The organism is Calothrix sp. PCC 6303, assembly GCF_000317435.1.
Taxonomy (GTDB): Bacteria; Cyanobacteriota; Cyanobacteriia; order Cyanobacteriales; family Nostocaceae; genus PCC-6303.
In genome coordinates this window covers 2,595,216-3,056,588 of record NC_019751.1, presented here as the reverse complement: position 1 = coordinate 3,056,588, position 461,373 = coordinate 2,595,216, and the positions used below count along the sequence as shown (strand labels likewise).

General features: G+C 39.3%; 411 protein-coding genes, 1 tRNA gene and 14 pseudogenes (2 of these 426 running past the window's edge). 194 read left to right on the top strand and 232 right to left on the bottom strand.

What is annotated here, in order from left to right:
* On the bottom strand, nucleotides 1-100 hold the beginning of the coding sequence (locus CAL6303_RS31110) for a DNA cytosine methyltransferase (RefSeq protein WP_238993805.1). It extends 356 nt beyond the left edge of the window; the window shows 100 of its 456 coding nt (coding positions 1-100); the start codon lies at nucleotides 98-100; its stop codon lies beyond the left edge, outside the window.
* A 365-nt stretch (nucleotides 101-465) separates the two neighbouring features.
* Entirely contained in the window at nucleotides 466-948 is a 483-nt protein-coding gene (locus CAL6303_RS12615; protein WP_015198207.1) for a DUF2808 domain-containing protein, read from the bottom strand.
* 281 nt (nucleotides 949-1,229) lie between these two features.
* On the opposite strand from CAL6303_RS12615, the gene rppA (CAL6303_RS12610) reads away from it, so the two are divergent.
* From rppA (CAL6303_RS12610) to CAL6303_RS12595, 4 genes are all read left to right on the top strand, one after another.
* Nucleotides 1,230-1,937 carry a two-component system response regulator RppA gene (gene rppA, locus CAL6303_RS12610; RefSeq protein ID WP_015198206.1) on the top strand — a complete coding sequence of 236 codons (708 nt, stop codon included), beginning with the start codon at nucleotides 1,230-1,232 and terminating at the stop codon, nucleotides 1,935-1,937.
* A 5-nt stretch (nucleotides 1,938-1,942) separates the two neighbouring features.
* Nucleotides 1,943-3,310 carry a two-component system sensor histidine kinase RppB gene (gene rppB, locus CAL6303_RS12605; RefSeq protein ID WP_015198205.1) on the top strand — a complete coding sequence of 456 codons (1,368 nt, stop codon included), beginning with the start codon at nucleotides 1,943-1,945 and terminating at the stop codon, nucleotides 3,308-3,310.
* 527 nt (nucleotides 3,311-3,837) lie between these two features.
* Nucleotides 3,838-4,587: a two-component system response regulator RppA gene (gene rppA / locus CAL6303_RS12600; protein ID WP_015198204.1), complete on the top strand. Its 750-nt coding sequence runs from the start codon at nucleotides 3,838-3,840 to the stop codon at nucleotides 4,585-4,587.
* Between the two features lie 199 nt (nucleotides 4,588-4,786).
* Entirely contained in the window at nucleotides 4,787-5,512 is a 726-nt protein-coding gene (locus tag CAL6303_RS12595) for a DUF305 domain-containing protein (protein ID WP_015198203.1), read from the top strand.
* 133 nt (nucleotides 5,513-5,645) lie between these two features.
* On the opposite strand, the gene CAL6303_RS12590 is transcribed toward CAL6303_RS12595, so the two are convergent.
* Nucleotides 5,646-6,281 (bottom strand): class I SAM-dependent methyltransferase, encoded by a 636-nt coding sequence (locus CAL6303_RS12590; RefSeq protein WP_015198202.1) that lies wholly within the window; start codon nucleotides 6,279-6,281, stop codon nucleotides 5,646-5,648.
* A gap of 366 nt (nucleotides 6,282-6,647) precedes the next feature.
* Between CAL6303_RS12590 and CAL6303_RS12580 the strand changes: the two genes are divergently transcribed.
* Entirely contained in the window at nucleotides 6,648-8,345 is a 1,698-nt protein-coding gene (locus CAL6303_RS12580) for an efflux RND transporter periplasmic adaptor subunit (RefSeq protein WP_015198201.1), read from the top strand.
* A gap of 71 nt (nucleotides 8,346-8,416) precedes the next feature.
* Nucleotides 8,417-8,566: a hypothetical protein gene (locus tag CAL6303_RS30320; protein WP_158333145.1), complete on the top strand. Its 150-nt coding sequence runs from the start codon at nucleotides 8,417-8,419 to the stop codon at nucleotides 8,564-8,566.
* Between the two features lie 29 nt (nucleotides 8,567-8,595).
* On the opposite strand, the gene CAL6303_RS12575 is transcribed toward CAL6303_RS30320, so the two are convergent.
* Entirely contained in the window at nucleotides 8,596-10,404 is a 1,809-nt protein-coding gene (locus tag CAL6303_RS12575) for a hypothetical protein (protein ID WP_015198200.1), read from the bottom strand.
* A 214-nt stretch (nucleotides 10,405-10,618) separates the two neighbouring features.
* Here CAL6303_RS12575 and CAL6303_RS12570 point away from each other — a divergent pair, with 214 nt between their 5' ends.
* Both CAL6303_RS12570 and CAL6303_RS12565 read left to right on the top strand, forming a co-directional pair.
* Entirely contained in the window at nucleotides 10,619-13,768 is a 3,150-nt protein-coding gene (locus tag CAL6303_RS12570) for an efflux RND transporter permease subunit (RefSeq protein ID WP_015198199.1), read from the top strand.
* A 101-nt stretch (nucleotides 13,769-13,869) separates the two neighbouring features.
* The gene (locus CAL6303_RS12565; RefSeq protein WP_015198198.1) at nucleotides 13,870-15,252 is read left to right on the top strand and encodes an MFS transporter; all 1,383 of its coding nucleotides are present in this window, start codon (nucleotides 13,870-13,872) and stop codon (nucleotides 15,250-15,252) included.
* A gap of 49 nt (nucleotides 15,253-15,301) precedes the next feature.
* Here the strand turns inward: CAL6303_RS12565 and CAL6303_RS12560 are convergent, their stop codons facing one another.
* Nucleotides 15,302-15,742, bottom strand: a complete 441-nt coding sequence (locus CAL6303_RS12560; protein WP_015198197.1) for a YidH family protein — start codon at nucleotides 15,740-15,742, stop codon at nucleotides 15,302-15,304.
* 321 nt (nucleotides 15,743-16,063) lie between these two features.
* Between CAL6303_RS12560 and CAL6303_RS12555 the strand changes: the two genes are divergently transcribed.
* Nucleotides 16,064-16,585, top strand: coding sequence for a hypothetical protein (locus tag CAL6303_RS12555; RefSeq protein ID WP_015198196.1), 522 nt, complete (start codon nucleotides 16,064-16,066; stop codon nucleotides 16,583-16,585).
* Nucleotides 16,586-16,785: 200 nt separating this feature from the next.
* Here CAL6303_RS12555 and CAL6303_RS12550 read toward each other — a convergent pair whose 3' ends face one another.
* The 5 genes from CAL6303_RS12550 to CAL6303_RS12530 form a co-directional block, all read right to left on the bottom strand.
* Entirely contained in the window at nucleotides 16,786-17,199 is a 414-nt protein-coding gene (locus CAL6303_RS12550; protein ID WP_041740505.1) for a heavy metal-responsive transcriptional regulator, read from the bottom strand.
* A 130-nt stretch (nucleotides 17,200-17,329) separates the two neighbouring features.
* Nucleotides 17,330-17,950, bottom strand: a complete 621-nt coding sequence (locus CAL6303_RS12545; protein ID WP_015198194.1) for a class I SAM-dependent methyltransferase — start codon at nucleotides 17,948-17,950, stop codon at nucleotides 17,330-17,332.
* A 31-nt stretch (nucleotides 17,951-17,981) separates the two neighbouring features.
* Nucleotides 17,982-18,497, bottom strand: a complete 516-nt coding sequence (locus CAL6303_RS12540; RefSeq protein WP_015198193.1) for a cupredoxin domain-containing protein — start codon at nucleotides 18,495-18,497, stop codon at nucleotides 17,982-17,984.
* Between the two features lie 14 nt (nucleotides 18,498-18,511).
* Nucleotides 18,512-20,776, bottom strand: a complete 2,265-nt coding sequence (locus CAL6303_RS12535; RefSeq protein ID WP_015198192.1) for a heavy metal translocating P-type ATPase — start codon at nucleotides 20,774-20,776, stop codon at nucleotides 18,512-18,514.
* Nucleotides 20,777-20,845: 69 nt separating this feature from the next.
* Nucleotides 20,846-21,040, bottom strand: coding sequence for a heavy-metal-associated domain-containing protein (locus CAL6303_RS12530; protein WP_015198191.1), 195 nt, complete (start codon nucleotides 21,038-21,040; stop codon nucleotides 20,846-20,848).
* 143 nt (nucleotides 21,041-21,183) lie between these two features.
* On the opposite strand from CAL6303_RS12530, the pseudogene CAL6303_RS29210 reads away from it, so the two are divergent.
* Together CAL6303_RS29210 and CAL6303_RS29205 are read left to right on the top strand one after the other, a co-directional pair.
* Nucleotides 21,184-21,312 (top strand): annotated as a pseudogene (locus CAL6303_RS29210) (winged helix-turn-helix domain-containing protein); the annotation flags it as partial.
* A pseudogene (locus CAL6303_RS29205) lies at nucleotides 21,299-21,612 on the top strand (hypothetical protein); the annotation flags it as partial. The pseudogenes CAL6303_RS29210 and CAL6303_RS29205, both read left to right, overlap by 14 nt.
* A gap of 146 nt (nucleotides 21,613-21,758) precedes the next feature.
* Here CAL6303_RS29205 and CAL6303_RS12525 read toward each other — a convergent pair.
* The 3 genes from CAL6303_RS12525 to CAL6303_RS12515 form a co-directional block, all read right to left on the bottom strand.
* Nucleotides 21,759-23,117, bottom strand: coding sequence for a DNA cytosine methyltransferase (locus tag CAL6303_RS12525; protein ID WP_238993804.1), 1,359 nt, complete (start codon nucleotides 23,115-23,117; stop codon nucleotides 21,759-21,761).
* A 39-nt stretch (nucleotides 23,118-23,156) separates the two neighbouring features.
* Complete coding sequence (locus tag CAL6303_RS12520; RefSeq protein ID WP_015198189.1) at nucleotides 23,157-24,098, bottom strand: hypothetical protein; 942 nt, start codon at nucleotides 24,096-24,098, stop codon at nucleotides 23,157-23,159.
* Nucleotides 24,099-24,226: 128 nt separating this feature from the next.
* Nucleotides 24,227-24,811, bottom strand: a complete 585-nt coding sequence (locus tag CAL6303_RS12515; RefSeq protein ID WP_015198188.1) for a hypothetical protein — start codon at nucleotides 24,809-24,811, stop codon at nucleotides 24,227-24,229.
* Between the two features lie 212 nt (nucleotides 24,812-25,023).
* On the opposite strand from CAL6303_RS12515, the gene CAL6303_RS12510 reads away from it, so the two are divergent.
* Nucleotides 25,024-25,287, top strand: a complete 264-nt coding sequence (locus tag CAL6303_RS12510; RefSeq protein ID WP_015198187.1) for a hypothetical protein — start codon at nucleotides 25,024-25,026, stop codon at nucleotides 25,285-25,287.
* A 257-nt stretch (nucleotides 25,288-25,544) separates the two neighbouring features.
* Nucleotides 25,545-25,733 carry a ribbon-helix-helix domain-containing protein gene (locus tag CAL6303_RS12505; protein WP_144051046.1) on the top strand — a complete coding sequence of 63 codons (189 nt, stop codon included), beginning with the start codon at nucleotides 25,545-25,547 and terminating at the stop codon, nucleotides 25,731-25,733.
* 10 nt (nucleotides 25,734-25,743) lie between these two features.
* Here CAL6303_RS12505 and CAL6303_RS31455 read toward each other — a convergent pair whose 3' ends face one another.
* Nucleotides 25,744-25,872, bottom strand: coding sequence for a hypothetical protein (locus tag CAL6303_RS31455; RefSeq protein WP_255348456.1), 129 nt, complete (start codon nucleotides 25,870-25,872; stop codon nucleotides 25,744-25,746).
* Nucleotides 25,873-25,993: 121 nt separating this feature from the next.
* Between CAL6303_RS31455 and CAL6303_RS12500 the strand changes: the two genes are divergently transcribed.
* Both CAL6303_RS12500 and CAL6303_RS12495 read left to right on the top strand, forming a co-directional pair.
* Entirely contained in the window at nucleotides 25,994-26,182 is a 189-nt protein-coding gene (locus CAL6303_RS12500; RefSeq protein WP_015198185.1) for a ribbon-helix-helix domain-containing protein, read from the top strand.
* 406 nt (nucleotides 26,183-26,588) lie between these two features.
* Nucleotides 26,589-26,792, top strand: coding sequence for a hypothetical protein (locus CAL6303_RS12495; RefSeq protein WP_015198183.1), 204 nt, complete (start codon nucleotides 26,589-26,591; stop codon nucleotides 26,790-26,792).
* Between the two features lie 12 nt (nucleotides 26,793-26,804).
* On the opposite strand, the gene CAL6303_RS12490 is transcribed toward CAL6303_RS12495, so the two are convergent.
* On the bottom strand, nucleotides 26,805-27,236 hold the full coding sequence (locus CAL6303_RS12490) for an HNH endonuclease (protein ID WP_015198182.1): 432 nt from the start codon (nucleotides 27,234-27,236) through the stop codon (nucleotides 26,805-26,807).
* Between the two features lie 64 nt (nucleotides 27,237-27,300).
* The gene (locus CAL6303_RS12485) at nucleotides 27,301-27,678 is read right to left on the bottom strand and encodes a hypothetical protein (protein ID WP_015198181.1); all 378 of its coding nucleotides are present in this window, start codon (nucleotides 27,676-27,678) and stop codon (nucleotides 27,301-27,303) included.
* Nucleotides 27,679-28,119: 441 nt separating this feature from the next.
* Between CAL6303_RS12485 and CAL6303_RS12480 the strand changes: the two genes are divergently transcribed.
* The 14 genes from CAL6303_RS12480 to CAL6303_RS12415 all read left to right on the top strand — a co-directional run bounded on the left by CAL6303_RS12480 (nucleotide 28,120) and on the right by CAL6303_RS12415 (nucleotide 37,826).
* Nucleotides 28,120-28,518 carry a hypothetical protein gene (locus CAL6303_RS12480; protein ID WP_015198180.1) on the top strand — a complete coding sequence of 133 codons (399 nt, stop codon included), beginning with the start codon at nucleotides 28,120-28,122 and terminating at the stop codon, nucleotides 28,516-28,518.
* Nucleotides 28,472-29,077, top strand: a complete 606-nt coding sequence (locus tag CAL6303_RS12475) for a hypothetical protein (RefSeq protein ID WP_015198179.1) — start codon at nucleotides 28,472-28,474, stop codon at nucleotides 29,075-29,077. The genes CAL6303_RS12480 and CAL6303_RS12475 overlap by 47 nt, the downstream gene beginning before the upstream one ends.
* A gap of 8 nt (nucleotides 29,078-29,085) precedes the next feature.
* Nucleotides 29,086-29,349, top strand: coding sequence for a hypothetical protein (locus tag CAL6303_RS12470; protein WP_015198178.1), 264 nt, complete (start codon nucleotides 29,086-29,088; stop codon nucleotides 29,347-29,349).
* Nucleotides 29,333-29,563, top strand: a complete 231-nt coding sequence (locus tag CAL6303_RS12465) for a hypothetical protein (RefSeq protein WP_015198177.1) — start codon at nucleotides 29,333-29,335, stop codon at nucleotides 29,561-29,563. Before CAL6303_RS12470 ends, CAL6303_RS12465 begins: the two co-directional genes overlap by 17 nt.
* Nucleotides 29,563-30,381 carry a phage terminase large subunit family protein gene (locus tag CAL6303_RS12460; RefSeq protein WP_015198176.1) on the top strand — a complete coding sequence of 273 codons (819 nt, stop codon included), beginning with the start codon at nucleotides 29,563-29,565 and terminating at the stop codon, nucleotides 30,379-30,381. Before CAL6303_RS12465 ends, CAL6303_RS12460 begins: the two co-directional genes overlap by 1 nt.
* A gap of 11 nt (nucleotides 30,382-30,392) precedes the next feature.
* Entirely contained in the window at nucleotides 30,393-30,893 is a 501-nt protein-coding gene (locus CAL6303_RS12455) for a hypothetical protein (RefSeq protein ID WP_015198175.1), read from the top strand.
* Nucleotides 30,894-30,909: 16 nt separating this feature from the next.
* Nucleotides 30,910-31,392 (top strand): hypothetical protein, encoded by a 483-nt coding sequence (locus tag CAL6303_RS12450; protein ID WP_015198174.1) that lies wholly within the window; start codon nucleotides 30,910-30,912, stop codon nucleotides 31,390-31,392.
* A gap of 2 nt (nucleotides 31,393-31,394) precedes the next feature.
* Complete coding sequence (locus CAL6303_RS12445; RefSeq protein WP_015198173.1) at nucleotides 31,395-31,655, top strand: hypothetical protein; 261 nt, start codon at nucleotides 31,395-31,397, stop codon at nucleotides 31,653-31,655.
* Nucleotides 31,630-32,271, top strand: coding sequence for a M23 family metallopeptidase (locus CAL6303_RS12440; RefSeq protein WP_015198172.1), 642 nt, complete (start codon nucleotides 31,630-31,632; stop codon nucleotides 32,269-32,271). The genes CAL6303_RS12445 and CAL6303_RS12440 overlap by 26 nt, the downstream gene beginning before the upstream one ends.
* A 1-nt stretch (nucleotide 32,272) precedes the next feature.
* Nucleotides 32,273-33,073: a hypothetical protein gene (locus CAL6303_RS12435; protein ID WP_015198171.1), complete on the top strand. Its 801-nt coding sequence runs from the start codon at nucleotides 32,273-32,275 to the stop codon at nucleotides 33,071-33,073.
* Nucleotides 33,074-33,077: 4 nt separating this feature from the next.
* Nucleotides 33,078-35,093 (top strand): DNA translocase FtsK, encoded by a 2,016-nt coding sequence (locus tag CAL6303_RS12430; RefSeq protein WP_015198170.1) that lies wholly within the window; start codon nucleotides 33,078-33,080, stop codon nucleotides 35,091-35,093.
* Entirely contained in the window at nucleotides 35,083-35,517 is a 435-nt protein-coding gene (locus CAL6303_RS12425; protein ID WP_015198169.1) for a hypothetical protein, read from the top strand. The genes CAL6303_RS12430 and CAL6303_RS12425 overlap by 11 nt, the downstream gene beginning before the upstream one ends.
* 295 nt (nucleotides 35,518-35,812) lie before the next feature.
* On the top strand, nucleotides 35,813-37,102 hold the full coding sequence (locus tag CAL6303_RS12420; RefSeq protein WP_015198168.1) for a hypothetical protein: 1,290 nt from the start codon (nucleotides 35,813-35,815) through the stop codon (nucleotides 37,100-37,102).
* A gap of 232 nt (nucleotides 37,103-37,334) precedes the next feature.
* On the top strand, nucleotides 37,335-37,826 hold the full coding sequence (locus tag CAL6303_RS12415; RefSeq protein WP_015198167.1) for a hypothetical protein: 492 nt from the start codon (nucleotides 37,335-37,337) through the stop codon (nucleotides 37,824-37,826).
* A gap of 508 nt (nucleotides 37,827-38,334) precedes the next feature.
* On the opposite strand, the gene CAL6303_RS12410 is transcribed toward CAL6303_RS12415, so the two are convergent.
* Nucleotides 38,335-38,937, bottom strand: coding sequence for an NTP transferase domain-containing protein (locus tag CAL6303_RS12410; protein ID WP_015198165.1), 603 nt, complete (start codon nucleotides 38,935-38,937; stop codon nucleotides 38,335-38,337).
* Nucleotides 38,938-38,957: 20 nt separating this feature from the next.
* Nucleotides 38,958-40,181 (bottom strand): XdhC family protein, encoded by a 1,224-nt coding sequence (locus CAL6303_RS12405; RefSeq protein ID WP_015198164.1) that lies wholly within the window; start codon nucleotides 40,179-40,181, stop codon nucleotides 38,958-38,960.
* 68 nt (nucleotides 40,182-40,249) lie between these two features.
* On the opposite strand from CAL6303_RS12405, the gene CAL6303_RS12400 reads away from it, so the two are divergent.
* The gene (locus CAL6303_RS12400) at nucleotides 40,250-41,431 is read left to right on the top strand and encodes an FAD-dependent oxidoreductase (RefSeq protein WP_015198163.1); all 1,182 of its coding nucleotides are present in this window, start codon (nucleotides 40,250-40,252) and stop codon (nucleotides 41,429-41,431) included.
* A gap of 67 nt (nucleotides 41,432-41,498) precedes the next feature.
* Complete coding sequence (locus CAL6303_RS12395; protein WP_015198162.1) at nucleotides 41,499-42,941, top strand: FAD-dependent oxidoreductase; 1,443 nt, start codon at nucleotides 41,499-41,501, stop codon at nucleotides 42,939-42,941.
* Between the two features lie 147 nt (nucleotides 42,942-43,088).
* Here CAL6303_RS12395 and CAL6303_RS12390 read toward each other — a convergent pair whose 3' ends face one another.
* The 5 genes from CAL6303_RS12390 to CAL6303_RS12370 form a co-directional block, all read right to left on the bottom strand.
* Nucleotides 43,089-45,203, bottom strand: a complete 2,115-nt coding sequence (locus tag CAL6303_RS12390; RefSeq protein ID WP_015198161.1) for a xanthine dehydrogenase family protein molybdopterin-binding subunit — start codon at nucleotides 45,201-45,203, stop codon at nucleotides 43,089-43,091.
* On the bottom strand, nucleotides 45,200-46,195 hold the full coding sequence (locus CAL6303_RS12385; protein WP_015198160.1) for an FAD binding domain-containing protein: 996 nt from the start codon (nucleotides 46,193-46,195) through the stop codon (nucleotides 45,200-45,202). Before CAL6303_RS12385 ends, CAL6303_RS12390 begins: the two co-directional genes overlap by 4 nt.
* Nucleotides 46,192-46,761, bottom strand: coding sequence for a (2Fe-2S)-binding protein (locus CAL6303_RS12380; protein WP_015198159.1), 570 nt, complete (start codon nucleotides 46,759-46,761; stop codon nucleotides 46,192-46,194). Before CAL6303_RS12380 ends, CAL6303_RS12385 begins: the two co-directional genes overlap by 4 nt.
* A 384-nt stretch (nucleotides 46,762-47,145) precedes the next feature.
* A complete protein-coding gene (locus CAL6303_RS12375; protein ID WP_015198158.1) occupies nucleotides 47,146-47,499 on the bottom strand; it encodes an XRE family transcriptional regulator in 354 nt (117 codons plus the stop codon).
* A 12-nt stretch (nucleotides 47,500-47,511) separates the two neighbouring features.
* On the bottom strand, nucleotides 47,512-47,865 hold the full coding sequence (locus CAL6303_RS12370) for a type II toxin-antitoxin system RelE/ParE family toxin (RefSeq protein ID WP_015198157.1): 354 nt from the start codon (nucleotides 47,863-47,865) through the stop codon (nucleotides 47,512-47,514).
* A 459-nt stretch (nucleotides 47,866-48,324) separates the two neighbouring features.
* Between CAL6303_RS12370 and CAL6303_RS31720 the strand changes: the two are divergent.
* Nucleotides 48,325-48,522, top strand: a pseudogene (locus CAL6303_RS31720) (Arm DNA-binding domain-containing protein); the annotation flags it as partial.
* 194 nt (nucleotides 48,523-48,716) lie between these two features.
* On the opposite strand, the gene CAL6303_RS31715 reads toward CAL6303_RS31720, so the two are convergent.
* The 7 genes from CAL6303_RS31715 to CAL6303_RS12335 all read right to left on the bottom strand — a co-directional run bounded on the left by CAL6303_RS31715 (nucleotide 48,717) and on the right by CAL6303_RS12335 (nucleotide 54,086).
* Complete coding sequence (locus CAL6303_RS31715) at nucleotides 48,717-49,037, bottom strand: hypothetical protein (protein WP_415748904.1); 321 nt, start codon at nucleotides 49,035-49,037, stop codon at nucleotides 48,717-48,719.
* 306 nt (nucleotides 49,038-49,343) lie between these two features.
* Entirely contained in the window at nucleotides 49,344-49,589 is a 246-nt protein-coding gene (locus CAL6303_RS29190; protein WP_083866309.1) for a helix-turn-helix domain-containing protein, read from the bottom strand.
* A gap of 359 nt (nucleotides 49,590-49,948) precedes the next feature.
* Nucleotides 49,949-51,241 carry an SMI1/KNR4 family protein gene (locus CAL6303_RS12355; RefSeq protein WP_015198156.1) on the bottom strand — a complete coding sequence of 431 codons (1,293 nt, stop codon included), beginning with the start codon at nucleotides 51,239-51,241 and terminating at the stop codon, nucleotides 49,949-49,951.
* A gap of 140 nt (nucleotides 51,242-51,381) precedes the next feature.
* Nucleotides 51,382-51,636, bottom strand: coding sequence for a hypothetical protein (locus CAL6303_RS12350; protein ID WP_015198155.1), 255 nt, complete (start codon nucleotides 51,634-51,636; stop codon nucleotides 51,382-51,384).
* A 312-nt stretch (nucleotides 51,637-51,948) separates the two neighbouring features.
* On the bottom strand, nucleotides 51,949-52,698 hold the full coding sequence (locus CAL6303_RS12345; protein ID WP_041739491.1) for a hypothetical protein: 750 nt from the start codon (nucleotides 52,696-52,698) through the stop codon (nucleotides 51,949-51,951).
* Nucleotides 52,699-52,842: 144 nt separating this feature from the next.
* The gene (locus CAL6303_RS12340) at nucleotides 52,843-53,586 is read right to left on the bottom strand and encodes a hypothetical protein (protein ID WP_015198154.1); all 744 of its coding nucleotides are present in this window, start codon (nucleotides 53,584-53,586) and stop codon (nucleotides 52,843-52,845) included.
* Nucleotides 53,577-54,086 (bottom strand): hypothetical protein, encoded by a 510-nt coding sequence (locus tag CAL6303_RS12335; protein ID WP_015198153.1) that lies wholly within the window; start codon nucleotides 54,084-54,086, stop codon nucleotides 53,577-53,579. The genes CAL6303_RS12340 and CAL6303_RS12335 overlap by 10 nt, the downstream gene beginning before the upstream one ends.
* Nucleotides 54,087-54,265: 179 nt before the next feature.
* Between CAL6303_RS12335 and CAL6303_RS12330 the strand changes: the two genes are divergently transcribed.
* Both CAL6303_RS12330 and CAL6303_RS12325 read left to right on the top strand, forming a co-directional pair.
* The gene (locus tag CAL6303_RS12330; protein WP_015198152.1) at nucleotides 54,266-54,718 is read left to right on the top strand and encodes a hypothetical protein; all 453 of its coding nucleotides are present in this window, start codon (nucleotides 54,266-54,268) and stop codon (nucleotides 54,716-54,718) included.
* Nucleotides 54,719-54,874: 156 nt separating this feature from the next.
* Nucleotides 54,875-56,531: pseudogene (locus CAL6303_RS12325) on the top strand (ISKra4-like element ISCasp2 family transposase).
* Nucleotide 56,532: 1 nt separating this feature from the next.
* Here the strand turns inward: CAL6303_RS12325 and CAL6303_RS12320 are convergent.
* Both CAL6303_RS12320 and CAL6303_RS12315 read right to left on the bottom strand, forming a co-directional pair.
* Complete coding sequence (locus CAL6303_RS12320) at nucleotides 56,533-57,543, bottom strand: SWIM zinc finger domain-containing protein (RefSeq protein WP_051036662.1); 1,011 nt, start codon at nucleotides 57,541-57,543, stop codon at nucleotides 56,533-56,535.
* A gap of 112 nt (nucleotides 57,544-57,655) precedes the next feature.
* Entirely contained in the window at nucleotides 57,656-57,958 is a 303-nt protein-coding gene (locus CAL6303_RS12315) for a hypothetical protein (protein WP_015198151.1), read from the bottom strand.
* Nucleotides 57,959-58,145: 187 nt separating this feature from the next.
* On the opposite strand from CAL6303_RS12315, the gene CAL6303_RS12310 reads away from it, so the two are divergent.
* Nucleotides 58,146-58,550 carry a hypothetical protein gene (locus CAL6303_RS12310; RefSeq protein WP_015198150.1) on the top strand — a complete coding sequence of 135 codons (405 nt, stop codon included), beginning with the start codon at nucleotides 58,146-58,148 and terminating at the stop codon, nucleotides 58,548-58,550.
* A 26-nt stretch (nucleotides 58,551-58,576) separates the two neighbouring features.
* On the opposite strand, the gene CAL6303_RS12305 is transcribed toward CAL6303_RS12310, so the two are convergent.
* Nucleotides 58,577-58,831, bottom strand: a complete 255-nt coding sequence (locus CAL6303_RS12305; RefSeq protein ID WP_015198149.1) for a hypothetical protein — start codon at nucleotides 58,829-58,831, stop codon at nucleotides 58,577-58,579.
* 123 nt (nucleotides 58,832-58,954) lie between these two features.
* Complete coding sequence (locus tag CAL6303_RS12300) at nucleotides 58,955-59,203, bottom strand: hypothetical protein (protein WP_041739488.1); 249 nt, start codon at nucleotides 59,201-59,203, stop codon at nucleotides 58,955-58,957.
* Between the two features lie 654 nt (nucleotides 59,204-59,857).
* Between CAL6303_RS12300 and CAL6303_RS12295 the strand changes: the two genes are divergently transcribed.
* Together CAL6303_RS12295 and CAL6303_RS30315 are read left to right on the top strand one after the other, a co-directional pair.
* A complete protein-coding gene (locus CAL6303_RS12295; RefSeq protein ID WP_083866370.1) occupies nucleotides 59,858-60,895 on the top strand; it encodes a S1C family serine protease in 1,038 nt (345 codons plus the stop codon).
* Between the two features lie 57 nt (nucleotides 60,896-60,952).
* Entirely contained in the window at nucleotides 60,953-61,114 is a 162-nt protein-coding gene (locus CAL6303_RS30315; RefSeq protein ID WP_158333144.1) for a hypothetical protein, read from the top strand.
* A 717-nt stretch (nucleotides 61,115-61,831) separates the two neighbouring features.
* Here the strand turns inward: CAL6303_RS30315 and CAL6303_RS12285 are convergent.
* Nucleotides 61,832-62,512 (bottom strand): Mu transposase C-terminal domain-containing protein, encoded by a 681-nt coding sequence (locus CAL6303_RS12285; RefSeq protein ID WP_041739483.1) that lies wholly within the window; start codon nucleotides 62,510-62,512, stop codon nucleotides 61,832-61,834.
* Nucleotides 62,513-62,734: 222 nt separating this feature from the next.
* Between CAL6303_RS12285 and CAL6303_RS12280 the strand changes: the two genes are divergently transcribed.
* The 6 genes from CAL6303_RS12280 (at nucleotide 62,735) to CAL6303_RS12255 (ending at nucleotide 71,163) form a co-directional block, all read left to right on the top strand.
* Nucleotides 62,735-63,316 carry a hypothetical protein gene (locus CAL6303_RS12280; RefSeq protein ID WP_051036658.1) on the top strand — a complete coding sequence of 194 codons (582 nt, stop codon included), beginning with the start codon at nucleotides 62,735-62,737 and terminating at the stop codon, nucleotides 63,314-63,316.
* 436 nt (nucleotides 63,317-63,752) lie between these two features.
* Nucleotides 63,753-64,337: a helix-turn-helix domain-containing protein gene (locus CAL6303_RS12275; protein ID WP_015198147.1), complete on the top strand. Its 585-nt coding sequence runs from the start codon at nucleotides 63,753-63,755 to the stop codon at nucleotides 64,335-64,337.
* 45 nt (nucleotides 64,338-64,382) lie between these two features.
* Nucleotides 64,383-67,130 carry a peptidase domain-containing ABC transporter gene (locus CAL6303_RS12270; protein ID WP_015198146.1) on the top strand — a complete coding sequence of 916 codons (2,748 nt, stop codon included), beginning with the start codon at nucleotides 64,383-64,385 and terminating at the stop codon, nucleotides 67,128-67,130.
* Nucleotides 67,131-67,252: 122 nt separating this feature from the next.
* Entirely contained in the window at nucleotides 67,253-68,764 is a 1,512-nt protein-coding gene (locus CAL6303_RS12265; RefSeq protein WP_015198145.1) for an HlyD family efflux transporter periplasmic adaptor subunit, read from the top strand.
* A 211-nt stretch (nucleotides 68,765-68,975) separates the two neighbouring features.
* Nucleotides 68,976-69,713, top strand: coding sequence for a peptidylprolyl isomerase (locus CAL6303_RS12260; RefSeq protein WP_015198144.1), 738 nt, complete (start codon nucleotides 68,976-68,978; stop codon nucleotides 69,711-69,713).
* A gap of 226 nt (nucleotides 69,714-69,939) precedes the next feature.
* On the top strand, nucleotides 69,940-71,163 hold the full coding sequence (locus CAL6303_RS12255; RefSeq protein WP_015197703.1) for an ISAzo13-like element ISCasp1 family transposase: 1,224 nt from the start codon (nucleotides 69,940-69,942) through the stop codon (nucleotides 71,161-71,163).
* A 203-nt stretch (nucleotides 71,164-71,366) separates the two neighbouring features.
* Here the strand turns inward: CAL6303_RS12255 and CAL6303_RS12250 are convergent, their stop codons facing one another.
* The 6 genes from CAL6303_RS12250 to CAL6303_RS12225 all read right to left on the bottom strand — a co-directional run bounded on the left by CAL6303_RS12250 (nucleotide 71,367) and on the right by CAL6303_RS12225 (nucleotide 84,147).
* On the bottom strand, nucleotides 71,367-73,634 hold the full coding sequence (locus tag CAL6303_RS12250) for a caspase family protein (protein WP_015198142.1): 2,268 nt from the start codon (nucleotides 73,632-73,634) through the stop codon (nucleotides 71,367-71,369).
* Nucleotides 73,635-73,746: 112 nt separating this feature from the next.
* A complete protein-coding gene (locus tag CAL6303_RS12245; protein WP_015198141.1) occupies nucleotides 73,747-77,562 on the bottom strand; it encodes a CHAT domain-containing tetratricopeptide repeat protein in 3,816 nt (1,271 codons plus the stop codon).
* Nucleotides 77,563-77,811: 249 nt separating this feature from the next.
* Entirely contained in the window at nucleotides 77,812-78,624 is an 813-nt protein-coding gene (locus CAL6303_RS12240; protein WP_144051045.1) for a DUF928 domain-containing protein, read from the bottom strand.
* Between the two features lie 126 nt (nucleotides 78,625-78,750).
* Entirely contained in the window at nucleotides 78,751-81,285 is a 2,535-nt protein-coding gene (locus CAL6303_RS12235) for a CHASE2 domain-containing protein (protein WP_015198139.1), read from the bottom strand.
* Between the two features lie 7 nt (nucleotides 81,286-81,292).
* Nucleotides 81,293-82,672 carry a DUF1822 family protein gene (locus CAL6303_RS12230; RefSeq protein ID WP_015198138.1) on the bottom strand — a complete coding sequence of 460 codons (1,380 nt, stop codon included), beginning with the start codon at nucleotides 82,670-82,672 and terminating at the stop codon, nucleotides 81,293-81,295.
* A 53-nt stretch (nucleotides 82,673-82,725) separates the two neighbouring features.
* A complete protein-coding gene (locus CAL6303_RS12225) occupies nucleotides 82,726-84,147 on the bottom strand; it encodes a hypothetical protein (protein WP_015198137.1) in 1,422 nt (473 codons plus the stop codon).
* Between the two features lie 420 nt (nucleotides 84,148-84,567).
* Here CAL6303_RS12225 and CAL6303_RS12220 point away from each other — a divergent pair, with 420 nt between their 5' ends.
* Genes CAL6303_RS12220 through CAL6303_RS31710 form a run of 4 tightly spaced genes read left to right on the top strand, consistent with a single transcriptional unit; the run spans nucleotide 84,568 to nucleotide 87,458 of the window.
* Nucleotides 84,568-85,725 carry a hypothetical protein gene (locus tag CAL6303_RS12220; protein WP_015198136.1) on the top strand — a complete coding sequence of 386 codons (1,158 nt, stop codon included), beginning with the start codon at nucleotides 84,568-84,570 and terminating at the stop codon, nucleotides 85,723-85,725.
* Nucleotides 85,722-86,921, top strand: coding sequence for a WD40 repeat domain-containing protein (locus CAL6303_RS12215; RefSeq protein ID WP_015198135.1), 1,200 nt, complete (start codon nucleotides 85,722-85,724; stop codon nucleotides 86,919-86,921). The genes CAL6303_RS12220 and CAL6303_RS12215 overlap by 4 nt, the downstream gene beginning before the upstream one ends.
* Before the next feature lie 58 nt (nucleotides 86,922-86,979).
* Nucleotides 86,980-87,252 carry a hypothetical protein gene (locus tag CAL6303_RS12210; protein ID WP_041739480.1) on the top strand — a complete coding sequence of 91 codons (273 nt, stop codon included), beginning with the start codon at nucleotides 86,980-86,982 and terminating at the stop codon, nucleotides 87,250-87,252.
* Nucleotides 87,253-87,269: 17 nt separating this feature from the next.
* Nucleotides 87,270-87,458 carry a hypothetical protein gene (locus tag CAL6303_RS31710; protein ID WP_083866308.1) on the top strand — a complete coding sequence of 63 codons (189 nt, stop codon included), beginning with the start codon at nucleotides 87,270-87,272 and terminating at the stop codon, nucleotides 87,456-87,458.
* A gap of 207 nt (nucleotides 87,459-87,665) precedes the next feature.
* Here CAL6303_RS31710 and CAL6303_RS12205 read toward each other — a convergent pair whose 3' ends face one another.
* Nucleotides 87,666-88,670, bottom strand: a complete 1,005-nt coding sequence (locus tag CAL6303_RS12205; protein ID WP_015198134.1) for an endonuclease/exonuclease/phosphatase family protein — start codon at nucleotides 88,668-88,670, stop codon at nucleotides 87,666-87,668.
* A 312-nt stretch (nucleotides 88,671-88,982) separates the two neighbouring features.
* On the opposite strand from CAL6303_RS12205, the gene CAL6303_RS28485 reads away from it, so the two are divergent.
* From CAL6303_RS28485 to CAL6303_RS31105, 6 genes are all read left to right on the top strand, one after another.
* Nucleotides 88,983-89,945: a WD40 repeat domain-containing protein gene (locus CAL6303_RS28485; protein ID WP_015198133.1), complete on the top strand. Its 963-nt coding sequence runs from the start codon at nucleotides 88,983-88,985 to the stop codon at nucleotides 89,943-89,945.
* A 410-nt stretch (nucleotides 89,946-90,355) separates the two neighbouring features.
* A complete protein-coding gene (locus CAL6303_RS12195) occupies nucleotides 90,356-91,588 on the top strand; it encodes a phosphotransferase (RefSeq protein WP_015198132.1) in 1,233 nt (410 codons plus the stop codon).
* A gap of 96 nt (nucleotides 91,589-91,684) precedes the next feature.
* Nucleotides 91,685-92,827, top strand: a complete 1,143-nt coding sequence (locus tag CAL6303_RS12190) for a T3SS effector HopA1 family protein (protein ID WP_015198131.1) — start codon at nucleotides 91,685-91,687, stop codon at nucleotides 92,825-92,827.
* 148 nt (nucleotides 92,828-92,975) lie between these two features.
* Nucleotides 92,976-96,230: a type 2 lanthipeptide synthetase LanM family protein gene (locus tag CAL6303_RS12185; protein ID WP_015198130.1), complete on the top strand. Its 3,255-nt coding sequence runs from the start codon at nucleotides 92,976-92,978 to the stop codon at nucleotides 96,228-96,230.
* A 1,032-nt stretch (nucleotides 96,231-97,262) separates the two neighbouring features.
* The gene (locus tag CAL6303_RS12180; protein WP_015198129.1) at nucleotides 97,263-97,481 is read left to right on the top strand and encodes a hypothetical protein; all 219 of its coding nucleotides are present in this window, start codon (nucleotides 97,263-97,265) and stop codon (nucleotides 97,479-97,481) included.
* Between the two features lie 561 nt (nucleotides 97,482-98,042).
* Complete coding sequence (locus CAL6303_RS31105) at nucleotides 98,043-99,212, top strand: transposase (protein WP_015196004.1); 1,170 nt, start codon at nucleotides 98,043-98,045, stop codon at nucleotides 99,210-99,212.
* A 20-nt stretch (nucleotides 99,213-99,232) separates the two neighbouring features.
* Here CAL6303_RS31105 and CAL6303_RS12170 read toward each other — a convergent pair whose 3' ends face one another.
* Nucleotides 99,233-99,631, bottom strand: coding sequence for a tetratricopeptide repeat protein (locus tag CAL6303_RS12170; protein ID WP_015198128.1), 399 nt, complete (start codon nucleotides 99,629-99,631; stop codon nucleotides 99,233-99,235).
* A 281-nt stretch (nucleotides 99,632-99,912) separates the two neighbouring features.
* Here CAL6303_RS12170 and CAL6303_RS12165 point away from each other — a divergent pair, with 281 nt between their 5' ends.
* The 3 genes from CAL6303_RS12165 (at nucleotide 99,913) to CAL6303_RS12155 (ending at nucleotide 100,784) form a co-directional block, all read left to right on the top strand.
* A complete protein-coding gene (locus tag CAL6303_RS12165; RefSeq protein WP_015198127.1) occupies nucleotides 99,913-100,119 on the top strand; it encodes a hypothetical protein in 207 nt (68 codons plus the stop codon).
* Nucleotides 100,120-100,207: 88 nt separating this feature from the next.
* Nucleotides 100,208-100,399, top strand: coding sequence for a hypothetical protein (locus CAL6303_RS12160; protein WP_015198126.1), 192 nt, complete (start codon nucleotides 100,208-100,210; stop codon nucleotides 100,397-100,399).
* Between the two features lie 64 nt (nucleotides 100,400-100,463).
* On the top strand, nucleotides 100,464-100,784 hold the full coding sequence (locus CAL6303_RS12155; RefSeq protein WP_015198125.1) for a hypothetical protein: 321 nt from the start codon (nucleotides 100,464-100,466) through the stop codon (nucleotides 100,782-100,784).
* Nucleotides 100,785-100,815: 31 nt separating this feature from the next.
* On the opposite strand, the gene CAL6303_RS12150 is transcribed toward CAL6303_RS12155, so the two are convergent.
* Genes CAL6303_RS12150 through CAL6303_RS12140 form a run of 3 tightly spaced genes read right to left on the bottom strand, consistent with a single transcriptional unit; the run spans nucleotide 100,816 to nucleotide 104,553 of the window.
* Nucleotides 100,816-101,727, bottom strand: coding sequence for a DUF4351 domain-containing protein (locus CAL6303_RS12150; protein ID WP_015198124.1), 912 nt, complete (start codon nucleotides 101,725-101,727; stop codon nucleotides 100,816-100,818).
* A gap of 43 nt (nucleotides 101,728-101,770) precedes the next feature.
* A complete protein-coding gene (locus tag CAL6303_RS12145; protein ID WP_015198123.1) occupies nucleotides 101,771-103,150 on the bottom strand; it encodes a DUF1822 family protein in 1,380 nt (459 codons plus the stop codon).
* Between the two features lie 2 nt (nucleotides 103,151-103,152).
* A complete protein-coding gene (locus tag CAL6303_RS12140) occupies nucleotides 103,153-104,553 on the bottom strand; it encodes a hypothetical protein (protein ID WP_015198122.1) in 1,401 nt (466 codons plus the stop codon).
* Between the two features lie 228 nt (nucleotides 104,554-104,781).
* Between CAL6303_RS12140 and CAL6303_RS12135 the strand changes: the two genes are divergently transcribed.
* A complete protein-coding gene (locus CAL6303_RS12135; protein WP_015198121.1) occupies nucleotides 104,782-105,096 on the top strand; it encodes a hypothetical protein in 315 nt (104 codons plus the stop codon).
* Nucleotides 105,097-105,181: 85 nt separating this feature from the next.
* A pseudogene (locus CAL6303_RS29175) lies at nucleotides 105,182-106,418 on the top strand (ISAzo13 family transposase).
* Nucleotides 106,419-106,572: 154 nt separating this feature from the next.
* Here CAL6303_RS29175 and CAL6303_RS12120 read toward each other — a convergent pair.
* Nucleotides 106,573-106,812 carry a hypothetical protein gene (locus CAL6303_RS12120; RefSeq protein WP_144051042.1) on the bottom strand — a complete coding sequence of 80 codons (240 nt, stop codon included), beginning with the start codon at nucleotides 106,810-106,812 and terminating at the stop codon, nucleotides 106,573-106,575.
* Nucleotides 106,802-107,002: a plasmid partition protein ParG gene (locus tag CAL6303_RS31450; RefSeq protein ID WP_015198119.1), complete on the bottom strand. Its 201-nt coding sequence runs from the start codon at nucleotides 107,000-107,002 to the stop codon at nucleotides 106,802-106,804. The genes CAL6303_RS12120 and CAL6303_RS31450 overlap by 11 nt, the downstream gene beginning before the upstream one ends.
* Before the next feature lie 213 nt (nucleotides 107,003-107,215).
* On the opposite strand from CAL6303_RS31450, the gene CAL6303_RS12110 reads away from it, so the two are divergent.
* Both CAL6303_RS12110 and CAL6303_RS12105 read left to right on the top strand, forming a co-directional pair.
* A complete protein-coding gene (locus tag CAL6303_RS12110) occupies nucleotides 107,216-108,613 on the top strand; it encodes a hypothetical protein (protein ID WP_015198118.1) in 1,398 nt (465 codons plus the stop codon).
* Between the two features lie 96 nt (nucleotides 108,614-108,709).
* Complete coding sequence (locus CAL6303_RS12105) at nucleotides 108,710-109,075, top strand: hypothetical protein (protein ID WP_015198117.1); 366 nt, start codon at nucleotides 108,710-108,712, stop codon at nucleotides 109,073-109,075.
* A gap of 26 nt (nucleotides 109,076-109,101) precedes the next feature.
* On the opposite strand, the gene CAL6303_RS12100 is transcribed toward CAL6303_RS12105, so the two are convergent.
* The 3 genes from CAL6303_RS12100 to CAL6303_RS12090 all read right to left on the bottom strand — a co-directional run bounded on the left by CAL6303_RS12100 (nucleotide 109,102) and on the right by CAL6303_RS12090 (nucleotide 113,640).
* Nucleotides 109,102-109,356 carry a hypothetical protein gene (locus tag CAL6303_RS12100; RefSeq protein WP_015198116.1) on the bottom strand — a complete coding sequence of 85 codons (255 nt, stop codon included), beginning with the start codon at nucleotides 109,354-109,356 and terminating at the stop codon, nucleotides 109,102-109,104.
* Nucleotides 109,357-109,782: 426 nt separating this feature from the next.
* Complete coding sequence (locus CAL6303_RS12095; protein WP_015198115.1) at nucleotides 109,783-111,447, bottom strand: hypothetical protein; 1,665 nt, start codon at nucleotides 111,445-111,447, stop codon at nucleotides 109,783-109,785.
* Nucleotides 111,448-111,462: 15 nt separating this feature from the next.
* Nucleotides 111,463-113,640: a CHAT domain-containing protein gene (locus CAL6303_RS12090; RefSeq protein WP_015198114.1), complete on the bottom strand. Its 2,178-nt coding sequence runs from the start codon at nucleotides 113,638-113,640 to the stop codon at nucleotides 111,463-111,465.
* Nucleotides 113,641-113,646: 6 nt separating this feature from the next.
* On the opposite strand from CAL6303_RS12090, the gene CAL6303_RS12085 reads away from it, so the two are divergent.
* Complete coding sequence (locus tag CAL6303_RS12085) at nucleotides 113,647-115,422, top strand: caspase family protein (RefSeq protein ID WP_144051041.1); 1,776 nt, start codon at nucleotides 113,647-113,649, stop codon at nucleotides 115,420-115,422.
* Nucleotides 115,423-115,440: 18 nt separating this feature from the next.
* Here CAL6303_RS12085 and CAL6303_RS29905 read toward each other — a convergent pair whose 3' ends face one another.
* Entirely contained in the window at nucleotides 115,441-115,986 is a 546-nt protein-coding gene (locus tag CAL6303_RS29905) for a hypothetical protein (RefSeq protein WP_144051040.1), read from the bottom strand.
* A gap of 848 nt (nucleotides 115,987-116,834) precedes the next feature.
* On the opposite strand from CAL6303_RS29905, the gene CAL6303_RS28480 reads away from it, so the two are divergent.
* On the top strand, nucleotides 116,835-118,418 hold the full coding sequence (locus CAL6303_RS28480) for a caspase family protein (protein WP_015198111.1): 1,584 nt from the start codon (nucleotides 116,835-116,837) through the stop codon (nucleotides 118,416-118,418).
* The gene (locus CAL6303_RS12070; protein ID WP_015198110.1) at nucleotides 118,406-118,693 is read left to right on the top strand and encodes an AAA family ATPase; all 288 of its coding nucleotides are present in this window, start codon (nucleotides 118,406-118,408) and stop codon (nucleotides 118,691-118,693) included. The genes CAL6303_RS28480 and CAL6303_RS12070 overlap by 13 nt, the downstream gene beginning before the upstream one ends.
* 202 nt (nucleotides 118,694-118,895) lie before the next feature.
* Here the strand turns inward: CAL6303_RS12070 and CAL6303_RS29170 are convergent.
* Nucleotides 118,896-120,132, bottom strand: a pseudogene (locus tag CAL6303_RS29170) (ISAzo13 family transposase).
* A 487-nt stretch (nucleotides 120,133-120,619) separates the two neighbouring features.
* Here CAL6303_RS29170 and CAL6303_RS12055 point away from each other — a divergent pair.
* From CAL6303_RS12055 to CAL6303_RS12035, 5 genes are all read left to right on the top strand, one after another.
* Complete coding sequence (locus CAL6303_RS12055) at nucleotides 120,620-121,084, top strand: HXXEE domain-containing protein (protein ID WP_015198109.1); 465 nt, start codon at nucleotides 120,620-120,622, stop codon at nucleotides 121,082-121,084.
* 215 nt (nucleotides 121,085-121,299) lie between these two features.
* Entirely contained in the window at nucleotides 121,300-121,812 is a 513-nt protein-coding gene (locus CAL6303_RS12050; RefSeq protein ID WP_015198108.1) for a GNAT family N-acetyltransferase, read from the top strand.
* 96 nt (nucleotides 121,813-121,908) lie between these two features.
* Nucleotides 121,909-122,760: a nucleotidyltransferase domain-containing protein gene (locus tag CAL6303_RS12045; protein WP_015198107.1), complete on the top strand. Its 852-nt coding sequence runs from the start codon at nucleotides 121,909-121,911 to the stop codon at nucleotides 122,758-122,760.
* 22 nt (nucleotides 122,761-122,782) lie between these two features.
* Complete coding sequence (locus tag CAL6303_RS12040; RefSeq protein ID WP_015198106.1) at nucleotides 122,783-123,274, top strand: AAA family ATPase; 492 nt, start codon at nucleotides 122,783-122,785, stop codon at nucleotides 123,272-123,274.
* Nucleotides 123,275-123,360: 86 nt separating this feature from the next.
* Nucleotides 123,361-123,597, top strand: a complete 237-nt coding sequence (locus tag CAL6303_RS12035; protein WP_041739473.1) for a hypothetical protein — start codon at nucleotides 123,361-123,363, stop codon at nucleotides 123,595-123,597.
* 691 nt (nucleotides 123,598-124,288) lie between these two features.
* Here CAL6303_RS12035 and CAL6303_RS12030 read toward each other — a convergent pair.
* Nucleotides 124,289-125,877: pseudogene (locus CAL6303_RS12030) on the bottom strand (IS1634 family transposase).
* A gap of 384 nt (nucleotides 125,878-126,261) precedes the next feature.
* Here CAL6303_RS12030 and CAL6303_RS12025 point away from each other — a divergent pair.
* The gene (locus tag CAL6303_RS12025; protein ID WP_015198105.1) at nucleotides 126,262-126,681 is read left to right on the top strand and encodes a hypothetical protein; all 420 of its coding nucleotides are present in this window, start codon (nucleotides 126,262-126,264) and stop codon (nucleotides 126,679-126,681) included.
* Nucleotides 126,682-126,705: 24 nt separating this feature from the next.
* The gene (locus tag CAL6303_RS12020) at nucleotides 126,706-127,812 is read left to right on the top strand and encodes a caspase family protein (protein WP_015198104.1); all 1,107 of its coding nucleotides are present in this window, start codon (nucleotides 126,706-126,708) and stop codon (nucleotides 127,810-127,812) included.
* A gap of 476 nt (nucleotides 127,813-128,288) precedes the next feature.
* Here the strand turns inward: CAL6303_RS12020 and CAL6303_RS12015 are convergent, their stop codons facing one another.
* The 5 genes from CAL6303_RS12015 to CAL6303_RS29165 form a co-directional block, all read right to left on the bottom strand.
* Nucleotides 128,289-129,533, bottom strand: coding sequence for a hypothetical protein (locus CAL6303_RS12015; protein WP_015198103.1), 1,245 nt, complete (start codon nucleotides 129,531-129,533; stop codon nucleotides 128,289-128,291).
* Nucleotides 129,534-129,612: 79 nt separating this feature from the next.
* The gene (locus CAL6303_RS12010; RefSeq protein WP_015198102.1) at nucleotides 129,613-130,251 is read right to left on the bottom strand and encodes a hypothetical protein; all 639 of its coding nucleotides are present in this window, start codon (nucleotides 130,249-130,251) and stop codon (nucleotides 129,613-129,615) included.
* Entirely contained in the window at nucleotides 130,226-130,900 is a 675-nt protein-coding gene (locus CAL6303_RS12005) for a nucleotidyl transferase AbiEii/AbiGii toxin family protein (protein WP_015198101.1), read from the bottom strand. Before CAL6303_RS12005 ends, CAL6303_RS12010 begins: the two co-directional genes overlap by 26 nt.
* The gene (locus CAL6303_RS12000; RefSeq protein WP_238993801.1) at nucleotides 130,897-131,148 is read right to left on the bottom strand and encodes a type IV toxin-antitoxin system AbiEi family antitoxin domain-containing protein; all 252 of its coding nucleotides are present in this window, start codon (nucleotides 131,146-131,148) and stop codon (nucleotides 130,897-130,899) included. The genes CAL6303_RS12005 and CAL6303_RS12000 overlap by 4 nt, the downstream gene beginning before the upstream one ends.
* Before the next feature lie 94 nt (nucleotides 131,149-131,242).
* Nucleotides 131,243-131,464: a hypothetical protein gene (locus CAL6303_RS29165; protein WP_238993800.1), complete on the bottom strand. Its 222-nt coding sequence runs from the start codon at nucleotides 131,462-131,464 to the stop codon at nucleotides 131,243-131,245.
* Nucleotides 131,465-132,069: 605 nt separating this feature from the next.
* Between CAL6303_RS29165 and CAL6303_RS11990 the strand changes: the two genes are divergently transcribed.
* Nucleotides 132,070-133,809 carry a HEAT repeat domain-containing protein gene (locus CAL6303_RS11990; protein WP_015198100.1) on the top strand — a complete coding sequence of 580 codons (1,740 nt, stop codon included), beginning with the start codon at nucleotides 132,070-132,072 and terminating at the stop codon, nucleotides 133,807-133,809.
* Between the two features lie 22 nt (nucleotides 133,810-133,831).
* Here CAL6303_RS11990 and CAL6303_RS11985 read toward each other — a convergent pair whose 3' ends face one another.
* Nucleotides 133,832-134,071, bottom strand: coding sequence for a hypothetical protein (locus tag CAL6303_RS11985; protein ID WP_015198099.1), 240 nt, complete (start codon nucleotides 134,069-134,071; stop codon nucleotides 133,832-133,834).
* A 183-nt stretch (nucleotides 134,072-134,254) separates the two neighbouring features.
* Here CAL6303_RS11985 and CAL6303_RS11980 point away from each other — a divergent pair, with 183 nt between their 5' ends.
* Entirely contained in the window at nucleotides 134,255-134,863 is a 609-nt protein-coding gene (locus tag CAL6303_RS11980; RefSeq protein ID WP_015198098.1) for a hypothetical protein, read from the top strand.
* Between the two features lie 174 nt (nucleotides 134,864-135,037).
* Here the strand turns inward: CAL6303_RS11980 and CAL6303_RS11975 are convergent, their stop codons facing one another.
* Nucleotides 135,038-135,934, bottom strand: coding sequence for a DUF4351 domain-containing protein (locus tag CAL6303_RS11975; protein WP_015198096.1), 897 nt, complete (start codon nucleotides 135,932-135,934; stop codon nucleotides 135,038-135,040).
* A 667-nt stretch (nucleotides 135,935-136,601) separates the two neighbouring features.
* On the opposite strand from CAL6303_RS11975, the gene CAL6303_RS29160 reads away from it, so the two are divergent.
* Nucleotides 136,602-137,656, top strand: a protein-coding gene (locus CAL6303_RS29160; RefSeq protein ID WP_238993794.1) for an IS630 family transposase whose coding sequence is annotated in 2 segments (ribosomal slippage) — nucleotides 136,602-136,994 and nucleotides 136,997-137,656 — 1,053 coding nt in all. Because the reading frame shifts where the segments join, the coding sequence is not laid out codon by codon here.
* A 403-nt stretch (nucleotides 137,657-138,059) separates the two neighbouring features.
* On the opposite strand, the gene CAL6303_RS11955 is transcribed toward CAL6303_RS29160, so the two are convergent.
* The 6 genes from CAL6303_RS11955 to CAL6303_RS11930 all read right to left on the bottom strand — a co-directional run bounded on the left by CAL6303_RS11955 (nucleotide 138,060) and on the right by CAL6303_RS11930 (nucleotide 142,705).
* Nucleotides 138,060-139,091, bottom strand: coding sequence for a M48 family metalloprotease (locus CAL6303_RS11955; protein ID WP_015198095.1), 1,032 nt, complete (start codon nucleotides 139,089-139,091; stop codon nucleotides 138,060-138,062).
* Nucleotides 139,092-139,316: 225 nt separating this feature from the next.
* Nucleotides 139,317-140,780, bottom strand: coding sequence for a HesA/MoeB/ThiF family protein (locus tag CAL6303_RS11950; RefSeq protein ID WP_015198094.1), 1,464 nt, complete (start codon nucleotides 140,778-140,780; stop codon nucleotides 139,317-139,319).
* 150 nt (nucleotides 140,781-140,930) lie between these two features.
* A complete protein-coding gene (locus tag CAL6303_RS11945) occupies nucleotides 140,931-141,416 on the bottom strand; it encodes a hypothetical protein (RefSeq protein WP_015198093.1) in 486 nt (161 codons plus the stop codon).
* Nucleotides 141,417-141,524: 108 nt separating this feature from the next.
* The gene (locus CAL6303_RS11940) at nucleotides 141,525-141,722 is read right to left on the bottom strand and encodes a hypothetical protein (protein ID WP_015198092.1); all 198 of its coding nucleotides are present in this window, start codon (nucleotides 141,720-141,722) and stop codon (nucleotides 141,525-141,527) included.
* 72 nt (nucleotides 141,723-141,794) lie between these two features.
* Entirely contained in the window at nucleotides 141,795-142,178 is a 384-nt protein-coding gene (locus CAL6303_RS11935; protein WP_015198091.1) for a hypothetical protein, read from the bottom strand.
* A 14-nt stretch (nucleotides 142,179-142,192) separates the two neighbouring features.
* Nucleotides 142,193-142,705 (bottom strand): NYN domain-containing protein, encoded by a 513-nt coding sequence (locus tag CAL6303_RS11930; protein WP_051036656.1) that lies wholly within the window; start codon nucleotides 142,703-142,705, stop codon nucleotides 142,193-142,195.
* Nucleotides 142,706-142,783: 78 nt separating this feature from the next.
* On the opposite strand from CAL6303_RS11930, the gene CAL6303_RS11925 reads away from it, so the two are divergent.
* A complete protein-coding gene (locus CAL6303_RS11925; RefSeq protein WP_015198005.1) occupies nucleotides 142,784-144,124 on the top strand; it encodes an IS4 family transposase in 1,341 nt (446 codons plus the stop codon).
* A 67-nt stretch (nucleotides 144,125-144,191) separates the two neighbouring features.
* Here the strand turns inward: CAL6303_RS11925 and CAL6303_RS11920 are convergent.
* Nucleotides 144,192-145,843 (bottom strand): annotated as a pseudogene (locus CAL6303_RS11920) (ISKra4-like element ISCasp2 family transposase).
* A gap of 146 nt (nucleotides 145,844-145,989) precedes the next feature.
* Between CAL6303_RS11920 and CAL6303_RS11915 the strand changes: the two are divergent.
* The 8 genes from CAL6303_RS11915 (at nucleotide 145,990) to CAL6303_RS11880 (ending at nucleotide 155,260) form a co-directional block, all read left to right on the top strand.
* Nucleotides 145,990-146,631 (top strand): M23 family metallopeptidase, encoded by a 642-nt coding sequence (locus CAL6303_RS11915; RefSeq protein ID WP_041739464.1) that lies wholly within the window; start codon nucleotides 145,990-145,992, stop codon nucleotides 146,629-146,631.
* Nucleotide 146,632: 1 nt separating this feature from the next.
* Nucleotides 146,633-147,433 carry a hypothetical protein gene (locus CAL6303_RS11910; protein WP_015198090.1) on the top strand — a complete coding sequence of 267 codons (801 nt, stop codon included), beginning with the start codon at nucleotides 146,633-146,635 and terminating at the stop codon, nucleotides 147,431-147,433.
* Between the two features lie 4 nt (nucleotides 147,434-147,437).
* Nucleotides 147,438-149,453 carry a DNA translocase FtsK gene (locus tag CAL6303_RS11905; RefSeq protein WP_015198089.1) on the top strand — a complete coding sequence of 672 codons (2,016 nt, stop codon included), beginning with the start codon at nucleotides 147,438-147,440 and terminating at the stop codon, nucleotides 149,451-149,453.
* Nucleotides 149,443-149,883: a hypothetical protein gene (locus CAL6303_RS11900; protein WP_015198088.1), complete on the top strand. Its 441-nt coding sequence runs from the start codon at nucleotides 149,443-149,445 to the stop codon at nucleotides 149,881-149,883. The genes CAL6303_RS11905 and CAL6303_RS11900 overlap by 11 nt, the downstream gene beginning before the upstream one ends.
* Before the next feature lie 281 nt (nucleotides 149,884-150,164).
* On the top strand, nucleotides 150,165-151,454 hold the full coding sequence (locus tag CAL6303_RS11895) for a hypothetical protein (RefSeq protein WP_015198087.1): 1,290 nt from the start codon (nucleotides 150,165-150,167) through the stop codon (nucleotides 151,452-151,454).
* 232 nt (nucleotides 151,455-151,686) lie between these two features.
* Complete coding sequence (locus CAL6303_RS11890; protein ID WP_015198086.1) at nucleotides 151,687-152,178, top strand: hypothetical protein; 492 nt, start codon at nucleotides 151,687-151,689, stop codon at nucleotides 152,176-152,178.
* A gap of 200 nt (nucleotides 152,179-152,378) precedes the next feature.
* Complete coding sequence (locus CAL6303_RS11885) at nucleotides 152,379-154,088, top strand: DEAD/DEAH box helicase (protein WP_015198085.1); 1,710 nt, start codon at nucleotides 152,379-152,381, stop codon at nucleotides 154,086-154,088.
* A 131-nt stretch (nucleotides 154,089-154,219) separates the two neighbouring features.
* Nucleotides 154,220-155,260 carry a hypothetical protein gene (locus CAL6303_RS11880; protein ID WP_015198084.1) on the top strand — a complete coding sequence of 347 codons (1,041 nt, stop codon included), beginning with the start codon at nucleotides 154,220-154,222 and terminating at the stop codon, nucleotides 155,258-155,260.
* 110 nt (nucleotides 155,261-155,370) lie between these two features.
* On the opposite strand, the gene CAL6303_RS11875 is transcribed toward CAL6303_RS11880, so the two are convergent.
* Nucleotides 155,371-156,768: a carotenoid oxygenase family protein gene (locus CAL6303_RS11875; RefSeq protein WP_015198082.1), complete on the bottom strand. Its 1,398-nt coding sequence runs from the start codon at nucleotides 156,766-156,768 to the stop codon at nucleotides 155,371-155,373.
* Between the two features lie 73 nt (nucleotides 156,769-156,841).
* On the opposite strand from CAL6303_RS11875, the gene CAL6303_RS11870 reads away from it, so the two are divergent.
* Together CAL6303_RS11870 and CAL6303_RS30310 are read left to right on the top strand one after the other, a co-directional pair.
* A complete protein-coding gene (locus CAL6303_RS11870) occupies nucleotides 156,842-157,417 on the top strand; it encodes a hypothetical protein (RefSeq protein WP_015198081.1) in 576 nt (191 codons plus the stop codon).
* A 97-nt stretch (nucleotides 157,418-157,514) separates the two neighbouring features.
* A complete protein-coding gene (locus CAL6303_RS30310) occupies nucleotides 157,515-157,682 on the top strand; it encodes an SWIM zinc finger family protein (RefSeq protein WP_015198080.1) in 168 nt (55 codons plus the stop codon).
* Between the two features lie 28 nt (nucleotides 157,683-157,710).
* Here CAL6303_RS30310 and CAL6303_RS31095 read toward each other — a convergent pair whose 3' ends face one another.
* Nucleotides 157,711-158,880, bottom strand: a complete 1,170-nt coding sequence (locus tag CAL6303_RS31095; RefSeq protein WP_015196004.1) for a transposase — start codon at nucleotides 158,878-158,880, stop codon at nucleotides 157,711-157,713.
* Between the two features lie 110 nt (nucleotides 158,881-158,990).
* On the opposite strand from CAL6303_RS31095, the gene CAL6303_RS11860 reads away from it, so the two are divergent.
* Nucleotides 158,991-159,323, top strand: coding sequence for a hypothetical protein (locus CAL6303_RS11860; protein ID WP_051036653.1), 333 nt, complete (start codon nucleotides 158,991-158,993; stop codon nucleotides 159,321-159,323).
* A 351-nt stretch (nucleotides 159,324-159,674) separates the two neighbouring features.
* On the opposite strand, the gene CAL6303_RS11855 is transcribed toward CAL6303_RS11860, so the two are convergent.
* Genes CAL6303_RS11855 through CAL6303_RS11840 form a run of 4 tightly spaced genes read right to left on the bottom strand, consistent with a single transcriptional unit; the run spans nucleotide 159,675 to nucleotide 161,164 of the window.
* Complete coding sequence (locus CAL6303_RS11855) at nucleotides 159,675-160,112, bottom strand: hypothetical protein (RefSeq protein ID WP_015198079.1); 438 nt, start codon at nucleotides 160,110-160,112, stop codon at nucleotides 159,675-159,677.
* Between the two features lie 9 nt (nucleotides 160,113-160,121).
* Nucleotides 160,122-160,454, bottom strand: a complete 333-nt coding sequence (locus CAL6303_RS11850) for a hypothetical protein (RefSeq protein WP_015198078.1) — start codon at nucleotides 160,452-160,454, stop codon at nucleotides 160,122-160,124.
* An 8-nt stretch (nucleotides 160,455-160,462) separates the two neighbouring features.
* Nucleotides 160,463-160,798, bottom strand: a complete 336-nt coding sequence (locus tag CAL6303_RS11845) for an XRE family transcriptional regulator (RefSeq protein WP_015198077.1) — start codon at nucleotides 160,796-160,798, stop codon at nucleotides 160,463-160,465.
* Nucleotides 160,799-160,810: 12 nt separating this feature from the next.
* Complete coding sequence (locus CAL6303_RS11840; protein ID WP_015198076.1) at nucleotides 160,811-161,164, bottom strand: type II toxin-antitoxin system RelE/ParE family toxin; 354 nt, start codon at nucleotides 161,162-161,164, stop codon at nucleotides 160,811-160,813.
* Nucleotides 161,165-161,652: 488 nt separating this feature from the next.
* Between CAL6303_RS11840 and CAL6303_RS11835 the strand changes: the two genes are divergently transcribed.
* Complete coding sequence (locus tag CAL6303_RS11835; RefSeq protein ID WP_238993798.1) at nucleotides 161,653-162,192, top strand: Arm DNA-binding domain-containing protein; 540 nt, start codon at nucleotides 161,653-161,655, stop codon at nucleotides 162,190-162,192.
* Between the two features lie 187 nt (nucleotides 162,193-162,379).
* Here CAL6303_RS11835 and CAL6303_RS11830 read toward each other — a convergent pair whose 3' ends face one another.
* Nucleotides 162,380-164,047, bottom strand: coding sequence for an IS1634 family transposase (locus tag CAL6303_RS11830; protein WP_015173935.1), 1,668 nt, complete (start codon nucleotides 164,045-164,047; stop codon nucleotides 162,380-162,382).
* 234 nt (nucleotides 164,048-164,281) lie between these two features.
* Here CAL6303_RS11830 and CAL6303_RS11825 point away from each other — a divergent pair, with 234 nt between their 5' ends.
* Nucleotides 164,282-164,983 (top strand): tyrosine-type recombinase/integrase, encoded by a 702-nt coding sequence (locus CAL6303_RS11825; RefSeq protein WP_238993797.1) that lies wholly within the window; start codon nucleotides 164,282-164,284, stop codon nucleotides 164,981-164,983.
* 45 nt (nucleotides 164,984-165,028) lie between these two features.
* Here the strand turns inward: CAL6303_RS11825 and CAL6303_RS11820 are convergent, their stop codons facing one another.
* Nucleotides 165,029-165,694, bottom strand: a complete 666-nt coding sequence (locus CAL6303_RS11820) for a TetR/AcrR family transcriptional regulator (protein WP_015198074.1) — start codon at nucleotides 165,692-165,694, stop codon at nucleotides 165,029-165,031.
* Between the two features lie 410 nt (nucleotides 165,695-166,104).
* Here CAL6303_RS11820 and CAL6303_RS11815 point away from each other — a divergent pair, with 410 nt between their 5' ends.
* Nucleotides 166,105-166,578, top strand: a complete 474-nt coding sequence (locus CAL6303_RS11815; protein ID WP_015198073.1) for a Coq4 family protein — start codon at nucleotides 166,105-166,107, stop codon at nucleotides 166,576-166,578.
* A 142-nt stretch (nucleotides 166,579-166,720) separates the two neighbouring features.
* On the opposite strand, the gene CAL6303_RS29150 is transcribed toward CAL6303_RS11815, so the two are convergent.
* Nucleotides 166,721-167,023: a transposase family protein gene (locus CAL6303_RS29150; RefSeq protein ID WP_203225972.1), complete on the bottom strand. Its 303-nt coding sequence runs from the start codon at nucleotides 167,021-167,023 to the stop codon at nucleotides 166,721-166,723.
* Nucleotides 167,024-167,120: 97 nt separating this feature from the next.
* Between CAL6303_RS29150 and CAL6303_RS28475 the strand changes: the two genes are divergently transcribed.
* Nucleotides 167,121-168,577 (top strand): IS5 family transposase gene (locus tag CAL6303_RS28475; RefSeq protein ID WP_085953324.1). Its coding sequence is split into 2 segments (ribosomal slippage): nucleotides 167,121-167,583 and nucleotides 167,583-168,577, totalling 1,458 coding nucleotides; the frame shifts between segments, so codons are not numbered across the junction.
* Nucleotides 168,578-168,883: 306 nt separating this feature from the next.
* On the opposite strand, the gene CAL6303_RS11800 is transcribed toward CAL6303_RS28475, so the two are convergent.
* A complete protein-coding gene (locus tag CAL6303_RS11800; RefSeq protein WP_015198072.1) occupies nucleotides 168,884-169,507 on the bottom strand; it encodes a TetR/AcrR family transcriptional regulator in 624 nt (207 codons plus the stop codon).
* 162 nt (nucleotides 169,508-169,669) lie between these two features.
* On the opposite strand from CAL6303_RS11800, the gene CAL6303_RS11795 reads away from it, so the two are divergent.
* A complete protein-coding gene (locus CAL6303_RS11795; protein ID WP_015198071.1) occupies nucleotides 169,670-170,944 on the top strand; it encodes a glycosyltransferase in 1,275 nt (424 codons plus the stop codon).
* Nucleotides 170,945-170,981: 37 nt separating this feature from the next.
* Nucleotides 170,982-171,455: a hypothetical protein gene (locus CAL6303_RS11790; RefSeq protein WP_015198070.1), complete on the top strand. Its 474-nt coding sequence runs from the start codon at nucleotides 170,982-170,984 to the stop codon at nucleotides 171,453-171,455.
* Between the two features lie 159 nt (nucleotides 171,456-171,614).
* Here CAL6303_RS11790 and CAL6303_RS11785 read toward each other — a convergent pair whose 3' ends face one another.
* The 3 genes from CAL6303_RS11785 to CAL6303_RS31445 all read right to left on the bottom strand — a co-directional run bounded on the left by CAL6303_RS11785 (nucleotide 171,615) and on the right by CAL6303_RS31445 (nucleotide 173,312).
* Nucleotides 171,615-172,340, bottom strand: a complete 726-nt coding sequence (locus CAL6303_RS11785) for an SDR family oxidoreductase (RefSeq protein ID WP_015198069.1) — start codon at nucleotides 172,338-172,340, stop codon at nucleotides 171,615-171,617.
* A gap of 90 nt (nucleotides 172,341-172,430) precedes the next feature.
* Nucleotides 172,431-173,045: a Crp/Fnr family transcriptional regulator gene (locus CAL6303_RS11780; protein ID WP_015198068.1), complete on the bottom strand. Its 615-nt coding sequence runs from the start codon at nucleotides 173,043-173,045 to the stop codon at nucleotides 172,431-172,433.
* Between the two features lie 135 nt (nucleotides 173,046-173,180).
* A complete protein-coding gene (locus tag CAL6303_RS31445) occupies nucleotides 173,181-173,312 on the bottom strand; it encodes a hypothetical protein (RefSeq protein WP_015198067.1) in 132 nt (43 codons plus the stop codon).
* A 75-nt stretch (nucleotides 173,313-173,387) separates the two neighbouring features.
* Between CAL6303_RS31445 and CAL6303_RS11775 the strand changes: the two genes are divergently transcribed.
* Complete coding sequence (locus tag CAL6303_RS11775) at nucleotides 173,388-174,194, top strand: DNA alkylation repair protein (RefSeq protein ID WP_015198066.1); 807 nt, start codon at nucleotides 173,388-173,390, stop codon at nucleotides 174,192-174,194.
* The gene (locus CAL6303_RS11770) at nucleotides 174,182-174,637 is read left to right on the top strand and encodes a protein tyrosine phosphatase family protein (RefSeq protein ID WP_015198065.1); all 456 of its coding nucleotides are present in this window, start codon (nucleotides 174,182-174,184) and stop codon (nucleotides 174,635-174,637) included. The genes CAL6303_RS11775 and CAL6303_RS11770 overlap by 13 nt, the downstream gene beginning before the upstream one ends.
* Nucleotides 174,638-174,647: 10 nt before the next feature.
* Here CAL6303_RS11770 and CAL6303_RS11765 read toward each other — a convergent pair whose 3' ends face one another.
* A complete protein-coding gene (locus CAL6303_RS11765) occupies nucleotides 174,648-174,908 on the bottom strand; it encodes a helix-turn-helix transcriptional regulator (RefSeq protein WP_015198064.1) in 261 nt (86 codons plus the stop codon).
* Nucleotides 174,909-175,281: 373 nt separating this feature from the next.
* Here CAL6303_RS11765 and CAL6303_RS11760 point away from each other — a divergent pair, with 373 nt between their 5' ends.
* A complete protein-coding gene (locus CAL6303_RS11760) occupies nucleotides 175,282-175,623 on the top strand; it encodes a hypothetical protein (protein ID WP_203225948.1) in 342 nt (113 codons plus the stop codon).
* Between the two features lie 252 nt (nucleotides 175,624-175,875).
* On the opposite strand, the gene CAL6303_RS11755 is transcribed toward CAL6303_RS11760, so the two are convergent.
* The gene (locus tag CAL6303_RS11755; protein WP_015198062.1) at nucleotides 175,876-177,264 is read right to left on the bottom strand and encodes an OFA family MFS transporter; all 1,389 of its coding nucleotides are present in this window, start codon (nucleotides 177,262-177,264) and stop codon (nucleotides 175,876-175,878) included.
* 313 nt (nucleotides 177,265-177,577) lie between these two features.
* Between CAL6303_RS11755 and CAL6303_RS11750 the strand changes: the two genes are divergently transcribed.
* Nucleotides 177,578-179,530, top strand: a complete 1,953-nt coding sequence (locus tag CAL6303_RS11750; protein WP_238993796.1) for an AMP-binding protein — start codon at nucleotides 177,578-177,580, stop codon at nucleotides 179,528-179,530.
* Between the two features lie 21 nt (nucleotides 179,531-179,551).
* Nucleotides 179,552-179,707, top strand: coding sequence for an N-acetyltransferase GCN5 (locus CAL6303_RS30305; protein ID WP_015198060.1), 156 nt, complete (start codon nucleotides 179,552-179,554; stop codon nucleotides 179,705-179,707).
* 82 nt (nucleotides 179,708-179,789) lie between these two features.
* Here the strand turns inward: CAL6303_RS30305 and CAL6303_RS11745 are convergent, their stop codons facing one another.
* From CAL6303_RS11745 to CAL6303_RS11725, 5 genes are all read right to left on the bottom strand, one after another.
* A complete protein-coding gene (locus tag CAL6303_RS11745; protein WP_015195997.1) occupies nucleotides 179,790-180,803 on the bottom strand; it encodes a transposase in 1,014 nt (337 codons plus the stop codon).
* A 564-nt stretch (nucleotides 180,804-181,367) separates the two neighbouring features.
* A complete protein-coding gene (locus CAL6303_RS29145; protein WP_339374025.1) occupies nucleotides 181,368-182,069 on the bottom strand; it encodes an ISAzo13-like element transposase-related protein in 702 nt (233 codons plus the stop codon).
* A gap of 38 nt (nucleotides 182,070-182,107) precedes the next feature.
* Nucleotides 182,108-182,452, bottom strand: coding sequence for an ISAzo13-like element transposase-related protein (locus CAL6303_RS31705; RefSeq protein ID WP_144051038.1), 345 nt, complete (start codon nucleotides 182,450-182,452; stop codon nucleotides 182,108-182,110).
* A gap of 120 nt (nucleotides 182,453-182,572) precedes the next feature.
* Nucleotides 182,573-182,962, bottom strand: coding sequence for an ISAs1 family transposase (locus CAL6303_RS11730; RefSeq protein WP_415748903.1), 390 nt, complete (start codon nucleotides 182,960-182,962; stop codon nucleotides 182,573-182,575).
* Nucleotides 182,963-183,308: 346 nt separating this feature from the next.
* Nucleotides 183,309-184,628, bottom strand: a complete 1,320-nt coding sequence (locus CAL6303_RS11725) for a pentapeptide repeat-containing protein (RefSeq protein WP_015198059.1) — start codon at nucleotides 184,626-184,628, stop codon at nucleotides 183,309-183,311.
* Nucleotides 184,629-184,680: 52 nt separating this feature from the next.
* On the opposite strand from CAL6303_RS11725, the gene CAL6303_RS11720 reads away from it, so the two are divergent.
* Together CAL6303_RS11720 and CAL6303_RS11715 are read left to right on the top strand one after the other, a co-directional pair.
* A complete protein-coding gene (locus CAL6303_RS11720) occupies nucleotides 184,681-186,435 on the top strand; it encodes a tetratricopeptide repeat protein (protein WP_015198058.1) in 1,755 nt (584 codons plus the stop codon).
* A 156-nt stretch (nucleotides 186,436-186,591) separates the two neighbouring features.
* Nucleotides 186,592-189,090 (top strand): substrate-binding domain-containing protein, encoded by a 2,499-nt coding sequence (locus CAL6303_RS11715; protein WP_015198057.1) that lies wholly within the window; start codon nucleotides 186,592-186,594, stop codon nucleotides 189,088-189,090.
* Nucleotides 189,091-189,246: 156 nt separating this feature from the next.
* Here CAL6303_RS11715 and CAL6303_RS11710 read toward each other — a convergent pair whose 3' ends face one another.
* The 14 genes from CAL6303_RS11710 to CAL6303_RS11655 all read right to left on the bottom strand — a co-directional run bounded on the left by CAL6303_RS11710 (nucleotide 189,247) and on the right by CAL6303_RS11655 (nucleotide 201,993).
* On the bottom strand, nucleotides 189,247-189,642 hold the full coding sequence (locus CAL6303_RS11710) for a DUF4280 domain-containing protein (protein ID WP_015198055.1): 396 nt from the start codon (nucleotides 189,640-189,642) through the stop codon (nucleotides 189,247-189,249).
* Between the two features lie 182 nt (nucleotides 189,643-189,824).
* Complete coding sequence (locus CAL6303_RS11705; RefSeq protein ID WP_015198054.1) at nucleotides 189,825-191,786, bottom strand: VgrG-related protein; 1,962 nt, start codon at nucleotides 191,784-191,786, stop codon at nucleotides 189,825-189,827.
* A gap of 82 nt (nucleotides 191,787-191,868) precedes the next feature.
* Nucleotides 191,869-192,375: a hypothetical protein gene (locus CAL6303_RS11700; RefSeq protein WP_015198053.1), complete on the bottom strand. Its 507-nt coding sequence runs from the start codon at nucleotides 192,373-192,375 to the stop codon at nucleotides 191,869-191,871.
* A gap of 42 nt (nucleotides 192,376-192,417) precedes the next feature.
* The gene (locus CAL6303_RS11695; protein WP_015198052.1) at nucleotides 192,418-195,468 is read right to left on the bottom strand and encodes a hypothetical protein; all 3,051 of its coding nucleotides are present in this window, start codon (nucleotides 195,466-195,468) and stop codon (nucleotides 192,418-192,420) included.
* Complete coding sequence (locus CAL6303_RS11690) at nucleotides 195,452-196,630, bottom strand: hypothetical protein (protein WP_015198051.1); 1,179 nt, start codon at nucleotides 196,628-196,630, stop codon at nucleotides 195,452-195,454. Before CAL6303_RS11690 ends, CAL6303_RS11695 begins: the two co-directional genes overlap by 17 nt.
* 3 nt (nucleotides 196,631-196,633) lie before the next feature.
* Complete coding sequence (locus CAL6303_RS11685; protein ID WP_015198050.1) at nucleotides 196,634-197,158, bottom strand: phage tail protein; 525 nt, start codon at nucleotides 197,156-197,158, stop codon at nucleotides 196,634-196,636.
* A gap of 37 nt (nucleotides 197,159-197,195) precedes the next feature.
* The gene (locus tag CAL6303_RS30300) at nucleotides 197,196-197,354 is read right to left on the bottom strand and encodes a hypothetical protein (RefSeq protein WP_015198049.1); all 159 of its coding nucleotides are present in this window, start codon (nucleotides 197,352-197,354) and stop codon (nucleotides 197,196-197,198) included.
* 19 nt (nucleotides 197,355-197,373) lie between these two features.
* A complete protein-coding gene (locus CAL6303_RS31635; RefSeq protein ID WP_321572308.1) occupies nucleotides 197,374-197,523 on the bottom strand; it encodes a DUF6760 family protein in 150 nt (49 codons plus the stop codon).
* On the bottom strand, nucleotides 197,520-197,885 hold the full coding sequence (locus tag CAL6303_RS11680) for a hypothetical protein (RefSeq protein WP_015198048.1): 366 nt from the start codon (nucleotides 197,883-197,885) through the stop codon (nucleotides 197,520-197,522). Before CAL6303_RS11680 ends, CAL6303_RS31635 begins: the two co-directional genes overlap by 4 nt.
* A gap of 25 nt (nucleotides 197,886-197,910) precedes the next feature.
* Complete coding sequence (locus CAL6303_RS11675) at nucleotides 197,911-198,228, bottom strand: hypothetical protein (RefSeq protein WP_015198047.1); 318 nt, start codon at nucleotides 198,226-198,228, stop codon at nucleotides 197,911-197,913.
* A 261-nt stretch (nucleotides 198,229-198,489) separates the two neighbouring features.
* Nucleotides 198,490-198,978, bottom strand: coding sequence for a phage tail protein (locus CAL6303_RS11670; protein WP_015198046.1), 489 nt, complete (start codon nucleotides 198,976-198,978; stop codon nucleotides 198,490-198,492).
* Nucleotides 198,979-199,081: 103 nt separating this feature from the next.
* A complete protein-coding gene (locus tag CAL6303_RS11665) occupies nucleotides 199,082-199,555 on the bottom strand; it encodes a phage tail protein (protein WP_015198045.1) in 474 nt (157 codons plus the stop codon).
* A 104-nt stretch (nucleotides 199,556-199,659) separates the two neighbouring features.
* On the bottom strand, nucleotides 199,660-200,133 hold the full coding sequence (locus CAL6303_RS11660; RefSeq protein WP_015198044.1) for a phage tail protein: 474 nt from the start codon (nucleotides 200,131-200,133) through the stop codon (nucleotides 199,660-199,662).
* 153 nt (nucleotides 200,134-200,286) lie between these two features.
* A complete protein-coding gene (locus CAL6303_RS11655) occupies nucleotides 200,287-201,993 on the bottom strand; it encodes a phage tail sheath family protein (protein ID WP_015198043.1) in 1,707 nt (568 codons plus the stop codon).
* 674 nt (nucleotides 201,994-202,667) lie between these two features.
* On the opposite strand from CAL6303_RS11655, the gene CAL6303_RS11650 reads away from it, so the two are divergent.
* The 4 genes from CAL6303_RS11650 to CAL6303_RS11635 all read left to right on the top strand — a co-directional run bounded on the left by CAL6303_RS11650 (nucleotide 202,668) and on the right by CAL6303_RS11635 (nucleotide 206,893).
* Nucleotides 202,668-203,939 carry a DUF4255 domain-containing protein gene (locus CAL6303_RS11650; RefSeq protein WP_015198042.1) on the top strand — a complete coding sequence of 424 codons (1,272 nt, stop codon included), beginning with the start codon at nucleotides 202,668-202,670 and terminating at the stop codon, nucleotides 203,937-203,939.
* Between the two features lie 273 nt (nucleotides 203,940-204,212).
* Nucleotides 204,213-204,440, top strand: a complete 228-nt coding sequence (locus CAL6303_RS11645) for a hypothetical protein (protein WP_041739448.1) — start codon at nucleotides 204,213-204,215, stop codon at nucleotides 204,438-204,440.
* Entirely contained in the window at nucleotides 204,437-206,524 is a 2,088-nt protein-coding gene (locus tag CAL6303_RS11640) for an ATP-binding protein (RefSeq protein WP_015198040.1), read from the top strand. The genes CAL6303_RS11645 and CAL6303_RS11640 overlap by 4 nt, the downstream gene beginning before the upstream one ends.
* 159 nt (nucleotides 206,525-206,683) lie before the next feature.
* A complete protein-coding gene (locus CAL6303_RS11635) occupies nucleotides 206,684-206,893 on the top strand; it encodes a Nif11-like leader peptide family natural product precursor (protein WP_015198039.1) in 210 nt (69 codons plus the stop codon).
* Nucleotides 206,894-207,073: 180 nt separating this feature from the next.
* On the opposite strand, the gene CAL6303_RS28470 is transcribed toward CAL6303_RS11635, so the two are convergent.
* Together CAL6303_RS28470 and CAL6303_RS28465 are read right to left on the bottom strand one after the other, a co-directional pair.
* Nucleotides 207,074-209,425 (bottom strand): DUF4157 domain-containing protein, encoded by a 2,352-nt coding sequence (locus tag CAL6303_RS28470; RefSeq protein ID WP_015198038.1) that lies wholly within the window; start codon nucleotides 209,423-209,425, stop codon nucleotides 207,074-207,076.
* 51 nt (nucleotides 209,426-209,476) lie between these two features.
* Nucleotides 209,477-211,939 carry a DUF4157 domain-containing protein gene (locus CAL6303_RS28465; protein WP_015198037.1) on the bottom strand — a complete coding sequence of 821 codons (2,463 nt, stop codon included), beginning with the start codon at nucleotides 211,937-211,939 and terminating at the stop codon, nucleotides 209,477-209,479.
* Between the two features lie 377 nt (nucleotides 211,940-212,316).
* Between CAL6303_RS28465 and CAL6303_RS11620 the strand changes: the two genes are divergently transcribed.
* The 9 genes from CAL6303_RS11620 (at nucleotide 212,317) to CAL6303_RS11580 (ending at nucleotide 226,033) form a co-directional block, all read left to right on the top strand.
* Nucleotides 212,317-212,718, top strand: coding sequence for a GPW/gp25 family protein (locus tag CAL6303_RS11620; protein WP_015198036.1), 402 nt, complete (start codon nucleotides 212,317-212,319; stop codon nucleotides 212,716-212,718).
* Nucleotides 212,719-212,783: 65 nt separating this feature from the next.
* Entirely contained in the window at nucleotides 212,784-213,158 is a 375-nt protein-coding gene (locus tag CAL6303_RS11615; RefSeq protein ID WP_015198035.1) for a four helix bundle protein, read from the top strand.
* A gap of 131 nt (nucleotides 213,159-213,289) precedes the next feature.
* The gene (locus tag CAL6303_RS11610) at nucleotides 213,290-215,488 is read left to right on the top strand and encodes a putative baseplate assembly protein (protein ID WP_015198034.1); all 2,199 of its coding nucleotides are present in this window, start codon (nucleotides 213,290-213,292) and stop codon (nucleotides 215,486-215,488) included.
* Between the two features lie 57 nt (nucleotides 215,489-215,545).
* Nucleotides 215,546-216,595 carry a phage tail protein gene (locus tag CAL6303_RS11605; protein ID WP_015198033.1) on the top strand — a complete coding sequence of 350 codons (1,050 nt, stop codon included), beginning with the start codon at nucleotides 215,546-215,548 and terminating at the stop codon, nucleotides 216,593-216,595.
* A gap of 244 nt (nucleotides 216,596-216,839) precedes the next feature.
* Complete coding sequence (locus CAL6303_RS11600; protein WP_015198032.1) at nucleotides 216,840-218,147, top strand: DUF4159 domain-containing protein; 1,308 nt, start codon at nucleotides 216,840-216,842, stop codon at nucleotides 218,145-218,147.
* A gap of 168 nt (nucleotides 218,148-218,315) precedes the next feature.
* Nucleotides 218,316-219,404, top strand: coding sequence for a DUF3365 domain-containing protein (locus CAL6303_RS11595; protein ID WP_015198031.1), 1,089 nt, complete (start codon nucleotides 218,316-218,318; stop codon nucleotides 219,402-219,404).
* A gap of 86 nt (nucleotides 219,405-219,490) precedes the next feature.
* The gene (locus tag CAL6303_RS11590; protein WP_015198030.1) at nucleotides 219,491-220,891 is read left to right on the top strand and encodes a cache domain-containing protein; all 1,401 of its coding nucleotides are present in this window, start codon (nucleotides 219,491-219,493) and stop codon (nucleotides 220,889-220,891) included.
* Nucleotides 220,892-221,102: 211 nt separating this feature from the next.
* Complete coding sequence (locus CAL6303_RS11585) at nucleotides 221,103-223,340, top strand: hypothetical protein (RefSeq protein ID WP_015198029.1); 2,238 nt, start codon at nucleotides 221,103-221,105, stop codon at nucleotides 223,338-223,340.
* Between the two features lie 119 nt (nucleotides 223,341-223,459).
* Nucleotides 223,460-226,033 (top strand): hypothetical protein, encoded by a 2,574-nt coding sequence (locus tag CAL6303_RS11580; protein ID WP_144051037.1) that lies wholly within the window; start codon nucleotides 223,460-223,462, stop codon nucleotides 226,031-226,033.
* A gap of 5 nt (nucleotides 226,034-226,038) precedes the next feature.
* Here CAL6303_RS11580 and CAL6303_RS11575 read toward each other — a convergent pair whose 3' ends face one another.
* Both CAL6303_RS11575 and CAL6303_RS28460 read right to left on the bottom strand, forming a co-directional pair.
* The gene (locus CAL6303_RS11575; protein WP_015198027.1) at nucleotides 226,039-226,236 is read right to left on the bottom strand and encodes a tetratricopeptide repeat protein; all 198 of its coding nucleotides are present in this window, start codon (nucleotides 226,234-226,236) and stop codon (nucleotides 226,039-226,041) included.
* Complete coding sequence (locus CAL6303_RS28460; RefSeq protein WP_015198026.1) at nucleotides 226,237-226,683, bottom strand: hypothetical protein; 447 nt, start codon at nucleotides 226,681-226,683, stop codon at nucleotides 226,237-226,239.
* A 291-nt stretch (nucleotides 226,684-226,974) separates the two neighbouring features.
* Here CAL6303_RS28460 and CAL6303_RS11565 point away from each other — a divergent pair, with 291 nt between their 5' ends.
* On the top strand, nucleotides 226,975-227,178 hold the full coding sequence (locus CAL6303_RS11565) for a hypothetical protein (protein WP_238993795.1): 204 nt from the start codon (nucleotides 226,975-226,977) through the stop codon (nucleotides 227,176-227,178).
* A gap of 74 nt (nucleotides 227,179-227,252) precedes the next feature.
* Here CAL6303_RS11565 and CAL6303_RS11560 read toward each other — a convergent pair whose 3' ends face one another.
* The 4 genes and pseudogenes from CAL6303_RS11560 to CAL6303_RS31090 all read right to left on the bottom strand — a co-directional run.
* Nucleotides 227,253-227,654 carry a type II toxin-antitoxin system VapC family toxin gene (locus CAL6303_RS11560; protein WP_015198025.1) on the bottom strand — a complete coding sequence of 134 codons (402 nt, stop codon included), beginning with the start codon at nucleotides 227,652-227,654 and terminating at the stop codon, nucleotides 227,253-227,255.
* Entirely contained in the window at nucleotides 227,642-227,887 is a 246-nt protein-coding gene (locus CAL6303_RS11555) for a hypothetical protein (protein ID WP_015198024.1), read from the bottom strand. The genes CAL6303_RS11560 and CAL6303_RS11555 overlap by 13 nt, the downstream gene beginning before the upstream one ends.
* A 98-nt stretch (nucleotides 227,888-227,985) precedes the next feature.
* Nucleotides 227,986-228,252 (bottom strand): annotated as a pseudogene (locus CAL6303_RS11550) (IS66 family transposase); the annotation flags it as partial.
* Between the two features lie 141 nt (nucleotides 228,253-228,393).
* A pseudogene (locus CAL6303_RS31090) lies at nucleotides 228,394-228,556 on the bottom strand (ISAs1 family transposase); the annotation flags it as partial.
* 160 nt (nucleotides 228,557-228,716) lie between these two features.
* Here CAL6303_RS31090 and CAL6303_RS11540 point away from each other — a divergent pair.
* Complete coding sequence (locus tag CAL6303_RS11540; protein WP_015198023.1) at nucleotides 228,717-230,618, top strand: DUF3370 family protein; 1,902 nt, start codon at nucleotides 228,717-228,719, stop codon at nucleotides 230,616-230,618.
* Between the two features lie 304 nt (nucleotides 230,619-230,922).
* Here CAL6303_RS11540 and CAL6303_RS11535 read toward each other — a convergent pair whose 3' ends face one another.
* Nucleotides 230,923-231,177: a hypothetical protein gene (locus CAL6303_RS11535; protein ID WP_015198022.1), complete on the bottom strand. Its 255-nt coding sequence runs from the start codon at nucleotides 231,175-231,177 to the stop codon at nucleotides 230,923-230,925.
* A gap of 130 nt (nucleotides 231,178-231,307) precedes the next feature.
* Here CAL6303_RS11535 and CAL6303_RS31085 point away from each other — a divergent pair.
* The 10 genes and pseudogenes from CAL6303_RS31085 to CAL6303_RS11485 form a co-directional block, all read left to right on the top strand.
* Nucleotides 231,308-231,472: pseudogene (locus CAL6303_RS31085) on the top strand (FAD-dependent oxidoreductase); the annotation flags it as partial.
* 1,431 nt (nucleotides 231,473-232,903) lie between these two features.
* Nucleotides 232,904-233,437 (top strand): general stress protein, encoded by a 534-nt coding sequence (locus CAL6303_RS11525; RefSeq protein ID WP_015198020.1) that lies wholly within the window; start codon nucleotides 232,904-232,906, stop codon nucleotides 233,435-233,437.
* A gap of 69 nt (nucleotides 233,438-233,506) precedes the next feature.
* Nucleotides 233,507-234,190 carry a BON domain-containing protein gene (locus CAL6303_RS11520; RefSeq protein WP_015198019.1) on the top strand — a complete coding sequence of 228 codons (684 nt, stop codon included), beginning with the start codon at nucleotides 233,507-233,509 and terminating at the stop codon, nucleotides 234,188-234,190.
* A 232-nt stretch (nucleotides 234,191-234,422) separates the two neighbouring features.
* Nucleotides 234,423-234,776: a DUF5335 family protein gene (locus CAL6303_RS11515; protein ID WP_015198018.1), complete on the top strand. Its 354-nt coding sequence runs from the start codon at nucleotides 234,423-234,425 to the stop codon at nucleotides 234,774-234,776.
* 135 nt (nucleotides 234,777-234,911) lie between these two features.
* A complete protein-coding gene (locus CAL6303_RS11510; RefSeq protein ID WP_015198017.1) occupies nucleotides 234,912-235,940 on the top strand; it encodes a zinc-dependent alcohol dehydrogenase family protein in 1,029 nt (342 codons plus the stop codon).
* Nucleotides 235,941-235,989: 49 nt separating this feature from the next.
* Nucleotides 235,990-237,561 carry an oleate hydratase gene (locus CAL6303_RS11505; RefSeq protein ID WP_015198016.1) on the top strand — a complete coding sequence of 524 codons (1,572 nt, stop codon included), beginning with the start codon at nucleotides 235,990-235,992 and terminating at the stop codon, nucleotides 237,559-237,561.
* Between the two features lie 34 nt (nucleotides 237,562-237,595).
* The gene (locus CAL6303_RS11500) at nucleotides 237,596-238,597 is read left to right on the top strand and encodes an NADP-dependent oxidoreductase (RefSeq protein ID WP_015198015.1); all 1,002 of its coding nucleotides are present in this window, start codon (nucleotides 237,596-237,598) and stop codon (nucleotides 238,595-238,597) included.
* 152 nt (nucleotides 238,598-238,749) lie between these two features.
* On the top strand, nucleotides 238,750-240,288 hold the full coding sequence (locus CAL6303_RS11495; RefSeq protein ID WP_015198014.1) for a phytoene desaturase family protein: 1,539 nt from the start codon (nucleotides 238,750-238,752) through the stop codon (nucleotides 240,286-240,288).
* Nucleotides 240,289-240,355: 67 nt separating this feature from the next.
* Nucleotides 240,356-241,630, top strand: a complete 1,275-nt coding sequence (locus CAL6303_RS11490; RefSeq protein WP_015198013.1) for an FAD-dependent oxidoreductase — start codon at nucleotides 240,356-240,358, stop codon at nucleotides 241,628-241,630.
* A 252-nt stretch (nucleotides 241,631-241,882) separates the two neighbouring features.
* A complete protein-coding gene (locus CAL6303_RS11485; RefSeq protein ID WP_015198012.1) occupies nucleotides 241,883-242,332 on the top strand; it encodes an SDH family Clp fold serine proteinase in 450 nt (149 codons plus the stop codon).
* Between the two features lie 39 nt (nucleotides 242,333-242,371).
* Here the strand turns inward: CAL6303_RS11485 and CAL6303_RS29140 are convergent.
* The 3 genes from CAL6303_RS29140 to CAL6303_RS11465 all read right to left on the bottom strand — a co-directional run bounded on the left by CAL6303_RS29140 (nucleotide 242,372) and on the right by CAL6303_RS11465 (nucleotide 246,778).
* Nucleotides 242,372-243,426, bottom strand: a protein-coding gene (locus tag CAL6303_RS29140) for an IS630 family transposase (protein WP_238993794.1) whose coding sequence is annotated in 2 segments (ribosomal slippage) — nucleotides 242,372-243,031 and nucleotides 243,034-243,426 — 1,053 coding nt in all. Because the reading frame shifts where the segments join, the coding sequence is not laid out codon by codon here.
* A gap of 359 nt (nucleotides 243,427-243,785) precedes the next feature.
* Nucleotides 243,786-245,285, bottom strand: a complete 1,500-nt coding sequence (locus CAL6303_RS11470) for a type I restriction-modification system subunit M (RefSeq protein ID WP_015198009.1) — start codon at nucleotides 245,283-245,285, stop codon at nucleotides 243,786-243,788.
* On the bottom strand, nucleotides 245,273-246,778 hold the full coding sequence (locus CAL6303_RS11465) for a type I restriction-modification system subunit M (protein WP_015198008.1): 1,506 nt from the start codon (nucleotides 246,776-246,778) through the stop codon (nucleotides 245,273-245,275). The genes CAL6303_RS11470 and CAL6303_RS11465 overlap by 13 nt, the downstream gene beginning before the upstream one ends.
* Nucleotides 246,779-247,138: 360 nt before the next feature.
* Here CAL6303_RS11465 and CAL6303_RS11460 point away from each other — a divergent pair, with 360 nt between their 5' ends.
* The 3 genes from CAL6303_RS11460 to CAL6303_RS11450 are packed head-to-tail and all read left to right on the top strand — an operon-like array spanning nucleotide 247,139 to nucleotide 249,708.
* The gene (locus CAL6303_RS11460; RefSeq protein ID WP_015198007.1) at nucleotides 247,139-247,978 is read left to right on the top strand and encodes a hypothetical protein; all 840 of its coding nucleotides are present in this window, start codon (nucleotides 247,139-247,141) and stop codon (nucleotides 247,976-247,978) included.
* Between the two features lie 2 nt (nucleotides 247,979-247,980).
* On the top strand, nucleotides 247,981-249,237 hold the full coding sequence (locus CAL6303_RS11455; RefSeq protein WP_015198006.1) for a BREX system ATP-binding domain-containing protein: 1,257 nt from the start codon (nucleotides 247,981-247,983) through the stop codon (nucleotides 249,235-249,237).
* Between the two features lie 3 nt (nucleotides 249,238-249,240).
* Nucleotides 249,241-249,708, top strand: a complete 468-nt coding sequence (locus tag CAL6303_RS11450; RefSeq protein ID WP_041740462.1) for a BREX system ATP-binding domain-containing protein — start codon at nucleotides 249,241-249,243, stop codon at nucleotides 249,706-249,708.
* Here the strand turns inward: CAL6303_RS11450 and CAL6303_RS11445 are convergent.
* Complete coding sequence (locus tag CAL6303_RS11445; protein ID WP_015198005.1) at nucleotides 249,686-251,026, bottom strand: IS4 family transposase; 1,341 nt, start codon at nucleotides 251,024-251,026, stop codon at nucleotides 249,686-249,688. The genes CAL6303_RS11450 and CAL6303_RS11445 overlap by 23 nt on opposite strands.
* A gap of 101 nt (nucleotides 251,027-251,127) precedes the next feature.
* On the opposite strand from CAL6303_RS11445, the gene CAL6303_RS11440 reads away from it, so the two are divergent.
* Nucleotides 251,128-251,640 carry a hypothetical protein gene (locus CAL6303_RS11440; protein ID WP_051036650.1) on the top strand — a complete coding sequence of 171 codons (513 nt, stop codon included), beginning with the start codon at nucleotides 251,128-251,130 and terminating at the stop codon, nucleotides 251,638-251,640.
* 88 nt (nucleotides 251,641-251,728) lie between these two features.
* On the opposite strand, the gene tnpC is transcribed toward CAL6303_RS11440, so the two are convergent.
* Nucleotides 251,729-253,264, bottom strand: coding sequence for an IS66 family transposase (tnpC, locus tag CAL6303_RS11435; protein ID WP_015198003.1), 1,536 nt, complete (start codon nucleotides 253,262-253,264; stop codon nucleotides 251,729-251,731).
* 57 nt (nucleotides 253,265-253,321) lie between these two features.
* Here tnpC and CAL6303_RS11430 point away from each other — a divergent pair, with 57 nt between their 5' ends.
* The 4 genes from CAL6303_RS11430 to CAL6303_RS11415 all read left to right on the top strand — a co-directional run bounded on the left by CAL6303_RS11430 (nucleotide 253,322) and on the right by CAL6303_RS11415 (nucleotide 256,171).
* On the top strand, nucleotides 253,322-253,561 hold the full coding sequence (locus CAL6303_RS11430; RefSeq protein ID WP_041739434.1) for a type IV toxin-antitoxin system AbiEi family antitoxin domain-containing protein: 240 nt from the start codon (nucleotides 253,322-253,324) through the stop codon (nucleotides 253,559-253,561).
* 184 nt (nucleotides 253,562-253,745) lie between these two features.
* Nucleotides 253,746-254,231 carry a nucleotidyl transferase AbiEii/AbiGii toxin family protein gene (locus CAL6303_RS11425; protein ID WP_051036649.1) on the top strand — a complete coding sequence of 162 codons (486 nt, stop codon included), beginning with the start codon at nucleotides 253,746-253,748 and terminating at the stop codon, nucleotides 254,229-254,231.
* Complete coding sequence (locus CAL6303_RS11420) at nucleotides 254,206-254,844, top strand: hypothetical protein (RefSeq protein ID WP_015198002.1); 639 nt, start codon at nucleotides 254,206-254,208, stop codon at nucleotides 254,842-254,844. The genes CAL6303_RS11425 and CAL6303_RS11420 overlap by 26 nt, the downstream gene beginning before the upstream one ends.
* Before the next feature lie 79 nt (nucleotides 254,845-254,923).
* Nucleotides 254,924-256,171, top strand: a complete 1,248-nt coding sequence (locus tag CAL6303_RS11415) for a hypothetical protein (RefSeq protein ID WP_015198001.1) — start codon at nucleotides 254,924-254,926, stop codon at nucleotides 256,169-256,171.
* A gap of 180 nt (nucleotides 256,172-256,351) precedes the next feature.
* Here CAL6303_RS11415 and CAL6303_RS11410 read toward each other — a convergent pair whose 3' ends face one another.
* The 10 genes from CAL6303_RS11410 to CAL6303_RS11360 form a co-directional block, all read right to left on the bottom strand.
* Nucleotides 256,352-256,732, bottom strand: coding sequence for a type II toxin-antitoxin system VapC family toxin (locus tag CAL6303_RS11410; RefSeq protein ID WP_238993793.1), 381 nt, complete (start codon nucleotides 256,730-256,732; stop codon nucleotides 256,352-256,354).
* 8 nt (nucleotides 256,733-256,740) lie between these two features.
* The gene (locus CAL6303_RS11405) at nucleotides 256,741-257,106 is read right to left on the bottom strand and encodes a hypothetical protein (RefSeq protein WP_015197999.1); all 366 of its coding nucleotides are present in this window, start codon (nucleotides 257,104-257,106) and stop codon (nucleotides 256,741-256,743) included.
* A 156-nt stretch (nucleotides 257,107-257,262) separates the two neighbouring features.
* Nucleotides 257,263-258,420 carry a hypothetical protein gene (locus tag CAL6303_RS11400; RefSeq protein ID WP_238993792.1) on the bottom strand — a complete coding sequence of 386 codons (1,158 nt, stop codon included), beginning with the start codon at nucleotides 258,418-258,420 and terminating at the stop codon, nucleotides 257,263-257,265.
* Between the two features lie 346 nt (nucleotides 258,421-258,766).
* Nucleotides 258,767-259,003 carry a hypothetical protein gene (locus CAL6303_RS11395; protein WP_041739431.1) on the bottom strand — a complete coding sequence of 79 codons (237 nt, stop codon included), beginning with the start codon at nucleotides 259,001-259,003 and terminating at the stop codon, nucleotides 258,767-258,769.
* 86 nt (nucleotides 259,004-259,089) lie between these two features.
* Entirely contained in the window at nucleotides 259,090-259,581 is a 492-nt protein-coding gene (locus tag CAL6303_RS11390; RefSeq protein ID WP_015197997.1) for an AAA family ATPase, read from the bottom strand.
* Nucleotides 259,582-259,603: 22 nt separating this feature from the next.
* Complete coding sequence (locus CAL6303_RS11385; RefSeq protein ID WP_015197996.1) at nucleotides 259,604-260,455, bottom strand: nucleotidyltransferase domain-containing protein; 852 nt, start codon at nucleotides 260,453-260,455, stop codon at nucleotides 259,604-259,606.
* 96 nt (nucleotides 260,456-260,551) lie between these two features.
* Entirely contained in the window at nucleotides 260,552-261,064 is a 513-nt protein-coding gene (locus CAL6303_RS11380) for a GNAT family N-acetyltransferase (RefSeq protein ID WP_015197995.1), read from the bottom strand.
* 399 nt (nucleotides 261,065-261,463) lie between these two features.
* On the bottom strand, nucleotides 261,464-261,919 hold the full coding sequence (locus tag CAL6303_RS11370) for a GNAT family N-acetyltransferase (RefSeq protein ID WP_015197993.1): 456 nt from the start codon (nucleotides 261,917-261,919) through the stop codon (nucleotides 261,464-261,466).
* Nucleotides 261,920-262,583: 664 nt separating this feature from the next.
* Nucleotides 262,584-263,423 (bottom strand): SWIM zinc finger family protein, encoded by an 840-nt coding sequence (locus CAL6303_RS11365; protein WP_015197992.1) that lies wholly within the window; start codon nucleotides 263,421-263,423, stop codon nucleotides 262,584-262,586.
* A gap of 70 nt (nucleotides 263,424-263,493) precedes the next feature.
* Nucleotides 263,494-266,814, bottom strand: a complete 3,321-nt coding sequence (locus tag CAL6303_RS11360) for a DEAD/DEAH box helicase (protein ID WP_015197991.1) — start codon at nucleotides 266,812-266,814, stop codon at nucleotides 263,494-263,496.
* 379 nt (nucleotides 266,815-267,193) lie between these two features.
* On the opposite strand from CAL6303_RS11360, the gene CAL6303_RS11355 reads away from it, so the two are divergent.
* Nucleotides 267,194-267,610 (top strand): XisH family protein, encoded by a 417-nt coding sequence (locus CAL6303_RS11355; protein ID WP_015197990.1) that lies wholly within the window; start codon nucleotides 267,194-267,196, stop codon nucleotides 267,608-267,610.
* The gene (locus CAL6303_RS11350) at nucleotides 267,598-267,933 is read left to right on the top strand and encodes a XisI protein (protein WP_015197989.1); all 336 of its coding nucleotides are present in this window, start codon (nucleotides 267,598-267,600) and stop codon (nucleotides 267,931-267,933) included. Before CAL6303_RS11355 ends, CAL6303_RS11350 begins: the two co-directional genes overlap by 13 nt.
* A 6-nt stretch (nucleotides 267,934-267,939) precedes the next feature.
* Here the strand turns inward: CAL6303_RS11350 and CAL6303_RS11345 are convergent, their stop codons facing one another.
* The 3 genes from CAL6303_RS11345 to CAL6303_RS11335 are packed head-to-tail and all read right to left on the bottom strand — an operon-like array spanning nucleotide 267,940 to nucleotide 270,929.
* Nucleotides 267,940-268,326 carry a type II toxin-antitoxin system VapC family toxin gene (locus CAL6303_RS11345; RefSeq protein ID WP_015197988.1) on the bottom strand — a complete coding sequence of 129 codons (387 nt, stop codon included), beginning with the start codon at nucleotides 268,324-268,326 and terminating at the stop codon, nucleotides 267,940-267,942.
* On the bottom strand, nucleotides 268,323-268,574 hold the full coding sequence (locus CAL6303_RS11340; protein WP_015197987.1) for a type II toxin-antitoxin system Phd/YefM family antitoxin: 252 nt from the start codon (nucleotides 268,572-268,574) through the stop codon (nucleotides 268,323-268,325). Before CAL6303_RS11340 ends, CAL6303_RS11345 begins: the two co-directional genes overlap by 4 nt.
* A gap of 54 nt (nucleotides 268,575-268,628) precedes the next feature.
* Nucleotides 268,629-270,929 carry a WD40 repeat domain-containing protein gene (locus CAL6303_RS11335; protein ID WP_144051036.1) on the bottom strand — a complete coding sequence of 767 codons (2,301 nt, stop codon included), beginning with the start codon at nucleotides 270,927-270,929 and terminating at the stop codon, nucleotides 268,629-268,631.
* Between the two features lie 82 nt (nucleotides 270,930-271,011).
* On the opposite strand from CAL6303_RS11335, the gene CAL6303_RS11330 reads away from it, so the two are divergent.
* Together CAL6303_RS11330 and CAL6303_RS11325 are read left to right on the top strand one after the other, a co-directional pair.
* Complete coding sequence (locus tag CAL6303_RS11330; RefSeq protein ID WP_041739428.1) at nucleotides 271,012-271,206, top strand: transposase DNA-binding-containing protein; 195 nt, start codon at nucleotides 271,012-271,014, stop codon at nucleotides 271,204-271,206.
* Nucleotides 271,207-271,223: 17 nt separating this feature from the next.
* On the top strand, nucleotides 271,224-272,396 hold the full coding sequence (locus CAL6303_RS11325; RefSeq protein WP_041740456.1) for an IS4 family transposase: 1,173 nt from the start codon (nucleotides 271,224-271,226) through the stop codon (nucleotides 272,394-272,396).
* Nucleotides 272,397-272,405: 9 nt separating this feature from the next.
* Here the strand turns inward: CAL6303_RS11325 and CAL6303_RS11320 are convergent, their stop codons facing one another.
* The 16 genes from CAL6303_RS11320 to CAL6303_RS30725 form a co-directional block, all read right to left on the bottom strand.
* Entirely contained in the window at nucleotides 272,406-274,643 is a 2,238-nt protein-coding gene (locus CAL6303_RS11320) for an NACHT domain-containing protein (RefSeq protein ID WP_041740455.1), read from the bottom strand.
* Nucleotides 274,644-274,832: 189 nt separating this feature from the next.
* Nucleotides 274,833-276,149 (bottom strand): DNA cytosine methyltransferase, encoded by a 1,317-nt coding sequence (locus CAL6303_RS11315; RefSeq protein ID WP_015197986.1) that lies wholly within the window; start codon nucleotides 276,147-276,149, stop codon nucleotides 274,833-274,835.
* Between the two features lie 95 nt (nucleotides 276,150-276,244).
* Nucleotides 276,245-277,018 carry a hypothetical protein gene (locus CAL6303_RS11310; protein WP_015197985.1) on the bottom strand — a complete coding sequence of 258 codons (774 nt, stop codon included), beginning with the start codon at nucleotides 277,016-277,018 and terminating at the stop codon, nucleotides 276,245-276,247.
* A gap of 6 nt (nucleotides 277,019-277,024) precedes the next feature.
* Nucleotides 277,025-277,480 (bottom strand): hypothetical protein, encoded by a 456-nt coding sequence (locus tag CAL6303_RS31080; protein WP_015197984.1) that lies wholly within the window; start codon nucleotides 277,478-277,480, stop codon nucleotides 277,025-277,027.
* A gap of 23 nt (nucleotides 277,481-277,503) precedes the next feature.
* Nucleotides 277,504-278,367, bottom strand: a complete 864-nt coding sequence (locus tag CAL6303_RS11300) for a hypothetical protein (RefSeq protein WP_015197983.1) — start codon at nucleotides 278,365-278,367, stop codon at nucleotides 277,504-277,506.
* Nucleotides 278,325-278,642 carry a hypothetical protein gene (locus tag CAL6303_RS11295; RefSeq protein ID WP_144051034.1) on the bottom strand — a complete coding sequence of 106 codons (318 nt, stop codon included), beginning with the start codon at nucleotides 278,640-278,642 and terminating at the stop codon, nucleotides 278,325-278,327. Before CAL6303_RS11295 ends, CAL6303_RS11300 begins: the two co-directional genes overlap by 43 nt.
* Nucleotides 278,643-278,786: 144 nt before the next feature.
* Nucleotides 278,787-279,479, bottom strand: coding sequence for a hypothetical protein (locus CAL6303_RS11290; protein ID WP_015197981.1), 693 nt, complete (start codon nucleotides 279,477-279,479; stop codon nucleotides 278,787-278,789).
* 72 nt (nucleotides 279,480-279,551) lie between these two features.
* Nucleotides 279,552-280,949 (bottom strand): hypothetical protein, encoded by a 1,398-nt coding sequence (locus CAL6303_RS11285; protein ID WP_015197980.1) that lies wholly within the window; start codon nucleotides 280,947-280,949, stop codon nucleotides 279,552-279,554.
* Nucleotides 280,939-281,877, bottom strand: a complete 939-nt coding sequence (locus tag CAL6303_RS11280; RefSeq protein ID WP_015197979.1) for a hypothetical protein — start codon at nucleotides 281,875-281,877, stop codon at nucleotides 280,939-280,941. The genes CAL6303_RS11285 and CAL6303_RS11280 overlap by 11 nt, the downstream gene beginning before the upstream one ends.
* Entirely contained in the window at nucleotides 281,819-282,154 is a 336-nt protein-coding gene (locus CAL6303_RS11275; protein WP_041739422.1) for a hypothetical protein, read from the bottom strand. Before CAL6303_RS11275 ends, CAL6303_RS11280 begins: the two co-directional genes overlap by 59 nt.
* Before the next feature lie 17 nt (nucleotides 282,155-282,171).
* Nucleotides 282,172-282,798 carry a hypothetical protein gene (locus CAL6303_RS11270; RefSeq protein ID WP_015197978.1) on the bottom strand — a complete coding sequence of 209 codons (627 nt, stop codon included), beginning with the start codon at nucleotides 282,796-282,798 and terminating at the stop codon, nucleotides 282,172-282,174.
* Nucleotides 282,767-283,156, bottom strand: a complete 390-nt coding sequence (locus CAL6303_RS11265; protein ID WP_015197977.1) for a hypothetical protein — start codon at nucleotides 283,154-283,156, stop codon at nucleotides 282,767-282,769. The genes CAL6303_RS11270 and CAL6303_RS11265 overlap by 32 nt, the downstream gene beginning before the upstream one ends.
* Nucleotides 283,157-283,406: 250 nt before the next feature.
* A complete protein-coding gene (locus CAL6303_RS11260; protein ID WP_041740451.1) occupies nucleotides 283,407-284,156 on the bottom strand; it encodes a Uma2 family endonuclease in 750 nt (249 codons plus the stop codon).
* A 162-nt stretch (nucleotides 284,157-284,318) separates the two neighbouring features.
* On the bottom strand, nucleotides 284,319-284,699 hold the full coding sequence (locus CAL6303_RS11255; RefSeq protein WP_015197975.1) for a hypothetical protein: 381 nt from the start codon (nucleotides 284,697-284,699) through the stop codon (nucleotides 284,319-284,321).
* The gene (locus CAL6303_RS11250; protein WP_015197974.1) at nucleotides 284,683-285,231 is read right to left on the bottom strand and encodes a hypothetical protein; all 549 of its coding nucleotides are present in this window, start codon (nucleotides 285,229-285,231) and stop codon (nucleotides 284,683-284,685) included. The genes CAL6303_RS11255 and CAL6303_RS11250 overlap by 17 nt, the downstream gene beginning before the upstream one ends.
* Nucleotides 285,232-285,421: 190 nt before the next feature.
* Complete coding sequence (locus tag CAL6303_RS30725; protein ID WP_015197973.1) at nucleotides 285,422-285,967, bottom strand: hypothetical protein; 546 nt, start codon at nucleotides 285,965-285,967, stop codon at nucleotides 285,422-285,424.
* Between the two features lie 300 nt (nucleotides 285,968-286,267).
* On the opposite strand from CAL6303_RS30725, the gene CAL6303_RS11240 reads away from it, so the two are divergent.
* The 3 genes from CAL6303_RS11240 to amrS all read left to right on the top strand — a co-directional run bounded on the left by CAL6303_RS11240 (nucleotide 286,268) and on the right by amrS (nucleotide 291,229).
* Nucleotides 286,268-286,621: a helix-turn-helix domain-containing protein gene (locus tag CAL6303_RS11240; protein WP_015197972.1), complete on the top strand. Its 354-nt coding sequence runs from the start codon at nucleotides 286,268-286,270 to the stop codon at nucleotides 286,619-286,621.
* Nucleotides 286,622-286,925: 304 nt separating this feature from the next.
* The gene (locus CAL6303_RS11235; RefSeq protein WP_015197971.1) at nucleotides 286,926-289,913 is read left to right on the top strand and encodes a plasmid replication protein, CyRepA1 family; all 2,988 of its coding nucleotides are present in this window, start codon (nucleotides 286,926-286,928) and stop codon (nucleotides 289,911-289,913) included.
* Nucleotides 289,914-290,113: 200 nt separating this feature from the next.
* Complete coding sequence (gene amrS / locus CAL6303_RS11230) at nucleotides 290,114-291,229, top strand: AmmeMemoRadiSam system radical SAM enzyme (protein ID WP_015197970.1); 1,116 nt, start codon at nucleotides 290,114-290,116, stop codon at nucleotides 291,227-291,229.
* Between the two features lie 1,344 nt (nucleotides 291,230-292,573).
* On the opposite strand, the pseudogene CAL6303_RS31075 reads toward amrS, so the two are convergent.
* The 3 genes and pseudogenes from CAL6303_RS31075 to CAL6303_RS29135 all read right to left on the bottom strand — a co-directional run.
* Nucleotides 292,574-292,999 (bottom strand): annotated as a pseudogene (locus CAL6303_RS31075) (Clp protease N-terminal domain-containing protein); the annotation flags it as partial.
* A gap of 20 nt (nucleotides 293,000-293,019) precedes the next feature.
* Nucleotides 293,020-294,669 (bottom strand): hypothetical protein, encoded by a 1,650-nt coding sequence (locus CAL6303_RS11220; protein WP_015197968.1) that lies wholly within the window; start codon nucleotides 294,667-294,669, stop codon nucleotides 293,020-293,022.
* A 254-nt stretch (nucleotides 294,670-294,923) separates the two neighbouring features.
* Nucleotides 294,924-296,438, bottom strand: coding sequence for a formylglycine-generating enzyme family protein (locus CAL6303_RS29135; RefSeq protein WP_015197967.1), 1,515 nt, complete (start codon nucleotides 296,436-296,438; stop codon nucleotides 294,924-294,926).
* A 40-nt stretch (nucleotides 296,439-296,478) separates the two neighbouring features.
* On the opposite strand from CAL6303_RS29135, the gene CAL6303_RS30295 reads away from it, so the two are divergent.
* The gene (locus CAL6303_RS30295) at nucleotides 296,479-296,616 is read left to right on the top strand and encodes a hypothetical protein (RefSeq protein WP_158333143.1); all 138 of its coding nucleotides are present in this window, start codon (nucleotides 296,479-296,481) and stop codon (nucleotides 296,614-296,616) included.
* A gap of 181 nt (nucleotides 296,617-296,797) precedes the next feature.
* Here the strand turns inward: CAL6303_RS30295 and CAL6303_RS29130 are convergent, their stop codons facing one another.
* The 16 genes from CAL6303_RS29130 to CAL6303_RS11135 form a co-directional block, all read right to left on the bottom strand.
* Complete coding sequence (locus CAL6303_RS29130) at nucleotides 296,798-298,324, bottom strand: formylglycine-generating enzyme family protein (protein WP_015197966.1); 1,527 nt, start codon at nucleotides 298,322-298,324, stop codon at nucleotides 296,798-296,800.
* On the bottom strand, nucleotides 298,321-298,605 hold the full coding sequence (locus tag CAL6303_RS11205) for a hypothetical protein (RefSeq protein ID WP_015197965.1): 285 nt from the start codon (nucleotides 298,603-298,605) through the stop codon (nucleotides 298,321-298,323). The genes CAL6303_RS29130 and CAL6303_RS11205 overlap by 4 nt, the downstream gene beginning before the upstream one ends.
* Before the next feature lie 170 nt (nucleotides 298,606-298,775).
* Nucleotides 298,776-299,552: a hypothetical protein gene (locus tag CAL6303_RS11200; protein WP_015197964.1), complete on the bottom strand. Its 777-nt coding sequence runs from the start codon at nucleotides 299,550-299,552 to the stop codon at nucleotides 298,776-298,778.
* A 74-nt stretch (nucleotides 299,553-299,626) separates the two neighbouring features.
* Nucleotides 299,627-300,799 carry an AAA family ATPase gene (locus tag CAL6303_RS11195; RefSeq protein WP_015197963.1) on the bottom strand — a complete coding sequence of 391 codons (1,173 nt, stop codon included), beginning with the start codon at nucleotides 300,797-300,799 and terminating at the stop codon, nucleotides 299,627-299,629.
* 190 nt (nucleotides 300,800-300,989) lie between these two features.
* On the bottom strand, nucleotides 300,990-302,510 hold the full coding sequence (locus CAL6303_RS28815) for a formylglycine-generating enzyme family protein (RefSeq protein WP_015197962.1): 1,521 nt from the start codon (nucleotides 302,508-302,510) through the stop codon (nucleotides 300,990-300,992).
* Between the two features lie 21 nt (nucleotides 302,511-302,531).
* The gene (locus CAL6303_RS11185; RefSeq protein WP_015197961.1) at nucleotides 302,532-304,523 is read right to left on the bottom strand and encodes an ATP-binding protein; all 1,992 of its coding nucleotides are present in this window, start codon (nucleotides 304,521-304,523) and stop codon (nucleotides 302,532-302,534) included.
* Nucleotides 304,524-304,666: 143 nt separating this feature from the next.
* On the bottom strand, nucleotides 304,667-305,536 hold the full coding sequence (locus tag CAL6303_RS11180; protein ID WP_015197960.1) for a hypothetical protein: 870 nt from the start codon (nucleotides 305,534-305,536) through the stop codon (nucleotides 304,667-304,669).
* A complete protein-coding gene (locus CAL6303_RS11175; RefSeq protein WP_015197959.1) occupies nucleotides 305,523-306,623 on the bottom strand; it encodes a JAB N-terminal domain-containing protein in 1,101 nt (366 codons plus the stop codon). Before CAL6303_RS11175 ends, CAL6303_RS11180 begins: the two co-directional genes overlap by 14 nt.
* 9 nt (nucleotides 306,624-306,632) lie before the next feature.
* Nucleotides 306,633-308,087: an effector-associated domain EAD1-containing protein gene (locus CAL6303_RS28450; protein ID WP_015197958.1), complete on the bottom strand. Its 1,455-nt coding sequence runs from the start codon at nucleotides 308,085-308,087 to the stop codon at nucleotides 306,633-306,635.
* An 80-nt stretch (nucleotides 308,088-308,167) separates the two neighbouring features.
* On the bottom strand, nucleotides 308,168-308,785 hold the full coding sequence (locus CAL6303_RS11165; protein WP_015197957.1) for an effector-associated domain EAD1-containing protein: 618 nt from the start codon (nucleotides 308,783-308,785) through the stop codon (nucleotides 308,168-308,170).
* A gap of 161 nt (nucleotides 308,786-308,946) precedes the next feature.
* Entirely contained in the window at nucleotides 308,947-310,470 is a 1,524-nt protein-coding gene (locus tag CAL6303_RS28445) for an SUMF1/EgtB/PvdO family nonheme iron enzyme (protein WP_083866368.1), read from the bottom strand.
* A gap of 90 nt (nucleotides 310,471-310,560) precedes the next feature.
* A complete protein-coding gene (locus CAL6303_RS11155) occupies nucleotides 310,561-311,649 on the bottom strand; it encodes a trypsin-like peptidase domain-containing protein (protein ID WP_015197955.1) in 1,089 nt (362 codons plus the stop codon).
* A gap of 23 nt (nucleotides 311,650-311,672) precedes the next feature.
* Nucleotides 311,673-312,755 carry a HesA/MoeB/ThiF family protein gene (locus tag CAL6303_RS11150; RefSeq protein WP_015197954.1) on the bottom strand — a complete coding sequence of 361 codons (1,083 nt, stop codon included), beginning with the start codon at nucleotides 312,753-312,755 and terminating at the stop codon, nucleotides 311,673-311,675.
* Nucleotides 312,748-313,359, bottom strand: coding sequence for a hypothetical protein (locus CAL6303_RS11145; RefSeq protein WP_015197953.1), 612 nt, complete (start codon nucleotides 313,357-313,359; stop codon nucleotides 312,748-312,750). Before CAL6303_RS11145 ends, CAL6303_RS11150 begins: the two co-directional genes overlap by 8 nt.
* Before the next feature lie 95 nt (nucleotides 313,360-313,454).
* A complete protein-coding gene (locus tag CAL6303_RS11140) occupies nucleotides 313,455-313,691 on the bottom strand; it encodes a radical SAM-modified peptide, FtsH ternary system-associated (RefSeq protein WP_015197952.1) in 237 nt (78 codons plus the stop codon).
* Between the two features lie 111 nt (nucleotides 313,692-313,802).
* Nucleotides 313,803-314,171, bottom strand: a complete 369-nt coding sequence (locus CAL6303_RS11135) for a hypothetical protein (RefSeq protein ID WP_015197951.1) — start codon at nucleotides 314,169-314,171, stop codon at nucleotides 313,803-313,805.
* A gap of 155 nt (nucleotides 314,172-314,326) precedes the next feature.
* On the opposite strand from CAL6303_RS11135, the gene CAL6303_RS11130 reads away from it, so the two are divergent.
* From CAL6303_RS11130 to CAL6303_RS31435, 5 genes are all read left to right on the top strand, one after another.
* On the top strand, nucleotides 314,327-318,751 hold the full coding sequence (locus CAL6303_RS11130; RefSeq protein ID WP_015197950.1) for an NACHT and WD40 repeat domain-containing protein: 4,425 nt from the start codon (nucleotides 314,327-314,329) through the stop codon (nucleotides 318,749-318,751).
* A 30-nt stretch (nucleotides 318,752-318,781) separates the two neighbouring features.
* Nucleotides 318,782-318,913 carry a hypothetical protein gene (locus tag CAL6303_RS31440; RefSeq protein WP_015197949.1) on the top strand — a complete coding sequence of 44 codons (132 nt, stop codon included), beginning with the start codon at nucleotides 318,782-318,784 and terminating at the stop codon, nucleotides 318,911-318,913.
* Nucleotides 318,914-318,992: 79 nt separating this feature from the next.
* Nucleotides 318,993-319,199, top strand: coding sequence for a hypothetical protein (locus tag CAL6303_RS11125; protein ID WP_041740434.1), 207 nt, complete (start codon nucleotides 318,993-318,995; stop codon nucleotides 319,197-319,199).
* On the top strand, nucleotides 319,199-319,546 hold the full coding sequence (locus CAL6303_RS11120) for a type II toxin-antitoxin system PemK/MazF family toxin (protein WP_015197947.1): 348 nt from the start codon (nucleotides 319,199-319,201) through the stop codon (nucleotides 319,544-319,546). The genes CAL6303_RS11125 and CAL6303_RS11120 overlap by 1 nt, the downstream gene beginning before the upstream one ends.
* 73 nt (nucleotides 319,547-319,619) lie before the next feature.
* Nucleotides 319,620-319,748: a hypothetical protein gene (locus CAL6303_RS31435; protein ID WP_255348455.1), complete on the top strand. Its 129-nt coding sequence runs from the start codon at nucleotides 319,620-319,622 to the stop codon at nucleotides 319,746-319,748.
* A 30-nt stretch (nucleotides 319,749-319,778) separates the two neighbouring features.
* Here the strand turns inward: CAL6303_RS31435 and CAL6303_RS11115 are convergent, their stop codons facing one another.
* The 6 genes from CAL6303_RS11115 to CAL6303_RS11090 form a co-directional block, all read right to left on the bottom strand.
* The gene (locus tag CAL6303_RS11115; RefSeq protein WP_015197946.1) at nucleotides 319,779-320,075 is read right to left on the bottom strand and encodes a type II toxin-antitoxin system RelE/ParE family toxin; all 297 of its coding nucleotides are present in this window, start codon (nucleotides 320,073-320,075) and stop codon (nucleotides 319,779-319,781) included.
* Complete coding sequence (locus CAL6303_RS11110) at nucleotides 320,072-320,338, bottom strand: type II toxin-antitoxin system ParD family antitoxin (protein ID WP_015197945.1); 267 nt, start codon at nucleotides 320,336-320,338, stop codon at nucleotides 320,072-320,074. Before CAL6303_RS11110 ends, CAL6303_RS11115 begins: the two co-directional genes overlap by 4 nt.
* A gap of 354 nt (nucleotides 320,339-320,692) precedes the next feature.
* On the bottom strand, nucleotides 320,693-321,061 hold the full coding sequence (locus CAL6303_RS11105; RefSeq protein WP_015197944.1) for a calcium-binding protein: 369 nt from the start codon (nucleotides 321,059-321,061) through the stop codon (nucleotides 320,693-320,695).
* Between the two features lie 84 nt (nucleotides 321,062-321,145).
* On the bottom strand, nucleotides 321,146-325,006 hold the full coding sequence (locus CAL6303_RS11100; protein WP_015197943.1) for an SAV_2336 N-terminal domain-related protein: 3,861 nt from the start codon (nucleotides 325,004-325,006) through the stop codon (nucleotides 321,146-321,148).
* 6 nt (nucleotides 325,007-325,012) lie between these two features.
* The gene (locus tag CAL6303_RS11095) at nucleotides 325,013-325,954 is read right to left on the bottom strand and encodes an AAA family ATPase (RefSeq protein WP_015197942.1); all 942 of its coding nucleotides are present in this window, start codon (nucleotides 325,952-325,954) and stop codon (nucleotides 325,013-325,015) included.
* A 14-nt stretch (nucleotides 325,955-325,968) separates the two neighbouring features.
* Complete coding sequence (locus CAL6303_RS11090) at nucleotides 325,969-327,414, bottom strand: hypothetical protein (RefSeq protein ID WP_015197941.1); 1,446 nt, start codon at nucleotides 327,412-327,414, stop codon at nucleotides 325,969-325,971.
* A 182-nt stretch (nucleotides 327,415-327,596) separates the two neighbouring features.
* Between CAL6303_RS11090 and CAL6303_RS11085 the strand changes: the two genes are divergently transcribed.
* The 7 genes from CAL6303_RS11085 (at nucleotide 327,597) to CAL6303_RS11055 (ending at nucleotide 337,484) form a co-directional block, all read left to right on the top strand.
* A complete protein-coding gene (locus CAL6303_RS11085) occupies nucleotides 327,597-328,514 on the top strand; it encodes a hypothetical protein (protein WP_015197940.1) in 918 nt (305 codons plus the stop codon).
* A gap of 60 nt (nucleotides 328,515-328,574) precedes the next feature.
* Nucleotides 328,575-329,543, top strand: coding sequence for a caspase family protein (locus tag CAL6303_RS11080; RefSeq protein WP_015197939.1), 969 nt, complete (start codon nucleotides 328,575-328,577; stop codon nucleotides 329,541-329,543).
* A 13-nt stretch (nucleotides 329,544-329,556) separates the two neighbouring features.
* Nucleotides 329,557-331,080, top strand: a complete 1,524-nt coding sequence (locus tag CAL6303_RS11075) for a hypothetical protein (protein WP_015197938.1) — start codon at nucleotides 329,557-329,559, stop codon at nucleotides 331,078-331,080.
* A gap of 21 nt (nucleotides 331,081-331,101) precedes the next feature.
* Nucleotides 331,102-332,148 (top strand): AAA family ATPase, encoded by a 1,047-nt coding sequence (locus CAL6303_RS11070; RefSeq protein ID WP_015197937.1) that lies wholly within the window; start codon nucleotides 331,102-331,104, stop codon nucleotides 332,146-332,148.
* Nucleotides 332,145-335,735 (top strand): SAV_2336 N-terminal domain-related protein, encoded by a 3,591-nt coding sequence (locus CAL6303_RS31070; protein WP_015197936.1) that lies wholly within the window; start codon nucleotides 332,145-332,147, stop codon nucleotides 335,733-335,735. The genes CAL6303_RS11070 and CAL6303_RS31070 overlap by 4 nt, the downstream gene beginning before the upstream one ends.
* A 17-nt stretch (nucleotides 335,736-335,752) precedes the next feature.
* The gene (locus tag CAL6303_RS31700) at nucleotides 335,753-336,130 is read left to right on the top strand and encodes a hypothetical protein (RefSeq protein ID WP_415748902.1); all 378 of its coding nucleotides are present in this window, start codon (nucleotides 335,753-335,755) and stop codon (nucleotides 336,128-336,130) included.
* A gap of 154 nt (nucleotides 336,131-336,284) precedes the next feature.
* The gene (locus tag CAL6303_RS11055; RefSeq protein ID WP_015197935.1) at nucleotides 336,285-337,484 is read left to right on the top strand and encodes an IS4 family transposase; all 1,200 of its coding nucleotides are present in this window, start codon (nucleotides 336,285-336,287) and stop codon (nucleotides 337,482-337,484) included.
* A gap of 149 nt (nucleotides 337,485-337,633) precedes the next feature.
* Here the strand turns inward: CAL6303_RS11055 and CAL6303_RS11050 are convergent, their stop codons facing one another.
* Nucleotides 337,634-340,330 (bottom strand): NACHT domain-containing protein, encoded by a 2,697-nt coding sequence (locus tag CAL6303_RS11050; RefSeq protein ID WP_015197934.1) that lies wholly within the window; start codon nucleotides 340,328-340,330, stop codon nucleotides 337,634-337,636.
* Nucleotides 340,331-340,406: 76 nt separating this feature from the next.
* Entirely contained in the window at nucleotides 340,407-341,405 is a 999-nt protein-coding gene (locus CAL6303_RS11045; RefSeq protein WP_015197933.1) for an IS630 family transposase, read from the bottom strand.
* A gap of 170 nt (nucleotides 341,406-341,575) precedes the next feature.
* On the opposite strand from CAL6303_RS11045, the gene CAL6303_RS11040 reads away from it, so the two are divergent.
* Together CAL6303_RS11040 and CAL6303_RS11035 are read left to right on the top strand one after the other, a co-directional pair.
* On the top strand, nucleotides 341,576-343,735 hold the full coding sequence (locus CAL6303_RS11040) for a tetratricopeptide repeat protein (protein ID WP_015197932.1): 2,160 nt from the start codon (nucleotides 341,576-341,578) through the stop codon (nucleotides 343,733-343,735).
* Between the two features lie 179 nt (nucleotides 343,736-343,914).
* Nucleotides 343,915-344,181 (top strand): hypothetical protein, encoded by a 267-nt coding sequence (locus tag CAL6303_RS11035; protein WP_041739418.1) that lies wholly within the window; start codon nucleotides 343,915-343,917, stop codon nucleotides 344,179-344,181.
* 103 nt (nucleotides 344,182-344,284) lie between these two features.
* On the opposite strand, the gene CAL6303_RS11030 is transcribed toward CAL6303_RS11035, so the two are convergent.
* The 3 genes from CAL6303_RS11030 to CAL6303_RS29880 form a co-directional block, all read right to left on the bottom strand.
* On the bottom strand, nucleotides 344,285-344,509 hold the full coding sequence (locus tag CAL6303_RS11030; RefSeq protein WP_015197931.1) for a type II toxin-antitoxin system HicA family toxin: 225 nt from the start codon (nucleotides 344,507-344,509) through the stop codon (nucleotides 344,285-344,287).
* The gene (locus CAL6303_RS11025; RefSeq protein ID WP_015197930.1) at nucleotides 344,506-344,709 is read right to left on the bottom strand and encodes a type II toxin-antitoxin system HicB family antitoxin; all 204 of its coding nucleotides are present in this window, start codon (nucleotides 344,707-344,709) and stop codon (nucleotides 344,506-344,508) included. Before CAL6303_RS11025 ends, CAL6303_RS11030 begins: the two co-directional genes overlap by 4 nt.
* Nucleotides 344,710-344,953: 244 nt before the next feature.
* Nucleotides 344,954-345,220: a hypothetical protein gene (locus CAL6303_RS29880; RefSeq protein ID WP_144051032.1), complete on the bottom strand. Its 267-nt coding sequence runs from the start codon at nucleotides 345,218-345,220 to the stop codon at nucleotides 344,954-344,956.
* A gap of 111 nt (nucleotides 345,221-345,331) precedes the next feature.
* Here CAL6303_RS29880 and CAL6303_RS11020 point away from each other — a divergent pair, with 111 nt between their 5' ends.
* The 3 genes from CAL6303_RS11020 (at nucleotide 345,332) to CAL6303_RS11010 (ending at nucleotide 348,377) form a co-directional block, all read left to right on the top strand.
* Complete coding sequence (locus CAL6303_RS11020) at nucleotides 345,332-345,682, top strand: hypothetical protein (RefSeq protein ID WP_015197929.1); 351 nt, start codon at nucleotides 345,332-345,334, stop codon at nucleotides 345,680-345,682.
* Nucleotides 345,586-348,015: a tetratricopeptide repeat protein gene (locus tag CAL6303_RS11015; RefSeq protein ID WP_083866307.1), complete on the top strand. Its 2,430-nt coding sequence runs from the start codon at nucleotides 345,586-345,588 to the stop codon at nucleotides 348,013-348,015. Before CAL6303_RS11020 ends, CAL6303_RS11015 begins: the two co-directional genes overlap by 97 nt.
* A 116-nt stretch (nucleotides 348,016-348,131) precedes the next feature.
* Complete coding sequence (locus CAL6303_RS11010; RefSeq protein WP_015197927.1) at nucleotides 348,132-348,377, top strand: hypothetical protein; 246 nt, start codon at nucleotides 348,132-348,134, stop codon at nucleotides 348,375-348,377.
* A gap of 26 nt (nucleotides 348,378-348,403) precedes the next feature.
* On the opposite strand, the gene CAL6303_RS11005 is transcribed toward CAL6303_RS11010, so the two are convergent.
* Nucleotides 348,404-348,769, bottom strand: coding sequence for a hypothetical protein (locus CAL6303_RS11005; RefSeq protein ID WP_015197926.1), 366 nt, complete (start codon nucleotides 348,767-348,769; stop codon nucleotides 348,404-348,406).
* Nucleotides 348,770-348,865: 96 nt separating this feature from the next.
* Nucleotides 348,866-350,278 carry a hypothetical protein gene (locus tag CAL6303_RS11000; RefSeq protein ID WP_015197925.1) on the bottom strand — a complete coding sequence of 471 codons (1,413 nt, stop codon included), beginning with the start codon at nucleotides 350,276-350,278 and terminating at the stop codon, nucleotides 348,866-348,868.
* A gap of 355 nt (nucleotides 350,279-350,633) precedes the next feature.
* Between CAL6303_RS11000 and CAL6303_RS31430 the strand changes: the two genes are divergently transcribed.
* Entirely contained in the window at nucleotides 350,634-350,762 is a 129-nt protein-coding gene (locus tag CAL6303_RS31430) for a hypothetical protein (protein ID WP_255348454.1), read from the top strand.
* A 124-nt stretch (nucleotides 350,763-350,886) separates the two neighbouring features.
* Here CAL6303_RS31430 and CAL6303_RS10990 read toward each other — a convergent pair whose 3' ends face one another.
* A complete protein-coding gene (locus tag CAL6303_RS10990; RefSeq protein ID WP_015197923.1) occupies nucleotides 350,887-353,055 on the bottom strand; it encodes a S8 family peptidase in 2,169 nt (722 codons plus the stop codon).
* A 229-nt stretch (nucleotides 353,056-353,284) separates the two neighbouring features.
* Between CAL6303_RS10990 and CAL6303_RS10985 the strand changes: the two genes are divergently transcribed.
* A complete protein-coding gene (locus CAL6303_RS10985; RefSeq protein WP_015197922.1) occupies nucleotides 353,285-354,685 on the top strand; it encodes a hypothetical protein in 1,401 nt (466 codons plus the stop codon).
* Between the two features lie 2 nt (nucleotides 354,686-354,687).
* The gene (locus CAL6303_RS10980) at nucleotides 354,688-356,034 is read left to right on the top strand and encodes a DUF1822 family protein (protein ID WP_015197921.1); all 1,347 of its coding nucleotides are present in this window, start codon (nucleotides 354,688-354,690) and stop codon (nucleotides 356,032-356,034) included.
* 151 nt (nucleotides 356,035-356,185) lie between these two features.
* On the opposite strand, the gene CAL6303_RS10975 is transcribed toward CAL6303_RS10980, so the two are convergent.
* From CAL6303_RS10975 to CAL6303_RS10955, 5 genes are all read right to left on the bottom strand, one after another.
* Nucleotides 356,186-356,614, bottom strand: coding sequence for a type II toxin-antitoxin system VapC family toxin (locus tag CAL6303_RS10975; RefSeq protein ID WP_015197920.1), 429 nt, complete (start codon nucleotides 356,612-356,614; stop codon nucleotides 356,186-356,188).
* Nucleotides 356,611-356,841: a type II toxin-antitoxin system VapB family antitoxin gene (locus CAL6303_RS10970; RefSeq protein WP_015197919.1), complete on the bottom strand. Its 231-nt coding sequence runs from the start codon at nucleotides 356,839-356,841 to the stop codon at nucleotides 356,611-356,613. Before CAL6303_RS10970 ends, CAL6303_RS10975 begins: the two co-directional genes overlap by 4 nt.
* Nucleotides 356,842-357,056: 215 nt before the next feature.
* Nucleotides 357,057-357,377, bottom strand: a complete 321-nt coding sequence (locus CAL6303_RS10965) for a hypothetical protein (protein ID WP_015197918.1) — start codon at nucleotides 357,375-357,377, stop codon at nucleotides 357,057-357,059.
* A gap of 122 nt (nucleotides 357,378-357,499) precedes the next feature.
* The gene (locus CAL6303_RS10960; protein WP_041739413.1) at nucleotides 357,500-357,688 is read right to left on the bottom strand and encodes a hypothetical protein; all 189 of its coding nucleotides are present in this window, start codon (nucleotides 357,686-357,688) and stop codon (nucleotides 357,500-357,502) included.
* A gap of 88 nt (nucleotides 357,689-357,776) precedes the next feature.
* A complete protein-coding gene (locus CAL6303_RS10955; protein ID WP_015197917.1) occupies nucleotides 357,777-357,983 on the bottom strand; it encodes a hypothetical protein in 207 nt (68 codons plus the stop codon).
* Between the two features lie 289 nt (nucleotides 357,984-358,272).
* On the opposite strand from CAL6303_RS10955, the gene CAL6303_RS10950 reads away from it, so the two are divergent.
* From CAL6303_RS10950 to CAL6303_RS10910, 9 genes are all read left to right on the top strand, one after another.
* Nucleotides 358,273-363,708 carry a tetratricopeptide repeat protein gene (locus tag CAL6303_RS10950; RefSeq protein WP_015197916.1) on the top strand — a complete coding sequence of 1,812 codons (5,436 nt, stop codon included), beginning with the start codon at nucleotides 358,273-358,275 and terminating at the stop codon, nucleotides 363,706-363,708.
* A 72-nt stretch (nucleotides 363,709-363,780) separates the two neighbouring features.
* Nucleotides 363,781-366,315 carry a CHASE2 domain-containing protein gene (locus CAL6303_RS10945; RefSeq protein WP_015197915.1) on the top strand — a complete coding sequence of 845 codons (2,535 nt, stop codon included), beginning with the start codon at nucleotides 363,781-363,783 and terminating at the stop codon, nucleotides 366,313-366,315.
* Nucleotides 366,308-366,979 carry a hypothetical protein gene (locus tag CAL6303_RS10940; RefSeq protein ID WP_015197914.1) on the top strand — a complete coding sequence of 224 codons (672 nt, stop codon included), beginning with the start codon at nucleotides 366,308-366,310 and terminating at the stop codon, nucleotides 366,977-366,979. The genes CAL6303_RS10945 and CAL6303_RS10940 overlap by 8 nt, the downstream gene beginning before the upstream one ends.
* 154 nt (nucleotides 366,980-367,133) lie before the next feature.
* Nucleotides 367,134-369,728 (top strand): CHAT domain-containing protein, encoded by a 2,595-nt coding sequence (locus CAL6303_RS10935; protein ID WP_015197913.1) that lies wholly within the window; start codon nucleotides 367,134-367,136, stop codon nucleotides 369,726-369,728.
* 195 nt (nucleotides 369,729-369,923) lie between these two features.
* Complete coding sequence (locus CAL6303_RS10930) at nucleotides 369,924-370,583, top strand: tetratricopeptide repeat protein (protein ID WP_015197912.1); 660 nt, start codon at nucleotides 369,924-369,926, stop codon at nucleotides 370,581-370,583.
* A 53-nt stretch (nucleotides 370,584-370,636) separates the two neighbouring features.
* The gene (locus tag CAL6303_RS10925; RefSeq protein WP_015197911.1) at nucleotides 370,637-372,034 is read left to right on the top strand and encodes a CHAT domain-containing protein; all 1,398 of its coding nucleotides are present in this window, start codon (nucleotides 370,637-370,639) and stop codon (nucleotides 372,032-372,034) included.
* A 17-nt stretch (nucleotides 372,035-372,051) separates the two neighbouring features.
* A complete protein-coding gene (locus tag CAL6303_RS10920; RefSeq protein ID WP_015197910.1) occupies nucleotides 372,052-374,532 on the top strand; it encodes a tetratricopeptide repeat protein in 2,481 nt (826 codons plus the stop codon).
* A 197-nt stretch (nucleotides 374,533-374,729) separates the two neighbouring features.
* Complete coding sequence (locus CAL6303_RS10915; RefSeq protein WP_015197909.1) at nucleotides 374,730-376,997, top strand: caspase family protein; 2,268 nt, start codon at nucleotides 374,730-374,732, stop codon at nucleotides 376,995-376,997.
* A gap of 44 nt (nucleotides 376,998-377,041) precedes the next feature.
* Nucleotides 377,042-379,762, top strand: coding sequence for a CHAT domain-containing protein (locus CAL6303_RS10910; RefSeq protein ID WP_015197908.1), 2,721 nt, complete (start codon nucleotides 377,042-377,044; stop codon nucleotides 379,760-379,762).
* Nucleotides 379,763-379,866: 104 nt separating this feature from the next.
* On the opposite strand, the gene CAL6303_RS10905 is transcribed toward CAL6303_RS10910, so the two are convergent.
* Entirely contained in the window at nucleotides 379,867-381,099 is a 1,233-nt protein-coding gene (locus CAL6303_RS10905; protein ID WP_015197907.1) for a caspase family protein, read from the bottom strand.
* Nucleotides 381,100-381,370: 271 nt separating this feature from the next.
* Between CAL6303_RS10905 and CAL6303_RS10900 the strand changes: the two genes are divergently transcribed.
* From CAL6303_RS10900 to CAL6303_RS10875, 6 genes are all read left to right on the top strand, one after another.
* On the top strand, nucleotides 381,371-381,733 hold the full coding sequence (locus CAL6303_RS10900) for a DUF6876 family protein (RefSeq protein ID WP_015197906.1): 363 nt from the start codon (nucleotides 381,371-381,373) through the stop codon (nucleotides 381,731-381,733).
* A 35-nt stretch (nucleotides 381,734-381,768) separates the two neighbouring features.
* Nucleotides 381,769-382,014 carry a hypothetical protein gene (locus CAL6303_RS10895; protein ID WP_015197905.1) on the top strand — a complete coding sequence of 82 codons (246 nt, stop codon included), beginning with the start codon at nucleotides 381,769-381,771 and terminating at the stop codon, nucleotides 382,012-382,014.
* 163 nt (nucleotides 382,015-382,177) lie between these two features.
* On the top strand, nucleotides 382,178-382,567 hold the full coding sequence (locus tag CAL6303_RS10890) for a hypothetical protein (protein WP_015197904.1): 390 nt from the start codon (nucleotides 382,178-382,180) through the stop codon (nucleotides 382,565-382,567).
* A gap of 155 nt (nucleotides 382,568-382,722) precedes the next feature.
* Nucleotides 382,723-383,457: a hypothetical protein gene (locus CAL6303_RS10885; RefSeq protein ID WP_041740426.1), complete on the top strand. Its 735-nt coding sequence runs from the start codon at nucleotides 382,723-382,725 to the stop codon at nucleotides 383,455-383,457.
* A gap of 97 nt (nucleotides 383,458-383,554) precedes the next feature.
* Nucleotides 383,555-383,830 (top strand): hypothetical protein, encoded by a 276-nt coding sequence (locus CAL6303_RS10880; RefSeq protein WP_015197902.1) that lies wholly within the window; start codon nucleotides 383,555-383,557, stop codon nucleotides 383,828-383,830.
* A gap of 17 nt (nucleotides 383,831-383,847) precedes the next feature.
* Nucleotides 383,848-384,117: a hypothetical protein gene (locus tag CAL6303_RS10875; protein ID WP_015197901.1), complete on the top strand. Its 270-nt coding sequence runs from the start codon at nucleotides 383,848-383,850 to the stop codon at nucleotides 384,115-384,117.
* A gap of 285 nt (nucleotides 384,118-384,402) precedes the next feature.
* Here CAL6303_RS10875 and CAL6303_RS10870 read toward each other — a convergent pair whose 3' ends face one another.
* Nucleotides 384,403-384,609: a hypothetical protein gene (locus CAL6303_RS10870; protein WP_041739405.1), complete on the bottom strand. Its 207-nt coding sequence runs from the start codon at nucleotides 384,607-384,609 to the stop codon at nucleotides 384,403-384,405.
* A gap of 214 nt (nucleotides 384,610-384,823) precedes the next feature.
* On the opposite strand from CAL6303_RS10870, the gene CAL6303_RS10865 reads away from it, so the two are divergent.
* Entirely contained in the window at nucleotides 384,824-386,209 is a 1,386-nt protein-coding gene (locus CAL6303_RS10865) for an AAA-like domain-containing protein (RefSeq protein ID WP_015197900.1), read from the top strand.
* A gap of 12 nt (nucleotides 386,210-386,221) precedes the next feature.
* Here CAL6303_RS10865 and CAL6303_RS10860 read toward each other — a convergent pair whose 3' ends face one another.
* From CAL6303_RS10860 to CAL6303_RS10845, 4 genes are all read right to left on the bottom strand, one after another.
* On the bottom strand, nucleotides 386,222-387,304 hold the full coding sequence (locus tag CAL6303_RS10860) for a trypsin-like serine peptidase (protein ID WP_015197899.1): 1,083 nt from the start codon (nucleotides 387,302-387,304) through the stop codon (nucleotides 386,222-386,224).
* Between the two features lie 89 nt (nucleotides 387,305-387,393).
* Nucleotides 387,394-387,876, bottom strand: a complete 483-nt coding sequence (locus CAL6303_RS10855) for a hypothetical protein (RefSeq protein WP_015197898.1) — start codon at nucleotides 387,874-387,876, stop codon at nucleotides 387,394-387,396.
* A 232-nt stretch (nucleotides 387,877-388,108) separates the two neighbouring features.
* Entirely contained in the window at nucleotides 388,109-388,642 is a 534-nt protein-coding gene (locus CAL6303_RS10850; RefSeq protein ID WP_041739402.1) for a hypothetical protein, read from the bottom strand.
* A gap of 70 nt (nucleotides 388,643-388,712) precedes the next feature.
* The gene (locus CAL6303_RS10845; RefSeq protein WP_015197897.1) at nucleotides 388,713-389,033 is read right to left on the bottom strand and encodes a hypothetical protein; all 321 of its coding nucleotides are present in this window, start codon (nucleotides 389,031-389,033) and stop codon (nucleotides 388,713-388,715) included.
* Between the two features lie 427 nt (nucleotides 389,034-389,460).
* On the opposite strand from CAL6303_RS10845, the gene CAL6303_RS10840 reads away from it, so the two are divergent.
* From CAL6303_RS10840 to CAL6303_RS10820, 4 genes are all read left to right on the top strand, one after another.
* On the top strand, nucleotides 389,461-392,988 hold the full coding sequence (locus tag CAL6303_RS10840) for an AAA-like domain-containing protein (RefSeq protein ID WP_015197896.1): 3,528 nt from the start codon (nucleotides 389,461-389,463) through the stop codon (nucleotides 392,986-392,988).
* Nucleotides 392,989-393,015: 27 nt separating this feature from the next.
* The gene (locus CAL6303_RS10835) at nucleotides 393,016-394,110 is read left to right on the top strand and encodes a cellulase family glycosylhydrolase (protein ID WP_015197895.1); all 1,095 of its coding nucleotides are present in this window, start codon (nucleotides 393,016-393,018) and stop codon (nucleotides 394,108-394,110) included.
* An 863-nt stretch (nucleotides 394,111-394,973) separates the two neighbouring features.
* Nucleotides 394,974-395,936, top strand: a complete 963-nt coding sequence (locus CAL6303_RS29115) for an ArsR family transcriptional regulator (protein WP_144051031.1) — start codon at nucleotides 394,974-394,976, stop codon at nucleotides 395,934-395,936.
* A gap of 335 nt (nucleotides 395,937-396,271) precedes the next feature.
* Nucleotides 396,272-396,730 carry a hypothetical protein gene (locus CAL6303_RS10820; protein WP_015197893.1) on the top strand — a complete coding sequence of 153 codons (459 nt, stop codon included), beginning with the start codon at nucleotides 396,272-396,274 and terminating at the stop codon, nucleotides 396,728-396,730.
* A 62-nt stretch (nucleotides 396,731-396,792) separates the two neighbouring features.
* On the opposite strand, the gene CAL6303_RS10815 is transcribed toward CAL6303_RS10820, so the two are convergent.
* Nucleotides 396,793-397,044 (bottom strand): hypothetical protein, encoded by a 252-nt coding sequence (locus CAL6303_RS10815; protein WP_015197892.1) that lies wholly within the window; start codon nucleotides 397,042-397,044, stop codon nucleotides 396,793-396,795.
* Between the two features lie 175 nt (nucleotides 397,045-397,219).
* Here CAL6303_RS10815 and CAL6303_RS10810 point away from each other — a divergent pair, with 175 nt between their 5' ends.
* Nucleotides 397,220-401,080 carry a hypothetical protein gene (locus CAL6303_RS10810; protein ID WP_015197891.1) on the top strand — a complete coding sequence of 1,287 codons (3,861 nt, stop codon included), beginning with the start codon at nucleotides 397,220-397,222 and terminating at the stop codon, nucleotides 401,078-401,080.
* 209 nt (nucleotides 401,081-401,289) lie between these two features.
* On the opposite strand, the gene CAL6303_RS10805 is transcribed toward CAL6303_RS10810, so the two are convergent.
* The 14 genes from CAL6303_RS10805 to CAL6303_RS10745 all read right to left on the bottom strand — a co-directional run bounded on the left by CAL6303_RS10805 (nucleotide 401,290) and on the right by CAL6303_RS10745 (nucleotide 411,846).
* Nucleotides 401,290-402,093, bottom strand: a complete 804-nt coding sequence (locus tag CAL6303_RS10805; protein WP_015197890.1) for a hypothetical protein — start codon at nucleotides 402,091-402,093, stop codon at nucleotides 401,290-401,292.
* Nucleotides 402,093-403,172, bottom strand: coding sequence for a DUF3419 family protein (locus tag CAL6303_RS10800; protein WP_015197889.1), 1,080 nt, complete (start codon nucleotides 403,170-403,172; stop codon nucleotides 402,093-402,095). The genes CAL6303_RS10805 and CAL6303_RS10800 overlap by 1 nt, the downstream gene beginning before the upstream one ends.
* Nucleotides 403,150-403,887, bottom strand: coding sequence for an iron-containing redox enzyme family protein (locus CAL6303_RS10795; protein WP_015197888.1), 738 nt, complete (start codon nucleotides 403,885-403,887; stop codon nucleotides 403,150-403,152). The genes CAL6303_RS10800 and CAL6303_RS10795 overlap by 23 nt, the downstream gene beginning before the upstream one ends.
* Nucleotides 403,888-403,918: 31 nt before the next feature.
* Nucleotides 403,919-404,875 (bottom strand): fatty acid desaturase family protein, encoded by a 957-nt coding sequence (locus tag CAL6303_RS10790; protein WP_015197887.1) that lies wholly within the window; start codon nucleotides 404,873-404,875, stop codon nucleotides 403,919-403,921.
* 392 nt (nucleotides 404,876-405,267) lie between these two features.
* Entirely contained in the window at nucleotides 405,268-406,002 is a 735-nt protein-coding gene (locus CAL6303_RS10785; protein ID WP_015197886.1) for a Bro-N domain-containing protein, read from the bottom strand.
* Between the two features lie 164 nt (nucleotides 406,003-406,166).
* Nucleotides 406,167-406,847, bottom strand: coding sequence for a response regulator (locus tag CAL6303_RS10780; RefSeq protein WP_041740419.1), 681 nt, complete (start codon nucleotides 406,845-406,847; stop codon nucleotides 406,167-406,169).
* Between the two features lie 273 nt (nucleotides 406,848-407,120).
* Nucleotides 407,121-407,786 (bottom strand): DUF6753 family protein, encoded by a 666-nt coding sequence (locus tag CAL6303_RS10775; protein WP_015197884.1) that lies wholly within the window; start codon nucleotides 407,784-407,786, stop codon nucleotides 407,121-407,123.
* Complete coding sequence (locus CAL6303_RS10770; RefSeq protein ID WP_015197883.1) at nucleotides 407,776-408,078, bottom strand: hypothetical protein; 303 nt, start codon at nucleotides 408,076-408,078, stop codon at nucleotides 407,776-407,778. The genes CAL6303_RS10775 and CAL6303_RS10770 overlap by 11 nt, the downstream gene beginning before the upstream one ends.
* A gap of 11 nt (nucleotides 408,079-408,089) precedes the next feature.
* Nucleotides 408,090-408,248 (bottom strand): hypothetical protein, encoded by a 159-nt coding sequence (locus tag CAL6303_RS30290; RefSeq protein WP_015197882.1) that lies wholly within the window; start codon nucleotides 408,246-408,248, stop codon nucleotides 408,090-408,092.
* A 37-nt stretch (nucleotides 408,249-408,285) separates the two neighbouring features.
* A complete protein-coding gene (locus CAL6303_RS10765) occupies nucleotides 408,286-409,005 on the bottom strand; it encodes a mobilization protein MobD (RefSeq protein WP_015197881.1) in 720 nt (239 codons plus the stop codon).
* A gap of 5 nt (nucleotides 409,006-409,010) precedes the next feature.
* A complete protein-coding gene (locus CAL6303_RS10760) occupies nucleotides 409,011-409,469 on the bottom strand; it encodes a hypothetical protein (RefSeq protein ID WP_015197880.1) in 459 nt (152 codons plus the stop codon).
* Nucleotides 409,462-410,586 carry a ParM/StbA family protein gene (locus CAL6303_RS10755; RefSeq protein WP_015197879.1) on the bottom strand — a complete coding sequence of 375 codons (1,125 nt, stop codon included), beginning with the start codon at nucleotides 410,584-410,586 and terminating at the stop codon, nucleotides 409,462-409,464. The genes CAL6303_RS10760 and CAL6303_RS10755 overlap by 8 nt, the downstream gene beginning before the upstream one ends.
* A 464-nt stretch (nucleotides 410,587-411,050) precedes the next feature.
* Nucleotides 411,051-411,518 carry a type II toxin-antitoxin system YhaV family toxin gene (locus CAL6303_RS10750; RefSeq protein WP_015197878.1) on the bottom strand — a complete coding sequence of 156 codons (468 nt, stop codon included), beginning with the start codon at nucleotides 411,516-411,518 and terminating at the stop codon, nucleotides 411,051-411,053.
* Nucleotides 411,511-411,846, bottom strand: a complete 336-nt coding sequence (locus CAL6303_RS10745) for a hypothetical protein (protein WP_015197877.1) — start codon at nucleotides 411,844-411,846, stop codon at nucleotides 411,511-411,513. Before CAL6303_RS10745 ends, CAL6303_RS10750 begins: the two co-directional genes overlap by 8 nt.
* Before the next feature lie 137 nt (nucleotides 411,847-411,983).
* Here CAL6303_RS10745 and CAL6303_RS10740 point away from each other — a divergent pair, with 137 nt between their 5' ends.
* Nucleotides 411,984-412,391, top strand: coding sequence for a hypothetical protein (locus CAL6303_RS10740; protein ID WP_051036644.1), 408 nt, complete (start codon nucleotides 411,984-411,986; stop codon nucleotides 412,389-412,391).
* A gap of 14 nt (nucleotides 412,392-412,405) precedes the next feature.
* Complete coding sequence (locus CAL6303_RS10735) at nucleotides 412,406-412,915, top strand: NACHT domain-containing protein (protein ID WP_041739397.1); 510 nt, start codon at nucleotides 412,406-412,408, stop codon at nucleotides 412,913-412,915.
* Nucleotides 412,916-413,021: 106 nt separating this feature from the next.
* Here CAL6303_RS10735 and CAL6303_RS10730 read toward each other — a convergent pair whose 3' ends face one another.
* Nucleotides 413,022-413,840, bottom strand: coding sequence for an exosortase-dependent surface protein XDP2 (locus tag CAL6303_RS10730; protein ID WP_015197876.1), 819 nt, complete (start codon nucleotides 413,838-413,840; stop codon nucleotides 413,022-413,024).
* Nucleotides 413,841-414,566: 726 nt separating this feature from the next.
* On the opposite strand from CAL6303_RS10730, the gene CAL6303_RS10725 reads away from it, so the two are divergent.
* Nucleotides 414,567-414,950 carry a hypothetical protein gene (locus CAL6303_RS10725; protein ID WP_015197875.1) on the top strand — a complete coding sequence of 128 codons (384 nt, stop codon included), beginning with the start codon at nucleotides 414,567-414,569 and terminating at the stop codon, nucleotides 414,948-414,950.
* Nucleotides 414,951-415,086: 136 nt separating this feature from the next.
* Here the strand turns inward: CAL6303_RS10725 and CAL6303_RS10720 are convergent, their stop codons facing one another.
* Nucleotides 415,087-415,875: a hypothetical protein gene (locus CAL6303_RS10720; protein WP_015197874.1), complete on the bottom strand. Its 789-nt coding sequence runs from the start codon at nucleotides 415,873-415,875 to the stop codon at nucleotides 415,087-415,089.
* Nucleotides 415,876-416,100: 225 nt separating this feature from the next.
* Here CAL6303_RS10720 and CAL6303_RS10715 point away from each other — a divergent pair, with 225 nt between their 5' ends.
* Nucleotides 416,101-417,015 carry a relaxase/mobilization nuclease domain-containing protein gene (locus CAL6303_RS10715; protein ID WP_015197873.1) on the top strand — a complete coding sequence of 305 codons (915 nt, stop codon included), beginning with the start codon at nucleotides 416,101-416,103 and terminating at the stop codon, nucleotides 417,013-417,015.
* A gap of 16 nt (nucleotides 417,016-417,031) precedes the next feature.
* On the opposite strand, the gene CAL6303_RS10710 is transcribed toward CAL6303_RS10715, so the two are convergent.
* From CAL6303_RS10710 to CAL6303_RS10680, 8 genes are all read right to left on the bottom strand, one after another.
* Entirely contained in the window at nucleotides 417,032-418,102 is a 1,071-nt protein-coding gene (locus tag CAL6303_RS10710) for a hypothetical protein (protein ID WP_015197872.1), read from the bottom strand.
* A gap of 88 nt (nucleotides 418,103-418,190) precedes the next feature.
* Nucleotides 418,191-418,658 carry a hypothetical protein gene (locus tag CAL6303_RS10705; RefSeq protein ID WP_144051030.1) on the bottom strand — a complete coding sequence of 156 codons (468 nt, stop codon included), beginning with the start codon at nucleotides 418,656-418,658 and terminating at the stop codon, nucleotides 418,191-418,193.
* A 939-nt stretch (nucleotides 418,659-419,597) separates the two neighbouring features.
* On the bottom strand, nucleotides 419,598-421,409 hold the full coding sequence (locus CAL6303_RS10700; RefSeq protein ID WP_015197870.1) for a type IV secretory system conjugative DNA transfer family protein: 1,812 nt from the start codon (nucleotides 421,407-421,409) through the stop codon (nucleotides 419,598-419,600).
* Between the two features lie 160 nt (nucleotides 421,410-421,569).
* Entirely contained in the window at nucleotides 421,570-422,721 is a 1,152-nt protein-coding gene (locus CAL6303_RS10695) for a hypothetical protein (protein WP_015197869.1), read from the bottom strand.
* Between the two features lie 282 nt (nucleotides 422,722-423,003).
* Entirely contained in the window at nucleotides 423,004-427,149 is a 4,146-nt protein-coding gene (locus CAL6303_RS28440; protein ID WP_015197868.1) for a M10 family metallopeptidase C-terminal domain-containing protein, read from the bottom strand.
* Nucleotides 427,150-427,667: 518 nt separating this feature from the next.
* On the bottom strand, nucleotides 427,668-427,802 hold the full coding sequence (locus CAL6303_RS31425) for a hypothetical protein (protein ID WP_015197867.1): 135 nt from the start codon (nucleotides 427,800-427,802) through the stop codon (nucleotides 427,668-427,670).
* 79 nt (nucleotides 427,803-427,881) lie between these two features.
* Nucleotides 427,882-429,480 (bottom strand): ATP-binding protein, encoded by a 1,599-nt coding sequence (locus tag CAL6303_RS10685; RefSeq protein WP_015197866.1) that lies wholly within the window; start codon nucleotides 429,478-429,480, stop codon nucleotides 427,882-427,884.
* Between the two features lie 2 nt (nucleotides 429,481-429,482).
* A complete protein-coding gene (locus CAL6303_RS10680) occupies nucleotides 429,483-430,424 on the bottom strand; it encodes a hypothetical protein (RefSeq protein ID WP_015197865.1) in 942 nt (313 codons plus the stop codon).
* A 269-nt stretch (nucleotides 430,425-430,693) separates the two neighbouring features.
* On the opposite strand from CAL6303_RS10680, the gene CAL6303_RS10675 reads away from it, so the two are divergent.
* Nucleotides 430,694-432,358, top strand: coding sequence for an IS1634 family transposase (locus CAL6303_RS10675; protein WP_015197864.1), 1,665 nt, complete (start codon nucleotides 430,694-430,696; stop codon nucleotides 432,356-432,358).
* A 268-nt stretch (nucleotides 432,359-432,626) separates the two neighbouring features.
* Here the strand turns inward: CAL6303_RS10675 and CAL6303_RS10670 are convergent, their stop codons facing one another.
* The 4 genes from CAL6303_RS10670 to CAL6303_RS10655 form a co-directional block, all read right to left on the bottom strand.
* Entirely contained in the window at nucleotides 432,627-433,400 is a 774-nt protein-coding gene (locus tag CAL6303_RS10670; RefSeq protein WP_144051029.1) for a hypothetical protein, read from the bottom strand.
* An 18-nt stretch (nucleotides 433,401-433,418) separates the two neighbouring features.
* Nucleotides 433,419-434,999, bottom strand: coding sequence for a TrbI/VirB10 family protein (locus CAL6303_RS10665; protein ID WP_144051028.1), 1,581 nt, complete (start codon nucleotides 434,997-434,999; stop codon nucleotides 433,419-433,421).
* Nucleotides 435,000-435,103: 104 nt separating this feature from the next.
* Complete coding sequence (locus CAL6303_RS10660) at nucleotides 435,104-435,751, bottom strand: hypothetical protein (protein ID WP_238993791.1); 648 nt, start codon at nucleotides 435,749-435,751, stop codon at nucleotides 435,104-435,106.
* A 102-nt stretch (nucleotides 435,752-435,853) separates the two neighbouring features.
* On the bottom strand, nucleotides 435,854-437,005 hold the full coding sequence (locus tag CAL6303_RS10655; RefSeq protein ID WP_015197860.1) for a hypothetical protein: 1,152 nt from the start codon (nucleotides 437,003-437,005) through the stop codon (nucleotides 435,854-435,856).
* Between the two features lie 28 nt (nucleotides 437,006-437,033).
* Between CAL6303_RS10655 and CAL6303_RS10650 the strand changes: the two are divergent.
* A pseudogene (locus tag CAL6303_RS10650) lies at nucleotides 437,034-437,234 on the top strand (four helix bundle protein); the annotation flags it as partial.
* A 224-nt stretch (nucleotides 437,235-437,458) separates the two neighbouring features.
* A pseudogene (locus CAL6303_RS29110) lies at nucleotides 437,459-437,611 on the top strand (four helix bundle protein); the annotation flags it as partial.
* A 41-nt stretch (nucleotides 437,612-437,652) separates the two neighbouring features.
* On the opposite strand, the gene CAL6303_RS10645 reads toward CAL6303_RS29110, so the two are convergent.
* Genes CAL6303_RS10645 through CAL6303_RS10620 form a run of 6 tightly spaced genes read right to left on the bottom strand, consistent with a single transcriptional unit; the run spans nucleotide 437,653 to nucleotide 444,915 of the window.
* Nucleotides 437,653-438,477 (bottom strand): hypothetical protein, encoded by an 825-nt coding sequence (locus CAL6303_RS10645; protein WP_015197859.1) that lies wholly within the window; start codon nucleotides 438,475-438,477, stop codon nucleotides 437,653-437,655.
* Nucleotides 438,458-441,298 (bottom strand): FtsK/SpoIIIE domain-containing protein, encoded by a 2,841-nt coding sequence (locus tag CAL6303_RS10640; protein ID WP_015197858.1) that lies wholly within the window; start codon nucleotides 441,296-441,298, stop codon nucleotides 438,458-438,460. Before CAL6303_RS10640 ends, CAL6303_RS10645 begins: the two co-directional genes overlap by 20 nt.
* 24 nt (nucleotides 441,299-441,322) lie before the next feature.
* Nucleotides 441,323-441,667, bottom strand: a complete 345-nt coding sequence (locus CAL6303_RS10635; protein ID WP_015197857.1) for a hypothetical protein — start codon at nucleotides 441,665-441,667, stop codon at nucleotides 441,323-441,325.
* Nucleotides 441,668-441,672: 5 nt separating this feature from the next.
* Nucleotides 441,673-442,311: a hypothetical protein gene (locus CAL6303_RS10630; RefSeq protein WP_015197856.1), complete on the bottom strand. Its 639-nt coding sequence runs from the start codon at nucleotides 442,309-442,311 to the stop codon at nucleotides 441,673-441,675.
* A 10-nt stretch (nucleotides 442,312-442,321) separates the two neighbouring features.
* The gene (locus CAL6303_RS10625; RefSeq protein WP_015197855.1) at nucleotides 442,322-443,524 is read right to left on the bottom strand and encodes a hypothetical protein; all 1,203 of its coding nucleotides are present in this window, start codon (nucleotides 443,522-443,524) and stop codon (nucleotides 442,322-442,324) included.
* Nucleotides 443,521-444,915, bottom strand: coding sequence for a hypothetical protein (locus CAL6303_RS10620; RefSeq protein ID WP_041740406.1), 1,395 nt, complete (start codon nucleotides 444,913-444,915; stop codon nucleotides 443,521-443,523). The genes CAL6303_RS10625 and CAL6303_RS10620 overlap by 4 nt, the downstream gene beginning before the upstream one ends.
* Nucleotides 444,916-445,289: 374 nt before the next feature.
* Between CAL6303_RS10620 and CAL6303_RS10615 the strand changes: the two genes are divergently transcribed.
* The gene (locus CAL6303_RS10615) at nucleotides 445,290-445,550 is read left to right on the top strand and encodes a hypothetical protein (protein WP_015197853.1); all 261 of its coding nucleotides are present in this window, start codon (nucleotides 445,290-445,292) and stop codon (nucleotides 445,548-445,550) included.
* 36 nt (nucleotides 445,551-445,586) lie between these two features.
* On the opposite strand, the gene CAL6303_RS10610 is transcribed toward CAL6303_RS10615, so the two are convergent.
* The 4 genes from CAL6303_RS10610 to CAL6303_RS29870 are packed head-to-tail and all read right to left on the bottom strand — an operon-like array spanning nucleotide 445,587 to nucleotide 447,624.
* Entirely contained in the window at nucleotides 445,587-446,042 is a 456-nt protein-coding gene (locus CAL6303_RS10610; RefSeq protein WP_015197852.1) for a protein tyrosine phosphatase family protein, read from the bottom strand.
* Complete coding sequence (locus CAL6303_RS10605) at nucleotides 446,030-446,836, bottom strand: DNA alkylation repair protein (protein WP_015197851.1); 807 nt, start codon at nucleotides 446,834-446,836, stop codon at nucleotides 446,030-446,032. Before CAL6303_RS10605 ends, CAL6303_RS10610 begins: the two co-directional genes overlap by 13 nt.
* 47 nt (nucleotides 446,837-446,883) lie before the next feature.
* Nucleotides 446,884-447,345, bottom strand: a complete 462-nt coding sequence (locus CAL6303_RS10600; RefSeq protein ID WP_041739387.1) for a hypothetical protein — start codon at nucleotides 447,343-447,345, stop codon at nucleotides 446,884-446,886.
* A 36-nt stretch (nucleotides 447,346-447,381) separates the two neighbouring features.
* Nucleotides 447,382-447,624, bottom strand: coding sequence for a hypothetical protein (locus CAL6303_RS29870; protein ID WP_015197849.1), 243 nt, complete (start codon nucleotides 447,622-447,624; stop codon nucleotides 447,382-447,384).
* 79 nt (nucleotides 447,625-447,703) lie between these two features.
* Here CAL6303_RS29870 and CAL6303_RS28435 point away from each other — a divergent pair, with 79 nt between their 5' ends.
* Nucleotides 447,704-448,303, top strand: coding sequence for a GNAT family N-acetyltransferase (locus CAL6303_RS28435; protein ID WP_015197848.1), 600 nt, complete (start codon nucleotides 447,704-447,706; stop codon nucleotides 448,301-448,303).
* Nucleotides 448,304-448,763: 460 nt separating this feature from the next.
* Here CAL6303_RS28435 and CAL6303_RS10590 read toward each other — a convergent pair whose 3' ends face one another.
* A complete protein-coding gene (locus CAL6303_RS10590; protein WP_015197847.1) occupies nucleotides 448,764-449,507 on the bottom strand; it encodes a Coq4 family protein in 744 nt (247 codons plus the stop codon).
* A 299-nt stretch (nucleotides 449,508-449,806) separates the two neighbouring features.
* Here CAL6303_RS10590 and CAL6303_RS10585 point away from each other — a divergent pair, with 299 nt between their 5' ends.
* Nucleotides 449,807-450,493, top strand: coding sequence for a TetR family transcriptional regulator (locus CAL6303_RS10585; protein WP_041739384.1), 687 nt, complete (start codon nucleotides 449,807-449,809; stop codon nucleotides 450,491-450,493).
* Nucleotides 450,494-450,538: 45 nt separating this feature from the next.
* Here the strand turns inward: CAL6303_RS10585 and CAL6303_RS10580 are convergent, their stop codons facing one another.
* Nucleotides 450,539-451,687: a site-specific integrase gene (locus CAL6303_RS10580; protein ID WP_015197844.1), complete on the bottom strand. Its 1,149-nt coding sequence runs from the start codon at nucleotides 451,685-451,687 to the stop codon at nucleotides 450,539-450,541.
* Nucleotides 451,688-451,939: 252 nt separating this feature from the next.
* Nucleotides 451,940-452,012 (bottom strand) — tRNA-Phe (locus CAL6303_RS10575).
* Nucleotides 452,013-452,154: 142 nt separating this feature from the next.
* Between CAL6303_RS10575 and dprA the strand changes: the two genes are divergently transcribed.
* Together dprA and CAL6303_RS10565 are read left to right on the top strand one after the other, a co-directional pair.
* Nucleotides 452,155-453,291, top strand: coding sequence for a DNA-processing protein DprA (gene dprA, locus CAL6303_RS10570; protein WP_015197843.1), 1,137 nt, complete (start codon nucleotides 452,155-452,157; stop codon nucleotides 453,289-453,291).
* 50 nt (nucleotides 453,292-453,341) lie between these two features.
* The gene (locus CAL6303_RS10565) at nucleotides 453,342-456,119 is read left to right on the top strand and encodes a response regulator (RefSeq protein ID WP_015197842.1); all 2,778 of its coding nucleotides are present in this window, start codon (nucleotides 453,342-453,344) and stop codon (nucleotides 456,117-456,119) included.
* Nucleotides 456,120-456,131: 12 nt separating this feature from the next.
* On the opposite strand, the gene CAL6303_RS10560 is transcribed toward CAL6303_RS10565, so the two are convergent.
* Nucleotides 456,132-457,022 carry a response regulator gene (locus CAL6303_RS10560; RefSeq protein ID WP_015197841.1) on the bottom strand — a complete coding sequence of 297 codons (891 nt, stop codon included), beginning with the start codon at nucleotides 457,020-457,022 and terminating at the stop codon, nucleotides 456,132-456,134.
* 261 nt (nucleotides 457,023-457,283) lie between these two features.
* Between CAL6303_RS10560 and CAL6303_RS10555 the strand changes: the two genes are divergently transcribed.
* Both CAL6303_RS10555 and CAL6303_RS10550 read left to right on the top strand, forming a co-directional pair.
* Entirely contained in the window at nucleotides 457,284-458,534 is a 1,251-nt protein-coding gene (locus CAL6303_RS10555; RefSeq protein ID WP_015197840.1) for a response regulator, read from the top strand.
* A 952-nt stretch (nucleotides 458,535-459,486) separates the two neighbouring features.
* Nucleotides 459,487-461,373, top strand: partial view of a beta strand repeat-containing protein gene (locus CAL6303_RS10550; protein WP_015197839.1) — the 5' portion only. The gene runs 642 nt beyond the window's last position; the window shows 1,887 of its 2,529 coding nt (coding positions 1-1,887); its start codon is at nucleotides 459,487-459,489; the stop codon falls past the right edge of the window.

The window sequence follows — 461,373 nt, the reverse complement described above, 5'->3', positions numbered from 1 at the left end:
AACGTGCAGCTTCCCTAACTGATATAACCCGTGGTTCACAAGGATGAATCGGACGCAATGCAGTGCGATTTCCACTACCTGCTCGTAACGTGACACACAAACCATCCCATTCGAGTTTCTTGGCTCTGGATTTAGCTTCCCTCGCACCTGGGGGAGTATTGATAAATTGCTGAATTACTTCTGATGCATGTGTCGTTGCTGCAAATCCCGTTATTTCGTTGCTTATTACGCCTGGATTGGGAAATATTTCATCAAGATACCGGACATATTCTCCCTTTTCCCAATCGGGTGAGACAACTTGAGTGTTTTGTTTAGGGAGTAGGGGAAGTGGTAATAAGTCACTTATTGCATCCCGAACATTAGTTTAAGCAAACCAATTTATATACTGCTGTCAAACAGTGATAGTATCCCCAATTTTGATCAAATTGGGGATACTATTTTGTGAAAATTAATTAAAAATTAAAATTAATATAATCTAAATCTAGCAATCCCAATCGACATTGGAGTGCTATTAGGATCAAATTTGGCGAACAAACGATAAACGGGACCATTCCCTTGAGTAACTCGCTCGATATTTTTAATATCAATTTCTAATTCACTACCGGGAGCGATAGATTCAGGAAAATTTAGCTCGATATTCTGATCTTTAATAGATACATTAGCATTAACTTTCTTCCCACTTTTATCAGTTACAACCACATCCTTAGTTTTATTGCTCCACTTTACAACTTCTGGAACTTGAATCATAATTTGAGAAATTTGCTTACTATTGTTAGGATTGCTGATTTCAAAAGTGTGTCTAACTATATCGGCACGAGTTGGGGGAAAACTGTTATTAGCGCTGATATAGGGTAATGTGCCATTTTCATTGGCACTAGCATGACTATTAGGAACGAATAATCCAGTTGTCGCAGTCAGTACAAAAGCTAAAAATAGTGTTTTTTTCATAATTAAGTTTTTCTTCACAACACGAATAATTAAGCTGTCTAATCCGTAAAATCAACTCATATACCTAATTTGACAGCTTGGGATGAAATTTGGATGAAATTTTGGAGTTAACGCATTAATCAATACATTGGTTTTACTTATATTTGTAATAGACTACAGCTATAGTAATTTTTAGTTGGGTGGAACCGATGCACTAGTTAAGTATTTTTTAGCCGCGTTAAAATTTCATCCTAATTTCATCCGATTCTGTCAAGCTATTAAGAGCATTATTTTTACTAGTTATGAAGATATTATTAGTTGAAGACGAACCAGATTTAGGTGCATCGATTCAACGGAAGTTACATCAGGAAAAATATATTGTTGATTGGGTTCAAGATGGAGATGAGGCTTGGTGTTGTCTAGATAATAATTGGACGGAGTATACTTTAGCGATATTCGATTGGTTGTTACCGGGAATGTCGGGTATAGAATTATGCAAGCGTTTACGTCTTCGTAGTCATTCTTTACCTGTTTTAATGCTAACTGCAAAAGATAGTATGAATGATAAGGTAATTGGTTTAGATGCAGGTGCTGATGATTACTTAACAAAGCCATTTGGGATGGCAGAGTTATTAGCGCGATTACGAGCATTACAACGTCGTTCTCCAAATTTTCAATCTTCAGAATTGCGAGTTGGAAAGTTGATTTTAGACTATGCTAACTATGCTGTTTGCTATGAAAGTATTGATGGCAATAAAAGAATAATTAATTTAACTAAAAAAGAATTTCATCTAATGGAATATTTTATGAAGCATCCCAATACTATAGTTAATCGTGACCAAATATTGAATCACATTTATAGTTTTAGTACAGAGAGAGTTAGTAATGTAGTTGCAGCACAAGTCAGACTTTTGCGACGCAAGCTATCAGAATATAATTGCGATCGCGTAATTGAAACTATCCCTAGTATGGGTTATCGTTTCAATCCTGATGATGGCAATAAAATGTAAAATCAATGCAAATAAAGCTTTTTGATAAAACTCGTTGGCGACTTGCAGCTTGGTATGCAGGAGTAATGGCTGTTATTCTTGCTATTTGTGGTTTCAGTGTATATCAGGTGATGATTCAAGCTTATTTAGTTTCCATTGATAGAGAATTAGAATCTGTCACGGGAACTCTACATAATGTTATCGAACCAAGTTTAAAACAACCAGCTAAGATTGAGCCAATTATTGAGTTAATTTTACCTAATCTTTGTTTGGCTAATTCGGATTGTCCTAATTCAAATCATTCTAAATATCAAAAATTTTTGCATAGAGAACATGGGATGTTTAGTAGTGTTTATCAAGATAAACAATATTACATTCGTTTTGTCGATATTTCAGATAAATTAATTGCAGTAGCTGGATTTAATCCGCAAGAACTACCGCAAGCTTTCAATTCAAAAACTTGGCAAACCCTCAAAGATCCCCAAGGTAATCGCTATAGTCAAAAGTCGATATTATTATATACACAAAGTAATCAAAATTGGGGCTATATTCAAGTTGGTAGAAGCCTCAAAGAATTGGATAATCGCATCTTCAGTTTCAAAATATTTTTTGTGATCGCATTACCGATCGGTGTAATTTTAGTAGGTGGTTCGAGTTGGTGGTTAGCGGGTTTGGCAATGCAACCGATTGACAAATCCTACAAACAAATGCAGCAATTTACCTCCGACGCATCGCACGAATTACGCACACCTTTAGCAGCAATTAATGCTACTGTTGAAACTATACTTGATTTAGAATATTTATCTGAACAGGAAGCAAGAGAAACTTTAAGATTGATTAAACGTCAAAATAATCGACTTGCAGAATTAGTCCAAGATTTATTACTATTATCGAGATTTGACCAAAAAACTCAAGTTGTACAAAAAGAATCTTGTTGTCTCAACGATTTAATTAATGATTTGCTGGAAGAATTTTCGGATTTAGCAAATAATACTGATTTACAACTAACATCTTCATTAGAATATTCCCAACCTTTACATGTGTTAGGAGATGAAGACCAAATTTTACGTCTATTTTCCAACCTAATTGCAAATGCAATTCAATATACCCCTGCTGGTGGTTATGTAAATGTCACCCTCAAGCGCAACAACGATGATGCTGTGGTAGAAGTGCGAGATACGGGTATTGGTATCCCATCAGAGGAATTTCCACGAATTTTTGACAGATTTTACCGTGTTGATAGTAACCGTTCCCGCAGCACAGGTGGTTCGGGACTGGGTTTAGCCATAGCAAAAGCGATCGCGCAAGCAAATGGAGGCAGTATCGAAGTCCAAAGTCAACTCAGTAAGGGTAGCACTTTTATTGTGCGATTACCTGTTTTCAGTGCTGAGTGATAAGTAAATGCTTGAAATATGAAGTAAGTATTAAAAGATACTAAGTTTTTATATATTACTTGACTTTTACCTGCGACATATGAAGTAAGTATTAAAAGATACTAAGTTTTTATATATTACTTGACTTTTACCTGCGACATATAAGTATAATCTGACTAATTTCTTGATAATAGTTCTTATTAAAAAACCTTAAAAGTTTATGGTAGGTCGTTATTTGACTACAGCACTTCCGGCTATTACATAATACAGTTTTTCTTCTTGTCCCTCTCCTACTCATAGTTTTCAGCTTTGAGTGTGTACCTCATAGCTGCCGGAAGTGCTGTAAAAATTAGTGAATATTTTATTATTAGTATTTACGAATTAGTGAATTGAGTAATTAAAACTTCGACTTCGCTCAGTTTTTACGTCGAGCGTTTCTCGGTTGTACTCAGTCGTAGCCAAGACGTTCATTTTTATCATCATAAATTTCATCCAAATTTCATTAATTTTTGTCAACGTAGTAGTTAGAGATAACCTTTTTACAAATCATGCTTACTTCACAAAAATCTAACCAATCATTACAAAAACAAGAATTTAATTTCAAGGTGCTGCTAGTTGAGGATGAACCCGACATTGGTGCAGCACTCAAACGGGTATTAAAACAGCAAAACTATTTAGTTGACTGGGTGAAAGATGGGACTGAAGCTTGGATACATCTGGAGAACCAACAGGTTGAGTATGCATTTGCTATTTTTGATTGGATGTTACCTGGTGTGACAGGTTTGGAGTTGTGCAAGCGATTACGGAAACATAATAACCCTCTCCCTATCTTGCTGCTGACAGCTAGAGATAGGATCGAAGATAAAATTGCAGGTTTGGATGCAGGTGCTGATGATTACCTGGTAAAACCATTTAATATGGTGGAACTGGTATCGCGTTTACAAGCGTTACAACGACGTTTCGGAAATTTGGAATCGTCTCAACTTACTGTTGGTAATTTAACTCTTGATTACTGTAGTAATACGGTGATATGTGAAAATTCGGCTTTGGCAAGAGGAGAAATTTACCTTACCAATAAAGAACTTCACGTTTTGGAATATTTAATGAAGCATCCAACCCAGGTTATCTCTAGCGAACAAATTCGTACTCATCTACGACAGTTGCACTCAGAAAGTTGTAGTTGTGTGGTGTCTACTCACATCCGAATCCTGCGGGAAAAACTGAGCGAGTGCATTAATCCAATTGAGACTATACATGGTTTAGGATATCGTTTTAATCTGATGGATGAATCGACATAATTTTTGGACTTAGATTCAGTGACACAAATTTCATCTTGATTTCATTTTGCCAAGGCAGACTTAATATTAAGACGTTGACGGTGATGAACGGTTTCTACGAACATCAGCAGTAATTACCGAACATCTACTTGACTCTCCACTTAACTGTAGTATCGAGAATAATATTTAAGTCTATATAAATTCCTTGGAAATTGGATCTATGAAACTTCCCTCATTAAAAACGACTTCTTTGGCTTTAGCGAAGCTTGCGCGACGTGAGTCGTTCGCACTCATTACCGCAACCATTCTAATAACGGCTTGTTCTAGTACAAGACAAAGTGACAAGCAAACCCAAGCTTCAAACACCACCACCGAAGTATCGAATAAACAGCATGGTGGCATGAACCATGAGGGTATGCAGCATGGCAATATGAGTCACAATATGGATTTGGGTGCTGCTGATGCAAACTACGATTTACGATTTATTGATGGGATGATTCCCCACCATGAAGGTGCTGTAGTCATGGCAAAAGAAGCTTTAAATAAATCAAAGCGTCCAGAAATTCTCAAGCTGGCAAATGAAATTATTAAAGCTCAAGACAAAGAAATCAAGGAACTCAAGCAATGGCGTAAGGGTTGGTATCCAAAAGCACCGGAAGAGGCACAAGCTTGGCACACAGAAATGAAACACATGATGGCAATGTCTCCCGAACAGATGAAAATGATGCGGATGGACATGGATTTGGGTGCAGCCGACACTGAGTTTGATTTGCGGTTTATCAATGCGATGATTCCCCACCACGAAGGGGCTGTAATGATGGCGAAGGATGCTTTAAATAAATCAAAGCGAGTTGAGATCAAAAAACTCGCAACTGCGATTATTTCGTCTCAGGAAGGCGAGATTAAGCAAATGCAACAATGGCGACAAACTTGGTATAAAAAGTAAGTGAATTATGGGAGCCATACTTCTTTGGAGTTACTCAGTGGTAGAGCGACAGGCTACGCTATGTGAATGCGTTATCAGGAAACTTCAAGAATGCTCCCATTACCAATAGCTAGTAACCTCACGAACAGAGTTACTATGCTACGGCGACTTGCTTCATAGCTTTTGCTGTCATCATTCCCCAAAACCAATCGATTTTATATCGTTCAATAACGACTTCATCAAGCCCAGCATCTTGCAACATATTCTGACATTCAGAAACTCGGTATGTACGAAAATGAGCGCGATTGAACATACGAAGCGCGAGGTCTAAAATCTGACAAGTTCGATAGTCATGACACCAATCGGTGATGAGAAGAAAACCTCCAGGTTTAAGAACCCTCTGCATTTCCTGAATAGCTAGATCGGGATTGGGAAAGTAATGGAAAGCACTGGTAGAGATTAAAACATCGAAACTGTTGCTTGAAAATGGAATACTGGTTGCGCTACCAACTTTTAAATCGATTGCAGCAGGTAGCTTTTGCCTAGCGACGTTTAACATCTCAGCAGAAGGGTCGAGTCCAACTATCTCTGTTTCTGGAGCAACTTTCAGCAAATTTTGAATCAGCGTACCTGTACCGCAACCGAGGTCTAAAATTCGATCTCCTGAATGGATATCCAGACGACTCAGCGTTGCCTGAATTGTAGCTTCAATATAAAACGACCAACGGCGATCGTACTTATGAGCAATGCGAGAATACTCTTGTTGAACAGGATCGAGTTCTGTCATCATTTTTAAGTCAAGCTTATTTGAGTTGCTTCAAACTTAACATTTTCGAGGATAGCCTACTTGACCTCCTCCCACCGCTATATCGCTACTCCGATATAGCGGGGGATTCCCCAAACATCGCTATTTGGGTTTCCGCTTCGGGTTTCTCGATAATGTCGCGCAAGCTTCGCAGATAGAAAAACTCGCAATCGAGATTCAGCAAATACAGCAAATAAAGTAAATCATTGCTACCAGAAAAAATTATTAGTCTACTGCATCCAAATTTCATCCTAATTTCATTCTCCCGTGACAAACTGTGAAGTATGTGGTTAAGTTTTTTTAACCATTGTGGGATTTAAATTCGCTGTTTATAAAAGGAATCTCTGGACGATGCAACAGCTTAACCTAACCAAAAATCGAATAATATCACTTTGTCGCGTTTCTTCTGCCATCCTCAGTGTATTACTGCTAACAGCACCCACCGTAGTATTTGCAGGTGCGGGACACGACCATAGTGGTGCAAGTTCTTTTCAGGGGGGAAGCGATGCCAATAGTTCAGTAAATGTAGATACGGAAACAGCCCAACGGTTAGGTATCAAAACAGAAGCAGTTAAAAGGCAACCTTTAGCTTTAGGAATCAAAACCACCGGACAAATCGAAACTTTGCCCAACCAAAAAGTGGAAGTGACAACACCAATTCAAGGCGCGAAAGTAGTAGAATTATTGGTGGAACCAGGTGCAGTTGTCACCAAAGGTCAACCCGTTGCCGTCGTCACCAGTCCCGATTTAGTAGATTTGCGCGTCACCTCTCAAGAAAAACGCGCCGATGCGATCGCATCTCTACAACAAGCACAAACTGACTTGAAATTAGCCCAGCAAAATTATCAAAGATATTTACAGATAACTGATGCAGAGGTCAAACAAGCCCAAAGTCAGATGGCATTTGCCCAGGAAAAATATAGTAAAGATCAGCAACTTGCAACAGAGGGTGCTTTACCCCGTCGCACTGCTTTAGAATCCCAGACTCAACTTGCAGAAGCACAAGCTAAATACACCACAGCAAACAGCAAACGGGAAGTTATCGAAGCGGAGGCACAAATTAAACGTGCCCAATCTGCGGTGCAAGTAGCACAGGAACGGTTACGTCTCAGCGATTCTACTTATAATACCCGACTACAGCAACTAGGAAATCGTTCTAATTCCAAGGGATTAGTAACTATAACCGCTCCCATCTCCGGTAAAGTTGCTGACAGAGAAGTCACAATCGGACAAACATTTAATGATGCAGGTGGGAAATTGATGACGATTGTCAACGACAGTCAGGTGTTTGCCACAGCCAATATTTACGAGAAAGATTTGGGTCAAGTTAAAACTGATGAAAGGGTAAATTTAAGAGTTGCGAGTTTAAGCGAACGCATATTTACAGGCAGAATTACCCGCATTGGTACATCAGTGCAGGGTGAGACGCGAGTAGTACCCGTCCAAGCTGCGATCGCTAATCCAGGGGGACTACTCAAACCTGGGATGTTTGCCGAATTAGAGGTTTTGACGGGTCAGCAGTCCACAGCAACTTTAGTAGTTCCTGCATCAGCAGTAGTCGATACTAATGGGAAAAAATCAGTCTACATCCAAAATGGTAATGCCTATCAAGCAGCAGAAGTGACATTGGGACAAACATCCGGTGACATGGTGGAGGTGAAGACTGGTTTATTTGAGGGTGATATTATTGTTACTCAGCGTGCAACTCAACTTTATGCCCAATCTTTGCGGGGTGGAAGTAAAAAAGCAAAGGATAATCATGGGGAAGAAGGGGATAAGCACGAAGAGGAAACCCAGGTTAAAGGTAACTTGCCTGCACCTTGGTGGTTATTAGCAGCAGGAGGGAGTACAGTTATTGCTGTTGCTGGTTTTGCTGCTGGTAATTTTTGGTCGTCTCGTCGTCAGCGTCAAGATTTAGTGACGGTTGGGGATATAAATGGCTTTAGTTATGAGGCTGAGGTGTACTTAGATAACCACAACCATCAGCAACCGAGTTTATTGGGTGCGTCTGTGGTAGATAAGGGAGAGAAAGAGGATAAAATATCTTAAATATCGGGGGGAAATGCTGCTTGGGCAGATGAAATTTTGAAACAGAAAGGATTGAGGTAAGTTTAAAGATTGTGCAACAAACCTATAGTTTACAGGTGCGATCGCAACACCAAACCAACATGTTTCAAGGAATCACAGAAACATTATCGATTTTAATCGCATTCTTAAGTAAGAACCACTTTAGGTTTAATTTGTCACAACAGCAAATTAAGGTATTGTAACACTACAAAAATTGTTAAGCAGTAAAAAATTACTCAACAAGAAGGTAATAATCAATAACTTGTTTAAGTCCATTAATCTCCTTATTTCCAAACTTATCTAAGTTTTTTCTAAAAGGTAACCAATATGGCTGTATGGAACCACTAAGCTCAATAGATTTCTTGAATAAATGCTTAAAAATATTATTACATGCGAATGAATGATATATTTGATCATTGTCACAGAATCCTTTCAGGATAGATTCCCATTGTGTATCGCTGAGAGAATCTGCTATTTCCGATAATATAGAAGCATTTGATTCAGCATTATTATATGAGGAAGAAGACCTAAACTTACTTACTATTTGGGGAATATTTTCTTTTAATATAGGTTGAATTAGCTCCTCTAATAAATCATCACTATATTTTGACTTCATTAGTATTAATTCATCAAATCCAGATTTTTTACATAACCTTACAACGCAAGTATTCAGCATTTCAATAACCTTTTCTAGATTCCTGCAAGATAATGAACACAAATAAGATTCACGCACTTCAAATAACTTTTCTAAAGAAGCATTCTCTAGTAAGTACAGCAGTCGTTGCTCAGTAATTTTTAACAACTTTTCTTCCTGCGTAATTTGCGATAATTCTTCTAATAATTCTTCTAAAAAAGCTTCCTTAATTGTCTCAGCCAAATATAAATTAATTTTATCATTCAAAGAATTATTATTCTTTGATTTCATTGCAATTAAGTTATCAAAACTAGCTTTTGGTATTGCTTTTTCTAAGATGGGTTGTATTATTTTACTAACTAAATTTTCTTGTAATTTCTTTTCAGAAAATTCATTGAAAGATAGTAGTTTGTTCAGAGTAAGGCTTTGAAGTTTAATAGATATAGCTTCTTTTAAAAAAGCTATATGAAAGGCTTCTAAAAATACTTCTGCATTTTTTTCTGACAAAGAGCCGTATCTTGATGCATCAAATATGTTAAGCTTTTCTATAAAAGCTACCGCTTTTAATTGGCATAGCTCAGTAAGAGTATCCCAAGTTTTGATATGACCAAGGTAGATAATTACATTATCCCAATGATTATCTTGAACTTTGTTAATAATAATATCAGACAATTTTTCATTTAATATTTCTCTTGTTTGCTCAGGGTACATGCTTGATATTGCATGTATTGCTGAGAATTGACGCGCTCTTTCGTCTTCAGGAAGATTTTCTGTCAACAAGCTTATTGTTAGTCCGAGAATAACGTCTTTAATCAGAGCCAAACGAGCGCGAGCTAACGGACTTTTTTGGAAATATTTTATCGCCAGTTCTGGAACTGTTGGAAAATACTCAGATTTAATATCTTGAAAAACTCTGTCACGGGCAGCACGACCTTGAACTGGTGGTCTTTCTAAAAGGTGTGTAACTGCGCTTCTTAAATGATAGCGTGCCAATTCTGCTGTAGCTTCAAATGGTTCTTCTAAAGATGTCATAGAAGGATGAGCGCATCGGCTTCTATCCTCAAATAATCTTTCAATATCGGACATCTCGACAATCGAAATTAGTTCAAATGGCTTGAGTGCTTTCTTGGGAATATCTGACTCAAACTGCCAAAGCTCTTTAACTTTTTTTTCTGAACTAAGCTTCTCAAAGTGTTCTAACAATTGTGAGGCTTCTTTATCTCCCAGAAGCTCTAATTCTCTCAATTTATGAAGAAAATCAAATACAACAGCATTCCATATTGCGACAATGCAAGAACGGTAGGCTCCAACTTTGTAACAGGCAACTGCTTCTTGAATAAATTTTTTAGCCTGCTTATCTCTACAACGTACTATTAATTCGTCTAAATCAATGAAAGCTTCGTACATAGCTTTGAGGGTCTAACATACTTAATCTTGAGTATATTAACGTACATTTAATTCTTATGCACAAAAAATTAAAATCCTCCTTAAACTTATCACTCAGCAACATAAATTACACAAATTTCATCCTGATTTCATCTTGGTCTGGGACATTAAATATAGTAGCTAATTGCAAACAGCATATACCAAGCTACTATCCCAGCTAAAATACATAAAAATAATGCTCAGTAACATTGTAAGGTGGGTAATCGATCGACGTTGGCTAGTTGTATTAGCTACAGTTCTTGTTTCCTTTTGGACATTCTACATCATCCCTCAAATGTCCTTGGATGTGCTACCAGCTTTTGCCCCACCGCAAGTAGAAATCCAAGCTGAAGCACCAGGACTTGCACCGGAGGAAGTAGAATCCTTAGTAACTTTACCAATTGAAAGTGCAATTAATGGCACACCGGGAGTCACCGCAGTCCGTTCTTCGAGTGCGGCAGGAATTTCGGCGGTGAGAGTCATATTTAACCAGAATACTGAGATATACCAAGCTCGTCAGTTAGTCACCGAACGACTACAACAAGCCACAAGCAAGCTACCACCAGGGGTAGAAACTCCGCAGATATCTCCCACCACTTCCCCGGTAGGTTTAGTTGTTCAGTATGCTTTTACTGTTGAAGAAGGAAAGAATTCTTCCAGTGGTTCAACCCCTAATTCCCTCATGGAAGCTCGTCGAATCGTTGATTGGCAAGTCACAAATCGCCTTTTAGCTGTTCCTGGTGTGAGTCAAGTGTTAACTTTTGGTGGTGATGAGCGGCAATTTCAGGTATTAGTTGACCCAGTAAAATTAGCAGCATTTAATATTACCTTAGAACAAGTTACCCAAGCGACTCAAAAAGCTAATGTCAACGCCCCTGGTGGCTTTTTTATTACAGCAGATACAGAGAAATTGATTCGAGGTATCGGCAGAATTGAATCAATTGAAGACCTGAAGAAATCCACAATTATTTCTCGCAAAGGCGTTCCAGTAAGATTAGAAGATGTTGCTGATGTCCAAATTGGAGCAGCAATCAAACGGGGTGATGGCAGTTTTAATGGCAAACCCGCAATTATTGTTATGGTGAATAAACAGCCAACAGTTGACACTCCGACTGTCTCCCGTGCCGTAGAAAAAGCGGTAGGAGAAATCAAAGCGGGATTGCCAAAAAATATTAAAGTTACGACTACATTTCGCCAAGATAGTTATATTGAATCTTCTGTTGATAACGTGCGATCGTCTTTAATTCAAGGTAGTATTATCGCGGCGATAGTTCTGATTCCTTTTTTGATGAATTGGCGGACATTAACAGTATGTTTACTTGACTTTTTCCTGACGTTACTATTTGGATTACTCGCACTTTCCTGGTTAGGAATTGGATTAAATACAATGACTTTGGGAGGTTTAGCGGTTGCTATTGGTACTGCAATTGATGACGCAATTGTCTATGGTGAAAATACTTATCGACGACTAAGAGAAAATAAAACTTCAGAAAATCCCTTATCCCCATTAGAAATAATTTTTGAAGGTTCGCAAGAGGTGCGGGATTCATTAATTGGTGCCACAATTATCGGGATTATTGTTTTTTCGCCGATTTTTACCTTACCGGGAATTGAAGGCAGAATTTTTACACCAATGGGTATTTCCTATTTGGTAGTAGTTGTAATTTCTAGCTTGGAGTCTTTATTAATTTCTCCAGCTTTATGTGCAATTTTATTACCGAATCTAAAAGTAACTCAACGAGAACCTTGGTTAGCAAGATTTTGTAAGAGAATTTATGCATCATGCTTAAATTTTTCGATGAGAAATCCATTATTAATTGTGGGTGTTGCTACAGTTTTAACCGTCGCATCAATTGTGGTTATTCCTTCATTTGGTAGGGCATTTTTACCAGAATTTCAAGAACAAACAATGGTAAATACCTTGATTTCCTACCCAACAGGTTCTCTTGAAGCTAGTACAAAAGCTGGTTATGTGATCGAAGAAGCATTAAAAAATGATTCCCGATTTAAGTTTATTCAAACACGTTCCGGACGTGCTTCAGGAGATTCAGAAGCTGCGGGTGTAAATGTGGCTCACCTTGATATTGAATTAAGCAAGGAAGGAATGCAAAAGCGTGAAAAATCTTTGGAAGTAATGCGGAAAGCATTTGAGAAAATACCAGGTGCAGCAACTAATATTGGTGGATTTTTATCCCACCGAATGGATGAAGTTTTATCTGGGGTGCGGAGTTCCATAGCTGTGAAAATATTTGGTTCTGATTTAGGAGAATTACGGAAAATTGGACAGCAAGTAGAAGAGCAAATGGCAACAGTTAATGGTGTAATTGATTTGCAACTCGAACCACAGCTTCCTGTACCACAAATTCAAATCAAATTCGACCGTGATGCAGCAAGTCGCTATGGTCAGACTGTAGGAGATTTAGCCGATACAATCGAAACTGCACTCAACGGTAAAGTTGTTTCTCAAGTTCTAGAAAATCAACAATCTTTTCCCTTAATTGTCTGGTTTAAACCCGAAGCAAGACAAAATTTAGAAACAATTCGTAATTTATTGATTGATACTCCCGATGGACAAAAAATTCCTTTGGGTAGCGTTGCTAAAATTGATGAGGGTAAGGGACCAAATACAATTAATCGGGAAAATGTATCCCGTTTGATAGTCGTTTCGGCAAATGCCAAAGGTCGGGATTTACGCTCGATTGTAAATGAAATCGAAGCTAAAGTTAAACGTAATGTTCAAGTTACTCCAGGTTACTTTATTCAATACGCAGGTCAATTTGAAGCTGAAGAACGGGCAACACAAAATATTCTCGTTTTTAGTATAATCGCGTTTATTGCCATTACGGTAATTATGTATCTTTCGGTTAAATCTATTGCTTCTACGGCGATGATTATGATTAACTTGCCGATTGGTTTAGTTGGTGGTGTAATTGCCGTAGCTTTAACAGGTGGAGTAATTTCCGTTGCATCTTTAGTTGGTTTTGTTTCCTTGTTTGGGGTAGCAACTCGCAACGGTTTATTATTGGTGGATAATTACAATAGTAAATATGCCGAAGGAATCGCGTTGAAAGATATTATTGTCAAAGGGTCAATGGAACGACTCAATGCAATTTTGATGACAGCCTTAACTTCAGCGTTGGGTTTAGCACCAATGGTACTACAAGGTGGTCCCGGACAAGAACTTTTGCAACCTTTATCAATAGTTGTGTTTGGTGGTTTGTTTTCTTCTACAGCGATAACTTTGCTTGTTTTACCTGCTTTCTATGCCAAGTTTGGTAAGAATTTATTTCCGAAGAGGCAGAAAGAAATTGAACAGAAAGAGGAGCAATTTTTTCTGCACATGTAAAATATTTAGATTGGCGATCTTAGAAAATTGATTTATCCAGATTAATACCAAAATTTAGCCTTGTTACTTTTGCTAGCTTTGAATAAATGATTTGATTGTGAATGAATAACTTTACCTTGTTTCGTAGTCTGAGAAACCCTATATTTGCAAGACTTTACGCAGCCCAAACCACAAGCCTTTTGGGTGATGCACTGACTTGGGTTGGTCTGGCTTTGGTTGCCTTTGAGTTGGCAAAAGAACAGTCCGCAGTGGTGCTTTCAGTCGCTTTAACCCTCCGTGTGACCGCATTTGTGTTACTTGCACCCATCGCTGGAGCATTTGCCGATCGCTTCGATCGCAAAAAAATCATGGTAGTAACCCACATTATCCGTATGGTGATTGTGGGATTGTTACCTTTTGTGACTCAAGTATGGCAACTTTATATACTCATATTTACGCTAAATGTTTTTAATGCCTTTTTTACACCAACCTATCAAGCCACAATTCCCCTAGTGACTGGACAGGATGATTACCCGCAAGCGATCGCACTTTCTAGCGCGACCTACCAATTACTGGGTGTCCTTGGTCCTGGTATCGCTGGAAGTATTGCAGGGATAATAGGAGCCAGACAGGTTTTCTTTCTGGATGCGTTGAGTTTTCTGATTGCGGGAGTATTAATTTTTACGCTACCTGGTCAGTTAAAAGTCCAGTCGAACCAATCATTAAGTACGCGAGGTCGAACTTGGCGCGATGTTAGAAATGGTACAACTAGCTTATTTAATGATGCTTATATTCGCTATGCCTTATTTATGCAGTTGGTTGCATCAATAGCTGGAGCACAGATTTTAGTTAATACTGTTGGCTACGTTCAAGGGACGCTGAAATTTGGGAATATGCAGTATGGTTGGGTCATGGCTGCCTTTGGCATCGGGGCGACAGTTGCAGCTGTAATTGTTGGTACTTTTGCTCAACGATTCACAAGAACAAGTATTATAGTTTTTGGTGCGGGGCTGATAACCCTGGCTTTATTGCCTGCAAATTATGCAAATTTACCAGTATTGATGATGTTATGGTTATTAGCGGGAATTGGGCAAAGCTGTGTCAACTTACCTACGCAAACATTGATTGCCGACCGTATTCCTACAGATGCCCAAGGACGAGTTTATGGCGCTCATTTTGCTTGGAGTCATTTGTGGTGGGTAATATCTTATCCTTTGGCAGGTTGGTTGGGGAGTAATTTTGCTGAAGTTGAATTTTTCTATGGTGCTTTAATCGGCTTTGCTTTACTAGTTATAGCCCAAATTGCCCTCTCACCACATTCTCACGAACATTTACATTATCCGATTTTGCACGAACACAAGCATATTCACGACGAACACCATCAACACGAACATGATGGAGAGATATTATTGAGTGAACCTCATACTCATCTTCACGAACACACAATGATTGTTTCCCACAGTCATCCTCATCATCATGATGTTCATCATCATCACATTCATTAAAAAGTTTCGCCACAACTGTTATGTGTCAAAGGATAGACTTACGCGAAAATTAATGTAGGTGAAGGGATTGGGGTTGATTTTTGATGCTAGATGGAGATACGTGATTTCGCCAAAGTAGTAAAGGAATGCTCAAAATACCCAAAACCATCACAACCCCAGTCATTATCCAAACCATCAAACGGCTAGGTTGATAATTTCCCCGTTCGATTTGCCAATAAACTTGGTTGTAGCGCCATGCTGCCAAAGCGATCGCAGCAATACCAAACAGTACCAGAGCCAGACCCAAATTTTCTGAGTTGAAAAAAGGATGAGCAGAAACTTCCTGTTGAGTAATAGCAGTTTGAGTAATAGCAGTATTTAGTTGACGTAAGAATATACCAAAACGAGCAATGGCAAAACCAAAGCCAATTAATGCTATGGAAGTACGCAACCAAGCAAGGAATGTACGCTCGTTAGCTTGATGTTCTCGTTGACGATCGATATTCGGCATTTGATTTTTTTTTGATTTAATATCAATTAAATAAATGTTCTCTAATTCTTCTTTTTACTTTCTACAGTGTAATCACAAACGAAAGTCAAGAGGTTGCTCAAATGGAGGAGACTTCAACCAAATTAATTTTAGTTGGTGCTTTACTCGACTCTGTAGGATTTAGCGAGCTATAACAATTTGGAAAAACTTGCTGTACCTACGATACTTTTCCCTAGAGACTACAATTAATTATGATAAAACTTTTTTATTCAAAATCTCAAAATTTCATCCTAATTTCATCCCCTGCTGTCATCCTAAATTATATTAGTGAGGAGTAAAGAAATGAAATATCTCAAATTCGGCTTCGTTATTTTAGCGAGTACGGGTCTACTATTTTTAGGTGCTTGCAGTGGTGGAACTCAAGAAAGCGCTTCCAGCGAGAAAACAGAAGTTGCGAAAACTGCCACCGATACAACCTCGAAAAGCGAGACTCCAAAATCAGATGTTGCATCAAAAAAAGAAGGAGATAAACATGAGGAAGGTAAAGAACACTCTCATGGTGGTCAAGTCGTAGAATCTGGTCAATATCATTTAGAGTTAATCGCAGAAAAAGCAGAAAAAGAAACACATCTGCATTTGCATGTGCAAAAGGGAGAAAAGCACGAACCTATAACAAATGCGAAAGTTACAGCACAACTTCAACTACCTGATGGAACTCAGAAAAATCTAGATTTAAAATATGATGCGAAGGAGAAAAATTACACTAATATACTATCCGGAAATGTCGTAGGTCAATATCAAATGAAAGTTACTGCTGATATTGGAGGTGAAAAAGTAAGCGGTCGATTTAACTTTAATCAGTAGTTTCATTAATTTATCCTAATTTGAGTGTTATAATTGTATTCATAATAGCTATTTATTATGAATACTAATCTAATTTAAAATTACAGTTTAAAACTTATCAATAGGATTAAAAACTAAAAATGATGGAATGCTAAATATCCGCTATGACTTGAGACAATTACTTTAAAACACAATTAAATCAAGGGAAATGTTGCTCTAGATTAGGCTTTTTCAATAATAGGACAAATTACATTTTCGGAATTATCAGACACAAGTTCCCAACCTGATATTAGCCCTTCTAGCTCTTGCTTAAAAATCGTCATTTCTCGGATTTGTTTTTCAATAACTGCTACCTTATCTTGCAATCTAGCTTTTATGCGATCGCAAGGTAGTTTTCCTTGGTCGTGAACTTGTAAAAATTCCTTAATTTCTGATAAGCTTAATCCCAGACTTTGGGCACGTTTGATAAAGTGTAAGCGAGACAAAACATCCGAGGTAAATAATCTAAATCCACCTTCGGTTCTACCTGATGAGTGAAGTAAACCTAATTCCTCATAGTAGCGAATAGTTTTAATCGGTACACCGCTTTCTTTGGCAACAACACCAATTTGTTTTCCTTGTTCTTTGAGCAACATATTTAATATTCCCCTCGCTAAATCTTTTACTTTCTTGAGCATCAACTCTCTAGTTAATTAGAGGGTTAAAACTGAACATCAAAGTATTTACTTTTAATTGTTGAACACTTGCCATTTTTATCCATATTATTCATGTTGCACTCTTAGTTGCGATTCCTTTATATAGATGAGCGATAATATCTGACATTTTTTCAGGTGTAAATTCCTGAAGTTCAACCTCATCAAATTGCTCTTCTATCAACTCCCGAATATTTCGATTGAGATGACATCCATCTCCGATAACTTTTTGAATTGGTGTTAGTCTATTTTGCCAAACCTGGATGTTATGTTTATCGCTTAACCCATGTTCTAAAAAGAAAAACCTACCACCTGGCTTGAGGATGCGGTAAATTTCTTGAAGTGCTTGCTTTACATTTGCAATACTACATAATGTAAAAGTGCTGACAACGCTATCAAAAGTATTATTTAGTATTGATAAATTTTCACTTGATAGCATTAATTGCTTAACTGTTATATTTGATTCACTAATACGCTTTTTTGCAAAAGCATTCATCCCAGGATTTATATCTATAGTGGTGATTTTCTGAATTTGTGGAGGATAGAATGCGAGATTTAATCCAGTTCCAAAACCAATTTCTAGAACTTCTCCTTTGACATCTGTAAGTAATTCCTGACGATATTCTCCGAAAGTTGGGTCTGATAAACTCCAATCCAGAAGACGCGGTAAAATTACTTGTGAATAAAATCCCATAATTCTAAATCCTCTATGACTTATTTTTCTACTACCTCACTTCCACAACACCACGAAACATATTCATTCCACAAGCAAAGGTATACTCACCTGTTTTTTCAGGTGTAAACTCGATTGGTGTGGTTTGATTAAGTTGCAAGTCTTGGGCAATATGAAAATCAGGGAAAACGACTTTTTCTAAACAACTGCTAGGATCATTACGTAGAAAGTTGAGACGAACCCTTTGACCTACATTGAGCACTACTCGACTAGGTTCATAACCACCATCTACTGTAATTGTAACTTCTTGAATACCATTAGATGATGTTGCTTTTTGGGACTTTGCTTTACTTAACAAAAACCACCACAAATTCAATCCAATTAATCCCAAACCTCCTGCTGTCACGGCAGCTTTTACCCATAATTGTTGTTCGATACGCTGAAACTCAGTTGTCTGTGAATTTTTACTGTGTGGCATTTCATGAGTATTTTGTGCTAGTATTTCTTCCCCACTAATTAGTAATCCCAAACTGAGAAAACTACCAAGAATTACCTTTTTAATTAACATATCCCACCCCCTATTTATGCAATTACCTTGGGTTTAAAATTACGCAGACGTAGAGCATTTGTAAGTACAGAAACAGAACTAAATGCCATCGCTGCACCTGCAATAATTGGGTTGAGTAACCAACCGAAAAATGGAAAAAGAATACCCGCAGCAATGGGAATTCCGGCAATATTGTAAATAAAGGCAAAGAATAGATTTTGCCGAATGTTACGAATTGTTGCATGACTAAGCTGAATTGCCGTCACCACACCCTGTAAATCACCAGAAATCAAGGTGATATCGCTAGCTGCGATCGCAACATCTGTTCCGGTACCAATGGCAATCCCTACATCAGCTTGAGCAAGTGCGGGGGCATCATTAATACCATCACCCACCATTGCCACAATTTTCCCTTCTCTTTGCAATTCTTTAACAGTAGCTACTTTTTGGTCGGGACGAACTTCTGCTAAAATGCGCTTGATGCCAACTTCATTGGCTATAGTTTCCGCAGTCCGACGATTATCTCCCGTCAGCATAACTACTTCTAAGCCCAGTTTTTGCAAGGATTTGATAGCTGGGATGGATGTTGGTTTAACTGCATCCGCAATCCCCATTAATCCGGCAATTTTGCCATCAACCGAGATGTATATGGCAGTTTTACCAAGATACTCTAAACGTTCTTTTTCTTTTTCCAAGTCTTGAGTTTTTACAGCCAATTCCGACATCCATAGTTGCGTACCAATTTGTACCAGATGGTTATTAACAATACCCTGGACACCGCTACCAGTTACAGCTTCAAAATCAGACGCGATATATCGCGTCTCTACATTTTGGGTTTGTGCATATTTGACAACTGCTTCTGCTAAAGGATGTTCGGAATTTCGTTCCACAGACGCAGCTAATTGTAATAATTTGATTTCATTCCCGTTTGCAGTTCCGTTGACGGTAACAAGATCCGTCACCGTGGGTTTACCTTGGGTGATAGTTCCGGTTTTATCCAGCACAATAGTTTGAATTTTGTGTGCCAATTCCAAGCTGTCAGCACCTTTAATCAAAATACCATTTTCCGCACCCTTACCCGTTCCTACCATGACTGATGTGGGAGTTGCTAAACCCAATGCACAAGGACAAGCAATAATAAATACTCCTACCATAGTAATCAAAGCCAGGGTCAGATTCCCCATAACATTAAACCACAAGACGAAAGTCAGGAGCGCGATCGCTATTACCGTAGGAACGAAAAATCCGGTGACTTGATCTGCTAATCTTTGGATGGGTGCCCTGCTACCTTGAGCTTGTTGTACAAGTTGGACTATTTGAGCCAAAACTGTATCTTTCCCTACTCGCTTTGCTTGAAACTTAAAGCTACCAGTTTTGTTAATAGTCGCCCCAATTACCTCATCTCCAGGTAGTTTTTTCGCAGAAGCGCTTTCCCCTGTCACCATAGATTCATCGATAGTTGATGTACCTTCTATGACTTCACCATCAACAGGAATTTTCTCCCCAGGACGAACTAATATTACATCCCCAATTTGCACCTCTTCTATGGGAATATCAATTTCTTTTCCCTTACGAATTAAACGCGCGGTTTTTGGTTGCAAACCAATGAGTTTACGAATAGCTTCCCCAGTTTGTTTTTTTGCACGACTTTCTAGTAATCGTCCCAGTAAAATTAAGGTGATAATTGCGGCAGAGGCTTCATAATATACCTCTGGTCTTAAGCTCTGAGAGATAAACAAATTGGGGAAAAATGTCGGAAATAGCGAATAAATAAACGCCATACTAGTTCCCAATACAACTAAGGTATCCATCGTTGCCACATGGCGTTTAGAAGCTTTCCATGCATTACTGTAGAAAGATAAACCACACCAAAATTGGATTGGAATCGTTAACACTAATTGCACCCAAGGGTTATGCAACCATGTAGGGATAAATGGTACATCGAAACCCATCATCATCGGGATAGAACCAATGATAATAATAGCGCTGAGAATTCCCGATACAACTACTTTACGGGTTAATTTACGGGTTTCCCTGGCTTGTCTACGTTTTTCGGCTTCATCTTCCTCTATGGTTGGGTTTTGTTCTGACAAGGGGAAGGCAGAATAACCAGCCTCATTTACTACACTTTGGATAGTTGCAATATTGGTTCTTCTAGGGTCATATTCTATTGTTGCGAGTTCTGCACCATAATTAACGATACCTTCACTAACACCAGGTACAGAACTTATAGCTTCTTCAATGCTTTTTGCACAGGATGCACAGCTCATCCCGCGTAATTTTAGGGTGGTATTTGCCATTTTTATTCCTCCTGATACGAAGTCGCAGAAATTTATTAAAACTCTGCGTTTAAGTTTCCTTCTTTGACATCACCCAACTGAATAACCAGCAGTTGTAATTGCTTCTCTAATTGCTATTTCTGCTACTTGGGTTTCAATGCTGACTAACTTGGTTTTTGCATCGGTTTCAACTACAGCAAGAGGATCAATAGCTTTTATCGCTTCTGTAATGGTTTCACCACAAGCAGAACAAACCATATTGGAAACTTTTAATTGGAGTGTCATATTTAATTACCCTTTGAATAACTGATCTTATTCTGAACTCTCCAGTGGAGAGGAGAGTCAAGGGGTTAAACAAAATTTTTTACCCAACATAGCTGTGAGATAAGGCAGTCAAGGGTTTTAGTATTTGCTTCCAGTTACAAATATCAACAAATGTTGTTGCCGCACAAATACGGTTACTGCGACGCAAATTAACTAATAGCGGCTGTACCAATCCAATTGAAACTTTACATGGTTTAGGATATCGTCTCAACGCTTCTGATGAACCAAAATAAACTTTTCCGTCTCACTCGGATCAATTTGGCACTTTGGTATGCTGTTGTCATGGGTTTGATTTTATCTGTTAGTGCTTTTGGCTTTTATCGAGCAGTTTTTCACGCTCATGTCATTGCTTTAGATAATGAAATTGGGGTTATATCCAAGTTGGACGAAGTTTAGAAGATTTCAATCGATATTTAGAGTCTGTAAAATTGTTTTTGGCTCTGGGACTGCTAATCACGATGAGTGCGATCGCATTAGCTAGTTGGTGGTTATCTGGGTTGGCGATCGCGCAAGCAATTGTCCAAAGGCACCAAGGTAAGTTGACTGTGCAAAGTGAATTGGGAAAAGGTAGCACTTTTATAATTCAATAGCCTTTAAATATTACGACTAGTAAAAAGTAGGCGTTCGGCTTTTGGCTTGAAAGAGTTGTATTGCAACTTAATCTAAGCCGAACTAAATTTTATTCTGCTGGTAATTGTTTTGTGACTTCTGTTATGTGTAGCTTGCCTCTACCGAAGGATATGGATGGAGGTGATAAGCCAAAGGCTTTACGCAGAGCGTATCGCTCTTTGCTGATTTGATTAAAGCTGTCTAAAAATTGCATTTCATTGAGCAAAACAAATCGCTCATGAAGATTATTCTCCCAACTACTTTTTGAGCGACGGTGTAAACATACCCAAAAGAGTCGTTCTATCGTAGGTGGCAGTGCTTTGCATAATCGAGTATCACTGACATGAGATTCCAAATACTCCCTAATTTGCATCCCTACAGCATACGCCAGCAATGGAGGCACAGAATTACCTATTTCCCGATGAGCATGAAGTATTAGCTCGCTGAAATTAAACCAATCAGGGTAACTGTGCAAACGAGCAGCTTCCCTCACCGAAATAACCCGTGGTTCAGAAGGATGAATTGGGCGTAATGCAGTGCGATTACCACTCCCCGCTCGTAATGTGACGCATAAACCATCCCATTCGAGTTTTTTTGATCTAGATTTAGCTTCTCTCGCACCTGGGGAAGTATTGATAAATTGCTCGATTACTTCTGGTGTATGTTTCGTCGCGGTAAATCCGGTGATTTCGTTAGTTATTGTACCTGGGTTAGGAAATATTTCCTCAAGATACTTGCCATATTTACCCTTTTCCCAATCGGGTGAGACAACTTGAGTGTTTTGTTTGGGGAGTAGGGGAATTGGGAATAAGTCAGTTATTGCATCCCTAACATTATGCTGTGGTAACTGTTGCGGTGGCATAATGTTACCAAACTTCGATGCCACAAAAAACACCCTTTTTCTAGCTTGGGGAACCCCATAATTTGATGCATTCAGATTCCACTTGGATAGAAAATAATGTTCTTCTAACACCGCTTGTAAATTAGCAGTAATGCAACCAAATTTTTGATTCTCAATTCCCGGCACATTTTCCATGATTGCCGCTAAAGGATTGAGTTCCAAAACCAGCCGGACAAACTCCCCCACCAACCCATTTCTTTTATCTTCAACGTTTTGCTGTCCAGCAACGCTGAACCCTTGACACGGAGGACCACCAAAAACTAGATCAATCTCCCCATCCCAATCTGAATACTTTGCCTGAATGCGATCGCGTATTTCTTTTCCCGTAACCTCACATATGTCTTTGCACAATACCGTCGCATTGGGGAAATTCTGTTGGTACGTAGCCAAGGCAATAGGATTGTTATCAATTGCTATACCTATTTCAAAACTTACACCGCATCCCAAGTCAAACCCACCCGCTCCAGAAAACAGGCTCACAGCTATCTTTTTCTTTGTTGCTGTTGATTTCATGTTGAAATTAGACACTGCTAAAATTAATGATAACTTTTTGCACAAGCCTCTGCGCTAATTACATTCGCAATTCTGTCTAACTCTCAACTCTTCTAGCAGTCTGTCTAAACTATGGGTGCTGATAGTTCTTTCAATCAGTGGGCAATCCGCAGTAAAGATTTTATACACTCCCCCTGACTCAACCTCACAAAAGTTGACAATCAACCCTTCCCGTTTGGCATGACTCAGCTTTTTAATTGGCTCCTGCAGCATCTGACATACAGATTTTCTTTCCAAATCTGAGAGCATCTTCCAAGCTTCTTCTTTAACAGGTTGATATTGATACAATCCTCTACGCACATCTGTATAATCTGAAGCTTGACGCAGTATATCTGCAAGAATTTCTGCATCTGTGATGGGTGTTTGATTTATAACTAAAGCTTCTGCTGGTATATTTCCTACTACTTCAATTTCCTCATCTTCTATGTCAATCAGCTTTTCGGTAAGCACCCCCGTTTGGTGATCATCCTCCATAATCTTGCCGAAGGTGTAATATCGACTTCCATCAGGTGTAGCTCTCCAATTACCCTCCTTCTCCTCTCTATTCTGAGATTTGAGGAATAATCTTCTTTCGTCAATTAGTTCCAATACATGTCTGCAAGTCAATCTACCAATAGGAATATCCTGCAACTCTTCAATCAGAACTTTGTAGTTCTGGGAGCATAACCGCAGTAGCACCGATATTGGTAAAACTGCCAAATGTTGTGGGCAACCAATAAAGGCTTGGAAATACTCCGCGATTTTAAGCGATCGCTTTTCTTCTGCACTGCCTTTATCCCATCCATATTCTGACAATAACGCCCGGTACTCTCGTTTGCTATGGGTTTGCTTGTATTCGTAGAGTAAAAAAGCAGTGTGCAGATACTCCAGGGTACTTTGCTCGATATGCACCGTGGGATTGGAGTTTATTTGATGCTGTTTTTCGTAACTTTCGGTTGCAATAGTTAGTACAGTCATGGTAGATTCTGGGTACTTTTTAAATTGTTCTTGGTCTGTACAAAAGACCAATTTTTCTTAATTCGACCAACCAAAATAGCGCTGCATTTGTTGGGGAGATACTCTCTCCAGCAAACTTTGTAAGAGGTTCAGGCAGCTTTTTTCCATACGATTGCTCCTTGAGCTTGGGGAATCGCAGTTAACGCATAAGCCAAGGTGTGTTTGTGGATTTGGGGCATTTTGCGAAATGACATATCTTGTCCCCAATCCTGGACTGATTTGGTGCCGATATGCAGAACTTGGGTGAGAGTTTTGACGCAAGTTGTCCGAAAGTTTGCGTGGGAAACGGTTTGTAATATTTGCTGTTCATTTAACCCATCGAGGAGAATTTTTTCGAGAAAGGTTTGAGCATCAACTTCGGGTGGACTGTATTCACCTTTGAGTATGCTTCTGAGATGATGAGGCATAGTTCCGGCTGTGTAGATGTAAGCCAGTGCAATTTTGCAATAGTTGGGCATCCCTTCAAAATTCAAGTCGCTTCCCCATTTCCTAACTGTTGCTCGTTGGATGTCAAAGATTGCACAAAATATCGTGATGCATTTTTTGCGGTATTGGGAGTCTGTTTCTTCTTCCAATAGTTCTGCGGGGGTTAGTTCAGCGATACCGAAGCAGTGACGGAGGAATTGTCTGGGTTCTAAACCTTGAGTTGGTAAGTGTTTGAGTAAATAGCTCATAAGGGTATTCTCGGATTGATTATTGAAACGAGCTTAAATATTTCACAAATCCATTTACAAATTATTATACAGCATAGAGATAGCACAAAGACACCACAAAGATGTTATAAAGTATTTAGTCTACCAAAAGAGGAGATTGTAAAGATGGAACTATTGTTTTGGCGAATGATTCCGACAGCATCTCTAGGGTGTATTTTTAAAGGAGGATAAACATGTCAAAGCCCCAAATCGAAACAATGCCGCTTGAAGAAAATGTCAGACTGAATATTACGATTTCCCGCTATAACCTCCAAAGGCTAAAGTATTGGGCTGCCATTAGTGGTAAAACCCCCAGTGCTTATGCAAGTCAAATCATTTCAGCGCGACTAGAAGTAAATTTTGATCTAATTAACCAACAGCTTGAGGATTTGGCTCAAAGTCAAGGAATGACTTTAGCTGATTTAAAGGAACTTCTCGATAAACAGGATTCTAAATAAAGCGGAAGTGACTTGGGTATGGTTCCCCGACAATATGAAAGATTGTCGAGTAGTTTGTTGATTTAGAAGTTTGTCTATAGGCAAAATTTGGTAGTGCTGATTCATGGGAATAGGTTCCAGATAGAGTCAAAGATTGTCTTTGGGTAGATGATCATCATGAACACATCTATTTTACATCTAAAAAGAAGCTTTATAGCAACAATCAACAAGTTTGCTCAAAGGTAATATGAAACATGAAAGTTAGAAGAAAACCTGTCGTGACCAAAAGAATAAGCGTTTCTATTCCCGATTTGACACATGAGAAGTTACAGATATGGGCTGATATTGAAGGCACAAGTCTGGCTGACTTAGCAGCTTATCTGTTGCGTAGAGAGGTTGAAATAGCTGAAAAGGAGGGAAAGCTGAAATACCCAGATGAAAATGCGAATAAAAACCCCCAGTCTTAGTGTGTTTCACTTATATGTAGCTCTCAGCTTTGCGATAAAAGTCTGGCATGGCTTTGGTGTTGCCAAACTCCGTACTGGAAAATCCTGCCATGCTTGAAGGCTTTTCAGGTAAGTTTTTCAACCAAACGTAGTTTTTCATATTTGCTCATACATGGCACCTATAGAAGTTGTTTACCGATACAGTTATAGTAAAACTGGGAATGAACTATGTCAATAGGTAATGCACTTAAGTGACAAATATTTAGAAGAGAGCAAAAATAATGAACTATAACCAGTTTTTATATTTTGACGTGCCTACAAAAAAACCTAGAACAACCATTTATCTTGAACCGGAACTGATGGAAGCCCTTGAGGAAAGAGCCAAGCAGGAAAAGCGCACAGTCAGCAATATGTGCAATTTATTGCTTGAGCAAGCAATGAGTGAATGGTTAAAGCAGAAGGAAAAATAAGTATATAAGGTAGATGTTAACTATCTATGCCGGATAGCTTACAAGTTATACGTTTTTGGGAACCTAATTGGCTGTTGCCTGTGAAACTCTTAATTTGTCTGCTCCCAAGCCTGAACAAGTTGCGATTTGGCATTTTGATAAAATGGCTTTTGGATCGAATGACCCCCAGGTTATTAATAGACCTGTTGCTTTATAAGCTCAAAAAAACCGTGAGATCTAGTTCTGGCAAACGTTTCAGCTACTTTTTACGGGTCATGGCTATAACCTATGCGGTGTAGGGCTTTCGGCGATTCCTTCTGTTAAAAAGCAACAAGTCTAATGAGCAGGAAGATACTGCTACCAACCTTTTAGAAAGAATTCGTTTGGGTAAAAGGTTACAAACGTTTAGCTTGAAGTGAGGAATTTGATGTTTGCTTGGGAAGATTATACTGCGATAGCGACAGCCAGTCCCTTTGGGAGTATCGCACAAGAATTGGTTGCTAATTTAGGGATGGTGACGGAACGTGACATTGCTTTCGGATTATGTCTGCTGGGTGTATGTTTTGGATTTCAGTTTTTTTGTGCAAATTATTATGAAGCAACCAAACCTGGCTTCTTCTTGGAGTTTTAGCTGCTTTTTTCACTACATTGAACTGAATTTCGGGTCTGGATATTGACTTTGACTTATCAAAACTTGCCGCTCAAGCACTCGATTGGGAATATTAAACTGAAGCAATCTTGAAGTTACTTGCCCAATTTGAGTTTTCCCTTCTATTCGCGCATTTTCAATACAAAAATGCTCATCCCAAACCTGAAGACGGGGATTAAATAAAGGGACTATTTCTTTAGTTACTTGGTCTATTGTGACAAAATCAGAACCTTTATGGCGATTACAAGATAAACATGAAAGTGCCAAATTATCCGCAGCAGTATCACCACCATGTTTTATAGGAATAATATGGTGAAGCAGTACGGTCTTGGGGTTTCCCCAAGTAGAGTAACTGCTGAACCCGGAGGGTCTACTTCGTGAGTATAAATAGAAAAATCCTGATGAATGAGACAATATTCGCAACATCTTGAAGCTCTATTTACTACAAGCTTACGCAGTTCGACAGAAATATAATCAGAAGCCATGTTTCTTAATCATGTTTGAAAGCCCGTGCTTTTAATAAAATCATCATATGTTCTAATTGCTCATAAACGTCTAATTCAGCTAATTCTATCGAGCTAAGTGTTGCAGAACGGTTTTTTTCTAATAACTCTGATAACCGGGATTGACCTTGGACTGAAACTTTGAAAGCAATTATTTCTTCAGGTGTTGGACGCTTAATTAAAAAATCGAGAACTTCTTGATAAACTGCGGGAATATCTGTAGTCCTAGTTTGAACGATTGGCTGAGAAGTTGTTGATGAATTTGCAACGTCTAACAACTGCCACAGCAATTCGGGTAAACGATTTTGTAGAGGTTCTAAACGTTGGGCTAGTTCATCAGAAATTTGAATCGTTAATTCTGCCATTGCTCAGTTTGCTATACGAATTGTCTTGCATCCAAATTATAGCTTGATTCTCCTTCAAGCCGATTTTATCGCAGAGACTCATCGCTTGTAGTTAAATCCTGCTCATTCCAAATATGAGGATTTTTTTAATAGTTGAATTATCCGAAAAATAGTAATTTAACTTTTAAGTATAAATTTCTGTCAGAGCCATTTTTACTCAAAAGTAATTTTTATATTTCTTTCACCCCACACATATAAACATAGTTGCATTGCCAGTTGCCAGTATATAACCTAACAATTGTTTGTTGAATTGGGCAGAAATTTAACTTAGCTTAAGTTCAGTTAAATCCTAACTAAAGCGACTGGATTTGTTAAATAATTTTTATTCCACAAATATTATCGCAACACTTGAGCTTGTCCCTTTCAGCACTAACACTCATATTCAGTTGGAATTAAGCGAGCATGGTATATGAAAACGTAATCTATACCCAGAAAACACTTGCCGAAAGGTACGGAATCTCAATCGCAGGTTTACAGCAGTGGTATCCTTATGCGGGAATAGTCAAACCCAAAAAGCGTGGAGGCTATTTTGATGCAGCAACGCTGGAAATAGCCGATATTTTTTATGTTGCTATCAGGATGAGGAGGTTAACCTTTGAGGAATATTTACAGCAGGTGATTCCTGCGGGTGGATTGGATACTTATTTACAGAAAGTGAATAAAATCACCCTTTACGATTTTTTGACCAAATATATTTCTGAACAAGAGCAAGCAAACGAAATTGTCCAAGCAGTAATTAGGAGAATTGAACGTCATGAAGCATATAAATCAGCTAGCACAACAGTTACAAATTTCGCCTGAAGTGGTTCGCAATATCTGCCAAATTCTGGATTTAGAAATTACTGGGGATACGATTAGCGAGCAAGTCGAATCGCAGTTGGTAAATTTAAAAGCTGCTGCAACTAAGGAGAATATGTCAATGGAGGAAGCAGCAAGGCATTTATTGTCAATGCGCGATACTCATTCCGAGTCGTCATGCGATCGCAGTTTTAACAAACGCGAGTACATCAAACAACGCTTTGGAGTCGATCCAGAAACAGCAGCACCAGATAGTTTTGTGGGAATGCTTTACCAAGACACTCATCGCGGTACTCAGCTAGGGGAACTGCGTCATAAAGTAGTACTGGAAACTTCTACTCTTGCCTTGGAAGAATTTGTCTTCAACGGAACAGGTACAAATTTAAGCGCTGACGAGTACACCCAAGCCCAAGAACGTATAAATTCGCGGATAGATAACGATTTTTTCGCCAAAGTCAACTGGGGGGAAGGGAGTCATCCGTTACTAGTCGGTACTTCGACACAGCAGCCGAAACAGTTGAAGTCCTCGCAGACGAAAACCGGGCAATCTCTGAAGAAGTAGTTGCTCAAATGCTACCGATTTGTTACCAGTTTCGAGATGAAAGTTTACTGGCTTTACGAAAAACATCGACTTTGGCAGTGGGTATAAATCTTCTTTCGGTTGTCGCTGGAACGGTTATTGGGGTGTGGGTAGCAGTTCCTCCAACTCAAGAAAGGCAGGAAATTAAGAGTTTACAACCGATTTTGATTGGAGTGGGACTTGGTGAAATCAGTGGGTTAATTTTAGCACTATTAGTAATTTGGATACGGGGTGAACATGAACGCAGCATTTGATTTTTTGGTCAATACAGCAGGTGGTTTGTTGATGAATTTCGGTGTTTCTGGGATGGTAGGACAGTTGATGGGAGTGGGTGCAACCCTCGCTCTGCATCCATTGTTATTGTTAACGGGAATAGTTGCAGGTGGTATGGGAATTGCGATCGCTCGTGAGTTAAATAAACGTCCCCATCTGTATTTGATAGTCGATAATACGGGCGAGGTTTGGTAATGTTTAGTGCTAAACCGTTGCAAAATAGAAAAATATCATCCAGAAAAAAGGTCAATGTTCCTTTATTAACAACTTGTGCGACGGTTGGGGCGGTTTCCTTGATTGGAATAGTGGCGTTAACGCTTGGATGGAAACAGCAAATCCCAGCAAACCAATCGAGTGAGGTACAACAAGCCAAATCAAAGGTTGCCGAACTTCGGGAGGTTTATTTAGAAAAATTATCCCGCACTGATTACAACATCAACCAACTGGCAAGTTATTCATCTGAAGGAACACCAACTTTGACAGGGTGGCGACAAATGGCAGCAGCATTGTGGGGACAGCAATTGAAAGCTGAGATATCCACAATGCAAGCTAATGAAAAGTCAGGCTTTTATCGGCTGCATTATATGCCAGCCTTGGAAATAGTTAAATTCAACTCGCTGGATGTCCTATTAGAAGCGGCTTCCGGCAACGATACCTTTTACTGGGGATATCGCAAAACCGACGGGACGAAAGTTGAGGAGAAAATTTCTACTGGTGCAGCTGCGGTGATGGTATTGGGCAAGCTGGAAGCAATTGATTACGCGCAAAACTTGGAATCCCAGCCATCAGTTGATTTGAACCAAATGCTGATTCAAATCCGCAATGCTCAAGAACCGTACTCTTTGGCTCAAGCTCAATTATTACGTACCCGTGGATATTCCGATCCAGTCGAACAACTCGCTCGTGTACGGGAAATCCGCGAACAAATCAAACAGCAAGAGCAAGAACGAAAGCTGTATTTACAAGGCATGAAAGAAACAGTCCGACCCAAAATACCAACTTCCCAAGATTGAGGAAATGCATCATGTACGTTAAGTTTGCTGCTGCCATAATTTGTATCACTCTGTGTTCGCTCAACGTTGTTGCGGCAGTCAAACGTACTCCGATTCGCACTACTCTTGAGGGTTCCACTCGCACTACGGTTGAGATGATGCCATCACCTAATTCTTCCGTACATTGGCTGAGTGCAACTATTTTTATCGCTGGATTTGCTAGTTTTTTGGGTTGGGGAATTTCGGAATATAACAATGGAATTGAAGGAGATGAAATTATCGATACTTCCGCAGTTCCTGAGCAGCGTCATCAAACTAATACCGTTATCCCTAACAACGTTGAATTATCTCCACCAATTAATCCTGCTGGGAAAAACATCATTCAATTTACTCCTCGTGTATCTTCTAATCTTGGTTTAAATCCAGAAAATAAATCTCAAATGCTGACACCAGAAGAATTTTATTCCCAACTTCAACAGGAGGATTATTGGGAAGAGAACGAAGACGCAAACGATAACCCTTCCGCTAGTTAATTTCATTGAGGTAAATATGAGCAGAAACCGTCGTAACTTTGATGTCGATTATTCCGAAGGTGGTGCGATTGTACCCACAACCCGCTTACAGGGAATGTTAAACCAGGCTCAACAACAGGGAGGAATCGTAAATCAGCAACCGGGAATTTCAACAGCAATCGACACTCAACCTTTAGAAGTTCGATATATCAACTCTCCAAATTCCTACAAACCCAGAGTTCCCCAAATCGAAATTCCTTATGTAGAGGTATGGAAAGCCCACAGATTACACCCACAAAATTCTTGGCGCTTTGTTTGGTATCCTGCCTACTTTCTTGGTGATTGTATAAAATCTCCCATCGGTGTGGGTGCTGTTGGATTATGGTTGTTCTTACTATTGGTTAATTTCTTGCTCAATGGTAGTTACACCGGACCCGGTTATGCTAATGGGAAAAAGATTGAAGTTGTACCAGAGAAAGTACCATCATTTGCTTTACCAGTATTCAGGCAGTTGGAATAAGCATGTTGGTCAAAATTTGCTTTGGAATTACGCTGCTGGTGTGGTTTTTAGATATTCTCCAACCGGGATACCTCAAATTTTATAACTTAAATAACGTAACTTCAAAGATTAAAATTCCAATTTCCACTGCGACTATTTCTAAACCCACACCAACCCCCACTCCCACTGATTCTATTTGCAATAATCCCAAGAACAATTTTGAAAAGTTGCTAAGTTTCACTAATTCGAGTTGTCAAAATGCGAATCAAGCTGGAAATCGATAGAACCAAAGCCAGTAATGAGGATGAAACTGTTGATAATCAACAATTAGATCGCATCTCGAATGATGCAAATTGGCACTATGCCTTTGCTAGCTTTTTCTTGACTCTAGCGATCGCACTTCCCCAAATCTCCTCCTGGGTGGAATCTCAATACTTGGTCAAATCACTCCAAAACCTAATTGTTACAACTAACACAACTGACTTCAGGGATGCTCGAATAGCTTTCCCAACTGTCAAAAACGCTCCTGTAACAAGCGGATTTGGTTGGAGAATTCATCCAATTACCGGAGAACGCAGATTCCATACTGGTATCGATTTTGGTGCTGATTTGGGTACTCCAATTTATGCGGTTGATGCTGGTTCGGTTAAACTTGCTGGAGAAAAAGGAGGTTATGGAAACACCGTAATTATTAATCACAGCGCTGGGAAATCAACGCTTTACGGTCATGCAAGCAAGCTTTACGTGAGAGAAGGACAGCAGGTTGTACGGGGACAGATGGTTGCAGCAGTAGGTAGTACCGGAATGTCTACTGCACCACATTTACATTTTGAAGTTCGAGTTAATGGTAAACCTGTTAACCCCCATCCTTACTTGCAACAGTATTTAGCAGGTCGGTAATATGTTAGGGAAAATCTTCATTTCCGGATTAATTGGTGCTGCGAGTTCGGTTGCATTTAACTATGGAATTGCTTCTGTTCCATGTGGTTTAGTTTCTCCCGGTGCTGATAAAGTATGCTTTATTCGCGCTTTTACTAATTCCCTCGATAGTTGGAAATTCGGTTTTATTCTTGGTGGAATATTTGGATTAGTTTCTGGAGTTGATTATCGTCGTATGAAGAGTAGAATTCAACCCATTCATTTATCTTTAGCTTCTGTTTCCTGTTTGGGTATTCACTGTTTATTAGGTTCTCAGAGTTTCGGATATAATACTAATTTTCATCAGACTGATGTTGGGATAAATTCTAAATATTCTCCGAGAATGCGAGCTTTTTTAGCAACTATTCGCTGGGCTGAAACTGGAAATAGTGGAAGAGAGAGTTATCGGAAATTGGTGTTCAATGGCAATTTTAATGATTTCTCCACACACCCATTAATTAAACAATGTGCGCCAATTAATGGCAACCGAATCTGCTCGACTGCTGCTGGTGCTTATCAAATGTTAGATAAGTCTTGGTGGGATTTACAACCAAAGTTAAAGTTGGCTGATTTTTCACCCGTATCTCAGGACAGAATGGCTGTTGAGTACATTCGTCGGAATAATGCTATTAAAGACGTTGAATCAGGCAATTTTGATAAAGCTGCATGTAAAGTCGGTAAAATCTGGGCTTCATTTCCCTGCAATTCCTACAATCAGAATCCCAAAAGTATGGAGAAATTAAATAATTATTACCAACAACAATTGTTAATTCTTGGAGGTTGATAGGATGTCAAACTATCGTAATGCCGAAATTAAATGTGCTGTTAACAATCTTAAGTTACAAGGATTATCCAACCAGGAAATTCTAACAGAAGCAGAACAAGTATTCGATTTGAGTCAACAGCAGTATGTTATCGATATTCTTCAAGAATCTGAGTTTTGTAGCAAAATTATTCGACCTATCAAGAGTTATGACCATAATTATTTATTTGAAATAATTTACCAAGCTGTAATTAGTGGGACTTCTGTTGAACAAATTATCGATGCTTGTTCGGAAGAACTAAACCTAGAAGATTTGGCTTTTTCTAAGTTGGCTTTGGAATATATTTTAACTAATCGATATATCAGTAAATATGAACGTGATGCTTTTATTATTGAGCTATATCAGCAATATCAAGAAAGTAAATCCTACCAAGATTTAATTAAAATAGCTGAATCAACCAAAAATATTTATCTGAAGCAACTTGTCTATAAAACAGCAGAATTAGTGGCAAAGAAAAATGGGGAAATTCCAACTTTATCCGGTGATACAGGTATTGCACAGAATAATGCGATTGCAAATACCGATCAAAATACTGCTTCGCTTCAAGAAAGTTTTAATTCTCAAGTGGGTAATACTTTGGTCGAAACCTTGAATGATTTTGGCATTATTTGTAGTTACCTCGACACTAAAACTGGTCCCACTTTCAAACGCATCAAAATCAAGCTGGGGAAAGGGGTTAGCTTCAAAAAAGTTCAAGGACTTGGTAGCGACTTAGTTCAACAATTGGGGGAACAACTTGGATTTGATAACCCACCGATGATATCTGTTATACCCGGTGCTGTGGTGTTTGATATTCCCAGATGCGATCGCCAAATAGCAAATTTTTCAGATTATATCGATTTGCAAAGCGAGATTGATATTAACCGTATCCTCATCCCCGCTGGTGTGGATGTCGATGGTAAGTATATCGAAATCTCCCTGTGCGACTCGAATGTTTATCACACTTTAGGAGGGGGAATGACGGGTGGAGGAAAAAGCCAGTTTGAAAAAGCGATGGTTTTATATTTAGCATTGCGCTATCCTCCTAGCTTCGTCAAACTTGCCCTCAGTGATGTCAAACTGGTTTCCCTAACTTGCTTTAACGGACTTCCTCATCTTATTGCACCAGTTGCGGAGGATGCAGCAAATACCCTGCAAATTTTCAATTATTTGGTTGCAGAACAGGAACTTCGCTATCAGGAGTTTAAAAAAGTAGGGGTTGAAAATATTGGTGAATATAACCAAATGTTTTGCGATCGCCCCATGCCACGAATCATTTCGGTGACAGATGAGTGCTTTGATTTACTATCCGATAGCACCTACAAAGACTCTATTGAGACAGCATTGATGAAACTGTTAGCAAAAGCAGGTGCTGCGGGAATCAATATTTTTCTATTTACCCAACGTCCCGATAAGGATGTAATCAAACCCTTAATTCGCTCAAACTGTTCGGGTAAGGTTGCTTTTATGGTATCCCGTCCTGAAGATAGTGGGATTATTCTGGGTAATCCCGATGATGATCGCGCAGCAAGTTTATTGGGTGGTGGAGATATGCTGTATAAATCTCCCAAAGGTGTGATGCGTCTTCAGGGTTTATATTTGGGTACGAAAGCTGCTTTTAAAGGGTATTTAGATCAAGCAATGAGTGCGGGAAATAATAGTCCTTGTTGGGATTCTAAGTTGAACTTTTCGAGTTTTAATATTGAGCTTAAAGGTGAAACTTCTTCTAATAATCAAACTTTGCGGACAAAGTTAAATAAATTGACAACTGATTCACTAGTTAATAATAATCAGTCGGAGGAGTTTTCCTTTAATATTATCCTTGATGATTTCACGAAGTCTCAAATTTATTCTCTCCACAGTCGAGGTTATGAACTACATCAAATAGTCCAGGAGGTATTTAATTTATCGCGTGCTGATGGCAGAAAATATAAACGAATACGCGATGTGATAGCTGAATTTATTGCTAATTTAGAGGAGGAAGATAATAATGATCCTTGAACTTAGATTCAACATGCTTCCACCAGCACTAAATGAACAAATTGATTTAGCACGTTCGGATTGGAGAGCAAGTGCTGCTGTCAAGAAAACTTGGACTAATAAAGTTGCTAATTTAACTCAAAAAGTTAATTTTAGTTTTAATGATAAGGTGTGGATTGAATATCACTGGCATTTAAAAACTTTTGCCCGCGATAGTGATAATGTCTCCGCAGCTAGTAAATATATTTTGGATGGTTTGGTTGATGCTGGAATTATTAATAACGATAATCTTGTAGTAATTCAATCTCCTGTACCTCACTATTACTATCGAGCTAAAGGTGATGGAGTAATACTGAGGTTATCTTCTTCACCTGATTTTTTATTAGAAAACTTTTATAAATCTATTCAATCAGGAGTTGAAAATATCAACAATAGGAAGAAATAGTTTTGATTTTAAGTTTTAAGATGGTATTTAAAAGCAATAATTAATACTTAGAGTTTATTTAATGGGTGATATTTCTATGGGTGGATTATTGCAGTAGCAATAAAGTAAGTTCAACTCTTACTATCACCATTGGGGATAAATGATTACCGATACTGAAAATATTCACACAGAATTAATTAAATTCTGCAACAGAATCAAGTAAGGTGTAGGTTAATTATTATCCTCAAATCCCAATTTGAAGCTGCTGGGGCAAGAGTAATTTCTACTTTTGTTACCCGTATTAGAGAGGGATACTATGTTTAAGAGATTTTGTAGTCAAGCATTTGGAACAATTAATGTAGCAGTGGGATTTTTTTCTTTAGCTGCAATTGTGGTTGGTGCTATAACAGTTTTCGGAAGTGCTGGTTTGCTTTGTCTTGATAAAGCTGGAGTTAAAACCATACCAGAGAAACGCATTCAACAAACCTTACAACTGGGAATGGGTTTTACATTGCTAGGAAGTGTTGGGTTTGTATCTGCAACTGTAGCTGCTGCTTGTATTGCTTCGATTTCAGGTGCGCTTGATGAGGAGGAATCTGTAACTTCTAGTTACACTAATTCTGTGGTATTTGAGTTGAGTGAGAGTACTCCAACTCAGGATAATACTGATTCGTTATATCTCTATCAGATAATGCGAATTACAGGTTGTCGTCACCTCGACAATAAGTTGATTGTTGGCAGAGTTGAAGATGAATCATCACGAAAGGTTGTTGTTTACGATTTGTTAGATTCTGATTCGCAAGATAGCTTGATGGAATTATTTGACCTTGGTTATGATGAGGATAAGCTAATTAGTAAAGCTTTTTCATCCCAAAACCCAAATCCTAATCATGCAATTCGTGAATTTGTTGATTTCTACCGTCCTCAATTAGAGTTTAAATCTAGTTGTGAGGAGTTTTCTAGTTTTAATTTAGAAACATGTGTAGGATGTCGCAATTTTCATGGTGCAGATAAAATTGTTTGCGGTATTCATCCTTATGGATGGGAACAAGATGATAATTGTCCCGATTGGCAATCAAATCAACGTCGTCAAAAGGTTTATTTTCCATTTGAGCGTGAAGAAGTTATTTCCCAGTTAAATTGTAGTATTCAGCCAAATCAGGTTAGTTTACTCAAAAACGATGATGGGACTTTAACGCTTTGGGATGATTATACCAATCGTAGATTTCAGTTTTTGTGGTCTGGTGTTCTACTTGATGATTTTGATAAACTTCTAGAATTGGATGAATATGCTAGATTACTTGATTACATTCAATATTTTTCAGTCCGGACTGTAATTGAGTTTGATTATTCATTAAAAGTTGATGAATTTGCTCAACAATTGCAGGGTATTGCTACGGTCAAAATTAGCGATTCTGGTATTAATGTCAGGGTTAATTATTGCCCAAAGCTCAATATACACATTGAACGACAATACCGCTTTCGTTTTGATGGTATACCTTTATATCCTTACGAATCAATTGTGCCGCAATCACTCAAATATAATTATAATCTTGGGACTTTGGTTGAATGGCTGAAAGTTAATCAAGCTAGGGTGAGGCTCTAACTCTCAATTTATCGAAATACCAAGGATCAGGTTTACTGCTAACTTAATTTATCCCTTTGAAACTCATGTAAAATCTCTAAAATTTAGTCTTATTACTACCTTTATGATAGTAAGAATCTCTTGACTTCAGGATTGTGGGGATGATTTGTCTGATGCATTCAGTACGGGGAGGTATCTCCCCGCTACTGGGTGATATCTACAAATCACCCAATAATTATCTGGAGGAACTACAATGTTTGAATTTTTGTTTGATTGTTCGGCTTTTGAAATTTCCACTACCACTCAATTGCTCAACAATATCTTGTTTCCGATTGTTTTGTTTCTGGTCATCTTTTGGTTGATGTGTGAGATTTTCTTGGTTAATGACAATTTACCAATGGTAGATGAAGAGTTTACCTCTGGTGTTGTCAAAACTCAGATTGATGAAGATATTCTCAATCAAGAAGATGAACCAAACATTCAAAAATTGCTTGTTAATGTCACAGCGGCAAATGATGAGAAACAAAGTAAAACTGCACTGTTTGATATTGATAGAGAAGGTGAAAGCCTCAAAGCTTTGGGTGTGCGTCAACTGCGAGATTTCTGTAAAAATAGAAAAATCAAGGGTTACGCTGCTGTTTATAACCAACGGGGAATAGATGGTTTAGTGGAGTTTTTGCTACAACAACAAATCTATGCTCATGATATCGAGCAGCAAGTCAAACATTTAGAAATATCGGCTTAGAGCGATTGAAAAGCCCTGGCACTTTAATTGGGATACACGAATAGTTATATATTGCGATCGCCTTACCCCTCCGGGGAAGCAAGCTACGCGTAGCGTCTCGCAAAGAAGGCATCGCGTATTAAAAATATAGAACTAGGACCTACGCATTGACAAAAAATATTATTGATGCGTATTAGGCAGCACAAGTATTGGTGAGATGTGTCCTCCCTCTCAGGTCTAACGACACTGAGTTTCCCGCATCCCGCGAGATCTCTATGACAGCTTTTGGATCAATCATTCTGTGGGGGTTCTCTCAATTGCTATAACCTTACAGCACTTGCAGCAGCTATGGGGTACATTCTAAAAGCTGAAAGCAATGATAGGAGAGGGGCAAGGAGAAAAGCTATATGGCATAATAGCCGGAAGCGCTGTAAGTGTCCCCAAGAAAAATTCTATCTCTATATTCACGGACTTTATTTCGTCCTCCACACTTGTATTGATGCAGATCATGAAGTGGCTGCTGAGTTTTTTAATCTGAATTCAGTAATACCTGGTAATCTCTTAGTGTATCAATGTCAATTATACCTAATGGAAAAGGAATACTAAACACTTGTTTTTCGTATTTTTTGATTAATTTTTTTGCGCCCACCATCTCACCCAAAGTTATGAGTTCGGAGAAAAGTGTATGTTTAAACAAAACAGGTACACCTAATATATCTGCATATTCACAAGCAATAATAGGTTTTCCCGTAGAATGATATGCTGTAACTAAATGATTAATAATTTCCGAGGACAGAAACGGCTGATCGCATACAGTAATCACTACTGCATCTATGGTGTGAGAATAAGTTTCCAAAGATATGATTCCCCGACGAATTGAGGAACCCATTCCCAAATGCCAATCTGGGTTTTCCACTACTCTTACAGAAGATAGGTTTACTTTAGAAGTAATTTTTTGTGCATTTGCTCCCAGAACTACTACTACAGGTTTGCATACTGAAGCGATCGCACTTTCTACAGTATGTTGAAGTAAGCTACATCCCTGATAAGGTAACAGTTGTTTCGGTGTACCCATGCGGGTTGATGCACCTGCTGCCAAGATAATGGTGGCTATATTCGATTCCACATTCATATTCACATAAATTTTAATTGCTAAATTTCGATTTCTCGGACTGGATTTGGTTGGTTAATTGGTTCAGTACGGTGTTTCAAAAAGCCACCACCGCGATTTGCTAACACAGCTTGAATTTCTGCAATTATTGATAAAGCGATCGCTTCTGGCGTATGTGCACCAATATCAATGCCAATGGGGGCGTGTAATTTTTGCAACTCTTTTTGAGTATATTTCACTCCTTGCGTACTTAAATCTTGTAATAGTTTAGCAATGCGTTTTTTTGAACCCAGACAACCCAAATAGCTGATATTAGTAGGTATTAGCATTTTGAGAATTTCTAAATCATCAAGGTAATTATGGGTCATTACCACAGCAGAAATGTAATTGTTAATACACATTTGCTCGTGCAAAATTTCTTTGCGGGTGAGCATCACCTCATCAGCCATGGGAAAACGTTGATTACTCACCTCATTTGCCCGACAATCAACAATAGTGACTCGCCAACCCAGGGCTTTAGCAAACTCTGCTACTGATACACTATCACGACCCGCACCAAAAATTATCAGGTGTGGAGGTGGCTGGATAAACTCCATAAAAACATCTACTTTACTTAGTTCTAGTTGGTATTTATGGAAACTTGAATTTTGATTTTGTAAGCAAGTTCGAGCATCTTTAGTTAAAATATTAGTTAAATAAGCTTCTTGTATATCAGTGTTTATACTATGATCTAATTTGAGTGTTAAACGCTCCCCAACCTGAACATTAACCGTACCTTCCACAGATATAACAGTGGCAATAATCCCTAGTTGCTGGTTATGGAAACATTGATTAATAAAAGCTAACGGGTTAAGGGGATTATCTGAATTTAGAGGCTCAATCAGAATTTTGACCACACCGTTACAACCAAGCCCAAATCCCCAAATAATATCCTCTTCAGCAGTGGTGTCATAGGTGACAACTATGGGTTTTCCGTCTGCTATGGAAACATGAGTATGTTCTAAGATATCATTTTCTAGACAACCACCGCTAATTGTCCCTACCATTTCACCAGTTGATGTAATTAGCATCCTAGCACCAGGTTGGCGATAGGTGGAGCCTTGAACATTAACAACAGTCGCAAGAAATGATTTTTCGCCATTGTGTTGACTTTCTGCAAATGCTGTCAGAATAGAATTTAGCTCTTTCATTGTTCCTACTGGAGACTTTCGCGATCGCAAAGCCGAAAATGGAGATACCTGATGAATAGAATATTGTATTATCATCAACAATCAAACTTTTCCCGGAAAATTCGCATATTGTTGCCTATATTAAAAATACCAGAGTAGAAGTGATGCAAAATATAAAGAAAGTGGCGATTATTGGTGCTGGACTTGGAGGTTTGGCTGTTGCTGTAACACTCCGGAAACTGGGGTGTGATGTTCAAGTATACGAAAAAGCACAAGATTTTCGCCCTGTTGGTGGTGGTTTAGGATTGCTACCAAATGGTTTGAATTTCCTGGATGCAATTGAACCTGGGATAGTAGAAACTATCAAAAACTCAGGTTGTGAGGTTAAAGTAAGTGTTTTAAAAAATACGCAAGGTGAAACAATTCGCACTAATCCAGGAAGCAGATTTGAGGATAAATATGGTCAGCCACTAATAACAGTTTGGTGGTGGCGTTTACAACAAATTCTCGCCTCTAAGTTACCTTCGGAAAATATTCATCTGAACCATCGCTGTACCGGTTTTGAACAAGAGGAAGATCACGTTTTCATATATTTTGAGAATGGAAAAAAGGTGAGTGCAGATTTGTTGATTGGAGCTGATGGAATCAATTCTGTTGTCAGAGAAGCTTTAATTGGAGATGGTAAACCCCGCTATTTAGGAAGTATGTCTTGGCGTACTGTAATTAAGTGTCATCAAGAACTACTGAATCCGGGAGAACTCGGATTTGTGAAAGGCGATCAAGAATTTATGTATCTCCTAAATGTTGGTGATGGGCATATTTCCTGGCTATATCGTAAGTTATCACCGGATTATACTCTTTCCCAACATGCAGGTGAGGTCAAATCTCGGGTGCTGAATCAATTAGCTGATTGGGGGGAATCATTGCGATCGCTTGTGGAAGCCACACCAGCAGAGCGAATTTTGGAGGGATCAATTTCCGATCGATTACCCCTCAAGTCTTGGAGCAAAGGAAGAGTGACTTTGTTAGGTGATGCAGCTCATCCAATGGCACCTGCTTTGGGACAGGGGGCAAATAGCACGTTTGAAGATGCATATGAACTAGCGTTGTGCTTTTCCCAAGCATCCAGCATTGAAGAAGCTTTGGCTACCTATGAACAGCGTCGCATACCCCGTACAGAATTGATACAAAATCGTAGTGCTTTGGGTGAAACACGTTACTACGCAACCAATAGCGAGCCTGTAGATCAGCAAATGCAGGAACAGTCACAGATGACTAGTGAAGAATATCAAGATTGGGTTTTTAACTATAAGCCTTCATTAGAGTTAATTCCATCCTCGGTATAGTGAAGATTGATTGAAGTTACGAGTAGCTACAATTAAGAATAAGAAGTGAAAATTAATTGTGATTAAAATGAATCAATCATACAAAAAAAATGTTGTCATTATTGGGGGAGGTCCTGCGGGATTAGGTACAGCTTTAATGCTAGCCAAAAGAGGCTGGCAAGATATTACAGTCATCGAAAAAAGACCATCAGCAGACTATTACGAACCAGATAAATCCTTTAGTTATCAAATTGATGGTCGGGGGCAAAAATTAACTGACTTTTTAGAAATAACTTCCAAACTAGCTGATTTGAGTGTCCCTAGTACTGAATTTTACTTTACCCTCATCCAAAAAGATGGCACACGCAAGACAACAAAATTACCAATTGCTGATTCTAAGCGCAAAACTGCCTACTGGCTACCAAGAGCATCTTTTGTGCAGTTACTTTACCAAGAAATTCAACAATATTGGCAAGATACTATTCAAATTTTATTTAATACTGAATGTGTAGAAATTCAACAAATAAGAGAAAATTTAAAAATTATTACCCAATCTCAAGCTCAGGGAAAACAGACCTTGATTCCTACATTGATAGTAGGTGGTGATGGTTTAAACTCTATTGTGCGTCAAACCCTTCATCAAATGTCAGGTCAATCAAATTCCTTTGAAATGCAAAAGTTTCCGTCTCCTAGTTCTGGTTTAAAATACAAAGTTCTTACTTTACCTCCTCAGTTACCTTTATCAGAACAAGAAGGAGACGTAGCACAATCTACAATGGCTTATGGCATTAGGTCTAGTTTTAAAGGACGCAAAAAAGCAATTTCTCTGGGACTATTACCCTTTAAAAATCCGCATACCCCAAGAACTGCGAATATTATTACCTACCCAGATCATCAAATCTGGCAATTAGAAACCAAAGAAGAAGTTAAACAATTTTTCAAACAAGCATTTCCTCAACTTCCCCTAGAAAAAATTATTTCTACTGAAGAAATAGCCAGATTTACATCCAGTGGTGGGGGTACATTTCCCATTCCTCAGTATTGTTCAGGATTGTATCAAATCTGGGGAAAACCTGAAAATAACCAAGGAACAGCCGTAATATTATTGGGAGATGCACTTCATTGTTTTCCTCCAGATATTGGACAAGGTGTGAATTCTGCTTTAGAAGATATCTATATTTTTCAGGAAATATTAGCAGAGACTCAAGATAATCTGTCTCAAGCACTTCCTCGTTATCAGAACCTACGCCAACCCGATATTAAAGCTTTAATTCGTTTAGTACAAATTAGTTATCCTTGGCAATATAATCAAGATCCTTTACGTAAAAGATTATGGAGCATTAACTTTTTTCTGCGCTTATTATTGAATCGTTTATTTCCTTTTCTATTTAATCCTCATTCCATTTTATTGATTCAAAATCATGAATTATCTTACTCAGAGATTCTTGATCAAAGTAACAGAACTACTCAAGTTTTATCGATGTTGGGAGGATTGGCAATATTAACTTTACTGTTGAAACTTCTGAATTAGTAAGACTTACACAAAAAACCTCTTCAAATCTTATTCCTCCCTTTCCTCTACGTCATCTGCGGTTTGTTTTTCCATTACCTGTGTGTAAGTCCCGCATCAAATAACAGAAAGGGCGTTAAATGCAACGCCTTCCCATTTTTTCCTGTGTCACAATAACTTATCTGGTGTAATTGGTAAATCACGGATACGCTTACCTGTAGCATGGTAAACAGCATTAGCGATCGCAGCTGATACTCCCGTAATCCCAATTTCGCCTGCACCACGCACCCCTGCGGGATTAAATTTGTAGTCAGGTTCACCCACAAATGTCACCTCAATCCTAGATATATCTGCGTGACTGGGGTAGTGATAGGTGGCAAGGTCATAAACCACAGGATAACCAATATTGGGGTCAAAATGGCACTCTTCCATCAAGGCTTGTCCAATGCCCATAATCACAGCACCCCGTATCTGAGAAGCTGCGGTTTTACTATTCATCACTCGCCCAATATTCATCACTGATATCCAACGAGTTACCCGCAACCGAGCAATTTCTTCATCAACGCTGACTTCACAAAAATGTGCTCCCCAGGATTGGAATGCCCATTTTTTCCCCTCGTCACCAGGTGCAGTAGAGGCTGTGGCTTGAAAAATACTCTCTCCTGACTGACTTAGATTAGCAAAGGCTTCTGGGGCTGTTTTTGCTTTCGCTGTCTGCAAAACCTCTTCACAGGCTTTCATCACTGCTGGAACAAGGGTTGCTGTCATCTGGGAACCTCCAGCCATTCCACCATTAGGCAGTAAAGAGTCTCCCATCTCCACCCGCACCTGTTCTACTGGTAATCCTAATACTTCCGCTGCTGTCCCAGCAACAATGGTATATGCCCCAGTACCCATATCATTGCCACTGGTGAGGATATGCGCTGTACCGTCGGCTAATAATTTGACTGTGACTGTAGCTGCACTCCGTAAAGCCGGGAAGCTTGATGCAGCCATGCCCCATCCTATTAGCTTACCATCACGGGTAAGGGAACGCACCTGTTTTGGTCTATTTTCCCACCCAAACTGTTCCGCACCCACCCGCAAACATTCGGCGAAATACTTGGCAGAGAAAGGTAAACCCCGGCGCTGGTGTTCCTTAGCTTCATTTTTTAACCGCAGTTCCACGGGATCGATTTTTAACTCCCATGCCAATTCATCCATTGCCGATTCCAACGCCCATAACCCCGGATTTTCCCCTGGAGCACGCATGAATGTAGGTACTCCCACGTTCATCACTGCCAATTCCTGACGGGTTCGCAGATTGGGTGTAGAATACATAGCTGGGGTTATGCCTGTACAAGGCTCAGTGAAAACATCAACTGGCGATGTGCAGGATTTAACTGCATGGTCTATTGCTACCAAGCTACCATCGGCATTTGCCCCTAAGCTAATTGTCTGCTTCGTTTCCGAACGATGTCCAGCGTTTGCCGTCATTTGCCGCCGACTGAGAACAACTTTCAGGGGAAGTTGCAGTTGACGAGCTGCTGCTGCACAGAGAATGGCATGGGACCAAGGGAAGGCTTTAGAACCAAAAGCTCCCCCAATAAATGGTGTCACAATTCGCACTTGCTCTATAGACAGTCCAAAAAGTTCTGCATAGGTACGCTGGCTGCCGATTACCCACTGGGATGGTTCGTAGATAGTCAGGTTTTCTCCATCTTGCCAGTGGGCAATGATGGCGTGGGGTTCCATAGGTGCATGGAGTTCCGTAGAAGTTGTGTAAGTGGCTGTAATCTTCCCGTCTGCCTCTGCTATTGCTATAGCAAAGTCCCCTTTCTCAAACTTCATTTCTTCCCCAAACATGGAGTGAGCTTGGTTAAAGGTAGCTTTTGATGCCTCGACAATTGGTGTTTGGCTGGCGTATTCAACCTTAACTAAATAGGCGGCATGACGTGCCTGTTCAAAAGTATCTGCAACTACCAACCCAATAATCTGTCCTGCATAGTAAATTTGGTCATCTGATAACGGCAACCGTGCCTCGTAGATTTTCGAGGTCATAAAATTATTAGTTGGTTTGCATACCGCAGGCGAGTTTTTATGAGTAAAAAGCGCAATCACTCCCGGTGCTGCTTCTGCCTCTTGGGTATCAATACTTGTAATCTGTCCATGGGCAATGGGAGCAGTTACCAAATAACCATGAACCAAACCGGGAATTCGATGTTCCGCAGCATAGGTTGCTGTCCCTGTAACTTTTTCTCGTCCATCCTTGCGGTTTATACTAGTGCCAGTTACTTGACTCATACCACTCCTCCTCCTTGGGCAGAAACCGTGAGGGCGCGAATAATCGCCCGTTTTGCTAGTTCGACTTTATAACCATTGTGGGTTAAGGGTTGAGCAGGCTGCAAAGCAATTTCTGCCGCTTCGGTAAATGTTGCTACATCTGCCGACTTACCAACTAAAAACTCCTCTGCTGCTGTTGCTCGCCAAGGCTTGTGTGCTACTCCACCCAATGCCAAACATGTAGCTTGAATTTGCTCCCCTTTTATGCTTACAGCCGCCGCCACAGAAATTAAAGCAAAAGAATAGGAAGCGCGATCGCGTATCTTCAAATAAACCCCTGATTTCGCCCAGGATAAGGGTGGTAGAATCACTGCGGTAACTAACTCCCCTTGCTGTAAATTGGTGTCTTGTTGAGGTGTATTTCCCGGTAAACGGTGAAACTCAGTAAATGGTATTTGTCGTTGCCCTTGAAGACTGGACACTTCTACCACTGCATCCAACGCAGTTAAAGCCACACACATATCAGAAGGATGGACTGCTACACAATCCTCACTTGCTCCCAAAATAGCATGGTTGCGATTAATACCTGTGATTGCGGGACAACCTGTGCCTAGTTGCCGTTTATTACAAGGAAAAGCGGTATCGTAATAATAGGGACAACGGGTACGTTGCAGGAGGTTTCCCCCTACAGTTGCCATGTTGCGAATTTGCTGGGATGCACCGGAGAGAATTGCTCTGGCTAACAGGGGATAGTTGCGACGAATATCGGTATTATCTGCCACTGCGGTATTACTAACTAACGCCCCCAGACGCAGACTACCATCAGCCATGGTGTCAATCCCTTGCATCTGCAACCGGGAAATATCAATTAGCTGGGATGGCTGATCCAAGAATACTTTCAGACGGTCAACTAAATTCGTCCCCCCCGCAATAAATGTTGAATTTGGGTCAGTAACTGCCTGGTTTACCGCATCTAACAACGAAGTGACACGGGTATAACTAAAGTTATTCATGATACTTTATCATCTCCAGATTCACTTACCATCACCGTTGCTACAGGAGAAGGTTGTTGTTGTCCACTTACCTGCTGTACTGCTGCCACAATCCCATTGTAAGCACTACATCGGCAGAGATTCCCACTCAATCGCTCCTTGATTTCTATTTCTGAGAGTTCAGTTAACACAGGAGGACTATCCAAATCTGGTGTCACCGCACTCACACAACCCCGTTTAACTTCTTCTAGCAGAGCCACAGTAGCGCAAATTTGCCCTGGGGTACAATAACCGCACTGGAAGCCATCATTGTCAATAAAAGCTTCCTGTACCGGATGCAGTGTACTCCCTGTTGCCAAGCCTTCAATGGTAACAATTTCCTTTTCTTCTTGCATTACCGCTAAAACTAGACAGGAATAAAAGCGCTGACCATCAATTAATACAGTACAAGCTCCACACTGCCCATGATCACATCCTTTTTTGCTACCTACCAATCCCAAATATTCACGGAGAGTATCTAAGAGGGTTACACGCGGTTCAATGCTCAGGGAGTATTGTTGAGCATTAACGGTAAGAATCACATTCATCTGGGCTTCTTCTCCTTGAACAGTGTCTTTAATTACACTTACTTAATTGAACTAGCTCGCTGACCTCCTGTGTATCTTCGATTAATAGAAGTCTAGAAATATGATATTAGATATCATCTTAATAAAATAAACAACTTCAGGCATTAGAGACACAAATCAATCAAGCTTTAAAAAGTAGAATTCCTCTGGGATTAAGAAAAAGTTGTTTGAAAATAGCAAATGACTTAAATTTGATTTGCTATTCTTACGTTACACACCCCATCGCTTGACCCTAAAACCGATCGCAAACATTATTTTTTGCTATCAGATTTTAATTGTCGCAACCTGAAACTCTTGTTTTTACGTTGCAAAAAACTTCACCTTAACAGGGGTAATCCCAGAGACTTAGCTTATACCTTTTGTTTGTGTTTCGTAATCTTCATCATCAAGTTCTGCAAGCCCAGTAATGACAACAGGAGGACGATCGGAGAATTTGACAACTAGTTCAAGCTCCCCTCCCATTGCATTTAAATAACCCCGTAGAGTTGAAAGCAGAAGGTCGGTACGCTTTTCCAGCTTTGAGATACTATCCTGACGAATCCCCAATAATTCTCCCATCCGCTCTTGGGTAAGTTCTCTTGCTTTTCTTACATCCTGAAGTGTCATATATTCAGCAATTAACTCAGCTGCCCGTGCTTCGATTTTTTGAACGCGATCGCGTGGCAGATTTTGCATTATTTCATTGAGATTCTTTGCCATCACCAATACTCCTTATTCTTGCAATCGACTTAAATGTTCCCCAAATCGTTTATCAGCTTTTGCGATAAGTTGTTTATAAAATCGCTTTTGGCTAGTTCCTGCTTTATCTCCAGCCACGAGTAAAATTCCTTGACGCTTTGGGTCAAAAGCAAAAGCTACTCGCCATACTCCACCTGCCGCTTTAAACCGAAGTTCCTTCACATTGTCATACGAAGAACTATTGAGTGTATCAGCGTGAGGTCTTTTAAGATGTGGACTCTCGCATTCAAGTAATTTTGCATAAGCCAGCAATTCATCTTGAGCTTCTTGAGGAAGTTCATAGAACTCAGGCTCAAATTCTTCATGAAATAAAACTTCCCACGCCATACTGTAATATTATGACTTCAAAGCCATATGGATTCAAGTCCATTTTAAATCTTTTAGTGACATTTTCAGCGTTTAAGTGCCGAGACCAGAGGAGTAAAGGAGGACTAATTTTGGTCAAATTGAGTTTGGGGGTAAATTGGGGGTAAAGGTTTTTGTAAACCGTGAAACTACTGATATAAGTGTATTGAAGCCGGACTGAAAATCCTCGTGTCACGAGTTCAAGTCTCGTTCCTGGCATAACCATCGAAACCCCTGAAACACATAGCTTTCAGGGGTTTTTAATTTCAACCAAAACCCCATTCCAGCCATTCTAGGGGTACAAATTTGGTGCAAGAATATGACGACGTTGGACATTTTTGGACATGTTTGGACTATTTATTGGGGTAAAGTTGGGGTAAATCAGAGCGCGCTGATTTCAATGTTTTCAAGGTGCGGGGGTAACTTGCTAGCAGTTTCCCTGTGTCTTGGCTTGAATTTCAGGAGTCACCTGTGAGTTCGCAACGCAAAGCCTCTAAGGGTACTGTTCAAATCAAAACCTCGAACGATCGCCTGCAATTAGTTTTCAGTTTTGGGGGTAAACGGCATTATCTCTCAACCGGGTTTACCGATACCAAAGCCAACCGCAAGCTGGCTGAAATGAAGTCTCGGCAAATCGAGTTGGATATTCTCTGCAACAATTTCGATGTGACGTTGGAAAGGTACAAACCCCAATCCCAGCAGGTTGTGTTTACACCATCAGTTACACCAGTTGTTGAGAGTTATGCTTCTCTAGCGGATTTGTGGGACAGTTACACCGAATATAAGCGATCGAGTTTATCGCCCAGCACTTTGGCGAAGGATTACCATAAAATCTATCGCTGCATCAACGTACATCTGCCGATGAGAACCTTGGATAAGGCTGTGGCAATTCGAGATTGGTTAATTGCGAATAAAAGCCCGTTATCTTGCACAATCACTCTTATACGACCTGTTATGAGTGCTTCTTTGGCTTCCTGCTCCATCATATTTATGTAAGATTTACGGTCAACGCCACCGATAACTAAACCGTAAATAAAACTGATTAGAGGCTGAAGAAGCCCTATAATACTTAATCTACGACCACGACGTTTTGTTTGTTCTAAGCGTTTTTGCTCTCCTCTAAAGTAATAAGTATAACCAGGTTCACTCCACATACAAAACCCTGATTCATCCAAATACTTTAAATCGATTTCGCCGCTTGCCGCAGCTAATTCCAACATATCTAGGTCTGCTTGCTTGTTTGCTCGTGCTACCGGGTCTTGTTTTCCCTTATGGCTTTTCCTTGCCCGGTTCCAACTGACCCCCTTTTTTTGAACACCCGTCTTAATCTGTCGGGACTCATTAATATGTTGCGTTCTGTTTTTAATTTGAGAGCTAGCTGGGAACTATTGTATGTGCGTGGCTCAACTCTTAAGCAATATAGCTAAAAATACGATGTCATCCTCTTTCCACCTTGCTTTTCACCCTCGACCGGGTAATTCCCAAAGTCCCTCTAAACCCTCATTCTTCCATTTACGCAACACTTTTCTGACTGTTTTCTCGTTCCAATTAAAGTGAGCGGCTATCTTCTCTACATACCAGCCATCTGCATTTAGTCTTATTACGGACGCTCTATCTTTGACTTTCTGTGGCACATCTTCCTTTCTGAGGTTTCCCAAAATTTGGTCTTGCTCACCAGTCAAAAATACCCTTAAACGTGCGCCCATAAACAAACCACCTTGTAGATGCTTTCTCCGTATTTATATATCTTAACATAGCGGACTTTTTTCGTGCCCACCTACTTACCGTCAATCAAAGTGTTCTTTTCATAGCTTTTGTAACACCCGTTTAATCAATCGTTTTATGTATTTTTATTTTTTACTCTAAAAAAATAAAAATTAACCTGAGTACTTGTACGTAAATTATCTGATTGTGATTCTAACTGCACAAAAAAATAATTATTGTCGCGCAAGCTTCACATTTTTAAAGAACAAAAATCGTTGAACACCCAGTCTAGTGCACTTACACCTAGATTTCTCAACAAACCTTACCCACAGCAAAAAAATAGATACCGATGATGTGTAATTTAGGGATGCAGTATATTATATATGTACCCCAGCCTTTCTAAAATTCGTTGTGTTCGCAGTTCAACCTGCTCGGCATTAAACCCAAAGTTGTACCACATCTTACCCATATTCTCAATTCGCCATTGGTTGATTTTATGATCGATTTCATGCCGCATCACCATCACTTGCTCATTTGTTAGTTCGGGATCGATATCGAGTCCAATCGTTTCTGCAAGGAGTCTAGCAACATTTACAGAATGGAAGTATGCATAATCTTGAATAAATTCCCCAGAGCGAAGAAAAGCCAGCAATTGTTCAATTGTAGATAACCCATATTGAATATCATCCAGAAAGTCCTTGAGCCATTGTTCTGGAGAAAACTCACTAAAATTAATCAAATCTCCCTGAATTTCAACCTCGTATCCTTCCTGGGTGAGAAACAAATCTCGTACAGGATTATCCCAATCGACGATTCGTAACAGTCCTGGATATTGCTGACCTCCTGGATTTTTGAGCCAATCCTTCGACTTTGCTGCTTTCAACTTTGCAAGAAACTCAGGTAAAGGCTGATTCCATAGTTCAGCAGAATTGTTTACCATAACTTCCTCAACCGACCAGTAATGTCCTAGCCGTTCCCAATTACCACCATTACAGACTTCTAGCAAAAATGTTCTGTAAACTTCAGGCAGTTTAATTCCATGTTGTGCTTCTAACGCGCTCAACGTTGCTTCAGAACCAATTGGCGGATTAGTCGTGATTTCTGCATAGCGATTGTAAGGATCGAATTTTCGCAATCGAGCGAGGGTAACGTTAATTCGTTCAGGAACGGTCAACCATTTTCGCAGGGGTAACTGGGAACCAAAATGACGCTCGACTGTAAAAATGTCTTGATCGTATACCCTCACCCTCGGTTGCCAGCCCTCAAATGGGATTATATCGCGAGAGAACTGAATTTGTAACTGAGTCAGTACCTGACATAATTGCTCTGCCTCTGCATCAGTTTGAAATAGTCCCGCAAGATGGGGATGCTTGGTTCTCTTTATCTCCTGATACATAAACGCACAAGCTTCGGCTTCGTCCGTCGATTCAAACAGCAGGTTTTGAACCACACCACGCTCGGCATGAACAACTTGCCAGCGTTCGTGTTCGCGTAGCGTGTCGCTTCTGCGACTCAGCGACTCCTGCGGAGTATCGCGCGTTTGAATCAAGCAACTCTCACCATCACCCGTCTGGCAAATCTGATACAGGTGACAGCCTTCGCCCCAAAGTTTGAGATCGAGTAACTCTGCATTCAGATATTTGACTTCCCACATGTACTCACCTCGAAAACACGTATATTAATTAGGCATTGCTGAAATCCCAAATCAACCAAGACGGTGACTTCATCTGGTATACCATCAGTTATATCTTCACGGTCTTGTATCTTTTTATCATGGTTTTCTCGCTACATTGATTAGGCGATCGCAACAACTTTTATCCCTTGCTTGGTTGCAACAACTGCTTGGAAAGATGTGTAGTCAAACACCAAAGTATTAACCACTGCATCCACCTCATAGGTTTTTATTATTTCCCCTGTCTGAGCTTCAAGCACTGCCAGAATTTGCCCTACACCACACAATAACCTGTTGTTATCCAACCAAACAATATCACTTTGCCAAGGATTTAATTCATCATGGTCATGGTATAACCGAAAGAATTGACCCCACATTTTCGCCGCATATTGTTCCGATTTTTCCCATTTTTCATTTAGAAACCCCCAAATCCTTACGTAGTCGTAACACACCCTACTTAATATTTATTTAATAAACACCCTCTCAGTTTCTCTCTAAAGGAATTACAGGACAATTTTCAATAACATATTCCCGTATACACTCACCTGGAAAACACGCATCTCAATCACCGCCATTTATGTCTTCACTATCTTGTATCTTTTTATCATGGGTTTTTATTATTTTCCCCATCTAAGCTTAAAATCAATATTAATAATGGTTAAATGGTTGAATTTCCCCAATCTTAACCATTAAAGAGGTATGAATTCAGCATTTTCTAAAGCATTCTTCCAAGCGATGCCAGCAGCTATATGATAATCAGACTCCCTAGAGTGATATTCGTGATAACTGCCATTAAAGACAGTAATTTTGAGGGATGAAAAAGCTTTATTTTGTAGATGAGAATATTTAAGTAACCCATCGATAATTCCTTCGATTGACTCTGGAATATATTCGTCAGGAATAACTGTCTCATTTGGAATTTGCCAAATAATTTTAATCTGATTGTCTTCTAAATTCTGTTCTAATTTGAATACAATATGACCGTGATGGTCGATAGAAGAGCTACCTCTGATAAATTTACCCTCAGCAATTAATGGTTCTTTAATTGAATAACGTTGATACTCATAACCATGCCAGATATCTAATTCAATTACATTCTGAAATATTTCCCAAATATTTACTACCCAATGCCATTTTTCCACATATTTACACATGTCATAAATGTCATGCCAAACAGAGTTACGCACAGATTTATAAATTTTAAGTAATCTATATAATTCACGAATATCCTGTGTATTTGGCTCCTCTTGGGTGATTAATTTTATTAAGCGTTTGGCGACTGTGATAGTCTCCTGGGTAAACGGCTCTTGTGAGTCTTCATATTTTCCTAGTTCTGGTTGCTGATGTAGTGACTCAATTATTTTATGTAGCCAACCAATATCTTTTTGTCTAGCTTCATAGGTATAGTATTTTGCCCAGTATAGCTGTTTGCGGTTCATATAATCAAATGATTTCTAATTATTATTAAATATATTAGACAGCAAAAAATACTATTTTATGACATAAATATAGGTGAATGCACTCGTCAAATAATCTATAATTTTAGTTAATAATTCAGTTTTTTTACATCAAAAATGGTTTTACTATGTCCACCATATCTCATCTAGCAAATCTCGTTTTCTTTCTAAAGGAATTGCGGGACAATTTTCAATAAACTGCTTCAACCTAGCCTCGGACAAACCCATTAAATATCCTTGGAAAAGAAGATATGGACTTTGCTGAGAATTCAAAATTGAGATCGATTTTTCGATTTTGTAAATCTCTTCATTTAAAAAATTGAGATGCATTTGTAACCATTGCTTCGGTGTATAGCGTTCCATCACAACATAGGTCAACAACGGTTGTAAGCAGATTTGAATTTTCACTTCATGTCCTTCTTGTGTCAGAAATAACCCGTAAGTATCTTGTTCTGGAGGATACAACCCAATTCGTAATAGTCCAGAAAGGGCGTTAATTTTCAGGAGATAGGGTAACTCGACCGCATCAGATTGTTTTCCTGTTGACAGAAATTGACTAACGAAATTAGGCGGTGACTGGTGCCATAACTCAGCACAATTATGCTGTATGATTTCATCAATTGTCATCAAGCGGTCGCGCTCGGCACAATCCGCCCAACACCCTCCATTTCCCACCTCTAGCAAAAAAGCAGCATAGGCGAATGGTAGCTGAATTTCCAATGCTTTTAGAATCGCCATTGAGCCAAGCGGTGGATTTAAGTCTATTGCCAAACACATTCCATCTGGATCGAGGTATTTCAAGCGATCCAACGCGAAACGAATCTCCCTAGCAATTTCAATCATTGCAGTTTGATGGGCGGTTAAATGCATAGCTCTAACCCAGAGACTTGCTCCAAAAACATAGTAGCAAAGGATTCACAACGAGGCATGATTTTTGGAAGTTCAACTCGTAGCAGGGAAATGGCAGCATCAACATCCTCACAATCACAGTATAAGTGTTCTAGATGATACCCTAGTACAGCTTCAGGTATTTCCGTACTCCCACAGCAGTTGTGAGCAACCCAAGCGATGAAGGATTTTGTTGCGCGTTCGCAAAGCGACTCCTGCGGAGTATCGCATTCGAGATTCAACAAATAAGCTCGAATAAAAAATTCCTCTGAGTACCCAAGCGCAATTGGAAGCGTTTCAATCAACCCTTGTTTAAGGCACACTTTCGCACCTTTAGTGGCAATTTCTAGTAAATCATTAGCAGGCTTTTCCTGAGCAAGAATCTGAGCATCAGCCCAAGCAATTAGGTTTTGCTCGGACACCAACCCAATACTCCAAAGGGTTAGTGCGATCGCTAAAGGACTTGGATTTTCTAGTGACATACTCCTCACATCTTCAACTCAAAAAAATGGTGAGATTAAATACTCAGCATAAAGCTAAAAGTATTAATTTAGTGTTAAAAGTAAACAAAAATACTGTAGCTATATCGCCCAGATTTTTGATTTTGTTGTATGTATACGTAAAGATACAAGATATTAAGTTAACCTAAATTAGGATTTATATGTTCTCCAAACGAAGATGGCGATTGCTGCTTTTCATATTTCCTTTGGTGGTGGTTGGAATTTATCTGCTGCAACTGGCTCCCCCCGCACCTTGTGGAAGCCTGAAAAAATTTGGCGCGATGGCGGCAGCCACTCCTTTCAGGAGTATCGAGCAAGGAGAACGCTGTATCATCAATCGTAACGTGACCCTGGAAGGCAATCTCAAGCGACTACCCAATCAACTAACCGTCAAAGGCAACTTAACTATTAGCGGCACGTACATTGAAGAACTATCTGGTGCAATGGTGGTTGAAGGAAACCTTTTTTTGTACAAAACTAGCATTGCCAAACTCCCCCCAGATTTGCAGGTTCAAGGAAACTTCGATCAATATAGTGGATTTGGTTCTCCAGGAGTTAAATGTAATGCAATTCCTAAAACTGCTTTGATTAAAGGGCATCGCAACTGTCAGTAATTGCGATCGCAATAGACTACAAATAAAATCTGCTAATTGTATGTCGCCACTCAGCACACTTTGCCAAACTAATTGGGTGCGACTCTTTTAGTAGTACAAGGTATGGTATAAGAGTAATAGGAGACAAGTCAACCAGAGTAATGTTTCAGTGCAAAAATGAAACAGATGCATCCTTGCTTGTCAAAAGATAAAAACGGGAATAAGTACGGACGTATGCAAGCATCTAGATCAAATCCAGGGATGTTTTGGGAAGAAGCACGAGAACTATTTGAAGAAATAGTTGGTTGGCTGGACTCAGATAGTATTTGTGGGTTGGAGCATGGAGAAATAGAAAGTAAGTTGCTTGATAATGGATATGAACTACTTAGAAGGCTGTTACAAGGATACTTTGATAAGCGTAGCCAAGACGAAACGGATTCTGAGTGGGTAGGAAAAGACCAAGCCAAGCGAACGCACAAGAAAAAATTGTCAAGGAAATTAACAACAATATTTGGCACAGTAATCGCAAACCGAATCGGTTACGGAGGTAGAAAGATAAACACCCTATTTCCATTAGATGCAGAGCTAAACCTACCAGCAGAACAATATTCTCACGGATTAAGACAACGAGTAGCAGTGGAAGTAGCTCGTTCAGGATTTAGGGAAACAGTGGATATTATCGAAAAAACAACAGCAGCCAAAATTGGTAAACGGCAAGCAGAAGAACTAGCGTACCAGAGCGCTGTCGATTTTGATGATTTCTACACATATCAACAGGCAGAAGCGGTACAAGTTGAGGAAATAGAAGAAATTGTTGTAATCAGTGCAGATGGGAAAGGTGTGATTGTGAGCCACTCGACACGGGCTGTGCCCAGTGTCGAAGTGGCCGGTGCGTACAGAGGAATTTACGTCCCCAACCCCCAAAACGAGCGCAAGCTTCCAGCAAGAAGTTAGATAAGCGTTTAACCAAAGGAGAAAAGCCAATGCCAAACGAATGGCAACGGTAGCTTCAGTTTACACAATCAACCCGTTTGTTCGTACAGTTGAGCAAATAGTTAACCCATCCGATGAGGATAAGAAAATAAAGCGTCCTAAACCTATTGGAAAAAGGGTTTGGGCTTCTGTTGCCAAGGAACCAGAAGTCGTCATTAAAGAGGCTTTCGATGAGGCATTGCATCGTGATCCAGATCGGCAAAAACGCTTTTGTGCCTTGGTCGATGGTAATAAGCAACAATTATCGTTGATGAAGAAATTTACCAAAAAACATCACCTCGAACTGACTATTGTCCTGGATATTATCCATGTGATTGAGTATTTGTGGAAAGCAGCATTTGTATTTTATTCCAGTACGGATAAACAAGCCGAAGCCTGGGTTACGAAACGTTTGAAGTCTATCCTTGAGGGGAAATCCAGTGATGTTGCTTCTGGGATGCGAACAAGCGCGACAAAACGTAAACTCACACCCCAAGAACGCAAACCTGTGGATAACTGTGCCAGATATTTGCTCAACAACCGCGAATATCTCAAATACCATGATTATTTAAAAGCTGGGTTGCCAATTGCTACCGGAGTTATCGAAGGTGCTTGCCGTCATCTGATTAAAGATCGGATGGATATTACTGGTGCCAGATGGAGTCTAGCTGGTGCCGAGGCTGTTTTACGGCTTCGTTCTTTGTATATTAGCGGGGATTGGCATAAGTATTGGCGCTTCCATTTACACCAAGAGCATAAACGCAATCATCTTGCTCTGTATCAAGGTGCAATTCCCTTGATGAAGCGAGTTGCTAAAGCCCGTTGCCCTATTACCCCTTCACCCCTTCCAATACCTGTCTAAACTACATTTCCTGTCTTACTAAAAGAGCCGCACCCAATTTATTTAGCCCTTTGAATAATTCCATTAATTTACGTTTGCGTCCGTGGATGTTTTCTAATTCTGCACGATAGGCAGACCATTCGGATTGTTTACCCAATTGTACGTAAGCAGCTTTAACTTTTTTCAACCACCGAACCGCATTATCGTAGCGATCGGCTTTTCCCCGATTCATAATATCTTCTGCCAGTTGTCGTGCTTTGGCAATTACCCAATCGGGACGGTGGGGTATGGCTACATCCATAACTCGCTCCAATGATTCCGAGGCATAATAACTATCGCTGCTAATAGTTGCTATAGCCTCATCAATTAGTTCTTCGTGGAGAAAAATATCAACTTTGGCACTCTTTACATACCAGTTTTCCGACTCCCGCAGAATCTCCAGTAAATCTGGTTTGATTTGCAACCAGGCTTCTGCCGCTAAGTTTTCGACTTTTTGATAATCTCGAAACGATGGTTTGGCTTCAAAGGCAACCATACTGGCATTTAGTGCAGTCGATGTATCTCCCATCCCTCCAGCAAAATCACTTGTCCAGGTGGCGAATTCGTAGGTGCAATTTCCAGGTAAATGCAATCCCGATCTTGCAATTCCCAGTGCTTCTGACAAGTATCCATCGTCCCGCAATACCATAGCTAGAGCAAAGGCAGTTTCGGCGTTATCCATCTGGGTTTTTGCCGCAGACATGGCTTCGTCAATTCTTCCTAAAGTTGCTAGTTTGGTTAAATATTGCTGCATCATTCCTTCGGAAAAGGCTAAGTTCAAATACTCAGTGTAGCGATTTTGACGTTCCAGGAAATCCAAGCGTATTGATATTAAATCATCGGCAAAATCTGGACGTGTATTTTCTTGCCAAAGCTTTATGGAAGTATCGCCTACCATGATTTGTTGTAGCGGTTCGTAATTCCAACCCTGTTTTAATGCTTCTAGACTCATACCAAAATCTGCTGCAATCTCATCTTGCCAGGATTCCAACATCACTTTACTGATGCTTGGAGCAAATTACCGCGCTTTGTCACGTCATATACCGCTCCCCGGCGGTAATATTCCTCACCACGACTATAGGATGAAGCGTTCGAGTTATGGCGAATTATGGCTTCCGAGATAGGTAGAGTTGACATTGCACCCAAGAGTTTTTTTTCATGTGCTGCCGCAGGTTCGGTTTTTGCTCACGTAGTAAGAGGAGTTGTTTTTGGTGCTGAGTTTCTGCCCAAGACTGTAAGGCTTGTTGACCAATTTGGCGAACTTCTTCAATCACCTGTTTCTCTGCGAAGTCTGCCAGAGTATTGGTCAAGTCTGTATTTTCTACTAGGGATAATAAAGCTTCAATTTTCGTCCTCAACTGCGGGTAAGCCTGAAGTCGCTTTTCTAGACTATCTGTATTTGTTTTCATCTAATCTGTACCCTTAGTATTAACTACCACACGATTATCATGCAAGTCCCATTCTCTAAAATTATCGCTGAAAACCACCACTTTTAATTACACCCCTTACCAACAGCAAGAAATCGCATTTTAGATTTTCGTCAAATTAGATTTGTGTCGAATTTTGCTATTGCTTAAAAATGGCGATGGATTTGACATGGGGAAAATTCAGTTAAACAAAGAAATTGAAATGCAGTTTCATCTTGAACAACAAACTAACACCAAGAAAATTCCTCGGTGGTTTGCAAAGTTTATATTACGACAAACACAAAACAACCCAAATATTCAACAGATACTTTTCACACTTATCGAACCCATGACACCACAAGAATGGTGCTTAATTTGGATACCAGTTATCCATCCTGGAATCGAATTGCCCTGTGATGGAGAACGAAATCATACGGGGTACATGAAAGCTTGTCTCACGACTTTATCAACATTAACTGGGTATCATGAACGAACGGTGGAAGGATGGTTTTATGGAAAGCCCTATCATTATTCAGTGGAAATTTTACTGCGATGTTTTCATTTGATTTTTACATTGCAGCAATATTTAAACTAATAAACCTATACGAGTATTTATTTTCCTCAATCAGAAAAGTTATCGACTCGAATATCCCTCCAAATATCAGAAATTTGCCACCCTGAGTTTCCGATGGATTGAAATATGGGGTTATCTCGCGCTGGAATATAGTTCGATTCTATATTTTCTATAATTAGGTTTTTTTGCTCCTCCCTCACCTCTGGCATATCCTTAGTATCCGGTTGAATATTTTGTTCTTCATCTTCTATTTTCTTGATTTTAAGGAGAAGTTGCTGTTCCGATTTTTTGATTAGTGTCATAATCTGAATTTTAAAGTAAGAATTGGATTTAACTTGTTGTATATTCGCTAAAACACAGATTTACCATCTTACATTCTAATGATCAAACATTACGCACTTTAAGAAAAGTTAATATTTTTAACCCTAAGTATCAGATAAAGATAACGTCCACCATTCGTTGCGTAAATTCCTTGTTTCTGTGACGCTATCACCTCGCCAATTTAAACATCCTGCCAAATCGGAAAAATCGTAGAGTTTCGTTTGGGGAGTATCTGGAATACTTGGATTCACAACAACAACTACATCAACAGTCCCAGATGATAATTCGGTGGGAATATCAAGGTGTAAATTTCCCAAATCATCGATAACTGCTGCAAGTTTTATAACTTTCATGTTCTCAGATTTTATATCTATAATAGGTGGCAACGACTAAAGACTCGCTGTTTTATAGCCTTATTTAAGGCGTTGAGAAGCACACATTCGAGTCCTCGCTTCGCAAATCGTTTGGTCGTTGAGGTTACTGGGGCTTAGTCAGCATCGTCTGGAAGATTTTAGACAATAAAACATAGAAGTGCCGCTAGTCTCGGTAAATTCCTTAGTAATTTGGCAATGACTGGCAGAAAAGTTTAAAACTTGCGTAAAAAATTCCTCCTCACACCGTAATTTTACTAGAAGGCAATTTTCAGGGGGTTCAAAATGAACTTATTTAACCAGTGGGGACTAAAGGCGATCGCATTGATTGCTTAGAGGACTTTACGGCTAAATTCAGTAAATACCCTAAGTATTTGGCAATGACTGAGAAAAAAGTTTAGAGCTTGCGTAAAAAATTCCTCTTCACACCGTAATCCTACTAGAAGGTAATTTTCAGGGGATTCAACATGAACTTATTTAACCAGTGGGAACTAAAGCCGATCGCACTATCGAGATTAGCTTATTTCAGTATTTTTACAGAGAAAAATCATCATGATATTGTGATTTCAGTCGCAATTATCTGAAAATCTCATTTTTTGACTTCCAATGGGGAATTTACGAACTAAATCTAAAACGATGATAAACAAGCGATTCTCGAAATTAGGAATTTTAACACTATGCACTGTTTTTGCTCTAACGGGTATAAACACCGTCGAGCAACTACTATCCCTGAACGGAAGGGAAGCAGGTCACTATAACCGTGTTTTAGCGCAAACATCTGATGAGCAGCTTAACCGCAGAGTATACCAAAAAGCTAGCCCAGCAGTGGTGACAGTAAAAACAGAAACAGGTCATGGGAGCGGTTTTGTTATTAGTCAGGATGGGTTGATTATTACGAATGCTCATGTAATCAAGCCACCACCACGAAGCGAAGAAGAAGCAAAAACCTATAAACCAGCTGAGTTCCCTCAAGTGGTGACAGTGGTTTTTCCGGATGGGAGAAAATTTAGTGCAGATGTGATGGGTTTTGGTAAGGGTGGTTTAGATTTAGCAGTTCTAAAAATTCATGGACAACAAAATTTGCGTACCCTTGCTTTAGCTGCTCCTGGTAGTGCAAAAGTAGGCGATCGCGTTTTTGCCCTAGGTACTCCTCTGGATGCAAAATTTTCTGATACATTTACCCAAGGTAATATCACCCGCATTGACCCTAGTGATGGAGAAATTCAACATAATGCTGTGATTATGGGGGGTAATTCCGGTGGTCCCCTGCTCAATTCCCAAGGTCAAGTCATTGGTGTGAATACATCGGGGATTGGTGAATTAAATACTGGGATGAATTTTTCTATCCCTGTCTCCCAAGTACAGTCTTTTATCGTTGCAGCGAGAAAAAAAGATGTTTCTCCAGTTTCTACCGTATTTACACGAACTCAAGAACCATCGGTTCGGACAATTACACTCAATGGTCAGGTGGTTAAGGGTAGTTTAGCCAAGGGCGATCGCACTCTCGAAGATGGCAGTTTTGCTGATGTTTACCAATTTCAAGGTAAGAAAGGTCAGCAGGTCGTGATTGAAATGACGAGTCAGAAGATTAACCCGGTTTTAAGTTTATATCAGGTGGTTGAGTCTGCCGAAGGTGAGCAAGTCACCCCAATTGCTAAGAATGACGATAAGTAGTTAAACACAATTAATTACACATTATTAAGGCATGAAACCCTTGTCCAAACTAGATCCTTGTGTGTAAATAATTCTGCGCGATTACTTAAAGGACCAGGTGATTTTAATGCTCAAATTACTGCCACTTTACCAGCAGATGGAGTTTTTCTCATAATGGCTAATTCCCTAGACAGAGGTGAAATTGGAGATTATAGCTTACGGGCAAATGCTCAACCTTAAATGACTAATTTAGGTCATGATTATCGGTCTTTTTTATTACATCATCAATCTTACTTTATTGAAGGATTAAAACTATGCAACGTCAATTATCTTCCATAGCTTTATGTGATTTGAACGATATTTTGTCCAAACGGTCACGATATACTTCAAAAGTACTTAGGACAAGATATGCTTCAAAACTTAAGGGATGAGTTATTTATACAATAATGATAATCATGGTCTGGGGAGAGAGGGGTGAGCAAAGCTCACCCCTCTCTCCTTAAAAGGAAAAATGGAGAGGCAGCCCACAGCTGCCTCTCCCCCCAAGTGGTTGATTATCATTTTCATGCAATTTCTGGCTGGGATTCATTTCCAACAATATCTCGCTTGGGTTTACGTTGTCCGACCCGTGTGCCCGACTTTTTCTCAACTTTGGGCAACGCGGGAGTTGGGGACGGTATGGTATCAGATCTATTATTTTGGTCTTGACCCGAACGAGATGATGCAGGCTCCGTAATTTCTTTATCGGCAGTAGAGGTAGTTTTTTTCCGAGTCTGCTTCTTTTTGCTTGGTGGTTCTATAGGTGTGGGTGTAACGAGAGGTGTTGTAGTTGCATTGTCCGGTGGTGCAGGTTCCTTTGGCTTTTTAGGTTGGCGTTTAGTTTTAGATGGGGATGTCTTACAGCATAGTCCTTAAATTGCGTAAGTTTTTGAGCGTAGATGCTTGCTTGAGTGGGCATTAACAGTATTCCTCTAATATTGGTAGTTGTGTAATGTCCAAAACTGAGGCATTGACTGTTGACGCTTCTGAGGATACTAAAACATCGATAGTTGGCTCTACCGTTCGTGTGTGTGAGAAATCTGGGTTTAATTGCGTTCCAATGTCCGTTGGATGGCAACAGTTTTCAATCACAACTTTATTTTCCAAATCGCGCAATCTCTGCATCAGCAGGGCTTCGTGTTCAATTACCGACGCGATAAAGTCAGCCAAACGTTTCGCATTCAAATTAGTAGAAGTTGCGTTACGTTTGGAATATAGCCTAATTTCCTGTGCGGCTAGCAACACTTCTTTTTCGGTGCGTCCAACAAAAGTACTGTAATACTGAGAAATGCACCTCACCCAACGCTTCTCAACATACGCATAAGCAACTCCCATATCAAAAGGGTCGTAGCGTACTGGTACGTCGGTTTTTTTGACATTTGGATTGCGGAAAGCATCACTCCAATAATAAATATAATTGACTTTAATCCCGTGTCCCGGCTGAACCTTAGCCTTGCCTTTGGGGGTGCTGGGACGTGTTGCCATGAGAAAATCTTCGTTATAAGCAATTCTTCGGTGTAAGCGTTCTCCAGCTAGAACTGAATCCGTGATATTTGTTGCCAGGTTTGATTTGAATCCGAGGTAATCCTCTAAAAACATTAAGTTCTGGGTAAAGACGGGATTCAATTCTGCCGAAGTGCGAACGCAGTATTTTAGACCAAATTTTGATGCGTGTGCTTCTCCGGGTGGGCAGCGCCAACAACCGTTAAGTGTTTTTTGGTAGCGTCCTGGATATTTTTCTGCTAATTTCTCTAATTCACGAACTGTTTTCCACTCTTCCCAACAGGCTCCATCATTCCGTAATACAAAGAAATCCGGAGTATGAAAGTGACCTATATTACGCCCGGTTTTATTTTTGTATTGAAAAATATTTATCTTAAACGCTGGAGCGTTGAGGGTTTATTTCAAGTCGTTAGCGATACTCTTGAATGCGAAATTAAGACTTTAGGTTATCCCAGAGCTGCTTTATTTAGCTTTTGTATGGCACTAGTCGCCTACAATATTTTATCTGTGATTCAAGCAGCATTGCGTAGCGTCCACGGGCAAGGAAAAATTAATGCAGGTGTTTCCAATTATTATTTAGTCGAGGAAATTCAAAGCACCTACACAGGTATGATGATTGCGATTCCCGACGTTGAATGGAAATTTGTAACTCACCTAAGTTTGCCTACTTTTACCGAGTTGCTAAAACAATGGGCTGCGAAAGTTGACCTCAAACGCTTTGCTTCCAGTCCCAAAGCTCAAAAAAAGTCCCAACCAAAAAGAAAAAAAGAACCTAACCGTCCTCATGTCTCTACTGCTCGGCTTCTAGCTGATAAACAACGCCAGAGCAGGCATTCTAGGCTAGAACAACAAACATCGAGCCTGGTTGAAACTCCTCTCCCGCAAGCTTTACAGACGTAAATGTACTATTTTTTAGAGTACACCTTAACAGGGGTATGGCTAAAATGTCCATCAGATTGAAGTAGGAGTAAGTGGGTGGGGTTATTTCTACGCGTCTTCATCTTAAATTGGTATAAGCGATCGCTATAACGAGAAACCATTGTTGTGATATCTACAACAGCATTACTGAGAAATCATCTCAATCGAATCTGGGAGTGCTGTATTTCTGAACATGGCTCAAAGATTATGTATTAAAACTGCATACCCCCCAAGCGGGTCAGAAATATAACTAATTAGAACCTAATATTTAATTCAACTATGGTGCATATATCGATAGTTCGATTGTTTCTGAAAGATGAAATAAAATTTGCCAAGTACGGGTTAGTGCTTGTCCATTCCCTACTTAGTGAACTTTTAAGCAAATCTCGTAATTTCGATCAATGGGAAGTGAATAGCAATGAATATAACTAATAATTCAGCAGGTAAATATTTAACTTCATTCCAACGTAAATTTCTGCAAAAAAAACAGCAGGAAAATTTATCTAACTCCTACCGTCAGCGGATTGAAATTATGTTGCTGGCAGATGAAGGTAAGACCCAAGTAGAAATTTGTCGGATTGTTGGATGTTGTCCGGCAACAGCAAGACATTGGATGCATATTGCTCGTGCGGGAATGGCTCATCAATGGCAAGATTGTCCCCTCGGTCGTCCGAAGGCGATCGATAGTAAATATATAGAGCGGTTGCAGGAATTGCTTGCTATGAGTCCCCGTGATTGCGGTTACGGGTTTAAACGCTGGACGGTAGGTTGGTTGGCAAAGCACCTAGCAAAGGAATTGGGAATTGAGGTTAGCGATCGCCATCTCAAACGAGTTCTCAAGCAAATGGGGTTATCGACTATCTCCAAAGCAAATATCTCTGGTGAATTAGGGATAATTGAAAACATGGAAAAAACCTCAGAAGCAAAAATTTATATTTCTGATCTCCAGGTTGAAAAATTAAGAATTTACCCCGATTTAACTGTGTTAGAAATAGAAAAATAATTTTCCCCAAGTAGTCACGTAAGTATTCAAAATTATATATAATTCATGTCCAAAAATCTAAGCGAAATCCTAAATTCTCTACAATTAAATACCGCACTGGGTTATCCACTCCCAGCAAAAGAATTCCAAGAATGTCTAGATAAAATTCAATATATTTCTCCCAAAGTTGGAAAAATCATTGCTGATACGGATGTTAAATCGGGTATCTATATTATCTTAAGTGGCAAAGTACGACTACTGGATGATACTGGCGAATTAATCGCAACTTTGGAAACGGGAGCGTCATTTGGTGAGTTTAGTTTATTTCCAGAAGTCGATTTCTTCCCATACGTAGCCAGAGCAAGCATTAATTTACATCTAGCTTTTATCGATCGAGTGGTACTGTCAGCCTTGATGACAAAGTATCCGCAAATTCACGACCATTTACGCAGGCAAGCAGACATCACTAATTCTGCATTCGTCCATTTTGATACCACCCAGCCAATTGCCGACCTCTCTTCATGGCAATTCGAGCGACAAGAAGATATTTCTCATGGGAGGGATTTGCCAACTCCAGTTGATGAAAAAACACAGAAAAAAATAGGTAAAGCCTACTTTCCCAACCCCAGTCAAAAAGTGGGACATTTGTGGCAGCATGTCACCAAAAACTATCCATATTTTGCCCAACACAGTAGTACCGATTGTGGTGCGGCTTGTTTGGTGATGGTTTCTAGATATTGGGGAAAACGCTTTAGTATCAACCGTATTCGAGATATTGCCAATGTCGATCGTAATGGTGCATCGTTGCGAGGATTAGTGGTAGCAGCAGAAAGTATCGGATTTAATACTAGACCGGTAAAAGCGAGTTTGGATCGACTGGGGCAGCAAAAATTACCTGCGATCGCCCATTGGGAGGGTAAACACTACGTTGTCGTCTACGAGATTAGCAAAAAATACGTCATCGTGGGAGATCCGGCGATCGGTCAACGTCAGCTTACCCATAGGGAATTTCAAGCTGGTTGGACTGGGTATGCTTTGATATTGGAACCGACGGTTTTATTGAAAGATGCAAAAGAAGCAACAAATCCTTTCTGGCAATTCTTTGATTTACTCCAACCCCACGGGTTGGTAATGCTGGAAATATTTATGGCTTCTTTGTTTATTCAAATATTTGGATTAATTACTCCCTTATTTACCCAATTAATTCTCGATCGGGTCGTCGTTCAGCGTTCGGAATTAACTCTAACCGCTGTTGGGTTAGGATTGCTAATTTTTAATTTATTTCGGGTGGCAATTACTGGTTTGAGGCAATATTTATTAGACCATACAGCAAATAGATTAGACGTAGCTTTAATTGTGGGATTTATTCGCCACACCCTACAATTACCTTTAAGCTTTTTTGAAACCAGATATGTCGGAGATATTATTTCCAGAATTGAGGAAAATCGTAAAATTCGACGATTTTTATCGGGTGAAGCCATATCAATTTTATTAGATTTATTGACGATTTTTATCTACATTGGTTTGATGTTTTGGTATAGCTGGCAGATGGCATTGCTCGCTTTGGTAATTGTGCCACCATTTTTTATACTTGCGTTGATTTCTACGCCATTTTTAAAAAAGGTTTCTAGGGAAATATTTGGTTCCTATAACAAGGAAAATAGTTATTTAATCGAAGCTATTACTGGCATACGAACAGTAAAATCAGCAGCTGTTGAGCAAAGCGTGCGCTGGCATTGGGAGGAGTTATTATATACAGCCGTTAAAACTGATTTTTCAGGGAGATTAATTAACAATCGCTTGCAAATTTGCAGCAACACAATTCAAGCGATCGCCACTACGGCATTATTATGGTTTGGAGCGCATTTAGTAATTCAAAATCAATTATCGATCGGGCAACTTGTAGCTTTTAATATGCTACTTGGTACTATTATTAGTCCTTTTCAACGATTGGCAGTGTTATGGAATCAACTACAGGAAGTAGTAATTGCAATGGAGCGAATCAATGATGTGCTGGATACGGAAGTAGAGGAAGACCTCCAGCAGCAAACACGAAAATATCTATCGAGTCTTCAAGGAGACGTTCGCTTTGAAAACGTCACATTTCGCTACGATATAGAAAGCGATAGTAATGTGATTGAAAATCTCAGCTTTCATATCAAGCCGGGGCAAATGGTGGCATTAGTTGGACGTAGCGGTTCGGGAAAAACGACAATTTCTAAGTTAGCTTTAGGTTTATATATTCCTACCGATGGCAGAGTTTTAATTGATGAATATGATCTTACTAATATTTCTTTGCGTTCCCTACGGCAACAGGTGGGAGTAGTTGATCAGGACACATTTTTATTTGGTAGTACGATTCGCGAAAATATTAATTTGGGAAATCCAGATGCAACTTTTACAGAAATAGTTGAAGCCGCAACTATCGCAGGAGCAGACGAATTTATTCAAAAGTTACCGATGGGTTACGAAACTCAAATTGGTGAAGGTGGAGGGTTATTATCTGGAGGACAAAAACAAAGAATTGCCATTGCCAGGGCATTATTAGGAAATCCTCAACTGCTCATTTTAGATGAAGCAACTTCCCATTTAGATACGGAATCGGAAAGAATTATTCAAAAGAATTTTAGTAAGTTTCTTCAAGGAAGAAGCACTTTAATAATAGCTCACCGTCTTTCTACTGTGAGGAATGCTGATTTAATTTTGGTACTAGATAAGGGGGTACTAATCGAAAGTGGTAATCATGAAGAATTAATGGCGAAACACGGACATTACTTCTATCTGAATCAGCAGCAATTAGACGCTTCAATATGAGCCAATAATGGGATGGAAAATATTATCTATGCGGCAAGTAGTATGTCTGCTTTTGAACGCAGAAATAATTAGATTATCCAATTTGATTTTTTAGTAGTAAAAAATAATGTTAAGGGAAAATTATGTCAGATATATTCAACGATGAGATTAAAAAGACTTTCATCAATAGACCAAATCTAGAAAATGATTCATCTCCAGAAATACATAACTTATCTCCTGATTGGTCGGAACATACTAAAGATCTGCTCGACAGTTTACCCCAAGTTTGGACAAGGGGAATCCTATACTTTTTGATAGCATTTCTTTCAATTTCCTTACCTTGGGCAATGTTATTTAAAGTTGATGAAACTGGTAGTGCCAGAGGTAAAATTGAGCCGAAAGGGAAAACATTTAAATTAGATAGCGCAGTTGCAGGAACCGTGACTGCGATTCCAATTAAAGAAGGGGCTACAGTCAAAGCTGGAGAACCAATATTAATATTAGATACGGAAATAGCTAAGTCCGAATTGCGACAGGCAAAAGAAAGATTGGAAGGACAATTAAACAGGCGATCGCAATTATATATCTTAAAGAATCAATTGGTTATATCCATAGCAACACAAAAGCAACAAAATCAAGCTCAAGCATTAGAAAAACAAGCTCAAATTGACCAAGCACAACAAAATTTTACCACTCTGAAAAATTCCTACGAAATTCAAAAAGAAGAAAAGCAAACCCAGGTAAATCAAGCACGGCAATCGATAGAACAAACAACAACTGCAAGTAAATTACTAGCAACAAGTTTAAAAAGTGCTGAAAGGGAATTAGAACGGTACAGTAAACTTAAACAGGAAGGTGTAATTCCCGAAATTAACGTTGTCGAAAAAGAAGATATTGCTAAAGACAGACAGAGATCATTCGAGCAAAGTAAATCCGATATTAAACAGGCTAATTTACGTTTAGCTGAACAACAAAGTAGCTATCAACGTACAATAAGTCAGGCAAAAGCAGAAATCAAACAATCATATTTGCAGCTAAAAGAACAACAGCAAGGCTATCAAACGTTAATCCATTCTGGGAAACTTGCAGTTTTCAGAAGCGAAGAACAATTGAAGAATCTCGATACGGATATGACTACATTACAGGCAGAAATTGCCCAGTCTAATAGTCAAATAAATAGCCTGTCATTACAGCTACAACAGCGTATCTTAAAAGCCCCAATCGCAGGTAAGGTATTTCAATTACCAATTCAACGTCCTGGTGCAGTAGTACAAGCTGGAACAATGGTTGCAGAAATTGCACCAGAAAACTCGCCTTTAATTATTCGTGCCCAAATACCGACATCTGCAAGTGGTTCTTTACGCAAAGGATTACTAGTAAAAATTAAATTTGATGCCTATCCTTTTCAAGATTATGGAATTCTCGAAGGAGAACTTTTAGAAATTTCTCCAACTACATTAGAAATCGATACAGGAAATGGCAGAACTGCTGCATATGATCTAGAAATTTCTCTAAAAAGTAATTGTATTCAGAATAAGAATCAATGTATACCACTGCGTCCCGGTGATACAGCAACGGCAGAAGTCATCACCCGTCAGCGTCGAATTATCGATTTTATTATCGATCCATTCAAACAATTACGACAGGGAAATTAAATAATTACTAAGTTATTTAAGTTGGTTGGCTCAAATAAAGCTAACTATGTAAAAAATGTCAAATTTCTAAAACCCTTGCAATTCACGAGTCTGAAAGACTCGCTACGCGTTTATTTAATGCTCGTTAGACTATACGCGCAAAATTAATTAATTCATTTTGCCTTATTTCAGTAACATTCAGTTTAACTAACACTTAGTTGAGGAATAAATTATGCTCGAAAAAATTACAGTTAACGCCCAAGATATCTTACATCACATCAAGCAAACTCGCCAAATTCCCGAAATAATCGAAAGGATTGCGGCTCGAAGTATCATCGAACATACCGCAGCAGAAATGTCCATTAAAGTCGAAACAGAGGATCTTCAGAAAGCAGCAGATAATTTCCGATTCAGCAATGAACTAGTTAGTTCTGAAGATACTTGGAGATGGTTGGAAAAATACGCTCTCTCTCTAGATGATTTTGAAGAATTGATTTATATTAAGTTGCTTACGGGTAAATTAGCTTATCATTTATTTGCCGATAAAATCGAACCCTATTTTTTTGAGAATCAACTCAATTATACTGATGCGGTGATATATGAAATTATCTTAGATGATGAAGATTTAGCGATGGAGTTATTCTATGCCATTAACGCTGGTGAAACTAGCTTCTACGATGTCGCTCGTGAATATATTCAAGATACAGAATTGCGTCGCAAATGTGGATATCGAGGTCAAGTAAATCGTCGCGATTTCAAACCAGAGATTTCTGCGGCTGTTTTTGCTGCTAAGTCTCCCCAACTACTCAAACCAATTATTTCATCTAAGGGTGTACATTTAATTATGCTCGAAGCAATTATTCAGCCAGAATTAACCGAAAAATTGCGCGATCGCATTAGTTCGGAATTTTTCGATGATTGGTTAAAACAGCAAATAGAGATAATTGAAATTTGCAAAAACTTAGATTAGCAACAAATTTGATATCCTCAAAATAAAATAGCCAACAATTAACTTAAAAAATTAGGGTTCTTCAGTACTTGTTATGCTAATAATTTAGCATAACAAGTACTGAAGAACCTGTTTTTTAGCCTAAGGAGTTATGTAAAAATAAGTTGCGTAACTTCAAGATAGCAAACAAGTGGTTGCCAATAAATTTTATGCTGGATTATGTCAACAGTAAGACAGTATAAAAATCATGCGCAAACAGGGTGCAGTAATCAATATTAGAGAAAAATACAGAGAAATAAGCCCTTACTTAAATGAACGAACACGTAGGATTTGGGCAGGAACAGAGGCTTTGGGGTTAGGATATGGGGGAATTACAGCAGTATCAGAGGCAACAGGTTTAAGTCAAAATACCATTCGCTCAGGCATAGAAGAATTACTTTTGTCGAGTGAAAATCCGACGCAAACGGCAAGGATACGCAGTCGTGGTGGTGGACGTAAAAAATTGACGATGGCAGATAAAACTTTAAAGCAAGATTTAGACTCTTTGGTAGAACCAACAAGCCGTGGAGACCCAGAATCACCCCTGCGTTGGAGTTGTAAGAGTTTAGCAAAACTAGCTTCAGAGTTAAAAAACATGGGACATAAGGTATGCAGCAAAACTGTTTCAACCTTACTTAAAAGTATGGGCTATAGCTTACAAGGAAATCGCAAAACTCAGGAAGGCAAACATAACCCTGACAGAGACCAGCAATTTGTTCACATTAATAGAACTGTACGACAGTTCCAAAATCAGAAACATCCAGTAATTTCAGTGGACACAAAGAAGAAAGAATTAATCGGTAACTATAAAAATTCTGGCGTGGAGTGGGAACCTTCTTCGTCACCCACTCAAGTCAAAGTTCACGACTTTGTTGACCCGGAGTTAGGCAAAGCAATACCTTACGGCGTATACGATTTACAACATAATCAAGCTTGGGTAAGTGTAGGTATTGACCACGACACAGCATCGTTTGCAGTCGAGACAATACGGAATTGGTGGTTCAATATGGGAAAACCATTATATCCAGATAGTCAGCATCTTCTGATTACAGCCGATTGCGGAGGTAGTAATAGCTACCGTAGCCGCCTCTGGAAACTGAAATTACAAGAGTTTGCGGAGCAAACAGGATTAACTGTTCACGTTTGCCATTTTCCACCTGGAACTAGCAAATGGAATCGAATCGAGCATCGATTATTCTGCCATATTTCTCAAAACTGGCGAGGACGACCCTTGGATAGCTTAATGGTGATTGTAAGCTTGATTGGTAATACAAGTACAAAACATGGCTTAACAGTTCACGCACAAGTAGACCCAAATCAGTATCAAATAGGTATTAAAGTATCCGATGAAGACTTCAATGCTATTGCCATCACAAAAGATACTTTTCATGGTGAATGGAACTATCAAATTAGCCCTAGAAATTCAACGTAGTTTATCAATTTATTTTTACACGACTCCTAAAGGAGTACTTGACTCCAAAATTCAGTTGTATCTAAATAAGTTGTTACGCAGCTAAATCCTATAAGTTAAAGAGTATAACCTTTGTGGTGGGGCAGCTTCGCGCAGAGGAGAAGGGCTTGTTCCCCCTTCGGTGAGGTACCTACAGGCTTCCCGTCTCATTCGCCGTTGCCTCGTTAAACTTTTGCAACAACCTCAAACCCGATTGCTATGGCAGCGAGCTTTTTAACATCCAAACCCCTAACTCCCGTAGCTAGTTGCACTCTTTTGTCGCCCATTCCCCCTCTTGCGATCGCATCCAAATCTACCAACAAACTTTCACTAATATTCAAAAATTCATCATTATTGGTAGGGATTGGTGTTCCCCGTGAAATATTACCTCTGGTGGCAATTTTTTCGATTGCTTTGAGAGTGTTTCGCAGGGGAGATGTACTGGCAATAATTAATGCTTCTTCAACACCAAAGGGTTCGCTAATTTCAAGTTGAAAACTACTATCCTGATCAGGAATTATGCGTTTTGCTTTTGCAGGTAAAATAGCTTCTTCATCCCCAGCAGACCAGTTATTCGGAAATATTATATTCATATTCCCCCCAGCATCAATTACTAAAATGCTGACATAAATAGGTACCAATTCTTGATTCTCAATTGTAAAGGCGATCGAGCTACCTACCGGAATTTTGGGAATCAAATGGTCTTTAACGGTGGGAATAGTTTTTGTGGCACTTCCAGTAGTTCCTCCGTAATTATTATGGTAATTTTGCTTGAGAATTCCGCGAGTTGGTAAAGCCCTAGCAATAATCCGATTCTCTTTCACATTGCCCATGGCAACCGTTACTTTGAGTAGGGATGTATTATTGTTACCGATTATTTCTCTAACAATACGTGTTGCTAGTAGGGATTTAAACTTAGGTTGTAAGCGTTTGATCCCATCCCTAACACTTTCATTTGCCATCCCAAAAGAATCGAGAACAATTCCTTCTAGGGATGGTAAAAATAAGCCCAAACTACCAACAACAGGTAAATTTATCTGCCGATTTTTGAGAAATTTCCGGTACCTTGATTCAGTCATAGAACCGAATATATAGTGGATTTCCTCCTGTCTCAAAGATAGGGGAGTAACTCGATCAATTATTTGTAAAGCCTGCCTAACTCGCTCCAAAGTATTACCATCAAACTCATCATCGAAGCCAATTTTTAATCTTAAATTTTGGGGAATTCCGCGAATCCTTTCTTGCAAAATAGTCCCCGCTTGAATTTGACTATTTCCCCTAGCTGGAGCGATAAATTTCCCCCGTCCCACCAAACCGTCGCGAGATTCTAACTTCACAATTCCCGTTTCGCGATCGCCATTCGTTACCGTTACCAAAATCGCTTCTCGATCGAAAGCTTCGAGGGTACGGGTATCGATTCCCCCCAGCCACAATTCAACTATATCTCCACGTACTTTAGTAACTACGGCTTCAGCAGCAGATGTATTAAAGGAAGTAAAAAAAATAGGTGGATTGGAACTGGCTCGATTATTGATATTAACTTGAGGATTTTGAATATAGCCATGGATATTTGCTAAATTACTGGTGCTGCGACCCACATCTCCAATAATTCGATCTACCGATAAATTAGAGGTTTGCTGCCATAAATATTGAGTTAGAGAATAGGTGAATGCCCCCGCATGATAACCATTTAAAGGTACATCGGTTGCTAATTGTTCGCTCCTTGCTGATGCAATTGCCACACCTTTAGCAATATTTTGACGGCGTAATTTAATAAACTCCTGGGGCGATAAATTCAATCGTTTTAACCATTGTTTTTGATAGCTCAACTCATCGGCAGAAGGCTGGTATTTTTTTCCACCATTGCGCGATCGCACCGTCAAATTACCCCGCTTGGCACCCCCAGAATAGCAACTATCCAAAACAACAGTCACATTATCCGTTTTTAACGCATACATGAGTAAAAACAGGGTGTGCCCCATAATGTCCTGCACCACACCACCACCAGCCTTATAACCCGAATCGATCGGCACTAAAGTACTATTCAATCCATCTGGTTCGTCTTTGTCTGGATCTTCAATACGGGAACCATGCCCCGAAAAATGAAACACCACCGTATCCCCCGGTTTGGCTCTGTCGATTAGGTGCTGCTCAAATGCCGTAAGAATACTCCGTCGGGTTGCATCTCCATCCAGGAGGATTTTTATATCTTGGGGGTTGAAACCAAAGCGGTGTATCAATAAATGTTTTTGAAGTAAGACATCATTAACGCAGCCCCTGAGCGGTTCGGAGTTAGTATATTTATTAATACCAACCAATAGGGCTAATTTTCTTCCCGTATTTTGTGCCATAACTTGGGCAAATTCATTACCCTGTTGGATAATATCTAGCTGGGTCAAACCTACAGTTGCCAGGGTAGAGCCAGCGATGTGGAGGAAGTTACGGCGTTTCATAAGTCTTGTTTCTCGGTTCTTGAAATTTAAGTTGAGGTTCTGGGTTGTTTGAGTTTAATGAGTGGAACATGGGTATGTTCCCCCCTGCTTCAAAAACGAATTTATTACTTATTCAACTCCATTCCCCCTGTAGGGTAAAAGCAGCCCAGTAGTGGGGACTGCGCCATTCGGAACCCTGCCACAGCTGTCGTTGGGCTGCTCTTAGCGCTTGGGCAGGAGTCAGGTTATTCGACAACATTTGTCGGTAAAATTCCTGCATCAACACCGATGTTCCCTCATCGTTGACCTTCCACAACGACAGTGCCACCCGTTCGGCACCTGCATACATTAACCCCCGTGTCAACCCAACTAAACCTTCACCGCTGACGTTTTTGCCGAGTCCAGTTTCGCAGGCACTCAACACGATTAACTCGGCAGGGTAATCCCGCTCAAATAAATCAGCCAGTCGTAAATAACCGGGTATTTGTTTACCGCTGCTATCTAGCAGTGACAGCACAATTCCCGATAACTCCGGTTGGTCGGGATTGACGAAACCGTGGGTAGCAAAGTGGAGAATTTGGTATTGGCTGAGGTCTTTACTTGTAGCCCAGTTGTAGTTAGCTTCAAAATTAAACGCTTGCAAACTCAATGTTGGAGGAAACAGCTTTAATATTCCCCGTGCTTCCGTGGCTGTGTTGGGTAATCTGCTCCAACCTGTACGCTTGAGACTTTGGGCAGAACGATCGAGGGCAGAGCGTTCGAGTTCGAGTTCTCCTAAAAGCGATCGCGGTTTTCCAGTAACTCGTTCGTCGTCGTTGGTATATACAGGGTCAGCCAGAATCGCGATTTTTTTGGGTGCGGGTTGGCGGTTGGCAGTTTTTTCCCGTTGAATTGCAATCGTTGATGCGGAAGGTAGATTAACTATTTCGTAGTTCAGGAATAGGGGTTGGTAGTTGGTGTTGGTTTTTCCTGGGCTTGGGGAATTGGGTTTGATGTTAACTCCACGTCGATCTGTTTGTCGATTGGTTGGAATATTTTGCATATTTCCCGAACCCTTATTCCCGTTGAGGTCGTGTAAGGCAGCGAAGGGAATTTGTTGGAGTACACCATCCGCAACTACAACTAAGCGCTTCCCTGCCAATTGATTGGCTAATTTATCTTTGATGGGTGCGAGGATAAGTTGACTGAGTTGTTGAGCAGACTCGATCGCCACATTGGTCGTTGCAGCATCTCCTAGGGCGGTGTGATATCGATTGGCGATTTTGGTGATTTCTGCTTCCTTGGGTAATTCGTAGCTAGTTAGGGATGTGGGAGTGACTAACCACAAAAAACTGCGGTTTTGACCAAGGGAATATTGAAGTAATACGGTATCTTTGTCGAGTTGTTGTTGAATTTGCCCTAAAGTTAGCGGTTGGGGGTTGGTGATCTTATCCCGTTCCGGATTGCGATCGCGGATCTGGGCTTTGAGGGCTTTTTGTTGGTTGATAATATTTTGAATTTCCGCTTCCGTTTGCTCAATTGTTTCCCGCGATACCTGTGGCTGGTTAACTAATTGAGCCAGATTTTTTTCCTGGGCTTGGCGTTTGGTTTGTAATTCCTGTTCTCGCTCGATGAGTTGGGGGTCAATGTTTTTACTGAGTTTGGCGTTAGCTTGGGCAAGGAGTTCGACTAAACCACGGGCACGGGAACGTTCGCTGGTATTCAGCGCCAGGGCATTGTAACCCTTGGATGGGTCTTGTTTGTGGAGTTCCATCAATAGGTCGATGTAGAACTTGTAATAACCTTGGACTGTGGCAAAGTAGGTAGTTTTTAAGTCTTGGTCGGTGTAGGTTCCCCGCAATTCTTCGATGATTTGAATGGCATTTTCGATATGTTGACGCGCTGCTTGCAGATTTCCCTGTTTGCGTTCTAGTTCAGCAAAATTCCATAAAGTACGAGCCTCATTAACCTTGTTTCCCACCACACGATCCAAAGATAAAGCTTGTTTTAAGAATTCGATGGCTTTTTGTTTTTCTCCTAAATCTGAGTAAACTGCACCAATATTATTGAGGGTTGTAGCTTCCACATTTCTGTCACCCAATGCACGCAATAAAAGCAAAGCTTGGTTGAAGTATTCGAGGGCTTTTTTATTTTCCCCTAAAGCCAAGTGGACTGTAGCAATATTATTGAGAGTGCGAGCTTCCCCCCCTTTGTCATCCAATGCACGACGTAAAGATAGAGCTTGATTCCGCAATTTGAGGGATTCTTGTTTGTTTCCAAAATCTAAATAAATTCCCCCAATATTATCGAGAGTTCTGGCTTCTCCCTCTTTGTCACCCACTGCACGATGTAAAGATAAAGCTTGGTTGTAAAACTCAAGAGCTTTTTTCTTTTCTCCTAAATCCGAGTAGAGTTTACCTAAGTTATTGATGCTTGTAGCTTCCCCTTCTTTATAACCTACTACACGATATAAAGATAAAGCTTGGTTCACATGTTCGAGGGCTTTTTGCTTTTCTCCCAAATCCGAGTAGACTGCACCAATATTATTGAGAGTTATAGCTTCTACACGTCTTTCACCTACTGCACGCAATAATGGCAAAGCTCGATTGTAAAATTCAAGAGCTTTTTTATTTTCCCCCAAATCCGAGTAGATCATACCAATATTATTGAGGGTTGTAGCTTCACCACTTCTATTCCCCAATGTGTGAGACAAAGTTAAAGCTTGGTTGTAGTACTCGAGGGCTTTTTTCTTTTCTCCTAAATCCGAGTAGATTCCACCAATATTATTGAGGGTTGTGGCTTCACCATCTTTGTTAGCTACTGCACGGAATAAAGCTAAAGCTTGGTTGTAGTATTCGAGGGCTTTTTTCTTTTCTCCCAAATCCGAGTGGACTGCACCAATATTATTATTTGCGATTGCTTCCATACGTTTATTGCCCACTAAACGCAACAAAGATAAAACTTGGTTAAGGTTTTCGAGAGCTTTTTGCTTCTCTCCTAGATTCGAGTAGATATTAGCGATATTATTAAGGACTGTAGCTTCTCTACCTTTATCGTTCAAGGCGCGAAATAAAGGCAAAGCTTGGTTATAAAATTCGAGAGCTTTTTTATTTTCTCCTAAATCCGAATAGACTTTACCAATATTATTAAGGATGGCTGTTTCCTCACCCTTATCCCCCGCTCCACGCGATAAAGATAAGGCTTGGTTAAGGTTTTCAAGAGCTTTTTGTTTTTCCCCTAGAGCATCATAAAGCAAACCAATACTATTGAGGATTTTAGCTTCCTCACCCCTATTACTCAATGCACGCCACAAAGATAAAGTTTGGTTGTAATATTCAAGAGCTTTTTTCTTTTCTCCTAAATCCGAATAAATATTACCAATATAAATGAGGGTTTTAGCCTCTTCACTTTTGTCACCCAATGTTTGCAATAAAGGTAAAGCTTGACTGTAAAATTCAAGAGCTTTTTGCTTTTCACCCAAGTTAAAATAGTTACGACCAATATAATTGAGGGTTTGAGCTTCTTCTTTCTTATAGCCTAGCTCGCGCCATAAAACTAAAGCTTGTTTATAATATTCGAGAGATTTTTGCTGTTCATTTAAGCTCAAGTTGATTTGACCGGCAAGCAAAAGCGTAACTGCGTGCATGGGTTTATTGCCCAATTTTTCCCATAAAATTAACGCTGCTTCAAATTTCTTCCTCGCTACAACTAAAGACTCTGGGGTATCTTTTTTTAATAATTGCAATCCTTCTTGAGTTAACTTCTCTGCTTCCTTATCTGCTTCAGATCGAGTTGGATTTGGTTGATTAGTAGTTGTTGGTTGCTGGGAAATTTGCAACTGGTTTATATTCACTCCCGCACCAACTGATTCAGAAAGTAAAACCAGGCTGAATATACTAATGCAACCACAATAGATCAACCTTGGTAGGGTATCGAATATACTTTTACGACTAGCTGGGGATTGTGACATTTTCTTAGAAGATATTTTTGCAAAAAATATAGTTCTTTATTAATAGAACGGGATTAAACCTCGTCTATCTTGAGAACTCTAGTTTCCCATCAAGACCTTGAGATTGCTTCCTTACGACTCTTCAAGAAGCCGCTCCGCGTCTACGCAATGACGCATTTGAACGGTCACAAAACTCCAGGTTTCATCATGGATGAGGTTTATGTAGGGGTGCAGGTTTCTAGCCTGCGGACTTTTTGCCTATTTGCAAAATTAGTTATGCTTAGTATATCTAAGTACCTTACCCGATCTGCCTTGGTTTCCGGTGCTACACAATTGCCTTGGCAAATCCTCCTGTAGTTGGGATAATTCCTGGGAGGGGTTTGCGATCGAATAGGCTTGTTGAAGTGCATCCGACCACAGTTGTTTTTCGGCAAAATATTTAGTCTTCGCAAATGCGATCGCTTCTGGGCTGGCTTTCTGGTTTTGCTGTAATTTCTCGATAAGTCGTATTTCTTTGGTGATGCGATCGCGTTGTTGTGCATCCATAATTTTAAAAGGAACTTGCATCATAGGATTGGTGCTTGTTTCACTTAAAAACACAAACCAAACATAGCTTTGACCGGGTTTTAATACTTGACCTTGATAGGCAATGTGTTGTTTCCCGGTGACGATTTGCGTGCTTAAATATTGGGGATTCTCAGGAGGATTATTAATTGGGAAATTTCCATCTGCAACGGCAATTTTTTTCACTCCCAATAGTGGATTAGCTGGTTTTAGTTTGCTTTCTCCATTATTCCAAATAAACAAAGGTTGGGTATTCCAAACAACACGAGGTTCGGCAGGTGCATCGGGAGAAATCATGCATACTGCTTGCGTGGGACGGGAACCACCTTTACGGGGTTTTACAGGCGGTTTGGGGTTGCGGGTGGGTTGAAAAATTTTATTCCATAGTCCCTGCTGCGTGGAAGCTTTTTGAGATACTGCGGGTTGAATATTAAATAAAAAAAATAAATTAACCGACAAAGTAATACAAGCTGCCGTGGATAATTTAGACGCGCAGAACAGTAGTCTAATTTTACTCATGCCATTCATAAATATCAGTCACAAAGTATAATTCATCAAGATCAGCTACAAATACAAAACTTAATATTAATAAGCCCTACACCACTCAACCTTATATTAATAAGTCTTGGTTGTATGTGGATATTTTTATAATTTACAAAAGGCATCCAAAATATAAAACCAAAACGTTATATTTGGTAACAGCCAAGGTAAAATAATCGCGGCAGATGAAACATACAACTGCAAGCCGATTAGCGTATAAAGCACTGTAGCCACACTTAATAGAATCAACACTTGATGGGTCTTTTCCGGTTTAATTTGATTATTTTTATTACAAAAATACTTGGAAATAAGTTTACCTAATAAGATTGCCAAACCCACCATCCACAAATCTGGAATTGGTACGACTATTCTGTTATTTAAGTAGTGATGCGTCATGTAAGCGTGAACTTCGCCACCTGTGAGGACGATGCGATGACGATCGGGATTTTCTTGGTTTAACCAATAATCCATTGCGGATGGTAATTCAAAATTATCTTCGTTATCGTTGCCCGTTCCTGCTTCTTCGTAGCCTCCCGGTGCAACGATCGTGATTTGTTTTTGTAGGTTTTCGATTAACTTGGGGTCATAAGAATTTTCGAGTAATTCCCAAGCAGAGATAGTTTGATAAACTTGTCGGGGGGGTAGGGAAAAATCAATAACTGGGTGCAACCACATTTGTTGAAGTTGATAGCTAAAAGCAGTTAGGGGTTGTAGTTGATGGCGTTCGGATTGGGTTATTTTATAGTTAGTTTTATTGGGACTTTTTGTACTTTTAATATTAGAATTTTTAGGATTAGAATTAGCAACATTTAAATTATTAATATAATTGTTTATCTGCTGCCACAAATCTTGTTGACTAGTAAGTTGGGGTTGGGGTGAATTGGAAAATTGCTGTACCTGCTGGGAAATCGCTAAAACGGCTGCAAATGGTCGGGGGTCGTGGTTAGATTTATCATTGGGTAATAATTGCATATACCATCCCGGCAAAATCTCGATTTCTCCCTCCATACTCCAATTTTGACTAGCGATTTGAGGATAGACGTTTAACCATTTACCTTGATGATCGCGGGTTGTGGCAAGTACAAAGCGTGTGGGCTGAGATGAGGATTTTAAGCCAGCTTGGAGCGATTCATTCAAAATGCGATCGCGTTGGGAATCGGGTCGGTCTAGGAGATAATCGATACCGACAACGGGGGCTTTGACTTCGACTAGTTTATCGATAATTTTTGCCATATATTGGCGATCGATCGGTCTGGGAGTTAAGATTCCTGCTTTATTTATAGATTCGTTATCGATTTGAACTAAAAGTATCGGCGGGATGGTTTTTGTATCAACCTGGCTAGTAAGATTGCGATACATCGCTTGAGATAAAATACGCTTTTCCAATAACCATTTTTGTACAGGTAATTGCAAACTAATTAATGTTAAACTTGCAATTATAATTGTTTCTAAAGGTGCTGGTTTAAGCTTTTTTAGATATTGCCCAAAGCTAAATATTTTAAGTTGAAACAAAGAAGCATCGGGGTGGCAAAATAGGGAGGGAATTAAATAAGCACTAGGATAGGTGAGATTTTTTTCGAGTTTGAGATAATCGCAAGCACTAAATAAAGCCTGGTGAACATTTTGAGATTGGGAAATATTATTGAGAAACTGAATAAAAATTTCTTCAGCGACACAATTGTGAATTGGTTCGCGCATAATTGCCACTTGACTCAAACCCAATTCTACTAATTTAGTAGCAATACTTAAACCGTCGCAGGAATTGAATAGGGCAAATTTTAATCCCTTTTGGATTGCTGTTACTAGGGGTTGCTCGATTTCGCTCAAAGAAATTGTTGCATTAGGCGCGATTGATATTTGTCCCCCGGTTAAATCGGTTTCGCGACTATGACCAGCAAAAAATAAAATATCCCATCCGCGATCGCTTTTCAACTTTTCGACAATTTCGTATTTGAACTGTTGAATATCTTTACCTTCTTGCCAGGAAATCAAATCAACTTGAATAAATTTTTTTAGGGCTAAAATTGCTTGCTTCTCTTTTTCAAAATTCAACCCACTATCGTCACCAAAAATCGCTAGTATCCTGGCTTTACCGGGAGAACGTTGAATTGGTTCAAGACTTTGTTGAATGTGGATTGGTTGGCGAACTATACGGAGTTTACGATCGGAGAATTGAGTACTAATTTCCCAACTTTCCCAAGGTAGTCGTGCTAGTTCAAGATTACTACAACTAATAAAAATATCTACGGAAATATCCTGGGATTTACTCGTTACTAGATGATTAATACTGTTCCCAGTTAGACTATTATGGGCGAAACTATTCGCGGTCAAAATTGAACGAATATCGTACAATTCCTTACTACGTAGCCATTGGTGAAATTCATACAATAATTTAGCTTCTGCTTGCACTAATTCCGCTTGCCAATCTATGGGAGGAGGAGCCACAACACCGATATTAATTACCTTGCCGCGTGATTCTTGGCTGTAAAAATTATGATAGATGCGCTGCCATATTTTATAATCAGCAATTATTTTATCTGGATAAAAAATCTCGGCGGTAATTTTTTGATTATGATTCCATGCCAGTTGAAACAAACACTTATTTTCAACTTGTTGAACTTGCAGATAAAATTTAGTCATGCTCGTCTTAACCCACTTGTCTAATATCAAAAGCAAAGGTCGGCAATGTCACCTCTACACCATCTGCAATACTAATAGTGACTGTGAATTTCTCCTCCCAAGTTCCCACCACCGCCGTAAATAAATAGGAATTTACCTGTTGGGGTTCAACCTGTTGCTCGCTCAAAATTCCAGTTTTATCACTGACTCTAAACTTCAAATTATTCGGTAAAAGATTAGGTGCGGGTGCGCCTAAAATTAAAAATAAACTCCAGGTATTGGGGTCATCTTCTGTGGAATAATTCCAGGCTACAGCGTATATTCTTAGGGAATTACCAGCTAAATAAAAATTGTAATGTCCGCACCTCGCGCTGCTGGGAATTTCCACACCTTGAGTTTCCAATTGAGAACGAATTACAGCGAATTCTGCGGTAGGACTGCGAAATTCTGTAGCAGGTGTTAAACCGATTAATTCCCAAGATAATGCTTCTCCGATTTCGTCTAGTTCACCCCACATCCAACGTCCTAAATTTATCACTGGTTGGGTAATTAGCCGAATACGATCGCGTAGGTATTTTTGGAGGTTTTCAGTTCGCAGATTTCCGGTTATCGAACTATTCGATACTGGGTTAATTTGTAACCTATTTGTTTGTAATTGATATACCCACTCTAGTAAATCCGGAAACGTTACAACCGCACTTATTTGTTGCCAATTCAAAACTTGCCATAATTCGACTGATGGTGTTTGTAATTGGGGTAGCAATTGAGCTAATTGATTTGCTAAATTGGCTAATTCCTGTTGCCGATTCGTATCGATGGTGGGTAATTGTATTGCCTGTGGTTTCAGGATACGTAAATACAGTAAAATATTATTCGGTTCGGTTTCAAACCAATCTAAAGGTATTTGATAATTACCATCGACAACGGAATTAGCCGGAGAGTAAATTTGTAGATAATCCTGCAATTGCTGATAATTGATTATTCCTCTGATCATTCCCGATTGTTCTTCTTCGCCAACTTCTACTAATACATAAAAATGTGGAACAAATTCGGGTAAATCCACTACTAATCTTGATAAAGGGATTTGTCTCTCGAAGAGGTTATCAAGGGCGATCGTACAAACTTGAAATTCACCAACTTGTAAATTTGTCACAAACGGGAACACATTCGCAAGTTCGGGTTTAGCAATGCTTGAATCTTGCCAATCAACAGTGAGATGTTCGTCCCGTTCTTCCAACCAGTTCTTTAAAATAAATAATCCTAAGGCATTCAAATAAGTTTGCCATTGGCGCGATTCATCGGGTAAATTTTGACTTAATTGAACGGCAATATCGATATCTGCCGGTTTAAGTTTAATAGTTTCTGTTGGTAAACGCTCAAATTCAAAGGACAAGGGGAGAGTATACATAGTTTAGTGATCGAAAAATAGGGAGCAAGGAGGACAAGGAGAGTCAGAAAGTATTAAAATTTAATATTATCTATTTGCTTGCAAAGTCGTTGTGAGAAATAACTCATTTGACAATTGCTTTGCATACTTGCAGCTTCTATTTCCGCTTGGAAAATGACATTACCGATTTGTTCGTCGAGTAGTTCTGTAATTGTTAATTCCAAATTTACTAAGCTTGTAGGAGTAGAATATTTTTGAGCTAGTTCGATAACTTGTGCTTGTAATTTTACTAGGGTTTGTTGACGGATATCGGCACGGAAATCCTTCAGTTTTAATAGACGAGCAACCGCATCTTGTGCGCGAAGATTTAATTGCTTGGCAATATTACTCATTGATAATCTCTGACAGTGAAATAATTGTAGTGCAGTTAAAAATTGCTGGGCTTTTCCGATATCTTTTTTTTGTAATTTATGCCAACGCAGTGCGATCGCACTTTGGAAGGAACTATCAAGACAGCTTGCCATTTGGTCGCGATAGGTTTTTAAAAAATCCTTTGTTTCGTCAACTTCTTCACTGCGATTGATAATACTCTGTTGATTCAAATCGGGAATTTGTTCGACAAAAGTACTATTTTCGTATATTTCGTTATCGATGGAAACCATTTTAAAACAAGAATTTCTTGTGTGCAACCGATACTCGCGCAATCGATCGGCTAGATTTTGTAATTTTTGCATAACTATTTTTATTGATAATTTATCTAGGGATTCATAGATATCTTGGGTTTTTAAAATATCTAAAATAGCTTGTAATTGCACTGCTGTAGGTGGGTTGCATTTTCCCAATGATTTTTGCTCGGCACGTTGACGCAATCGATCGGCGCGATAAATTTTGTGATAGGCTGATAGCAATCCCCGATTTTCTTCGATTTCTGTTGTTGTTAAATAATGAAATTCTCGCAGAATCCTCGGTAACTGTTCGGGTTTAGTATCATTAAGAATTGCCCAATCACTCACAAGATATAAACCACAGTCGAGTAAATATCTATTCAAGTCTTTATGCTGTCTCACCTTCCGACCCGTCCAAGTTGATAAACTACTTTTATCTGGGTCAAAACTTGATAATATCTCCCGTCCCAAACACTGATAAGAATCAGATGCTTCTAAGCTCCCATCATCATCAAGAACATACACAAATAAATCGCGACTTGTAAATCCATGGAAATTACCAAACTGCTGCTCTAAAGATAGACAAACTCGTTCAATTTGCCAAGAGATGAAACAGAGTAAACAACGCTGGGCGATTAAACGATGGGATGAAGAATTTGCTTGAGATAATTGTAATAATCGCTTTTGAATTGTAGTATCTGATTCCAGAGTATTTTCACTAGCATCGGCAAATGTTTCTGTAAAAAATACTTTTGCCATCTGAATTTCTTTAAGTTTGCGTTTACCGTCGCTACCCAGAAAAACGAGAGTATAGTATTTTTGCTTTGTCATATCTCTATAATTTTATAATGTTCGATTCGCACTTACCCCCCCCCATATTCAATTATCTATTTTTCCAAATAAACCTCGTCCATCATGAAAAGTGGAATTTTGTCAAACAGCGACGTAAGGTAGACGCGTCGATTGTCGCAGACTAGCATAAGCCCTACAGGCTGGCTACGCCTACTCACAATCTGGAATTACAAACTACGGTTATCAAAATAGACTTATTACTTCCTAACTCTGAGAACCTGGGGGGTATGCAGGTTTGTGTAAGTAGGTAGGTAGGCAGGAAATTTATAGGCATGTCATTACGCACTCCTGTGGAGAAGCAGGCTACGGAATGACTGTAAATATAATGTTGTCGATTTTACTTAATTTTGCTGGTTATTTTGGCTTAAGAATGGTGATTTTTCAGGAGATTAATGGCGTATGTTGAAACCCCGACTGTTTTCTGTGACTGCGGCTAGGGTAGTAATACTCACAAGCTGCTTAGGTGCGATCGCAACTGGATGTGCAAATTCAATAGCTTCCAATTCCCAGACACCGAACCACCAATCGAGCGATCGCAATCCACTACCATCGGTTGAACAGGCTTCAGAACGGGGTTTGGAACAGACCGAACAAACCTCAACCACCAACAAATCCGGCGAGAAACGCCGCAGCAGGAGACAAAACTCCAACTCCCCGTCTTTAAAACCCAATCTCCGCGAGGGAATGTCCTATCAAAAAGCGCGGCAGTTATTGTTACAGCAGGGATGGAAACCTCACTTACAGGCAGATGAAGCCAATCTGAATAATATTACTGTCAGAGAATTATACGATTACGGTTATGTGGAAATCAAAGATTGTTCCGGAACTGGGGTTGGCGCTTGTTTATTCGAGTTTGTTAATCAGTCTGGAGATATCCTACTTGTCTCTGCTAGAGCAGTGAGTGAAAATAATAAGGAGAGAGAAATTTGGCGATGGTCAATTGAGAAAAAGCGAAATAGAAAGAAACCAGCTTCTTCTGATTCTCAATACTCCCAGAATTCATATTCCCAAAAGCCACCTTTTATCGGAACTAAGTTTTTTAAATTTTATGATGGCGATAGTTCGGAACAATCAATTACGATTTTAGCGGATGGCACGACAACGGTAAAAATCAACGGTCGAGGTCAAACATATGTCTTTTATCAAGGAAAGTTTACTAATCCGATTGTTTTCCAAGACAATAGTGGGTCGGGATTATTATTAAAAGATGACAAAATATTTAGTACATATGGAAACGGAAAAATTGCCATAGGTTGCAAAGGTGACGGGAAACCTTGTGTCTCAGATTTATTTGAACCAACTGCTACAACTCCAGAACCAGTTAAAGTTACTAATATTCAAGATGGATATTATGTTTTGGGAGGAACGGGTCAAGGATTGGAAGTAAGAGGAAATAAATATCGCTATTACGACGAGGGAGGAGAAAAGGAATGGCAAGATATTAGCCAATTGAAATCGATTAAAGCCGGGTTAATTTTTGATGGTCGAGAATATTGGTGTCTTCCTCCCGATCGCGAAGGTGGAGTATGTACAGAAAATGGTTGGAAAAGATTATGAAAATAACCCTGAGAATTACATTAATTTTATTTCTGATTAACTTTATATTTTTACCTGCAAAAGCGACAGCGGTGGTCAAAGCCCGGTCTACGAACATCGCTATCAAAAATACCCATAATAACTCCCAAATTGCAGCCGATCCCACAAGTAAAAAATCTATTCTCAAACCGATGACCTTACTTAGCGGACATAGCGGAGGTACTGCTTGGAATCTCGACGGAAAAACATTGGCTTCCGCTAGCGCTAACAATCGAACTATCCAAATTTGGGACACCGAAAAAGGACATCTCATCAAAATTTTGGCTGCGAGCAAAAACGACATCAAAAACGATGAAATCAAAGCTTTGGCTTGGAGTATCGATGGAAAAAAATTGGCTGCAACCATAAGCGATCGCATTTTTATCTGGAATGTCAACACAGGTCGGCTCATCAACACCTTTAAAGCGGTGGAAAGCCTAACACCCTACAAACCAATCAGAGCGATCGCGTGGAATGCAGATAATCAAACCCTAGCTGTTTTGGAAGAAACCACCATCAAACTCTGGAACACAACCACAGGGAAATTAAACGCAACGATCGCTAATCAATTTTTTCGTTCAAGCACCGCAAACCCGATCCCAATTAATATGGTTCCCCAACCTCCCCAGATTCGTAGTTTTGCCTGGAGTCCAGACGGTAAAACGATTGTATCCGTCGCTGGTAGCAATGCAGGCTGCGGTAGCGAGAACACCATTACACTCTGGGATAAAACCACGGGTAAACGGATTAAAACTATCCCAGGTCACTACCGTGAGCCGATTGTCCTATGTGCGAGTGCAGGGGCTAGTAATGCTTTACTCTCCCCTATCGCCTGGAGTCAGGATGGTAAATTTATGACCACAGTTAGTTTTATGACAATTGGTTCGGGGATCGAACTGTGGGATATGACAACCCATAAATTTGTCAAAACTCTAGGAGAAGATAGCCCCATTATCGATTTTAGTTGGTATGCCAATAGTCAAACCTTAGTTTCCCTCGATCGAAATCAAACAATAAAATTTTGGGATATTTCCACAGGTAAGGCGATCGCAACATTTGCGATCGATCTAGCCAACATCACCCACATCTTGGATGTATCCTGGAGTCACGACGGCAAAAAAATAGCTTCTGGCAAGTTTAGCAAAGATATCAAAATTTGGAATATCCCATCATTTTAGATTTTGGATTTTGGATTATTCTCGCACAACTAAATTATCTAACTAATTAAATAAAAAGATGAAAAAACTAAACTTGATTTTGGCAAGTATTACTTGTTTTGGCTTAATATTTATCCCTAAATTGGGAGATGCAAATCAACAAAATAAAGCCAAAGAGCCGAGCAGTTTTCTGGATTGGTGTCGGCAAAAATCCCAGCAACCGCTCGAAACCCAGCTAACAATCCAACTCTTACTCAAGTCTGCAAAAGAACAGGATTGTGCAAAAGCGCATAAAAAACTCCATAGCCGCACCGAACTTTCTCTTAGTAATGAGAATGAGAATCTGAGCTAGATTTAAGCAATAATCAAATCGTTGATGTCACACCTTTAGCGGGGCTCAAAAATCTTTATCAACTTAGTTTAATGTCTAATCGCATTGTTGATATTAAGCCCCTATCAAGCTTGAATCCTTTATATCTTTATTTAGACGATAATCCGATTAAAGACAAAACTTGTCCAATTAAAGATGCTATATGTAGCTTTTGGATGTTACCTTAATTGCTAAGTATATAGTTACTTAATTTACCATCTTACAATCATTAAAATATATACGAACAACATTGAATTTACCAACCATTATATTTGCCAGCGTTTGGTAAGCGATCGCGAATCATCATTAGTGGGAGTAAACACACGAAGATAAAATTCAAAAGCAAGGTTTTTGCGTTGCATGAGTTTATTTATTCACCCATTTGCTATTAAATCTTATAGCGACTGGATTTGAGATTTTGGATTTTTAGACAATACTAAGTCGGTAATTAATGGTGCGTGGTCTGAGTTAGCATGGGAGCTAGTACGAATTCCTGCTATGCGAAATTCTTTAGTGACAAAACAATGGTCAATGGGAATGTTCATGAGAGGAATTAACCAATTGGGGTAGCGGACGTGAGTTGCGCTTCGAGGCCAACTAGGTAAAATACCATAACCTAAACTAGCATTATGTAACCCAGATTTTTGGACAAATTCTCGGTAATAAGGAGACCAAGGTGTTAAGTTAAAATCTCCAAGGACAATTACTGGGACTTTAAGGGTACTCACATAACTGCTCAATGCTGTTAATTGGCGATTGCGGCGGTGAAAGGTTGAGGGCTTTATTGGTATGGTTGGATGAGTCCCAATTAATTGGATGGGTTTGTTGTTAATTTCTAAAGTTGCAAGTAAATTAGTAGCGTCTCCGTTTAATTTATCTCCCTTAGCATCTCGGAAGGGTTGACGGGTAAAAAGCGCTAAACCACCACCTGGGCTTCTAAAGGAATAAGGTAAAATATCTTTTAATTTTGTATTTAGTTGCTCAACTGCATTTTTATCAACTTCAATAAATAAAGCGACATCAGGTTTTTGTTCTTTTACGACTTCAGCTACTTCGCTAAAGTGGTCATTATCAGGGTTTAAATTGAACTGTAAAATTCTTAGAGGTTGAGAGGCATTATTTATTTGCTGTGGGTGGGGTAAATACCAAGGAAGGATTCCGATAGAGTTTAAACCAACTAGCATTAAGGAGAGAAAGATTAAGAGTTTATATTTAAAGTAACCTCTCCACCAAAGAATTAATAAAGTAGTGCTGATAATTAAAGAAACAATTAAATATTGTAATTGAAAATGAGCTAATAGTTCTAATGGCCAAAACCAAGCTTTATAATTTACGAATGATACGAATGTTAAGCAAATTAAAGCGATGCTAATTGAGAAGATAAGTATTTTTTTCAGCATAAGTGATGGCAATAGATTTCTCCCAAGTATTTAAATCAACTTAAATCAACTTTATTCAACTATTCTCCGGACTTCGATCTGGATAAATTGGGTTTGTGCTTGTAGACGTTATATACTTCTGAGTAATTTATGGGTATGCAGGTTTTGGAAGAGATGAAGAAATCGAGAGAAATTTGCATACCCCCTCAACTTCCAGGAAATATAGATGAGTAAGCGGTTGGATCGACCAGGTTTAGCAAAGATGCGATAAAAGTGCGATCGCAGTCCATGATTACTTACTAATAACCAATTTCTCTAAATCACACCATAACTATGAATTTGCGTAAATTTACTAATTTAATTCGCTTTAGCAAAAACCTAACCATTGGACTGAGCTTAACGATGTCGATCGTTACCATAGCTTTTCAGGTTCATGGAGTTTCCCAACAGCAAAAAAATCATACTCGAACTTCTCAAGCCATGACAACTAATTCCCAACCAATAAAACCAATCACGATCGAGAACACTGACAAAAATGGGAATCCGAAAACAAATCTTGCAATCAGTCGCGATTATCAAACCCTTGCATCAGGAAGTCCGGACAGCACAATTCAAATCCGCAATACCATTACGAATCAATTAATCAAAACCCTTACCGGACACAATGGTTTAGTTAACTTTGTGTCGTGGAGTCCCGATGGCAAAATTCTCGCCTCTAATGCTAGCGAAGAAGAAGGTGGCACAATTAAACTTTGGGACACTTCCACAGGTAAATCGTTGAATATCCCCAGCGAAAATCAAAAAACGGCGATAACTCCGTTAAGCTTCGCTAACGCAAATATCGCTTGGAACCCAAATAGTAAAACTTTTGCAACTACTGGTAGGGAAAGAATCGTCAAGAAAGTTTCCGGAAATTCGAGTGCGATCGCTTGGAGCCGAGATGGTAAATTTATTGCCACGACAGATGTAAGCAGAACGATTCAAATTTGGGATGCGACAGCAGGAAAATTTGTTAAATCCCTCACCGGGCACGGTAGCGCGGTTTTAGACGTGGTTTGGTCGGATGACAGCAAAAACCTCACTTCAGTAAGCCAGGATAAGACAATTAAACGCTGGGATATTTCGACAGGAAAAGAGATTGAAACGATAGGGATTAATTTGCCTCATACAGGACGCGTATTTTGGAGTTCTGATGGCAAAAAATTAGCTGCGGGGGAGTGGTTTAATTCAACGAATAATCAACGCATTCAAATTTGGGATATTAGTCGGAAAATTCATGGAAAATCTGTGGCGTAAAAGAAAATATCGGGTAGGGGCATAGCTTGCTACTTACAGAAGCCACTTTGTGTCTACTCCGCTTCGGAGTACGGCTGTTTGCCCTAATTCAAGGTATTTTATGATATTTCTCTATCTGTGCTAGCACTGAGATATGCAGCTTCTACAAACATTAGTTGTGTATAGATAATCTAATAAAATTAGGACATAAAAATTCCGGTTTTAGCAAATAATTACCTGACACAATCAATATTTGACGGAAAATAGCTGTTTTACGAATTATTTGATAAAAAAGAGGATTTAAACATAGTTATTATGTCCCTTTTTGATTTTGAAAACTCTGGAAAAATACTAGATACTGGCAGAATAAAGTAGTTGAAGAAGTTAATTAGCTACATACGAGTTTTCGATAGAACATTAAAATAGACCTTATGACATTTTTATTAAACTCCCAAAATGTGAGCGATTATTTAATCGAGTCTCGACTTTGCTCCCAAGAAGAAGTAGAGAAAATTCAAATTGAATTAAAACCTGCCAAAAACTTTAATTTACTGATTACACTGCAAAATAATCGCAAACTTTTGGTCAAGCAAGAACTGCTAGATCGTAATGGAAAATCATCCGGTGAATTTTTGGGCGAACAAAAAATACAAAAAATTTTTACAACATTTCCAGAACTCAATTTTATCGATGCCTTTTTACCAAAAATATTACATTTCGATGCCGAAAATTCCATTATGGTGTTGAAATATCTAGATGATTATCAAGATTTAATGGAATTCTATACCAAGGAGCAGATCTTTTCAGAGGATATCGCCTCGGCAATTGGTTATATTTTGGCTACTATCCATCGCTGCACTTTTAATAAAACAGAATATAAAAATTTCCTTTCTGAAAAGGTAGATAATTCTGAAGATAATTACAACAACAATCTAGTCAGTTATATCATTCGGAGGTTGGAGCGGATAGAACCAGAAATCTATAGCTCTATACCTGCTGATAGTTTGAGATTTTTTACTCTATATCAAAAATATGACAGCTTGGGAAAAGCCCTAACAGATTTGGCTGATAGCGTTGTTCCGTGTTGTTTAATCCATAATGACCTAAAACTAAATAACATCCTAGTCAAGCAGTTATTAGCCGATCCAAATTGGCAACAATTAGTCACTCACGATAACCAAGATAGTAAAAATCACCAAAGCAACATTATACGGTTAATTGACTGGGAGCGTTGTGCTTGGGGAGACCCAGCTTTTGATTTGGGGATGTTAATTGGTAGTTACATACAATTATGGTTAGGTAGTTTAGTAATTAGTAAATCATTAAGCCTGGAAGAATCTTTGACTTTAGCAATGATTCCAATAGAAAAATTACAACCATCAATTGCTCAATTGACCCTAGTTTATTTACAAACATTTCCAGATATTGTAGAGCATCGTACTGATTTCTTACTGCAAGTTATGCGATTTATCGGTTTTAGTTTAATTCAAGCAATTCAAGCCATGATTCAATATAAAAAATCTTTCGGTAATTCTGGTATTGCCATGCTTCAAGTAGCAAAAAGCTTGTTGTGTCGTCCTGAAGAATCGATGCCAACAATTTTCGGAGCTAATTTCTTTACCGATGCAAATCTATTAATCAAACAAACTCATACATTAGTCTAATAGTTGAGTTAATAGGTAGCTAGGCACTTTCAGAGCGGCTGAACGCCAAATCGCAGCAATTTTCTTTTTATTCCAATTAAAACTCCAATACTCCTTATGCAGCTACTTAATTCGATGCACACACAACTTCAGCCACCTACAGATAAACTAAATAAGCGATTGCTCGATGTCCTCGAAGACATCGTTAACAACATTGAAATTAAATCAGATTTCTCGATCCGTCACCAGAATTATAAACCATCCGAAATACCTGCTGAAACTATCGATCGCTTTCAAAAATTGCCAGATGCAATGCAGGAAAAGTATCTTAGTTTACAACTACAAAAATTTCTTTATGGCGTTTATTACAATGGCTCGATACAAAGCGAAACCGCAACCGAGGAGACAGAAAATAAGTTGCCTTTAGATTTAGAAAATAATACAGCTTTAGGAGTCGATTTAGCTTTTTATGATCGACTGCACGAAAGCAACGCTGGAAATGGATATTTTCAACCTGGTTGGCTGATTTTAAAGGAAGAAAGCGACGGTAGTTTAGCAGTTATAAAAAACGGCTTGAGGCTGCATATTCGTAGAAATAAACATTTACAACCATCTGAAAGAGAAGCTTCTATAGGAGATATAGTTGCGGTAAAAATGCCAAAAAATATAGTTCAAAATGGTTTCTATTTAGCAGTAGGAAATGCTGGATTATATCGTAGTGTAGATAAGGCAATAGAACATAGAGGGATAACCGTGCGAATATATTTTAATTTAACTCCATCTGGTGCTGTTGCCGTGATGGGTAGATTAACAAATTATTTGAACGAGGCAAATATTCCCTTTCAACTGAAATTTTTGTACAACCCCAAGGATTATAAACGTCACGATTCGGGGGTTTTGTATGTTGATAAACAAGATTATCAACTAGTTAATAAATTTCTCAATTCAATTTATCTAGAGCACCAAACAGATTTTAAATTGGAGATTCCATTATTTACCAAACAACTAGCACCGGGGTTGGGTTTGGCAGAGGAGCCAGACCAAAAATTCCGCGATCGGGAAAGCTTTGGCATGAATCGCTGCCAAATAATTGCCAATGCTTTATTAGAAGTTTGGTATAGAGGCAAAAATACACCCACAGACAGAATGCGGGCTATTTTTGACCACTTTTCTAATATAGGAATTAGCTTAGAGCAAGTTTATTTAAATGCCAATTCCGAAGATATTTATACATGTCTGGATTACCAGCAATTAATCTAATTAAGTAGGTTGGCTCAAATAAACCGAACTATGTAACGAAATATAAAAAGCTCAAAACCCTTATGACGTAGTTATAATTTTTTCCACCCACCTATTTAAACCTCAATTCTGTTGTATTACTTCTATACAATTACTACGAACGCTTAAAATGGCAACCACTATATCTAAATCATCAAAAATAGTTATCAATGCTATTTTTTTATCTGAGCAAATAGATAACAATAGTCGCAAAGATACCGATATTAAAAATCTCGATCAAAATTTAATTGAGCAGCGTCTCCAATATTGGTGCCAAGCAATTGGTGGAGAAGAAATCCTGCAACAACGTCTTTCTTGGGATAGCTTAGATTTTGATAAAATACGCCCCTTGCTCGATACAGTTGAGATTCAGAGCAATGGTGTTTTCCCTCCTTGGGTAAAAACCCTAGAAGAGCTAGTTATCGATGTCAAGAATTACTCATTTAAGCTAGAAAGCGAAGACAAAGTATTATTTATCAACGAAAAATCTTTGCCATTTGAAGACTTTTATTTGCCATTCATTCGAGTAGCACGACAAAAACTATCCCAAAAGTTATTCCCTTTAGATATTGATACTTTACTCAGCCAAGACGCATATGCGAATTTAGAATATAGCTTACTGCAACGGCTGATGTGTATTGGAACGGAAACATTATTATTTGAGTTTAACAAATTACGGGGTGATAATTATTTTTCTGCTGAAAATCAAATAGAAGATAGTAATAACACTCCGCTGCGAGCTATATACTGTAAATTTATTCAAAATATTCTTCAAGATGGAGGATTAGAATTTTTCGATCGCTATCCAGTTCTAGCTCGTCTTATTGCTAAAAATATTGATTTTTGGATAGACAGTAATCACGAATTTATCCAGAGATTGCATCTGGATTTACCAGAAATTGAGTTAGCTTTTTCTTCTGATATTGGCATTGGTCAAGTAACAAATATAGAAACATCCCTTGCTAATTTTCACCAGGGTGGGCGTAGTATTTTAGCTATTACATTCGCTTCTGGTGCTAAAATCGTCTACAAACCGAAAAACTTAAATCTAGATGTCGTTTTCAATCGCTTATTAAAATGGTGCAATCAACAAGAGATATCTTTACCACTCAAAACGACTGCAATTATCGATCGCGATCGATATGGTTGGGTTGAATTTGTTCCCCATCACTCTTGTGAAAATAAAATTGCAGTCGAAAACTTTTATTACAGAGCGGGGATGTTATTATGTCTGATGTTTGTATTGGGAGCAAAAGATTGTGGCTCGGCAGATGTGATTGCTAGTTCAGAATACCCAATTCTTATCGACGCAGATATTTTGATGCAACCGACAATTAAAAGCACAGAGAATTCGGAAGAATGGCTGCAAAATTCGGTTTTAAGAATGGGATTTTTACCTGCTTGGGGAGGTAATATATTTTCTTCTCATACTCAAGATACTAGCGTTATTGGTAACATTCATCCCCAACAGGTTAATGCAGCTAAGGAATGGAAATTTGTCAATACTGATGCAATGCATTTAGTCCCTACAACTACGATTATTCCTTCTGGTAAAAATGCAGTAATTTTAGAAGGTAAGGCTGTTACTTCAAAAAACTACGCACCAGAAATTATTGCAGGATTCTCAGAAATATACTGTTTGTTAATCAAAAACAAAGACATTTTACTATCCCAAAGTAGCCCCATCTCAGATATTAAGCTCGCAAAATCTCGATTTATTCCCCATCCAGAAATTATCTATACGATTGCAGCGAAAAAATCTCTCACTCCTCAAGCTTTGGGTAATGGAATTGAATATAGTATTAGCATTCATAGTCTCGTCGATCGACTTAGTTGTTCATTAGTAGAAAGGGAACCAAATTCGGAGACCTGGAAAATTTGGTGTGCCGAAATTAAATCTTTGCAACAGCAAGATATTCCGTATTTCTCTGTAAGTTGCGATCGCGTCGATTTGGAACTTGAAGAAAATCATAGGATCGAGCAGTTTTTTGAAACATCCAGTTATCAAAATTTAATTGCTAAACTGCAAAATCTCGATACGCAAGATTTAGAATTACAAACAAAATTAATTCAAGCTAGCTTTAATGCTAAGTTTGCCCATTTGGCGAAAAACGACACAGCTTTACGGGGTCGTTTAGCACAATTTAACTCAATTACTCGCAGTGAATTACTACAAGAAGCGACAGAAATTGGTAATCATCTTGTATCTAACGCTATCCATCATTCTAACGAGTGTAACTGGTTGAATTTAGACCATATATTTAAGGCTAACCGCTACAAAGTCGAAACATTAGATGATTCCTTGTATGTAGGACGTACTGGAATCGCTTTATTTCTTGCTGCTTTGGGGAAAATTACGAATAATAGTGAATTCAAACAAGTTGCTTCAAAGGCTTTATTCCCTTTCCAAAAATCTTTGGAGAAAATAGAAATTCCTAAAGATCTAAGAAAATCAGAATTGGGTTTGCTAGGAACGGGTGGTACTATTTATAGCTTAGTTAAAATCAGTCAATTTTTAGAAGAATCTAGCCTTTTAGATGCTGCCATAGTTGCAGCTAAACAACTGACACAACAGGTAATCGATCGCGACAACAAATTCGATATAGTGTTTGGAGTAGCCGGAGTAATTCCTGGCTTGCTACAACTTTATGATCAAACTAATGATAGAACAATATTAGATATAGCAATTGCCTGCGGAAATCATTTACTCGCATCGCGAAGTAATACCAATCCTAGAGCATGGATAACAATAGAAAGTAAAAAACCCCTAACTGGTTTTTCTCATGGAGCAGCAGGCATTTCCCTTTCCCTATTGCAGTTATATGATGCTACGAAAAATATCGCTTTTTTAGAAGCAGCCCAAGAAGCGATCGCCTACGAGCAAAGTGTATTTGACGCATCGGTTAAAAACTGGCCCGATTTTCGCATGTCCGGCGAAACAAATCAAGCTAATTTCTTACATACTTGGTGTCATGGTAGTGCCGGAATTGGATTAGCACGCTTGGCTAGCTTACCAATTTTGAAAAAAGCAGGTTTGCAGACAGAGGAAATTTACTCAGATATAGATATGGCTTTAGAAACTACCCTCAAATATGGCGTACCCAATGCAGATATAGATCATCTCTGCTGTGGAAACATGGGTAGAGTTGAATTATTTATTTTGGCATCTCAAAAATTAGGTAAAAATGAATGGCTGGATATTGCCTGGAAACAAACGGAATGGGTATTAAATAGAGCAAGACAACATGGAAGCTATTATTTTAATTCTCACGCCTACGACAGCATTTATAGCTCTAATTTTTATCGTGGGAATGCAGGTGTTGGCTATCAGTTATTACGGTTAGCATTTCCAGAATCTTTGCCATCAATCTTGGTTTGGCAATAATAGTAACTAATAGCGCGAGCATCCCAATTGTTAGGTGATTTACAGAATAAAAATTACCATATAATATTCACCAATTAGGAGGCTAAACGGTTGTTTAGCCGCTGGGATGTACCCACTAATAGCTATATGGGACTCATATTTGATTTATGAAACACACGTAGTGTTACCAAGAAGTGTAACGCACCTTCTTCCGGATTTTGGTGCGTTAGGCTAAAGCCATAACACACCTCAGATATAAATTTTTAAGTGCAAAGCACAGGCTAGGCCAACAATAATCAAATCGGATTCCTATAGTTATTCAAATTAGATTTACAAAACCATTTATCGGCGCGATCGCAAAATCGCGCTGATTTTTTATTAGTTTTTATGTTGACACAGGACTAGAGAGCCAGTCCACTAATATATGTTGACAAAAAAGAAGGTATGTGGGTTAGGATAAAACGTATATTTTGGGTAAAATTATTGGGTCTGATTTTTAGGGTTCGCATAAAACAGAACACTAAAATTCCCAATTTTAACAACACGCGTATCTTGCGTTTTAGGTCAAGCACTTCTACTGGACTGGCACTCTAGCATCTTATTTTTGAAATATACGTAGTGGACTGACACAACTAAAATGATCCAATAAAAATAGTTCGTAGTTGCGCTTTAGCGCCCTATAAATTAGAAATCCAATGTGCTCTACCAGGTTGATGTGGTTCAAATATATCAAAACTACTGCAAAATATTTTGAGATGATTTTTTACTGAATTATAGGGACAAAAATATTTCACTTCTCACCTACGATATTTATGAATTCACACAATCTTTAAATATTCCACTATTTCAATAGTGAAATACCTGATTTTAAACATATATTTAAACTTTTCTTTAAATTCAACCTATAAAAAATGCAATTCTAATGTCATTCATAGACTTGCATTTTTGTAGATCATGCTAATTTTAAGAGCTACTATAAAAATATAAATCAAGTCGAAAGTGCTTGATTGAACAAACACAAAAACAAAACTCAAAACATTAGAGACTAGCAAAATGGCTAATATCAAATTGAATGATTTGTCGAAAATGAACCTATCTGGCGTTGACTTATTTGACGATTCAGAAAGCTTTTTGACAGAATTGAACGATGAAAACGAGCAAATCAATATAGTTGGTGGTTCTTGCAAGTTTTTGACTTTTGGTCAGCAAACTCCTCCACCATGGACTTGCCCTCAGGTCTGTTGTCATGACTCCGAACAAAGTATACAATAAGCTGCTCCTATTACTGCACTATCCATCAATCAAAATAATAGGTTATTAAATTTCTACTCCTAAATATCGAATACTAAAAATAATCGATCGATAGTTACCAAAAAATAACTATCGCGGAGAAGAAAAATTGCTAACATCAAATTTAATGACTTATCGAAACTCAACCCATCTGGTGCTGAATTGTTCGATGATTCCGAAAGCTTTGTGACCGAATTGAATGACGAAAACCAGCAAATTAGTGTAGTTGTGGCTCTTGCTTTTTAAGTATTTGGTGTACGGCAGACACCAAGAAGAATAATGTTAGTAAATCGGAAGTCTTTTTAAGCTTTCAAACACTAGCAGCTTCAGATTATATAGAGATGTACTGATGCTTTTCATACATCTCTATATATCCAATCTTCTCGAAAATTATTTTTAAAAAATTACTAACCTACGCGGAGAAAACTCGAATGGCTGACTGCCTGACAGAACTCTGAAAAGCCTAGCAAAATCAAGGATTTTAGTAAAAAAGGTCGAGAGACATGAGATGGTAAAGTTACCAGACTTCTACCAAAAAATACCATGTCAAACTCAACCCAACTTTATAGTCAGGTATTAGGATACTTACGTCAATACAGTACCTACCGTGATTTGCGTCATTTAAAAACTCTTGCTTGGATGATTAATGGGCTGATATGTAGTGGTCAGTTAAGTTTGAGCGCATGGGAACCATATGTAGACAGTTATGCCAAACAAGCTCAAAGCTACGAGCGCAGGTGGCATAGATTCCTTGAAAATATAAGGATTAACGTTGAAAAAATATACTTGCCATTGGCATTGTTGGCACTCAAAGACTGGGAAAAACATCGATTGTATTTGGCATTAGATACAACTATGCTTTGGAATCGTTTCTGCATGATTCACATCTCAGTGGTGTGTTGTGGGCGAGCAATCCCTTTATTGTGGAGAGTATTGGAACATAACAGTGCAACGGTTGCATTTAAGGAATACGAGGTGATGCTACGTAAAGCTAGGTGGTTACTACGCCGTGATTCCGATATTATGATACTTGCAGATAGGGGCTTTGCAAATCATGATTTCTTGAGTTGGTTGCAAAAAAGCAATTGGCATTACTGTATACGTATCCCAAGTGATACATGCTTGCATGGAGTTAGACGTTACCCAACACATGTAAAATCAATTTATCCAAATCGAGGACAAGCAGCTTTTTATCGTAACGTTGGACTGTGGCAAGATTGCCTAATTCGCTGTAATTTGGTAGTCGCCTATCCAGAAGTGGTATCCGAGCATTGGGCAGTTGTTACAGACGAAGAGCCAGCTTTAAAAACATTGCATGAGTATGCTTTGAGGTTCTGCGTAGAGGAACTATTTCTGGACAGTAAATCAGGTGCATTTGAACTCGAAGATTCTCGCATTCGTGATGCCGAATCTTTGGAGAGATTGTATTTGATTGCCGCCTTAGCTTTACTTTACAGTACAACCCACGGCATGGCTGTACAAATTGCTGGTTTACGTACTTGTGTTGACCCCCACTGGAATCGTGGTTTAAGTTATCTCAAGATTGGTTTGCGCTGGCTCAAAGGTGTTATTCACAAGGGACGACAATTACTCACCCCAATTCCTTTGTTATCACAAGATCCTCAACCAAGTTTTGCCTCCAATAAAGCTCGTCAAGATGACAATCTCGGAATATGCTTTTCTCGAATTTACTCCTTTAATTCCTGGGTTTGACTGCTTTTCAAACAAATCTGTCAGGCAGTCAGGGTTTCTCCCTCTCCAGCACGATCTTTAATTTCCCTACGAATTATTAAAGCTTGTTGTAAGATTTCTAATGCTTTGTCGTTTTGCTGAAAAACGTTGTAAACCTGTCCTATATTATTCAGCGCTTGCCCAATACCCGCTTTATCCCCCAGTTTTCGCCGAATCTCCAACACCCGTTGATAAGTCTGCAACGCTTTCGGATATTCCCCACGACGAAACTGCTGCACCCCATCCTGAAACAACTTATCAGCTTCCGCTTTCCCATCAGAACTAGCCGCAGTTTGTGCCAATGTATGCTTCACTACCACATCACTCGCAGCCAAACCAACACCACAAGTCAGTGAAAACACTAAACTAGCTAAAGCAAAACTCTTCAATCGGTTAGACATTGGTTACTCCTCTTTTATCGCTATATGCTGCTTGTTCAATCTCTTGTATTTCTGAGGGCAAACCAGGTTATGCCAAAATTTACGCAAAACTTAAAAATAAACCTCAGCATAGTTACGATACCTTGAGGTGACATACCGTACAAACACTGATGACTATGTGCAATGTAAAGATATTGTAAAGAAATGTCAAAAAAGTTTCTGGTATCCCCTGTATCACAACATGAAGACCTTTTGCTATTCTATAGATGTAAACCACTTTTATGATTTAATGGTTGACATTTATGGCAGGAAGAAAGAAACTCGACCGTACCAATCTCCATGCACGAGTAGCTCAAGGGACAGGAGACAAGTTAAAGGAAATCGCCCAAAATCTAGGCTATGTCTATGATGATGAAGGCTCCACCGGACAATTATTGGATGCGATCGCCAACGGAGAAATTATCTTAATCCTCAGCAATAAATCATCTGTAATATCTAAAAATAGTTAAATTTATTCACAGAAAGTGGTGTAAAAGCAATTTAAAATAAATTTGGGGACAATTGTGTCCCCATTTACCGAATTAAGGAGGTGATTTATTGAATCAAAACGGTAACGGTCATCGAGGTTTCTGGAATCCAGTTAAAATATTTATCCGTCTTTTCCAAGGAGTTTGGAAAAAGCGAGATGAAGTATCGGGGGAAACCTACCTCGTTGACTCAGAAACAGTTGAGCAAGACCTGGAAGACATCGCTGATGAACCAGGTGAGCAAAACAACACTAACAACTAACATATAGTTAGTAGCCCCTAGTAGCCTGCTAGGGGCTTTACTCAAAATTAAAACTGATTTAATTATGGCAGATTCTAGCACCACAGTCGTTTGTCCTGTATATTATCAAATTATTCAGCGCAGAGGTAATGGTTGGGCTTTTAAACATGGTGAACCATTTTTGAACCTATTTAATGCTCCAAATTTATCCCCCGAAGACGAATTTGCAGCATTTGGGACATCGATGAAAAAAGTTGCGATCGCACTTTTCCGCATCAATGGTGGAAAGCAGGGTTACTACATTGCCAATATATTGGATAAACAATATTACTATTGCGGTACCCAGTGGGAGGATGTGAAAATCAAACTCAAGGAATTGGGGATTGGTAGAGATGATCCAATTTAGGATAAAGGTTAGAGAATGCTTCCACTCTCAACTAAGCAAGACTCTCAAACCAAGCTTCTAAATCCGCAACATCAGAGAAATCTAACAGCGCTTCACCCAAATTTTCTAACTCAGGGGTTGACAAATTCTCGATTTCACCCTTCAATTTTGGACTGATTTCCCCAAAACGACGGTTAATTTGTCGCATTAGCAATTTTAACTCTCCCTGTTTTTCCCCTTGTTCGAGTCCTTGTCGCATCCAACTAGTCACAATTTGCATAACTTCCTCCTGCTCTCTTGCTTCAATGTTAGCAAGTTGTTCCTGAAACACGACTTCTTCTTGGGAGTTCAATTCGAGATAGGTATCAATAAAACCAGAAATTAACTGTACTTGTGCAGGGTTGAGTTGAAGAGTAGTCAACAATTGTAATGATGTCAGTTTGACTTGAGGACGTTCGCTTGTACTCATCCGCATTTTTGCCATTAAAGCGCTAGCTACAGGATTTCGCTGATTCACAAAATCTTGCCAATGCAGTTGATTTAGCTGAATAACATCATAATTAAACTCTAATATTACTTTTTTTGCTAACTGAATACGGTAGGAATTTGGTTCGGGTGTTTTGGGGCTATCGTGGGAATAAATAACAATCGGGTAAATGGGAAGCGCGTATTTTTCGTGCAAACGAGCGAAATAGGTAAACATCCGTTGATTAAACCCAGTTTGGGAATAGGACTGATGTTCGGTATGAATGATAAATAAAGCATCCTGATTTTTAAATGATACTTGTACGAGAACATCAAGAATTTTCCTTTCCCCCTCAGTCACATCGGTAATTACTTCCAAAGGTAAAAACCGTACTGAGTCACGCTCCCACTCAGCACTAATATCAGGAAAAAATAGCTCGATAAACTCCGGGAAAAAGTTAGATAGGAGTTCTTTAAACAGGCGATCGTGGTCTATCATCTCAGCATCTTATCGAATTTACCCAGCCAATGTATAGATGTTGTTACCTCCCCAAATCAAAAGCAAACGGTGGTAAATTCACCTCAACCCCATCCATCAAACTCACACTTACCAAAAACTTCTCATCCCAATTACCCACAACACGGGTAAATATATAAGCATCTTCACTTTCTGCATTTAATCCCAACTCGTCTAAAATACCAGTTTGGTCGCTAACCCTAAGTTTAATATCAGCAGGTAAGCTACTCAAAGCAGGAGCGCCTAAAATTAACAATAAACTCCACTCCCGTTGCTCAGATTCTCCTACCAAATGCCAAGTTACCGCATACATCCGCAGAGGAATCCCAGCTAACAATATATCCTGATATGCACCCCTTGCTTGGATGGGAATTTCCAAACCTCTCTGTCGCAATTGGGTAGCAATTACCTCAAATTCTTCCTCTGGAATACGCATTGGACGCATTCCCGAAGCTGGCACAAAACTTGGTAAAAGTACCCAAGAAAGTCCTTTTGCTAACTCATCTAACTCATTCCCTAACCAACGTCCAGCATTCACTGCTGGTTGGGTAATCAATTTGATCAAATCCCGTAAAAAGGTATTTGCAGGAGGATTATTTTCTGGCTGCAAATCTTGCTGTAAAGTATAAACCCAATTCAGTAATTCTGGATTCGTAAATACAGCAGTTGCTTGTTCCCAGGTTAAAATATCGGCTAATTCCCGTTCAGGCAATTGCAATTCCGGTAATAACTCAAGTAATTGATTTTGTACAGTTGCTAAAATCTCTGCACGGTTTGTAGGAATTGCAGGTAAGGATATTGCGGATACTTCCAAACAACGTAAATATAATAATAAACGGTCTGGATTATTATCAAAAGATGATATTGGTAGTTGATAATTGCCATCTGATTGTAGAGACATTAAATTTTGCCTCTCTAGCAATTCTTGATAGGATAAAAAAGCGTAAACATTCGCACTTTGTCGTTCTTCTAGCACCTCAACTAACACATAAAAATGGGGGATAAACTCAGGTAAATCAATTATGACTCTTGGTAAACTCACCATTTCATCATTGAGACTACCAGTAGCAATCAAACAAACTTTAAATTCACCAACTTGTAAATTAGCAACAGCATTAATAAAATTTGCCAAAGCTGGTTGCAAAATCGTACATTTATCTGAATTAATTGTTAAAGATTCAGCCCTTTCATCCAACCAGGTTTCAAAAGCAGATAAAGCCAAACAATTGAGATAGACTTGCCATTCCTTCAACCGATTGGGAATGCGAAGCTTGCGCGACGAAAGTCGTTCGCTTATTTCTGCGGCTCGGTCAATATCATCATCTGATAAAATAATTGCGGAGGTTGGTAAATCGTCAAAGTCAAGGTAAGACATGGGTAAAATATTACTTGTAAGGTGATTCATAATTAATTATTTGCCTGTTTTCTAATATCGAGATATTCACATAAACGTTGTGCAAAAATATCAGTTTTTAAATAATTCTTCGCCGTTCGAGACTGGGATTCGGCATTTTCAATAATTTTGCTAATTTCTGATAATAGAAAAATTGTTAGCTGTTCATCTAGTTTATTCAATGCTTGCACATCAGCATAGTTTTTTGCTTGCTCCTTTACCGAATCTTTTAAAATTATCAACATTTCCTGTTGCACATCCGTTCGTAGTTCCTTTAATTTCAATAACTTTGTCACCGTATATTGCGCTCTCATTCCTAATGTCTCAGCAATTTCCTTCATCGCTAAATTCTGACATTGGGATAACTCCAGAGCAGTTAAAAATATTCTCGCTTTATCACCCTTTTTTTGCAATTTTCTCACCCTTGCTTCTGTAACTTGGGCTAAAGCTGATTGCAAACTCTCCTGAAATTGATGGCGATAAAACTCTAAAAATTCAGATTGTTCATCGCTGATTTCACTATTTTCACTAGCAGGAGCAGATACATTATCTAATAATGAATTAGACTTATTTGTAAAACTTGCATCTAGAGAATCTATTGGTAAAGAACCACCCCTCACATAAATTCGATATTCACGTAATTGATTTGCTAGCTTTGTCAACTTGACTCTCACAGTTTCATTATCAAATAATCTCCCTGTTTGATTTTTGATATATATCGCAATATCTTCTAATTGTTGATAACTTGGCTCAATACATTTAATCCTAATCTTATTTCTAATATTTTGTAATCTTTGAACTCGGTAAATAGTATGATACCCCTGCAAAAGATATTGTGCTGACTGAATCTCTAATTCACCCAGAGTATGAAAATCCTTGAGAATACGCTGCAATTGTTGAGGTTGAGTATCATTGAGAATTGCCCAATTGCTAATTAGATAAACACCACGTTCCAAAAGAAAATGGTTTAATTCTGGATGCTGTTTTACCCTGATACTTGCCCAAGTAGTCAAACTACCTTGAGTTGTATCAAAACTTTGAAGAATTTGTCGAGAAAAACATTGATGTTTACTTCCCGGTGATAACCTCCCATCATCATCCAAGACAAAAGGTAATAATTCGCTGCAATGAAAATTATACTTCTCACCAAATCTACTTGTTAATTTCAAACATCCCTGTTCTAAAATTCCAGATACGAAGCAAAGTAAACAGCGTTCCGCAAGCAAACTACTTTCACCAGAACTATCTCGATACAAATCCATCAGCTGATGCTGAATATCTCCATCCGGTGCATCATCAGTTAATTCACCAAATAATTGCGTGAAAAATGACCTAGCAGTAGGGATTTCCAGAATTTTCCGGTTCCCTCCCCCATCAATCCTCACTAATTTCCAATACCTTGAAGCATCACCCATAAGTATTTTTATTTAAATATTATTGTTGATTGTCACATAGTGAATGCTCCCATACGCAACAAGTTGTACCTTGATACATTTCATACTGAGTACCTGATTTAACAACTATTTTCCATCCTCATCTTTCTATAATTCTGGAGAAATTGACCTTATGCAATTTCTGAAAATGGCATATCCTCCCCAACCTGAGAAATACATCTAACCAGCAAAATTAACTTAGTTGCAATTATGAAACGTTTTCTCTCAAGTCTGGTTTTAGCTGGTTGTTTCCTCACTTCTACAAGTCTCCCCCTTATCCCTCATCAATACGGGAAACTCGCACAAGCACAAACTACAGACGAACTATTTTATACATTTTACGGTCAAAAAATACCTCTGAATCTCAAACGCGATCGCGTTGCTGTTAGTTTTAAACCAACGACTAATAGCCGCTCCTCTCGCTCTACTCAACCTCTATACTTGCAGTTACAGCAGGATTTAAGGGACTTCCAGAAAATAAACTATTCCATTGGAAATAATGATAATCATTTTAAAGGGGGATGAAGGGGCTGCCGACGGCAGCCCCTTCATCCCCCTTTTGTAGTAATTTGAATAATGACTGAGTTTTTGAGTGTAGCAACTGGTGACTATAGTATTAACTGATTCTCTGAAAAAGTTGTTCATTGAAACTGCATCTCAATTAAAAGGTGCAGAAAAGCGTAGATTTATGGCTTCGACAGTTCAAAGCTTAGGTTTAGGAGGGCAAAGACTTGCACAATCAGAATTAGGATGGAATCGAGACACAATTCGCAAAGGAACAAGAGAATTAAAAAGCGGTATTACTTGTGTTGATAACATGAGTGGCAAAGGACGTTACAAAGCAGAAGAACATCTGCCAAATCTTTTAGAAGATATCAAAAAAATAGTTGACTTCTATAGTCAAACCGATCCGAGTTTTAAAAGTCAAAGACTATATACTAGACTCAGTGCAGCCGAAGTTAGAAAGCAATTAATCGAAAAGTCTGGTTATAGTGATGAAAAGTTACATACATCAGAAACAATTCGAGTCAAATTAAATAATTTAGGTTATAAGCTCAGAAGGGTAAAGAAAGTTCAGCCTCAAAAAAAATCCCACAAACTGATGCAATCTTTGAGCAATTAGATGTAGTAAATAAAGATGCAGATGAAGATAAGAGTGTTTTACGTCTAAGCATGGACGGAAAAGCCTGTGTTAAGATCGGCTCATTTGACCGAGGGGGTAAAAGCCGGGATGGGGTGAAAGCATCAGACCATGATTATAATCCGAAAACAACTGTAACTCCTTATGGAATATTTCTTCCAGAGCTTGACGAGTTATTTTTGTACTTTACAGAATCGAAAGTTACAAGTGATTTTATCGTTGATATTCTAGAAGATTTTTGGTCTTGTGAAAAGCATCGTTTTTCTGAAGTTAAAACACTACTTCTGAATCAAGATAATGGTCCGCAGAATAGTTCGCGGCGTACCCAATTTATGAAACGTATAGTAGAGTTTGCTCACAAACATCAAGTAAATATACGTTTAGCTTATTATCCTCCCTATCATAGTAAATACAATCCAATAGAAAGGACATGGGCAGTACTAGAAAATCATTGGAATGGGAGTATTTTAGATGAACTAGAAACGGCTTTAAATTTTGCTAGCACTATGAAATGGAACGGGAAACATCCAGTCGTTAAGCTAGTACACGAAACTTATGAGAATGGGGTAAAGCTTACAAAAAAAGCTATGGCTCAAATCGAAAACAGATTGAGCGGCTAACCGATTCTAATCATGAAGTTTTCCCAAATTTAGGTAATTGGTTTATTGATATTTGTTGTAGTAAAACAAACGTGATTTCATTTTAATAGCAACATTTATTTAGCGGCAAAATATCCCTTATTTACACTGTTTAACTTCAAATAACAAGTGTATAGACTCTTATGCATAAATGAGGGGGAGAAAAGGGCTTGCCGACGGCAAACCCTTTTCTCCCCCTCAAAATGATTATCATTCTTTAAATCAACCTGTCTTTTCCTTTTTTTGGAATAATTTATTCTTTGGAAGTCCCTTAGTTACAGAACTGGAACTATTGCCAAGTAAGAGTTTGCACCTGCTTGCATCTGTAAAATCCTGGGAGGCGATCGCACTGGCGTAGCTTCTCCTCTTGGGACTTAGTGCTGACCTGTCGGTTGCAGAGCGATCGCTGCCATTTGTAAACAATAAACCATTTTTTTTGGCAACAATCTCTCTACTTCCCATTTTTATCATCAACATCATCTGGTTTATCAAAAAGCCCTGGCGGTGCATTCTCCTTAACCCAGTGTTCGATTAATTCGTGCGCTACATCGCTCATGTTTACACCCTTCCACGTACACACGGTATTAAAATGTCGCTTCAGATTTTCGTCCATCGATAAATTAAGTCTCTCCGTCCTCGTTTTTTTAGACATAATTTTTAGTGTTAAATATATTTAAGTGATTAAGTGACTACGTGACTACGTGATAAAATTTAGGTATAAACGCAAAAATCCTCTCAGCATTGCATTAAAGCATTGCTTATAGAGGGTTTGCAACGCACGTTTTTAGAAACCAAAACCCCCCGCAAGACTCGCAATCAGGACGGAGGGCAAGGTTAGCCCAAATGAATAGGGACATCTTTAATTATGAACGCAACTGCTCCTTTTTCACTAGCGTATAGCTTCGATTACGATCGCTTTGCCAAACCCGATTTACAAGCTAAGGCAAAATCCACTCTCGGCAACTTCTTTGGCTTCGTTCGCCAGACCTTTGATGGCTTAATTGAGATAGGGCGATCGCTCCAAGATTTCTACTTTGACTGCCTTGCGTTTTGCCCGAATGGCAAGAAAGTATTCTCTGAATGGCTTGCTTCACCTGATTTTGGTGCGTCCCGCTATATTGCCTCCTCAGCAATGGAAATTAGCGCCTGGTTCGAGAAATTACCCACGCGATCGCAAAAACTAATCCGTCAAAACCTACAAAATTGGAGCGTTTCTGCACTTCGACAGCTAACCAAAGTGAGCCACGATTTGGTCAAGGAATTGGTGCAATCGGGCAAAAAGACCGCAGCGCAGGTTAAGCAGGAGCGAGGGGGTGAGAGAGCCAGAGAGGGAGGAAATAAGCAAGCATTTCCTAGTGAGGACGCAAATCAAATTTCCTCCTCAATCCCCGAATTAGTCCCAGGAATGCGAATAGTCGTTAAGGAAGAGAATACGGGTTGGAATGGGAGCAGTGGGATAATCATGTCCAAGCGGCAAGATGACTTCTGGGTATTGCTTGACCATACGATCGCTCAGGGGATGGAAGTCAAACACCTGCTCAAACCTCACCAAATCGAACTAGAAACTCAACAACCAATTGCCAAGACCACTTCCCAAGAGCTTTTTACTGCTGCCCAAGTCGAACAAAAAGTCGCAGATGCTTTAGCACAAAGGGAACGCGAAAAAGCAGAGTCCGAGCAGGGGAGGTTTATCGAAATTCGGGATGCTGCATTGCAAGCTGCAAAACGAGAAATTCAAGCTGCTCAGGAATATGCTCGTGCGCTGGAACAAGCCAAACAGAAATTAATCGAACAATTAGCAAGCAAAGATTTGGAGGTGCGATCGCTTAACGCATTGCAAACCAAAAACCGACTATTAGAAAAACGGGTGGCTGAGTTAAAAAAAGCCCTCGAAAACTCCAGTGCGAACAATTGGGGTAATACTTTTAACAATCAAGCTGCAAAAGTGGTTAACTCGGAGTTGGAGAAAACTATCGAACCGTTGATGTCCGAAGTCGATCGCTTAAACAGTGTGTTGTCGCAGAAAGAGCAAGAAATTGTTCGGCTTCAAACAAGCGATCGCTCACAGCAAGAATCAAAATCAGATGCAGTTTTAGAGGAGTTTGGTGAGATAGGGGAAAGATTTGGGTGGTCTGGTTGGAGTCGTCGGGGTTATCGTGCTGCTAGTGGGATATTGTGTACGGGGATTAGTGCGATCGCTGCTTTCATTTCTGACTTGAAACAATCTTCTCCCACTTACCAACAGCAAGAAATCGCATTTTAGGTTTACATCAAATTAGATTTGTGTCGAATTTTGCTATTGATTCAAAATGGCGATCAGTTTGACATGGCGAAAACAAGCTAACCAAAGAAATTGAAAATGCAATGTCGAGAAAAAGAGATTCATATCAAGAAAATCCCTCGCTGGTTTGCAAAATTTATACTGCGGTCACAGTATAACCCCAATAATCAACAGATATTTTTCACACTGCTCGAACCGATGACACCACAAGAATGGTGCTTGATTTGGATACCAATCATCCATCCCGGAATCGAATTGCCAAGCAATGGAGAACGAAATCCGACGGGGTACATGAAAGCTTGTCTGACAACTTTATCGACATTAACCGGGTATCATGAACGAACCGTGGAAGGATGGTTTTATGGAAAACCGTACCATTATTCAGTAGAAATTTTACTGCGATGCTTTCATTTATTGTTTACATTGCAGCAATATTTAAACTAATAAACCTATGCGAGTATTTATTTTTATCAATCAGAGAAGTTATCGACTCTAATATCTCTCCAAATATCAGAGATTTGCCACCCTGAGTTACCGATAGATTGAACTATCGGGTTATCCCGCATTGGAATATAGTTAGATTCTTTATTTTCTATAATTATGCGTTTTAGCTCCAGACTCACCTCTGGAACATCCTTTGTATCTGGCTGTAAATTTTGTTCTTCTTCCTCAATATTTTTGATTTTAAGAAGAAGTTGTTTTTCAGATTTTTTGATTAGTGTCATATCTAGATTTTGAGCTAGGAATACGATTTCAATTGCATATCAACACAGGCACAGATTTATTATTTTACATTTTCATAATCAAATATTATCAATATGAAGAAATGTAAATATTTCAAAATTCTAGCATGAGACAAAAGTATTGCTTGCGTTATCTTTAGTGGTCAGAATGACATAAATTTTTCCTTATAATTGATCCTGTGTAGGCAAAGCTTTCCCCGTAGGATAGCATCTGGCAAGATTATAAGCGCAAGCTCCAGGGATACAAGCAACAGAATGACCGAAGAGCATTTCTTTTTGTGTGGTTCTCTAAATTAAATTAACGATTTTGATGAAAACAGGTAAACTTATATTTTTGTACATACCGAATAAATCCGTAGAGTTGAAAGAAATATCCTTTTAGATTCGGGAGAAAAAGAAAGTATAAAATTAACCTTTTTTCTCCTCTCCCCCCGGTAAATTAGTCACACTACGGCTAGCCACATCCGCACTCAATCCCCAAAGTATCAATCCCAAATAATCAGAAAAAGGGTCAGATCCAAAAGTTGTTCCTTTTTCTACATAAAGAGAGCGTATCCCTACTAAGGATAGCCCGAATAATAACGCTAACGACAACAAGGGTCTCCCAATCCAAAGTGTTGCTTCTGCTCGCAGTTCGTTAGATACCCCCGCAATATCTATCAATCTTTGTTTCAACCAAGCAAACCTGTTCATCGCCGTTTTTGATTGGACAACAGTAGCTTGTACAGCACGTTCAGCAGATGCGATCGCTAAAACGGCTTCATTTTCGGCTGCTGTTAAACTAGGATCGGGTTTGTCGTCTGCTCCCATCATCCCTTTGCTGACTTTGGCAATCATTAAGGACATCTGTTGCAGCAATTCCTTTGCTTTATCGTCATTCTTAAATTTAATCAAATTACGAGCTTCTTGAATTTTTGCCAATACTCCATTCTCACCCCCAACATCGGGGTCTTGTTCCATACCTTGCAACTGCTGTTCCATTTTTCGCAGGCTAGTTAAGCAGTTTGAACGCTCTTTAATTTTACCTAAATCTGTGGTTACTGTTTCTAACTCAATTTGAGAAACAGAATCCCGGACTTTTTTCAACATTGGGGTGAGAATTTCTTGGTCTTTTGAGTCAGATTCAGCAAAAATTTGTCCCTCAACTTGATACAGCTTCGCCAAAGCATCAGATTGGGGAATCCCCTTTTCTTGCATATATTTAAACAATCTGCCCAAAATGATTCCAACGAATAAAACGAAAATTGGCAATGCTGGACCAGTACGCATACTTAAATCGATAGGAATCACCAGTCTCCCTTCTTTACCTTCAAGCGTGAGGTAAACTGCCCCAGTATAACGGTCAGGGGGAATACGCGATCGCGTCCATTTCAATGGCAAACTAATAATCTTATTGGCTGGCATTTCTGAGTTTGGTGGCGGTTCCACCTCTGTTGTCCTAATTTGGTAGCCAGTTTGCTTCCCTTCTAAAACTACCTCTGCACTGGTGAGGGAAACTGGTGATTGAATTGGATTATCTAAACGAAGTTGCCATTGATTTTGGAAATTACTAGCAGGAAGTAATAGATGAGCCAAACCGCAGTCCCAACTACATCGAACTAATTGCACTTGTACCTGTTCTGAGCCTTTGACGGGTACCAAAGCGGGTTTTGCTTTTGCTTTCACTTTCAGGGGGATTACCAACGCTTCTGAGCGTTTTTGACCAGGTAAAAGCAATTCAATCTCCCCTGTATAGGTTCCTGGTAACTTGACACCATTCACCTTGACCTGAAAATCTTTCGGTAATCCCGCTTCCAGCTTCCGTTCCCCAATTAATTCCACCTGTTGCCGACCAATTATTTCATCTGCTCCCTGCCGCTTTAAGTCTGATGCTAGTAATGTTAAAGCTGCCACATCCTTTCCAGATGCAGTAAAGCGAATATTACCAATTAAGGCGTTTTCTTCCCCCAGCCAACCTTTAATTTCTAGAGGCTTGTCTTTGGCATCGACTTCAATTTTAACGTTAACTTGGGCGTAAGCAGGAGCAGGGCAAATCAATAAAATCAGTAATGCAGCAGTAATCCAGGGTTTCATAGGTATTTTTAGTAACTAGTGATGGGTAACAGCACGAGCTAAAGCAATCTCATAAGGAGCATACAATGAATAAACTAAGCCTAAAGGATTGAGATTTTGCTGAAGCATTTCCCGACGCACTGCAAGCATGGCTTTTCCTAAAGGTTCTCCTCGAAATACCCTTGTCAATAATGCCAAAGCATAAGGTTCAGCAAACATTTCCGGTACGGGACATTCTGTACCAATGACACCACTTGCTCCCGCCCCACGAAAGTCGTTAATTAAATTCATATAACTTTCGGGACTATAATCTCCTGTAGAGCAGCCGTTTAGTAAAACTAAAGGACGATGTTGCCAATTAACTTCCAAAGCATCAATTGTATTACTGTATATTTTTTCATCGCTTAATTGCAAATAAGGAATATTTTCAACTTCATCAATGCCACCGTGACAATAAAAGTAGATAATATCTAAATCTGAACTATAGGTTGCCCAAATATCTTGAAGTTCGATACGTTCCTCAGCTACTAGCATTTTCACTGAGCCAAGTTTTTCCAGTTTAGGCAGGTGGTTTTTCCAAAACCGAAAATCTCGCCAAACATTGAAATTGATGTGTAAAGGCTGAGTATTATTAATTTCCCATACCAAATTAGGTGTGTAAGAACTTTCTTCATTTGTCCAACCTGGTAATTGCTCGATCGCATAACGATAGCCCCAAAAAGCATGGGGACAAACAAAATTATAATCATTTTTGGCAGGACAACTATTACAGTCGATATCGTGACTCTGAAATTGCTGGCAAACTTGAAGTTGTTTGCTAGGTATAACTTTGCGCTCGTATAGTAAGCCCCAAGGAATTGTTGTATTTCTTAACCCTAAAATGGGATTATTAATTGGGTTAATTTGAATCACACTATCAGGCTTCAAGGCGGCTCGTAACTTTTCCCCCTTATCTTCGCCTAATGTTTGACTTTTGTTCTCTGGTAGTAACAAACGATACAACCTTCGACCAGCATCAGCCAACTGAGGTAGCCAAGTATTCAGTAATGGCATATCCCCTTGGATTTTAAACTGATAGCCTTCCTTAGTAGATGCGATCGCTTTTAATTTTTTTCGCACAGAAGCGATCGCACTTCCCAATCCGGACTGTAAGTTCGTTTCATAGGATACTAATTCTCGGTTCCCCTGAGTCCTGTCTAGAAAACGCAGGTCGGTGGTACCATCTTGCATATCAACCTGTACATCTATAGTTAAGAATCGCTCTGGAAGACGTGCTAATTTTTCGTTTGTTAGTAAATCAGTGGTAGTAAATATAACGCGACTGCTTTGGGGAGGACGCAATGATTCGGGGATATCTGCACCAACTGTAGGAATAATTAGGATTGCAAGTTGCTTGGATTGAAGCAAGTAGCCACGGTAGAATAACTCGACTTGGATGTAACCGCGACCATCAAATTTATGAGGTTTGACTGTAAATATCAGGTTATCAGATGCACCTGTGCGGGGTAAGGATAATTTTTTGGTAGTTGCATTAATATGGAAATCTTTGGAAGTAACCGCGACATCTAGAAGTAGGGTTTCTTGGTCGTTCCAAACCCGAGTTAAGGTTTTATCGGGGAAGGTAGTTGTATCTATTCCTTGGGGTTCAGGGCTAATGTTTATACATAGTAAATAAGTCTGTCCGTGGATTAGGGGTTCGGTTGTGGGGATTATTGTTTGGTTCTTGAATTCAGTAAAGTAAGTATTAAAGTAACGATAATTATCTACGTACTGGGAGATTTGTTCTAAAAAAACGAGTTGCTTGGTAGTTTGGTCTTGGTTTTCTGTCTTTAGAATAGTGCTAGTAATATCAATTATTTGTGTAGTCCTATTCCTATTCTCGCCGTTGCTTGAACCATCGAAGGTGACAATTTCTTTTGTCTCTCCAAAAAGTTCTGTTTTTAACTCAGCTAAATTAGGCAAAAATTCTCTAGGTATTCGACCATCCAAAGCATCTAATTTGCGTATTTTCGCCTTAAAAAGTTGGTTTAAGGTATAATTACCTTCAATAAGTGCTGTTATCTGTTCTTCGATAAAGTCCCAATAATCAGGGTCAATATCCAGCTGTTGTCCGACATCTTGCAGGATTGTTTGTTCGTCTTTGCTTAAGGGAATTTGTAGCTCTTTAATAGCCAGCAATAGGGCTATGAGGGTTTTGTTAATGGAAGAATTCATTAGTTTTTGATAAAAATTATAAATGTATATTTATTTACTATGAGACGAGATGCACTTGTAGTTGGTATCAATCAATATCCTTTTTTAAAGGATACACCGACAAGCCCTGCAAAACACCTGACAACACCTGCTGCTGATGCGGAAGCGATCGCGCAATTGCTAGAAAATCATGGTGATTTTCGGGTTAAGCGTCTGCCAGAAAGCATAATTGAAGGGAAATTACAGGTTGATCCAAAGAAAAAAGTCACAACAGAAGAGTTAGAAACAGCGATCGCAAACCTCTTTCTCCCGAATAGTAATAATATCCCAACAACTGCACTGTTATTTTTTGCTGGACATGGACTGCGAAGGACTCTAGATACACAAAAGCAAGGTTTTTTGGCAGTTAGCGATACTAATTTCAGTAGAGAGAAATGGGGTATGTCACTGGAAGATTTATGGGATATTTTGCAGAAAAGCCAAGTAAAGCAACAAGTTATTTGGCTGGATTGTTGTTTTAGTGGAGAATTGCTAAATTTTAGAGATACTGAACTGGGAAGACAGAACTCTGGTTGCGATCGCTGTTTGATTGCAGCATCTCGTGATTATGAAGTAGCTTATCAGCAGCTGGATAGCAAGCATGGATTATTCAGCAGTGCGCTGATTGCTGGGATTGACCCTTACAAAAATCAAGAAAATGAGTGGGTTACGAATGAACAACTAACTATAGTAGTACGCCAAAAGTTACAGAAATACTACAGAGAAAAAAGAATCTCCCAAATTCCACAAATAAGCAATCATGGTGAAGCTATTAAACTAATTTTAGGAAAACCTAATCCATTAGATAAGTTTCTACAAGCTTTAGTTCGGCAAGTTGATAATAAATTACCATTTTCTACGAAAATAAGAGAGGAATTGCAAGAGATTCAACATCATTGGAATCTGAAAAATGAAGATATTGAATTACTTTACATTCGTTTAGCAAAAGAACTTTACAAGCAAAATAGATTACAAGAATCGATTTATATATTTAAAGAAGCACTTGTGGTTAATCCAAATAATCCTATAATTCATGAGCAATTAGCATATATTTTGCTAGAGAATGGACAAATAGAAGATGCTATTCATGCATATGAATATGTGATTAATCTCAAACCAAACAATATCAATCTTCATGTATGGTTTGGAACAGTTTTTTATAGAACAAATCAGCTTGGAAGAGCAATTGAAGCATATAAGTTAGCAATTAAATTTAGTGACAATAAATCTGTTGATTTAGCAAAAATATACTATTTGCTAGGAAAAACATTTTATCAATGTGACATCTTTAATGATGATGCTGTTAGAAGTTATGAAGAAGCTATCAAAATAAAGCAAGATTATCCAGAAGCAATGGCTGGATTAGCAATGGCATTATATAAGGCAGGAAATTATTTGGGTGCATGTGAGACATTAAAAAAAGCAATTGACTTCCAACCAAAAAATCCTGACTTTCGCCGCGATTTAGGAATAATTTTTGCTGGACAGGGAAAATACAAGGATGCAATTGTTGAGTTTAAAGAAGCTATAAACCAAAATGCTATAAATAGTATGCCCGATCCAGTCGCTTATACACACTATGCGTTTGCGCTACTTGCAAATAATCAAAAAAAGAAAGCAGAAAGTGAAATAAAACTAGCTGTTGAGCTATTCAGAAAGCAAGGTATGAATGATGCAGCCGAGCAAATGGAATACTTATTTGAACAAATTAAAAAAGAAAGTAGTTGGGGAAACTTATTCAAGCGATTTATCGCTAATACTTAGTTTATAGATACTAATTGACTATCCCAAATTTCTCAACCGAATCTTACGGCAAATTGTAATCAAACGTACCAAAGGTAGAAATATTAAAACCAATCCTGTAATAAATTCTCTAATCATTTTGTGGTGGGGTTGCTCGAAAACTGCTGTAGGCAAACGATTTACGGGATAGCGGCTCCGAGGATTAATATTTATTTGATTACTATTATTCTCCCTAACTCTCTGTGTGCCTGATCTAACTGCGGCTCCTGTAATTATAGTGATTGTTGTGCTACTCATAACAACGTTTCTCTTGTCTCGATTCCGTTTTTTAATAGCTTGTCTTGCAGCTAATTCTGCATCTTTTTGATCTTGAGGAGTCAAGAAACCATTTCTAGTTGCATAGCGTGGTCTTAAAACGGATTCAACAGCCTTAAGCCCTGTATAAAATATATCTGCTACTTCTTGAAATCTTTGGTCAGTCAAGTCTTGAATCTGAAGATTACTGCGTAATAACTCTAGCTGAATTTTTGCAGTAACATCAGTTTCTATATTTTGTTCTATACGACTTGCATCCGATCTTGGCATATCATTCAAAAGCCTTTGAACTGATTGTTTTTGCTTACTTTTGTAAATTGCGTTATGAACTGCAAGACTTGCTTGCTGGTAGTTTGAGGGAGGATACGTTAAATTAATTTTTCTAATTGGTTGTGGTTTTATTGGTTTAACTGGTCTTGTAAATGTAGGTACTTTAGGTCGTTTAGAGGGGTTAGCCCTGGGAAGTTTGAATCGAATACCAATACCTGGCTCAAAACTGCTCAAATTTGTCGATCTTGCTTTCGAGTTTAAATTATCAGAGTAGCTAGAATTATCTTCGAGTAAGCTTTGAAGGTACTTATCTGATTCAACGCTCGATACTGATGACAGTGAAAAATTGCAAAGCAAAACTGTAGCGATTAAAACTTGTTTGCGTACATGTGTCATATTTATATATAGTAGCTAATGTTGTATACATTGACCGTTTTACAACGGGTTCAGTTAATAGACGTTAGTATTGAAATCACAAAAGCTCTTGACTTCTAATTCCAAGCGAATTACGCATTGGACATATAATTTTATATTACTTTTTCTTTCTGTAATGTTTAAATACACGTCCCACTATGTTAACTGGCATAATATAAGTAGGTACGTGTAAATAAAGTCAACTATGTAGCAGAATGTAAACGGTTAATAACCCTTGCGATTACTTTGCTTCACTCCGTTACGCACTCCTGCGGAGAAGCAAGGTACGTAATGACATAGCTGTAAATTTTTCTGCCCACCTGAATAGCTATTTACCGAAAGCACCGCACTCACTAAATTTCTCACAAAACCAATACTACCTTTTTGCGGTTATAATCAATATCTAAGTAAAAACACTTAACCTCACACTGCCCATGAGCCGAGATGCTTTAGTCGTAGGAATCAACAAATACCCCTTCCTCAAAGATTCAACGGGTAACAATAAGCATCTCACTACCCCTTCATCTGATGCAGAAGCGATCGCGCAACTTCTAGAAGCCCACAAAAACTTCCGAGTCAAACGCTTCCCAGTCAGCATTATCGATGGAAAATCCCAAGTTGATCCAGATAAACCCTTCAAAACCGATGAATTAGAAAAAGCCATCCTTGATTTATTCCTCCCAGAAACCGAAAAACCCCCAGAAACAGCGTTACTATTTTTCGCGGGACATGGATTGCGGAAGCAGTTAAGGCAAAATTTAACACAGGGTTTTTTAGCTGCTAGCGATGTGAACCCAGGCAAAATATGGGGGTTTTCGCTACGAGATTTATGGGATATATTGCAGCAAAGCCAAGTCAAGCAACAGATTATTTGGTTAGATTGCTGCTTTGCTGGAGAATTGCTCAATTTTAAAGATACGGAACTGGGAAGACAAAGTTCAGGATGCGATCGCTCTTTAATCGCAGCATCCCGTGACTATGAACCAGCTTATCAGCAATTAGATGGGAAACATGGGGTACTTACAGGTGCTATTTTGGCAGGACTTAACCCGCATCAAGTTCCAGAAGACGAATGGATTACAAATCGGACGCTTGCGGTTTCCGTCGAGCAGAGCCTACAAAAATACTACGATTTAGCAAAAATTCCCCAAACTCCACTGATTAGCAACCACGGGGAAGCTATTAAGCTGGTGCAAGGAAAAGCAAAACCTACATCAGAATCGCAAAATGAGGATGCTGTCAACATCCAATTTCGGTTACTTTTTCACGAAATTCTCAACGCAGACTTTAAACACCAAGTACCTGTTGTCAAGCAAGTTATCCAAAAACACCAAACAGCAGCTTTTTTGATTCACGGGGAGCAATACTGCGGACAGCAACTTTTGGTAACTCGTTTATCTCACCTCAAACCCAAGTGGAAAAATATATCACCCATTAAAGTTGATGTCGGACAAAGGGCTGTAGGTAGTCGTTTGCCGTATTTATGGCAACAACTGACTTCCTGGTTTGGTTTACCCAAGGATGCCCAATCCCATCAAATTATAGAACGGGTATGCGATCGGCTTTTAACTCAAGATGTAATTTTTATTTTCGACAGGGTAAACGATATGCAGCCAAGGATATTATCTGGGTGGCTTCAGGAATTTTGGGAACCGCTTGTAGCTAGGGTAGAAGAACATTGTCCATCAAAACACAGGAATACACACCTGTTAATGTTTCTGGTAGATAATAATGGCAGTGTTTGCAAGTCGGATATTTTGCTAGCACAAAAATGTGATGAACCAAACTATCCTCTCATGCCTCTTCACTTACCACCCATTAGCCCATTTACAGTAGATGTGTTGGATGAGTTAATTGATCGGGTGGCGACAATACCAAAACTGCAAATGCATGTTGATTTAACTTCCCAAATATTATTAGAAAAGTCGGAAAACGGGATTCCTGAGTTTGTTTATGAAGAAATTTGTGATTTTTGTGGTCATAGCTGGGAAGGAGGATTGGCAAAATGGCTGATTTAGCAAGCGTACTCACCGCCAATGGTAAGCAATATTACAGTGGTAAGCCAATTTCACCCCAGGATTGCCAAGAATACGGACTTTCCCCTTACCTACCATCAACCGAACTCATCAAAGCCGTTAATCTCGCTATTTTCCTGGAAAAACGTCCTTTATTGCTCAAAGGGGAACCGGGATGCGGTAAAACTACATTAGCGCAGGCGATCGCTCACGAATTGGGTTTACCCTACGAAGCTTGGTATATTAAATCCACAACCAGAGCTAGAGACGGACTCTAGGGACTTCCAAAGAATAAATTATTCCAAAAAAAGGAAAAGACAGGTTGATTTAAAGAATGATAATCATTTTGAGGGGGAGAAAAGGGTTTGCCGTCGGCAAGCCCTTTTCTCCCCCTCATTTATGCATAAGAGTCTATACACTTGTTATTTGAAGTTAAACAGTGTAAATAAGGGATATTTTGCCGCTAAATAAATGTTGCTATTAAAATGAAATCACGTTTGTTTTACTACAACAAATATCAATAAACCAATTACCTAAATTTGGGAAAACTTCATGATTAGAATCGGTTAGCCGCTCAATCTGTTTTTCGATTTGAGCCATAGCTTTTTTTGTAAGCTTTACCCCATTCTCATAAGTTTCGTGTACTAGCTTAACGACTGGATGTTTCCCGTTCCATTTCATAGTGCTAGCAAAATTTAAAGCCGTTTCTAGTTCATCTAAAATACTCCCATTCCAATGATTTTCTAGTACTGCCCATGTCCTTTCTATTGGATTGTATTTACTATGATAGGGAGGATAATAAGCTAAACGTATATTTACTTGATGTTTGTGAGCAAACTCTACTATACGTTTCATAAATTGGGTACGCCGCGAACTATTCTGCGGACCATTATCTTGATTCAGAAGTAGTGTTTTAACTTCAGAAAAACGATGCTTTTCACAAGACCAAAAATCTTCTAGAATATCAACGATAAAATCACTTGTAACTTTCGATTCTGTAAAGTACAAAAATAACTCGTCAAGCTCTGGAAGAAATATTCCATAAGGAGTTACAGTTGTTTTCGGATTATAATCATGGTCTGATGCTTTCACCCCATCCCGGCTTTTACCCCCTCGGTCAAATGAGCCGATCTTAACACAGGCTTTTCCGTCCATGCTTAGACGTAAAACACTCTTATCTTCATCTGCATCTTTATTTACTACATCTAATTGCTCAAAGATTGCATCAGTTTGTGGGATTTTTTTTGAGGCTGAACTTTCTTTACCCTTCTGAGCTTATAACCTAAATTATTTAATTTGACTCGAATTGTTTCTGATGTATGTAACTTTTCATCACTATAACCAGACTTTTCGATTAATTGCTTTCTAACTTCGGCTGCACTGAGTCTAGTATATAGTCTTTGACTTTTAAAACTCGGATCGGTTTGACTATAGAAGTCAACTATTTTTTGATATCTTCTAAAAGATTTGGCAGATGTTCTTCTGCTTTGTAACGTCCTTTGCCACTCATGTTATCAACACAAGTAATACCGCTTTTTAATTCTCTTGTTCCTTTGCGAATTGTGTCTCGATTCCATCCTAATTCTGATTGTGCAAGTCTTTGCCCTCCTAAACCTAAGCTTTGAACTGTCGAAGCCATAAATCTACGCTTTTCTGCACCTTTTAATTGAGATGCAGTTTCAATGAACAACTTTTTCAGAGAATCAGTTAATACTATAGTCACCAGTTGCTACACTCAAAAACTCAGTCATTATTCAAATTACTACAAAAGGGGGATGAAGGGGCTGCCGTCGGCAGCCCCTTCATCCCCCTTTAAAATGATTATCATTATTTCCAATGGAATAGTTTATTTTCTGGAAGTCCCTAACCTCAAAACCTATGAGATACCCACCCTGGTAAGCCTCTAGTCAAACACAGCAACGGCAATTTGGATTAAAACTTTTACAGTTTTGTTCTCTCAGAAAAACCGGCTATTTCGTACTTGTCGTGCTAAATCTTTAATTAAAGTTGATAAATTTGCTTTTAAATCAAGGCTTACAGGCACTTGTAGCCTAAATTTTAGCAATCAGATTTAAAAGGCAGAGAATAATGACTATTATGATTGCCCAGCAAGGGTTTTAAGGTATTGTTCTAACTAATTTAGCACGCTAATTACGCAAGACCCTTATTTACAGGATAAAAGCTATTCCCATCGTAAAACAATTATGGCATTACAAAATTTATCGGTTTGGCTATTAGCATTCGCGTTAATTCTCCATACAGTCGCCGAAGTATGGCTCCCAGCCTACGAAAAAGTGAAACCAGATTGGCGTTTAGTTCTTTTTGATACTGGATTATTTTTAGAAAATATACCCGTATTTCTCTTTGCATTTGTTACAGCCTTTGCAGGGTGGCAATGGCAAATTTTGGGGATGATTTTACCTGCTGTTGGTCTTACCCATCCCCTACTCGACCATCTATTTTTGAGTTGGAAATATCAACAACTCCGTCCCGGTACTTTGAGTGGATTATTTTTACTATTCCCCTTAAGTATTTGGGTTTATTATCTGGGATATACCCGGCAGTTGTTAAGCTTGCAAGCAGGGTTAATTAGTGGTGTAATCGGCTTGGCGATATCAGTACGGCTACTTTGGGAGGTAAGAAAAGTACCTGGGAGTCAAACTTCGTGAGCGATACTCATTCTTGAGTCGTTATGCGATAGCGCAAGCGCTGTTTCTTGGATGCCCGGAGGGCTTTTGTCAGTTCGCGCGCAGCACCTGAGGTGATCGCGTGATTACAAGAAAGGCTAATGCAAGGCTGCCAGGGAAAAGTCATGACGATAAAATTATGTGTTGCATAAAACCTTTGATCAGCCCCAATAAATTTATAAACAAAGGGAAATACTATGAAACAATCCGATCGCAGTCAAGACCTCCGCGAATACATAAATAGTCAGATTGCAATACGATTATTTGAAGAACGGGATGCCGAACAAATAGCCTTGTTATTCCATGACACGGTTCGTGAAATCAATATCCGCGACTACTCAAGCAACCAAGTTCGGGCATGGGCACCGGATAATATCTACTTTAGAGACTGGGTGAAAATGTGTTCAAGTCGATTTACATATATTGCCGATGATATGGGCATAATTGCTGGGTTTGGAGAGCTAGAAGCGAATGGTCATATCGACTGTTTTTATTGCCATAAAAATTACCAAGGTTGCGGTGTCGGTAAGCAAATTTATCGAGCAATTGAAGCAAAAGCAATTGAGTTGTCATTGAGCCGATTGTTTGTTGAGGTTAGTATTACCGCAAAACCGTTTTTCCAACGCATGGGGTTTTCAATTGTCCAAAAGCAGGAGGTAACTTGTCGGGGTGAAAGTTTTGTTAATTACGTAATGGAAAAGTCTCTTTAAATCTACAATGAAATAACCCTAAAGGGTACTGTTAAAATTCTTAAGATTTCCAATTGTAATTTCAACGCTCAATACTCAATCGAGGTAGAGCTAATTATGAATCAGCAATTACCTGACTTTATTCATGATGTTGTCGAACGTTTGCAGTCAATTGAGGGGATTGCATCTGTAGCACTCGGAGGTTCTCGCGCAAGAGGTAATCACACCCCAAAGTCAGATGTGGATTTAGGAATTTATTACCAACCAGACAATCCCATCGATGTAATTGCTCTCAATAAACTTGCTTGCGAACTTGATGATAATCATCGTCCCAATCTGATTACACCAATTGGTGGATGGGGAAAATGGATTAATGGTGGTGGTTGGCTCAAGATTAAAAATATGCCTGTGGATTTTCTCTATCGTGATGTTGCTCAGGTCGATCGCGTTATTGATGATTGCAGACTTGGGAAAATTACGATTGATTATCAACCCGGACATCCCCACGGTTTTGTCTCCTCAATTTATATGGGGGAAGTTGCTATTTCTTTATCACTTTGTGATTCTCATGGTGTTCTCGCAGCTTTGCAAGCCAAAACCCAACCCTATCCCATAGAACTACAAAAAGCAACTATTGATACCTTTGCTTGGGAAATTAGCTTTTCGCTGTTAGTTGGGAAAAAGTCAATTGCACGAGGTGATATAGCCCATGCAGCAGGTTGTTGTTTCCGCAGTATTGCTTGTATAAATCAGGTATTATTTGCACTAAATCATGAGTACCTACTGAATGAGAAAGGAGCAGTCGCTATGGCGAATAATTTTGCTGTGTGTCCGCACAACTATCAACAACGGGTAGAGTCGGCTTTTGCTTTGTTAGCAACAAAATCAATTGCGGAAGCTGTAGCTATTTTGGAAGAAATTGAGCTTGAGTTGAGTCAATGGTATGGCGAACGCCGTTTAGAGATGTAATAATTATCCAAGGAGAAAACAAATGTACTCAAAAGGGACTTTGATATTTTTCTGTGGGAAAATGGGCGCTGGTAAATCTACATTATCCCGTCAAATCTCTCAAGAATTAAATGCAATCCTCCTATCTGAGGATGATTGGTTATCAACTCTTTACCCAGAAGAAATCAAGAATTTTGATGATTATTTGAAATATGCAAATCGCCTCAAACCACTATTAATATCCCATATCAGAAACATACTTAATTCTGGAGTTTCTGTAGTTATGGATTTTCCAGCAAATACAAAGAATCAAAGAGCATGGTTCAAGAATATATTTTTAACCGAGAACATTCCCCATCGCCTAATCTATCTTGAGATAGATGACAAAACCTGCATAGAGCAAATTGCCAAACGGCGAGAAACCAATCCAGAGCGATCGGTTTTTGATACCGAAGAAGTTTTCCGTCATGTAACCACTTTCTTTCAGCCACCATCTGCTGATGAGGGATTTTCTATTGAGGTTGTAAAACGCTGAATTTGAAGTACAACAGCTTGAGGTATTGCGGAGAGCGATCGCGTAGCGACATCCTCCTGGGTTTGGCTTTAATCCTGCAATAGTTTGTGGCAGGTGATGGGCAACGTTACGAATTTCAAACTACATGCGATCGCAGTTATCTCTTGAGTGAAATTCCTGCGGCAATTCAGTACCTGGAACAAGATCAGGTAATGCGGATTGATAGTAATGTTCGGCGATATATGGTGCGGAAATTTCCTGATGAAATTCTTTTAATATCCTTATTTGGATGTTACATGAAAAATTTCTGGATATCCGCAATAAACAGACTGAAAAGCTTGTAATTACGTGCAAAATCACGTCGATATGCCGAATAATTCCGCCTATTACCCGAAAAAGGAGAATAGCCAGAAAATTTCTTGATATCCAGCTATATTTAGGTAGTTATCTGGAAAGTTTCTGTATAATAGTGGATATTGACGATATCCGGAAAAGTTCTTGATATTATGACTAAGTTATCTGTAATGCCTGATCTTACTGGATTTACTTGGCTGGTAGGCGGAAAATTTCGGGTTAATAAATAGTTAGACCGCTTATACCATTCTAATATGAAGATGCACATTATTTGTTGCCTCAAAGCCTTGCTATACAAGCATTAATTATATGCAGCTTCATAGAAAATTGGTATTAGATGGTTGGTGAAGGCACTACCGAGAAGTTTTCTACTAATTTTCAAAATTGCTCTCTATAGATAACCAGAAACCAGCATTTTCGAATTGATTTTCTCGTCCGAATAATTTAACCCACATTCCGCACTTCAATTTGAAGTACAAAAAGATTACAAGTAAGGAAAAAGTAAAAAGTCAGGATGATGAAGAAATAGAATGCTGAATGAATATACTTTTAAAAATAAATAATCAAAGACAAAAAGATTGACCCATAAAATAGATTACGTAAGCACTAAAAATTTGAGGAGCAATTACTGCTCCTTGAAATTTCAATAAATTTTTATTTCCTGTCCAAATCTTGTTTAAGTTAAGAAAGTAAATAATATTTTTGACAAGATGAGGGCAGACAACTCAAAATAAAATGACGTTCTGATGTTAAATTAACAATTTGATTAAGACCATCTAACATTAAAAAATGAATTCCTTGAAAACATTGAAATACCCATCTTAATGTCGGAGATAAAGTTAGTTTTCCTAATTGATTCTTGATTCCGATTTTGATTCTTTTTAAGCTATTTCTCAGTTCCCTTTGACCAAGGTTATAGACTAGCAAACATAAAGACATTAAAAATAGCATAGTTTCGATTCTTTCAGGGTTTTCAAGAAAAAAACTATCTGCAAAAAACAAGGGGTCTTTTAGAAATCTAAATCCTCGTTCACAAGACTGTTGATTTTTATAAGTCGTAATAATTTCTTCTGGTTTTAATTTATCGTCGTCATTAACTAGGTTAGTTGCTAAAATAAACCTTCCAGCTTCCTTTCTTTGTATTTCTATTTCTTCGGGTTTTTCATAACTTACTCCTTCCATTTTATAAATAGTTTTATTATTTTTTGATTTACTTTCAATAAAATTAGCTTCTTTAATTTCATGGAATTTTAGCTTTTTATTGATACCTTTTAGTTTATATCGTGCTTGCTCTGGAGTTTCAAAATCTTCTCTTTTTAACTCTTTAAGCAACTTTTCAACTTTATCTTTTCTTTTATTAGCTTTTTATCTAGCTTTTCTAAATCGCTATCTTTTCTTTTTTGACTTTCTACTATTAGCCAAATTTGTTTAATACCACCATAATTAACTATTTCTTCTTTCCACTTGTATCCGTCTAAATCTTGATATGTCTTTTTCTTCTTTTCTTCCGTTTCTATCTCCTTTTCTTCTGTTTCTATCTCCTCTATCTCTTCCATTTCCTCTGTATTTACAGACTGAACTAGTTCTTGCGCTTTCTTAATCGTCATCGGCACTCGACTTATCCATTTTAAATTCTCAATTAATTTGAGATTCTCTTGGCTATATAATGCGCTGTCACAGACCATAATACTGTCAAAAACTATTTGTTTTTTAAATTCTATTAAGATTTTTCCAAATACTGCTTTATCTGCTTCGTTCCCATCTCCTGCTCTCATTAATAATGGTATATCTCCATCACTACTCGTGATTAAATCTAAAACACATTGCTTTAAATCTGGTCTATGGTCACGAGAATATCCTTTGGTTATGAATATTGGTCTTTCTTTAGTGATTTCTTCTTCTTTTTCTTGATTCATTTCTCTTTTATACTTCCCGTGTAAATGAAATGAAGTTGCATCTAAATGTGAGTATTTTGTATCTATTTTAAATTTCTTAATTACTGATAGGACAATTTCTATAAATAAATTATTCAATCCATATTTATATAAATCATCCATGACTCTTCCAATTTTATCGTCGTTGAGATAATTACTTTCTACACCTTCTCCCAATAATAATTCAATTGCTTTATCATCAAAAAACTGCTTGAATAAATATAAAGGTCTTGATACAAATCCTAATCCATTGATTAAAACAGCTTTTACCAATACTCCTGCTGTAATCTTCTCACGGGAGTCTACTCCTAATTTGGAATTAATTGTTTCAACTATTCCTATTTCATCAATTAGCCCAGCTACTATTCCGAGATGATCTATATTTTTAATTTCTGCAATTGAAGTTGGTGACATTTTTACCTCTCAAATATTTTTGAGTTTTTTTAATTGTCTCACTTTTGCTATCTAAGTAATTTGGCACGATAAAACAATATATATTAACTTTTCTCAAAAGCTTGAAACCAGTATTAATCGCCTACGCAATTTTCTGTATACTTAATAACCTTTGGCTGATTCTTAATACTGTCTTACTTGAATTTTACGAGTATTTTTATTTACTCGTGCCAGAGAGTTCTAATGTAGCATAAAATGCTACATTCTGAAGTGCGGAATGTGGGATTTAAGATGAGTTGAGCGTTAGCCTTTATACAAACAGTTGCCATGTCTGAGCCATGTTCCGTTTTAATTGATTTCAGCGAAGCAGGTCTTGATCTGGATCGATCTGACCTGGAGAGCTATTTATTAACCATTGCTGATGAAATGGAGTCTGGCGATTTGGTGCAATCGGCTCGACTTGCTCGTGATGAGGATATTCCAGAGGCGGCTAAGTCGGGTGTGGCGGCTTTTCTCATTGGGATTCTGACAACTGAAATTAATCGTAAAAACTTGGGCAAGTTGATGGATTATCTAGGGAACCTTCGCTATGGCAAAACCCTAACGCTGTCTGGTGAAATTGACGGCATGACCTACAATATCGAGTATCGCAACAAACAAGAGTTGGATCAGGCTGCGGACACAATCGAGCGGTTGACAAATCTGCGGGTTAAGATCCGGGAACAGCAGACCAAGCCTGAAAACTAGCCATAGCAATCTAAATCCAACTCAATGGGAAAGTATGCACTCTTAATCGGCATTGATACCTATGGTGAAGGGTTACAACCCTTACCAGCGGCTTCTAAGGATGTGGCAGCGTTGCGAGAGGTGCTGCTGAACCCTCAGATGGGCGGGTTCGATGAGGCAAAACCGATGATTAATCCCACGCAGTCAGAGATGGCGCGGGAAATTGAGTTGTGGTTTCAGGATCGGCAACCAGAGGATTTGGTTTTGCTGTTCTTTTCGGGTCATGGGGTAAAGGACGATCGCCGCGATTTATATTTTGCTGCTGCCAATACCGAAAAACAGCGCGATCGCCTGTTGGTTTCCACCGCCATCCCTGCCCGATTCATCCATGACTGTATTCGTAGCTGCAAAGCCAAATATCAGGTACTCATCCTCGACTGCTGCTTTAGCGGAGCCTTCGGTGATTCGATCCCACGAGATGATGGCGAAATCCCCTTGAAAGAACAACTGGGTGCCGAAGGGCGAGTGGTGCTGACCTCCACTAGTGCGGTGGACTACTCTTTTGAAGAGAAGGGCGCGGATTTATCCATCTATACCCGCTACCTAGTGGAAGGGATTGCCACTGGCGCAGCCGATGAGAACGAAGATGGCGTGATCACGGTAGATGAACTGCATCGCTATGCTGGACGCAAGGTGAAGGAAACCTCACCAGTCATGAGTCCCACCCTGATTACGCTTAAGGATGAGGGTTTTCGGATTCGAGTGGCGCGATCGCCCCAGGATGCCCCTAGTCTGAAATACCGCAAAGAAGTGGAGCAAATCGCGGCTGAGGACGAAGGAGAAGCCGATTCCATACTCAGCCGCCACAAAAACGTTAGGCTGAGAATACGGATGAATGGAGGGATGGCCTGGAATGTATTTAGGATACCTAGATACGTCTATCTCGATCATCATATATTGATCCTAAAGACTAAGGAGATTAGTTTTACCGTAAATGCAGAGACTAATATCGGAACACATACACTCTGCATTGGCGAATCTTCTTATATGCATTCACGAAGGTTACACTTTCCTGAAGCGGGTTATTACGAGGTGTATTGCCGATCTGATTTTATTAAGGGACTCATAATTAGTGACCCGGAGAAATTGTGATGGTTTTGGAGTAGAGTGCATCAATTCATTGTAAGCGATACGACCGAGGGGATATTGGCAAAAACCATAATGCTGTCGAATGTCAGTTGGAAGTGGTCGGTGAGGCGTGTCTAACAATTCGGTTGCAGCGGACGGTTTAGAAGATCTTGGTTTGGAAGCAAAGGTTACTCGCCGCCGCTGAACCGAGTCGTTACCAATTTTCAAACTAAATAATTAGTACACATATATTAATTATCGTTTGGTTGATATGCGTAAATAGACTGTAAAAGGTTTTGGAAGATACCTAATCTCCTACCGATATACTGATGAGATTATCGAGGTAGTGCGGGTAATTCATGCAGCACAAGATATTCCATCTATTTTTAGAATAACAGCGAATAGCGATGCCTACGGCGGGCGGAGCCATCGCCGCCTCACCCCAGCGATGCAAAAGGGCGATCGCCAATGCATAGTCTTTGCGTAAGTCATGACAATAATCATCGTCCACCAGGATTTGCAGATGGAGGAAAAAACCAAGGACTACTTCCCGCAAATCGCACATCCCGATCGAAACGACTGTGGAAAGTAAACAACGTTGAATTACTTTCCATCAAACTAATTCTCCAACCCAGAACCGGAGTTTTTTCACAAGCAGGTTTATTGATAGTCACACCCAAGCAAGTATCATCCCAAGTCAGCAATTCAGCCCAATGTAACCGAAAGTTACTCGCAGGTTTACCAGTTTGTACGGATGCAGCTTTGATGGCTTCCTCGACAAGATAGGAGGGAACACTTTTGGGTGCATCGAATTCAAATCCGTTTTTAGTTGCATAATATACCCATTTTTGTTGAGGTGAGGAAACCAGGACTTTCCAGCCAAACGTATAATTTTCGACGGGAACAGCCCCCGTAATTGGTCTTGAAGGTCCATCTCCACTCCGGGTAGACCATTGGAGGTTTTGAATTTTATCGACTCTCCAAGCAGAAGGCTGAGTTTGGGAACGTTTTGCAGCATCAGATAAAATATTTGCGTTCACTTTCTGGGATAAATTACCCATACTACTAACTAAATCCAATTCTACTATTTTTCCATCCAAATCACTCCGATATACCCATTGTGATGGTTTCTCTTCATTTAAGCGTAGTTTACCACCGTAGGTATCGCTTTTAAGCTTGATCAACCATCCGGGGGTTTTTGTGGAATCACAGCGTTGGTCTGTTTTGGCAAGTTCTAAACAATTATTTTTCCATATCCGTGGTTCCACTGACACAACTTTTATCTTTCCTAGTGGTAGTTTGCTGAATCGGGTGACATTGCTAATTACTGTTTGTTTCACATCTTTAGGTAAGCTTTGCAACCAATTGATGCGGAAATTATTACTGATATTTTGAGGGGAAACAGCATGATATAGCCAACTTTGCTTACCAGTACCAACCCTAATAGCCCAACCTTTGTAACCAATTTCTTTACATTTCTCGTTTTTGGCTGGCAGATTCAAGCAAGCATCAAATATTTTTGACTCTATCCGTGTAAACCGCACATCTGTAAGTTTAAAATTTAACTGCTTTGCCATATCTTGACGCACCTGTAAGACAACAGATTTGGGTATTCCTGAAGCTTTTAACGAGGGTTGTGCTTGGGATAATTTGCTGGGAGTCTCTGCAAAAGTATATTGATATGTCTGGGGAATAGCCAGCGTCAAACTGCCCACTATTGCCAAAATAGTAGTTTTCAGTGTCATATTTAAGATATAGATAAATATGATTGAGATGACGCAGATTAGGTAAATTTAGTTGCGATGAAAGTTAATTGTCAAACTGTCACATCAACCCCAAACTCCCCATCGCTTTCCACAAATTGCGTCGTCGTTGATGGTTAACTTTCCATTCCGATAATAATCTTTGATAACTCTGCGGTGATAATTCCTTCAATGCAGACATCCACGCCGCATTTGTACTGTAATCTGAATTTTGAGACATTTCTGGTTTGGGGACAAAATTATGTAAATTCGCTCTCCAATAATCCATCACCCTTTCCCACAAATCCAAGGGTGCATATTCTTGAAGATATTTTCTCCTGGAAGTATCATCAGGTGTAGATTGTTGGCTAGGTGCAACTACCACCTCATAAAATTTAGGGTAAGGGCATTTTCCTTGATACAGAATATCGCTTAAATCCTTTGTTAGCAAGCATAAAACACCATACTCCCCACCCAAGTTTCCCCGATCTCCAGGTAAATTTGCCAACCACTCGGTAATTTGCTGTCCAAACCAAGCTTTTCCAGTTTTTTCAGATGTAATACTATCGAGTAACCAATGCAACCACCAAATACTTACGGTTTGTTCCCTTGTATAAAAATTCAAATAACTATGTGGTGTACAAAGCTTAATTATCGAGTCACGCCAAAAGTTCAACAATGCTTGTCGAGTATTTTCAGTAACTTGTGTCTCTGTAAACAAGTAAATTTCCTTGAAACTCAAAACTTTGACAAAGAAACCAAATATCGTAAAAGTCTTTTAGCCGGCTATTACTAATGCCAAGAGCAACCATTGCTTGAAACTTTTCAGCAACTACTGTTTCACGAGGGTAAATTTGCAGACGTGGAGCCGGTAAATCCAAAATGCTTGGCAGTAAAGCTTCTTCAGGTAATGGAGTAACTGCATCCCCAAATCCAATATCAACTTGAATAGAAATTTTGGTAGAATCTAGCTTTGCTTGCAAGTTGATTCTGACTCCTTCATATTCTTGCTCTTCTTTTATTTTTTCTCCTCTGACAGTTTCTTCGTGAAAACTAATACCATCTTGATCATATTGTTGACGACAAATTTCTTTAAATATTTCCATCAAACTGGAAACATCATTAGCCCCAAAACTCAGCAAATCTAAATCCTTTGTTGCTCTATGAGGTTCCCCATTCCATACCCTGAAAAGAGTTGCTCCCTTCAGGATGAATTGTTTTTGGTATGGAGATTGGCTAAGTCTGTACAAAAGTCGATCCGAACCATAGTGCATCAGGAGGTAATTAAAATCTTCTCCCCGCTGTTTTGATAAATGAAGTAATTGACTTCGGATTGAGGCTGGTACGTTACGAATTTGCTTTCGACTCATTCAAGTGATTCTAGATATGGACGGATTACATTTTGAACTCGGCAAATCTTGGCATAATGCCAGATTTCATCCATTGTGCAGCGTTGTTCTCGCCAACAGTCTCGTAGTGCTTCTATGGCAACATCAAGACCAATTTTGTTGCGAAACTTGAAGCAATCTGCAATTGTTTTAGCGAGACAATAAACCCGCACAGTTACACCTTCTATTTGATGTTCCTCAATTCCTGCTTCTAATGCTTGGCCAGACATATAAACTATCCGCATAGGTAGAAGTTTATCTTTGGGAGGACGTGCTTTTTGATTGATAGCTAGCCACACCTCAAAAGGTGCTTGAGTTGTCAGATCATAGAAAATGTACAAGTTTATGAGAAAGCACGTAAGCAACAGGAATCGATTGGGGACCATCAATTAAAATCCGCTTTCCTCCCGGAATTTCCCCTGAATCAATCATTTGGTTTAATAATTCTAAGGTATCTCGGACTATGCGATCGCCCTGGGCTGGAAAGTTACGATTAAAACCCACATGCAATACTTCGCCTTTTAGCTCGATTTGGTAGCTTTGCATACTCTGGTTTCGCAACACTTCGGTAAACGACTGATCTAATCTTACATGGGGGTGGAATAGGCGTATTCCAGTTTGATTCAGGTTTCCAACTAATCCGACTTAACGCAGTCGGCGCGAGTTAGAGAGAGAATATACTGTTTATCTTAAAATCTGGTTTCCAACTAATCCGACTTAACGCAGTCGGCGCGAGTCGATCGCTTGAAACCCTTGCAGAGCAAGCACCCCACAACAGGTTTTGGCAGATCGAAAAAACAGGTCGATTTCAGCCTTGCTTATTGACATGAATACTACTTATCTCCCATATTAAAACGCCTGAATCTTTACTGGAAAAGGATTGCAGCCATTTTGCCGTAACCCCCCTACTTTTTGCCCCCACTACGACTTGCCAAACATCAAGCTAATAGACAGGTGATAAGAATACAATAAAGTGATTATCCTTTTATGTCGAGATAGAAAAGCTTGAATTTATTGTTTTTTAACAAATATTGATAGCAGGGAACTCTGAACAGACTGGAAAGTCTTGAGCTATAAAGATAAGGGTGATTGGGTCAATATCCTAATCTATACTTGAATTCCCATATTTAAAATCCAAATTTGCTATTCTAATGAATCCTCGAATTTACTTTGCACTCAGTCTATTGGCGGTTTTGACTAGTTCAATCACTAAAGTCTCCGCCGCAATTTCCCACACAAAAGTGGCTCCTATCCCTTCCGTAATCTCACAGTCATTACCCCCTACAAAAAAGCCCATTATTGTCAGTGAATTAGTAGAAAAACTCCGCATCGCAGATATGGAGGAACGGAGCAAAATTATTCAACAACTCAGCGACAGTCAGGAAAATAGTCCAGAAAATATCATCCCGGAACTAATTAAAGCATTGTCTGACCCTGACCCCCTGGTCAAAAGTGCTGTGGCAGAAGTTTTGGGTAATTTTACTGATAGGGCAGTTGCCGCCATCCCTGCATTAATTGAGATGATGGGTAGTAGTCAAAGGGCAATAATACCATCACCTTATTTGGTTTTCCCGAGGATATCTCAAGCGATCGCGCCTATCATACCCCCGCCTATTTCTGCATCAAACACCCCACGGATACCACCCACCCCTCCCAAAAACCCGGAAAATCTGCTGCGGATAACTGCGATCGCAGCATTGGGTAAAATTGGTTTACCAGCTCGAACAGCTGCCACTCAACCCCTTACCCAAGCTTTGCAAGACCCTGACCCCTGGGTTAAACTCAATGCTACCTGGGCTTTAGCGGAAATTGGCGCTTCTACTCCTATCCTTAATTACTGGTTAGAAGCAATACAACACCCTAATCCAGAGTTACGTCGCAATGCAGCAATCATAATTCAGGATTCGCGGTCATTACTGCGTAAAAGCTTTGGAGCCGAAGCCAATACAAACATAGCAATTGTATTAGTTTCCGCTCTCAAGGATGATGATTACGCAGTTCGTGATGCTGCTAAGAGTGCTTTGGAAATGTTAGGGACAAAAGCATTACCAGGGTTAATTCAAGGATTAAGCGCCCCAGAACCCCTTGTCCGTCTGGAAGCTGTGAAATTGCTGGGTAATACGGAAGGAACAGCCCAGCCTGCAGTATCCACCCTAGTGAAATTACTGAAAGATACGGGGCGATATGTACCACCAAAGAGCGATATAAGCAACGTATTTTTACTTCCGGATGTGCAATTACCATCATTTTCTCGAAAGTATCCCCTACCCCCTGATAATCCGGAAAAAATGGTACGGATCAATGCCGCGATCGCACTAGGGCAAATTGGCGATAGTCAAGCAATTCCAGCCCTAACAACAGTCCTCAAAGACAATAATCCGTGGATGCAATTAGCGAGTAATTGGGCATTAATTCGGTTAGGACAAAATCAAGGTTTACCCGTGATTGGGAAATTGGTGCAACATCCCCAGGCTAAAGTCCAGCGCGACGCATTGTATCAGTTGAAATATTACGGTTCCCAGTCTGCCCCCTATCTTTTACCCTATTACAAGGCACAACTAGACTCCAACGATGATGAAAAACGCAATAACGCTATTATCGGCATTGGGGATATGGGAGCAACCGCTTTGAATCTCGTCCCAAAACTGCGGACAATCCTTATGGGTAACAGGAAAAATTCCTCCGGGTATGCAGCCACAATCCTTGGACAAGTTGCCCAAGATACCGCAACAGCTTGGCATAAGGGCAATCTTTCCCCCCAACAACGCCAACAAGCTATTACAGAATTTGCCAAAGTCCTGCAAATCATGGAAGCTCCCAAAGCTAAGTTTAACCGCCAACCACGCGATCGCGTTCGCAATGCTTTAACTACACTGAGAAATAGCAAGTAATATTTATCGCTTCTATTGCGATTTATTTATTAACACAATTACCATCAAAAAAAATTACCCTCCCATCATCTAATGTAGAGGGTTTTCTGTATTTATGATTTTTACACAGACTAGCAATTGCGATCGCATCTGCACCAGAAAGGGTAGAACTCTCACCTTGCCAGTTTATCCCAGCCCAATCACGTCCCCGTTTTTTCTCATTTAATTTTTCCCTAACATCACTTATACTCTCACCCTTTAGCTTTATCTGGTAGCTATGCATACTCCGTATTAACTGTATTTTCTTGCGACAGCTTTACTATGACATATAGGTGGAATAGGCATATTCCACTATTTTTTTGAGGTGACTTGAAGATTAGCGTAGAAGTTAATCAAAACTGGAAATGTCGTTTTCCACCAACTCACTATATTAAATACATCGAAATCAATATTAGTGAGTTTCAAAATGAACAAAGAATCCATGCCAAAAAGCCAAATTTTTTCAGGACTAGTTGCAGCTGAAGCTGGGATATATGAACAGTTAGTTTCTTTAGTAGGTGAAGATGCCAAGAAAGCCGTAGAAACCATTAGACAACATTCATATATTTCTGCTACCTGTGATGTTCTTGTTGTCGCTCCAGGAGCCGATCTATTAGCGTTTGTTGCCAATACTTGGACAATGTATGCTCGAATAAATAGCGCACTTGGCATTTCACTCAGCAAAAATATTTTAAAATCAGTTGCATCCGCAATAGGAACAAATATATTATCAATTATTCCTGGAATGATATTAAGTTCGGTTGGTGGTTCTATTTTAAAAATAGTACCAGGTTTAGGGACTGCTGGAGGAATGGCAATTACAGGTACTACTTTCTATGCTCTTTCAACTGTTATGGGCTGGACTTACCTGAAAGCAATTATGTTTCTTGTTTCTTCAGATGTACCCATTAATGAAAAAAATTTAAAGGTTGCAACAAAGCAAGTTACTAAAGATAAGGATTTTATTAGAGAAATATACGATTCTGCCAAATCTAATTTTCAGCAAGATCAACAAGATTCTGCTAATAATGATTAATTAGGTAAACTGAACATAAATGAATGCAACATTGATTAAATATCAAGCCATTGTAGGTTGGGTGGAGCGAAGCGTAACCCAACATCTTCGTGAGTTTGCTTGTTTCCTAGCATATTGCAGTTTAGGTTTTTTGCGACTAACTGAACTGTATTGAAATATAAGGGAGCTTTGACTCTAATGTAATTGATTCAACCAAGTTTCTAAATCTGTTAAACTAGTAAAATCTAATAGAGCCTCGCCTAATTCCTCCAGTCGTGCTAAAGTCAAAGCCTTAACCTGATCCTGCATCTCAGGGGATAAGCTTCCCACCCGTCGATTCAACAACCGAAGCAAAAGCTCACATTGTCCCTCCTGACGACCAAGTGATTCTGCTGCGCGAATTTTTTCCAAGTATAAAGGTGATAATTGCATCATCAAATCCCTCTCTTCTGGCTCCAAAACTTCCCTTGACTCTAATATAACCTTTAAATTTCCCAACCAATCTAATGCATTTTGGCGGCAAGGATGATTTTCAGGTAACTTGGCAACTTCAACAATAGCCTCAGATTGAACATTTCCCTTACCCAGCAATCTAAACCATAAAGTTTCTGGCGTTTTTTGTAACTGATGAATTACAACAATTCCGAATTTATAACTTGGGTTGACTAAATACACACCTGCTGGCGTGAATTCTGGAGCTAATTTTGCACCATATCCGTCTAAAATTGCCTCAGAGAGTGTTGGAGTTAAAATCCACAAGCACGGTAGTTCAGAATCTTTTGGCTCTGGTTGTTTATTTCTTTTGGACTCTCGAAACAAATCGGCATGTAAATCGTATAGTTTCCCCATACAAAAGCGGATTTGCTGAGTTTTAACTGGGTTCCGAAAAGGCTCAAAAATAAGACTATTTTTCGCTAATTTCCCCAACAGTCCCAAAGCCAAATCAGATTCTACTTGAGGATTTGGTTGAAAGTAAATATCAACTTCCCTGACCTCAGAACCGATTTTAAAAGAAGTTTGAACCTTCCCGAAAGGTGATAACAAAGACTCCAAGAAACCCTTGGCAAATTCATCATGAGGAAATCGAGTCATATACTAACTAGTGCAGCTTGAGTTATTTTACCGGTGTTGTTAGTAAAATAAAAGCCCTCTAATTTCAGAGGGCTTTTTTGTTTATCCCTACAAGTTGACAACAACGAGCCTTAAGGAAACACTCCGACTCACCTGTTTCCAACTAATCCGAATTAACCCAATCGGTGGGGCTTGAAACTGTCCTTGAGTAGTAGCGGTGCCAGTAGGTTTCCAACTAATCCGAATTAACCCAATCGGTGGGGAGTTCGTTCAGGAGCCTTTGCCCAGTAAGGGTTTCAGCGACCAAATCGACGCATCTCTGAAAAACATTATATATGTTCTCCAAAATTATACAAAACACAAGCCTCAAATCCTTGTCCAGCAAGCAATCGACGCATCTCAACGAGATAATAGGCATTTCAGCGATTTGACGAGATGCGTCGATTATCATGTTACAAAACCTCCTTCAAAATCCTAAAACTTAGATATAACAACACTTTTGCGGCATTACTGCCCCTAAAATCTTTGCGATGAGCTTGGCAACCAGCTTCGCTGGTATCGCTCTCTAGAAAATTGGATCACAAAGCAGCCCTTTTTATCACCAGAGATAAGTAGGTAGGCAAGAAAAAACCAAACTATGTAAAGATAAGTAAATACGGAGAATGCATCTACCGAGGTGACTTAATATATGGGCGCTCGTTTAAGGATATTCTTGACTCGTGAGCAAGACAAAACCCTGTTACAGCTAAGAACTGCGGAAGTACCACAGAAAGTAAAAGATCGAGCAGAAATAATTAGGCTAAATGCACATGGCTGGTATGTAGAAAAAATAGCTGCTCACTTTAATTTGACTCAACAAACGGTAAGAGAGGTTTTACACAGCTGGAAAAACAAAGGTCTAGAAGGACTTTGGGAACTACCTGGTCGAGGGGGAAAGTCAAAATGGCAAGAAGAAGACATCATATTTTTGGAAGAATGCCTGAAAAACGAACCGCGTACATACAATAGCCTTCAACTCGCACAAAAATTAGAACGCGATCGCTCAATTAAACTGAGTCCCGACAGATTAAGGCGGGTGCTCAAAAAAAGGGGGTCAATTGGAAGCGAGCAAGGAAGAGTCACAAAGGCAAGCAAAACCCGATAGCACGAGCAAACAAACAAGCAGACCTAGATATGTTGGAATTATCTGCTGCGTCTGGAGAAATAGACCTAAAGTATCTAGATGAATCAGGATTTTGTGTATGGAGCGAACCAGGTTACACTTATTACTTCAAAGGTGAGCAAAAACGTTTAGAGCAAACCCAGCGTCGTGGACGGAGATTAAGTATTATCGGCTTTCTTCAACCTTTAATCAGCTTTGTTTACGGTCTGGTGATTGGTGCTGTTAGTCGTAAATCTTACATCGAGATGATGGAAATAGAAGCAACTGAAGCTCAAAGAACGGGGCGCATTAGGGTAATTGTGCAGGATAACGGATCGATACACCGATGTAAAGAAGTGCAAAAGCTATGGTCCAAGTGGGAAAACATGGGTTTGTACATCTTTTTTCTGCCCGCATACTGCTCCGAGATGAACCCAATTGAATTAGAGTGGCAGCACCTAAAAAAAGACGAACTACGTGGGCAAACATTTGATGACGAGTTAGACCTCGCTTACGCCGTGATTGATGGCGTTAAAGCTAGAGGGGAAAAAAGTAACTACAGTACAAGACGTATTAAATTTGACTCTAGTCGCTCTGGTTAAATTTTCGTTACATAGTTATAAATTTTCTCGCCCACCTACTTATCATATATAAAAACCACTAGCACTTTAAAGAGTAAGAATTAATACTTAATACAAGTATAAGTTTTTTTTACTTTAGGACTTACGTAAAAATCACAGAATTACGTCATTACCTAGCCTGCTTCCCCAGAAAGGTGCGTAGCGATGTCATCTCACAAAATACTGTGTATGCGGAACCTATACTTCTCGAAACTTTGTTGCGATTTCTCGAAACTTTGTTGTGATCGCAATGACAATTCTTGGTTGCGTAATTTCTGTACTCAAAGAATACAAAAAATAAATTACACCAATAAAAATTGGTGCAAGATGGGAGAGAGGATAAAATTGGCTTTTCCAACACTAGAAGCTCAAAACATCTACCAAATCATCTCAAATATAATCCACGTCTCAAAGCTTCAATTCTTTTATGAATTGGTGGATGTGTATGTTTCAACCAGTGAAAAGTCCCTGTTTCTTCATTCATCGCTACCCGAATCCATAAAGTAGACATTTGCTCTCTATTCTTCTTCGGTGGTTGAAAAGGTAAACGGTCAAGAGTTGCCAATGCTGATACCATATCATCAACACTTGTTAATCTCGCAGCAACCGCATCAGCATGATATTCTCGCCAACGACTATGCCAAAAAGTTAATAATGTGACGAGAAATTTTGTAATCATCGGCAACATCATTAAAATAATCCAAACCAACACACCTACAAAAAAGCCTGTTGCATGTTGCCAATTACCTAACAATCCATAAATTAAACCAGCAGCTAGCATTAACAAAGCCGCAAATCTGCCAAAATACCATACAATCATCATCATTGGCGTAAAAAGTATCAACATCACACCATCCAAAGCCGCTGAAAGCAAAGTTTTTGCCATCGTATCTAAGTTGGCAATATGCCCTAATTCATGTGCCATCACAGCAGCAACTTCTCGTTGATTTAGTTGATTAATCAAACCAGTAGTTGCAACCACCATCGCATAAGAGCGAGTTGCACCAACCGCATAGGCATTCGGATTATCATCGCATAATTCGATTCCCACCACTGGAGTTGTGGGTAATCCTTCGGCTTTTGCTAACTCTTTGACTGCCGCACATAAGGATTTCTCAGTCTCAAAATATAACCCTTTTTCATGTAATAAATGAGGATTAATTACTCGTATTTGTCTTTGGTTAATATAAGAAGGTACAGCCGCAAAATACCTATAAATTGTTGACACTACCCAGTAAATACTCGGTACCCCAACGCAACCTAAAAAGAATAGACCAATAATAAAATTGAAAGCACCTTGCTGAAATAATTGCAATCCATAATAACTTGCATATATTCCATAACTAAACACACTTAAACAAAACAACATCATGATTGTAATAACAGCGAGATTGCCTTTAGCATTTCTAAATTTCATAACTTTCTCCTGTATATTTGAAGAGTTAATTATGGACACTTCAGATGAATTTAATGCTGTAATGTATCACAGCAGTGGAAATAGGCTTTTCCTCTATTTTGTAGACGTGGAGAGACTACTTACTCCACGAGAGGAGGGTCTGGTTGGATTATTTACGCCGAACTGAGTCCTCTTAAAGAGGGCTTTAGCTATGAGACAGGGACTTGCAATCCCTGGCTATTCCATTTACCAGACAAAAAAATCTGAATTGTCAAAATCTGAATCTTCAACATCAGAACCCAAAAAATCCGAATCTTCAAAATCAGAATCCTCAAAATCTGAATCTTCCACAACTTCCTCTAAACTCCCCATCCCACAAAAGTAACAATCATCATTCTGCAAATACTCGGTATTAGTCTTTCGCCAATTACCATCAGGAAACTCATAAATCCAATCAATCCCAGAATCTACATTCAAAAAACCACTCACCATCCCGTGAATTACACCAACACCTGTACTTGCACAGATACTATTTAACCAAAATACCGCCGGGTCATTCACACCTTCTAAATAACCTGCATTAGCAGCTATTTGATTAATTGCCAACGGTGCAGATTCTAAAGCAGCACGTTGTAAGTTAATAATATTACCGCACATCAAACACCAAGCACCACCCAAGGGGGGAACCGTAACTCTGCAATACATTCGCGGTGTATTATCTGATTTCATGTCTATATGAGTTCCCAAACAAACCAAAGGACGCATATATTGCAACGCTAATTCCTGAGCAGTTTTGCGAGAAAAATGATTATCAGTTGCCACCACAATCAAGTCACAAGTTGCTATTTCTTGCTTCGCTAATTCACTTTCGACTGTAGTTACAATTGTTTTGACGCTGGAACCCTCAGAATATATTTTTTTAATCAGATGCTTGACATAATGGACTTTATGCCATTGTTGTTCTACCATTTCTTGTGTAGCACTAGGCATCCGATTGAGATTTGTTGTCTCCAAGCGATCGGGATCGACTAATACCCAATTCTTCACACCCAAACGTCCTAATAATTCAGCGAAAATTGAACCAATCCCACCACAACCAATAAGTAATACTTTGAGTTGATTAAGCGCTTTTTGATTTCCTTTGCCAAATATTTTTTGTCGAGCAAATATGGAATCATCATGATTTATTACGTCTTCAAATTTAGATACTTCAAACAACGAATTGCAGAAATTAAGATACTCAAATTTCTGTCCTTTTCTATCCCAAATCCGAAATTGACCAGATTGTAAATTCTCGTCGAACACACCGGAAATTAAATAAGGTTTTTTAGGAAAATTCGATGAAATAAACCGCGCATATTCCGACTCATAGCGGTCATCAGTATGAGAAAAATCAGGTATACCTTGACCTGTATGGGTATGAATGTGAACTACATCTAAACCTACCTGAAGATGATTTTCTAGCAAATAGGAATGAAAATGCTGTTTTAATACCAATCCACTTGTAGATTGATGTTCGTAGCAGTCAGAAGCTGGAACAACCCAAGTTTTGGGAATGTACCGAATTTTGGATTTTGAAACTTGATGTCGCTGACAAAATAAAAAACCAATTACTTCTTCATTAAACATCCGAGACTTGAGCATAGATTCTCGAAATTCAGACCACATCTTTGGTGGTATATGTAGAGAAATTGCAGTAGATTTTTTCATGATTTATTGTTGATTCATGGTTTTTAGCTATTAGCGATGGAGCTTCTCTAAATACTGACTAAATGGAAGCATCCCAAATGTGTAAATTCATCATGTCTGCGGTCATATTGACAGCTTTATTCCCAATCCCCTATTTCCTATTTCCCAAAATCAATCATCACTATTAATCGCATGACGAGCAGTTACAAACAAAGTCGCAAGATTATGACCATTCTCAGGATTATTACTAGGTCTCCAAGAATTTAACCAAACATCGTGGTTAAATCCTCCTCCTAATCCCACACAGTACCAGTACCATCCTTCTTCACTTAGAAATGGCGCTCCATAATAACTTTGTCGGGTAAAATGATGATCTCCTTCTCCTAACGTATTCCATGGGTAATTTAGATAACAGCCAATGGGAGGAAGTCGTGGGTAATCTGGTGGTAACAAAAACAACACATCTGTATTTGAAACTGTAAACTTTTTAGAAGACAAAGGCATTCCCTTAATTAAAACAGCAATATATTTGATATCACCAACCGTCTTGCTACCAACAATTACATTCCTGGCAACTTTTTCTAACAGTTTTAGTTCTTCTATTATTCGCTGACTGGGTTTAAATCCTGCTTTTTCTTGACTGATTGTAACTGCCATAATTCTCCTTAAAAATTCCAAGTATTCAATTCCAATTCTCCTACAGACGTTGTATTGAAACGCCTCTAGTCACTTCTTTAAATCCAAAATCTCAAATATTAAATTCTCTTATCCTTTGACGATTTTAGGTACAGTCCACACCTTTGAACCTTCTTTTAGTGCTTCATTATTTTTCAGAGGACGAGTACCACTAAAACCTTCTTCCATCACATCATCCTGACCAATTTCTGGTAACTTTTTTCTCAACTGTTCAACAGTTGTACCTTCTGGTAAATCAACCAGTTTCCCGTTAACAATTGCTCTCATCTTATTTTCTCACTTTGTTCCAATTCTTTAGCTGATGATGATTTAAATATCTATAAATAACTTATTCATAGATTAAGATTGAGTAAATTCCAGAGATTCTGCTTTTCTATGAGGCTTGGTTTTGCTCTGTTCAGGTTGATTATTCATGCCAAAGATAAGCCATAAACTAACTAAAGCAATAACACCGCTAATCTTGAGAAAAAATAACTGTTTAGCTTGTCTGGATGCTACATCTTCTAAAAAGCCAATTTTCTGCTCTAACTTCTGGAGATATGATTTATGACTATTAATTTCCTGGTTTAACTTTTGCAAATGTTGTGTGTAGTTGTGTTTGGTTATAGCAATAACTTGAGACTCTAAATCCTCACAACGTTGATTAATTCTCTCAGTCTTTTGTGTAAGTTCATCAAAATGATTAATTTTTTGATTAATTAATTTGCCATTGACTGTCCCCATGAAGAACTCCTTCCTTAATCAAAGATATTATAACTACCAATGCGGTGATAATTTTGGTTAGTATCATGCTGGTCAAATTTATCAAACACCTCAGTTAAATCCACTACGCTATTAGCTGAATTTTTTAAATCACTTCCTAAAGACTGTTCGACTGAAGCCACCTCAACCCGGATTCCACGTCTTCTCAATTTCTGTGCTAAATAAGCAAAATCAGAATCCCCCGTTACCAGAACCACAATATCTGGTTTAATTTCTAAAGCTAACTCAATTGCATCTATCGCCATCACTACATCAACATTATTCTCGTAATCATCTCCTTTCGCTTTACCTTCTTTGGTTACGACTAAAAAACCATTACTTTTTGCCCAATAGATGAATTTTTCTTTGCTTTTTCGCTGTTCTTCAAATCTTTCTTTTGCGGGAGGCAAACCGAGATAAATCACCATCTCTATTAATTCTCTTCCCTCTTTTGGATCAGCTAAATAATCTCGTACTTTATGCCAATACCTTCGCCAAAGTAAGAGGATGAAGAGGAAGAGGTAGGGCGTTTCGTAGTAGAGTTATTGTCTCTCACAACGACAACTCAAAAACCACTATGTGCGCCCATGTTTGACATTTTATCATTGTTACAGTGCTTCCTGCCGCAGATAAATGCTACAACGATGAAGCAATTGAACCAAATAATCTTGGCAATGTTAGCGATGAGCGGGCGAGTCACTATGTTGGGAATTTCTCGTTGGACAGGTAGTGGTGGTAGTTATCGGACGATGTTGAGATTTTTTCATACGGTAATCCCTTGGGCGACATTGTTTTGGCTATTTTTCCGCAAGCATTTGTTCCGTGCAAATGAGGTTTATTTGCTTGCAGGAGATGAAGTTGTAGTAAGTAAATCTGGGAAAAAAACTTATGGGTTGGATAGATTCTTTTCCAGCCTAGTAAGTAAGCCAATATCAGGGCTATCTTTCTTTACATTATCATTAGTAAGTGTTGAACAAAGGCACTCATTTCCGATTCAAATAGAACAGGTAATAAAGAACGATATAGAAAAAAGTAGTGTATCGCCAAGACCAGAAATAAAAGCCAAAGAAAAACGTGGACGTGGACGACCAAAAGGGAGTAAAAATAAAAACAAGACCGAAGTAATTCTCACATCTGAATTACTCAGAATTAAGAAGATGATTAATGAGCTAGTCAAGCTGGTAGCTAACTTTATCCCACTGACTTACTTAGTCTTAGATGGTCATTTTGGAAACAATAATGCTTTGCAGATGGCTCGACAGGTCAACTTACATATAATTTCCAAGTTACGCCACGATTCAGCATTATACATACCTTACCAAAATCCTGACCCTAATCATCGTTCACGCCGTAAATACGGAGATAAACTAGACTGGCGTAATATTTCTGATGAATATTTGCGTCAAAGTAGTATCGAAGAGGATATCCAAACCGATAGTTACCAAGCTACTTTACTGCACAAAGAATTTGCCCAGTCCCTGAATGTAGTTATTTTGGTGAAAACAAATCTGAAAACTAATGCTCGCAGTCACGTAATTCTGTTTTCTAGTGACCTAAAGTTGTCATCTGAGAAAATAATTGACTACTACAAACTACGCTTTCAGATCGAGTTTAACTTCCGTGATGCCAAGCAATTTTGGGGATTGGAAGACTTTATGAACATCGGTCAAACTGCGGTGACTAATGCTGCTAATCTAGCATTCTTTATGGTTAATTTATCTCATCATCTTCTCGCTGATTTCCGCATCCTGAATCCTGACTCCGGCATTATTGATCTTAAGGCTCATTATCGTGGCTTTCGATATGTCCATGAGATCTTAAAAATGCTTCCAGAAATCCCTGAGCCTATTTTATTAACCCGGATTTTTGCCAAGCTTACTTCTTTAGGGCGTATTCATCACGTTTCTACGGGCGTTGAATCCTCTTAATTTGGCAGAGGTATTGTTATGCCAATTAATTTGGGTGCGGCTCTTTTAGTAAGACAGGAAATGTAGTTTAGACAGGTATTGGAAGGGGTGAAGGGGTAATAGGGCAACGGGCTTTAGCAACTCGCTTCATCAAGGGAATTGCACCTTGATACAGAGCAAGATGATTGCGTTTATGCTCTTGGTGTAAATGGAAGCGCCAATACTTATGCCAATCCCCGCTAATATACAAAGAACGAAGCCGTAAAACAGCCTCGGCACCAGCTAGACTCCATCTGGCACCAGTAATATCCATCCGATCTTTAATCAGATGACGGCAAGCACCTTCGATAACTCCGGTAGCAATTGGCAACCCAGCTTTTAAATAATCATGGTATTTGAGATATTCGCGGTTGTTGAGCAAATATCTGGCACAGTTATCCACAGGTTTGCGTTCTTGGGGTGTGAGTTTACGTTTTGTCGCGCTTGTTCGCATCCCAGAAGCAACATCACTGGATTTCCCCTCAAGGATAGACTTCAAACGTTTCGTAACCCAGGCTTCGGCTTGTTTATCCGTACTGGAATAAAATACAAATGCTGCTTTCCACAAATACTCAATCACATGGATAATATCCAGGACAATAGTCAGTTCGAGGTGATGTTTTTTGGAAATTTCTTCATCAACGATAATTGTTGCTTATTACCATCGACCAAGGCACAAAAGCGTTTTTGCCGATCTGGATCACGATGCAATGCCTCATCGAAAGCCTCTTTAATGACGACTTCTGGTTCCTTGGCAACAGAAGCCCAAACCCTTTTTCCAATAGGTTTAGGACGCTTTATTTTCTTATCCTCATCGGATGGGTTAACTATTTGCTCAACTGTACGAACAAACGGGTTGATTGTGTAAACTGAAGCTACCGTTGCCATTCGTTTGGCATTGGCTTTTTCTCCTTTGGTTAAACGCTTATCTAACTTCTTGCTGGAAGCTTGCGCTCGTTTTTGGGTTTGGGGACGTAAATCCTCTGTACGCACCGCCACTTCGACACTGGGCACAGCCCGTGTCGAGTGGCTCACAATCACACTTTCCCATCTGCACTGATTACAACAATTTCTCCTATTTCCTCAACTTGTACCGCTTCTGCCTGTTGATATGTGTAGAAATCATCAAAATCGACAGCGCTCTGGTACGCTAGTTCTTCTGCTTGCCGTTTACCAATTTTGGCTGCTGTTGTTTTTCGATAATATCCACTGTTTCCCTAAATCCTGAACGAGCTACTTCCACTGCTACTCGTTGTCTTAATCCGTGAGAATATTGTTCTGCTGGTAGGTTTAGCTCTGCATCTAATGGAAATAGGGTGTTTATCTTTCTACCTCCGTAACCGATTCGGTTTGCGATTACTGTGCCAAATATTGTTGTTAATTTCCTTGACAATTTTTCTTGTGCGTTCGCTTGGCTTGGTCTTTTCCTACCCACTCAGAATCCGTTTCGTCTTGGCTACGCTTATCAAAGTATCCTTGTAACAGCCTTCTAAGTAGTTCATATCCATTATCAAGCAACTTACTTTCTATTTCTCCATGCTCCAACCCACAAATACTATCTGAGTCCAGCCAACCAACTATTTCTTCAAATAGTTCTCGTGCTTCTTCCCAAAACATCCCTGGATTTGATCTAGATGCTTGCATACGTCCGTACTTATTCCCGTTTTTATCTTTTGACAAGCAAGGATGCATCTGTTTCATTTTTGCACTGAAACATTACTCTGGTTGACTTGTCTCCTATTACTCTTATACCATACCTTGTACTACTAAAAGAGTCGCACCCATTTGCAATAATCCCAAGAACAATTTTGAAAAGTTGCTAAGTTTCACTAATTCGAGTTGTCAAAATGCGAATCAAGCTGGAAATCGATAGAACCAAAGCCAGTAATGAGGATGAAACTGTTGATAATCAACAATTAGATCGCATCTCGAATGATGCAAATTGGCACTATGCCTTTGCTAGCTTTTTCTTGACTCTAGCGATCGCACTTCCCCAAATCTCCTCCTGGGTGGAATCTCAATATTTGGTCAAATCACTCCAAAACCTAATTGTTACAACTAACACAACTGACTTCAGGGATGCTCGAATAGCTTTCCCAACTGTCAAAAACGCTCCTGTAACAAGCGGATTTGGTTGGAGAATTCATCCAATTACCGGAGAACGCAGATTCCATACTGGTATCGATTTTGGTGCTGATTTGGGTACTCCAATTTATGCGGTTGATGCTGGTTCGGTTGAACTTGCTGGAGAAAAAGGAGGTTATGGGAACACCGTAGTAGTGAATCATAACGCTGGAAAATCAACGCTTTACGGTCATGCAAGCAAGCTTTACGTGAGAGAAGGACAGCAGGTTATAAAGGGACAGATGGTTGCAGCAGTAGGTAGTACCGGAATGTCTACTGCACCACATTTACATTTTGAAGTTCGAGTTAATGGTAAACCTGTTAACCCCCGTCCTTACTTGCAACAGTATTTAGCAGGTCGGTAATATGTTAGTGAAAATCTTCATTTCCGGATTAATTGGTGCTGCGAGTTCGGTTGCCATGAACTACGGAATTGCTTCTGTTCCATGCGGTTTAGTTTCTCCCGGTGCTGATAAAGTATGCTTTATTCGCGCTTTTACTAATTCTCTCGATAGTTGGAAATTCGGTTTTATTCTGGGTGGAATATTTGGATTAGTTTCTGGAGTTGATTATCGTCGTATGAAGAGTAGAATTCAACCCATTCATTTATCTTTGGCTTCTGTTTCCTGTTTGGGTATTTACTGTTTGTTAGGTTCTCAAAGTTTTGGATTTAACACTAATTCTCATCAGACTGATATTGGAGTAAGTTCTAAATATTCTCCGAGAATGCAAGCTTTTTTAGCAACTATTCGCTGGGCTGAAACTGGAAATAGTGGAACCGAAAGTTATCGAAAATTGGTGTTCAATGGCAATTTTAATGATTTCTCGACACACCCATTAATTAAACAATGTGCGCCAATTAATGGCAACCGAATTTGCTCGACTGCTGCTGGTGCTTATCAAATGTTGGATAAGTCTTGGTGGGATTTACAACCAAAGTTAAAGTTGGCTGATTTTTCACCCGTATCTCAGGACAGAATGGCTGTGGAATATATTCGGCGTAATCGTGCGATCGCAGACGTTGAATCAGGCAATTTTGATAAAGCTGCATGTAAAGTCGGTAAAATCTGGGCTTCATTTCCCTGCAATTCTTATAACCAAAATCCCAAAAGTATGGAGAAATTAAATAATTATTATCGACAGCAATTGTTAACTGTTGGAGGTTGAGAGTATGTCAAATTATGATAACGCCGAAATCACCTGTGCTGTTAATGCTCTCAAGTTACAAGGATTATCCAACCAGGAAATTCTAACAGAAGCAGAACAAGTATTCGATTTGAGTCAACAGCAATATGTTGTCGATATTCTTCAAGAATCTGACTTTGGTAGCAAAATTATTCGACCTATCAAGAGTTATGACCATAATTATTTATTTGAAATAATTTACCAAGCTGTAATTAGTGGGACTTCTGTTGAACAAATTATCGATGCTTGTTCGGAAGAACTAAACCTAGAAGATTTGGCTTTTTCTAAGTTGGCTTTGGAATATATTTTAACTAATCGATATATCAGTAAATATGAACGTGATGCTTTTATTATTGAACTATATCAACAATATCAAGAAATTAAATCTTACCAAGATTTAATTAAAATAGCTGAATCAACTAAAAACATTTACTTGAAACAACTTGTCTATAAAACAGCAGAATTGGTGGCAAAGAAAAATGGAGAAATTCCATCTCTATCCCTTGAGAAAGGTATTGCACAGAATAATGCGATTGCAAATACCGCTCAAAATACTACTTTGGTTCAAGAAAGTTTTAATTCCCAAGTGGGTAATACTTTGGTCGAAACCCTGAATGATTTTGGCATTACCTGTAGCTATATCGATACCAAAACTGGTCCCACCTTCAAACGTATCAAAATCAAGCTAGGGAAAGGGGTTAGCTTCAAAAAAGTTCAAGGACTTGGTAGCGACTTGGTTCAACAATTGGGGGAACAACTTGGATTTGATAACCCACCGATGATATCTGTTATACCCGGTGCTGTGGTGTTTGATATTCCCAGATGCGATCGCCAAATAGCAAACTTCTCAGATTATGTTGATTTGCAAAGTGAGATTGATATTAACCGTATCGTCATCCCCGCTGGTGTGGATGTCGATGGTAAGTATATCGAAATCTCCTTGTGCGATTCAAATGTTTACCACACTTTAGGAGGGGGAATGACTGGTGGTGGAAAAAGCCAGTTTGAAAAAGCGATGGTTCTGTATTTAGCACTGCGTTACCCTCCCAGCTTGGTAAAACTTGCCCTTAGTGATGTCAAACTGGTTTCCCTAACTTGCTTTAATGGACTTCCTCATCTTATTGCACCAGTTGCCGAGGATGCAGCTAGTACCCTGCAAATTTTCAATTATTTGGTTGCAGAAGAGGAACTTCGCTATCAAGAGTTTAAAAAAGTAGGGGTTGAAAATATTAACGAGTACAACCAAATGTTTTGCGATCGCCCCATGCCACGAATTATTTCGGTAACAGATGAGTGCTTTGATTTACTATCCGATAGCACCTACAAAGACCAAATCGAAATGGCTTTGATGAAATTACTTGCAAAAGCCGGTGCTGCGGGAATCAATATTTTCCTCTTTACCCAACGTCCCGATAAGGATGTGATTAAACCTTTGATTCGCTCAAATTGTTCGGGCAAGGTTGCTTTTATGGTGTCTCGTCCTGAAGATAGTGGGATTATTCTGGGTAATCCCGATGATGATCGCGCAGCAAGTTTATTGGGTGGTGGAGATATGCTGTATAAATCTCCCAAAGGTGTGATGCGTCTTCAGGGTTTATATTTGGGTACGAAAGCTGCTTTTAAAGGGTATTTAGATCAAGCAATGAGTGCGGGAAATAATAGTCCTTGTTGGGATTCTAAGTTGAACTTTTCGAGTTTTAATATTGAGCTTAAAGGTGAAACTTCTTCTAATAATCAAACTTTGCGGACAAAGTTAAATAAATTGACAACTGATTCACTAGTTAATAATAATCACTCGGAGGAGTTTTCTTTTAATATTACCATTGATGATTTAACTAAGTCTCAAATTTATTCACTCCACAGTCGAGGTTATGAACTACATCAAATAGTCCAGGAGGTATTTAATTTGTCCCGTGCTGATGGCAGAAAATATAAGCGAATTCGAGATATTATCGCTGAATTTATTGCTAATTTAGAGGAGGAAGATAATAATGATACTTGAACTTAGATTCAACATGCTTCCACCAGCTTTAAATGAGCAAATTGATTTAGCACGTTCGGATTGGAGAGCAAGTGCTGCTGTCAAGAAAACTTGGACTAATAAAGTTGCTAATTTAACTCAAAAAGTTGATTTTAGTTTTAATGATAAGGTGTGGATTGAATATCACTGGCATTTAAAAACCTTTGCCCGTGATAGTGATAATGTCTCCGCAGCTAGTAAATATATTTTAGATGGTTTGGTTGATGCTGGAATTATTCGTAATGACAATCTTATCATAATTCAATCTCCTGTGCCTCACTATTACTATCGAGCTAAAAGTGATGGAGTGATATTAAGGTTGTCTTCTGCTCCAGATTTCTTGTTAGAGAACTTTTATAAATTTACTCAATTAGGAATTAAAGATATGAATAATAATAAGAGACAGTTTTGATTTTAATATATGTTTAAAAACAACAACTAATACTTAGAGTTTATTTAATGGGTGATATTTCTATGGGTGGATTATTGCAGTAGCAATAAAGTAAGTTCAACTCTTACTATCACCATTGGGGATAAATGATTACCGATACTGAAAATATTCACACAGAATTCATTAAATTCTGCAACAGAATCAAGTAAGGTGTAGGTTAATTATTATCCTCAAATCCCAATTTGAAGCTGCTGGGGCAAGAGTAATTTCTGCTTTTGTTACCCGTATTAGAGAGGGATACTATGTTTAAGAGATTTTGTAGTCAAGCATTTGGAACAATTAATGTAGCAGTGGGATTTTCTTCTTTAGCTACAATTGTGGTTGGTGCTATAACAGTTTTCGGAAGTGCTGGTTTGCTTTGTCTTAATAAAGCTGGAGTTAAAACCGTACCAGAGAAACGCATTCAACAAACCTTACAACTGGGAATGGGTTTTACATTACTAGGAAGTGTTGGATTTGTATCTGCAACTGTAGCTGCTGCTTGTATTGCTTCGATTTCAGGTGCGGTTGATGGGGAGGAATCTGTAACTTCTAGTTATACTAATTCTGTGGTATTTGAGTCGAGTGAGAGTATCCCAACTCAGAATAATACTGATTCGTTATATCTCTATCAGATAATGCGAATTCTAGGTTGTCGTCACCTCGACAATAAGTTGATTGTTGGCAGAGTTGAAGATGAATCATCACGAAAGTTTGTTGTTTACGATTTGTTAGATTCTGATTCTCAAGATAGCTTGATGGAATTATTTGATCTTGGTTATGATGAGGAGAAGCTAATTGGTAAAGCTTTTTCATGCCAAAACCCAAATCCTAATCATGCAATTCGTGAATTTGTTGATTTCTATCGTCCTCAATTAGAGTTTAAATCTAGTTGTGAGGAGTTTTCTAGTTTTAATTTAGAAACATGTGTAGGATGTCGCAATTTTCATGGTGCAAATAAAATTGTTTGCGGTATGCATCCTTATGGATGGGAACAAGATGATAATTGTCCCGATTGGCAATCAAATCAACGTCGTCAAAGGGTTTATTTTCCATTTGAGCGTGAAGAAGTTATTTCCCAGTTAAATTGTAGTATTCAGCCAAATCAGGTTAGTTTACTTAAAAACGATGATGGGACTTTAACGCTTTGGGATGATCATACCAATCGTAGATTTCAGTTTTCGTGGTCTGGTGTTCTACTTAATGATTCTGATAAACTTCTAGAATTGGATGAATATGCTAGATTACTTGATTACATTCAATATTTTTCAGTCCGGACTGTAATTGAATTTGATTATTCATTAAAAGTTGATGAATTTGCTCAACAATTGCGGGGTATTGCTACCGTCGAGATTAGCGATTCTGGTATTAATGTCAGGGTTAATTATTGCCCGAAACTCAATATACATATTGAACGACAATACCGTTTTCGTTTTGATGGTATTCCTTTGTATCCTTATGAATCAATTGTGCCGCAATCACTCAAATATAATTACAATCTTGTGACTTTTATTGAATGGCTGAAAGTTAATCAAGCTAGGGTGAGGCTCTAACTCTCAATTTATCGAAATACCAAGGATTCGGTTTACTGCTAACTTAATTTATCTCTTTGAAACTACTGCAAAATCTCGAAAATTTAGTCTTACTACTACCTTTATGGTAGTAAGACTCTCTTGACTTCAGGATTGTCGGGATGATTTGTCTGATGCATTCAGTACGGGGAGGTATCTCCCCGCTACTGGGTGATATCTACAAATCACCCAATAATTATCTGGAGGAACTACAATGTTTGAATTTTTGTTTGATTGTTCGGCTTTTGAAATTTCTACTACCACTCAATTACTCAATAATATCTTGTTTCCGATTGTTTTGTTTCTGGTCATCTTTTGGTTGATGTGTGAGATTTTCTTGGTTGATGACAATTTGCCAATGGTAGATGAAGAATTTACCTCTGGTGTCATCAAAACTCAGATTGATGAAGATATTCTCAATCCAGCAGATGAATCAAACATTGATAAGTTGCTTGCTAATATGGCAGCAACAATTGATCAGAAACAAAGCAAAACTGCGCTGTTTGATATTGATAGAGAAAGTGAAAGCCTCAAAGCTTTGGGTGTGCGTCAACTGCGAGATTTCTGTAAAAATAGAAAAATCAAGGGTTACGCTGCTGTTTATAACCAAGGGGGAATAAATGGTTTAGTGGAGTTTTTGCTACAACAACAAATCTACGCTCGTGATATCGAGCAGCAAGTCAAGCATTTAGAAATATCGGCTTAGAGCGATTGAAAAGCCCTGGCACTTTGATTGGGATACACGAATAGTTATATATTGCGATCGCTGCGCTTGCCGTTGAGAAGACATCGCAGTTAAACACCAACAGCGTCAACAAAGCATGTCAAACTATTAATTACTGAAACACTCGGCAATTTCATCTGCTGAAACTGTCAGATAGCCAAAGTAGCTTGTAGGAGTGCATCATGGAAACAAACTATACATTCAAATTCAACTCTTCCACCGCCAGTGAAGCCCTGAAAGCTGGTTTATACCACCCAATCAACTTCTACGAAGCACGATTAGACCTATTCAACCTCTCAGTCATGGCAGACTATGATCAACTAATTTGCCTACCCACACTAACTGCCATCGACAAATACTGGTATCAAATTGAAACAGCCCGAAAAGTCCTCAGACAACTAGGTGGACGTGCATTACTAGCCGATGAAGTCGGATTGGGCAAAACCATTGAAGCTGGACTCATCATCGCCGAATACCTAGCTAGGGGTATGGTACAGTCCCTATTAGTCCTAACTCCCGCATCCCTAGTTTCCCAGTGGCAATCAGAATTAAGTGACAAATTTAACATCGCCACCATCACCACAGATAACCGTGACCCCCAACAACCAATAGAAGAATTTTGGACAGATAATCCCCGAATTGTCGCTTCATTAAACACAGCTAAATCTGCCAAACATTATCCCCACGTCACCAATCGCACTTGGGACTTAGTAATAGTTGATGAGGCACACCACCTGAAAAATCGTAGCACCCTCAACTGGAAACTCGTCAACGCCCTCAATAAGCGGTTTATCCTCATGCTCACCGCGACACCAGTACAGAACTCCCTTGTGGAACTGTTTAATCTCCTAACCCTCCTCAAACCAGGACTACTACAAACAGAAGCCGCTTTTAAAAAAGAATACGTCGATTCCAAAAATGGACGAGTCCCGAAAAATCCCGAAAAATTACGCTCCCTAATGCGGGAAGTCATGGTACGTAATACCCGCGCTTTAGTAGATGTCAAACTGCCCAAACGCTTTGCCACCACAATTACCGTTACCCCAGCAGCAGGTGAGGAGAAACTTTACCAGGACTTGAGTGAGTACCTACGTGTTGCAGCAGACAAATTAGATAGACTTTCCCGAACCAATTTGCTGATGCGTGCTGGTTCATCCCCTGGTGCTTTGGCTGACTCCCTCAAACAACTAAGCAAACGCTTACCTGATGAAGAATTAAAGTCCTTAGCAAAACGAGCATCCCAAGTTAAGCAGGTGGAAAAATCAAAAGCCTTGGTAGAAATGCTCTCTAAATCTTCCCAAAAAACCTTAGTCTTTACAACCCATAAAGCAACCAGTACCTATTTAGCCCAAACCCTACAAGCTGCACATATCCCCTTTGCAGAATTTACTGGTGGGATGTCCCTAAAACAAAAAGATGAGGCTATAGCGGCATTTCGGGATGATGTTTCTGTACTCTTAGCATCGGAAACAGGGGGAGAGGGACGTAACATCCAATTTGCCAATGCGATTGTTAATTATGACCTACCCTGGAACCCGATGAAAATAGAGCAGCGTATTGGACGTATTCATCGCATCGGACAAACCCAGGATGTTTTTATTTTTAACTTTTGTCTCAAAGGCAGTATCGAAGAATATATTCTGCGGATATTGCACGATAAAATTAATATGTTTGAACTGGTAGTGGGAGAGATTGAAACCATTTTGGGGAATGTGGATGATGAATTTGACTTTAGTGAAATTGTCATGGATATCTGGCTGAAGCATCAAGTCAAACCAGAATTAGATACAGCATTTGAGCAATTGGCAGATAATTTATTGAACGCCAAAAACCAATATCAGCAGGTTCAAGAACTGGATGAACAGATTTTTGGCGAAGATTTTGAAGCTTAATCAATTGATTTAATTAGACAAGTAAGTCGGCAGAAATAAACAGAATGTAAACTTTAAACCCTTATTCCTACTGCCTACTGCCCACTGCCTACTGCCTTCTCCTAATTACAATTTTCAACGTCAACCTACTTATGATTTCAGATCCAATTATTGCTACATTAGAAAAAATTATTTCTCTACATGACTCAATTGCAGAACCTGCTGGTGAACACATTTTAAATGCATTATTAACAAAAAATATCGCATCCCTACTTTCCCTTTCCGAGGAAGTTACTTTTGCAACTATTGCAGATGTCCCTCAAAGCGTTTTCGTTACCTATCATTCAGAAGTCTTAAATAAGTTATCTGAGCTTTTAGCTACTAAAGGACTGATTAGTACCTTGGGGATTAAATTTGATGGTTATTTAAAAACTACGGGATTTGAAAAGAGTATAGCAGAGAGATTCGTAGTTCAAAATGGTTTAATGCGTTTTATAGATGCGAAACCAGAAATCACTCGCTATATCCTGTGTAATGTGGCTTACACGGCGAATGCCGAGGAAAAAAGGATTGGTTTAGTTTCGTTTATGATCAATGAACTAACAGGAGTAACACCAGTAGAAATTGGGGATGCTTTGTTTTGGGAGTCTGACAGAATTGATGTGGAGCATCAAGAAAGTCTATTATCTATACCTTTTAATGAGTTGTTGATGTTAATTGAGCATCAAAGTAAAATATTGATTGGAAAATCTTTAGAGAATTGGCAGGCTAAACTAATTAGAGCTAGAGCTAGGGATGAAGAAAGATTGAAGGATTATTATAATACTATTAGCTCAGAAATTCGCCACAAGATTGAGTTAAAACATTTGAGTGATGATGAAAAAGATAAGGAATTAGCCAGAATTGAAGCGACTAATAGAGAGTTAGAAAGAAAATTATTAGATATCCAAGAACGTTATGCAATGAGTGTCGAAGCTTCCTTGCACAGTGCAATGATTATCAATTTACCTACGGTACATATTCAGTGTGAGTTGCAAAGAAAGAAGGCAAGACGAACTGTAACGGTAGTTTGGAATCCGTTTAGTAAAATTATTGAGCCGCTTCGTTGTGAATTATCTGGAGAACCTGTTTATGATTTTTATTTAGATGATGTGGAAGCTAAAATTATCTCATCGACAGTTTGGAGAAAGTAATTGGTGGAACTTTTCGAGGAGGAAGATAAAAATGATACTTTAACTGAGATTCAATCTACTTCCTCCAAGACTCTGCATGGGAACAAAATTGCGATATTTATTTACACAATTTACACAGAAGCACTCAACTGTTCTTCAGAAACCCAAGCTCCATGAAAACCGTAAGGGACACGTTGGGGAATTAAAACCCGCGCTACAGGTTCGGCATTGATATCTTGAGCATTAACTATCACGAGTTCAGATGTATCTTCTTTGCTATCGTAAACAAAAGTGATCAGCCAACCTTCATCTTCTGATGTCGCATTGGGAAAAGGTACAAAAACAGCTTCACCACCATAACGTCCTTGCCCAAATTCGTGGGTTTGAGACTTGCCATTATCATGGTCATATTTAATTAAACCATCGAACAAAGGCATGGAACCCTGTGCAATTTTGCCCACGTAACCATATCGGGTTTGTCTTCCTAAGAAATTTTCATTTACACGAGGGAATTCCGCAGGTACATCATCTAACATTTGTTCGCGTACTTCCCCTGTGATGAGATGAAAACGCCATTGATGTAAGCGGGGAATATCTCCATCTGGGTCAGATTGTGTATCTTTAGTACTTAAAACGTTAGTAGAACTCATCCTACAGCCAATTAGCACTACTTCATCACCTTCTTCGTAGGCATTGAGGGTATGGAAGACATAACAAGCAGGACTTTCAAACCAGCGAATATTACTGTTATCGCCATGACGTGGGACAATACCAAAACGACTGGAGCGATCGCGCTCAAACATCATCATTGGTTCTCCCTTTTGCGCCCGTTGGGGGCTAAGAGTCAAGGGCAAATCCATAAAAATTGTATAATTTTCGGTGATGGCGAAATCATGCATAATCACTCCCATCGGTAAATCAATCGGTACTGTTCGCAATAATTCCCCCGACGCAGAAACTACACTATATTGCAAATATGGCGGTGCAAAGGAGTAGCCAAAAAACATCATCTCACCCGTTACCGGGTCTACCTTGGGATGTGCTGTAAAAGCTGATTTTAGCTGACTATTATAAGTATATTCACCAATTGTATCTAAATTGGGAATCTGAATGTGGTGAGGCGCACCACCTTCCCACAGCGCCAAAAATTGACCAGCGTGCCAAATTAAAGCAGTATTTGCAGCATTTTTGTAGAAACCGTGGGGATTATTTTGCTGTGGCGGTTCTAACATCCCACTCCAAACAGCTAATCCCGCTTCCCGTTCAATTTTCCATCCTTTTGTTTGCACATAACGATTGCGATAAGTCGCTTTACCGTTGCTAATTCGCACACCATGCAACATTCCATCCCCATCAAACCAATGATATTGTCCGATGGGTGTCCATTGCGGATTGGGACCATTTCGCACGAACATACCCGATAAGTCGGGAGGTATTTCCCCAATGACTTTGAGAGTGTCAGTGGTGATTTCTTTGTCTACTGGTGCAAAGTTTCCATCAAGATAGGGATTGATTGATGTTGTAACCATTTGTGATGATATGTAAATATACTGTTAGCACTTTATTGGATTATATATAAACTTAGCCAGAGGACATAATTTAATGGCTGTAGAGCATATCAATAGAAAAGGTCAAAAATACTATCTCCATCAAGGTACTACTAAAACTGGAAAACCAAAATACTTCTTTTCTCAGAAAAGCGAAGGAACTTTGGTTCAAACAATACCGGATGGTTTTGAAGTCTATGAAAATCCTAACGCTCAGGTTTTCCTACAAAGAATCCAACCTAAAATTATTACCCTAGACGAAATTGCAACTGTAGAGAAAGGAATTCAAAAATTCTCCCACTTACATTACTGCAAAATAGATGTAAAAAAGGACACGATATATGTCTATACCCCGAACCAAAATGTAAATAATCTATCAAAGCTTTATTCATCTTTTTCCACAGCTAACCCAGTAGATATAGAAACTACAATCGCTCGCTCTATTTCATACTCATCAATGCTAAGATTTATTCTCTATAATGAGCAGAAACGAATATTTACAGCGCAAAGATTTTGTTTTTTAGGTTCTATCGACGACTGGATAGGAATCGGATATCCAGATACTCTTCCAACACTTGTCGAGAAATACATGCAACATTTAGAAAAAGATTCTTTTTACGAATTACATTAAATTTGCTAAACGAGTAAATATTGCTTTTTTTTGAGCAGCAATCAAAGCTATCCTCAAATCGTTTTATCCTAGACAATATAATTATTTGGGGTGTGAAATGTCTGGCATAAATCTGAGTGAATCCATAATTCGTCACAACACAAACTCCAAGTCATTTCAACGAGGTGAGATATGCTACCGCGATGGCTCAGTGTTATCTGTTACCCAACGGGGAGAAGAAATTCAAGCTGAAGTTCAAGGAAGCGAACAACAGCCTTACCGCTGACTGCCTGACAGATTTGTTTGAAAAGCAGTCAAACCCAGGAATTAAAGGAGTAAATTCGAGAAAAGCATATTCCGAGATTGTCATCTTGACGAGCTTTATTGGAGGCAAAACTTGGTTGAGGATCTTGTGATAACAAAGGAATTGGGGTGAGTAATTGTCGTCCCTTGTGAATAACACCTTTGAGCCAGCGCAAACCAATCTTGAGATAACTTAAACCACGATTCCAGTGGGGGTCAACACAAGTACGTAAACCAGCAATTTGTACAGCCATGCCGTGGGTTGTACTGTAAAGTAAAGCTAAGGCGGCAATCAAATACAATCTCTCCAAAGATTCGGCATCACGAATGCGAGAATCTTCGAGTTCAAATGCACCTGATTTACTGTCCAGAAATAGTTCCTCTACGCAGAACCTCAAAGCATACTCATGCAATGTTTTTAAAGCTGGCTCTTCGTCTGTAACAACTGCCCAATGCTCGGATACCACTTCTGGATAGGCGACTACCAAATTACAGCGAATTAGGCAATCTTGCCACAGTCCAACGTTACGATAAAAAGCTGCTTGTCCTCGATTTGGATAAATTGATTTTACATGTGTTGGGTAACGTCTAACTCCATGCAAGCATGTATCACTTGGGATACGTATACAGTAATGCCAATTGCTTTTTTGCAACCAACTCAAGAAATCATGATTTGCAAAGCCCCTATCTGCAAGTATCATAATATCGGAATCACGGCGTAGTAACCACCTAGCTTTACGTAGCATCACCTCGTATTCCTTAAATGCAACCGTTGCACTGTTATGTTCCAATACTCTCCACAATAAAGGGATTGCTCGCCCACAACACACCACTGAGATGTGAATCATGCAGAAACGATTCCAAAGCATAGTTGTATCTAATGCCAAATACAATCGATGTTTTTCCCAGTCTTTGAGTGCCAACAATGCCAATGGCAAGTATATTTTTTCAACGTTAATCCTTATATTTTCAAGGAATCTATGCCACCTGCGCTCGTAGCTTTGAGCTTGTTTGGCATAACTGTCTACATATGGTTCCCATGCGCTCAAACTTAACTGACCACTACATATCAGCCCATTAATCATCCAAGCAAGAGTTTTTAAATGACGCAAATCACGGTAGGTACTGTATTGACGTAAGTATCCTAATACCTGACTATAAAGTTGGGTTGAGTTTGACATGGTATTTTTTGGTAGAAGTCTGGTAACTTTACCATCTCATGTCTCTCGACCTTTTTTACTAAAATCCTTGATTTTGCTAGGCTTTTCAGAGTTCTGTCAGGCAGTCAGGATTGACAGAGGTTAACTGTAAAGCAGAATTAAATAATATTATCAAACAATACGAACAGAGGCTTAGTTCACCTAGACCCAATCCCAACGAAGAATTCGAGCGGTTGCTGCCGACTTGCAAACCTGGTGGTAGTCGATTTCAAAATCAGAATTATAAAACCTTTTTTGCTGGTAAAGATTTGCTTTATGGGATGCGGGAAGAACTTTCTCGATTTGGATTTCAATCCCCAGTTGTGTTTCGTGACAGTATCCTTAAAGGAATCGAGGAAACAGTTGAAGATGTTTGGATGTGGCTACCTGAGTGGAATTCCTTGCGGGAATTATTATTGAGATAGATGTTATTAATACTCTTATTTTCGGGTCATCGCTTTGCTGTGCCAGTTCCATTAATTCTTTAACCCACTTAAATATATGTAAGAGAGATCGCAATATCATCAATTAAAGGCTGATATTGAGAACTGGAAAAGGGGCGAGAATCTTCTGTGCAAACAGCAGTCATGCAGCATAAGAGCCGACATTGCAATGGTGTTAGAGCTTTCTACATCAAAGCAGAAAAAGTATGCCGGAAATTAACTTTAACTTGAGGCTGAACAATCAAGCCATTTGCGTGCGATCGCCAATATATTATAAAAATCAGTCAAAATTTGAAGATGAACCTGGAGAGTGATGGGAAATATAGTATTTCGTCAACACATAGTTGGTCGCATCACAAATTCTATGTTGTTGCCGTTTTGAACCTGGCGATTGGAAATTCGAGCGGCATCAAGCGCACCTTCAGCACAAGGAACACGGAGAAATGCTTCCGGATCGTTGTTTGCCCACCAAACACGAATTCGGCAACCAAGGCGATCGCTGTCTGTTAGAACCTTACTGAAAGCACAGACTTGTAGTATCTCTAATCCACAGAGCATCATCTGGGCTTCACTCTCGGCTTCACATACAATCTCGTGAGAAGTCCCAGTCTTTCCATCGTCCCAGAAGAAGAGAGGTTGCCCATCGATGGCAGTGAGTAGCCCAGCTAGACTGCTGACGTAATCCTGTGCAGTCTCGATCGGTACAATAATTCCGCGTGCTATGGGAAGAGCACAACAACCTTCGCCAGAAATTACGACAAAATAGCTCATCTGACCCAACTATTTCTTATTTACAAGTATTTTAGTCATAATATCAAGAGATTTCGCAGATATCGTCAATATCCAAAGAAACGGAATAAAACAGGTGGATTTCAGGATTTCGCTTAGTTTGGGAAGCCAAGTTTGTTCGTTTTCTATGAGTTTAGCTGCAACTTGACGACAGGGAAGTCGGATCGATAAATCCTCACCTAATCGAAATATGGCATTATCCCAACCCGCATCAACCAGATGAATCGGTAAGTGTGCTAAATCGGGGTGTTCTTCCTGCAATAAAACAGTCACGAGGGATACATCAATTCCTACGAACGATATTGGCGTTCCTAACTGTTGCATATTTTTGATTAAGTTTCGTAATCTTCATCATCAAGCTCTGCAAGCCCAGTAATTATAACAGGTGGGCGATCGGAGAATTTGACAACCAGTTCAAGCTCACCTCCCATTGCATTCAAATAGCCCCGTAGAGTTGAAAGCAGAAGATCGGTACGCTTTTCCAGCTTTGAGATACTATCCTGACGAATCCCCAATAATTCTCCCATCCGCTCTTGGGTAAGTTCTCTTGCTTTTCTTACATCCTGAAGTGTCATATATTCAGCAATTAACTCAGCTGCCCGTGCTTCGATTTTTTGAACGCGATCGCGTGGCAGATTTTGCATTATTTCATTGAGATTCTTTGCCATCACCAATACTCCTTATTCTTGCAATCGACTTAAATGTTCCCCAAATCGTTTATCAGCTTTTGCGATAAGTTGTTTATAAAATCGCTTTTGGCTAGTTCCTGCTTTATCTCCAGCCACGAGTAAAATTCCTTGACGCTTTAGGTCAAAAGCAAAAGCTACTCGCCATACTCCACCTGCCGCTTTAAACCGAAGTTCCTTCACATTGTCATACGAAGAACTATTGAGTGTATCAGCGTGAGGTCTTTTAAGATGTGGACTCTCGCATTCAAGTAATTTTGCATAAGCCAGCAATTCATCTTGAGCTTCTTGAGGAAGTTCATAGAACTCAGGCTCAAATTCTTCATGAAATAAAACTTCCCACGCCATACTGTAATATTATGACTTCAAAGCCATATGGATTCAAGTCCATTTTAAATCTTTTAGTGACATTTTCAGCGTTTAAGTGCCGAGACCAGAGGAGTAAAGGAGGACTAATTTTGGTCAAATTGAGTTTGGGGGTAAATTGGGGGTAAAGGTTTTTGTAAACCGTGAAACTACTGATATAAGTGTATTGAAGCCGGACTGAAAATCCTCGTGTCACGAGTTCAAGTCTCGTTCCTGGCATAACCATCGAAACCCCTGAAACACATAGCTTTCAGGGGTTTTAATTTCAACCAAAACCCCATTCCAGCCATTCTAGGGGTACAAATTTGGTGCAAGAATATGACGACGTTGGACATTTTTGGACATGTTTGGACTATTTATTGGGGTAAAGTTGGGGTAAATCAGAGCGCGCTGATTTCAATGTTTTCAAGGTGCGGGGGTAACTTGCTAGCAGTTTCCCTGTGTCTTGGCTTGAATTTCAGGAGTCACCTGTGAGTTCGCAACGCAAAGCCTCTAAGGGTACTGTTCAAATCAAAACCTCGAACGATCGCCTGCAATTAGTTTTCAGTTTTGGGGGTAAACGGCATTATCTCTCAACCGGGTTTACCGATACCAAAGCCAACCGCAAGCTGGCTGAAATGAAGTCTCGGCAAATCGAGTTGGATATTCTCTGCAACAATTTCGATGTGACGTTGGAAAGGTACAAACCCCAATCCCAGCAGGTTGTGTTTACACCATCAGTTACACCAGTTGTTGAGAGTTATGCTTCTCTAGCGGATTTGTGGGACAGTTACACCGAATATAAGCGATCGAGTTTATCGCCCAGCACTTTGGCGAAGGATTACCATAAAATTTATCGCTGTATTAATGTTCACCTCCCGGTGAAAACTTTAGATAAAGCGATCGCAATTCGAGATTGGTTGATTGCCAATAAAAGTCCGTTATCTTCCAAAAAAATCCTGACTCAATTTTCGGCTTGTTGTAACCCACATTCCGCACTTCAATTTGAAGTACAAAAAGATTACAAGTAAGGAAAAAGTAAAAAGTCAGGATGATGAAGAAATAGAATGCTGAATGAATATACTTTTAAAAATAAATAATCAAAGACAAAAAGATTGACCCATAAAATAGATTACGTAAGCACTAAAAATTTGAGGAGCAATTACTGCTCCTTGAAATTTCAATAAATTTTTATTTCCTGTCCAAATCTTGTTTAAGTTAAGAAAGTAAATAATATTTTTGACAAGATGAGGGCAGACAACTCAAAATAAAATGACGTTCTGATGTTAAATTAACAATTTGATTAAGACCATCTAACATTAAAAAATGAATTCCTTGAAAACATTGAAATACCCATCTTAATGTCGGAGATAAAGTTAGTTTTCCTAATTGATTCTTGATTCCGATTTTGATTCTTTTTAAGCTATTTCTCAGTTCCCTTTGACCAAGGTTATAGACTAGCAAACATAAAGACATTAAAAATAGCATAGTTTCGATTCTTTCAGGGTTTTCAAGAAAAAAACTATCTGCAAAAAACAAGGGGTCTTTTAGAAATCTAAATCCTCGTTCACAAGACTGTTGATTTTTATAAGTCGTAATAATTTCTTCTGGTTTTAATTTATCGTCGTCATTAACTAGGTTAGTTGCTAAAATAAACCTTCCAGCTTCCTTTCTTTGTATTTCTATTTCTTCGGGTTTTTCATAACTTACTCCTTCCATTTTATAAATAGTTTTATTATTTTTTGATTTACTTTCAATAAAATTAGCTTCTTTAATTTCATGGAATTTTAGCTTTTTATTGATACCTTTTAGTTTATATCGTGCTTGCTCTGGAGTTTCAAAATCTTCTCTTTTTAACTCTTTAAGCAACTTTTCAACTTTATCTTTTTCTTTTATTAGCTTTTTATCTAGCTTTTCTAAATCGCTATCTTTTCTTTTTTGACTTTCTACTATTAGCCAAATTTGTTTAATACCACCATAATTAACTATTTCTTCTTTCCACTTGTATCCGTCTAAATCTTGATATGTCTTTTTCTTCTTTTCTTCCGTTTCTATCTCCTTTTCTTCTGTTTCTATCTCCTCTATCTCTTCCATCTCCTCTGTATTTACAGACTGAACTAATTCTTGTGCTTTCTTAATCGTCATCGGCACTCGACTTATCCATTTTAAATTCTCAATTAATTTGAGATTCTCTTGGCTATATAATGCGCTGTCACAGACCATAATACTGTCAAAAACTATTTGTTTTTTAAATTCTATTAAGATTTTTCCAAATACTGCTTTATCTGCTTCGTTCCCATCTCCTGCTCTCATTAATAATGGTATATCTCCATCACTACTCGTGATTAAATCTAAAACACATTGCTTTAAATCTGGTCTATGGTCACGAGAATATCCTTTGGTTATGAATATTGGTCTTTCTTTAGTGATTTCTTCTTCTTTTTCTTGATTCATTTCTCTTTTATACTTCCCGTGTAAATGAAATGAAGTTGCATCTAAATGTGAGTATTTTGTATCTATTTTAAATTTCTTAATTACTGATAGGACAATTTCTATAAATAAATTATTCAATCCATATTTATATAAATCATCCATGACTCTTCCAATTTTATCGTCGTTGAGATAATTACTTTCTACACCTTCTCCCAATAATAATTCAATTGCTTTATCATCAAAAAACTGCTTGAATAAATATAAAGGTCTTGATACAAATCCTAATCCATTGATTAAAACAGCTTTTACCAATACTCCTGCTGTAATCTTCTCACGGGAGTCTACTCCTAATTTGGAATTAATTGTTTCAACTATTCCTATTTCATCAATTAGCCCAGCTACTATTCCGAGATGATCTATATTTTTAATTTCTGCAATTGAAGTTGGTGACATTTTTACCTCTCAAATATTTTTGAGTTTTTTTAATTGTCTCACTTTTGCTATCTAAGTAATTTGGCACGATAAAACAATATATATTAACTTTTCTCAAAAGCTTGAAACCAGTATTAATCGCCTACGCAATTTTCTGTATACTTAATAACCTTTGGCTGATTCTTAATACTGTCTTACTTGAATTTTACGAGTATTTTTATTTACTCGTGCCAGAGAGTTCTAATGTAGCATAAAATGCTACATTCTGAAGTGCGGAATGTGGGTTGTAATTGGGCTGTGAAATCTCAATTGATTGATGATAATCCGTTTGAGGATATGGCAAGTGATATTAAATTGCCGAAGGGTGATGCTGAGGAGACGGATATTAATCCTTTTTCTTTGGAGGAACGCGATCGCATCATCCGAGCATTCAAGGAAAATCGTTATTACAAATACTACGCACCGTTGATTGAATTTCTTTTCATCACAGGTTGCCGACCATCAGAAGCTGTGGCTTTGCAGTGGAAGCATATTGTGTTGGACTTTACGATGATTCGGTTTGAGCAAGCGGTGGTGGTTTCCCAGTCGGGATTGACTTGTAAACCAGGTTTGAAGACGCAGAAAAAGCGAATTTTTCCAATTAATAATCGTTTGGCTGGATTGTTAAAATCCATCCAACCCGTTGATGTGTCGGGTGAAGCAAAGGTGTTTCCATCACCTGAAGGTAAGTGGATAGATATGCATAACCTCAGTGGACGAGCTTGGAAGGTTGTAGTGCAAAGCCTTGATGGTGTTGAGTACAGAAAACTTTACCAAACTCGCCATACATTTATTACGATGGCTTTGAAGAATGGGGTGGATGTGAAGGATGTGGCAACGATGGTGGGTAATTCACCAGAGATTATTTACCGCCATTATGCGGGGCAAAGTCGGGAGCTTTTCTTGCCGGAGTTTTAGGGTTTGGGGAGAGCGAAAGCCCGTAGAAGTTACTGACTTTTCCCGTCAGTCCGCTTCAGTAGTTGCTGGTAATGAGTCTGATGGAAAATAGCTTTGCAGATAGTTTAAGGTGAACCGTTTCGTTTCTGCCACCAGACGCTGCCGTAACCGTATTTCTTGACTAAGAGATAGCCACAGTAACATGCCGATAGCTTTTACCAACACAAAGGCGATCGCTTCATAATCCGCAGGTTCTAAGGTTGAATCGCGTTGAGATAAGGATGTTAGCAAATCCTGAATTAGTTGAGCATCGGCAGCCTCTTCGATTTCCTCCAATTCAGGTATCGTCCCCTGAACCTCCATGAAAATAGCGTGGTAGCCTGGATTATCAGTAAAAAATTGATCGGCTGTATCAATCAATTTTTCCACGTAAGTAGATAGGGGAAGTTTTGCCAACTCAACCCCATCGAAGGCTGCAAACTTTTGATGTAGTAGTTCCCCATAGCGCAAGGCAATGGCTTTGAGAATGGCTGTCTTGTCTGGGAAAAATTGGTAGAGCGAGCCAATCGGCACCTGAGCGCGTGTGGCGATCGCATTGGTCGTTGTCGCGGTGTAACCCTCAACAATAAACAGTTCTTCTGCCACATCTAAAATTCTGCTCACCCGTTCCTGACTGCGGGCTTGACGGGGCTTGCGTCGCATTCCAGAAGAGCTTGATGAACTTTCTGCCATTATTTAATCTCTACCTCAAAAAAAAGATGAATAATCCTCACATTTAGTTTGACAAAACATGAGATATGCTCATATTATTAATACATGAGTAACACTCATATATTAATCTAATTTGTCCCAGAGAGTCTTGCTATGAGCCAGAATCCCCTGAGTTTGAAGAAGTCAGAGGAAGCCCCGTCGTTTTTGGGCAGGGTATTTTCCACTCGCCCGAAAGCAAGTATACGCCCTCATTATCTTCTTCGATGCAGCTACTTCGGGTTTCGTTTTATACGCTATCAGGTTTCTCCCTGGTTGACGTTAGTCTTTGCTCCTTTCCACTTACTTTTGTATAGAGTGCTAAATGACTTGCTTTGGTAGCAACATCTAGCTGTACCTGATTGCGTTCAATTAATGATTTTTTGGAGATATTTATGATGCAATTTAATCCCAATCCATCTGCTAACCTTGACGTTCAACGGCAGATACAATATCCAGTAGGCAATGGTTTCAAGTCATTTTTTGCACGAGCAATCATTTTTAAGTCATTCGTTTCTATGCTGTTAGGGGACAATAGTCTGCAAACGGTAGGCGACATGGTGGACGGGTTATTACAAACCCCTGCCTACGATTTGACTGCCCAACACTTAAAACAATATCCGGCTTGTGCAGCGTTGATATGCGATCGCTATATTCCCCCAGCCCATGATCTTGAAGCATTACTCACCTATCCCCAAGATTCCTTGGGCTACATCTATGCAGCCACAATGAAGAAAGCGGGTTTTGACCCTAATCTCCATGCGGGAATGGCGGCAGAATCCGATGCCCACTATGTCGAACTACGACTAAGCCAAACCCACGATATCTGGCATATCATCACTAGACACGTCCTAAAACTCGCAAGCTAATATTTACAAGGCTTTGAGACCAAATCTTGTAGACTCTTGGACAACGTAGTAATAAGCATTTGAGATAGTTACCGATAGTTTAGAGCATAAATGTAGAATAGCGTCATTTATGCAAACACTATTTTTTATTCATGTTAATAGTTCATAAAATTAAAGTTCCTATTCGCAATCGAACCAGTCCACATACAGTTAAAATTATTTCATTATAAACGTCAGAATTCAGCCTAAATCTTTGAGATGCTATTTGAAATATTTTAACTATTCTTATTAAATGTTCTACGAATATACGTTGACTCGATAAAATCTTATTTTCTGTTTTTTGTTCTTCACTTAATTCTTGTTTCTTTTTTTTCTTATAAGGAGTCGTAATATTTTTACCACCTTGGTATCCTTTATCTCCTTGAAAGTTTTGCTGTTCATTAAATAGGGCTTGCTGATTAAAGATGAAACCCTTGTAGAAACAGTGATTGAGGTCGATAGGTAGGTAAAAAGTGCAAGAAAATCAGGTAAAATGGCTCAAAACCCTAACATCGGCATAAAAAATGTATAGAAAAATTGAGAACCCACCCACCCCAATAGAAAAGTTTGAATTGCCATTTGAGGGGCAATTGGCAGAGGATAATAGGTGGGTAATTATGGCTAATTTCATTCCTTGGTCAGAATTTGAAGATGAATATGCCCAACAATTTAGGATTGAAATGGGGGCACCGGCAAAGTCATTTCGGACAGCTATCAGAGCTTTAATAATCAAGGAGAGATTGGGATTAAGCGATAGAGAGACAGTAGAACAAATAAGAGAGAATCCTTATTTACAGTATTTTATAGGGTTGAATAAGTATAGCAATGAAGCACCATTTGAAGCGTCGATGCTAGTTCATTTTAGACAAAGAATAGATATAGAATTAGTTAATAGAATGAATCAGAGTATGGTCAAAAATAGTCGAGAAGAAGAAAGTGAAGAAGCAAATGAAAAAAAGTTATTATTCTTGGAGGAGAAGAAGAAATAAATGAAGAAAGAAATCAAGGTAAATTAAAATTAGATGCAACCTGTATACCAGCAGATATTAAATATCCGACAGATTTAGGATTATTGAACGAGGCGAGAGAGCAAACAGAAGAAATAATAGATATTCTGTATGAAGAATTAGATGACAACGAAAATAAAAAACCCAGAACTTACAGAAATACAGCTAGAAAAGAATATCTCGACGTAGCGAAAAAACGACGACCATCGAAAAAACAAAGAAGAAAAGCAGTAAAGAAACAACTAGGATACCTGAAAAGAAACTTAGCACATATAGATAGATTAATAGCAGTCGGAGCCAAGCTAGAGTGGTTAAGTAGCCAAAAATATAAAATACTATTAGTGGTAAATCAAGTATACCGACAACAGTTATTCATGTATGAAAATAGTCTTTCTCGTGTTGACGATAGAATCGTGAGTTTAACACAACCTCATGTCCGTCCAATTGTAAGGGGAAAAGCTGGTTCATCAGTGGAATTTGGAGCCAAGTTATCAGCTAGTTGTTACGAAGAATATGTATTTTTAGACCGGATTAGTTGGGATAATTTTAATGAATCAGATGATTTAAAAGAACAAGTAGAAGCATTTAAAGCTGCAACAGGATACTATCCAGAATCAGTGCATGTAGATCAGATTTATCGAAACAAAGAGAATAGAAAATGGTGTAAAGAAAGAGGAATCAGAATTAGTGGTCCAGCATTAGGACGACCAGCAAAAAATATTAGTACAGAAACTAAAAAGCAGGCACAATTAGATGAGAGAGACCGTAATTGTATTGAAGGAAAGTTTGGAGAAGCAAAAAGAAGATATAGCCTTGCTCGATTGATGACCAAACTTTCTAATACTTCAGAAACAGCCATTGCTATAACTTTTCTAGTCATGAATCTTGGAGCATTACTGCGGCGGATTATTATGACTTTTTTTTGTATCTATTTTAGGAAATACTGCATTTACCCTGTTTTTAGATTTGGATGATTAGAAAATATTATATTTACTCAAATTAGTTCATATAATGAATTATATTTTCACTTACAAGCATTGTTAACTGATTCTTGGTCTGGCTTAAATAGGACTTTTTCAGCAAGCCCTATTTATAACAGCAGGCATGACTATGTTGTTTACAACTCTCGTTTCGTTACTGAGTCAAACTAGCGATCGCTCTTGATGAGTTTTGTATGATTAACTTAATTTGCTAGCTAATGCTTGGACGCTTTATTTGGAAGGTATTTGAACTGGAAAATACGAAAGTCCGCTATGCGAATCGCACAGTTACAAAAACCTTTAACTTGGTAGTGATTCTAAAGGTTTGAAAGCGATCGCATCAGCATCCCCAATCCCCAATGTCTTTAAAATGAGTTTGGTAATATGTTCAGGATAATCAGGCTGTGTATGCCCTTCGAGAATACTACGCATAGCCATCAGTCCCGTTCCCAAAATTAAATCAATTGCAGCCTTTTCGTTATCAACTTGAAAACGCTTCAACCTGATACCAGCCTGCAAATCCGTCATCACTCCCCTTTCAATTGTTTCACTCAATGGAGCTGCCACCAATCCAATTCGGACAATCACCCATCCCCAAGTGGAATCCCGAATTGCCTGATGCAAAAATTGGCGAATTGCGATCGCCATCCTTTCGGCAGGGTCATCAATCATAGCGTACTGCGCCCAAATCTTCTGATTCATATCATCACTCAGGGATGCAGCAACAGCTTTAAGCACATCCTCCCTTGTTTGGAAGTAGTTATAAAAAGTACCCCTCGCCACTGCTGCTTCAGCAATGATGTCGTCAATAGTAACGGCATCTGCTTCTTTTCGAGCAAATACCCGATAGGCTGCCTCAATTAGACTCCTTCTCGTCCGTTCCCGTTTTTCTAAACCAATTGATGCTCGACGCGATGGCTCCATATTCTGGGATGAAAATAGCTACGAATTTATCATAACTTCAATTGACGTTTTTATCAAAATGACGTTAACATCAAACTGACATTTATGTCATTGTACTTCCTCTGAGAGTGCAAAACCAATTACATGATCGATCAACTTTAACGTCCAAAAGGAGCGTCACCTATGCGTATTGCGATTATAGCTTTGGGAAGTCGAGGGGATGTTCAGCCTTATATTGCTTTGGGAAGGGGTTTAAAACAAGCTGGTTATACCGTGCGATTGGCGACTCATGAAAACTTTGAAGAGTTGGTTAGTTCCCATGATTTGGAGTTCTATCCAGTTCAGGGTAACGTGCAAGAAATTATTGAAACCAAAGAAATGCGAGAGCTTTTGGAGAAAGGGAATTTTCTTGCAATTACATCCCACACCGCAAAACTAGCCCAGGATGCAGCAATTCATTGGGCGAACGATGGTTTAGTTGCCTGCCAGGGAATGGATTTATTGCTTGTAGGTGTTGGAGGACAGAACATCGCCCTTGCCCTGGCTGAAAAATTAGATTTGCCATTGGTTCAAGCCTATGTTTTTCCCTTTACACCAACAAAAGCATTTCCCAGTGTGCTTTTTCCCCAGTTCATATCCAAGCTCGGAGGATTCTTTAATCGTTTGTCCCATCATTTAACTAGACAGCTAATGTGGCAGGGATTTCGGTCAGCCGATCGCTTGATGCGGGAGAAAGTGCTTGGCTTAAAAGCGGCTCCATTTTGGGGGCTATACAACTGCGATCGCCTGCATCAATATCCAATTCTCTATGGTTTCAGCCCATCAGTGATTCCCAAGCCATCGGATTGGCATAATACCCATGTGACTGGCTATTGGTTTTTGGATTCAGCACCAGGTTGGAACCCACCTTCAGCCCTGATGGAGTTTCTAGAAAGTGGTTCGACTCCCCTGTACATTGGATTTGGGAGTATGGGCAACCGGAATCCAGAAGAAACAGTCGATCTCATTTTGTCAGCCCTTGCTCTGAGTAAACAACGGGCTATTATGTTTGCTGGTTGGGGTGGTTTGCGTAAGCAAAATTTACCGAGTACGGTTTTCCTCGTGGATTCAGTACCCCATTCATGGCTATTCCCGCGTGTTGCTGCTGTGGTGCATCATGGTGGTGCGGGGACAACAGCCGCAGGTTTACAAGCTGGTGTTCCTTCGATTATTATTCCTTTCTTTGGCGACCAGGGTTTTTGGGGAGAGCATGTAGCGAAATTAGGAGTAGGAGCAAAACCGATTCCCCGCAAGCAACTCACGGCAGAGAAACTTGCAGAAGCAATTCAACAGGTTATGACAGATAAAGCTATGCGTCAGCGTGCAGCGAATCTAGGAGCGAGAATTCAAGCTGAAGAGGGAATTGCAGGTGCAGTTGCTGTCATCGAGGAAATCAGAAAAAATGTTACATCTAGCTAAAATAAGTTATCAGTATTGTTTCCTTTCAATATCTATAATGAATAGTAAATTTAACTGGATTACTTTGTACCTATGTTTACCGACTATTTTATCCTGCTCTATCTTGATAGCCAGCGAACCAAGCAACAGCGAAATCCCCGAAGTTAATCATAGGGAAGCTTCTATGGGGGAACTGAAAATAGTCAGGAATCGTGAAGATTTGGCTAGTTTGAATGGCAAGAAAGTCAAACTTGTAGGATATTACACATCACAATCTAGTAAACCCACAGTTACAGGAAATCCAGATTTTCAAGGTGTTTATATCAAATCTCAAATTGTGCTGGAGGATGGTACAGTCGTACATATTTTCCCATCCTGGAACAAGCAATCATTGCGATCGCCCTTGGAAATGCAAAAGTATAAGGGTAAAATTGTCCAAGGGATAGGAGTGGTTGAATTTGAAGTTGCTTCTAGCATTAATTCCCAAACACGGGAGTCTTTCATTAATTTGGAAGAATTCAAAGATAATTAAAATAAAGACAATAAGTGCGTATTCAAGTTGAAAATTAATTACACATGACGATTATGGACAGAGTGCAGTATTTGCAATGGTTTGGGATTCTCAAAATGTAACATTTATTTTCAACCACCACTTATAGGCATCTGAGGTAGATCAATTTTTTCAATATTTTTAAAGCCCAGGACGCATGATACGTTCTGCGAGTGTTGGCATCAGTCTCTGAAGGACAAACAGTAATTTGGTTTTACCAATGCGTATCTCAGGGAAATCGCGGCTAAAATCCCGCCAAAATTCTTCAACTAATGCTTCTGGTGTAATCTTTCCCCGTCCTCTTCCTTGAGTCATTGCCGTATCTACAATCGGCGGAATAATCTCAAAGACTCGTACAGACGTTGTTTCTAATTGCCAGCGTAAGGTTTTACTAAAACTGTGTAGTGCAGCCTTACTGGCGCAATAGATGGGGGCACTTTGCTTGGGGACAATTCCTAACCCGGACGAAACGTTAATAATCGCTGCTGTAGAATGACTCAAAAGCTGTGGCAGAAAAAGTTTGGTTAGATATAGCGGACTGAGTAAGTTAATGTCGAGTTCGTCGGTGATTTTCTCAACTGCGATCGCTGGATCGGCGAAATCATAGTTATACTGAACGCCTGCATTATTGATCAGAATGTTCACATCAGGGTAATTGTAGACAAGTTTTTCGAGGGCTTGGCGATCGCGCATATCAGCAAGTTCAACGATCAAGGCTGGCAGTTGATGTCTCACAGCTTGCGCTTTTTCAGCATTGGTGCCTGTCACAATCACGCTATTTCTTTCTCGAAGAAACCGTTGCGCCAAAGCCAGACCGATGCCAGATGTCCCACCTGTAATCAAAACCGTGTTATGGTTTGTCTTCACAAATCACTCCAGTCATTTTAAATATTGAACTTATCCTAAACAGTTATCCAAAGGATTTCATTAACATAGGTTAACTGGCATTGTTCTGATTTAACGCGATCGCGTAGCGACTCCTGTGGAGTATCGCAGTTGGGCACGAATGCGGCTTAAGGTGACAGGGGTAATACCGAGATAGGACGCAATATGATGTTGTTTGATACGTGTTTCCAAGCCAGGATATTCTGCTTGAAAATTTAAATAGCGCGTTGTCGCATCATCTAAGAGCAAGGAACTTTCCCGCTTTTCTTTCTTAATGAATAAAAATTCTGCAATTTTGGAATTCAGGCTTTGCCAACAGGGATGCATTGTTGACAGTTCTCGAAAGACAGCATAATCGGCAATCATTAATTTTGTATCTTCCAATGCCTGAATAAACAGTCGTGAGGGCTGCTGCAATAGCAAAGCACTATAGGCTGCGACAAAACTATTTTCAGTGCAGAATGATTTCGAGTATTCGTTGCCGTCCGAATCAACATAATATAAGCGCAGAATACCTGACATAATAATCCCGATGGTTTTGGGCATCTCACCTGCACGCACAAAAAACTCACCCCGTTTCAATAAGGAAGTTTGAAATAATTTTATTGCTTTGATCGCTTCGTCGTCTGGTAGATCGATCAGCGATCGCAGGATGAGGGTTACTTGGGTAAAATCTTGAGTCAACATATCCAGAGCGCTATGTATCGATTAGTGATACTGTTCAATATGATAGCCCCAGGGCGACAACAGAAATTAGGACTTATGCACTGTACAAATTCATTCTCTTGTGATTCAACGAAAATAGGTCATTTCAGCCTTTGATCAATCATCTTTTGATAAATAGCGATCGCCCTCGGAAGTGCAAAAGTATAAGGGTAAAATTGTCCAAGGGATAGGAGTGGTTAAATTTGAAGTTGCGTCTAGCATTAATTCCCAAACACGGGAGTCTTTCATTAATTTGGAAGAATTCAAAGATAATTAAAACAAAGGCAATCGCACTGCTTAGGATATCTCTAGAATAAAACGGTAATGGCACAATACCTGATTACCCAACTCCAAGAACAATTAGCCCAAGCGGATGATAGTAAAACTAAGGAATGGTGGGAAGCTTATCTCAAGCACTCACTACCTTTTCGCGGATTGAAATTACCCCAAGTCAGAGCAATATTACATTCCTGGGCAAAAACCGCTAATTTTTCCAGCCAACCAGTAACTCAACAATTTGATACTGCTATTGCTTTAATTCAAGAATCTTGGGGAGAGGATAAATTAGCGGGAATTCTCTTACTGCAAGAATTTTTGCTCAAACACCGCTTGATTAATTGGGAATCGGATTTACCAAAATTCGCCACCTTATTCGACGAAGCTTATATTAAAGAGTGGAATACCTGCGATTGGCTTTGTGTCAAAGTTCTCAATCCCCTCATCAAACAACAAGGAAAATCCTGTGCAGAAGCGATAATGCAATGGTGTGAAGCTGAAAATTTATGGCGTAAACGAGCATCAGTTGTCAGTTTCGTCAATATTGCCAAACATGGAGAAAGTAATTTTCCTGGTTTTACCCAAATGTTGCTCCATAGCTGTGGAGTAGTAGTTCAATCTTCAGAAAGGTTCGCGCAAACTGGTACGGGATGGGCTTTACGGGAATTAGGGTTGAGCGATAGGAATTTAGTCATTGACTTTATCAAAACCAATAGCACCTATTTTTCCAGTGAAGGATTGCGCTATGGGATGGAAAAATTTCCACCCGATTTACAGCAGCAACTCAAACAATATCGGCAGGAAAAATTAAAATCTAAGAATAATCCGAAATCAAACATCTCATGTCTTCCCTAGCACAAATCGAAGCATTTCTCCCTGTTTCCTCTACTATTACCACCTCCGGACAGCCAACCACAGAACAGTTCGCAGATATCGCATCAGCTGGTTACAACTTGATTATCAACCTAGCGACCCCCGCATCAAGTAACTGGAATCCCGAAGAAAGTGCGATTGTTGAAAACTTGGGAATGGAATATATCGGTATTCCCATCGACTGGGAAAATCCTACCCTCAGCGATTTTGATGAACTTGCTACAAAACTTGATGAAAATCCAGAGCGAAAAATCTGGGTACATTGTGCCAAAAATATGCGTGTCTCGGCAATGATGTACCTCTACCATCGACTTCGTAAAGGTTATACAGAAATTTCAGCCCGTCGCTATCTCGAACAGATTTGGCAACCGAATCAAATTTGGCAGAATTTTATCGACGCAACAATAGAACTGTATGAAGAGTGATTTAGGCTGACTAAGCTTTTTGCTGACTACGTTTTTGATTACTAGCCAAACCAGCATGATATAAATCGATCGCCCGATAGTGAGCAATCGGATCTTGACGATTATGCAACCAATCTTGAATAAGTTCTAAATTATAGCGAATACAACGGCTATTCAATTTTACCCAATGGGTTCCTTCGATCCATGTCCCATCTAAACGATATTTTTTCAGCGTGGAAAAACTCATATTTAATATCTCTGATGCTTGCTGTTTTGTAGCTAACTGAAACATCGGTGTGACCTCAATTTTTTTAATTTAGAGAATATTTTCAATTTATTAAACTCAAGTTAGTTTTCAAAAGTTATACAGAATTATCTATTTCTCAACAATTATTGTACAAAAAAACAAAATCAAGTTGATTCAATATTTCTACAGAAGCTATTGAGCTACAAGCATTAACACGCAACAGCTTCAGCTATGTAATTCCCAAACCTCTATCACTATAGTGATAGTTTGTTTTATCACTATAGTAATAAACATCTTTACGTCAAAAGGTAAGTATTGACTAACTAAATTTGAACGAAAATGACGTTAATAGCTCATAAATATCATCCTCAGAGCAGAGGAAATTAGTCCATCCGCAATGCAAGGAGTGTGAATGCAGATGAATGGATATAGCGTGATTTCGTTAGACTACAACTTTGATTATGGTCAATTTCATAAACCAGAACTGCAAGGCAAAGCCAAGAATACACTGGTTGAATTCTTCAGTTTTGTCCGTTCGACCTTTGACTCTTTAATAGAAACTGGTCGGATTCTCCAGGATTTATACTATGACTGTTTGGCTTTTTGTCCCAAAGGGAAAAAGGTCTTTGAAGAATGGTTAAAAAGTGACGATTTTGGTGCATCTCGCTATATAGCGAAAAGCGCGATGGAAATATATCTTTGGTTTAATAAGCTAGCACCAAAAGTGCAAAACTTGCTGCGTCAAAATGTTCAAAACTGAAGCGTTTCTGCACTACGTCAACTAACCAAAGTTAGCAATGACCTCGTAAAAGAATTAGTAAGTGGTGGGAAGAAAACAGCATTAGAAGTCAAGGAAGAAGGGGAGATTGAGAGGGAGCAGAGTAGAGAATTTGCGATCGCAGTTTTAAGATTGGGTTTGAGGTTGGCAATTAGGGAACACCAAAAAATCAATTAGCCAATAAATGTAGGGTGGGTTAGCATTTATCACCACCCACCAAACCCAATACCCACCCTATTTCCGACTGCCAACCATGAGAAAAAACTCAACCAAGGAAAGTAGTCCTGGACTAATCGGACTAATCAAACGATTAAACAAAAAATCAGCGATCGCTGTTTTTCTGGGAGGGTTGAGGAAGAAAGTTGCGAGAATGATTGCTATACAGGCTAAAGTTGCCGTTACCCAGAAAAAAGGTAAGAAACTACCAGTCGCACCTCGGATACCTCCTGCGGTAAAAATCCCAGATAATCCACCGATACCAAATGAGGTAAATATTAAACCGTAGTTGCTGGGGTAATTCTCTAAGCCAAAAAAACTGAGAGTTGCAGCAGGTGCGACTGCTAACCAAGCTCCAAGACATAACCAGAATAAGCAAAATGCAACGAGAAAATTGGACATCTGTCCATTATGTGTATTTAACATCACAATCGACGCGATTAATATCAGCAGATTAATCGTAATAACAGTTAATTTGGGTTTGAGACGGTCGTTCAACCAACCAAATAACGGACGACCAGCACCATTAAATACTGCAAACAAGGGAACGACCCATACTAATTGTTCTGGTTGCAGTCCCACAATCTCTTTTCCTACCTGTGCTGTGGTTGCGATCGCTGTTAACCCAACAAAGGTACCAACGATATAGCAAATCCATAGACCATAGAAAGTTTGGGTTTGGAACATGGGTAAGATATTAGACTGGTTTTTGTCTGTATTATTAACAGCCAATTTTTCAGAAGATGCATAACCGGAAGGTTTCCAGCATGGAGGAGGCATTTTCAGTACAGTAGCAATTATCGAAATAATTATAGTGAAGGCAATAGCTAAAATGACAAAAGTACTGCGAATACCAAAAGCTGGGATACCAATCTGGGGATTTCCTTTGATTAAATTTAAAGCTATGGGTGCTGTTACCAAAGGTGAAAGACCAAAACCGACTACCGTTAGTCCCACCGCTAAACCCTTACGGTCAGGGAACCAACGTGCGGCAACAGCAAGAGGTACACCATAAGTAATCCCAACACCAATACCTGCGATAACACCGTAACTCAATATTAGTAAAGGGAGATTAGGAGCAACACTTGCCAATAAATAGCCAATCCCCACGATTATCCCACCAACTGTAGTCATAATGCGGGGACTAAATCTATATATGTATAGTCCAGAAATTGGCATCACGAGGGTGAATGTTATCCCCAAAACCATGAAGGGTAATAGAATTGTCCCTGGTTTTGTTTGCAGTTCTGCTTCAAATGGACCGCTAAAGATACTCCATGAATAAACGGTTCCCAAGCATAATAAGACAATTAATCCCAGGGGAATAAATAACCAGCGACCTAGCTGTGGGGGTAATCCTAGCAGTTTTTCTTTGCTGGGATATTCAAAATATTTGATGCTGTTCATAAATTGTAGATTGACTATTGCTCAAGTCAATCTTAAAGCTTGTAGGTACATGTATGTATACCAAAAAAGTTGTAGAGACTTAGCAATCTTACGTCTCTACCTGTAACCCATGACAACGCAAATTGCTGTATATAATATTTTATCTATAAGTTACGATAATTTTTGACGAGGAAAAATTTCCTATTTTGGAAATTTTCTACAACTTGTCAAATTCTCCCCAGAAAACTGAATTAATAGTAATCAGGTATTTTCAAAGTACCAGACAGAGATATATATTAGCTGTATTAAATATATGAAAACCCCAGAAAACAAGATGACAACTTATTCTTTCCATAAAAATGAACTTTACCAGATGACTGGTTTAGTAGATTATTCAGATGTGCGATCGCTACCAGAAATGTGGCAAATTACCTCAAAAATATTTCCAGATATAGTCGCTCTGATTGACCCCCACGCAAAGCCAAAAGTAACTTTAACTTATAGCCAATTATATTATCAAATACAGCAATTTGCCGCAGGTCTACAAGCATTAGGAATCAAGCAACATTCGACAGAATCTGTAACTCCAATAGTCGCATTATTTGCTGATAATAGCGCCCGCTGGATGATAGCCGACCAGGGTATTATGATGGCTGGTGCTGCAAATGCTGTGCGTTCTTCTGCCGCAGAGAGGGAAGAATTACTATATATATTAGAACATAGTGGCAGTCTTGGATTAGTGATAGAAAATCTCAAAACTCTCAATAAAATAGCACCGGAGGTATATCAATCTCAAATTCAATGGGTAGTATTATTATCAGATGAACAACCAGAAAATAATTCGATTAATTCTTCTTTAATAATCATAAACTTCGAGCAATTAATGCAAATAGCAAGTCAAAGTTCTTTACAACCAACAGAACTAGCATATCAAAAACTAGCTACTTTAATTTATACATCTGGAACTACTGGAAAGCCGAAAGGTGTAATGCTAACCCACGGAAACTTCCTACATCAAATTAGTACTTTAACGGCGATTATTCAACCATCAGTAGGTGATAAGACTTTAAGTATATTACCTACCTGGCATAGTTTTGGGCGTGTTGGCGAATACTATACCCTTGGACAAGGAGTCACGCAGATTTATTCTAATCGTCGTTATTTAAAACAAGATTTACAAGATTATACTCCCCAATATGTTATTGGTGTTCCCCGTCTTTGGGAATCGATTTATGAAGGTATTCAAAAATCATTTCGCGATAAAACACCCAGAATGCAAAAATTAATTAAAAGTTTTCTGGCAGTGAGCAAAAAATATATTAAAGCAGTGAGGACTTGGAAAAAAATCGATTTGCAAAACTTAAATCCGACAACTTCCCAAATAATTAATGCTTGGATAACAACTATTTTACTAGCACCCCTACATTTTCTCGGCGAAATGATAGTTTACAAAAAAATTCAGCTAGCAACGGGGGGAAAAGTCAAACAATTAATTTGTGGAGGTGGTTCTCTCGCACAGCATTTAGAAGATTTTTTTGAAATTGTGGGAATTCAGATTTTAGTTGGTTACGGATTAACAGAAACTTCTCCCGTACTTAGCGCACGTCGTTATTATAAAAACCTGCGTGGAGCTTCCGGTTTACCCCTTGCGAGTACGGAATTGAAAATTGTCGATTTAGAAACACATCAACCCTTACCCCAAGGGAAACGCGGTTTGGTAATGGCAAAGGGACCGCAAATTATGCAAGGATATTATTTAAATCCAGAAGCTACAAGCAAAGCTATCGATAGTGAAGGTTGGTTTGATACTGGGGATATTGGTTGGTTGACACCAGACAATCAAATTGTGCTGACGGGTAGAGCTAAAGATACAATAGTACTGACAAACGGGGAAAATATCGAACCTCAACCCATTGAAGACGCTTGTTTGCGAAGTGATTATATCGACCAAATTATGCTTGTCGGTCAAGACCAAAAATCTCTTGGTGCTTTGATTGTTCCTGACTTAGAAATATTAGAATCTTGGCTTTTAAGCAAAAATCAGCCAATTGTAAATGGTGAGATAGGTTTAAACAACCAAATGATTCGCGACTTAATCAGGGAAGAACTCAACCGTGAAGTACGCGATCGCAAAGGTTATCGTCGTGATGATGAGATTATTGTGTTTGAGATAATTCCAGAACCTTTCACGATCGAAAACGGTCTGTTAACTCAAACGCTAAAAATCCGTCGCAACATAGTCACAGATAGGTATCAAGGAGTAATTACTCAGATGTTTAGTAGATGAATTCATAAAGGGAAAATTTTCATGAGTCAAATAATTGTAAAAATTGCTACTTTAAAAAATGAATTCGCAGCAATTGAAGAAATCAGGAAAAGGGTATTTCAGCAGGAACAAAAAGTTTGTGCAGAATTAGACTTTGATGGACTCGATGAAACTTTGCGATCGCCGCGACCAACTTAAACGCGAGGTTTTGCAAGCCATCAGGACTTACGCAACTGTCACAAGCAATGGTGCGGCTACGCCGCACCGAGCGCCAAACAACCTAAAAGGAAAACATTGGAATATTGGGACGTTTTAGTTGTTGAACTAAATAATTTGACAACAATCCATGCTTAATTTTATAAATTGTTTGACCACTTTTATAAGCTAAATCTTTAAGTCGAAGCCAGACTAAAATAGCGCAGGCAATATGATTTCTTTGAATACGACCCTTACGACATTGACATGATTCAAGACCAGTCAATTGTTTTAACTCTCGGTGAAACTCCTCAACCTTCCATCGAACTTTACACACTTTTTGTACAACGTCCGTAGAGTCTTGAGATAAATCATTTGTAGCGATAAAATCCGTTTTGTCAGTGGAGACAGTTACCCGGAACAGTTTCACTTTTTTAGCTTGAGGGAACTTTTTTATTTTAACTATTTTACCTGATTTTAACTCCTCTTCATCCCAAGATAACAATTCAATTCTTTGATACTCTTCTTCGCCTGCCGTATCATCAACAAGTCGATTACGTTTCAGAGGACAATAATAATATTTCCCTAATCCATCAATATATAACATCAATTTATTTGTCGCATACCAAGTATCCATTAAGACAGCTTTAAATGGTAAAGCCTTATGATAAACAAGGTTTTGCAGCATTTCCATCACATGGTCTATCTTTGTTTTTCCATCTCTATCTGGATCATAAATACGATAGTCAACTACCCAAAACTTTCCAATTTCATGATTTACATATACACAATTTACTAACCCAATCCCTTGAATTACACCATGCTCGTTGCCACTATATTGCCGTCTACTTGGCTCTATTTCAGTAGCGTATCGTTTATCAATTACTGTGTCATCAAAAACTAAGTAAGCATTATCATTGATTTCTATTAAATCTTTCACGTTATCCCAAAGAATCCGAGGCGTTAATTTTTCGTTCTTTAAATAACGATTGATTTTATCATGACTGATCTGCTCTAAATGGTCTGCCAAATTTGTCAGAGTATAATTAATCTGACTACTTAACAAATACTGGCAATAGTTAAGTTTAGTAAATCTCATAAAGCTACAGGATTTATTTTATGCATCCCTAGCTAATTTTCTCATGATTTGATGAATACTTAACACAACAGATTACTGTTACGAATTTTCGTAATTTCCTTTGAGGATGCCACATTAATTTAGTACATATCTACTATAAGAATGTGAAGCTTGCTCAACGTAAGTCGTTCGCGCTGTGCCAGTTGCGTAAGTCCTGGCCATCAAGGAACCCTGGGGATTTGATGAAAATGAACTTTTACACGAAGCAACTTGGGCAACTACTGCAAGTGGCACTAATGGGAAGGCGAAAGTTAAATTAACATCTAGAAGTAAGCTGGGAAAATTTTTACGCTCTTCTCAAGCTTGGTCGTTAGGGCGATCGCAACCATTAGGTGAAGACGAATACAACGATTTAATTAATGCCTTAATAGGCGCTTTGTGTGAAGCTGGATATTTATTCAAACAAAAATCAGAAGTACAACTACAGACAGCTTCCTTACTCTGGAAAGCTACCCACCTCAACGAAATTTACCCTGATATTTTAAACTCCCGTCGTTTGGGACTTGCGTGAAAATAAAATACCAGTTAGCAAGGAAATACGGTGACATCCCATTTGGGTAATTTTTCAGATTGTAGCCAGAATGGTTTAAAACCTTCTAACTCTTGAGAAGAAACAGAAACCCCTTTTTCATAATTTCCTTCAAATAATTGAACTTGAGGTGAAATGCTATTCCAAGTCATGTTACTAGCCCACTTAATAGCAGCATCAATTGAGTCTAAAATAGCTCCGTTCCAGTAGTTTTCTAGTGCTGCCCAACATCTCTCTATCGGGTTGTATTTACTGTGATAAGGTGGATAATAAATTAATCTGATTTTTAATTGAGTTTTTTGAGAAAATTGCACGATTCGTTTTATAAACTGGGTTCGATTACTTCTGGTAGCAGAGCCATTATCAATATCAATTGCTAATTCCTCTAATCCAGTATAGGATGGCTTATTTTCTTGCCACCAAGCTTCTAAACAGTCAACAATAAAGTCAGTTGTTTCTGCTGACTTACCAAAATAAATTGATAATCTATTACCTAATACATCCAAAATTCCCAATGGAACTAATACCGCAGACCATTCACTGTCATGGTCATCTGCTTTCTTGGGTTCTATTGTACGTGAGTAACCATCTCTCGACAAATTTCCAATCTTGACCTTTGCTTTTGAGTCCACTGATATCCTTAAGGACTTAGGATTTCGATCTGAAGCTTGATACGCAGATTCTACGTTTTCAAATATTTGATCCGTTTCCGGAATTTTTTTAAGAGGCTTCGTTTTTAGTGTTTTTTTAAAATATATCCCATTCTATTCAATATATCTCCTATCGTTTGGCGACTAGGCAATAGACTATCTTCGTATCCTTTGAATGAGATTAATTTTTCTCTCACGGCTCTAGCACTAATCCGCGCATAATAAAAATTTGATTGGAATTTGGGGTCTGCTTGTGCTTGACTATCTACTAAACTCTTAATATCTGCTTCGAGCATCGGTTGTAAAATCTCTGTTTTTTTTCTTCCTCTAGCTCGATAATTGTCTTGACAGATTATTCCTGTTTCTTCTTCTCTTAGCGAATCTAGATGCCACACAGCTTGAATAATCTTGCTTTTGGAGGTCAGATCCAAAATTCGCCCCGTGATTTTCCGCCAAAGTGCATGGTTTTTGAGCCTCTAAATCCCATAACCTTGCACTTGTTTGCCTCAAAAATGATTAAAACCCTTATTTGGCAAAGGTTATAGCTTTAATCAGCAAGCCCTATGTAAGGCTTTTAGCTGAGTTGCTCTATCATATGAGCCTCTATGAGTTTTGCCATCTATGGCTACTACTTCTACTCCCAACTTCTCAACTAGTGATTGCACCCACTGCCGAAAACATTGCTCAAATTCTTTTGGGTTAATTCTCTCAAACACCCTCCTAAAAGTATCGGGGCTAGGTATTCCGAATGGTAGTTCCAAAAACGTTTTCAACCACTCCTGTTTATTGAGTCCATACTCCTCAATATCTTTCCAACCTTCTGCTCCTGCTATTGCTGCCAAAATAGCTATGGTGATGATATCTGTAAGTAAATGATATCTTGTCCTTTCCACTCTAGGGTCTTTTATTTGTGTGAAGTATTCCTGAAACTTAGTGGTAATGTCTTTGCTATCTATGCTGGGTGCAAAAGATGCTTTAGTTTTTCTTTTCTTGTTCTCAAAGGAAAGTTGGCATTACTCTAACCAATGGCACCTAGATGGATTAAATCTTACCCTAGCTTGGATAGTGCCACTTTGTTTTCAACTTGATTGCTGATCAGGCAAGTCCGCTTGTCAATAGTCTTTGAGACGCGCTAGCCCTGGATAGATATCCAACTGTATCTTCATCTTTGTCTCTAATATCTACTTGTAACGGCGTTCCAATTCTTTTTAGGATTAACCGTAGCAATTCATCGTTTTGGCGGACATTCGGTCAACAACTCATTTTATCAATTGGTGGACTTATTTTTTAACATTTACCTTTGGAAGCATTTGGCATGATCGCACCGCAAAAGTTGGCAAATTCCAATTTAATTTCGCTCAAAATAGTTCTTTGTAAATTGGCTTCGCTGAGGTTAGCACGGGTAATATTTGCTTTGTTTAAATTAGCTTCGCTGAGATTTGCTTTGCTGAGATTTGCTTCTAATAAATTGGCACTCTCAAGAATTGCTTTATTGAGATTTGCACCACTTAAATTTGCTCCCTCCAAGTTAGCACCATCAAGAATTGCTTGACTCAGATTTGCACCACTTAAATTTGTTCCCCGTAAATTGGCATTGCTGAGATTAACTCCACTAAAATCAACGTTACTCAAGTTAAGACGACTTAGGTTTGCACCGCTTAATTTCATTTCCCGGAGAATTGCTCCATCTAGTTTAGTTCCTCGCAATGTTCCATTTTCGAGTTCGGTTTGAGTTAAGTCAGCACCCCGCAGGTTAGCACCACGCAGATTGACTCCACTTAAGTCAGCTTTTCGGAGGTCAGCCGAAAACAGGTTAGCATTGCGAAGTTGTGATTGACTCAGATCTGCTTCCCTGAGGATGGAACTTGCTAAATTGGCATTGTTTAAATTTGAGTTGCGGAGGTTTGAACCTTCTAAATAAGCACTACTGAGGTTGGTACGGGTGAGGTTTGTTTGGCTGAGATTTGCCCCTCTCAGGTCTGTTGCTTGTAAACTACCTTTTTTGAGGTTCGCTTCCCGAAAGCTGGTATTTCTCAAGTCGCTAATAAAAAAACTGGTTTCTTGAAGATTGGCACGGTTAAAATTAGCACCACTCAGTAAAGCTTGCTCTAAAGTTGCATTTTGCAAGTTTGCGCCTTCGAGGTTATGATTTCGGAGGTCTAAACCATTGAGATTTGCCCCTGTAAGGTCAATACCACTGAGGTCAAGATTGGATACTTGTGCGTTTACTAACCGAAAAATATCTAACCATTTTCGCTCAATTACCGTGCGATCGCTTATAACAGTATTTTTGAGCATTGCTCCGTCTAACTTGGCTCCTTGTAAGTTCGCATCCTCTAATTTGGCATTTCGTAGGTCTGCTCCTCTTAAGTCTGCTTTTTGCAGAAATGCCCCTCTCAGGTCTGCTCCGTTGAGATTTGCATCTTTGAGGTTGGCAGTTCGCAAATTGGCTTTTTGGAGGAAAGCTTGTTTGAGGTTGGCATTTTCTAAGTCACATTCAGCACATTGCCTAGTTTCTTTTAATTTGAGGATGTGGCTGGTTTTAGCAGCTTCTGCGGTTGATACTAGCAGTGAAGAAATGATTAGAGAAAGTAACAAACTTTTCATGGAACTAGCTTTTCAGGAGTAACATCACCAAACCCATACTATATGAATAATTATGAAAATCACATCTATACATAATCTGCAAAAATTAGCTAACATAGTGGGTATTTTCCTAATTCATTTGGCAGTAAATCAGACACAAGCTTCAGCGTTTATATCAAATACACCCACACCCTATTTAATTTCTCAAAAGGGTTTAGAAGATGATTTAAAAGACCCAAATTACTGGTCGAATTTGTGTAACTTGCAGATGCAAAGTAAAAAATACGAAGAAGCATTAACAGCTTGTGAACAAGCGATTACTTTACGACCGAAAAACCCAATACTTTGGGCAGATCATAGCGGTGTCTTACTGAAAATGAAAAAATATCCAGAAGCGATCGCAAGTGCGGAACGAGCATTGAAATTCGATAAAAAAACTTCTTTGGCTCTAACTTATCAGTGTATGGCTTTTTCCGAGTTAGGAAGAAATGAGGAAGGTTTGGATAATTGTAACCAAGCTTTAAAGGTGGATGGAAACTGGGGAAAGCAATCACCGAAATTAGCATGGTTGCATCGTGGTGTCATTTTAACTAATCTCGGTCAACTTGACCAAGCTGCGATCGCCTATGACCGAACGCTGTTATTAGAACCCAAGGATTCCCTCGCTTTAGCATATCGCTGCGAATTGATGAATAAAATCGGGCAACCCGAACGAGCTATCACTAATTGTAATGATGCTTTAGCTGGGAATGGGGATTGGGGAGAGAAAAGTCAAACTTTTGCCTATTCCAATCGAGCGATCGCATACCGTCAACAAGACCAATTATCAAAAGCGATCGCTGACTACGATCGATTATTAGCGGTTGACCCTAATGATGCGATCGCTTGGACTGCCCAAGGTCTAATTTTAGAACAACTTTCCCGCTTTACCGAAGCTCTCACTTCTTTTGACCGTGCCGTTGCCATCAACCCTAAGTATTCTTTAGGACATGTGCGACGTTGTACGATGCTCAACCGCAATAAGATGTATGAACCAGCACAAGCTGCCTGCGATGAAGCAATTAAGGGTGATGGTCAATGGGGAGAAATCGGTGCTGCTCAAGCTTGGAGTGAAATGGCACATGCTTTATCCGGTCAGCAACAGTATGAAAAAGCCATTGCAGCAGCGAATCGAGCGGTGGGGATAAAACCCGATTATGCCGAAGCTTGGAGCAATCGTAGCGTGGCTCTGTGGCAGTTACAGCAGTATCCAGAAGCATTAGCATCAATCCAGAAGGCAATTGAGCTTAAACCCAATTATGCCCAAGCTTATTTTAACCAAGGTACTATTTTAGCCACGCAGAAACAGTATAAAACAGCACTACAATCTTATAAAAAAGCCTTGATTCTCGACCCCAAAAATCCTGAAGGCTGGGCAAATACTAGTGTAGTATTGTGGCATTTAAAACAATATCAGTCAGCATTAACAGCAGCCGATCACGCGATTGCAATCAACCGCAACTCCTTTGAAGCTTGGTACAATCGCGGTTTGGTACTCACCTCCCTTTCCCGTCACAAAGATGCATTAAAATCTTACAACAGTGCCATCAAAATTAACCCCAAAAGTGCTGATGCGTTCACGGGTAGGGGAATTATCCTCTCAAAATTAAAATACTATCCCCAAGCGATCGCAGCTTTGCAGGAAGCTTTAAAACTCAATCCCCAGCAAGTAGTCGCAAAGGCAAATCTTAAGATGGTGATGAAAGAGCAAGCATCGCAAATAAGAGAGCAGGGGAAAAGGGAAAAAGGGAAGGGAGGAAGAGGTAATACTATTTCCCGAAAATCCTGATGTGGTTTTTTCTTGTTCTACTAAGAGCGACTAAAAAATGAACTTCTAAAAAAACTATTCACGTTTATCTATTGGTCTTCTAGCTAATAGCTAATAGCTAACTGCTGGCAGTATCGCTACTTACTTTCAAGTCACCTGAAAATACAAAGAAATTAGATGAAATTCCAAAAAGTCCCTCAAATAATTCTCAAACCCTTTGTTAAGAACTATTTAAATAAGTATTCACGGGTACTCAAGCATACTAAATATAATGCCTTGATGCGCTGGAGTTGGATGCAGCCAATTTTAGAGGATTTAAAGGGAGAATTATTTGCAGATGAAGCAGAAACAGTAGAAGAAACAGCAAAAACTATTACTCCACCTCCCGATTTACCACGAGAAGCAGGGGTACAGTTTTTTGATTCACCTTATCAGCGATATGCTTGTGTGTGCAATGATCCTTTACAGTGCGATCGCGCTTTGCCAATTACCCAGGCAGGAGACAAAACCCAAGCATGTACTAGTTGTGGTTTTCCTGCGTTACTTGCGGAACCTGTACTCATTCCCAATTTACCGGAACCAAAACAGCAAAAGATTGCCGGATTGCGGGGAGTTTACCGGATTGAACGCTGGTTGGGAAGATTGGGAATGGGACGAATTTATGCTGCGACTCAGTTGGGGATAAATCAACCTGTAATTATCAAAGAATATTTGCTGCCTGGACGTTATTTCAATGCGGAAGAAATATATAAGCAATTACAATTATTTAAGTCTGTAGCGGGTATTTGTTTGGCAGATGGAAGGGTACAAGATTTTCGTTTTTTACAACCTATAGAAGCAATTATTGATGAGTCACAAGGACGTTGTTATTTAGTGATGGATGAGCGTTATGCATGTCCAACTTTGAATAATTATTTGGCAAATTGTCGGGGAAGGGAAGAAAGGGAAAAGGGAAAGGGGGAAGGGGAAATAAGGGTAAGGGGAAATAAGGAAAATAAAAAAAATCAAGGAATGTCTTCGAGTCAGGTACATTTGGTTTTAAATCAGACATTGCAAACTCTCGAATTTCTGCACGGACAAAAATTCCGCTTTCCTTCGGCTCAAATTCAAAATGGTGTGGTTCATGGGAATATTAATCTTGATAGTCTGTTAATGGTCAAAAGTAATCATAATGGTTACGAACAGTCTTTAAAAGTGATTGATGAAGATACAATCATAGGTAGTTTGATTGTGGAGGATTTGGACTTTTTTATCTATTTGTGCGACTTAGCTATTTGGGAACGCATATTTATACCGATATCAGAGACATCAGTTAAAAATAACTTTAAAGATAAGTTGGAGAATGCAGATAAACCTCAAGATTTAATTTCTTTGGGTTATATTGCCTTTTATTTACTATTGGGTAAAGTTATTTCCGATGCAGGCTATGCAATCGATCCAGAAAATGAAACTCATTGGGGTGATATTAATCCGCACCTGAAAAAATTTATCAGACGATTAATAAAAGGTGAATTTATCAGTGCGGAAGTTGCCAGACAGGAATTATTGAAATTACCCAAAGCTGCTTTTGAAGTACCTGTAGAGTTTTCAGCAGAAGCGGAAACCGAAACTCGGACTAAATTTCCCCGTTTACTGATATTTTTATTGACTACTTTAGGTTTAGGAGTCATTGGGGGACTTGCTTGGCTATTCTTTGCTAAACCACAATTGAGTAATGCTACCAGTAATACACCTCAATTGAACTTAATTAAAGAAGTGGGAGCAATACCCATTGGCAAATTTACTTATACAGCCTCTAAAAATGGTATTTGGGATTATATAATTCAACAATCAGACTTAATTCAAAAAGGGCAAACATTAGAACAGCGTATCACAATTGCTCAACCCAAATTGCAATTGAGTTATGAACCCACAACATCAACAGAAGAAGCGATCGCACAAGTGCAATCGGGAAAATCAGCATTTGCGATCGTACCTCTAATTCAACCTTTACCAGCAGATTTGCAAGCTCAACCTATAGCCTATGATGGGATAGGGGTTTTTGTTGCCTTTAGTTATTCGCAACGGGAAAAAGGACTACCAGAAAAGCTCAACGGACAAATTACTGTAGATAAATTGCAACAGTTGTATGCAGGAAATATCTCTAATTGGCAAGAATTAGGAGGACCAAATCTCGCTGTGAATATTTACGCACCAGTAGATAAAGAAGTACAACAGGTATTTATACAACAATTATTAAAAACAATAAAATCGAAAGAAAATTCCCTAAAAACATCTCAAGAGCTTCAAGAATTTGAAATGATGCGAACAGTACTACGGGATTTTGAATCCCAGCAAGCAGGGGGAATCGGTTTTGGTTCCCTCTCCAAAATCATTGGTCAATGTTCTGTGTACCCCTTAGCACTACAAATTGAAGGAAAACCCCCAATTCAACCAGTTATTCTCAGCAACAATCAAAGTATAGAACCCAATACCGACTTATGCGATCGCAAAGGTAGTTATCACCCCAACAGCGAACTATTTAGAACTGGACGCTATCCAGGAGCATATGCGATCGCTGTTGTCTACCCCATAGATAACAATCGTTCCCCAATTGGTGAAAAATTTGCCCAAGTTTTGAAAACTAAGGAAGGTCAACGTTTATTGAAATTAACTGGACTTGTACCTTTGGAATAGAGGGAAAGGGGAGATGAAGGAAAGGGAAGATGGGGGGGATGGGGAAGATGAGGGAGATGAGGGAAAGGGAAGATGAGGGAGATGGGGGAGATGGGGGAGATGGGGGAGATGGGAAAGATTGGGAGGAAGCATCTTTTCAACACTTCCCGCACTCCCCTAATTCACACTGACTTTAATTTGTCCAGGGAAAGCAATTTTTATCACACCACCCCAAGCACAATTACATATTGCCGTACTTGGTAAAGCAGGCATTTTATTAATCTGAGTCTTGATTGCTCCTGGTTTCCAAGGTCCAAGAATTACGGGAAGGCAAGGCATTGGAGTCAATACACCAAATGCGGCAGCAGTAGCAGCTGCTACCATCGGGTTTGCGAGAGAATTACACATTCCAAATGGAGGAATATTTGCGATCGGGGCAAAATCCATAATAGTTGCTGCCAACATTCCGCTAGCTAGCACGGGGGGACCTTTGGGAATAACTATTAGAGAACTTGGAGCAACACCGAAAGGGACACATTGTAATGCTGCACCCATAACAACTTGTTGAGGCATATTTTTAGATTTTGAATTTTTGTAGAGATGTTCCAATACTGTTTCCAATACTGTATTGCTCCGCTTTGATCAAGCTACAGTTAAGAGGAAGTGGGTAAAAATAAGATTTATACTTGATACACTATTTATTCCAAAAGCTAAAAACCAAAAGCTAAAAGCTAAAAGCTAAAAGCCATTTTTACTTAACCAATTGAAACCATTGGAGCAGAGACAGTTACAGTACCATTACCTTTTATAGTAGTCATTGAACCTTCCACTTGAGTCATCGCAGAAGACTTAAGAGTTGCTCCCGCAGGTGATAAATCAATAGAACTACTACCCGCAGTTAATTTAATATTTGTCGTGGAAATTTCTATTTTATTTCCACCAACTTTGAGAGTAATATTTTGCTGGGCATTAATCTCAATTTGACCGGAAGCTTTCAGTACTATTTCTTGACTGGATGCTTTGAGAGTTATTTTTTGTGATTGGTCATTTAATTCACAGATATATCCTTTATTTGTCTTAATTAATATCTTTTTATTTTGGTCATCTAAGGTAACTTGATAATTATCCTTAGTCTTAATATCAATTAATTTATCGCTATCATTCAGATGCAACTTATGACCATAAACTGTATTTAAATAAACTCCTTTTTTACTGTCACCTTTATCTTCTTCCACGAATTGAAGTGTGTGACCAGTACGAGTTTTCAGAGTTCGCAACCTGACTTTACCTTCCACCACAGAATCATCTACATTTGCCGGAGGAGCATCCTTACCATTCCAAACCCCACCAATCACAAAAGGACGATGAATATCCCCATGTTCAAATCCCACTAATACCTCATCATTTACCTCTGGTAAACAATCAAAACCACGATTTTTCCCCGCACCAACAGAAACAACTCTTGCCCAATCACTTTCATGTTTATCTGTTAAAGTGGGAAACTTCACCTTTACTCTACCCCATTTTTTTGGGTCTTTATTATTACTAACTATTCCAATCATCAAAGTTTGTCCTGGTTGTAGTCGAGCTTGGGGACTGATAAAGTTAGCTAAACTATCTTCTCGCAATCCACGCACATTAAATTCGGTGGTGTAAACCCTAGCTTCAAATAAATGCCGAGTTTCAGTTACATAATATTTCCCACTATATTTACCCATATCTTGCAGCTTAACCACTTTCCCAGGTCGAATTTCAGGGTTCCCTTCAGCTTTTGCATCAGCTTGGACAAATTCCCCCGATAATTCATTAAAAATTGATTGTGCGATCGCATCTGATTCTTTTTGAGAAAATATCGGTTGATCCACTACAATCATGGTCGGATTTTTATTAAATTCACTAATACTAGCTTCCCCTTTTCCCTGCTGAGTAGATGTTAATACTTGAGAATTTTGACTAGTTTTATTAGATACTATTGCTTCTTTCTTTTGATAGTCCCAACCCCTCACTTCAACGGCACTTACTTGCTCTGCACTACTAACACGTACATGAAAGTGAGTTATATCTTTTAACCATTTTAAACTCAAAGAATCACCCGCTACAGGCTTACGAAAATGTAATTTACCATCTTGTACAAATAATTCAAAACCATTACGTGCAGCTTTTTGCCGAAGAAATTCCATGTTGGTTTGATTTTCTTGAAAGGTATAACCAACCGGATCACCAAATCCATAGGGACCACCAGTACTATCAATTTTACCAGCAGCAATTCCTACTTCACCAATCACTTTCTTCACAATATCTGTATCAGTCATATTTTGAAAAGAGCGGTTGTAACGTCCTCTATGCAAACGGTGACTAATATCATAACCTCTCACAATTATTGGTGCTTGGGATTCTGGATTAAATTGTGCTTCAATCGCAGTAATTTCACCTTTAATTAGGGTACTTTTTTCTGGACTACTAAAACTACTATCTTCGGTTGTACTAGAAACAAAACCAATTTCGATGGATTTACCAATAGCAAAAGTATTATCATGCATCCAAGGGTTTTCACCACTGCGAGATCCATAATAATCATTGCGAATCATCAAGGTGAACATCCCTGGTAAATGCAAGCTTTCTTCTACGGAAATTTTCAAAATATCATCCAACAAATTAGCACTTGCATCCTTCCCGTCAATTTTCAGTATCGGTGTAGCAGTATAAGTAGCAGTCATAAACGACCTCGAAGTAAGCTAAAGCACATTTTAATGCTTAATGTTCCACCAAACTCAATTTGGGATATTGTTGTTAATATTACTAACGACCACCACCTATGCGATCGGGATTGCTAGGGGTACCCATACCTGGTTGGGAGGTTGATTCGTCAATTTCTTCTAAAGTTAAATCCAGCTTTGCTCTGACGGGAGTTCCATCTGGCAAAAACATTGTTAATGTATAAGCAAGGTTAGTAATAAAACAACGAATATATTGATAATTACCCCATGTAAACACGTAAGTAGGGGGACGTTTATCTTTTTCACAACCCTGTTCCAAGAAATTAACTGCTTTCTCAAACTGTTTGATATAAGGAAGAACACTTTTATTGCTTCCTTGTTCATAAGTATCTAAAATAATATCTCCGATACTCAGAGTACAAGGTTGTGGATGAGCAAAATTAACTTTTGGCAATCCTCTACCTGTTCTTGCTCCTTCATTCTTATTTAAGCTAATGCTCTGAGAAAATTTTAGCTGAGTCGGGTTAAACATAAATTCAATAGTTCCACCACCATCAGAAGAAACCAGTTTAGCTTTTGTGAGTGACATAGTATTTTCCTCTTAATTATGACGATATAATTACAATAAATTTTACCAAGGTAAGCGTCCTAAAGAACCCTGTCCATGACGCTCAAATTCAATCCTAATTCTTTGTTTCAACTGCTGATAAATAGCTTGTGCTACTATTTCTAATTCATTTTTGCTGACATTATTAGATGAATTATTTTCATATTCAGCTTGAAAATCTTCTTTGCGTGATACTCTAATTGGTTCTATATTTTCGGACATTTTTGCTTGTATGGCTGTTGTTTTACTTTCTGATATGTGATTATTGCGTCTTTTTGAAGGAGTAGTCTGTCCTCTAATTAGACTATTAAAATCAGACCATTGAGACGAATTAGAACTAGAGTTTTTGTTAGAAACAGTTGAAAATATTGGAGTAGCGTCTAATTTAGTCTGTAGTGTAGAAATTTGATTGTTTATATTTGATGCTTTACTATCGATATTTGTTGTCGTAAAATCTAACTTTTGTTGAGATTCATTGATTGATTTTCTTTGTGCAATAGGGTTTAAAATACTTAGTTTTTGCAATACTTGTGGTAGCTCGCGAATTTTATCTTCATGAATATTTGATTTTTCGGAATTTATATCTGTATTACTTGAAGATGCTTGAATTTGATTTTCGGGAGTTTGCTTAAAATCTAATTTCTCTAACTGTGTTTCTGGAGAAGTAGTTATATCAGGATTAATCGAAGATAGTTGAACCTGATTTTCTGAGGTTTGGTTGAAATGCGATCGCTCAACGTTTCCTGTAGAATCCTGCTTTAACTGTATTTGTGGAGAAGTCGTTACATCTGCATTAATCGAAGATGGTTGAACTTGATTTTCTGGAGTTTGGGTAAAATGCGATCGCACAAAAGATTCCATCGAATCCTGCTTTAACTGAATTTCTGGAGAAGTCGTGACATCAAGGTTAATCGAAAATGGTTGAACCTGGTTTTCTGGAGTTTGGTTTAAATCTAATTGCTTTAACTGAATTTCTGGAGAATCAACTATATCTGGATTAATCGAAGATGCTTGAACTTGATTTTCTGAGGTTTGGGTAAAATGCGATCGCTTAAAATCCTCTGTCAAATCCTGCTTTAACTGAATTTCTGGAGAAGCAGTTACATCTGGATTAATCGAAGATGGTTGAACCTGGTTTTCTGCTGTTTGGTTGAAATGCGATCGCACAAAATATTCTATCGAATCCTGCTTTAACTGTATTTGTGGAGAAGCAGTTGTATCTGGATTAATCGAAGATGCTTGAACCTGGTTTTCTGCGGTTTTGGTAAAATGCGATCGCTTAAAATCCTCTGTCAAATCCTGCTTTAACTGAATTTGTGGAGAATCAACTATATCTGGATTAATCGAAGATGGTTGAACTTGATTTTCTGGAGTTTTGGGAAAATGCGATCGCACTAAAGCTTCTGTAGAATCTTGCTTTAACTGAATTTCTGGAGAAGTCGTTACATCAGGATTAATCGAAGATGGTTGAACTTGATTTTCTGAGGTTTGAGTAAAATGCGATTCCTGCTTTAACTGTATTTGTGGGGAAGTAGTTACATCAGGATTAATCGAAGATGGTTGAACCTGATTTTCTGGAGTTTGTGGAAAATGCGATCGCACAAAAGATTCTGTAAAATCCTGCTTTAAACGTATTTCTGGAGAATCAGCTATATCACGATTAATCGAAGATGGTTGAACTTGATTTTCTGGAGTTTGTGGAAAATGCGATCGCACAAAAGATTCTGTAAAATCCTGCTTTAAACGTATTTCTGGAGAATCAGCTATATCACGATTAATCGAAGATGGTTGAACTTGATTTTCTGGAGTTTGTGGAAAATGGGATCGCTTAAAATCCTCTGTCAAATGCTGCTTTAACTGTATTTCTGGAGAAGTCGTGACATCAGGGTTAATCGAAGATGGTTGAACTTGGTTTTCTGAGGTTTGGGTAAAATGCGATCGCACAAAAGATTCTGCCGAATCCTGCTTTAACTGTATTTCTGGAGAAGTCGTGACATCAGGATTAATCGAAGATGGTTGAACTTGGTTTTCTGAGGTTTGGGTAAAATGCGATCGCACAAAAGATTCTGCCGAATCCTGCTTTAACTGTATTTCTGGAGAAGTCGTGACATCAGGATTAATCGAAGATGGTTGAACCTGATTTTCTGAGGTTTGGGTAAAATGCGATCGCAAACCAAGTTCTATCGAATCCTGCTTTAACTGGATTTGTGGAGAAGTCGTGACATCAGGATTAATCGAAGATGGTTGAACCTGATTTTCTGCGGTTTGGTTGAAATGCGATCGCTTAAAATCCTCTGTCAAATGCTGCTTTAACTGTATTTCTGGAGAATCAGTTACATCAGGGTTAATCGAAGATGGTTGAACTTGGTTTTCTGAGGTTTGGGTAAAATGCGATCGCACAAAAGATTCTGCCGAATCCTGCTTTAACTGTATTTCTGGAGAAGTCGTGACATCTGGATTAATCGAAGATGGTTGAACCTGATTTTCTGAGGTTTGGGTAAAATGCGATCGCAAACCAAGTTCTATCGAATCCTGCTTTAACTGGATTTGTGGAGAATCAGTTACATCAGGATTAATTAAAGATGGTTGAACCTGGTTTTCTGGAGTTTGGGGAAAATGCGATCGCTTAAAATCCTCTGTAAAATCCTGCTTTAACTGAATTTCTGGAGAAGTCGTGACATCAGGGTTAATCGAAGATGGTTGAACTTGATTTTCTGGAGTTTGGGGAAAATGCGATCGCAAACCAAGTTCTATCGAATCCTGCTTTAACTGGATTTGTGGAGAATCAGTTACATCAGGGTTAATCGAAGATGGTTGAACTTGGTTTTCTGAGGTTTGGGTAAAATGCGATCGCTCAACATTTCCTATAGAATCTTGCTTTAACTGTATTTCTGGAGAATCAACTATATCTGGATTAATCGAAGATGGTTGAACCTGATTTTCTGCGGTTTGCTTGAAATCTAATTGCTGTAACTGAATTTCTGGAGAAGTCGTTACATCAGGATTAATTAAAGATGGTTGAACCTGATTTTCTGCGGTTTGGGTAAAATGCGATCGCTCAAAATCTTCTGTCAAATCCTGCTTTAACTGAATTTCTGGAGAAGTCAGTTACATCAGGGTTAATCGAAGATGGTTGAACCTGGTTTTCTGCGGTTTGGGTAAAATGCGATCGCATAAAAGATTCTGTCACATCCTGCTTTAACTGTATTTCTGGAGAATCAGTTATATCTTGATTAATCAAAGATGATTGAACCTGGTTTTCTGCGGTTTGGGTAAAATGCGATCGCACAACATTTCCTGTAAAATCCTGCTTTAACTGAATTTCTGGAGAATCAGCTACATCAGGATTAATCGAAAATGGTTGAACCTGGTTTTCTGCGGTTTGGGGAAAATGCGATCGCTTAAAATCCTCTGTCAAATCCTGCTTTAACTGAATTTCTGGAGAATCAGCTACATCAGGATTAATCGAAGATGGTTGAACCTGGTTTTCTGGAGTTTGGGGAAAATGCGATCGCACAAAAGATTCTTTCACATCCTGCTGTAACTGAATTTCTGGAGAAGTCGTTACATCTGTATTAATCGAAGATGCTTGAACCTGATTTTCTGAGGTTTGGGTAAAATGCGATCGCTTAAAATCCTCTGTCAAATCCTGCTTTAACTGAATTTCTGGAGAATCAGCTACATCAGGATTACTCGAAGATGATTGAACTTGGTTTTCTGCTGTTTGGTTGAAATGCGATCGCTTAAAATCCTCTGTCAAATCCTGCTTTAACTGAATTTCTGGGGAATTAGTTACATCAGGATTAATCAAAGATGGTTGAACTTGGTTTTCTGTGCTTTGGGTAAAATTTTCTGAACTAGATATTTTTTCAGACGAGTAATTTATATCTGATTGTGCTTGTATACCTTGTCCTTTAACTTGTAGAGAAATAGCTAAAGAAGGATTAATTTGCCTGTCAGTATCTACCTGTACTTGATTTGTATACTCCGAGAAAAAAGGAGAATCTTCAAAAAGACTACTAGAAAAATCATCTTCAATATATTTTGGAGAGACTAAATTAGTATCTAAAACTGATATCGATTTAACTCCCAAAGGAATTAAAAATTGCGGGTTGATACCCTTTTCACCTAATGTTTGAGAAGGTAATAAAGGATTTTTAATACCCAGAGGTTCTGTTGATAAACTTTCCTCAGAGCTATAATTATTAGTAACAGGCAAATTATTAGATTCAGCCATTATTTAGTTACTACCAAAATATCCGGTTGCACTACGATTTATAGGAGTTGCAGAAGCAGCACCTGATTTTTTTACAACTTTAATACCTTCATAAATCAAATTTAATTCTTCAATCGCAATATTAGAAGAATCCGCAGTTAATGAAGGTGCTTTCCAACCTACAGGAGCAGCACCAATAAGTGTCCAACATTGCATGGTTTCACCTGCTTGGTTAAACACTAAAATATTCACATTACGACGTTCAATAGACTTACTAGCGTCAGTTTTCATTAACTGAGATGCCCATTGCCAAAATACCAGATCATCGCTCATTCCACGTTTTAAAGTCACTTCTGAAAATTCGGGTTGTCCCAAAAATATGCGTTGCTGGTCATTGACACCTCCTTCATGATAAGTCTCGTATTTTACCTTGACACCTAACCCTTGACATTCAGTAAATGAAGCTGAAATGTTGCTTTCTATCCCCACATAAAAGCGGTTAGCTGAAATTAAATTTAATCCATAGTCTTCATCTATACTTTTAGCCATTGATATATATACTTATCCTAATTTATGATTTTTATATTTAAAATCGATTTCCATAACCTTGACAGCGTTCTTTTAATACCCTTGTATCTTCCCGTAAAAGTTCCAAAACCCGATCGCTCAACTTTTGCATTAGAATTGGGTCTTGCACAATTTTTTTGGCTATTTCATCAATATTTATCAGTTTCTCTTCACCCATAATTATTACCCTTTTTTCCTTACTCAATCTGTTCTCGAATTTTGCCGATTTCACCGACCCAGCGACGGCGATCGCGATGTTCCATGTTTATAATTTCTTCTAGAGACCAATGGAACTCATAAGCAATACAAGCTATCTCTTCATGTAGCTGGTCTGAAGGATAGCTTATAATTCCCCCGATAGCATCAACTCCTGACGGAATTTGTGGTTACAACTTGGACAAATAACCGGGATTTGAGCATTTCCCTGTTGATTGATGCGATCATAAAATTCCCGTAGATAACTCAAGTCAAAACTAAACAAATTCTCTAGTTGTTCAGGTGTAATTTGAGATAAATTACCCAATTTAAGAATCACCTGGGAAAACATAACTAAAGTTCCATAAGCTGGACTGTCTTGAGTTCGTCTATCCTTTTGTACAATTATTTCATCTTTTGCAGTCGCTAGCCGCATCACTCCATGACGATGAATAACTCTTTCCTCATCCATCAACCCACGGGGAAGTGTAAACTCAAACTCTGTAGTTAACATTAACTATTTTATACTTAAACTAAGATTATACGGGTACTGCAAGCTCGGCAATATCTGATTCTAGTTCATTTATTTGTCGATAGAACTTTTGTAGATAGCTGAGATCACAAGCAAATAAACCCTCAATCACCACTGGTGTTACTTCATCTAAGGCTCCCAGAGTCGTAATGACTCGTGATAAAATAATTACCGTCGCATAAGCTGGATTTGACTTCACTCGCGGGTCACGCAACGGTACAATCTCATCAATAGCGCGTGACAGACGCATCACACCCTTACAATGAGTATTACCATCTTCATCAAGATAGCCTTTAGGTAAGGTAAATTCAAATTCTGTTTGCATCGTCTCTACCTTTAATAATTAAGAGTTAGGAGTTATATATAAATTGTGAATTCTGAATTTTGAGATTGAAATTATGTCTTTTACATTGTTTTTCAACTCACAACTCATAACTTACAAGTTATAACTCACATATCCACCACATCTAAAATCAATAACATTTTAAGTTATAACCCATAACTCCTAATTTTCAACTCATATCCTCAGAAATTACGATTATTCTGTTCTGTGCAAGCTCATGAGTTGGTAATTTTTCCGAAATCGTTATTTAATCCGCTTAAACTCATCTATAGCTAATTCCACTTCTTCAATTTCAAACTCAGCGCTTCCTGCTTTGACATCAGAAATCTTATATTTTACGGGCCATGCACCAAAAAAGCGAAATCTAGCTTGTTCATCACTGGCTTGATTGTAAAGAACTAAATCGCCATTTTTACGTTTTTGCGACCATTGACCCTGTTCTACTGCCGAAAACCAAGCCCAAAAAATCATTGATGTTGTCATCCCTCGACGTAAAATCAAATTACCAGTTTTAGAATTTCCGGGCATTTTTGTCCGAACTAGACGACCAACTGCAGAGGAATTTTTTCCCCATTTTTGCGGAGTAACTTGACAAAAATCAATTACATCAGATGTACGTTCAAAACCCTGACACTCCATAAAATAAGCATCAATACGGTTATCACTTCCATCAAGCTGAATTTCTAAGTAAAACTTGGAAGAAGTTAGAACTTCAAATTTATTATCACTCACAGAATTTTGGATTTGAGATTTTGGATTTTGAAAAATTAGTCATTAGTCATCTATATCGTATTTTTTAATTAACTACTAATAATTGACCAATGACTAACTAAAATTATTTAGTTCGTCGGATAGAATGAAAAGCGTACTCGACAATTTCAATAAATAGTTCCGTACTACCAGCTTCCATTTTTGTGGTTTTATAAGCTTTGGGCATTACACCAGTCATATCCCAGCGTGCAGCTTCGTCACCACCTTGATTGTAGAGAACAATAGAGCCAGTTTTTAACGCTCCTTTATTGGTACTTCCACCACCTGTTGTCGGTTGAGAGTGGGATTCCTCATACCATTTAAATAATCTATTATCATTTACAGTACCCACATATTCAACAGTCACAGCACTATTTTGAACACCTGTAACTGTGGCTTGAATTTGTGCTTTTCCTCCTTTTGTAACACCAAAAGGATTTTGGTCGCCAGCAGTTTGTAATTCTATAGAAACACCACTAACTTTTTTGACTATTAAATCTTCTAACCCGTCAAACTGAACATAAAACTTAGAACAAGCTAATAGTTCACCTTTCGCCATTTTTAACTCCACTAAAATTTTGTTTTTCGTTTATGCCATTTGTTATTTTTGATGATTACCAATTCATAACTAATGACTAATAATCAATAGAAAATAACCAATAATTATGTCGTCCTATCTACTTGCTCACAAACGACTTCAAATGTTTCTACAGCTAACTGGTTGCTATCAGAAGCAAATTCTGATATTTTGTAAGATTTAATCCAACCGTTGGTTATTTTCCAACGCATAATCTCTGCATCTTCACTATCATAAGCAACTAAAGCACCAGCTTTACGGTTTTTTGACCATTCACCTTTTCCACCTTCGCTTTTTGGCATGGTCGCTAACATCCAATTATAAAAATCCATATCTCCTTCCGCAAGATAAACTTCAATTGTGAAGTTAGGATTTTGTTTAAAACCTCCGGAAGTTGTTTGCCAAAGTGTTTTTCCATCTTTGGTAGAAGCAAGAGGTTTTTCGTGTCCTGTAGTCTGTCCTGTAAAACTAAAATCAGTGATACTTTTGATTAATTTTTGCGTCAGTCCATCAAATTCTACATAAAATCTACTAGTTGGTATTGGCTTTAATTCTGGCATGATTTGAACTCCTTAAATAATCAATAATGAAAATGTTTTTAAAGGTAGAAATTAGGAGTTGAGAGTTCAAATAAATTAAGAGTTAATGATTTTTTCATCTTCAGTTATTATTCTTTAACTCATCACTCTTTACTCCTAATTTCTTACTTTTTTTTATTCTCCAGGTGCCCACTGACTAATACGGAAGATAACGAATTCTGCGGGACGTACTGGACAAACGCCGATTTCCACATACAGACGACCCATCATCATGGTTTCATGGGTGTTCAATTCACCATCACATTTGACGTAGAAAGCTTCCGCAGGTGAACCACCAAACAATGCACCTTGTCTCCACAATCCCTCTAAGAAGTTGCTAACGGTACGCTTTACCCGTTCCCACAAATCCATATCATTCGGTTCAAATACAACCCATTGGGTACCAATTTCAATGGATTTTTCAATGTAGCTAATCAAACGACGAACACTGATATAACGCCATTGAATGTTATCTGGTTCAACCAATGTGCGAGCGCCCCAAACTTTGAAACCCCGGTTGTAATTTACAAAGTTACGGATACAGTTAATTCCAACTGGATTTAGTAATTCCTGCTCGCGCATATTGGTTTCATAAGCCAAACCGAGAACACCACGAGGAGTATCATTTGCAGGAGCTTTGAAAATACCTCTTGTTTGATCAGTACGACACCATAAACCCATCATGTGACCACTAGGGGGAACAAGAATTGGTTTACCACCATTGCGAGGGTTAGCAACCTTAATCCAAGGATAGTAAAGTGCTCCAAACATGGAACGACGGTTGAAATCACGCAACCAATTGTAGACATCCTGGGGTTTTTGCTGTTCTGCTGGAACTGCACGGTTTTCATTCTTTCCAGGTTTAATAGGAGGTGCATCAAGTACAGCCATGCGGAAAGCTGGACCAGGGAAGGAATTTTCGCACATACTCAACATCATTTCCATGATGCCGTGTACTTGGTCAATATTCATCAAACCATCTTGATAGACTCGCATCAAATCAGGACAAGCAACCATTGAGACTTCATCAACTTCAAAGATGCCTTGGAGACCTGTTTTATCGGTACGCGCACCTTGCATATCCCGTGCCATGTGTTCTTCACGAGCAACATAAGGAGGAGGAGCAATTTCGTAGGAACCGTTAGCAGGACGACGAGACAGAGCTTGTCCAGTTTGAGAAATATCTGCAATGCTGACGTATTCAGAAGCTTTCAGTATAGTGACTGCATATTCAGCAACTGCTGTTTCTACCTTGGGATTCATGGTCAGATGATCGTACCGTTCCAGAATGCGATCGCCACTGCGGACAACCACAGAGAAAAATTCCCCTGTGTTCAGAGGTGCATCTGTACCCTCTGGTGCATCTTCTGGTAGTGGTTTTGGTTCGCTGTCAATAACTGATACGATTAAGCGATCGCCTGCGGGCATGAGAGCAGGTGTATCACCCTCGGCTGGCTTGAGGTTAAACATCAATGATGGTTTACCATTTCCCGTCAGCAACTTTGTCGCTGTTTCTTCTACTGTTGGAGCAGAAGAACCAGGCAACTTAGTACCAATACTGACTACCCAGCAACGACCACCACCATTATCAAACCAGCCTTTAACAGCAAAAGGTAAATAAGCGCTAAAGTCGGTAAACCCATCCGAACCAGGTTTACCAAAATACTCTAGATACTGACTCCAATTAGTCACCATCATCGGTTTGAAGAGTTCAGCATCCCCACGGACATCTTCACTAAAACCAACAAAACCAGCTACGCTCATGCTAACGCCTTCTATAGGGCGACTACCTTTGTCTACTTCTTCAACGTAGACACCAGGAGCAAAGTAATCTAATGCCATCAGTAACTATCCTCTTTTGGTATATGGGTGAATGGCACTCTCAAATTCTAGAGTGCATTAAATATTCCTAATAAAGCTGACGCTGAGTAAAAAAAAGATCGGTTTTGAGCTTCTTTTATTTCGACAAAAACTCATTTTTACCATTCTTATCGCCCCTCATTGCAGCGATCGCAATCTTGAATTAGAGCTATTGCTTGCTTAACATCTCTACTGCATTCTTCCAATTCAATCGTTTTCCTGACTCAGAGTTTTCACTAATTCGTACGGATATGTACTTAATTATGCATTTAATTATACTGTACTACTTAAGTACTCGATTGAATTTACCTTAGTGACGCAAATCACATATCTAAACTGGCACATGTAAAGGGTTTTTACCAAGTTTTTGTTAAGGTTTTTTAAATGAGAATTCTAAATCTCTTAGCTTTAACTCATAAGTAATACAAATAACTCAGTATACTGATAGTAGATTAACGCAAAAAAGTTACTGTCAGTAGTCTTTTACAGAGTTCTAAGGATGATTAAGTTCAGAAAATGGGGGTTAAACAGGCATGGACAACAAGTATTCCCTCGGCTAGATTGGAAAGGTTTTAAGTTTTAAATGAATAGGGAGCAACAAAAGTTACTTTTATCTATTTCCTAAACAAAGTATTATCTAAGTGAAATAACTGACAGTGAGTAATTATTTAGCTGTCGCAACAGTGACAGCCATCCTGCAAAGAATTTTGCAATCTGCGGTACAGCTAGATATCGATGGAGTCAGAGTCACAACACTACAACCAAGAAATATCGGTAACGGAACACCAGAAACTGGTATTAATCTTTTTTTGTATCATGTTGCCCGCAATCCCGCTCTAAACAACGCAGATGCAACACCGTTTCGCTCCAAAGGAACGCCAATCAAACGTCAGGCGGCTGTTGACTTGTATTATATGATTAGTTTCTATGGTAACGACACAGAGCTAATCCCCCAGCGATTGTTGGGTAGTGTGATTCGCACTTTCAATGACTATTCAACAGTATCAGTTGAAGCTATTCAGGAGGCTTTAGCAGATCCAAGCTATAGATTTTTAGAAGATTCAAACCTTGCCAACCAACTCCAACAGTTACTAGTAGTGCCGTTGGAGATAAATTTAGACAACTTATCTAAGGTTTGGTCTGTATTTTTTCAAGCTCCTTACATGTTGTCGCTGGTGTACAAAGTTACTGTAGTGACGATTGATGGTGATGAATCCTTGAAACGTGCCTTACCTGTAAGCGATCGCAATCTTGGGGGTACAGTTCCATTTCCCAATCGTCCGCTGGTTGAGCAGGTGGTTTCTGCTACTGGGAAACTGGAACCTATTTTAGCCAGCAGTACCTTACAAATTCGCGGTAAATACCTGGCGAATAATATTACCCAAGTGCGAATTGGTGGATTTGAACTTTCACCATCAGAAGTCAGCGAAAATCAAATTACTCTCATCCTAGCCGATGTGCCAGTTGATTTTTTGCGGGCAGGTGTCCAGAGTTTGCAGGTTATTCATCAAATTCCCATTGGGACTGCAAATTTAAATAATGGAAATCGGTCAGTTGATTCCAATGTGGCACCATTTGTACTTCGTCCAACCATTAAACAAATCAATATCGAACAGCAAAACCGACCAATGGATGACTTGCGATCGCTTATTCTAAGTTTGCAAGTAGATGTGATGGTGGGAATTAAGCAGCGAGTCGTGTTAGTTATGAATGAATGGTCTATCGACGAACCTATTGGTTATCAATTTGTAGCTGAACCCATCAATATTGATACCGATACCATTATTTTTAATTTGACTGGAGTCAAACCAGCAACTTACTTGTTACGTTTGCAAATCGATGGTGCAGAAAGTTTACTGAGTATCGATAGCGATGATACTAGTTCAACCTATGGTTGGTTTAATACACCGAGAATTGAAATTAGTTAAGAGAAGGGAAAGATGGGGAAAGGAAAAAGGGAAATAACAAACTTTGAACCATTACCCTTTTCTAGTTGTGATAGCCGGATAACCTACTAAGTGCTTACGCAAAATTAAATATATATTGTCATTGCGACGGAGGAAGCATAAGTCCTAAACGGACACGCTCCGCGCACCCAAGGACTTCAAGTTTCCGGAATGTACAATTAATTAATTAATTTTGCACAACTACTTACCTCTTTTTCCCATTCCCCCTTCCTCTTTTCCCCATTATTTATTTTTATGGATGCTGAAGAAATGTTGAAACAACAATTACAACAAGAAGGTGACTTGATTGGTATTAGCATGTTGACTGAATTGGGAAACCAAGCAGTACAACTAGGACTAATTGCTGGTCATGGCTATCATGGTGGAAAATACGAGATTTTACGTAAAGGTCAAGTAATTTTACTTGCTCCACAAGAAGCAAAGACTTATTTACTCAACTTAATTGCCGAACTAGAAAAGTGATTCCTCAAGCACCTAGTGCCGAATGGCAACAAGAAAATCAACGTTATCTGATGCAGCACCTCAATCGCTTGCGACAAGTTTTGGAAAGGGCAAGGGGTAAAGGGGAAGAGGAAAAAGGAGAAAAACATAGTTATTCCCCATCCTCACCCTCTTCTTTACCAGCTTTAGAAAAAATCTGCCAAAACTTGGGATTATCCGCTTTTGAGCGCGATATATTACTGCTATGTGCAGGAGTGGAGTTAGATGCTAGCTTTGCTTCCCTTTGTGCCGAAATTCAAGGTGATTCACAGCGTAATTATCCGACCTTTAGCTTGGCGCTGGCAATACTAGAACAAGCCTATTGGGGAGCGCTAACACCTGATGCACCATTGCGAAAATGGCGATTGATGGAAATTGGTGCTGGTAATGCTCTCACAACTAGTCCTTTGCGAATTGACGAACAAATTCTGCATTATCTTACAGGAATCCATCATCTAGATTCAAGATTGGCAGGAATTGGTACACCCGTCAAAACAAGGGAAAAATTAGTACCATCGCATTGGCAAATAGCGATGCAGATGGCAAATACTTGGTATTTAGCAGCACAATCAGAAGAAGTACTACCAATCCTGCAATTGTGTGGAAAAGATGTCGCAAGTCAAAGAGCGATCGCATCTGCGACCTGTGGTCAAATTAACTTTATCCCTTACAGCATTGGAGTAGAACTATTACCCCATGAAACAGGTAATCTCAACTTAGTAAAATCCCTGTGGGAGCGAGAATTTGCCCTGAATAACACCACATTGCTGTTGGAATGGGACAACTGGGATAATAGCGATCGCAAACAAGAAATGGCAATAGCTCAATTTATCGAGAGCATCCAAGCTCCTGTAATTATTATTAGCCAAGAACGTCGTCCCCAAAAACACCGTCCCATAATAGCCTTCGATGTAGATAGTCCCACCACCGAAGAACAGCGCTTACTTTGGCATCAAACCCTGAGAGAATTTGCCCCATCTCTGGGGGAAGAAGTAGAAAACATAGTTTCTCACTTCAACCTCAGCGCTCCCGCTATTCGCGGGGTTTGCTTAAAAGCAAAAAGTCTTGAGGAAACGAAAGGGGAAACAGGAAATGGGAAACTACAAGAAGAACATATTACTTCTTCCCCCCCATCCCCCCCATCTCCCCCATCTCCCTCATCCCCCTCATCCCCCTCATCCCCCCCATCTCCCTCATCCCCCCCATCTCCCTCATCCCTCTGGGATATTTGCCGCACCCAAGCTCGTCCTCGGTTGGATGAATTAGCACAACGGATGGAATCTAGTGCTGACTGGGATGATTTGGTATTACCAGAAATTGAGAAACAAGTCCTGCGAGATGCAGCAGACCAACTCAAACAGCGCACCAAAGTCTATGAGGAATGGGGTTTTGGAGGCAAAAGTAAACGCGGTTTGGGTATTAGTGCTTTGTTTGCAGGAGCTAGTGGAACTGGTAAAACAATGGCAGCTGAAGTACTAGCACGGGAAATGAGGTTAGATTTATACCGCATTGATTTGAGCGCAGTCGTCAGTAAATACATTGGTGAAACCGAGAAAAACTTAGGTAGGGTTTTTGATGCTGCCGAAGTTGGGGGTGTAATTTTGTTATTTGACGAAGCAGATGCCATATTTGGTAAGCGTTCTGAGGTTAAAGATTCACGCGATCGCCATGCGAACATGGAGGTTGCCTATTTACTGCAAAGGATGGAAGCTTACCCTGGTTTATCGATTCTGACCACCAACTTAAAAAATGCGATTGACCAAGCTTTTCTGCGACGTATCCGCTTTATTGTTCAGTTTCCCTTCCCAGATGCGAACCAGAGGGCAGAAATTTGGCGACGAGTTTTTCCCAAAAACACACCGACGGAAGGTTTAGATGAGTGGAAACTGGCAAAATTAAATGTTGCTGGTGGTAATATTCGTAACATTGCTCTCAACGCTGCATTTATTGCTGCTCAGGCTGGGCAAGTAGTTCAGATGCAATATATATTACAAGCTGCAAAGAGTGAATATATTAAGATGGAACGACCCTTGACAGATGTGGAAGTGAAGGGATGGATTTCTTAGGGAAAGGGAAATGGGGAATGGGGAAAAAGAGATAGTACCTAGTTATCACAACTTTCAACAAAGGGTAATAGCTCAAAGCTTTTTATTCCCTTTTCCCTTTTCCCTTTAACCCTTTACCCCTTCCCCTTTACCCGTCTTTTAAATTTAGGAGTATAAATTATGGCAGTACAAGAAGTAACCAGATTATTTAGAGCGGCTCAAGTTAACCCCGATTTGCGGGAAAATCTCAATCAAGCACCAGATGAGGAGGCTTTTGTCAAAATGGCAAAGGAACAAGGTTATGAGTTTACTGTGGAAGAATGGCGCAAAGTTACAGGTTTTGCGGTAGAAGAATTAAAATGTGAATTATCGGAAATTCCGGGGATTTAGTAATAAATATTACAAACACAAATTAGGTTGGGTTTAATCACAAACTCAACCTTTTGTTGTGCGATCGCATTCCATATCAGATGTAGTTTTACTCCAACCGCAAACGCGATCGCATCTTCAAACTATTGCTCTATTCGACTGCAATTGAAGTTAAACCTATAGAAATAGAGTTTTCATCATTTACTGGCTTTGATAAATCACTATTTTTGCCTTTGGTTCGGCTTTGCTAATCGCAGTTATTGTATACTTATCTCCCCGTTTGTATTGAAAGTTCTTAGTTTTCTTATCTATTATCTTCCCGTTTATCACAACTTCGTAACGAGTAGTAGTATCATTATGATCAGTCAAGACCGCCGTACCACCCTTGTTATTGTTACCCTTGCGCTTTTCCCACTCCTCCTCACTTTCAGATTCCCTTCCCCAACCTAATTTTATTAATTCATCTGGTGTCCATTTTTCCTGAATCGATCTAATCCATTTACCTATCGATTTTGGGTCTCCATCGCCGTAATCCTTTCCATTGCTCTTCGCATATGTGTCTAAGTCCTTTTGTTGCGCTACGAAATCTGTGTCTGGCATTACCTCTAAACCAAGCCCTTCAATGAGTGGTTGCAACTTATAACGGTGGGCATCTCCAATGACGAATAATCGATCGCCTGAACTTTTTGCCTTCTTGATTGTTTCCAGCATAGAAGCATCACGCAGATAGTCGTCTTCTTTGGCGCGATTGGTAAGTGTAACTTTTGGTTCTTTTACGGTGTTCAGCTGTGCTTTAAAGTTATCGATTTTTTTCTGTGTAGTTAGACCTACTTTACTTTTCGCTGCCGTTTCATAGGCAGTGGTTAGCGAATCGAGTGTATTTGTGATTTTAAGTTTACTGAAATCAGGTACTTTTTTGCCTTGTTCACTAGCTTTAAGTGTTTCTATTGCTTCATCTACAGCAGCTTGATTCTCGTTATAGAATTGCTTGAGGGGATGAGAGAAAAATTTCCCACTATAAGATTTAGAGTAAATTAAGGCATGAAGTAGAGATGATAGCAATGCCTTAACAAGTGAGTATTCTTCTCCAAGATCGCTTCCTGCTACGACACTCGTTTCACTAATTTTCTCTCCCTTTTCTTGTTTTTTAACTAACTCTATAACGTCTGCAACTGCTCTGGCATACTTAGGGAGAGCGTGTTCTGCTTCATGTGTTGGTTCATCAGCACCGGCAACTAGCCCTTTCTTCTCAAGACTTTTTTTATTTGATTCCTGCACAACCCCTTGAAGTTCTTCGCTTTTTTCGAGCCTAGTAGCAGAGTGGTGGGTGAAACCCTCATAGCGGAATTTTTTGATGTTCGTGGCTTTGATAATTTCAGGTGCCTTTGGATTACCATGATTTTCTCCTAGTACAAGCATAGACTTAGGTAGTCGCACCCATGTCTTATCCGCAAGCTGACCAACACCTTCAACTGCGCTTCCTGCCGCAAATGTTTCAAATTCCTGTTGATTATTAAACCGCCTAATATCTCCGTCTTCATGAAGTGCTTTATTTTTTGGTTTTTCGAGGTTAGCAGGTAAATCACAATTGTCCCCAATGTATGCTTTACGCTGTATCGAGGTGACTGCTTTCGCTCCCGTCATTATCTCTTGATGTTGCCGTAATGTATCTTCCGGTTGCGGCGATCGCTGCACAGCCCCACTATTTTGCTGCACTACATGGGTCAATTCATGGGCAATCAACTCCTGTCCTCCTCGACTCCCAGGGTCATACGTTCCCTGCCGAAAAAACACATCCTGCCCCGTCGTAAAAGCTTTTGCTTGTATTGATTTATTTAACTGGTCAGCTTGGGTATCTGTATGCACCCTGACTCCACTAAAATCTGCTCCCATCGCTTGACCCATCGACTGTTGCAAACCTGCATCTAAAGCTTGTCCACCACCTCTTGCATTATTAATGGAAGATTCCAAATCTGTTGATGCTTGTCCTCCATCAATGGCTTCTTGACGCTGCAAAAACGGCTTCATTTGCAATTCTTCCTCTTCCGGTACTTCCACACGCTGGATAGAATTTGCCAGAGGTTTCATTTGCAGTTCTTCCTCCTCCGGTACTTCCATACGCTGGATGGAATTTACCAGGGGTTTCATTTGTAGTTCTTCCTCCTCCGGTACTTCCATACGCTGGATAGTCTCTCTCTGATTAGAAGACATTGCCTGCGGTTGATTTATGCGTTGTAACACATCTGCTGCTACGCGATCAGCTTCTTGTTCATATTTATCCCCCGGTTGCCCGATAGTTAACTTAGCTTGAATTACTGACCTCGTGGGAAGAAAAACCATTACATTTCCAAAACTGTGACCGAAATTAGAAGTGCGAGGTGGTAAGTTATTTGTGCTCTTGATCTGCAAATTTGGTTGTGTACCTGGTTCGCTGGAAGCTGCATGAGATTTATTAACTGGTGCAAAAGGTCGGGTTTGCAAAAACTCAGATAGATTTTGTGCTTCATCTACTGTTGTTAAAACATTTGGTTGAAGTTGTTCCTGTTCTGCCATAAAATTACCTACTTCAAGATAAAAATTTAGTTTTGCTTCTGATTTTGGCTGTTACCGACGCTGTACATTTTTAAAATATTGAGTTTCTGCATTTTTATCAGTTAAAAATGATAACTTATTGCGTACTTTTTGATTAAATTCTACGCTCATTTGTAAAACTTTTTGTTTCAAACCTTCTGATGTGTCCACACCAAAAGATTGTTTGACAATGTCAACAGATGCTAAATTTGTTTCTTCTTCACTTGCAAATTTGAGATTTCCTTTGCGAATTGCTAATAATCCCGATTCTATGATTGCTGCAAATAAGTTTTCATCACCTATAGTTAACTGAATATCTGCAAATTCTGGGCGTTTTTTAATCTCTTTAATAGCGTCAAATAAACGATACAAATATTTAGAGGAACGATAAAAGACCTTACCATGATGAGCTTTTTCTTGAGTATAGTGAACAATATCTTTGAGGAAATCTCCCAACTGTTCATTATAAGATTGTAAAATATTTTCTGGTGTGAGTTTTTTCAGAGCTTCTTGTGCATTATCTCCTTGCAAACCTGCCACCACGTGTTTCACTGCTCCCTCACTATGGTATGCTTCAGCAGCGAAGAAGCAAGCTTCACCTAATAATTTTTTCACTTCTGCCTTCATTGCATCAACATTCTCTTCTTCAGGATTTTGAATGAGACATTGAAGCACACGCACCTGTCTCATTTTATCAATATAAAGTTGATTGCTTTTTTCTAGTACCAAATCGGGATTTTCGTGAGTAATTAAATGTAATTCTTCTATACCTAATAACTGCTTTTCTACTTGCTCTCGAACTTTTCCATCCTTAATTTTCGATAATTCGTCGTTTTCTTCCTTGCCTAGTTGTCCTTTTTCTTGATGTACCTTCTCATCTTTTTTGGTTTCTTCTAGTAATTGATGGGCAGATATTTGAAAAATTGCATCAGCTTCTTCATATTGTTTTAAAACTGCTTGTTTTTGCTTTTTATCTGCGATTCCAGAAACAACGGATTCAGTATATTTATCCCATTCACCCTGATTCATAAATCGTCTTTGCTTAACTAAAGCTGCAACATCTTGATCCAAATCCGTTAATTTTCCTAAATTTTGGTTTTCTGGTTGTGCCAAATCAGAGTCTTCTTGCTGTTGTTGCTCAACATCTGGTTTAATATTTCCCTCCACCTTCAGAAAATCTTTAGCATATAAATTTGTATCAAATAAAGTCCCTGGCTGTACTCCAAATTCAGCTTTAATTGCATTGTTAAATTCATCTACTGCTTCAACATCTTCACCTGTTCCTGGAGTGGAAATAGTAATATCATAATCTGAACTTAGGTCTTTACTGCCTACAGATTTAGCAATGAGTGTTGGATATTTTTGTCTAAGTTCGTTAATTTTACTATCTACATAAGTTTTACGAAATTCAACAAATTGACGCATTGTTGGTTCATCAGAAATAAATTTATCTTTAACCGCATTCCAACTTTTTAATTGTTTTAAAGTATCATATATCCAACTTATATCTTTCTTCTCTGGTGGGGGATTAACTCCTTTCTCTGGTTCTACAGCATCTTTGTCCATCTGCACCATTTGGGGTTGCTGCTGCACAACGTGAGTTAATTCATGCGCTAATAATTCTTGCCCATTTCTACTTGTGGGGTTATATTCTCCGTCCCGAAAGAAAATATCCTGTCCTGTAGTAAAAGCACGAGCTTGAATTGTTTGATTTAACTGGTCTGCTTTAGCATCAGTATGTACTCTTACATCACTGAAGTTAGCTCCAAATGCCTGTTCCATGCTCCCTTGAACATCTCCCAGAGATTGTCCACTACCTCGTGCTTGGTTAATTGATGTTTCAATGCTATCGGGAGCAGTTTGATTTTCGTTATTTGTCTTTCTTTGTAACAAAGATTTTGTTTGTATTTCTTCCTCTTCGGGTATTTCCTGACGTTGAATGGAATCAGCCAAAGGTTTCATTTGCAGTTCTTCCTCTTCTGGTACTTCCTGACGTTGAATGGAATCAGCCAGAGGTTTCATTTGTAATTCTTCCTCTTGTGGTACTTCCTGACGCTGAATGGAATCAGCCAGAGGTTTCATTTGTAATTCTTCCTCTTCTGGTACTTCCTGACGTTGTACCGTCTCTTCCTGCTTGGAAGATGCTGCTTGTGGTTGATTTATGCGCTGTACCACATCTGCTGCTACGCTATCCGCTTCTTGCTCATATTTATCCCCCGGTTGCCCAATAGTTAATTTAGGTTGAACCGAAGTTGTAGAAGGGGAAACTGCTAAATTTCCAAAACTGTGACCAAAATCAGAAGTGCGATGCTCTTGGCGACCATCTTTGTTCTGCCTTGCAGTTCCCGCAGGGTTGGTATCGCTCTTTGCCTGTAAATTGGGTTGCGTAGTTTGTTCGCTGGTTGCAAAAGGTCTAGTTTGCAGGAACTCAGAAGAATTTTGTGGTTCAGATACAGTTGTTGAAGGTTTCTTTTGAAGCTGTTCCTGCTTTGCCATAAAATTACGTATTCCGATGTAAAAATTATTATTGCTCCAGTTTGGCACAGCCTCTGGGTATTTACAGGTCAGTAATGATAAGTATTTTGTAATTTATTTTTCTTCATCTTTACTTACCATCTGGCAGATTTTTTGTTATGGAAGATGATTTTAAGCTTTGATTTTCCGAGTAATCCCTGAGAAAAACAGCCACAATAGATGATTGTCAGTAATTTTACTATAGGGTAAATACTTAAATACTTTTTATTTTCCTAAGTATTTCTGTCGATATAGCCGAATATTTACTGATATCACTCTTAAGCAAAGGTCAGTATACTGGTGTTGTTTTTACGGAAATCCTGTTAAGGCATGAATCTTTGAGGGGAACCTAAAATCCTATGTTAGATACAAACAAAAACCATCTAGGTCAAGGGCTGGCGTTTCCTCTGAATGTGACTATGCAAGGGAACATGCAAATCAGTCCCAAAAATCAAAATATTGAAGAATCTATAGGAATTATTTTACGTACCCATTTAGGAGAAAGAGTATACCGACCTGATTTTGGTTCCCGTCTGGGGGAGTTGGCATTTGCACCGATGAATACCCAGACTTTGCTTTTGGCAAGACTTTATACTCAGGAAGCTTTGGAAAAGTGGGAACCCCGCATAGTAGTGGATGCAGTTCGTGCTGAACCTGATCCGGTACGTGGTCGATTAGACGTGATTATTGAATATCACCCCCGAAACAGCCACGAACAACGCAGTCTGGTTTTTCCATTTTATTTAATGCCAGGAAGTTGAAGACGGGGAAGGGGGAAGGGTGAATGGGGAAAATGTGAAGAACATAATTAGAGGAAAAAAATTAGATGGAGAACAACAAGACAGAAAAAAAGATAGAAAAAAATAAAATAGAAAGTTTTGAAGATTTAAGAGTTTGGCAACAAGGAATTGAGCTAGTCAAAGAAATATATTTATTAACTAAGGAAGGTGAAATCAGTAAGGATTTTGCTTTAAAAGACCAATTAAGACGCGCTTCTGTGTCAATTCCCACGAATATAGCAGAGGGTTTTGAAAGATATTCTCGTAAAGAGTATGTAAATTTTTTGAATATAGCCAAAGGTTCAGCAGGAGAATGTCGCAGTCTCGTAAGAGTAGCTTTAGAAGTCGGTTATTTAGACGATCGCACTTACACACAACTTTATAGTCAAGCAATAGATTTAAGTCGTATGCTCTCCAATTAAATCCAAGCGATCAACCGCTCCCCCCAATACAACTCGGTTAAAGGGGAAGGGGGAAAAGGAGCAGAAAGGTAGAATATACAAAGATTTCCCCCCCCATTCCCCATTCCCCATTCCCCATATTTCCCACACCTATGGACTTCGACTTCCTACCCAAACTACCCAAATCAGATTTAGACGATCGCACGTTTAAAGATTTAGTGGAGGAGTGCATTCTCCGCATTCCCCGTTACTGTCCAGAGTGGACTAATTACAACCCTGGTGATCCTGGTATCACGATGGTTGAGTTGTTTGCTTGGCTAACTGACCAGATGCTACTGCGGTTTAATCAAGTACCACGTCGCAATTTTGTGGTGTTTTTGGAAATGTTGGGGATTCGGTTATTAGCTGCTGCTCCTGCAAAGACGGAATTAACTTTTTACTTGAGTGCGACTTTACCTAAAACCTACGAAATTCCTCCTGGTACAGAGGTGGCAACTTTACGTACAGAAACGGTAGAGGCAGTAGTTTTTAGTACTGACGAACCTTTGCTAATAGGTAAGCCAAAAATATGTCATTTTCTCACTGGTTCGACAGATGAAATAGAGCCAAAAATTTTACGCGATCGCTTAACTAATATGTGGACGCAAAGCCAAGATGGTAGTTGGGAAGGACGAGCGCAACCAATTTTTGCTGAGTCACCAGAAATCGGAAATTGCTTTTATTTAGTTTTTAATCCTGATGAACCAATTGCTGGTAATGTCTTAGCTGTGAAATTGCGAGGGGAATCTGCTTCCTCAACTGGTATAAATCCCGATTTTCCCCCCCGTCGTTGGGAAGCTTGGAATGGTCAACACTGGCAGCAAATTTTACTCCAAGAATCTGACGATGGTACTCGCGGTTTTAGTTTTAGCGATGGTTCACAATTGGGGATGAATACCCTTGGTGAAGCTGATGTAGTCCTGCATTTACCACGAGTATTTCCAATTACTTACTTTAGTAGCTATCAAGGACGATGGGTGCGTTGCGTTTACGATCGCCAGATTAATAGTAATTCTCGATACACAGCTTCTCCGCAATTACTAGGGATACAAGTACGGTCTATTGGTGGCACTGTGAGCGCTAGTCATTGTACTTTGGTGCGGGATGAAGTGCTAGGAATTAGCAATGGAAATCCGGGGCAAAAGTTTCAATTACAGAATACTTCGATTTTGCCACGGCAGGAAGGTGAGTACATTTTAGTATTACCACCAGCAGGATTACCGGAGATTTGGCAGGAGGTTAATGATTTTGCTGATTCAAAAGCAAATGATAAACATTACACCATTGATTCTGTAACTGGAGAGGTGCAATTTGGCTTTCTGATCCGCGAACCTGCTCAAATTCGTTCTCAAGTAGAATTACGGTCAAAAATACAGGTTAGTGGCGTAAATACACTGCAACTAAAGGATGCTTTGCAAGCAGTCACAGATATGGAAAGGCAGTATGGAGCAATACCTTCTAAGGGTTCCCAGATTCGTATGGTTGCATACCGCACTGGTGGAGGGCAGCAAGGCAATGTCCAAAGAGATACATTGCAAATTCCCAAGACGGCAATTCCCTATGTGGAAAGGGTGACAAATCACATTTCTGCTCGTAATGGTGCTGATGCAGAGTCTTTGGACAATGCAGTTATGCGAGTTCCTAGTATTTTACGAACACGCGATCGCGCTGTGACTCCAGAAGACTTTGAAACTTTGGCATTGCAAGCAGGAGGTGGAGCAGTAGCTCGTGTTTATTGTCCTCGACGGATGAATGATAAGAGTAATAGAGGTGTCGTTGATTTATTGGTTGTTCCCCAAGCAAATATTGAAGGTGTGAATCGGGGAGAAGGTATTCATCCCGGTGAATTTATGCTTAATACCGCTTTGCAGCAACACATCTTGAGTTATTTAGATGAAAGACGCTTACTAGGTATAGAGGTCAGACTGAGTGAACCTAAATATGTTGGTGTTTCAGTGCAAGCAGAAGTTGGGTTAGAGCCAGAATACAACAATTCTCAAGCCCAACAAACAATTATTCAAAGTTTACAAATAGCTTTGTACCGTTTCCTCAATCCCCTGACTGGTGGAATTGATGGCAAAGGTTGGCAATTTGGAGCTAGTTTATATACTTCAGATATTATCAGCTTGTTTCAGAAAACAACAGGAGTTCGTTTTTTAGGTGCAATTCTTTTATTTGAACTACATCAACATGGTTCAGAATGGACTCGTGCTTTAGCAGATGGAGGTGTAATCAATCCTGGAGAGTTCGGATTAATTTGCTCTTGGAGTAACAATCAATTGCGATCTAGTCATGCAATTACCGTGATTTAGAAAATTAAGGGAAAAAGAAAAATTTCCTCCCCATTCCCCCTTCCCCATTTATGACTTATGACACAATCCCAATCTAGTCAACTGATCGATGTACGACTGACACCAATGCAGATACCTGATGCAGTTCCTTCTAAACAAGGGACACAATCGGGTTATGGGGTAGGAATCAAGGCATCTACATCTGCGATCGCAAGTCGTCAAATTAGCTTGCAATTACGTCCTGGAGAAGCAAGTGAGATGGTTGTGCAGGTGAAGAATTTAGGAAATCGTCCCCTACAGTTGGAGTTGAAAGTACAGGGTGATTTTCCGGCAAATTGGTGTCGAATTGGGATGGAAGGATTAGATATACTTCCAGGTACGGAGATGGAAGCGGTGTTATATTTTCAGATATCTAATGATTTTTTTGAATCACCAACCGCACTGCAACCAGGAGAAAGTCTTAAACTTAATTATCAAGGACATCTCTATGCATATTCAATGGAGTCAGACTCTGGAAAAAATCAGGTTGAATGCATTGATTTTAATCTTTATGTGCGTCCACCAAGTCTTTATTTAGATTTTCTCCCAGGAATTTATCGAGATGTTGATTTTATTGGACGATTTTTAAAGATATTTGAACAAAGCTTTGAACCTTGCGTTCATACTGTGGAAAATATTTCGGCTTATCTTAATCCTTTAACAGCACCAACTGCATTTTTACCCTTTCTTTCTTATTGGGTTGGATGGAAACATTTACCGCAAATTTCGCCAGAAAAAGAACGGTATTTAATTAAAAGTGCAATTGAAATATTTCGTTGGCGTGGTACAAGAAGAGGACTACGTTTTTTTCTACATTTAGTGACACAATTACCTTTAGATGAAGATATTTTGAATGAGGAAGAAAAACATATTAGTATTACTGAATCTTTCTCTAGAGGGTTCGTATTTGGAGAAACTCTAATAGGTGAAAGTAGCATAGTTGGTGGTGGGTGTCCATTTCATTTTACCATTATTCTCCGTCCCAATCACCAGAGTGAAATTGATGATTTTTTAGTTAAAAATATTATTGAGCAAGAAAAACCTGCATTTTGTACCTATGATTTATATATCCAATCAACAGAAAGGTAAAGGGGGAAGGATTAAAGGGTAAATAAATAATAAGTACTTACGCAAAATTAAATATATATTGTCATTGCGTAGCTTGCGTCTTCGGAAGGAAGCATAAGTCCTAAACGGACACGCTCCGCGCACCCAATAACTTCAACTTTCCGGAATGTACAATTAATTTTGCACAACTACTTAAAATATAAAATTAAAATCTTTTCCCACATTTCCCATTCCCCCTTCCCCTTTTCCCATATTTTCTTAATTTATGATATCAATTGAACCTTTACAAAGACTCCAAGTTACCGACGGTTTGCTCCTCACAGCAAATCTTTGGAAACAAGCTCATGACTACCACCGTCAGCGTCAGAATATTTATTATCAATCATTGCACCAAGCAGGAATTGTGTGGGGTTTAGGAGTTCATGTTATTGATGCACCTGAAGAGGTTGCCGGACAATATAAAGATAGACGATGGTTGCAAATTCAACCAGGTTTAGCAATTGATGGTAAAGGGAATCCAATTATAGTTCCCCAAGCTTTAGCTTTTCGGATTGCTTCCGAAGCACCTGCAAAAGGTTCCTTAACAGTATACGTGATAGTTAATTATGTAGACCCAGATAAATTACAAAATCAAAGCGATCGGCAATTTGTTCAGGAAACTTTTCGCATTGATGAAAAGACCACTCCTCCCAATGGTACGGAGGTAGAATTATGTCGGATTTTGCTTACACCTGGTGAAGTTGAGTTAGTCAATGCACCTGATGTACTACAACCCGGTATAAATAACCTGGATTTACGCTCTCGTAATTGTGCACAATTACGTATCCAAAAACAAGTAGTAGTTACATATTTAGCAGATTTGCAAAAAACAAATCCTAAAATTGTAGAGAATTTGACTTATTTATTGCAGTCGATGACAGCTTTATACCCCGCAATGGGAGGAAAAGCTATAGAAGTAAGTAGCTTGTCAGAGACGGTAAATAAGTTAGATAGCGATTTGCTTTATTTAACCTACGAGCAATTTTTGAGTCTGAAAGTTGACGAAGAACAAGTTCAGAATTTGCAGCAATATCTACAAAGTGGTGCAAATATATTCATCGAAGTGGAAGAAGCATTAGTAGAAGAATTGAGCTTTGTTAGGCAACAATTGCGGAGTGCGATCGCAAATCTCACTCAAGAGCAAGAAAGTGCTTTGATTAGTCAAGAATTAGAAGCAGAATTAATGAGAGTTGAGGAAAAACTCCAGCAGCAGTTATATCAAATTCAACAACCAATTCAGGAATTATCAAAACAATTTGGTATTCCCATTACTAATTTCGCTACTCTCCCATCTCATCATCCTCTACGGAAAGAACCTTTTCTATTTTCACAAATGCCAACAATCAAAAATTATCCCATTCATTTATTTAATTGGGGAGGAATTATATTAATTTTTGGTTCGCTTTCTAGTGGTTGGGGAATTGATGAAAATTTATCTCTTTCGAGAGAAATAATTCGTACGACTCAAGAAATGGGGATTAATATTTTACATTTTGCTTGGTATCGACATCAATTGATACAGTCTCAAAAGTAGAGAAAGGTGCAAGGTTGTAAACTAATTTAAAATTAAAAATCAAGAAAAAGAGGAAATTAAGAGAACAACTAAATAGTAGGTACAACTAAAATGTTACTTGTAGCCCAAGCAATAGAGTTCCAGCAATAAAACATGACTAATATGCGGAAATATAAAGAGTAATTTAAGATGTTACAACGATTTAAACTGGGATTAAAATTTACTTTTATATTAGGGATAGTTTTTATTATTGGTATTTGTTTAAGCGGATTTTTATTATCGCAAACTGCACAACAGAAAGCCGAACAACAGGTAGCAAACAAGGCTTTCATTTTAATGGAGACGATGAATTCAGTTAGAGATTATACAACTAATCAAATTCAACCTCTATTATCCGATAGATGGGAAATAGAATCCAAGTTTATTCCGGAAACTATACCAGCTTATTCTGCACGGCAGGTTTTTGAAAATTTACGCAGAAGTCCGAATTATAAGGATTTTTTTTATAAGGAAGCTACTTTAAATCCGACTAATTTACGTGACAAAGCTGACAATTTTGAAGCGGATATAGTTCAAAGATTTCGTCAGGATTTATCTCTAAAAGAAGTTTCAGGTTTTCGTAAAAGATCTGAAGATAATTTATTTTATGTTGCTCGTCCTCTGATTATCAGTAAAGATAGTTGTTTGCGCTGTCATAGTTCACCAAACTTAGCTCCAAAAAGTCAAATTAATACTTATGGTTCCGAGCATGGTTTTGGTTGGAAAAAAAATGAAGTAGTAGCTGCTCAAACAGTCTATATAACTATTGAAGAAATATTTGAAAGCTATCAGCAACAACTTGTATTAAGTGTGGGAATATTTACTGTAATTTTTGCAATTTTAGTTATTTTAATTAATGTTTTGCTCAAACACACTGTAATTCTTCCTCTCAGACCTATTGCTAGGATTGCTCAAAAAATAAGTAATGCTGATGTTGGTTCAGAAAAAACAGAAGCATCAGATTTAAAGAAATTAGATAAAGTTGCCAAGCGGTCTGATGAATTAGGTCAGTTAGCAGTACTTTTTAGGAAAATGACTAACGTTGTATTAGAAAGAGAAGAATCTCTACAAAAATTAGTGCAACAACTTCGTAATGAAACCGATAGTGCCAAAAAAACTGCTTTAGTTACTCCAAAAGATGGAATTAATACAGATTTACAAAGCTTGCTGGAACGTTCTCAACAAGCAAGAGAAAAGGTAGAATTTTCAAAAGATAAAAAAAATAAAGAGGAAAATTAAAAAATATATAAAACCCAATAAATTTACTGACTCAATTAAAATTATTAATTCATAAATCTTAAATTCCTAACCATTACCTTAAAAATATGCCTAAACTTTCTCTTAGTAAAACTCTTCCTATTGCTTTTCTCGTTCCCTTATTAACATGTGTAGGACTGTTGGGAGTCACAGCTGTCTTAACAGGACAAAAAATAGCTGGAAAATTTTCCCAGCAAAGTATGGAAATACTTAGCGAGCAAATTAAACAAAGACTGAATAATTTTCTTGATTTACCCCATATCATTAATCAAATTAATACTGATGCAGTAGAGATAGGGCAGTTAGATTTACAAAAAAATAAAAATATGGAGATATTATTATGGCATCAAATTCAAGCATTTAAGGAGGTTAATGGTATTCAGTTTGGCTCTGAATTTAATGGAGAATTATACAGTGTTGTCCGAGAAGAAAAAAAAGGAGAACTTTCATATAATATTGCTGATTCTTCTACCAATATGGATGCTGTTGTTTTCTCAACTAATGACAAAGGAGATAGAGCCAAAGAAATAAGTAGAATTTCAAAGTATGATGCTCGCAAACGTGAATGGTACAAGATAGCTATTGAAGCTCGTAAAGCAATTTGGACACCAGTTTTTCCGAAGAAAACTACTAAAAATACTCAACTCCGTTTATCAGCAGTGCAACCTGTTTACGAACGAAAAAATGGTAAACTTTTGGGAGTTTGGTCTGTAGACTTTTTTTTGAATCAAATTAGTGATTTTTTAGTTGAAATCACCAAGAACACTTCTAGAGAAATTTTTATTGTTGAGCCTAATGGCAAATTAATTGCAGCTTCTACAAAAATACAAGTATTTGATGACAAAGGCAATCAGTTTTCAGCAAAAGATTTTAATCAAGAACCTTTAATTAAAGCAACATCTGAGTATATAGAAAAAACAATTCCAGGTGGTTTTGCTAATATTCCTGGACAAAAACACTTTAAATTTTATTCACCTGATCGCGAATTAAAGCTAGTGAAAATTACCAAGTTTTTTGATGATGACAAACAATACAAAGGTCTAAATTGGCTAGTAGTGATAGTTGTACCAGAAAAGGAATTTATGCAAGATGTAAATAGGGTAAGAATCTTTGCTATTGTCATGGCATTTGGTGTTGTGGTGTTGAGTTTGTTTTTAGGAGTTTTAGTGACACGCTGGTTAGCTAAACCAATTTTGGGACTTAGCCATGCCGCTGAAAAAATTACTTCTGAGGAATTTGATTTGGCAAGTTTGAAAATAACTCTTGAACCTATTACTAAACGTTCAGATGAATTAGGAGAATTAGCAGATATATTTCAAAAAATGGCACAAGAAGTATATGAACGGGAGGTTGACTTAAAAAACAAAGTGAATCAATTAGCAGATAGAGCGAATAAAGCGACGTTAGCCAAACAGTCAAATGTACAAGAATTATTAGCGCGATCGCAAAAAGCTAGGGATAAGATTTAATTCGGAGGAAATAGGGAAAGGACAAAATAACTCAATACGGTTCAGTTAAGGAGGAAGAAGGTAAGAATAAGACTGATGTTCTATACGCTATTGATTCTAAAAGCTAATAACTAACAGCTAATAGCTAATAGCAATTTTTGCTTAACTGAACCGTATTGGAAAATAACTAAGGACTAATAAGAGCTAATAAAAACTAATAGATAATAAATAAATGCTAAAATCTAAAGAGAAAATTTTAACCAAAATCGATACTAATCAACTGGAATTTAAACTAGGGGGAGTATCTTTTGATGTAACAGTCATTAACAATAGTGATGGTTTTGCAACATTTCAGGTAGAACTACTCGCTGATATTGCAAAGGGAAATATTAGCGATGATTGGTACAGAATATCTCCAGATGTTTGTACTAAAAAACCACCTGGAGATTCAACAACATTTACTATTAGGATAATTGATATTCCCAAACGTGGGTTTGCTGGGGTAATGACTTTGACTGTCAGGGTATTTTCTTTAGAATTACCCCCATCAGAAGAAAGTCGTCAGGTAATTAGACTATTAATTCCTGGTGATGGAATTCCTGCACCACAAATCGAATTACTTAGTCAAGAATTTAATCGCTATCCTGGTGAAGTTTTTCAAATACCCATTTCCATAGAAAGCTTGAGTCAAAAAGCAAGTAAGATTACTCTGCGTTTAAATGGTTTAGATTTATCTTGGTTTCCTAAAGGTAGAGAAAGGGATTTAAGACTTCCAGGTGGTAGTAAAATTAGAGAAGTATTTGAGTGCCAAATACCTAACGATTTCATACTTGCAGAAAGTAAACATTACGATTTTACAATCGAAGCTTCTCAGTTAGATACTACTGCGGTTCGGGTTGATGGTGTTGTCAAGGTATTACCACGAGGTTATGTAGATTTTAATTGTAAAAAAACAATTCCTTCGCTTGCTGATGTGGAATTACCCAAGAAAAATCGTTGGTTGTTTTGGAAGCAATATTTAGCTATTCAAGAATTTTCCTTGGAATTTGACAATCAAAGTAATCTTTGCCAAGAAACAACTATTAAAGTCATTGACTTAGAAGCATTAGATAAAAAAAACCTCAAGTTTCCATTTTGGTTTAAGTTTGGGGATACAAAAAAGAAGCAAAATCAGGAAAATATTTTAGAGACTGAAGCAAAAGAAAAGCAAAATAGTTCCTTGACATGGGAAATTTTCCCCGAACAAGCTAATTTAAGTTTGAACAAACCAACAAATTTTAACTTCAAGGTGCAGCATAAACGACCTTGGTTTGGTTGGACTAAACTAAAATACATCCAAGCACAAGCAATAACTTCAGACGATCGCATTGAAGTTCGCAACGATACTCAAACCCTGGAATTAGCTGTTCCTCCAATGTTACCCCTATGGTTGCAGTTAGGAGGACTTTTATTAGGGTTTTTAATCGGTTCCACAATTGTGAATCGTTCATTTTGGCTAGAACAACAACACAGTCAACCAGTGAATTCGCTGCGTTTAAGTGGACTGGGAAGGGAAGCCGTAAGTGGTTCCAACGACCAAACTATTCGACGTTGGTTAGTACAAGATAATAATTTGCGTCCTTTGGATGTATTGCTACGTGCAGATAAAGCGGTACGAGTTGTACGTTACCGTCCAGTAAATAACGACCAAATTGCAATTGGTTTTGAAAATGGTGAAATTCAACTGGTAAATTTATTATCAGGTGAAGTTTCTTTACCTTTGAGTAGTAACAACCAGAAAGATGACCGAGTATTCGACTTAGTATTTACCAAAGATTCCCGTTCTCTGTTTAGTGGTCATGGTAGCGGTATGGTATGGCAATGGAACATTCAAGATGGAATTCCCCTAAATCAACGCATACAGCGTTCCATACAAGTTGGATTTGCGGTTAATACTTTAGCACTAGTGGGACCAGATGAAAATCATGTTGCGATCGCAGGTAGATTTAATCAACTTACCCTGTGGAATCTGAAAAATAACCAACTTCAGCCTATGAAAAATTACGGTGTTGATAGTCAAGAAAATTACATAAATAGTATTGCTACTGTCGATAAAAAGCCCTACATGATAGCAACTGCCGATAATCAAGGTAGTATAAAAACTTGGAATTTGCGTTCTTGCCTCACAGGAAAAGATAATTGTGAATTAATCGAAGAATGGGTTCTCGACAAACAAGCAATTCGGTCTGTAGCTTTTAGTTCCGATGGTTGTTATTTAGCTAGTGCAGGAGACAACGGTCAAGCGATTTTATGGTCATTAAATAGTAAAGGAGAACGCAGAGGTGATGGTCAAGTGATTTATCAATCATCAAAGCCATTAAAGAGCATAGATCTAAACCGCGATCGCAATCAATTATTAATTACTACTGCTGGTGATGACCCGCAAGTTAGATTACATCGTGTCACAAAAGCAATTTCCAGTTGTCAATAAATTTGCAGAAGGTAAGTGTGGGAAGTATTGAAAAGATGCCTCCTCGCAATCTTCCTCATCTCCCCCATCCTCCCTCTCCCCCCCATCTCCCCCATCCTCCCTCTCTCCCCCATCTCCCAATGGTCAACAATAACTTAAACTCCGCACTTTCAACTTTCAACTTCGATACAACCGATCGCTTACAAAATTTAGCGATTAAACCATTAGCTGTAATTATTAGCGCTTCCGGTCAAGATAATGTGACACCTGGTTCAACCTTTCACCTCAGCATGATGGTGACAAATAAAGGTAATCAAAGCGCTGTCATTGAAGTTTATATTCAAGAAGAATCAAAAGGACTACGACAGTGGTGTAAGTCAGGACAAAAGCTCTTGGCATTGGGAAGCGATCGCAGTGAAGAGGTGATCTTTGAATTTGATATACCTATAGATACCCTGCCAGGACTTTACAACTATATCGTTGTAGTTGATGCTCCCGACGATTACCCAGAGTATACGCCCATTCAATACCAACAATATCTGCAAATTGTTCCAGCCACTGCCGATATTATTAATTCTAGTGACCCCACATTTATTTCATACCCAACCACTTCTCCAGATAGTCCATCAATTATTCAACCAGGAGGAGCGCTAGCAGTTCAGATTTTAGTGCAAAATAGAGGCGATCGCGTTGATAAATTTCGCCTTATTTGTACAGATCTGCCCAAAAATTGGGTGAATATCACCTATCCACAAGTTTTCCAAGGTACAGGATTAATCATTGAAACTGATTGTCTCAATCTCAACCCAGGTGAAAACGGACAAATTTCTCTATTAATTAATCCCCCAATCAGCACCCTTGCAGGTAAATATATTCCCACAATGCGTCTGCATTCGGAGAATAACCCGGAATTGAAGTTACTAGACTTGCTTTATCTAGAAGTTGCACCCACCTACCAATTACAAACCGAACTGCGATCGATTATTAGTCGGGTTAAATCCAAAACAGGAATTTACCAACTGCGATTAACCAATACAGGTAACACACCGCGAAAAATAAACGTCAAAGTTCAGGAATTAGAAGAAAATCACATCTGCAACTATACCTTAGAACAATCTCAAGCTCTGATTTTACCTCAGCAAACAGTCGCAGTTGACTTGCAGATAAAACCAAAAAATCGCTGGCAACGTCCCTTTATTGGTGGTCCCAGAATAGTCAACTTTAACATCGATTTATTCGATCACCAAGAACTACCCCTAGCACCCAATAATTTCCCCGGAATGCTCTTGTGGGAAGCACGTCCTTGGTGGCAAATACTGCCATTGATATTATTGATGCTCCTATGTCTGGGTACAAGCGCTTACTTTATTTGGTGGTTTCTCTTTAGAATTCCCCCCTCACCCAAAATCTGGCAATTTTACCCCGAAGATAGCGCTTACGCAGCCATTAACGCTGATACAGTCAGTCTGGGATTTGAAATTAGCGACATCAACCGCTTAAAATCCTTAAAAATAGTTGGTATCTCAGCAGACGGCAAACCCCTCACCCGTCCCCAAGAATATGACTTTAGCCAAGGAGTACCAGCAACATTACAATCCTTCTGCACCCAACAAAAAAATCTTTTAAACTGTCGAAATGTTCGCACAGGTGCGCGTAAACCCGGTACTTACATCTTTGAAATGAGTACCCAACCCAAACCCGGACGAGGAGCAGCCACCGACAACATCAAAACTAATCCAGTTGCGATCGCACCGATTCCCCAACCGGAAATTATCGCTTTTGGTTCCACCCAACCAACCTACCAAGAATTTAGTCTCCTCAATCCCAACCAAAAAGAAGCTAAAAATAATCCCAAATCTCTAAATAAAGACTTTCAAATTCGTCTTAACTGGGCAATTCGTAATGCAAGTCAACTACGAATGGTACAGTTAATCGGTCGCACACCTGATGGATTAGCAGTTACCCCCGTCAAAAACTTCGACTTTAGTCAAGGTATTCCATCTCAGTTAAAAAAATTCTGTGCTGCTGGAGAACCCCTAGTTTGTTTTAACATGACAACCAACCTCAAAAAGCCAGGGGATTACATCTTTGAACTCAAAGCAATTTCCCAGGACAGCGAAAACCAAAAACTAGAACCCAGCAAAACCGAACTAATTAAAATTATTCCCAAACCACCCCAAATCATCAGCTTCAAAATTAACGGCAAACCTGCACCTACAAAATTAATGGTTCCCATCACCCCAGGTAAACCAGTTCCCAAAATCGTCCTCTCTTGGGAAATTGATGCAAGTGAAGGTACAAAAGTCGAATTACAACCAGCACCCGGAACAGTCCGTCTCAAAGACTCCATCTCCTTCCCCCTCGAACCCAAACCAGCAAGTATTCCCATCTCACTACAAGTTACCACCACAACAGGTCAACAAATTGTGCGATCGCTTATTTTAGAAACATATGACCCCAAGGCAAAGGACCCAGCAATAGTTGCCGCAGAAAAAATGGCAGAAGCAATTAGTAAATCTCAGAAAGAAGCAGCAGAATCTGCTCAAGCTGACCAAAAAGAAGCAGCAGCAAAAGCTGCCAATACCGAAAAAAACACCCCAGCAAATGCAGCAAACATCAACGCTGCACCTGGTTCAGTTCCCGAAGATGAAGAAGATAATACCAAATCCAAAAATCCACCTACCCTCTTACCGATACCTCTACCACCTCAATAGTCTATCTAACCTGACAGCAGTTTTGTCAAAATTGCACGACCTTTGTGAGGGTTGGCAGCTTGCAAAAGAGACTTAACGGGAAAAGTCAGATCGTAGGATTCGATCGCTTCTTCGTACCGTCCTAAATAATGCAGCGCCAAACCCCGATTGTACCAATATTGATGAGAATTAGGTGCTTTTTCGCTATTAGGTATAATTGGCACTTAAAGCCTGTTGGCATTGAGTTTACTGACTATTTCAGGCGTTTTCAAGATACCTTTTTTTCCTGACGTGCCGTTTTTACTCAATAGCGCTTTTTCTTTGTTTGTTTCCTCTTCTATGCATTTCCCCAACAATTTCCTCCCAATCTCAGATGCAATCTCACCCAGCTCCCCACAATCAACCTCACCCAACCGCACCATCCGCGTTGCCAACTCCCGATTTTCCCCATCACTAGCTAGCAAATTCTCACCAGAACGCCGCAACCATTGCAATAAATCAGCTTCAGCAATATTTTTGCCATCTAAAAAACCCTTGACCCGTCCGTGACTCCAATCTTCGTCGTTGACCTCAGCTAACAACTGAAAGTTCCTTGACAACAGGCTGCTGAGGCGAAGAGACAAATAAGCGTCGTAAAATTTTTCTAACCACCGCCAAAGCCGCTTAATCATAATACTGAAATCAATATACGTGTTATCTCTAAAATCAATCGTAGCGATTCCATATCAGTATCAATGAGGCGATTTATATTTTTTTAATGAGTTTAGTTAAAGAAAATATGAAAAATAATTTGAATCATTCCTAAAAATCAAGGATTTACCCCACCAGTAATAATAAAACTTGCCCAATAATACGAATGCTCATAGGGCGGAACCTATGTATTAATTTTATCGTCGTCGTTTAACTGATGAGATGCGCGTTTATCTTGAAACACAAATAACAGCAGGAGCGTACAATAATATTTGCGAGATTTTTTAGATTTAGTACAGCAAGATCGAAAACGCAAAGCACAAGCAAAACTAGAGACTCTTTTACTCGAAGGTATCAATTCCCCAGGACAGGAAGTAACTTCAGAATATTGGCAAAATTTGCGTTCTACGGTTTTGGAAGAGAATAATATCGAACATCCAAACCAAGAATTACTAATAGGACTTACGCAATCGTAACGAGAAAACAAGACTTTGAGATTGCTTCCTTGCGTCGCAATGACGTAACTGCGTAGTCCTTGCGTAAGTCCTCACTAATTCATTAAATACCCATCAAGTTCCGAATATTGCGAAAACAAGCTATCTATACTGGCTAGCTTCGCTTGATAAACTAGTGTTGTGGCAATCATCAACCTGTCGAAAGGGTCTTTGTGGACAGCAGATAAACTAACTGCCTTACATGAAATTTCAGCAGTTATTGGGAATAATGTAACACCAGACGGCTCCAAAGCTTCTCGTAACCACTCATCAACAACACATGGTAATTCTAGCCTTAAGCGTTGTTGTGCTAAAGCAACCTCGTAGCAGGATACTGGTGAAATCCCAACAATCTCAGCAGTTTCGATAATTTCTCGCCAATGGGCTGGAAACCGCTCAAACTCTTGATTGATAAACCATATCCAAATATGCGTATCGAGGACGATTATTTGAGACATTCCCAATCCTGTTCTGAGACAATTGGGCTGACTAAATCCCCCAGGGTTTTACCTTTCCCGGCAATGGTGCTTGCAGGAACTCGACCTTGCGTTCGCGTAGCGACTCCTGTCGAGTCTCGCGCTACCGTATCCGGGAGAATTGTCACAATTACTCTCGCTTTGGATACTTTTGGCGCATCTGTTAACCACTTAACTTGACCGTTTTCAATAATGGCTTCGTAACTTTGAAGCATTTTATTTGCTAATTCCCAGCTAGTTGAGGTTTTGATATCTCCAAAATTAGCATAGAATATCTTGAACTAACTGAACAATCATCCTATTTCGTAAGGATTCAGGTAGCAGAAGAAGGAATAAGGGAGGGGGCAATAATTTGATTGCGAGTATGAGCTTGTATTGCGCTCGCAAAAAAGTCAATAACAGAACGTCCCTGACTTCTACAAGTTTGGACAACAGTTAATAGATTTGCAGTATCGCCAAATCTGTCAAGAGAACGGGAACCACCACTAATTTTTCGTTTAGTGACAGCTAACCGTAATGACCGTTCGGCTAAATTATTATCAGGAGGAACTTCGGGATGGTCGAGACAATACCACCATTGGACCAACTGCACGAAATTTATAGGGTGCTTTGATGGCTTGTGAGAAAATTATTCCTGCGCTGTCAGCTCTGTTTGTCCGCAAAAATATACAGATCACTTTATGAATTTGACAGAGGATTGTACTTCATTAATGATAAATAGATTGAAGGTAACATCCAATGTCCAATGCAAACCGTTTTCAACGCTCCAATGGAGGCGAATAGCTTGGTCTAATTTGTTCGCATCGCAATTCAAACTAGTAAGATAAAACTGCACTTCGCGGATTGTTTTGTTCACATAAATGTCTGACGCGCACTACCATTATCTTGTATAATTTAAAGTCAGTAATTCTGGAATAAAGAGCATTTTCATCAATGGCTGGCTGCTTCTGAAAGTACATTAACGCAAACCAGCAACAATAATATAAACTACTTCCTATATTTGCTTAACTACTGAAAACTTGATTCTCATCAATCCAATTGCCCATGCCATCATTACTGCGACTTCTGACCCTTTCTAGCATCATTGTAATTTTCCCGAACACTACAGCCCTGGCATTCAACGACACGCAAGAATACTGGGGAAATAATTGCATCCGCGAACTAAATTCCCGTAAATTAATTACCGGATACCCTGATAACACCTTTCGTCCCAATCTCACAGTCACAAGGGCAGAAGCAGCAGTATTGATGCTCAACGCTTTTCCTGACACCCCTAACAAACGTAACTCAACGCCATTTCGAGATGTACCCCCAACTCATTGGGCAAATAAAGCCATATCCACTGCATACCAAAAAGGCTTTTTCTCAGGATATCCAGGGCGAATATTTCAACCCAACCAAGCCATACCCCGCGCTCAAATTATTGGTGTCATCACAGGGGCAAAAAATTACAATTCCATCTCCAATCCAGCGCAGACATTACAAAAATACTTCCTCGATGCAGCAGAAATTCCTGGTTATGCTCAAAATGCGATCGCATCTGCGGCAATTAATAGCATTATCGTCAATTATCCCAACATCAAACAGCTAAAACCTAACCAAAGTGCCACCAGAGGGGAAGTTGCCGCATTGATGTGTCGCGCACTCAATATCTACACCATTCCCCCGCAATACATCGCTGGAGTGGAAGTAAAACCCCAACAAGTAAAGCCATTACCGGGAAAACTCGATACCATACCCACTTTCAACAGCAACAGTCCAGAATTAGTGGAAAGTGATGGAATTTTACTCTCAACCTTTCCCCCATCAGGGAAAAAAACACCCGCAGCACATTTAAATTATCCCTTTCAAGGCAGATTTGATATTTTTTCCCACCATATTGTCAGGGCAGAAACAGCAGCAAGAAATCGGACTGTTTATCAAGGCATTATTGTTCACAATCCAGGCAATCAACCAGTAACCTTAGAAATATTAAATGGAGCCAGTTATCTAACTCAACAAGCTCCCTTTATTCCCTTACCCGACATTCAAAACAATTCCCAAAATACAGTTTATTCGGGACCAGGAAGCAGGACAATGGGTGATGTATTGCAAGGAATGAGACAAAATATTTTCCCTGAGAAAATCGTTATTGAACCAGGTAAAAGCCAAATATTAGCAAATCTACCAATTCCCGTACTTGCACCCTCATCCAATGGTCGCACAACAATGATGCGTTTACAAAGTGACGGTGTAATTTATATTGCCAATTTAGCCATGACTGCTAATCGTCTCCCAACTTTACCTGAGTGGCAAAATTTACTCAATAATGGAAATTTGGCAGAAAAACGGGATGCCATACCCACACCATTAGAACCACCTAGAGAACCTACTGTATTCGGTCGAGTTGCTGGTGTTTCTCAAGGTGCAAAGTGGGAAGGGGTAATTACTGATAATTCCGAGGCGACAAAATTAACCATCCCAGAATCAGGTACAGCTATTTCTTACCCACTAGGAACGGTACATTTAGTAACTCTGGCAACCAAGCAGATTCAAAGTGCCAAGATGTTAGCTCGGTATCCCGATACGGCATATTTTGCTCATAGTAATTACGGAGTGGAATATGATTTGACTTTGCCTTTACATAACCCGACAAATCAAACTAAAACAGTTAATATATTAATCCAAACTCCCCTCAAAGATGAAGGTGGAACTGATAGATTATTATTTTTAAATCCCCAAGTCGAGCAAATATTTTTTCGTGGAACGGTGAAGGTAAGTTACGAAGATGACTTAGGTAAAATGCAGGTAAAATATTTGCATGTGGTGCAGAGAAGGGGACAGCAAGGAAAAGCTTTAGTGACGTTGCAATTAGCAGCAGGTGCGACAAAGAAAGTGGAAGTTGATTTTATTTATCCTCCCGATTCCACACCACCCCAGGTTTTGACCGTGGAAACTGCTCGATGAAAGTGTCTAACTCCAGCCCTCAGCGGTAGGCAATAATAGAATACACTCCAAATTGTTTTTTCTTGGGTCGGTTCTTCCGACGGGTTTGTTGTTACATTTTCTTCTTTTTAATCGCTTGAGATTTTTTCGGACTGGATGATTTTGTGAATTCGTTCAAAGTGTTAAAAGGGGTGTAGCTTGGTTTAGATTTAACATGGTTTTATACCAGTTTCAAAGGCAATTTTGGAGATTTGGTATAACGATGTGCCAATCTCAGAATCGCAAATAAGGTTTCGCTGTTGAAAAACACATCGATTTATCTTTATCAATCAGAAAAGTTATCGACTCGAATATCCCTCCAAATATCCGAAATTTGCCACCCTGAGTTACCAATGGATTGAACTATGGGGTTATCCCGCGCTGGAATATAGTTAGATTCTGTATTTTCTGTAATTAGCTGTTTTTCCTCCTCCCTCACCTCTGGGATATCCCTAGTATCCGGTTGAATATTTTGTTCTTCATCTTCTATTTTCTTGATTTTAAGCAGAAGTTGTTGTTCCGATTTTTTGATTAATGTCATATCTCAATTTCAAAGTAGGAATAGGATTTAACTGGTATATCAATGAAAACACAGATTTACTATCCTACATTCTAATGGTTAAACATGACACACTTAGGGAACACCAAGAAATAAATTTTTCAATAATGATCAGCGCCTCCAAACTCTTAGGCAGCAACCAATGCGTATTCAGAGTGGTAACAGTCGTTTGCCTGAAAAGATGGCAGCCTCTCTCAAGTCTCCTGTGCAGCTAAACAAAGTGGTAGAGTCGATTCGTTCTCAGCTAACAGGTGTAAAAGTTTACCTTTCCCTTTAAAAACAAACAATTCACAGGTAGTTAGAAAAGGACGGTTATGAGGAGATATCGACTCAATTTTATGCCTTCCAACTTCCAATGTTATTGTCTGTGCTGGATAGGTTTTAATCGGATACACTTGCTAGTTTTAATACATTAATTAGCAAAATATTACCTTTGTAGAGTCACAAATTACAGATGTAAGTATAGCGCTTCTCAGTCTGGTGAGGTACAAATTAAAATCTATATGCTTTTATGTATCAGCTTTAGATAACAATTGGTGTACTTCATCTGCTTGGGAAACGCTATAGGTGGGTGTTGAAAATTGTAGTTATGACAAGGTAGTAGGTGTTACCCTGAGCTTGTCGAAGGGCATTAGGGGTAATAGGGGTAAGCGCAAACATTTGGGGTGGCTGTGCCTAGGCTGTTGACTTTGTTGAAAATTGGGCGATTTTTGGTACTTTTGTTCGTGGCGTTTAATATCTCGCTAAAACCCTATCAAAATCAAGCTTTCAGCCATCGTGACTATCCACGTTTTTTGAATGAATGAAATCCCGAAAAAGTCACAGAGTCAACAGCCTAGGCTGTGCCTCCTGTTAGGGTTTGTAAGAAGACTTTGAAGCTAATTTACATTACGTTACATAGCGGAAACTTTTTTGGGGGCTTCCGCCTCCAAAAATAGTTTCCAAGAAGTTGTGTTTATTCCCACCTACTTATCTACCTCTCAAGATATTCACCTTTATAACCTAAGATAGATGGTAAAAAATCGACATAAACAGAGCATGAAGCTACGAAAGAGTTGTTTAAGTTTTTATCAGTCAAATAAATTAATTAATTGTCAAGACTAATTTAATTTTATGGCTGTTAATTTAATGACGCTTTATGTGAATTTTAGAAACAAAATATCCTAGAGGTAGCCTTATCAATACTACAATTGATAACTTCACAAAACAACTTCACGGCAATTTAGAAGCGATTGAAAACCGAGCAAAATCTCTAAGGGAAAGTGTTCAATCTGCACCGAAAAAAACTCAAGCAGAGATTCAATCTAAGCTCGATGAAGCGAAGGCAAAGCTAGAAGCTAAAAAACAAGAATTTGATGAGTATCGAGCAAAACTCAAAACTCAATTTGAGGAAAAAGAATCTGAAGTAAAGTCCCACGTTGAGGAATGGAAAGCAACTCGCAAAGTCAAGAAACTGGAGCATCGGGCAGATAAAGCTGAAGACTATGCTGCTACAGCAATCTTCTTAGCAATGGCAGCGATGGAAGAAGCCGAAGAAGCAACATTATCGGCAATTTGTAGCAGATTAGATGTAGAAACTGCTGCGGGAACTACAAAATAAGTAAGACATGATTTAACCAAACATGTCAGGAATTAGTTGAGATAGATGAGCATCTGATGCTTATCTATCTGACTACAAAATAAACCTTGGAATAAAGGAAACAAACTCATGACACATACAATTGTCGCTCATTTTCCCTCTCATGTGGAAGCAGAAAGGGTTGTATTGGAACTGCAAAAAGAAGGTTTCGATATGCAAAAACTTTCAATCATAGGCAAAGACTACCAGACTACAGAACATGTGCGCGGATTTTTGACCTGGAAAGATACTGCCAAAACTGGAGCCGCTGGAGGTGCTTATTGGGGTAGCTTTGTCGGAGGTTTGTTTGGTATTTTAGCAGGGGCTGGAGTGCTATTTATTCCCGGAATGGCTCCTCTCATCATTGCAGGTCCCATTGTGGGAGTGTTGGCGGGCTGGTTGGAAGGAACACTTATTGGAGGAGCCAGTGCTGCTGCTGTAGGGGGACTAGCAGGTGCATTAGGAGGGTTAGGAATACCCAAGCACGAGGTACTGAGGTACGAGACTCAAATCCAAGCAGGCGAGTTCATCATCCTTGTGACAGGCAGCAATGAGGATGTCAGTCAGGTAAAACAAATGCTAGACAAAATGGGTCACAAAATGGGTATGTCAGTTGCTGTCTAAAGCTTTGAACTCAGGCATCATAGCAGGTAGTATTGCGTTTCACTAATCAACCAGTAAACAAAAAATAACATGACAAATACCATAGAAAAGACTGACGTAGAACTAAAGACTGATGTGCTTTCCGAACTCAAATATGAGCCAAGTATAAAGGTCACAGACATTGGTGTTTTGGTGAAAGATGGAACCGTGACACTCAATGGCTACGCAACCACTTATAACGAGAAACGGGAAGCCGTGCGCGCAGTTAAACGGGTTGCTGGGGTAAAGGCAATTGCAGACGACATCGAAGTTAAGCTACCAAGTTCCATGCACCGCACAGATGGGGATATCGCTACCGCTGCTGCAAATCAAATCGCCTCGTGTACGATAATCCCAACAAAAACCATTACTCCAACCGTTCGTGAAGGCTGGATCACATTAGATGGTCAGGTAGAGTGGTGGTACCAAAAAAATGCAGCCGGAAACGTTGTGCATTATCTGTCAGGTGTCAAAGGGGTGTCTAATAATATCTCGATTAAACCCAAGCTGACGACAATGGCAGTTGAAACAGCTATCCAATCCGCGTTCAAACGAAGTGCTTTGTTTGATGCTAGCAAGATCCAAGTGGAGACTTCCCAAAATGAGGTGGTGCTCAGTGGGAAAGTTCGGAACTATAGTGAACTTGAGGAAGCTGAACGAGCAGCCTGGGCTGCTCCAGGGGTGTTCTCGGTGGATAATAATCTCACGCTGGAGAGCTTTGGTTTTGATACATAGCGCTAAAGCCCAACTACAGACGAGGTAAAGTCTATTTGGTGGGCTACTAGTAGCAGTCCCCCAACCCAAAATTATTGGGTAAGGCTGGGAATTAGGGATTCATATTCTTGGGTTTCCAATTTTCAATCACTCCGCAAAGTTTACTTGGTGGACTACTAAGTAAAATTTCTCTTGCCTTTTAGCACTGAGTAAAGTACCCAAATAAATTACTAATTTTTTACAAGGAATCATAATGGTAAATAAAATCGACGTAAACAAATCTGTACCACAGGATCGATGGGGCGAGTTTTTCGATCAATTTTCAGATGGGAATCGTGGGAGGCATATTTCTCTCGAAATTATCGGTTCAGAACTCGGTGACGAAGAATTGATTAAAAATGCACCTTTGATGGCGATGGTTTATGACCCACCGGGGAAAGGGGATGACTTATTAATTGAAATCGGTCGAGATGAAGTAACTTACGCTCACACGATTGATTCACCAACTGAAGTTTTAACTGCACAGAACTCAAATGGCGTGATGATGGCAGTTTCAGTTACTAATGTGGCTGGAACAAAAACATTAATCAAGCTACAAGCTACTTAAATAGCAGTTAAATAAAGTGGATGAGATTCAAGTACAAAATTGATTTTCAAAACTTGTATTTAAAAACTTTTGAGAGAAAAGAATTGCAAGTTACAAAATCCATGCTTCTAACTATTTATAACAGGAAAATCGATTGTGAAAGCAACTGTCTATTACGCTCCTGGTGATGTAAGAGTCGAAACCGTTCCCGACTCTACTATTCAAGAACCAACTGATGCCGTTGTGCGGATTACCCATGCCTGCATCTGTGGCTCCGATTTGTGGTTTTACCGAGGGTCAGATGATTGGAAACCCGGATGGCGCACGGGTCACGAATGGATGGGTATTGTCGAAACGGTTGGTTCGGATGTGCGGAATTTGAAAAAGGGCGATCGCGTATTAGCTCCGTTTGCTTTTTCGGATGGCTCCTGTGAATTTTGCGGCAAAAGTCTACAAACTTCCTGTATCCAAGGTGGCTTTTGGGGTGGAACCAATGATGGTGGACAAGCAGAAGCTGTGCGCGCTCCCTTTGCCGATGCCACACTAGTTAAAATTCCTAGGGAAGTTGAAAACGATGATGCCTTACTCACCGCAATTCTGCCGCTCACAGATGTGATGGCAACTGGACATCATGCGGCTATTTCTGCTGGAGTACGAGCAGGTTCGACAGTGGCAGTGGTTGGCGATGGGGCAGTGGGACTGTGCGGCGTTTTAGCAGCAAAACGACTGGGAGCCGCTCGAATCATTCTACTGGGCAAACATGAAAAACGCATTGAAATTGCCCGTCGCTTTGGTGCTACCGATGTAGTTAAAAGCCGCGATCAACAGGCGATTGATGAAGTACAAGAGATGACTAAAGGGGGTGCTGAGGCAGTCTTGGAATGTGTCGGCACGGAATCTTCTTTCAGTACGGCGATTGAGATTACACGTCCAGGTGACACGATTGGTTATGTCGGTGTTCCACATGGCAGTGTGAAATTGGCAGGGATGTTTCTCTCAAATATTACCTTGCGGGGTGGTGTTGCGCCCGCGCGGGCTTATATTCCGGAACTGTTAGCAGATGTGCTTGCGGGGAAGATCGATCCCTCTCCCGTGTTGGATCTGACAGTCGATCTGGATGGTGTTCCAGGTGGTTACGCGGCAATGGATGAACGAAAAGCAATTAAAGTTATGGTGCGGCTTTAATACGCTCCAAAATTCAGCATCAATCACGCTTATTTGGGAGTTAATTGACATGGGTAATGAACTGAATGCTTATTTACTAGGTGGTGGTATTGGCTCTATGGCAGCCGCAGCCTTTATGATCCGCGATGATGGCTTCTGTGGGGAAAATATTTTCATTCTGGAGGTAAAGTCCGTCGTGGGGGGAAGTATGGATGGAGCCGGAAACCCTACCGATGGCTATTCGTTACGTGGTGGGCGAATGTTGACAACCGACAATTACGAATGCACTTGGGATTTATTCAAATCAATTCCCTCCCTAAATTTCCCTGGGAAGTCAGTATTTGACGAAACAATGGAGTTTAATCAGCAGCACAAGTCAAATTCGATGGCGCGTCTAGTTGATCGTCGTCGGGGGAAAGTTCCGGTAAGTTCCATGGGCTTTTCCATGGCAAATCGTCAAGAATTACTCAAGCTTACCCAAGCTGGTGAAGCTGAGTTAGGTGCTAGTTGTATTACAGATTGGCTGTCTCCAGAATTTTTCGAGACTGAATTTTGGTATATGTGGGTGACTACGTTTGCCTTCCAACCGTGGCACAGTGCTGTTGAATTCAAGCGTTATTTGCATCGCTTCATGCTGGAATTTACTCGAATTGAAACCCTGGGTGGGGTTAAACGTACCATTTACAATCAGTATGATTCATTGATTCTGCCCTTAAAGAGTTGGCTGGCTACCCAAAATGTCCATTTTGTCTTAGATTGCCAGGTGATGGATCTGGAACGCACCACCGCAAAGGGGAAGTTGGTAGTGACAGGCATTCATTATCAACAAAGTGGTGAAAGCAAAACCATCTCGGTTAAAGATGGCGATCTGGTTTTTCTGCAAAACGGCTCGATGACTGATGCCTCAAGTCTGGGTTCTATGACTAGTGCGCCCAAGAAGCTGACGAAACAGGACTGTACTAGTTGGAATTTATGGGAAAAGCTGGCAGCAGAAAACCCTGATTTTGGGAATCCTGCTGCTTTTAATAGCAGTATTGCTGAATCTTGCTGGGAGTCTTTTACCGTCACCCTGAAAAACCCTAAATTCTTCGACAAGATCCTGGAATTTAGTGGCAATCAAGCGGGGACTGGCGGATTGATCACGTTTAAAGACTCTAACTGGCTGATGTCTATCGTGCTTGCCTATCAACCCCATTTTATCAATCAGCCTGCTGATGTCCAGGTGTTCTGGGGATATGCACTTTTGCCCGATCGCGTGGGTAATTTTGTGCCTAAACCGATGGATGAATGTAACGGTGAAGAAATTCTCCGCGAACTCTGCGGTCATCTCCGCTTTGATTTGGACATTGTGGAATCGGCAAACTGTATTCCTTGCAGAATGCCCTATATCACCAGTATGTTTATGCCTCGTTTACGTAGCGATCGACCGTTACCGATCCCTCGTAGCTCCAAAAACCTCGCCTTAATCAGTCAGTTTGTGGAAATTCCTGATGATGTCGTCTTCACAGTCGAGTATTCGGTGCGAGCCGCTCAGATGGCAGTCTACGAATTTTTAAGTATAGATCGCCCCATCCCACCTATTTCGCACCACGACAAGTCACTGCATGTGCAGTTTGAGGCTTTAGTCAAAGCATTTAAGTAAGTTTACTGAAAAGGTGGATAATCAGGAGCAAATTATGACAGATGTAATCAGTCGCGAGGTTGTGCTAGTTTCTTACCCTAACGGACTTCCCAACGCAGATAACTTTGCGATCGCGCAAACCAAACTAGAGCCACTTCAAGATGGGCAGGTACTTGTTCGCAATCTCTATATGTCAGTTGACCCATATATGCGTGGTCGTATGAGCGACAGGAAATCATATGTTCCACCTTTCGAGTTAGGCAAACCACTTAATGGCGGCGCAGTTGGCGAAGTATTAGAGTCACGCGCTAAGGAATTCAATCATGGCGATATTGTGACTTCCAGCTTTGGCTGGCGAGAATACTTCATCGCAGCACCAAAAGAGTTGCATCTAGTCAGCCAGGAGGTGCAACCATTATCAGTTTATCTCGGTGCTCTTGGGATGACGGGCATGACTGCTTGGGTGGGATTAAATTTGGTAAACGTCAAAGCTGACGATGTGATTTTTATTTCGGGAGCCGCAGGTGCGGTGGGAAGTGTGGCTGGGCAACTAGCCAAATTGCGTGGATGCCGTACAATCGGTTCCGCAGGTTCCATGGAAAAAGTCAAGTTCCTACGGGAAGAATGTGGATTTGATATCGCTTTTGATTATAAAGCCGCTCCTATCCTCGAACAATTGAACCGAGAGGTTCCAGATGGGATTGATGTCTATTTTGATAATGTGGGAGGTGAAATGCTCGAAGCGGCGCTCTCGGTATTAAAAGTACATGGGCGGATTATCGCTTGTGGTGGCATTTCTGGTTACAATCAGGAGAAGCAGCCTGGTCCTTCTAATCTATTTAATATGATTACTAAACGGTTAACGATGAAGGGACTAATTGTTAGTGATTGGCTAGCTCATCAGAAAGAATTTGAACAGGAAGTAGGTAAATATTTCCGAGACGGAAAACTGAAGAACAAGGAAACAGTGGTAGTCGGAATCGACCAAGCAGTGAGCGCGTTCATCGGACTATTTGAAGGAAAAAATGTTGGCAAGATGGTGGTGAAATTGGATTAGCTTGCCTCCCAAGCTAGTTGTGCCTTGCCTCAGACAATTCATTGCGTGTGCAGTTTTAGGCTTTAGCCAAAGCGTTTAAGTAAGTTTTGCCTTTACTAACGGGCGTTTCAACGGGACAGAACTCAGATTTTTATTTTTCGAGGAACTCTCTTATGAAACCGGATTACCTGATTGTCGGTAGTGGTTTATCAGCATTAGTCTTTGGCGCTTTGATGGCAAAGTCTGGCAAGACTGTGCAAATTCTCGAAGCCCATGAGCATCCCGGAGGTTTTGGGCATACGTTTACGATGGCTAAAAAATATACGTTTAATGCTCAATTTCACTATGTTTGGGACTGCGGTGAAGGGCAAACCGTCAATCGGGTACTCAAAAAATTAGGGTTAGAGCAAGAAGTAACTTTTGAACGTTATGACTCGGAAGGCTTTGATCACATGCGATCGCCAGAGCATAGTTTGGATATTCCCTCGGAGCCAGAAGAACTGATCCAGCGATTGTCTGCTCTGTTTCCCGCTCATGGCGATCTGATTCGCAAATTTGTCAACGAAGTGGAAAAGACTGGTGCAGGTTTGAAAAAACTCTCTCCACCGATCAAGCCAATTGAACTGCTCAAACATTCAAATGAGGTATTTTCTGCTGTCCAGTATCTCAATAGCACACTCCAGGATGTATTTGATAAGTTTCAGCTACCCCAAGCCGCTCAAACCTTATTAGCCCTGCAATGGCCTGATTTTTTGCTCCCTCCCAATCAACTTTCATTCTATGCTTGGGTTATATTGTTCCGAGGCTATCAAGCGGGTGCATTTTACCCAACCCAGCATTTTGAACATGTGATTAATTCCTTGGTCAATGTCATTGAATCGCATGGGGGACAGGTATTGCTCAACCATGAAGTTACGAATTTTAGAGTCACAGACAGAACGGTTACGGGAGTTCAGGCGATGGATCTCACTACCCATCAAACACATGAATTTACAGGCGACACCGTAATTTGCAATATTGACCCCAAAAAAGCCGCCAAGATGATCGGGGAATCGCAGTTTTCTAAAAGTGTGCGCCGAAAACTCAACTATGAATATTCGGCATCTAACTACATGGCTTATTGCGTCGTCAAAGATATCGACCTGCGAGAGTATGGATTTGGCAAGTGGAATCTTTTTCATACAGGGCATCACGATCTAAATGAAGCCTTTGCACAGATGTATGATCGCAATGACTTTTCTAATCCTAGTTTTGCCATCACAACACCCACTTTATTGACTACAGCGAGTGGGGATTGCCCAGAAGACTCCCAGATTGTGGAATTCCTCACTGTTGCTAATTACAACTACTTCCAGGAATTACGAGATAATGACCGCAAAGCTTACAACCAGAAAAAACAAGAAATCTTAGACTCCATCCTCGATGTTGTGGAAGAACACTATGTACCTAACTTTAGAAAATATATGGTCTTTCACATTACAGGTAGCCCTACTACCAATGAGCGTTTTTGCTGGTGTCCCAATGGGAATTCCTACGGCTCCAGTTTGATACCGCGCAATATGGGTATGGGGCGACTGAATCACGAAACCTCACTCAACCATTTCTATTTCTGCAATGCCTCATCTGGCTATCCGGGCTTTGCTGCCACTTTTTGGACAGGCGCACTGCTGTATCAACGGTTATCCGGTGACATGATTTTAGGCAACAGCTAAACAGGTGATGTCTACGATAGGTTACACCTACCACATTATCTATATCTATATAGTTGAGAGGCAAATTATGAAGATCGCTATCGTTGGGGGGGGAGCTAGTGGCATGGTGACAGCTTACCTACTCGATAAACAAGGGCATAGTGTGACTGTGTTTGAACGGCAATCTACTCTAGGTGGACATATTCAGACACTCAACAAGAATGTTCACCCAAATCAATCCGATTGTCAGGAAATTTTGGAAAATGGAGTGCTGGAATTTCCAACTGTGTTTCACAACTTCATTGCCCTCATGGAACAGTTAGGGGTAGAACTAGAACCTGTCAATATGAGTTCAGCAATCTTTTTCAAAAATGGCAGCCACTTTCTATCAAAAATTGCAATCAAGAAGAACTTCACAGGTATTCGCCACCTGATCGAATATTTACGCCTCGATACCCTCTATGCTCGTTCTGCTGGATTTTGGCTCAGAATAAGATTTGCTCACCTGCAAGATTTCTACAATCAGCCTTTGTCGCAATACCTGAAACGCCCCTGTACTCGCAATACTTGGCTAAAATTGCTAGTTATGTATAGCTATTCGATGCCATTGGAACTGATTGATGATTTCCCAGCAGAATTGGCGATGCCTGTTTTACTCAAGGATGTCGCAGTTAGCTGGGTCAGGATTAAAGGTGGTGTGTATTCTTACATTGAAAAAATTCTGGCACGATTCAAAGGTGAGGTTTTGCTGAATGTGCAGATTGACCGGATTTTCAGAACCTCGGATGCTGTGAAAATTGTGCGAAGGACGGGTGAAATTCAGGAGTTTGATAAAGTCGTGTTTGCTACGCCACCTGACCAAGTGATGGCGCTGTTAGCAGATCCAACTGATGCCGAAATCAAACGGTTTTCTGCCTGGAAAGCCAATTATGCAACGACCTTACTCCATACAGATAGTTCCATATACACCCGCTATGGCATTAAACAACCATCAGAATTTGATTTTTTTGAGACAGAAAGCCGATGGGGTTATAACAGTTGCCTGAATCAGATATGTGACATCTCATCACCACCAAATTATTTTCTCTCGTTCCAACTAGAGGAGTTAATTGCTAGCAATCGCATCATTCACATTCAGGAACATCATACCCCGTTATATACTACTGAATCTTTTCAATATCGAAATGAAGTAGTTGCCACTAATGGCGAGAACAATACCTACCATGCAGGAGCCTATCTTGGTGATGGTTTGCATGAAGGAGCGATCGCTTCTGCGTTTCGAGTCGCTCAACTGGTTGGGTTAAGCCAAGGTGCAATTTCTATTACAAATTGCAAATCAACACCACAATTTGTACAAAATTGATCCATCAAATTTTTTAGATAAATTTAAAAGGAAATGAACATGAGAGTTATTGAGTCTGAAATTAATGAGCAAGTTGTTAGTTCTAAGTGGACAACCGCGATCGCCCCTCCCTGTACGCTGAATTGAAGCATAAAATCTAACACGTTTTCCAACCAAGCATTTTAGTCTTCTTGAATAATTAGTCATCGGGAGCATGTCACCTTTTTTCTGTGTGAATCGAAGCATTAAAACTTAACACCATAGGAGCATACTATGATTTTTCAAGCCAAGGAAACAACTGAATTACGCAATCCAGTTTCGCAAATCGTGAATGACTTTGATACAGATCTCTTTTTGTTCAGCAGCTCAATTGATTATGCTGCTACTGACATTTTAATCAATCAAGTTAAAAAACTAGAGCATCGAAGGAAGAATATCAGCTTAATTCTAACTACACCTGGGGGAGATGCAGATGCGGCTTTTATGTTAGCCAGATTTTTGAAGAGAGAATATAATGATCAACTCACTTTTTATATTTTCGGATTTTGTAAAAGTGCAGGCACGATTATAGCACTTGCTGCCAAAAATATCGTGATGTCGGATTTTGGTGAGCTAGGTCCACTTGATGTCCAATCAGTAAAAGAGGAAGACATCCGTTGGGAATCAGGTCTAATCCCGCAACAAGCTTTCAAGGCACTTGCTGATCAAGCTTGTGTAGTGTAAGTAGGTGGGCGAGAAAATTTATAACTATGTAACGAAAATTTAACCAGAGCGACTAGAGTCAAATTTAATACGTCTTGTACTGTAGTTACTTTTTTCCCCTCTAGCTTTAACGCCATCAATCACGGCGTAAGCGAGGTCTAACTCGTCATCAAATGTTTGCCCACGTAGTTCGTCTTTTTTTAGGTGCTGCCACTCTAATTCAATTGGGTTCATCTCGGAGCAGTATGCGGGCAGAAAAAAGATGTACAAACCCATGTTTTCCCACTTGGACCATAGCTTTTGCACTTCTTTACATCGGTGTATCGATCCGTTATCCTGCACAATTACCCTAATGCGCCCCGTTCTTTGAGCTTCAGTTGCTTCTATTTCCATCATCTCGATGTAAGATTTACGACTAACAGCACCAATCACCAGACCGTAAACAAAGCTGATTAAAGGTTGAAGAAAGCCGATAATACTTAATCTCCGTCCACGACGCTGGGTTTGCTCTAAACGTTTTTGCTCACCTTTGAAGTAATAAGTGTAACCTGGTTCGCTCCATACACAAAATCCTGATTCATCTAGATACTTTAGGTCTATTTCTCCAGACGCAGCAGATAATTCCAACATATCTAGGTCTGCTTGTTTGTTTGCTCGTGCTATCGGGTTTTGCTTGCCTTTGTGACTCTTCCTTGCTCGCTTCCAATTGACCCCCTTTTTTTGAGCACCCGCCTTAATCTGTCGGGACTCAGTTTAATTGAGCGATCGCGTTCTAATTTTTGTGCGAGTTGAAGGCTATTGTATGTACGCGGTTCGTTTTTCAGGCATTCTTCCAAAAATATGATGTCTTCTTCTTGCCATTTTGACTTTCCCCCTCGACCAGGTAGTTCCCAAAGTCCTTCTAGACCTTTGTTTTTCCAGCTGTGTAAAACCTCTCTTACCGTTTGTTGAGTCAAATTAAAGTGAGCAGCTATTTTTTCTACATACCAGCCATGTGCATTTAGCCTAATTATTTCTGCTCGATCTTTTACTTTCTGTGGTACTTCCGCAGTTCTTAGCTGTAACAGGGTTTTGTCTTGCTCACGAGTCAAGAATATCCTTAAACGAGCGCCCATATATTAAGTCACCTCGGTAGATGCATTCTCCGTATTTACTTATCTTTACATAGTTTGGTTTTTTCTTGCCTACCTACTTAGTCAACTGGGTTTTCAATTTCTTCGCGCAGTTTGCACCCAATTTTCTTTTTGCTAGTTTTTCTTGCTCGCATAGGTTTTGCAGTTTGCTGTCAGCGAAAGTAATTTCCATGCTTTAGTAGCCTAATACAAGTTTACCATTTTGGTAAACAAATTGATTAGACTTCAAGGTAGATATCATATCAATTTATTCAAATCTTTACCAAAATAGTAAATAATTTTCTTATAGCTCATAGCTAATTTACATCAGAGAATACATTACCATATTGGTAAATAATTTTTTATGTTTCCAAAGAATCTAGCATATCAACCAAAGCATCCATCTCTAGCCAAAAAGCCCTACTGCCCTGTTCCCAATCATCCCAAACTTCCCGCAGTGTCTTGACTTCCTCCGTTTGGTTATTGGCTGATGTACGCCGCACATAAAGCGGAATCGATAAACTATAATCCTGATTAGCGATTTCCTCTAAAGTTGCGACCTTAGCAAAACCAGGGTCATCAATATAACTTTGATAGGCATTGAGAATACGTAACTGATGCTCCGGCTTGAGGAAACTTTGCCCCTGCATACGAGCTACTTCATGGACTGCATCAATAAATAAAATCCGTCCTTGCCGCTCTTTAGGCTTACGAGTACGGCAAACAATAATACAAGCTTCCATCGGTGAATTATAAAACAGGTTTGGTGCCAAACCAAGGACACATTCGACCAAATCAGCCTCAACCAGCTTTTGCCTCATCTGGGCTTCTTCCTTACGAAACAGCACCCCATGCGGGAAGAGAATTGCACAGCGTCCGGTTTTGGGGTCAAGACTTTTTAAAATGTGCTGAAAAAAAGTATAGTCAGCCCTTCCTTGAGGGGGTGTCCCCAAAAAATTACGTTGCCAAGGGTCTGTTTGAAACCCTTCCCGGTTCCACTGTTTAATCGAGTAGGGTGGATTGGCGAGAACTACATCAAAAACCCGCAATCGATCGCTTTCAGTAAAAGCAGGACGTTCCAAAGTATCCCCGCGCATAACTTGGTAATCACCGACACCATGTAGTACCAAGTTCATGCGAGCAATCGAAGCGGTCATGTGGTTGCGTTCCTGCCCGTAAAGCTTGAGGGTACGATGTTCTCCACCTGTACGCTTAACCTCAGTCAATGCCGAAATCAACATTCCCCCCGTACCGCAAGTTGGATCGTAAATGCGATCGCCTGATTTTGGTGCGAGCATCTGCACCATTAAATAAACCACGGTGCGGTTGGTATAAAATTCCTGGGCTGTATGTCCGCTATCGTCAGCAAATTGTTTAATTAAATACTCGTAGGCGTTCCCTAATTCATCTTCGGGAACATTCGCCAGGGAAAGCATTACAGTCGAAAAATGTTCCAACAGATTCTTAATTACGGAATCGGGTAAACGTTCCTTATTTGTCCAAGGTGCATCCCCAAAAATACCATCCAAGCGACCAGGGTTAGCAGTTTCAATCACCCGCATCGCATCCTGTAAAGCTTTACCAACATCCTTAGCAACAATCCGCACATCTTTCCAGTGAGCGCCATCGGGGATAATAAAACGGTCATTAGCAGTGTCACGGGCATAATTATCATCACCCGTATCAGCTAAAGCTTGAGCAAATTCCTCATCCCAAACATCAGATAACCGCTTATAAAATAGCAAGGGAAAGACATATTGCTTGTAATCACCCGCATCAACTAACCCCCGCAAAATGGTGGCTGTACCCCAAAGATAACTCTCTAAGGCTTGTTGTGTAATTTGTGCTATCACTCCAGCCATCCCCCCTCTAACATTACCTGATGCAAACGTTCCTCAGCTTCTCGGCATTGTACCAAAGCATCTTTGAATGATGCGATCGCTTCCTCTAGGGGTGGAATATCTGCTCCGATGGGCGGTAAAACATAACGTGATATATTCAGCGTCCATCCTTCCTTTTCAATTTCCTCCAAAGAAACCACCCGCGCACGATCTTCCACATCCGTAAATTCTTGATACCAGCGCAGAATTTCCGCAGCGTGTTCTGGTTCTAAAAAGTTTTGAGCGCGTCCTTTACGGAATACTGCTGAAGCATCAACAATTAGCAATTTACCTGCTTTTTCTTGAGTTTTACGTTGACGCAGTATCAGTATACAAGCAGCCAAACCAGTACCGTAAAACAAGTTTGGTGCTAGTCCAATTACCGCTTCAATCATGTCCATTTCTAGCAAAGTGCGGCGAATTTGTCCTTCTATTCCCCCACGAAATAATGCACCTTGGGGTAACACCACAGCCATCCGTCCATGTGGTTTAGCCATAGACTTAACCATGTGTTGCACCCAGGCAAAATCACCACTACTATCCGTAGGTAAACCCGCAAAAGCCCGTCCCCAGGGGTCAGTTTCCCAAATTTCCCGTCCCCATTTTTCTAAGGAGAAGGGAGGATTGGCAATTACCACATCAAATTCTGCCAAACCACCCGTATTGGCAGTAAAAACAGGGTTACGCAGCGTATCACCCCGTTCGATGATAAAATCCTCAACTTCGTGGAGAAATAAATTCATCCGGGCAGTAGCAGCAGTTGTTAAATTCTTCTCTTGCCCGTATAACTTACCAAAAAACGTCCTTGCATCCCCTCCCTTATTTCGTACATGGGCAACAGCAGCAAGTAACATTCCCCCCGTACCGCAAGCTGGATCGTAAACTGTTTCCCCTTCCTGGGGGTCTAACATATCCACCATCAGATGTACCACACTACGCGGCGTGTAAAATTCTCCCGCTTTATTCTTGGTCGTATCGGCAAACTTTTTAATCAGATACTCGTAAGCATCCCCCATAACATCATTGTGGACGCGCTTGTTACTAATATTGAGTGCAGAGAAATGTTCAATTAGGTCTTTGAGCAGTTCATCAGATAACTTTTCTTTATTTGTCCACTGAGCATCGCCGAATACACCATACAAATGTTTTTGATTAGCAACTTCAATATTACGCAAGGCATTTTGCAAGGCAGTACCAACATTACTAGATGTCGAGCGCACATCTTGCCAGTGGCTTACTTCAGGAATTTGGAAGCGGTGTTCGTCAGGGAAATTTTCTCCATATTCCTCAATCATTTTTTGACATTCTTCATCCCAAACATCGCAAATGCGCTTGAAGAACAGCAACGGCAAAATATAACTTTTCCAATCAGTACGGTCAACAGGACTACCACGTAGTATATTTGCTGCCTCCCATAGATGAGATTCTAGTTCTTGTAATGTAATAGGGGCATCAAACAGCGATCGCTGAATCATCGGTTTCCGTACAGAGATAAATGAGCAGCTTTACATAGCGTTGATAATTATAGGACAAAAACCTGATTTTATCGTGGTTTACAGCAAGGCTTCAGTATTTTGATGAAGTTCGATGCGATCGCGTAGCGTGTGCAAGGCAGACAGTGCTGCCGCCTACGACAGATCGCAATGCATTTTCTATCGTTAAGTTGAACTTTGCCACCAACACGCAGGATTGTGGGCAGCAATCTTTAATTAGGCAAGATTCGAGTAATTTTCTACAGTTACGTAAATAAAATGTGATTTTTATAACAAAAAGGGAATAATAAATACAGAAGCTTAAATAAACAACTGTGACATACAGCTTATGAAAACTGAGCCATGACAACAGCTAATCACTTTCCAGAATCTCTCTTAAATATTGCCGAAGAGCAAACAGCGAAGGCAGATCAGAAAGCAAAAGGACTTCAAGCCCAAGCAGATGAAGCTGCAAGCATTCAAAAGCTATGCCAAAACGTAACCTCATATCTGAAGCGAGGTTGGACTTTACATCTTTTGGATGCGATCGACAAACAAGACCCGCTCTTGAAAAAAATGAAAGTTGATAACCATTCTACTATTTCATTTTTGGAGGAAATTTACCAAATAGCTAAAGAGGAAGCCTCACAAATAAAATATCACTTCTTTCCTCGTGAATTAGAAGAGGCTTGCCGTGTAGCTAATTTACCCTTAGATCGTGATAGCACTCATCCTAACTACAAATTTGAAAACGGTTTCTTTCAGATTCGTATAGATGACCACAAAAAAACTGCGCGTTTATCTGACTATGAATTACCCAAACTTTGTGAAGTACCTGCCGACGTTGGAGCAATCATTGAAGCAGTACAACGCGAACAAAAACGAGTTTTTGGAAGAAAATTTGATGCAAAAGTTTTCCTTAAAAAGCTACGTAAGCAGTATCTAGAAGTTATCAAAAAGCAGAAGCTAACTGATGGTAGTAGTATCCCTATTCGAGATATTACCCGCCGTTTGGGAAAAAACGAAAAAGGGTTTCGCACAGATGAATTTCTAATCGATTTATCTCGATTAGTTGAGCAAAATTTTACAGAGATAGAAGGTAGAAAATTTGAGTTTACACAAACCAAAGATACGACTCAGGGACTTCTTCTTCATATCGAAAACAAGCGTTATATAGGTTCAATTTTATTTAAAAAGGTTTAATTATGGAAGGGCGCATCGCTACACAGATTGTTGAATCATTACGCAAAGGAATTCCTCCGATGCGTGGGGTTGATAAATACTCAGTAGGTAATGAGAAATTAATTGAAGGTATTAAAAAACATCATTTTAACGGAATAACAGAACGAGGTATTATTCGCTTTTTAAGTGGCTCTTGGGGTTCTGGTAAAACTCACTTTTTCAGATTATTAAGAGAAGTTGCTTTTCAAAATGAATGTTTAGTTTCAAATGTACAACTGAACGCAGATGATGCAGCATTAAACAAGTTTGAGAAAGTATTTTATTCAATTGTTCGTAGTATTTCAACTCCAGAGTATTTTTCTGAGAATAGTTTTTATGAAACTACTCCTTTTGGACGAGTATTGCAAGAATCTTTAGCCTATCTTGCTAATGGTAAAATTAGTAACATATTTTCCTATGAAGAGTATGTCAAGGCAAGAGAAACACTCATGCTCGATCGCAGCATTGACATAGATTTTAAGAAGATGATTCAAAAATATTGGGAAACTTTTTTACCTGAAGCCCCTGATGTAGCACTTCAAGAGCAAAATAGAGCCGAGATTCTCCAATGGTTCAGTGGAGAAGGAAGTTTAGCAACGTATCGCAGAAAATTTGAAGTTAACAAAATAGTTAACAAAGATAACGCAAAAATAATGTTGCAATCTTTGGCTGGATTTGTAAGGCTTTCCGGCTACAAAGGTTTAGTAATATTATTTGATGAAGCAGAACAAGCATATTCTATTATGCGAAAATCTTCGTTGAGAGATGCTCACAATAACCTTTTGTCTTTAATCAACAACATTGAGTCTCTTAACGGTTTATTTCTAATCTATGCTACGACTCCAGACTTTTTTACTGACCCAAAACATGGCATTATTATTTACGGTGCTTTGCAAGGAAGAATTGGTAAGCCAGAACAGCGTAAACCACGAGCTTTAGACTCTGTTTGGAATTTAGACGAAGTAGAAACAAACTTATCTGAATACCAAGCTGCTGCGGAGAAAATTTGTAGTATTTATGCAAGTGCATATCTAGAAGCATCTGTAGAATTACCCTCTGAAGCAGGAATTAATGCTTTCGTGAAAGAATTATTTGAGATTCACCCTTCACTTAGCGGTGTACGTTTTTGGCGAGTTTTAGTTACTACTCTAATTGCTCATTTAGATGACTATTTAGAAGGAGAAGTCAGAACAACAGAAACAATTTACGGTGATGTAATGGATCGCCTACGAGAGGATTAATTTATGAGTACAGAGGTGCAAGGAGTTATTGAATCCCTTCGTTTGGGTATTCCTCCTAGTGGTTATATTCGTTATTTTACAGTAGGCAGAATATCAGAGATAGCCCAACTTACAGCAAGGCTTCAGCAGGAAAAATCAGGAGCGCTGTTACTAAAAGCAAATTATGGCTCTGGTAAAAGCCACTTGTTACGGTTTATTCGTGAAACTGCTCTGAAAGAAGGCTTTGCGATTAGTTCAGTAACGCTAGATGCCAAATCAGGCATTCGCTTCAATCGTATGGATCAGATTTTAGGGGCTATATGGCGAGGTTTAGAAATACCGGGCAATGCTGAAAATAAAGGCGTTCGACCCTTTTTTGATTTTGTCTGTCAGCAAGCTCGTAGTAGTACAGGTACAAAAGGAGATGAATGGGCAAAAATAACTAATAAAGGTCAATACCTCTGCCAAATTAAGAGGATTCAACGCCCGTAGAAACGTGATGAATACGCCCTAAAGAAGTAAGCTTGGCAAAAATCCGGGTTAATAAAATAGGCTCAGGGATTTCTGGAAGCATTTTTAAGATCTCATGGACATATCGAAAGCCACGATAATGAGCCTTAAGATCAATAATGCCGGAGTCAGGATTCAGGATGCGGAAATCAGCGAGAAGATGATGAGATAAATTAACCATAAAGAATGCTAGATTAGCAGCATTAGTCACCGCAGTTTGACCGATGTTCATAAAGTCTTCCAATCCCCAAAATTGCTTGGCATCACGGAAGTTAAACTCGATCTGAAAGCGTAGTTTGTAGTAGTCAATTATTTTCTCAGATGACAACTTTAGGTCACTAGAAAACAGAATTACGTGACTGCGAGCATTAGTTTTCAGATTTGTTTTCACCAAAATAACTACATTCAGGGACTGGGCAAATTCTTTGTGCAGTAAAGTAGCTTGGTAACTATCGGTTTGGATATCCTCTTCGATACTACTTTGACGCAAATATTCATCAGAAATATTACGCCAGTCTAGTTTATCTCCGTATTTACGGCGTGAACGATGATTAGGGTCAGGATTTTGGTAAGGTATGTATAATGCTGAATCGTGGCGTAACTTGGAAATTATATGTAAGTTGACCTGTCGAGCCATCTGCAAAGCATTATTGTTTCCAAAATGACCATCTAAGACTAAGTAAGTCAGTGGGATAAAGTTAGCTACCAGCTTGACTAGCTCATTAATCATCTTCTTAATTCTGAGTAATTCAGATGTGAGAATTACTTCGGTCTTGTTTTTATTTTTACTCCCTTTTGGTCGTCCACGTCCACGTTTTTCTTTGGCTTTTATTTCTGGTCTTGGCGATACACTACTTTTTTCTATATCGTTCTTTATTACCTGTTCTATTTGAATCGGAAATGAGTGCCTTTGTTCAACACTTACTAATGATAATGTAAAGAAAGATAGCCCTGATATTGGCTTACTTACTAGGCTGGAAAAGAATCTATCCAACCCATAAGTTTTTTTCCCAGATTTACTTACTACAACTTCATCTCCTGCAAGCAAATAAACCTCATTTGCACGGAACAAATGCTTGCGGAAAAATAGCCAAAACAATGTCGCCCAAGGGATTACCGTATGAAAAAATCTCAACATCGTCCGATAACTACCACCACTACCTGTCCAACGAGAAATTCCCAACATAGTGACTCGCCCGCTCATCGCTAACATTGCCAAGATTATTTGGTTCAATTGCTTCATCGTTGTAGCATTTATCTGCGGCAGGAAGCACTGTAACAATGATAAAATGTCAAACATGGGCGCACATAGTGGTTTTTGAGTTGTCGTTGTGAGAGACAATAACTCTACTACGAAACGCCCTACCTCTTCCTCTTCATCCTCTTACTTTGGCGAAGGTATTGAAAGGTAAATGGGATTTTTCTCAAGTTCTTGATTCACCTGCTAATTTTATTGCTTTACGTGCTTGGTTTAGCGGTAGATGTGACAAGGCTATAATTGAAGACTGGCTATTTCAAGCAGGAAATTACAAACAAAAGCAAGTTTATGAGGAGTTAGTACATAAAACTCGGATGACTTACCGGGATGAACTTTCACTAAGCAACCCTTTTAAATGGCAACACTATACAAATAATTCAATTGTATTTAACTTTAAATCTGAAGCTTATGCACAATGTTGGTCTACATTAAGAGATATTAATACACTTGCTTGTGCTTCTAGATTAAAGGGATTGATTATACTTTTTGATGAATTTGAAGATATTTTATCTAATATTACTAACATCGCTCATCAAAAAGCAGCCTTTCAAAATATCTTTCATTTTTTTGCTGGTAATCAATTTAATGGAATGAGCTTTTTTGCTGTTACACCAGAATTTGTAGACAAGTGTAAAAAGGTAATCGACCACGGGTGACTACAAATTAAAAACAGTCAAAACCTTCTACATGTTGAGTTTGAGAGGTGTATACAAATTGGCAGTCGGCAGCATAACTGCGTAGATTTTAAGCAGTGTTTTTAACAGAAATCGAATTAACAGAATTTTGCGGCAGCAAAGAAGGAGAGTTGTGACTAAGACGTTGAGCGCTCACAGCTTGTGTCATAAAATCCAGGATGTTGCGACGTTGAGACTTAAGCGTTGTAACAACAGTCAACATGCGGGCAACAAAATTACTACCAGCTTTTGTTTGAGAACCAAAACTAGTACGTCTCCAGATCACGGCAGGACGTATAGCCCTTTCCGCAGCATTATTTGTCGGCTCCACACCCTCAACTTCGACAAACAGCCACAAAGCTTGCTCAACTTTTAAGAGTTGACGACAGGTACGAACGGTTTTTGCCAGTGGAGTTTTTTCCTGAGAGCCAATCTTATAATCCGCAGCTTCTTGTAAGTTCGACTTGATTAAATTGCGAATCTGTGGGACTAAAAGTTGAAACTCGCAACGGCTCAAAGTTCCATCTCGAACCCGATGCCACAATTCAAATAATTTTTCTTGCTGTTCAACCAGAGCATTACCAATACTTGATGAAACTCCAGAACGCTCAGATATTTTAATAAATTCCCGTTTTAAATGTGCCCAACATAACTGCCGTTGCTCCAAGTCAACCCAGTTATACGATGCATATCGGTCGGAGTTTAAAATACCACCGAAGTTTTCCCCCAGTAAATTTTTGGCTGTATCCGTACAACGGGAAAGTGTGACTTGAAAAAATGTAACTAGCGGTGTGACTGCAACCCACAGCCAAGCCTTTTTATTTTTGTCATTACATCCATCAACGTTTCCTTGACTAAAGCTTGTTTCATCCGCTCCAACTACAGGAGAGTTTTGCACGTATGTCTTTGCTTCTAATACCGCTCCTGCAATTGCATCGCTTGCTTCGAGTCTCAGTTTATTGACTGTACCCAAGCACATCCTGACTCCAAAAATATCTTGCATCGCACTTTGTACCATTCGGGTACTTTGACGGTATAGTCCACTCAATACTGCGACAAGTGCCACTACCCTTACACCGTAACCGCGAATTGGTACATCTGCCGGTAATGTTGCACGAGTCAAGGTTCCACAATGTTGACATTCGAGTTGATGTAGTCGATGTTCTACGATTATGGGATTTATTGGCGGGATTTCGACTACTTGATGCCTTACGGGATTGCTATCAACTCCTACTAACTTTTCTCCACAACACTTACATTTTTCTGGCTGATGTTCTAGAACGCTGTCGCATTCCGATACTTCATACAGATGACGGCTATGCCCTTTATGTCCCGGTTGTCCGCCTCGCTTTTTATCACTCTTCTTTTTTTGCTTTTGTTTTTCGCTATTGAGTGGATCGCTTGACGGGGGAGATGAGGAGTTTTTTGATGTTCGATTGATTTTTTCTAACAATTCCTGGTATTTGGCTTCTAAGGAAGCAAACCTTTTATCCGATTCTTTTATGTACTGCTCCATTTTCTCCACCAGTTGTTTGACACTGGCTGGAGTTTCTTCCCAATCTGAGTCAGGAATTTCTATTCCATAGGGGAGGCAGTTTTCATTCATACCCCTTAATTTACCACCTATGTCTACCTAAATTTTATTGGTAACACTTCAAATCCCGTGAACTTCTACGGTATTGAGGAACACCAAATAGAAGGTGTAACTGTGCGGGTTTATTGTCTCGCTAAAACAATTGCAGATTGCTTCAAGTTTCGCAACAAAATTGGTCTTGATGTTGCCATAGAAGCACTACGAGACTGTTGGCGAGAACAACGTTGCACAATGGATGAAATCTGGCATTATGCCAAGATTTGCCGAGTTCAAAATGTAATCCGTCCATATCTAGAATCACTTGAATGAGTCGAAAGCAAATTCGTAACGTACCAGCCTCAATCCGAAGTCAATTACTTCATTTATCAAAACAGCGAGGAGAAGATTTTAATTACCTCCTGATGCGCTATGGTTCGGATCGACTTTTGTACAGACTTAGCCAATCTCCATACCAAAGACAATTTATCCTGAAGGGAGCAACTCTTTTCAGGGTATGGAATGGGAACCTCATAGAGCAACAAAGAATTTAGATTTGCTTAGTTTTGGGGCTAATGATATTTCCAGTTTGATGGCAATATTTAAAGAGATTTGTCGTCAACAATACGATCAAGATGGTATTAGCTTTCACGAAGAAACTGTCAGAGGAGAAAAAATAAAAGAAGAGCAAGAATATGAAGGAGTCAGAATCAACTTGCAAGGAAAGCTAGATTCTACTAAAATTTCTATTCAAGTTGATATTGGATTTGGGGATGCAGTTACTCCATTACCTGAAGAAGCTTTACTGCCAAGCATTTTGGATTTACCGGCTCCACGTCTGCAAATTTACCCTCGTGAAACAGTAGTTGCTGAAAAGTTTCAAGCAATGGTTGCTCTTGGTATTAGTAATAGCCGGCTAAAAGACTTTTACGATATTTGGTTTCTTTGTCAAAGTTTTGAGTTTCAAGGAAATTTACTTGTTTACAGAGACACAAGTTACTGAAAATACTCGACAAGCATTGTTGAACTTTTGGCGTGACTCGATAATTAAGCTTTGTACACCACATAGTTATTTGAATTTTTATACAAGGGAACAAACCGTAAGTATTTGGTGGTTGCATTGGTTACTCGATAGTATTACATCTGAAAAAACTGGAAAAGCTTGGTTTGGACAACAAGCGATCGCGTGGTTGGCAAACTTACCTGGAGATAGGGGAGAATTGGGTGGGGAGTATGGTGTCTTGCGATCGCTAACAAAGGATTTAAGCGATATTCTGTATCAAGGAAAATGCCCTTACCCTAAATTTTATGAGGTGGTAGTTGCACCTAGCCAACAATCTACTCCTGATGATACTTCCAGGAGAAAGTATCTCCAAGAATATGCACCATCGGATTTGTGGGAAAGGGTAATGGATTATTGGAGAGGGAATTTACACAACTTTGTCCCCAAACCAGAAATGTCCCAAAATTCCGAGTACAGTACAAATGCAGCGTGGATGTCTGCATTGAAGGAATTATCACCGCAGAATTATCAAAGATTATTATCGGAATGGAAAGTTAACCATCAACGACGACGCAATTTGTGGAAAGCGATGGGAAATTTGGGGTTGATGTGACAGTTTGACAATTAACTTTCATCGCAACTAAATTTACCTAATCTGCGTCATCTCAATCATATTTATCTATATCTTAAATATGACACTGAAAACTACTATTTTGGCAATAGTGGGCAGTTTGACACTGGCTATTCCCCATACATATCAATATACTTTTGCAGAGACTTCCGGTAAATTATCCCAAGCACAACCCTCGTTAAAAGCTTCAGCAATACCCAAATCTGTTGTCTTACAGGTGCGACAAGATATGGCGAAGCGGTTAAATTTGAAACTTACAGATGTGCGGTTTACACGGGTAGAGTCAAAAATATTTGATGCTTGCTTGAATCTGCCAGCCAAAAACGAGAAATGTAAAGAAATTGGTTACAAAGGTTGGGCTATTAGGGTTGGTGCTGGTAAGCAAAGTTGGTTGTATCATGCTGTTTCCCGTCAAAATCTCAGTAATAATTTCCGCGTCAATTGGTTGCAAAGCTTACCTCAAGATGTGAAACAAACAGTAATTAGCAATGTCACCCGATTCAGCGAACTACCACTAGGAAAGATAAAAGTTGTGTCAGTGGAACCACGGATATGGAAAAATAATTGTTTAGAACTTGCCAAAACAGACAGACGCTGTAATTCCACTAAAACCCCCGGATGGTTGATCAAGCTTAAAAGCGATACCTACGGTGGTAAACTACGCTTAAATGAAAATGTTCCATCACAATGGGTATATCACAGTGATTTGGATGGAAAAATAGTAGAACTGGATTTAGTTGGCAGTATGGGTAATTTATCCCAGAAAATTAACGCAGATATTTTATCTGATGCTGCAAAACGTTCCCAAACTCAGCCTGATAATTGGAAAGTTCAGCAAATTCAAAATGTTCAATGGTCTAACAGCTGGAGTGGAGATGGACCATCAAGACCAATTACTGGGGCTGTTCCGGTTGAGAATTATACCTTTGGTTGGAAAGTATTGGTTTCCTCATCTAAACAAAAATGGGTATATTATGCAACTAAAAACGGATTTGAATTTGATGCACCCAAAAGTGTTCCCTCGTCTCTCGTCCAGGAAGCCATCAGAGCCGCATCCGTACAAACTGGTAAAGCTGCGAGTAATTTTAGATTACATTGGGCTGACTTGGTAACTTGGGATGATACCTGTTTGGGTGTGACTATCAATAAACCTGCTTGTGAAAAAACTCCGGTTTTGGGTTGGAGAATTAGTTTGATGGAAAGTAATTCAACGTTGTTTACTTTCCACAGTCGTTTCGATAGGGATGTACGATTTGCGGGTAGTAGTCCTTGGTTTTTTCCTCCATCTGCAAATCCTGGTGGACGTTAGCGATGTTTTGAATGTGCAAGACGCTCCAAAATACCAGAGAAAAGATGAGGGCAAGGATGCCACTAAGTAGTTAAACAAAATTAATTACACAATCTTAAGGCATGAAACTTTTACCCAGACTAGATCCTTGTGTGTAAATAATTCTGCGCGATTACTTATGATTTATGGATTTGCTATGGGTTAGGTGAAGGGGTTGATGATATTCAGTCCTGCAATTCTGAGGAAGTCACTGGTGTTTCGGGTGATTAGTGTTAACTGGTGGATGATCGCAGTGGCGGCGATCGCAGCATCTGGTAACTTGATTTTGTAGTTTTTTCTAAGTTGAATCGTCTGTTCAGCAATATCGGAGGTTAGTTCCAGTTCCTGTAGTCCAGAAAGGAATAGTCTGGCTTGTTGCTCTTCGGCAGGGGTTTGATTAAAGCCGAGCAATTCGATTTTCGAGATAATCGAGTAGGCTCCTTCTCCAGTCAGTCCTTCAAGAATCAGGTCGCTACCGCGCTGATTAAGGCTACCCCGGAGGTGGTAAATCAGGATATTGCTGTCGAAAAGATATTTCATCATCTTTCCGCTTACTCGCCCCAGTCTAAGTACCGTTGGGATGCAAGTTGAGCATCAATTTCGTCACAAGTTTGGTGGCTCCAACTGCCTTGGGTCGATGCAAAAATCTCCTGGGGTGAGGGTTTTAGGGGTTGTTGAGAGGCAGGGCGATCGCGGACATCAAAACGGGTGAGAGAATTTTTGAGATGGTTGACGAGGTAATCAAACACTTGCCAACGTTCTGACTGGGTGAGTTGGTTAAGGCTGTGGAAGATTTCCTGGAGTTGTGGACTCATGGCACTATTGCCCCAGAGATGGAAGGCTTTTGCTATTGTAACGTAGGTTGCTGGCTCACGATTGCCCTCTAGTAATTCTATTCTATCACCGCGCTCATTCAATACGGCGATCGCTATTCCCTGTTATTCCAAAAATAGTTGGTAACGTTCTCGGTCAGCGGCTGCAAGTAGCCTTGAACCTAGCACCAGCAAATTCCTTCAGTCCGCTGCAACGGGGTTGTTATAGTGCGCCGATCTTCTCAATGGTTCCATATAAGATCACCGATTTCCTAAGAAAAAGTAGATATTGTCCAAGGTCAAAATAAGTTTTAGAGCAAACTCTTGAGTGTACACATCATCTTGAGCTACGCCATGTGCAACAGAATGTCTACTTTCAGGTAAATAACCTGCTTGGACATCAAATCCTCTAAACACATAATCGTTTAGATAATCTAAAAATTTATCTGGGAAGCATAAAGAACCAAGAGTAGTGAACCTGTTCTTTCCTTGATTCGATATATATTCCTTTAGCTCCTTCGTATTTGGACTCTTACCAAAATCTTGGTGATATGCAATTCTAATAATACCTTCTAGCTCAGTTGCAAGGTTCTTAACGGCACTAATATAACCTTCTTCAGTATTAGCTAAATAGCTATTTATTCCTGCTTGAATAATCTTTTTCTTGCCAGCAAAAAGGGAATTATTCCACCACCTTGATGTAAGGCTTGACAATTTTTCTTCATTGAACGAATCTATGAGTTCTTGTAGTATAGACGGATATTTTCTATTTTCTTGATAGTAAAGTTGTATTTTCTCTATGCCATCATTAATAACAGCTACAAAAGGAAACCAGCCCTCTTCTATCATTTGCTTGAAGTTGTCACTTTTTTCCAGAAATAGATATTCATTTAAGTAAGTAAGCCTTCTATAGTAAAATCCCATTTCCTTCAGAATTGACTGACCGTTGAGATTTCCACTCAAATCAAAAAACAGACCCAAATGCCAGTTTTCGCGGAACAGCCAGATAATTCTATCTCCGTCTTCTGGATTCAAATCAATCACAATATCCTGAAAGAAAACTCCGATTATATCTGCCAAATTGTTTTTAAAGACGGCTCGATATGGCTCAACAGGGGTTTTAGGGATTGCCGTTACACCAAAAGGAAATTGTTGATAAACATAAGCCTTGTTATCAGGTTTGATAATCACCAAAAGTGAGTTGAGAAATGAACCAATATCTGTCCCAAGAATTGAAGACAGAAGTTGTGTCGCAAAGAGGGGAAAGTGTTCATCTATAGAAGAAGTGAACATTTTCTGAATCACTTTTCCTTCTTTTCCTGGCAAGATTGTTTCAGCAGCAAGTCCAGCTAACTGAAAATCATCGATTACCTTAGGCTCATAAACTTCTTGCACCTGCATAACTTTATCTTCTACCATAGTCACCTTCGCTTGCTGCATCCCTACCTAATAAATTCTTGGAAAACTAAAGTCTAAAAGATAACTTTTATGTAATTGCTTACGCCAAGGACTCAGCAGTATAACTATTTATTAACCCGAAATTTTTCGTCTATCAGCCAAATAAATCCAGTCAAATCAAGCATTACAGACAATTCAGTCATAATATTCAGAATTTTTCCAGCTATCGTCAATATCCAGCTATTATACAGAAACTTTCCAGATAACTACCTAAGTATAGGTGGATATCAAGAATTTTTCTGGCTATTCTCCTTATTTCGGGTAATAGGCGGAATTATTCAGCATATCGACCTGATTTTGTACGTAATTACAAGCTTTTCAGTCTGTTTATTGCGGATATCCAGAAATTTTTCATGTAACATCCAAATAAGGACATTAAAAGAATTTCATCAGGAAATTTCCGTACCATATATCGCCGAACATAACTGTCAATCCGCATTACCTGACCCTGCTCCAGATACCGAATTGCCGCAGGAATTTCACTCAAGGGATAACTGCGATCGCATGTAGTTTGAAATTCGTAACGTTGTCCATCACCTGCCACAAACTATTGCAGGATTAAAGCCAAACCCAGGAGGATGTCGCTACGCGATCGCTCTCCGCAATACCTCAAGCTGTTGTACTTCAAATTCAGCGTTTTACAACCTCAATAGAAAATCCCTCATCAGCAGATGGTGGCTGAAAGAAACTGGTTACATGACGGAAAACTTCTTCGGTATCAAAAACCGATCGCTCTGGATTGGTTTCTCGCCGTTTGGCAATTTGCTCTATGCAGATTTTGTCATCTATCTCAAGATAGATTAGGCGATGGGGAATGTTCTCGGTTAAAAATATATTCTTGAACCATGCTCTTTGATTCTTTGTATTTGCTGGAAAATCCATAACTACAGAAACTCCAGAATTAAGTATGTTTCTGATATGGGATATTAATAGTGGTTTGAGGCGATTTGCATATTTCAAATAATCATCAAAATTCTTGATTTCTTCTGGGTAAAGAGTTGATAACCAATCATCCTCAGATAGGAGGATTCCATTTAATTCTTGAGAGATTTGACGGGATAATGTAGATTTACCAGCGCCCATTTTCCCACAGAAAAATATCAAAGTCCCTTTTGAGTACATTTGTTTTCTCCTTGGATAATTATTACATCTCTAAACGGCGTTCGCCATACCATTGACTCAACTCAAGCTCAATTTCTTCCAAAATAGCTACAGCTTCCGCAATTGATTTTGTTGCTAACAAAGCAAAAGCCGACTCTACCCGTTGTTGATAGTTGTGCGGACACACAGCAAAATTATTCGCCATAGCGACTGCTCCTTTCTCATTCAGTAGGTACTCATGATTTAGTGCAAATAATACCTGATTTATACAAGCAATACTGCGGAAACAACAGCCTGATGCATGGGCTATATCACCTCGTGCAATTGACTTTTTCCCAACTAACAGCGAAAAGCTAATTTCCCAAGCAAATGTATCAATAGTTGCTTTTTGCAGTTCTATGGGATAGGGTTGGGTTTTGGCTTGCAAAGCTGCGAGAACACCATAAGAATCACAAAGTGATAAAGAAATAGCAACTTCCCCCATATAAATTGAGGAGACAAAACCGTGGGGATGTCCGGGTTGATAATCAATTGTAATTTTCCCTAGTCTGCAATCATTAATCACGCGATCAACCTGATCGACATCACGATAGAGAAAATCCACAGGTATATTTTTAATCTTGAGCCAACCACCACCATTAATCCATTTTCCCCATTCACCAATTGGTGTAATCAGATTGGGACGATGATTATCATCAAGTTCGCAAGCAAGTTGATTGAGAGCAATTACATCGATGGGATTGTCTGGTTGGTAATAAATTCCTAAATCCACATCTGACTTCGGGGTGTGATTCCCTCTTGCGCGAGAACCTCCGAGTGCTACAGATGCAATCCCCTCAATTGACTGCAAACGTTCGACTACATCATGAATAAAGTCAGGTAATTGCTGATTCATAATTAGCTCTACCTCGATTGAGTATTGAGCGTTGAAATTACAATTGGAAATCTTAAGAATTTTAACAGTACCCTTTAGGGTTATTTCATTGTAGATTTAAAGAGACTTTTCCATTACGTAATTAACAAAACTTTCACCCCGACAAGTTACTTCCTGCTTTTGGACAATTGAAAACCCCATGCGTTGGAAAAACGGTTTTGCGGTAATACTAACCTCAACAAACAATCGATTCAATGACAACTCAACTGCTTTTGTTTCAATTACTCGATAAATTTGCTTACCGACACCGCAACCTTGGTAATTTTTATGGCAATAAAAACAGTCGATATGACCATTCGCTTCTAGCTCTCCAAACCCGATAATTATGCCCATATCATAGGCAATATATGTAAATCGACTTGAACACATTTTCACCCAGTCTCTAAAGTAGATATTATCCGGTGCCCATGCCCGAACTTGGTTGCTTGAGTAGTCGCGGATATTGATTTCACGAACCGTGTCATGGAATAACAGGGCTATTTGTTCGGCATCCCGTTCTTCAAATAATCGTATTGCAATCTGACTATTTATGTATTCGCGGAGGTCTTGACTGCGATCGGATTGTTTCATAGTATTTCCCTTTGTTTATAAATTTATTGGGGCTGATCAAAGGTTTTATGCAACACATAATTTTATCGTCATGACTTTTCCCTGGCAGCCTTGCATTAGCCTTTCTTGTAATCACGCGATCGCCTCAGGTGCTGCGCGCGAACTGACAAAAGCCCTCCGGGCATCCAAGAAACAGCGCTTGCGCTATCGCATAACGACTCAAGAATCTTTAATTAAAGATTTAGCACGACAAGTACGAAAGAGCCGGTTTTTCTGAGAGAACAAAACTGTAAAAGTTTTAATCCAAATTGCCGTTGCTGTGTTTGACTAGAGGCTTACCAGGGTGGGTATCTCATAGGTTTTGAGGTTAGGAACGAGAATAATTGTTGGGCGGATCGCTACCCACCTACCATTTTTAGATCAAAATTCACGTCGCATCACAAGTTCGCCGTCCTCTTCTTTTCCGGTGTAAACAAAACCCATCTTCTCGTAGAACGGACCTGGACCACCTTTGGCTGGCACACAACTTGTTTCGACTGCATATGCCCCAGGGCGCGTTTTGACGTGTGCGAAGAACAACTCCAGTGCCTTTCGCCCGTACCCACGCCCCTGGTATTGCTCATCTATCATAAAGCGCCACAGAAAGTACTCTTGCTGAACTGCGTTGTCCTCCAACATCAAAAAACCGACTGGCACATCGAGAGCATAGATTGCGCGGAACCAAGCAATCTCTGGATTGAAATGGGCTTCTGCAATAGACGTAGCGTTGGATGTCACGAACTGCTCTTGGTGTGGGGCTACTTTTAAGCGAACGATATCACGCCAGTTTTCCTTAGTAATCTCGCGCAGCGTTACTTCGAGGTCGAATTTGGACATACAGAGTATTCTCCCTAAACCATGTCTTTTAAGAATAGTTTCTTACTGAACAATACAAGCCACACCACTTAAACATGCAATTCGAGATTATTGCTGAGAAACTTAAAATTCATTTACGAAGTATTTCCATTGGCGATCGTAAACAGTTGCCAACTGGTTGAATTGTTGGCGTATCTTATTTGCTTGGATGGCAGAATCATGAATTTTCATAGTGCGATACCCCGGAGGAGTCGCTACGCGATCGCTAATAGCCAAATCGATAAATTCTGTAATGCCATAATTGTTTTACGATGGGAATAGTTTTTATTCTGTAAATAATCAACCAGATAGATGTATACATATTTGGTGCGAGTAATTCCAAGAATTTAACCGCACCCTTTTCATCTATAGGGGGCTTGTCAGGGTTTTATGCAGCCGATATTTCGGTGTAACTTCCCTGCAAGCCCTAACTAATCTCAGCCTTTCTGGTAATTTCGCATTGTTGCACAGTTTCGCCCATAAGTTGATTGGTAATCGTCGATTTTCTTATGGTTGCAGGTAAATGGCTAATAGATGGAAACGAGCGTGCTCAAAACGGTGAGTTCCATGAGATACCAACAACATTTCGTCATTACATCACGGCAGATGGTTCTTCAGTTTCATGACATTTATAAAAAACCTGGCATTAAATCAAATTTTGATTTTTTGTTTTCACACGCTGATAAAATTCTTCCATAGTTTCAATAAAAGAACTATCTTTATCCCAAAATGCTGGATAATCTCCCTGTTTTTTAATCAAAATTGCTGGTACACTATTATTTATTGAAAGCTCAATCGTTTGGGGTAGTCGCTTTGTACCTAACCAAAATTCTCTCGCACTAGTTTTAACAGTAACTTCTTGCTTTTGTGGCTGGGTATAGAATGAAGTCGAAACTTCGTTACTGATTTCTTTAGTATCTAATTCTTGGGAAAGTGCTTTTCCTAAAGGTGTTTGGGCAAGTTTTGCTTGCAGTTCAGCTTTCGATAATCCCCGAAGTTCAAATAGCAAAAATGGATTGCTATCGAGTTGGGAAGCAACTAAATAATAAACTCCTGCTATGTGTTTACAAGGGTTAGAAGAATCGGGACAAGAACATTTTGTTTTGAAGTCCTGACGACTCTTTGGTAAGAGGTGTAATCCAAGTTGGGAAAATGTATCTTCAATATTTTCGGGAACCTCATTTAGCAAAAGTCGAGAAACAATACTTGCTTTTGATGAAAGTTTCTCAATTGTCAAATTCCAGCTTGTTTTTGGGATAGGTGTAATTTGAATGGAAATATCATAAGTTGGTTCTTTATGAACCCCAAAATATGGATTTACTGAACCTCTAACTTTGGCAGTAATTTGGTTGCCGTTGATTTCAAAGCTTTTGACTTTTCCACCACCAGCATAAGAACGACCTCGTTGCAATCTACCAGAATCGGTAAATGATTCCAAGGCTTTAATGAAAATTTCTCCCCACCAAGTTCGAGAAAATTTAGTCATAAGTTTTACAGAGTTAGGAATTAGGAGTTAGGAATTAGAAATGTAGAGACGAGATATATCACGTCTTTAATTATTCCAATATTGCGCTTTTATTCAATGCGATTAACTGTTTAAACGCTTCATTATCAAGTTCTGTCAACCACGATTCATCACTCCCAACTACCGCAGCAGCAAGTTTTTTCTTATCTTCAATCATTTGGTCAATTTTCTCCTCCAAGGTGCCAATTGCTACAAATTTATGTACAAAAACATTCTTTTTCTGCCCAATTCGGAAAGCGCGATCGCTTGCTTGTTCTTCGACTGCTGGGTTCCACCATCGGTCAAAATGGAAGACATGATTGGCTTTAGTCAGGGTAATACCAACACCACCTGCTTTTAAGGAAAGTATAAAAACTGATGGCTCTGTCTCCGGGTTTTGAAATTCCTCAATCATCTTTTCCCTCCTCTGACGCGTTGTTCCACCATGCAGGTAATATGTGTTGTAATGCAGCGTATGTTTGATATGTTTCTCGATTGATTCGCAAACTTCCGTAAATTGACTGAATACGAGTAAACTATCTCCTTCGGAAACTGCCTCTTCTAGCATTTCCACTAAACGACTAAGTTTATGCGATCGCATGACTGAAAATTCGCTACCATCTTGTAAGAATTGGGCGGGATGGTTGCAAATCTGCTTTAATTTCATTAATGTGGAAAGGATTAAGCCTTTGCGTTGAATCCCTTCTGCTGCTTCCAATTGCTTTTCTACATCTTTAACAACTGCTTCGTACAATGATGCTTGTTCTTTGGTAAGATTGGTGTAGAGTTTTTGGTCAACTTTATCCGGTAAATCGTTAATAATCGATTGGTCAGTTTTGACTCTGCGAAGAATTAAGGGTTCAACCAACTTCTTCAGGGTACTCGATTTAACTTTGTCGTTATCCTTCTGGATGGGAATTTCAAAGGATTTACGAAACTGTGCTTCTTTCCCCAAATAACCGGGATTGAGGAAGTTAAAAATTGACCATAAATCCAACAAACGGTTTTCTACAGGTGTTCCTGTCAATGCAAGTCGGTGTTTTGACGATATTTTCAGGATGGCTTTGGTTTGTGCAGCTTTGGGATTTTTGATATTTTGCGCTTCATCCAATACCAAACGCTGCCACTCGACACTATTTAATAGTTTTTCATCTTTGCGAGCCAAAGTAAAGGAAGTAATTATCACATCATTTTGCCGACAAGCAGCTTCAAAGTCTGCTAGTTGAGTTATGCGATCGCTTCCATGATGTACCATTGCTTTTAGGTGTGGTGCAAATTTAGCAATTTCTTTTTGCCAGTTTCCGACTACTGAGGTTGGTGCAATTAATAATGTCGGTAATAAGCTGTTTTTCTCCTGGTTTAAGTTGTCTGAGTTTAAATTATCTGCTTTTTTCCCTTTCTTCTTCTCGATAGTTTTCTTAGAAGCTGTTTCTAAACTTGATTTTTCTTCCTCATCCTTCTCCTGCACAAGTCTGGCAATTACCTGGACAGATTTTCCCAATCCCATATCATCAGCTAAACAACCATTTAACCCCAGCTTTTCCAGATAACTCAACCAGGAAACACCACGTTTTTGATATTCACGCAAATTTCCTTGTAAATTCGGTAATTCGCAAACTGGTTCCAACTGACTTTTATCTTGCAGCTTGGTAATCATCTCCGACAAAAAATCATCATGTTCGATTTCCCACTCTTCCCCAGCTTCTGCACTGCGTTGGAGAAACTCTAACATCGACATGGAAGGCTTTTCATCACCATGAGTTTGCCAAAATTCCAACATTTGCTGCATTTTATCACGGTCTAATTCCATCCATTGACCGCGAAAATTTACTAGAGGAGTTTTCGCATCAACCAGTTGTTCCCATTCACTGCGGGTAACTAGTTCCTCTCCAATTGCTAACTCATATTCATACTCTACCAATGAGTCCAGACCAAAATAACCTTTTTTATCATTTTTACTAGCAGATTTCCCCCCAGAGGAAGCTTTCAGACGAACTTTTGCCCGACGGCGACCTGCGGGAGTGTACCAAGCTGGTACAATTACTTTAAAATTTGCGTCTTCCAATACCCAAGCACTTTCTTTGAGAAAATCAAATGCTTCATCTAAACTAATTTGCAGTCCAATTGGTTTATCGGTTTCTAATCCCTGCCATAATTTCGGATACATTCGTGCTGCATATCCTAAATTTAGTAGCAGGTTGGTTTCAAAGTCCTTATCGATAAAGTTGGGAAGTTGGGAATTGGAAGTTTGGGAAGATGATGATTTTTTGCTTTTCTTATTGCTGACACTATTTATATCCCCATTCTCCAGTTTCATTTTCCAATAGTCAACTAATGCTAACTTTGAAGAAGGGTCTTGTTTACTCGCTACTAAAAACTGAATCTGCCAATTCTTTATATTTTCTGAAGGAGGGGATTGGAGTTGAAAACAAAGATTAAAAGATGAGTCATTTTGACTGCGGGTAATTTTACTTTTCCAAGTCAACCATTGCTGATATTCGGTTATTGCGACATTCCCTTTTAGGGGATTGCACTTTTTTTGATAAAGACAGTGGTAAATTAATGAATCTTCAATTCGTTTATCAAAAGCGGCTGTAGAGGTTGTGTTAATAACAATATTATTCAGAAGAGATTCACTAAAATGGCGTAAAAGTGTTTCTCTGTCGAAGAATTCCACTTGATTATGAAGTGTTGCGGAACCTGCCACACAAATTAGTGGCATGTATTCGATATATTTAGTGATATTTGCTTCGTATTGCTCGGAAATTATTTCCCATGTAGCGTAAATTTCCGGTGATTGTTTCGCTTGAGCCTCAGTTTGTTTCTTACCTTTCTTTGTGGTGGTGACAACTTCTTTTATTCGGTATTTTAATGCGGGAATATATTGGTCTTTGAGAACAACTTGTTTGAAAGTTTGGGTGTAATGATACCAAAATAACAAATCAGAACCAAGTTGAATTTCATTTGATAGATATAGTGCCAAAAAGTGAATATCGCTAATGACTTTTATCGCATTCACTGTTTGAATATCGTAGCAATCCACCTGCCAATAGGCAAAATCAAAATCTTCAGGAATTTCCGCTTCTAAATACTTACTTAATTCTGGAGAAGCTAAAGGTTGATTGTTTGCGGTTGGTAAAGCGAAATATTGGGGAAATATGCGTTGATTTAATTCAACAGGGCTTGTCTTAATTCCCAATTCCTGAGTTAGGAAAGTGATTAATGCATTTTTGTCAAGATGCCCAGGATGGATTTTTGGGTTTTTATTACTAGTTTTTTGGCAAACAGGAGTTTCTACCCACAGGAATAAGCTACCTGCTTGGATAAAATCTGCTTCAGCGCTTGGTATCCAGGTTCCATGAATTATTTTCACTTTCCTTGATGCCTCTGGATTAATACTATGGAGAATTAAATTTACTTTACCAGAGAAAAGGGCTGACAATCTACCTTAAATCAATGCTGTATTGGTTTTAGAAGGTGATCTTTCGATAAACTTCTCTTCGAGACAATGTGCGATCGCATTCATCAACTTTAAACTAATACAGGTTTACTATTGTCAGGGTAATTTGACTTCAAACTTAATCCTTTGGTTTTTTCACAAACTTCTTATCAAAGATATAAAATTGGGTACGATTAACTACACCGAATACTTTTAGTGCGACAATTTCGATATCTATTAAGCTTTTGATATCTGTGATATAATAATTCAGCTTGAAATAGCGAAGCTGCGATTTAAAATTAAAAAGTATCAAATGGCTAAAGATGCTTTTCATCAACAAGTTAAAAATGCTTTAATCAAAGATGGGTGGATAATTACAAACGACCCATTGATAATTCGGATTAGTGAAGCAATCAAAGTACAGATAGATTTAGCCCCAGAAAGTGCCATTGCTGCGGAACGTAATACAGAAAAAATAGCAGTTGAAATTAAAAGTTTTATTTCAGGTTCTGACATTAGTGAATTTCATACAGCGCTCGGACAATATCTTAATTATTGTCAAGCATTGGAAGAAAATGAACCAGAACGAATTGTATATTTAGCAGTTCCATCGGAAACTTATTTAGATTTTTTTCAGCTTCTTTTTGTCCAACGTGCGATTCAACGTTATCAAGTGAAATTGATAATTTATGACCCCAAGCAGGAGGAAATACGGCAATGGATAAAATAGAGTTATATCGGCAGTATATTAAACAAATTTTGACCGAACATGCACAAAGCAGTTCTGAAAAAGATGCTGTAAAACCGCAGTTAATTTTTGATACAGAGAATGACCATTATCAATTAGCTTATGTTGGCTGGCAGGGAGATAAGCGTGTATTTGGTCCGGTGATGCATTTTGATATTGTAAATGGGAAAATATGGATTCAATATAACGGTACGGAGGAACTTGTTGCGGATAGATTAGTTGAGTTGGGTGTGCTTCCTGCTGATATTGTGATTGGTTTTTATTCGCCGTTTAAGCGTCAATTTACTGCTTATGCTGTAGAGTAGAATTTTCTACCAAATAACATCAACAGGATACTGTACGATTTTACTGTCTATGGTTATTATTGGCATTTTTTCTACTTGACTTTGAGCAATAAGTATTCGATCAAAAGGATCTTGATGCAAAGCTGGTAAATTGACGACTTGTAAAGCATGAGTCATTTCAATCGACAAACTCTCAAATCGATTCAGAATTAACCGACTGGGAATATATGTTTCTGGAGGCTCTGGTAAACTTAATTTACCCAAGCGTACTTTAATGACAATTTCCCACGCGCTCGCAGCACTTAGAAACAAGATGTTCTCTGGGTGGGTAATTATATTTCTGGCTGTAGATGAAAGTCGGGTATCATCAGTAACCCACCAAATAAATGCATGGGTATCAAGTAACGCTCTCATTCCTCTTCGTCCGTTGGGTTAAGAAAAGCATTTAGTACATCATCGGGTAGGGGAGCATCAAAATCGGATGCAGTTGTCACTTTACCACGGTCTAACCCTGGAATTCGGGGTAATTTTTGTTCGGCAATTGGGACTATACGAGCAATGGGAGTACCTGCTTGAGATATAATTATCTCCTCTCCCGATCGCACCCGACGCAGCAGTTCGGCAAATTCAGATTGACCTTCAGGGATTTCGACGTTGTACATATATAGTTACTCCTAATCTCTACAACTAAATGGTAGCGAGATTATCAATGAATTTTACATTTCCCCATCTTCCACTGCACCTAATGCTTTGAGGGTAGATATTTCTGCATCAGTTAAGCCTTTTACACCTGTAATGTTCATGTTTTCATAAGGGCGATCGCTTCTCAATGTTTTTAAACACTCCCCTATTTCGATGTCCCAAATTTTAATTGTTCCATCCTCACTACCACTGGCGAGAATTTTGCCATTAGGACTGAATGAAATAGATACCACCCAGTTAATATGCCCTTCTAGAGTATTTAAACACTCACCTGTATCCAAATTCCATACTTTTATTGTTCTATCGTGACTACTACTAGCAATAATTTGACCTTTTGGGTCAAACACAACGCATCTTGCATCACTAGTATGTCCTTGCAACGTTGTGATGCACTCACCAGTTGTTACATCCCATAGTTTTACCGTTTTATCGTAGTTTCCACCACCACTGGCAATTATCGTTCCATCTATATTAAAACCAATCGACCAAACCCAATCAGTATGTCCTTGCAATGTTTTGATGCAATCACCAGTTGTGACATCCCATAGTTTTATTGTGCAGTCCTCACTACCAGTGGCTAATAATTTGCCATCTGGACTAAAAGCAATAGATTTTAACCAAGCTGTATGTCCTTTTAGAGTCCTAATCAATTTATAATTAGACAAATTCCAAAATTCAACAGTGTCTTTATTTGCCATAGCAAAAGTCTGACCATCTGGACTAAAAATTACAGGTAATAACCATCTATTGTAACTCTGCAAAATTTTTAAGCACTTACCAGTCTTAATATCCCAAATTTTTACTCCGTGAACCCCTCCACTAGCGATAAGTTCGCCATTATTTCTGTTAGGATTAGCACTAATATGTGTCACCCATCCCGTATCAGCTTGTAAAGTATCGATACATTTACCAGTATCAATATTCCATAATCTTAATAATGAATCGTCACTACCACTAATTAAAGTTTTCCCATCAGGGGTAAATGCAACACACAAAATTAAATGATGATACCCTTGTAGAGTTTGAAAACATTCACCTGCTGTAATATCCCAAAATTTGACTGTTTGATCGTCTCCTGCACTCGCTAATATATTTCCTTGTGGGCTGAATACTACTGAACGTACTATATTAGTATGTCCGTGTAAAATCTGAAGGCATTGACCCATATTTATATCCCACAATCTTACTGTTTTATCAATGCTACCTGTGGCTAGAATTTGACCATTGGGGCTAAAGCATACTGACCATATTGAATTTTCATGCCCTTGTAAAGTCAGCAAACATTTACCAGTATTTACATCCCATAATTTGGCTGTGGAATCACTACTACCACTGGCAATTTTTTTACCATCTGGGCTAAAGTTGAGGGTTCTGATTCTATCTGTGTGTCCTTGTAAAGTTTGGATGCATTTACCTGTTGATATGTCCCATAATTTGATGCTGGAATTACTGCTACCGCTAGCTAATATTCCTGTAATACAAAAGGCTACGGAAGATATTATATCTGTGTGTCCATATAAAGTATTTATACATTGACCTGTCGATATATCCCATAATTTTATTGTTTTATCTTGGCTTCCGCTAGCTATAATTTTCCCATCGGGAGAGAAGGCAACGGAATATACCCTTTCAGTATGTCCTTTCAAGGTTTGAATACATTCACCTGTCTTTATATCCCATAACTTGATTTTAGAGTCTTGACCACCACTCGCGAGTATTCGACTATTAGGATGAAAAACAATTGTTCGTACCCAGTCAGTATGTCCCTTCAAGCTTAAAATCTTTTCACAATTGCTAACTTTCCACAAGTTAATTTTCCCATTAGCATCTGCTGTTGCCAAAATTTGACCATTTAGGCTAAAAGCAATTGATAAAACAGTACCTAAGATTTGTGTAACAATACAATCTCTCAAATCTGCCTCGGCAAAATTGGTGTAACGGAGACTGGTATTGGAAAAATCTGCATTCCAAATTACTGCCTGGGATAAATTTTTACCTTCCAGTATTGTTTTATCAATTTTTAACAGCAGTCTAACAATATTGCCTCCAACATAGCCTGCTTCACATGGGGTTTTGCCACGAGTTGCATCCAGGATATGTAATAGAGAAAAGTGACTATTTAGCATTGGTAGTAGCAAATCTGTAACTGCTTTTGTTAAAGGTGCTTGACCAAAGATAGGTTGAAGTTTCTCTAAAGATTCGCTAATAAATTTCTTTAACGGAGCGATCGCTACACAATTCCCCGTATTATCCAATTGTCGTGAAAAATACCCCGACCAAGTATAATCAACCTGACTTTTCCCGCTAAGTATCAAAAGCCTTACTCACCAAGGATTTAGGAAAAAGGACAGTACATAAGGTAAAGTAGTTAAAATTGGGTGCTAAAGGTGACAAATCATGTTGGATTGGTGGGAAAAAAATTTTACGACTTGTGAGTTGGGCGATCGCCGATTGAATGAGCGTGCAATGTCGATTGGTTTTGCTTTAAGTCAAGGATTTGGCAAAGCACTGTCGGAAATCTTCAGTTCCGGAACTGTACTCAAGAGAGCTTATGAGTTTTTGCGAATGCCAAAGTGGAATTTTCCAAACTAATTGAGCCGCACTGTCAAATGACGGCAGATATTGTTGCAGAATATGATGTAGTGCTGTGTGTTGGAGACACTACTTTTCTAGATTATGACAGTATTGTGCTTAAAAGAGAAGGTTATGGTCCAATTGGTAAGGGAGGTAACGGTTTAATATTACATAGTGCTTTAGCGATCGAACCCAAAAATGGTCAATCAATCGGTCTGTTGTGGCAAAAACTGTGGAATCGAGAACCAAAACAGAAGCCACCAAAAAATGAAACCTCAGTACAAAAGAAAAAACGGCAAGCGGCAGCCCGAAAAGAATCACGAAACCGTCCCTTTGAAGAGAAAGAATCTTACAGGTGGGTAGAAGCACTTACGACAGTAGAAAAGCGTACAAGCAAGGATATAAAAGTGGTTCATGCTTTTGATAGAGAAGGTGATATCACAGAAGTGTTCATTCAAATCCGTCAACTTAAACACACAGGTGTCGTAGTTCGTGCTGCTCATAACCGCAGTTTAGATTCTGATAGTGAGCGTCTCTGGTCAAAATTGTCAGCACAACCTATCAGTTTTGAACAAGAAATTGAACTACCTTCTACCAGCAAACGTTCTGCCCGCAAAGCCAAGTTAGCTGTCAGATTTTGCCCTGTCAATCTCCGTACTCCCTACCGTTTTGACGACCGCGACCCAATACTAGTATATGCTGTTTATGCTACAGAAGTTGATTGCCCAGAGGGTGAAACGCCTGTAGAGTGGATGTTACTAACCACGGAAGTTGTCGCAGATATCCAAATGGCATCTACGATTTTACGCTGGTATTCTTATCGTTGGCGTGTAGAAGAATACCACAAAATTTTGAAATCAGGCTGCCAGGTGGAACGATACAGACTTGCTGCTGAGGGTATGAAGGCTTTAATTGGTTTTTTAAGTGTAATTGCTGTTGAACTCTTGCAGTTAACTTACCTACATCGTACTCAGCCTGATTCTATCGCTATTGAAATCCTCAATCCCCTTCAACTTCGCATTTTGAAAGCTAAATCACCCAAACTGCCCAAGATATTAACTGTTAGTTGGGCTGTGGAAGCGATCGCTCGTCTTGGAGGATATCTTGAACATCGACATAAAACTCCTATTGGTATCCAGGTACTATGGAGGGGTTGGTTAAAATTGAATGACCTCTGTGAAGGCTGGCAGCTTGCAAGAGAGACTTAACGGGAAAAGTCAGGTATAATCAACAGGTGCAGCACTCCCATCCAAACAAGATTGTGCCTGTGCCAACTCGATAAAATCCCCAGCCAACACACCCAACTCAGCCGCAAATTTATACGCGACAAAAAACTCCAACAGTGACCGATGGGCAGGAGTATAATCCCCGTTAGCATTACGAATTAGCATAGTTTGCGCCATCATATCGTAGTGCCAATGATCCAAATCCTTCTCTTTCACCCCAAACAACCGCCGAATGCGATCGGGGAATAGCTTATAATTTAGGCTCATCTCGTCGCTAGAAAGCATTTCCCAAGATAATTCGCACAGAAAATACAACTTATCTGCCAGGGAAGTAAAAGTGCGATCGCTCTTAATATCCCGCTCCATTTTTCGACGCACCGCATACAAATACACCCGTGCCATATCCACAGGTTTCCCCGCTTCAATATCCGGTAACGCTTCCAAAATCAACTCTGTCATCACTGGACGACGGGCTAAATCCAACAATTGCGGGTTCCCCATTACCTGCTCGACGGTTCTAGGTTCGGCTTGAAATAACAGCACCTGACGAATTTGCTCGTCGTCAAATTTCTCCAATTCCAACACCTCAAATTGTGGTGTTTCCCCACTCAGATTTTTGGTTGATGCACTTAACTCTGCATTCAACAAAGCCCGTCCTTCCCGTGCTTCGGGAAAATGCTCGGTGCGGCAAGTTAAAATTACCTTGGCTCCGGGAACCACTACTTTCGCTAATTCCCAGAAATTATTAATCATCTGCTGTTTATCGACTTTTGCAGCCATTTCGTCGAAACCATCGAAAATCAGCAGCAATTTACCCATGCGGTTAAGCTGGTCGAACACATCGCTATTTATCCGGATATTGTGCTGAGTAAAAAAGAACCCAGCTAAAACATTTTCCACATTTAACGCCTTAGCAAAATCTCGCAAAGTAATAACCAAAGGCAATCGGGGACGCTCCACACCGCGTTTTTGGGCATCTTTGTATCTCTGCAACGCCACCCAAGCATAATGAAACGCAAACCAGGTTTTCCCCGTACCGAATTCACCCAGTATCGAAATATGCTCCTTAGCGGGGTCATCGAGCCACAAATCGATATAGCCATCAATCCAACCGTCTTCTTCACCGTAGCGACTCATTCCAATTTGCCGCTTGCTAACTGGGTCAATTTCTTCCTTACTGCAAGCCAACGGCACATACTTAGTATCAACTTTGCGGCGATCGATTTCCGCTTCCAGCCAGTCAACATAACCGCTAAAGTCGGCATCAAGGTCAATCAGTTCGTCAAAAGTGTAACAATCGAGGTGGCGATTTTCTTCCTTTTTTACTTCATCACGGGCTGCTCGTGAAATTCGTCGCGTTGTCACCAACCAACCCTCATCGGTTTTTTGTTCTTCAACCGAGGTTCGTAAAGCCATGACATCACTCAATCCCACTTCCCCGGCAATTCCTCGCACGAGGATGCGGTCAAAGCTACGCCGGACAGGGATATTGATGATAAATTCAAAGTAATCTTCTGCCCAAATTTCGTATTTTTCTAGTTGATAACCCAGGGTTTCAAACCAACCACGCATTTGTTGAGCTAATGCGATGCAGAAGCTGCCACCTTCGGTGAACGCTCGACATTGATTTTCTTCTTGGGGAGACGCGATGTATCCTGTCTCTACATTTCCCGGTAACGCTGGGTAATTTGACGCTGCTAATCTAGCTATTTCTGTACGAATACCTTCTAAAGTTGGTTGCCTTTCAATCTGCTCTTGGATATTAGCGATAATTTTGTGTAACGAGCCAATTTGCTGACTCATCAACGTATCTGCTGGTTTACGGGAACGTTTGGCAACTTCGGAGAATACAATATAAAACGCTGCGATTTCTCTCCTAATATCAATCCTTAAAGCTTGAATATCATCACCCAAAGCATACGCAGCAACAAAAGCATCAACCTCCGACAATAAAATTGAGGGGTTATTGTGGTCAAATGCCTTACGGAAAGCTAGTTTTATCGCGTCTTGGCGAAACAGTTCTAAAATTGGCTTAGGTTTACCCACACCATATTCAACCAAAGTATAAGCGTAAACATCGCTATAATCTGCTGATGGATGCTCTGGGGAGAGATTAAACTGCTGGAGCAACTTAATTACCGTCTCGTTACGCTGGATTTTTTCTTTAATTAGGGGATTAGCAACACCAGTAATGGCATTGAAAAGCAAATCCAGGTTAATCAAACTCATAACGAGACTCCTACGCGATCGCCTAAAATAGTGCTTACAAGTAATTGCCACTACAAATGATATAGCGTAATACTCGATACTCAGAGTCGATTTTTATACTTTTCTCAATATTTCGATACTATTGATAAGTTTCCCTCGAAGATTTTTGACAACACTACTTTCTAGGGTTTAACAATAAGTCGGAATATCTTAAGATATGAAGATATTTTTTACTGGAGGCGATCGCTCGTTGCCAACTTCGGCATTTTCCGCATCAACCAAACCAAAAGCAAGGCAATTTAGTTTTCCTGACTGTTGTCCCATTGAGTGAAAAATTGGCAAACTAAGCGACGCTTCAAGGGTTTGTAAATCCAGGAGATGCTTAAACACAAAACAATTTGTCCCCGTCGAACTTTGTTGCTGTTCTTCCAAATGTGTCCACACTTCGGATGCAATAGCATAAGCCAGCAAAGGAGGAACGCTATTCCCTATTGCCTTGTGAGCAGCCAGCTTACTTGTCCCGAAATCGAACCAATCAGGAAAACTGTGTAACCTCGCAGCTTCCCTAACTGTTATCACCCGCGCATGTTCGTAATGAATTGGGCGCGCTGCGGTTCGATTCCCGCTCCCAGCGCGTAATGTTGGGGAAAAACCATCGGACACTAATCGATATGCCCAAGTAGTTGATTCTTTCTCCCCAGGCTTTGTATCGGTGTATTTCTGTTGAGTAGCTGCTGTGTGTACTGTTGCTTGAAATCCACTAATATCAAGGGATTTCGAGACACAAGGGTGGTCACTGAGCCTGCCTGCCCTGAGCCTGCGCCGAAGGGTCGAAGTGAAGATTTTGTCCAAATATTCTGCATATTCGCCCTTTTCGCCCAACTCCCAGGTGTCGGTTTGAGAATTGATAGGAATGTAACTCAGGTCAGAAATTGCATCCCCAACTGTAACTTTTTTATCACTCTCCAATGGTGGTATAACTTCGCCAAACTTTGAGCCAATCCAGATAGCCCTTTGTCGTTTTTGGGGTACGCCGTAATCCGAAGCTGTAAGCAACCATTTGGATAGAATATATTGTTCTTCGATGAGAGCGATCGCATTCCCGGTAATGCCAGCAAACTTCTTCCACTCAATAGCTGGAACATTCTCCATCACGAACATTGACGGATTTAGTTCTATCACCAGATTGATAAATTTGAGGACTAATTGATTGCGATCGTCATCAAGTTTTTGCTTACCAGCAACCGAAAAGCCTTGACAGGGTGGACCGCCTATTACTGCGGCAATTTCTCCGTCCCAATCTTGATATTTATGTTGAATAATGTCCCTTATCTCAGTTGCTGTAATCTCCCCGATATCTTTACATAAAACTGTCGTATCAGGAAAATTATTTTGATATAATTCTAAGACTTTGGGGTTATTATCGATGGCGATCGCTACTTCAAAACCAGCAGATTGAAAGCCTAAATCAAGACCACCAATCCCACAAAATAAACTAACTACTAATTTCTTATTTTTTGACAACATAATTCAGTCAAATAAGTAAGATTTTCTTAACTTACCTATATTATATAATCATTTCACTGCTGTGTTACTATTATTAGTTATTTTGATGAATAAATTCATTTAATATTTCTTGCCAAAACTTGATTAATAGCATCTAATCTTCGTTTTTGATCTAAAGCAATACAATTCCATCGCCAACGCTCTGAGAACATTGAATATTGTTGTAGTCTCGTATTATAGTAAGTATTTTTGGGATTAGCGCAAATCGAAAACAAACCCACTCGTGAATTACCAGCTTCTAATTCCCCACCGCTTCTACGAAAAGCCTCAACTCTAGCCCATAAAATAGCTTCTTTTCCTTTTAATCCTTTATTTTGAGCATCAGCATATTTCTTTGGAAAAGCATCAGAAACACGAGGAGATGCTTGATTCCACTGGTCTAAATTATTGATGAATGCTTCAATATTCTGTTCTGGATTTACCCCAGCCGCTTGAGTTTTTCTAACTAATCTAGGAATGCGGCTTCTAGTTCTTGTTAAGCATCCAGCATCTGCATTTACTAAGTTTGTACCACCCCGACCTTGGTCGCTACAGAATCCGCGATTGACCTTGCGATTTCCAGGGTCAACATGATAGTAATACAACGAAGTTTTTCGTCCGTCAACTTGACAATTACCCTCTGCCGCGCATATTGCTAGCACACCGACAGAAGAATTATTAGCGAACAAACTATTGAGATTTTCTGAATATGAAGTGCTGAATTCTGAGATATTGTCGATGCTATCTGTCACTAAACTAATCGCTGGTCTACTAATAGCGAAGGCAGAAACACTTATTAATAATAAAAAGTTAGATATATCCCAGTTTTTCCCCAATTTATTGAAATACATCACGACCTAATAGAATAATAAATAAAAAATTATTGCACCCATAATTAATGTTATATATATTGGGAAAGCAGAAGCGATCGCTAATCCCAATACAAGCAAAATTAACCGTTTAACTAAAAGAGGTAGGCTACACCACAAATGAAGAAATTTCTGGATTAAATTAGGTTGCCAAGGAGCTTTAGCTTTCATATTTCCACCATGAATTAGCCAATGAGCAAACGGGCATAATGGAAGTACATCTTTCCATAATTCTTCTTGACCTAAATGTCGATATCCAACTCCTGTATGATGGATGTTATATTTCCCATATTTCTTGGATGAATATCTTCCAATTCTTACCCAAGGAAACATCGAGCATCTGTAATGACATCGCTTGAGCCAGTTATAATGTTTGCTCCTCCAAGCATTGCTATTCATGTACGAGTAATAATCATTTGGGGAAAGATATTTCTTCACTCTCATTGAGAATTTACCTCTTCAAAATCCTAAAAATTTAATTCTTTGGCTGGGATAAAACTTGTTGAAAATGTGAAACTTTTATTATTTTTGTAATCCACATCTTTTTGTAGAAAACTCATAAACTCTTGATGTCCTTTGGATGTGCGTCCCACAGGACATCCTGCGCTTGCACTATCAACTAACTTTTGGTCGCTGGCACTGTGCTGATTTGCTCCGATTTGGGAATGTTCTTTTTGATCCCCCTCATCCAGCTTGCCATTACGATTTTTGTCCCGAATAATATCGACTGGTGCAACTTGAACTAATGCCAATTCACGGTTTTTATGTTTGCCAATTCGCCACGCTTTGTAATGTCCCGGTACTTGTATTTGTGCGGTTCCCTGAGAATTCATCGGCTGCTTGGTGTAATGGCTTCCCGGTTCTATAGATGCTTCCCACGCTCCAACTAAACGCGGAGTGGGGTTAACTTCAACCAAAAACCTGGAATCGTTGAATCGGTTGGGTGCATTGTCGTTTTGTATACCATTTGGAAACATGCCTTGGACGTAGAAAATGTTGTACTTTCCTTGTCCTGTGCGAATTTCCCAGTTTTGCTTTTTGGCGTAATCTACGAGTACAGCAGCAATATTTGAACTGGATTGTGGTTTATTGGAATTTGCGAAGAAATTAATACCAGCAATGCGATTGAGTTGGAGCTTAGTTTCAACCCATTGGTTGATTCCAGGGTGTGCGATCGCAGCAGCCATCAACAAAGACAAACCAAAACACAAAGCACGTCCCCTAGCTTGAGCAACAAGGTTATGACGGGCTATCTCTTCGTTAGCTTTTAATTCTTGGTATTGAACCTCTATCGGGAGGTGTCTGAGTAATTCGTTGGCTCGAAGTGACATTTAGCACCTGTTTTATAACTATCTAACAGGGTTTGGCAATTGTTTGATTTATCTGGTGAAAAAGTCTGCTGGGGGGATTCTCCCCCCAGAGAACTTTTGAACCCGGAGGGTGAGTTCAACTTTTTTGTATTAGAAACAGACTCAGAGCGAATCAATTTTTCCAAATCAGAGCGAATATCAGCAGTCAGGGTTGAAATTTGAGGTCGTAAATCTGGAACAAAAGCGAACGAACCATATCCGGGACTCGCCATATCAAGAATAAAAACAACAAACATAGCGCTCGTAATTAAAAAACTTGATGCAGGAATCTTCACCCAAAAGGAGTGAGGGAGAGCAGAAGGGGAGAAGTAGGAAAATTCTTCAAATGCCTCCCCCTCTCTCCCCCTGTCCATATCCCCCCCTCTTCTTCTGTGCATTTTTTACTTCCTCCGCACAGACTGATAGCTGCCATCACCAGTCCAATTAGTCAACGGTAAAGTAGTAGTTGGTTGCTGCTGTCGTCTTACTGTAACTGGTGATTGTTGCCAATTATCGGAATCAACTGTTTGGAAGCGCACTGCCCTATCCAAACTATCCCCTGCACCGTTGGCAACTTGACCAACACCACTCCAAACTCCTGAAGCAACTGGTTTTCCCGCGTTGACAACACCGTGTCCAAATCTGACTGCGGTTGGTGCATTCTGAGGTAATTGTCGGGGGTTGCGAGTGGCAATCACTCCACCCAGGAAAAATTGAGCCACCCATCCACCAACTACTAAAGTTCCTATACCCATGCTCCAGAATGCAAACGATCGCCAAGGACGGAATGGATTAGTATGACTAGCAACTGTACCTAAAGTCCCAATTGCAGCACTGGCTCCATTCTCCATTGCTGGAGTAACACCACGGCTGTAATTTTTTCCCCAATCATAAGCACCTCTGGCATAACCTCCAGCACGGTAAGCACGCTCGTTCCAACGGTTATTGTGGGAATGTCTGCCACCTTCGCCATAGTTGTAGTCATCATCAAATTCTTCTCTACCAACGTAATTTGCATCTACAACGTTGGTGTCCAAATAATGCCTGGAACTTGCTTGTGGTAAATGTGTTCCTCTTAATTGTTTTCTGACCATGTGTACTCCTAATAAATTAGTCAGAGCATCCGCAGGTTCGCCACTCCTGCGCTTGAGTTAAGGCAACCGATGCTAATTCTCATCTTCTAATCCCCAGATATCCTCTTGTTCAATCAATTTTTGGCGAAATTGCTCAGTATCAATTGGGGTATCCTCGATCAGATTTTGCTTGGAGGGTGGCAGGTACAAAAACTGGGGACAGTATTTTTGAGCAAGCTCGATGTAGTTGTATTTGTCCTTGCCGTCTAACCGAGTTGCAGGTGGTCCTTGCATCCAGTTAGGAATATCGATTCGTTGCTTTTGGCGATCGCCTCCATCGGGACGAATCAAATATCCCCATCCTGCACATCGCTTGTTGCCCTCAATATTCCTATCGGTAATAGCCTGTGCATACAACCAAACTATTGCATCTTTAATGGTTTCCGATTTCCCAGCCAAAGCCTTTGCACCACCGAGCATTGCTTGGGTATCACCATGACTGGCGAAGGATACGGACATATTCGCTTGTCTTAAAAATTGCACAACAGCTTCCCAGAATTTGGGCATTACAGTCGAATCAATAGCATCGATTTCACTTGAATAATTGGACATTTCGTCCAGGGCAAGGTTCAAATGGTAGTCCTCGAAGGGTTCGTATTCCTTTGTTTCATCGCCAGCTTCCGCAATTCTCCAAAACGCAATACGAGTAAATTCGCGGATAGCGTTGGTTGCTTCGAGAAAATTGTAACCCCGTCCAAAAACCTTAATTCCTTTCCAATGCTGACCTTTGGCGAAAGGGTTGACCATCCATACCAAATGACCAAGTTTGATATGTTCAGCAATTAAATAACCAAGTTTAGAGGTTTTACCACTTCCCTTTTCCTTGCCAACAATACCCACTGTGTTTTCGTAAACGAGCGATCGCACTGAAGCATATTTATCTTCAGAATTGGCTTGCGCTTGAAATTGGCTGACAGCATCTATCTTCTCGTTAGGTAAATTCAAGGGGAATCCACCTGTTTGGTAGAAATTTGGAGTTTGTTTTGGAGCCTTAAAATTATTTGGTTGTTTGCTTTCCTCGTCGCTCAATTGCTCTTGCTTATATGGGATGCCATGCTTGCGATCGCCCGAAGGTGAACGCTTCAAACCATCGCTCTGTATATCAGAAATGGGTTGAGAATTATTTGAGAAATAACCTGTATTGGGAATAAAATTTTCTCCAGCAGGTAATAAAAGTTGTGGTCGATTGCGATCGCGTTTCTTACTGGCTAATTCCCAAAAGACTAAACTTGAGGTTCCGAATATAGCGATCGCACTCCCCCCAAATCGTAAAAAAGACTTGGCTGGTTCTGGCATTTCCACTTCCACAGTTTGTTGTTGAGTCGAATATGGGGTTGCTGATTGTTGGATCGTATTGGTACTAAAACTACTGGTAAACATCCAACCTCCCAACAACAAAGGAATGGGAGCAAAAATTAGTTTATTTGTCATTCTTCCCTCCTGTTGCTTTCGGTGAGGGCTTTGGAATTGCCGGAATTGGTTCAGGTTGGTATTGTTGATAATCAGAAATTTCTGCCTCCGAAGGACTTGCTTTATTCCCAAACCAATCGGTTTTTTCCAATTCCGATGCAACTGGACTTAATCCTTTTATACGCAAAGCTTCTAGTCTCACAGCTTTGACTTCAGATAGAATTTTGCGGATATTTTGAGCCACTGTGACCAAATCAAATCTTTGTGTGGTTTCCCTTCTGCTGTTAGAAATAATGTTCAATTTAGTCAAACCACTGGCAGCTAATTCAGCAGAATCAATTGGAATTGTCACCCACAAACCTGTACTGGGGTCAACATATTTTAATTGAGCTTCTTTCCCAGATGCTCCCAAATTAATCCGCTTTAATGCTTCAATTTCTGAACTGTAATTAATGACTTCCTCATGTTGGTTGTATGCAGGATTTTGGGGATTATTAAGACTTGCAATAACGCGATTGCGATATCTTGCTCCAGCTTCTAATGTTGCTGCTTGCAATAAACCAGGGTTACTAACCAAGCCTGAACCATTATCATCGCGGGTAAGATATTCTCTGAAATTACTATCAGTTTGCTCCAGATTTTGGGATTTTTGTAGCAGTGCTTGTTGTGCTTCTTGTTCTGGGGTTAGTTCTGGGTTTTTCTGGCTAGTTAGAGTTGTTGCGATCGCACCAATTAAAACCGAAATCACCGTTGCCACAAATATCGATACCAACCAAGGATTAGTTAGTAAGGAATCCAAACTCCCCGATTTGATGATGTCGATTAGTCTTGATGTTGCAGCACGTCCTTGTGTTTGCCCAAGCGGATTCGGCACCCAGACTTCATCAAAATCATCGAGGTTTTGTTGATTGTTTTGATAGTTTGACGGTGGATGTTGGGATTGCATCATTCCTCAAAATCTCCTTTCTGTAGTGCCGAAGAATTACTGCTGCGAAAATACTTCCTAAAATAACCCCACCAATCCCAGCAGCCATAATCTTGAGAAAAACAGGTTTGGGAGGGGATGCGATCGCAACTGCAATCGTTACAACAGTGCTTGTTGTTGTTATTCCTCCCACCGTTGCGACTACTCCACCTTCGGTCATGAAATTGGTGATTACTTGGCGATCGCTCATTACAGCATGATTTATTTTAGGTGTGAGCGATTGTACAACTTGATTTGCCAACTTTGGGACAGCATCAACTATTTCTTCTGCGAAGGGGACTGTGATGTATTCGTTTTTTCCGCTGATGGTAGGGATGCTTGCTTGGATGCTGCCAATATCGGGTGTTCCCCTTTTCCCCAATTCACCGAAGTTCCCAAAAAATTGCGTTCAAACTCCGCTTCAATATCTCCAAAAACGTTATCAAAACCACCAACTGTTTGATTTTGATGAATTTCAGATTCTCCCACACCGTTCATAATCAAATCTTGAGTTTGACGTAGGAAAGCTTCTCGAAATAGCGCATAACCAACTTGAGAAATTGACTCCGATTTAAGAAGTAATTGGTACAAATCGAAATGGTAACTGCCAGGATTTAGTTGTTGGGAGTCAACACCAATTCTTTGCTGGAAAAACTCATTCAAATTGAACCTATTACCCATTACTTGCTGTTGGGTTTGGGCTTCACTTTTCAAATTCAACAATTCTTGAATACCCTCAGCAATACTCACACTCTTTTCTTTACAAGCTGCAATGAACGCCTTTACCTTGAGGAAGCTTTCATTGCTAATTGAGTTATCGGCGACCGCAATATCTAAAACTTGACAAATTGCTTTGCAATCGGAAATTGAAATTTCAAGCTGCTGCACTGCTGTTGACAGATTCATTGCTTTGTTCCTCTTTTAATTTTTCAATTAGAATTTTGACGAAAAAATAGTCTTGCTCCTCTAGCGTTAAAAACTCAGTCAGAAATTTATACAACTCAGTGCGTCTAACTTCTCGCACGTATAATTTCAAGCCTCCCCTACAGACTACTTCTTCTAGATAGTCTTCTTGGCTGACTCTGAGAAATTGATTTGCTACATAAAAACAAGCCAATAATTCTAAATCGAGGCAACTAAAAAAGCTTCTTCGTTTGGGGATTTTAATATCGGCAAAACGACACCAGTTCCGAATTGTCGTGGTACTGACAGAAACTTCTTGAGCTAAGGATGATTGGGTATAAAGCCTTTGTACATATCTCATGAATGAAACTACAAGTTCTTTTAAATATGACCTTCTGTTGAAATGAACAGACTGTTCTATTGAGTTACAATCTGTGCTGGATTCACAACACTTTTATTAAACAATCAATTGTCATATTTAATGTAAATATTCTCGTAAATTTTCGGTGATTGGTATCTGATTGCCAAGCAAAATAAAAGCACCAAAGCTAAAAACTTTGATGCATTTCTTATTCTGACTTCTGAATTCTTCTTTATTTATTTATCAATTACTAATTATTAGGTAAATTATCAGGGTCGATACCAAGAGAACGTAGATATTGTGCTAACTGTTCAGCTCGTTCTTGTTCTATTTCTGCTCGTTTTTGTTCGTTCTGTGCCCTTTGGGTTTCTTGTTGGGCAATTTCGTCTGCCATTAAATAGCGATCGCCTTGTTCGTTATACCAAGATAAAAATTCCTGTTGAATTCCACCAATAACACCTTGATGTCTTCCAATTCCTAAACCTATTTCTGGCATCCATAATGGTTCGCCAATTTGTAATCGATAATTATTATCTATTAATTTGTAAACTTCAAATGGTTGATGTCTATCGCGCAACCAAAATTCTGGATTATAAATAATGTAGTAAAGTACGCCAAGTTTGCGATATATTTCTAATTTTTCGTCGTATTCGTCCCCTGGAGTGTGGGATACCATTTCTAAGGCTAATATCGGTACTACCTCATTTTCTTCCCAAACAGCATAGCTTCGGCGGGATTTTCCACCTTTTTTACGTTCCACTCCCAAACTCAAAAATGCATCTGGAACTACGGGTACTCTCGGATTAACCCCTGTGGTGTGGTAGATTGCCATATCTACACCAAAATACCAATCTGTGCGGTCAGCCCAAATCGAAGTTAGCAGGAATAGTAAAATGTTGGGGAGAAAATTTTGGTCCTCGTTATCCACAGGTATATCATCCGAACAGGCTAATTCTTCGGTGCTGGGTAGTATTACCGTTTTTGGTTTATCTGACAGCATAGCTGACACAGGTTGGTACTTTATCTCTATATTATAGATGACTGGTGATTCTGACATATTAATTAATAAGTGAAAATCAAAATATACTCAGCTTGATATTTAGAGCGATCGCTTGAGTTGAAATATTTTTCATCTCGTGAGGATTAACTAATAAATTGAGATTTAATCGTTAATTATTTTCAAATATCCCTGTAATTGGAAAATCAGATGAAAGCATCTTAATAATATTCCCACAGAATAATGATATGGTTTCCCATAAAACCACCCTTCAATAGTTCTCTCATTATAACCAGTTAAAAATGAAAGCGTTACAGTGCAAGCCTTCATATAACCATGGGGGTTCCGTTCGCCTGGATTTGGTAGTTCTACATCTGGGTGAATAATTGGTATCCAAAATAGACACCATTCTTCTGGTGCCATTGGTATTAATAGTTCAAAAAATACTCGTTGGTGATGATATCTTTGTCTTTCACACAAAATGAATCTTGCCAACCAACGAGGAATTTGAACAGTCTCTTCGTGTGTTTTATCGGGAGATTGCATCTTGTCTATGGCTGGGTAACATTGAGTTTTGTGTTGTGGTGGAATTACCTGAAGACAACTTAGCTAAACGAGACTGAATATTGCTAATTATTCCCGCCCAATCTGCATTTTTATCCCATTCACTACGAATTCTGTTTTTTGTTATTGCATCATAAATTCGGCAAAACACAACATTTTCCTCGCCAGGAGTCGCGGCAATAATCAGAGGTTTGGAAAAGTTATCAACTTGGGATGCCGCTAAGAGAAATGTTTTTGCAAAATTTGTTTCTATCCCAGTTCTGATAACATAAATTTCATCTGATGCGATAACAATATCTAACTTCATATTGTCCTTGCCCTTAAACTCTTTGCTCGTCAATCGTAGATTTTGTAAATATCCTGTTAATCCTCTTTGTTGTACGGGAATTGTTTGATTATTGTTGATATCGTACTGATACCAAAGAAAGAGTTCGCCACTCAATTCCCCATTTTTGACATACAAAAATATTGGTTCTGGCGGATTACACAGTCCTAACTTAATTTCAGAATTCATGATTTTACTCCACGTTTTATTAGTAATTATTTGATAGCAAATAAGTTTTATGTACTCAACTTTTACTTACTATCAACCAACTTTTAAATTTAGAGACATAGCAATTTTCTACAGCGATGCCTTTGGCAACCATCTTGGATGGTATTGCTCATATAACTAACTTGCAAAAATTGCTATATTTTTATTACTTTCAAGTCTTGTAATATTTGGCTTTACTAGATTTTTGCTGCCTTTTAAGCAGTAAAGTTAAGTAATTGACAGCTTTTTTAAGAACTTCTAAGTATTTGAAATAAATGCGTAGAATGAAATTTGCAGCGAAAGCGACTTGTCTCGATTTTCGGGTTTGTTTGGAAACAAATACTGGTAAAGCAATGCGATGGTGGTAGCCACTCCTTACCCTCTGGGAACACCTACGGGGAACAGAAGTATCGCTATTAACTGCGCCAATTGCTTCTTTTTGATGGGGAAGCGTTCCTTGCTTGAAGTGCCAGGTAATGTAGTTGTAGCAAATTGCCCAAGTATTTGCTCTATGGACTTCTAAACCATTGATGATTACCATCCAAGGTTGAGTAATGAAATCTTCATCGTTGTAGATAATGCGAGCGATCGCTCTCTCACCAGCGTAAATCTCGTGTTCCTCAAAAGAGATTTCTACAGCTTTAATTTCGCTGAGGCTTTGGAGCGATTGTGAGTGATGGTTTTCAAGTGGTTGCCGCGTACCCGTCACATACGTCATAATATAGACTCCTATTAAGGAAAAGTTCCAAAAGGCGATGCTCTCAAGGGAGCCGCCTAAAAGGCGATCGCACGAGTTTCTCAGGCTGTGGGCGATCGCCTTTTGTTATTGGATTGGCTCGTTTCTAATTCGCATACTACCTACAGTAGCACAACTTAAAAGAGTATATATGAGCTAAATACAATTTTTCTATTACGATTAGTAATGCTACTCTTGGTAAGTATTTATATTACTTATAGATACACACGCCAGAGATTACCAACTATAAGTAGTGCTACCTTAAGGAGTAAGAGTTAGGAAATGCCTGTGCTTGTAAAATTGAAGAATACTAGAGAAGCTAAAGGTTTCTCCCAAAATGAGCTAGCAAGAAGGACTGGCTATAGCTTGCAAAATATTCAAAAAATTGAGCAAGGTCGAGCTGCATCAATCACTTTTGATGCTCTCGGTCGATTTTGCAAGGTACTTGAGTGCCAACCTGGAGATATTTTGGAATGGCAGCCAGATGATATTGGTGACAAAATTCATTTACCATCAACAAATGACGAAATTGGCTTAACTGTTTTAGAGGAAATAGAAGTAAAAAGTAATCCACCAAAACGCAATAAAAATCAAGCCCACATGATTATCATTGATGCCAATATAGATGTGGCATAAAGATATCAATCTCCATAATTGCTGGTTATAATTGACCTTTTTTATTGGATATATCTGCGAAAAACGCAGATATCAGTAATTAGTATCAGTGCAACAAAGAATTTTAACGACGGCATTAGTTTATATGTTGTTACATTTCCATGCGTCTACAAGAGCAGAACGTATGGGTAAGCATGTTAACGATTTGCCTTTATAAGCAACACAAATAATAGTGAACAGCTTTGAAGTGCGGTATCTCTACATTTGCCGCTCCATTGTCATGCGTCTACGTATCAAAACTTAGCTATAAAATTTGGAGGGGAATATGAACGCGAACGACTTACGTCACGCAAGCTCCGCAAAGCGACTCCTGGGGAGTATCACTATCTCATACGTAGAATCCCAACACTTTCAAGAATGGCTCGATAGTGAAGTCGATCGAGAAATCATAAATCTCAACGTTAAATCTCTCGAAGGTAGAACACCATACGAGTATTTGATTTACAGCCCAAAAATATCACGCCGTAACGATGGAAGGCTCAGAGACGGTGATTTAACAAAATATCGCCACATCGAACACGGTGGCTGGTGGTGTAACGGGATTGACCCACTCAATGACTATAATCCCATGATGTGGGGATGCTTTAAGCCAGATAGACCTAGACGTGATAGGAATAAAATACACAAGTATATTAAGTATGAGCATCCCTACAAGGAGGCAACGCGAGCATTTTTCTTGCAAGTGCCACTAAAAACTTGGAGACTGATTTCAAGATACTCTGGAATAGAAATACCATACGAAGATTTAGAAAATCCACAGGGCTTTTGGCATTGGGTTTGGCGACGAAATGTACCATTGGTAATTGTCGAGGGAGTAAAGAAAGCGGCTTGTTTGTTAACTGCTGGCTATGCGGCAATCGCAATCCCTGGAGTTAATTCTGGATACCGCACTCCTAAAGATGAAGAGGGGAATATTACAGGGAAACCTTTTTTAATCCCTGACTTAAAGCACTTTGCAACTGAAGATAGACGGATTGACATTTGCTTCGATTGCGACAAGAAACCAGAAACAATGCAGCATGTCAGAACTGCAATTAAACGCATGGGGAAATTACTTGCGATGGACAAATGCAAGGTTCAAGTTATCGAATTACCTGGACCAGAGAAGGGTGTTGATGATTTTGTAGTTGCCCAGGGAGAAGATGCATTTAACATGCTTTACCACAAAGCTGAAACCCTTGATATTTGGCAGGTTAACTTGTTTACGCTGTTGACTTATCAGCCTGCAATTGAGTGCGATCGCGTCTTCCTTGGACATATCCAAATCCCAGACACAGAAAAACTCATTGTTCTGAAATCAGCAAAAGGAACTGGTAAAACGGAATGGTTGACAGGTGAAGTTGCGAAGGCACACGAGCAAAATAGGAGAGTGCTAATTATTACTCACAGAATTCAACTTGGAGAAGCTTTATGTAACCGTTTTGGAGTCAACTATGTAACCGAAGTCAGAGATTCTGAAACAGGAGACTTATTAGGTTATGGAGTCTGTATAGACTCTCTCCACCAACAAAGCCAAGCCCGATTCAATCCTAATGATTGGTATAACGATACCGTCATCATTGATGAGTGTGACCAAGTATTCTGGCACTTACTCAACTCTGGAACCGAGGTAGCAAAACGTCGGGTTTCTGTCCTCAAAAACCTCAAGTTGCTAATCCAAAATGTCTTGAGCAGTCCACAAGGAAAGATTTATCTGGCAAGTGCGGATGTATCTGATTGTGATGTGGATTACGTACTTTCCTTAACTGGGGAAATTAAAGTTAAACCATTTGCAATTCTTAACAATTACCAACCCCAATCTGGAAATTGTTACAACTACGAAGGCAGTAATCCCAAAGACTTAATCGCTGCGCTGGATAGATCAATTCCCGAAGGTGGGCATCATTTACTGTGCTGTTCTGCCCAAAAAGTGAAATCAAAATGGGGAACGCAGGCTTTAGAAGAACGATTTCGGCGCAAATTCCCAGATTTACGCATACTGAGAATCGACAGCGAATCTGTTTCTGAGCCGTCACATCCTGCTTTTGGTTGCATCGCTCATCTCAATGAAATTCTTACCAAATACGATTTGGTTATCGCTTCCCCAAGTCTAGAAACTGGGGTATCAATTGACATCAAGGGTCATTTTTCCGCAGTGTGGGGAATATTCCAAGGTGTACAGTCTGCAAACTCAGTACGGCAGATGTTAGCGAGATTGCGGGAGACTGTTGACCGTCACATTTGGGTGAGAGGTTGTGGTATGGGCTTTGTGGGAAATGGTTCTACATCAATGGGTTCACTGTTGGCAAGTCAACACGCTGCGACGAGAACGAATATTGCTTTGTTATCCCAAGCTGACAACGCTGATTACAGCATCGATGAGAATTTTCAACCCGAATCTCTACAAAGCTGGGCGAAACGGGCTTGTGTGATTAATACCCAAATGCGGTGCTATCGAGAGTTCGTGCTGCAAGGTTTGCTTGAAGATGGTTATCGGGTGATTGATGCAGAGGATATTAAGGAGGAGGAGAGTCAGGGGGTTTTTGAGTCGGTAAAAGCCGCATCCCAGGAATTGTATAGGGAGGAGTGTAATGCGATCGCACAATCCGAAACCATCTCTGACACTGAATTTAAGAAGTTACAGGACAAAAAAGCCAAAACCAAAACCGAGCGATACCAAGAACGTAAAGCGTCTTTGAAAGAGCGTTATGGCATTGATGTGACACCTGAACTTGTCCATAAAGATGATGACGGTTACTACCCTCAATTGCGGTTGCATTACTTTTTGACCTTGGGACGGGAAAATCTTGTCTCTCGTGATTCTAAGAGGGCTAAATCACAAATCGAAGAGGGCGATCGCGCTATGTGGAAGCCTGATTTTAACCGTGGACAGTTATTGCCTGCTGTGCTGATATTGGAGGAATTGAATATTCGTCATTTTCTTACACCGGGGATAATGTTTCGCGGTTCCGATGTGGAGTTGCAGAATTTGAAGGCTTTGGCTGTGAAGCATCGATATTTTATCCGCGACTATTTGGGGATTTCTGTTTCTGAGGGGATGAGTGAGGTTGCGATCGCACAAACACTACTCAGCAAGTTGGGATTGAAGTTAATCTACGTTGGCAGGATAGGGAGTAGGGGAAAGCGGGAAAGGGTTTACCAGTTTATTGAACCGAAAGATGAGCGGGACATGGTTTACCAAGCATGGCAAAATCGTGTGGTCACTGTAGCTTGCGTCTTGGCTTCTCGAAGTGTTGCTGGTGTCCAGCAGTGATAAGTATAGTATTTATGAACTATTGATTTGGACACAACCCACAGGTAATTTCCCAATTATCCAGGGGTGGGTTGATTATTCCAGTTGACGGAGAAATGGCGAGAAATTGAATGAGTGCCATCGCTCTCCCAATTTAGAGATTATTGCATCACTCAAATCGACTGTCCTTATGGAAGACAACTTTTTGTTTTTAATATTGCGTGTTTGTTGCGGATGACTATTGCTTTACCCTCACAGACGCTACAATCGCAGTCATCGAGATAAATTTCGTTAAGGAATTTAAGGCATTGGTGGTAGGAAAGCTGAAAGAAGCTATGCTTTATCAAAAAAAGCAGGATGGACGTGTTTTTTGTCAATTGTGTCCCCATTACTGCTTGATTGATAGAGGCAAGCGGGGCATTTGTCAGGTAAGAGAAAATCAAGATGGGTTACTTTATTCTATGGTTTTTGGTCGTACCGTAACTCAAAATGTAGATGGGGTTGAGAAGAAACCTTTATTTCACTTTTATCCTGGCTCAAGCACCTATTCTTTAGCAACGGCTGGCTGCAATTTTCATTGTCAGTACTGTACTAATTGGCAAGTTTCCCAAATGTCGGCAGAAGAGTTTATTGAGCTTGGTGTTGGAGCTAGTCCCGAACAAATTGTCAATGCGGCTCTGGAGTCAGGTTGTAGAAGTATTGCCTATACTTATGTTGAGCCAACTATCTTTTTTGAATATGTCCATGAAATTGCTAGTTTGGCTCACAGTAATGGACTTTTGAATGTCTTTAAAACTAATGGTTTTATGACCCCAGAAATGTTACAGATGTGTCAGCCTTATTTAGATGCGGCTAATGTAGATTTAAAAGCATTTCAAGATAAAAGTTATCAGAAATTTGGGGGACGTTTACAACCTGTTCTTGATAGTCTCAAATTGATGAAGTCTTTTGGCATTTGGCTAGAGATAACCACAGTCATTATTCCTGGAATTAATGATGAGCCACAGGAATTAGCAGATATAGCTGGATTTATTGTTCAGGAATTGGGGGTGGATACACCTTGGCATATTACGCGATTTTTTCCGGCTTACAAAATGGAAAATGTGCCACCTACACCCCTTGAAACCTTGTACAAAGCTCGTGATATTGGGTTAGAGCAAGGATTAAAATATATATATTTTGGTAATTTTTTAGGACAGGGAAATCAAGATACGAATTGTCCTGATTGTGGAACCGTTTTGATTCAACGTCGTGGTTTTGAATTCATCAAAAATCAGATGCAGAGTCACCAATGTCCTGCTTGTGAAACGTTAATTCCTGGTGTTGGTTTGTCCTAATAGTTTAATAGTTTATGCCATCAAGTATCCTAGAATTTGACCTAACTCTGTTGTTTGTTCCATATTGATGCATGAATATCTTTCGCATAAGTTGGCAACAGCTGGTTGTACTGGCATAGAAGGATATTGTACAAATAACCCTCGTAGTCCTGGGATGGGGGATATTTTTGCATCAGCGCCAAACCAAGGATGAGTTAGCAGTAAAATAATTGGTTCGAGTCCACTTTCGTCTTTGAGGTTAGTTCGGATCGCATTAGCTAGCTTTAAACTTCTCACCTCATTTACTGGTGATATTGCTCGATGTGTCCAAATTTCAACTAAATTCTCTGGATTCTCAAGTTGCAATATTTGTTCTTGCTCTTCTCCTGTGGTGATGAGAACTACGGGTACATCTGCTTGCTGTAAAAAGTTAGCTACAGCAAATGCAGATATGCGGGTAATGGCTTCAATCGCACCAAAAGTTGGGGGACTAATATCTAACAGCAGAACTGTAGGACGCATTTGTGGAGGTTCTGCGAGTTCGCGGGTACGAAATAATAATTCTCCCCGTTGGTAACGGTAGTTAAGTACTTGTTCGGGTAGGGCTAATTGACTGGGAAGTAAGGAAATCCAATCAGTGCGGCTAGATGTTTCCACACCACTGACTTGACCTCGTTCTGCGCCAGGAGCGTTACCTATTGAGTGTCCTGTATGGTTGCTGAAACAAACGCGCACCCCTAACAATTGACGTTGTAGGGAACTTAAAGCTGGTAAATTGGGGATACGGGAAAGTAAACGTAGAGGTAAAGCAGGTTCAGATGCAACAGCTTGCTCACCGATAATTGTCAGTAAACATAGCAACTGTTCATCTATGAGTTTAGCTGCTTCCTGCAATAGAGATATGGGGGGAGGTGGGGCTTGTGGTTCAATGACTTCTCCTTTTAAAGCAGCTTGGAGAGCGTTGTTAATTTCTCTGGGAGATATGCCTGATGGGGGTTCCCAGTCGGGAAAGGGAATTTTATGCAGTAGTAGGGCAACTAGTCCGATGCGAGCAGGTCTAGACCAATTTAGGGCGATTAATCCAGAAATTGCGGTTTCTTTTGCCAGTTGTGCAAGGGAATTATCTACGGGTTGACCACCTGTGAGGTTGAGGAGGTCTTGGATTAGGGATAACGGGGGATAAATGCCCAATCGATGCATTTGTGCTAGGGATGTGGGGAGAAGACGGAGATGGCTGGGTAAGGGAGAAATTTTAGTAGATAAATCTTTTTGGACTTGACATCCTACAGTTAGTGCTTGTCGAGTAATATAATTATGAATAATTTTTTCCTGTTCGGGATTTTGAGATTGGCTGTTGTCATTTTTCAGCATCTGCATGATTTGAGTCTGAACTTTTGATAGGTCAACACCCAATATTTCTAATACCTGAACAGCTACACCTTCCCCTTCTCTAATCAATCCTAGAAGTAGATGTTCTGGTGTAATATCAGAAGCTCCAAGTCGATCGGCTTGTTGTACAGATAATTCCAGAACTCTCTTTGCTCTATGAGTAAAAGGAATATCTACTCCTACAACGTCTGAACCACGACCAATTATTCTCTCAACTTCAATTCGAGCATCTTTAAGATCGACACCCACCGATGTCAGTATTTGAGACGCAATACTTTTTTCTTCCCCAATTAAACCTAGTAGGATTTGCTCTGTGCCAACAAAATTATGCCCTAGACGGCGTGCCTCTTCTTGAGCAAGCATCATTACCTTTATTGCTTTGTCTGTAAAGCGCTCGAACATTTTGCTTGACTACTCCCTACTCACTTCTCACCCGCCACAATCCTTTCATACAACCTACCTGCCTGTCCCGAATAACCCCCTTTTTCTAACAAAGTTGCTGCTTTCACCAAATCCCCCTTTAATTCTGCTTGTTGTGCTTGTTCCAAAAGTCCGACTCCCTCAAGACTTTCAACTTGTTTAGGTTTTTTGAAAATATTTAGTATTCCCTTCTTACTTTCCTGCTTCTGTAACTGTGGAGAAATGCTATTGAGTAATTTTTTGCCTTGTGGAGATAGTCCTTCTTGAATTTTTGGTGCATCTCCTACCCACAAAGCCCAAGCTGGGGTCATTTGTGCTGTGTTGAAGCGATAGGTTTGGTTGCGAGCTACTGCAACTGCTGTTTGGGAATTGAGATGAAAACGTTGCTGACGGGCTGCGTCGGGTAGGGAAGGGTAGAAATCTTTGCCTAGTTCTAGATATAAGGCACCGGGACCAATGCAAACTAGAGGAATACCCAAGGGGATTTGTGCGGGTAAGCCTCCGGGAGCGGTTAACAAGTGGTATCCGGCTCCTGGTAAGATAAACGCCATTTCTCCTATTGGTCGCCCCATAAGTAAATTACGCAGCCAAGATAGTTCGGTATCATCTAGCAGGACTGCATCAACTTGCCTACCTGTTCCGGGACGAGGAACCAGTTGTACAGGTATGGGTTTTGGTGGTTGAGCGTTGTTAAAGGGAGGAGATTGGGCTGGGGGAAGTTGAGGTGCATCTAATAGCAATGAACCGTCAATTTGATTACCAGTTGTCATAATTCGCCAGCTACCGACATCTGCGGTTCCTAGTACCCAAATTTCATTTTCGGGAATCATTGGCTCAATTAAACTAGGAGCTAAGGAGAGACGCTGACGTACATCAACTAATATTTTGCCTCTCTCGGTATCTGTGGAGGAAGTTGCAACTGTTGTATAAGGTAAGCAGGTTAAACGCTGGACTAAGGCAGGGGAAATAGTCCGGTTTCCTGTTGCTCGTATTTGTATCAGTAAAACTCCGGAACCTTTTTGTTGTTTATTTTGTTGTTTATCTTGTTGCTTATTATGTAATGGTTGTTGTAAGGCTGGTGTGAGGGTGACATCTAAACCCAAAGCTGTTGCACGGCTTAAAATCCAGCGTCCGAGAGAACCAGGGGTGATAACATCAACAACTGTAGCTCCGTAATAACGACTGGGGGGAAGGCTGGCTGATGCGAGTAATTCTGCTAAATCGACAATTGCCCAGTTGCTAACATCTAATTTTTCTGTATTAGATCCCTTTGGGGGTAAATCTCCCGATATAGATAATGGTATCCAGTGCTGATTTTGACGGGTGAAGGGACGACCTCCGACTGTCCAAATTAGGGGAGCGATTCGTTCATGAGTAACGGCTATTTCTGCCCACCATGTTCCCTGGGGAGTGCGACGAACGGCGGCTGTTTCTGATAACCTGGAACCAAAAACCGAGCCGAGAAAACCTAGAACACTAGTAGCGCTGCGAAAATACCCACCCGTTGATGTCTCTGGTGCAGGTTGGGGAGTAGGTATTTTTGATGAAGGTGCTGGGGTTTGCTCTGGTTGTTTTTCGGGAATGTTTGACTCTGGTGTTGGCTTTTCCTCTGGGGTTAAGCGCCGAATCGTGAACTTGGGTGGGTCTGACATTTCTAATAACAAATATGAGACATTTTTCTACTTTTGCCAGGGGATTGCTTCAACTAGCTTCTATTTACGAATAATTTTATACCTTTATTCTAGTATTGCTTCATTATTCTCTGTTTTTGATTGTTACATACCCCGTGCTGTTTTTGTATTCCATTTACGTAGGTTATAGTCAAAAATACTGCAATAAGTCGATTTTTCAAAAAAAATTTTTCAAGAAGGGCAAAAGGGCAAAGAGGGGAAGAAGGAAAAAAGGGCTAAGTCCTCCCAACCACACAAACTACTCGAAAACCAACATTACGGATGATGAGGTCGCGCGTATAATAGTTGAGGCGGTACGAAGAACGACAAATCCTAGGATCGAGGTCCCACGAGCCACCATGCAAAGAAGAATAATTGTCATTCCCATTCTCCCGCCATACGCTTCCATCCTTTGGCGCTCCCTTATAGTCATCATGCCAAGGGTCTGCACACCATTCATAAACATTCCCATGCATATCGTATAATCCAAAGCTATTAGGGGGAAAACTCCCGACTGGTGTGGTTTCTTCTCGATATTCCCCTACTGGCTCCTCTGCATAGGTATATTCGTTAGCTCTATAATTAGCTAATTCGCTGGTTATTGTCTCCCCATAATGAAATGGTGTGGTAGTTCCGGCTCGACATGCATATTCCCATTCGGCTTCGCTGGGTAATCTATATTCCTTTCTCGTTGCTTTTGATAACCGCGCACAAAATTCTACTGCATCGTACCAAGATACACACTCTACTGGGTGATTCTCTCCTTTAAATCTAGACGGCTCTGGGTTTAAATCTCGATCAATTTTCGGCAATTTCGCCACCGCTTGCCATTGCGCTTGCGTTACTTGATATTTCCCCATGTAGAACGGTTGCACTGTCACTTGATGTTGGGGTTTTTCCCAATCATTACTATCTTTCTCATCCTCTGGTGAACCCATCATGAAGTTTCCCCCTGGGATATACACCATTTCTAATTCAATCCCATTTTCTAGGGTTTCGATGAAGTACCTGGCTTTGTGCCATACTCGTTTAATTATTTCTCCCTTGCGGTTAACTGTTACCACTTTAAATTCGTAGCTTGGTTCTTCTGCTGCTGCTTCTTCTTTCGGTATTCCCGTCGCATCTCCCATCGTCGCAATTGCCCATATTTCCCATTCTTTGCAGACGTTGGGTAACTTGGCTCGATAGCCTGTGGCGTATACTAGGGCAGTTAAATCTGGTCTTTTGATAACTTCTGCTATTCTTAATCCCCAGGTGTATAAATGCCTCTGGGATGGGGTAACTAGTTTCAATATTTGGTTTAGTTGTTCTCGCAGGATTAAAGCACTTTCTCGTTTTTTGGCACTGATTGCGTGACAACGAGCGGTGATTAGTTCTATTTCTAATGCTTGTATTTCCGTTTGCGGGATAAAGTTACTTAATTCCACTTTGGTGCGATATACCTGCTTTAAACTATCTGACCATATCCAAGCTGCTTGTAGGGTTTCTCCCGCTTGTAACCAACTATTTGCTGCCGCTTCCGGTTCGTCACCAATTAGGTAACACTCGGCTGCTTTTGCCCAATTTTGAGCTTGTTCGTAACATTGGGCTGCTTTTTGCCAGTTTTCTTGTTCTTCGTAGATTTGCGCTGCTTGGTGATATTCCCCTAGTTGTTCCCACACTCGACATGCATCTGCGAACCATCCCGCTTTCATGTAGCATTGGGCGGCTTTTTGCAGTAGTTGGATTGCTTCCTCTGGGGTTGGGTTCATGCAGATTGGGAAATTTCACTCAATAATATTATCTTGATTTATGCTGATATTTTGTTTTAATCAAAGCGATCGCATTCCCGAAACTAACCATCACCCAAAGGCGATCGCACTCCCTAAAACCCACCATCATACAAAAACGATCGCACCCCAAAAACCAACTATCACCCAAAGGCGATAACTTCGTTTAGCTACGCGATCGCATCCCAAAAACAACCATCACCCAAAAGTGATCGCACTCCCAAAACATCTCGATTTTTGCGAGAAAACTATTTTTCTCCATTTATTTTTTAAAGTCGATTTTTCAAAAAAAAATTTTTAAGAAGGGCAAAAGGGCAAAGAGGGGAAGAAGAGAAAAAGGGCTAAGTCCTCCCAACCACACACACCACACGAAAACCCACATAACCGCTGAAGTTGACGCGCGTACCATAATTGAGGCGGTACCCAGAGCGGCAATACCAAGAATTGAAGTTCCACGAACCGCCCCGCAGAAGAGGAGAACGATTATCATTACCATTATCTCGCCACACACTGCCATCCTTTGGCGCTCCCTCGTAATTATCATGCCAAGGGTCTGCACACCATTCATACACATTCCCATGCATGTCGTATAAGCCAAAGGCGTTAGGGGGGAAACTACCAACAGGAGTGGTTTGTTGTCGATATTTCCCTACTGTTTCCTCTGCGTAGGTATCACGATGTGCAGCATAATTAGCTAATTGGCTGGTTATTGTCTCTCCATAGTGAAACGGTGTGGTGGTTCCGGCTCGACAAGCATATTCCCATTCCCCTTCGCTGGGTAATCTATATTCCTTTCCTGTGGCTTTTGATAACCGCCCACAAAATTCTACTGCATCGTACCAAGATACACACTCTACTGGGCGATTCTCTCCTTTAAATCTAGATGGCTCTGGATTTAAATCTCGCTCGATTTTTGGCAATTTCGCCACTGCTTGCCATTGGGCTTGGGTTACTTGGTATTTCCCCATGTAAAAGGCTTGCACTACCACTTGATGCTGAGGTACTTCCTTCCCTTGACTCCAGTCTGATTTTTTCTCCGTATCTGGTGTACCCATGATGAAGTTTCCCCCTGGGATATACACCATTTCTAATTCAATCCCCTCTGCTAAGGGTTCACGGAAATATCTCGCTTTGTGCCATACTCGGTTGATTATTTCTCCCTTGCGGTTTACGGTGACTACTTCAAATTCATAGCTTGCTTCTTCTTCTACTGCTTCTTCCTTCGGTATTCCTGTTGCATCTCCCATTGTTGCAAGTGCCCATATTTCCCATTCTTTGCATACGTTGGGTAATTTGGCTCTATAACCTGTCGCGTACATCAACGCTGTTAAATCTGGTCTTCTGATTACTTCTGCTATTCTTAATCCCCAGGTGTATAGGTGTCTGTTGGATGGGGTGACTAGTTTCAGGATTTGGTTTAGTTGTTCTCTCAGGATTAAGGCACTTTCTCGTTTTTTCCCACTGCTTGCGTGACAACGGGCTGTGATTAGTTCTATTTCTAATGCTTGTATTTCCGTTTGCGGGATAAAATTTATTAATTCCCCTTTGGTGCGATATACCTGCTGTAAACTATCTGCCCATATCCAGGCTGCTTGTAGGGTTTCTCCCGCTTGTAACCAACTATTGGCTGCTGCTTCCCCATCCTCACACATTAAATAACAATGGGCTGCTTTTGCCCAATTTTGAGCTTGTTCGTAACATTGGGCTGCTTTTTGCCAGTTTTCTTGTTGTTCGTAACATTGAGCGGCTTGTTGGTAATCTCCAAGCTGTTCCCATACTCGACATGCGTCTGCGAACCATCCCGCTTTCATGTAACATTGGGCGGCTTTTTGTAGTAGTTGGATTGCTTCTTCTGGGGTTGGGTTCACTCGGCTTGTCTTTGTCGTTGTTCTTGTTTTTCCGAATCGCTTAAAGGCTCATCAATTTGTGGTTGTTCGGGAATTGGTTGAGTATGCACTGGAACATCATGGGAAGGTGCTTCTGTAATTCGGGGATTACGCTCAATAATATTACCCAATTCCGCAGCAATGCGATCGTGTTCGCCGTTGTGTTCGGCTTCTGGTAAACGCATAGTTCCTTCATCGCTGACTTCAAATATTTCCACCTCACCAGTCAATTGATTAAACCGAAATCTGACTTTGGCATCCATAAGTTTGTTATTTGTTATTTGTATTTATTATTTGTAGGACTTACGCACTCGTTACAAAGAAATAAGCTTTTGAGATTGCTTCTTTACGTCGCAATGACGTAAATAGGTAGTCCGTGCATAAGTCCTGATTTGTATTTCTTATTTCTTTCTCCTGCTTTCCTACAGTTGTCCTATTCCCGCAGATTAAACTCAATATCAATAATGTTACCGTCTTCACTGCACTGGATATTATCCGCCCCATTGCGTCTAGCATAGGCAAGAATTGCATCTCGATAAGCCCTTGCCAAAACTTGATTAAAAGCCTGACGACAACGCACCCCGACAGTATCGAGATGTTGCCTTGCTTGGGCTGAAAGGGCTGCTTGGCGTTGTGCTGCTTGTTGTTGTAACTCTAGTTCTGCTTGGGTACGAGCTGCGGCTTCAATATCAGATGCGGCTTGGGCTTCTGCCTCATTTCCCATTCGTTCAATCTGGGAGCGGGCAATTTCGTCTAACTCTCGCTGGGCTGCTGTTTGTGCTTCTCTTTGAGCCACTTCTTCGGTACGCCCACCCCAACCATCGTCATAATATCTACCTTCAGCTTCGGTAGATATAGCAGTATTTAATGAGCCTTCTATAGTTCTGGCTGCTTGTGCAGATACCTGTATTTCGTCTGATAAGGTAGCGACTATTTCCAAAGCTTGCTCGTCTACAAGGTAAAGAACATAACCTCCTTCCACATCATAGCGATATCCTTCTCCAACTTCTGTCCAGCCAGAGTTTTCATCTGCCAATGCTGATTCTAGGGCTTTTAAGGCTGGGACACCCAAGGTAGAATCAAGGGGTTGACGTACTCGTGCCTCACCAGTCACTTGTCCTTGTAATTCAACTGTGCGGGAAACTTCCCTTTGCCAAGCTTCGTTTAATTGCCTGGTGGCTGTAACTCGAATACGTCTAGGATTACACATGATGTTAGTTATCAGTTATCAGTTAGCAGTTATCAGTCTTTCTTTTTGCCTTGTCCTTTCTCTATACTTTTTACTTAACTCCTTACTTCTAATAGTTGTAATCCCTGCTGAATGACTGTTTCAACTCGTTTGCGGGCATCTATATCTTGGGGATGGTTGCTGATTAGTTCTTGTCTAAGTTTGTTAAGTGCCATCAGGTGAGCGCCGACTGCAGATTCTGAGGATAACAGGGGTTCTTGGGCTGCTATTGTCTCTAAATCCATGATAATTTCTGCTACAGGTCGGGATATTTCCACGGATTCAATACCCGCTTCTTCAAGGTGTGTATTTAAAACTGTTTTGAGAACGTCTGCTTCTTCTCGTTGCTCCCAAAGGTGAAATAAACACCAAAAATCGGCAATTTCGGCTGATTCTGCACCACGTAATAAAGTTGCCCCAGCAATTAATTTTAATCCCTTGACGACTCGACGATCGGAAAAATCAATGCCTTCGGCTCGCAATTCTCGCACTAATTTCCCATATTCCGGTCGAACACGAGTTAAATTAACTTCCGCTAATCTTGTATGCAGATGGAGAATATCGTTAAGTTTTACAGTTGCCAATTCTTTACTGGGAACCTGATTTGCCATTGCTCGTTTAGCCGCTTCAATTCGCTCCCGTTCTAACTCCCAACCTTGTTCCAAAAGTTCATCAATTTGGTTATCTTCTACTTTATTGACCTCCAAACGTAGCACAAATCGATCGGCAAAGGCACTTAAGGCTGGGTCATCGGGTAAGTTGTTAGAAGCACCAATTAAACAAATTAATGGCACGGGTTGACGTTGGGAACCGTTGTAAAATCTGCGTTCGTTGAGGATGGTTAAGAGGGAATTTAAGATAGCGCTGCTACCTTGGAATACTTCGTCAAGAAAGACAATTTGTGCTTCTGGGAGCATACCTTGGGTACAAATATGATAAGTACCCTGCTGGAAGGCTGCAACATCCAAAGGACCAAAAAGTTCCGTTGGTTCGGTAAAGCGAGTTAATAAGTAAGAAAATTCTTGAGCGTCAATCAGATTGGTATAGCGGTTGATAATTGCCGTTTTAGCGGTTCCAGGAGAACCAATTAGTAATAAATGCTCTTGACAAACTGTAGCTAATACCAATAAGTCAATTGCCTGATCTCGCCCTGTGAATAAACCCTTAAGATTGCGTTTAACACTGTTTAGGCGTTTGATAGTATTTTGGACATCCTGCGACCAAGCCATAGTTTAGTTAGTTATAAATTTTACTGTTTATAGGAATGATAATAAGTAGAAAAGCTGGATTAATTCAACTCAATTACGCTTGTTTAGATGATTTTATACTAAGTTGCCTTCAAAGGCTGATAGTCGATTTTTCAAAAAAAAATTTTTAAAGAAGGGCAAAAGGGCAAAGAGGGGAAGAAGGGAAAAAGGGCTAAGTCCTCCCAACCACACACACCACACGAAAACCCACATAATCGTAGATGTAGTTGCGCGTAAGATAGTTGTAGCGGTAACCAGAGCGGCAAAGCCTAGAAACGTCGAACCACGAACCGCCCCGCAGAAGATAACGATTATTGTTATCACTCTCCAGCCATACACTTCCATCCTTTGGCGCTCCTTCATAATTCTCATGCCAGGGATCTGCACACCATTCCTCAACATTCCCATGCATATCGTATAATCCAAAGGCATTAGGGGGGAAACTACCAACAGGAGTGGTTTTTCGTCGATATTCCCCTACTGGTTCCTCTGCATAGGTATTACGATGTGCAGCATAATTAGCTAATTCGCTGGTTATTGTCTCCCCATAGTGAAATGGTGTGCTTGTTCCGGCTCGACATGCATATTCCCATTCCGCTTCGCTGGGTAATCTGTATTCCTTTCCTGTCGCTTTTGATAACCGCGCACAAAATTCTACTGCATCGTACCAAGATACCTGCTCTACTGGGCGATTCTCTCCTTTAAATCTAGATGGTTCTGGGTTTAAATCTCGTTCGATTTTTGGCAATTTCGCTACTGCTTGCCATTGTGCTTGGGTGACTTGGTATTTCCCCATGTAAAATGCTGGTACTGTCACTTGATGCTGGGGTCTTTCTCTGTTTAAACTATCTTTCTCATCCTCTGGTGAACCCATCATGAAGCTTCCCCCTGGGATGTACACCATTTCTAATTCAATCCCCTCTGCTAAGGGTTCACGGAAATATCTAGCTTGGTGCCATACTCGCTTGATGATTTCTCCCTTGCGGTTAACTGTGACTACTTCAAATTCATAACTCGGCTCTTCCTCTGCTGCTTCTTCCTTCGGTATTCCTGTCGCATCTCCCATTGTTGCAAGTGCCCATATTTCCCATTCTTTGCAGACGTTGGGTAACTTCGCTCTATAACCTGTGGCGTACATCAATGCTGTTAAATCTGGTCTTCTGATTACTTCTGCTATTCTTAATCCCCAGGTGTATAGATGTCTCTGGGATGGGGTAACTAGTTTCAATATTTGGTTGAGTTGTTCTCTCAGGATTAGGGCACTTTCTCGTTTTTTCCCACTACTTGCGTGACAACGGGCTGTTATGAGTTCTATTTCTAATGCTTGTATTTCTGTTTGCGCGATAAAGTTGCTTAATTCCCCTTTGGTGCGGTATACCTGCTGTAAACTATCTGCCCATATCCAAGCTGCTTGTAGGGTTTCTCCTGCTTGTAACCAACTATTGGCTGCTGCTTCCGGTTCATCACCAATTAGGTAACACTCGGCTGCTTTTGCCCAATTTTGTGCTTGTTCATAACATTGGGCTGCTTTTTGCCAGTTTTCTTGTTGTTCGTAGATTTGCGCTGCTTGGTGATATTCCCCTAGTTGCTCCCATACTCGACATGCATCTGCAAACCATCCCGCTTTCATGTAGCATTGGGCGGCTTTTTGTAGCAGTTGGATTGATGTTAGTTCCTCTGGGGTTTCGCTCACTCCTGATTCCCTCGTCACAAATTACAGATTATCTTGAGGTGTTAGGCTAATCATAGCTACTGTTGGTCTAACTCGCTCACCAGAACGGAAACCATCCAAAGCAGAGGTGCGGCGTTCGGCTACACTGGCATTACGATCTATGGCAGCCTTACGCAGTAAACCGACCAATTCCCCAAAGCGAAGAGCATCGGGGACACGGGGTGGTGACTCGCAATGTAAACCAACACAAGCATCTCGGAATAAGGAGCGAATATCATCCCCGCTCATTCCTTCTGTTTCTGTGGCGATGATTTCTATTAGTTCCGGAGATATATTATCAAGACTAAAATGTTTGGCGTGGACTTGGGCGATCGCTCGTCTGGCTTGAATATCGGGACGATTAATGGTAACGGCTTTAAATCTACTAGGGCGTAATAGTGCTTCGTCAATAATATCAAGACGGTTAGTTGTACCAATAACTAACATGGGTACGTCGGGGCGAAAACCATCCATTTCCGTGAGAATTTGGGCAACTAAAGCATTTCCTGCCCTACTTCCCCCATCATCCCTTCCCGATCGCTTGGTGGCAATGGAATCAAATTCATCAAATACTAAAACTGCTGGTGCATTGCGTCGAGCTTCGGCAAATAATTCCCTAACTTTGCGTTCGCTTTCACCAACGTACATATCTGTGACTTCGGGACCCGAAACTACCTGAATTGTCGCGTTAAGTTGATTAGCAATGGCTTTAGCGAATAGGGTTTTACCAGTACCTGGGGGACCATGAAAAATAAAACCTCTGGGGATAAGTTCTCCTCGTAATTTTTCGTTTGGTAAATCGTAGGAACCGGTCATGAGGTTTAAGGCTTTACTTAGTTCTGCCTTGACTTCCCTATATCCACCAATATCATTAAAACTAACATCGGGAACTTCAAAATTGGCAGACGTTTGAGCTTTAAAGGCTCTAATTGCTTGATAGAGACGGGTTACGGGTACTTGCTCGGTTCCTGCTACTTCTTGCACGGCATATTTAATGGCATGACGCAGGCGAATTGGATTCATACCAGCAATATTTTTATACAGCCCTTCTGGGTCAAAATCTTGGAAATGTGAGGCTTCTTCGGCTGTAACTAAGGCTCTACCGATGTTTTTTTCTTCCCCATTGGGATAGGTGACAGTGCGAGATACACCACTAATCAACAACCTGACAGCGAATCTTGCTGCTAAGACTTCTGGGATATCTTGGGAGCGATCCACAAAAGCCAAGATTAGGCGATCGCTTTGTTTGTAAACTAGTTCAATGAGTTCTCTCGATTCGGTTGGTAAGTTAGTATCGCTTCCTCCTGCAAGTAAATCGAGATGGGGAATCACTAAAATATCCCCTTGCTTGAGGGAATTAATTAAATTCTTTAGGGTAGCTAGTTGACGTTGACGCAGACTTCGAGGCATTAAACCTCCTTCTTCCTCGTCGGGAACCGTCAATTCAATGGGATTGAGATTGGCTCGTCTTGCCATTTCTTGCCAGAGGTGAGCAACAACTAGCTTTTCACAGACTACTAATACAGAAAGTCCGGTTCTCAGGAAAGAGGCAACACTGTCAATTTGTTCGGCATAAGCGAGTTTGACGGCATCCTTTTCGCTAATATCTGCGGGGAAATCATCATCTGAGGGTGTGGTAAGGGTGTCTGGTTTCGTTTCTGATTGGGTTTGAGAATTTATTGGTGCGGGAACGGTTGCTGTAGAGGTTGGATTAGTAGATTGATTAGTAGATTGCTTGTCATTTGTTGCTAATCCTCCAGCAATCACCAAACCAGGGGGACGATAGAGGGGACAATCTGGTGGTTCTTGAGCGATCGCGATCGATAATTGTCCTAATTTTAGTTCCATTATACTGTCATCAATGGGAGCAGTACTCAGGGCAGGGCATTGACACAGAAATTCTCGTAATGTGACCGAATCGTTATCCTCAAAGAGGAAGTTTTGGAACTGTTCAGCATCTACTAGAGGAACAAGCTTAATGCGTTGTTTAGCCATTATTAATATTAATAAAATTAATGAAATTAATAAATATTGAGCAGTACGTGGTTGGGCAAAAGCCGCTATAGACGCGCAGAGGCTTCCCGCAGGGTAAGCGTAACTACGAACTGAATATAAATGTATTTATATGCATGTAAATACTAGATACTACCTAACATTTTCTGAGACAAATTAAATAATTTAATTCCTTCACGATAATCATAACTAAGATAGCGACGCTGACGCAGTTGATTGATGTCTGCTCGTTCAATTGCCCATAAAGGTTTCCACCAATTCGCAACTGACAGAGCATCTCGCAAACGTTCTTCATCACTTGCCGCTTTTGGGTTGCAAATTACACCATAGGCATCTTTTGTTTGATTAATTACTTCCTGTTGATGATAAATCATTGCAGCTTCATATACATCAATTACAAAGCTTTGTATTTCTGCTTTGCCAAACCGCAGACGTTCGAGTAGTTCTGTTCGCCAATCGCGTATTTTAGTATCTGAGATTGGTTGTGCTAAATATAGGGTCAGGGATAATTTCGCTGAAGGGTAAACTAAAAGCTGCGTCACAAAATGAACAGCTTGATTTTCTTGTCCTGGAACTGGTCGATTTAAAATGGCGGTTAATGGCGATCGCTGTCGGCAATCATCGGCAATATCGTCTTTTAGAAATGGTAACGCAGGAGTAATTAAACCATAGCGGAATACCCAATCCCCAAAACAAGATGGTTCAGCAACTGCGCTGATTAGGGTGCGGGCTATTTGAGGATTAGGAGTACCTAGAGCTGCTGCCAAAATTGTATTATCCAAACCTAGCGGACGATTATCTCCTAAAGGGGGCATTTTCCACCGCAATCGAGCAGCAGTAACGGTGGTTAGTTGCCCTATGGCTGCAACCAGATTAGCAGATGGATGTTCCAACTTTTCTATCCCAGATAAATCACCTTGGGGTGGGACACCTGAGACATCCTGACTCACCATTGCCCATTCTATGACCTGTAATGCTGTATTAGTCGCGCTCATCTATCACCCAGTAAGGACAAAGAACCATTTTATTTCCCTGACGGGCATAAAAACGCAAGGTACGTTTGTTACCATCTATATTAATTAATCCTGCTAATTGCCAGGAGATGGTAAAAGTACTAAAGTGCAGATGCACATCAATGGAAGACAAGCCAAAACTCTGTGTTGCTGGAAATAAATGGGTGTGATACCAACCTAAAAGCCTTTCTCCGGGATGGTTTTGGTTTAATGTGCGCTTGACTTCTACAAAGGAATCGCCAGTAAAAGTTAAATGCAGAAAAGAGGCTCCTGTATGATTGGCTGTCAAGGCATTTGTTACCTGTAGTAAATAAGTATCCTCTGCATCTCCATCTCGGTAGACTTTACCAATCAAAAAGCCACCTTCCTCCACTTGACGGGATAGGGGACGTTGATGACATAACTCTTCGTAGAGCGATCGCGTTAAAACTATTTTGACTGGTGTTTGGTTAATTCTGGGATTAAATTCGTCAATGTGTTGGGTAGGCTCAGATATGGAGCCAAAATCAGCTAGGGTTTTAATCGCAGGCTCTTCTTCCTCTAGACGACGAATTTTAAAACTGGGTTTTACTTCCTGTGGTTGCTGACGAATCTGTAAACTTTCTGATTGTAAACGTTCTGAAAGTTGTGTTTTTGAATATAAGTTTGAATATAAGGTTGAAGCTTGAGGTTGTAAATTAGCTGCTGCAATCTGGGGAATTCCCGGTATATCAACCCGAAAACCCCACCAAGTTTCCTCTGGGTACTGATTGCTCAATGTCGTTTGTAAAGTTTGAGTGACAACATCATAAAAGCGATGGGGATGTTGGTAAATAAGAAAGTTTCCCTGATACACCCTGATGTAAGTATACCCAAATTCAGGAACCAAATTTTCTATAATTGGCGATTCCATCCATAAGGGTTCTTCGGGTACTTGGAGGATAATAATTTGAATCGATTCTAAAAGTAAAGAATGTCCCAGTAAGCGTTCTAATGACTCTCGCACAATTGGTAAAAATGGGATGCTTCCGAAGAATTTGCGGTTTTCCCCTCGGTATAATTCAATCCTATAGTCCAATCCTATAGTCATCCCGTTCCTTCATTCGCTTAGGCGCTTGATGTTAAGTTTCGGAGGGGTTTCCACCTCATGGATTAATTTACGTAGGACAGACTGCCCACCTCGCTGTTCAATGGCAATTTGACCTAGCTCAGAAATTACCCATTCTTGGGCTTCCTTATTGTACCCTTCCTCCACAGCGTAATTCTGGTAGCTAGCAATATCAATTAATAGTTGGCACAGCTTACCAAAATCTAACCCAGGACGATAGCGATCGCCTAAATCTCCCAGACAAACTAAGCCCCTTTGGGGTTCTATATTCGGATGAAATATGGGAGTTTGCCAAAAAGCCTGGGGTGCTTGCATGGGAAATCCACCTGGCAAAGCCAGATAAACTTCATGTTCGTCTATTGGTTGGGGTTCCCCTCCAGGTATGGCTGGGGGTGCAAACCCTGGGGCATTAAATCTTAACAAGTAATCTGTGGGTGCTAAATGGTTATCGGCAGAAACCTGAAAACCCTTATGAACTTTAGCGTAAGCCATAATTTGGTTTTTCGCACGGGCTAAAGCTTCTTGTCTAAGTCGGGGGTCGATCGCGCCAGCAGTAGCTTCTGGAGCAACACTCAGGGTATCATCCTCTTGGATATTCGCTTCATGCAAGGTTTGGTCGTAATTTAGACGTTCTGTGGAACCATCTTCGCTAACGCGATCGACTACAACCCGTCTTTCTCTTCCCCTACTATCTTGGAACATTCTAGGGTCGTAGGCATCTGACATTACTCCTTTTGCCACTTCTCCGATTGTGGTATCCGAACTAATATCTTCAATTGCAAACCTTGCTTGATCGGGTCCTTCTACAAATATACGGCTAATAATATAAGGTTGAGGGTCTTCAGTTAATACACTCACCTCTACCTGGTTTTGTCCAGATTGGAGTATGGTTTGCAGTCTCGCAGCAAAAGATGCTACTGCTTGAGAACTACAGTCACTCAGTCCTAGTAAAACAAGACCTTTCCCTGAAAATCTTAGCCCAATATTTTCGGGTAATATGCTTTGTTGCGGAGCGATAACTCCTGCTGATGCAAGAACATTGTTCGCATCATCTCTACCTTGGATTAAGATGCGGAATAAGTTGTTATTACTTGCTGTTTGTGTTTGTGAGGTGTTAACACTTGTTTGTTGGTTACTATCGTTGCCATTTGAGTTTGAATCACTACGATGCTGTCGAAAGACTGGATTAGAAGGATAAATATCCGCAGCAGCATCCACCAGTGATTGAAAGCCATCTGTTCCATCAGGTAAAACACCAGATTGAATTTCATTACAAATATGGATCCAATAATCTTGCACTCTGCCGTTATCCGGAAAAACAATTTGTCTATTACCAGGAAAATCAATTAAATTCAGGATAAGATTAGCTGTTGCTCTATCGTTACATGAGGCAGCCAATTGGTTCAATATTCCATTTTTGATTACATCCTTTAACGTTAAACTCATCTGTAATTCATAATTTTTTGAATAGATTTTAAATTGAACTAAGCATAAATATTTTCAATAATGTTTCTGACTTAGAAGTGTTAACTACGATATTGCTGAAAAATTGAATTAGCTGGAAAAATCTCCGCAGCCGCATCCACAAGTAATTGTAAATCATTTCCGCCAGGTAAAACACCGTTTTGAATCTGCCGACAAATGCTTTGCCAATAACCCAATGCTGTACCAGTTTGGGGAAACATCGGACGCAAGTGACCGGGAAAATCAATTGTGTCTAACAACATATCTGCATTTTCTTGATTATTACAAGTAGTTGCAAATTCTTGGAGTATTTTATTTTTGATTAAAAACTGTAAATTCTTTATAACTGGCTGAGGGTCTGGAGGATGACTCACCGTTAGCCGATCGAGTAATTTATCGATACGTTGCTGCACATCTAGACCCACTCGTTGCGATCGCACATAATCCAACAGTACCCAAAGAGCTTGTTTTCCCGGTGCAATTTCCCCATAGGACACGAGTTTGTACGCCATATCTGGAATGAAAGTTGCGACTGCACCACTCCAAGTAATCTGTTGTAGTACAGTTGCGTTATTACCCAAAGCCGCAATCAACAAGGAATGGCGATCGCGATCGTTAATCATATAAGGTGTCAGGATTTCTACCAACTCTTGAATAATACTACTATCTAATTTCAGCATCGCCTCGATTTGTTAAGTAGAAAGGTATAAATAATTAAATACTAATGCCAGTAAATCACAAATCTTGTCATAAGTCTTGCCTGGAGTCCAGAACCCCATTTTTCAAAAAAAAATTTTTAAAGATGGGCAAAAGGGCAAAGAGGGGAAGAAGAGAAAAAGGGCTAAGTCCTCCCAACCACACACACCACACGAAAACCCACATCATTGAGGATGAAGTCGCGCGCAACATAGTCGTAGCGGTACCCAGAGCGGCAACTCCCAGAACTGCAGTTCCACGAACCGCCCCGCAGAATAGAACGATTATCATCTCCATTCTCTCGCCACACACTTCCATCCTTTGGCGCTCCTTCATAATTCTCATGCCAAGGGTCTGCACACCATTCACGCACATTCCCATGCATGTCGTATAAGCCAAAGGCATTAGGGGGGAAACTTCCTACTGGTGTGGTTTCTCTTCGATATTCCCCTGCTGGCTCCTCTGCGTAGGTGTAGCTACTTGCAGCGAAATTCTCTAGTTTGCTGGTTATTGTCTCCCCATAGTGAAATGGTGTGCTTGTTCCGGCTCGACATGCATATTCCCATTCGGCTTCGCTGGGTAATCGGTATTCCTTTCCCGTTGCTTTTGATAACCGCCCACAAAATTCTACTGCATCGTACCAAGATACGCGCTCTACTGGGCGATTCTCTCCTTTAAATCTAGATGGGTCTGGATTTAAATCTCGCTCGATTTTCGGCAATTTCGCCACTGCTTGCCATTGGGCTTGGGTTACTTGGTATTTCCCCATGTAAAAGGCTTGCACTACCACTTGATGCTGAGGTACTTCCTTCCCTTGACTCCAGTTTGATTTTTTCTCCGTATCTGGTGTACCCATGATGAAGTTTCCCCCTGGGATATACACCATTTCTAATTCAATCCCCTCTCCCAAGGTTTCTGTGAAATATCTGGCTTTGTGCCATTCTCGCTTAATTATTTCTCCCTTACGGTTAACGGTAACTACTTCAAATTCGTAGCTTGGTTCTTCTTCTGCTGCTTCTTCTTTTGGTATTCCTGTTGCATCTCCCAGGGTATTTAATGCCCATATTTCCCATTCTTTGCAGACGTTGGGTAACTTCGCTCTATAACCTGTGGCGTACATCAATGCTGTTAAATCTGGTCTGCGAATAACTTCTGCTATTCTTAATCCCCAGGTGTATAAGTGTCTGTTGGATGGGGTAACTAGTTTCAGGATTTGGTTTAGTTGTTCTCTCAGGATTAAAGCGCTTTCCCGTTTTTTCCCACTGCTTGCATGACAACGAGCGGTGATTAGTTCTATTTCTAATGCTTGTATTTCTGTTTGAATGACAAAATTGCTTAATTCCTCTTTGGTGCGGTATACCTGCTGTAAACTATCTGCCCATATCCAAGCTGCTTGTAGGGTTTCTCCGGCTTGTAACCAACTATTGGCTGCTGCTTCCGGTTCATCACCAATTAGGTAACACTCGGCTGCTTTTGCCCAATTTTGAGCTTGTTCGTAACATTGGGCTGCTTTTTGCCAGTTTTCTTGTTGTTCGTAGATTTGCGCTGCTTGTTGGTAATCTCCTAGTTGTTCCCACACTCGACATGCATCTGCTAACCATCCTGCTTTCATGTAGCATTGGGCGGCTTTTTGTAGTAGTTGGATTGCTTCCTCTGGGGTTGGGTTCATACCAATTGGAGTTTGAGATTCAACAATATTATCTTCTGTTTGGATTCTCTCCTGTTTCAGTAAGAGGCTTTGCTTTTTGTTATTCCTCAATTATCCTTGCAACTGTGCATAGATATCAGATGCATTCGTCTGCAAATCTTTGAGTACAGCCATCATACTTGTACCCCCATTGCGTAAATATTTGGTAGTTGTATTTGGCTCTAGTAGCATTCCTCCACTATGATGAATGGCAATCACTTGAAAATCATCATCAAACACGGGCGAGCCAGAGGAACCAGGTAGAGTGGTAGTGGTATATTGCACATCTTGATTATCAGCATAAGCAACTAGATTATTTTGGATGGAGATTTTTTTTAAATGTCCACCAGGATGCTGAATAATTGCGACTCGTTTATCTTTCTGTGTTCGTTGGTTCTTGAGTTTTAAATGATTGCCAAAATCAGGAACATTCTTCAGTGTTAAAACTGTAAAATCTAATTTTGCATTTGTATAAAAATCACCCTTAGCTAAGGCGTTAACTATAGTAATCGGAGTTTCTTTACCATTTTTATCTAATTGATAATTAAAAATATATTCAGCTTTTTGGGCTTCTTCTTGACTGGCAATAACATGATTATTGGTCATCAATAAATTTGGGCTAATCATAAAACCCGTACCTTTTTTATTGCCATCAATTAGCACAACAGCTCTAGCTGCATCAAGTGCCATTTCTAGAATATTAATGTGGCGTAATGTATCTTCGCCAATGATTTTTTCTTTAATATCAGCTAGATTATCAGTTCCCCGCCAGCGATCAATTAAGTTGTTAGGACTAGCTGGAGTATCCAGAGGATATCTTTGAAATACATCTTGAATAAAAGAAGTATCTTCCTCCCCCGTATAGAGTTGAATATAATTAAGAAAAACTCCTAAAGCTTCTTTGCCATAGGCGACTTGTCCAAATTTACAAAGAAAATTTACTAATTCTACCGCCACATTCATCGGTAGACCATCTAAATTTAATTGAACTAAAATGGTATTAGCTTTAGCTTCACCTCCGAAAGCACCTTCGACGAAACGACGACGCTCATACACGGTAGTGCCAAACCCGGGTAAATTAGAAACTATCTTGATGATGCGTTGAAAATCAGGTGTAGATAATTGAACGGTCATAGTTACTGGTTTTTGTATTTGAGTCATTTGGTGTTTCAGGCAAAATTGTATCACCAGTCACCTTGCTCAGAATTTTTTAGCTCGAACCACTCCCAATCATTACCCATCCTCGTTGCCAAAATTTCACGGGGAGGAATTCCTAAGTCTGCAAGTTTCATACAATCAGGAGCATTATCTAACTCGACTGTTGTTCTTGATCTTAAAGGGCTTTGACACAGCGGACAGGAATCTACAGCAGGAAGTCCCCATCGTATTTCCTGAAAGTGACAATTAGTGCATTCAACCGAACTTTGTACTGGTTCCCAAGTTAAAGCAACTGCCGATTGGGGAAGTTGGCTACGTAGCTTTTTGATCGTATCTTGCGAACTAACGTCAATCTTAGTAACGCTATCAATCGACGAGTGTAAAGGACATTCAGAATCTCGGAATTGGGGGATAATTACCGTCGTTCCCCTAGAACTATCAATTTTTAAAGTGCCGCTGGGACAATTTTGATGCATGAGAAAACTTACAGCTATTGTTCCCATCCAGGTTCCCACTAAAGCTGATGATGGTACTGCCGCTCCCACGGATTGCTCTGATCTAGTATCTAGGCAACTCCAAGGTATGTCTGCAATACTGCGTTCTTCCGGTGTCAGACTACATCCATAACAAGCTCCATCTGGTTCTAAGTAGGGTCTAACTTCTCCTCCCCAAGGATGAGTTCCCCCATCAATATAAGGTGCTTTAACTAAATTACAACGACCTGTTAATTGCAAACGAGCCAAACGACTATCTAAACAGCTAATTACTAAATTGGCATCTCGGATTTCCCCCAATCCTACCCCATGAATCAAGGAGAGCGATCGCGTTTTGACTCGAATATCAGGGTTAAATTCTTTTAAAGCTGCTGCCGCCGCTTCTACCTTAAAATTACCAATATCAGACTGACGAAACAACAGCGTTCTACTCAAATTAGATTCTTCGATTCGATCTGGATCGCACAAAAGCAAGCGACCAACCCCAGACATTGCCAAAATTCTAGCAACTTCATTACCTAAAGCCCCCATCCCAACAATAATAACCCTTGCATCTGCCAGTTGTTGCTGGTTCCAACCCGGTATTAATTCATGCCGAGCGAAACGACTACTCATAAAGTTTCCTTGATGTCACAGGGCAGTAAATTGGTTGATTAAGTCGTCCGTTAAGTCCTGGGTTCCAAGCTTCCAAGCAATTAAGACCGTGCATTAAATCTCGATGAACAGCTATTTTACATAAAGGTTGATGGGGACTACAAGGGCAAATAACTACGCGATCATTTTGCCGAAAAGTGTGACTACACACGGCGCAAGTGTGTCTTTTAAAACCAGCCAATGGTGGATTTAGTAAGTGATGACCGACATCCAATCTCACAATAGGTATATTTCCCGGAGGAGGACAAGCTGCATCCAACCCCATAAAAAAAGCTGATGCTTCCTCAAAATGACCCAAATTCTCGCCACGATTTTGACTACAGGGTAATAAGACGCTATCATGACGAACTATTCCATCCTCTGCAATCTCTACTTCGTCTCCCAATCTAAAAGTATGAGAGCAGACCGGACAGCGTTGGTGCAACCAGTAAGAAGTCAAGGTGGTTATTGCCTTACCTCCAGTTTGAATTGCTGTATTATTGATTGGATCCGTGGCGACAGTTAAGCCCTGTTCAAATAGGGTCTTTAAATCACTTTTTAAATCACTTTTTGAATTTTCTTGCATCTAATTAGCAAATTCTCAAGTATTAACAAAATTTACAAAAAAAATTTACAAACAATCAAATAAATTTAGTCACTGATTTAGGCTGATTAGTAAATTTATCCACATAGCATCCTTTCAACTTCTTCTGCACCTAGTTGCGTCATTAAACTTTCAATGAGATGGGCATACATACTATCACCTAATACATCGACACCTTCGTTATTAATATTAATTTGTACGCGGATTTTTTTTTGTTGAGGGTTTGCAAGATAATCTTCTTCCGTAATTAAATCTGGCAGATGAGCAACAAATTTTGTTTTGGGATGATTATCTAAGGGCGATTTATCGTTCATTGGAAAAATCACTTTATTTCAAGCATGATAGAAAATATTTTACTGTGTTCCATTAATTCACAACATCGACCTTGTTAGTTTTTAGTGGAGTGGTTTTAATGCTTCTGAACTTTAAACACCAGATTCAGGTGTATGACAAAATTTCTTTGCCCCCAACTTAAATACTAAAATACTTAACGCAGTTGCCGTACCAGCAGGAATACCAGTACTCATCGCCAATGGTTCGACAACTGGAGCAATTAAACCAGATTCCAAAGCATCTCTAACTTCTTCTTGACAAATAAACTGACGACATTTTTCCAGCCAATCTTTTAAATTTATGTCTGCTTCCAGCACGCTTTCCCCCATAAAAACAATTGGGATAGCATCTTCTACGGAACCATTGCACTCTGCGATCGCATCCAAAGCAGCTAAGGCTTCTGGATTATCCGCAAACTGGCTGCGAAACTGAGTAATTTCCTCTGGTGTAACTGTAATCATTTAAGTATTAGTGGGAGGTGACTAACTAGACACAATCTTCGATTATCATACATCTTCACGTAGAGAACCTCCCACGCATTTTCACCCACGACACGCTACCATAAATGTAATTACAGGCTTTATACAGACTTTTATACCGAAACCCTGTGTGACCAATGCCTCTAAACGAAATCATTAGTGCGATCGCTGGTTTTGCTAGTCCTATTCTCAAGGACAAAATTCAACGCAATGAGACTGTAATCAAGCTATTACAGCAGTTTAAGCTCGAACCCGAACATCCACCAGCGGATTTTAGCGGGGTTTATGCCTATGCTTTGGTGGAATATGGCGTTGGTAAACCCAGGCAATTGCTGGAAATTTTCCGTCATGAAGAGGTAAAACAGGCTTTTCGTAAAGCATTTGACCATAATAACCCTTCAATTTTGCTTTCGGAAGTCGATACATTTCTCGATGGTTATAGTTTAGGTGATGAAGTCCGCAGCTTAGGGCTAGATGTGAGACGGGAAGTGGCTGAGTTTGCCACTGTTTTTATTGAGGTAGCCAAACGCAGTCGCACTCCTGGTGATGTCTTGATGAGCCATCAACTTGGTTCATTACATAAACGCATTGCTAGTATTCAGGAACAACTGAGCAGATTGCCAAATTTAGAAGGAATTCGTACCGAAATTGCTCGGCTAGCAGGAGAAAATTATCCCTTATTGCCAGGGACTACTGCTACCGAGAATAATTGTAAGGCTAACGCATTAGCCCAACAAATGCGTGGTTGGTTTGAAACCTTGGGCTATCGGTTTGAAAAGTATGAAGTATGGCAAGATAGCTATTTTGAGTGGATTGTAAATATCCAAATCTGGCGCAACCGCTATGAGCGTTTTCTAATACGTGGGATTGCTGGGGAAGCAGGATTCGCTGATGTCAAGGCTTTACGTCAATCAGTAGAACAACAACGAACTGATGGTGGTTGGTTAGTAACAGCCCGTCGTGTTTCCAGAGTCGCACGGGATGAGATGGAAAAGGAGGAAAATCGCCACCTGGGTTGTTACACTTTCGATGAACTTTTGGCGCAGGATGCCGACTTTAGCGGCTATCTCGATTGGTTGGAAGCGGAGATAAAACACCGCAATATTGATACCAAGTATGTGCCTCTTGCTTGTAGCAAAGAAGAAATTGACCCCGTTAGCAAACGCCAAATTGCCGTCAGTCGTTACGATGAGCAGGATGGCTGGATTGATGGATATATTGATCGCTGGCTCGATGACCCGGTGAAGGAGCATATTTCTATACTCGGTGAATTCGGTACGGGGAAAACTTGGTTTGCTTTGCATTACGCTTGGGTAACATTGCAGCGATACCGCGATGCCCAAAAACGGGGTACGGAATTGCCTCGCTTACCTTTGGTGATTCCCCTGCGGGACTATGCCAAAGCGGTAAGCGTGGAATCCCTATTTTCCGAATTTTTCTTTCGCCAGTATAAAATTCCCCTGCCCCATTACGACGCTTTTATCCAACTCAACCGCATGGGTAAATTGCTGCTAATTTTCGATGGTTTCGATGAAATGGCGGCAAAAGTTGATAAACAGGAGATGATAAACAACTTTTGGGAATTGGCGAAAGTTGTGGTTCCTGGAGCCAAGGTGATTCTCACTTGTCGTACCGAACATTTCCCCGAAGCACAGGAAGGACGGGCTTTATTAAACGCAGAGTTGCAAGCATCCACCAAGGATTTGACGGGGGAAACACCGCAGTTTGAGGTGTTGGAACTGGAGAAATTTAAAGACGAGCAAATTCAGCAGGTGTTATCGTTCCAAGCTGCACCAGCAACCGTGGAAATGGTGATGGGGAACCCGCAATTATTGGATTTAGCCCGTCGTCCGGTGATGACGGAGTTAATTTTGGAAGCGTTACCAGATATCGAAGCGGGGAAACCCGTGGATATGTCGCGGGTGTATTTGTATGCAGTGCGGCATAAAATGGAGCGGGATATAAAGAGCGATCGCACTTTTACATCTTTGGCTGATAAGTTGTATTTCCTGTGCGAGTTGTCTTGGGAGATGCTTTCAACTGATCAGATGAGCTTGAATTATAAGTTTTTCCCCGATCGCATTCGGCAGTTATTTGGCATTGAAGAAAAAGACCTCGACCACTGGCATTATGACATGATGGGGCAAACAATGCTGATTCGTAATGCTGATGGGGATTACACTCCAGCACATCGGTCATTGTTAGAGTTTTTTGTCGCGTATAAATTTGCGGCTGAGTTGGGTGTGTTAGCTGAGGATTTTACTGAGTTGGCACGGGGGGAAGTTGTTGGTGATGTGGGAGAGGATTATACTTGGTCGTCCTATTTTCGGCGAAATGGGCAAAGGTTGCCGTTGCGGAGTTTTGTTAGCGAATCGTTGGAGAATTTAAGGGAGACTTTTGGGCGATCGCAATTAACAAAAGCTGTGATGGATTTGCTGTTGCCGATGGTTGATGGGGAGAAGAAAGAAGCGATTATTAAGGTTATTGAGGGAACGAGGGGAAGGAGTGAGGATGAGGTTGGTTATGTTGGGGGGAATGCCGCGACTTTGGCTGTGAAGGTTGATAAAGCTGCGTTAGAAAGAAGAGATTTATCGGGTGCAGTGATTAAGGAAGCGGATTTTACTCTAGCAAGTTTGCGAGGGGTGAATTTTTGTGTGGCAAATTTATGTGGCTGTATTTTTACAACAACCTTGGGAATGGTTATTTCGGTTGCATTTAGCCCAAATGGAAAACTTTTAGCTACAGGTGATGTTTTTGGTGTGGTTCACTTGTGGGAAACTGCTAGTGGAAAAGAACTTACAACCTTTATAGGACATAAGAATTGGATAGGACAAGTAGCTTTTAGTCCCGATGGTAAGACTCTTGTCAGTGGAAGTGCTGATAACACAGTAAAAATTTGGGATATAGGTACTGGTAAATGTCATAAAAGCTTGCAAGGGCATATCGATTGGATAAATTCAGTGGCATTTAGCCCCAACGGACAGTTAGTTGCCAGTGGGAGTAGAGACCAAACAGTGAGGCTCTGGGATACTCAAACTGGTGAATGTGTCAAAATTTTACTGAGTCATACTGCTAGTATCAGGTCAACAGCTTTTAGTCCAGATGGAAAAACTCTCGCTAGTGGCGGTGATGACTGTAAAGTCAAACTTTGGTCGGTTAGTACAGGTCAATTAAGCAAAACCTTAGAAGACCACATTGATATTGTATGGTCAGTCATTTTCAGTTCTGATGGTACAACCCTAGCTACTGGGAGTTTTGACGGTACGATGAAGCTTTGGGATGTTTGTGCAAGTCAATGCTTCAAAACCCTAAAAGGAAATATTGAAATTGTATTTGCAGTGAGTTTTAGTCCTGATGGTAGTACCCTTGTTAGTGGGGGTAGAGCTAGAGATAATAAGGTGGAACTTTGGGATATCCGTACTGGTGAATGTGTGAATACTTTGCGGGGGCATACTAGCAGTAGTGTATCCTCTCTTAGTTTCAGCCCTGATGGTAAAACCATTGCCAGTGGAAGTAGCGACCATACTGTGAAAATCTGGGATACTCTTACTGGTGAATGTTTGAAAACTTTGCAAGGATATACTCGTGGTATATTGTCCGTTTCTATCAGTCCTAACGGTCAAACCATTGCCAGTGGAAGTTTTGACCACACAGTAAAGCTCTGGAATATATCTACAGGTGAATGTTTAAAAAGTTTACAAGGGCACACTGGTACAGTATGCTCAGTTACTTTTAGTTCAGATAGTCTGACTCTTGCTAGTGGAAGTCATGACGGTACAGTGAGATTATGGGATACTGTCAGTGGTAAATGTGTAAAAATATTACAGGCACACACTAATCGCATCAAGTCAATTTCTTTTAGCCGCGATGGAAAAAACCTTGCTAGTGGGAGTAGTGACCACACGATAAAGCTCTGGAATATATCTACAGGTGACTGTTTAAATATTTTGCAATCTCACACTGATGATATAATGTCAGTTGCTTTTAGTCCTGATGGACAAACCCTTGCCAGTGGAAGTAATGACCACACGGTGAAGCTTTGGAATATATCTACAGGTAAATGTTATATCACTTTAGAGGGACATACAAATGAGGTATGGTCAGTTAGTTTCAGTCCAGATGGTCAAATTGTTGCCAGTGGAAGTGATGACAGAACAGTAAAGCTTTGGGATACCCAAACAGGTAAATGTATAAGTACTTTGCAAGGACACAGCGATGCATTATGTTCAGTCACTTTCAGCCCTAGTGGTCAAATTGTTGCCAGTGGAAGTTATGACAGAATGATCAAGTTATGGGATATTCGTACTGGTCAGTGTATGAAGACCTTTTACGCAGGTGTAACTAGAGTTCGTTCAGTTGCCTTTAGTGTTGATGGTAAAATTCTTGTTAGTGGAAACAGTAATGGCACAATTAAATTATGGAACATTGAAACAGGAGAGTGCATCAAAATTTTAAGCGATCGCCCTTATGAAAATATGAATATCACAGGTGTCAAAGGTTTAACCGATGCTGAAATTTCCACCCTCAAAGCATTAGGTGCTGTGGAAGATGGGGAAATGTAAAGTAAATAGGAATTATGATTAATATATTAGGTGCGATCGCGTGGAGTAGAATTATGCGATCGCCCTTATGAAAATATGAACATCACAGGTGTCAAAGGCTTAACCGATGCCGAAATTTCCACCCTCAAAGCATTAGGCGCAGTGGAAGATGGGGAAATGTAAAATTAAAATACCAGGCAATCTTAAAATACAAGAGGATAAAATCAAAAATAGTGTGAACAACCCAAAAATACTTAAAGCCGTGAATACTCAATTAGTTGATACTTTAGTACAAATTATCCGTTCACTTTCTGCAACAGAGCAAGCCTTACTTGAAAAACAATTGTTTAGCGATGTCAGTCACCCTTCAACCCTGGAACTGATGCACCTCGCAGAAAAAGGTGGAGCTTTAGATTTCTTGTATGACGAACCTGATATTTATACCACCGAAGATGGAGAACCAGTTTGATGACCTTAAGCAAAGGTGATATTGTTTTAACTCAATTTCCCTTCACAGATTTAAGTCAAACAAAATTGCGTCCTGCGGTGATACTGTGGGTAGATTTGGCAAAAGATGAAATTACTCTTTGCTTTATCTCATCTCAGAATGTTAACAATTTAACATCGGAAGAATTCGCAATAATAGACTCCGATCCTGATTTTGTCACAACGGGGTTACGTATTTCTTCTAAAGTGAGAGTCACGAGACTTGCTACCTTAAATCGTCTTTTAGTAGTAAGACGCTTAGGTCAGCTAACAACTAAGCACATACAAAAGCTGAATGAAATTATGATTCAAGCCTTTCAATTATCGTAATATGGTTATTGGGTGATTGGTATGATGCTGCAATTTAGTACATAGAAACTGGCGAATATCTGAAAATATTGAGATGCGATCGCCTCTGGACGCTCCGTGCGATCGCGTAACGTCTCGGAACGAGAATCACCCTTATGAAAATATGAATATCACAGGTGTCAAAGGCTTAACAGATGCCGTAATTTCCACCCTCAAAGCATGATAGTGCAGTGGAAAATCAACAATGCTGAAATTAACCATCAGCAAACAAAGATTCTAAATCTTGACGACCACTAACTATTCGTAAAATCTCAATACCATCATCAATAACCTTATACAAAACAATATATCCATCTAGCGGTAAGCCACGCAAATCGTCTCTAATCTGAGAGTAACTGCGTCCCATATTCGGAAACATGGCTAACTTCTGGCACTTTTTATTAAATTCTCGAAACAGTTTTTCTCCAGCTTCAATATTGACCTCCAAAAAATAATCTGCAATCTGGTTTAAATCCCTACTTGCAGATGGTGAAATAATCAAATTACTCATTCTTTTTCTTGACGCGCCCTTTTAAATCTATTTAGTATTTCTCCTATCACAGTTTCCCCATCTAACCCTTCACCACGGTCAAGTTCTGCAACTGCAACATCCACTTTTTGACGGGTTTCTTCTATCCATTCAGCATATTCAGATTGCAATTTATCAAACAATTTAAACGCTACATCAACGATTTCTTCAGCCGAGTGATATTTACCACTTTGAATTTGTACTTGAATGATTTTTTCCTGTTCAGGTTTTAACTGAATATTCATAATTTTTATCTCGCTGTTAAGTTAAACCATAAATATATGTATAAACCTCAAGGGCAAATAAGGAAGTTGGTGCGAAAATTTATTTCCCTACTATCGATTTCACTATGCAAATTATCTTTTATTACCTTTGACAGTAACTCATCACAATCACAAAATAATTTACTCTATCCAGCCTACTATTATATCACAGGCGTAAAAGGCTTAAGAGATGCCTTCACGTAGTGCGGCGCTAGCCGTAATTGCCACCCTTAAAGCATTGCACGATGGTCTGCTTGCTGCGCTTAGACTACTCCTGCGGAGTATCGTACTACCCAATAGTTTTACGCAAACAGCAGAAAATAACTGGTTTTGTGACTAAAATTCGTATCCCATTGCTACCCAATAATGCCAATCGGCTATGATTTGGGCTGTTTCTTCGTCAACGTCAATGGGTTTAATTTCCGATAGACGTGCGGTAAAAATATCGTCAACGGTTCCCTCTTGGTATCGCACTTCGACAAACATATCGTGAGAACAATCATCTCCTGGGGACATTTCTACAACTTCAACATCCCTTCCTTCGGGACGTTTGCGGGTTATCCATTTGGCTTTAAAGGGGAAGTTCATGTTTTCAGCGAGGTAGTAGTACCATCCCATTGCGCGTTCATCTTCGTCGTATGCATCGACTACAACTTCCATGATGATGCGTTCTTCTCGGTTTTCGTCTCGTTCTATTTTGGACATGAGTTTTGTTTCGGTTGGGGTTTTTGGCAACTAGAAGTATTTTTACTCAAAATGTGTATCAGTTTATAAATATGCCAAAATATATCAGTTCGGTGGTATTTCAATGGTCAATCCCACATTAAAGGGTGATTGGTTAATGTTAAGTGGGATTTCAGCATCTTTGGAATATACGACTATTAATCTCATTTTTTGCCAAACAGTGTCAGATTTTGCTCTTTCATGCCAACCACGCAGCAAACCTAAAAAGTCGTTAGTAATGTCAGGATACTTAAAGATTTCTTCAATATTATCAAAACCGAGAGCGATCGCATTTGGAATTTGAGGTAATAAATATTCTTCTAAATAGTTTGTACAAATAACTTTACTACCAAGACGGTTTCTCCAATTCTGCCAATAATTACTTGAATTATCAGCTAAATTCAGCTTATTGGTTATACTGGAACAAATCCATTGCAAGAGTCTATCTAGATTATCAAGAATATTAACATCAGTAACTTGAAAGTCTATGTTAATAATTTGATAATCTTGCTGATTTGCATATTTAAGAATTCGATTTAATAAAGCAGTTTCGCCTAACTTGGGAGGCTTTTTAATCTGAATTAATGAACCAGGTTTACGAATTTCTTTATAACAATTATTTTCTAATATAGTTTTTCGAGATTTGAGAACAGGTGTCAGATGCTCTGGAATTCCTGCCATCCGAATTGCATTACAGCCAAGTTTATATGCAAACTCAACAGTTCTTCCAGCCCCCAAAGCATCGTAAAATCCTACAGCAAATTCAATTGCAGCTTGATCCCCTATTTCGTGACTCATGCCGATAACATAATCAAGGTGTTGGGCAATGGCTTGAGCTTGAATCTCAGAATAGCAAGCATTCAGTAATACACACTCTACTTGATCTGCAAACAACTCAAATAATCCCGCTAATGCTTCTGCATCCACTAGCTTCTGTTTTCCGGCATTATCTTCAAACACTAAACCCGGTTCTCCTGCACCATGTCCCGAAAAATGGACTATTTGGGGTTCAGAATTGAGAATAGAGCGGTGGATATCTCTGTAGCGTACTACTTCCGCTGATTCAATCACAAATCTGTCCCGTCTTGTTGCCAGTTGTAACCCCTGCTTGATTTCCCGAATCTCCTCACCAAGACGTAAACGAGATGTATTATTAGGATTTGCTGATAAAATTAGGATTTTCTTCAATCCAACTTGCTTTAATTGTCGATTCACCCAATCTTCATTAAAAACTTGTTTATAGATGCGGTTAAAAACTTTTAACTTGTCTCCTTGTTTGACCACTAAACCTGACAAAAGCAAGTGTATTTCTGTTGGAGTATTATCAGCTATTATTTCCTGCTGTAAAATTTTTTGGTATAGCCTTAATAATTTTTCAGGACTGTCTGTGAAACGTAAAATTCTGTTTATAATAGTCTTCAAATGTTGTTTCTCATCTTGTTTTTCCCAGTCTTCAATAATGTTTAAGCGAACTAAATCTTCTATCCAATGAGCTTCATAGCCACTACCTGGTCTAACTATGTTAGATTGTACAGCTAGCGCACACATTTTTTGAGTTAAAAATGGCTGTCCTCCTGTCCAATCAAGAATAGCTTCCATTAGCTTCTGAGGATTTCCAACCCCAGCTAAACCTCTTGCCAAAGGTTCTGTTTCATGAAGTTGAAAACCTTTTAACTCAATCGCATGACCAATATTAAAAGGTGTACGTTTTTTATCTTGAATCAAATCTGAGGGAGTTGCTACTCCCAATAAAGCAAACGTGAGACGATTATAATTCTTGTTTGCAGCGCGGTTGTTATAACATTCTCGAATAAACACAAAAAAATCTTCTTTAAAAGGTAAGTCAATTAATCTATCAATTTCATCAATAAATATAACTACACTTTCTCGATTAGGTCTTTCTATGACTTCTGTTTCAATAAAAATATTTAGCCTCTGTAAAGGTGTTACATGTTTATTTCGTTCCCACCAATCTCTTAATGGAAAGTCTTCATTTAACTTTCTGGCTAATTTAGTGAGTAAACCTCCGTACCATTGCTCTTGCGTTACATTTGGTTCACAAAGTGAACTGATATCTATACCAATACAAACAATCTTATCTTCTTGTAACTTTTGCATTGTGCGAACACGCAGACTAGATTTCCCCATCCCCCTAGAGTTCAACACATAACAAAATTCTCCACGCTTTAAATTTTCATAAAATTCATGATCTGCTTTCCTAGTTACATAAATATGATGTTCGGGAGCTAAACTTCCACCAACTTGATATTCATAAGGAAGTTGAGAAGATTCTTCTTGAACTTGAGATATAGCAGCTTGGGATAAAAGTTGAAAAGACCGCTCGATTTCCTCCCCTAACTCCGCATACTTCCCACCCAAACGCTTCAAAACCTTCGCTGTAATCTGAGCAAAAGGACGCACCAAAACCCCATTAGAACGATCGCCCAACCCCGGATTAAGCAACATCGCGGTAAAATCATCAACCGATAACCCAACCCTTGCTGCTACATATTCCGAAACCTTACGCAATACCTCCGTTGACTCGGTTAACGGAACCCCATCTAGCAGCAAATCCCGCACTCCATCAGCAAAATCAAACTGGATTTTATCCGCTTCTACATCCTCATCAACTGACGACAATGGCTTTAATATCCCACCCAAAAACACCTCAGCCACATGAACTTGGCTCGATTTATCTAACATCGTCTGCTGTATCAACCGCACGACTGGTAAACTAACGGGTGCAGCTGCTAAAAGTCCCGCGAGTTTCCGCGCCATTGGCGAAGCAGTGAGGCGAAAGCGTTGTAAACGTTGTTTGGCTGTAAGCTCGACGCTAGAATTTTCCGTTGATTCGCTACTACCATCAAATATTTCCCCATTAGGTGTTAACAAAAACCCTTTGGTTTGGACCTCTCCCGCACCTGCAACCATCCGCGCCCAATTTTTTAGCGATTCTGGCTCTAGGGTGACTACAGGGATTTTTAGCTTGTTGCAGACATCGCTTTCATCGAGTAAATCCAACGCTGTCATAATCAACTGTTGGTTGGGAACTCCAGGAGCCAAACTCCGTAGCAAAATTGACTCGGCAATACCCAAAGCGCTTCTTTCCCAAAGCCACTCAGGTAATACTTGAATTATTGTTGTTGGGGCAGTGCTAGCCCAAGCTGCTAAGGTTTTGGTAATAGCACCGTTATACCAAGCTGGGGAAACGCAATCGCTGATAATTATAAACAACCGCCGACCGTTGGGGTCAATTAGTTCTCTGGGATTGTGTAACCTTTTTTGCCGGGATAGGTTGCCAGTTCTGGGACGCAGCCAAACTTTATTATCTCGATCGGTAAATAATCCCCAAGTTCGCACGTCTCGGAAAGCACCATGTCTTTCCAGTAGTTGCTTAAATTCTTTAATGGTTTGCTGCCAGAGGAACATCGATGTTCCCTCATCTATCACCAAAGCTACTTCTAGCCAGCGATCGCGTGCGGGACACATTACAGGTAACAAAAGCTTCTCTTCGGCGATGCGTTCTGCGGTGGCAATTTCGTCGAGGATAAATTCGCTTCTGGAAGGAACTCGACGTTTTAAAGGTTTAAGGGAGCGGGATATATCTAACTTGTTTCGCAATGCTTGAGCGGTAGGAACTTTGATGGGTAAACCGCTTGATGTTTCGTTGTTATCCTGGGATGATTGGGGATAAACGTTAGCGCTGGTTTCGGTTTGGGTGGAAGGTTTGGGGAAATTATTTTGGCGATTGCCTGGTAATTTGTGGTCAATTTCTGGGGTTGCTGCTGGTGTTTCCTCTGGTAATTCAGACATTGGCGAAGGGTCGCAACGGCGCATTTGCAGCGCCAGCCAGAGGATATCGGCTATCTCCGTATCGTCTAAATCAAATCCCAAGTGATTAAAAGCACCAATTACCCGCTCAATCATATATCCTCATGTAGTTGTGAGATATGCCATCAATGCCTTGAGCAACCGTTCTTTGTCATTACCAACGGGACTCCTTTCGCGTGTGACTAAATAAATCGCATTAAGTAATTGGTCTGTCGCCAAATCCCCAGCATCGGGTTTATCTCGCAACTGGATAAATTGGTCAATTAAAGCCTCTGCTTCTGACATTACACCATCTCCCAAGTGCGATCGCACAATTTTTTCCAAAGCTTTAGCATCGGGATTTTCCATCGTCAATCGCAAACAGCGTCGTAAAAATGCTGGGGGAAATTCCCGCTCACCATTGCTAGTCAGCAGAACAAAGGGAAATTGGGTACAACGCACCCGTCCTTTGGTAATATTAGCAACACCTCCATCATAACCGCGTACTTTCACCGTTTCGTATTCTTCAGGTAAGCGAGCTAATTCGGGGATTTCAAATTCACCTTCTTCAAATATATTCAGTAAATCGTTGGGTAAGTCAATGTCACTTTTATCAATCTCGTCAATCAGTAAAACGCGGGGATGGGGGGATGGTAACAGGGCTGTTCCCAAGGGACCAAGTTGGATATATTTACCGATATCCCTAGTATTATCCTTACCTTGGGCATCTTGCAAACGAGCGATCGCATCGTAACGATAAAGTCCTTGTTGCAGAGTGGAGCGGGTCGTAATTGCCCATTGCAGCACCGAACCCAATTGTAGTTCTTGAGCAACTTTGTAAGCCAGGGATGTTTTACCAGTTCCCGGTTTTCCCGTCACCAGCAAAGGACGACGTAAATAAAGCGCTGCGTTGACAAGCTCAATTTCATTACGACGGACTTGAAAAGTTTCCCCCCGTTGTTTTTCCTTCTCTTCCCCAAATTCACGCCATTTTGGCGCTGAGGGAAGATTTTTGATGCCATCATGGGGCTTTTCTGTACCTTGAAAAATCAGCCAGTCGCTCATTGCTTGCTCCTTATTTACGATGCAGAAAATTCCAGTGCTGAGTTGGGTGGGATGCGATTGGGGTCATCCCATAATAAAACTAAATGATTACCCAAGTGCATTTCATGGTCTGCTGCTAAACGTTGTTCTTTGATGCGAGCAGATAATTCCCGTAGTGGTTGTTCGAGTAGCGCGTCAAAATGGTGAGGATTTTTGAGATTTGTCACCTCACAACGCGACCAAATTACAATTGGTGTCCCCGCACTATGGATAGCCTTAAGTAAACCATCTCTGTCGGAGTTTGATAAATTACAGCATACCTTGAGAATAATTTTTTCAATTAAGGATTTTCTCAAATGATTGGGGTCAAAACAAGCTTGGGAAATCGTTGTGATTTGCTCAATACAGGGAATATCCTGCCAAATTAGCTGGAGATTTTCCCAATTTTTTTTCCAATAGGAACCTTGTTGCTTGCGTAATGTTTTCAAGCGATCGTAGGAACGCACCACAACCCGATGCTCTTCACCAATAGTAATATCCAAACCTTCGCTATCTTGATACGACCATTTTTCCACCTCATCGCACAGGCGATCGCGTGGCAGAAATATTTCGATGGTTAATTCGGTTGCTTCCCCCTGCAAATATTCATCAAAACACTGCTGGAGTAAGTTACCGAGTAATTGGGGTAATTCTTCCGGTACAAAGGGAATTTCCGGTTGCTGTTCGTCAACAGTTAGAGGTTTGAAACGCTCCCAAGGGTCTTGAATGGTATCATCGGGGATAAACCAAGCTTTGACAAATAGTTCGTTGGTTACTTGTGGTCGAAGTTGGATGAGTAGATAAGAATGTAATGATTGGGTTGATGGGGATTTTTTGTTAGTTTTAAAGGCTTGATTTGTTAATAGTTGTTTGAGCTTTTCGCGGATGCTTTCAGGAATATTATTATCTTGGGTTAATAAAGACGCAAATTTTAATAAAGGTGTATCACTAGGATTCTGGTAAGGGATTTCCTCTAGTTGCTTTAAAGCTTCATTAACTGTTTTGTATGTATTTCGCCAAATATACCAATCGTCGGGAACAGTTGCTGAAAATGCCTTATTAATAGTACCATCATCAAGGTTATTTACTAGAAGAATGATTTGATTTTGAATATTTTGCTGTGTAACATCTCCGGTAGTTAAATCCCTTGCTACCATTAAATCTTTCAAAATGTCTTGCTGCGTTTCTGTTTTTACAATTCCCTGATTCATGACTTCTCGCAAAGCTTCCCTAATAGCCTCTGCGTCTGTGTTGTTGTAAGTGCGATCGCCAATGTGAATATCTCTGCCTTCAGATATATTGACAATATTCTTACCAATCTGAATCTCATTGTCACCATTACTCGCACGCAGTAAACTCCGTAGAGTTTGGCGATCGCTCTCTGTTTCCTGATGGTTAATAATGCGTTCAAAAATAGCCTTTAGGTCGTCATAGTCACTCATTTATGTCAGTCGGGATTATGGCTAGCTCGAAATAGGTGCTGGAAAGCAGAAAAAATACTGTTGATAATTAGTGCTTATTATGACATATACTACAATTTTAGTGTTCTCTAACTGTATAATCTCGTAAACATAGAAAATTATAGTCATCAAAACTTATATTTTCCAATAGGAGAGCAAACATTGTGAGTAGTGTTTTTGCAGACATCAAAGTTATTGGCGAGTGTGAAGAACCCGAATGGATCGCAGCAAAACTGCAACAGATGCAAGACCCAGACTTTCGGGGTGATGTGCTGGAAAATATGAATGAAACTCCAGGTGGTAAAGGGATTTTAGAGTTTTTAAACTTAGTTCAAGACCAACCTTGGATGTATGCTAGCCATAAATTTGGTTATATAGCTCCCCGCAAACCGGGTTCAATGAAACCTCAAATAATCCAACATCCCAGTGCGATCGCTGCCGATACTAGTCTTAAAAATAGCAGCATAAATATTCGTTTAGACCGTCTGCATATTGCAAAATATCCAGGTGGTGGGACACACAATGTGATGGTGACATTTGCTGCTCGCAATCAGGTAGCAGACACGCAGGAAACAGTCAGTTTTAGCCAAACTTACCGTGTACAAGAAGGACAGTCTGCTGGTATTGCAGGTTATCCCGTATTTATTGGTTTAAATGTTGGTTCCCAAGGAGTAGCTTTTGAATGCTCAACGGTAAATGTTAAAAATAACGAAGACCAAGCAATATTAAGCACATTAGAATCTTCTCCATTTCAAAGTGGACTTAAATTACTTACAACTGCACAACCTGCGATCGCACCATTTACGGAAATCACGGTAGGTGTTGTCAAAATGTTGGCACAACGCAACGAAAATGTCGCGGTGCAAAAATTTTACCTGGGATTGGATTTTGAAAACATGGCAATGGGGTGTCGTTTAGCAGAAGGTAATTACATCGCAATCCAGGTTCCTGATGAAATAGCTATTGATTGGAAGCAGTGGATTTACAAACCCGATCTAGGTGTCATTGTACATAAATCAGATGATTATGAAACCCTGCCTTACAATTATGTGATTTTCCGTGTAAGTCGTTATGAAAATTAATTAACTCTTAAATTATCTTGTTTGCAATTGAAGATGTTGTTTTCATGGAGGTAAATCCAAATGGGCGATAATTTAACTAAGTTCAGTAATGGTTATGCACTCTTAATTGGCGTTGGAGAATCTAAATATGCTCCTTTATCTTTACCTGTTACAGTGAAAGATACTCAAGGTATTTATGCAGCTTTAATTGATCCAGAATTATGTGCTTATCCTGATGATCAAGATCATATTCGTGTTTTAAATAATCAAGAAGCAACAAAAGCTGCGATTGTAGATGGATTGAGTTGGTTAAAGGAAAAAGCTGAATCTGATAAAAATGCAACCATTTTTATTTACTATTCTGGTCATGGTTGGGTGGATAAGAACACACAAAAATATTATTTATTGCAACACGATATTAAGCCTACTAAACTTGCAAGTTCTGCATTAGCAGCAGAAATTTTTACCGATGCATTGCGAGAAATTCAAGCGGAACGCTTATTAGTTGTGATTGATAGTTGTCATGCTGCGGGAATGGCAACTTCTAAGGATGCAGATTTAGAGCTAGAAGAAGAATTTGATGATTTTATTCGAGTTGCTCCATCCAAGGGCTTTATTGATGAACTAAAGCAGGGTAAAGGGAGAGTAGTATTTACTTCTTCCAAAGGTGAGCAAAAATCATATCTCAAAGATGATTCATGTAGTATCTACACATACCATTTCCTCGAAGCTTTACAAGGTGCTGGGAATAAATCGGGTGATACAGAGGTGCGAGTTTCTAATATCATGAATCATCTGGGTAAAGCTGTACCAGAAAGTGCGCGTCAGTACAATGTAGAGCAAGTTCCTCATTTTGATCTGGATGCAGGAGATTTTGCGATCGCGCAATTACGAGGTGGTAAAGGTTTACCTAGTAAGGGGTGGGATGAGGTGCGATCGGAAGCGACACAGAAGATTAATAAAATAGCTGATGTCATAAATCAACATGGAAAGTTTATTACTAATATTAATGAAGCTCATGGTATTCATATTGGTGATAATTATTCATAGGAGATTATAAAATATGAATATTAATGAAATTGAAATCAATGCGATTTTTGATAAAATTACTGATAATCAGCATACTGCTGCGGATCTATTGGTATTACGAAAGACTCTTAATGCAGGCGATAAATCGACTTTAAAACAGTTGGGAAAATATATCACCAATATTGAAGAGGGGAAGGATATACATATAGGCGATCGCACCTACAATCAGTGGGATAAGGACGCGATGGAAGCCTTAGTTAAAGCCATTCAAGCAACAAGTGGTATTCATCAAAATACTCAAGATGGGGATGTAGCCGCAAGAGATATTGATAAACGTAATGTTTACAAAAATTGTACATTTATTCAATTGCTGTCTAGCGATAGTAATTTTAGTAATCTTTCTCAAGAGTCTTTAAATGATTTAGATTTTTCTCGTATCCCTCAAGAAAGTATTCAACAAGCCTATCAAGAAGCTTTACCTCCTGATGCTGGTGTGTGGGGTTTAGAGGAAAATAATATTACACAAATATTACAGAAGCTTGAGCAATTTAGAAGATTGTTTGATTTTTTCAATAGATTAAGCCAAGATAAAAATGTTCCTCAAGAGATTCGTAATAAATTGAATGTAGTTGCTGAAGAACTAGCATTAAAAAAGTATCCAGACGAGAATAAAAATAAACTACCAGCAGATTTTGTTTCTAACAAAGAAGGACAACTACAATCTTATTTAATCGCTACCCTTGAGCGTTGTAGTGATAACGAGGATTTTTTACTAAATGCCTGGTTAATTATTGATGACTCAATACCAGGAAATAACCTATCTAAGTTTACATCACTACTCGCTCAAGATGAACAGCAACAAGGAACATTATGTAAATTTAATGACATACCCAAACAACTCAATAAATTTCTAAAAACAAGCCTCAAATATCTTAGGGGTAAACAATATCAGCTAATTATTGAGATATTTTTACCAAGTGATTTAATTGGAACAGAGGTAGATCGCTGGAAAATTTCTGACCCAATAGTAGAGGAAATAACTTTGGGAATTAAATATCCAATTCGACTGCGGTCGCTAGAACGTTTGGATATTGATTATTTAGATTCTTATTTATCTGATTGGTATAAATATTGGGACAAGGTAAAAACAGTTTTACATAATGAACCGATTCAAGAACTATTTGCACATCTTCAGGAAATGGAAACTTTTAATTGGAAGTCGTTGAGAAATAATTTACAGGAAAAAATCGGACTTAAGTTAACTTGCGCTCCCCCCAAAGCCAAAACCAAGGAGTTATTTAAAGCTATCTTAACTGCAACAACACCAATTGCTATTTGGACAAGATATGATATTCCTAATTTTGATCATGTGTCAGCAATAGATGAAATATTAACTTTTAAACCATTATGCCATTTGTGTGAATCAGTTAGACAAACTAGAGAAAAAGCTGATGCTCAAACTGAAGAACATTTAGGGTTTCATTTAGCCCTGCTTTGGGAAGACCCTTATCGTCTTACCCCTAATGTCATGCTGGAATTAAAAACACCTGGACAATAGCAAGGAAGTTAAATTAAAAAGATGACTGATTGGAAAATTTTTCAAGGTAATAGTGAACCGCACGATAACATTAATCAACTTCCCCCACCCCCAAGTTGGCGTAAATTTCTGGATGTAGATGATCAAATAGTTGCACAAACTGAGCAGCGCTGGCAAAAGTTTTGTGAGGAGTCAGAGCATAATATTAAAGATGAGGAACGGGGTAAAAGTTTCCGTATCCACACCGATAAAAATAATGATAGAAATACTGTTATTAATATGGTCAATGCAGCACTGTATTTAAGACGACCTTTGTTAGTAACAGGAAAACCAGGGACAGGTAAAACCTCTTTGGCTTATGCTGTGGCTTATGAACTAAAACTGGGGGCGGTGTTACCTTGGTATATTACCGCTCGTTCAACCTTACAGGAAGGACTTTATCGTTATGATGCGATCGCACGTCTGCAAGATGTACAGATGGGTGATAAAAGTAAGGATATTGGTCGCTATATTCAACTGGGACCGCTAGGTACAGCCCTTCTCCCTTCCCGTCGTCCTCGTGTATTACTAATTGACGAAATAGACAAAAGTGATATTAATTTACCCAATGATTTACTCAATTTATTTGAAGAAGGGGAATTTGAAATCCCAGAATTAGCGCGAATTTCCAAAGAAGTAAATCAGGTAGAAGTTCGTACTTATGATGGGATAGATGTCCCAATTAAAGCAGGTAGAGTGCGCTGTCAGAATTTCCCTTTTATTCTGTTAACTAACAACGGTGAGCGCGATTTTCCCCCAGCATTTCTGAGGCGTTGTTTAAGGTTAAATATGCCCTATGAACCGGATGCAGACGCTTTGAAGGAGATTGTGAAGGCACATTTAGGCAGCGATACAATAACGAAAGATGAGGAAAAAATTAATCAATTAATTGCCAAATTTAGAACATTGCGAGAAAGTGGGGATATAGCAACAGATCAACTGCTGAATGCCATTTACATGGTCACTCGTGAGTTTAAACCGGAACAAGCAGAAGAACAAGACCTGATTGAAGTGTTGCTAAAATACTTAACCAGTGCGGAGGACAGATGATTGACCAGTTAATTACTGCATTGAGTAAAGAAGTAGAAATGTCAGCCGTAGAAATTGCTGATACGCTTTGGCTGGCACTTCAAATGCAGGAATTTCAAGCTGAGTCAGTCTCCTCTGGTTTACCCTTGAACAAAGAAGACGAGAGAGGGATTAACAAGCAGGAAAGTCAGTCAGAGCAGGGAATATTGCCAAATATTTCAGACTTAGAAAAAACACAAACTCAGCCACCAGAGGAACAAAAAGCGGGCATTTACCCTCGAAATCAACAACATACCTCAAAATCTTTAGATTTATCCTTTAAAGTCCCTGATGCTCCTTCTTTGCGTGAGCCTTTAACCTTAGCACGGGGGTTAAAACCCTTAATGCGTCGTGTTCCTTCTGGTAGAGAATTAGTTTTAGATGAAGCCGCCACAATCCAACGAATTGCAGATGAAGGGCTTTGGATACCTGTAATCAAACCCACGGTAGAACCTTGGTTAGATTTGGAATTAGTGGTTGATGAGGCAATTTCCATGCAAATTTGGAGACATACCATTAAGGAATTGGAACGACTGCTGAAAAACTATGGAATTTTCCGAGATGTGCGGGTCTGGGGACTAATTACAGATGAAAACGAACAAGTTCAGATTCGTCGCGGTATCGGTGCAACGGCTAAAAATCAAACTACCCGTAGTCCCAAGGAATTAATTGACCCCAGTGGTCGGCGTTTGGTGTTGGTGGTCAGTGATTGTGTATCATCTCTTTGGCGCAATGGAGCAGTTACACCTGTATTAGAACTGTGGGCAAAACAAGGGTCAATGGCAATTGTTCAGATGCTTCCCAAGTGGCTGTGGAAAAGAACTGCTTTAGGTAGAGCCTCAGAAGTGCGGTTGCGGGGGTTAACTCCGGGAATGTCTAACCATAAATTAATCGCCAAGGAAGTGTCATTGTGGGATGAACTGGAGGAGGAAAAGGGGGTTAAAGTCCCTGTATTTACATTAGAAGCGGATAAGGTAGTTACTTGGGCGCAAATGTTGTCGGGTAAGGGCGGTATTTGGACATTGGGATATGTGTTTAAGTTAGATGCAACTCCTGTTAACAAAGACAATGGCTTATTTAATCTGGCTCATAGTGATTTGAGTGCAGAAGAGCGTGTACAGGCGTTTCGGGTAACAGCTTCACCAATGGCAAGAAAATTGGCGGGATTATTAGCTTCTGCACCTGTAATTAGTCTGCCAATTGTGCGATTAATTCGAGAAGCAATGTTAAAAGATTCTCAACAAGTTCATGTGGCTGAGGTGTTTTTAGGAGGATTATTAAAGTCATTATCAGAGATAAATGCAGATACCAATCCTGATTATGTTCAGTACGATTTTATGGATGGGGTGCGGGAGTTATTAGTTGATTCTGTTCCTTCTCAGTATGTGTTGAATGTGGTGGATGAGATATCAAAATATGTGGCGAGAAAGGCAGGTTTATCACTGGAAGATTTTGCTACTGTATTGAGAAATCCACAACAATTTAAAGATAGCGGAATTGTTGAGGAAGTTGGATATTTTGCAACAGTTACTGCTCAGGTGTTAAGGCGTTTGGGTGGGGAGTATGCAAAGTGGGCTGATGAGATTAATACACAACTGCTAGAAGAAGATACAAAAGTTTTGTATGAAGCTAGATTATTCATTATCGGTGAAGGAGGAGTAGGTAAAACTAGCCTTGCCAACAAACTTATTGACTCCAAATACAAGCTCAAGCTTGAGGGTGGTGACAACCCCGAAAAATCCACCGAAGGGATTGATGTATTGCATCTCGACTTTCCTAACTTCAGTGGCAATCCCTTCCGCATGAATATCTGGGATTTCGGCGGACAAGAAATCTACCATGCCACTCACCAATTTTTCTTTACCAAACGCTCTCTCTATCTCCTCGTTGCCGACACCCGCCAAGACAACACTGACTTTAACTACTGGCTTGAAGTTGTCGAACTCCTCAGTGAAGCTAGTCCCGTCATCATCGTCAAAAACGAAAAACAAGATCGCCCCTGCCAAGTTAACGAAAATCAACTACGAGGACGCTTCCCTAACATCAAAAAAATCCTCTCCACTAACCTTGCTAGTAATCGCGGACTTTCCGAAATCCTCACCGCCGTCCAACACCATATCAGCCAACTTCCCCACATTGGCACCCTACTACCCAAAACCTGGGTACGAGTCAGGGAAGCCCTAGAAGCCGATAACCGCAATCACATCACCCAAGACGAATTCTTCACTCTCTGCGATACCCACGGCTTCAAACGCCGCGAAGACAAACTTCAACTCAGCGGTTACCTTCACGATCTTGGTGTCTGTCTCCACTTCCAAGAAGACCCCATCCTCAAAAACTGGGTCATCCTCAAACCCGAATGGGTTACCACCGCAGTCTACACCGTCCTTGATACCCCAGAAGTCCAAAAAGCCCTCGGTTGCTTCACCCACAAGGATCTTGCGAAAATTTGGGCAGATGATCAGTACAGCGACATGCGCGATGAATTGCTGCAACTGATGATGCGGTTTAAACTCTGTTACGAAATCCCCCACCGTCCCCGCACCTACATCGCCCCCCAACTTCTCTCTCCTAACCAACCTAAATACGATTGGGACGACAGGGAAAACCTGATCCTGCGTTATTACTATGATTTTATGCCCAAGGGAATGCTCACCCGCTTTATTGTCGAAATGCACAAGCCAATTGATAATGAACTTATCTGGAAGGATGGCGTAATCCTCACCGATGGTAATGCCCGCGCTGAAGTCATCGAAGCCTACTACAAAAATGAAATCCGCATCCGAGTATCCGGTTTTCCCAAAAAAGACCTCCTCACACGCATCCGTCACGAGTTTAATAAAATCCACGACTCCTACGAAAAACTTCGCTATCAAGAATTAATCCCCTGCAATTGTCCAACTTGCAAAGGTTCCCAAAATCCCCATGCTTATGCACTTAAAAAACTCCAAGAACGGATTCAAAATCAAAACCACGAGATTGAATGTGATAAACCTCCCTACCACAAAGTCAATGTTCATAGTTTGATTGATGATGCAATCGGACACATCCAAATTAGCCAAGCAACTGAAAACGATCAAAGAGAAGAATATTATTCGAGAGAAGCCTATGAAGACATGCAAGAAATCACTAAACTAGCTGTTAGCCGAGAAATAACTCTTAAACAGGAGCAAGCCATGACAAATGAAAAAAATCAAACATGGACAGGCGATCGCGTCGATGGTGATAAAGTCATGGGTGATAAAGACACCATTGCCGGCAACAAAATGAAAACTGGTGATGTCGCGGGTGATGCGATCGCAGGTAACAAAATCGTCAACTCCCAAAACCTTGCCCAAGCCGCAAAAGATATTAAAGATTTACTCGATCAAATCTCTGCTACCGATCGAAGCAATAAACCCACTATCATAGCCGTCAAAGCAATCGAAGCGATCGAAAAAAATCCCACCCTCAAAGATCGCATCATCAATGCCGGGAAAGAAGCCGGATTTGCAGCCCTCGATGCCGCAGTCGATCATCCCTCTGTCAAAATCGTCACCGCCGCCATCAAAGGTGCGATGGAAGCTTAGTAACGTCAAACTGGTAGATTGAATCTCAGTGCGATCGCATAGTCAAACACCAGCAGACTGATACCGATATCACAGTTCTGCGACAATGGCTTAGTGATGGTGGTCAGATTATTTCTCAGCAAGGGAAATATGCAGTTAACCTGGGACAAGGACAGGAAATTCATATTGGTGATATTTACCAAGGTGCAGATGCAGAAGCAATTGGAAAAATAATTCGCTCTATCCTGGAAGAACTAAAAGCTACTGCTAAATTTGCCACGTCTCAAGAAATTTCGCTCCCTTCTTGCCAGAATAATAAGCTACCTGTTGATGACCTAGTACAACAAGTGCGATCGCGCATTCACGACACCATCCAAAGTTTACACGGAACAATAGACTTGTCCGTAAATTTATAACCCAGTCTGTACAAGGGTTTTAAAGATTGCTTATATGTATTCACTCAACCTAACCTTAACGGGTGACAATATGGTTTGCGAGTATATGTAGCAAGGATCTGAGAAAATAAAGTGGCAAAAAAATAGGGGAAATTGCTCCCCAAGAAAAATAAAAATGTTGCCACAATCATACCAAAAAATTTTCCAGAAACATTTGAGTGAACAGCAGTATCTAACCCTAGAGTTGCTGTTACTATTAATACAAGCATATCGTCAGGTCAAGCTCTCCACCTTAGCAAATTTATTTCCTCAGCCAATTACCTATGAAAGTCGAAAACGCAATCTGCAACGTTTTTTAGTTGTAGGTAGCCTGTGTGTGAAATTACTGTGGTTTCCATTAGTAAAATATTGGATTAGACAATCACAAACTGGACATAATCTCAACCGAGAACAACGTCGCTATTACAAACAACAAAAGCATAAAAAATATGGTTACTGGATGATTGGCATTGACAGAACCCAATGGAAAGATCGCAATTTATTTATGGTAACTTTAGTGTGGGGCACTCATGCATTACCCTTATATTGGGAAACATTGCCTCATGTGGGTAACAGTAACTTTCAAGCCCAAAAGCGTTTATTAAGTATAGCTCTTTCCTTATTTAAGAATTATCCAGTTTTAGTAATAGGAGATAGAGAATTCCATAGTCCCAAACTCGCTCAATGGCTTGATAACAGGGGAGTATACTTCGCATTACGTCAGAAAAAAGACCTTCATTTTCAAGAAGAATCTGATGAAGAATATCAAATTCTTAAAGACAAAGGATTTAAACCTGGAATGTCGAAGTTTTATATAGGAGTCAAGTGTAATAAAGGTGATGGGTTAGGTCTATTTAATCTTGCTGTCTACTGGAAACGAAAATACCGAAATCAAGGTTCACAGCAACCGTGGTATATCCTAACTAATTTACCGACATTCAAACAAACTTTAGAAGTTTATCGTTGTCGTTGGGGAATTGAGCAATTTTTTCGTGACTGTAAAACAGGAGGTTATAACCTTGAGGATACCAAAGTCAACGAAACTCGTTTTTTAGCCTTAGTATTACTGATTGTAATTGCTTATAGTTTAGGGACAATGTACGGTCAGCGAATGCAAATATTAGGTATCGAAACTTATGCCGGACGTATTAAACAGCACAAAGATAAATACCCACGCCAGAGTGATTTTAGTTTTGCCATTTATGGTCAAAGATGGATATATGCTATGGAATTATGGGCTGATTTAGCTCTGGGCTTGATTGCCCTCAAACCCCACAAACGCCTGCATTTTCAGCGTGGGTTTCATGCTCTATCCCTTATGAAACAAGCTCTTTAGCCCTGTTGTCACCCGGTAAGGATATTCACATACAATCAATTATTTAAAATCAAATTGACGCAGTTGAGCTAAGTTAATCAAAGTTTCCGCAAGTTCTACATCCTGTTACTCGAAGCGATCAATATATATCTAGTTAAGTACAATAATCGCTATTGAAACCAAGCTTCATAAAATGCTTTATAAGATAATTCTTGAGAATAGCACCAAAGTAGTTCATAACAGTCTCGAAAGCGAAAGAATTCGTCTTCATAAATTTTATTTGTTAAACAATCTCTTAATTTAGATATTAATAATGAATAATATAAAATATCAGTATTTATATTTGCTTTTAAGGTTTGGCAGGCTCTATAATATACCTCATCATCTGGGTCACTTTGTATAAGTTCTATTAATTTAATAAATAAGTCATAAGCAATCTCTTCATCATTCATTAAAAGCTCACAAGCTTCAATCTGCATATATATGTGTAATGTGGGCATTAACTCACGTAAAAGTAAAATTGCTTCTCTATTCCTTGGATTAATTGCTACAAGGGTTTTTGTAGTATAAAAAAGATAAATTAAATCTGGTGAACTTTCTATTTCTTTATTGAGAGCAGCAATAGCATCTAAATTTTCATGAGAAGCAAGACCAAGCGCGATAATAGTCTTGAGTTTTATATGCCGAGGATGCTCATAATTTAATATTTTGATTAGTGCTTGAATTAGTAATACATTGTTTTTACTAATTAATTCAATCAGTTGAGACAATCTATAAGTAATACTTTCTCCAGGGTTACTTTTTATAATGAGTTTATCGATTTCAGTAATTATATCTAATACATTATTTTGCTTCAAAATTATTTTGTTTTGTTCGCGTAATTGTTTCTCTCTACATATCAAAATAATTTGTTTAGTTTTACCTATTGTTTTTTGATCATTTACTAAATTAAATAGTTCTTGCAATATATTTTTTGTGTACAAATCATCTAAAATCGGGAAAACAGCATCACTAAGAAATAACCAGTAATTATGCTGTTTCTGCTCTCCAAAAAGATTTAATATATAATTAACTATTTCTTTGAAAATTTCTTTATATTGTTTGCGAATACCAATTTCCATAAGGCAATATATTACTATCATATATGCTTGGTGTTCGTAAAAGCTTTTAACACTAATGTTCCAACTTTTGCAAGCATCTTCAAAAGACATTAAAGCTTCAATGGCTGGTAAAAAATTATTTTGGGGGAATCCAATCCAGAGAAAAAATATTTCCCTACACTGCTGTTCAAAAATTCGATAGCTTGCATTTGGATGACTGGGATTATCAGGAATATGATTTAGGAAATAATGCCAATCATCGATCGCCAACGCTGCAAAATACTCCTGAAAGGTCGGATGGAAAAACCCATAAACCCCCTTCCTGGGATTATCCCCATCCACCCCTACCTTATTCAACCATCCCAACCGCAACGCTAACCCAAACAACGAATCTGCATCATCTGGTTCCCCCAAATACTCACAGACAAAATCCTGTCGCAATCGAAACCGCGTTGCTTCCTTCTCGATCGCCTCCCTTGCCAATTCTCCTAAAGCTGTATTCAACCGCTTGCGCTGCTCCCCCGTCGTCGCAAACTGCCCCTTCTTCCACTCGTAAAAATCCGCGACAAATTGCTCGTATAATCCCGCTTTTGTTTCCGGTAATTTCCCCTCACCCAAGTACCAATTGAAACACAGAAGCGTCAACCGCAACGGATTTTTCGCCAAATCCCGAATTCGTTCTTTCCCCGATTCAGCCAAAGCTGCACACAACCTTTCCCCTATCTGGGTTTCTGCCGATGGGAGCGAGGCAAACCAATTGCCTATAAATTGTTCCACCTGCTGGGGATAGGAAAACTCCAGGGTGCGATAATTATCGAAGGAATCGAGGGAATTGCTACCACCATCCCAAAGATTTAACCGACACGAAAGCACAATCCGCGCTTGTTGTAGTAAACTTCCCGCACGAAGTTGGCGATCGCATTCTCCCAAAGGATTACCCTGCGTTGCTTGCATTTCATCCACCCCATCCAGCAACAGCCACACCAAACCTCGGTTAAACTGAGCTACAAAATCATCTTTAACTTGGGTAGATGCTTCCGCTTGTCCAACTTTTCGAGCTACCGCTTGCAACCATTTATCGAACAAATATACTTCCAGTTCCTGTCCCTGCAAATCTGCCAGAGATATCCAAATCACTATCGCATCGGGTATTTCACCGGATACCCAACTAGCGATTTGCTGCAACAGGGTAGTTTTCCCCGCTCCCGGTTCCCCGATAATTGCAATGCGTTTTCCCTGGCTTTTGGGACTTTGCCGTTGCTTGAGTACCTGCTGTAAAAATTGCTGATACTCAAAGGTTTGGGTAATTTCCGTCTCCCGGTAAAGTTCCGAACCCTGCTCTGGTGAAACATCCTCCTTTCGTCGGGTTTGCTTTTTTCGCTCCACCAATCCCAGGGGTACGTATACTTGTGTAGTACGATGGCTAATTCCCTCACCGGATGTGAGTGGGTTTGTGGTGAGTCGCTGCTGCTCAGACAGCATGATTTGGCTAATATCGTGCCAGTCAATTTCTATGTGTTGGGTATTTTGGGAAAGTACCTCCCGCAAAATAGCGCGAATAGTCTCTGCGTCAGTACCTTGGTAAATCTTATCGCCAATATGAATATCCTTACCATCGGCAATATTGACGTTGTATTTCCCCAACTGCACAACATTTTTATCGCTATTTGCCGTGATGAATTGACGCAATTGGGCAATGTCATCCTCATTTGCATTTTGGTTGAGGATGCGATCGCATATTTCTTGTAATTCCCACGAGTCAGCCATTGCTTAAACGCATTTTTATAGCATGAAAATATACAGAAATTATAGAGAATTTATCGAAACAGCGCCTAATAAGTAGCTAGTCAAAATTAATTACATAATTTTGACCAAATTCTCTCAGGATTTTTTCGAGAGATGTAACAAAAGTTTGCCAGCTAGAATAAGCATCTATTTCAATCCATTGATACTTAATAAATCGCCAGAGAATTTCAATGAGATTCAAATCAGGCGAATAAGAGGGTAATTCAAAAATTGTAATACCACGCTCTTTCCATTCTTCAATTTTATCAAGAACAATATCACTTGTGTGAATTGAAGCTCTATCTGCAACAATATATGTTGGCTTATTTACAGTAGGAAAGAATGTATCAATACAAGCAACAACTACATCAGAATTAATGGTTTGAGATGAAACATAAGTTTCTAGATGATTCTTTCTACTCATAATTCCTAAAACATTTAGACGAGGACTGCGGCGGCTTTTAATTTTTAAATATTCACCGATATTTTGCCAACCATAAGGAACCGTAGGTATTAAACAAAATCCGGCTTCATCTAAGTAGTATAAGTTGATTTTTCCTTCATCTTCTAAACGTTTTAATTCTGACAGCTTTTCTTTTTTATCCTTGTATTCCAAGGGATCTGGCTTTCCAAACACATCTCTTCTCATCCGATGCCAGCTCATAGATAATCTTTTAAGTATCCTTTTTATTGTTTCAGCACTAACTACAACATCCCATTCCTCTTTTACTTTTTGCAATACTCTTTTTATTTGTCTTGGTTCAAGTCTAGCCCATTCTCTAATTTCCTCTTCTTGTGAGCGTTCAAATATTTTTTTGCTACCTCTACCTGGCTTGTTGTATAGTCCTACCATCCCTTCAGATTCCCAACGATTTTGCCAGTTATAGATTGTCTTATAACTCACACTAAATATTCTCATGAGTTCATCGACTTTCACCCCTTGCGAAGCTAATATTAGAAAGTGCGCTCTTTGTCGTACTTGATGATGTCGGCTCTGGCGATATATCCTTTCTAGCAGTTTCAAAGAAAGGGGATTTATTTCTTTGATAAAGAACATAATAAGACCTTATCCATAACACAAGCTGAATCCATTTAATGGTATCATTTATTTGTGTAATTAATTCTGCTTAAATACTTATTACCGAAGTTATAGTTATTCCGGAATCGATAATCATTTGATTGAAGTACCTTAAGTTATAGTGGAATTACTTAGGAACAGTATTAGCGATGCCTGACTCTGACGATTTATTAGCCATGATTGAGCGTATTCTCAGTCACCAGCATACTGAGGCAGATTTAGTATTGTTGCGTCAGGCAATTAGCGCAAGCTCCAGCCAAGGTACACTACAAATTGGCAAGTATAACGTTAATATCGGGGAAGGCAAGGATGTTCACATTGGTGACAAGGTTTACCACGGTGCGGATGCAGAAGCGATTCGAGAAATAATTAAAGAAATCCTACCCAGCCAAAAAGCTGCGACTGCGGTTAAGTACATTCCCTACACAGGTGTGCGTAATTTCGTTGGACGCAGCGACGAACTCGTCAAAATCCACGAAAAACTGTACCAACAACAAAATACAGTTGCGATTTCTGCGGTGTCGGGGATGGGTGGAATTGGTAAAACCGAGTTAGCGGTGAAATATGCGCGGGAACATGAAAATTATTATCCTGGAGGTATTTGTTGGTTTTCCGTCAGAGATAGAAATTTAGCCGCAGAAATTATCCAATTTACTCAACTTTATTTAAATTTAGAAGTTCCCCAAAAAGATGCTCGTGAAAATCCCCTCGATATTCATCAACAAGTAGCTTGGTGTTGGCAAAATTGGCAACCACCCGAAGGTTTGGTGTTGGTGGTTTTGGATGATGTAACTGATTTAAAAGATATCAAAGAGTTTTTACCAAAAACCAATAATCGCTTCCGTATATTAATCACAACCCGTCAACGTCGATTAGATATCAACTATGCTGAAATATCACTGGATGTACTATCACCAGAAGAAGCATTGTCATTATTGAAAGGTATTTTAGGGGAAAATGATAGACGGGTAGATAGGGAAATTGAAATAGCGAATAGTTTGTGTAAATGGCTCGGTTACTTACCTCTAGGCTTAGAATTAATTGGACGCTATTTAGTAGAAGATCCAGATTTGTCAATTACTGAGATGTTGCAAGCTTTGAGAGAGGAACGGCTCAAAAATGAAGCGATAAGTCCTTCTTTTGAAGACTTAGAAAATACAGAAATAACTGCAAAATTAGGAGTGAGAGATGCATTTAACTTAACCTGGGAAAAACTTGACCCAAAGACTAAGCGAGTTGGAGAATTGTTAAGTTTATTTTCTCCCGATGAAATCGCTTGGGAATATGTAGAATCTGTGAGCAAATCGCTGAGTTGGGAAAAGAAAGAAGTAAATGAAGCGAAAAAGCAACTTTATAAACGCCATTTAATTGAAAGGTTAGAAAGTGTGGAAGCTAATTATAAAATTCATCCATTAATTCGTGAGTTTTTACGAGATAAGTTAGGAGAATTAGAAGAAGTTAACGAATTTAAACAAGCATTTACCAGCACTTTTATGGAAATTGCTCAAACAATTCCCCAGTCACCCACTTTAGAATTTATCGATTCAGTCAAAACAGCCATTCCCCATTTAACAGAAGTTGCAGAAAACTTGCTCGATGCAGTCAGCGATGAAAATTTAATTTGGGCTTTTACTGGTTTAGCATGGTATTACAATGGACAGGGTTTATATGCATTAGCAGCACCTTGGTATCAAGGATGCGTATCCGCAGTAAGATTACGCTTGGGAGAAAATCATCCCCACGTTGCACAAAGTTTGAACAATTTAGCTTACCTCTACTCTTCCCAGGGAAGGTGCGAAGCAGCGGAACCACTTTACATCCAAGCTTTGGAGTTATATAAACAGCTACTGGGAGAAAATCATCCCGACGTTGCAACCAGTTTGAACAATTTAGCTGGACTCTACCGTTCCCAAGGAAGGTACGAAGCAGCGGAACCTCTTTACATCCAAGCTTTGGAGTTAAGAAAACAGCTACTGGGAGAAAATCATCCCGACGTTGCACAAAGTTTGAATAATTTAGCTTTACTCTACAATTCCCAGGGAAGGTACGAAGCAGCGGAACCACTTTACATCCAAGCTTTGGAGTTATATAAACAGCTACTGGGAGAAAATCATCCCAGTTATGCAACCAGTTTGAACAATTTAGCTTTACTCTACTGTTCCCAGGGAAGGTACGAAGCAGCAGAACCACTTTACATCCAAGCTTTGGAGATTGCAGAGCGGGTTTTGGATGTAAATCATCCCAATACGCTGACTTGTCGGGGAAACCTGGAATATTTACGCACACAGCAGCGAGAGAGTGGGGGGTGATTTTTAACTTCCGTCATTGCGAGTGTAGCGAAATGAAGCGATCGCGTTGACTCGTTGGTATTGAATATATTGGGATTGCTTCCTTACGTCGCAATGACAGAGGGGGTTTTTTACTGGGTTCGTTGGAGAGTGCGATCGCTTGTTGCTGAGAATGACGGTTTTTGGTGTTTTGGGTTGAGATGCGAAGCTTGCGCGACGAAAGTCGTTCGCTTATTACTGAGAATGACGGTTTTTGGTGTTTTGAATTGGAGTGCGTTAGCGTAGCTGAACGAAGTTCTAGCTTGCGCGACGTAATGCGATCGCTTGTTGCTGAGAATGACGATTTTAGCTACTTTGGGATGGAATGTGATCGCTTGTTGCTCGGAATGACGATTCTACCTGCTTTGAGATGGAGTGCGATCGCTTTTTGGTGGTTTGGGTTAGAGTGCGAAGCTTGCGCGACGTAAGTCGTTCGCTTGTGGTGACAGATAGCTTATTTTACTGGGTTTGTTGGAGAGTGCGAAGCTTGCGCGACGAGAGTCGTTCGCGGAGCTTAACGAAGTTATCGCTCTAATCAGTTTTCCACTCCAATTCTGGAATATCCGCACCAATCATAATATTACGCAAAGTTCCAATCGGTAAATCACGACCTTTATGATACGGTACAATTACTTGCAGTTGGCGATCGTCATTTCGCCATTTGCGATGACTACCTTTTTGAGAAATCAATTCAAACCCGTAACTCTGTAAAATTCTTTCCACCTCATCTGCACCCATCCGTCTGATACGTGTCATCCCACCATAACCTCACGGAAAATTGCACCTGGTGCGAGTTTAATTGAATCGGTTTCAAGATATAGTTGAATTGCTTCGCGGATATTCTCTAAAGCTTCTTCCTCAGTGTCTCCTGCGGAGGTACAACCAGGTAATTCAGGACACCAAACAGCCCATTCTCCTGTTTCTGGATCGGGTTCGAGAACTACTCGCCATTTCATATTCAATATGTGTCCTTTGGGCTTACAGTTATAGCTATTTATAAATACAATTATAGCTATAAATTATTGGTTTACTTATTGTTTATCCATATTCCCATTATAAATGCGAGAATTCGCTTAGGTTGATTTTGGGGTGATGAAAAATATTGCGTTAGCATACTCCGAAACGGAGGAGCAAGCTACGCTCAAGCGCGTTCCCGTATGGTAGCTTTCCGCAGGAATCGCTTCCTTACGAAGACGCAAGCTACGCAATGACAGAGAGAGTTTTTGAGTTTGGGGTGAAGTGTGGTTTACTGGGTTGGTTTGAAAGTGCGATCGCGCTAAGGAACCATAGGTTTATTGTTTGTTGGTGAGAATGACGGTTTTTGGTGGTTTGGGTTGTAATGCGAAGCTTGCGCGACGTAAGTCGTTCGCTTGTTGGTGAGAATGACGGTTTTTGGTGCTTTGGCTTGGAGTGCGATCGCTTGTTGCTGAACGAAGTTCTAGCTTGCACGACGTAATGCGATCGCACTAACCCTAAAAATAACTCTCACTACTGAATAAATTACAGACATCCAAAATCGATTATCATTTAATTGAATATACTTAATATATAGTAAAATTACTTAGAAAGAGTTTTGTAATGCCTGTCTCAGAAGATTTATTCGTTATTGTCGAGCGTATTATCAATCACCATGAGAGTGCTGAGGATTTGGAGACATTACGCCGATTAATTGGCACCAACTCCAGCCAGGAATCTCTACAAATTGGCAAATATGGGGTTAATGTCGGACAAGGGCAGGATATTCACATAGGTGACAAAATTTACCAAGGTACAGACGCGGAAACAATTCGAGAAATCATCGCTCCACTGATTCGAGAGTTACAACTTCGAGAATCAGTACCGAGTCAAAAAGCTGCAAATGCAGTCAAATATTCAAATATATACCCCATACAGGTGTCAGTCATTTTGTTGGACGCAGCAAAGAACTAACAAAAATTCATGAAAAACTACACCAACAAAACGCAGTTGTTATTTCTGCGGTTGCGGGAATGGGTGGAGTAGGGAAAACAGAATTGGTAATAAAATACGCTCTCGAACACGAAGCTGATTATCCCGGTGGAATTTGTTGGTTGAGTGCTAGAGATGCAAATTTAGCTGCGGGAATAATTCAATTTGTCCAACTTCACATGGGTTTAAAAGTTCCCCAAAAAGATTTTCATGAAAACCCCCTGACTCTAAATCAACAAGTCGGTTGGTGCTGGCAAAATTGGCAACCATTATTAGGTTTGGTGCTGGTTGTATTTGATGATGTGACAAATTTAGAAAATCTTTCGGAATTACTACCCACAAACAATCGTTTCCGTGTTTTAATGACAACCAGATTACGAAATCTCAATCCGAAAATAGAAGAAATTCCCCTCGATGTCCTGTCACCAAATGAATCTTTAGAATTCCTCATCAACTTAGTTGGAAAAAAGAAGGTAAATAAGGAATTAGCAACAGCCAAAGAATTAAGTCAATGGTTGGGATATTTACCTTTAGGTATAGAATTAGTGGGGCGACATTTAGTTAAAAAGCCTCCCCATTGGACTCTCGCTCAAATCTTGGAGCAATTGCAACAACAACGAATTCACTATCGTGCTACTATACCCCAAGAAAAAGTATTAAGTCCGGTACAGACTGCGGTTTTAGCGGCATTTGAACTCAGTTGGGTCGAACTTAATCCCACAACACAAAAAATTGCCGTACTATTAAGCCTATTTGCAGGAGATATTTTTGTGTGGAAATGGGTAGAATCCACAGCTAAATTATTGAATTGGCATCAAGCGGATGTGGAATTAGCAATCGAACAACTTTATCAACGCCATTTAGTACAATGTGTAGAAGAAAAAAATACTTGTTATTACAAAATACATCCTTTAATTCGAGAATTCTTACAAATTAAATCGATTGAAATATCGGAAAATAGTGAATTAAAACAAGCATTCAGTAGTACATTTGTGGAAATTGCTCGCTCGATTCCCTATCCTCTCACATTAAACATCATCAATTCTGTCAAAAATGCCATTCCCCATCTCACAGAAGTCGCGGAAAATCTCATTGATGCGGTTGGTAATGAAAATTTATATTGGACTTTTACTGGTTTAGCTAGATTTTATGGAGAGCAAGGATTATACGGACTCGCAGAAACTTGGTACCAACGATGTGTATCTGCGATTAAATCTCGTTTGGGAGAAAAACATCCCGACTTTGCTGGAAGCTTGAACAATTTAGCCAGAATTTATATATCCCAAGGTAAATATGAAACAGCAGAATCTCTGTGTCTAGAAGCATTAGAATTAAGAAAACAGCTATTAGGAGAAAATCATCCTTACTTTGCCACCAGCTTAAGTAGTTTAGCCGAACTTTATAAATCCCAAGGTAAATACGAAGCCGCAGAGCCTCTATTTATCCAAGTATTAGATTTACTAAAAAAGCAAAATCATCCTTGTTTTGCTGCTAGCTTGAGCAGTTTAGCAGGACTTTATAAATCACAAGGCAAATATGAATTAGCAGAAATACTTTACTTGAAAGTATTAGACTTAGAAAAACATCAATGGGATAGAAACGATCGAAATGTTGTTGCCAGCTTAGATAGTTTAGCTGAACTATATCGTTCTCAAGAAAGATATACTGAAGCCGAACCCATTTATATTGAATCATTAGAATTAGGAAGGCGTTTACTTGGGGAACAACATCCCATTAATGCAATAGTGCTAAATAACCTAGCATTACTGAAATATGACCAAGGATATTATGAAGAAGCGGAGAAATTTGCGCTACAATCTTTAGAATTAGATAAATTACTTTTAGGCGAAGAACATCCAGATTTCGCAACAGATATTCATAATTTAGCCTTAATATATCGTGCCCAGAATCGTTATCGAGAAGCCGAAGAATTATTTTTAAAATCTTTAGAAATCAAGACAAATACTCTTGTTAAAGGACACCCTCTGATTGCAGATACAATTTATGCACTTGGTTTCATGTATAGATTACAAGAACGTTACATTGAAGCCGAACCTTTATGTTTGAGAGCTTTAGAACTAGACAAATATATTTGGGGAGAAAATCACCTCAATGTTGTGCGAAGTTTGGATAATTTAGCCGAACTCTACTGCCAACTACAAAGGTATGAGGAAGCAGAATTTCTATATCAACAAGCTTTAGGAATTATCGATCGCATTTTAGAACCTAATCATCCTAAAACAATCGCAATTCGGGAAAAGCTGGAAAGTTTACGCACACAGCAGCAAGAAAATCAGAATAGACATCAGAATTAAGAAATTCTTTGATATTTCTTAATGGGCTTGATTTTTGGCTCTGAGGATGTAAGATAATAAATCTGTGTTTTCATCGATATACAAGTTAAATCTTATCCATAATTTTAAATTCAGATATGACACTAATCAAAAAATCGGAACAACAACTTCTGCTTAAAATCAAAAAGATAGAAGATGAAGAACAAAATATTCAACCGGATGCTAAGGATATCTCAGAGGTGAGAGAAGAGCAAACACAAGTAAATATAGAATCTAACTATATTCCAGCGCGGGATAACCCCATAGTTCAATCTATCGGGAACTCAGGGTGGCAAATTTCCGATATTTGGAGGGATATTCGAGTTGATAATTTCTCTGATTGAGGAAAATAAATACTCGTATAGGTTTATTAGTTTAAATATTGCTGCAATGTAAAAATTAAATGAAAACATCGCAGTAAAATTTCCACTGAATAATGGTAGGGTTTCCCATAGAACCATCCTTCCACGGTTCGTTCATGATACCCAGTTAATGTCGATAAAGTTGTCAGACAAGCTTTCATGTACCCCGTCGGATTTCGTTCTCCATCGCAAGGCAATTCGATTCCAGGATGGATAACTGGTATCCAAATTAAGCACCATTCTTGTGGTGTCATGGGTTCGAGCAGTGTGAAAAATATCTGTTGATTATTGGGGTTATACTGCGATCGCAGTATAAACTTTGCAAACCAGCGAGGGATTTTCTTGATATGAATCTCTTTTTCTCGACATTGCATTTTCAATTTCTTTGGTTAGCTTGTTTTCGCCATGTCAAACTGATCACCATTTTGAATCAACAGCAAAATTCGACATAAATCTAATTTGATGTAAATCTAAAATGTGATTTCCTGCTGTTGGTAACTTGGGGAAGATTGTTTCAAGTCGGCAATAAAAGCGGCTATCGCACTAATCCCCGTAGACAACATCCCACTAGCAGCACGATAACCCCGACGACTCCAACCAGACCATCCGAATCTTTCCCCTATCTCCCCAAACTCCGCTAAAACTGCATCAGATGCCGAGCGTTGGCGATAGCCACTCCCTTCAGGAGTATCGCTCGTTTGAATTTGAGCCAATTCTTGCTGCTGCGATCGCACCAAGTTTTGTAACCGTTCGACTTCGGACATCAACGGTTGGATAGTTTTCTCCAACTCCGAGTTAACCGCCTTTGCCGCTTGATTGTTAAAGGTATTGCCCCAATTGTTTGCACTGGAGTTTTCAAGGGCTTTTTCTAACTCAGCCACTCGCTGTTCGAGTTGTTGGTTTCTGGTTTGCAATACATGGAGCGATCGCACTTCCAAATCTTTGCTTGCTAATTGCTCGATTAATTTGTGTTTGGCTTGTTCTAGTGCGTTCGCATATTCTTGAGCAGCTTGAATTTCTCGTTTTGCTGCTTGTAATGCTGCGTCTCGAATTTCTACAAACCGTCCCTGTTCAGACTCAGCTTTTTCGCGCTCCCTTTGCGCTAAAGCATCTGTTATCTTCTGTTCGACCTGGGCATCTGTAAAAAGCTCTTTGGAAGCTGGCTTGGTAACAGACTGTTGAGCTTCTAGCTGTATTTGGTGGGTCTTGAGTAGGTGTTTTATCTCCATACCTTGAGAGACCGTGTGGTCAAGCAATACCCAGAAATCGTCCTCCCGTTTGGACATGATTATCCCGCTATGTCCATTCCAACCCGTATTTTCTTCCTTAACGACAATTCGCATTCCTCGAGCTAATTCCGGAGTTGGTACAGATGGAGTTCGGCTTATTTCTTCGCTTGATGCTTGTTTTTCCTCTTTCTCTCTCGCTCTTTCACTCCCACCCTCATGCTTAACCTGTGCTGCGGTCTTTTTGCCCTCAAGCACCAATTCCTTGACCAAATCGTGGCTGACTTTGGTTAACTGTCGCAGCGCAGAAACGCTCCAATTTTGGACATTTTGACGGATTAGTTTTTGCGATCGCACTGGCAATTTATCGAACCAAGCGTAAATATCCATCGCAGAGGAGGCAATATAACGAGATGCCCCAAAATCAGGACTGGCAAGCCATTCAGAGAACACTTTTTTACCATTGGGGCAAAATGCAAGGCAGTCGAAGTAGAAATCTTGGAGCGATCGCCCTATCTCAATTAAGCCATCGAAGGTCTGGCGAACAAAACCAAAGAAGTTGCCAAGAGTGGATTTAGCCTTGGCTTGCAAGTCTGGTTTGGTAAAGCGATCGTAATCGAAGCTGTACGCTAGTGAAAAAGGAGCAGTTGCGTTCATAATAAAGATGTCCCTTTTATACTTGGGCAACCAAACCCTCCGAGCTAGATTGCGAGTCAGAGCGGGGGGTTTTGGCTATTAATTTAAAAATATCCCGATAATCTTTCTTATTCCTGTACCTGACAGATGTAGGAAAAATTATTTGTAGCTTACAATTCAATTATATCATGTACCATACATTAAATACAAAAGGGATGAAGGTAATCTAGATAATTTAAATTTCAAATGTGATAATGATGGTGTTGAAATTTTTGGGGAAAGATATTTATTTGTGTCAGGGAATGAAGATGATTTAGTAGCCTATCGCCTGGAATTGCCGGATGAGCTAAGAACGCAGTTCAAGGGAATGACTGCTATGAACGGAACAAATATGAAGGATGCCTTGATTCACTTTATTGAGTGGTATGTAGGAAAACGGCAACAACCACCCATCAATAAGCTGGTTAATCAAGAAGTTAGTCAGTGGATCGAGAAAGAACCTTAGTAAACTCAAAGACAATGAAAATAGGTCGCATCAGGTATGTAAAAAGGGGTTTCTCGCAAGAAATCCCTTTTTAGTAAATATAAATTGGAGTATGAAAAATAAAAGCGATCGCCGTAGGTACTCCCTATCTCTTCCTGACACTCTCCACCGCAGCATCAGCATTTACCAAACCCTTCCCGAAGAAATACTCCTGTGCTGACACGGGTTTTGCCTTCGCAAAAATCCCTGAAGGGCGAGAAATTGGAGCATCTATAACAGTGCCAAAACCCACTTCCTTCTGCAATCGATACCGATTCACATCAGAAGAAGAAAGATTTAACCCATCATAGGTAGCAGTCTTCTTCAAAATCGACACCATCTCCTCCCGACTCAAACGCCGTTTGGGGTCTTCCCCCTTCATTAATGCCACCACTCCCGATACAATGGGAGCCGAGAAGGAAGTACCTTGTACTTGAACATACTTACCAACAGGGTCTAAAGCCACACCCCAAGAATTATCAGGTACAGAAATACCTTGCCAAAAACCATCCAACCAAGTACCACCTGTAGTTAAAATCCCTCCACTCATGCCATTTTGGATTTCTCCCCCAGGTGCAACCAAATCCAGCCCCCCACCGTAACTACTGTAGAAGGTGCGATTACCAGTCATATTTGTGGCACCAACCGATAGAACCCCAGGAATCCCAGCAGGGAAGGCAACACCATCTAAGTTTTCATTCCCCGCAGAAGCAATAATTACTAAATTGCGATTATTATCCAACACATCGAAAATTTGCTCAGTTAACCCCTCATCTGGAAGCAAACCCCCCAAACTCATATTAATCACATCAACATTTCGACTCGCAGCATAACCAATTGCTTCCCCTAAAGAAGCAGAATTAATCGCACCACCCAAGGCAAATACCCGTACTGGTAAAATTTGGGTATTGGGTGCAACTCCCAGAACACCAGCCTTATCTGGGGAATTTGCAGCAATTACCCCCGCAGACCAAGTACCATGAAACTCGCTACTAATTTGATTGCGAATCAGATTCCGAATTTGGTGAGCAATTTCACCGGGGGAAGCTTTGGGATTACGTTTTTTGAATACATCAGCAAACTGTTGATATTTCTTTAATAATTGGTCGCTAGGTAATTTAAAAGTATTTTGCCATTCTGCTTGTATCTGTGATAATTCCTGAGAACTTAACCGTGTGTCTGCATCACCTTGTCCACTACTAGAAAAGTCCCAACCATATTCTTCACCAGGTAACTTATCGGGATGATTTCCAGATTTATAGATATTCTTCACCAAATCGGGATGGTCCCATTGAATCAAACTATCAATCACCGCTACCACAGTTCCCCGTCCACCATTGCTGTGTTTCCATGCTTCTGTAGCACGGACATCGGTACGGGCTAAAAGTTGACCGCGTTTGGGTGTGCTATTTAAGTGCCACTGTAAAGGTAGTAATTTTGCGGATACAGGAGTATCTTTTGGTTGAGGCAACTGTGCCAATTGCTGTTCCAAACGTTGAGCAGCATTTGGCGTTTCTGGTAAATTAGCTAGATTCGCCAATAGTTGCGATTGTTGGTAGGATGTGGCTTGGATGAAATTGGGTGTAGCAGATTGTACACCTGTTACTTGCGCTAATTGATTCGCTAGGTTTAAAATCTCTGTCCCGGATACAGATTTGGAACGCACTAGGTAGCGATTTTTACTAAATCTCAAGGGACGAACAACTTCCAAATTATGGCGCAATAATACCATTTGCCTTTGACTTTCAGACATATCCCGGTCAAAAGCGATCGCAATCTCGTTTGGTAGGACAATAACTTGCTCTGATTCTTTCTCCTTGGATGCTTCACCCGATTTGCGGGTTAAAATAGGTAGGGTTTCTTTAACGTAAGACTGGTTTTGAATCCTTTGTTGAATGGAATTTAGGGAACTACGAGAACCAGTAGGTAAATTTACAAGAGCAATATTATCCCCCAAAGGTTTGACATCAATATCAAAGCCATTTCCACTGCTAACACTGCGAGAATTACCACCACCACGTCTTAAATCCTGCTGTAACTGCAAGTATAGAGGTTGAGTAGAGCGAGAGGAGCGACTATTAGTCGTTGGTTTAAAACTAACAGCAACGCGATCGCGTTTGAGATTCAGAGGTATTTTTTGACCGTAAAATGTATAAAATAGTTCGTCTGCCGTTTGTGCTTGTGCGAGTTCCCGGTATTGATGAGGGATAAGGGGGAGACTTGTAGAAGTGAGGAAACAACCAGCTAAAACCAGACTTGAGAGAAGACGTTTCATAATTGTGACGCTCGTTAAATTTGCTGGTTAGGTGTATTTCTGGGGTTTATGAGGATATGCCATTTTCAGAAATTGCATAAGGTCAATTTCCTCAGAATTATAAAAAGATGAGTATGAAAAATAGTTGTCAAATCAGGTACTCAGTATGAAATGTATCAAGATCGAACTTCTTGCGTATGGGAGCATTGGCTATGTGACAATCAACAGTAATATTTAAACAAAAATACTTATGGGTAATGCTTCAAGGTATTGGAAATTGGTGAGAATTGATGGGGGAGGGAACCGGAAAATTCTGGAAATCCCTACTGCTAGGTCATTTTTCACGCAATTATTTGGTGAATTAACTGATGATGCACCGGATGGAGATATTCAACGTCAGTTGATGGATTTGTATCGAGATAGTTCTGGGGAAAGCACTTTGCTTGCGGAACGTTGTTTACTTTGCTTTATCTCTGGAATTTTAGAACAGGGATGTTTGAAATTAACCAGGAGATTTGGTGAGAAGTATAATTTTCATTGCAATGAGTTGTTACCTTTTGTCCTAGAGGATGATGGGAAGTTATTACCAGCAATTAACTACCAATGTTTTTCTCGACAAATTCTCCAGAGTTTTGATGCAACCCAAGGTAGTTTGACTACTTGGGCAAGTATCAAGGTAAAACAGCATCCAGAATTAAACCATTTTCTTTTGGAACGTGGTGTTTATCTAATTAGCAATTGGGCAATTCTCAATGATACTCAACCTCAACAATTGCAGCGTATTCTCAAGGATTTTCATACTCTGGGTGAATTAGAAATTCAGGAGGCACAATATCTTTTGCAGGGGTATCATACTATTTACCGGGTTCAAAGATTAGAAAATATTAGAAATAAGATTAGGAGTAAATGTATTGAGCCAACTTATCAACAATTAGAAGATATTGCGATATATATCAAAAATCAAACAGGGAGATTATTTGATAATGAAACTGTGAGAGTCAAGTTGACAAAGCTAGCAAATCAATTACGTGAATATCGAATTTATGTGAGGGGTGGTTCTTTACCAATAGATTCTCTAGATGCAAGTTTTACAGATAAGTCTAATTCATTATTAGATAATGTATCTGCTCCTGCTAGTGAAAACAGCGAAATCAGCGATGAACAATCTGAATTTCTAGACTTTTATCGCCATCAAATTCAGGTGAGTTTGCAATCAGCTTTAACTAAAGTGACAGAATCAAGAGTCAAAAAATTAAAAAAAAAAGGTGATAAAGCCAGAATATTTTTAACTGCTCTGGAGTTATCTCAATGTCAGAAGTTAGCAATGAATGAAATTGCTGAACAATTAGGAATGAGAGCGCAATATACGGTGACAAAATTATTGAAATTAAAGGAATTACGAACGGATGTACAACAAGAAATGTTGATAATTTTAAAAGATTCGGTAAAGGAACAAGCAAAAAAGTATGCTGGTGTGGAAGCATTGAATAAACTAGATGAACAGCTAACAATTTTTCTGTCATCAGAAATTAGCAAAATTATTGAAAATGCCGAATCCCAGTCTAGAACGGCGAAGAATTATTTAAAAACTGATATTTTTGCACAACGTTTATGTGAATACCTTGATATGAGAAAACAAGTGAATAATTAATTATGAATCACCTTACAAGTAATATTTTACCCATGTCTTACCTTGACTTCGACGATTTACCAACCTCAGCGATTATTTTATCAGATGATGATATTGACCGAGCCGCAGTCAGGAGCGATCGCATTCCCAATCGGTTGAAGCAATGGCAAGTGTATCTCAATTGTTTGGCTTTATCTGCTTTTGAAACCTGGCTAGATGAAAGGGCAGAATCTTTAACAATTAATTCAGATAAATGTACAATTTTACAACCTGCTTTAGCAAATTTTATTAATGGTGTTGCTAATTTACAAGTTGGTGAATTTAAGGTTTGTTTGATTGCTACTGGTAGTCTCAATGATGAAATGGTGAGTTTACCAAGAGTCATAATTGATTTACCTGAGTTTATCCCCCATTTTTATGTGTTAGTGGAGGTGTTAGAAGAACGCCAAAGTGCGAATGTTTATGCTTTTTTATCCTATCAAGAATTGCTAGAGAGGCAAAATTTAACTTCTTTACAATCAGATAGCAATTATCAACTACCAATATCATGTTTTGATAATAATTCAGACCGTTTATTGTTATATTTACGTTGTTTAGAAGTATCAGCAATCTCCTTACCTGCAATTCCTACAAACCGTGCGGAGATTTTAGCAAGGGTACAAAATCAATTACTTGAATTATTACCTGAATTGAAATCTTCTGAACGGGAATTGTCCGATATTTTAACTTGGGAACAAGCAACTGCTGTATTTACGAATCCAGAATTACTGAATTGGGTTTATACTTTACAGCAAGAAAATCATCCTCCTGCAAATACCTTTTTACGGGATTTGATCAAATTGATTACCCAACCAGCGGTTAACGCTGGACGTTGGTTAGGGAATGAGTTAGATGAGTTAGCACAAGGACTTTCTTGGGTACTTTTACCAAGTTTTGTGCCAGCTTCGGGAATGCGTCCAATGCGTAGTCCAGAGGAAGAATTTGAGGTAATTGCTACCCAATTACGACAGAGAGGTTTGGAAATTCCCATCCAAGCAAGGGGTGCGTATCAGGATATATTGTTAGCTGGGATTCCTTTGCGGATGTATGCGGTAACTTGGCATTTGCTAGGAGAATCTGAGCAACGGGAGTGGAGTTTATTGTTAATTTTAGGCGCTCCTGCTTTGAGTAGTTTACCTGCTGATATTAAACTTAGGGTTAGCGACCAAACTGGTATTTTAGATGAGTTGGGATTAAATGCAGAAAGTGAAGATGCTTATATATTTACCCGTGTGGTGGGTAATTGGGATGAGAAGTTTCTGGTAAGTGTGAGTTTGATGGATGGGGTTGAGGTGACTTTACCACCGTTTGCTTTTGATTTGGGGAGGTAAGCTAATGATCAGCCTCAACAGATTAACTAAGTAGGTGGGTAGAAAAAATTATCGTTGTGGTCAGGGAGTAGTGAGTAGTGAGTAGTGAGTAGGGGTAAGGCTTTGAGATGAATTTACATTCTGTTACATAGTTCCGTTTATTTCCGCCTACTTACAATAGACTGTAAGGATTCATAATTTTAACTGGTGTCAGTTGAAAATCATCAACATTGCGGGTAACTAAAGTTAATTTATGATGATGTGCTGTTGCGGCAATCAGACTATCCATTACAGCTAATTTTTTACCTTTCAATTCTGAATAAGCCGAAAATTTAGCCCAATTATCTAAAATATCATCGTTTATCGGTAAAATATGAGAAGAAAATTCAATTTCTACTTTTTGCAGCCAGATTTTTAGTTTTTGATATCGTTCAGGTTGTGAGTCTTGGATTTTGTAAATTCCTTTTTTTATTTCGGCGATGGTAATACTACTTAAAAACAGTTGTTCAATCAGTTGCTGATTAAACCATTGACTAACTTGGGGGTTGGGAGCTTTTTTAACAAACTCAGACATTACACAGGTGTCTATTAGATAAGTCATAGTTCAAAATTCCTGCCTGTGTCTCTATCACGTTCAAACAACGAGGCGATATCATCTTCGGCAGATTCGTCATCTATAAAACGTAGTCGCTCAAACAAAGGCAGTTCTTTTTTTTGCTGCTGCAAGTAATTGGATAATATTTTAATTACTGCTTCCTGTGGATTTTCATAGTGACTGACCGCGATAATTTCATTAATTAGTTCATCATCTATTGTGATAATAGTCATCGCTTTGTCCTCGCTTGTGTTAAATAAACTAGTTTCCCTATGCTAACTTTAATGGAAATTTCCCACAGACTGGCAATACTCAAGAAACGCTGATTATTTTCATCCTCAATCAATTGTCTTGTGCGTTAGCGAAGCTCGCCGCAGGCATCGCTCAAATTGAGATTCCCTTCGATAAACCACAGAAATGCGTGGGTATCAAGCAACAATCTCATCTTCTAAATTGGGTCATCTTTACCAATCCCCAATTCCTTAAGTTTGATTTTCACATCTTCCCACTCAGTACCGCAATAGTAATATTGTTTATCCAAGATATTGGCAATGTAGTAACCCTGCTTACCTCCATTGATGCGGAAAAGCGCGATCGCAACTTTTTTCATCGATGTCCCAAATGCTGCAAATTCGTCTTCGGGGGATAAATTTGGAGCATTAAATAAGTTTAAAAATGGTTCACCATGTTTAAAAGCCCAACCATTACCTCTGCGCTGAATAATTTGATAATACACAGGACAAACGACTGTGGTGCTAGAATCTGCCATAATTAAATCAGTTTTAATTTTGAGTAAAGCCCCTAGCAGGCTACTAGGGGCTACTAACTATATGTTAGTTGTTGATGTTGTTTTGCTCACCTGGTTCATCAGCGATGTCTTCCAGGTCTTGCTCAACCCTTCTGGTTCGCCAGTTCGACGGGACGGAAACCGACACCGCCGACTGGACTCACTGTTTCTGAGTCAACGAGGTAGGTTTCTCCCGATACTTCATCTCGCTTTTTCCAAACACCTTGGAAAAGACGGATAAAGATTTTAACTGGATTCCAGAAACCTCGATGACCGTTACCGTTTTGATTCAATAAATCACCTCCTTAATTCGGTAAATGGGGACACAATTGTCCCCAAATTTATTTTAAATTGCTTTTACACCACTTTTTGTGAATAAATTTAGCTATTTTTAGATATTACAGATGATTTATTGCTGAGAATTAAGATAATTTCTCCGTTAGCGATCGCATCCAATAATTGTCCGGTGGAGCCTTCATCATCATAGACATAGCCTATATTATGGGCGATTTCCTTTAACTTGTCTCCCGTCCCTTGGGCTACTCGTGCATGGAGATTGGTGCGATCAAGTTTCTTTCTTCCTGCCATAAGTGTCAACTATGAAATCACAAAAGTGGTTTACATTTATAGGATAGCAAAAGGTATTCATGTTGTGATGCAGGGAATACGAGAAACTTTTTTGACATTTCTTCACAATATCTTTACATTGCACATAGCCATCAGTGTTTGTACGGTATGTCACCTCAAGGTATCGTAACTATGCTGAGGTTTATTTTTAAGTTTTGCGTAAATTTTGGCATAACCTGGTTTGCCCTCAGAAATACAAGAAATTGAACAAGCAATGCGATCGCATGTAGCGATAAAAGAGGAGTAACCAATGTCTAACCGATTGAAGAGTTTTGCTTTAGCTAGTTTGGTGTTTTCACTGACTTGTGGTGTTGGTTTGGCAGCGAGTGATGTGGTAGTCAAGCATACATTGGCACAAACTGCGGCTAGTTCAGATGGGAAAGCGGAAGCTGATAAGTTGTTTCAGGATGGGGTGCAGCAGTTTCGTCGTGGGGAATATCCTAAAGCGTTGCAGACTTATCAACGGGTGTTGGAGATTCGGCGAAAATTGGGGGATAAAGCGGGAATTGGGCAAACGCTGAATAATATAGGGCAGGTTTATAACGGGTTGCAGCAAAACGACAAAGCATTGGAAATTCTACAACAAGCTTTGACAGTTCGTAGGGAAATTAAAGATCGTGCTGGAGAGGGAGAAACCCTAGATATTCTAGGTGTGGTTTACCTGATTCTGGAAAAAGACGAAAAATCGCTCGAAACTTTACAACAAGCCTTAGCAATTCGCCGTGAGGTAAAAGATAGAAATGGGGAAGCAGCGACTCTTAGTAAAATGGGATTTACTTATGTTTTCTTGAAAAAGCAAGAACAAGGTTTAAAACTTTTACAGGAAGCATTAGCGCTACACCAAGAACTAAAAGACAAGTTTCAAGAAGGATTGACCTTATTTAGAATAGCGCAAGTTTATTGGAATGCAGATGATTATCCTCGCGCTTTGGAATGGTACAACAAGTCACTAGCAGTAAACCGAGAGGTAGGAAACCGTGCTGTTGAGGGTAGAAGTTTACAGCAGATAGGAACAATGTATTTTAAGCTAGAGAAATACGAGCAAGCAATTCAGTATTATCAACAAGCTTTACCTTTAATTCGAGAAGCAGGAATTAGCCCAGCAGAAGAAAGTATTATAGCGTCAACAGGAGATGCTTTTAACAATCTCAAACAATACGATCGGAATATAGTTTTTTATCAGGAAGAATTAGCTAATGCTAAAAAATCAAATAATAAGCACTTGCAAGGTAATATTTTTAAATGGATAGGAAGTACTTACTTTAAGCAAGAAAACTATGACCGTGCTTTAGAGTTTTTTCAGCAAGCATTGCCATTTGCGGCGGAAGTAAAAGATAAGGATTTTAAAGCTAATATTATTGCGGCAATTGGAGATTGTTTTTTCAGAAAAAAGCAACATCAACAAGCAATTGAGTTTTATCAACAAGCAGTTATGGCTGCTAGAGAAGCAGGTGACACTAATTTTGAAGGTATAGTTATTAATCAAATAGGAATTTCTTACTTTCTCCAGAAGAAGTATGACTCAGCTTTAAAATTTTATCAACAAGCACTGCCTATTGCCAGAGAAATTAGCAATAAATCACTAGAAGCACAGATTCTCGACAGCATTGGTGATAGTTACTTAAATTTACAGCAGTATGACCAAGCTATAGCAGCTTACCAACAAGCTTTACCAGTTGCCCAAGAAGCAAAAAATCAGGGACTCACAGCAAATATACTCATTGGTATTGGGTCGGCTTATAGCTTCCAAGATAATAAAGAAAAATCCATAGAATACTATCAACAAGCATTAAAGATACAAAGAGAAATCAAAGATAAGCCCGCTATTTTAAAAAGTCTATTATTAGTATCTTCACACTATGGTTCAAAAGCTGTTAATTTCTACACCAGAGGCTTAATTGCTCAAGCGAAAGCAGGATTGCCACGTCGTATTGAGTTTGCAGAGGAAGCCTTAAACCTTGCTAAAGAACTCAAGCAAGAAGCCGAAGAAGCCACATGTTTATATGCATTAGGTCAAAGCTACTTAATTTTGGGAGATAATCAGAAGGCGCTAGAATTCTCACAGCAAGCTGTCAAAATTGCACGAGATATAAAAGATAGGGAACTGGAAAATAGTGCCCTCAATAACCTTGCTCAAATTTATGCTTCTCAGGGTAATACTATCAAAAAAATTGAAGTTTTAGAGAGACAAGTTGCGATTAAAAGAGAACAAAAGGACTTATTAGGTTTAGCTTATGCACTAGTTACCCTTGCTTCTGATTATGCAATTGCAGGTAAACATCAACAACAACTTGAAACCAATCAGGAAGCTTTAGCGATAGCACAGAAAATTGAAATTAGTAAACTACCTTCATATCTACAAGAGAATGCCCAAGAAGTGCAACTCTTTGCTATAGATGGATTAAGTAGTAGTTACGAGAATATGGGACAACTTGATAAAGCATTAGAGTTTGCTAATCAACAGCTAAAAACAGCCCAAAGCTTCGGCAAACTAAAGTTTGAAGCAGCAGCACTACTGAATTTAGCTGCTTTATATAGCAATTCTTTTAGAGATAAGCTCAAAAGCATTGATGCTGCACAAAAAGCCTTAAAAATTGCACGACAAATTCAAGAACCAAGAATAGAAGCACAGGCACTACAACAATTAGGCGATAATTATAATGAGCTTGGTGATTTTAGTAATGCTCTAGAAGCAGCACAGCAATTATTAAATATTGCCAAACGTTTAGAAAACCCTCGTCTAGAGCGTGATGCTTTAGTAATTTTTGTAAATGTTTATCATGATCAGGGTGAATTTCAAAAAGCTCTATCTACAGCACAGCAAGTTGTAGCTATCACACAGCAAAAGAATCTTGGATCTGAAGTAACTGCTTTAGGTGCATTAAGTGAAAGTTACTTATCCGTAGGAGATACATCTAAAGCTGTAGAAGCAGCCCAACAAATATTAACTATAGCTAAACAACAAAACAATCCCAATTATGAAATACTTGGTTTAATGTATATGGGCAAGTCCCATAAACTGCGCGGAGAGTATCAACAGGGTGTTACTGCTCTAGAAAAAGCTTTGGAAATAACACCTAACAATAAGTTTTTTGCAGGAGAAATAGCGGCAGTTGGTGAACTTGCGACTCTCTATGAAGCATTAGGAGAATATCAAAAACTTATTGCATTAGCAGAGCCACGTTTGCCACAAGTAAAGCAACTGAAAAACCCTCCTGTTGAAGCAGGTATACTGATTGTTTTAGGCTACTCTTACAGCAGTATTGGTGAATATCAAAAAGGTACAGAACTTGTTGAACAAGGTTTAGCAATTGCACGGGAGCTTAAAAATCCTGCTCTTGAATCAATGGGGCTAGCGAAATTAGGCAGTATTTATAACTCTCGCAATGATTATCAAAAAGCCTTGGAATTAACACAACAAAGTTTGAAAATTGCTCAAGACATTAAAAGTCCACCTTTAATGTTAGAACCTCAAGCAACTCTAGGAGACATTTATCATAATTTAGGAGACTACACAAGAAGCCAGGAGTATTACCAACAAGTATTGACGATAGCTCAACAACTCAAAAATAGACGAATTGAAGGTACTGCTTTATTAATTCTCAGTCAAATTAATTTTAGGCAGAATGAATCGCAAAAATCTGTAGACTTAGCCCAAAAGGCATTAAAAATATTTCAGGAAATTAAAGAACCTCGGTTAGAAGCACTTGCTAATTCAATAGTGAGTATTGGTTACGCTGATTTAGAAAATGAGCAAAAAGCTATAGAGTCAGCAAAAATATATTTAGCGTTTGCTAGGCAAGTAAAAAATACAGCTTGGGAAAAAACTGGATTAGCTTTAATTGGACACATACATCGCAAGTTTGGTAGAACAGAACAAGCAATAGTTGCTTATCAACAAGCTTTAGCAATTAAAACAGAGAATCAAGTCAAAGGTGCAGACGCAGGTATTTATGCTGGATTAGCACAGGTTTATCAGAATTTAAATCAACCTAATGTTGCTATTACATTCTATAAAAAATCTGTGAATAGACTTGAAGAAATTCGTAGCGGTATCGAAGGTTTACCCAAGGAATTACAAAACTCATTCTTAAATTCAACATTTGATTTCGATAAAGTCAAAGTTTCAGATATTTATCGTCAACTGGCAGAGTTATTAATTAAGCAGGGAAAAGATAAAGAAGCGTTATACGTGCAAGATTTATTAAGAAGACAGGAAATTAGTGAGTCTACAAATACTCGAAGTGATTCTACTGAAAAACCACAAATTCCCCTCACGGAAACAGAAAGGAAAGTTCCAGCCTTAAACGATTCTATTATCGCTTTGGGATATCAAATTACTGAATGTAAACCAACAAATAGTCAAAAATGTAGCCAATTAACACAGAAGCGAAGTGAGGTAATTACACAATATATACAGCAGTTGGAAGGGCTTAATAAGTTAATAAGTGATAACCGTCATAAAGATGATATTTTCTTTGACCCTACAATCTTAGGAAAAATTGGAGAAATCGTTGAAGCTAGTCCCAACACTGTAATGATTTATCCATTAGTGGGAGAACGAGAATTACATATACAGTTGTATGGCAAAAAAGGTGTCGTAAAAACAGTTACTGTTCCGGTTGGGCGTGTAGAATTAGGAAATGCAGTAAAAGAATTTCGCAGTTTGATGGAAAAATGTGAAAAATTAGCTTACTGCGGTGGTGAAGATATTACTAAGGTAAAAGCAGCAAGTAAAAAGCTTTATGGCTGGCTTATTAAACCAATAGAAAAAGAATTAAACGCTAACCCTGTAGAAAATTTGGTTTTTGCTTTGGATAGGGTGACACGTTATATTCCCACAAGTGCATTATTTGATGGAAATCAATACCTGATCGAAAAATATTCTATTTATGTTGCACCTTCCGCAGATTTAACAAATACGACTAAACCGTCGCCATCCCTAAGCACTGGAGATACGAATATATTAGGAATGGGACTCTCTGATTCTGTACCTCAAAATGGTATAATACCTGCTTTTAATGGCTTAAAGAGTGTACCCAAAGAATTAGATTTTATTGTCAAAGAACAAAATGATTCTAGCGATCAACAAGGCATTTATAATGGAAAAACTTTCTTAAACTCTCAATTTAATTTCTCTATAATGCAAAATAATCTGAAAGATAACAATGTTTTGCATTTGGCGACTCATGGTGTATTTGACCCTAATAGTTCACAACAATCTTACATACTTTTAGGGGATAAAACTTTATTGAATCCAATTCGGATTCAAACTTTGGTTGATTTAAAATATATCCATCTTGTTGTACTTTCTGCTTGTCAAACAGCACTTTCTAGTCCTAATCAAGAAGGTATAGAGATTAATGCTTTTGCTAATTATTTTTTGAAAAGAGGTGCGAAATCAGTAATGGCTTCTCTGTGGAAGGTGGATGACCCCAGTACGGCTAAACTAATGCAAGATTTTTATAAAAACTTAGCTACTGGCAAAATGACAAAATCTCAAGCATTGCGTCAAGCACAATTAAGTATGCTCAAAGGTAATAATTATACGGTAGAAAATGGTGATAAACGTGGTGCTTATGTAGACAGAGAAGAAGAAGCATTACCCAGAAATGAGCAGCGAAAAAGTAGCTACTCTCACCCCTACTACTGGGCACCATTTATTTTAATTGGTAACGGTTTATAAACAACATCAGAGATGTAATTAATTGCATCTCTCCTTACTAATAAATAACGCACTACCAATCAGCAACCACAAATGAGCAACTTTTATCTCAAAGTTCAACACATCGAAAAACTTTGTTTATTTCAACTCTCTTGGGGAAAAGGACAGCAGCTAAATGTGACAATTCCCTATCCTCAAAATATCACCATATTCTATCAAGATTGGCAACGTTCCTATCTAAATTATTACAAAAATTACAAAGCACAATCAGTACGTGGTCGGATAGCAGATAGTGGTGTTCTTGCTACTCCTCCGACTGATTGGCACGGAAAATTAGTTCAAGCTGAAGCTAAATTTTTGTTGGAATTTCATAAATGGTTGCGTTGTGGAGAATTATATGAAATTCGTATGGCTTTGGCTAATGTAGCAGTAGAAAAAGAAAAGATAGAACCCTCTTCTCAATTTCCAGAAGTCACAAATCTTTTTGTTACTTGTAACACCATAGATTTAGAACGCTTTCCTTGGGAATCGTGGGAAATTGGTACAGAATTTGCACTTTCTTCTGGCAAAGTTCGCATTGTTCGTACACCAATAAATATTCATCAAGGATTTGCACAGAAAAATCATCGACTTACTCGTAAAGTGAGAGTATTAGCAATTTTAGGAGATGAAACTGGCTTGGATTTTCAAGCTGAGAAGGAAGCAATGCGTCAATTTAAAAATATAATTGATGTCAAATTTGTCGGATTGCAGTCAGAAGCAAGTATTCCAGATTTAAAAACTAAAATTAAAGAGGCTCTTACCTCAGAATCAGGCTGGGATATCTTGTTTTTTGCTGGACACAGTAATGAAAATAATATCACAGGAGGAGAAATTAGTATTGCTAAAAACGCCACTTTATCCATTAGTGAAATTGCACCATTCTTAAGTATTGCAATAAAGCGTGGTTTACAATTTGCAATTTTCAACTCCTGCAATGGTTTGAATATTGCTAACTCTCTTATTGACTTGGGTTTAAGTCAAGTTGCTGTGATGCGTGAACCAGTTCATAATGCGGTAGCAGGAGAATTTTTACTACACTTTTTACAAGCTTTAGCGGAATTTAAAGATGTTCACGAAGCTTTATTGTTATCCTCACAATATCTAAAAACAGAGAAAAATCTGACATATCCCAGTGCTTATTTAATCCCTTCTTTATTTCGTCATCCCGAAGCACCTTTATTTAAGGTTGAACCATTTGGAATTAAACAAAGGCTCCAAAAAATTATTCCTGCTCGCAAAGAAGCGATCGCACTTACAGCTTTATTATTAATTAGCTTACAAATTTCTATCCAAAATCACTTATTAGGACACAGATTATGGGTACAAGCTCTCTATCGTCAACTCACAGGAAAGTTTTACCAGCAAGAGGTTCCTCCCGTATTACTCATAAAAATAGACGACGAATCAATTAAAAAATCTAAAGGCAAAATTAGTAATCCTAGACCGATGAACCGCGAATATATCGCAAGTTTAGTCAATCAACTAACAGATAGAAATGCAAAAATAATCGGTATTGACTTTGTATTAGATCGACACCAACCAGCAAACGATAAAATCTTAGCTCAAGCAATCAAAAAAGGGGTTAATACATCACCTAATCCAACTTGGTTTATATTCGCAGGAGAAGAATCTAATGCTGGAGTTTGGCAAACTGTGATACCAGATATTGCTAGCTCAAATTGGAGTTTAGATGGTGAAATAGAAATATTATTGTGTCATAATGTACAGCGTAGACCTTGTTATTTGACACTGTTACCATCATCGGGGAATAATTCAAAACCTTTCCCTTTTGCAGGTATATTAGCTTTATCGCATCAATTACAATCTTTTATCGATTATTCTAGGAAAGATAGTAAAAATAATTTCCAAATTCCCCAACCGAAACTAGATAGTCAAAGCAATTTTTGGCAGCAGTTAAATAATTATCTGAACCAGAATAAACAGAATACCCTAGAGAATAATATTTTGAATTCACCTCGTTCTCGGTTGCAACCAATCACCTATTATAGTGCTATCATTGCCCAAACTTGGCTGCATCCGATTATTGATTTTTCCATCCCTCCCAATCAAATATATGAATCCGTCCCTGCGTGGAAATTGTTAGAGCAAGATAGTAAAAATCTACCCTTAGCGAACCTACAAAAACAAGTAGTTATTATCGCACCAGGGGGATATGATGAAGCGGGAATGTCGATGGATAAAGAAGATAATTTTGATGTACCACCAGCACTAGATTTTTGGCGACTGCAACAGGGAAACAATAGCAAAATCATACCTGGTGGAGAAGTTCATGCATATATGGTGCATCATTTTCTCACGCAGAGATTGGTTATACCTATTCCCGATGTTTGGATATTGGGGATTGCTGTCTTGATGGGGAAATATCTCTACTTTTTATTACGCAAACATCCCCGGTATCGTTGGCAATGGTTGATGTTACTTTCTTTACTAACGGTCGTTTATGGAATTATTAGTTTGGAAATATATATATCATCCCTAGCAATTCTCTTACCTTGCTTTTTACCATCTGCTACTGTTTGGACATATTTCACATCAGCTTTTTTACGGAGAAAAAATCATGAATAATTACAAATTTATTTTATCTAGCTTATTGATATCTGCGATGACTGCTACATTTATCCCCGTTTTCCCAAATCAAGTATCCCATGCAGAAAAGCGTCCAGCACAACCGTCTTTTTCTTGGTTGAATATTTTTAGGATAAAATCTCCACATAGAAGGGGTAGAGGTGGATCGCGTCCAACCATAAATGGTGTTTGTATTGCTGCACCAGATCGTGGTGAGATAATTTGGAGCGATCGCCCGTTTATAATTTGGCAGGGGAATCTTAGAAAAGTCGGACTTTCCCAGGGTATTCCCAATGCGAGTGCAACTGACAATATCCAAACAGGACAACTTTATGCGAATTATACGGGTAAACCATTGTTTCCCGGTCAACAATACAATTGGTCAGTAGCAATTGAGAACTCTTGGACAGGAAATATCCGCTTTAAAATCATGGAACCCCAGCAAAGACAGCGCATAACCAATTATTTACAGCAATTGGAGCAGCAAGAAAAAGCTAAGGGAACAAGCGCTGAGGGGATAGCGTTTGCAAAAGCGAAGTATTTTTTAGAACAAGAAACGCCATTATGGTCAGATGCTTTGCAGCAAGCTTATTCAGTGGAGAAGCCTTCACCGGATTTAGTCAAAATGCGGGAAGAGATTGTGAAAGATTTGTGTGATTCTTGATGCATCTGGACAGTAAAAATCTGTAGTGCAAGCGTTTTTGAGTAAGGAAAAAGATGCTTGCATCACAATTACACTTTTTTGAATGCGAAAAAAGCATAACCTCTGGTGGTTGAGAAATACGAGTAATTACTGAAAGATTTAAAGGGCTGAAGAAATGCGTAAAAGTCTGAATTGCTTTAATCACAGAGGTAATAGGGTTTATAAAGCCAAAAATAAGTTATCAATATTTGTTTATCGGGCTACATTTGTTACTGTGTTGCTTTCGCTGATATTTCCCGTAGGTTTAGCATCTTCGCAGATGAGGGAAGCAAATATTAAGGTTAGCACTATATTAGTGGCACAAGGGAAAACAGAGGAACAACTTAAAGATGAGGCAAGAACACTTAATATCCAAGGTCTTCAGCTATTACAGCAGGCTAAATATCAAGAAGCTTTAGAAAGTTTTCAGCAAGCACTAGTTATTTTCAGAAACACAGGAGACAAACCATTTGAAGGGCTTACTCTTCATAATATTGGAGGAGTTTACAAGAATCAAGGTAAGTATAGAGAAGCCTTAGAAGTTTTACAGCAAGCATTAGTGATTTTTAGAAATTATGTAGATAAAAACTTTGAAGGTTTAACTCTCAATGGAATTGGAACTTGTTACGAGGAAATAGGTGAGTATCAAAATGCTTTAAGTCATTATCAACAAGCTTTAAATATTTTTGAAAAAACTAAACTCGCCGATGGTAAAGCTACAAGCTTGAATAATATTGGAGAAGTGTACCGTCGTATGGGGGACTACCAAAAAGCTTTAGAGAATTATCAGCAATCATTAATTCTTCTTCAGCAACTAGGTAACAAAACGCATGAAGCTAGAACACTTGCTAATATAGGATTGCTATATTTTAACATAGGGCAGTATCAACAATCTTTAGAATTACTTCAAAAAGTTTTAGAAATTCAGAAAAATATAAATGATAAAGCTGGTGAAGGTAGAACTTACACAAGTATTGGAGAAGCTTATTCTAAACAGGGTAAAAAACAAGCCGCTTTAGATAACCTTCAGAAAGGTTTATCGATTTCTCAACAAATTGGAGACACATCTCATGAGGGTTATACGTTCTATAGTATTGGAATGCTATACTACAACTTTCAAGAGTATCAAAAAGGATTAAACAATTTTAAAAAAGCATTGGTCATTGCTCAAAAAATTGGTGATAAAGAGAATGAGGCTAGAATATTCAATGGGATAGGAGGAGTTTACGGTCGTCAGGGACAGCACAAAAAAGCATTAGAGTATCATCAAAAAGCATTATTAATCGCTCAAAAAAATGGTGATAAAGGTGGAGAAGGCACGTATCTCAATAATATTGGAGCAGCTTATATTTCTCAAGGTAAATACTCTGAAGCTGAAAAACCCCTTTTCTATGCTATTAAAATTTTGGAGTCATTACGGGCTACACTAAAAGATGACCAAAAAATATCAATATTTGAAGAACAAGCTTTAACCTACGGTAATTTACAATTAGCCTTAATCGCGCAAAATAAAACAGAACAAGCATTAGAAATATCCGAGCGCGGTAGAGCAAGAGCTTTTATAGATTTATTGACATCAAAATCAGCCAAAAATCAAGAATCGATTAACACAATTCCATCCATCACTCAAATAACAAAAATAGCTCAACAACAAAAAGCCACGCTTGTCGAATATTCCCTAATCAACGACTCAGAACTCTACATTTGGGTAATTAAACCCAAAGGAGAAATCGTCTTCAAACAAGTAGATTTAAAATCCCTCAAAACACCTCTAAAAAATTTAGTAGAAACCAGTCGTCAATCTATCGGTGTTATAAAACAACGTGGTGCTGAAATTAAAAACCCACCCCTACCAAGTCCAGAAAATCAAAAGAAACGCTTACAACAACTCCACGAACTCCTAATTACACCGATCGCCAACCATCTCCCCAAAAATCCGAGCGATCGCGTAATTTTTATCCCCCATGAATCCCTATTTCTCGTCCCCTTCCCAGCGCTCAAGGATGCAAACAACAAATACCTGATTGAAAAGCATACCATCCTCACTGCTCCAGCAATTCAGGTATTAGACTACACCCGTAAAAACACAGAAACATTAAATATTGCATCTCTGCAACCGGGAGATACATTACTGGTAGGGAACCCAAATATGCCAATTACAGGGATTCCCCCCATACAACAACGTCCTTTACCCGGTACGGAAAAAGAAGCGAACAAAATAGCTCCCATTCTCAACACTCAACCTCTTATTGGTAAACAAGCAACAAAATCTGCCGTACTACAGAAAATATCAACTGCCAAAATAATTCATTTAGCCACACATGGGTTACTTTATGGCTTTGGGGAAAGAATACCAGGTGCGATCGCACTTGCTCCCGATACTCCTGGTGTCAACGAAGGATTGCTCAAAACAACCGAAATAATTAACTTAAATTTGAAAGCAGACTTAGTAGTTTTAAGTGCTTGCGATACAGGTGGAGGGGAAATCACAGGTGATGGAGTCGTGGGATTATCCCGTTCCTTGCTGACTGCGGGAGCAGAGAGTGTCATCGTTTCCCTGTGGGCAGTTGATGATAGTTCCACCTCAGATTTAATGGTGGAATTTTACAGCCAACTACAGCAAAATCCTGACAAAGCCAAAGCCCTACGTCAAGCAATGTTAAGCACAATGAAAAAACATCCCCATCCCATACACTGGGGAGCTTTCACCCTCATTGGCAACGCAGAATAAACGGGGATTCAAAAAAATATTTCACCGAACTGCAAAATTTTGGCATATCCTCCTTTCCCCCAGAAATACATACAACCAAGAAAGCAAAAGATACTTCCAGAACGGAAAAACAATTGTAATTCACTCTGCCGAACGTATCTATTTTTCTTTCCCAAACACCACTCAACAATCATCAATCATTCAGGAATTAGAAAAATGAAAAAAATCACATTAGCACTTGGCATGGCTGTATTAGGTGCAATTGTCTCCAGTCCCAAAGTATTCGCAGAAAACCTCAATCAATCCGCACCAATTCTTGTTGCTGAAGCCCAAACTCAACTTAAGCCACAACTACAATTACCCTCAATTAGACCCCAATCTACACCTAACTCTAACCCTGGAAATAGCAACAATATCGAGACATTACTAAATCAGGCAGCAGAGTACCTAGAAAAGGATGATTATGACAAAGTAATTGGAAATTGCAACCAGGTTTTACAGCAAGATAAGAATAATTATGGAGCTTATATACTGCGAGGTATAGCATACACCCAGCTAGAAAAATACCAGCCAGCAGTTGATGACTTTAACCACGCAATTCGCATCGAGCCAAATTCCCATTACTCATACTTTGGAAGAGGTTTCGCTCGCGTCCACTTAAAAGAATACGAACAATCAATAGCAGATTTTAATCAAACAATCAAACTAGAATCAGACTTTGCCCATGCTTATTTCTGGCGAGGAATTGCTCAAGGTTATTCAGGTAATAAACAGGGAGCGATCGCAGATTTAAAACAAGCTGCGGAACTCTATAAAAAGCAAAATAAGCCTGAAAGTGCGAAAATGGCGCTCGACCTGCTAAAACAAATTAGTTAGTGCAAATACTAAGCCCAGATTCCTGATTTTTTCAAAAGTTGGGAATCTGTAGCATGACAAAATATCTTCCCAATCTCCCAACCTTAACTATTCTCACAGTCATGCCAAATTCCAAATATCTTTTAAAGATAGTTATCTCGGCAATAACTATCAGTATTACTGCGATAACATCATCCCCAATTAATCACGCGATCGCGTCGGAGAAATCAGCAAATCAGTTAGAGACAATAGCAGGTAACAAAGATAATTCTCCAGTTCAACAACCGAATAAATCATCACTTGTCAAAACAGCAAAACAACTAAACGCCACACTTGTACAGTATTCAATCATCTCGAATGAATCCATCGTTGATGGTAAACCCCAAACTCAAGAATCAGAACTATATATTTGGGTCGTTAAACCTACTGGTGAAGTAGAATTTCGCAAAGTTGACTTAAAAGCTTGGGGGAAAATAGAAAAGAGTTCATTTCTCAGCTTATTTAGAAGAGAACGACGCAGGTTGAGTGCTAGAAGTGCAGGTACAAAAGGAGCTAAATTTGAAGCTAATCCAAAGGAAAATAACTCATTACCAGATTTACAAAAATTGCATCAAGTCTTAATAGAACCCATCGCTAATTTACTCCCACAAAAACCCGATGAAAAAGTTATTTTTATTCCTCAAGGTGAATTGTTCACTGTTCCCTTTGCTGCATTAAAAGACGCAAATGGCAAATATTTGATTGAAAAATATACAATCTCCACTGCACCATCAATTCAGGCATTAGATTTACTTTACCAAAGAAAAATTAAACGTCAGGGTGAACAACCTTTCGTCGCCAAAAATATCACGGCTGATGAATTATTAATAGTAGGTAATCCTACCGCACCAAAAACACCTCTAAAACCAGGAGGGGAAGCCTGTAAATCACAACCATTACCGGGTACAGAGAAAGAAGCAAAGGAAATTGCCCAAATATTTAAAGCACCAGCACTCATAGGTGATGCTGCCACAGAAACTGTAATTGTGGAAAAAATGCCCCAAGCCAAAATAATTCACTTAGCAGCCAATGCTTTTTCTAATGATTGTCAGAAAGGAAACTCTCCTGATGCAATTGCCCTTGCTACTTCGGAACGAGATGATGGTTGGTTGAGAACTGAAGAAATCCAGGATATGAAGCTCAAAGCCGATTTAGTTGTGTTGACTGGTTGCGATACAGCTTTAGGACGTATCACAGGTGATGGTGTCATTGGGCTTTCCCGTGCTTTTTTAGCAGCTGGTGCAGATAGCGTCATTGGTTCACTGTGGGCAGTTGATGATATGGCAACTGCATTTCTGATTACTGATTTTTATGGTAATTTAAGCAGAAATACGGATAAAGCGGGTGCGTTACGTCAAGCGATGCTGGAAACGATGAAAAAGTATCCAAATCCTCGCGATTGGGCTGGTTTTACGTTAGTTGGTTTGTTGTAGTGGTGAGGGGTATGGCTATGCGTTCCTGTAAGATTGGGTTAGGTGTGTTGGTTTGTCTGTTGGCTATTTTTTCGACTTCGTTGGGTTCTAGTTTGTCGATGGTGTTTACTGAATCGCGGGTTTTGGCGCAGACGGTGGATTCACGGAAAGCGGAAGCTGATAGATTGTTGCAACAAGGTATTCAGCAGTTTGAAACCAGTCAATTTACAGTAGCATTGCAGTCTTGGCAACAAGCACTACAAATCTACCGCGAAATTAAAGACCGTTTAGGTGAGGGTCAATCACTGGGAAATCTCGGTGTTGCCTACTTATATTGGGGAGACTACCCTAAAGCGATGGACTACCATCAACAAAGGTTGGCGATCGCACGGGAAATTAAAGACCGTTTAGGTGAGGGTTATGCCCTGGGAAATCTCGGTAATGCCTACGGTTCCTTGGGAGACTACCCCAAAGCGATTGACTACCATCAACAAAGGTTGGCGATTGCACGGGAAATTAAAGACCGTCAAGGTAAGGGTCAATCACTGAACAATTTGGGATTTGCTTACTTTTTTTTGGGAGATTACCCCAAAGCGATTGACTACCATCAACAAAGCTTGGCGATCACACGGGAAATTAAAGACCGTAAAGGTGAGGGTAATGCCCTGGGAAAACTCGGTAATGCCTACGGTTCCTTGGGAGATTACCCCAAAGCGATTGACTACCATCAACAAAGCTTGGCGATCGCACGGGAAATTAAAGACCGTCGAGGTGAGGGTTATGCCCTGGGAAATCTCGGTGTTGCCTACCGTTTTTTGGGAGACTACCCCAAAGCGATTGACTACCATCAACAAAGGTTGGTGATCGCACGGGAAATTAAAGACCGTAAAGGTGAGGGTCTAGCACTGTTGAATCTCGGTGTTGCCTACTTTTCTTTGGGAGATTACCCCAAAGGGATTGACTACCATCAACAAAGCTTGGTGATCGCACGGGAAATTAAAGACCGTCAAGGTGAGGGTCAATTACTAAACAATCTGGGAATTGCCTACTACAAACAAGGAAAACTAACTTTAGCTGAAAGTATCCTAATGGAAGGCATAAAAGTTTACGAATCTCTGCGGGGTAAAGGATTAAAGGATAGTGAGAAAGTCTCATTTTTCGATACCCAAAGCAGGACCTATCGCACTTTACAACAAGTCTTCATTGCCCAAAATAAAACCGATGCTGCTTTAGAAATATCCGAACGCGGAAGGGGAAGAGCATTTGTCGAACTACTTGCTTCCCGCTTATCTGCTAACTTTCAAGAAGAATCTCCTAAGCCATCAAATATTAGGGAGATTAAGCAAATTGCTAAAGCACAAAATTCTACCCTCATTCAATATTCAATTATTTATGATGAGTTCAAAATTAATGGCAAACGAGAAATAAAAGAATCAGAACTATATATCTGGGTCATCAAACCCACAGGTGAAGTCATCTTCCGCAAAGCCGACCTCAAACCCCTATGGCAAAAAGAAAATACCAATTTAAAGAAATTAGTTAAAACCAGCCGTCAATCAATTGGTGTCAGAGGTGCAAAAATGGAGAACCCACCTCCACCAAATCCAGAAACCCAGAAAAAACGCTTACAAAAACTCCACGAAATATTAATCTCACCTATTGCTGACCTATTGCCCAAAAAAGAAACCGACAAAGTAGTATTCATCCCTCAAAGCTCATTATTTCTAGTTCCCTTTCCTGCATTGCAAGACAAAAACGGCAAATACCTGATTGACAATCATACCATCCTCACATCTCCATCAATTCAAGTTTTAGATTTAACTAAAAAACAATATCAAAAACTTGGAAACCAACCCATCCAGAATAATAAGATGCTGATTGTGGGTAATCCCATTATGCCGAAAGTTCCAATAAAAATTGGCGACACACCGCAACAATTGCCACCTTTAGCTGGGGCAGAAAAAGAAGCAAAAGGCATTGCTAATTTATTTAAAATTCAACCCTTAATTGGCAAACAAGCCACAGAATCGACCGTAGTCCAACGCTTGCCCCAAGCACAAATTATTCACTTTGCCACCCACGGATTATTTGATGATATTCGCGGTTTAGATAGTTCCATTGCTCTAACACCAGAAAATCCTAACTCCCTCTCATCCCCTCTCAGCAAAGAAGAGCAAAGACGCGATGGACTCCTCACCGCAGAAGAAATTTTCGGTTTGGAACTCAAAGCAAATTTAGTAGTAATCAGCGCTTGCGATACAGGTAGAGGAAAGATTACAGGGGATGGTGTTATCGGTTTATCTCGCTCTTTTATCAGTGCAGGAGTACCCAGTGTCATCGTCTCCCTCTGGTCAGTTGATGATGGTTCAACCGCATTTTTAATGACTGAGTTTTATCAAAATTTGCAACAAAAAATGGACAAAGCCACAGCTTTAAGAAAAGCCATGCTCGACACCAAGAAAAAATATTCAAGCCCATCACAATGGGCAGCTTTTACCCTCATTGGTGAATCTGAATAACCTAACCGCAGATATCCCTTCTCGTCCCTAGGCTTTGCCTGGGAACGGGATTAGCGAGGCTCTGCTTCGATTCAAAGGCAGAGCCTCCGGAAAGACGTTACAAGTCGGAGCCTTGTAACGAGAGAAGAAAAGAGGTCAAAACTGGCATATCCTCCCACATCCCAGAAATACAAATCACAAAACAATCCAAAATCACCATGTCCTACATCAAACGTCGTCAATTTATCCAATTCGCCGGTTCCGCTTTAGCCACAATGGGTATCAGCCAGTTAGACATCATGCGTCAAGGAGAACGTTATGCGAAAACCTTAGCACAAAATACACCCCGCAAACTGGCATTACTAGTGGGAATTAACGATTATAAAAATGGCATATCTCCTCTTGGAGGGTGCGTAACCGACGTTTCCTTACAGCAAGAATTACTAACCAACCGCTTTGGTTTTAATTCCAAAAATATTCTGACCCTAACCGACGCACAAGGCACACGCCAGAATATTCTACAAGCATTGGACGAACATCTCATCAAACAAGCTAAACCTGGTGATGTTGTCATATTCCACTTTTCTGGACATGGTTCACGGGTAAAGGATGAACAAAAAGATATGCCTGATGGACTGAATGGCACAATCGTCCCCGTTGATAGTTCTTTGCCTCCAAATGGTGGTGTCGTACAAGATATTATGGGACACACCCTGTTTTTACTCATGTATGCGTTGCAAACCGAAAACGTCACCGTAGTCTTAGATTCCTGTCACTCAGGGGGGACAAAACGGGGAAATTTTGCTGTTCGTTCCCGCGATGGTGGCAGTGATTTCTTACCCAGTGATGCAGAATCTGAGGAACAGCAAAGATTGTTGAAAGAAACCAAACTTTCACGAGAAGAATTTATCAACAAACGCCGCCAAAATGTTGCTAAAGGCATTGTAATTACAGCTGCCAAACGGGATCAATTTGCTATAGATGGTCAATTTAGTGACTTTAGCGCTGGAGCTTTTACTTATGCCTTAACTCAATATTTGTGGCAACTAAATCGAAATGAAGCTTTTGACAGAACTTTTGCTAACACTAGGAAAAATGCTCTCGACATGGCATTTAACACAGGCGGTTTTCAAGAAGCAGAAATAGAAACCAATATTAAAAACCCCAAATCCCCGTTATACTTTTTACCACCAAAACCAATACCCGCAGAAGCAGTAATCACGGGTGTGAATGGCAACCAAGTAAATTTATGGTTGGGTGGAATCGAACCCCAAAGTCTAGAAGGTTTTAACAAAAGCGCAATATTAACAGCCGTCGATGAAAAAGGAGAACCACGGGGACAATTACAAATTGAATCCCGTCAGGGATTATCTGCTACAGGTAAATTACTCGAAAACACACGTACACAAACCCCATTAGCAGCAGGAACTCTTTTACAAGAACGTATCCGTACTATCCCCAAAAATATCACTTTAAAAATCGGACTTGATGACAGTTCTCTCGACAGCAATACTATTACCCAAGCGAAACAATTACTAGAAGTGATACCCAGTATCGAAGCCTTCCCTCTGCGACAAAAAGAAGTGCAATATATATTTGCTCGTATGACTAAAACCAAATATCAGGAATTACAAAAACAACGCATACCAAATTTACCTCCCGTGGATAGCTTTGGCTTATTTACACCTACCCTAGATACAATTATTGTTAACTCCTTCGGCGATTCTGGAGAAACAGTAAATGCCGCAGTTAAACGTTTACAACCAAAACTGAGATCATTCTGGGCTACGAGAATGGTTAAAAATCTTCTTGGTAATAAAAATACATCAAAAATCGATATTTCTGTTTCCATGAATATTGCTGGGACTCAAGAACCCCTGGCTGAAACTTTTACTCCTCGTGGTGCCAAGCTAAATAATGGAACTGGAAACCAATCAACACCAACCAAACCAGTAAATATTTCCGATTCAGGTATACCAAAATTACCCTTGGACACAAAAATTACCTTTCAGGTTCATAATAAAGAATCAGTACCTCTCTATGTCAGTATTTTAGGCATCGACAGCGCCGGAGACATGGGAATTCTCTTCCCCTATGATTGGTCAGAAGAACCCATATTAGCTGCATCGATAGAAGCTGGACGTAAAGTATTAATTCCCAAACCCGAACATACCAAAACGAAGATCAATATTGGTAAACCACTCGGTTTTTCCGAAATACTTGTCATCGCTAGCACAACACCATTACGGGATCTACTCGATAAACTCCAAGCGATCGCAGATGCCCAAGGACAAGCTGGTAAACGCAGCGCCCTATCAGCAACCGGAGACGAATTTTTCGGCTTAACTAATAATTTACTCGATGACTTAGATAGAAGCACTCGCAGTGCAACTAATGCTGAGAATATCCAACTTCCTGATGGAGAACGTGGGGTTGATACTACGAAGTTAGCCGTGATGTCAATTCCATTTGAAGTGGTGAGTTAGTAAAATTTTGTCAATTTGTATCGCAATTATCGAGAGATTTGCCAATGTATAAGAAATTTAAACTTGCTAGTTTAATAGCATTTGCTTCAGTGATTTATCCTGTTGATTTTACTAATTCAAAAACACAACAGCAAAACTATTCTTCTTTGAATCATTTTATTGTACAGGGGCTAAATACACACCAAGACCGAAAACAAGAAGCATTTCGCTTAAATAAAATAGGCATTCAACATTTAAATAAAGGAGAATATCGAGAAGCTTTAAAAACTTTTGATGAGGTATTAAAAATCGTCAAAACAATTGGCTGGCATAAAGGAGAAGCCTCAACTCTTCATAATATAGGAGAGGCTTATCGTAATCTAGGAGAATATGACCAATCCTTAAATTACTTTCAACAAAGTTTAGCCATTTATAAGCAATATGGTGATGAGGATGATGGAATTGCCACTCTCAACAACATGGCATTAATTTACAGTGCCAGGGGACAATACACCAAAGCTTTAAATCTATATCAGCAAGTTTTACCAATTGCAAAAAAAATTGGCAATAAAGAAGTGGAAAGCTCAACTCTCAATAATATTGGTGCAATTTATGACAATCAAGGACAGTATGCGAAAGCCTTGGATTATTATCAACAGTCTTTAGTGATTCAGGAAAAAATTGGTGACAAAGAAGGACAAAGTACAACTCTCAATAATATTGCATCAGTTCGTACTCACCAGGGGCAATATGCCAAAGCTTTAGAAGCTTTTGAAGAAGCTTTAATCATTACCGAACAAATTAACTACAAAATAGGCGAAGGTGCAACGCTCAATAATATAGCAGTAATTTATAGTAGACTGAGACAATATCCCAAATCCTTAAAATTTTATCAACAAGCATTAGCCATTCGTCAGCAAATAGGAGATAAAATAGGTGAAGGGGTTACTCTTAATAATATTGGTTTAGTTTATGATAAGCAAAGACAGTATAACAAAGCTTTAGAATACTATCAAAAAGCCTTGACTATTCGTCAAAAAATTGGTGATAAAGAAGGCGAAAGCGTAACAAATATCAATATTGGCTCAGTTTATTTTGATTTAGAACAATATCTTAAAGCCTTAGAGTATAACAGAAAAGCTTTTTCTATTGCCGAGCAAATAGGTGATAATTTAAGTGCCGCAGATGCTCTTAACAATATTGCTGAAATTTATAGTAATCAAGAAAAATATGCTCAGGCTTTAGATTATCATCAAAAAGCTTTAGGCATTCGGCAACAAATTGGTGCTAAATTAGGAGAAGCCAGCACCCTTCATAATATAGCTTATATTCTCTTAGAAACTGGTAAACTGAAAGAAGCTACAGATACCTTAAATAATGCAATTAGTATTTACGAATCTCTACGACCAGGATTAAAAGATACTGATAAAGTTTCAATTATTGATACACAACGAGATTCCTATACTTATTTACAAAAAGCGCTCATTGAACAAAATAAAATCGAAGAAGCTTTAGAGATTTCTGAACGTAGTCGCGCTCGTGCATTCGTTGATTTATTAGCCTCTCGTCTCAATAGTCAAAATCCACAAATAAACAAACCACCTAATATTAATCAACTAAAGCAAATAGCTAAGGAACAAAAAGCCACTATTGTTGAATATTCAATTATTCCTGAAGAGTTAACTATAGAAGGTAAAAAACAATGGCGTGAATCACAACTTTATATCTGGCTTATTAAACCTACAGGTGAAATAACATTTCGCAAAGCTGACCTTAAAACCATATTACAAAAAGAAAATATCAACCTCGAAAAACTTGTCATCACCAGCCGAAAATCTATCAACGTTATCGGTCGCGGTGCTAAATTAGACAACCCACCTCAACAAAATCCAGAAAATCAGAAAAAACGCCTAAAACAACTCCACGAACTATTAATATCACCCATCGCTGACGAACTACCAAAAGACCCAAATCAACGAGTAATCTTTGTCCCGCAAGATTCCCTTTTCCTCGTTCCTTTTCCCGCACTCCAAGACAAAGACGGTAAATACCTAATCGAAAAACATACCATCCTTACTGCCCCGGCAATTGATGTATTAAGGTTTACCCGTCAAAAACCAAGCCAAAAACCCACATCACCCAATGATATTCTAGTTGTGGGCAATCCCATAATGCCCAAAGTCTCTATCCCTCTGGGTTCCCCAGCTAAACAGTTACCTAATTTACCAGGTTCTGAGCGAGAAGCTCAAGCTGTAGCTGAGATATTTAAAACAACACCTATTATCGGTAAAAATGCTACAGAAACAGCTATTGTTCAAAAACTACCCACAGCCAAACTTATCCATCTAGCAACTCACGGCTTACTAGATGATGTTAAAGAAGTGGGAGTACCGGGTGCGATCGCTCTTGCTCCCGATACATCCTTAGAAAAAGCAGGTAAAGATGAAGGAGATGGGTTGCTTACTTCCAGCGAAATTATTAACTTGAGCCTCAATGCAGATTTAGTAGTCCTAGCTGCCTGTGATACAGGCAGAGGTCGTATTTCCGGCGATGGTATTATTGGCTTATCGCGCTCTTTGATTACTGCTGGTGCAAAAAGTGTATTAGTTTCCCTATGGATGGTAGATGATAAATCAACAGAATTTTTGATGAAAGAATTTTATCAGAATTTGCCAAAAAGCTCAGATAAAGCCTTGGCATTACGTTTGGCAATGTTGGAAACGAAAAAGAAATTTCCACATCCATCTGACTGGTCAGCATTTACCCTAATCGGCGAGGCTGATTAAATTTGTAACATTATTGTCTAACTTATGGGAGGTCAGGTAAGATACCTAACCTCAATTTTTTCACTTTACACTTAGGACACAACCGATCATCTTGAGGAAGTAGCTCAAATTCTCTCACGCAAGAAAAGTCCAGGCTTCAGGGATACAGACACTGGAGATTCTAGCAATTTTGCATATCCCACCAATCCCTTACGACTTTCAAGCTTTACAGTTCCTTGCTGCTGATTTTCAGCATTGATGATTTCAAAAACGGCATCTTTATTCAATTTTTCTAAATTTTCCACATTCACACCACCCAGCCAAATTTCTATTTGATTTCCCTTGACTTGAGTAATTACCCCTGCTGCGATCGGTGTCTGCACCTCAATAAAATAAACCGGACGCTGCTGATGGTTGCTGTTTGGTTTAACAAAAAGTACAGGTTCTTGAAAAACACCTTGCTCAAAACTAAAGCTGTTGACATATCGAGCAATATTGGCAAATGATTCACCCAAAGCTAGATTCCCACTTTGCTGCCAAAGATACTGAGTTAAAGTATAGGTAAATACTCCTGCACTAAAGTCATTAAATTGCTTATCAACAGCATATTGATCACGTTTTCCAGCAGCAAGCACAGCACCTTTAGGTATTCCTATTCTCCGTTGTTTCTTAAATTCCTCTGCTGACAAGCCCAAACGCTGTAACCATATTGTCTGATAAGCCTTTTCTTCAGGACTTGCTTGAAATTTCTCTTCTGATTTAGAACTTTTTAATGTGCTACTGACTAAACCACCAGAATAGGGAGTATCAATTACAAAAGTTACATTTTCCGTATTCAGTGCTGCCATCAGTAGCCAAAGGGTATGTCCAGTAATATCTTTTACACTAGATGATTTTCCTGGTTGTAGTTGACTATCAACAGGAACTAAAGTAATAACAAGACCATCTGGATAATCTTTATCTACATCAATTACCCGCGAACCATGTCCAGAGAAGTGAAAAACCACCACATCCCCAGGTTTTGCTTGTTTAATCAAATGCTCCTCAAAGGCTTGTAAGATACTTTGGCGCGTAGCTTGTTTATCGGTCAAAGTTAAAATATCTTTGGGATTAAAACCAAGGCGGTGAATCAACAACTCTCGTTGCAACATAACATCATTAACACATCCAGATAACACAGACATATCTTTTGAATACTCATTAATTCCCACCAGTAATGCCAATTTTCGAGATGTACTTTGGGCAGAAACTTTAGTATCAAATATGTTCTTTTGACCTAAGTCTAACTGTCCCATACCCAAGACTGTCAAAGTTGAGCCTACGAGTTGGATAAAATGACGACGTTTAAATGATGACATGATTACCTCTTAGTCGAAATGTGAGAAATTCAATAGTTCCCTGTCATAAGTAATGTATTTCTCAGCGACTAGAGGGTATGCCAATTTTGTAATTAAACTTTGCAGATTAATTAATATTTCTCACATTTCCTGCAAGCTATATAAATTTAAACTTCGTGTCAATTCCTAATCAATCAAAAATCCTAAACTACTAATTTATAGATATCAACAGCTTTGATTTTACGGCTCACGCCTTTGGAAGGGTGAAGTTTGTGAAATCAACGAATCAAACATGAAAACGCCACGACAAATAGTAACGGAGCTTAAGCAATTTACTGGTTCCAGTATTTTCTACAAACACTGGCTTGGCTTGAAATATACAGATGGAATCAAATATTTAGCAGACGAAACAAACTGCTACTGGTTATTAGATGCAATTTTCTCCCACCAAACAAAAAAATTGCTCTCCAATCCAAACTTGCAAGAATTTCAAATCTGGCATTTACGAGTTGATAATAATTCCGGTGTCTTGATTTGTGAGTGGGATACAAACCAAGAATTATTACGACAGGAAATCGAATATACGGATTTTCCACTAAGTCACATCAAGCTGTATTTGGTAGAAACAGTTCTCATACTCCCCAGCGAATATTAAACCGCATCAAAGTTGTCAATATTAGGAGAGTAATTATGTTAAAAGCAATTAGCCATGAGCAAACATTTGTCACAAATCTCGAACAATTTATGACCAAAGCTGACAAATTTATCAAAATCTACTACTCAGGAATCAGCGAAGAAAACAAAGTTAGAGAGATTGTCCAAGAACTACAAAATTTGCTATCAGATACAGACTTACGGCAATTGGAAATAGATTATCAGCATTCTTGCGGAATCAAAGACTTAATGTCTGACTGTGACGATTCTGCATGGTTTTAAAAAGAAGGCAGATGGTATGAGGAAGAAGGGAAAACATAATCACGATATTTTAGCTGGCTCAAATAGTTTGCCTTTTAAACTTTATTTCCATCTGCCTTTCAAATCCTAACTTATTCTGGCTAACGCCAATAGGGAAATGAAGAATTAAAGGAATGTTCTCATCATGGCTACACGTAAATCTTCAACGACTACTTTTAACGCAATTGATGATTCAATATTGGGTGACTATGCTGTGAATAATTACTCCGAACGAGTATATTCCAAAGTCTACTACTCCATCCGTGAACTTTGTGGACTTGTTGCAAAGCGTTCTCTAAAAGAAGGTTTCGATTGGAATAATTTCAAAGAGCGCTTTACAAGTGACTTTGGCAAAGTTGAAGAAAATCGATATTCCCTAGAACAATTACTGGAATATGCTAACCGCAAATTTGGTAAAACCCTTGAAGATTTGATAGTACAAAACCAAATTTCCTGGCAACGCAGACAGGAATATGCCGAACGCAGCAATATGAATTATCAATCTAAAATGATTGAAGATAGCACTTGCTACTAATACGAAAAACTCATAGCTAAATTTTATAATCCTCCAGTGATTAATCACTGGAGGATTTTGATTAAAAGCATGTTCTCGCTTCAATATAAATGCTTTTAACCCTAACTCAACAAATCAAACGCCTCAACACATTTAAAGCATCTGCTGGTAGTAATATGCAACAAAATAGCTATATAGCTTGGGAAGGTAATTCTTTAATTGACGGTTCTCCTATCGTTTTAATTTTGACTGGCTTCGTCTTTCCAAGCTTCAACAAAAAGACAGGAAGCAAAATGATACAATCGTGGATATTACAACAAGAATTTACTCCAACTCACGCTGCAAAAGAAGGTTTAGAGGTTGGTATATGTGGAAGCTGTCCGATGAGAATGAGTGAGATTGGAAGTTGTTATGTTAACTTGTTGGGTGTCAATCGAGTTTATCAAAAATATAAATCTGGAGCCTACCCAAAACTTAGTAACAATGAAATTGAAGTTCTGAGAAGATACCGATATCCAATTAGACTTGGTTCTTATGGCGATCCAACAGCAATACCATTTGATGTTTGGGAACCGCTGATTTTGGCATCTGGTAAACATACCGGGTATACCCATCGACATGAAAATTGTGATTTACGATGGCAAAAATATCTCATGGCTTCTGTAGAAACTGAGACACAGGCAAGACAAGCTCAAAGTCAAGGTTGGAGAACTTTCAGAATTATTGCTCCCGATGCACCATTGAGCAAAAACGAAATTCTCTGCCGTCATACCGAAGATGATACAAATCAATGTGAAACATGTTTGTTATGTGATGGTGCATCCTCCAAACCAAATATTGCTGATAAAGTGCATGGTTTGAATTGGAAAGTATCCAATTTTCTCAAATACCTTGAATCGACATCAAATTAATCGAGGGAAGGTAGAAATAGAAGTAACTAAAATACTCATTCTGCTTTCCTAAAATCGCAGCATTAAAACAATACAAATACAAACCCGGATCAAAATTATGGCAGAAGTATTAACTGAACCCCAGTTTCAAATATTAACTCATCAATACACAGGAGAGAAAACGGGAAGAATTTATTTTCCAGCTTTGTTTTTAGCTGAGTTTCACGAATTTGTTATTCAATGGTTACAGCAACAGGAAATTATCTTCTATGAGACGGATATAAAGCGGTACGGAGATGGCTCGTTCCGGTTATATTTTCGGACAATTAACCCTCCGGAGGCAGAATATTTTCGATTAGTAAATTCCCTTACGGGAAAAATGCAGCGAATTTGATTAAAGGAAACAATCAGATGAAGATGAAGTTGAAATATCGAAATTTTATAGGTGCTCTTAGAAATCCAGTTCCAGCTATTCCTTGTTCTCAAACTATCATATCAGAAATGCCAGAGCGTGAGAAAATCAAGCACACTCTTATCGGTTCCAGCAAAGCAGTAATGGGGACAATTCGAGTTTTACACCAACTGGGTTATGCAGATATCGGTGATTGGAGTCCTTTATTACCAACGAATAATTCAGAGGAAGTCATGAGCGTGTTAATACGCTCAATTATTGCTCAATAACAGGTAATTTATAGCGAATACCAATGCTCCTTTTTAGGGGTATTTTTTTCGTAGGAGTCTTTTATTTTACAAGTTTCTTGGAATCAGGGATTATGCGATGGCTCCGCTCGCCGTAGGCATCGCATAACATCTTTAAGGCTCTCAATGCCAAATGCGAACTGACGAAAGCCATTCTGGCATCCCAGAAACAGCACTAAGTCACTAGGGGACAGGCTACGCCAACGCTATAGTACAATAATACTAAATACTTTTCACGTTCATGTCCGCAGGAAAGTTAGAGGAGAGCTATGTCGTTGCACGGCAGGGTATCTCTGACAAAATACTTCCACAACAGCGAGTATTTAGTATAATATTTTCGCCATCCTCTAAAAAATAATGTCCAGCGCGTACCAAGCTAACCAGCAACCTAACAAGTTTAGCGATCGCTTTGATAGCTTTCTCAACCAAGCTGCAAGTTAAGCGATGGAAACAAGTTTTGTAGTTTTGCAGCATACGGAGATAAACACAAGAAGGCGAGACTTTTTGCAAATCACCGGCTTTAAGTGTAAAGTTAGATACGTAATTGCTTGCGATCGCTAAATCTATTCCAGATTGAGCTACTTGAATTTGGATGCTTTCTAAGGCTATTCATTTACTTGCTGCCTGTATTTGCCTAAACTGTGCTGTGTCCTTAGCATTTATTCACAAAATTTAATTAAATATAATTATGAACTTTGAAGAAAGTTTATCAATCTTAGACACAGCTATTTTCGATAAAATAAATAGACATCTGAAGGATATAGAAGTAATTATTCTAGAAGGTTCGTGGAATAGTTTGAGCTATGAAGAGATTGCTAACAAAGAAGGTTATGCAGCTAATTATTTACGGCAAGATGTTGGTTTCAAGCTATGGAAATTCTTGTCGGAAGTATTAGAGGAAGAGGTCAATAAAACTAACTTTCGTGCAGCAGTCGGACGCTTAGTCAATCGTCATCAAGTGATAGCAAGTTGTAACGAAAAAAAGACTATTTCATTAGAAACAAGTCAATCACATTTTCCACAAGTAAAAGATTTTAACACGAATAAACCAATACTAGAATATCCGGAAGGCTCTGTACCTATCAATTCGTTATTTTATCTCCAAAGGCAAATCGATATTCGCTGTTATGACAAAATTCTTCAACCAGGTGCCCTAATTAGGATTAAGGCTCCGCACCAAATGGGTAAAACCTCTTTATGCGATCGCATTCTTGGCTACTCCAAGCAAGAGGGTTACAGTACAGTTCGTGTCAACTTGCTCCAAGCAGAAGCAACTGTTTTTAGTAGTTTGGATAGATTTTTGCGTTGGTTTTGTGCTTGTATTAGCCACAAATTAAAATTATCGGCTTTTTCCCATGAATGTTGGGATGAATATCGAGGCAGTATTATTAACTGCACAACATATTTGGAAGAAAATATTCTAACAACTATCGATCATAGTTTAGTTTTAGCATTAGATGAGGTCGATATAGTTTTTCAATATCCCGAAATTTCTCAAGGTTTTTTCGCAATGCTACGTAGTTGGCATGAAGAAGCAAAAACTATCGATATTTGGGAAAATTTACGGCTAATAGTAGTTAACTCAACTGAAAACTATGGGTCATTAGATATAAATCAATCGCCTTTTAATATCGGTTTGGTTGCCGAATTAGACGAATTTACTTCAGAAGAAATAGAGGAATTAGCCCAACGTCATAATTACGGTTGTAATTCAAATCAATTACAACAATTAATCTCTTTAATTGGAGGTCATCCATATTTAACTCGATTGGCACTCTATCACATGGCTTTGGGGAACACAACCATAGATAAACTATTACAGGATGCTCCCACAAATGCCGGAATATACGAAGCTTATTTACGACGAATTCTGAAAAATATTTTATTGAATGAAAAATTAACTACAGGATTTATGAAAGTAGTTAATGCTGACGAACCTGTTGCGATCGCCACAATGCAATCATATCAACTATACAGCATGGGACTTGTGAAACGAGTTGGCGATCGATTAGTCCCACGCTGTCAGCTATATCAGAAATATTTTCGAGAACACTTGACTCCAATAATTAATTGAATTTACATTTAATTACCAATTCGATCGTGCCCATCCGATGAGATTTGAAAGAACGGCTCCTCCAGCAGCTACATTATTTTTGATGATACTAAATGGGAACTCATATTCTTCTTCTCCCCCTGAATGTGTTCCAATCACATAAGGATATCCATCATCCCACCAGCCAAAGACTGGTCCACCAGAATCACCCGGAGAACCATCCGCACGGTATTCTAGCTCCACACCTTGCCCATCGTTATCATCATCAATAATTGGAAACCATGTTACTCGGCTTGGTCTTAATCCAGATGCAACAGCACCCGGATAACCACACTTCGTCCAATAATTTCCACCCTCCCAAGCATCTCTATAAAGCTGGCAACCAAAAAAGCCTAAACTATCACCTAGAGGAATAGAGAGTTTTAATACCGCCATATCATCTCCCTGTCCATGATTTTTATATCCCCGTGCTGATGCCACAAATGAGGATACGTTGCGACCTAGCAGGGAATTCCCATCATAATAGGCAGGAATAAACTGCATTCTCCACTGGGTTCCCCAAGGGACTAGGTGACTGGCAGTTAGGACTACGTTTCTGCCAACCAGCGCACCTGTTCCCATACTTGTTGGGTAAATACTCATAGGATTATTCCACACTAAGATTTTGCCAACACATCTCCACGGATAACTATCGGGATAATAGATTTGTCGATCGTCCTTACCGAATACATAATGAGGTGCAACTTGCTTCCCTTTGTTTCTGCGAAATGACTTCCTAAAAGGCAAGTCAGCTATTTTGGGATGATAACTAATTCCACTCCAATCTGGTAATTGAGCATCTAGAACCTTTTCTTTCAGTTCGATCGATTCGTCTGGATCAATTAAATCTTCAGTTTGTCCAAACTCACCTAAAACTACACTTTCACCTAGTTCCATTTGCCAGAGATTACGCTCTGCTATTTTGATGAGTTCTAATTTTGGTTCAGAGTCTCTTTCTATATTGCTGAGAAATAATGAATTACGACGCTTTAAATCGACTAAATCAAATGGTTGTTCTCCATCAGATTTATTATCAAGTATAATTAGATCGTCAGCAGTTATTGGTGTTTTTGACATAATAAATTTCTCCCGTTATCAGGTCTAAATTACGATTTGTTGTGGATGCAAATTAATTACAGAATATCTTCAATTAATTCACTATAGAATTATCGAGGAGGAGCGGGAAGAGAGAATACTTGTATGTTGATATTAGAAGGAAATGGTTCGTTAACTGATTGAGTACCACTTATTTGGGAAGCTTGAGCGCTAATTTGAAAACTACTTGCTCCATAAGCTCCTATTTTGGAAAAATAACGGAAGCCTAAATTATAACTGCAACCTTCAGCGAGAGTATTACCAGTCGCAGTTAATTGTGTTGCTAAGGTTTTCTCCTTGGGAATACTGAATCTACCTGGTTCCGGTTTAACAGGAATAAACTCTTTGAGAGTCACATTAATTGTATTACAGGGAATATTCCCAATATTGGAATTTTCTGCAACTATATTGCCACTAATTTCAGTATTAGGTATCTGTCTGTTTATCTTTTCAACAAATGGTTTTGCATTCGCTATGGTTGTAAAGGTAGCCAGCAAGCTACATGTTAAAGTTGCGATCGAGGCTTGTAAAATTAATACTTTCATCCAGGACATGATAATATCTCCGATATTTTGTGGGGGTAATGATTTGTGCTTTGTGTTGAGTTATATGATTGATTTTTTGTTTGTATGCAGGACATCCTGATTTTTTATACAAAAGTTTTACTAATTAACTCATGCCCATCCAATGAGATTAGATAGAACAAGTCCTCCATCCGCAACATTATTGTGAAAGTATTAGAAACCTAACAAAAGCTTAGTGCTGCTGGGCTTTTGTTAGACACCATCATTGGCATTGACTTGCAGGAAAAACATATCCTTCAACTCTGGCAAAAGTGTACCCTGCTTCTTTCGCACTTGCAGCACCTTCACTGGTTGCAGTGGTGAAATTATCCCCTCTTTGGGCACTCCAATATAAATTTAGGGGTACTGTTCCTGGTTGCTGCTGACGAAAAACATATCCTTCAACTCTGGCGAAAGTGTATCTTGCTTCTTTCGCACTTCTAGCACCTACACTGGTTGCAGTGGTGAAATTATCCCCTCTTTGGGCACTCCAATATAGATTTAGAGGAACTGTTCCCGGCTTTTGCTTGCGAAAAACACATGCTTCAGTTCGTGCATAACTGTAACCAGCTTCCTCTGCACTATTTTTACCCTCTAAGGTAGCAGTTACAAAATTGTCTTCTCTCTGAGAACTCCAGTACAGTTCTAGTGGCACTAAAGGTTGAGTTTCCTGTGCTTTTACGCTTGCAGTCAAGCTAGTAAGTGAAGTAATAATTGCGATCGCTGCTATACTTGCACGATATAAGTTAAATTTCATAATTGCTCCGATTTACTGTTTGTCTGAATTGTGATTTTTAGTTTTTAAATACTTTGAGAAGATGTTGTAATTATTCAATTTCTCCAACAACCATAAAATTGCACAAAAATTCTAGGTCACTCTCATCCCCAATCTGAATGTTTTGAGCTACAAATGTGACCAAAGAAAAGCTCTCCACATCCTGGTAATCAATGTTCCAAAGTGCAAAAATTGTTCCAGAACCTTGCTTGCTGTGAACAGTAGCAGTGACAACAGGTTCGCTGATAAATCTCGGTAATCGAATCTGTGCTTGACGAACATGTTTAGCACTTTCGAGAAGAATCATTTTAGTTGTTCCAGATAAAGAAACGATGTTTTCCATCTGGATAATATATTGATAGTCATAGGTCATATATATTCCCGATCCTCTTTAAGTAGTGTGGGTTTAATTACAGCTTTGGGGTTCAGCTTTACTTGTCGCAACCTCAAAATCATCGCTAATTAACAGTATGTTCTTCTGTTTCATATCTGTAAATACATATAAAGTCAGTATTTTCACTGAGCTATTTTCACTAAAAAAATATTTGTATCTGAAAAATGTCAGCAAATGTCAGAAAATATCAGGTAAGACAAAAAATAGATATTTATTACACAAAAATATTTTAAAGTAGAATTATAAAAATTAATTGTCGTTTAGAGACTTCCAAAAAATAAAATATCCCAACTTAGGTACTATCAATTGTATCAATAATCTCAAGGGTGGGAAGACTCTACCCCTACCAATTCAAAATCCTAGAATGACTTGAAAACCATAAATATAATATTGAAAATATTTCATCATGACACTTTTAAATTACTACAAATTAGGAGGCAGTCTCGAATATCAGCACCCGACTTATGTTGTGCGAGAGGCTGATAATGAACTCTATGAAGGCTTGATAAATGGTGATTTGTGTTATGTTTTAAACTCGCGGCAAATGGGAAAGTCGAGCTTGCGAGTGCATATTATGAAACAAATTAAGGAAGAGGGAATAAAATGCGCTTCCGTCGATTTAACTCGAATTGGTAGTCATGTTACACCCAGTGAATGGTATGGAGGATTTGTTTCCGAGTTATTACGGGGTTTTGGTTTATCGAAAAAAGTGAATTTTGGAACTTGGTGGAGAGAACGCGAATTTTTACCACCAAAGCAACGCTTGAGTCAGTTAATTGATGATGTATTGCTAACAGAGTTTTCAGGTAAAATTATTATTTTTATTGATGAAATTGATAGTATTTTAAATATCAGTTTTAAAGATGATTTTTTTGCTTTTATCCGAGCTTGTTACAATCAACGAGCCGATAATCCAGAATACCAGCGTTTGAGTTTTTGTTTACTTGGGGTAGCAACTCCCTCCGATTTAATTGCCGATAAAAACCGTACACCCTTCAATATTGGTCGAGCGATCGCATTAACTGGCTTTAGATTAAATGAAGTTGAAGTTTTAGGTCGAGGTTTGTCAGGGATAGTTGCTCGACCGAGGATCATCCTCGAAGAAGTTTTATACTGGACTGGGGGGCAGCCATTTTTAACCCAGAAACTTTGTCAACTAATTTGTATTTCTTCAGATTTATTCCCAGAAGGGCAAGAACGGGAATCTGTGGAAAGATTGGTACAAACGCAAATAATCCAAAATTGGGAAGCACAGGACGAACCAGAGCATTTACGAACTATACGCGATCGCTTAACTCGAATTTCCGAGAATCAAGCTGGAAGATTGCTGGGACTATATCAACAAATTTTACAAGCTGGAGAAATACCCGCTACCGATAGTCCCGAACAAACCCAATTACGTTTAACCGGATTAGTTGTCAAACAGACAGATAAACTGCAAGTATACAATCGCATCTATGCAGAAATATTTAACCTCGCTTGGGTAGATCGAGCATTAGAAAATATTCGTCCCTATAACCAAGCTTTCAACGCTTGGGTGAATTCTGATTTTACTGATGAGTCGCGTTTACTGCGAGGACAAAGTTTGCAAGATGCACGAAACTGGTCAGCAAATAAAGGTTTGAGTGATTTGGATCGAAGATTTTTAGATGCGAGTCAGGAATTAGAAAAGCGGGGTATCCAGCGGAAGTTACAAGTAGAAGCGGAAGCAACGCAAATATTATCTCAAGCAAACGATGTTTTATCTGTTGCCAATCATAAAGCTAAACGGAGAATTCAGATTGGAGGTGGGGTGTTAGCATTCGTAATAATTATAGCGATTTTTGTGGGGATTTGGGCAAATAAAATGCTCCAGGAAATACAACTAGAGAAAACAAAATCCTTGAGTATTTCTGCAAATGCCTTATTAAATTCAGATCGAGAACTTGAAGCTTTAGTTGTTGCATTACGAGCAGCAAAACAATTAAAATCATTAATTCACGTAGATACCAATACTCAAGAATCAGTTAGATTAGCATTGGAACGTACTATTTTCAAAATTAAAGAAAAAAATATTTTTGAAAGACATAATGATGCCGTCAGGAGTGTAGCTTTTAGTCCAGATGGTCAAATGATTGCTACTGCTAGTGAGGATAATACGGTTAGACTTTGGAACATTGCTGGTAAAGAAATCCAAAAAATCACAGTCAAAAATCAAATTTTCCGCAATGTAATTTTTAGTTCGGATAGCAAAAAAGTGGCTGCGATCGACTCACAGAATAATGTCACGGTTTGGAATGTTAAAGGACAAAAAATAGTCTCCTTTGCAGGACAGAATGAAGAACAATTTATGAGTAGTATTTGCTTCAGTCCTAATGGTAAAGTAATTGTTACTTCCGGTCAAAAAAATACAGTCACACTTTGGCATATTGATAGTAAAAAAAATAAAACTCTTAATGGTCATAAAGAACCAGTTTGGGCTATTAGTTGCAGTCCCAACGGTACGAAAATAGTCACAGCAGACCGAAGTGGGACATTAATTATTTGGAGTGCAAATGGGGAACAAATCAAAACCTTTAAAGCTAGCAAAAAATCGATTTTTGGTGTTACTTTTAGTCCAGATAGTAAAACTATTGCCACAGCAGCAGCAGACACTACTGTTAAGCTGTGGGATTTGGATGGAAAAGAAATTATTCCCAAAGAACCTCGCAAACACGATAATTACGCAATTAGTGTCAATTTTAGCCCCGATGGAAAAGCGATCGCTTCTACCAGCGCTGATAACACGATTAAATTATGGAGTATAGATGGTAGACAATTAAAAACCTTGAAAGGGCATAAATTTTCTGTTTTCAGTGCTAGCTTTAGTCCTGACAATAAAGCGATCGCTTCTGCAAGTGGTGATAATACAGTTAAACTTTGGGATATTCACAATACAGAGCCTAAAACCTTAATTGAACACCGAGATTCTCTCTGGAGTATAAGTGCAAGTCCCGATGGTAAAACTATCGCTTCTGCTGGAGACGATAATACAGTGAAACTTTGGAATATTGATGGTCAACTGATTAAATCGATCGATACCAATATTAATAACCAATGGAATCGCATTTGGTCTCTCAACTTTAGCCTCAATGGGCAAACTATTGCAACTGCAAATACCGACAATACTATTAGAATTTGGAATTTGAATGGTGAAAATATCAAAACTTTTACGGGACATAAAGACCAAGTAGTTGATATTAGTTATAGTCCAGATAATCAAACTTTAGCTAGTGCGAGTTTTGATGGTACTATCAAACTTTGGAATCAAGACGGTCGAGAACTTAGAACTTTTGCCGGGAATGCAGGTAAAGTTCGCAGTGTCAACTTTAGTCCCGACGGTAAAATTATTGCCTCCGGTCATAATGATGGCACAATTAAACTTTGGAATTTACAGGGTCAAAATCTCAAAATTATTGAAGGACATATTAGCTATATTACAGATGCCAAGTTTAGTCCCGATGGTAAAATTATCGCTTCAGCAAGTCAAGATAAAACCATTAAACTTTGGAATTTAGATGGACAATTACTTAAAACTCTCCCATCTTCTTCGGAAAGTACACAAATGAAACGTCCTGCTAAAAATGGTCACATAGCTCAAGTTACCAAAATCAGCTTTAGCCCTGACGGTAAAATTATAGCTTCAGCCAGCGCTGATGCTACAATCCGACTTTGGCAAGTAACAGATGGGGAAGAAATTAGAACCATCGAGGGAGAGGGATATCCGATCTGGAATCTAATTTTTAGTCGAGATGGTCAAAAAATTATTTCCGTTGATGATAGAGGATTTGTGGAGCTTTGGCAAGCCGAAATCCTAGATTTAGAAAGGTTAAGAATCAGAGGTTGCAGTTGGTTGGGAGACTATCTTCAAAATAGTCCCTATGTAGATGAATCCGAACGAAATATTTGCAAATAAATACTAAATAAAAACCAAGAATACCTTATGGAACGTCGTGAATTTTTAAATTTGGCTGGATTTACTTGTGGTGCAACTTTATTATCTCCCTTTGAGGTTATTGCTAAACCATTCAATCCCCAAAAACCGATTCATCGCAATACTTTTTATACGAAAGGTAGGTTCTTATACGACTCTCTAGGAAACAAAATTGTTTTACGAGGAATTAATCTACCCTTACTAGATGATTGGAATTTTCCTCAAACCGATAAACTCACAGAATTAGCCAAGACGGGAGCTAACGCTGTTAGAATTCAATGGTATAAAAACTATGGTCAAGCCGATCGCCCTAGTTATTCAATTGCAGATTTGGATAAATTTCTGACTAGATGTAGAGCCAACCGTATCATTCCAATTGTATATTTGGCAGATTTAACCTGTAAATCCAATGTAAATTTACTAAATAGCGAGTTAATTCCCTGGTGGACATCCAAACCCGTTTTGAGTGTACTTAAGAAACATCAAAAGTATCTCATTATTAACCTTGCTAACGAATTGGGTGTTTATCGTTGGTCAAATAATCCCACAACTGCATTAAACTCATTTAAAGATGCTTACAAAAATGCGATCGCTAGAATCCGTCAACACTTACAAGTTCCCATTATGATTGACGCACCCGATTGCGGTACGTCAATTGAGGTGTTTACAAAGATCGGCAAGGAATTAATTAATAGCGATCGCTCGCGCAATCTTCTATTTAGCGGTCATGCTTATTGGGCTGGTTATAATGGTATCCCACACCTCAAAACCGCGATCGATGCTAATTTACCGATAGTTTTCGGTGAAATTGCTAATAAACAAGATGAAAACATTAATAATTCAACTTCATATTGCTATTACGACCTTGATGGTACTGGTAAAAACCATGCTCCCCAAAATAATTTTACCTATCAAAAATTGTTGCCGATTTTAAAACAGCAGCAAATCGGTTGGTTTGCTTGGAGTTGGTGGAAAGATAGATGTACAGAGCGACAGATGACAGAAAACGGAGATTTCTCAAACCTGACACCCTACGGAAATGATATTGTTAATAATCCTGTTTATGGATTGAAGGTGACAGCAAAGAAATCGAGCGCTTTTTGATTGATTTACAGCAATTTTTGAGCAAACTCGCCACAAAAATGATTGGAGAACGAATTCCATGATTGGTTTTAATGTTTCTATCTGTGGTACGTTTGATTGCAATTTGCTGTAAAGTTCTCATACTTAAAACATGGGGAGGTGTGGAATCGGGAGGATAAATAACATCAAACTGTATTTGACAAAAGTACGCGAAATAGATCGAGAGTAGATTTTAGGTTCAGTAGTGATGGTGCTTATTTCACAGCAATAAAGCTAAGTAGTCAAAATATTGATGCATTCTGATTATTTAGATGCTTTTAATCTCCGATAGGCAAATTTTGCCGTTCGGTAGATCATTACTAAATTGATTTTCACCGAAGTGCAATTATTGCACTTCGGTAGATTTTAGCTTCAACTTATTTCTAACGTTGACAGTTAAATTTTTGATAGTTGTAAATATGTCTTTGGAAATATGTCGTAAGCGTAAAAAGCCTTTTAGGCATCTTGATTCTAAACAAATTCCCGTAAATTAAGGGTATCTTTCAATCACAAATGTAATCATCTGCTAGTGTGGGAAATGAGCAACTGACTAGGGAACTTTAGTAACAAACTGAATCATCCAAGTATCGAATTACCAAGAAAAAAGACACGGTAGAAAGAGCAAAAATTAGCGCTTTTAACTCCGGTGTCGATGTATCCCAGCATTTTAACAACGTTGTCCAAATGGCGCAAATTGGAAGATTACAGGCTTTTCGAGAAGTGCTGAAAGGTTATTAAGTTATTTAGATATGCTTGCTACATTACAGCTATGAATGGCGAATCACGTAGCTTGCTTCTCACTCTGCTAGTACCGCGAATTGTTTATGATTTCGGAAGTTATAACAATGAGTAAACTTTTACATGACGGACAGCATTTACTCTACTCAACAGAGTTAGCAGTAAAAATCGGTAGGAATGAAGCTATTTGCTTGCAGCAGATACATTATTGGATGAGCATATCTGCAGGCAAAGTGATTGATGGGATTAAATGGTTTTGGAAGACATACCAGGAATGGTCAGAAGAACTGCAATTATCTGTTAGTACGGTCAGAAGAGTAATCAGAAACCTGAAAATGCTTGGGTTAATTGGCATCAACAGACTATCAGCCAAAACTTATTACCAAGCAAATTGGTACACGCTTAACCTTGAGGCTGTAGAAGCTCTTGTCCAAAATGAACACATCGATGCGATCGCGTTGGATAGTTCGATGTGTTCAAAATCAACAGATCATATCAAAGACTTCTCTTCAGAAGAGTTCTCTCCACAACAACACTTTGCTGATGTGGAAGAAAAAGAAGAAGTTGATTATGAGCCACCCCAGATTACTCACTGCGCTGGAGACATAAAAATTCTTGACTCGTTTAGCTCTGAAGATAGTAATGGGGGTCAATTTTCCGGCGGCGAAATTGAAGAAGAAAACGAAGTTGATACGACTTTGGGTAAACCGAATAAATCAGAAATTAGAGAAATTTGTACTGAGTTAAAAAGATTACGCATTAACCCAGACCCTTGTTTGGGGGTGATTAAGAAACATTGGGAGAATGTAGAGAGTGCGATCGCTCGTGTGAAAGAAGCGGTAAATGAGGGATGGTGCAACAATCCCACTGGACTATTTATCAACAGTTGTAAGAAGGGTGAAAAGCCCAAAAATACCTTAGATTCCGGAGTAAAAGCCTGGTTTGAATGGGCAAGAAAAGAGCGGATAGTGCTGGCGATGTCAGAAGGATTAGTTTATACACCAGACGGTAAAGTTGTAGAAATTGACAGAATAATGCAGCAATATCCAAAACCAATTTGCAATTCGTAATTAACTGCGAGCTGCGTAGCTTGCTTCCCATGCTGCGATAGCGGGTACTGAGAATTGCAAATCGAGATGACCGAAGAGGCGGAGGGGCAGGGAGCAGGGAGCAGGGGGAGCAATCCCTGTCCCGTTCGTGGAGCGTCTCGTAGAGAAGCCGTGAAGCGGAGCGGAACATGGGTATCAAGCCCCGCCCATAAGAGAGCGTTCTCGATTGGTCGGAGTACAAGCTCCTTCCAATCCTCCTCCCTGCTCCCCGCTCCCCTGCCTCTTATGTCCCCTCACGGGGGAAAGGATGTGAGATACCAGCATCCACTTCACGCTGGACATAGGAGATATCGAAAATGGAAAATACTCAAATCGTATTGAATACTCTCATCATTGTTTTAATGTTAGCTTTTGCAATATTAATCACTTATGATTTCTGTGTAGGTTTAGTGGATTTGTGGGATTGCCAAAGTCAAGGCTCAAATTCATTACCTTCCAAGCCAAACACAGAAATAAATAATACGCTTCCTTACCTTAAACCAGTAGCTAAATTTGTACCAGTAAATACAGTACGAACTAAGTATTTGATTATGAATACAGCTAACAATGTTGACATTGAATCACTTCAACAATTAATTCAAAAGTTACCGCAACCTCGTATTCGTACTGCTGCGCGAAGGTTGGGTATTGCAGACAGGGTTGATGGGAAATATCAAAAGTTAGCAGTTTTGAGAACACAAATCGAAGCCAAGTTAAAAACCCAACCCCAACAGGTGGAAAGGATATTGAATGAAATTAAAGTACCTGCGAACTAAGCAAATTCCCTAAAAATGAATACAAGTAGACAGATTTTCAAGTAGTAATCTGTCTACTTCTTTCAAAGAAAATCCCCATCTTCTGTGGCTGATTTCGACTGGACTTTTAATTCTTCCCAATCTACAGAATTCCAATATTCTTCCATTTTTTCATCCCATTCCCGTGATAAACGTAGATACTCTTCTCTTTCTGCTTCCGCAACAGCACGTAATGATAAATCATCACAATGAATTGCACCTTCAGCAATCAAATCTCCAAGATTATCAGTGTCCCAAACCGAAGTTTGTAATACCGTTGGTTTTAATCCATCCATAATTTTATCTCTTAATAGTACATAAATACCAGTTAATGTAAATTATATCAATATTTAATGAAATAGATTTGATTTACGTCATTAGTGATAGATAAATTATTTACTAAGGGCTTACTTAACATCAACGAACTAATCAATAAATTGGGAGATGAAATTATGAATTGAATCATTGTTTATGGCAATTACCCTCGAACACTTCTGCACTAAAACGGGTAAACCAATCATCGCTAATGGTGAGCCAGTTATAGAAAAAATCGAACACTGTCTAGCAGAATATTTTGCTCCCAACGCCACGTTTAAATTGGGAGTTGTATATCAGGGATTGACGACAGAAGAAGATTTGAAGCAATTTATACCCCAAGGATTGAGCTTGGAATTTTCAGCCGATCGCCGCTTCTATTTTATGGATGAAGGGTTGCGAGAAAAGCTTTTTGACCAAGCTCACTTTGGTGCTGCATACGGCTCAAATTTGTTTACACCTTGCAAAAGCTTCTCGGAACGGGAAAATTTACGAGTTTTGGTAGTGGATGCAAACACCGGAGAGAATGGTGGGGTGATGCCTAATTATGATGCGATCGCACTTGTTGGTGACGGTGATGGGAAAATAGATGTAAGGCTTCATGCATCATTAGGAAATCAAGAATCAACGCCATTTCAAACCCGTTTTGGTATTAAACAAAGACGTGCCAGGTTAGATGTAGATGAGGAAAATCAACCACTTGTTAAAACTTGGCAATTGGGAAAAGGTACATTCGCTCCACGGGATTTAAGCGAGATAGGGAATGGTTATGATTTAATTATTTCCTCCGATCAACTTAAGGGACGAACTGTGGGGGAGCGGGAGCGCGAGGAATTGGGAGAGCGTGGGAAAATTGGATCGATAAAAACAGGTAATGCAGTTGAGAAATATTCCTTACCTGTAAACTCCCCCACTCCCCCCATCCTCCGCTCTCCTGCTCCTCTTCAACCGGGGGAATACATTATGACAATGGGGATTGGGAATAAAACTGATGCTTATTACGGTATCACTTCAACTGGCGCTCAATTTTGGAATTCTTTTCCTGAAGGTGTTAAAAATGATGTTCTTCCCCTATTAGAAAGACGTTTAGAAGAACTTAGAGATATTGCCGATGACCCTCGAAAAATTGCTCAAGATTATGTTAACGCAATGGATGCTCGATTTAAGCATCAGATACAATCTCTGATGGAAAATGAGGATTTGATTGATTTTGACAACTTGGATTTGGGAGATATTGAAAATCAAATTGATGAGATGTTTTCATCAAGTAATAGTGAGCATAATTTAATTTATCGAATTTTGAGAGCAGATTTAGAAGGTCATTATCAATTATTAGAGCATCCCAAAATTATAGATAAACTTCAGGAATATTTGCGCGAGCAATATATGGATTGTGCCACGGGGAGGTTTATTAAATTTGACTCAGCGATGGCACAAACTTGTCATGATTTAGCAACGAATGAGGTTTGTTATCCTAAATTTCCTGACGGTGCAGAGTTGATTGTTTATCGTGGTCCCACTGCGAATTCTAACACCGTAGATGTTTATATCAATCGCCATTTACCAAACGAACCTCATGACATTGGTACAATCAAATTGTCACCCCAGGGATTAAAGCATTCGCTGTCCGATTGCGACGGGGATAGGATGGCGATCGCACTCTCATCTCAATTCCCCCACACCGCAACCGAGATTAAGCAAAAACAAATTCAAGAAAATCGTTATGCGGAGATTATTAAACCAGAGAAGCAAGCCTATACAGGTTCTTTTGAACAAATTGCGTTAGATGCGATGGAAAACAAAATTGGTTTGGTTGCCAATTTATGTATGAAGGGAATTGCGCTGGAAAATGAGTGTGTCTCAATTCCAGATGGGGAAGCAGGGAAATTTATTCGGAATATTTCCTGTGCTGCGGTAGAAATGTTAAAAGCCGAAAATCAGGGTTTTGGTCAAATTAAGTATCCCGAAAATCTGCGATCGCATATCGTCGAACTTGCACAATTATGTCCTCCTACGAATCGAGAGCAAAATCAAAACTATACAATTCCAGAATTAGGTATTAAAAATTTATTAGAAAAAATAGGTAAGTTTTACCACGATGTTGCGGGAACCTTGGGAGGACAGCTACAAATCGAGGTTGACCGAGGAAAAAGTGCTAATCGTTCCAATCCAGAGGTTGTTAATGCTTGCAATACTATTATTAAAAGCTTTGATGTTGCACCTTGGGTTGAAGAGAGAAAATCGGCAGATGTGTATACCAAAAGAGATATAAACAGCAAAGGTCATGGTGCGATTGATATGATGGCAAGGATGACCAACAATGCTTTTACTGAAAATGCAATAACCGCACGATCGACTCAACAATTTCAGGATTTATTCAAAGGAGTTGAGTTTACAGCCACTCAAAAAGCAAGCGCAGTCCAAATCAAGAAAATATATGATTCGTTAATTCATCGAGCGATCGCAATCGGTCGGGAAGCCGAACAATCTCCAGGTTTAAAGATTGTCGCTACCAATTCTCAAGGTCAGCAAATTGAAATTGTTGGTTTAGCTGAGAAAAAGCATCCTAATATTTTTGATGACAGAAAACTCGATATTACGCTTGTTGAGAATAAAAGTCCCTACAGTAAAAGTCAGAATAAATGGATTGCGATCGCTCCTGTATTTGATGAAGAGGGAAAGCCGAAGTTAAAAAGTAATGGTCAGCAGCAAAGTAAGCATTTAGGATATATTTCAGAAGCTTGTTTACAGCAATTTCATGGTAGTCTAAAGCAATTTTCTGAGTTTAGAAACCTGACGAAAGAAGCTATACCGGGATTTGCACCAAGTCAAGTTAAGGCAGCTTTTACACAAGTAAGGGAGTATGCGATCACTGCTAGAGAAAGTATCCCCGATTTAGAAAAAGAAGCAGTTGCAGCAGCGATGTGGCAAGCTTCCACCGCAAGTAAGGAAGATGTAGAGCGAGGTTTTAAGAAAACATCGGCTGCTTTTGCCATATTTGGGGAGGAATTAGTTGGAAGACTCGATAAACTACAATTTACCGAATTTGCAGTCGTGGGAACCCACAAACCTAGTAACGAGCATTTGGGACGTAAATGGGTGGGAGAAAAAGTTGAGTGTCACGTAGAACAATTGCCTGACCCTGCAAATCCAGACCAGAATAAACGCTGGTTGGTGGCTGAAAATAAGAAATTGGGAGTATTTCGCAGTGAATCAGCACAGTTGCCAATCGGTACATCTTTTACCGCAGAAATTACTTCTCCACCTAGCGCATCGGTAATTATTACGAGTACCCAAGGAAATCAATTAAAAGTCGGACAGTTGAAAAAATATGCTTTTCCAGAAAGAGAATGGAAAGGGGAAGATGGGGTAATTATAATTAAAATTGCTGAGAATGTTAAAGCGAGCGCACCTCTTGTTTTTATTGACGATAAACCCTTGGGTGTAATTGATAAGGAATCTTTTAAATTATTGAGTGAAAGGTTAAATGCAAGGGGTATTAAAATTGATGGATTTAAGTTTCAAGGAGTATTAGAACCAGCACCAGTGACTATCGCCAATATTAAAGTTGACCCGGAAACGATTCGATATCCTCAAGTTTGGACTAAGGAAGAAGTTTTGGTTAGAGAAAAGAAAATTAAGGCTAATGAGGAATTGAGCGATCGCATTAAAGCACCTGTGTCACCAATCGAACCAGTTCAGCGAGAGAAGTGGGAAAAACAGATGTTAAAGCAGGCGATCGCGTGTTTGAAAGAGAATCCTGCAAATACTGGTGAGGAAATGCAAACAGCGACTTTTGGGGACGGGAAGTATCGAGCGATCTATCACGAACCGTCGGAGATGTTGCGGGTTGTTGATGAGGTTGGTAATCGTGGAACTTTGTACAAACTACGGAGAGAGGAAGCTGTACAGGTATGTAAATTTACATACGAGGAGAAGCGAGATTTTGAAATATTAACGGTGGAATCAAGTCAAAAATTTGTCAAACCAGCATCAACAAATTTTCAGAGGGAGTAAGTAGTTAAACACAATTAATTACACAGTATTAAGGCATGAAACCCTTGTCCAAACTAGATCCTTGTGTGTAAATAATTCTGCGCGATTACTTAATTGAAACTTTTATTGCGATCGCTAGCCCAGTTCCGCAGCACAAACCTAATCTGACTGGGCTTTATAGCGATTTTTTAGTTTCCTGTTCCGCAGTAGCAAAAGTAAGTCTTCAGCGATTAAATATCACTGGTTAAAATAAATCGCCAGTCGCTATTATCCATCCCATGACTAACAATACTTGCAGTGGCGTTAGGGAAAATCGCTTTCTGAGCGAGTATTCTCGTAAATTCGTCACTACTAGGTATACAGAACATATGAGTATAGCCTGGTATCACTTCCGACATCCCTTTATGAGCATTTGCTGCCCATTGAACATGAGCAAGAGGCAATATATTATTCGTACTTAGCAATCGCAAGTCTTTGATTCCTTGGAGTGATAGGTAAGAAATATCTCCTTGGTATTCTTTGATTAAGGGGGCAATGCTATTCATTGTTGTGGCATCAAGGCTGTAAATTCCTAACTGGCTAGATGCTGTAAATTTTACTAATGAGTACCTTTCTAAAATTTGTACTAAACGGTTGGTGCTACCATCACCAGGATTCATCGAAATCAGATAACCACTAGCACATTCGCGAATTCCATCATAAATAGCTTGGCTAAGAATTCTTAGGGATAAGTGTCTTTTTTGGTAGTTTGGATGAACTTTTAAATCACAAAGATACCAGGCTTCTTTGGGGAAAGAGCCTTGTTGGTAGGGAATTTGTCGCAATACACCAGCCCCAACTGCCGCAATATTTTCGTTATCGCACATCGCATAATAATTAACTTTACCAAGACGGTCGAAAAAAGCAAAATAATCGCTGCCGTGGTCAATTTGAAAAAAATCATCGCCTAAAGGATATGTGGCAGTTTTTTCGATGGCAACAATTCCTGGTTGATACAAGTGCCGTTCTTGGTTCGTTATCCGGTGAAATCTCATTATCTTTTCCACCCAACGACAACTTCACGATAGAAAAATGAACTGTCTGACTCCAAAAGTTCGCGGCTGAAATTTTCATCAACGAAAATATGTGCAGCCATCAGTGATGCTAAATGATGGTCGCCGTTAAGTCGTCTGCCAATCAATGCACCACCGGGTTTCAAAACATGCACTGCTTGAAGTAGCATATTATCTAGGTCTTGAGGCGGCATCCAGTCGGAAATATTAGAAAATTGGATCAGGTCAAAGGGTTTATCAGCACCCAACTCGATCATTTTTTCGACAAAAGTGCCTTGATGCAATTTTAATCGCTCGGTTCCAAGTTGCCGAATCGAAGTTTGGACTAATGGTTGTAGGTAAAGCGGAACTCCATCAATTTCGTCTGTGTAAGCATCGCACCATACTTGTGTGATGAAATAGTTTTTTGTGGAAACAAATTTTTGGAGTGAATGAGCAAAAACATCCGCAAAATGTTCACCAAAGCTTCGATCCATCGAGTAATTAACAGCAGCCTCCCCAAAAATAACTGCAAGTTTATCACGTTCAAATACATTCTCAAAAAGTGAGCGCCATTGAGGACTTTCAATTGCCTCTTGGGTTTTGTTGAGTGGGTCAAAACCAATCTCAGTAAAGCTTGCTGACAATTCACGAAATAATTGTTCAAATTTACCAACTCGGTTGATGCCAAAAGCGATTTGCTGCTCCCGTGCATCCCAGTAATTTCTGGTTGAAGTTGGTAGTTTAGATGCAATCTTTTTATATAACTTGATTCGTTCGGCTTCAGAAGTTGCTTTGTTTGCCCCAATTAAGTCTAATTGGGCTGCGATTGGTAAATTTAATAATGCTTGTCGTCGTAATTCAACTAAATGAATTTGTGCCGGATTCAAGTCAACGGCTGCGATTTCTGCCACTTCCGAAATCGAAAGTAAACTTAGTACCGTACAGCCTCCTGATGCAATTAGCAACAATCGTAACGGATGGTTTTGAGTTTGAGCTAATTGCTTGATAACTCGCATTTCGATAGTTGGATCTTCACGAACTTGAGAAAATGCGATATCAGAGGGTGGGGCATAAATCACTGTAAAGTCTCCAAAAATAGTAAGCACCGAGAACAAGGGCTTGGGCAACATGCGATCGCGTTGTTGTTTCTCCCCAAGCTGGGTTTGCCATGTTCAACAAATCTCTAGCATGTTCGGTATCAAGTTTTTCGTGATTTTTGTAATGGGACTGGCTACCAGGAATTGCCCAATTTCGTTCGCTGATAATGCGGGCGATATTTGCACTAATTCCCACATACAAGTATTCAATTATGCCTAACATCGCGGCTCCGGCTTCGGGACTTTGAGTTAAACAAAAAGATAAAATTGATTGGTTGAAAGCCAAAACTGAGGTTGAACAGGGTGTATTTAACTCAACTTCATTTGCTCCCAAAGCTTGTAAATATTCCTGAAAGGTAAATTTATGGGAACGTAGAGTATTTCCGTAGCCATGTTCTTCGGCGATATTCGCAAATATTAATAGTCGCGCTTCCAGGGTGGGAATGCGTGCGAGAACGGCAGCTAATGCTTGGGGAAAGAACTCTACTGCATAGCGAAATGGTAATTGGCTGTTCAGAAAATCATCGCGCTTAGTTACGGAATCATCGCTCCAGATAAAGTAGGGATGCTGGCAAAAATTATAAGTTGTCGCCACTTGTGCCACAGCCATTTCTAAAGTTGGTAATTCTATTAATTCTGCCCAAGATAATTCTGGTGTTTTTGCGTTCGCAATTTGCTTTGGTTTCAATATTTGCATAATATATATATTCAATTTTTTTTAGATAAAGCTATTTTTTTATAACAACACTTCCAACAGGGGATTTCCTGAAGCTAGCGAGAACAAAATCGCATACAAATGATAGATATGAAGGAATGAATGGTGCCTGAAGTGAGATGAGTTCATCCTTGAGTTCTTGATGCAATTTCGGTAAATTATACCAGGGTACACCAGGGTATAAATGATGTTCGAGATGATAATTCTCGTTACACATAAAAAAACGTGTTACTGCATTGGTTGTAATCGTTCGCGTGCCGAGAATTGGGTCGAATTCATGTTCTAACAACGTATGCTGACTCATACCACGAATATTTACCATTGTATTAATAAACATCATTGGTATTAACCAGCCAGAAATAAGTAAATCCCTCTCAATCGGAGAAAGAATTAATGCTGTAGTCACAATTCCCAACAATACAACTTCAATCACAATCCAAATCTTGTCTGCGGCATTGCCTTGACGAAATCCTAAAATTGGAATTACAACTAAATAAACTGGATAACCAATAATTAAGCGTCCCCAGTGCATTAAAAATTGCAACCAATTCCACTTCGTATAATTACTGTAATGGTCTGGGTCGCCTTTTAAGCCCAGATGTTGATGATGTTGGAGATGTAAAACTTTATAAGCTGAGTAATTTTGTCCAACAGGTAAAGCACAAATAATACTAATAATGCGATTCCAATGGGGGTTTTGGTGAAGAACTCCATGCACTCCCTCGTGGGTAAATAAACTAATGCCATGTAATGAAGCTGCTGCCACTACATACAAGGGTAAACAAGCAAGGTAGTACCAATTACTTGTAATTGTTTGGGATAGTAAAAAAGCAGCATCAGCAGCTACAACGTACAAAGTGAGAAATATCAATATGCGCCAGTTATGACTGTGGCTGACATTAGTATGTAATTCCTTGAGTATTTTAGGGTTAACCAGTGGCTTTTCCCACTGGTAAGTGCTATTTTTCATTTTATGTATTATTTTATTATTAGATATTGTTTAGCACTACTAATGCATCGACTTCTACGGGGCTATTACCTCGCTTGTTACTTCTAAGGATAGTTGCGGCAAATCACGAATGTAAGGGTTTACTGTGCAACTTTTTTAACTGGATGTTTGCGATAAATTCCGTAGTTACGGCTATTAGGAACGCACTTATTAGGGATGTTAGGACGGAGCGCGAAGCTTGCGCGACATAATTCGTTCGCCCATCATCATCTCAGGTTTGCAGCATCAAATCCTTTATCCACAAGCTTTATATTGTTACTGAGTGATAAAAAACCCCTAGTTGTGATAAGTAGGGGTTTTTATCATCTTAAGGCAATTAGCACGTTTTCTTATCGGCTTGCAGTTAGTAGTTTTTATCCGCAATTTCGACACCAAGTTTCTATCAAATTTTTCAACTGCTCCGTTACAAGGTACAACCAAATATCTCGCATCGTACCATTGCACAAACGTCTTTCCTGTTTGCGAACTAACTGGTGTGTTTCGGCATAGCGCGACACAAATTTACCTAGCTGAGTGCGTAAGCTTAAATCGCGTGGAATATGGCTGTAACCAATTGATTCAGCTATCTCTGCTACTCCTTGCCAGCGTTCTGTTTGTGCAGATAATTGTGGTTGTATCCCAAATATTTGATTGCTTACTAAATCTTGAACCGCTTGATTAATTCTTGGATTAGTCGTATCAATACCAATCACAGAGAGCGCGTTCACAAAATTAACCAAACGAATATCTGTTGGTGGAAGTGGAAGAATGTTTTGGGGTTGCGGAATCTCATATTTCCCTGTCTTACGAATGCTGGGTAGTACTTCATGAAGTACCCATCTTTGAAAACGTTTTGCCACGGGCTTGCGCGACTTAAAAATCAAGCGATAAAGCCCAGGCTCAGTCACAGTCAGCATTTGCTGTTCCCCTCCAAGGGTCTGTATACTATATAGACCCTTTTCGTCTTCGTCGTAATCTCGCAAAATATTCCAAGCCTGCCCGTTTTCAAGTACATCGCAAACGTCTTGAGCTATCCATTCGGGGCAGTCTTCAGTCCCTACAAACCGAACTTGTTTTGACTCAAATTCAAAAACCGATAAACTAGACATCGTGCATTACCTCTGATAATGTACTGCCCGTGGATTGAATTTCACCGGACGCTTAACCAAATACTCAAGCAATAACTCAGGTTCGCAACATGAAATCCATACCTAATAAGCTTTATAGCCAATTCTAATAGTTCTAGGTTCGCACTCACGTCAGGCTATGCGGATTAATTCAACAAACCGTAACGCAAAGCATGAACCGCAGCTTGGGTACGGTCTTCTGCACCAACTTTAATGAGAATATTCCGAACATGGGCTTTCACAGTTCCCAGAGTGATATACAATTTTGTTGCAATTGATGCATTCCTATTCCCATCAACAATCAACTGCAATATCTCTAATTCCCTCTCAGTTAACGTGTATAAATCTTCCATTTCTTCATCAAGATAATTATCCGAGTAATGGGAGTTATATCTATCGAAATTTTTCTTGACTTGTTCGAGTAAAAAATGTGCGATCGCAGGGTCAATCCAAGTGTGACCACAATAGGTCAGATGTATAACTTCGATAAGTTTCTCGAAGCCAATATCCTTCATACAGTAAGAATTTACACCCGCAGCAAATGCTGTTAATACGGTTTCTTTACTATCACGTAGAGTTAAAATGATAACTTTTATTTCTGGATGACTTTGTTTAATTTCCTGCGTTATTTGAATTCCATCTTTATCGGGTAAACCAATATCGATAATGGCAATATCAGGTTGTAATTTATTTAATAGATGTAATCCATCTGTTCCATTAGTTGCTTCTCCCACAATTAAAATGTTGTCATCTCGCTTGAGTATTGTTCTAATGCCGATAAGAGAAAGTTCATGGTCTTCAATAAGAACCACACGAATTTTATCCATATTTTGAGAGTCGGATTGTTGAAATTTTACGAGTGAATTATTTTCCGTTTCTATCACAGTGTTGTAGCTGTTGGAGTGGCTATCAAAATTGATTTCTGTCATTTCATTTTTTCTCCAAGATTGAATTGGGAGGGAGAGATGGGGAGAGAGAGAGTGAGGGAGGAAATTGGGAATTGGGAATTGGGAGTGAGAGAGGAAGGAAATTAAAAATATAAGTTGCTGTTGCTTCTTATTTTCCTCGCTCTCTCACTCCTGCACTCCTTCCCTCCTTTATTAAGGTGGTTTAACTCGCAATAAGCAATAATCACTTTGACCAGTAATATGTTGTCTTTTCTCTTTGGTCACTACAGCCCTTTGTTCCGAATTTTTGGTACAGTTTAAATTGCTCAAACTCTCAGAATTCCAAGTCAGAATATTCCACGCTAACTTCCCGCGATCGCTTTTTAACCACCGCAAGTTTTCCACCTCCGCAACTGTCAGTAACTTCGGTTTCGCTTTTACATATCCCCCATCTAACCAAACAGGAACGGATAATCCAGCCAAAACACCAAATGCGATCGCAACCACTAACAATCCCATCGCTGGTAACATTACCCCCAGACGACTGCGCTCTTTTGACTCGCAATGTTGAATTAATCGGTCAACCATCTTGCGGATTTCCACCTCCTGACCACTTACAGCAGTACGTTTTGCCTTCTCCAAGTGGTCGTAAATTGCTTCTGACCAGCGTTTAAATAGGTTATCTAGCTCGTTAGGTTTATCCTCCAACAACACCTGAAGTTGACCAGTTGCCAGCATAATCAGGAATAATGGGTCACTCGTCGATAGACCATGTTCGACTGCTACTGCTAAAACCCGTCTTTGAAAATCTGCATCTTTTCCTTCCAGTAAGCGATTCAAATAACTTTCGTTTTTCACTTGTCGCAAACTATGTACCATATTCCATTCCTGTTTGTTGCTTAATTTCGGTTTTATCAACTTCTATTTCTTGTTCGCTATTTCTAATTCGTCGATAATCTTCCGTCTCTAATTGACTCAAAATCATCTCAATCTTGAGAGCATCAATATCATTCAACCCATGAATAACATCAGTATCGAAGGTTGCAGTGAAGATCGTATGTTCATCTTCAGAGTCACGCAACACAAAATAATTTTCTTCTGCATATACAGTCACAGTTCCAAAAGGTACAAATACAAATTCGTTAGTTTTTTGACTTTCGTACTCATTCATAACTCTTTCAGTTAAATTGATTTGAGCATCAAATAACCAAGATTAAGCAATTTACCATCTTCTGTAGCAAGAATATATAGTCTCCCCATATATTTCTCTTCATCACTGGTTATCACATTCCCATTAAAAGATTGATCCGTCAAATATAAAGGTTGAAGTTTATACTTCATAAAACTACCCTTTTTTATCTATTGATGATTTCAAAAGTTATTTTTTCTTTGCTTGCTTATCCTTTGCCCACAATTGAGTATTTTCAATCGCACAATTTGATTCTTCTAAAAATGTCGATAGTCGTTGCTGGGACATTATGGGCATTGTTTCTTCAATTTCTGGCGCATCAAATCGGAATTTCTTAGAATCGATGAAATATCTGTCTCCCGGATAGAGTAACGGGAAGTCAATTATTTTGAGAGTATTTTTGTGTTTATTCTTGAACTCTTGGTAGTTAATATCATCTTCTAGAAAACTCCAATCGTCGGTTTTAGCCAAATTCCTAACCAAGACATGGAGCATCTTATCTTTATACAAATTCATCGATTGATAAAGCAAATCGATAGATTCAAAACCCCCATCACAAACAAACCACTTACAAATATCCACACCATATTTATCTGCGACTTCTAACAAGCGTCCTCTACTTATCCAGTTATTGACTCTTGGAAATACGTTGGCAGGTAAATTCACAATAACGGGTTGTTTCCTGGCTAATTCAAAGATGATATCTGCTCTATCCCCTTTATTTACAGCTTCGCTAAATTCGGCATCAATCGCATAGTCATAAAACCTTTTAACATCTTGGTTAGTAATATCCGTATCAACTAAAGCATGTTCGAGCTTTTTAGCGATCGCATACTGCACCATTACACGAGCAAACAGCGACTTACCCACACCACCTTTTTCGCCATCGATTAAATGTATTCTCGCCATATTGTCTAATCAAAAGTTTCGCTATCTGTCGTCATTCCTGCTAAATTCCACATTTTCAAAGCGCTGTTATCTACTTCATTGTGAATATTTTGCAGAGGTAATTTAGCTTCTAAAGTTAATTGCTTTTCCAAGTGTGAGTGAGTTATTTCTGATAAACCAAATGCAGTACACAAAATCTGAGCAATAATAGCGGGGTCTACTTTTATTGCAATAGACACATAGCGAAGATGGTTTGCAATCGCATTCACTCCATCCAGAAATATCAACTCCAAGTTTTCGCGGGAACAGCTACCCTCGTTGTACAGTGCCAAAGGCATGTAATAAGCAGTCAGAGCAGTCATTATCAGCATGGTTTTAGTTTCAAATGGATGCAAATTCTGGTTTTGAATGTAACTCAGTAACTTCGCTTTATCTGAACTAATTAGTGTTTGATAACGCCATTCAAAATCCTTTTTCCTACCCATTTGCTGCTTCCTCCCTCCTTGCTGCTCTAACTTTGATACTGTGGTATACAGACAATGCCCATACATCAGCCAGACGACTACCCAGCCATTGTTCATTTAAGTTTGATGGAATTTCTACGCCTCCATGCCAAACTATAGGTGTTATTGGAAACACAGTATCTAGCTCTTCTCGTAAATAATCAGCTGTACCACCACAAATAATCACCTCGTCTAATTCGTTGCGTGATGGCAATACTTCCTTTAGCCAATTCGTGAGTGCGATCGCATATTCTGCTCTGGAGGAATGGACGGCAAGTATGATTTTCTCGATTTCTGTATTTCTATGATTACTGGAACTGCATAGATGATGGAAATGTTGGGGTTTAGGTTCGCTGCCAGCAGATATAATAGCTCTGATTAATTCCTCTGCTGCCAAACCAGACGTGCGATCGATGACTAAATCCAGCATCTTGGACATGCCCAAATTAGTAGTTTTTCCCCGATTCAAAATACCCCGCCGCGATATCATTACGGAGGCATTGCGATACCCTAACATCACTAAGGCGATAACTTTGCGCCGAATTGCTTCACCTGTGTTTTTACAATACATCGCATAGATTCCACCACCCTCTGGAAAGCACTCATAACCAATCAAATTCGCCTTTAGTTCTCCTGTTGGTGTCTCAAATTCAGCTAAAGCATCCCTGAGCATCGGTTTCAGCAACGCCGAATCTTCAAATTCTCCTGGTGGTAGCAGCAGCGCGATAGAAATGTCGAAGGAGTCGGGTAACTTGAATTTTTGCTTGATTGCCCACACAACAGCCAGGGTTTTGTACAAAGCCAGTTCATACTTGCGTGGTTTTAATCCAGGTGTGGCGTTGTATGTACTCCGTGCCAAGTATCCCACCGCTCGATAATCTTCACCAATTCCCACCCAAGCTGTGTTTTCTGGATATGCATTACCCAGATTGCGAGTTTGGAATGCCAGAGAGATTTTGGTTGCTTCGATAACAGAGGGTTCCATCCAAATAGCTGTTGGCTTGCCACCTCGGATTTGTGCGATTCCCTTAGTTCCGCTCCCACCAAAGTCAAGTGTTAAAGTCACTTCGGGGTGTACTTGCCTGTTTAATCTACCCATGAGTAATTGTCCTCAAGAATTAAGGAAGAAGACAGAGGGAAGAAGGAAGTAAAACAAATGATTAAGTAGCGAAGTTAAGTTACTACGTTAATAGGTTTTCCCATCGCTATAAATGTCTGTTACCTCTCAATACACTTGTGATCAATAAGGTAAGTTGAGTTTAGCGCTTCTTCCTTCTTACTTCTTTCTCCTTCCTTCGTAAAATTGCATCTATCTTAGGGTAGCAACGGGAAATACTTCGCAGGATATACCAAAAGTCGGTATTACTTCTATCACTATTGACGTAACTTGATTACTAGGGATTTAGTTGGGTAAAATTGTTTATCATCCAGCTAGTAGATGATTTTTCCCTGCATTTTCCCTTCTACTTGGTTCTGCGCTGCTAGTGCTTTATTGCGTGTTTTTCGGGGGAAGCAAGCAGTGATGGCATCCGTTTTTATTTTTGGGGAGAATATTTTTAGATTTTAATCGAGTTTATCCTGAGTTTCCCCTGGTTCTTTAATCAACTCATCCAAACTATCGGGAAATGTCCCCCGTGCCACCATCTTTGTAAACACTTGATAACAGTCATCTTTCGCTCCTTCTTTGCGGGGAAATCCTAACCACAAAATCACAATCGACTTTAATTTTGGGGTATCAAACGCTCGAAAAAATAACCGATATCTTTCCGGTAAACCCATTTTCTTTACTCGTCCATAGCGTTTTAATGCTCCCGTCAAAGCAAAATGACTTGCAAGAGGATCGGAAGGAATTTTGGTTTCGATGGCAATAGTAATTGCAGCGAATAACTTTACCGTTGCATGGGTTTTAAACTCGCTTTCTGGTAACTTTTTCCGCAGTTCGGAAACACGGTCAAATAATTCTTGATATTGAGTACCAAATAGTTGCGGGTGAAAATAAATCTCCCAATCATTACTGACAAACTTAGCCATCTGACAACGACTCGTCCTCTAATTCCACACCCTCAATTAATCTATGTGCAGCCTCGGACATCTCGGTTGTATAAGGTTGCAGGTTATTATTTTTCAATGCTTCCGTCGTGGCGAAATCGAGAAACAGGCGCATCATCAAGGAATCGTCTTCGTCTTCAGATTCCAGCGATTTGGGAATAATTTTGACTATTGCGGTATCGGGCGACAATACTTCTATCCAACCTGAAGCATTAGCAAACTGGGGATGTTCGCGGTAAAACTCTGCTGGTAAGCGAAATCCAGCAGAGTTACCAATTTTGGTGCTGCGAATATTGTAGGAGTTACTCATTATGTATATACGTGATGTACTTACATGATAGCGAAATTTTGAGGGAATACAATTTTTTTGTTGTTAAACGAATCAGCTAGATATAAATTGCTACGCTATAGTATCTTTTAAATCTTTCTTTTTCACCTGGTACAGTAGTGCTTGACTGGAAGCCATATCTACAATCAGTTTGTCAGAAATATGCCCAATGGTGGGATAGTTATACCCTCACAGATGTTGTGGGTACAAAACCCCATCAACACATAACAAAATCACTGTTGTTTGAGTTGCAAGCGATCGCACTTCAACCAGAAGCACCTCAACCAGAAAGGAAACTATTACCAGAAGCAAGGGAAGAAAGGGAAATATTAAACGTTCTGGAAGGTTTGTGGAAATATGCACCAGAACATGTGCTTTTAATTGGTCGTCTAGGCTCAGGTAAGTCTACAGCTTTGGTGCGATCGCTTTTAGAATCGGCGGAAGGGTTTGGGGACAAAGAAGATAAATCCGTCATTGCGAGTGAAGCGTTCGCGCAGCGTGTCGCTTTGCGACTCAGCGGAATGTAAAGCCTACGGCATACATGAAACGCGTAGCGTGTCTGAAAGACTCAGCAATCTCACCAACTCGCAGGAAAACCCAAATCCCCGTATTGGTGGAACTACGATATTGCGAAACTTCGATTTTCGATTTAATTATCCCCTTTCTCCACCGTCATCATCCTAGCTTAAATATCGACACCGAAACCATCAAAACATTATTGCGACAGGGGCAATTTTTACTCCTCATCGATGGTGTTAACGAATTACCATCACAAGAAGCGCGATCGCATTTACACAAATTTCGCCAAGATTACCAACAAACCATCCCAATGATATTCACGACGCGGGATTTGGGGGTAGGTGGAGATTTGGGAATTGACAAAAAGCTGGAAATGCAACCCCTGACGGAAACCCAGATGGGGGAATTTGTGCGGGGGTATCTGGGTGAAACTGGGGAACAGATGTTGCAACAGACTAAGACTTACGTCAGACAAGCTACGTCGCGCAAGCTTCGCTTGGTGGAGAACCAAAAAATAAGCTCTAAGCGCTGAAAATCATACCTGCTATTTTAATTTTTCTGTCAATGCGTAAGTCCTAGAAATTTACGATCGCCAAATCAAACAAGATATTCCCGTCACTGACGAATCAAAATAATCCTTATTGAGCAGCTTTAATCGCAGAGTTTTGTTTACGACAACGGAAGAAAGCAACTCCAGCTAAAGCTCCAACACTAAGAAGCATTCCGGGTTCGGGTACAGATTTAGATTCCCCTGTTCTCGCAATTAATTTAAAGTCAGGACCGTTAAAAGCTTTACCTTCAGAAATAACTCTAACCCCACTCAATGAGTTTACACCTAATTGTGCGAGACTAACTCCCCAATTACCTACATTTTGGGCACTACCAATTTCTGTGGTATCGATTTTAAAACCAGCACTAGTTTGACTACTGCGTAGCAATTTAAGAGAATTACCAATTAGTTTTCCAGTATTATCGAAACCTTGAATTAATAAGTCACTGTTCATTCCTCTCTCCCAGAAGAATAAACTATCAGTTCCTTGGGCATTACCAAAAATAGCATTTTTGAAAACTAAATCCATTTTAAAAATACCACTATCTTCAGTATCCACAATATTATTTAAATTATTATTACCCAGAAATTTTGCTAAATCATCTCTATTGGGGTCTTCAGAAGCGCTAATAGGAGCAGTGGCATTATCACCTCTATCTGTACTCGCAGCACCACTATTTGCATTGTTTGTTCTAGCTGTATTTGTTAATGCGATAACTTCTGAGACAAAAGTAAAATCGTTAAATGTTGTACCGTTTTGAGTAATAGACTGCAAGAGAATATCAGCTTTTGCATCTGTTTTTTGATTAACATTGGAAGTAAAACTTGCCGCTTGAGCAGAGCTAGAAGCTACAACAACTGAACCAATTACTAAACTGATGGAAGCGATTAAGTTTGTGAGTTTCATTCGTTATGTTCTCTGAGTTATACTAAGTTGTGAATAAATAGGCTTTCCGCCCCTGGATGAATCTATTGTGCGATACTTCAAATACATTAATAATGCGATTTATACTGATTTTTTTCTCAGCAAAACAAATTAATCAAGTGTACGATGGAATACTACAGCCAATGAGGGAATATCCGTGTATTGAATTAAATTTAAAATTAATAAACGATCGCAGATTAAAAAATTACATGTACTTAGGCAATGATTGTGAAATAAGCGTGAAGAAGGCGACCCAGACATAAAAGCGAATAAAAAGAAAGGGTTTAAGAACGACCACTCATCAGAAAAAGAACGAAAAACCCCAACAGAACATCATAAAAGAAGTGAAAACGAGACTATAAAATATAGATCAAGAAGAGATAGTTACATTGATAAATTACAGACTCGCGCATAGCATCACTCCGCAATAACCTTTTAATCAGTTCCTTGTTTAATACTAACCCAGCTAACACTGCTGTTGACGCAGCAATATTACTTTGCGATCGCGTGTCTTCAATTTATGCGATCGCATCTGCAACCCACTGTATAGCTATAAGTTTTGTATAAATGCGATGCCCTTGGCAACCATCTTTGTTCCGCTTTGCGGTTCCCGCTTTCTTTGGTATTGCACGTCACTTATCACTATTGACAGTTGTCACCTAATCTAAAACCTTGCCAAGCTAAGAAATATTGCACCCACTCCTGAAAATGCCAGCCAAACAAAAACACCACACAGTTAGATTTGAAATGCTGCTAACACCCGAACTTGCAGAACATTGGGAAGCTTTAGCAGAATCTAACGGTATCAGCAAAGCAGAATTAGTTCGACGTAGAATGGCAGGATACCGCATCAAAAGTATTCCCCAAGTTAACTGGAAATGCTACTGGCAATTGCTAAAAATCAGCGAAAATATCGACCAAATTGCCAAAGCTCAAAATCTTGCTATTTCTCAAGGTTTAACCCCACCACCGATTAACTATATTTCCTTTGAGGAATTAAAAACAGAAATTTCGAGACTACGGTTGTGTTTACTTTTAGGAAGCCATGAAGAAACAACCAACGAACTCAAAAAAAAAGATAATTTGGAATAGTTAAGTTACTAAAGAAAAGCAGAGGACAGGAGGAACAAAATACCTTTTTGCCCTCTGTTTTGAAAAATCTTGTGGACAGGAACCATCCTGTTAGAGAAATTGTATAGTTGCTGATTTTCTCGCAAGGGTACTCACATCAATTGGAAGAGTTTGCAGAAACTCGAACGGGAATATTGAGCTTAGAAAGTGCCTCACTCAAATTCTCCAGATTTCTGGGATTACTATCCAATTGAGCCATCAACTCAATCAAACTTTGGGCTTTTTCCAAATTATCTCCATCCAAAATTTCGTCTATTACATTTCCCTGTAAAGCATTGATTACTTCCAGTGGGAAGGGGGGAATAATCAATGGTAAATCTGCTGAAATCTCATTTAAGGCTTTGCCTGTAGAAATCGCCAGGGGATAGTTGATTTGGTCAAAATCTCCACCGATTCCACCAGGGAAATTATTCGGTAAGAAAGTTCCCCGAATTTCTGGGTTGAGCAATACTTTAACTGGTGTTAGGCTTTGCGCTTGTCCCTCGATGGGTGGCAAACGCAATGTGACGAAGCCTCGTACCTCAAAATCAGGGTTTGCAGCCGCAAACAAATTTGTATTCGGTAGTAACTGGACAGAAGCTGTCTGTTTGGCTGGCAAGACGAAAGAACCAGCAAAAACTGTACTATTAGCCCCTCCAGAAAGGGGAATGCTAGTATTTGGTCCAGCAATATCGAAGAACAAACCAGCATTGTTAAATAAGGTTCGATCGGGGTCGCCTGCTGGATTGGGTTTACTGATATTGAATCGTATTCTAAAGGTTAAGTCTTTGGATTCTAAGTTCGTAACTGTTAAAAAGTATCCTTGCACAACACGTCGAGCCACATCTTGTGGTGCAGGTGGAGGTGCAATACGTTTTACAAGTAACTCGAAGGTTGAAATTTCCATCGTGAAGTCAGTCCTTTTGAAGTGGTTGTGTTATTTTTACTACACACGATTTTGGCTAACTTTCCAGAATATTGGTGGTACTCTCAAGGGTAATCTTCAAGTTATAAATTTCGACTCATGTAATGGTATTTCGGTACTATATTTGTCTACCATACTGAAAGTATCATGAATTCGGGGTGTTAATAATACTTATTCTGAATATCAATTACTGAAGAAGTAGATAACATGATTGGCAAGATTAAAAAAGGTAAAAGCTTTGCTGGACTGACAAAATATGTTCTCGAAAAAGAAGAAGCCTCGTTAATTTGTACGAACCTTGCAGGAGATACACCTCAAGATTTTTACCAACAACTCTCAGCAACTAAACAACTAAATCCTAGAGTGCGATCGCCCGTCAGTCACATCAGCATCAGTTTCCCTCCAAGCGAAAAACCAGACAAAGAACAACTTCAGGAAATAATTGAAGAAACACTTACTGAGATGGGATTTGAGAAGAGTTTATATTTCGCAGCATCCCACAATGACCGTAACCATTTTCACCTTCACATTGCCGCAAGTCGCATCAACATCGATGGTGAATGTGTCTCCGACTGGTATGACAAAAGACGTTTGGAGAAGGTTTTGAGAAATTTAGAATCCCAATTCAATTTGACCCCTGTACCTTGCTCCTGGGAAGTTGAGAGAACTGCACCATCTACCGGACAAAAGCGACGGATGATGAGGGAAAAGCGGGAGTTTGAATTGGGACTTCGGGATACAGAAGCAGAAAAAAGTGCGGTTGAGAAAATCCAGGATGCTATAGAAAATGTGATTCAACCGGGAATTACTATGACCAAATTTATTGAGAATTTGGAATTAGTAGGTGTCGAAACATCTCTCAAAATCAGCGATGAGGGTATAATTCAAGGTATTTCCTACTCCATTGATGATGTTACATTTCCAGGTAGGAAATTAGGTCGAAATAGCAAGGCTTGTACAATCGAAGGACTAGCAATGCGAGGTGTTGATTTCGATATGGAACGCAAGGTTACAACATTAACTCAACCCACAAATCGAGATAAAAAACAAGCTGAGGAAACATGGGAAACTGTACCAAATACTCCCCAGCACCAGAAGAAATCTCAAATCGAATTGGACTAATTTTAATTTCTCGATGTTAATACTCACTTTCCAAAAAAGACAGCATTCGCTCTTGTTTCGGTGTCAAACTTGACGGGTCATGTATTTTTCCCAATAGTTCCAATATTACTGCATGGATTGGTTCGTAATCTGAATTAACTTTATTGACAAGAGATTGGATGCGACCGCAATTCCGATTAGCTATCTCTTCTTCAGTTGCATCAATCCTTTCCAAATATTCTGGCTTCACCGTTGCTAAATTAGCTTTCCAAGTTTTCACACCACAGCTATGGGGATTTATTTCGTAAACAATGCACCAACACCCAGAAAATGGTTTCAAATCGGGGTCAGTCGATGGCAGAATTCGACATACTTCCCCAATGTGATATGGATTAGGAAGGGGATTTTTATCCTTAATTTGCTGAACTATATCCAATTTGTTTCGTTTCATACTGAGTAATTTTTGTACAGATTCTTGACCTTCTTCTTCTGCAACTTGGGCAAGCAGCAAAATATCCTTTCTCGTTAGTCCACTGTTACGAGTCAGTATAGAATGCTTGATCTCTTCGCCAAGCGATCGCGCTAAAGTATCTAACGCATCAGTAAATCGAGCATCATTCTTGATAGTACGAACACTGACTTTATACTGCTGTGCAAGCCTCTTTGCTGCATCTAACGTTATTAGATTTTCAGATTGCGCTAAATCTTCCCCGTCACTTTCTACCGAAGTGCAACTTTTGCACTTCGGAGAATTCTGCCTAAGATTATCTATGCGATCGCCCCTCAAATTAAGATAACGCTTACCCCGTAAGTAACTTGCAATTTCCGGCGTTATGTTGCGTCGTCCCAGTTGATGATTGGCAATCCAACTTAGAGCTGCTTCCCTATCCGTAATGTCGATCTCGACAATGTTGTAAGGAATTTGCTCTCGAATACATATTTCATAACGGTTATGTCCATCTAACAAAATATCCTCACCCTGCCAGACAATCAACGGGTCAAGACAACCAAACTCCTTTAAATTTGCCTCCAGTTGCAATTTTTCTTCAGATGATAGAGGAGGAATCAAATTTTTGAATTCAGCGTCAATTTGAAGTATCTGATTCATGGCTTCATAACTCCTCCTAATTTGTCATTTTTTAGCAACGGCGAATTAATAAGAGCATATTCGCTGTTAAAATTCTTGATAAATTCGCTTACATAGAAGAATTATTCAAATATTCATCTAGGTATTGTTGACCAATTATTGTCAGTGCATTACCCTTGCCGGATTCATTCAAAGATTTCCAAAAATCTAAAACTACTGACGTATAAACCATCTCTGTCACAGAACGATTCAGCATTTGGACTTTTATCACCTGAATATCCGTCTTTCGGATATATTCTTGAGCAGTATAAAGTGGTTTCTTCACAGAAGTTACCATCTGACGAGTTGTGATTGCAGTCTCTCCATTTTCTAATTTGTAAGCGATGACTCTGAATAATTTGCGCCTCAATTTAATTCGTTTAATGGCGATAATGATATCTTCATCTTGAGGAAATTCTTTAGAAAATAATGGATTATTTTTTGTCATTTTTCTTTGACGTGACAAATCCAGCATCATTGAGAATGATGGAAAATCACGCCCTCCAAATTTAGGGACAAAGTGATTAAATTGCAACAAAATCTCGCATCACAACATCCATCAGTTGCGTATGAGATTTTACCGCTTAGTATTCAAAATTTTCAGATGCACCGTGATAAAAAATACTTTGATTGCAAAGCGAATTTGGTATAGATGCCAAACTTTGGCGAGATTTGCCAGATATTTCTACCCATGATAAGCGATCAAAACAACTTGAACACATTCAAGTAATCAGATCATTCATAGGCTACTGATTACAACAGTTTATATTTATACAAATTTTGTCAATCTGAAATGTGTTAATTTACACTTCTATCTTTTTCAATGTATTAAATTCTATACTTACAGAAAAATCAAATTATTTTCTATGACAATATGTCTGAGATTTGCCAAAGTTAAAAATACCAATTAATAGACAATTTCTGGAGCTACAAATTTTTTTAGGAGAGAAAAAGAATTATATACTGATAACTATTTTCAATAAATATAGGTTTGAGAATAAAACTGAATTCAATTTTGTGTAGCGAAATTAACTACTGTGCTAGTTGAGAAAGTGACACACGCGATATTACTAAAAATTAATATTTATAAACTTCGTATATTTCGATGACTAGAATTAATTGCTTACTTGCTGTCTATTAACTGTATTTTAACAGGCAATAAAGCATAATCTGGAATTTTGTACTAATGATGATTAACAAATGAGAAGGCAGAAGGCAGAGGGCAGAAGGGGAACCCCATAAATAAATTTAGGGGTTTCAAACAAGGACACCTTTTTTTCTCGTACTAGGTATCTCGAAAAAAATCTTTTATTTGTTTTTCATAAATAAATTTAGGAGTTTTAAAAGAAAGTGGCAGCGAAAAGTTTGTGGGGATGGAAACCGTCCACAAAACTTTTCAAGACAGAAGGCAAGAAATGTATTTTATTCCTTCTGCCTCCTGCCCTCTGCCTTTCTTCGGTAAAAAAGAGATTTGAATTTACCAAGCAGGGTCAGAATTTGGATTAACTAATTCTATTTCTTCGCTTTTTTTACCTACAGATAAATCCTGTTCTCCAACTGTCAACAGTTGTTCTGCAATATATCTCCTCAAGTCAATTGATTCATCTAACTGGCTAAGATGAATTTGAGGAGAACGCATAATCAGCCTTGGACAAATCTGATTTTCCCAAAGTTCCTGACTAGTTGAGATTCGGCGGACATCTGATTTGGGAATGGGAATGGTGACAGGGTAAGGAATCGAACCTTCGCTTCCTGATGTATAACCAGGGTTAGTGATGACACACTTTCCTTGGGGGAAGCGCATTATCTCATCTGCGGTGAGAATTGGCATTGTTTGCAGGTTATCTGTCCAAGTAACGGTTCGTCCTTCCTTTGAATCACTGATGGATTTGTTTTTAACGATAAATTCCTTGTGTCCGTAGGATTGGGAGAATTTTTCGGCTGTTGAGTAATTTGCTGGGTTGTAGAGAATTTTCGTACTACAAGCACTTGCGATCGCAACACTCAAATTCTCCCCGTATGCGTTAGCCAACTGTTCCAATGACTGAACACCCAAAACAAAACAAGCACCGTTGCTTCTATATTCGTTAATCCACTGGGGTAAAGCTTTGAGATACAGTGACGGTAATTCGTCGATAAATATTCCCAATGGGTCTTTTCTGGGAGTGGATAAATTACTGACAATCGTCATGTGGAGTGCAGCAGCAAGTAATGGTCCGACAACATCGCGTCTGGGGTCATCTAATTTGAAAATCAGGATTTGCTTTCCCGATAGTTTGGTGGGGATAGTGCTTTTGCCGATGAAAGATGGGAGGAGCGATCGCTGCATAAATCCTGAAAATATCCCTACCGTGGTTGTGTCAATCGAAGCGATGGTTTTCTCGCTATCCTTGGCTTTGAGATATTGCTGGAAAGATGCTGCAACCCAACGAGAGACTCTACCTGCTTGCACTGCTGCGTGCAATTTGTTGATAAAGCCATCAGTTGATTGAATGCAGTAAACCATCGCTAAATCTGGGCAGTCGCTACCCTTCGCAAGTTGGATTAATGCTTTAGCTAATAAATCAGCTGCTTTGGAGAAAAATTCATCACTTTTACCACTACCACCAGCATTGGCATTTATGACCTGGGCAATTTGTGCTGCTGTCACCGCATCTTCTTGATTCTCCATAAAATCCAGGGGATTTATGACTTCACTATATGGTTCTCCCGGTGCAAATATCCACACTTTGTAGCCGTATCTGGCTGCGAGGGGTGCAAGCAGTTTCATTTGGTCGCCTTTCTTGTCGTAGACAATTAGGGGAAATTCCTGTGCCATGCAACTTTCAGCCATGCGATCGATTGTTCCGAAAGTTTTACCAGAACCAGGAGCGCCAAGAACCAGGGTAGAACGTTCAGCATGGGGAATCCAAACTGTGGGGGATGCTCCAAGCATGGTTTGAAATCTTGCACATGTATTTTTGAATCTGCCAGGAAACCAATAGTTGGGAGAACCACACCAAAAAGTCACTTTATTGTGTTTGCGATCGCGTATTTGTTTGAGAGCGAGATTGGTTGCTGCAAGCTTTTCCCCTCTCCCCACTACCCTTCCTGTGGAAATCTTACCTTTTTTAGCACCAGAAAATTGACTTAATAAAATTAGAAATACTAAAACTCCTATCATTGTCAATCCTTCGGGATTAGCGAAGTATTGAAATAATCCATTGATATCAAAGCTCGATTTTATCCCGTTCGATTTTTGTTCAGTTACGCTTCTATTCGTTGAAGAGAATGTAAATTGTTGATTCATTTTATGAGGTTTTCTTGAATCATTTTTTAACTGCTCAAGAGTAGAGTTGTAATGAGTATAAAAATTCCCAAACCTAAATTAAAGTAACCGACAAAGCGGATAAATTTTATCGATGGAGTGGAATCAGGTTTCATAAAAAAGTTGGTTTAATATTGATGGTTTAATTCCCTAGAAAAATAGGCGAATTAACTTTGTAGTTGAAAAATGGAACAGGACCGATAAAATATGGTGTTGCACCACAGGCATTTTTGAAGCGGAAGAATAAAGCAGTGTCAACGGTATCGTTTTTCTCATTGGGTTCCATCACCACAACTTTAAAAGCACTTCCATAAGGCAATCTTCCTGTTGGCTCTTTCCCTCCATTTACCGATTTCAAACAACCCCAACCACCTTCCACCTGTTGATGTTTACCACTAATCCAAGAACTTCCTTCAAATTTTCCTCTAATATTGCGTCCCGAATTTTCTAAGTTGTCAAGTTCGATATGAGGACATTTTTGTCCAGAGCAAGGGACAGAAAAACCAGCGACATCGGAACCGGAGACTGTTCGCTGGCGGCGTTTTTCGGCTGTACCCCAAATAAAATCAATTCGAGCAAAGGTGTTACCTGATTCTGTGAGGGGAAGGGGAAAGGAAGCTAGAGGTACAGCATTTAATCCTGGGATATCTTTAATTAGAGTATTTTGCCAACCTACGAGCTTTGATAACTGCACTGCATCAAGGTTGGGGATATCAGAAATTGTATAGGATGATAGGTTAATTTGATTGAGTTTGAGTTTACCTAGTTCTGGGTTTTGGGATAGTAAGTTAGAGAGTGAGGTGTTAGCATTTGTCTGGGGATATTTTGATTTGATTAGTAGTGCGATCGCAGGTATTTTGGCTGTAGTAGTTTCTCCCAAATTTGGCACAATTTCTGCTAATCGCTGGAGGTTTTGTTTTCCTAATAATGGGAATTTATCTAATGTAGAGGTATTGGGGGAATTAATCATATTAGCAATGTTGCTCAAACTAAATAATTGAGGCTTTAGAGCTTCATCGATATCACCTAAAGTCAAGTATTTATCTGGTGTGTCTCCTGCGTTCCATTGGCGAGAAAATCCGTTAATTTTGATTGAGCCACTTTTTTGGATTGTTGGCATTTGGCTAAATGAAATTCTCTGCCAGTCAGGTAGCAATATTTGTTTACCCACGTCATTTGATATTAAGCGAGTGGGTAAATTGGTTTGGCTTTGCGCTGGGAATGGTGAGTAAAGACTAGTGGTGGCAAAGAAAAGAGAAAAACAATTTAAGGTGATAAATCGACCAATTTTCATAAATCAATATTGAGAGATTTTATGAAAGATTATCAGTTACTCACCTTGATTTTTGTGCTTTCCCATTGACGTAAGATGACCTATGACAATAGTGATAATTTGAATTATTTCTCAATTGGATATTTGGATATTAAGACAAAAATGTAATGTCAAATCTTTTGAAAACCGCGATCGCCTATTTCGAGGGATTGACATTATAAATGTACTGACGATATCAAAAAATCCTCGAACAGCTTATCACAGATAGGCTGTTCGAGGAATCGTAGCTAATTTATGAGATTTTTAGGCTATACCTTTGGCTAAGAAAGGACTACCAGATCCGATCGCTTGTTGCTGGAGATCAAGGACTGAGGAAACAGATAATCCCGTCTCAACACCAGAAGTCATCAACCCAGCGAGAAGACTACGACCTGCGGCTCCATTTGAAACTGACATTCCTAAGCTTTCTGCGTCAACAAATGAGTTGCGGGTGATGGAACTAGCTTCTACCCACTTGAGGCTAGCAAGTAAATCTCCGCTGGAAGCAATACTAATATGGGTGGAAAACTCATTACCCTGCTGGTTTTGGGTGATTGATAGTTGATCGAAGCTCAAACCACCGATGAGACCGAGACGATCGTAGTTTTGGAATTGGTCAATTATGGTTGAACCAACACCAGCAACAAGAGCAAATAAATCACGACCGCTACCACCATAAATCAAGTTATCGCCAGTGCCTGCTGCAATTAAGTTGTTACCCTCTGCGGCATAAATGACATCATCTCCTGCACCTGTAAATATCCAGTCGCTGCCGGAACCCGCATAAATGGTATCGTTACCGGAACCTGTGCCAATCAAATTGTTGCCTTCTGCGGCGTAAACTAGGTTGCGACCATTGCCTGCGTTAATTAGATCGTTACTGGAGCCAGCATAAATGGTGTCATCTCCAAAGCCTGTGAAGATATCATTTAGACCTTCGCTGGCGTAAACTTGGTTGTTGCCATTGCCTGCGTTAATGATGTCACGGCTGGAGCCTGCGTAGATGATATCATCGCCAGAACCAGAAGTAACTTGATTAAAGCCTTCCCCAGCAAAGATTTTGTTTAGACCATCTCCGGCGTTGATAATGTCATGACCGGAGCCTGCATAGATGACATCATTGCCGGAACCTGCGGTAACGAAGTTATTTCCTTCGCCTGTGTAGAAGGTGTTGTTACCTTCTAAATCTGTGAGGGTGTCGTCACCAAGACCAGCATCGAGGGAATCATCTCCTAAACCACCTTCGAGGGTATCGTTACCAAGGTCGCCAACCAAGGTGTCTTTTCCAGAACCACCTCGGAGGATGTCGTTACCGTCACTGCCCCAGAGAGTATCTTCTCCAGCGCCACCATCCAAGGTATCATCCCCAGCCCGACCTTCGAGGGTGTCGTTACCTGCTAAACCAGTGAGGATGTTGTTGCTATTATCGCCAATGAGGAAGTCGTTGTAGGATGAACCTTCGAGGTTTTCAATTGAGATGAATTTATCGCCTGTTGCATCCCCTTGCCAACCTGTACCTTCAGCTAAACTAGCAGCAACACCGGAAGTAGCAGTGATGTAAGAGGCGGTGTCGTTACCAGTGCCACCGTCGAGGATATCAGAGAACCAGCCTGTACCTGTGCCACCAACGAGGTAATCGTTCCCAATACCACCAAAGATTTCATCATTGCCGTTTTCACCGAAGAGGCGATCGCTGCCTTCTTTGCCTTCAATAATATCGTTGCCATCGCCACCGAGAATTGTGTTAGCGTTGCTATCTCCGATGAGGCGATCGGCGAACTGAGAACCGATGACGTTTTCTATGTTATTGAGGGTGTCGAGTCCATTGATACCATCGAAAGCGAAGTTTTGGGAAAGGTCAACAGATACGCCAATGTTAGAACTGTTGAATGAGCGACGGTAGCTAACGGTATCAATGCCGTCACCACCATCGAGGATGTCATCGCCGCCATTGCCAATGAGCAGGTCATTGCCAGCTAAACCATTGAGGGTATTGCGAAGGGCATTGCCAATTAAAACATCATCGTAGTTAGAACCTGTGATGTTTTCCAGATTACGAAGAGTATCGGTATTGCCAAAACCATCGAAGGCTGTGCCTGCTGCGATGTTGAAGGTGGGTTCGAGGTCGAGCGGATAAGCTGTATTGCTGTAGCTTTGAGATTCCTCGATATTGACAATCACACTGTTAGGAGAACTGTCGTAGCGGGCAGTATCAATGTCTGCACCCCCATCAATTATGTCATTGCCTTCACCGCCATTGAGTTGATCGTTCCCTCCTCGACCACGTAGCACATCATCGCCACCAAGTCCACTGAAGGTATTGTCGTTTTCGTCTCCAAGCAGGGTATCACTAAATTCTGAGCCACCGATGCCTTCAATTTCTATAAGTACATCACCTTGTGCATCGCCACCAGATACGGTGCCAGTTGAGAGATCAATTGTAATTCCGGTAGTAGAAGTTGAGTAAGATGCAATATCAAAACCTGCGCCTCCAATCAGCGTGTCTTTTCCAGCACCTCCGTCGAGGATATCATTTCCGCCTCGTCCGTTCAATACATTGACTTTGTCATCTCCAGTAAGTGTGTCGCCAAAATCTGAGCCTAAAATATTTTCAATGTTGTTCAGCTTGTCAGCATCTGCAAATCCCCCAGAGGCCTCTTCTTTCTTCAGATTGACTTCAACTCCTAATGTTGATTTGACATACGAAACTGTATCAATTCCACCACGTCCATCTAGTTGATTGGAGTCTGCATTACTAATGAAAACGTCATTGAATTCTGAACCATCTAAATTCTCAATACTTTGCAATGTATCGCCCGTAGCATCTCCTCCAAAACCTTGACCAGTCACTAGATCAATGGTGACCCCGCTAGGAGAACTTTTGTAAGAAGCTGTGTCGAAACCTGTACCACCAATTAAGGTGTCAGCACCTGCGCCACCAATGAAAGTATCATTGCTTGCACCTCCATCAAGACGGTTACTAACTTGGTTGCCAATTAAAATGTCAGATCCAGCTCCACCGATCGCATTTTCAATCGTGACTCCAAAGGCGATCCCTAGATTATATTTCTCTAGAGGGTCAGGGAACGTTTTTCCATCTTGGGTGTAGGTAGTTGTGTTGGTAAGACCAATTGAACTGAATTGACCTGCATTTAAGTTAATCTCAGACTTATTTGCCTGATTTGAAGCATTAATGGTGTCAATACCACCGCCATCCCAAATAGTTGCCATAAAAGGACGGGTTGCATCCCATTTGTAATTATCATTGCCGCTACGAGTTTTGAAATTAGCACCGTAGAGTGCTTGAATTGCAGCAATATCATAGAGCATGGGGGTTTCAGGATAACTATCTCTTTTGCGCTGATTGCTGTTGTTTCCTTCCCAGTAGTCATAGGACATGATGCTGTACAAAACAGAATCTCGATCCTTATTTAAGTATGGGCTAGGGCTAGGACTTCCACCAGCGTCATAGTTTCCAGGATGTTTTAGTCCTAATGCATGTCCGATCTCATGCATCACTGTGTAGAAACCGAAGCCCCCGTTTATGCCTATATTTGAGGACTGTACAGGCTCGAAATTCTTGTTCAACCACAAATCCCCAAAGGGTAAGATTTTAATGTCAGGCAATTGGCGCACTAAATCTGATGCTTTGGGTAGCTCAAATTTAGGAAGGGGATTTGGTAAATTAAATGGATTAGTTATAGAACCAGGTTTTGTAGGGTCAAGATTTGATGGGTTGGTAATAGAACCGCGCTTCGTAGGATCGAAATCCGAAATATCCAAGTTGAGCGAAATTACTGGGATGTTTGGAACAGAGAAGCCTATTGGAATAAGGTCAGTAATACTTTTTAGGTAGTCATCAACAAAGCCAACTATTTTGTCTCTAATTGCGTTCTGCTGAGTTAGAGAGTCTCCGTATGGTGGCACTGCACCTCCAGAACCAGTGATATTGGCTGTACCAAAGCGAATATCTGCACCATTAACTAGAGGTGCGCCTATTACACCCCCAACGAATCTGGAATACTTTTCAACAAAATCACCAAATTTTCCAGTAGCTTCTAAGATGGGTTTCAAAATACCTAAATCAAGGAATTTATCAAGACCCGGTATGTCAAATCCTATCAATGTATCAGGTTTCTGAACAAATCGAATATCTGCAAATTCAGCCCATAAGTCGAGTGCTTCTTGTGCAGCAGCCTTTTGCTTGGCATCAAAAGGTTTAAAACTCACTGGGTCAGGAATTCCACCATCAAGAAACGCATCAATTGGCGCTCCTGCGATGTATATCCCCGGTATAAACGGCATGAAATTGTAGGTAATGGTATTGCTAGACCACCGTGGATTTCCTGGGAAAAATAACGTTTTGATGTCTGTTCTATCTGTTTTAGGCTGATTTGAACTGTTATCCATTTATTTTATTCCTTAATCGATTTGTGTTTTTGGTATTTCGACTGTGATTGTCTATGCGCCAGTCAAAACTTATGGCATTTAAAATTCTAAAACTTCCATTGCAATGAACTAAGTTAAGGCAATTGCACCTTTTATAAAACGAATTTTTAGCTGTGATCGCACTTTCAATTCTCTGACAATTTAAGTGCAATTAAATTACAATTTAAATTCATTAATTTATCCTTAAAATTGACAAGATGCTAAGAAAAAAATAGCTAACGAATAAATATCGTTGCTCACATATGTCACTATACAAAAAGATCAAAAATTTACTGCATTAATATGCAATAGAGAACTTTGTTATTGTTATCTCCAGCACTTGTAATTTTTCTCTCTTTAAAACATAACACTGAGAATTTGAGGTATCAACGTATAATTACTCAAATCATGTGAATTTTATGTAAAATAATAAAAAATTCTCCCAGTATCTTCGATAAATGCAATGGCAGTACGGACTTCTGCTAAGTATCATCCTGTGCTTACAACAAAGCCATAAACATCGCCTTAACCACATTATTTGTTAAACTACGAGACAAAATAAATAGTGAAAGCACTTGGTGAGCATAAACCGCTTTATTACGAATCTCCACAATTTTATCCTCTTCACGAATCATGCTAGGAGTAAAGTGCGATACTTATAATCAACGATATGATTAATTTACTATGCGATCGCGGCAAAATTTTAAACATTATTTAAGATGCCCCTGTTAGTATCTCTTTATCCCCAAACAAAACCTCCGGCTCCTTTGCCCATTGACTTGTATCTGGAGACGAAGCAGGACGAGCATAAACTGCTTTGTTGCGAATCTCGACAATTTTATCTTCCTCCCGAATCATGCTGGGAATAAACTGCGATCGCACTTCCAAAAAATCCTTCACAGTCACAGTTAAAGCCTTTTCCCCAAGCTCCAAACTAGAAAACTCCCGTGCATTTCGATAAAAAGCATTCTCCGCAGTTTTCCTCACCATCAAAGCAATTTCCGCAGGGGTTAATAACTTCGTCTCCCTCAACAAACGCAACCAATCCTTTTCACTAAAATCCAACCCCGGAAAATATTTAGCCAAGTGCAATTTAAAGATTTCATACCTCGCACCAGCGTGGGGTAAGTCAACAAAAATAATCTCATCAAAACGACGTACTAATTCGGGTGGTAAAAACTCTAATTTGTTAACAGTTGCCATTACCAAAACTTGGGATGTCCTCTCTTGCATCCAAGTCAATAATTTTCCTGCAAGCTGACGCGAGACACCACCATCATTATCGGAATCGAAACCAGCAAATCCCTTGTCGAAGTCGTCAAAGTAGAGAACCAAACCATATTCTCCATTAGCATCGCAAAATTGTAGAAACTCCCGCAAATTTTTCCTTGACTCGTAAGCAGTTGTACCCCGTAATCCAGCCCAATCTGCTGCAACCATCGGTACACCCATTTTCTTTGCTGCCAATTTCGCACTGAGTGACTTCCCAGTTCCCGGTGGTCCCCAAAGTATCATCCCCTTGGGAAAACTGAGATTGTGGTTCTTGGCTTCAGGTTTGAGTAATACCGCAGCGCGTTCTAATATTTCTTCTAATAAATCTAATCCAGCAGCTTGGGGTACATCCGGTTCGCTAATAAATTCTATACCTTGATTTTTGAGTTTGCTTTTTTTGTAAACTAAAACCCCATCAATTAGTTCTTCGAGACTATGGGAAAATCCCAATAAATGAGAAAATAGTATCTCTAATTCCCCCATTGGTAAACCCAAACAAGTTCGGACTAAAGTTTCAAATTTATGTATGCTATTTGGTATGCGATCGCAGAACTTTTTCACGAAATTTTGAATTGCGATCGCAGTTGGTAATGGGTTAATTAAAATAGGAATCAAAGGTGCTAATTCGACAGGAAGTTCAACATAGCTTTCCAAACACAGTAAAAATCGTGGTACGGAGTTTGCTGTTAGTTCATAAGTTAAATTACTCAGCATTATTTTGGTTGACTGAGGAAATATACCTGTGACAGTATCAGGTGAAATAACACCCTCAAATACAAATATTCCCGGTATATCAGGATTATTTAATAACCAATCCAAACCGGATGTACAAATATAACTGCTTTCGCTCAACCTCAAAGAATCATCAACTTTCCGTAATTGGGAATAGCCTTGATTCCAAAAATATAAAGGCAATTCTCTCACACAAGCTAATTTATGAAGGAATTCAAGTATTTTGAATCGTTCGGTAAGAGGTGTTGCGATCGCAATTACAGCTTGCCCTTGCTCAAGCAATGTTGGTAAATCTTGAAGTTGCAGCATCACTATTTTTTATAGCCAGGTAGATAAGTTTTACGGTAATCAAGCTTTGCCCATTTTTTAGCTTGCTTAATATTCCACATTGGTTCGATAGGTAAATCGGGTGTATTTTGCAATCTGGAAAGCAAAGTATAGTCTCCTGTAACTTTTGCGATCGCTTGAGCGATTACTTTGCAGCATCTGTATGGATATTTAACAACTTGCTTCTCACTAAATCGAACTACTACCCAATTATTGCTAGTAAAAAATTTATTTCTAATCTCATCTTTCCCTTGATCGATACAGTGATGTGGTTCTTTCGTATGTCCCACATAAGGTTCATCAATTTCAATATCGATACTTAAACCGCTTGAATGCACCAAAATAAAGTCGGCTGAGTAGGGATAAGGATAATTTGGATTATCGAATTTAACACCTTGACTAACCCTTGGAAAGATGCGTATTAGAGTTTGATAAAAATCTTTTTCTGATACTCCCTCTTTTGCTTTGCTAATACCTGAAGGTTGCAATACTTTACCTTGGAATAAACGCTTTAATGCAGTTTCAAATTGTGGCAAATAAATATTATTTTTAGACTGAAATATTCTACAATTAAAGATATATTTCTTTGCTCGATAGCTCTGTGAATAATCCGTTTTAAAACAAAACACTCCCAAGCTAATTGATATCCAAATGAAAAAAACTAGCCACAGAGGAGATAATAATAAAATAGATGATATAAGAAAAATTATCAAAATAATATAAACAGATAAGTTAAATAATTTTATAAAATGATTATTTTTGAGTACATCAAGCAAATCTATATCGATTATGCCAGTTTGTTTTGATATTTCTGTTAATTTACCATTTAGTTTATTCTTATATAGCTTAGAACTTGGAAGAGGATTTTTAGCTAAAAACTTGAGAATTAAAGGTGGATAGAAAACGGCAGGATAATATTTATTCACTCATTCAACCCACATTCCGCACTTCAAAATGTAGTTTTTATACTACATTTCAACTCTCTGGTACGAGTAAATAAAAATACTCATAAAATTCAAGCAAGGCAGTATTAATAGTTAATTGAAGTTGCTAAATATACAGAGAGCTACGCAAGTAATTAATACTGGTTTCAAGCTTTTTAGGAAACTTAATATACATTGTTTTATCGTGCCAAATTACTTAGATAGCAAAAGTGAGACAATTAAAAAAACTCAAAAATATTTGAGAGGTAAAAATGTCTCTAACTTCAATTGCAGAAATTAAAAATATAGATCATCTCGGAATAGTAGCTGGGCTAATTGATGAAATAGGAATAGTTGAAACAATTAATTCCAAATTAGGAGTAGACTCCCGTGAGAAGATTACAGCAGGAGTATTGGTAAAAGCTGTTTTAATCAATGGATTAGGATTTGTATCAAGACCTTTATATTTATTCAAGCAGTTTTTTGATGATAAAGCAATTGAATTATTATTGGGAGAAGGTGTAGAAAGTAATTATCTCAACGACGATAAAATTGGAAGAGTCATGGATGATTTATATAAATATGGATTAAATAATTTATTTATAGAAATTGTCCTATCAGTAATTAAGAAATTTAAAATAGATACAAAATACTCACATTTAGATGCAACTTCATTTCATTTACACGGGAAGTATAAAAGCGAAATGAATCAAGAAAAAGAAGAAGAAATCACTAAAGAAAGACCAATATTCATAACCAAAGGATATTCTCGTGACCATAGACCAGATTTAAAGCAATGTGTTTTAGATTTAATCACGAGTAGTGATGGAGATATACCATTATTAATGAGAGCAGGAGATGGGAACGAAGCAGATAAAGCAGTATTTGGAAAAATCTTAATAGAGTTTAAAAAACAAATGGTTTTTGACAGTATTATGGTCTGTGACAGCGCATTATATAGCCAAGAGAATCTCAAATTAATTGAGCATTTAAAATGGATAAGTCGGGTGCCGATGACGATTAAGAAAGCGCAAGAACTAGTTCAGTCTGTAAATACAGAGGAAATGGAAGAGATAGAGAAGATAGAAGATATAAAAGAGATAGATACAGAAAAAAAGGAGAAAACGGCATGTCGAGATTTAGACGGATACAAGTGGAAAGAAGTAATAGTTAATTATGGTGGTGTCAAACAAATCTGGCTAATAGTAGAAAGTCAAAAAAGAAAAGATAGCGATTTAGAAAAACTAGAGAAAAAGCTAAAAAAAGAAAAGGATAAAGTTGAAAAGTTGCTGAAAGAGTTAAAAAGAGAAGATTTTGAAACTCCAGAGCAAGCACGATATAAACTAAAAGGTATCAATAAAAAGCTAAAATTCCATGAAATTAAAGAAGCTAAATTTATTGAAAGTAAATCAAAAAATAATAAAACTATTTATAAAATGGAAGGAGTAGGCTATGAAAAACCAGAGGAAATAGAAATACAAAGAAAGGAAGCTGGAAGGTTTATTTTAGCAACTAACCTAGTTAATGACGACGATAAATTAAAATCAGAAGAAATTATTACGAATTATAAAAATCAACAGTCTTGTGAAAGAGGATTTAGATTTCTAAAAGACCCTTTATTTTTTGCAGATAGTTTTTTTCTTGAAAACCCTGAAAGAATCGAAACTATGCTATTTTTAATGTCTTTATGCTTGCTAGTCTATAACCTTGGTCAAAGGGAACTGAGAAATAGCTTAAAAAGAATCAAAATCGGAATCAAGAACCAATTAGGAAAGCTAACTTTATCTCCAACATTAAGATGGGTATTTCAATGTTTTCAAGGAATTCATCTTTTAATGTTAGATGGTTCTCATCAAATTGTTAATTTAACATCAGAACGTCATTTTACTTTGAGTTGTCTACCATCATCTTGTCAAAAATATTATTTGCTTTCTTAAGTTAAACAAGGTTTTAACAGTAAATAAAAATTTATCAAAATTCAAAGGAACAGTAATTGCTCCTCAAAATAAGCGTGCTTATATAATCTATTTTATGGGTCATTTTTTTGTATTTGATTATTTATTTTTAAAAATATATTCATTCAGCATTCTATTTCTTCATTATCCTGACTTTTTAGTTTTTTCTTGCTTGTAATCTTTTTGTACTTCAACTTGAAGTGCGGAATGTGGGATTCAAAATATCAAACTAATTAATTCTGTGTTATGGTCAATTGTTCTTTGGCATCGCTTCTACAGAAGGTTTTGCTAAATTAATTGGTATTGATACAGGATTATTCAAATGCTCTTCAATGCCTAATAAGGCTAATTCAGTCAACAAAGGTAAGGATACTTTCGCAGATGAAGCAATTTCAATAAAAGTGCTGTTAGAACTATTTCTAGCTAGTGCAATAAATTCTCTAATTTTATTGACAACAGGGTCTGATGGTGGAGTATAACCTCGACGTATTGCAGAAACTAAACCGCGCTCAATATCATTAATTTTTGCTCTACGAAACGAACCAACTTGGAATGTCATCTCTACTCCCGCAAAGTTAGGAATTTGATTAGAGATGGCAATACCACTATATTTTGGCGAGTTGTTGCTCTTCTTTAAATTAAAAGTATATAGATAGGTTTGAGCGTCACTAGCTCTAGTCTTAACGAACAAATTGGTATTACTACTTGTCGTTAAATTAGGGAATTTTAGAGGTTGAATTCGACGTAGAAATACAGTTGTAGATTGACCATTTTCTAAAGGAGTATCGGTAGAATAAGTAAAGCTACTGGGGTCAGACAGAAAAATTTGAGTAATTCGTTCATTGATTCCAGAAAAGTCGATCGCAGTTGCTCTACCATTCCCAATTTTTAATTCCACTGCTCGTGAGTTTAACCCCCTTGCTTGACTTGCATTAATCGTTAATATAGCAGGTTGAGCATAGGATGGATTGACAGCGTAAATAATTGATATTCCCACAGCGATCGCAATTGATTTTGTCAACATTATTGTTTTCATAAATTGCTAATTGTAATGTGAAATTTCAAGAAAATTATTGAAGAATATGGACACTTTTGTATTGACAGGTAAAATCGCCACATCTGGACTGTTACTAATCTCACTACTTGCTTTATCCGCACGTTGACTTAAGCGTTGTGACATTGGTTTAAAAAATCCTTCGACTGCTGCTGCTAAAATATTTGGTTTATTTGCTTTGCTTGTGATTACTTGGCTGTTAAAGTTACCATTGGAAGTGACAATAGAAGATTGGCTTTGATTTTGGTTGAAAACTTCCCCAGCACGTCCTGCTGCACCAAGTAATCCAATTAAGATATCTTGTTGAGCAATGGCTTGACCTTTATCCATCATGGATTTGGCAATTAGTGGTTTCTGATTTTCTGCTTGAATAGAAATTACACCTTGGGGTATTTGTTGCTGTTGGATGCGAGCAAATTTGTCTGTGAAAATAATTGCGGTGACGTTATTTTGAACTAATTTATTTTCCTCGGATATTGCATCTACATCTACAATTAAAATAGTTCCTTTGGGAAAAACAACGCGATTATTAGTAGAGCGGATATCTTCATGCGATCGGACTGCAAATCTAACTCCATTTTTACCTTGCTGTGTCCAGATTAATGGCACTACCACATCCCCTTTCGCTGTTGTTCCAATTTGGATTTGCATTGGGGAATTAGCTTCAGAAAAAGCTGTCTGGGGATAATTTCTCTCGATATTCGGATTCGTTCGATTTAAAATTCCCCATTCCCCTGGTGTTTGATTTGTTAAAGTGGTTGGAGAATTACTTTGGCTATTACTAATTGCGACTGCGGGGATAATATTGGTAGATTCGTTTTGTTGAAAAGTCTTGTCTGTAGTTGATTGTTCGGGAATATTTGCTGTGGTGTTATCCCTCGGTAAATTTGATATTTCTTTATCTTCGGTAAGATCACTATTTTTTATAGTTTTTTGTCCCAAAGTTGCAAGTTGATTCCATCGCTCAAAGGGGTCAATTTTTTCCAATTTGGGAGTAGGAGAAGTTACAGAAACAGGTTTTGACTGTGGTTTGTTTACGGTTACAGTTTCTCGAATAATTCTTGGTGGAGATGGGACTCTTTCACGGATAATTCTTGGAGGTGGAGGATTGACAGGACGAACTTTCGAGTTTGTCACGGGTTGAATACGCTCAGGTTTTACTTGCTTTTGGGGTTGTTCGAGATTGCGACTTGCTTGGTTACGTAGTGCTAATTCTGCCTTGAGAAGTGCTGCTTCATCACTTTCTCCAGAAACTACCACTGTTGGAGTTTCCTTCGGGTTAGGAGCTTTAACAATAGGTTTAGAAGCAAAGAAAATAGACCATACCATCCAGCCAAAACCCATGACACCACCAACTAAAAGCGATGCAATCGCAAACCTAATTAAAGGATTTTCACTCTCGTCAATTGGTTCTGCTTGCTCGGAATCTCGTTGAATCAGAAATTCTTGGTCAATTAAAGCAACTTGTTCGGGTTGATATCCAGATATTTCTCGTTCTTCTTCTGGAGTTAGTTTCTCATCAAGCGATTCTTGAATATAGTTTTCTTGAGTATTTTTCATTATCAACATCACTATTTATTAGGTTTAATGAAGAAAGAAGGAAGAAGAAAGAGGGAAGAAGGAAATTAAAATTAAACTTCTTCCATCTGTCCTCTTCCTCCTTCCTTAATTTATTAGTTATTCCTTCTTCCTTCAGTTGTAAATTCTGAGATTTTAGTTATTTCTAAACCCGCACTTCTAATTTCATATAATTGCCTTTCCAGTGGAGAATCATTATTGGCAGGTTGTGAGGGAATATCTACAGCTTGTAATCTAAAAGTCCGATTAAAGGTAATTTCTTCGTCAGCACCACCAGAGAGGTTTACTAATACCCTTGTTGCTACCATATCAACTTCCCATTCACCCATTTTTATTTGTCGAGGAGCAGAGAGATAAGAAATAATGATTTTGGAGCGAACTTGACCACCAAATACACGAGAAGGTGTAATCTCAGCAAGTGCATTTAGTGCAGCTTGACGAAAGCCTTGTTTGCCTGATTGAATCAAAAATGAACCAATATAAGCATTCGTCGTAATACGCTTCCCCTTACCAATATCTCGTCCTTTATCTAACTCTTTAGTTCCAGGAATAATTCCATCCCAATTAAAGGTTAAATTTGCCCATTGTTTGACAGTATTTTTAACAACTTCTGGATGACGGTATAAATAATCTTGTTCGGAAATAATTAGAGAATGACCATTAACTAACTGTACAAAAGTTGTTTTTCTTGCAGCAAGCTGATTGACTTTAAAACTTAAAAATAGTAAAAACAAGAAACTCATCAGGCTAAATGTTGTTAACCCGATAAAGCATAAGGGGAGTATATCTTTAGAATCTAGTAATAATTTAGATCGTCTAACTTGTTTTAATGATTTCAGCATCATTTATCCTTTCCCTACGAAACCAGTAGCAACAGCAGTAACACCGTCAAAAGCTGCATTAACAAGTGCTGTGGCTCGACTATTAATACCTGTATAAAGTGCAATTCCTCCTCCTCCTGCAATCAATAAAGCTAATGCGGGAGCAAAAATACTAATAAAGGCTAAAAATGCTAAATCAGAAGCACTTTGTGCTCCAGCAGCAACAATTACAGTGGCAGCTAAACCCACAACAATGTTGTAACCAAGCTGCACTCCAAATAAAGAAATAAAACCACTAGCCCAAGCCCATATTGGTTTTGAACCAAGTGGTAATAAACTCAACCCTAAAGCGATTGGTGCAAATGTAGCAGTCATCATTAATGAAGCTTCTAAAATATTGACAAAAGCCCATTGAAGTGCATAAAGGAAGGTAATTAAAATCAGCGAGATAGAAGCACTAAAAACAGCACCAGGGTTTTGAACAAAATCAGTTAATTCCGCAGCAGCTTTACGTGCTTCTGCTAACGGACCATTATTTTGTTTTTCTGCCTCAGTCAGAATTTGTTCTACAATTGGTCTTTTTTCTTGCAAACAATCTGTAAGCGGTTTACCAGTTTTACCCTGACATTCAGCGTAAATTGTAGATATTTGGGTTTTGACATTCTGAGTTAAAGTCACGTTCGATATAGCGCTTTTAAATGTCGTATCAGCAAGTTGAATATTGAGAACGCTAACAACTTGCTGATGACCGATATTTCTCATAACAAGCACCGTTTGAGAAAGTAAATAGCCGTTACTTCCTAGAAAGAGAGCAATAATTAATGGGTAAATAAAAGATGCAGCTAATTCTGACCAAAGAAACCGCTTTTCTTGATAATCAGCAGCCATTTTTATCGCCAGAAAAATAATACTGAAAGCGGCTAGAGTAGTACCAAGATTACATAATCCAGCCCATAATGCACCTGATGGATTAACTACGTCTCCCCAAACTTTATTCCAAGATTCGACAGTTTGCTTGCTGAGTTCAATACTGCTTCTAACTAGTCCAACACCAACACTGGAATCGGAATAGTTATCTGCTTGTGTAACTTGAGAGAGGAGTGGGGGAGGGGGAGAGTGGGGGAGTGGGGGAAAAGAGAAATTAAGAAAGCTAAAATAGCCTTGTACTATACTCATAGTAGTTGCAGGTTTAAATAAGCGAAAGATGACAAGGGAATCATTTAAAAGCCACCAAGATTTAGAAGTTTATAAAATGTCTTTTGAATCAGCAATGCTGATTTTTGAGTTATCTAAAAAATTCCCCATAGAAGAAAGGTATTCATTAACAGATCAAATTCGTCGTTCTTCTCGTTCTGTTTGTGCAAATTTTGCGGAAGCATGGCGGAAACGCAGGTATAAAGCAGCATTATAGGGAGTGGGGGAGTGAGGGAGTGGAGGAGCGGGGGAAAGTATCAAAGAATAAAAAATATAAGGCTTGTAAGTAGAATATTTGCAACTTTAAATAGCATATAATTGTTAATATTTTTTATTTTATTATTTCAGCTTAAAAGGTTTTATTCTTGTTAGGAGAAAGTATTCTTTACTCCCCCGCTCCCCCTCTCTCCCCCTCCTTTTCAGGCAGCGGAAACTCAAACATGGATTGAATTTGCTGTGCAATGTAATTATTTGGATGTTGAAACAGGAAGAGAAATATATCGAAAATATAATTCGATTCTTGGGATGCTTGTTACCATAATTAATAACCCTGATAATTGGGTACTTAATTCCAACAAAATTAAATAACTCTTTCCCCCACTCTCCCCCTCCCCCACTCTCCCACTCCTCTACTCACTAAATACAGAACCACCTGGCATTACAAGTAACGAACCTTGAGATATTGCAATATTTCCAGTTGCGATCGCACTTTGTCTATCTCTAGTATTTACCGCATTTAATTCCTGTGCAGCTTGAGCAGTCAAAGTTAGATCTAAAGCTCGATCCTGTCGTGCTTGTGATGCTTCTTGAAGTTGTAAATTTCCAATTGTCGCATTATTTTTTAATTGCTTGGAAATATTTTGAAGTATTTGTTGTGAGGTATCTGAATTCTGAGAATTATCAGACATTTGGCTTGATTCTAATTCGGAATTTGCACTTTCTTCGAGAGTATTTAGGGATTGTTGTTGAGCATTTTTAGAAAGAGTTTTAATTTGCGCGACTTCAATTGCTCCTAATCTTTCGCTTTGATTAGCTATATCTTGGCGAATCGCATAGGAATTAGGAATATTATTTTCAAATTTGTTAGCTGTAACTGCATCTTCTGGTAGCGAACCTTTCATGATTTCGCTGAAAACTTGACCTAAATCGGGAATTTCGACGGAACCACTCGCATTTTGAATAAGCTGTGTAATACTACCAAAAAAATCACCACGAACAAAGGAACTTACATCATCAATAAATTCTTGAATTTGATCTGATGAGTTTTTCTTCAATGTTTCTCTAGCTGTTTGAGAAATATCACGACTTTCGGCTGTATCTAAGGTCGCAGCAATTACTGAATTGACAAAAGTTAAGCTTAATCCAAAAACAGTTATTCCAATTACAGAAATACTCTTAATTCTTCTACAGAATTGATATGTTAGTAAGCATTTTTTATTCTTGATTTTGTACATTTTTAAGTCCTTCAGTAATATGCGATAAGCTTTTATTTTCTTTGAGGGCAGTTACGAAAACTCTTGTAAAATCAGCTAATCCCTGTAATTGTCCTTTGGTGCTATTCGGGTATTGGGACAAAATTGCTCGACGTGTAATGCGTTCCTCCTGACTAGTTGCGACTGCTGCTAAAGACATTTTTCCTGGGTAGAATCGAGTTTGCCAAAAGCGTCCTCCTTTTTCAATTAACCAACATGAATACAAATCAGAACGTCGGGGAAAGAAGGATTCGGAAGCATTTTGAGCGATGATTTCAACTGGATATGACAGATATTTTTGAAACGAAGGAACTGCATTTGAAGTAATGCAACCAGTAATTCGGTAACTGATATTCTGCATAATCATTGCTGCTGCTTGTGATTGGCAAATCGTATCTGGGTCTTGACTGGATAAAACTATACTCAATCCGTCCTTACGTGCGGTAGCGCAGAGTTCCCCCACCATTGCACTGAATCCATCCTTGCGGAACAATACTGATAGCTCATCACCGATAAATAGGCTTTTTGGATAGGAAAGAGCGACCCGTAAACATGCAGCTTTTGCCGCAACTGCCATCGTGTAAGAATCTTGGTCGTTACTTAGTCCAGTTAAGGCGTAAAATTTGACCATTGGTTCGGGAGAGAAACTACTTGGTTGTGCGATCGCATTCCCCAGAGGACTTACTAATAATGCTGCTATCTGACTGGTTATTTGATTAATCGCTTGGTGGTCAATCGCTTCAGGTTTAGAGATATTCAAGCGTGCAATTGAACAGAAGCGAACAAAGTCTTTCAAAGTTGGTATATCCTGCCATTCGGGAGATTTCCAACCTTTGGAGAATGCCAAATTATACCGTTCGATAATATCAGGGTCACTCAAAAAGATGTCGAGCGATCGCAGTAAAATAGCATCAACTCGTTGTGCTAAATGGGGTGCATCCAACCGTCCCATGACGATGACTCCTAAAGCATTACGTATAAACGAACGCCATGATTTCATCCGTGAAGTTCTCTCTTCTAGGTCGAAACGTCTTAAATCTGGAGGTTCCATCAAGTTATTGGAAGCACGGGATAAATCGAAATAAGCACCTGCGTCTCCCAATAGTGCGATCGCTGTTTTAAATGAACTTTCACCGTCTGCTGCGGGAATATCCATCCCTACCACTGGTATTCCCTGTGACAATGCATCAAGCATAAATCGCCACAACAATACTGATTTTCCGGAACCAGTTTTCCCTGTAATTAATGCGTGCTGAGTATGGGTAAATAAGTCGATATATACTGGTTTTCCACCTCGGTTAGTGAGGAATTCGACACCTTTGGAGTCGAGTTCTTTGGGAAGAGTTAGGGGTAAAACTCCAGCCACAGTTTCACTTTCCAGTACCAATCTACGTTCGCTCAGAATTGAACTGGAGTGTAAAATTCGTCTCCAGGTGATGGGTAAAGTTTCTAACCAGATTTGGTTCGCAATGTGTTTTTCCCGCACTACTTTGGCTGTTCCGAAGCTGTTACAGAGTAAATCACATGCAAGATCTAAGCTTTCTGCATTTTCACGGTAGACCAAAAATACTACCGCACAGTTGAGAGGAACAGCACCTTTGTATAACTTTTTCTGCGCGTCAAAACTTTCCTCTTGCTTAATTTCCGCACCAACATCCCTACCACTTCCTTTGATAAAAGCTCTTTCCCTTGCAACCTTGGTTTGTTTAGCTTGACGGTGTAAATTATCTTCCGTAAGGTAGCGATTTGCGGGGGATATTTCTACCCATGCTTCGGTGTCATGAACGTGCAAATCACTCAGAACTTTCCACATCCATGAAATTTGTTCTTTCGCATTTAACCATGCAGGTACGGTTTCTGCCATTGTGAGAACACCGCAGACTTTATCTTTGATGTAGATGCGGTTTGTGCATTGACGGTGTTCAGGACAAGAACTTCTTCCTCTTTCTCCAGTGATTAAAATTGTTGTGGCATGTTTGAGAGAGTTTTGAATTTCTGTTAGTTTAATATTATTATCTTTATCTTCTGTTGAGACTAAAATTTGAGGAATTGGAGGAGGAGAAAATCTATTAAATCGATTCCATAACCATGACCATAATTCAACATCTTTGAGTGGTTTTATTTCCAATCCAGCTTTGGTATTAAACAGCATCTCCCATTGAATAAACCCTTCAGTGTATGCTTTTGATAGTAGGCTATTTAGAAGTTGTTCTTGTCGTTGAGATATGCGTCCTGTAACGTTATCTAAGACAAAACGTCCGGCTTTAGCAGTGTGGTAAATTAATTTTGACAAAGGGTCAGTTTTATTTTCTCCAAATGCATCCGCAGTCCAAGTACAAAATACTATTTGTTGCCAAGTTGACCTTGTTCCTTTGTTGGTTAATTCCTGTACTCTTGCTTGTTCGTTACGAATTAAAATTGTTGGTAGTTTTAGGGAACAATTTTCGGCAAGTTGATTGAGATATTTTTGCCTAATTGAATCATCTGAATATCTTCCCAAGAGAAATGTACATTTTTCTCCGGGAAGGATGGATTTCATCGCTTCCGAGATTCCAGTTGATATTGATGTAATTTCTTCGGGGTAAAGTTGGTCGTGGATACCTTTAATTTGGAATGCGAAAATTACTTGAAATTGGTTTTCATCGGAGATATCACCTTGGTTCAGTAAAAATGCTCCAATACTGCGGTTCTCCCTTTCGATGCGAACCATACAACAGAGGTCTAGTTCGTTTTCAAAAGGTATATATTGGGATTTAGAATTATTTTGGTCAAGAGAATTTATAGTTGGTATTTGAACTTTCATACTCGTCTCTTTTGTTTCAAATTATTATTTATCTTTATTTCCTTCTGCCTTCTGCCCTCTTCCTCCTGCCTTCTTTCTCAAAGGAGATATATAAACTGCTCCACCAAGAATCCAATTTCTACCTTTGGGTTTGCGAAATCGATTCACGTATTTATCAGGGTCTTTACCTGTCACAAACCACCAACTTAGGATTAACCAAAAACTAATAACAACTACTTTGGGAATTCCCCACCCTAATAACCCATCAAAGATAAAATAGGAAATAGTAATAATAGCGAACCAAGGCAGAATTTGATTGGCAGGAATGGGACCTAATCCTGCTTGTTTACCTAATATTCTATTTACTGTAATTATTTCTTTTTCTGACAATGTTTCTATCCTCCACTGGTTCCAGTTCCATTACCAACGAAGAGAAAGGTAATAACGTCAATTGTGAGAATAATCCCAATTGCTAAACCTGCTTGAGTTGCAATCGGTCTCCAGTCGTTTCCTTGCTGTGCTTGGTTGTAGGCAAATAATGCTGCGACTCCTACTAATAGTAGAAATACCCCACGAATGGCGTTGAAAACTAGAGTTATTGCTTGCGGATCAATTGAGCTTGTTCCTCCTGTGGAGCTTTGTTGAGCTATCTCAGTTAAAAATTGTTCTAAACCACTTAAAAATATTGCTTGTGCTGGCATTTCAAATGTTGTTAGGGTCGCAGTTAAGGCGATAATTAGTCCTGCTATGTGCCAAAAACGGATTTTAATGCCAACAAAATAATTAAGGTAAGGGATTAGATTAATTACTTGATTTAAACAGTGAAAGAACAAACCTAATGAGAAAATAATCCCACTTAAAATCGGTTCTCTAACTGCTAAATAGATCAAGCCAAATCCCAGGGATATGACAGCATTGATATCAGTTCTTGTCCAGATGAATTTTGTAAACAACGGTACAATTGTCTGATGAGAAGGATTTTTACCATCAGCTTGAATATTGTAGTTAGGAGTATTTTGATGTTTTTTGGACATGATTAATTAGTTATATTTCAGAACAAAAATCACCAACTGTATTTGTAATTGCAGTAGTATGAACTGGAGAGATAGGTTTGGTAGCAAGATTTAAGGATTGAATCTGGTTTTTGTTAAAATCACACTGTTCGATACTCCAATGGTTATACTTGGCATCAATTAACGTGGCAGTAAATATAGGTTGCATTGCATCATTTCCAGAAAGCTTTTCAAATCCTTTTAATAAAGCAGGTATTAAAATATCTCCTTCGGCATTAGTTTGAACTGCTTCAAAACAAAAATGATATTGCTTATTGGATTCCGGGTCTTTCCAATTAAAAGAAGAAGGAGAATCACCAGCTTTTAAAGCGATAAATTCTTCCGGCAGGACTTGTTGAAAGCGTTTAATTATTGCTAATCCCGCAGTTTGAATATCAGGTTTTTCTTCAGGTTGGAGAGTTTCTGTTAGGGAAATACCTGTTTTCAGGGTTAATCCAGTTAGTAATAATCCGTTAATTTCATGTTGATTTACTAGCTGATGTGCAGCACCAATTAAATTAGGATTTATTTTCCCAAATCCTGAAGATTGTGTTTCGATTGTTTCGTCACTTTCAGGAATATCTGGATTAATAATGTGTTGATCTTCTACTTGTAATCCTGGTGTCAAGATTATTTCACTTGGAGATGGAGAAGGAATTGCTATATTTCCTTTTGATTCTGTTGCAGCTACATCGATAGCTGTCACTGTTTGTATGTAGGGAATAACATCACCCTTTTCAGAATCAATATTTATTTGATTCTGCTTGAAAGCGATAGTAGGAGTAGTTTTACTTAGGTCACTTTTCAAAGAGAAGTTGAATCCAGTCAGTTGATTCTCTTCAAATACTAAGTTGATTTGGACTTCCCTACCATGCTCTAAACTCACTTCTTTTAAAGCGGCTTGTACATCTTTAATATCAGCTAAATAATGGTGATTGTCTAATACTTGGCTGAGGATATTGGAGATGTACTGTAGGTCTTGAGGGTCAACAAGAAGAAAAGGGGCAGGGGGCAGGGAGCAAGGGGGAAGACCGGACTCCTCCCCATATAAGCTTCCTAGAAGGCGATGCCCTGAGCTTGCCATACCTCGGCTATGACTTCTAAGAGAAGTCGAATGATGCTCGGCAGCCGTAGGGACGGAACTTGTTCCCCCTGCCCCCTGCTCCTTTTCTCCCTGCCTCTTCCGGTCAGTCATAATGATGTCTGATAATTATGCTCTTTGCTTAAGTCCGCAACAAATGCAGCAATAGCGTTTATTCCCGTGTGTAGTATTCCACTTGTATTTCGATATCCGCGACGACTCCAACCACCCCAACCAGATTGTTCTCCAAGTTCTCCGAATTTTGCAATTATTTCTTCTTCTTTGTCATAAACATCCTTCTGAGACAATAGTTGAATTTTTTCTCTTTGCTTACTATTAATAGATTTTAGTTGTGCAACTTCCTTCTCTTGTGATGAGTTGATGCTATTTAATCGTTCGATTTCAGATGTTAATGGTGCAATTCTTTCTTCTAATTCTGAATAATTAAGTATGTTGCTAATCCCATTGTTACCAGTATTTTCCAAGTCTGATATTCTTTGCTCTAATTGCTGATTTTTGATGGTGAGAGAACGCACTTTTTCTAGTTCACGTTCTTTATCTAGTAATTTCTGGGCTAATTCTTCCTTTTCTCGTTTTGTTTTTTCTAGTGCTGCTGCGGACTGTAATTCTATTTCTTTAAGTGCTGCAATTCTTTCTTGTTCCAATGAAGATTCTTTTTCTGTATCTCTTTGTGCTAAGATCTCTTTAATTTTCTTCTCGACTTGAACGGCAGTAAATACATCTTTGGTATCTGGATTTTCCACAATACCTTCAATTTCAATCTGGTTAGATTTGTACAGACTTTTAGTTGTTGAACCCTGAGCAACCACATGGTCTAATAACACCCACCATGATTCTCCATTTTGGGAAAGTACAATTCCTTTATGACCATTCCAGCCATAATTATCACCAGTGACGATTATTCTTATTCCTGGTGCTAACTCAGCTTTGAGGAGCGGGGATGTGAAGGAATTTGAAGTTTCACTTGATTCTTTCTCATTGAAACAAGACTGAGAGGATTTTTCCACAACACTTTCTCCCTCTTTTTCCCTGTCCTTCTCCCCTTCTTCCTTGACTTCTAATGCTGTTTTCTTTCCTCCAGCTACTAATTCTTTCACCAAATCAGTGCTAACTTTCGTTAGTTGACGTAGTGCAGAAACGCTCCAGTTTTGAACATTTTGACGCAGCAAGTTTTGCACTTTTGGTGCTAGTTTATTAAACCAAAGATATATTTCCATCGCGCTTTTAGCTATGTAGCGAGATGCACCAAAATCATCACTTTTCAACCATTCTTCAAAGACCTTTTTCCCTTTGGGACAAAAAGCCAAACAGTCATAGTATAAATCCTGGAGAATCCGACCAGTTTCTATTAAAGAGTCAAAGGTCGAACGGACAAAACTGAAGAATTCAACCAGTGTATTCTTGGCTTTGCCTTGCAGTTCTGGTTTATGAAATTGACCATAATCAAAGTTGTAGTCTAACGAAATCACGCTATATCCATTCATCTGCATTCACACTCCTTGCATTGCGGATAGACTAGTTTCCTCTGCTCTGAGGATGATATTTATGAGCTATTAACGTCATTTTCGTTCAAATTTAGTTAGTCAATACTTACCTTTTGACGTAAAGATGTTTATTACTATAGTGATAAAACAAACTATCACTATAGTGATAGAGGTTTGGTAATTACATGGCTGAAGGTATTGTGTATTAATGCTTGTAGCTCAATAGATTCTGTAGAAATATTGAATCAACTTGATTTTGTTTTTCTGTACAATAATTGTTGAGAAATAGATAATTCTGTATAACTTTTGAAAACTAACTTGAGTTTAATAAATTGATAAATATTCTATAAATTAAAAAAATCGAGGTTACACCGATGTTTCAGTTAGCAACAAAACAGCAAGCATCAGAGATATTAAATATGAGTTTTTCCACTCTTAAAAAATATCGTTTAGATGGGACATGGATTGAAGGAACCCATTGGGTAAAATTGAATAGCCGATGTATTCGCTATAATTTAGAACTTATTCAAGATTGGTTGCATAATCGTCAAGACCCAATTGCTCACTATCGGGCGATCGATTTATATCATGCTGGTTTGGCTAGTAATCAAAAACGTACCAATCGAAGAAGTTAGAAAGTTGTAGAGACAGACTTGATAATGTTATCTAAATCACTCTTCATACAGTTCTATTGTTGCGTCGATAAAATTCTGCCAAATTTGATTCGGTTGCCAAATCTGTTCGAGATAGCCACGGGCTGAAATTTCTGTATAACCTTTGCGAAGTCGATGGTAGAGGTACATCATTGCCGAGACACGCATATTTTTGGCACAATGTACCCAGATTTTTCGCTCTGGATTTTCATCAAGTTTTATAGCAAGTTCATCAAAATCGCTGAGGGTAGGATTATCCCAGTCGATGGGAATACCGATATATTCCATTCCCAAGTTTTCAACAATCGCACTTTCTTCGGGATTCCAGTTAGTTGATGCGGGGGTCGCTAGGTTGATAATTAAGTTGTAACCCGCTGATGCGATATCTGCGAACTGTTCTGTGGTTGGCTGTCCGGAGGTGGTAATAGTAGAGGAAACAGGGAGAAATGCTTCAATTTGTGCTAGGGAAGACATAGGATGCTTGATTTCGGATTATTCTTAGATTTTAATTTTTCCTGCCGATATTGTTTGAGTTGCTGCTGTAAATCGGGTGGAAATTTTTCCATCCCATAGCGCAATCCTTCACTGGAAAAATAGGTGCTATTGGTTTTGATAAAGTCAATGACTAAATTCCTATCGCTCAAACTCAATTCCCGTAAAGCCCATCCCGTACCAGTTTGCGCGAACCTTTCTGAAGATTGAACTACTACTCCACAGCTATGGAGCAACATTTGGGTAAAACCAGGAAAATTACTTTCTCCATGTTTGGCAATATTGACGAAACTGACAACTGATGCTCGTTTACGCCATAAATTTTCAGCTTCACACCATTGCATTATCGCTTCTGCACAGGATTTTCCTTGTTGTTTGATGAGGGGATTGAGAACTTTGACACAAAACCAATCGCAGGTATTCCACTCTTTAATATAAGCTTCATCGAACAAGGTGGCGAATTTTGGTAAATCCGATTCCCAATTAATCAAGCGGTGTTTGAGCAAAAATTCTTGCAGTAAGAGAATTCCCGCTAATTTATCCTCTCCCCAAGATTCTTGAATTAGAACAATAGCAGTTTCAAATTGTTGAGTTACTGGTTGGCTGGAAAAATTAGCGGTTTTTGCCCAGGAATGTAATATTGCTCTGACTTGGGGTAATTTCAATCCGCGAAAAGGTAGTGAGTGCTTGAGATAAGCTTCCCACCATTCCTTAGTTTTACTATCACCCGCTTGGGCTAATTGTTCTTGGAGTTGGGTAATCAGGTATTGTGCCATTACCGTTTTATTCTAGAGATATCCTAAGCAGTGCGATTGCCTTTGTTTTAATTATCTTTGAATTCTTCCAAATTAATGAAAGACTCCCGTGTTTGGGAATTAATGCTAGAAGCAACTTCAAATTCAACCACTCCTATCCCTTGGACAATTTTACCCTTATACTTTTGCATTTCCAAGGGCGATCGCAATGATTGCTTGTTCCAGGATGGGAAAATATGTACGACTGTACCATCCTCCAGCACAATTTGAGATTTGATATAAACACCTTTAAAATCTGGATTTCCTGTAACTGTGGGTTTACTAGATTGTGATGTGTAATATCCGACAAGTTTGACTTTTTTGCCATTCAAACTAGCCAAATCTTCACGATTCCTGACTATTTTCAGTTCCACCATAGAAGCTTCCTTGGGGATTTGGCTGTTGCTTGGTTTGCTGGCTATCAACAGAGAGCAGGATAAAATAGTCGGTAAACATAGGCAAAAAGCAATACAACTAAATTTACTATTCATGTAGATATTGAAAGGAAGCAATACTGATAACTTATTTTAGCGACATGTAACATTTTTCTGATTTCCTCGATGACTAGCCAGTATGGTTAAAAAGTTGTGGGATAGGTGTCCAGGATAAATAAATATAGTAATTGATTTACTTTGATTGCCACTGTTGGGAATATTAAGGGTGCGGGGAGTCGCAAGCGATCGCAGGACTATAATAAAACCAGTATCGCGCTCGGAAAACTCAACTATGTCAAGCATGTTGCGTGGAAGTCGAATTATTCTTCGTCCCATAAGTAATCACGCAGAATTATTTACACGCAACAATCTAGTCTGGACAAGGGTTTCACGCCTTAATATTGTGTAATTAATTTTGTTTAACTACTTATCTGAGGCTGATTTTGATTTGATGGATCGAATGAATCAAGATTTTGAAACTATGCGATTTGTCGGCGGTACAGAGACATCTCAAAACCAGTTAAAAGAGATAGTTCGGACACTGCAAGATCGATTTAAGTCTCAAGGTTGGGGTTGGATGGGAATTGAAACTCATCAGGGGGAAAAGCTTGGTTTTGTATTTCTGCGACGCTGCCCACGTTTAGCTGAGATAGAATTGGGCTATCGTCTTTGTCGAGACTATTGGGGAAAGGGGTATGCAACGGAGAGTGCCCAGTTATTACTGTTACATGGGTTAAAGGAACTTCGTTTCAATCCAATTGTTGCGGCAGTCGATCCATTAAATACTGCATCAGAACGGATTCTTCAACGAATCGGGATGCAATACTGGAAAGACGTTGATTGGGAAACAACACCCAGTGGTTTTGCACGTTGCTATAAGGCTACTATCTGGGACGACTGGGAATTAGGGATAAACGGAAGCAGGTGTACGGAATTTGTCAAACCCCAAGATGGACAGGATGAGATTTTAACCAAATGCTTAAAAAGTTGTGGGGTAGGTGTCCAGGGTCAATAAATATAGTAATTGTTTTGTTTTTGGTTGCCACCTCTGGGAATATAAGGGTGCGATACTCCGTAGGAGTGGTCTTTGACCATCGCAGTTGTGGGATAAGTGTCCAGAGTGAATAAATATACTCCCGGTTCGCTCATTTTTTTTGAGTTCAGAGATATTGCCTCAAAACGAAAAATCTATACACCGCAATAATTTTAGCGATTTACCTAAATTTCCCTTAAACTAACATCCTGTCTACTTTTATCCAATCGCGCAAAGTCAGGACGAAAGTACATTTGAATCATAACCTGTAACCCTGATTAAATCGTTCAGCTTTCAAACCTTTAGAATCACTACCAAGTTAAAGGTTTTTGTAAATACTCATCATACGACCTTGCATTAACGAAAGTTCGGCAGTTGCAAAGGGGAGCAAAGCATTGTTCTGTTAAGTTTATGGGTGATTGGATGATCAAGTGATGAGGTTTTACCTACCTACTGACTCATCTGCCGAATTCCGAATCGGCTGAATATTCAACTCTGTCTGCCATTGGGTCAGGGGCTTTTCCCAACCCTCTTCCCACTTCTGAGCAAATAATGATTTAGCACTTTTGCCCATCTGAAATCCTTGGGTTATTGACATCAATAATTGGGGTAACTCTTGCGGTGCAAACAATGTACTGGAAATCAAACTATTTGCTACCAACATTGTCGCCAGAGGATAGGGAAACTGAGGCAAATGAAACGCTTGCAAACCTATCTCACCGATTGGTGATGTGTCAAATCCAGTGACGATATGCCAGATATCGTGGGTTTGGCTTAGTCGTAGTTCGACATAGTGGGCATCGGATTCTGCCGCCATTCCCGCATGGAGATTAGGGTCAAAACCTGCTTTCTTCATTGTGGCTGCATAGATGCAGCCCAAGGAATCTTGGGGATAAGTGAGTAATGCTTCAAGATCATGGGCTGGGGGAATATAGCGATCGCATATCAACGCTGCACAAGCAGGATATTGTTTTAAGTGTTGGGCAGTCAAATCGTAGGCAGGGGTTTGTAATAACCCATCCACCATGTCGCCTACCGTTTGCAGACTATTGTCCCCTAACAACATCGAAACGAATGACTTAAAAATGGTCAGTCTTGCAAAAAATGACTTGAAACCATTGCTGACTGGATATTGTATCTGCCGTTGAACGTCAAGGTTAGCAGATAGATTGGGCTTAACTTGCATCGTAAAATACCTCCAAAAAATCATTTGTTGAACCAATCAAGTACAGCTAACGTTGCTACCAAAGCAAATCATTCAGCACTCCATACAACGCCACAAAATTAATCTTGCTAATGGCATTTAAATAGCGGATTTGTTGGTGAGTCAAACTCAGGGGATTTTGGCTCATAGCGAGATTCTCTGGGACAAATTAGATTAATATATGAGTGTTACTCATATTTCAATAATATGAGCATCTCTCATGTTTAGTCAAGGTAAATGTGAGGATTATTCATCTTTTTTTTGAGGTAGCGATTAAATCAATGGCAGAAAGTTCATCAAGCTCTTCTGGAATGCGACGCAAGCCACGTCAAGCCCGCAGTCAGGAACGGGTGAGCAGAATTTTAGATGTGGCAGAAGAATTGTTTATTGTTGAGGGTTACACCGCAACTACGACCAATGCGATCGCCACACGCGCTCAGGTGCCGATTGGCTCGCTCTACCAATTTTTCCCAGACAAGACAGCCATTCTCAAAGCCTTAGCCTTGCGCTATGGGGAACTGCTACATCAAAAGTTTGCAGCCTTCGATGGGGTTGAGTTGGCAAAACTTCCCCTATCTACTTACGTGGAAAAGTTGATTGATACAGCCGATCAATTTTTTACTGATAATCCAGGCTACCACGCTATTTTCATGGAGGTTCAGGGGACGATACCTGAATTGGAGGAAATCGAAGAGGCAGCCGATGCTCAACTAATTCAGGATTTGGTCACATCCTTATCTCAACGTGATTCAACCTTAGAGCCTGCGGATTATGAAGCGATATCCCAAGGGGATGTCGAAGCGATCGCCTTTGTGTTGGTAAAAGCTATCGGCATGTTATTGTGGCTATCTCTGAGTCAAGAGATACGGTTACGGGAGCGTCTGGTGGCAGAAACGAAACGGTTCGCCTTAAGCTATCTGGAAAGCTATTTTCCAGACCCATTACCAGCAACTACTGGAGCGGACTGACGGGAAAAGTCAGTAACTTCTACAGGCTTTCGCTCTCCCCAACTCCTAAAACTCTGGCAAGAAAAGCTCTCGACTTTGCCCCGCATAATGGCGGTAAATAATTTCCGGCGAATTACCCACCATCGTGGCTACATCTTTTACATCCACCCCATTCTTCAATGCCATCGTAATAAATGTATGCCGAGTTTGGTAAAGCTTCCTATACTCAACACCATCAAGGCTTTCCAGCACAACCTTCCAAGCCCGTCCACTGAGGTTATGCATATCTATCCACTTACCTTCAGGTGATGGAAATACTTTTGCTTCACTTGACACATCAATGGGTTGGATGGATTTTAACAATCCAGCCAAACGATTATTAATCGGGAAAATTCGCTTCTTCTGCGTCTTCAAACCTGGTTTACAAGTCAATCCCGACTGGGAAACCACCACCGCTTGCTCAAACCGAATCATCGTAAAGTCCAACACAATATGCTTCCACTGCAAAGCCACAGCTTCTGATGGTCGGCAACCAGTGATGAAAAGAAATTCAATTAACGGTGCGTAGTATTTGTAATAACGATTTTCTTTGAATGCTTCGATAATGCGATCGCGTTCCTCCAAACTAAACGGATTTATGTCTGTCTCCTCAGCATCACCCTTCGGCACTTTGATATCACTTGCCATATCCTCAAAGGGATTATCCTCAATCAATTGAGACTTCACAGCCCAATTACAACAAGCTGAAAATTGAGTCAAGATTTTTTTGGCAGATAACGGGCTTTTATTGGCAATCAACCAATCCCGGATTGCGATCGCCTTATCCAAAGTCTTTACTGGCAAATGCACGTTAATACAACGATAAATTTTATGGTAATCCTTCGCCAAAGTGCTGGGAGATAAACTCGAACGCTTGTATTCGGTGTAACTATCCCACAAATCCGTTAGAGAAGCATAACTCTCAACAGATGGTGTAAAGACAACTTGCTCTGATTGTGATTTGTATTTCCCCAAAGTGACATCGAAATTGTCGCAGAGAATATCCAACTCAATTTGTCTAGCCTTCATCTCAGCCAGTTTGCGGTTAGCTTTAGTATCAGGAAACCCAGTTGAGAGGTAATGGCGTTTACCCCCAAAACTGAAAACTAATTGCAAGCGATCGTTCGAGGTTTTGATTTGAACAGTACCCTTAGAGGCTTTGCGTTGGGAACTCACAGGTGACTCCTGAAATTCAAGCCAAGACACAGGGAAACTGCTAGCAAGTTACTCCCGCACCTTGAAAACATTGAAATCAGCGCGCTCTGATTTACCCCAACTTTACCCCAATAAATAGTCCAAACATGTCCAAAAATGTCCAACGTCATCATATTCTTGCACCAAATTTGTACCCCTAGAATGGCTGGAATGGGGTTTTGGTTGAAATTAAAAACCCCTGAAAGCTGTATGCTTCAAGGGTTTTGTGAGTTATGCCAGGAACGAGACTTGAACTCGTGACACGAGGATTTTCAGTCCTCTGCTCTACCAACTGAGCTATCCCGGCTTGGTGTAATTAATTTTTTCTCCTTAAACAACATAGCAAAGCTTTCATAATTTTGCAACTATCTCGGAAAAATATCTGATTTACCAAGTTTAAGTACTAATTTGGGAATAATTAGTACAGCAGCATTCATGAGGGTGGGAAGTTGTTTGAAGAACGTGCATACTGGCTGGTTTGGTCGCAAATTTCTGGTGTTGGTCCGGTATTGCTACAACGTTTGCAACAACATTTTGGTTCGCTTGAGGTTGCATGGAATGCCACTGTTCAAGAGTTAGGACAGGTTGATGGTTTTGGGATACAAACAGTTCAAAAGGTAGTGAAGGAGAGAACTGCTTACCGAAATCCAGCTAATTTTTGGCTTGAACATCAAGAACAAAATCCGAATTTATGGACTCCTGCTGATGTGGAGTACCCGCGTTTGTTACTGGAAACTGCCAGTCCACCGCCTATTTTGTACTATCGAGGAATATTTTCATTAGAAGAAAATCTAGGACAAGTTCCGTTGGTGGGAATTGTGGGGACACGTCATCCTAGTGAATATGGTATTCGGTGGACGCGACAAATTACGACTTTATTAGTGAAAAACGGCTTTACCATAGTTTCTGGTTTAGCTGAAGGGATTGATACCGAAAGCCATACAGCGGCTATTAAGTCTGGGGGAAGAACTTTGGCGGTTGTGGGTACTGGTGTTGATGTTATTTATCCGGCGAAAAATCGGGACTTGTACCGCCAGATTTTAACACAGGGGTTAGTTTTGAGTGAATATGCATCAAAAACACCTCCTGATAAAACTCATTTTCCTCGACGTAATCGGATTATTGCTGGTTTATGTCGCGCTGTATTGGTGTTGGAAGCACCCTTAAAATCTGGTGCTTTAATTACTGCTGATTATGCAAATGAGTTTGGACGTGATGTTTATGCTTTACCTGGAAGGTTGGACGATTCTTCATTGCAAGGATGCTTAAAGCTATTATCACAGGGTGCAATCCAAATTCCCCAAGATTTAGATGAGTTAATCAAGATGCTAGGGGCTATTCCGCAGATTAATTTTGTGCCGGAATCTGTGATTGTTTCTGCGTTACCGCAACTATCACCAGAGCTACAAAAAATCATTGATGCGATGACTTCGTTAAGCCGTGCTAACGGAGTTGAAGCAGTGCCATTGGATTTAATTATTCAAGAAGTTGCAATGCCTGCGGGTTCGGTTTCGGCGTTTTTGCTAGAGTTGGAGTTGATGGGTTTAATATTGCAACTACCAGGTATGCGATACCAAAAATGTTAGGAGTCGTGTCAAAATAAATTTTGTAAACTATTAAGGTTGATAAAGTAATAATGAGAATTTTACTTATAGATGGTGACGAAATATTTTCTAACCTTCTTAAATCTAGGTTAAGTGAGCAAAATTATATAGTTGATAGTGCAACTGATGGACATAAAGGATGGCAATTTATTGAAGCATATAATTATGATTTAATTGTCTTAGATGTAATATTACCAAAGCTAGATGGAATTAGTTTTTGTCGTCAATTACGTGCAAAGGGTGTACGTGCTTCAATTCTACTTTTAACAGCTAGAGATACCAGTAGTGATAGAATCATGGGTCTTGATGCAGGGGCAGATGACTACGTAATTAAATCTATATCACTGCCAGAGTTAGCAGCTATAATTAGAGCTTTATTACGTCGAAAATCTCCAATCTTATCTTCTGTAATAGTTTGGGGTAATTTGAAACTTGACCCGATACAGAATGAAATAAGTTATATCAATATTAAACTAAATTTGACTACAAAAGAATACTATTTACTTGAATTATTAATGAAAAATAGTAATAAAATTCATAGTAAAAGTAGTATTCTAAGTCAAGTCTGGTCTCTCGAAGATGAAGTTCCAAGTGGAGACACGTTAAGAACATTAATCAAAAGATTGCGCCAAAAACTGAAATTGGTTGGTGCTACAGATTTAATTGAGACTGTCTATAGCTTAGGATATCGTTTAAATCCAGCGTTGGAAAAAAAAGTTCCAAATCAATATCATTGTAGTCCACTGGAGAAAAATGATCAAACTATAACGAAATCGCATAAAAACACAAAAATCAAGAAAATATATTATAAAATAATTGAGAATCTAGATGTAGTAGAAAAATATTTACAAGATATTTTTGAGAATAAACAGATATCAAATAAGTTAGAAAAAATTAAATGTAATATCAATGACATCATTGAATATCTAAGTATAATTAATTTAGATGTAGCATATAAATTAGCTCTAGAATTAGAAGAGAACATACAAACAATAATACAGAGAAAAACATGTTTATTAGTAGATGAATATACACTAGTATATAATCTTGTTAAAGAGATACGGTTACTGTTGTTAAGTGCAAACAATTCCAGTTTTCCTGAAGCAAATAAGATAAATTATAAGTATCAAAAGGCTAGCTTAGAGCCGATAACTCAAATATTGATAGTCGGAAATAATCAAGCGTTATATGATCGGATATCTACAGAGGCAGAATCACAGGGAATAATTAGCGTTATAGCTAATGACACTGAATTAGGTTTAAAAAAAGTAAAAGATACTTCTCCACATCTCATAATATTAGATATTTCAGGTTCTAATGTAATCGATGAAGCCTTATGTTTTATAGATAATGTATCTGTTTTTTCTGATTCTACTCCTATATTGGTTTTGATGAATGATACTAATAGTATTAATCGCTTAGTACTAGCTCGTCGTAAAGTTAGAGGTTTTTTAGAACAACCTTTAACTGCTCAAAGTATTTTGGAAAATATTATTCAAGTTATAAATTCAAAAAAGAAGAAAGAAGCTAAAATACTGATTTTAGATGACGATCATCTTATTTTACGTTTTACACAAATATTATTGGAACCTTGGGGTTTACAAATTAGCACTTTAATTAATCCTTTGCAATTCTGGGAGCAACTTGAAAATATAACACCTGATTTACTAATATTAGATATTCAGATGCCGGATATTAATGGCATAGAATTATGCCAAATGATACGCAATAACTCAAAATGGGCTTGGATGCCAATTTTGATTTTGACAGGAGATCGCAATCCTGAAACTATTCAAAATGTTTTTGCTGCTGGTGCTGATGATTTTGTTAGTAAACCAGTTATCGCACCAGAACTAGTTACTCGTGTCTTGAATCGTTTGGAACGAAGTCGCTTATTAAGGGAAAGAGCCGAAATTGATCCACTTACTGGACTATTTAATCGTCATCGCTCTAGTGTTGATTTAGAAAGATTACTACACTTAGCAAAACAATATCAACAACCTTTTTGTTTAGCAGTACTGAGTATTGACAACTTAGTTCAAATCAATCGTAATTATGGGCATCAAATAGGTGATAAAATATTACGCCAATTAGCTTACACTTTACAAAAAGAACTTCGTAATGAAGACATAATTGCTCGTTGGGATGGTGCTGAGTTTGTTATTGGAATGTATGGTATGACTCGCAATGATGGTGTTGAATGGTTCGCAGAAATTATAGAATTGATGCAAATATTAGAGTCTTCAATGCCTCACTCCGAAAAAATGCAGATGATATTAAGTGCAGGTGTAACGGACTATCCAAATGACGCTAATGATATTCAAGGACTTTATCAAGTAGCGACAAAAGCTTTAGATAAGGCAAAAAAAAATGGTGGAAATCGTGTGTTTAGTAGTAACTGGCAACCACTGATAAGTCAAGCTATTACAGTTTTTGATATAATTTTACTACATCATGATTCAGGATTTGCTACATCTATTATGAAAGCATTATCAATACGAGGTTATCATGCTTGTTGGTTGCAAGATAAAGATAATATATTTAGAAATTTGGCAGGACAGAATCCTACTTTGTATGGAAAGGTAATTTTATTAGAAGATAATTTATCTAATGCTTCTGGGTTAGAAGTTCTTGAGTCTTTTAAAAAATATAAAATTACTCAACGTTCAAAAGTTTTCTGGCTATCTCATAAGTCTTTAAACCAGACAATTGAATTAGAACAGGCAATGAGTCTAGGATGCTTTGAGTATATAAATGTTCCTTGTAATATATCATCGTTCATGCAGCAAATAAATCAAGCTTTCAGTTAGTTAGTTAGTTAGTTAGTTAGTTTGTTTGTTTGTTTGTTTGTATGTATGTATGTATGTTGTATTTTTTAGATATTTTTTTCGCTCATTTTCTAAAGCAAGTTTAACTGATCCATACTCTGATTCTATTTTGGATATTTGTAAAGCAAATTTTTCTAATTCTTCATTGACTGTCATAACTTCTAACTCAGTACAAAGTATAGCCAAGTTAACTGCTCCTAATGTGGCGCTAGTAGAAGCAAGTGTATGAGTAGCTCGTCGAAGTGGTTGATAATTATTTTGCTTCATGTAAATATGAATATCATCTAAAACTTTTGGCGTTTCTTGGATGTAGTAATCAATAGTTTCAAATAAAAATTCTAAAGGGTCTATAGATGGATTGAAACTAGCCATTTGAAGAATATCGTACAAGCTAGCAGCGTGAATTGGACTATCGTTCTCTTGTTTATTTTTTAATTCTTCCGTTTGTATATCCTGAATACCATGTTGATTTTGAGTGGTATTTAGTTGATTTTGAGTGATATTTAATGGCTGAATTTTTTTGAGAACGTCCATCAGTTCTTTAATACGGATTGGTTTCGATAAATAGTCATTCATTCCTGATGCTAAACATTTATCACGTTCTCCCCACATTGCACTGGCTGTTAACGCAATTATCCAAGGACGAGTATTTGCAGTCCATTCTTGATAAATTCTTTGTGTAGCGGTCAGTCCATCCATTTCCGGCATCTGCACGTCCATTAATACAACATCATAAACTTGGGAATGCAATATTGACAGTGCTTCTAAGCCATTATTAGCTGTATCAGGTTGATATCCCATGCCTTCGAGCATTAATTTAATCATTCTTTGATTAAGAATATTATCTTCAACTAAAAGTATTCTTAGAGGATGCTTTTTCGCCATTTCTATGTCAATTTTTACTTCGTTGGCAACATTGCGATCAGTTCTATTATTCCCATAGATTTGCTATTTCTATCATTTGCCTAAATACTCTGGATTTTCAAAAATATTAAATACGTAGAAACTTTGTCACATTTTTGTCACAACCTGTCGATTAAACTTGTTTTAGGATTAGTTGGATCTAATGCTATTTAAAACAAATCTAAATTGTGAAATTATACTTGGGTTTAAAAATTTCGACTTACAAGGAAAGGAGATAAAACAATGACGCTGCATCACCAATCAGTAATACCCGATACTTTAATTGATGAATTTATGACTTGCACTAGGCTACAGTACAATGGTAGGCTAAACATCTCATCTGTTAAAGGACAAAAATGGTCTTTTTACTATAGATTGGGGCGTATTGTTTGGGCAACTGGTGGAATTCACCCGTTTCGGCGTTGGCGTAGAAATATAGTCAAGTATTGCAAAGATCTTGATTTTAGTCAGATGGTATTGCGATCGCAAGACATGACCGTTGAACATTGGGATTACTTATCTCTGGAAAGATTATACAAAGAAGGAAAGGTTGGACGAGAAGAAGTCAATGATGTTGTTGACAGCACAATTGCCGAAATATTATTCGATGTAGCACAGCAGATTCACTTTGGCAACGTTGAATGTCATATTTTCGGGATTAGCGAGAGTGTACAACGCAACGAGGAAACTATCCTTGATGCACCAATGAGTTTTTCCCGCACAGATGCATCCTTGAGAAATATAGGTGAATCGTGGCATAGTTGGGTCGAGACTAACTTAGGGAATTTTTCTCCAGATTCAGCACCCGTATTACGTCAACCGCAACAACTTCAACAAAGAGTCAGTGCAACTGCTTATAGTAATTTTACGAAATTAATTAATGGTCAAAATAGTTTGCGGGATTTAGCTGTGAGAATGAAGCAAGATGTACTATCTGTTGCTTACTCTTTACTTCCTCACATTCTTCGTGGAACAGTTGAATTGGTGGAAGTACCTGATTTGTCATTACCTATTGAAGAATATACAAATGTTTCTAGTATTTGTAGTATTCCCCGAAAAAATGATTATCAGCTTCCTCTAATAGCTTGTATTGATGACAGTCCTCAAGTTTGCCATATGCTGGAAAAAATTATCAAAGGGAATGGAATGAATTTTATTGGTATTTCTGATCCCATCAAAAGTTTACCAACTTTGATTCAAAAGAAGCCGGATTTAATTTTCTTAGATTTGATTATGCCAGTTGCAAATGGATATGAAATTTGTACGCAGTTGCGAAGAGTAACTTGCTTTAATAATACCCCTATAGTTATTCTAACTGGCAGTGATGGTCTTTTTGACCGTGTACGCGCTAAAGTTGTTGGATCTACAGATTTTATGAATAAGCCTATTAATGCTGAGAAAGTTATTGCCACTATTAATAGATATTTACATAAATATTCATCAAGTATTGAAACAGCAGACAAAATATATAGTATGAAATCCTGCTATATTTAATATCAATGGATATCCAAATTGTGAAACTACACCTAAAGGATCAAGTAGATCAGGTGCAGGTATATTCTGTCTGATTTGAGACTTTTTATCGGTAGTTGAAAATATTTTACTATTATGTTTACTTTCGTTGATGGTAAGTAATATCACTTAGCAAAAAATAAAAAACGTCAATATTTTCAGTAAAATTCAGTGTGTATACTTTGGTTATTTACTGGATTAAAATGTATACTTTAAAAGCATAAATCCTATAAGTATAAGATATACAGAGTTTATATAATTTTTCTGGATCAAGAGATAAATTAGCATAACTCAAACACCTTATACATTTTTGCTTTAGTCACAACTTTGTCACAACCTATTTTTTATACTGATAGCATGATTGATTTTACGGTTTAGTAGGAAGTTCTATGACAGTTCTAAATTAATTCTGAAAATGAAATAAAATGAAGCAAATTTTAGGAATGTAGCAATGTAATACCTTTGCTGACATTTTTTTGAGTTGTGGAGATATATTTCTATTTTTTATAACTTATTTAGGATTGCTACATATCTATTTAGATTGGATAAGATTATTCTATTTTCTCTGTTTTGAGATACATTTAATATCTATTATCTACATGACTCATATGTGATTTATAAAACACATTCAGGGTATCTTATCACGAACTTTAAGCCACCGTCTTGCGGATTTTGGTGCGTTAGATTAAAGCTATAACAAACTCTACATATGCTTATTTTTTTTAAAATAAAATTTAATTTTTATATATGAAATTATCCTGGGCGCAGTGAAAAATTTTGTTTTCTCTAGATGAATCATTTGTTGGCTAAAGAAATCTGCATAAGATAATTAAGATAATAATGATTAATCAAATTAGTATTTAGCAATTTTATTTTCCCATAAATTCGATTCTATCACCAAAAGTGTAATTATCTACCTTGAATTATTTTGGAAATGAAAACTTTAAAAAATCAAACTTACAAAAATCAAAAATTTCGGCAACTGGTAGCTGCAATATTATTACTCAGCAGCACTTTGGGAATAATATCACCTGTACTTGCTCAAGTAGCTGCGGGTTCGGATATCAAAAATACCGCAACTGCAAAGTTTAAGGACGATGCAGGAACAGTATATAACTCAAGTTCTAATGAAATTATCATCAAGGTTGCTGAAGTTGCTGGAATTAATATTACTGCTCAACCACCCAGCGTCACTAATCCGAATGCAGGTGACACTCTTTTTGTTGATTATATTATTAGCAATACAGGTAATGATCCCACTCAATTCTTTATTCCTGGTACTGCGACTCTTTCTGACAACACAAATTTTAGTCAAGACGGGAAAATTCAAATTATTGCGGTGAATGGTACGAATTTGGGAGCAGCAGTTGAGGTTCCTAATACTGGTGATACTACAGGTAAATTACTAACAGCTAACGGTTCAATTCCGGCAAATTTTGGCAGTGCAACAAATGGAACAATCAAAGTACGTGTACCAATTAAGGTTGCAGTAGGAACGGCTTCAGGAACAAACTTAACGGTTACTTTGGGTAATACTAATAAACCAGCACCAGACAATCAAAACCAAGATCGTAGTACCGATATTGATGCTGATGATTTTTACACCGTAGATAATGCTGATGGTACAACTAGTGAAACGAATGGAACACCTGGAAATGGTGTCCGTGAGGCAATGGCAACTAGCGCTACTATTACCGTCAATGCTCGTCAGCAAGCTTTCTCAACTGTATTGAAGGCAGTATCTAGTTATAGTAGTGGAGCAAATGCCAATGATATCAGTGATGATGTTCTCACCTACGCACTTGCACTGAAGGTAGAAAACCCCGCTTCACCACCATCTGGATTAGTTGTATCTGACTTGTATGGTACAGGAATTAAAGTTGAGGGTTTGACGACAACACCTTATGTATTGGTATCTGATGCAATACCCACGGGGATGAAACTGGGTAATGCAAATCCCGTTGCACCGAGTGGATGGCAAGTTGTTTACACTACAGATGATTTAGCAGTAAATGCTCTGAATGCTAGTTGGTTAACTACTCGTCCAAGTGGGACAATTACTAGGATTGGTTATGTCTACGATACCACCACAACACCATTAGCGAAAGGTTCGACTACCACTGGTTTTAGCTTTACAGTCACACCAGATGCCGGATTTACTGGTGAACAGATTGCAAATATTGCTCAGACATTTGGACAATCAAAACCGGGTGCTGTAGTTCCGGGTACCGCAACTCAGATAGTTTACGATGAATCTGGAGACCAAACCTCTAACAACGGTTTGGATGGAACAAACCCAGACTCAACAACCGCAGGTGGTGTAACTCCTACGAATGGAGGAATTACTGACGGGAAAGCAGATATAATAGCAGATGGTGTTGACCCTGGTACAGGTAATGATCCAACTGCAAATAACACCAACCAAGGTAATAATACTGGTGCCGGAGCAGGTACTAAACCAGTAGGTGGTGAGGTTAATATCTACGTAATTGCCGCAACTCCGTTGAATGGTCCCAAGGATCAACCGGGAGCAACTGGACCAACTGGTACTAATGATGACTTCACGAATAAATCGATTGTTGTTCCTGCTGATAAAAATCCAACCGACACTTTAACGGATACGGAAACAACTCCTATCACCTTTGACAATACTGTTAAAAATACCAGTGGTGGTTCCCAGATTATTTCACTATTACCAACTCCCCCAACAGTTACAGGTGACTTGCTAGATGGTACAAAGGTGACGATTAAAGATGCTAATGGTAATACTGCAATTTATACTTATACCGCAGCAAATGGATTTACCTTTGACTCAGGAACA

Bases quoted from the DNA above. Each gene is read 5' to 3' on its own strand.
- CAL6303_RS12615 (WP_015198207.1), bottom strand. From the start codon at position 948: ATGAAAAAAACACTATTTTTAGCTTTTGTACTGACTGCGACAACTGGA.
- rppA (WP_015198206.1), top strand. From the start codon at position 1,230: ATGAAGATATTATTAGTTGAAGACGAACCAGATTTAGGTGCATCGATT.
- rppB (WP_015198205.1), top strand. From the start codon at position 1,943: ATGCAAATAAAGCTTTTTGATAAAACTCGTTGGCGACTTGCAGCTTGG.
- rppA (WP_015198204.1), top strand. From the start codon at position 3,838: ATGCTTACTTCACAAAAATCTAACCAATCATTACAAAAACAAGAATTT.
- CAL6303_RS12595 (WP_015198203.1), top strand. From the start codon at position 4,787: ATGAAACTTCCCTCATTAAAAACGACTTCTTTGGCTTTAGCGAAGCTT.
- CAL6303_RS12590 (WP_015198202.1), bottom strand. From the start codon at position 6,281: ATGATGACAGAACTCGATCCTGTTCAACAAGAGTATTCTCGCATTGCT.
- CAL6303_RS12580 (WP_015198201.1), top strand. From the start codon at position 6,648: ATGCAACAGCTTAACCTAACCAAAAATCGAATAATATCACTTTGTCGC.
- CAL6303_RS12575 (WP_015198200.1), bottom strand. From the start codon at position 10,404: ATGTACGAAGCTTTCATTGATTTAGACGAATTAATAGTACGTTGTAGA.
- CAL6303_RS12570 (WP_015198199.1), top strand. From the start codon at position 10,619: ATGCTCAGTAACATTGTAAGGTGGGTAATCGATCGACGTTGGCTAGTT.
- CAL6303_RS12565 (WP_015198198.1), top strand. From the start codon at position 13,870: ATGAATAACTTTACCTTGTTTCGTAGTCTGAGAAACCCTATATTTGCA.
- CAL6303_RS12560 (WP_015198197.1), bottom strand. From the start codon at position 15,742: ATGCCGAATATCGATCGTCAACGAGAACATCAAGCTAACGAGCGTACA.
- CAL6303_RS12555 (WP_015198196.1), top strand. From the start codon at position 16,064: ATGAAATATCTCAAATTCGGCTTCGTTATTTTAGCGAGTACGGGTCTA.
- CAL6303_RS12550 (WP_041740505.1), bottom strand. From the start codon at position 17,199: ATGTTGCTCAAAGAACAAGGAAAACAAATTGGTGTTGTTGCCAAAGAA.
- CAL6303_RS12545 (WP_015198194.1), bottom strand. From the start codon at position 17,950: ATGGGATTTTATTCACAAGTAATTTTACCGCGTCTTCTGGATTGGAGT.
- CAL6303_RS12540 (WP_015198193.1), bottom strand. From the start codon at position 18,497: ATGTTAATTAAAAAGGTAATTCTTGGTAGTTTTCTCAGTTTGGGATTA.
- CAL6303_RS12535 (WP_015198192.1), bottom strand. From the start codon at position 20,776: ATGGCAAATACCACCCTAAAATTACGCGGGATGAGCTGTGCATCCTGT.
- CAL6303_RS12530 (WP_015198191.1), bottom strand. From the start codon at position 21,040: ATGACACTCCAATTAAAAGTTTCCAATATGGTTTGTTCTGCTTGTGGT.
- CAL6303_RS12520 (WP_015198189.1), bottom strand. From the start codon at position 24,098: ATGACTGTACTAACTATTGCAACCGAAAGTTACGAAAAACAGCATCAA.
- CAL6303_RS12515 (WP_015198188.1), bottom strand. From the start codon at position 24,811: ATGAGCTATTTACTCAAACACTTACCAACTCAAGGTTTAGAACCCAGA.
- CAL6303_RS12510 (WP_015198187.1), top strand. From the start codon at position 25,024: ATGTCAAAGCCCCAAATCGAAACAATGCCGCTTGAAGAAAATGTCAGA.
- CAL6303_RS31455 (WP_255348456.1), bottom strand. From the start codon at position 25,872: ATGAAAAACTACGTTTGGTTGAAAAACTTACCTGAAAAGCCTTCAAGC.
- CAL6303_RS12500 (WP_015198185.1), top strand. From the start codon at position 25,994: ATGAACTATAACCAGTTTTTATATTTTGACGTGCCTACAAAAAAACCT.
- CAL6303_RS12495 (WP_015198183.1), top strand. From the start codon at position 26,589: ATGTTTGCTTGGGAAGATTATACTGCGATAGCGACAGCCAGTCCCTTT.
- CAL6303_RS12490 (WP_015198182.1), bottom strand. From the start codon at position 27,236: ATGTTGCGAATATTGTCTCATTCATCAGGATTTTTCTATTTATACTCA.
- CAL6303_RS12485 (WP_015198181.1), bottom strand. From the start codon at position 27,678: ATGGCAGAATTAACGATTCAAATTTCTGATGAACTAGCCCAACGTTTA.
- CAL6303_RS12480 (WP_015198180.1), top strand. From the start codon at position 28,120: ATGGTATATGAAAACGTAATCTATACCCAGAAAACACTTGCCGAAAGG.
- CAL6303_RS12475 (WP_015198179.1), top strand. From the start codon at position 28,472: ATGAAGCATATAAATCAGCTAGCACAACAGTTACAAATTTCGCCTGAA.
- CAL6303_RS12470 (WP_015198178.1), top strand. From the start codon at position 29,086: ATGCTACCGATTTGTTACCAGTTTCGAGATGAAAGTTTACTGGCTTTA.
- CAL6303_RS12465 (WP_015198177.1), top strand. From the start codon at position 29,333: ATGAACGCAGCATTTGATTTTTTGGTCAATACAGCAGGTGGTTTGTTG.
- CAL6303_RS12460 (WP_015198176.1), top strand. From the start codon at position 29,563: ATGTTTAGTGCTAAACCGTTGCAAAATAGAAAAATATCATCCAGAAAA.
- CAL6303_RS12455 (WP_015198175.1), top strand. From the start codon at position 30,393: ATGTACGTTAAGTTTGCTGCTGCCATAATTTGTATCACTCTGTGTTCG.
- CAL6303_RS12450 (WP_015198174.1), top strand. From the start codon at position 30,910: ATGAGCAGAAACCGTCGTAACTTTGATGTCGATTATTCCGAAGGTGGT.
- CAL6303_RS12445 (WP_015198173.1), top strand. From the start codon at position 31,395: ATGTTGGTCAAAATTTGCTTTGGAATTACGCTGCTGGTGTGGTTTTTA.
- CAL6303_RS12440 (WP_015198172.1), top strand. From the start codon at position 31,630: ATGCGAATCAAGCTGGAAATCGATAGAACCAAAGCCAGTAATGAGGAT.
- CAL6303_RS12435 (WP_015198171.1), top strand. From the start codon at position 32,273: ATGTTAGGGAAAATCTTCATTTCCGGATTAATTGGTGCTGCGAGTTCG.
- CAL6303_RS12430 (WP_015198170.1), top strand. From the start codon at position 33,078: ATGTCAAACTATCGTAATGCCGAAATTAAATGTGCTGTTAACAATCTT.
- CAL6303_RS12425 (WP_015198169.1), top strand. From the start codon at position 35,083: ATGATCCTTGAACTTAGATTCAACATGCTTCCACCAGCACTAAATGAA.
- CAL6303_RS12420 (WP_015198168.1), top strand. From the start codon at position 35,813: ATGTTTAAGAGATTTTGTAGTCAAGCATTTGGAACAATTAATGTAGCA.
- CAL6303_RS12415 (WP_015198167.1), top strand. From the start codon at position 37,335: ATGTTTGAATTTTTGTTTGATTGTTCGGCTTTTGAAATTTCCACTACC.
- CAL6303_RS12410 (WP_015198165.1), bottom strand. From the start codon at position 38,937: ATGAATGTGGAATCGAATATAGCCACCATTATCTTGGCAGCAGGTGCA.
- CAL6303_RS12405 (WP_015198164.1), bottom strand. From the start codon at position 40,181: ATGATAATACAATATTCTATTCATCAGGTATCTCCATTTTCGGCTTTG.
- CAL6303_RS12400 (WP_015198163.1), top strand. From the start codon at position 40,250: ATGCAAAATATAAAGAAAGTGGCGATTATTGGTGCTGGACTTGGAGGT.
- CAL6303_RS12395 (WP_015198162.1), top strand. From the start codon at position 41,499: ATGAATCAATCATACAAAAAAAATGTTGTCATTATTGGGGGAGGTCCT.
- CAL6303_RS12390 (WP_015198161.1), bottom strand. From the start codon at position 45,203: ATGAGTCAAGTAACTGGCACTAGTATAAACCGCAAGGATGGACGAGAA.
- CAL6303_RS12385 (WP_015198160.1), bottom strand. From the start codon at position 46,195: ATGAATAACTTTAGTTATACCCGTGTCACTTCGTTGTTAGATGCGGTA.
- CAL6303_RS12380 (WP_015198159.1), bottom strand. From the start codon at position 46,761: ATGAATGTGATTCTTACCGTTAATGCTCAACAATACTCCCTGAGCATT.
- CAL6303_RS12375 (WP_015198158.1), bottom strand. From the start codon at position 47,499: ATGGCAAAGAATCTCAATGAAATAATGCAAAATCTGCCACGCGATCGC.
- CAL6303_RS12370 (WP_015198157.1), bottom strand. From the start codon at position 47,865: ATGGCGTGGGAAGTTTTATTTCATGAAGAATTTGAGCCTGAGTTCTAT.
- CAL6303_RS31715 (WP_415748904.1), bottom strand. From the start codon at position 49,037: ATGTGGAGTGAACCTGGTTATACTTATTACTTTAGAGGAGAGCAAAAA.
- CAL6303_RS29190 (WP_083866309.1), bottom strand. From the start codon at position 49,589: ATGGGCGCACGTTTAAGGGTATTTTTGACTGGTGAGCAAGACCAAATT.
- CAL6303_RS12355 (WP_015198156.1), bottom strand. From the start codon at position 51,241: ATGTGGGAAGTCAAATATCTGAATGCAGAGTTACTCGATCTCAAACTT.
- CAL6303_RS12350 (WP_015198155.1), bottom strand. From the start codon at position 51,636: ATGTGGGGTCAATTCTTTCGGTTATACCATGACCATGATGAATTAAAT.
- CAL6303_RS12345 (WP_041739491.1), bottom strand. From the start codon at position 52,698: ATGAACCGCAAACAGCTATACTGGGCAAAATACTATACCTATGAAGCT.
- CAL6303_RS12340 (WP_015198154.1), bottom strand. From the start codon at position 53,586: ATGCATTTAACCGCCCATCAAACTGCAATGATTGAAATTGCTAGGGAG.
- CAL6303_RS12335 (WP_015198153.1), bottom strand. From the start codon at position 54,086: ATGTCACTAGAAAATCCAAGTCCTTTAGCGATCGCACTAACCCTTTGG.
- CAL6303_RS12330 (WP_015198152.1), top strand. From the start codon at position 54,266: ATGTTCTCCAAACGAAGATGGCGATTGCTGCTTTTCATATTTCCTTTG.
- CAL6303_RS12320 (WP_051036662.1), bottom strand. From the start codon at position 57,543: ATGTTGGAATCCTGGCAAGATGAGATTGCAGCAGATTTTGGTATGAGT.
- CAL6303_RS12315 (WP_015198151.1), bottom strand. From the start codon at position 57,958: ATGAAAACAAATACAGATAGTCTAGAAAAGCGACTTCAGGCTTACCCG.
- CAL6303_RS12310 (WP_015198150.1), top strand. From the start codon at position 58,146: ATGGGGAAAATTCAGTTAAACAAAGAAATTGAAATGCAGTTTCATCTT.
- CAL6303_RS12305 (WP_015198149.1), bottom strand. From the start codon at position 58,831: ATGACACTAATCAAAAAATCGGAACAGCAACTTCTCCTTAAAATCAAG.
- CAL6303_RS12300 (WP_041739488.1), bottom strand. From the start codon at position 59,203: ATGAAAGTTATAAAACTTGCAGCAGTTATCGATGATTTGGGAAATTTA.
- CAL6303_RS12295 (WP_083866370.1), top strand. From the start codon at position 59,858: ATGATAAACAAGCGATTCTCGAAATTAGGAATTTTAACACTATGCACT.
- CAL6303_RS12285 (WP_041739483.1), bottom strand. From the start codon at position 62,512: ATGTTTTTAGAGGATTACCTCGGATTCAAATCAAACCTGGCAACAAAT.
- CAL6303_RS12280 (WP_051036658.1), top strand. From the start codon at position 62,735: ATGAAAGTGACCTATATTACGCCCGGTTTTATTTTTGTATTGAAAAAT.
- CAL6303_RS12275 (WP_015198147.1), top strand. From the start codon at position 63,753: ATGAATATAACTAATAATTCAGCAGGTAAATATTTAACTTCATTCCAA.
- CAL6303_RS12270 (WP_015198146.1), top strand. From the start codon at position 64,383: ATGTCCAAAAATCTAAGCGAAATCCTAAATTCTCTACAATTAAATACC.
- CAL6303_RS12265 (WP_015198145.1), top strand. From the start codon at position 67,253: ATGTCAGATATATTCAACGATGAGATTAAAAAGACTTTCATCAATAGA.
- CAL6303_RS12260 (WP_015198144.1), top strand. From the start codon at position 68,976: ATGCTCGAAAAAATTACAGTTAACGCCCAAGATATCTTACATCACATC.
- CAL6303_RS12255 (WP_015197703.1), top strand. From the start codon at position 69,940: ATGCGCAAACAGGGTGCAGTAATCAATATTAGAGAAAAATACAGAGAA.
- CAL6303_RS12250 (WP_015198142.1), bottom strand. From the start codon at position 73,634: ATGAAACGCCGTAACTTCCTCCACATCGCTGGCTCTACCCTGGCAACT.
- CAL6303_RS12245 (WP_015198141.1), bottom strand. From the start codon at position 77,562: ATGTCACAATCCCCAGCTAGTCGTAAAAGTATATTCGATACCCTACCA.
- CAL6303_RS12240 (WP_144051045.1), bottom strand. From the start codon at position 78,624: ATGAGTAAAATTAGACTACTGTTCTGCGCGTCTAAATTATCCACGGCA.
- CAL6303_RS12235 (WP_015198139.1), bottom strand. From the start codon at position 81,285: ATGACTAAATTTTATCTGCAAGTTCAACAAGTTGAAAATAAGTGTTTG.
- CAL6303_RS12230 (WP_015198138.1), bottom strand. From the start codon at position 82,672: ATGTATACTCTCCCCTTGTCCTTTGAATTTGAGCGTTTACCAACAGAA.
- CAL6303_RS12225 (WP_015198137.1), bottom strand. From the start codon at position 84,147: ATGACAAAGCAAAAATACTATACTCTCGTTTTTCTGGGTAGCGACGGT.
- CAL6303_RS12220 (WP_015198136.1), top strand. From the start codon at position 84,568: ATGTTGAAACCCCGACTGTTTTCTGTGACTGCGGCTAGGGTAGTAATA.
- CAL6303_RS12215 (WP_015198135.1), top strand. From the start codon at position 85,722: ATGAAAATAACCCTGAGAATTACATTAATTTTATTTCTGATTAACTTT.
- CAL6303_RS12210 (WP_041739480.1), top strand. From the start codon at position 86,980: ATGAAAAAACTAAACTTGATTTTGGCAAGTATTACTTGTTTTGGCTTA.
- CAL6303_RS12205 (WP_015198134.1), bottom strand. From the start codon at position 88,670: ATGCTGAAAAAAATACTTATCTTCTCAATTAGCATCGCTTTAATTTGC.
- CAL6303_RS28485 (WP_015198133.1), top strand. From the start codon at position 88,983: ATGAATTTGCGTAAATTTACTAATTTAATTCGCTTTAGCAAAAACCTA.
- CAL6303_RS12195 (WP_015198132.1), top strand. From the start codon at position 90,356: ATGACATTTTTATTAAACTCCCAAAATGTGAGCGATTATTTAATCGAG.
- CAL6303_RS12190 (WP_015198131.1), top strand. From the start codon at position 91,685: ATGCAGCTACTTAATTCGATGCACACACAACTTCAGCCACCTACAGAT.
- CAL6303_RS12185 (WP_015198130.1), top strand. From the start codon at position 92,976: ATGGCAACCACTATATCTAAATCATCAAAAATAGTTATCAATGCTATT.
- CAL6303_RS12180 (WP_015198129.1), top strand. From the start codon at position 97,263: ATGGCTAATATCAAATTGAATGATTTGTCGAAAATGAACCTATCTGGC.
- CAL6303_RS31105 (WP_015196004.1), top strand. From the start codon at position 98,043: ATGTCAAACTCAACCCAACTTTATAGTCAGGTATTAGGATACTTACGT.
- CAL6303_RS12170 (WP_015198128.1), bottom strand. From the start codon at position 99,631: ATGTCTAACCGATTGAAGAGTTTTGCTTTAGCTAGTTTAGTGTTTTCA.
- CAL6303_RS12165 (WP_015198127.1), top strand. From the start codon at position 99,913: ATGGCAGGAAGAAAGAAACTCGACCGTACCAATCTCCATGCACGAGTA.
- CAL6303_RS12155 (WP_015198125.1), top strand. From the start codon at position 100,464: ATGGCAGATTCTAGCACCACAGTCGTTTGTCCTGTATATTATCAAATT.
- CAL6303_RS12150 (WP_015198124.1), bottom strand. From the start codon at position 101,727: ATGATAGACCACGATCGCCTGTTTAAAGAACTCCTATCTAACTTTTTC.
- CAL6303_RS12145 (WP_015198123.1), bottom strand. From the start codon at position 103,150: ATGAATCACCTTACAAGTAATATTTTACCCATGTCTTACCTTGACTTT.
- CAL6303_RS12140 (WP_015198122.1), bottom strand. From the start codon at position 104,553: ATGGGTGATGCTTCAAGGTATTGGAAATTAGTGAGGATTGATGGGGGA.
- CAL6303_RS12135 (WP_015198121.1), top strand. From the start codon at position 104,782: ATGAAACGTTTTCTCTCAAGTCTGGTTTTAGCTGGTTGTTTCCTCACT.
- CAL6303_RS12120 (WP_144051042.1), bottom strand. From the start codon at position 106,812: ATGGGAAGTAGAGAGATTGTTGCCAAAAAAAATGGTTTATTGTTTACA.
- CAL6303_RS31450 (WP_015198119.1), bottom strand. From the start codon at position 107,002: ATGTCTAAAAAAACGAGGACGGAGAGACTTAATTTATCGATGGACGAA.
- CAL6303_RS12110 (WP_015198118.1), top strand. From the start codon at position 107,216: ATGAACGCAACTGCTCCTTTTTCACTAGCGTATAGCTTCGATTACGAT.
- CAL6303_RS12105 (WP_015198117.1), top strand. From the start codon at position 108,710: ATGCAATGTCGAGAAAAAGAGATTCATATCAAGAAAATCCCTCGCTGG.
- CAL6303_RS12100 (WP_015198116.1), bottom strand. From the start codon at position 109,356: ATGACACTAATCAAAAAATCTGAAAAACAACTTCTTCTTAAAATCAAA.
- CAL6303_RS12095 (WP_015198115.1), bottom strand. From the start codon at position 111,447: ATGAAACCCTGGATTACTGCTGCATTACTGATTTTATTGATTTGCCCT.
- CAL6303_RS12090 (WP_015198114.1), bottom strand. From the start codon at position 113,640: ATGAATTCTTCCATTAACAAAACCCTCATAGCCCTATTGCTGGCTATT.
- CAL6303_RS29905 (WP_144051040.1), bottom strand. From the start codon at position 115,986: ATGCCAAGATCGGATGCAAGTCGTATAGAACAAAATATAGAAACTGAT.
- CAL6303_RS28480 (WP_015198111.1), top strand. From the start codon at position 116,835: ATGAGCCGAGATGCTTTAGTCGTAGGAATCAACAAATACCCCTTCCTC.
- CAL6303_RS12070 (WP_015198110.1), top strand. From the start codon at position 118,406: ATGGCTGATTTAGCAAGCGTACTCACCGCCAATGGTAAGCAATATTAC.
- CAL6303_RS12055 (WP_015198109.1), top strand. From the start codon at position 120,620: ATGGCATTACAAAATTTATCGGTTTGGCTATTAGCATTCGCGTTAATT.
- CAL6303_RS12050 (WP_015198108.1), top strand. From the start codon at position 121,300: ATGAAACAATCCGATCGCAGTCAAGACCTCCGCGAATACATAAATAGT.
- CAL6303_RS12045 (WP_015198107.1), top strand. From the start codon at position 121,909: ATGAATCAGCAATTACCTGACTTTATTCATGATGTTGTCGAACGTTTG.
- CAL6303_RS12040 (WP_015198106.1), top strand. From the start codon at position 122,783: ATGTACTCAAAAGGGACTTTGATATTTTTCTGTGGGAAAATGGGCGCT.
- CAL6303_RS12025 (WP_015198105.1), top strand. From the start codon at position 126,262: ATGTCTGAGCCATGTTCCGTTTTAATTGATTTCAGCGAAGCAGGTCTT.
- CAL6303_RS12020 (WP_015198104.1), top strand. From the start codon at position 126,706: ATGGGAAAGTATGCACTCTTAATCGGCATTGATACCTATGGTGAAGGG.
- CAL6303_RS12015 (WP_015198103.1), bottom strand. From the start codon at position 129,533: ATGACACTGAAAACTACTATTTTGGCAATAGTGGGCAGTTTGACGCTG.
- CAL6303_RS12005 (WP_015198101.1), bottom strand. From the start codon at position 130,900: ATGAGTCGAAAGCAAATTCGTAACGTACCAGCCTCAATCCGAAGTCAA.
- CAL6303_RS12000 (WP_238993801.1), bottom strand. From the start codon at position 131,148: ATGTCTGGCCAAGCATTAGAAGCAGGAATTGAGGAACATCAAATAGAA.
- CAL6303_RS29165 (WP_238993800.1), bottom strand. From the start codon at position 131,464: ATGCAAAGCTACCAAATCGAGCTAAAAGGCGAAGTATTGCATGTGGGT.
- CAL6303_RS11990 (WP_015198100.1), top strand. From the start codon at position 132,070: ATGAATCCTCGAATTTACTTTGCACTCAGTCTATTGGCGGTTTTGACT.
- CAL6303_RS11985 (WP_015198099.1), bottom strand. From the start codon at position 134,071: ATGCATAGCTACCAGATAAAGCTAAAGGGTGAGAGTATAAGTGATGTT.
- CAL6303_RS11980 (WP_015198098.1), top strand. From the start codon at position 134,255: ATGAACAAAGAATCCATGCCAAAAAGCCAAATTTTTTCAGGACTAGTT.
- CAL6303_RS11975 (WP_015198096.1), bottom strand. From the start codon at position 135,934: ATGACTCGATTTCCTCATGATGAATTTGCCAAGGGTTTCTTGGAGTCT.
- CAL6303_RS11955 (WP_015198095.1), bottom strand. From the start codon at position 139,091: ATGAAATTTAGAAATGCTAAAGGCAATCTCGCTGTTATTACAATCATG.
- CAL6303_RS11950 (WP_015198094.1), bottom strand. From the start codon at position 140,780: ATGAAAAAATCTACTGCAATTTCTCTACATATACCACCAAAGATGTGG.
- CAL6303_RS11945 (WP_015198093.1), bottom strand. From the start codon at position 141,416: ATGGCAGTTACAATCAGTCAAGAAAAAGCAGGATTTAAACCCAGTCAG.
- CAL6303_RS11940 (WP_015198092.1), bottom strand. From the start codon at position 141,722: ATGAGAGCAATTGTTAACGGGAAACTGGTTGATTTACCAGAAGGTACA.
- CAL6303_RS11935 (WP_015198091.1), bottom strand. From the start codon at position 142,178: ATGGGGACAGTCAATGGCAAATTAATTAATCAAAAAATTAATCATTTT.
- CAL6303_RS11925 (WP_015198005.1), top strand. From the start codon at position 142,784: ATGTTTGACATTTTATCATTGTTACAGTGCTTCCTGCCGCAGATAAAT.
- CAL6303_RS11915 (WP_041739464.1), top strand. From the start codon at position 145,990: ATGCGAATCAAGCTGGAAATCGATAGAACCAAAGCCAGTAATGAGGAT.
- CAL6303_RS11910 (WP_015198090.1), top strand. From the start codon at position 146,633: ATGTTAGTGAAAATCTTCATTTCCGGATTAATTGGTGCTGCGAGTTCG.
- CAL6303_RS11905 (WP_015198089.1), top strand. From the start codon at position 147,438: ATGTCAAATTATGATAACGCCGAAATCACCTGTGCTGTTAATGCTCTC.
- CAL6303_RS11900 (WP_015198088.1), top strand. From the start codon at position 149,443: ATGATACTTGAACTTAGATTCAACATGCTTCCACCAGCTTTAAATGAG.
- CAL6303_RS11895 (WP_015198087.1), top strand. From the start codon at position 150,165: ATGTTTAAGAGATTTTGTAGTCAAGCATTTGGAACAATTAATGTAGCA.
- CAL6303_RS11890 (WP_015198086.1), top strand. From the start codon at position 151,687: ATGTTTGAATTTTTGTTTGATTGTTCGGCTTTTGAAATTTCTACTACC.
- CAL6303_RS11885 (WP_015198085.1), top strand. From the start codon at position 152,379: ATGGAAACAAACTATACATTCAAATTCAACTCTTCCACCGCCAGTGAA.
- CAL6303_RS11880 (WP_015198084.1), top strand. From the start codon at position 154,220: ATGATTTCAGATCCAATTATTGCTACATTAGAAAAAATTATTTCTCTA.
- CAL6303_RS11875 (WP_015198082.1), bottom strand. From the start codon at position 156,768: ATGGTTACAACATCAATCAATCCCTATCTTGATGGAAACTTTGCACCA.
- CAL6303_RS11870 (WP_015198081.1), top strand. From the start codon at position 156,842: ATGGCTGTAGAGCATATCAATAGAAAAGGTCAAAAATACTATCTCCAT.
- CAL6303_RS30310 (WP_015198080.1), top strand. From the start codon at position 157,515: ATGTCTGGCATAAATCTGAGTGAATCCATAATTCGTCACAACACAAAC.
- CAL6303_RS31095 (WP_015196004.1), bottom strand. From the start codon at position 158,880: ATGTCAAACTCAACCCAACTTTATAGTCAGGTATTAGGATACTTACGT.
- CAL6303_RS11855 (WP_015198079.1), bottom strand. From the start codon at position 160,112: ATGAGCTATTTTGTCGTAATTTCTGGCGAAGGTTGTTGTGCTCTTCCC.
- CAL6303_RS11850 (WP_015198078.1), bottom strand. From the start codon at position 160,454: ATGCAACAGTTAGGAACGCCAATATCGTTCGTAGGAATTGATGTATCC.
- CAL6303_RS11845 (WP_015198077.1), bottom strand. From the start codon at position 160,798: ATGGCAAAGAATCTCAATGAAATAATGCAAAATCTGCCACGCGATCGC.
- CAL6303_RS11840 (WP_015198076.1), bottom strand. From the start codon at position 161,164: ATGGCGTGGGAAGTTTTATTTCATGAAGAATTTGAGCCTGAGTTCTAT.
- CAL6303_RS11830 (WP_015173935.1), bottom strand. From the start codon at position 164,047: ATGTCACCAACTTCAATTGCAGAAATTAAAAATATAGATCATCTCGGA.
- CAL6303_RS11825 (WP_238993797.1), top strand. From the start codon at position 164,282: ATGCTACATTCTGAAGTGCGGAATGTGGGTTGTAATTGGGCTGTGAAA.
- CAL6303_RS11820 (WP_015198074.1), bottom strand. From the start codon at position 165,694: ATGGCAGAAAGTTCATCAAGCTCTTCTGGAATGCGACGCAAGCCCCGT.
- CAL6303_RS11815 (WP_015198073.1), top strand. From the start codon at position 166,105: ATGATGCAATTTAATCCCAATCCATCTGCTAACCTTGACGTTCAACGG.
- CAL6303_RS11800 (WP_015198072.1), bottom strand. From the start codon at position 169,507: ATGGAGCCATCGCGTCGAGCATCAATTGGTTTAGAAAAACGGGAACGG.
- CAL6303_RS11795 (WP_015198071.1), top strand. From the start codon at position 169,670: ATGCGTATTGCGATTATAGCTTTGGGAAGTCGAGGGGATGTTCAGCCT.
- CAL6303_RS11790 (WP_015198070.1), top strand. From the start codon at position 170,982: ATGAATAGTAAATTTAACTGGATTACTTTGTACCTATGTTTACCGACT.
- CAL6303_RS11780 (WP_015198068.1), bottom strand. From the start codon at position 173,045: ATGTTGACTCAAGATTTTACCCAAGTAACCCTCATCCTGCGATCGCTG.
- CAL6303_RS31445 (WP_015198067.1), bottom strand. From the start codon at position 173,312: ATGAAAGACTCCCGTGTTTGGGAATTAATGCTAGACGCAACTTCAAAT.
- CAL6303_RS11775 (WP_015198066.1), top strand. From the start codon at position 173,388: ATGGCACAATACCTGATTACCCAACTCCAAGAACAATTAGCCCAAGCG.
- CAL6303_RS11770 (WP_015198065.1), top strand. From the start codon at position 174,182: ATGTCTTCCCTAGCACAAATCGAAGCATTTCTCCCTGTTTCCTCTACT.
- CAL6303_RS11765 (WP_015198064.1), bottom strand. From the start codon at position 174,908: ATGTTTCAGTTAGCTACAAAACAGCAAGCATCAGAGATATTAAATATG.
- CAL6303_RS11760 (WP_203225948.1), top strand. From the start codon at position 175,282: ATGAATGGATATAGCGTGATTTCGTTAGACTACAACTTTGATTATGGT.
- CAL6303_RS11755 (WP_015198062.1), bottom strand. From the start codon at position 177,264: ATGAACAGCATCAAATATTTTGAATATCCCAGCAAAGAAAAACTGCTA.
- CAL6303_RS11750 (WP_238993796.1), top strand. From the start codon at position 177,578: ATGACAACTTATTCTTTCCATAAAAATGAACTTTACCAGATGACTGGT.
- CAL6303_RS30305 (WP_015198060.1), top strand. From the start codon at position 179,552: ATGAGTCAAATAATTGTAAAAATTGCTACTTTAAAAAATGAATTCGCA.
- CAL6303_RS11745 (WP_015195997.1), bottom strand. From the start codon at position 180,803: ATGAGATTTACTAAACTTAACTATTGCCAGTATTTGTTAAGTAGTCAG.
- CAL6303_RS11725 (WP_015198059.1), bottom strand. From the start codon at position 184,628: ATGAAAAGTTTGTTACTTTCTCTAATCATTTCTTCACTGCTAGTATCA.
- CAL6303_RS11720 (WP_015198058.1), top strand. From the start codon at position 184,681: ATGAAAATCACATCTATACATAATCTGCAAAAATTAGCTAACATAGTG.
- CAL6303_RS11715 (WP_015198057.1), top strand. From the start codon at position 186,592: ATGAAATTCCAAAAAGTCCCTCAAATAATTCTCAAACCCTTTGTTAAG.
- CAL6303_RS11710 (WP_015198055.1), bottom strand. From the start codon at position 189,642: ATGCCTCAACAAGTTGTTATGGGTGCAGCATTACAATGTGTCCCTTTC.
- CAL6303_RS11705 (WP_015198054.1), bottom strand. From the start codon at position 191,786: ATGACTGCTACTTATACTGCTACACCGATACTGAAAATTGACGGGAAG.
- CAL6303_RS11700 (WP_015198053.1), bottom strand. From the start codon at position 192,375: ATGTCACTCACAAAAGCTAAACTGGTTTCTTCTGATGGTGGTGGAACT.
- CAL6303_RS11690 (WP_015198051.1), bottom strand. From the start codon at position 196,630: ATGGCTGAATCTAATAATTTGCCTGTTACTAATAATTATAGCTCTGAG.
- CAL6303_RS11685 (WP_015198050.1), bottom strand. From the start codon at position 197,158: ATGGCTAAAAGTATAGATGAAGACTATGGATTAAATTTAATTTCAGCT.
- CAL6303_RS30300 (WP_015198049.1), bottom strand. From the start codon at position 197,354: ATGGGTGAAGAGAAACTGATAAATATTGATGAAATAGCCAAAAAAATT.
- CAL6303_RS11680 (WP_015198048.1), bottom strand. From the start codon at position 197,885: ATGTTAACTACAGAGTTTGAGTTTACACTTCCCCGTGGGTTGATGGAT.
- CAL6303_RS11675 (WP_015198047.1), bottom strand. From the start codon at position 198,228: ATGCAAACAGAATTTGAATTTACCTTACCTAAAGGCTATCTTGATGAA.
- CAL6303_RS11665 (WP_015198045.1), bottom strand. From the start codon at position 199,555: ATGGCGAAAGGTGAACTATTAGCTTGTTCTAAGTTTTATGTTCAGTTT.
- CAL6303_RS11660 (WP_015198044.1), bottom strand. From the start codon at position 200,133: ATGCCAGAATTAAAGCCAATACCAACTAGTAGATTTTATGTAGAATTT.
- CAL6303_RS11655 (WP_015198043.1), bottom strand. From the start codon at position 201,993: ATGGCATTAGATTACTTTGCTCCTGGTGTCTACGTTGAAGAAGTAGAC.
- CAL6303_RS11645 (WP_041739448.1), top strand. From the start codon at position 204,213: ATGGATGCTGAAGAAATGTTGAAACAACAATTACAACAAGAAGGTGAC.
- CAL6303_RS11635 (WP_015198039.1), top strand. From the start codon at position 206,684: ATGGCAGTACAAGAAGTAACCAGATTATTTAGAGCGGCTCAAGTTAAC.
- CAL6303_RS28470 (WP_015198038.1), bottom strand. From the start codon at position 209,425: ATGGCAGAACAGGAACAACTTCAACCAAATGTTTTAACAACAGTAGAT.
- CAL6303_RS28465 (WP_015198037.1), bottom strand. From the start codon at position 211,939: ATGGCAAAGCAGGAACAGCTTCAAAAGAAACCTTCAACAACTGTATCT.
- CAL6303_RS11620 (WP_015198036.1), top strand. From the start codon at position 212,317: ATGTTAGATACAAACAAAAACCATCTAGGTCAAGGGCTGGCGTTTCCT.
- CAL6303_RS11615 (WP_015198035.1), top strand. From the start codon at position 212,784: ATGGAGAACAACAAGACAGAAAAAAAGATAGAAAAAAATAAAATAGAA.
- CAL6303_RS11610 (WP_015198034.1), top strand. From the start codon at position 213,290: ATGGACTTCGACTTCCTACCCAAACTACCCAAATCAGATTTAGACGAT.
- CAL6303_RS11605 (WP_015198033.1), top strand. From the start codon at position 215,546: ATGACACAATCCCAATCTAGTCAACTGATCGATGTACGACTGACACCA.
- CAL6303_RS11600 (WP_015198032.1), top strand. From the start codon at position 216,840: ATGATATCAATTGAACCTTTACAAAGACTCCAAGTTACCGACGGTTTG.
- CAL6303_RS11595 (WP_015198031.1), top strand. From the start codon at position 218,316: ATGTTACAACGATTTAAACTGGGATTAAAATTTACTTTTATATTAGGG.
- CAL6303_RS11590 (WP_015198030.1), top strand. From the start codon at position 219,491: ATGCCTAAACTTTCTCTTAGTAAAACTCTTCCTATTGCTTTTCTCGTT.
- CAL6303_RS11585 (WP_015198029.1), top strand. From the start codon at position 221,103: ATGCTAAAATCTAAAGAGAAAATTTTAACCAAAATCGATACTAATCAA.
- CAL6303_RS11580 (WP_144051037.1), top strand. From the start codon at position 223,460: ATGGTCAACAATAACTTAAACTCCGCACTTTCAACTTTCAACTTCGAT.
- CAL6303_RS28460 (WP_015198026.1), bottom strand. From the start codon at position 226,683: ATGATTAAGCGGCTTTGGCGGTGGTTAGAAAAATTTTACGACGCTTAT.
- CAL6303_RS11560 (WP_015198025.1), bottom strand. From the start codon at position 227,654: ATGTCTCAAATAATCGTCCTCGATACGCATATTTGGATATGGTTTATC.
- CAL6303_RS11555 (WP_015198024.1), bottom strand. From the start codon at position 227,887: ATGCTTCAAAGTTACGAAGCCATTATTGAAAACGGTCAAGTTAAGTGG.
- CAL6303_RS11540 (WP_015198023.1), top strand. From the start codon at position 228,717: ATGCCATCATTACTGCGACTTCTGACCCTTTCTAGCATCATTGTAATT.
- CAL6303_RS11535 (WP_015198022.1), bottom strand. From the start codon at position 231,177: ATGACATTAATCAAAAAATCGGAACAACAACTTCTGCTTAAAATCAAG.
- CAL6303_RS11525 (WP_015198020.1), top strand. From the start codon at position 232,904: ATGACACATACAATTGTCGCTCATTTTCCCTCTCATGTGGAAGCAGAA.
- CAL6303_RS11520 (WP_015198019.1), top strand. From the start codon at position 233,507: ATGACAAATACCATAGAAAAGACTGACGTAGAACTAAAGACTGATGTG.
- CAL6303_RS11515 (WP_015198018.1), top strand. From the start codon at position 234,423: ATGGTAAATAAAATCGACGTAAACAAATCTGTACCACAGGATCGATGG.
- CAL6303_RS11505 (WP_015198016.1), top strand. From the start codon at position 235,990: ATGGGTAATGAACTGAATGCTTATTTACTAGGTGGTGGTATTGGCTCT.
- CAL6303_RS11500 (WP_015198015.1), top strand. From the start codon at position 237,596: ATGACAGATGTAATCAGTCGCGAGGTTGTGCTAGTTTCTTACCCTAAC.
- CAL6303_RS11495 (WP_015198014.1), top strand. From the start codon at position 238,750: ATGAAACCGGATTACCTGATTGTCGGTAGTGGTTTATCAGCATTAGTC.
- CAL6303_RS11490 (WP_015198013.1), top strand. From the start codon at position 240,356: ATGAAGATCGCTATCGTTGGGGGGGGAGCTAGTGGCATGGTGACAGCT.
- CAL6303_RS11485 (WP_015198012.1), top strand. From the start codon at position 241,883: ATGATTTTTCAAGCCAAGGAAACAACTGAATTACGCAATCCAGTTTCG.
- CAL6303_RS11470 (WP_015198009.1), bottom strand. From the start codon at position 245,285: ATGGCTGGAGTGATAGCACAAATTACACAACAAGCCTTAGAGAGTTAT.
- CAL6303_RS11465 (WP_015198008.1), bottom strand. From the start codon at position 246,778: ATGATTCAGCGATCGCTGTTTGATGCCCCTATTACATTACAAGAACTA.
- CAL6303_RS11460 (WP_015198007.1), top strand. From the start codon at position 247,139: ATGACAACAGCTAATCACTTTCCAGAATCTCTCTTAAATATTGCCGAA.
- CAL6303_RS11455 (WP_015198006.1), top strand. From the start codon at position 247,981: ATGGAAGGGCGCATCGCTACACAGATTGTTGAATCATTACGCAAAGGA.
- CAL6303_RS11450 (WP_041740462.1), top strand. From the start codon at position 249,241: ATGAGTACAGAGGTGCAAGGAGTTATTGAATCCCTTCGTTTGGGTATT.
- CAL6303_RS11445 (WP_015198005.1), bottom strand. From the start codon at position 251,026: ATGTTTGACATTTTATCATTGTTACAGTGCTTCCTGCCGCAGATAAAT.
- tnpC (WP_015198003.1), bottom strand. From the start codon at position 253,264: ATGAATGAAAACTGCCTCCCCTATGGAATAGAAATTCCTGACTCAGAT.
- CAL6303_RS11425 (WP_051036649.1), top strand. From the start codon at position 253,746: ATGGAATGGGAACCTCATAGAGCAACAAAGAATTTAGATTTGCTTAGT.
- CAL6303_RS11415 (WP_015198001.1), top strand. From the start codon at position 254,924: ATGACACTGAAAACTACTATTTTGGCAATAGTGGGCAGTTTGACACTG.
- CAL6303_RS11410 (WP_238993793.1), bottom strand. From the start codon at position 256,732: ATGATGAAATATCTTTTCGACAGCAATATCCTGATTTACCACCTCCGG.
- CAL6303_RS11400 (WP_238993792.1), bottom strand. From the start codon at position 258,420: ATGGTAGAAGATAAAGTTATGCAGGTGCAAGAAGTTTATGAGCCTAAG.
- CAL6303_RS11390 (WP_015197997.1), bottom strand. From the start codon at position 259,581: ATGTACTCAAAAGGGACTTTGATATTTTTCTGTGGGAAAATGGGCGCT.
- CAL6303_RS11385 (WP_015197996.1), bottom strand. From the start codon at position 260,455: ATGAATCAGCAATTACCTGACTTTATTCATGATGTAGTCGAACGTTTG.
- CAL6303_RS11380 (WP_015197995.1), bottom strand. From the start codon at position 261,064: ATGAAACAATCCGATCGCAGTCAAGACCTCCGCGAATACATAAATAGT.
- CAL6303_RS11370 (WP_015197993.1), bottom strand. From the start codon at position 261,919: ATGTCCAAATTCGACCTCGAAGTAACGCTGCGCGAGATTACTAAGGAA.
- CAL6303_RS11365 (WP_015197992.1), bottom strand. From the start codon at position 263,423: ATGACTAAATTTTCTCGAACTTGGTGGGGAGAAATTTTCATTAAAGCC.
- CAL6303_RS11355 (WP_015197990.1), top strand. From the start codon at position 267,194: ATGGCTAAAGATGCTTTTCATCAACAAGTTAAAAATGCTTTAATCAAA.
- CAL6303_RS11350 (WP_015197989.1), top strand. From the start codon at position 267,598: ATGGATAAAATAGAGTTATATCGGCAGTATATTAAACAAATTTTGACC.
- CAL6303_RS11345 (WP_015197988.1), bottom strand. From the start codon at position 268,326: ATGAGAGCGTTACTTGATACCCATGCATTTATTTGGTGGGTTACTGAT.
- CAL6303_RS11340 (WP_015197987.1), bottom strand. From the start codon at position 268,574: ATGTACAACGTCGAAATCCCTGAAGGTCAATCTGAATTTGCCGAACTG.
- CAL6303_RS11330 (WP_041739428.1), top strand. From the start codon at position 271,012: ATGTTGGATTGGTGGGAAAAAAATTTTACGACTTGTGAGTTGGGCGAT.
- CAL6303_RS11325 (WP_041740456.1), top strand. From the start codon at position 271,224: ATGACGGCAGATATTGTTGCAGAATATGATGTAGTGCTGTGTGTTGGA.
- CAL6303_RS11320 (WP_041740455.1), bottom strand. From the start codon at position 274,643: ATGAGTTTGATTAACCTGGATTTGCTTTTCAATGCCATTACTGGTGTT.
- CAL6303_RS11315 (WP_015197986.1), bottom strand. From the start codon at position 276,149: ATGTTGTCAAAAAATAAGAAATTAGTAGTTAGTTTATTTTGTGGGATT.
- CAL6303_RS11310 (WP_015197985.1), bottom strand. From the start codon at position 277,018: ATGTATTTCAATAAATTGGGGAAAAACTGGGATATATCTAACTTTTTA.
- CAL6303_RS31080 (WP_015197984.1), bottom strand. From the start codon at position 277,480: ATGAGAGTGAAGAAATATCTTTCCCCAAATGATTATTACTCGTACATG.
- CAL6303_RS11300 (WP_015197983.1), bottom strand. From the start codon at position 278,367: ATGTCACTTCGAGCCAACGAATTACTCAGACACCTCCCGATAGAGGTT.
- CAL6303_RS11295 (WP_144051034.1), bottom strand. From the start codon at position 278,642: ATGTTTGTTGTTTTTATTCTTGATATGGCGAGTCCCGGATATGGTTCG.
- CAL6303_RS11290 (WP_015197981.1), bottom strand. From the start codon at position 279,479: ATGGTCAGAAAACAATTAAGAGGAACACATTTACCACAAGCAAGTTCC.
- CAL6303_RS11285 (WP_015197980.1), bottom strand. From the start codon at position 280,949: ATGACAAATAAACTAATTTTTGCTCCCATTCCTTTGTTGTTGGGAGGT.
- CAL6303_RS11280 (WP_015197979.1), bottom strand. From the start codon at position 281,877: ATGATGCAATCCCAACATCCACCGTCAAACTATCAAAACAATCAACAA.
- CAL6303_RS11270 (WP_015197978.1), bottom strand. From the start codon at position 282,798: ATGAATCTGTCAACAGCAGTGCAGCAGCTTGAAATTTCAATTTCCGAT.
- CAL6303_RS11265 (WP_015197977.1), bottom strand. From the start codon at position 283,156: ATGAGATATGTACAAAGGCTTTATACCCAATCATCCTTAGCTCAAGAA.
- CAL6303_RS11260 (WP_041740451.1), bottom strand. From the start codon at position 284,156: ATGCTGTCAGATAAACCAAAAACGGTAATACTACCCAGCACCGAAGAA.
- CAL6303_RS11255 (WP_015197975.1), bottom strand. From the start codon at position 284,699: ATGCAATCTCCCGATAAAACACACGAAGAGACTGTTCAAATTCCTCGT.
- CAL6303_RS11250 (WP_015197974.1), bottom strand. From the start codon at position 285,231: ATGAATTCTGAAATTAAGTTAGGACTGTGTAATCCGCCAGAACCAATA.
- CAL6303_RS30725 (WP_015197973.1), bottom strand. From the start codon at position 285,967: ATGACGTATGTGACGGGTACGCGGCAACCACTTGAAAACCATCACTCA.
- CAL6303_RS11240 (WP_015197972.1), top strand. From the start codon at position 286,268: ATGCCTGTGCTTGTAAAATTGAAGAATACTAGAGAAGCTAAAGGTTTC.
- CAL6303_RS11235 (WP_015197971.1), top strand. From the start codon at position 286,926: ATGAACGCGAACGACTTACGTCACGCAAGCTCCGCAAAGCGACTCCTG.
- CAL6303_RS11220 (WP_015197968.1), bottom strand. From the start codon at position 294,669: ATGTCAGACCCACCCAAGTTCACGATTCGGCGCTTAACCCCAGAGGAA.
- CAL6303_RS29135 (WP_015197967.1), bottom strand. From the start codon at position 296,438: ATGAACCCAACCCCAGAGGAAGCAATCCAACTACTGCAAAAAGCCGCC.
- CAL6303_RS30295 (WP_158333143.1), top strand. From the start codon at position 296,479: ATGCTGATATTTTGTTTTAATCAAAGCGATCGCATTCCCGAAACTAAC.
- CAL6303_RS11205 (WP_015197965.1), bottom strand. From the start codon at position 298,605: ATGGATGCCAAAGTCAGATTTCGGTTTAATCAATTGACTGGTGAGGTG.
- CAL6303_RS11200 (WP_015197964.1), bottom strand. From the start codon at position 299,552: ATGTGTAATCCTAGACGTATTCGAGTTACAGCCACCAGGCAATTAAAC.
- CAL6303_RS11195 (WP_015197963.1), bottom strand. From the start codon at position 300,799: ATGGCTTGGTCGCAGGATGTCCAAAATACTATCAAACGCCTAAACAGT.
- CAL6303_RS11185 (WP_015197961.1), bottom strand. From the start codon at position 304,523: ATGGCTAAACAACGCATTAAGCTTGTTCCTCTAGTAGATGCTGAACAG.
- CAL6303_RS11180 (WP_015197960.1), bottom strand. From the start codon at position 305,536: ATGAGCGCGACTAATACAGCATTACAGGTCATAGAATGGGCAATGGTG.
- CAL6303_RS11175 (WP_015197959.1), bottom strand. From the start codon at position 306,623: ATGACTATAGGATTGGACTATAGGATTGAATTATACCGAGGGGAAAAC.
- CAL6303_RS28450 (WP_015197958.1), bottom strand. From the start codon at position 308,087: ATGAGTTTAACGTTAAAGGATGTAATCAAAAATGGAATATTGAACCAA.
- CAL6303_RS11165 (WP_015197957.1), bottom strand. From the start codon at position 308,785: ATGCTGAAATTAGATAGTAGTATTATTCAAGAGTTGGTAGAAATCCTG.
- CAL6303_RS28445 (WP_083866368.1), bottom strand. From the start codon at position 310,470: ATGAACCCAACCCCAGAGGAAGCAATCCAACTACTACAAAAAGCCGCC.
- CAL6303_RS11155 (WP_015197955.1), bottom strand. From the start codon at position 311,649: ATGACTCAAATACAAAAACCAGTAACTATGACCGTTCAATTATCTACA.
- CAL6303_RS11150 (WP_015197954.1), bottom strand. From the start codon at position 312,755: ATGAGTAGTCGTTTCGCTCGGCATGAATTAATACCGGGTTGGAACCAG.
- CAL6303_RS11145 (WP_015197953.1), bottom strand. From the start codon at position 313,359: ATGCAAGAAAATTCAAAAAGTGATTTAAAAAGTGATTTAAAGACCCTA.
- CAL6303_RS11140 (WP_015197952.1), bottom strand. From the start codon at position 313,691: ATGAACGATAAATCGCCCTTAGATAATCATCCCAAAACAAAATTTGTT.
- CAL6303_RS11135 (WP_015197951.1), bottom strand. From the start codon at position 314,171: ATGATTACAGTTACACCAGAGGAAATTACTCAGTTTCGCAGCCAGTTT.
- CAL6303_RS11130 (WP_015197950.1), top strand. From the start codon at position 314,327: ATGCCTCTAAACGAAATCATTAGTGCGATCGCTGGTTTTGCTAGTCCT.
- CAL6303_RS11120 (WP_015197947.1), top strand. From the start codon at position 319,199: ATGACCTTAAGCAAAGGTGATATTGTTTTAACTCAATTTCCCTTCACA.
- CAL6303_RS31435 (WP_255348455.1), top strand. From the start codon at position 319,620: ATGCGATCGCCTCTGGACGCTCCGTGCGATCGCGTAACGTCTCGGAAC.
- CAL6303_RS11115 (WP_015197946.1), bottom strand. From the start codon at position 320,075: ATGAGTAATTTGATTATTTCACCATCTGCAAGTAGGGATTTAAACCAG.
- CAL6303_RS11110 (WP_015197945.1), bottom strand. From the start codon at position 320,338: ATGAATATTCAGTTAAAACCTGAACAGGAAAAAATCATTCAAGTACAA.
- CAL6303_RS11105 (WP_015197944.1), bottom strand. From the start codon at position 321,061: ATGTCCAAAATAGAACGAGACGAAAACCGAGAAGAACGCATCATCATG.
- CAL6303_RS11100 (WP_015197943.1), bottom strand. From the start codon at position 325,006: ATGATTGAGCGGGTAATTGGTGCTTTTAATCACTTGGGATTTGATTTA.
- CAL6303_RS11095 (WP_015197942.1), bottom strand. From the start codon at position 325,954: ATGAGCGACTGGCTGATTTTTCAAGGTACAGAAAAGCCCCATGATGGC.
- CAL6303_RS11090 (WP_015197941.1), bottom strand. From the start codon at position 327,414: ATGAGTGACTATGACGACCTAAAGGCTATTTTTGAACGCATTATTAAC.
- CAL6303_RS11080 (WP_015197939.1), top strand. From the start codon at position 328,575: ATGGGCGATAATTTAACTAAGTTCAGTAATGGTTATGCACTCTTAATT.
- CAL6303_RS11075 (WP_015197938.1), top strand. From the start codon at position 329,557: ATGAATATTAATGAAATTGAAATCAATGCGATTTTTGATAAAATTACT.
- CAL6303_RS11070 (WP_015197937.1), top strand. From the start codon at position 331,102: ATGACTGATTGGAAAATTTTTCAAGGTAATAGTGAACCGCACGATAAC.
- CAL6303_RS31070 (WP_015197936.1), top strand. From the start codon at position 332,145: ATGATTGACCAGTTAATTACTGCATTGAGTAAAGAAGTAGAAATGTCA.
- CAL6303_RS11055 (WP_015197935.1), top strand. From the start codon at position 336,285: ATGTTGCCACAATCATACCAAAAAATTTTCCAGAAACATTTGAGTGAA.
- CAL6303_RS11050 (WP_015197934.1), bottom strand. From the start codon at position 340,330: ATGGCTGACTCGTGGGAATTACAAGAAATATGCGATCGCATCCTCAAC.
- CAL6303_RS11045 (WP_015197933.1), bottom strand. From the start codon at position 341,405: ATGTTCTTTATCAAAGAAATAAATCCCCTTTCTTTGAAACTGCTAGAA.
- CAL6303_RS11040 (WP_015197932.1), top strand. From the start codon at position 341,576: ATGCCTGACTCTGACGATTTATTAGCCATGATTGAGCGTATTCTCAGT.
- CAL6303_RS11035 (WP_041739418.1), top strand. From the start codon at position 343,915: ATGCGAAGCTTGCGCGACGAAAGTCGTTCGCTTATTACTGAGAATGAC.
- CAL6303_RS11030 (WP_015197931.1), bottom strand. From the start codon at position 344,509: ATGACACGTATCAGACGGATGGGTGCAGATGAGGTGGAAAGAATTTTA.
- CAL6303_RS11025 (WP_015197930.1), bottom strand. From the start codon at position 344,709: ATGAAATGGCGAGTAGTTCTCGAACCCGATCCAGAAACAGGAGAATGG.
- CAL6303_RS11020 (WP_015197929.1), top strand. From the start codon at position 345,332: ATGCCTGTCTCAGAAGATTTATTCGTTATTGTCGAGCGTATTATCAAT.
- CAL6303_RS11010 (WP_015197927.1), top strand. From the start codon at position 348,132: ATGACACTAATCAAAAAATCGGAACAACAACTTCTGCTTAAAATCAAA.
- CAL6303_RS11005 (WP_015197926.1), bottom strand. From the start codon at position 348,769: ATGCAATGTCGAGAAAAAGAGATTCATATCAAGAAAATCCCTCGCTGG.
- CAL6303_RS11000 (WP_015197925.1), bottom strand. From the start codon at position 350,278: ATGAACGCAACTGCTCCTTTTTCACTAGCGTACAGCTTCGATTACGAT.
- CAL6303_RS31430 (WP_255348454.1), top strand. From the start codon at position 350,634: ATGAACGGAACAAATATGAAGGATGCCTTGATTCACTTTATTGAGTGG.
- CAL6303_RS10990 (WP_015197923.1), bottom strand. From the start codon at position 353,055: ATGAAACGTCTTCTCTCAAGTCTGGTTTTAGCTGGTTGTTTCCTCACT.
- CAL6303_RS10985 (WP_015197922.1), top strand. From the start codon at position 353,285: ATGGGTAATGCTTCAAGGTATTGGAAATTGGTGAGAATTGATGGGGGA.
- CAL6303_RS10980 (WP_015197921.1), top strand. From the start codon at position 354,688: ATGAATCACCTTACAAGTAATATTTTACCCATGTCTTACCTTGACTTC.
- CAL6303_RS10975 (WP_015197920.1), bottom strand. From the start codon at position 356,614: ATGACTTATCTAATAGACACCTGTGTAATGTCTGAGTTTGTTAAAAAA.
- CAL6303_RS10970 (WP_015197919.1), bottom strand. From the start codon at position 356,841: ATGACTATTATCACAATAGATGATGAACTAATTAATGAAATTATCGCG.
- CAL6303_RS10965 (WP_015197918.1), bottom strand. From the start codon at position 357,377: ATGGCAGATTCTAGCACCACAGTCGTTTGTCCTGTGTATTATCAAATT.
- CAL6303_RS10955 (WP_015197917.1), bottom strand. From the start codon at position 357,983: ATGGCAGGAAGAAAGAAACTTGATCGCACCAATCTCCATGCACGAGTA.
- CAL6303_RS10950 (WP_015197916.1), top strand. From the start codon at position 358,273: ATGTCTAACCGATTGAAGAGTTTTGCTTTAGCTAGTTTGGTGTTTTCA.
- CAL6303_RS10945 (WP_015197915.1), top strand. From the start codon at position 363,781: ATGAGCAACTTTTATCTCAAAGTTCAACACATCGAAAAACTTTGTTTA.
- CAL6303_RS10940 (WP_015197914.1), top strand. From the start codon at position 366,308: ATGAATAATTACAAATTTATTTTATCTAGCTTATTGATATCTGCGATG.
- CAL6303_RS10935 (WP_015197913.1), top strand. From the start codon at position 367,134: ATGCGTAAAAGTCTGAATTGCTTTAATCACAGAGGTAATAGGGTTTAT.
- CAL6303_RS10930 (WP_015197912.1), top strand. From the start codon at position 369,924: ATGAAAAAAATCACATTAGCACTTGGCATGGCTGTATTAGGTGCAATT.
- CAL6303_RS10925 (WP_015197911.1), top strand. From the start codon at position 370,637: ATGACAAAATATCTTCCCAATCTCCCAACCTTAACTATTCTCACAGTC.
- CAL6303_RS10920 (WP_015197910.1), top strand. From the start codon at position 372,052: ATGCGTTCCTGTAAGATTGGGTTAGGTGTGTTGGTTTGTCTGTTGGCT.
- CAL6303_RS10915 (WP_015197909.1), top strand. From the start codon at position 374,730: ATGTCCTACATCAAACGTCGTCAATTTATCCAATTCGCCGGTTCCGCT.
- CAL6303_RS10910 (WP_015197908.1), top strand. From the start codon at position 377,042: ATGTATAAGAAATTTAAACTTGCTAGTTTAATAGCATTTGCTTCAGTG.
- CAL6303_RS10905 (WP_015197907.1), bottom strand. From the start codon at position 381,099: ATGTCATCATTTAAACGTCGTCATTTTATCCAACTCGTAGGCTCAACT.
- CAL6303_RS10900 (WP_015197906.1), top strand. From the start codon at position 381,371: ATGAAAACGCCACGACAAATAGTAACGGAGCTTAAGCAATTTACTGGT.
- CAL6303_RS10895 (WP_015197905.1), top strand. From the start codon at position 381,769: ATGTTAAAAGCAATTAGCCATGAGCAAACATTTGTCACAAATCTCGAA.
- CAL6303_RS10890 (WP_015197904.1), top strand. From the start codon at position 382,178: ATGGCTACACGTAAATCTTCAACGACTACTTTTAACGCAATTGATGAT.
- CAL6303_RS10885 (WP_041740426.1), top strand. From the start codon at position 382,723: ATGCAACAAAATAGCTATATAGCTTGGGAAGGTAATTCTTTAATTGAC.
- CAL6303_RS10880 (WP_015197902.1), top strand. From the start codon at position 383,555: ATGGCAGAAGTATTAACTGAACCCCAGTTTCAAATATTAACTCATCAA.
- CAL6303_RS10875 (WP_015197901.1), top strand. From the start codon at position 383,848: ATGAAGATGAAGTTGAAATATCGAAATTTTATAGGTGCTCTTAGAAAT.
- CAL6303_RS10870 (WP_041739405.1), bottom strand. From the start codon at position 384,609: ATGCTGCAAAACTACAAAACTTGTTTCCATCGCTTAACTTGCAGCTTG.
- CAL6303_RS10865 (WP_015197900.1), top strand. From the start codon at position 384,824: ATGAACTTTGAAGAAAGTTTATCAATCTTAGACACAGCTATTTTCGAT.
- CAL6303_RS10860 (WP_015197899.1), bottom strand. From the start codon at position 387,304: ATGTCAAAAACACCAATAACTGCTGACGATCTAATTATACTTGATAAT.
- CAL6303_RS10855 (WP_015197898.1), bottom strand. From the start codon at position 387,876: ATGTCCTGGATGAAAGTATTAATTTTACAAGCCTCGATCGCAACTTTA.
- CAL6303_RS10850 (WP_041739402.1), bottom strand. From the start codon at position 388,642: ATGAAATTTAACTTATATCGTGCAAGTATAGCAGCGATCGCAATTATT.
- CAL6303_RS10845 (WP_015197897.1), bottom strand. From the start codon at position 389,033: ATGACCTATGACTATCAATATATTATCCAGATGGAAAACATCGTTTCT.
- CAL6303_RS10840 (WP_015197896.1), top strand. From the start codon at position 389,461: ATGACACTTTTAAATTACTACAAATTAGGAGGCAGTCTCGAATATCAG.
- CAL6303_RS10835 (WP_015197895.1), top strand. From the start codon at position 393,016: ATGGAACGTCGTGAATTTTTAAATTTGGCTGGATTTACTTGTGGTGCA.
- CAL6303_RS29115 (WP_144051031.1), top strand. From the start codon at position 394,974: ATGAGTAAACTTTTACATGACGGACAGCATTTACTCTACTCAACAGAG.
- CAL6303_RS10820 (WP_015197893.1), top strand. From the start codon at position 396,272: ATGGAAAATACTCAAATCGTATTGAATACTCTCATCATTGTTTTAATG.
- CAL6303_RS10815 (WP_015197892.1), bottom strand. From the start codon at position 397,044: ATGGATGGATTAAAACCAACGGTATTACAAACTTCGGTTTGGGACACT.
- CAL6303_RS10810 (WP_015197891.1), top strand. From the start codon at position 397,220: ATGGCAATTACCCTCGAACACTTCTGCACTAAAACGGGTAAACCAATC.
- CAL6303_RS10805 (WP_015197890.1), bottom strand. From the start codon at position 402,093: ATGAGATTTCACCGGATAACGAACCAAGAACGGCACTTGTATCAACCA.
- CAL6303_RS10795 (WP_015197888.1), bottom strand. From the start codon at position 403,887: ATGCAAATATTGAAACCAAAGCAAATTGCGAACGCAAAAACACCAGAA.
- CAL6303_RS10790 (WP_015197887.1), bottom strand. From the start codon at position 404,875: ATGAAAAATAGCACTTACCAGTGGGAAAAGCCACTGGTTAACCCTAAA.
- CAL6303_RS10785 (WP_015197886.1), bottom strand. From the start codon at position 406,002: ATGTCTAGTTTATCGGTTTTTGAATTTGAGTCAAAACAAGTTCGGTTT.
- CAL6303_RS10780 (WP_041740419.1), bottom strand. From the start codon at position 406,847: ATGGATAAAATTCGTGTGGTTCTTATTGAAGACCATGAACTTTCTCTT.
- CAL6303_RS10775 (WP_015197884.1), bottom strand. From the start codon at position 407,786: ATGGTACATAGTTTGCGACAAGTGAAAAACGAAAGTTATTTGAATCGC.
- CAL6303_RS10770 (WP_015197883.1), bottom strand. From the start codon at position 408,078: ATGAATGAGTACGAAAGTCAAAAAACTAACGAATTTGTATTTGTACCT.
- CAL6303_RS30290 (WP_015197882.1), bottom strand. From the start codon at position 408,248: ATGAAGTATAAACTTCAACCTTTATATTTGACGGATCAATCTTTTAAT.
- CAL6303_RS10765 (WP_015197881.1), bottom strand. From the start codon at position 409,005: ATGGCGAGAATACATTTAATCGATGGCGAAAAAGGTGGTGTGGGTAAG.
- CAL6303_RS10760 (WP_015197880.1), bottom strand. From the start codon at position 409,469: ATGGGTAGGAAAAAGGATTTTGAATGGCGTTATCAAACACTAATTAGT.
- CAL6303_RS10755 (WP_015197879.1), bottom strand. From the start codon at position 410,586: ATGGGTAGATTAAACAGGCAAGTACACCCCGAAGTGACTTTAACACTT.
- CAL6303_RS10750 (WP_015197878.1), bottom strand. From the start codon at position 411,518: ATGGCTAAGTTTGTCAGTAATGATTGGGAGATTTATTTTCACCCGCAA.
- CAL6303_RS10745 (WP_015197877.1), bottom strand. From the start codon at position 411,846: ATGAGTAACTCCTACAATATTCGCAGCACCAAAATTGGTAACTCTGCT.
- CAL6303_RS10735 (WP_041739397.1), top strand. From the start codon at position 412,406: ATGAAACGCGTAGCGTGTCTGAAAGACTCAGCAATCTCACCAACTCGC.
- CAL6303_RS10730 (WP_015197876.1), bottom strand. From the start codon at position 413,840: ATGAAACTCACAAACTTAATCGCTTCCATCAGTTTAGTAATTGGTTCA.
- CAL6303_RS10725 (WP_015197875.1), top strand. From the start codon at position 414,567: ATGCCAGCCAAACAAAAACACCACACAGTTAGATTTGAAATGCTGCTA.
- CAL6303_RS10720 (WP_015197874.1), bottom strand. From the start codon at position 415,875: ATGGAAATTTCAACCTTCGAGTTACTTGTAAAACGTATTGCACCTCCA.
- CAL6303_RS10715 (WP_015197873.1), top strand. From the start codon at position 416,101: ATGATTGGCAAGATTAAAAAAGGTAAAAGCTTTGCTGGACTGACAAAA.
- CAL6303_RS10710 (WP_015197872.1), bottom strand. From the start codon at position 418,102: ATGAATCAGATACTTCAAATTGACGCTGAATTCAAAAATTTGATTCCT.
- CAL6303_RS10700 (WP_015197870.1), bottom strand. From the start codon at position 421,409: ATGAATCAACAATTTACATTCTCTTCAACGAATAGAAGCGTAACTGAA.
- CAL6303_RS10695 (WP_015197869.1), bottom strand. From the start codon at position 422,721: ATGAAAATTGGTCGATTTATCACCTTAAATTGTTTTTCTCTTTTCTTT.
- CAL6303_RS28440 (WP_015197868.1), bottom strand. From the start codon at position 427,149: ATGGATAACAGTTCAAATCAGCCTAAAACAGATAGAACAGACATCAAA.
- CAL6303_RS31425 (WP_015197867.1), bottom strand. From the start codon at position 427,802: ATGATTCGTGAAGAGGATAAAATTGTGGAGATTCGTAATAAAGCGGTT.
- CAL6303_RS10685 (WP_015197866.1), bottom strand. From the start codon at position 429,480: ATGCTGCAACTTCAAGATTTACCAACATTGCTTGAGCAAGGGCAAGCT.
- CAL6303_RS10675 (WP_015197864.1), top strand. From the start codon at position 430,694: ATGTCTCTAACTTCAATTGCAGAAATTAAAAATATAGATCATCTCGGA.
- CAL6303_RS10670 (WP_144051029.1), bottom strand. From the start codon at position 433,400: ATGTTGACAAAATCAATTGCGATCGCTGTGGGAATATCAATTATTTAC.
- CAL6303_RS10665 (WP_144051028.1), bottom strand. From the start codon at position 434,999: ATGTTGATAATGAAAAATACTCAAGAAAACTATATTCAAGAATCGCTT.
- CAL6303_RS10660 (WP_238993791.1), bottom strand. From the start codon at position 435,751: ATGAGTTTCTTGTTTTTACTATTTTTAAGTTTTAAAGTCAATCAGCTT.
- CAL6303_RS10655 (WP_015197860.1), bottom strand. From the start codon at position 437,005: ATGAGTATAGTACAAGGCTATTTTAGCTTTCTTAATTTCTCTTTTCCC.
- CAL6303_RS10645 (WP_015197859.1), bottom strand. From the start codon at position 438,477: ATGTACAAAATCAAGAATAAAAAATGCTTACTAACATATCAATTCTGT.
- CAL6303_RS10640 (WP_015197858.1), bottom strand. From the start codon at position 441,298: ATGAAAGTTCAAATACCAACTATAAATTCTCTTGACCAAAATAATTCT.
- CAL6303_RS10630 (WP_015197856.1), bottom strand. From the start codon at position 442,311: ATGTCCAAAAAACATCAAAATACTCCTAACTACAATATTCAAGCTGAT.
- CAL6303_RS10625 (WP_015197855.1), bottom strand. From the start codon at position 443,524: ATGACTGACCGGAAGAGGCAGGGAGAAAAGGAGCAGGGGGCAGGGGGA.
- CAL6303_RS10620 (WP_041740406.1), bottom strand. From the start codon at position 444,915: ATGAATGGATATAGCGTGATTTCGTTAGACTACAACTTTGATTATGGT.
- CAL6303_RS10615 (WP_015197853.1), top strand. From the start codon at position 445,290: ATGTTTCAGTTAGCAACAAAACAGCAAGCATCAGAGATATTAAATATG.
- CAL6303_RS10610 (WP_015197852.1), bottom strand. From the start codon at position 446,042: ATGTCTTCCCTAGCACAAATTGAAGCATTTCTCCCTGTTTCCTCTACT.
- CAL6303_RS10605 (WP_015197851.1), bottom strand. From the start codon at position 446,836: ATGGCACAATACCTGATTACCCAACTCCAAGAACAATTAGCCCAAGCG.
- CAL6303_RS10600 (WP_041739387.1), bottom strand. From the start codon at position 447,345: ATGAATAGTAAATTTAGTTGTATTGCTTTTTGCCTATGTTTACCGACT.
- CAL6303_RS29870 (WP_015197849.1), bottom strand. From the start codon at position 447,624: ATGGGACGAAGAATAATTCGACTTCCACGCAACATGCTTGACATAGTT.
- CAL6303_RS10590 (WP_015197847.1), bottom strand. From the start codon at position 449,507: ATGCAAGTTAAGCCCAATCTATCTGCTAACCTTGACGTTCAACGGCAG.
- CAL6303_RS10585 (WP_041739384.1), top strand. From the start codon at position 449,807: ATGGCAGAAAGTTCATCAAGCTCTTCTGGAATGCGACGCAAGCCACGT.
- CAL6303_RS10565 (WP_015197842.1), top strand. From the start codon at position 453,342: ATGAGAATTTTACTTATAGATGGTGACGAAATATTTTCTAACCTTCTT.
- CAL6303_RS10560 (WP_015197841.1), bottom strand. From the start codon at position 457,022: ATGGCGAAAAAGCATCCTCTAAGAATACTTTTAGTTGAAGATAATATT.
- CAL6303_RS10555 (WP_015197840.1), top strand. From the start codon at position 457,284: ATGACGCTGCATCACCAATCAGTAATACCCGATACTTTAATTGATGAA.